This window comes from Shimia sp., assembly GCF_039969785.1.
Taxonomy (GTDB): Bacteria; Pseudomonadota; Alphaproteobacteria; order Rhodobacterales; family Rhodobacteraceae; genus Shimia.
Map to the genome: position 1 here is coordinate 1 of NZ_JBDVNC010000004.1, position 391,865 is coordinate 391,865.

The following is a 391,865-nucleotide window of genomic DNA, read 5'->3' on the forward strand; positions in this document are numbered from 1 at the left end:
CGTCTTGTCACCTCGCAGCGCTTCCAACGCCACTTTGGCCTTAAACTGATCTGTAAAGTTCCGGCGCTTTGCCATTCTCGTATCCCTTCAAAGGTTTGGGATACTCCTTAGCCGACTGTCCGGTTTCCTGGGACCACTTCACTCAGTGAAGACGCCGGTTTACCAGCTAAACCTCAATTATCTTATTATCTGCATCGCTCTTCTGAAAACTACAGAGCGGAAGTGGGCGACTTGTACCAGTCCATGATCGAAGTTGCCGCGCGAAGCGATGCTAAGGTAAAAAACCTCAGATAAAAACAGTGCGTAAATCCGGTTTTTAGACCGGCAAGTGGGTGAGAACCAATGTCTCTGGACGTCGGTTCTCACCATATTTGTTACCCGTTATATGTTCCGCGGGCGGGATAGTTATGCTCAAGAGCGTAGCCGACTTTTGACAGCAACATTTTCAGATCCGGGCGCGCCCATGGCATGTTGGCAATGTCTGCAAGATAAAGCTTGCCGTCAGGACGGACCCAGAACAGACCCGGCTCGGTAAAGATGTCAGCCTCGACGTCTTTAAACGCTTTGGAAATCCACAGACCCCAGTTTTTGGCGTCTTCAACAGTGACGCCATAAGCAACGCGTGTCCGACCCAGTTCCCATTCCTCTGCCGCTTTTGCAGCCAACGCTTCGTCGTTCATCGACGCAACAACAACGCTGAAACCAGCCGCTTCAAAATCGTCAAGCAGGGCTGCCATGCCACCGATATAGTTTTTGCAAACCGGGCAGTGCAGTCCGCGATAGAACAGGACCATTGTGAAATTTTCGGGTGACTCTTCGCTGATGTCAAAGGTGCCTCCGCCGACCAGTGGCAGCTTGAGCGGCGGGACCTGCTCATCGGGGGTAAGTTTATGGCTCATGTTTTCTTCCTCTTGGTTCAAGTTTTCTGCTTCGAAAGGAAACAGGGTGTTGGTGTGTTGGACGCAGTTCTAGCTGTGTTTGAGCCGACCTAGGAGACATAATTCCTGATAGGCAATATCCGTTTAAATGTCGGACTCAGCTCTGAGACATGTCGGAAAATGGAACGCCCGGCGCCCATTCGCAATGGTGGCACACAAAGATGTGTATCACTCTGAATACGAACAAAATTCAGGTCACGCACATTCCAAGGAACGAGCAGATCGCAAGGTTAAATGCCTCATCCTGATTGACGTTAATTATGTGGCCCGCACCTTCAACAACTGTGAATTCGCTGTTTGGACAGGCGTCTGCCATGGCGCGCATGGTATCGGGTGCTGCCCCTTTGTCCTCACTGCCCGCCACAAACAGCATCGGCACCTTCATTCTGCCCAGATCCTTAAGATAATCCAGCCCTTTGAGGGCGATTGCACAGCCACCATACCCCTCGGGCGTGGTTTTCAGGAATTCGCTTTGCAGCATTGCAACGACGTCGGGATTGGCTTCGCAGAACTCTGGCGTCAGCCAGTTGCCAATCGCCCCGCCCCAAAGACCTGCAACTCCTTTGTTGGCGATAACTTCAATTCTGTCGTCCCAGCTTTGGCGGAACGGAGCCGGACCGTCGGCGCGTGCTGCACTGCACACAATGCGCGTGACCCGTTCGGGCTGTGCCAGCCCCATACCCATCGCTGTCATGCTCCCAAGCGAACATCCCATCACGCTGGCTTTTTCCAGCCCATGGCGATCCATGACCGCAAAGGCATCTGCCACCAGCATGTCAAACGAATAAGGGCCTTCGGGTGTTGGGCTGTCGCCATGCCCACGGGTGTCATAGCGCACAACTTTAAAGAACTGCTCAAGCAGCGAAAGCTGCGGCTCCCACGCGCGGGTGGTTGCACCAATACTGTTGCTCAGCAAAAGGCCCGGGCCGTCTTCCAATCCGCTCGCTATGGAATTCAGAACAACATCATTCATCGTAGGCGTTTCCTTTTCTTCGGTCGTCTGAGAGTTGGGCGATGCGCGGTTGCCAGCTGGTCAGGCAATTCTGCGTGCATCGTTTCAGTGCCCTGACAGGGAAACACTGCCCCCTGTCAGGAATTTTCTGCGCTTACGCCTTAGTCGAGCGCGTATTCCACGGGCCAGTCATGACCAACGGTTTTTGCGGCATCAATATAGCTTTGCATCACAGCTTTGCCGGGGAACCCACGGCCTTCTGCATCTGCAACCTGCGCCTTCGGGAACCCGGCCAGGCTTTGTGCCCATTCTTCGCGCACCGACTCTGGCAAGGTTTTGATTGTGGCGTTGTTCTCTTTCAACTTGCCCAATCCAAACGCCTGCACTTTGTCCATGGCAGCACCGTTGCCTTGTTCCCATTCAGCACCAACCTCAAGGATGATGTTGCGGACGTCTTCTGGCAGCGATTCCATTTTCTTCTTGTTGGCGGTCAATGCAATCACCGGCATCGCACCGAACCCGATCAGCGTGTAATACGGAGCAGGTTCATAGAATTTGAAACCGTTATACGCCGATGGCACCATCAGCCAGCCATCATACACACCGGTTTTCAGAGCCAGATACCCTTCGGGCAAAGTGGACTGAACCGGGATGGATTCGATATATTCCAGCCATGCCAGATTTGGACCAGCGCCCCCCACTTTCACCCCTTTGAGATCCGAGATGTTGTCCCATTCAAACGTGGTGCCAAGGTGATAGTTGTCCCAGACGCCCAGTCCTAGAAAGACCTGTTTGTATTCGTCTTCAAACACCTGCTTCAGCCATGGGTTCTCGTCATAAACGACCCGCGCGGCGGCAATCGCATCCGAAGATTTTTGCGGACCAAATGCCAGATAATACGGGAAGTTGTGCAGGAACAGCTTTGAAGGTTCAAAGCAGATGCAGTAGCCGCCAAAGTCCAAAATACCTTGCTGAACGGATTCAAGCGTTTCGGCGACTCCGGCAATGGAACCGCCATAGGCCTCAACAAAGGTGACGGTGTGGTCGGTCTGTGCTTCGACGCGGGCTTTCACCTCAACTGCGAAAAAGTCTGACATCGATGTGACATAAGGGGCTGGCCCTTTTGGATGGCCGGATCCGATGCGGAACGTAAAGCTTTCCGCAAGAACTGGTGCTGCTGTCAGCAAGGTCGCCAACATGGCCCCCGCCGCCGTTTTAAATGTGAATTTCATCTGTCCTCCCTTTGGGCACATGCCCAGTTTGAACTCAGCGACAATCGCAGTCTCCGAGATTCGTTTCCCATGGTTACAATAGAGCAAAAAATTATCGATTGATAAATAACTTTGTTTTCTGAAACAATTGCGCTTACATTCGCCTAACAAGTTTTCGCGACAGGATTGAGGTAAACATATGCGATTCAACGGCTTAGTTAGATTATCCAAACTGATTCACATGTTGTCATCTGTTTGGGTTCTGATCCTCGGGTTGACGATTCTGGTAGATGTGTTCGGTCGCATCCTGTTCCTGAGTCCCCTTCCGGGCACCAAGGAAATCCTTCAAAATTCGGTCATCGCGGTCGCATTTTTGCAGATCCCGCTGGCGATTTTTTCCTCTTCCATGCTGCGTACGTCGCTGCTGAGCGTCGCCTTGCCGCTGCCGGTTCAACGTCTGTTGCGCACGGCGGGAAACATTCTTGGCCTGCTTCTGTTCGGCGCCATCGCGTATGCCTCGCTTCCCGAAGCGTTCGACGCATACCGGCTTGGTGAATACGAGGGCGAAGGCGCATTGCGCATCTACACGTGGCCCATTCGCTTTCTCATTGTAGGCACCGCGATCTTCGCAGCCTTTGCTTATCTTGCCATGACCATCGCCGATTGGCGCGGTGAACTGGACGACGCCAACGCGTTGACCTCGCACTAAACACCCCAGGAGACCAATAAATGGCAACCGTCATCTTCACCGTACTCGCACTTCTTCTAGTGATGGTATTTTTGGGCGTACAAATTGCAATCGCCCTGGGCGCAGCAAGCTTTATCGGCGTCTACCTTCTGTTAGGCAGCGCCGACATCGCGCTTTCTGTGCTCAGCAGCACTGCCTACGAAGCCCTGCGCAAAGACATCTTTATCGTTATTCCGCTTTTCGTGCTCATGGGGGAATTCATAAGTCGATCCGGAGCTGCTCAGGACATCTATACAATTGCCAACCGGGGATTGCGCCGCATTCCCGGCTGCCTTGCCGTGGCAACGGTATCGGGAAACTCGGTATTTGCCGCCATCACCGGCGTTTCGATCGCATCGGCCGCAACATTCTCACGCATCGCCTATCCTGAAATGGTCGCGCTTGGGTACAAGAAAAGCTACGCCTTGGGCGTTGTCGCAGGCAGCGCATGCCTCGGCATGTTGATCCCCCCCAGCATTCTTATGATTGTCTGGGCGGTACTGACGGAAATCTCAATCGGGGCGCTCTTTGTTGCGGGCCTTCTACCGGGCCTCATCCTAGCCTCACTATTTTGTGCCTACTGTATCTTCACCGCTGTTCTAAGCCCGGAAACCGCCCCCCGCAGCCCGATCGTCGACAAGCAAGACATCGATGTTGCGAAACAACGCAGTGAACTGACGAGCGGCTTGTCCGTCATTGCATTGATTGTCATCGTGATTGGCGGCATCTGGGGTGGTTTCCTGACACCAACCGAAGCCGCAGGCTTTGGTACAATTGGTGCACTTTTTGTTGGTTTGGCCAAAGGCATGCGCAAAACCGAGATTTCGGAATCCATCTTCCGGGCCGGTAAAATCACCGCACCTCTGATGATCCTTCTCATCACCGCGTCCATGTATTCGCGGTTCCTCGCGATGGGTGGCGCTGTTGGGGTCATTCAGGGCACGTTGTTTTCGGTAAGCGACAGCCCGATCATCATCATGTTCATGATCTTTCTGGTCTGGCTGGTGTTGGGCATGTTCATTGATTCGACGTCGATCATCCTGCTGACAGTTCCAATTTTTGCGCCAATGTCGCAATTCATCGGCGTTGATCCCCTCGCCTTTGCGATCTTTGGCATTCTGGTGATCGAAGCAGGACTGCTTACGCCGCCCTTTGGGCTTTTGGTGTTCACCGTCAAGGCCTCGGTGCCGGATCGAACTGTCACAATGGGCGAAATCTTCACCGGGGCGGTGCCCTACTGGATCATGATTTTGATCGTTGCTGTGCTGGTCGTGGTATTCCCCGTCCTCGCAACCTACCTGCCGCAAAGCCTGATGTGATGAAACAACCCACATCCTACACCTGCCTATAAAAAAACTTGGTAGTGAGCATCAGAAATTACCATTTTTTCTAATGGCCCAAATGCTCCACTTTAAATCAACACGCTGAGGAGAATTTTATGAAGCTGTCGTTTTTTACAATGCCCATCCACCCGCTGGACAAGCCCTATGCACAGAGCCTGCGAGAGGATCGTGAGGCGTTCATCCTCGCAGACCAGCTTGGCTTTGCCGAAGCCTATTGCGGGGAACACACCACCGATCGAGCCGAAATCATCACCTCTTGCGTCGCGTTTCTGGCAAGCCTCGCCTACGAGACCAAGAATATCCGACTGGGAACAGGCACCGTCAATTTGCCCAACTCCCACCCAGCCCGCGTCGCGGCAGAAGTCGCGATGCTGGATCACATGCTTGAGGGGCGTTTGAACTTTGGCATTTCGCCCGGTGGTCTGATGTCCGATGCCGAGGTATTTGGCTCTATCGACAAAGATCGCAACGCAATGTTCCTGGAATCCATCAACATGGTTCTGGATATCTGGGCCGGTGAATCCCCTTACAACCTCAAGGGTGAATTCTGGGAAGTTACGACGGGTCGCACATCCAATGTTGCCATTGGCCAGGGTGAGATCATCAAGCCATACCAGGACCCCCACCCTCCGATTGTAGGCACTGCTGTTGCGCCATTCTCCAAAGGCGTCACAGCCATGGCCGCACGCGGATGGCAGCCCATTTCGGGCAACTTCCTGCTGCCCAAATGGGCCGCGACCCACTGGCCAAACTACGTCGAAGGCTGCAAAAGCGCAGGCATCACACCGCATTACGAAGACTGGCGCGTGGCCAAGAATATCTGCGTCGCCAAAGATCAGGAAACCGCGCGCAGCTATGCCCGTGATCCCGGAAGCCCTTATGTTCTCTACTACTCGCAGCTTCTGACCAAGATGCGTGCCGGCGGGCGTCTGAACCTCTTCAAAGAAGATCAGAACATGCCGGATGACGATGTAACGCTGGATTATGTGCTTGATCGTCTGGTCATCCACGGAGACCCAAGCTCGGTTGCGGATCAGATCCTCGCGCTGCGCGAAGTGACCGGCCCGTTCCAGCATCTGGTGTATGCAGGCCATGACTGGACTGATTACGATTTGGGCCGCGAAGGTATGATCCTGATGGCTGAAAAAGTAATGCCCGTTCTGGACGAAGCCACCAAATCTGAACCACCTGCAGAAGCAGCCTGACAATTGACGGGTCATGTGACCGATGTGCAGATAACATTTTGTCCTGAGGATGTTGTCTTGCAGATTGGGTCGCATGACCCGCAATGGTCGCCACGCGCTCAATGCAAATTCCTTAAATCTCGACGGGGAGCCTCACAATGACACAACAAACAACCGAACCAAATTTCGGTCCACATGAGTTTCGCCGCGCGCTGGGTAACTTTGCAACCGGCGTGACGATTATCACGGCTGTCAGCCCCGAAGGCGAAAAGGTGGGGGTGACGGCCAGCAGCTTTAATTCGCTGTCAATGGATCCGCCGCTGATCCTGTGGAGCAGTATCAAAGGCAAACCAAGCTGCGCGATCTTTGAATCCGCGTCGCATTTCGCGGTCAACATTCTGGCCTCGGACCAGATGGACATGTCGAACCATTTTGCCCGCCAGCAGGAAGACAAATTCGCAGGCGTAGAATGGGAGGAAGGCATCGGCGGCTCTCCGCTTTTCCCGAACTGCGCCGGGCGTTTCCAATGTGAAGCCTACGACAAACTGGATGGCGGTGATCACTGGATATTTGTTGGCAAAGTAGTCGCTTTTGACGACTTTGGCCGCCCGCCGCTGTGCTTTCACCAAGGCTCCTATTCGATGGTTTTCGGGCACCCCGGCAGCGGACCCGCGGTCGACAGTGCAACACCAAAAATCACGTCCGAAGGACGCATGGACGATCATCTGTTTTTCATGATGCTTCAGGCCGTGCGCGCGTATCAAACCAGATACAGCCCGAAACTGAACACCCTTGAGCTCAGCCTGATTGAATCGCGGACCCTGTTGGTCCTGAATGATCTGCCCGGCAGCGACGCCGAGGCTCTGATCGGTCACATCAATGCCCCCCTGCCAGAGGTCCGCGAAGCGCTGTCGAACCTTGTTGATCGCGGGATGGTTGCGGGTGAAGACAATAAATTCGAACTAACAGACGCAGGACTTGCCAAGGCCAAAGACGTTTGGAAACTGGCTGAAATTCATGAAAAAGAGGCCTTCGAAAGCTTTGATGAAGAGCAGATGAACACTTTCAAAAGTGTTTTGCGCAATATCATCGGCAACTGACCCAACATTGCAGCCCGCATCGAAACGGGCTGCAACGAACCACTCCCCTATAGTCCCGGAATATCATTCACCTTCTTTGGAACATGGTATCCACGTTGCACGGCGGGACGCTGCAACAGACGTTCGTACCAGTCTTTGACATTCGGGAAATCCGCCAAATCAATCTGCTGAAAGTCATGGCGCGAAATCCACGGCCACATCGCCATATCCGCGATCGTATAGATGCCCTTCCCCTCACCAACGACATGGTCGCGGCCCTCGAGTTGAGTATTCAGCACCCTGTAAAGACGCCGTGCTTCATTAGAGTAGCGCTCTTCGGCATAAGGCGCCTTGCCCGGATTGTATTTCACAAAATGATGCACCTGCCCCAGCATCGGACCCAGCCCGCCCATCTGCCACATCAGCCATTCCATCATCTGCCAATAGGCGTTTCCCTTGGCTTGAAACCGATCATATTTCTGCGCGAGATATAGCATTATCGCCCCGGTCTCCATCATCTGAACTCCGGTTTCGTGGTCAACAATTGCTGGAATCCGGTTGTTCGGAGAAATCTTCAAAAAGTCGGGCGCGAATTGCTCATCCTTAGTAATATTAATTGGCTTAACCGTGTAAGGCACGCCCAGTTCCTCAAGAAGAATAGAGACTTTGCGGCCGTTTGGCGTTGTCCATGAATAGAGATCAATCATTGTTATCCAGTTCCCTGTTTTTCAATCTTGAACGGCTGTATTTGGCGCGTTGCCATCTGCCCTGACGGGCCCCGACGGCAAATATTACGTATATGCTTGTGCGGCTTCCATCTTCGACTGCGTCAGCATCAGATACATATCAAGCGCCTGCGAAATGATGGCCGACGTGTCATCGGATACATCGATTTTCAATATGAAACGCCGCATCCCATAGTCCAGAAGACCACCATGCATCAGCCACGGCGCCTCAAGAGCGTCCCTGGCGACCAGAAACTCGTCAGCCATCCCCAGTTCAACCCGACGTTCGCGCACCAATGGTTTCAGGATCATTTCCTGCACAACGTGATTGTACCAGTCATGGATCTGCGCGTTGCGCAACGCCGCAAAACTGGAGATACGAAGCCAGACAGGATCATACACCGTCTGCGTGTATTCCTCATAAAACGCCTGAAAGCGTTCCTTCACCGGAAAAGACCGATCAACCAACATCGCGTCCCATCTGGGATCCCATCGATCCAGATAGACCTTTTCATAGACCGCTTCGATCAGGTCTTCTTTGCTTGGGAAATACCGATAAAGCAGCGGCTGTGTGATGCCTGCACGTTGTGCGATATCCCGCGTGCTGCCGTCAAAACCGGTTTCCGAAAACAGCTCGACCGCCGCCAGCACGATTTCCTCCTTACGCGCATCGCGCGACAACCGCCGACGCCGTGCGGTGGGTTTGTCACTGGGGTTTGGCTGCGGTTTATTTGCCACGTCAGCTCCGCTAGGGTGAATTAAATTCTTTGTCCTAAGAAACAGCAATTTCCGCTTGCAGTCCAGCAAATTATCATATGATAAATAAGCTGGCCGCGACGGGAGACGTGACATGCACCTCTACGGACGAACAACATCGATTAACGTGCAAAAGGTGTTGTGGACACTCAAAGAGCTGAAACTCGACTATGATCGCACAGATATGGGCGGCGCGTATGGGGGCCTCAAATCGCCAGAGTTTGTTGCGATGAACCCTAACCAGCGGGTGCCAGCATTGATTGACGGCGACTTAATCCTCTGGGAATCCAACGCCATCGTTCGCTATCTCTGCAATGCCTACGGCGACGGCACATTCGCAGGCACAACACCCGCTGCCATGGCTCGCGCGGATATGTGGATGGAATGGTTTCAGAACAATTGCTATGCGCATTTCATCGCCTTGTTTTATCAGACAGTGCGCCTGCCAAAATCCGAACGGAACGCGGATCAGCGGGATCGTTCAGCCGCCGAACTCACCAAGAGTTACACAATTCTGAACGATCATCTGAAAAATCACGAATTTGTCGCGGGTGACGCTATTTCAATGGGTGACTTTGTTGTCGGCTCATCGCTCTATCGCTACTTCTCGATGGAATTCGATCGCGCCGACATGCCTGCACTGAACCAATACTATGACAGGCTGGGACAACGCGACGCCTATCGCGAAACTGTCATGACATCATTTGACAGCCTGAGACCTAAGGATGATGTGTAATGTGCGTTCAGTTCGCAACGCAGTTGCGGCGCATCACCGGGGCAATTGCCGACGCCAGTGCCACTAATGACTCGGTGGCCAATTCGCTATCTGGCCATGCATGATCCACCAAAGTCAGAGTCCCAAACGGGCCAGACGCTGTGGAAATATCCTGCAGTTGATCAAGCACGGACTGCAGCGTCCCATACAGAACACAGTCATCAATCAACGCATCAACCGTCACCCGATCTGCGCCCGGCGCCGCCATCTTGGCATAATAAGCACGACAAGGGCTGTCCTCGGACTTCACGGCATATTCGGCGCGCGCGGCATCGGCACACACAACGATCGTACGCGCCACACGCCAGCTTTCAGGGCGCGCCCGTAAACCAGCATGCGTGCTGCCCGAAACATGTGCCGCCCAATGCCGCGCAAGTTCGGTTTTGTTCAGCCAACTGACCGAAAGCGTCGCCTGACGCGCCCGGGCGTTGATCGCGACCTGTTCAGGCGTCATGGACGGCCGCGCCAGGTTCAAAGGCGAAGATGTCTCACCAAGCGACTGTCTGTCGCCATTGATCGAAACGATTTGGGGAACCGGTGCGCCGGGCAACTCTGGCAAGGTACGCAACGCGTCCGCATGTTCCGGAGTGGCGTTCAATCCATGAGAGCCAGCCGCCCGATCCTGTTGCTTCACAGCGTAAAATTCCGAAAACCCGAGGTCGCGCGCCAATTCCAAACGTCCGAAATCGCGTGTCGGCGCATCACCACTGCATTGGCGCGGGATCATCAAATAGCCCAGATTCATAGTGCCTCCCCAACTCACAGAGGCGGCGTCGCCCTCGTGTCCTGCAAAGCTAAGGGTAAACAGGGCAGCAGTAGAAACCATTATAGTGCGGGGTCTCTATCAGGAATTCTGATGGCAAAGCGATATCCACTTCGGATCGGGCCCGGGCAACCCCCTGGATCAGCGCTAATTAACGTCGATCAGAGGTGTCTCCAATGCTGCCGTCAGCTCTTCTTGTAAAACATCCGCAAAAGCCTGCGCCGCCTGATTAAGCGGGCGCGACCCGGTTTCAATGCGCATATAATCCACGGTAAGAGGCGGATCAGCCAACGGTAAAACCTTGCGACGCGTACCGTCAAAGTCTGGCAAACACAAAACACGCGGCAGAATCGATACCCAATTTGACCGCGACACAAGATCAAGCGTCCCATGCATCGTGTCCAGCTCAAGCACTTCTTTCACCTTGATCCCATTCACGGCCAGATAAGTTTCGATACTATGACGTCGCGCATTCCCTTTGCCCGGCAGTACCAGCTGCAAAGGCGGCAAATCCTTAAGAACGACTTGCCCATTGCGGGTCGGAAACTCCCGGTCCAGCGCACAAACCAAACACTCCCGATCCTCTCCCATAGCGGTTGAAACCAGGACGTCACGCAAGTCGAACGCTGCCGGAACAACCGCAAAATCAAGCCGCCCTTCGGCGACATCATCCGCCAATGCGCCCGAATATGCTTCTGAGATAGACAGCTGCACTTCGGGGTATTCCTCGGAAAAACGTAACAACACCGATGTCAGGATTGCGCGCGTGAATGTTGGCATCAATCCCACATTGACGTGCCCAACCACAGATTTCGACAAGGTGCGAATGCGATCTTCGGCATGGCTGGCAGCGGCAAGCACTTTGACCGCCTCCAGATAAAACGCCTCGCCCGCCGCGGTTGGTGTCACCCCGGATGAGCTGCGTGAAAACAGGACCACGTCATAACGTTTTTCAATTTGGCTGACATGCATCGACAGCCCGGATTGCGTTGCGTTCACCTTTTCCGCAGCCGCCGAAAAAGACCCTTGTTCAAAGACCGCTGCGAAGTATCGCAATTGCTGAAGCTTCATGAAACCTATCCGATTTTCTTGTAGAAGGTATACAATACTATTTGTTGTTCTGACGGGTCAATTCTTAATAGCTTCGGCGAATCCAAGGATCAAAGGAAGCCTGTTTTGCCTGTTCATAACGACAAAAGCACCGCCACATTAGGAACGACCTTTTGACGCCGCTGCCCAGACTGATGGTGGCGCCGAACGGAGCGCGGCGCGGCAAATCCGACCATCCCGCTCTCCCCATCACTGATGACGAAGTGGTTGAAACCGCACGTGAATGTCAGGTGGCAGGCGCAGATGGCATCCATATCCACATCCGGGATGACGCCGGCGAACATTTTCTGGATGCCGACCGGTATGCCGCCCTGCTGAAGCGGTTAGAACACGAAGTTCCCGGCATGTATTTGCAGGTCACATCCGAAGCTGCCGGGCGCTATAGCGCGCAGGAACAGCAAGATATGATGCGCGCGCTACGGCCCGCACATGTGTCCGTTGCGATGCGGGAAATGGTGCGCAGCCCTGCGGACTGGTCCGATGCGCGCGCGTTTTATCACTGGGCCGCCTCGAATAACGTTGATGTTCAGCACATCCTTTACGCCCCCGACGAAGTTTCCGCATTTGTCGATGCCGTGTCAGACGGGCGCATTCCGGGGACCCATCATTTGATCCAGCTGGTGCAGGGCACTTATGCCCATGGCAGCGACGGAACGGTTGATCTGGACAAGTATTTAGACGAACTGGATCGCGCCTCAACCCACAGCTTTGACTGGATGTTGTGCGCTTTTGGCACTTCAGAAACAGCCGGTCTGGCCGAGGCCGCGCGTTGCGGCGGCAAAGCCCGCGCCGGGTTTGAAAATTCACTTTGGCACGCAGATGGCAGCCTCGCCGCTGACAACGCGGCCCGTATTCGCGACGTCGATGCGGCGCTGCGCGAAACCGAGTTCAAATTGACCAGGGAAAAAGAGCAAGTGTCATGAATCCTGATGCTTGATCCAAGTTCTTGTGATGATGCCAGCTCAGGATCAACGTGCATACTGTGTCGATGTGCCGCGGCCTTGATCTGACGAACAGTCGGGCGAAAAACCGCCCGGTGGGAGGAGACCCGACAAGATTTGAACAGTGAGTACTTGTCGGAAAATGGAGGATAATACATGTTTAAGACTACACTTGCGGCGGCTGCCGCGTTGATGGCGCTCGCCGCCCCTGTTGTTGCTCAGCAGGATCTCAAGGCGGCTATGGTGGCCGCAATGGGCGAAGCCATCGAGGACGCGCGATATCCCGGCATTCTGGAAAAATACGGCCTGCCAGCCCCCGATCTGTCCGATCCGACGCTGGTCAATTCCAAAGACCACCCCTACCCCGAAGTGAAAGACGGCACATTGCTGGCGCACGTGCTTGATACAAAATCTGTCCGTCTGGGCTGGATCGGCGTTGGGATGCCCTGGGCGGTTCCAAGCGAAGGCGACCCGGATGTACCGGTTGGTTTGTCGGTCGATTTCTGGAACATGATGCAAGAGAAGTTAAACGCGCATTACGAGACTGAGATTGCGCTTGATTGGATCGAATATACCGATTCTGCCGGGAACAACGACATGTATCGTTGGCTGTCGACAGCCGAAGACTTGAATTGCGACGCCAATGGCCGCGTCGCGAACGGCTGTTATGACATCATCGGCGGGGCTTATGCCATTAACAAACGCCGAAAAGGTATTTCAGACATCTCTCCGGCCTACTACCCTTTGAACATGTCCGTTGTGCGCACCAATGTTCCGTTGCCCGATGGTGTTGGCCCGCTTGAAACAGCCGAAGAAATCCGCGCTGCCATGGCTGACCCCGACATCAACATTGTCATTGCCGGCCTGCCAGACACGGGCGAGGATTCGATCCTGACAAACTTCGCCAAAGAATACGGTGAAACCTTCACACACAAGGATCGCACTCCCGGTTCGAAAGTTTTGGAATTCGCGCAAGACGCAACTGACATCCACTTTGTGATGGGCACCAATGTACGCATGGCGTCAATGCGCTTTGCATTGCCAGAGCTGTGTGCGGACTGTGCGATCATTCCGAACCTGACAATCTTTGGCGGCGTGGGATTTGCCACAGCCTTGGTTGATTAATCAGACACGACTGACAAACGGCGCGCTGGCTGACGTTGCACGCGCGCCGTTTTTGCATCCACTGGAATAGCTGAAGAGGACAAGATTGTGCCCACGCAAAAGACAAAATTCGCCGCCGTCGCAGCCACCCTATTAATGACATGTGCCGCACCAATCGCCACGGCGCAGGAACAGATCAAAGTCACCGTGCTTTCGGGATATACGGACCGCACATCATGGGTTCACAATCTCAAAGAATTCTTCATGCCCGAGGTCAACAAACGGCTGGCTGAAACCGGGAACTATTCGCTGAAATATACCGAAGCCTTTGGCACGGTTGTCAAACCCCGGGGCGAATTTGATGCCTTGCAAAATGGCATTGGCACAATTGGTCTGATCGTGACCGCCTTTCACACCGACAAGGTACCGCTGTCCAGCGTGTCCTATGTCACTCCCTTCGTCAGCACCGACCTTGGCCTAACCTCCGAAGTGAACGATGCCATCACCCATTCGATCCCCGAAGTGAAGGCTGGCTGGGAAAAATTCGGTCTGGAATTCCTTGGCCATATGGGCACCATCAAAAGCTATGCGGTCCTGTCTAAGGAACCCATTGATGGGTTGGATGACTTTGAAGGCATCAAAGTGTCCGGGGCTGGCCTGAACCTGCGCTGGATCGAAGGTCTGGGTGCGGTTGGCGTGCCAAGCGTGCTGCCTAAGTTCTATCAGGAAGTGAACAGCGGCGTCGCCGAGGCGATGATTGGCTGGGGCGACGTTGTCGGCGCATTCAAGCTCTGCGAAGTTGCCCCGCATTTCCTCTCTGCCGAAATGGGCGCTGTTTCGAACTTTACCGTTGTTGCAAACAAACGTTGGTTCGACAAACAACCGGACGAGGTCAAAACGGCCCTGCGCGAAGTCACCGTGGAATACAGAAACCTGATGGCCGAAGCGACCACTGCGGGTGATGCCAAGGGCCGCGAGGCTTGTGTTGCACAGGGTGGTTCCGTGACCGAACTGGCTGACGATCAGCGTCAGGCATGGGCCGATAAGTTGCCCAATGTTGCACAGGAATGGGCGCACGCGTCGGACGCAAACGGCCTTCCCGGATCACTGGTTCTTGAAACGTATATGACAAAAATGCGCGAAGCCGGGCAGCCAATTGCGCGCCAGTGGGATCAGGAATAAGCGAGACTGAGCGTTGGAAAACCCCGCAACAAACCCATCACCTCTGGTCCGGCTTGCGACCAGGGCGATGTGGCTGCTCAACACAGCGGTCACATCGCTGAACTCTTTGGGCACGATACTGATTATGGCGATGATGGCCATGATCTGCGCCGATGTGCTGAGCCGCAATCTGCTTGGTCAATCACTCCCCGGGGTGATTGAGCTTGCTGAACTGGGCATCGTTTCCATCGTGTATCTGCAGATTGCAGATACCTATAAGTCCGGGAAAATGCTGCGGTCCGATGGCATTATCACCGCGCTCGAAGGCCGGTTCCCGCGTTTGGGGCTGGCAATCAATGCGGTGTTTGATGCCACTGGGGTTGTCCTGTTCTTCTACATCGCCAAGGGCGCGCAAAAGCGATTTATCGAAGCGTGGGAAGGCGGATTTTACCTTGGCAACCAAGGCTCTTTCACAGCGCCGACCTGGCCCATGGAATTGATCGTCGCTGTGGGCTCTGCCCTTTTGTCGGCGCTCTTTCTCGCCAGCGTGATCCGCAACCTTGCCCGGCTTTTCGGCGTGTCGACGACCGGTACAACCCCACATGCAGGTAGCCCAAAACAATGACAGGTTTAGAGATTGGCTTCATCTCGGTCATCGGGATCCTGGTTCTTGTCCTGATGGGCATGAACATCCCCGTTGTGCTGGCCTTGGTTTCACTGTCAGGTATTTGGTTCATCACCGACAATTTCGACATCGCAATCTTTCTGCTGTCTCAAAAGTCGGTGGAAACGATCTCAAGTCAGGAATTCGCCGTCATCCCACTCTTTGTGCTGATGGGGCTCTTGATTTCGACCTCTGATATCGCCCGAGAGACATTTGGCGTTGCGCATTTCGTGTTTCGCAAAATCGCTGGCGGCCTTGGGGTGGCCACCGTCGCTGCGAACGCAATCTTTGCGTCTATAACCGGCGTCAGCATCGCGTCAGCTGCGGTGTTCACTCAGGTCGCGGTGCCGGAAATGCTGCGCTATGGCTATCACCCCCGCCTTGCCGTTGGCATCGTCGCGGGCAGCTCTGTGCTTGGCATGTTGATCCCGCCCAGCATTCTTTTGATCGTCTACGCCTTCATCGCAGAGGTTTCGGTCGGATCCCTGTTTATCGCCGCGATCATTCCCGGCCTTATTCTGGCGGCTTTGTATGCTATCGCAATTCTGGCCGTGGGCAAACTGCGCCCTGAATGGGTCGGACAGGCGGAAATGGCCGCGCTGGACGAAACCAGCGACATGACACTTGGTCAGGCCATCAAACTGCTCGCACCAATTGCGCTGCTTGTGTTGCTGGTGATCGGCGGGATTTATCGCGGTGTCTTTACCCCAACCGAATCCGGCGCCGTGGGCGCAGCCGGGGCGTTGCTTTTGACCATCGCCAAAAGACGCCTCACATGGTCAACCTTTTGGCAAGTGACCGTCCAGACGGGCCATGTCACCGCATCCATCAGCTTTATGATCATTGCGGCCAGCATGTATTCGTCCATGCTCGGCCTGTCCGGTGTCCCGTCCGAGCTGCAAACCTGGGTCAGCGCATCGTCGTTCAGCGTGATCACGCTGATCATTGTCTATGTGGTGATTGTGATCATCCTCGGCATGCTGCTCGACTCGATCTCGATCATTCTCATCGTGCTGCCGATCTTTGTGCCCCTGTTCAGCCAGTTTGGCGTTGATCTGGTCTGGTTGGGCATTCTGTCGATCATCATTGTCGAAGTCGGCTTGCTCACACCACCACTTGGCATCGCTGTCTTCGTGGTCAAAGGGTGCCTTCCGGACAAGCAGATATCCCTAAAGGATATATTCCTGGGCGCGATGCCTTTTGGGCTGATCATGCTGCTCGTTGTGCTGCTGATCGTCGTCTTCCCGGGGATCATCGTCTACTGACGCTAAATCAGAACACTCGGACAGCGATGCACATATACTGCATCGCTGTCCGAAAACCGGGGCCCATGCTGGACCTCTAATTCTGCCCCAACACCTTGCTTCTTTCGCACGACGCGCGCGCCGCCTGTTCCATCAGGTCTGGCAGGCCGTTGCCAGACGCCAACAAGACCTTAAGCGCCTCTGCGGTTGTGCCCCCTTTGGAGGTCACGGCCTGACGCAATTCAGCCGGATCAGTGCCCGTGTCACGCATCATTTGCCCAGCGCCTGCAATCGTCTCAACTGCAAGAGAGCGGGCAAGTCTGTCGGGCAAGCCCAACGCCTGACCTGCCTGCGTCATCGCCTCGGCCATTGCGAACAGATAAGCCGGGCCAGACCCTGAAATACCTGTCACCGCGTGAATCTGATCCTCATCCTGCAATTGGATCGCGCTTCCAACCGCATGAAACAGCTCGGCGGCCAGTATGTTTTGCGCCGCGCTGACATGCGCATTGCAGGCATAAACGCTGACCCCGGCCCCCACCGCTGCGGGCAGGTTGGGCATCACCCGCACCACCGGTGTACCCTGCCCGAGTGCTGCTTCATAAACATCCAACGCGACGCCCGTCACAATCGAGACCACAAGCGTGTCGCCACCCCCAAACCGCACAAGATCGGGCAGCGCGGCAGATAACCCCTGCGGTTTGATGGCGATCAGAACCACGGCCGGCGCGCTGGGAGGCGTTTCATTCACCCGCAACCCGGTCTGCGACAGAACCCACTCCGAAGGCCTCGGGTCCTGCACATAAACAGCACCCGGATCAACGCCGCGCGCAAGCCAGCCCTCCAGCAAGGCTTTGCCCATAAAGCCGCAGCCAATCATGACAAGGCCGCGCTCATTGATCTGTTTCAAAACGTGGCCCCGGTGTCCGCCGTAATCAGGTCTTTATAGAGCGCACGAATACGGTCCATCACCGGGCGCTCACCCGTTCCGATTTGTTTGCCGTCAATCTCAGACACAGGCGTCTGCGCGCCAAATGTACCCGTCAAAAACGCCTCATCGGCGCTATATGTCTCGAACAAAGAATAATTGCGCTCGTAAACCGGGATGTCGTTGTCACGGCAAATATCGATCACCTTTTGACGAGTCACACCGTTCATGCAGTAATCCCCGGTCGACGTCCAAACCGCCCCCTTGCGCACGATGAAAAAGTTGCAGGCATTGGTCGTGTTCACAAACCCATGCGGATCCAGCATCAAACCTTCATCCGCGCCCACCTGTTGCGCCTGAAGGCACGCCAGCACACAGTTCAGCTTGGAATGACTGTTGTATTTGGCATCCTGACTCATCGGCAGCCCGCGCACCTGGGGCACCGTGGCCAACCGAATACCTGTCTGCAAAGCGCCCGACGGTTTGGAATGCTCCATGATGATCACCAGCGTCGGGCCAGACCGGCTCAGCGACGGGTGTTGATAGGGTTTGATCTTAGGGCCCCGGGTCAACATCAACCGACAATGCGCATCCGAGGTCATACCATTGGCTTCAGCCGTCATATTCAACGCCTCAAGAATGCCATCTCGGTCCATACCGACATCAATCGAAACCGCCTTACAGGACCCAAAGAACCGATCCATATGTTCTTCAAAAAAGCACCATGTCCCATTATAAAGACGCATACCTTCCCACATGCCATCGCCCAGCATAAAGCCGCTGTCATAAACAGAAACCTTCGCCTCATCCCGGTGAAAAATCTCGCCGTTCACATAGACTTTGGTGTCCAGATTACGCGGATCATCATCGGAATCATGCGAGGTTTTTTTGACGTCTGACATTGTGGTTATCCTTTAGTTTGATACATTTGCAGATGTTGCGAACAGGGCGATGAAACGCGCTGACTGCCGTTAGAAAAGAGACCAGCCCCATGAACCAGATCATCGTTTCTTGTGACACCAGCGGGGACATTCTGACCTGCGCGGAAGGGATGAGTTTCTGGGGCGGAGTAAACGCAAATACCGGCGTCGTGCAAGATGCCCATCACCCTCAGCATGGCCAATCTCTGGCGGGCAAAATTGTGTTGATGCCCAGCAGCCGTGGCTCCTGTTCGGGCAGCGGTGTTTTGTTGGAACTTGCTCTGAACGGGCACGCACCCGCCGCGCTGATCTTTCGCGAAGACGAAGATATTCTGACCCTGGGCGCCCTGATCGCGGCCCGGATGTTTGACCGGCCTGTGGCCGTGGCGCGGCTGAGCAAATCCAGCTACGGACAGCTGGCGGCACAGGAACATGCCCGGATTGACGGCAGCGTTATGACGGCGGGCGATCTGACCATTGCGCTGTCGCCGCTGAACACCAAATGCCTGAAGCTGAGCGCGTCGGATCAAAGCATGCTGGACGGGGCCAAAGGCGCCGCGGTTCAACTGGCAATGCAGGTCATCCAAATCATGGGCGCGGTTCAGGGCGCATCGCGGTTGATTGACGTCACCCGCGTTCATATCGATGGCTGCATCTATGCAGGCCCCGCCAACCTGACCTTTGCCACCGCCATGCAACAGATGGGTGCACAGGTTCATGTCCCGACCACGATGAATGCCATCTCGGTTGATTTCGATAATTGGCAGGATCAGGGCGTGCCGCCCCTGTTTGGCGCCCCGGCCAGCCAGCTTGCCAGCGCGTATTTGTCTATGGGTGCGCGTCCGACCTTCACCTGCGCGCCGTATCTGGCTGCGGACCGCCCCGAAGCGGGCGAAGATATTGGCTGGTCGGAATCCAACGCGGTGATCTTTGCCAATACTGTGCTGGGGGCGCGGTCGGTAAAACACCCCGATTTCTTTGATCTTTTCGTCGCTCTGACCGGCCGCGCACCGTTGTCTGGCGTCTATCTGCCTGAAAACCGGCAGGCGCAGCTGCGTATCGCGGTGGCTTTGCCGCAGACCTATAACGAGTCGATCTGGCCTTTGATCGGTTGGGTAACCGGGCAAATGGCCCCGGACCGCATCCCGCGTATCGAAGGGTTGAAGGACGTCCAAATGACCGAGGATGACCTCAAAGCGTTGTGCGCGGCATTTGGAACAACCTCCGCCGCACCCATGCTGCACATTCAGGGCGTGACGCCCGAAGGCGATCAACCACCTTGCCCGGATGCCAACCGCCTTGAGATCACCAAAGACATGTTGGCCAAAGCCTGGAGTGTGCTGAATTTCGGACCTGAACAGGTGGATCTGGTTGCCTTGGGCAGCCCGCATTTCTCGCTCAGCGAAACCCGCCGGTTTGCGGATCTGATGGCCGGGCGCACATGTGCACAAACCACGTCCTGTATCATCACATTGGGCCGTGAAACCGGAGAACAGGCGCAGGCCGAAGGATTGATTACTGTTCTTGAAAAGGCAGGTGTTCGGATTGTGCGCGACCTGTGCTGGTGCTCGATTTCCGAACCGGTTTTCCCGCCAACAGCCCGTCATCTGGTGACAAATTCCGGTAAATATGCTCATTACGCGCCGGGCCTGTCTGGTCGAACCGTACGGTTCGCAAGCCTTGCTGATTGTGCGCGGGCAGCGATTGAGGGGCATATTGCAGAAAATCTACCTGATTGGCTTAAATGACAGATGCCGGGCGACGAGCGCACCCGGCATCTTTTTCAGTGTTTAAACAGACTTATTTGTTGAACAGCAATTCACGCTGAATAACTGGCGACGCCTTTGGGTCCAGACCAAAGTCGGTCAGGAAGTCAGCGTACCAGCCTTGTGTCTGACCGGTTTCATACCAGTAAGAAATCGAAGTGCTGACCCAGTTCACAAACCGCTGATCCGATTCCTGACGCACTGCGACAGAAGTTGGCGACGAAAACGCCGGTGTCGGGATCACAAGCTGGCCACGGCCCAGCTTCTTGCGCGCGGCCAGAAGCGGTGGGTGGAACAGCGAAACAGCATCAACACGGCCCGACTGGAACGCAGCGATCGACGCGCCATTGTCAGGGAAACGCTGGATGTCAGCATTTGGCAGGTTGTTGGTCACATAGGTGTCCATGCTCGACCCTTGTGGCACGGCAATGGAAACGTCTGCGTTGTTCAGCTCTGCCCATGTGGATGCGGCCAGATCATCATTCGCCAAAACCGCGAGCGAGATATAGAGCAAAGGACTGGCTGGGAACGCAACCGAAACGGCGCGATCGGGCTTGGGATCAAGCACCGGCATTGCGTCGATTTTGTTAGACTGCAAAGCGGCCACTGCGGTGCCCCATGTCACCTCAACAACCTCCAGGTCCACACCCAGAGTTTCGGCCATTTTCTGACCAACTGTGATGCCCAGACCGCTGTCCCATTCACCGGTCGCAGGGTTTTTGCTGAACCATGGTGGAGCTTGTGTCACACCAATGCGCAACTTGCCCGACTCCTGAATTTGCTCCCAGGTTGATGCATCCTGCGCGACAACAGGTGCCGTTGTCAGCATCGCGGCGGCGGCAATGCCTGTCAGCCAGCTCGCTGTTTTCTTAAGTATATTTTTCATAAGATAGTCCTCTCTGTTGATGGTTCGGTTATTCTGGCAACTTGAACAGGGCGTGCCCGTCAAGGAACTCCCGCATGCGTTGCGTTTGTGGATTCTTAAGCAGCTTCTGCGGCTCGCCTTCTTCGTGAATGGCGCCCTCGTTCAGAAACAAAACACGGTGGGCAACATGATAGGCAAAACCAAGTTCGTGGGTCACGCAAATCATCGTCATGCCTTCATCCGCCAACTGGCGCATGGTCTTGAGCACTTCCCCTACCAGTTCCGGGTCCAGCGCGGATGTGACCTCGTCAAACAGCATAACTTCGGGGTCCATCGCCAGCGCGCGCGCAATCGCAACCCGCTGTTTTTGGCCACCAGACAAACGTGACGGGAATTCCTCGGCCTTTTCAGCCAGACCAACACGTTCCAGCTGCACCATGGATTTCTCTTTGGCTTCGTCACTGCCACGGCCCAGAACGGTGATCTGACCTTCCATTACGTTTTGCAGAACCGTCATATGTGGGAACAGGTTAAAGTGTTGAAACACCATCCCGATGCGCGTCCGCAGCTTGCACAGATCGGTCTCTTTGTAGCGCATCTTGCCGCCAACCTCTGTGCCCACGGCCTCACCGTTCAGATAAACCCGCCCCTTGGTCGGCGTTTCCATAAAGTTGATGCAGCGTAGCAAGGTTGACTTGCCTGATCCGCTCGACCCAAGCAGAACAACGGTTTCCCCCGCATTCACTGTCAGGTCTATGCCCTTCAGGACTTCCAGCCTGCCAAAGCTTTTGTGTAGTTTTTCGACGCGGACTAGTTCGCTCATTGGTCACTCCGGCTTAGTTTGCGCTCGATGACATAAGTGGCCTGCACAACAGGGTAGAGGACCACAAAGAATATCACAGCGACGGCGGTATAGGATTCAATTGGATTGTAGTTGAGATCAGCGATCAGCTTGGCCTGGTTCAATGTCTCGACATAAGCCACAACCGAGGCCAGCGTTGACATCTTGAACACTTCGATCCCGCGATTGGTCAAAGCCGGCAAAACCCGCTTTAACGCTACAGGAAGGATGACCCGGCGCATGGTTTGCGCGAAGTCCATGCCAATGGCTTTGCCCGCCTCCCACTGACCTTTGTCGATGGATTGAATGCCGGCCCGGTAAATCTCGGCCGAAAACGCCATGGTGTTCAGCGAAATCCCCAGCACTGCCGCCATAAACGGGGTGGTTTCGACCCCGGTCAGGATCGGAAAGGCATAGTAAAACCAGATGATCTGAACCAGCACCGGCGTATTGCGAAACACCTCGACAAACGCGCGTGCAGGCCATGCCGCGATGGGGGCTTTGATATAGCGCATAACGCCCACCACCAGCCCACCGGACATGCCCAGAACCACCGTGACACCGAACATCAACAGCGTGCCTTTAAGGCCAACCCAGAAGACGTACCAGTTTTGAAAAATTGTTGCGAAGTCCCAGTTATAGCCCATGTTAATGCACCGTCCCTTCGCCGGATTTCGCCAGCCTGCGTTCCACCATGATCGAGAGTTGGCTAAAGACAAAAATCATAACAAAGTAGATAACTGCGATGACCGTATAGACCTCCAGCGGGCGAAACGTCCGTTGGGCAATGTCATTGGCCTGATACATCAAGTCCGTATAGGCGATGGTCGATACCAACGTTGTGGTTTTCAAAAGCTCGATTGAGCGTTCCATGAAGGCCGGGATCATACGTTTGACTGCCTGAGGCAGGATAACCCGCCGCAAACATTGTCTTCGGGTCATGCCGATCGCCTTAGAGCCTTCCCACTGACCGCTCTCGATCGACTGAATACCGCTTCGGAAAATTTCAGCGAAAAAAGCCGATGATTGGATCGAGAAGGTCACGATTGCCGTTGTGTACGGTGTCATGTTGACGTCGAACAGGATCGGAAAGGCAAAAAAGAACCAAAACAGCTGAACCAGCGGCGGTGTCGTGCGGAAAAACTCAATGATGAAGGCCGCAACCATCGACAAAGCCCGAATTTGCGACAACCGCGACAGCGCCAGAACAAGCCCCAACGGGACTCCGAACATAAGCGCAAGGCCTGTGACTTGAAGGGTGTTCACAAGCCCCAGAAGCAGCAAGTCGAAGCTGTCTAAGACCGGTGCAAAGTTCCATTCCATTCTAGACGGACTCCCTTTGACGTTTTGTGTGAGAATGCGGGCGGGAATTGCCCTTTGAACCGTAAAACCGTGACGCTCTATAGGGGGCGAGATCGATATTGGGCCGTTTACCACTCATCAATTGCGCCAGAATTTGACCGGTACGTGCGGACCCGGTCAGGCCCACATGTTGATGCCCGAACCCCAGGAACAGACCCTTAAGGCTGCCAAGCTCGTCAATAACAGGAACCGAGTCTGTGGGTGCCGGACGATGCCCGAACCAGCGCGTTTCCTTGGAATAAGTCAGTCCCGGAAGCACTTCGGTCATCGAGGCTCGGAGAAGATCAAACACCTTGTCCTGACCTTCGTTTTTCAACCCGCCGAATTCAACCGCGCCAGCCACACGTAAACGGCCTTTCATGGGCGAGAATATGAGCTTTTTGGTGGGCACCAAAGTTGGCATGCGCGGCAGGAATGACGGGTCCCAGAACTCCAGATGATAACCGCTTTCAGCCTCAACCGGGATGTTCACGCCCAGCGTTTTGGTCACAATCGGTGACCAGGCCCCTGCCGTTATCGCGACGCGATCCGCCGGGACCGGACCGACCCTGGTCATCACACCCGTCGCGCGCCCATCCTGCTGAAGAATATCGGTGACTTCGCCGTTCAAAAGCGCGCCGCCAGACTCTTTGAAATGCGCCCGCAATTCTTCGACATAGGCCCCGGGATCGGAAATGCGCCCATGACCTGACAATGCGGCCAGAAAGCCCAGCTTATCGGTGAATATCGGATCATAGCTCTGGCGCGCGGCACCTTCATGCTCGCTCCACTCAAACCCAAGTTCCCGACGAATGTCCCACGCCAGCGCGTCCCCGCCAAAGGCGGCCTTGTCTTTGTAAAGAAACGCGAAATCACACGGGCTGATGTGTTTTTCAGCACCTGTATCCTTGGCCAGCGCCAAATGGTCTTCCAGACTGTTGCCAATGATAGGAGCCAGCGCAGCCGCGATGCGGCGCGTCTCGGGCGCATTTGCGTGCGACAGGTAACGCATGGTCCACGGGAAAAGACGCAGCATATATGACCAGCGCACAAAGATCGGCTCTGTGCTGCTGAGCACCATTTTGGGAATTTTGCCAATCAGGCCTGGCATCGTCACCGGCAATACAGATGCCGAGGCCAACACCCCGGCATTGCCATAACTGGCCCGATCTTCGGGGCCGCCTTTGTCAATCAATGTGACCCGGTTGCCTTCACGTTGCGACCAGATTGCTGTGGAAATCCCGACCATGCCGCCGCCAACCACAATAACATGTGGCTGGCGAGGCTGGTTATGATCGGGGGGGGAGTGAAGCATCCGATCTTACACCAGGTTTTCTTTTTCAAGGTCAGAAAAGCTGCGATCCAGGGCATCAATCACAGGCTCAACATCTTCCATTTGTAAGCAAAGCGGCGGCACCATACGCAGCACGTTTTTGAATGTGCCGGATTTGGAGAGGATCAAGCCGTGTTCGCGTGTGTGCTCAAACACATGCGCAGTGTGATCCGGCGCAGGCTCTTTGGTGTCGCGATCTTTGACCAGCTCAATCGCCTGCATGAACCCGCGTCCACGCACATCACCGATAATGTCATAGCGATCTTTAAGCTGCTTCAGACCTTCGTGCAGTTTCGCGCCAACTGTTTTGGCATTGTTGATCAGATCGTCCTCTTCGATCACTTGCAACACGGCGCGCGCCGCAGCACAGGCAACCGGGTTGGCACCATAAGTGTGGAACAACAACTTGCCCGCCATGCTTTCCGCGATCTCTTTCTTGACCACCACCGCACCAATCGGAATTCCGTTTCCAAGACCTTTGGCGATGACCATCACGTCCGGCACGATGTCGTGATGGTCAAAGCACCACATTGCGTCACCGGTTTTGCCAAAGCCTGACTGAACTTCATCCATGATAAGCAGACCACCTGCCGCACGCACCTTTTCAGCCGCGCCTTTCAGATAGCCCGGAGGCATCTGAATGATCCCGCCATAGCCCTGTACAGATTCGATAAACATCGCGGCCAGTTCACCGCTGGTCGTGTATGCAATCGACCGGTCAATCTCTTCCAGATATGGGTCGGTGCCCTCACCAAAGATGCCACGATATTGGTTCGGCTCTGCCACAAACGAGACATTTGACAGCTGAGAAACATTGTGGCGGAACCCCTGCACACCAGTCACTGCCTGCGCGCCATATGTGGCGCCGTGGTATGAATTGCGCAGCGCAAGAATGTCGTGATTTCCGGTCGATGCGCGCGCCATCATGATCGACAGATCAACGGCCTCTGCACCCGAATTGGTGAAATGAACAACCCATTCATGACCCTTTGGCATGGTCGCCGCCAGTTCTTCAGCAAGATGCGCCGGAACCGGATGGTGAAACATCGTCGTACAATGGGTCAGCTGCTGAACCTGCTCAGTCACAGCCTCAACCACTTTTGGATGCGCGTGACCCACGCTGATGCACAGGTTCATGCCCAACAGATCAATCAGCTTGTTACCTTTCTCATCCCAGCAATACTGCATCATCCCTTTTTTCAGGATCAGCGGTTTTTGATAGGGCACGAAAGCACGCTGTGACGCCGCATAATATGTGTCGCGCCGGTCGATAATGGATTGTGTCGACCAATCTACTGCCTTCGTCATAGGTATTTTTCTCCTGCAAATGTGGGGCTCGGGCGACGCAGCGGATTTGTTTCATGCGCTTTGTTAGCCTGCCAGTTACCAAAGCCTGCCAAAGGAATCGCGTTCTGAAAATGGACAGTTCGTCACAATTTTCAGGACAGATGAATTTGCCAGCTAGGTGCGCAGCTTTCCGACTTCTTCTGCAATGATCTTGATTCCATCGCGAATTTCCGACTTGGGCAAAGCCGCAAACCCGATGCGCAAATTGCGCCGCCCCTGGCGCGGGTCCTTAAAAAACACCGACCCTTCATCAATCAGCACACTGCGAGCCGTTAGATTTCTGGCAAGAGTTGTACTGTCGAAATCCGGAGGTCCGGTCAGCCAGAAACACGTACCCCCCAGCGACGCCTGAATTACAAAATCAGGCAGATATTCAGACAGGGCGCTTTGCGTAATTTCCCACCGGGCCCGATACCGCCTCTCCATCTTTCTCAGATGTGCATCCAACGCCCCGCTGGCGATGAAATGGGCCATGGCCTCCTGCATCAGGATCGGCGGATGGCGCATCATATACCGTCTTATCGCTTTGATTTCTTTAATAATATCAGCATGCGCCACCATATACCCAATACGCAAACCCGGCGCCACGCTCTTGGAAAGGCTACCCACATAAATCGCGCGACCGTTGGTATCAATCGACCGGATCGGACGCCCCCGCGCCTGTACGAAATTCATCTCTGCTTCGTAGTCATCTTCGCATATCAGAAAGTCGTCCTGCACCGCGCGGTCGCACAATTCCAACCTGCGCTCATGCGGCATGGTGACGGATGTTGGGAACTGGTGACTGGGCGTTGTATAGACCAGCCCAACCTCTTGCGGAATTTCCGAAACGACCAAACCTTCCGCATCAACCCGGACATTGTGAACCGTGTTCCCGGCAACTTCAAACGCATTGCGCGCCTCCGGGTAACACGGGTCTTCGACGGCCACGCCGCGCCCCAAATACGCTGTCAGACAACCCAGCAAAAAAATTGCGTTCTGCGCGCCCGAAGTGATTAATATTTGATCATAGCTGGCGCTGATACCCCGGTAGCCAAGCAGCCTTTGCTGCAATTGTTTAACGAGCTTCGCACTCCCCGTACCCGCAGCGTCGCGGCTCCAGACCTCAAGGTTAGACGTCGCCATGGCCACCCGCATGCTCTCGCGCCAGGCTTGAATTGGAAATTGCGCAGGTTCGATTTGATTGTAGACAAACGGATAGTCGTAACTGTCCCAATCATCAGGGTGGTCAACTCTTGCCATGCGCGACGGACGTTTTGCGTCACCCATCATCCGGTCCAGCGGGGATTGGTAGGGATGTTCGCTTTCCGAATGTGACTGTATCGCGGTTGCCGTTTTGGCAAATGCTTCATTCACAAAATAACCGCTGCGATCACGCGCCGTGACCAGACCAATGTCAATCAAACGGCAATAGGCGTCATAAACCGTGTTGCGAGACACCCCCAAATGCACTGCCAACGCGCGACAAGACGGCAAAGGCTCTGACACCGGAAACAGATCGCGCGCAATGGCCGAGCTGATCAATTCGCAAATCTGGTTGCGCAAATTTCCTTGCGACGTTTCAGGCAGGCGTAAAAACTGGGCGTTGTGCACGGCGTGATCCCGTAAACTGAACGGTTGCGATATCCTGACCAAAGTCTGCGCCTTGCGCGCGGCAACTTCAATTGCCAATCGTTCCAAATCTGGCGCGCGACGGTCGGCCATATATCCGCAACAGTATTGCGGACGATGCTTCAAGTTCGTATCATAATAGTGCTTTCGGGTAAGCTTCCAGGTCCGCGGAAAGCCGTCATCGGCACCCCACATCTGAACGCCGACCTTTCTTCGGTATGTCTCGTGCTCGGCCCCAGCGGACCATCGAGCCCATTATGAGGACACCGATGACAAAACCTCTGGATCAACTGCGTCGCGACGCCAAGACCCTGCGCAAAGCTCATCAGGCAGGCGCTCTTCACGCCCGCCAACGGATTGCGGCCAATCCCCCAAGACCGGATGGTACAGCGCTGAAACACGCCGACTATCTGCATGTGATTGCCCGCGAAAACAGCTTTCTGTCCTGGCCCGCGCTTAAACTGGCCGCCGATCTGCATGGCATGGACAAGGCCGCCAAAATGCAACGCCTGAAACTCGCGCTGTATCATGGCCAGTTCCACGTCGCGGACCAACTGCTCAGCGACACGCCGGATATTGCACAAGGTGATTTTGGCCTGTGCCTTGCGCTTTATCTCAAATCAGAGGTCCTGAGCGCGCTGAAAACCAACCCACACCTGGCAACCAAACCTATTGGCGGGCTGGCGCCTCCGCTGACTGTTCTGGCCCGTTCGAAATGGATACATCACACGCCCGAACGACACAAGGATATGCTGGCCATCGCAGACGCTTTGCACACTTGCGGCGCAGACCTCGATCTGGGCGCGCCAATCTATGACGGTGATGATCACAAACTATCTCCACTCTATTTCGCGACGGGTCATGCCAACAACATGGCGCTTGGCGAATGGCTGCTGGACCACGGTGCCAATCCAAATGACGGCGAAAGCCTGTATCACGCAACCGAACTGGGCCATCACGACGGGTTGCGGATGCTGCTGGACCACGGCGCCGACCCAAAAGGCACCAACGCGTTGCTGCGGGCCATGGATTTCCACGACACGGCAGCGGTGCAACTGTTGCTGGATCACGGCGCGCAGATTGATGAGTTTGACGGCACTCATGTCGGCGGAGAGGCACCGTGGGTTGTCCCGGCCCTGCATCAGGCCGCGCGCCGGATGTGTGGCCCGGACATGATCTCTCTGTTGCTGAACAACGGGGCTGATCCGAACCGCCGTTTTGAGGGCACAACACCTTATGCCTATGCGCGTGTCTTCGGGAACGCAACGCTCGCCAATCTGCTAAAAGACCGCGGCGCCAATACCGACCTCACGAATGCCGAGAAACACCTGATAGCGGCGGCCGATGGCGCGGCGGGTGCGCGCATTGATCCCGACACCCTCCCCGATGCCTATCGCAATATCATCCGCATGATCCTGCATATCCCGGGCAAACTGCCCCATGTCCGGCGGCTGGTGGAACTGGGCGTCGATTATGACCGCCCCGACGCCGAAGGCCTCACGCCCGTTCAGGTCGCCGGATGGGAAGGCTTGCCAGACGTGTTGGAATATCTGCTTGGCCTGAAACCGGACCTGACACATGTGAATGGCTATGGCGGCACGCTGCTGTCCACCATTCTGCACGGCGCGGAAAACTGTCCTCAGCGCAACGAACGGGACTATGTCAGCTGCCTGCGGTTGGCACTGAACCAAGGCGTGACGCTACCGCGTCGCGCGATTGAACTGGCTGGCCCCGTCGATCTGTCGGAATTCCTGATCGATTGGGCTGAACAACATCCCCGGCAAGTGACCGAAGGTGGCATTGCATGAAAAAGAAGTCAGGCAAACCCGCCTGATTTCTTTAAAAACGAAATCCCAAAGCGTAGTATTTCGGGCAGTCCGACTGCCCGAAACTCAGTAGCTGAACTCGCCAAACACCCGGTTCAGATCACCGTTCCAATCGCCATGATAGCGGTCCAGCAACTCATCTGCGGGCACCTTGCCGCTATCCACGCTTTCCTTCAACGCGTTCAGGAAATGGGTCTCGTCTGGTACCAATCCACCGGCACCGGGCTGCGCACGCGCCTTTAGTCCCGCCTCGGACAACGCAACCACTTCGCGCGCCAGATCGTGCATGTTTATGTTGCCAACTTTGGCCTGCAACCCGTCTTCTGACGCCGCCACCCGCAATGCCTCGCGGGTTTCCGCGTCCCAGCCTTTGACCAGATCCCACGCCGCATCCAATGCGCCCTGATCATACATCAGCCCAACCCAGAACGCCGGCAACGCACAAAGCCGCCGCCACGGCCCGCCGTCAGCGCCGCGCATTTCCATGTATTTCTTGATCCGCGCTTCCGGGAACGCCGTGGTCAGATGATCCGCCCAATCGCTCAACGTCGGAGTTTCCCCCGGCAGCGCAGGCAGCGCGCCTTTGAGGAAATCCCGAAACGACATGCCCAGTGCGTCAATGTATTTTCCGTCGCGATAGACAAAATACATAGGCACATCCAACGCGTATTGCACCCAGCGTTCAAACCCAAAGCCCTCTTCGAAAACAAAGGGTAACATACCGGTGCGATCCGCATCCAGATTGCGCCAAACCAGCCCGCGCGTGGATTTCACACCATTGGGCTTACCGTCCAGAAACGGCGAATTGGCAAACAGTGCGTTGGCTACGGGCTGCAACGCCAGCGCGACACGTAACTTCTGCACCATGTCCGCCTCGGAGGCGAAATCCAGATTGACCTGCACGGTGCAGGTGCGTCGCATCATGACGCGCCCCATAGTGCCGACCTTCTGCATATAGCTGTCCATCAGCTTGTAACGCCCCTTGGGCATCAGCGGCATGTCGTCATGGGACCACGTTGGCGCCGCGCCCAGCCCGATGAACCCCACACCAATCTTGTCAGCAATGTCTTTGACATCCGACAGATGCACATTCACCTCGTCACAGGTCTGGTGGATATTTTCCAAGGGCGCACCCGACAATTCCAGCTGCCCGCCCGGCTCCAGCGACACGTTTGCGCCGTCCTTTTCCAGCCCGATCAGCTTGCCGCCCTCTTCAACCGGCGACCAGCCATGACCATCCCGAAGCCCCTGCAAAACCGCCAGAATGGACCGCTCGCCCTCATAGGGCAGCGGTTTCAGCGTGTCTTTGCAATACCCAAACTTTTCGTGCTCGGTGCCGATCCGCCATTCTTCGCGGGGCTTGCACCCCGACGACAGATACTCTGCCAGCTGATCATGATGTTCGATGGGTCCGCCGCCGGACTGTGGAATGGACATGGGGAGAACTCCGGTCCCTGAAACTCTGTGTCAGAAAGTGGTGAGGTGATTTGGCGCGAGTGTCAATCCAACCGCGCCCTAATGCAGCCAGATACCGCTCTTTTGCCAGATCACAACAGGGTGATCCGGACGCGCCTGTAACTGGGTCAGCATGGCCTCGGTCTTTAACCCCGGCAGTGTGGAAAACGCGTCAAACAACGCCTCTGCACCCTCGGCATTTACCGGGATCTGCACGCCCAGTTGCCCGGTTTGCGTCAACACCCACACCGCAGGGCGCGACCCGCCGTCCAGCTCCAGCCGTTCAAGATCGCGCATCGCCACGGTGCCGCCATTCAGCGGGCCAAGATACATCACCTCACCCTCGTCAACCTGCACCACGCCCGGACCACCCTGCCCGGCACGAAACCGTGCCCGCTGAACGCCCGCCACAGTCAAAGCACCGCCCAAAATCAACAATCCGAACCCCAGCCATTGCAACAATCCAAAGCCGCTGGCCCACCAAAGCCCCAGCAAAACGATCATCCCGCCAACCAACACCTCGCGCCAACGATACAACGCCGCCCGTGCCTCCGGTCGAATGAAACTCATACCCAGTCCCCCAAAACCTGTTGCCAGATCGTCATTGCCGCCACTGCTGCCGTGTCAGCCCGCAAAATCCGTGGTCCCAGCGACACCACATGCGCATATGGCAAAGCCTTCAGACGTGCGCGTTCCTCAGGGGAAAACCCACCCTCCGGCCCGATCAATATCGCCCACGCGCCATCCTGTGCGCCTTTTCCCGGCTGGTAGGTCGGACAACGCCCGACCGCTTCCACAGTGTCAAACACCGACGGTTGTCCGACTTCGGCCTCGTCGCAAAACATCAACTGCCGCCCCTCTGGCCAGTCCGCCAGAACCCGATCCAGCCGCTGCATGGCCGCCACTTCGGGCACATAGGTGCCGCCGCATTGCTCTGCGGCCTCAACCGCATGTGCCTGCAGCCGGTCCTGCCGGATACGCTCGGAATTGGTGAAATCGGTCTGCACCGGCACAATCCGCGCTGCGCCCATTTCGGCCGCTTTCTCCACAATAAAATCAGTACGCGCCTTTTTGATCGGCGCAAACAAAAGCCACAGGTCCGGGGGCATCCGCAACGGCTTGGTCTGCGCGTCACAGGTCAGGATTCCAGCCCGCTTTCCCGCCTGAACCACGTTGCAACGCCACGCACCATCCTGCCCGTTGAACAGCTCGACAACGTCGCCCACCCCCATCCGCATCACCCCAAAAAGGTAATGCGCCTGATCCCGCGCCAGAGGAATGGTTTGCCCTTCCCCCAGGCTGTGCTCTACATAAAGTCTGACTTTTGCTTCTTTCATGAGACCTACATATGACCGGTACACCCACAACGCCAGAGCCAACGCCCAACCAAAATGGCCAGGTCTCCGATGCCGTAAAGGGCAACTGGGTTGATCACCTCGCTCCGCCCGCCACACGCCCCTATCTGCGCCTCAGCCGCGCCGACCGGCCGATTGGCACCTGGTTGTTGTTGCTGCCCTGCTGGATGGGGCTTGCGCTGGCGATGCTGTCTGACGGACGCGCCAGCCTGCATGACCTGTGGATTTTTGTCGGCTGCGCCCTTGGGGCCTTTCTGATGCGCGGTGCAGGGTGCACGTGGAATGACATCACCGACCGCGATTATGACGCACAGGTCGAAAGGACCCGCTCGCGCCCGATCCCGTCCGGGCAGGTCAGCACCAAACAGGCGGCTGGCTGGTTGATCGCCCAGACGCTTATCGCCTTTGCCATCTTGCTGACCTTTAACCTCAACGCCATCCTGCTTGGTTTCATCTCTCTGGCACCGGTGGCGATTTACCCGTTTGCCAAACGCTTCACCTGGTGGCCGCAGGTCTTTCTGGGCATTGCCTTTAACTGGGGCGCGCTGCTGGCATGGACCGCACATACCGGCACACTCAGCGCCCCGGCGGTTGCGCTCTATCTCGCGGGCATAGCCTGGACGCTGTTTTATGACACGATTTATGCACATCAGGACACCGAAGACGACGCGCTGATCGGGGTGAAATCCACCGCACGGCTTTTTGCCGACAAGACCCCGCAATGGCTGCAACTGTTCCTGATCCTGACCGTGTTCCTGATGGGAATCGCTGTGATCATGTCCGCCCTGCCGCGCAGCCCGGCCTCGCTGGCGATGGCACTGATGGGCCCGATGGCGATGGGATGGCACCTGCAATGGCAAATGCGGCGCCTGAACACCGACAATCCGACAATCTGCATGATGCTGTTCCGCGCCAATCGCGACACCGGGCTGATCCCCTTGCTGTTTTTCGCCGTTGCATGGTTCCTTTGATTGCAAGCTGCGCCTCAGCGTCGTATCAACCCCGCACCACTTGAAAAAGCCGACGGACTGAATGCGCCTTTCTTCACTGCTTATCGTGTTTGCGACCTTCGCAACCGCCGCTCTGCTTAGCCTGATCGCCGCCAGCTTTTCGGCCGATCTGATCGAGGACAGCTCACAACGCAGCGTCCAGCGTGACCTGAAAGCCAAAGGCATGGACTGGGCCGAAGTGCACGCCGAAGGGTTGCAGGTGTTTCTGGCCGGTGTCGCTCCGTCCGAGGCCGACCGGTTCAAAGCCATTTCTTCTGCTGGCGGCGTCGTCGATGCGGCCCGCGTGATCGACAATATGCAGGTCGAAGCCACCGCCGACATTGCCCCGCCGCGATTCTCTATCGAAATACTACGCAATGACGCGGGTATCTCGCTGATCGGTCTGATTCCGGAAACCTCGGACCGCGAAGACATCGTCGACCAGATGATCGACCTTGCCGGACGTCCAAATGTGACCGACCTTCTGGAAACCGCTGTCTATGCCCCGCCCGCAGGCTGGAACACCTCTTTGAAATTCGCGATGAACGCGCTCGACCTGTTGCCCCGCGCCAAAGTGTCGGTGCATGCAGGATCGGTCAGCATTACCGCCATGAGCGACAGCCCAGAAGCCCGCCGCGAGCTTGAGGCTGACTTGCTGCGCAGCGTGCCCAAGGATCTGCGCCTTAATCTCAACATCTCGGCCCCGCGCCCGGTGATCACCCCCTTTACGCTGCGGTTCCTGATCGACGAAAACGGCGCCCGCTTTGACGCCTGTTCGGCAGATACCGAAAAGTCCCGTGTGCGTATCCTGACCGCCGCGCGCAGCGCCGGTCTGACGAGCGGTGCCAACTGCACAATCGGTCTGGGCGTCCCAACCCCCAGCTGGACCGTCGCCGCCGAAACCGCCATCGCGGGTCTTGCGGAACTGGGCGGCGGATCGGTCACGTTCTCTGATGCCGATGTCACACTTGTTGCGCTTGTCGGTACCGAACAAAGCCTGTTCGACAAAGTTGTTGGTGAACTGGAAACCGGCCTGCCGGATGTGTTTGCCCTGCACTCCACCCTGCCCAAACCGGTCGAAGAAGACGGCGGCGAAGACGTCATTCCCGAATTCACCGCCACACTCAGCCCCGAAGGCCTTGTGCAACTGCGCGGGCGCCTGCCGAACGAGATCACACGCGACACCGCCGCCAGCTATGCCCGCGCGCGCTTTGGCGGCAACAATGTGCACATGGCCGCCCGGCTGGATCAGGATCTGCCTATGTCATGGCCGATCCGGGTTATGGCCGGTCTGGACGCGCTGTCCTTGCTGAACAATGGCGTGCTCAGCGTCTCACCAGACGCCCTGAATGTTGCGGGTCGCACCGGCAACCTGAACGCCAATGCTGAAATCGCCCGATTGCTGGCCGAAAAGCTCTCACAATCGGACTCCTACGCCATCGACGTGCGCTATGTAGAAGAGCTCGACCCGCTGGCAGCATTGCCCACGCCCGAAGAATGCGTGGCCCAGTTGAGCGATATTCAGAAAGAACAGAAAATCGCATTCCAGCCCGGATCGGGTGAGCTTGACCAAAGCGCAACAAAAATTCTGGACGCCATCGCCCTCAGAATTTCGGAATGCCCGGAAATGAACCTTGAGATTCAGGGCCACACTGACAGTCAGGGCCGGGAATCAATGAATCAGGCGCTCAGCCAAACCCGCGCCCAGGCGGTTCTGACCGCGCTTCAGGATCGCCGCATTCTGACCACTGGCATTGTCGCCAATGGCTATGGCGAGAGCCAGCCGATTGCGGACAATGACACCGAGGACGGGCGCGAAGCAAACCGCCGCATCGAATTTGTTCTGATCACACCAGAAGCCGACGAGACGGCAGAGGCTGAGACAGAGCGTTCAGACACGGCAGAAGACGCTACAGATGGCAACACAGAAGACGCCGCAGACACCGAAACTGGCGGCGGCGAAGACGTGGACGCCGACACGCCTGTAAACGAAGAAGAAGACGGGTCAACACCCGCTGAAACGGACTCAGAAGAAGAGACCAACCCGGCCGAAACAGACGCCACAGAGACCAACGATAACGCCGATGCAGACACATCCGGCGAGGAGACGACGACCAATGACACGAACTGAGTTCATCCTGGCCACCGCCGTCATCCTGTTCGTTGCGTTTTGTATGGGCTGGTTCGCCAATTGGCTGGTGCACCGCTTTACCCGTGTGGCACAGGCGGATGTCGATCAGCTGGAGCGTATGAGCCAGGAACTGCACGAAGCCGAAGAAACCCGCGATCAGGCAATCACCTACCTGCAACAGCGCGAAGCAGAGCTGACCAACCAGCTCACTCAAACCGATGCGGAATTGTCAGCGGCGATGGACGGTCTGCGCGATGCGCGCCACGAAGCCGAAGAGCTGCGCACATATGTTGAACGTGTGAATCAGGGCTGACCTGACCAGCTTGCTCAAACCAAAGCAGAATTGTCAGCGGCGATGGATGGCCTGCGCGATGCGCGCCCCAAAGCAGCGACGCCGCGCCCCTGCGCGGAACCTGTGCATCCGGGTTGACCAAAAAACTCACGCCAACAAAGGCTGAATTGCCAGCGGCGATCGACTGTCAACGCAACGCGCGCCACGACGCAAAAGCGCGGCGCACCCATTTCGAACGTATGACTTAGGGGTGACCGGTTGGTTTCAACCTTGCGGTTGAAACCTGACGCAGCATCAGTTCCGCAGGGCTTTGACCTGTGCAAACGACAGCAACTTGCGACTTTTTTCGTCCCAAACATGCAGCTTGGCATATGCAAAACTCTCGCGGATCGTCATCCGGTTGCTCTCTGCCAGTTCCTTATGGTCTTTCAGCACTTCGGTCAGACGGTAAAACGGGATACGGCTGTAAAGGTGATGCACGTGGTGAATGCCGATATTGCCGCTGAACCACTGCAACACTTTGGGCAGCACATAATGCGAGCTGCCATGCAGCGCCGCGTCGTGCAACTGCCATTCTTCGTCCTGATCCCAGTGCGCATTCTCAAACTGGTGCTGCACATAGAACAACCACAGACCAATCGTCGCCGCAATCAGTGTTGAGGGCAAAAAGATCAGCAGCACAGGCATCAGACCGCCAAAGTACCAGATCACGCCCAGCGCTGCGAAAATCGCAATATTAGTGCTCATCGCGCTGACCCAGTATTTCGCCTGCGACGCCAGTCCCAGAGGAAACCGGTTCTGCAAAAAGAACAAATAGCTGGGGGCCAGACCGAAAAGCGTGACCGGATGGCGATACATCCGATACATAAACCGGTTAAAGGGCGTCTCCGCCTCGTATTCGGCAACGGTCATGGTGTGAATATCACCCATGCCACGGCGGCTCAGGTTGCCCGCACCGCTGTGATGGATTGAATGGGTGCGCCGCCAAACGTCATACGGCGTCAGCGTCAGAACACCCAGAACACGGCCGACCCAATCGCTCAGCGCGCGGCTCCGGAAAAATGCACCGTGTCCGCAATCATGCTGAATGACAAACAAGCGCAACAGAAATGCCGCGTTCAGGATCGACAGACCCAGCGCCAGCCAGCCACTGATCGACAAGGACCACCACGCCAGCGCCCAAAACGCCAGAAACGGTATGCCACTGACCGCCAGTTCAAAGGCGCTGCGCCATTCGTTGGGCTCTCGGTATCGCGACAGAACCGTTACCCAATCACGGGCGGCCATGTTTTGTGTATTGGACTGGATCGGCTCAGAGGTCGGATTCATACGCCTGCACTCATTTTAGTTGTCACCAGACCGGGTAAACGACCCGGCCATATATGCAAAGTTAAATGTTTCAATTGCGTCAATTGAGGCCACTTTTTATCCGCAAATTTGCGTGAATCGGCATTCGGCAGCCTGGAGAACGGGGAATTCATGCAATCTGCTTCAATCAAAGGGCGCTGTCTTAACCCCGGCGGGTCCCAAAATCCGCTCCGACGCAATACCGACGGGATACCGACGCGCTGCCGATCACAATTGTCGATAGAAATTGGGGCGTTAACCCCGATTCGTTGCCGAATGGCTACCACCGTTTCAACGCCGCTTCATCGGCATCCTTGGCCGCCACCCAATCCACCCCGTCCCGGGTGAATTCCTGCTTCCAGAATGGCGCGCGCGACTTGAGATAATCCATCAGAAACTCGGCCGCTTCAAACGCATCCTTGCGATGTGTCGACGCCGTGGCAACCATCATGATCATGTCACCCGGCACCATGTCTCCATACCGGTGAATGACCAGCACATCGCCCAAAGACCAGCGCTCCTGCGCGTCATTGGCAATATTCTCCAGCGCCTTTTCCGTCATGCCCGGGTAATGTTCAATCACCATGCGATCCAGATCGCCCTGCGCCAGATCACGCACCACCCCAGTAAAGGTGACAATCGCACCCATGTCCTTGTGACCAGTGGCAAATGTGTTGGCCTCAGCGCCAAAATCAAACGGAGCTTCCTGAACCAGTACGCGCATTTTATCCGCCCGTCATGGGCGGGAAAAACGCCACTTCGCGCACGTCATTCAAGGGCGCATCAAAATCGGTCAGTTCCTGATCAACCGCCACCCGAAGCGCGCTCAGATCGGCAAACGCCGCCTCATACCGCGCTTCTCGGGTTTTCAGTTCTTCGACCAGCTCTGCCACGGTCGCCGCGTTTGTTTCAACGACTTCCTTGGGCAACCCAATGCGTTCCCGGACCCACGCAAAATACAGAACATCCATGCCAATCAGTCCTTCAAATGCGGGCGTGCCTTGAGGAAATAGTCAAGCCCCGTCACCCCGGTCAACAACGCCGCAACCCACAACAGCACAATCCCAAGCCATCCGGCCCAGACCATACCCTCATATTTCCAGCGCAACCCCTGTAAATCTTCGACCTCACCTGCCATCACCTGATCCACAAGCGCCTGATCCATGCCCCATGCGGACATGCCCAGATAGTGTTCAAACACGCCTTGCCCAAACAGAAATGCAATGGCCACCATTTGTGTGGCCGTTTTCCATTTGGCCAGCTTTGTGACCTTCAACGTCCCGGCAACATCGCCCAGGAATTCCCGCAAGCCAGACACAAACACTTCGCGAAACAGGATAACGGTTGCGGGCAACACCAGCCAGGGCGACATCGACGAATAGCCTACGATGACCATCAGCGCGACCACCACCATGGCCTTGTCCGCGATCGGGTCGATCATCGCCCCTATCCGGGTTTCCTGACCCCATGCGCGCGCCAGATAGCCGTCAAACCAGTCTGTGATTGACGCCACCAGAAACAGACACAGCGCAAACCAATCCGCGTGTGGGCGGGTGAAGAAAAGGAACATCACGGCGACCATTGGTGCCGCGACCAGCCGCAATACGGAAAGGAAATTGGGTATATTCCATGTCATGATGTCTTCCTACGGGCTTTTGCCATCAATCGGAACCCCGTTTTGGCCCTGAATTCGGGTCCTTGGCGCAAATGTGCTATGATGGGGACACGCGCATAAATCCAAAGACGAAAGGGGATAGTATGAAACCTGTTGTTCTCCTGATCGGCAAATTGCGTCAGGTCATTGAAAAAGTACCGCAACAACTCGATCATTTACCGGTGAACTGGCTGGGCGCACATGACCATGCAGAGGTCATGCATCAGTTGAATCGCGAGCCCAATATCGACTGTGCCATCATCGGTGGCTCTTTGCCCGATGACATCCGCGGCGACCTGGTCGCGATGATCGCGACACGACGGCCTGACATTTGCATACACGTCAAAGACCGGGACTCCGGCCCCGATGCGATGGCAGGCTTTGTCGAAAACATCGTGCGAATGCAGTATGTCGACCACAAGTTGCCAGCCTAAAGGGCGCAGTATCCCATGGTGGCAGCCCAATCAGCTGCCTTCGTGGAAATAGTCGTAAATGCTCTCGGCCAATGCGCCTGATATGCCATCAACCGCCTTAAGATCGGCCAGATTAGCGCGTGACACGGCCTTGGCGGACCCGAAATGCGCCAGCAAGGCGCGTTTGCGGGTCGCGCCGACGCCAGGCACATCATCCAGCGGTGTGGCGCCAATCGCCTTTGAACGCTTGGCTCTGTGTGTGCCAATCGCAAACCTGTGCGCCTCATCGCGCAGCCGCTGCACAAAATACAGCACCGGATCATTGCGCCGCAACGCCATAGGGCGCTGCCCGGTCCGGTGAAATTCCTCTTTGCCGTGATCCCGGTCGACGCCCTTGGCGACCCCAACCATGGGCACATCCTGAACCCCGTGTTCGCGCATGATTTCGGCCACCGCCGACACCTGTCCCGCGCCACCATCAATCAGCAAAAGGTCAGGCCACATCCCGTTTTCGCGATCCGGGTCTTCTTTTAGCAATCGTTTGAAACGACGATGCAGCACTTCTTTCATCATGCCAAAGTCATCCCCAGGCGTCAGATCATCGCCCTTGATGTTGAACTTGCGATAGCTGTTTTTCATGAACCCTTCGGGGCCCGCGACAATCATCGCGCCAACGGCGTTGGTGCCCTGAATATGACTGTTGTCATACACTTCGATACGCTTTGGCGCCGCGTCCAGATCAAACGCTTCGGCAATCCCCTTCAACAACCGGGCCTGCGTCGCTGTCTCGCTCATCTTGCGAGCCAGACTTTCGCGCGCATTACGCTCTGCGCCAGCCACCAGCTCTGCCTTTTCGCCACGCTGAGGCACGAGTATCTCGACCTTCCGCCCCAGCTTGCCGCCCAAAGCCTCTGCCATCAGATCCGCATTTTCAATCGGGTGGCTCAGGATCAGTTGCCGCGCCGGTTCCTTGGTATCGTAGAACTGACCAATAAAGGCCTCCAGCACTTCGGCTGCCTCAATGTCTGCCCCGACACGCGGATAGAAATCCCGGTTGCCCCAGTTCTGATGCGCCCGGATAAAGAACACCTGTACACAGGCCTGCCCCTTGTCCAGATGCAGCGCGATCACGTCCGCCTCGGCCACCCCACGCGGGTTGATGCCCTGCGCCGTCTGCACGCTGGTCAGCGCCTTGATCCGGTCGCGCAAGGACGCCGCCTGTTCAAACTCCATCGCGTCGGATGCCTTCTGCATCTGAAGCGCCAGCGTTTCCTGAATCTGCGTAGACCGCCCATTCAAAAACCGTTCAGCATCCCGCACACTCTCGGCATACTCCGCCTCGGCAATCTTACCGACACATGGACCCGAACAGCGCTTGATCTGATACAGCAGACACGGGCGTGTCCGGCTCTCAAACATGGAATCCGAACAGTTGCGCAACAGAAAGACCCGCTGCAATTGGTTCAGCGTCCGGTTTACTGCCCCGGCGCTGGCAAACGGGCCGTAGTAATTGCCCTTTTCCTTTTTCGCGCCCCGATGCTTCTTGATCTGCGCAAACGCATGCGCCCGGCTCACCAGAATATTGGGAAAGCTCTTATCGTCGCGCAGCAACACATTGTATTTGGGCTTAAGCTGCTTGATCAGGTTCTGCTCAAGCAACAACGCCTCGGTCTCGGTCTTGGTCGTCAGAAACATCATCGACGCAGTTTCCGAGATCATACGTGCGATCCGGCCCGAATGGCCCGTGGGGCGCGCATAATTCGACACCCGCGCCCGCAGATTGCGCGCCTTACCCACATAAAGAACACGCGCCTGCGCATCCAACATGCGGTACACACCCGGCGATCCGTCCAGCGTCTTTAAATAGCCCTGGATACAGTCGTACCCCGTCACGGCATTTGTCATTTCTTGTTCATCAGATGTCATAGCAACCGGGATATGATTCTTTTGGCCGCGCTGCAATCTTCCGCGTTATTTCGCAAGAGAAAACAAATCCACCGAACCTGTGGATAAGTCTGAGTATATCTTTGTTGGAAATGGAATTTTCTGTTGTTTTCGACTTGCTTCCCCGATCTGCCCAAAAATTAGGCAGTTTGTCAAGTTACTGAAAAACAACGATAAATTTATATAGATCGAGCAACCGTTTGAAAACATTAATAAAAAAGTAACAGCTTTGTAACGCAAAAGCGAGAAGTGCAAAACTTGACTCCGAAGAACATCTTCCGGCGTCTTTTGCTTAGTAATTCAGAGGCTTGCGGGCAATCGAAAAACTGCCGATTCTGGTTACTCAACGCCCTGAATATCGGGGGTTTGCCACCCAAGATGCTGCCCCCCATCGACACAGATCAGCTGACCCGTTACCGCTTTTGACTCCAGCAGAAAACCCAACGCGGCGGTAACATCTGACGTATCTGCGCCGCGCTTAAGGATCGTGTTAGCACGCTGGCCGGCAAAATGCGCATCGCTTTGGCGAGACCCTTTCAGAGTAGGCCCCGGTCCAATCGCATTTACCCGAATATGCGGCGCCAACCCCTGTGCCGCCGTCTGGGTCAGCGCCCAAAGCCCCATCTTGGCAATGGTATAGCTCGAAAACTCGGGCGTCAGTTTCAGAACGCGCTGATCCACCATATTGACCACCACCCCAGAAGCCACAGGTTCACCATCCGCATCCGGAACAGCCTGTAAACCTTGTCGGGCCATGGCTTGCGTCAAAACATAAGGCGCGCGCAGATTGCTCTCGATATGACGATCCCAACTTGTGCGTGTCGCCGTGTCGATCCGGTCATACTCAAACACTGACGCATTGTTCACCAGACAAGTGACCGGCCCACCCAAACCCTCAACGGCCTGCTCAAACAACACGTCGGTTTCAGATTCGATCAACAGATCAGCCTGCAGCACAATTGCCCGTCGACCCATCGCCCGTATGTCAGATGCGGTTTGCTCTGCCTCATCCTGCGAACCCGCATAATGCACAGCAACATCAAACCCACGCCCCGCCAGATACAGCGCCATTGCCCTGCCCAGCCGTTTGCCTGCGCCTGTTACCAACGCTCTGCTCATGGGGGCCGTCTCCTATGTCAGGACGATGAGGATATAGAGCAGATACAGCAACGTCAGAGCAACGCCCCAAACGCGGTTAATGTCCTGCTTAAGAAACACAAATGGCACAATCAGGATCGACGCGCCCAACATCACCCACAGATCAAACTGCAGGAATTTGGGATCAACCGGGATGGGGCGCACCAACGACGTAATGCCGACAATGGCCAACAGGTTGAACATGTTCGACCCGATCACATTGCCCAGCGCAACATCCGCCTGCCGCCGCAGGGCCGCCATAACCGTGGTTGCCAGCTCGGGCAGCGATGTGCCCAGCGCAACAAGCGTCAAACCAATCACCACATCCGACACACCATAGCGCCGCGCGATGATCTCGGCATTGTCCACCATCAGATCAGCACCCAGCGGCAGTCCGATCAGGCCCAGCACCAGAAATACGATGATACGCCACCAAGGCATATCCGGGTCGGCCCCTTCGACGTCTTCTTCATCTTCCTGAACGTTGGCTTTTGCGGCGCGACGATGGCAACGGGCCTGATGAAAGGCGTCACCCAACACAAATATCAGCGCCGCCAAAAGGATCAGCCCAGAGCCAAACGTAAACACACCACGAGACGCCAGTGCGATGAACAGCAACGATGCCGCGATCATATAAAGATAAGTTTTCCGGGTGTTACAATGGCTGGTGTGCAGCGTCGCCAAAATGGCCGGAACCCCAAGAACCAACAGAATATTGGCGGTGTTTGACCCCACCACGTTGCCCATCGCGATGCCCGGGGCACCTTTTAGGGCCGCCTGCAACGAAATCAGCAATTCGGGCGCAGATGTGCCAAAGGCCACAATCGTCAGCGAAACAATCAGCGCCGGAATCCCGACCCGCAAAGACATGTTGACCGCGCCGCGCACCAGCGCATCCCCGGCCAGAAGCAGGATCACCAACCCCAACGAGACAAGTGCCCACTCCATCCCTAGCCCTTGCCTTTCTTGCAGGGGCACGCGCCCTTGCCGATCCGATAGCGCCCGCAGGACGCGCATTTAGCGGATTGCAGCCGTTGCTGTCCGGGAAAGCGCAGCTTTCCAAACATTGCCAGCACGGCCATGCCGACAAGAAACAGGGATACGATCTTAACGATCACGTCAGAGTCCGTAACGGGCGTATTCAGCCCGCTCCTCAACGCCCGCCAGCGCATCCTGCGCCAGATTGGCGCCAAATCGCTGCCAGACGGATCTGCGAATACCATATCGGCGCAGCTTTACGTCGTCGCCAAACTTTTCTTTGAGAACCGGCATCAGATGCCCCAGCCCGTCGATCAGCCCCAGCTTTTCAGCCTCGCGACCAATCCAGACCTCACCGGTGAAAATGTCCGGCAGATTCTCAAGCTTGCTGCCTCGGCGTGTTTTGACATGCCGGATAAAACTAGCGTGGATTTGCTCTAACAACGCAGTCAGACGTTTCACATCTTCCGGCTTTTCGGGTTTGAACGGGTCCAGCATGGATTTCGACTTGCCTGCCGTGTGCACCCGCCGTTCCAGACCTTGCCGGGACAGGAACACATGCGCGCCAAATCCAGCCGAAATCACACCGATGGATCCGACAATCGAATTGTCGTCCGCATAAATCTCATCTGCCGCCACTGCCAGCCAATATCCACCCGACGCGGCGACATCTTCGACAAAGGCAATCACCGGGATGTTTTTCTCTTTTGCTAGCCGCTGGATACGGTTGCCGATCAGCGAACTCTGCACCGGGCTGCCACCGGGCGAATTGATCTCCAACGCCACCGCTTTGGGCTTGCCCCGACGAAAGGCTTTTTCCAGAATTGGACCAAGAGTCTGGTCGTTCAGTTGGCCCCGCGATCCCGCACCGATCACGCCAGAAAGACGGATGACGGCCACAGTCGGATGCGTTTTTAGAAATGGTATCCAGCGCTTCATATTATCGCATGTAGAGCGCCCCCTGCCCTTTCACAAGGCAGGGGGCGCAGGAAACCTGCCGCGTTGCAGATTTATCTGACGAGTTCGCCCGGTGCGATTAACGCGACCACTGAAAAACGCTTGTTAGTTGCGAATGCGCCAACCGGTGCGAAATATCCACCAGATTAGGCCCAGACACAGCGCTGTAAACCCGGCTATCGCCAACAGGCTCAGCCCAATGGGCACATCCGCCACGCCAAAGAACGACCACCGAAACCCGGAGATCAGATAAACGACGGGGTTGAACAGCGTGATCTTTTGCCAGATCGGCGGCAGCATCGAAATCGAATAAAACGACCCGCCCAGAAATACCAAAGGCGTGACCACCAGCAACGGGATCAGCTGCAACTGCTCAAAATTCTGCGCCCAGATGCCGATGATAAACCCAAACAACGCAAAGCTCAGACAGGTCAGCAACAGAAACGTCATCATCGCAAATGGATGCTGAATCTGCACATCCACAAACAACGCCGCAGTACCCAGAATGACCAACCCTATGAACAACGCCTTGGTCGCGGCGGCCCCGACAAATCCCAAAACAATCTCCAGAAAGTTGACCGGCGCGGACAGCAGTTCATAGATCGTGCCAATGAATTTTGGAAAGTAGATGCCAAAAGACGCGTTGGTGATGGCTTGGGTCATCACCGACAACATGATCAGCCCCGGCACAATGAACGCACCATAGCTGACGCCTTCAACCTGATCGATCCGGCTGCCGATGGCCGCGCCAAATACGACAAAATACAGCGACGTCGAAATCACCGGCGAAATAAAACTCTGCGCAATAGTTCTGAAAAATCTTGTCATTTCAGACATATACATCGCATTGACAGCTGCCCAGTTCATGCCGCGCCCTCCTTGACCAAACCCACGAAAATGTCTTCCAGACTGGTTTGTTCTGTCTGAATATCTTTCAGGTTCAGCCCGACGGCCGACAGATCGCTCAGCAATTGTGTGATCCCGGTGCGTTCCCCACGCGTGTCATAGCTATAGCGCAGCGCCTGCCCGCCTTCGATAAGCTCCAGATCATACTCAGACAGTGCTTCTGGCACCTGCGCAATGCCGGTCTGCAGATCGATTTGCAGAACTTTCTGCCCGAGCCGCTTCATCAAAGCCGCCTTTTCCTCGACCAACAACAACTGCCCGCCATTGATCACACCAACTCGGTCAGCGATGGCTTCGGCCTCTTCGATATAATGCGTGGTCAGAATGATCGTGGTGCCCTGCGCCTTGAGCCCGGCCACCACGTCCCACATATCCTTGCGCAATTCCACATCGACCCCGGCGGTGGGTTCATCCAGAAACAGCACTTCCGGCTCGTGGCTCAGCGCTTTGGCGATCAACACCCGGCGTTTCATCCCGCCAGACAGCTCAAACGTGCGGGACATGCGTTTGTCCCACAGCGACAATTGCCGCAAAATACGTTCAATCAGCGCGTCATCTTTGGGTTTGCCAAACAATCCCCGCGAATAGGCCACCGTGTCTTTGACCCGCGTGAACGGTTCAAGGTTGATCTCTTGTGGCACCAATCCGATCAGACGCCGGGCATCGCGATAGGCGCTGACCACATCGTGACCATTGACTGTCACGGAACCAGCGCCCGGATTTGTGATACCGCAAATGGTGGAAATCAGCGTCGTCTTACCGGCCCCGTTTGGGCCCAACAGCGCAAGAATTTCGCCCTTGTTGATAGATAGGTTGACGCCCTTCAGCGCCTCAAACCCACCCGCATAGGTCTTTTTCAGATCCCGGATTTCGACAATTGTTTCCATAAGCCCCTCACTCGTCCGCCGGGGCACCGTATCACTTAGCGCCGCGAGGCCAAGGTCAATTCCGATAGAGCGTTATGTGCATTCCTGCACGCGCAATCACCGCCCCGTCAGACGGCTCAGCAAGCCTTTCTTTTCGGCCGGCTTTTCGCCCTCGTCGGCGGCGTCATCCGGTTCGGACGGGCCTTCCAGCGCTTCCTGAAAATTGGTGAAAAACTGATCCGCCATTTTCTTTGCAAACCCGTCAATCAGACGCGATCCAAGCTGGGCCAGTTTGCCACCAACCTTGGCGTCCACTTCATAACTCAGCAATGTGCCGGTCTCGCTGGCCGCCAGCGTCACGTCCGCGCCGCCTTTTGCGAACCCGGCAGCACCGCCCTTGCCCTCGCCGCTCAGCGTCAGGCTTGTCCCCTCGACCAGATTAGACAGCTCGACGCGGCCCTTGAACGTGGCCTTTACCGGTCCAACCTTTTGCACAACGGTGGCGTCAAACCCATCTTCGGGGTTGCCCGTCACCTCTTTGGCACCCGGAACACACGCGCCCAGAATCTCGGCACTCAACAGCGCGGCCCAGACTTCGGAAACGGGGGCTGCTATCTCACGTTGATCGCTCATATGCATGGTCTGGTCCTCCTTGACGCCGCGCGTGGGGCCACCCTAGGGCCGCCCAATGTCCGGCGCAAGCAGACCAAGGTCGGAGTTTGACGCTCTTTTTACCCAACGGTGTACCTGCCCGATTTTACCCGTGCCGGATCACTCCGAAACGTAGCCCGCCATTACCCGCGACAGATGGTAATCCGTGTCACCCAGTTGCGCATCCAGCATCACCAGACGTTTGGCATAATGCGACGCGCTATAATCCCAGGTCATGGCAATGCCGCCATGCATCTGGATCGCCTCTTCGGCCACCAACCGCGCCGCCCGCCCAATCATGTTCTTGGCCATCGACGCAAATCGCGTGGCATCCCCGCCCCCCAGATCAGCCGCCGCCTTGATGGTGATCGAACGCGCCTGCTCAATCTCGGTCAGCATGTCCACGGCGCGGTGCTGGAGCACCTGAAACTTGCCAATGGGCACGCCAAACTGTTTGCGTTGCTTCAGATACTCGACCGTCATGGCATGGATCACATCCATCGCACCAACCGCCTCGGCGCACAGCGCCACGATCCCGGCATTCACCGCATCCTGTAGCGCCTCGGCCGCGTCTGGGATCAACAACCGCGCCGGTGTGTCGTCCAGTAACACTTCTGCCGCGCCGCCGCCATCCATCATGCCATACCCGGTGACGCTGGCATCACCGGCGCGCACCTCAAACAGCGCCACCTGACCGTTCAGCATGGCCGAGACAAGCAGCACATCCGTGACCTGCCCGCCATACACAATGCTCTTGCGCCCCGACAAACCATGCCCCGCACCTTGCGCACTTGCGGTGGTTGCGATGTCCGCAAAATCATACGGCGCATCCAGCTCAGACAAAGCAACCGCGAACTTGCTGGCCCCGATCATCAACGGTGCAGCGTCTTCGCCTGCCGCACCCAGCAATCGCGCCGCCATCACAGCGCCCAGCACCGGCTCGGGGCACAAGGCCCGCCCCAACGCCTCAAACACCACCGAAATATCAAACCCGGTGCCCCCAAAACCGCCCGCTGCCTCAGGCACAAGCGCATACAGTACACCCAGCTCAGCCATCTGATCCCACAAATCCGGATCATGATACGGGGCCTCATACGCCACCTGATTGCGATGTCCGACCGGGTATTGAGCGCTCAGAAACCGGGTCAACGTGTCCGACAGCATTTGCCGGTCTTCGGTCAGATTGAAATCCATCTCAAAGCTCCAGCATGGTTTTGGTCACAATATTGCGCTGAATTTCGTTTGATCCGCCAAAGATCGACGTCTTGCGGTTGTTGAAATAGCGCGCGGCGTTCTGGGCTGTATCCGGCGGGCCAAATGTCAGGTTGCCATCGCTCACATGCCCCGGAAACGGCGCCGCCGCCGGGCCCAGCGCGCGGCGGGCGAGGTCTTTTAGTTCCTGATGGATCACCGTGCCCTTGATCTTGAGGATCGAGGTTTCCGGCCCCGGTCCACCCTGCTGTTGTGCCTTGAACAACATGCGCAGATTGGTGATCTTCATCGCTTCAAGATCAATTTCCACCTGCGCAATCCGGGCGGCAAATAACGGGTCTTCGATCAGAGGCCTGCCACCACGACGTTGCTTGCGAGCCAGCGCCTTGACCTCTTCCAACGCCTGAATGGAAAACCCAACCCCGGCAATCCCGGTGCGCTCATGGGTCAGCAGAAACTTGGCAATGGTCCAGCCTTTGTTCTCTTCTCCCACCAGATTTTCAATCGGCACCCGCACATCGGTGAAAAACACTTCGTTCACCTCATGACCGCCTTCGATCAACCGGATGGGCCGCATATCGATCCCCGGCGTGTCCAGATCCACAAGGATAAAGCTGATGCCCGCCTGTTGCTTGGCGTCCGGGTCTGTCCGGCACAGGCAGAAAATCCAATCCGCATGCTGACCCAGCGTGGTCCATGTCTTTTGGCCGTTGATCACCCAGTGATCGCCGTCGCGTTCCGCGCGGGTTTTCAGCGATGCCAGATCAGACCCCGCGCCCGGCTCGGAATAGCCCTGACACCACCAATCCGTGCCATCCAGAATACGTGGCAGATAATGCGCCTGCTGCGCCGCGCTGCCAAATGTCTGTAACACCGGCCCAAGCATGTTCAGCCCAAACGGCACAATGCGCGGCGCATAGGCACGACAGCATTCCTCTTCAAAAATATGTCGCTGAACCGGCGTCCATCCGGGGCCGCCAAATTCCGTGGGCCATGTGGTTGCCAACCACCCCTGCGCGTGCAGGATGGCGTGCCAGTCTTCCATAATCGCCTTAGTCAGTTCGCCACCAGACCGCACCGCATCTGCAATATGCCCGGGCAGGTTTTGGCTCAGAAAACCGCGCACCTCTTCCTGAAAGGTCAGCTCTTTGTCAGAATACCGCAAATCCATGGCTCAGCCCCTTTTGTTCAGATCGCCGAAACGCCCGCCTGTGTCCGCCATCCGTCGCAGCATTGCAGGCACCTGCCAGAAATGCGCGTCTTCGGCGGCATAGGTTTCGACCCGTTTCACCAGTTCCGCCGCCCCGATCGTGTCGGCGTAATGCAGCGGCCCGCCCCGGAACCGGGGAAAGCCATAGCCCATCAGAAACACCACATCGATATCCACCGGCCTGCGCGCGATCCCATCTTCCAGCACACGCACCGCCTCGCAAATCATGGCCGTCATATAGCGCTCGACAATCTCCTGATCGTCAAACGCGCGGATCTGAATACCCTTTTCGACCCGCACGGCCTCTATGATCTTTGACACCTCGGGATTGGGCTCAATCGAGCCTGTGTCATAAACATAATACCCCTGCCCAGTCTTGCATCCAAACCAGCCGTTTTCACAAATCCGGTCCGCCACATCGCCGCCGTATCGCTCGTCAGGCGACCGGGTCGCGGCTTTGCGTTTGCGTGTCATCCAGCCAATGTCCAGCCCGGCCAGATCGCCCACCTTATGCGGCCCCATCGCAAACCCAAACGTTTCCAACGCGGTATCAACCTGCGTCGGGCTGGCCCCGTCCAGCACCAGATAGGCCGCCACTTTGGAATAGTGCGCCAGAATGCGGTTGCCGATGAACCCGTCGCAAACCCCGGCGCGCACTGCCACCTTCTTCATCTGCCTGGCCAGCGCAAATCCTGTGGCCACAACCTCAGGCGCGGTCTGCGCCCCGACAACAACCTCCAACAGCCGCATGATATGTGCCGGGGAAAAAAAGTGCAGGCCCAGCACATCCGCCGGACGGCGTGTCGAGGCTGCAATTTCGTTGATATCCAGATAAGATGTGTTGGACGCCAGAATTGCGCCCGGTTTGCAGAATGTGTCGAGCTTGCCAAAGATCTCTTTCTTGACCGCCATGTCCTCAAACACCGCTTCAATCACCAGATCAGCCTCGGCCAACCCCTCCAAACCTGTCACCGGATTCAACCGCGCCACTGCGGCATCCCGCGCGGCGGCTGTCATTTTACCGCGGTTGACCGCGCCCTCAAGATTGCTGGTGATGGTGCTGACACCGCGCGCCAGCGCCTCTTGCGTGACCTCGACCAAAGTGACCGACAGACCTGACATCAACGCAGATGTGGCAATGCCCGAGCCCATCGTGCCGCCGCCAATCACACCGACCTGTGCAATATCGCGGGCCATGGCCGTTTTCTCGGGAATGTTGCCAACGGCGCGTTCACCGAAAAACGCGTGGATCATGCCTTTGCTCTGGTCCGTCGCCAAACACTCCAGAAACGCCGCGCGCTCGACTTTCATGCCTGCTTCAAACGGGCCGGTTGCCGCTGCAATCGCTTCGATGCAGCGCACCGGCGACACCAACAACGGAGACTTTTTGCGCACCTGTGCCAACGCTGTGGCAATTGCGTCGTCATCCGGCGCAGTCTGCAAATCCCGCGTGCGCCGCGTCTTCAGGATACCCGCCACGACGTCCTGTGCCGCCTGCAATGCCATGTCGCGCGGCGCTCCCGTGTCGATCCGGTCAATCAACCCCATGTCCAGGGCTTCGGGGGCGGCAACCTGACGGCCAGACAGGCTCAGATCCAGCGCGCTGGCGATCCCGATCAGCCGGGGCGCACGCTGCGTTCCGCCTGCTCCGGGCAACAGCCCAAGATGTATCTCGGGCAATCCGACCCGCGCAGATGCCACCGCCACCCGCGCATGACACGCCATCGCCAGTTCCAGCCCTCCGCCCAGCGCCGTTCCATGCAGCGCACAAACCAGAGGCACAGCGCAGGCTTCAACGATGTCATATAATTCCGGCATCATTGGCGCTTGTGGCGGTTTACCAAACTCGCTGATATCCGCGCCAGCCACAAATGTGCGCCCTGCACAATAAAGCCCGATGGCCTTGATCCCGTCCTGACCGCCAAAACGTTCCACGGCCTCGGCCAGCCCGCGTCGCACCGCAATCCCGCCCGCGTTCACTGGCGGATTGTCGATACAGATCAGCGCGACCTCTCCCACAACTTCGATTGAAACAACCTGTCGATCCGCCATCCGCCGCTCCTCTGATGCACCGATGTTTTTGTCGCATCGCACATTGTAAGCCGTCAACAACACCGACCGGATTAGCACGGCGGACACGGTGTAACGTCACGGCACAAGCCCACACGCGACCACGCCTTGACCTTCGCAGGCGGCGCTCTCACAGTGTCATTCAGACAACCGAAAAGGGCAGCGCAATGGTGACACTCTCTCACGCCGACATTGAGACGTTCCAAACCGATGGCGTCGTCCTGATCCGTGGGCTGTTTGCCGACCACGTCGACACTTTGCGCGCGGGCGTCGCACGTAACATGGCCGATCCCGGTCCCTATGCGTCAGAAAACAAGAAAGACGGCGAAACCGGGCGGTTCTTTGACGACTATTGCAACTGGCAACGCATTCCCGAATTCCGTGAGGTGATCGAAACCTCTCCTGCGGCCAGGGTTGCGGCTCAACTGATGCAATCGCAAAGCGTGCAAATGTTCCATGATCACGTGCTGGTCAAGGAACCCGGCACCTCAATGGCAACTCCCTGGCACACGGATGGCCCGTATTATTTTGTCGAAGGCCATCAGACGATCAGCTTTTGGTCGCCGCTGGACCCGGTCACTGACGCGACGTTGCGGTTGGTGGCAGGCTCTCACAAATGGGAAAAGCCGGTGCTGCCCACCCGCTGGGTCAGCGAAGAAAGCTTCTTTGCGGATGAAGACGCTTATATGCCCATCCCTGATCCCGACGCCCAGAGCATGCGCGTTCTGGAATGGGAGATGATGCCCGGCGATGCGGTGGCATTCAATTACCACATCCTGCACGGTGCGCGCGGCAACACATCAACCACCCGACGCCGCGCCTTTTCGCTGCGGCTTTTGGGCGACGATGCGCGTTATGTTGAGCGGCCCGGCCCGACGTCACCGCCTTTTCCGGGGCACGACATGGTGTCCGGACAAAAGCTGCGTGAGGACTGGTTTCCGATCCTCAAACCCTAAGCGGCGCAAACGCAAAAATGCCCGAGCCGCTTTAGTAACTCGGGCATCCCTGAACTTTTGAACTCAGATTAACCCTGACTCAGCTGGGTTTTGACCAGCGGGCCAACTTTCCCAAAATCCATCTGACCGGTGAATTTCGCCTTAAGTGCGCCCATGACCTTGCCCATGTCACGAATTGAATCCGCGCCGGCCTCGGCCACTGCCGCCTTAATCGCCGCGACCACTTCGTCGTCGCTCAGCTGCTTGGGCAGGAATTCCTCGATGATCGTGATCTCGTTCAATTCACGCTCGGCCAAATCCAGCCGCCCACCTTCTTCATAGGTGCGCGCGCTTTCCTGACGCTGTTTGACCATTTTCGCCAAAATGCTCAGAATCTCTGAATCTTCGACGCCGGTGCGTTCTTCGCCTTCGGCGCGCATGGCAATGTCGCGATCCTTGATCGCCGCCATGATCAACCGCAAAGTCGACAGCCGATCGGTCGCCCGATCACGCATCGCCTGCTTAAGGGCCGTATTGATTTCGTTCCGCAATGTCATTCGCCTTGCCATTTGCTGCCAAACATAAGTGTGCCACCTTACTGAAAGGTATCTTGGTTCGCAACCGCCTGTCATTGGGGTGAGCTGACCGAAAACGTCACCCCCAAGACCACCAACGACGCCTTGACGCTGATGCCGCCCCGACATAGATATCGGCCGATTTGTCAGCCAGAGAGTCGCCCCATGGACCAGCAGCCCCCTTCCCACCCGACAGCGTGTCTTGCTCTTGCCGACGGGACGCTGTTCTACGGCCGCGGTTTCGGCGCCACCGGCGACACCGTTGCGGAACTGTGTTTCAACACCGCGATGACCGGCTATCAGGAAATCATGACCGACCCGTCTTATGCCGGTCAGGTTGTGACATTTACCTTCCCCCATATCGGAAACACCGGCGTCACCCCAGAAGACGATGAAACCGCCGAGCCGGTGGCCGAAGGCATGGTTGTGAAATGGGACCCGACCGAGCCCAGCAACTGGCGCTCGGCCGATACGCTGTCCAACTGGCTGGCTTCACGTGGGCGCATCGCTATCGGCGGCGTCGACACCCGTCGTCTGACCCGCGCCATCCGCCAGCAAGGCGCGCCGCATGTGGCCCTGTCGCATGACCCCGACGGCAATTTCGATACCGCTGCGCTGGTCGCCAAGGCGCGCGCCTTTTCCGGCCTCGAAGGTCTGGATCTGGCCAAAGACGTAACTTGTGCTCAATCCTATCGCTGGGACGAAATGCGCTGGGCATGGCCCGAAGGCTACAGCCGTCAGGAAAACCCCAAGCACAAAGTTGTCGCTGTGGATTTTGGTGCCAAACGCAATATCCTGCGCTGCCTCGCATCTGCGGGCTGTGACGTGACCGTTCTGCCCGCCACCGCCACCGCCCAAGAGGTGCTGGCGCACAAGCCAGACGGTGTGTTCCTGTCCAACGGTCCCGGCGACCCGGCTGCGACCGGCACATATGCCGTGCCGATGATCAAAGATGTGCTCGATGCAGAGATCCCGGTGTTTGGTATCTGTCTGGGGCACCAGATGCTGGCGCTGGCGCTGGGTGCGACTACGGTCAAGATGAACCACGGTCACCACGGTGCCAACCACCCGGTCAAAGACAATGAAACCGGCAAAGTGGAAATCACCTCGATGAATCACGGTTTCGCTGTCGACAGCCAGACCTTGCCGGAAGGTGTCGAAGAAACGCATGTCTCGCTGTTTGACGGATCAAACTGCGGCATCCGCATCGCCAATCGCCCTGTGTTCTCGGTTCAACACCACCCCGAGGCCAGCCCCGGCCCACAAGACAGCTTTTACCTGTTTGAGAAATTTGCCAGCTACATGGCTGAACAAGCTTAATTAACTACAAACAGGCCGCACTATTTTAACGGGCTATTAACCATCCAACTGGCACCTTGTCTGAACGGGCGATTTGGTGTGGGCAATTTGGATGAGCGACCCGGTACTGCGGATTACACAAGCAACGGCCACGTCCGCTCAGGACGTGCCGATCTCTTTGGGCCGCGACCTGATCGACCGCAATCTGATCACCCCGTGGCAGCTGTTTTATGCGTTGAAATGCCAACGTCTGTGGAACGCGACGCTGGCGGAAATCCTGTTGTCCCGTGGTTGGATCAGCCAGTCTGATCTGCTCACGGTGCTGTCGGTCCAGATCACCGCACAACGTGTCGATCTGCAACGCGAACCCCCGGACGAAAAACTGGCGCAGGCACTGCTCCCTGATTTTTGTCTCAAACATTGCGTATTGCCTTGGGCACAGGTTGGCGGATTGTACATTCTCGCCACCGGACGCCCGGATCGCATCCCGGAAATCCGGCGCGCGTTGCCGCCTGCCTTGCGCGGCGCCCTTATTGTCACAGCACCAGAACAACAGGTGCACGACCACATCGCGGCATTTCATCGAAAATACCTGACGCGCTTTGCGGAATCCCGGGTGTCCGCAAAGCATAGCTGCCGAGGCTGGGACAAGCGTGCACCCTATAAGACGTTTCTTTTGCTGTGCCTGTTCGCAACTTTTGCGTTGACCGTCTATGCGGCCCCTGACGTGGTGCTTGGCGGTTTGATGATCTGGGCTCTGCTGTCGCTATGTGTTGCATTGGCCATGAAAACCACCGCCTTTGCCCTGCAACTCTGGCATCGGGGTGACCCCCCAATACCTGACCTGCCTCCGAACACGCGCCTGCCGCGCATATCTGTGATGGTGCCGCTCTTTCGCGAGAAAGAGATCGCCCACGCCCTGATCCACCGTCTGACCCGGCTCACCTATCCCCGTGCGCTTTTGGATGTTGTTCTGGTTCTGGAAGAAAAAGACACACTGACCCGGCAAACCATCGCGCAGACGCGCCTGCCTAAATGGATGCGTGTTGTTCAGGTACCGGCGGGATCCGGGCTGACCACAAAACCACGGGCGCTGAACTATGCGCTGGATTTCTGCAAAGGCGAGATCATTGGCATCTGGGACGCCGAAGACGCGCCCGCGACAGATCAGCTGGAACAAGTGGCGCGCCATTTTGCCCACGCCGCACCCGACGTGGCCTGCCTTCAGGGTGTTCTGGACTATTACAACCCCTATACGAACTGGTTGTCGCGGTGTTTTACCATCGAATACGCCACGTGGTTTCGCATTGTACTGCCGGGTCTGGCGCGGTTGGGGCTTGCCATTCCACTTGGCGGAACCACTTTGTTTCTGCGCCGCGACGCCATCGAAAAAGTCCGGGGCTGGGATGCGCACAACGTCACCGAAGACGCCGATCTGGGCTACCGCCTGTCCCGCTTTGGCTATCGCACCGAACTGATGCGCACAGTCACACAGGAAGAGGCGAACTGTCACCTGATCGCGTGGATTCGCCAACGCTCGCGCTGGCTTAAGGGGTTCATGGTGACGTATCTGGTGCACATGCGAAACCCGGTCCGGCTCTGGCGCGAACTCGGGGCCCGCCGGTTTATCGGATTTCACATGGTCTTCATGACCACCCTCACCCAATTTGTGCTGGCCCCGCTGATCTGGAGCTTTTGGTGCGCGGCGTTTGGCCTGCCCCATCCTCTGCAAACATATGTGTCACCGGACACGATCCGAATGATCTGCACTTTGTTGATATTTGCCAGCATCATAAACTCTGCGATCGCGCTGACATCAGTGCTCGGCCAGGGCCGGGCGCGCCTTTACCCATGGGTGCTGACCATGGTGTTCTATTTCCCGCTGGCCACACTCGCAGCCTACAAAGCGCTTATCGAACTGATGATCGCCCCCTATTACTGGGACAAGACAGCCCACGGGAAAACCTCCGAAGGCATAGAGGTCTTGTTGCCAGCGATCAACCAGCCACCGGCGATCAGCTCTCGCTCTCCTGACGCAGCCGCGTCACAAATGCCTGTGAAATATGATCTTTGAGGGCGCCATAGGCACCATCTTCGTTCCGTGACGCGATAGCGTCCACAATTGCCTGATGCTCGACCAACGTATCGCTGCTGCGCCCTTCGGCGGCAATCGACGTGGTCGCCATCAACGCCATCGACCGATGCACAAGGTCAAGCTGCTGCACAAGATAACGGTTATGGGATGCCAGATGTATTTGCTTGTGAAACCGCCGGTTCGACCGGGCCAGTGCAGATGGCGAATCGACCAGCTTATGATCCTCATCCACCATGTCCTGCAGCACCCGAACCTCTTCGCGGGTTGCATGCCGCGCCGCCAATCGGGCCGCCAGGCCTTCCAGCTCGGTGCGCACCACATACAGCTCGGCCATCTGGTTGTGATCCAACGACGACACAATCAGGCTGCGCCCGTCGCGCGCCAGCAATGACTGCGTCTCTAACCGCTGCAAGGCCTCGCGGATCGGCGTGCGCGACACCCCAAACCGCTCTGCCAGATCGCTTTCGACCAACCGATCGCCCGGCTTGTAAACCCCGACATCGATCGCCTCCAGGATCAGCGAATACGCGTCTTTGTTGGTCGGCTTACCCTGCGCCATCTGCATCTCTCCCATTCACACAAGGCAGACTAAGCGCTCACCTTGATCATGCAACCCCATTGGCATCCATATCCGACAGGCCAAAGCCCGGTTGCACCGCGCTTTCAGGAACCTTACCGTGCCATCATGCCAAAGGAAGCCTTTTCACACGTTACGACATGGGTGTTTGATCTCGACAACACTCTGTACCCGCCACAGGCCCGCCTGTTCGATCAGATCGAAACGCGGATGACGGCGTATGTGATGCAGGCTCTCAAGGTCGATAAGTCCCATGCCGATATGCTGCGCCGTAAATACTGGCACCAATACGGCACCACGCTGACCGGGCTGATGCGCGAGCATGATCTTGATCCCGCGCCGTACCTGATCGACGTGCATGACATTTCTCTGGACCACCTTGAAACTGACACGCTGCTTGCCGCGCAAATTCGCGCGCTGCCCGGACGCTGTATTGTCTACACCAATGGCACCGCGCCGTATGCCGAACGTGTGCTCGAGGCGCGCGGTCTGGGTGGACAGTTTGATGCCATTTACGGCGTCGAACATGCCAATTTCCTGCCAAAACCCGAACGCGCAGCGTTCGAGACGATCTTTGCACTGGACGGCGTCACCACCCAAACGGCCGCGATGTTCGAAGACGACCCCCGCAATCTTCAGGCCCCACATGACATGGGCATGCGCACCGTGCACGTGGCCCCCGATCCTCATGATGCGGATCATATCCACCATCACACAGATGACTTGCCCGGTTTTCTGACCAAACTCACCTGACATCGCCCCGAAACAAGACATGCGACATCGCGCCCAATAAAAGATACTTTTGAAATACATATTTCAAAACTGCAATCTCAGGAGCCATCATGAAGCATATCGAGTCTGAAGCTGATCTTGCCTCGAAAGGCGTCGAACCCCCTCACAAAGACGTCCAATCCCCCAATCTTGTCCGCAACATCTATCTTGCGCTTGCTGGCGGCCTTGGCCTGTGGGGCGGCGCGATTGCGCTTTGGGGCGTGCCGGGCCTTTACATGCCCGCCGTGCTGTTGGTGCCGGTTTTCGCGGTCTTGCTGGTAATCGTCACCCGAGGATAGCGCGCGCCCTCTTGGAACCTGCGCGCGCCGGGTCTAGGGTGCGCCTCACAGGAGGCCAAGCCCATGACAACACACACTCAGGTCGACATCCTTGTGTCCGGCGGTGGAATCGCCGGGATGACAGCGGCAGCCGCCTTTGCCACAGCGGGTTTTTCGGTGCAATGCGTCGACCCGACGCCACCTGTCACGGAACGCGATGCCTCCGGTTCCGATCTGCGCACCACCGCCTTTTTGCAACCAGCGCGCGGCCTGCTGGAAGAGGCTGGTCTATGGCAGCGCCTTGACGCCCATGCCGCACCGCTTCAGGTCATGCGCATTGTCGATGCTGGCGGTGAAATTCCCGAACCCCGCATCATCAAAGATTTCGACGCCTCCGACATCTCGGATCAACCCTTTGGCTGGAACCTGCCCAACTGGTTACTGCGCCGCGAAATGCTGGCCCGACTGTCCGAGATGGACAATGTCGATCTGCGCCTTGGCACTGCGACCACATCCCTGTTTACCCGCACAAGCGAGGCCCGCGTTTCTCTCTCGGATGGCAGTCAGACCCGCTGCAGGCTGGTGATCGCCGCCGATGGCCGCAATTCGCCCATGCGTCAGGCCGCAGGCATCGATGTGCACACCACACGTTACGGACAAAAGGCGCTGGCCTTTGCCATCACGCACCCGATCCCGCATTGCAATGTCTCCACCGAAATCCACCGTTCTGGTGGGCCGTTCACGCTGGTACCCTTGCCGGATTATCAGGGCAAACCTTCCTCTGCGCTGGTCTGGATGGAGCGTGGTCCGCGTGCGCAGGCCCTGTTCGACATGGATGTGCCGGAATTTGAGGCGGCTATGACCGGACGCAGTTGTTCGTTGTTCGGCCCGCTGACGCTGGCATCGCGCCGCACGCTCTGGCCGATCATCTCGCAATCTGCCGAGCGTCTTTATGGGGAACGGCTGGCGCTGGTAGCAGAGGCCGCGCATGTCGTGCCGCCCATCGGTGCGCAGGGTCTGAACATGAGCCTTGGCGACATGCGCGTTCTGCTTGATCTGGCCCGCGCCGACCCGGACAAATTGGGCGACGCGCAGATGCTGGAAACTTATCACCGCAAACGCTTTACCGAGGTCAAGCTGCGGGTCAAAGGCATCGACCTGCTGAACCGTGCTTCTATGGTTGCACCGCAACCGCTGCGCGATGCCCGTGCGATGGGGCTGAATGCACTTTATTCGATGGCGCCGGTGCGCAAGACGCTGATGCAGATGGGGCTGGGCGTGCGATAGCCGCCAAACCCCATCCCCATCCAAAAAACCAAACCGACGCAATACCGACAGAATACCGACGCGCTGCCGATGCGTGTTTTGGCCTGTTTCAGAGCACTTTATCCAGCACCGTTTTCAACCGCCCAAGCGTGCCCGGAACGTCATAAAGTTTGTCCAGACCGAACAATCCCAACCGGAAAGTCCTGAAGCCTTCAGGCTCGTCGCAGGCCAACGGCACACCGGCGGCAATCTGCATGCCCTCTGCCGCAAACTTGCTGCCATTCTGAATATTAGGATCTGACGTATAGCTCACAACCACCCCCGGCGCGCCAAATCCATCGGCCGCAACGGATGTAATACCCTTATCTTTCAGCATCTTGCGCACGCCATCACCCAACGCCCATTGCGCGTCGCGAAGCTTGTCAAATCCGTAGTCCCGGGTTTCGGCCATGGTGTCACGAAACGCCCTGAGCGCGTCCGTAGGCATAGTGGCGTGATAGGCATGGCCGCCGTTTTCATACGCCATCATGATCGAATGCCATTTCTTTAGGTCGATCGCAAAACTGTCGGACTCGGTCTCTTCCAGCTTTTTCAGGGCCCTGTCAGACATCATCACCAACCCCGCACTCGGCGAAGCCGACCATCCCTTCTGCGGCGCCGACACCAACACATCCACACCCAACGCGCCCATGTCGATCCAGACACATCCCGAGGCAATACAGTCCAGCACCATCAGCGCGCCAACATCATGCGCCGCTGCAGCCATCGCTGCGATATAGTCATCAGGCAAGATCACACCGGCACTGGTTTCGACATGCGGAGCGAACACCACATCCGGCTTAACCTCTTGAATTTTGGCGACAACATCCTCAATTGGCGCCGGGGCAAACGGCGCTGTTAAACCGTTGCCGGCCTGACGCGCCTTCATCACGACACTTTCGGCCGCAAATCCACCAGCCTCAAAAATCTGGCTCCAGCGATAGGAGAACCACCCGTTGCGCACCACCAGCGTTTTGCCGCCACGCGCGAACTGGCGCGCCACAGCCTCCATGCCATATGTGCCACCGCCGGGTATCAATGCCACAGCCTGAGCGGAATAGACGCTCTTTAGCATATCCGAAATGTCTCGCATAACTTGCTGAAATGTCTGGGACATGTGGTTCAAAGACCGATCTGTGAAGACCACCGAAAACTCGTCCAATCCACCGGGATCGATATCGCTCGCCATGTGCAACTCCTTATCTGTTGCATCAAGGCTTAGTACCATCTGTCATCAATGCAAGACGAAAGCGCCGGAAGGTAGGTCGGACAATCTTGTCCGACCTACGTGAGCTTCGAAGTCACGAACAGTGGCCACGCGTTTTGACACACAATTATTGCCGTATGGTCGCGTCTTGAGCCAGCGTCACATATTGAAGCGCGTCCTGCCTGTCCGCTACGTCTAACAACGTCCCCTCTTCAAGCACCGTTCTTAGAATTGGCTGAAGCGACCAGTTTCCTCGAGCGCCAAACTGCCGCGCCGCAGCGCCTGCAAGTCTTGGGTCAAGCCAGATAGCAGTGTTCACCGCCTTCGAAATGGATCTTTCCAATGCTATGTCTTGTGACCCGCTGTGCAACGCGACAGCTTCGATAAGCACCTCGCGGGACAGCAGTGAAAGCTGTCGGTCGGTCAAATAATTTGCGGCAATACTGGCCACCGCATCAGGACCGGCAAGTTCGATCAAAGCTGTCGCATAGGCCCCGAGAAAACGGTTTTCGGAACTGACACTACTTTGAATGCCCCTTTCCAACCTTGCGCTCAGACGGGCATCATCACTCAGCCCCAACAACAAGAGCCGTATCGCTCTGTATTGTGCTTCATTCGGGTCGTTTATCCGGACCAGCAATCGCTGCGGGTCAATGGAAACCTCAAGGGCCCGCAGAATGCTATAGTCAGCCTGATCCAGTTCACGCAGCGCCAGTTTGTGAATTTGATCATCCGGATGCCCGACAAGTCCGGCGAAAAACCTGAACCGACCGAGGTCATCCCCGATTTTCCACGCAGGCAATCGCTCCATGATTACGGTCAACACCGAAGCCATCGGCGTGTCGACAAAAGCAAGGCGTTGCCAGGGCCCATAGGCCCCATCCCGAGCAAACAGAACTGCTGCATTAGCGTCTATTGCCAGCCGGCGACGGGTCCCGCTGTCGACCAGATATGGAATTTCAGACACCCCAATGGGGCCTTCAAGCGCTTCAATGGCCTCAAATCGGAACGGATTGTCAGGGGCGGATCGGGCCAGCACGATTTCATCACTGCCCAAAAGCTGATCAACCAAAGTCGGCAGTGGCGCATAATTGTGAAATCCGCAAGGGATGGCGGATGTGGGAACCATCAGGCCTGCAGCAAGCAAAAACGAAAGGAATTTCCTGAACATAGGAGATTTATGCGCCACAGGGTGGAATTGTTGAACTCTAAAATTGCAAACCGGCCAAAACGACCGAAAGCCGCCGATCATCGCGGCATGCTCTGTCCCCGACCCGGCCAAAGATTGATGTCTATTTGTAGATATCCACCGAAACAGCCTGAACAAAATAAGTTGTTTCAATGTCGGCTTGCCCGTCCACAAGGCTAAGCTCATTTGTTTGATTTTCAGCGCGCATCTCGCCGCTGATCCAGACTGGTTTGTACAGCTCATCGACATCAAAGCCTTGATCATAGCGAACAAACACCATTTGGTTGGGCGGCGGCGGTGGTGTGTGGATGCAGGCGCCCACTGTCGGCACCAGCAGAAACTCGACAGCTTTTTGATCGATCATTTCCAATGGCAACAAATACCCCGGCAATCGCACGGTTTTACCTAGCAGCTCTGGGTTTGGCTCAGTCGCCTCTAATTTGCGCTGGTTCATGACAATGTCACGCTGTTTGAACAACTGATCGGGGTCCAGCCCCTGGGAGACAAGACTTTCGCGGATTTCCAGTGCCATGGCGCGTGTTTCATCGTTCTCTTCAACGGTCTTCAGGACCTCAATGCGATACAATTCCACCAGATCAAGCAACTGGCTATACTCCAACTCCGCAAATGGATCATGGTACGGGCGCTCTTCGGGCAACAGATCCACCCAAGTGATTTCAAGCGGTTCGATGGCCCAGCCTGGGTGTGCCACCGAAAATGCGAGGATTGCGGCAAGCACCGTGCTCAATGTCTTCATCATTCCTGAACCTCACCTCAAAGCCGCATTGAAAGCCCATCGGCCAACGTCATCCGATACACTCTAAACGCGGGCACAGCACCCGCAATAAGACCAGAGCAGAAAATCATCGCGATGAGAAGGGCCTCACGAAGAGTTGGTAGTCCCAAGCCAATCCGAAGCCCAAATTTCGCTGCTAGAATGGGATCGACCGCAACCGTAACAACGCTCAGAACAATGTACCCAAGAAGTATTCCCGCCAACAACAACATCACCGCTTCGGAAATAATCAGCACAAAGATATTGCCGGGTGTGGCCCCTACGGATCGCAGGATGGCGAATTCACGGCGCCGTGCGTCAAGTGCTGCCGATAACATTACCACCATGCCAATAACGCCCGCCAGCGCCACCGCACCTGACATCAACCTGAGGGCCGTTTCCGCCGTGCCGGTTATGGACCACAGCTGAAGCAGGGCAACATTAGGCAGAACCGCCGTCAAAGCATCTTCGCGGTAATTCGCAAGCTTGCGCTGAACAGAAAGCACTGACGGTTTGCTTTTAAGACCCGCATAAATGGCATTGATTGTGTCGGGCGCGTGGCCGTGGTGGCCATGCCCGGCGTGGCGATCCGGTTCCGCTCGTTCTTCGCGATCACCTGAAGTTTCAGCGCGCGAAAACGGGTCCGTGACCTTTTGCGCGGCGTTCTCATGCAATGCGTCAAAACCTTCCAAAGGCACGAAAACCATACGATCTACAGCCGTTCCTGTAGGCGCCAGAACACCTCGGACTATGAATGGGGACTCGTCATGAACATAAAAGGAAACCTGACCCGCCCCATGGGCATTCACGATTTCGGTTCCCGGTTCATACCCAAAAGCCTGCGCAACATCCGCGCCCACCACGGCATCCTCAGGGCTGCCAGAAACGCTGCCTTTCTCAAAGCTCAGGGTTTGGCCGCCGCTGTGGCGAAAACGTTCGAAATAAGCGGCAGACGTGCCGATGACCGGATATCCACGATGCGTGTCACCCATCATAAGCGGAACGGTCCACTCAATTTCCGGCATGTCCTCCAGCATCTCGAGGCTTTCCCACCTGATGCCAGTCCCCGTAGAGCCAACGCCGAAAACTGTGGCCATCAGGATTTGCACGTCATTTCCACGTGCGGCTACGATCAAGTCCACCCCGGACACTGAATTGGCAAACCCTGCGCGTGCCTCGGTCCGCAAGCGTTCCACGCCCAATATCAATGCCACACTCAGGGCGATGCTGAGGATCGTCAAACCCGCGACAAACCGTCGGTTCAAAAGGCTTTTTTTACAGAGGTTGAGCATCAGGCGGCCCCTCGGTTCAAATTACCCAACTCTTCGGTTCGGTCGAATTGCTTTTCCAGCGACCGATCATGGCTGACAAAAAGCAAACTTGATCCGGCTCCCTCACACTCCCTCAACAATAAATCGACAAATGCGTCCTTTGCATCTTCATCAAGCGCCGATGTGGGTTCATCCGCCAAAATGATTTCGGGCGCCCCAATCAAAGCACGCGCAGCCGCCACTCTTTGTTGCTGGCCGATACTCAGGGCGCTGGCTGGACCTTTGAGCATGCGCGGATCCATCAAGCCAAGATCGCCCAACAATCGCGCCGCCGTATCAACCGGGTCCCCGCCTGTGTTTTCCCGGCGCCGCTCCGAAAACCGGCAAGGCAACACAACATTGTCAATCACACTGAGCCAGGGCAGCAGATTGAATACCTGAAAAATGATCCCAAGGTGGTCGACCCGGAAACGATCACGCGCGCTGCCCGACAGCCCACCGACATCAACACCGGCGACCTGAACCGAGGATTTAGGAACATCTATGACTCCGGCAATCGCCGACAACAGCGTGGACTTTCCGCAGCCACTTGGCCCACGCAACATGACTTTCTCTCCAGCGCGCAGATCGAATTTCTCGATGTCGAGAACAGGTTTGGCAACGCCGGGCCAAGAAAATCGCAAATATCTAAGAGCAATAAGTGACATATAGAATTTCTGAATTAGGAAACGATCAAAAACAACGAAGTATAATACTGACCTGTGTATGGGATTCGTCAATGCACGTTCGACAGCGTTTCAAACTGGAACCGGCAACGTTCCCAATACCGACACACCAGACGGCATGATACTGGATATGGCCTTCCGCCCCAATCACAACGGACCGGGTCGACGTTCTTCGCTCAACAAGACATTAGCCTCGACATTCCCAACCCCCGGCAATGTCATAACCCTGCGGCGCAGCACGCGTTCAAAATCCGGGATATCCCGCGCAACAACCCGCAGCCGGTAATCATACATGCCCAACACATGCTCTACCGTTTGCACCTCAGGAATAGCCGTCACCGCCCGCTCAAAATCCTCCAGCGAAACCTGCCCCTTGGTCGCCAGCTTGACCCCCAGAAACACGGTCACGCCAAATCCCAGCTTGTCCGCATCAAGGTCCAGCCGTCGCCCGGCAATGGCCCCGCTTTCCTGTAGCCGCTTGATTCGCCGCCACGTTGCTGGTTGGCTCAACCCGAACTGTCGCCCCAATGCACCGGAATTCTGCGTAGCGTCCCGGGCAAGGGCTTTAAGCAGCCCACGGTCAACATCATCCAGGTCAATCATACCGGCAGGCTTTCATCTGACTTGATGCGGGCGACATGCATCAACGCTTCAATGTCGGCAATGTGGGGCAAGGTCAGAATACGGGTGCGATAGACCTCTTGGTAATGCGCCATGTCACGCGCAATAACCGACAGCCGTACGTCGACCTGCCCCAAAAATGTTTGTATCTCGATCACTTCCGGAATGTCGCGGGCCGCAACGATGAAGTCGTCAAACGCCCGCGATTGTGTCTTGTCCAGCGTTGTTCTCAGGCTGACCTCAACCGCATACCCCAGCGCCTGCCAGTTGATCACCGCGCATTGTCCACGCAACACACCATTTTCGTGCAGCTTTTCAAGTCGCCGTGTCAGGCGCGACGTGGTCATCGTTAACCGATCCGCCAAATCGGGAATCGATTGTTCAGGATCCGCCTGCATGTGGCGAAGAATGCGTCGGTCGAGGTCATCAAGCATGAATCTATCACTATTATAAATTCACACGAATAAAAAGTTCGACTTTTCGAAAATAATACCCTCTCGCAACCTCGCCTTTGGCATTGCACACGATATGATCTGCCGGCAGAGACATCACATATAGGGAGCGCCGGACATGCGCGTTTATTACGATCGCGATTGCGACATTAACCTGATCAAAGACAAAAAAGTCGCCATTCTGGGCTATGGTTCGCAAGGACACGCGCACGCGCTGAACCTGCGCGACAGCGGCGCAAAGAACCTTGTTGTCGCACTGCGCGAAGGCTCCCCCTCGGCTAAGAAAGCCGAAGGCGAAGGTCTGGCCGTTATGGGCATCGCCGAAGCCGCAGCATGGTGCGACGTCATCATGTTCACCATGCCCGACGAACTGCAGGCTGAAACCTACAAGAAATACGTACACGACAACATCAAGCCGGGTGCCGCCATCGCGTTTGCCCACGGCCTGAACGTGCACTTTGGCCTGATCGAGCCCAAAGAAGGCGTTGACGTGATCATGATGGCGCCCAAAGGCCCCGGCCACACCGTACGCGGCGAATATGTCAAAGGCGGCGGCGTGCCTTGCCTTGTAGCTGTCGACAATGACTCAACTGGCAAAGCGCTGGAAATCGGTCTGTCCTATTGCTCTGCCATCGGTGGCGGTCGCTCGGGCATCATCGAAACCAACTTCCGCGAAGAATGCGAAACTGACCTGTTCGGCGAACAGGCTGTTCTGTGTGGCGGTCTGGTAGAACTGATCCGCTGTGGCTTTGAAACGCTGGTTGAAGCCGGTTACGCGCCTGAGATGGCCTATTTCGAATGCCTGCACGAAGTGAAGCTGATCGTTGACCTTATCTATGAAGGCGGCATCGCCAACATGGACTACTCGATCTCGAACACTGCCGAGTATGGCCAGTATGTCACCGGCCCGCGCATTCTGAACTACGACGAAACCAAAGCCCGCATGAAGGACGTTCTGACAGACATCCAGCAGGGTAAATTCGTTCGTGACTTTATGCTGGAAAATGCTGTTGGTCAGCCAACCATCAAAGCGTCGCGTCGTGCCAATGACGAGCACATGATCGAAGCAACCGGCGCAAAACTGCGTGGCATGATGCCATGGATCTCGGCTGGCAAAATGGTCGACAAAGAAAAGAACTGATCCCGGCACTGCCAACGATCACAAGATAGAGGGGGCGTCCCAAACGGGGCGCCCTTTTTGCGTTTACTGCGTAAAGGCACCACAAAAACAGGTGCCCAGCACATGATCCCAACCCGTGCTGTAATGCTGCGACATCTCCTCGGCCTTCTCTGCCATCACGTCCCAGCCACTGTGAGTCAGCGTAACCTGTGTGCCTGCGCCATTTGCCTCAAACTGCAGCGCCAGCCGCGTGGCCATATCTGCACCCTGCCCCGGATGCCATGTCATCTCAAACCCGGCAGGTGGCTCCCAACGTTGAATGACACCCCATTCGGTGCGCGACCCGTCTGACAGGATTTCATAGATCGCCCCGCCCTGTCGCGGTTCCAGCACAACGTTCTGCGGTACTTCGCCCTTGCCTGCAGACACCGAATGCCGGTCGCCCGGCCACCACTCTGACAGGTTTGCAGTAAAAACTTCAAACGCCCGCGTCGGGTCTGCCGCCACGGTTACGGTTTTCACAATGGGTTTCGTCATTTCAAATTCTCCTGATCTATTTTGTCTGCAAATGCGGTCAGCACATCACCCCAAAGCGACTCCAGATACCTCCGCAAAACCTCGACCCCTTCCTGGCGGGCGGCATAGATGTTGCGCGTGCCTTTCCGGGTCGACTGCACCAGCCCGGCGTCGGACAGATGTCTGAGATGTTGAGAGACGGCAGGGCGGCTGACAGGCAGCGTTCTGGCCAGATCCCCCACCGAGCGAGGCCCGCGCGTCAGCGTTTCAAACAGCTTGCGCCGGGTTGGATCAGCCAGCGCGACAAAGATCGCGCCACATGCATCTGATTCTATACCATTTAAGTTAGCCATGACTTACCGTAAGTATGTACTTACCTAAAATCAACCCATCGCCACTCACATCTTCTGTGCACTTGTGCAGATTGCGATCACAACCCACCCGACACATCTGCAATGCATGACACAGACAACCATTCACACCAGACAGGGGTTGCCACCAGAGATGCAACTTCTGCTTCGGGACTATCCGCGCGACGCATGGCCGGATCACCCGGATTTCGCCGAGTCCATCCGCAACTGGATGGGGGCTCATCACATGTTTCGCCAGTTGGCTGGCATCACGCAAAAGGACACGGAAAAGATGATGGATCGCACCATTGATCCGGCGCATTACGCCGATCGGCTGGCGCATTTCGGCACTCTTTTGGTGCGCAATCTGCACGGCCATCACGGGTGGGAGGATCATTCCTTTTTCCCTGAACTGAACGCAGCCGACCCGCGGTTCGAACGTGGTCTGGACATGTTAGAAGGTGACCATGTTGAGCTGGATGATGTTCTTGACCGCTTTACCCGACAAGGAAACCGCATCGTGCAACTGCATCAGCTCGACCCGGACCAAATCCCCGAGCAAGCAAAGCTCTTGCATGGTTTGACAAAAGAGATAGGACTGTTTCTAACCCGTCACCTGCGTGACGAAGAAGATCTGGTTGTTCCTATTCTGCTTCATCATCAATTGCGCGGCTAAGCATAGCGGCCCCTCTGAACGAGGGGCCGTATTTCAGAAAGCCTGCCCCATGCGCGACACCATCGAAATCAAAGCATCAGACTGGATCATGGTCGTCGTTCTCGGGTTGGTCTGGGGCGGTACGTTCATGGTGCAAAAACTCGCGCTCGCACATTTGCCGCCTTTGTGGGTCGCGGCCGGGCGCATCAGCTTTGCCGCTGTCGTAACCGTCGCTCTCTGGCAATTACAAGGGGGCCGTATGTTTACCGAAACCCAGACAGACTGGCGCAGGCTGTTCTTTGTTTCGATCTTCAGCGCGGCAGTGCCGTTTATGTTGCTCGCCTGGGCCCAGCAATTTGTCACGACGGGTTTCGTTGGCGTCTCTATGGCAGCCGTCGCGCTGATTGTTCTGCCGCTGGCCCATTTTCTGGTGCCCGGAGAGTGTATGACACTGCGTCGCGCCGCGGGCTTTGTGATTGGTTTTCTGGGGGTGCTGGTCCTGATCGGGCCGGGTGCGTTTATCAGTTCCGGCAACACCCTGGCAAGCATCGGACGTCTTGCCTGTCTTGGTGCGGCAACCTGTTATGCGGTGTCATCCATCATGATGCGCCGTTTGCCGCCCATTGACCCGGTTGGGCTGTCGGCGGCAACGCTGGTCTTTGGCATGTGCTTCGTGATCCCAATGGCCCTGATAAAACACGGCCTGCCGCCTGTGCCGCCTCTGAACGGACTTTTGCTGGTTGCCCTTCTGGGTCTTATTCCCACGGCAGGCGCAAATCTGTTGCGGGTGGTTCTCATCCGCAGCGCAGGCCCCGTGTTCATGAACCTGACAAATTATCAGGTGCCACTCTGGTCGGTGACACTAGGCGTCATTTTTCTGGGCGAACCGCTGCAATCGTCGCTGCTATGGGCCACCCTGCTTATTCTGGCCGGGCTGGGGCTGAGCCAGTATGGCGACTTGAAACGTCTGTTCAGCGGGCGCTGATCAGACTTTCACAGCGTCGCTCACCGCCTGCACAACTCCGTCCACTGCACGTTCAAGAACCGCTGCGTCTTCGCATTCCGCCATGACACGGATCAAAGGCTCGGTTCCCGATTTGCGGATCAGTAAACGCCCGGATCCGGCAAGATCCGCTTCAGCAGCCGCAATCGCCGCCTGAACCGAGGCAATGTCCAATGGTGTCTGCCCGTCCTGATAACGCACATTCTTAAGCATTTGCGGCACTGTTTCGAATACGTTCGCAAGCTCCGAGGCCTTGCGTCCGGTTTCGACCATAGCCGCCAGAAACTGCAAACCGGCCATCAACCCGTCACCGGTGGTGGCAAAATCCGTCATCACAATGTGCCCGGACTGCTCTCCACCCAGATTGAACCCGCCCTTGCGCATTGCCTCGACCACATAGCGATCCCCGACGGCTGTCCGTTCAAGGCGCAGGCCACGCCCCTCCAGAAACCGTTCCAGCCCCAGATTGGACATCACGGTTGCCACCAATGCGCCACCATTCAGACGGCCCACATCAGCCCAGCGAGAGGCCAGCAGACCCATGATCTGATCGCCATCCGCAACTTTGCCGGTTTCGTCGATGATCATGACACGGTCGGCATCGCCATCCAGACAAATGCCCACATCGGCCCCATGCGCAACCACCGTTTCGCTGGCCACCCGTGGCTTGGTCGAGCCGCAATCCTTGTTTATGTTCAACCCGTCTGGTGTCACCCCAACGGGGATCACCTCGGCACCAAGTTCCCACAACGCTTCGGGCGCTGCGCGATACGCCGCGCCATTGGCGCAGTCCACGACCACTTTGATACCACTCAGCGGCAACGCACGCGGCAAAGAGCTTTTGACGCGTTCAATATATCGGAATCGACCATCATCGATCCGTCTGGCGCGCCCGATATTGGCCGCCTGTGCAGGTTCCACTCCGGCCTGAATCAAACGTTCGATTTCTATTTCAGCCTCGTCCGACAGCTTAAATCCGTCTGGGCCAAAAAACTTGATGCCATTGTCCTCTGCCGGGTTGTGACTGGCCGAGATCATCACACCCAGATCGGCGCGCATGGACGTTGTCAGCAGTCCAACAGCCGGTGTTGGCACAGGGCCCAAAAGGAACACGTTCATGCCGGTTGCCGTCAAACCCGCCGTCAAAGCATTTTCGAACATATAGCCCGACAACCGCGTGTCTTTACCGATCACAACCCGGTGCTGATTGGTGCCATCATTGCGAAAATACCGCCCAACCGCCGACCCGATCCGCAACGCCATTTCGGCCGTCATCGGATGTTGATTGGCCTTGCCCCGCACTCCGTCGGTTCCAAAAAGCTCACGCGCCATGATATTCACCTGTTGTTACTGCCTGCCACAATTGCAATGCCTGCCGGGTTTCGGCCACGTCATGCACACGCACAATCTGCACACCCTGTGCAATCCCTTCAAGCGCAACCGCTACCGAGCCTGCCGCCCTGTCTGCCGCGGCGACACCACATCCGATCTTGCCGATAAAACCTTTGCGAGACGCCCCGAGAAGCACCGGGCACCCCAGCGAATGAAACAGGCTTATCCGAGACAACAGCGCCAGATTATGCGGGATCGCCTTGCCAAACCCAATGCCGGGATCGACCAGAATTTGGTCTTTCGAAATCCCCAGAGAGGACAACATGCATACCTGCGCCGCCAGAAAGTCATAGACGTCTAACAGGACATCGTCATAACGCGGATCAAGCTGCATCGTCTCAGGATCACCCTGCGCATGCATCACACAAATCGGCACGTTTCTTTTGGCGCAAAGCGGGGCCAGCTTTGGATCAAAGGTAAAGCCCGAGATGTCATTGACCAAAAACGCGCCTTCGTCCAGCGCGGTGCTGGCGACGACGGATTTGCGCGTGTCGATGCTGATCGGAACGTTCAGGACGTTAGAGATAGCGGCAATGACCGGCGCTGTACGCGCAATCTCTGCCTCGGCGGGCACCTCGATTGATCCGGGGCGCGTGGATTCTCCACCCACGTCAATCACGCTCGCGCCGTCATCAACCATAGACCGCGCATGCGCCAGCCCACGTGCCGGCCCGACATGTTCACCGCCGTCCGAGAAGCTGTCCGGCGTGACATTCAAAATGCCCATAATCTGGGGGCGGTCCATGCGCACACGTCCCAGTTTGGGCCGGGCGCGGGTCATTCTTTCCAGAACATCCTGTGGAACGTCAGAGGCCGCAATGATCTGCGCAGGCCCATCTCGTGTCAAACGTTCGGCATGGGTAAACCAACACCAGCCACCGGCCAGCGTGTTCGCCTCTTTCGGGCGGGCAGCATCCGTCTGGGGGATCGCTCGATAGTATTCGGTCATCATTGTTGAATGCTCAATTGCTGGTCGAAACGCAAGCGTTCAGAGGTCAGGTTGATCTGCGCCCATAACCCTGAGGGGCAACAGGCCGGGTTCCGGCGGGTTTGCGCCGATAATCCAAAACCGGCGCGCCTGCATTTCTTGTGCGAACCAATGCGCCAGCGTCACCGAGTCACGCGATTGCGCCGAAGGTCCATCGACAGCGTCCAGAACAATCTTTGACGGCGCCCACACACATGTCTGGCCATTTTTCATGGCCCAGTCCAACTCGGTCCGGGTGTTCACCACTACACAACGGTCATCTTTGGACGCCAGAACCCATGCGTTCTGCTCTATCGCCAACAAATCAATACGACGCTGTGTCATGGCGTGTCCGGTCTTTGGCGGCGCAACATCCGCGGCACCGACACAAAAGATCACCGGAATACCGCCGTCTTGCAGCTGGTCGATCCACCCTTTGAGATGCGGTGATGTTATCGCGTCATTGGACAGGTACACCACGCGCGGATGCGGCGCCTCTTCTTCTGCGGTCTCATCTACGGCGGCAACTTCGCTCGTGCGACTGCGCACAATTTCAACACCCAACGCGCCCGGTCCGCGATCCAGCTTTTCGATGCGCACAAACACACGCATGGCCTGAGGTTCGTGCAAAATCCGCTCTGCAACCCGCGCGGCCAGCGTCTCAAGCAAGTTCAGGCGTTCTGCGGCAAGCTCGAATGCAATCGCCTCGGTCACACGGTCATAGGACAGAATGCGATCAACATCATCGTCCACCGGATCCGCAAGCACACGCACTTCGACCACAACATTAAAACAAATGCGCTGGGTGCTGCCACGTTCAGTTTGAAAGGCGCCGATATCAACGTCAACGATGTGATCCCGCAGCGAAATCCGGTCCAGCGGATCACCCTCGGATGTCGCCTCGGAACGCTCCGAAGGATGGGCAAAGGCAAGGCGAATTTCATTTGTCATCACGCCGCTCCTATGCGTTGTCAGGCAGGTGCCAGATTATGCGGTCCGAACGCATCTAGCAGAGCGTATCGCGGCAAACCAGTGGCGAAACACGTCACAATGCACAGTCAATTGGTCTTGGCAGACGGCCTAGTTTTGCGACAGGCGTGTTGGCATGCGATAAAAGTGATGCACGCCAATGGTCGCCGTCTTTGTGAACTTACGCGACCAGGACGGGCTGACGGCCTTGGTGTGATAATGCGTGGCACCGTTGGTCAGCGCCTTGGGTGCACCGTCAATCAACAGTCTGGCGACTTTGCCCACACGCTCATACGCGCCTTTTTCGTGAATACGGTTTGTGACGCCGTCACAATTGTACGTAAATTGGCACCCGTATTTGCGTCCGCTGGCTGTGCCCTGCTTGATCACACCACAGATACTGTCGGGGAAATGGCCATGATCGGCGCGGTTCATGATCACTTCGGCAACCGCAAACTGACCGCGTACGCTTTCACCACGTGCCTCGAAATAAAGCGCCTCTGAAAGGCACTGCCATTGCGCGTCACGTTTCTTGCCATCGACCTTTGGCATCGTGTCGATCCAAGCGCGGCTATATGAAATCTCAGTCAATTTTTCGGCTTTTGGCGCAAAAAATTCGCGCAGCTTTTTACCATCAAACAGAACCACACGTTGCTGCTTTTTGGCAGCATTGGGTGTCCCGGACGGGGCTTCGGCCAGCGCCATTGTGCCAGCCAGTGTCAATGTTAATACAGCGCCAATAAGCTTACGCATCACGACCTCGATTCGGTTTTGATCCGGACCCTCCCTGTCCGAAACTCGCGACGTCTTACCTGAATTGCACAAAATCGTCCACCCATGCACAAAAACGGGCGGTTTGCATATTGTCTGAATGTCAAGCACATCCAGCAAAAACTGGTTAAATTACGCTATTTTATCCTGAATCGCCAATTGCGCTGCGGCCAAACGCGCCACTGGAACTCGGAACGGAGAACAGGACACATAGTTCATTCCGAGCTCCCGACAGTAGGCTATCGATTCGGGGCTACCGCCATGCTCACCACAGACCGACAGGATCAGTTCAGGGCGCGCTTTACGACCCCGTTCGGCGCCCAGTTTCAGCAGTTCCCCAACGCCTTCACGGTCCATGATGTGGAACGGGTCTTCCGGGAATACGCCCTGCTGCACATAAGGCGACATGAACCGCCCGGCATCGTCGCGCGACAAACCATAGGTCATCTGCGTAAGATCATTGGTCCCAAAGCTGAAAAAGTCGCAATGTGGCGCGATGTCTTCTGCGCGCAACGCTGCGCGCGGTGTTTCCACCATCACACCAAGACGATAATCGAAATTCTGCCCACTTTCAGTGCGCACCGCAGCCGCAATCCCATCGATCCGGGTTTTGACCAGCTCGACTTCACGCTTGGCCGATACCAGCGGGATCATGATCTCTGGCAAAACCGGCGTACCATCTGCTCTTGCCAGCAACATAGCCTCAAAAATCGCGCGCGCCTGCATCTCGTAGATTTCCGGCACTGTGATGCCCAATCGCACCCCGCGCATGCCAAGCATTGGATTATATTCGCCCAACGCCTCGACCCGCCGGGTCACATCCGACAACGGCAGGTTCAACGCTTCGGCCAAATCGCGCAATCCCGAACGGTCCGTTGGCAAAAACTCGTGTAAGGGCGGATCGAACAGACGCACACACACAGGCATGCCCTGCATGATCCGAAACAGCTCGGCAATGCTGCTTTTTTGCAATGGCAACAATTGCGCCAATGCCGCGCTGCGGTCTTCGGGCGTATCTGCAAGGATCATTTCGCGAATGGCAATCAACCGATCCGCTTCAAAGAACATATGCTCTGTGCGGCACAATCCGATGCCTTGCGCATTGAAATTCAGCGCAGTGCGTGCGTCATCCGGCGTGTCTGCATTGGCCCGCACATCAATATCACGCACCGCATCCGCCCACGTCATCAGGGACTGAAAGGCATCGTCCAGCGCCGCCTCGACCATCGGTGCTTCGCCCGCCAAAATCTGTCCGTTTGATCCGTCTACGGTGATCACGTCCCCCTCGCGGAACACCCGCCCATCCATACCAATCAGCCGCTTTTTGCGTGTCTGAAACCGCATGCTTGAGGCTCCGACCACACATGGCAGGCCCAGGCCACGGGCAATCACTGCCGCGTGGCTGGTGATGCCGCCACGTTCCGTCAGTGCCGCGCTGGCTGCGTGCATGCCGCGAATATCCTCGGGGTTGGTTTCGCGCCGGACCAGAACACATGCCTCGCCTCTCGCGGCACTGGCCTGCGCTTCGGCAGCGGAAAAGACAATCTTGCCAGTCGCAGCGCCGGGGCTTGCTGCGACGCCATTGCCAACACCGTCACGTTCAGCGTTCGGATCAATCTGACGGTGCAAAAGTTCGTTCAGCGCCCGCGGTTCGATCCGCATTACAGCTTCTTCGCGCGGAATCACGCCGTCTTTGGCCAATGATACCGCAATACGCACGGCCGCCCGCGCCGTGCGCTGCACGCGCACGCCGTCCAGAATATGAACCACACCGTTATCAACCGCGAATTCACACTGCATCTCTTCGCGCAGCCGCGCCCGCATCACAGCGGCATGTTCCTTTAGGTGCTCGAACGCGGTCGGCGCCTGTTCTTCCAGAGACGGTCCGCGATCATCACGCTCCAAAAACAGCGCAGCTGCGCCAGTTTGCAGCGCATCCCGCCCCTGACTCTGGCTCAGATACCGCCCCGTCACTTGCGGCAAGCCGGTTTCACTGCTGACCAGCTGCAGAACACCCGAACCGCATTCGCCCTGCCCGACACCCAACACCATGGACTGCACCACAAGACCCAGACCCGCATCCGCCGGCGCGCCCTTGGCCGTGCGCAACAGACGCGCCGTCGTGCCTTCCCAGGCGCGCGCCATAGAACGTAAAACGCCAATCAGCTGATCGCCACGCGCCTGTGGAAAAGGTTCTTCCGCCTCATCCTCATAGGCATCCAACACCTGCACCACGGCGTCAGGCGCATTCAGATCCAGATCGTCAAAAATATCCGGGTCCAGACGGGCAACATGGATCGAATAGGACTGGATAAACTTCACATAAAGCCGCGCCGCAGCGCGCGCGCCAATGCGCTCGCTCAACGTTTCCAACCGCGCCCCGTTCATACCGATGTTCAAAACTGCGCCCGGACCGCCCCAATCGGGGTCCTCTGACGATGGCCGCACACACAACAGCTGATCGTCCGCAAACGGGGCCAGTATCGGCGCCATATCCGGCACACGCCCGGCGGCTATGCGGTGCACCTGGTCAAAACTCAGCGCGATTGTTTCAGGAACTGGAAGATCAAGCCGCACAAGCCGCTGCAAACATTTTGCGCGCCCGCCATGTGTATTGGCCGCGACCGGCGCGTCGGCCGTGATCAGAGTGATATCAGGATCATTTTGCTGCACTGCGGCACCTTCCTTTGAAAAGGCAGCATACGCACCCGCCGCAGCGTGGCAAGCGAAAGCTGCCCAATCACCCTGCGGCGGAAAATTACCCCTCGACGCGCGTCATATCGGCAGCGCTCAGACAAATTGCGCGTACACGCGACAACAGGTTCAACCGATTGCGGCGCACGACCTCATTGTCACTGTTGACCTGAACCGCCTCAAAGAACGCATCTATCGGTGCGCGCAGGGAGGCCATGGTCCCCATGGCTGACGCGAAATCTTCGGCCTCGATGGCCGAAGAGATCGCTCCCTCGGCCTGGTCCAGCGCGCCAAACAGGGCCTTTTCGCTGTTATCCTCGGCAAATTTCACATCCGCCCCAAAGGAATACTCGACCCCGTCTTTTTCCTCAGCCTGACTGAGAATATTGTTGGCCCGTTTAAAGCCCTGCAACAGGTTTTCACCATCATCCATGCTCATGAAATCCTGCAACGCCCTGGCGCGCTTTACCAACAATGTCAGATCATCATTGCCCGGCATGGCGATACAGGCGTCAATCACATCGTGACGCACGCCCTGATCGCGCAGATACACTTTGAGACGGTCGTGGAAAAACGACAACAGATCGCTGGACGTATCTGGCAAACGGGTCTTCAACTCTTCGATACGTTCCGGCAAATCACCGTCAAACACATCCAGAACCGTGCGCACTGCTGCGCCAAATACACCATGATCCGCCACTTCTGACATCATGTCCTGCATCAACACGCCCGACACTTCGTCATCCCCGTTTTGCGCAATCTCATGGCGCAACAGCTGTGCATCGAAATGGCGATCCAGCGGCATCCGCAGATCATTTTCCAAAATCAACCGGATCACACCCAGCGCCGCGCGGCGCAGCGCAAACGGGTCTTTGGACCCGGTCGGCTTCTCGTCAATCGCCCAGAACCCGGTCAGAATGTCCAGCTTGTCGGCCAGCGCCACCGCAACAGAAACCGGAGCTGAGGGCACATCGTCTGACGGGCCAAGCGGCGAATAATGCTCTTCTGCTGCGGCCGCAACCGCATCGCTCAACCCGGCTTTGGCGGCGTAATACCGCCCCATCAGACCCTGCAATTCCGGGAACTCATAAACCATCTCGGAACTCAGATCGGCCTTGGCAAACTTGGCCGCCGCTTCGACGTCTGCGGCGTCTGCACCGGTCACACCCGCCAGCTCAGCGGCCAGCGCGCTCATCCGCGCAATGCGCTCACCCTGACTGCCCAGTTTGTTGTGGAACGTCACATTGTTCAGACTGTCCAGCCACGCCTGCGCGCCGGTGCCAGCCACGCGAATATCATTCTCCCAAAAGAACTTGGCATCCGACAACCGTGCGAACAGCACCTTTTGATTACCCGCCAGAATGGTCGCGCCATTGTCGGCGGTCTCGCGATTGGCCACCGTGACAAACTTTTCTATGCGACCCGTTTTGGGGTTTTTCACAGAAAAGAACTTCTGATGCTCCTTCATCGAGGTTTGCAACACCTCGGGCGGCAGACCCAAAAAGTCTTCGGCAATGTCGCCCATCAACACAACCGGCCATTCGACCAGCCCGGCAACCTCGGCCAAAAGACCTTTGTCCTCGACAATTTCCAGCCCCTGGGCAAACGCCATGTTTGTCGCGTCGTTCCAGATGTGTTCGGCGCGTTCCTGAGCGTTCAGAATAACGTGGTCACGCTTTAGCTTGGTTTCGTAATCTTCAAACCCGGTCACGGCAAACCGCCCGCTGCCCATGAAACGGTGCCCTTGGGTGGTATCGCCTGCAACGATGCCGTCAATGTCCAGCGGCACAATCTCAGACCCGCTTTCATCGCTCAGCAGGCACAGGATTGAATGCAACGGGCGCACCCAACGCAGGCTGCCTGCGCCCCAACGCATGGATTTGGGCCATGGGAAGGTGCGCACAACATCTTCCAGAACCTCGGCCACGATCTCTGCCGCCGGGCGTCCCGGCTTGGTGATCTGCGCAAAATAAACAGCACCCTTGGGCGTCTCGCGCTCTTCCAGATCGTCCCTTGCCACCCCGGCACCGCGCAGAAACCCTTCAATCGCCTTGTCCGGCGCGCCCACTTTGGGACCTTTGCGTTCTTCGCGCACGGTTGGGCTTTGCGCCAACACCCCTTCCAGCGCCAGTGTCAGACGACGTGGCATGCTCAGCGCCTCGGCATGCGCATAGGTCAACCCGGCATCGACCAGACCGCCAGTGACGCGTTTTTTCAGATCATCAGCGGCCCGCGCCTGCATGCGGGCGGGGATTTCCTCGGAAAAAAGTTCGATCAGCAGATCAGGCATGACAGGTCCTTAGAAGTTCACAATTGTCTGTATGACAATCGCGTTGGCGATATCCACGAAAAAAGCCGACACAAGCGGCAAAACGACAAAGGCGATGGGGGACGGGCCATAGCGTTTGGTGACGGCGGTCATATTGGCAATCGCTGTGGGCGTCGCGCCCAGCGAAAATCCGGCAAACCCCGCCGCCAGAACAGCGGCGCGATATCCGCGCCCCAGAATGGGAAACAAAACATAGATCACAAACACCACGGTCGCGAACGTCTGCACGCTGATCGTGGCCAGTATGGCAACACCCAATCCGGCCAGTGACCCGAAATCCAGCGTCATCAGCGAAATCGCCAGAAATGCGCCCAGCGCGAAATCCGACAATACCGCCAGCGTTGGTGTGCGCGAAATCGGCTTGGCGCGCGGCAACAGCAACATCTGCGCATTCCCCAGCGCGATGCCCACAATCAGACACGGCACAAACAGCGGCAACCGCAGCCCCGCCTCATCCAATACCGAATGCAGGAAATACCCGCCCAGTATCGCCAGATTCAGCGCCAGAAACGTGCGCATCAGGCTGACATGCGTGATCGAAGCGTCCTGATCTTCATCGGCAAACGGCAAACCCACAGTATTGGTCTCGTCCGGGCGCGCCGGTTGCAGGTCATACCGACCCACCAGATATTTCGCGATCGGACCCCCAACAAGGGCGGCCAAAACCAACCCCAGTGTCGCCACCGCAACACCCAGCTCGACCGAGTTGTCCAAACCGGTTGTTGCCGCCACATCCGGCGCCCACGCAATCGCGGTGCCATGCCCGCCAATCAGCGACGCAGACCCAAACAGCACGCCAGATTGTATCGGGAAATCAAACAACACAGCACCGGCCACACCAATCACGTTCTGCAACACAATGGTGGCCATGGTCAGGACCAACAGCAACGCCAGCGGTTTGCCGCCCGCCACCAGATCCCCCAACCGTGCATTCAACCCAATACCGGCAAAGAACAGCACCAGGAAAAAGTCCCGCGCGCCCATCTCAAAGCTTAGCGTATTGCCCGACACCGCCGCATAGACACCAAACACCACTGCGGCAATCAATCCGCCGGTCACTGGCTCGGGGATGTTAAACTCGCGCAGAAACGCAACTTTGCGGGTCAGGCGTGCGCCCAGCAGAAACACCGCAAACCCAAGCGTCGCGGTTATAAAATCCGGTATGACAATCTCATGTCCCATGCGCAGAGCTACTCTTCCGGTCTGGGCGGACAGCCCTCAGGCAACGGTTTGCCATCAAACACAACCTCACCGCATGTGTTGATCTGGTGCCATACGAACCCCCGCCCATCCGGCAGGATCGCAACCACCCGGTCGATGCCATAGAGCACGTTTGCCGCCCCCAGAAAGGCCAGCCCTTCGCCCTCTTCCAGCGCATAGCCGACTTCTTTGGCGTCAAAGCAATCAAACCACTTCGGGGCCACCAACGGCTCGGGGTTTTCATAGGGTTCATAGGTTTCGGTCAACAGGCCCGAGCTCATCGGCGTTGTGAAACAGGCCCGATACCGGATTGGCGAGCTGTCGGAATCAATCGCCTCAAAGTTCTCATACAGGATCGGTTCCGGCATGGCGCTGGCCATCACTGTCAGTTGAACATCATCCGTCCCGGACGCTGGCACAGCGTCATAATAGGCGTAAACCTGAAGCCAATACATGGCAATTCCAGCAACCAAAGCTGTCAAAACGATGAACCCCGCAAGCAATTTTCCGATCATGCCGCTCTCCTGACATGTGTGAAAGTGTTGGCCTTGCACCGCCCGGCATTGCCACCCATAGTCGCGCTTAAAGAGAGATCAATGAGGTTCGGCATCCGATGACAGACGGTTTTGTAATTTCTATGTTCGGCGCGCTGTTTGCGGTCATGAACCCGTTTGTGAATCTGCCCATATTCCTTGGCCTGACCGAAGGCATGCAGCGCAGCGATCAGCGACGCGCGGCCATTCAGGTTGTGTTCTACACGGCCATTACATGCGGCGTTGTCGCGGTGGGCGGCTCTGCCATCCTCAGCTTTTTCGACATTTCCATCGACGCGTTTCGCGTGGCGGGCGGTCTGGTGCTGATGCAGATCGGGTTTCACATGCTCAACGGCAACGAAAGCCCCGCACATCACGGGTCGCAGGCCGAACAGGCCGACAACGCGACGCGCGACAGCATCGCGTTCTACCCGATGACCTTCCCCATGCTGGTGGGTCCGGGAACGATCACAACGCTGATCCTGTTCGCCGGACAGGCCAAAAACGTGGCGAACTGGGTGGCTTATGCAATCTGCGTCGGGCTTGTCATCGGCATTCTCGCAGTGGTGCTGTATTTTGCAGGCGACATCGGCCAGCACCTTTCGCGCACGGCGCGCACCATCATGTCCCGTCTGATGGGCATGATTTTGCTGGCGATTGCCATCGGCATGATCGTGGCTGGTGCCAAGGTGTTGTTGCCCGGGCTCGCCTGAACAAAAGATCACGCGGCAAATCCTCCGGCGTCGGTCAGCACAAAGGCATCGGCGCATTTCTTGGCCAAAGCGCGCACGCGCCCGATATAGGCCTGCCGCTCGGTCACCGAAATCACGCCGCGCGCGTCCAGCAAATTGAACAGGTGGCTGGCCTTGATGCACTGGTCATAGGCCGGGTGCACCATGATGATGCGCTTGCCGGTCTTTGGATCGTCATGCTCCTGCGCCAGAATGGCCTCGCATTCGGCCTCGGCCTCTTCGAATTGCTTAAGCAACACGTCCGTATTGGCCACGTCAAAATTCCAACGGCTGTATTCCTGCTCGGTCTGGCGGAACACGTCACCATAGCTCAGCGCAATGGGTCCGTCGGGATCGTTGAACGGCATGTCCATCACGTGATCCACGCCCAGCACATACATCGCCAAGCGCTCCAACCCATAGGTCAGCTCGCCCGAGACCGGGTGGCAATCATGCCCGCCGACCTGTTGGAAATATGTGAACTGGCTGACTTCCATACCGTCACACCACACTTCCCAGCCAAGCCCCCAGGCGCCCAGAGTGGGGCTTTCCCAGTCATCTTCGACAAACCGGATGTCATGCAACGCCATATCAATACCGATGGCTTCCAGACTGCCCAGATACAGCTCTTGCAAATCGGGCGGGCTGGGTTTGATCACAACCTGATATTGATAATAGTGCTGCAACCGGTTCGGGTTTTCACCATAACGCCCGTCTGTCGGGCGACGCGACGGCTGCACATAGGCCGCAGCCCAGCTTTTGCTGCCCAAAGAGCGCAATGTTGTGGCCGGGTGAAACGTACCTGCCCCAACCTCCATGTCATATGGTTGCAGTATCGCACAGCCTTTGGCGGCCCAGTACGTCTGAAGCCGCAGGATGATCTCCTGAAAACTGCGTGGTTTGCTGTCGCTTTGTGCCATGGTCCTGCCCCTTGGAAACGCGGCTCTTGCTTATGCGCATGCAGGGGCGGGGTCAATTGCACGATACCGCAAAATAGGGGTGCAAGACGCGCTGAACCTGCTAAACAGGTCCGACATAGACACCTAATCGAAATTCAAGGGCTTGCTCGAATATGTTGCGTGTAATTTTGTCGCTGATTATCACTACTTTTCTCTGCACCACCGCAGCTATTTCACAGTCCGGGAACGACGACGTCGTTTGGGTCCAGCTCGAAGCCCAACCCAGCCTGACCGTGGCCGAAAGACGTATCCGGGCATATGCCGACCGTATGCAGGATGTGAACGGATTTTCACTGGGCGGCGGCTGGTACGCTGTTGCGCTTGGGCCATATCTTCAGGCCGATGCTGAGTCCGTTTTGCGGGTCTATCGGTCCGAAGGCTTGATCCCGATCGATTCCTATATCACCGCCTCAAACAGCTATCGCAGCCAGTTCTGGCCGGTGGGCGCCAATTTGCTAACGGCGCAGCCCACCACCAGCACGGCCCAGGTGACAGCACCGGCTGAGGGCGTCGCCCCGACACCGCTTGAGCCGTCTGACGAGACAGTGCGCGAGGCCCGCGCCAGCGAAGCCCGCCTGACACGAGATGAGCGCAAAGAGCTGCAAAGCTGGCTGAAATGGGCCGGCTTTTACGGCGCTGCCATTGATGGCGCGTTTGGTCGGGGCACACGCGCGTCCATGGCAGCATGGCAAAATGCCAATAACTTCGAAGAAACCGGCGTTATGACCACACGCCAGCGTCAAGTTCTTCAGGATCAGTATAACGCTGTCCTCAAGGGCATGAACCTGCAACTGGTCACCGACTATGACGCCGGGATCGAGATGCTCGTGCCCATGGGTGTGGTCGCCAAATCAGTGACCGAATACCCGTTCGTCAATTATGACGCGACCGGCAGCGTGCCTGCCACGGTTCTGCTGATCAGTCAGGAAGGCAATCAATCCACGCTTTTTGGCCTGTATGACATTATGCAGACGCTCGAAATTGTACCGCTCGAAGGCCATCGCGACCGCAAGGATCGTGGCTTTCTGTTGACCGGCGAAAACGCCCAGATCGTGTCACATACCGAGGCCGTGCTGAAAGATGGCAAGATCAAAGGCTTCACGCTGGTCTGGCCTGCAGGTGACGAAGAACGCCGCACCCGGGTTCTGACGGAAATGCAAAACAGCCTGAAGCGCATCGATGGCGTGCTTGACCCGGCAGCCGGCAGCAACCCGTCCCAGAACATCGACCTGATCGCGGGCCTTCAAATTCGCAAACCACGCCTGTCTCGATCCGGGTTCTTTATCGACACAAAAGGACGTGTCGTGACAACCGCTGAGGCGGTTAATAACTGCACCAAGGTCACTTTGGAAGACGAGTACGAAATGACCGTCAACACAATTGACGCAGCCCTGGGCATTGCCATTCTGGAGCCCGGCACAGCGCTCGCCCCCATGAGCGTTGCCACGCTGCGCCTTGGTGCGCCGCGTCTGAATTCGGACATTGCCGTATCGGGTTATTCGTACGAAGGCACGCTTGGCGCGCCCACCATGACCTTCGGCCAGCTCGAGGATGTGCGCGGTCTGGGCGGCGAACAGGAACTGGCGCGGCTCGAGCTGGCCCCGCAGCCCGGTGATGCAGGTGGTCCCGTCTTTGACGCCGGTGGCTCTGTGTTCGGCATGCTCCTTCCCCGCGCCACAGGAAATACACAACAACTGCCTGAACGCGTGAATTTCGCGGTCAACGCCGATGCCATCCGCGCTTTGCTGGAACAGGAAGGCATTCGCGCAGCCACGTCCAATGGCGACGCCGCAATGGCCCCCGAAGACCTGACCCGGCATGCCAGCGGCATGACCGTGCTGGTCAGCTGCTGGGACTAAGCGCCGCTATCTGAATCGAATAACGGAAAAGAGGCGCCGGTATTCCGGCGCCTCTTTTCATTTCGTTCTGTAAACAGCCATGTCCGGCGTCAGGCGAATGACCGTTGGCCGATCTGCCTCAAACGCCGCCAAGAGCACTTCTTTTAACGCGCCCACCGTGGCGGGTTGCTCTGACAAACACCCATAAGCCTCGGCCAGCTTGCAAAAGTCAGGGTTCAACGCTTCGACGGCATTGGGCGCGATCTGGCTGGCGACCATACTGTCTTCGATTTCTTTCAGCTTGCCGTTATCCCAAAGCAATATCGGGATCGCCAGCTTCATTTCCACCGCCACGCCCAGCTCCTGCACAGAATACTGAAACCCGTAATCTCCGGCGATACACACAGTGGGCGCATCCCGCCGTGCCATGGCACCGCCAATGGCGGCAGGCAAGGCATAGCCCAAAGTGCCAAATCCCGAAGGATGATGCCAATGCCCGGACTGCTGCATATCCCAAACCTCTTTGGCCACATAGGCAAACTGGGTCATATCGGAAAAGACCATTGCATCGTCGGGCATCACACCTTTCAACGCGTCACATATCGGGACAATCCCGGGCCGAGCGGCATCCACTTCGGCGCGAAACCCTGCCTTTTGGGCACGAATGATTGCAGTCTCCCATTTTGGCGGCGCGTCCTGTGGGAGATGCTCAAGAAGCTCTTGCACGAAATCCAGCCCATCCGCATGAATGCAAACATCCGCGCGGTGCCGGTCTGCCAACATTTCTGGATCAATATCCACCCGCACCAGCGTTCCTGAGTGTCCTAACGCGTCGCGCCACAAGTCACATTCGCTCAGCTCTGTACCAATCGCGATCACAAGGTCGCTTTCAGCAATGATGCGCTCACTTTCGGGGCGCCCCAGATAGCAGCCAAAACTGAACGGATCATCAACCGCCAACAGCCCGCCCCCGGCATATGTTGTAAATGCCGCCGCCCCACTGCGCCGCAACACGTCGCGTACACAGACCTCATTCTTGGGTTCGCCTGATGCCGGTTTTTTCTGCGTCGCAAGACCACCGCCGAAAATGAACAAAGGCTTGCGGGCTGCCAGAATATCCTCGGCCATAGCTTGCTGACATCCAGCGCGCAGAATACCACCGCTGCGCCCATCAAACCCGGGTATTGCCTCCGGCGCGACCTCTGTTTTTTCGCCCAGCAGGGAAATTGGCACCTGAATATGTTTCGGGCGGGCGCGCCTGACGTCAAATTCCACTAACGCCCGGTCAATCAGGTCAAAGACAGCCTCAGGGCTGCGTGCTTCTTCTGACCAGTCACACACTGTCGCGGCCGCCCCGCGCTGATCGCGCATCTGATGCAGCTGGCCACGTTTGGACACGGTGTCATCCAGACAGGACGAGATCACCAGCACCGGCACCGAATCCGAATAGGCCTGCCCCATTGGCGTCATGATATTGCACAGCCCCGGTCCGGTGATCACATAAGCCACCCCCGGTTTTCCACTGGCCCGGGCATAGCCATCCGCCATGAACCCGACCCCCTGTTCGTGGCGCGCCAGAACATGCGTGATACCGGCCTCTTCAAGACCGCGATACATCTCAACATTGTGCACGCCGGGAATGCCAAAAATGACATCCACGCCGCGCGCCTTGAGCATAAGGGAAATCTGCGCACCCACCGTCCGCGACACATCTTCAATGCCCGCCATTACGCTCTCCAGAACTGAACCGTAAACAACACATAGACCGCCAACAATTCCAGCCGGCCAATCAGCATGCCAATCGTCAACAACCATTTGGCGGCGTCATTCAGGCTGGCGAAATTCCCCGACGGGCCAATCGTGTCGCCCAATCCCGGCCCGATATTTGCAATCGCCGCTGCTGCACCTGAAAGTGCTGTGACAAAGTCCAAGCCCGTCATGCCCAGCAACACCGCCAGCGCCCCAAGTGTCACCGTGAAAAACACAAAGAAAGACATGACCGAACTCAGCACATCGTCGTCAATCTTGCGCCCCTGATATCTGGCTGCGAAGACGCCGCTGGGATGCTGAATTTTGTGCAATTGCGCTTTGATAGACGCAAACAAAAGCTGATAGCGAAACACCTTGATCGAACAAGCCGTCGATCCCGCGCAACCGCCGATCAATCCGGTGAAAAACAAAACGGCCACCGGAAAACCACCCCAAAGCATATAGTCAGCGCTGGCATACCCAGTGCCGGTCAGGATCGAGACCGAGTTAAACACAACCTTGCGCATACCCTCTTCAGAACGCACACCATTTGCCAGAAACTGCCATCCGGCCAGCATCGCCACAATGACCAGCGCCGTCATAAGGAACACGCGGATTTGGCTGTCTTTCAGCAGCGGCTTAGCCGTGCCCGCCGTCAGCTGCACAAAGCGCACAAATGGCAGCGCCGCCAGTATCATGAACAGAACCGCAACATACTCGCTGCCCGGTGGAAAGGCGCCAAAAGAGGCATCGTAATTGGCAAATCCACCAGTTGCGACGGTTGTCATGGAATGCACCAGCGCATCAAAGGGTGTCAGTCCGGCAATCACATAAGACAGCGCGCAGGCCATTGTCAGCGCCACATAGATCACAGAGATCCGCGAACTGATCTCGGTCGCACGCGGCAGGATTTTGCCCATCGTGTCAAAACCTTCGGACTTAAAGATCTGCATGCCCCCAACACGCAGTTCCGGCAGGAAAACCATCGCCACAACAATGATCCCGATACCCCCCAGCCATTGCAGCAATCCGCGCCACAACAACATGCCGCGCGGCATCACATCCAGTCCCGAAAGCACCGTTGACCCGGTGGTTGTCAGCCCGGACATCGCCTCAAAGAACGCATCGACAAAGCGCGCCTCGGTAACGCCCATCATAAACGGCATCGCCGCAAAAAACGGCAACGCCAGCCAAACTCCGGTTGTCAGCAAAAACGTCTGTTGCAGGCTCAGCCCCTGACCGCGTCCATTGTGACAGGACAGGGATACCAGCCCGCCAGACAAGACCGTGATCACCGCGCTCACAAAAAACGCGGACCAATGCCCGGTCCCGTCTATCAGGTCCAGCATCATCGGCAACAGCATGGTCGCACCAAGCATAGCCACCAAAAGGCCAATCACATATCCGACAGGACGCAGGTCAAACATGGGCGAAGCGTTGGCGTGCGCCGGTGCCGCTGTCAAGCAGGTTCCCGGCTTACCCGGCCCGCATCGTCATTTTGTGGCTTCGTCAACCGACGTGAAACAGCGTTGTAAACAGCTTTGGATCAAGGCTTTGCGCCGCAAAAAACGGACCATCCGTCAGCACTGATACCGCATCATGGCTGTGCAGGCTTTCCTGATGGCTGGCAATCACCCGAAAATCACCAATCCGGGGGTCGCTTTTCAATTGCTCACAGAACAACCGCGCCGCGTCTTCCACGAAAATCGGATTGGCGGCGTTCAATTCCGCAAACGCCTGTTCGTCTTCTCGTTTGACCATCACCTGCGTTTCCGTCGGCACCGCCGCACGGGCCAGATCAATCAGGTCTTCGAACCAAAGACATTCCCCGTCCCGAACTTCCACTGAAATCCGCGCCACCGAGCGTTGGGAATGCGGGGTTGCCAATTGTCCGCGCGACTTGCGCGCATGTTCGCTCAGCTCCAGCGAACATGGACAGGTCGACGAATAGACATAGTCCAGATGCATGATCTTGTGCAGTTCACCGTTCATCTGCACTTTTTCCAGCGCAATGTCGTAATACTGATATCCCTGCAGCCCTGAGCGCAGGGATTCGATTTTCATCGGATAGCTGAACCGCATCTGCAACCGTGCATCAAAGCTTTCCAAATCGGTGATGTAGTCGGCCAGCGCCGCCTCCATCACTTCAAAGCTGAACGTCTTTTCGGCGTGTTTGTAAAACGACCGCATGATCCGGGACATGTTGATGCCCTTTTTGTCGGCCTCAAGGCTGACCGTGCCGGTAATGCTGGTTTCCAACGATACATCCCCGTTGTCACGGGAATGAAACCGGATCGGCAGGCGGAAATTTGAAATGCCCACGTGTTGAATCTGCTGCTTTTCGCCTTTGATCAGACTGCTGGGCCCGTTCTGCAAATCCGGCAAACTGGCCCGGTAGGCAGCATCTACTTCAAAATCATCGGGATAATCACGCGCAAGGTCGGGATAGTTCGCCAAAGGTTGCTCCGGCAAAAGCCGCGCAATTGCCGGGTCCAGCTCGGCAATCTCTGTGACCGAGGCCTGACCAGCCCATTCCCGGAGCCGCGCCAACGCCTCTTCAGCGTCTTCGCGTGAAAGACTGTCTGACCCTTTGGGCGTCTGAATATTCATCGGCGTCCTGCCTCGTGATGCGTGTTTTCGCCAGACTAACCTAAGAGATGCCCGGCCAATTTACCAATCTCGAAGACAATTACGCAAAAAGCGACCCGCCAGATCAGTCGTGGAACACTTTATTCCACAATGTCTGACGGGTGCGCGATCAAAACCACGTGAGGTTTAGGCTAGGTTGGGTCAGGCCTGAGACGCGGCAATGGCTTGCAGCAGATCCCCAATCAGATCGTCAGCATCCTCAAGCCCAACCGAGAACCGCACCAATCCCGGCGCGATACCAAGCTCGACCTTCTGATCATCCGAAAGCCGTTGATGTGTGGTGGTTGCAGGATGGGTCGCAATCGACTTAGCATCGCCAAGGTTGTTGGAAATCACCCCGATCTGCATCGCGTTGAGGAACTTGAACGCAGCCTCCTGACCACCTTTCAGATCCAGCGAAAGAACAGTGCCACCCTTGCCGCCCAACTGAGACTGAATCAAACCGTGCTGTGCATGGTCCTTCAATCCCGGATAGATCACCCGCAACAAAGCTTCGTGGCCTTGCAATGCCTCGGCAATCGCCTGCGCGCTGGCCGCTTGGGCCCGCACCCGCAGATCGATGGTTTCCAAACCCTTAAGCATCACCCAGGCATTAAATGGAGACAAACTGCCGCCGGTGTGCTTCATGTAAGGTTCGACGGTCTTGCGAATAAATTCTTTGGTGCCAAGAATGACCCCACCCAGCGTGCGCCCCTGTCCATCAATATGCTTGGTCGCGGAATAGATCACGACATCAGCGCCCTGTGCGATTGCGTTAGAGAAAACCGGCGTCGAAAACACGTTGTCGACCACGACCTTAGCGCCAACCGCATGCGCAATTTCCGACACACCCGCCACATCGATGACCTCAAGCGTCGGGTTTGACATGGATTCAAAGAACACAGCCTTGGTGTCAGACCGCACCGCCGCGCGCCAAGCATCAAGATCTGTCCCTTCGACAAAGGTCACTTCCACACCGAAGCGGGTCAGGATGTCTTCCAGAATATAAAGACACGAGCCAAACAACGCCTTGGCCGACACCACATGATCGCCAGCCTTGAGCATTGAGGCTAGGGCACCGTTGACCGCAGCCATGCCGCTGGCGGTGGCAAATGCGTCTTCGGCGCCTTCCAGCAGCGCGATACGCTCTTCGAACATCGCAACGGTCGGGTTGCCATAGCGCGCATAAATGAATTCGTCCGGGCCGCATTCGATAAAACGGGCCTCGGCCTGTTCCGCGCTTTCATAAACAAAGCCCTGCGTCAGAAAGATCGCTTCGCTTACCTCGTTATACTGGCTGCGGCGCGTGCCGCCATGAACCAGCTTGGTGCGGTTATTCCAATCACTCATAGTCGTCTCCCAGGGCGCAGCTCCGCCCATTAAAAAAGCCCCGTCTCGGCCAAGCGAAAGGGGGCTCCTTCTTCCTGACCTCTTTAGCGGCATATTTAACGTGGCCCGCAATCCGGTAACAAATCGCCACGCGGTTGGATTACCCCGAGGGGTGTTGCGCGTCAACACCGTCACGGTGGGCAAACCGCATTTTCACACCATTTGCAGCAACATTTCATATACGCGCTCCAGATGTCGTGGACATTCCCAAATGGCCCTGATCAGAATCAATGCAACGGGTCCACGACCTGAGCTGCACGGGATCAAACGCCCGCTTTTGCCAGTTCTTAAGCGCGCATCCCGGTCCCGGGGTCCGATATTGATCATGATCCACGGCTATCGGTTTCTCCCCGAAGACCCGGATCATTGCCCGCACACACATATCCTTGGGGCACCTGATGTCGAACGCCCCGGGGTGCCAAGCTGGCCCAAACGGCTTGGCGTTACACGGCGTGGTCTTGGGGTTGCATTTGGCTGGAACGCGCGCGGCAGCCTGCGCGACGCGCTCAACTCTGCCCGGGATGCGTCCCGGGCGCTGGCGTCATTGATCACCACGCTCCGGCAACTGTCCCCGGGACGCCCGGTGCATCTGATCGCGCACTCTATGGGGGCACCGGTGGCACTTGGCGCCATGGCGCGGCTAAGCGGCGGCGACATAGGCCGGGTATTGCTGTTGAATGCGGCGGCTTTTCAGGGCGAAACGCAGGAAGCGCTGAAAACGCAGGCGGGCAGGCATTCGGAACTGTTTAACATAACCAGCCGCGAAAACGCTGTTTTTGATCGGTTATATACCCATGCTTTACGCCGTCGCGATAAACTGCTCGGCGAAGGGCTGAGCGCGCCCAACGCCCTGACACTGCGGCTGGACGACGCGCACACACTGGCGCAGCTTACCGCGACCGGATTTGACATAGCACCGCCGCTTCGCAGGCACTGTCACTGGTCAACATATCTGCGCCCGGGGGTGTTTCCATTCTACCGCGCGCTGTTTCATCATCCGAACCGCTATCCGCTGGCCTATCTGCAAAATCTGCTGATTGCGCAAGATACACACGCGGCCCCAAAGCAGTATCGCCGTTTACGCCTGACCCTGCGGACAAGCCAGTGAGCGCAACGCCAGATCGCCCGGTGGGCTCCCGCCCCTTATCAGCGCAGCAAAGCTGCACCTCAAAGCGTTGGGCATGGCTCAGCTGCGCTGAGCCTGGGCGCAGTTGGCAACGTTATTTGCTTTCATCCGCATAGGTCTGAAACAGCTTGCCTTGCGTCATGAAGAACACAAATATCGCCGCCGTCAGCCCAAATGTTTTGAAATAGACCCACGTGTCCGTGGTTTGCGTGCGCCAGATCGCTTCGTTCAGCACCGCAAGCCCGAAGAAAAACATCATCAGCCGGCGCGTCAGGATCATCCAGCCTTCCTGTTTCAGGGGCAGCATCTCTTCCATCACGTATTTCAGATAGCTTTGCCCCCGAAGCAGCCCGATCCCCAGCATGCCCCCGAACAAAAGATAAATCATCGTCGGCTTCATCTTGAAAAACCGATCATCATTCAGCCACACTGACAATCCGCCAAATATCACCACCAGCACCAGCGTCGCGATCTGCATCTTGGACAGCTTGCCGGTCAGCTTCCACAGCGCAAGGCTGGACAAAATCATCAGCGGCACGAACATGGCCGTCACAACGATGAAGCCTTCGTATTCCGTGCCGCCGATGACAAACGTCTTTTCCCGCAACCACAGATAGGCCGCAAAGAATACAACAATCGGGCCCATCTCCAGCCCGGTCTTCAGCATCGGGTTGATCTTTTTCTCAGCCATCCGGTGTCCTCTTTAGCCTCCCATTTCCACTATCACAGCCCCGGCTGCAATCAATGCCATCAATGCGACCCTGCGCGGGCCGACAGTCTCTTTCAGGAAAATCCAGCCGATCACAGCTGCAAAAACCGTCGAAGTTTCGCGCAGCACGGCCGCCTCGCCCACTTTGTCCAAGCGCGTGGCCAACATAACCGAGCCAAAGCTGGCAAATGCCACCAGCCCGCCGATAAACCCGCGCAACATCAGCGGGCCGGGCGCCGGTCGGTGCGCCATAGACCGCCAGCGCAGAAACGCCAGCACCGGAAAGAACAGGCCGTCGATGAAAAAGAACCACGCCAGAAAGGTGAACGGATCCGCCGTCGCACGAATGCCATAGGCGTCATATGTGGTGTAAACCGCAACAAACAATCCGGTGATCACCGCTAGCAACATGGCAATGCCCAGCGTTTCGCGACCCGAGGTCATAAACACCATGTTATAGACCGCCAGCCCCAGAATGCCGCTCATCAGCACCAGAACACCCAGCCATTGCACAGCGTTAAACGTCTCGCCAAAGATCAGATAGGCACCGATGACGGTGAAAAACGGCCCTGTGCCACGCACCACCGGGTAAACCACGGTAAACGCGCCTTTGGTATAGGCCCAGCTTTGCATCACCTTATAGCCGACATGGATAAAGAACGCGCCCGCCAGAATGGCCCACAAGTGAGGCTCGGGCCATGGAACGACGAAAAACGCAAACGGCGCGGCCATCGCCGCATAGGAGAAATCGATCGCCCCCCGTGACAGCCACGGATCATGCCGACCCTTTTGCAATGCGCCAAACACCGCATGCAGAAACGCCGCCAGCAAGGCAAGGTACAGCGCCAGCTGATGCCCGGTTGCGGTGCCTTCCAGAGAAATCAGCCAGTCGCTCACGCCACGCGCCTTTTCGGTATGGGCAAATGCCGGCTCAGCGGTTTTCCAGTCCGGTCAGCGCTGCGGCGAATTCTTCGGGATCAAACGGCGCCAGATCATCGATCTGCTCGCCCACACCAATGGCGTGGATCGGCAGGCCAAACTTGTCCGCAAGCGCCACCAGCACACCGCCCTTGGCAGTGCCATCCAGCTTGGTCATCACCAACCCGGTCACATCCGCCAGCTTCTGGAACGTGTCGACCTGGTTCAGCGCGTTCTGACCTGTGGTCGCATCCAGAACCAACAAAGTGTTATGCGGCGCATCCGGGTCTTTCTTGCGGATCACGCGTACGATCTTGGCCAGTTCTTCCATCAGGTCCTGACGGTTCTGCAAACGCCCCGCCGTATCGATCATCAACAGGTCCGCCCCATCAGCTTCGGCCTTGGTCATGGCGTCAAACGCCAAGCTGGCCGGATCGGATCCTTCGGGCGCTGTTAGCACCGGCACACCGGCACGCTCGCCCCAGACCTGCAACTGTTCCACAGCCGCGGCACGGAACGTATCGCCCGCCGCAATCACCACCTTTTTGCCTGCGCCGCGAAACTGGCTGGCCAGTTTGCCAATGGTCGTGGTCTTGCCAGAGCCATTGACGCCAACCACCAGCACCACCTGCGGTTTGGACGCATAAAGCGGCAATGGCCGGGCCACAGGTTCCATCACACGCGCCACTTCGCCGGCCAGCAATTCTTTGATCTCACGTGTCGACAGGCGTTTGCCAAACCGCCCCTCGGCGATGTTCGCGGTGACACGCAGCGCCGTGTCCACGCCCATATCAGACGTGATCAACAACTCTTCAAGGCTTTCCAGCATGTCGTCATCCAACACGCGTTTGACCTCGGTTGGGGCCGCCGCACGGCCCGTCAAACGAGCCAGAAACCCGCGTTTTGCCACAGGTTCCGGTTCCGGCTCTACCACGACGGGCTTGGGTTGCGGTGTTGGCGTCACAGGAGGTGAAGGCTCAGGAACCGGGGCAATGGGCGCTGGCTCAACCGGCGGAGTCGTGACAATGTCCTTCACTAGAGGCTCAGGGTCGTGAACGGGCTCTGGAGTTGGTTCACGCACAGGCTCGGGGGCCGGTTCAGGTTCAGGAACGCTGACCGGCGCAACTGTCGGTTCTGGCGTTGGTTCTGGCGCAGGAGCGGGTGTCGGCTGAGGTGTAACCGGCGCTTCTGCCGCGACTTCTTCGCCGCCATCTTCTACAATCGCGTCCAGCCCTTCCTCCAACTTGGAAGACGACTTGAACAACCTGTCCTTGAGTTTTGAGAAAAACGCCATGGGGCCTCCGGAAATACTCCCCTCCACCTAGTGCGATTTTACCAGATTTGAAAGAGCGGCGTTGCCCAACCGACACCAGCCAGTATCGCAAACTGCCCGCCAACATAAAGCACCCACAAAAGCACAGACGTCAGACGATGCCAGCGCGACGTCTCAGGCATGCGAAAAAGCTGGAGCGCCAGCAGTGTATCCGAGGCCAGAAACGCAAATGCCCCGATCACCGCCAGCGGCGCGTTGGGCAATCCCAACGCCGTCAGCCCCATCAGGGTGATCAGCACCACGTATATCCGCGCCGGACCTTTCAGATCACCGGTAAAGGGCGCAAGCCAAACCTCGGTTGAAGCTGCAAAAATCAGCAACGCCCCCACGGCCAGCCACGCGTCTGTCACCGCACCACCTGACAACGTCCAGAAATGGTAGATATAGGCCACATGCGCCAGGGCAAAACCGACCAGCCCCACCATAAACGCGCGGCGCGAGGGGCGTGACAGGGCAATGTCGCCAAGGGCGGACAATGCCAGCGCTCCGACGATCACCGGGGACCCAAAGCTGACGGCAACGGCCACGCCAAAGGCAGGCATCGGGATCGCCTTGACGATGGTTTTGCCCCACCCCGGGCCGCGATGGCATAGGAACAAGGCGTAAAGCGCCGCCGCCACCAGTCCGACAGTCAGCAAAGCCAGCCGGATCGACTGGCGCAGGGCGATTTCTTCGACAAATGTCATGCGGGCTCCCCGGTCATTTTCGCCAAGGTTAGACATATTCTGACCGGAATGTCTGCCCCGCCGTGGCGGAAACAGAAATGATATGCGCAGAGGGCCTGTAAGCCGGATTCTGTTGCTGCGGGTCGCCCCGCAACCGATGGCCATTCATCTAAAGCGCCCGTTACCGGACGCCCTCTAGCTGCCAACCCGGATCTGCCCGGGGCAAGACACCCCTGTGATTGCTCACGCGCGATCCCTATTTGGCATTGCTCCCGGTGGGGCTTGCCGTGCCGCCTCTGTTGCCAGACGCGCGGTGGGCTCTTACCCCACCGTTTCACCTTTTCCCAAGCGCACCGCAAGCGATGCCCAAAGGTAGTTTCATTTCTGTGGCGCTTTCCCTCGGGTTGCCCCGGCCGGGCGTTACCCGGCACCGTTGCCTTGTGGAGTCCGGACTTTCCTCGGAGCCCGAAAGCCCCGCGGCCATCCGGCCCTCTGCGCAGGGCTGGCATAGGGGGTTGCGCCCAATGCGTCAATTGCTGCGATGCGGGGAAAGGTTGGATTTGAGTATTTTTGGCAAAATGAAGATCAGGCAGAGCGCACGTTGGTAAGCTTGGTCATTATTCGCAGGTCCTCGGCGTCCAACGGACCTGTCGCCCATGGGCGAAACCGGGCGCGAAAGGCGTTCAGGCTGCCTTCGGGCTCGTCCATCGGATAGCCAAACCTGCTGGCGAGGTCCCGCCAGGTGTCCGATGCCGCGCCATCTGCCGGATGATCATGCGGCCAGACCGCCAGCCCCTGACGCGCCAAACGGCGCCAGTCAAACCGGGGGCCGGGATCGATCTTGCGACCCGGGGCCATGTCAGAATGACCGATAATGCCCGCAGGCGGGATGTTCCAGCGGACCATAATGGCGGGCAACAGCGTTTCGAGCGCCGCCATCTGGGGTTCTGAGAAAGGGTGATCGCCGCGATTGTCCAGCTCGATCCCGACAGAGCGCGAGTTGATATCGTCTTTGCCCTGCCACGTCCCGGCCCCGGCGTGCCAGGCACGCATGCCTTCGTCGACCATCTGAAAAACCCGCCCGCGCGCGCAAATCAGGTAATGCGCCGACACTTCTGCTTCCGGATCACACAAACGCTCCAACGCAGCCTCGGCGCTGGTCATCGCGGTGTAATGCAGCACGATGAGTTCGGGCCGCAGACCATCGCGGCGCGGCCCGAAATTGTCAGACGGGGTTTGCAGGATCAAAGGCGCGTCGCCCAAGTCTCAGTTTCCACTGACCTTGCGGTAGGGGGACGGATCCCAGTCGCAGGCATAACCATCACCATCCGGGTCCAACCCCAGCCGGTCTACTTTGGGTCCGCCGCGAGACAGGAACGCGGATTGTGCCTGATCCGCATGAGAATATTTGGCACAATTTTTGTCATAGCGCGACGCCTTGCTGAACCCAATCCGCTGATAGGCCCGTGTGCCTTTGGGATTGGTTGTCGACAAGGCATAGGCCACAATGTTCGGCCCGCTGCTTCCCGATCTTTTGGGCACATCTGTGGGCTGAATCACCGTATAGCTGGCCTTATTACGCTCACGTTGTGCGGCATCTGCCTCGATCGAGCGACGCTGCCCCACGGCAGAAAAATCGTTTTCATCCGAGATGCCCGGGTTTGAAATCACCGTAGGCGCCGGGTTGGACGGGCTGGCATCCACCGGGCGCTGGCCTGAATTTGTGCTGGCGGCTGCAAGCGCGGCTTCGGTTTCGCGCGCAATGTCAGCGGCATCCTGCGATGTCGAACTGCGCGTCGTTGTCGTGGCAGCCGCGGTTGCCGTAGGAGCCGGACGCAACTGAGTGGTTTGCGTCTGAGGTGGCGGGGCAACAACCGTCGCCGAAAGCGGTGCCTGGGACTGCGCGGTTGCCACCCGCGGCGCTTCGGGGATGGTTTCCTGCGAAACGCTTTGCGTGGGTGGGATCGCCTGTCCGGTCAGTTGCGCATCACGCTGAGCACGTGCCTGCGGCGAATTGATCGGATTGTCAAAACCAACGCCTGCCGCGCTATCGGGTATTTTAGGCTGGCACGCCATTAGCGTTGCCAGCGCACATCCTGTCAGGAGTAACCGCTTCATTTTCTGCCTTGCTCTTCTTGCCTGACAGCGGTTTTACCACCATTTCCCCGGCTTGGCCACAAATCCGGCAGATTGCTCCAACGCATAGGCGGTGTTCAGCAAATCCCCTTCTTCCCATGGCCGGCCAATCAGTTGAAGCGACAGGGGCAAACCTTGTGAATCCACACCTGTTGGCACTGCGATACCGGGCAATCCGGCAAGGTTCACCGTGACAGTAAAGACATCGTTCAGGTACATCTTGACCGGGTCAGCATCGCTCATTTCGCCCAGTCCAAACGCTGCCGAGGGCGTGGCCGGTGTCAGGATCGCGTCGATCCCGGCGGCAAACACGTCTTCGAAGTCTTTCTTGATCAGAGCGCGCACTTTGCGGGCGCGGTTGTAATAGGCGTCGTAAAAGCCCGCAGAGAGCACATATGTGCCGATCATGACCCGGCGCTGCACCTCGTGACCGAACCCCTGGGCGCGGGTTTTTTCATACATCTCGGTGATGCCGTCACCCTGTGCCAGCGTCGCGCGCTGGCCATAGCGCACACCATCATAGCGCGCGAGGTTTGACGACGCTTCGGCCGGGGCAATCACGTAATAGGCGGGCAAGGCGTATTTCGTGTGCGGCAGGCTGATGTCAACAAGCTCGGCTCCGGCGGCCTTGAGCATTTCGCGGCCTTCGGCCCACAATGCGTCAATCTCGGCAGGCATGCCGTCCATGTGGTATTCTTTGGGAATACCGATTTTTTTACCACGAATGTCGTCGGTCAGCATGGCCTCAAAATTTGGCACGGGCAGATCGACGCTGGTGGAATCCTTGGGATCATGACTGCACATGGTTTCCAGCATGATGGCCGCGTCGCGCACATTTTTGGTCATCGGACCGGCCTGATCCAGCGAACTGGCAAAAGCCACAACGCCCCAGCGCGAGCAACGTCCATAGGTCGGCTTGATGCCGGTAATGCCAACAAAAGCCGCAGGCTGGCGGATCGAGCCGCCGGTATCCGTACCAGTGGCCGCCAGGCACAGGTCTGCAGATACGGCTGCAGCCGAACCGCCCGAACTGCCGCCCGGGGTCAGTGCCGTGTCTTCGTTGCCGCGCCGCCACGGGTTTATGGCGTTGCCGTACACCGAAGTTTCATTGGACGAGCCCATGGCGAATTCGTCCATGTTCAGTTTGCCCAACATCACCGAACCTGCATCAAACAGGTTCTGGGTTACGGTCGATTCATACTCGGGCACAAATCCGTTCAGGATGCCGCTGGCCGCCTGACTTGGCACGCCTTTGGTGCAGAACAGGTCTTTGATACCCAAAGGCAGACCACACATGTCCGGCGCATCGCCCGACTGAATTCGCAGATCCGCGGCTTTGGCCTGCTCGATCGCCAGTTCAGGTGTGTTGTGCACAAAAGCATTCAGTGCACCTGCGCTTTCAATCGCGCCCAGACAGGCTTGGGTCAATTCTACAGAAGTGACATCTCCGGCACGCAGTTTGTCACGGGCTTCAGCCAGCCCCAGCTTGTTCAGATCGCTCATTACTCAACCACCTTTGGAACCGCAAAAAACCCTTCACGCGCGTCTGGCGCATTTGACAGAATCTTGTCCTGCTGATTGCCATCGGTAACGACATCTTCGCGCCGCTTCAGGCGCATTGGAGTGACCGACGTCATCGGCTCGACGCCCTCAACATCCACTTCATTGAGCTGTTCGATAAAGCCCAGAATAGTATTGAACTCCTGCGCCAGGGCAGGCAGGGCATCTTCTTCGACCTTGATGCGCGCCAACTTGGCGACGCGCGCGGCGGTGTCCTTGTCGATCGACATATGCGGGATCTCTCCGGTTGAAACGTGCTGACAGCCTTTACCGCTCTGTCGGGGTTGGTGCAAGCGGTTGGGTTGCTTTCACACCCCGCAACGCTCCCGCCCGGCCATTGTGCATCAAAGATGCCCTTCGGCCAGTTGGGCCCGGCTCAGCAAGCTGAGCCTGATTGAGTGTTTATAGCAAAATGAAAAAGCAGGGCCCACATCTTCATTTTGCCCAAAATACTCCCGCCGGAGGCGCCTGCGGCTTCCCACGGAACCAACGATTGCGGGCAATACAGGGCGCTGATCCAGCACTGCGCAAACGTGGCGCGAATGCAATGTGTTTGCAGGCAATCCGGCCTGTGTCTGTCTTTGTGATTCTCTCATCAAGGCAACGCGTAGCCAGTGCCAGACTCACATTCGGAGCAATCCGCCCGGGCCGCTGGCACGAGCCATTCCCACCCGCGACACAAACCAGGACCATCAATGTCTTCCCTCATGCGTCGCCCGTGCTAGTCTGTTCCCATTATCATCCGGGCACAGACCGGGCCCATTCAACGGAGCATTCACATGAACATCATCTGGCTTGGCCACGGCTCATTTCGCATCGAAACCGGAAACCACGTGCTATTGATTGATCCCTGGCTCACCGGCAACCCCACCCTGCCCGAGGATCAACACGACGCCGCCGTCGCTGGCGCCACGCATCTGATCCTGACCCATGCGCATTTCGACCATGTTGCCGACATGCTGCCTCTGGCACGCAAACTGAACATCCCGGTTGTCGGCCAATACGATCTGATGGGGTATTGGAGCGAACACGAGACCATTGAAACCGTCGGCTTTAACAAAGGTGGCACTGTCGATCTGGGCGGCGTCACACTTTCGATGGTTCCGGCGTCGCACAGTTCCACCTTTGGCAGCGATCAGGGGCCCAAAGCGGCCGGGTCTGAAGTTGGGTACATGCTGCGCGCCGAAGGCAAGACCGTCTATATTTCAGGCGACACTGACATTATGGCCGATATGGGCTGGATGGGGGATTACTATAAACCCGATATCGGCATTCTGTCTGCGGGCGGGCATTTCACCATGGACATGAAAGGCGCGGCTTATGCGGCCAAACGCTATTTCAACTTCAAAACCGTGATCCCCTGCCATTACACAACCTTTCCAATCCTTGAACAATCCGCACAGGACCTGATTGATGGCCTGCCCGGCGTTGATGTGATTGAACCGCAGGTCCTTAAGGCAATTTCGGTGTGAACACATGAGCGACATCACGCCCTCGCCGGAACTGGGCGCGATTGTGCGCCGGTGGCTGCGCTCTTATGCGGCGGGCGACAAGGACGCGGTGGTCAACGTCTTTTCGGATGATCCGGCCCTGGGCTATATCGGCTCTTCGCACGGGGAAATCTGGCGCGGCAATACACTGCGACGCGGGATGATGAGCTATATTGACGACATCCCGAATTTCTCCTGGGACCGGGATGATTTTCGCGGCTTTGAATGCGGAAACCTGGGCTGGGTCGAATGGTTTGGCGAACGCATCGCACTGGACAACGGCAAAGAAATCACCTTCCGCTCAACATTTGTCCTGCATCTGGAAAGGGGCGTTTGGCGCATTGTGCATGTGCACAACTCAAACCCGGTCTCGAACATGGAGGCGCTGGGGTATGAATCCCGCGGTTTCGAAGACCTGCTGGACGCCGCCGAGAACACGCTGACCGACCTTGGGCAAACCGGGATTGCGTCGGTCATGTTCACCGATATTGCTGACAGCACTGCATTGGCCGAAACCTGCGGTGATGCGGTGTGGAGCCGGATTGTGAATGCACATCTCAAGGCGGTTGGCGCCCTGATCGAAGGCGCGGGTGGCACGCTTGTAAAAACACTTGGTGACGGCACCATGTCGTCCTTTCCCACCGCCAGCGCGGCCCTGACAGCGGCAACGAATATCCAACGGGAAAATGCGGCTCTGGACGCCGAGCCGCGCCTGCGTCTGCGGGTTGGCGTACATACCGGCGACGTGGTTGAAACCGATGGCGATTACCTTGGCACAGTGGTCAACAAAGCCGCCCGGGTCGCCGCCATGACCGCTCCGGATGACATCCGCGTCTCCGACGCCACCCGCGTTATGGTCGGGGGCGCGTCCGCATTCGACTTTGGCAAACCGGCAACCACAACGCTCAAAGGGCTGGAGGGCGAACACGTCATCTACCGGCTGGAATGGCAGCCATGAGTGCGGTCAAACCCTCGCCCGAGTTGCTGGCAGTGGCGCGCCGCTGGATCGAGGCAATTCCGAACCGGCGGCCAACCGAGCTTCGCAATATGTTGACCACCGGAGAACACCTGCTTTTTGTAGGCACGGGTGATGACGAAATCTGGACAGGCAATGCGGTGCGCAATGGCATCGGCGGTTTTTTCGGAGCCATACCGCCTTTGCTCAAACATGAAGAGACATTTGCCGAAGCTTATGAAAACGGGAGCACAGGTTGGGTATGTTTCTCGCATGAACTGATTTTCGAAACTCAACCTGACCGTGCCTTTCCGGTCCGCAGCACGCTCATTCTCGCGCTTGAAGATGGGGTCTGGAAGATCGTGCATCGCCATGGTTCGGTCCCGATCCCGAACATCGAGTTCACCGGCACCGAACAAACCGCCATTTCGGATCTGGTTGCAGCCGCGAAACAGGGCTTTTCTCTGGATCAGCGCGAAGGTTTTGCCTCTGTGATGTTCACCGATATCGTGAACTCCTCGCGCCTCGCCTTGACACTGGGAAATCGTCTGTGGTCGTCCGAAGTGACACGCCACTTTGACACCATTCGCGATGTCATCGAAGACGCGGGCGGACAGTTCGTCAAGTCGCTGGGGGACGGCACCATGTCCAGCTTTGCCTCGCCCATCCCTGCGCTCAAAGCGGCACAGATGATTGCAAAGGCCACCCAACTGTCTGATGGACCCGCCATCGCCTTGCGCATCGGCATCCATATCGGTGACGTTGTGCAGGCGAACGAGGATTTCTTTGGTTCGGTCGTCAACAAGGCCGCCCGCATCACCGCAGTCGCTGGTCCGGGTGAAATCTGCCTGTCCGACGCCACCCGCGCGATGGTGGACGACGCACAGGGGTTTTCCTTCTCAAAGGCTATTTCTACGCCGCTCAAAGGATTTGAAGGCGAGCACCACATTCACCGATTGGAGTGGCAGACATGATCGAACCATCCCCCGAGCTTATGGCTGTGTCGCGCCGCTGGTTCCAGGCAGTCACCGTCACGCGCAAGGACAGCGAGTTGCAGAATTTCCTGTCCACCAGCGCGTATCTGCGGTTTATCGGCACCGCGGAGAACGAACGCTGGTTTGGCCCGGCTGTACGTCAGGCCATCGGAGACCATTTTCACGAAGTCCCGACAATCTTCAAAACCGAAGAAATTCTTGGGGAAGCCTTTGAAAACGGCCCCGTCGGCTGGTGCTGCTTTTTGCATAAGTTCTGGTTTGAAACCCGCCCCGACGATCCTGTCACCTTTCGCACCACGCTGGTCTTTGCGCTGGAAGACGGCAGTTGGAAGATTGTTCAGCGCCACGCGTCGACCCCGGTTGCCAATCAGATCATCATCGGCAACGAACATTCCGCCATTCAGGCCCTCAGCGACGCCGCGCAACAGGGTTTTGCCTTGGGTCAGCGCGAAGGTCTGGCCTCGGTCATGTTCACCGACATCGTCGACAGCGCGACTCTGGCCGGGGCCGTGGGGGATCGGCGCTGGTCGGCGCTTGTTGCCACGCATTTCGTCGACCTGCGCCAGATCATCGAAGCGCACCAGGGCCAGTTCGTCAAATCGCTGGGCGATGGCACCATGTCCAGCTTTTCCTCTGCTAAACAGGCGCTTTCAGCGGCCATAGACATCCAGCGTCATATGCAAAACCAAACCAGCGAACCCACGCTGGCCCTGCGCATAGGCCTGCACACCGGCGACGTGGTTCAATCGGATGACGACTTTTTCGGCAATGTGGTGAACAAGGCCGCCCGCGTTACTGCCGCCGCCCGCCCCGACACAATCCGTCTGTCCGGCGAAACCCGCGCCATGGTTGGAAATCACCCTGACTTTCGTTTTTCTGATGCTCAGGCCACCCATCTCAAAGGGTTTGACGGCGACCATTTAACACACGAACTGGCGTGGCGCGCATGATCCGAAAATCCCCTGAAATCGAGGCTATTATCCGCCGTTTCACCTCTGCCATCCGCACCCATAACGTTCAGGACCTGCCACATTATCTGTCTCAGGACGACAGCCTGACCTATATCGGCACCGCCGAAGACGAAACATGGCATGGTCAGGTTGTGCGGGATGGCATTTCGGCACATCTGGGCGAAGTGCCCGATTTTTCCGAAGACGACATCTCCATTACGGCTTACGAAAACGGCGATACAGGCTGGGGCCATTACCAAAGCCGGTTCACCTTTCATGCGACCGGCGCCACCGGCATGCACCGCGCAACCTACCTTTTTGTCATGGAACATGGCGGCTGGAAGCTCGTGCATCATCACCTGTCCGAAGCCGCGTCGAATATGGAAAAGCTGGGCATCGAACACACCGCCTTCCGCGACCTGCTGGATGCTGCGCAGGCCGAGGACCACGATTTTGGCACCGAAGGGCTCGCCTCGATCATGTTCACCGACATTGCGGATTCAACCCAACTGGCCGCGCTGGTGGGGGATCGCGTCTGGATCGGCGTGCTGGACCGGCATATGCAAATCGTGACCAGCTGCATTCACGCCCACGGCGGTGAGCTGGTCAAATCGTTGGGTGATGGCACCATGTCGGCCTTTCCCTCTGCCCGCAACGCCTTGTTGGCGGCGCTCGATCTGCAAAGCCGCATCCAGACCACCCCGGAACAACCTACCATTGCCGTGCGTATCGGCATTCACACCGGCGAGGTGATCCGGTCACATGACGATTTCTTTGGCACCGTGGTGAACAAAGCCGCCCGTGTCGCCGCCGCCACCACGCCCGGAGAAATCCGCGTGTCCGACGCCACCCGCCTGATCGCGGGTGATGGCCCCGGCCACGCCTTTTCCACCCCCCTATCCACCCCGCTCAAAGGGTTGGACGGTGATCATCTGACCTATCAGCTCATTGCAACCTGACAGGAGTGTCCATGCCCGCCAGCGACTTTACCTCTGACGAATACACCGCCCGCATCGCCAAAACCCGCAGCGCCATGGCGGCGCGGGGCATCGACACTCTGATTGTGGCAGACCCGTCCAATATGGCCTGGCTCACAGGGTATGACGGTTGGAGCTTTTATGTGCCTCAGGCGGTGATCCTGCCCGCCACCGGGTCGCCGATCTGGTGGGGGCGCACGCAAGACCGCCCCGGCGCGGCGCAAACCACATGGCTTGACGCGGATCACCTGCTCGACTGGCCCGAAGAACATGTCCAACATCCCGATCACCACCCCTATGACACGCTTGTCACCCATCTGCGCGACCGGGATCTGACCCGCGCTATCGGTGTCGAGATGGACAATTACTACTATTCCGCCGCCGCGCATCAGGTGCTGCTGACCGCCTTTGGTCAGGATCAGATCCACGACGCCACGGGCGTGGTCAACTGGCAGCGCGCCGTCAAAAGCGACACCGAACTCGCCATGATGCGCAAGGCGGGTCAACTCTCGGCCCATATGCACACCACTTTGCGCCAGGGGTTCCGCGCCGGCCGCCCCAAACACGAACTGGTGGCCGAAGTGCAGGCCGCCGGTGTGGCTGGTCTTCCCGGTCTGGCAGGTGATTACGCGGCGATTGCACCCATCGCGCCCTCAGGACGCGAAGCCTCTGCGTCCCACATCACATGGAACGACCGCCCACTGACTGCGGGCGAGGCCACATATTTCGAAATCTCGGGATGCTATCATCGCTATCACTGTCCAATCAGCCGCACGCTGTATCTGGGCGACCCACCTGCCGATATCCGTCGCGCCGAAGAGGCGATCCTAATTGCGATCCACGACACCTTAGCCGCCGCCAAACCCGGTGCCACCTGCGAACAGGTCGCCGCCTGCGTCTATGACAGCTTTGCCAAAGCAGGCTACATCAAAGGCAACCGCACCGGCTATCCCATCGGTCTCAGCTATCCGCCCGATTGGGGCGAACGCACCATGAGCCTGCGCCCGGGTGACACGACAGTGCTTGAGGAAAACATGACCTTTCACCTGATGCCCGGCCTCTGGACAGCGGATTGGGGCGTGGCCATCACCGAAAGCTTTGTGATCACGCCCAGTGGCGGTGAACCACTTGCCGACATCCCCCGCGACATCCATGTGGTTCCGCCCTGACGGAAATTCAGCCTGCTCGAAACCCAGATCACGCGCAACATTTGAACGGAACCCCCGCCAAAAGCGCCAGTCGCCCGAAGGGCTAATACTGCATGCGGCGCAACGCGCCGCATCCCGCTGGATCAAGCCTCACGCCGTGCCGCAAAAAACGCCTTCAACAAGTCCTCAGCCGCATCAGCACCAATCCCGTCGTAAACCTCGGGCACATGATGGCTCTGAGCGTGAGAGAACACACGCGGCCCCTGCGCCACGCCGCCTGACTTGGGATCAGACGCGCCATAATACACCCGCGCAATGCGCGCCTGACTGATGGCGCTAGCGCACATCGGGCACGGTTCCAGCGTCACATACAGATCATGCCCCACCAATCGCTCGCTGCCCACAATCCTGCAGGCCTCGCGCAGCGCCACGATCTCGGCATGCGCCGTCGGATCACACCATTCCCGCGTGCGGTTGCCAGCCGCCGCCACAACCACGCCCCCGGGGGACACAACCACCGCGCCCACGGGCACTTCGCCTCGCGTCGCGGCTGCGCGCGCCTCAACCAGCGCCTGATCCATGTGGCTTGTGAACGTCATACCTCATCACATGCCCCGCCTTGGCCCCTTTCGCAATCCCCCAAACCCCGCTAGAGGAGAGAGCATGACCCAGAAAAGCCCCACACCAGACACACCCAAAGGCGACCGCATCGCCAAAGTTCTCGCCCGTGCAGGCGTCGCTTCCCGCCGCGAGGCCGAGCGTATGATCGAGGCCGGGCGCGTCAGCGTGAACGGCAAAAAGCTCTCCAGCCCGGCGCTGAACGTGACCCTGCTTGACCGTATCACGGTGGACGGCAAACAAATCAGCGAACCCGAGCCCGAACGCATCTGGCTCTATCACAAACCCACCGGGTTGGTGACATCCAACAGCGATGAAAAGGGCCGCGAAACGATCTTTGATCACCTGCCCGACACCCTGCCGCGCGTGATGACTGTGGGCCGGCTGGACATCAATTCCGAAGGTCTGTTGTTGCTGACCAATGACGGCGGCGTCAAACGCACGCTCGAATTGCCCTCTACCGGCTGGTTGCGCAAATACCGCGTGCGGGTCAATGGCCGCCCGACCGAAGACACGTTTGCCCCCCTGCGCAAGGGCGTGACGGTTGATGGTGAACGGTTTCAACCGATGGACATCACACTGGACCGCCAGCAAGGCGCCAATGCATGGGCCACAATTGGTCTGCGCGAAGGCAAAAACCGCGAAGTCCGGCGCGCGATGGAGGCCATCGGCCTGACCGTGAACCGGCTGATCCGCGTCTCATATGGCCCGTTCCAGCTGGGCGACCTGAAATCCGGCGGCGTCGAAGAGGTGCGCCGCCGCATCGTGCGTGATCAACTGGGTCTGGACGGGGCCGTGCCGCCCGAAACACGCAAGAAACCGACAAGACGTCGACGCTAAAGCACTTCGCCGAATACTTGAAACATCAAGCATCACTTAACGCGTTGAAATCTTTGATTTCAGGCAGCGTTAAGTGATTCAGGTTTTTCGCGAAGTTCTATAGGTCAAACCCGCGTCGCCTAAGAAGACAGGTCAGCGTGCGCGCGCTGGCCTGCGGCCTTGTTCCGTGTTCAGTGTTCAGTGTTCAGTATTCTTCAACGGTCATCACGCCTTCCAGCGATTTCAGCGCGCCCTTGATCTGCGGGTTCACCGGAAATTCCGTCTTCAGGTCCATCTCAACTTCGCCCGGCAAATCCGGGTTCAGCAGACATAACATGACCGGCCCACGCGGCGTGCCTTTCAGGCTCTCTGCCGCGCCCTGCAACACATTGGCCACCGGCGTCACGGCCTGCACATCCTCAAGGAAAATCTTCAGCCCAACTGCGCCCGCATCCGCCACGATCGTGTCCACAGGCGCAATCGAGCGCGCCAACAGCTTAAGCTGATCACTTTCCATCGTTGCCTCAACCGTCACCACAACCTTGGACCCGGTTTCCAGATATTCGCGCGATTTCTCCAGCGTTTCGCTGAAAATTGTCACCTCGTAGGCCCCGGTCGGATCACTCAGCTGGGCAAACGCAAACCGGTTGCCACGCGCCGACTTGCGCTCTTGCCGCCCCGATACGCGCCCGGCGATCTTGGCAATCATCGCCCCGCCCCGCGCCTTGTCGGTCAGCTCATCCAGCGTCAGCACTTTCTTGCGCTTCAGCGCAGGCATGTAATCTTCCAACGGATGCCCGGACAGGAAAAAGCCGATGGCACGCGCCTCTTCGTCCAACCGCTCTGCTGGCATCCATTCCCCAACCGGCGACAATCGCGGTTCTGGCAAATCATCTCCGGCCTCACCAAACAACGACACCTGATTACTGCTTTTCTGCTCAAAAATCGCAGATGAATATCCCACCAGCGACTCAAGGCTTTCCAGAACCCTATGTCGGCTTGGGTCCAGCTGATCAAACGCCCCCGACCGTGCCAGCATCTCCAACGGGCGCTTGCCGACCTTTTTCAGATCAACCCGACGGGCAAAATCAAACAACGTGGCAAAAGGCTTGTCCGCGCCGTCCACACGACGCCCCTCAACCACCAGCTTCATCGCCTCAACGCCGACGTTCTTAAGCGCGCCCAGCGCGTATACCAACGCCCCATCGACTACTTTGAACGTCGCATCCGACCGGTTCACGCACGGCGGTACAAACGGCAGCTTCAGCGCCTTTTTGACCTCTTCAAAATAGACGGCCAGCTTGTCAGTCAGATGGATATCGCAATTCATCACGCCAGCCATGAACTCAACCGGATGGTTCGCCTTAAGCCAAGCCGTTTGATAAGACACCACCGCATAGGCCGCCGCGTGAGATTTGTTAAACCCATAGTTGGCGAACTTTTCCAACAGATCGAAAACTTCGGACGCCTTTTTGGCCGGAACACCATTTTCGCCCGCGCCTTTTTCAAACTTGGGGCGCTCGGCGTCCATCGCCTCTTTGATCTTCTTACCCATCGCCCGGCGCAACAGGTCAGCCCCGCCAAGACTGTAGCCCGCCATGACCTGCGCGATCTGCATCACCTGTTCCTGATAAACGATGATGCCTTGGGTCTCTTCCAGAATGTGATCGATCAGCGGATGCACGGATTCGATCTCTCGCAGTCCGTTCTTGACCTCGCAATAGGTCGGAATGTTCTCCATCGGGCCCGGACGATACAACGCAACCAGCGCCACGATATCCTCGATACAGGTTGGTTTCATGCGTTTCAGGGCATCCATCATGCCCGAACTTTCCACCTGAAATACCGCCACCGTCTTGGCCGAGGCATAAAGCTTGTAACTTGGCTCATCATCCAGCGGGATGGCGTTGATCTCGTTCACGGCGCCCTCGGCGGGCTCATACAATTCCGTGCCATCCGCAGCGACATGAATATCGCGCCCCGACGCGCGGATTTGTTCAATCGCGTTCTGAATCACCGTCAGCGTTTTCAGACCCAGAAAGTCGAACTTTACCAGCCCGGCCTGTTCCACCCATTTCATATTGAACTGGGTCGCCGGCATGTCGGAACGCGGGTCCTGATACAAAGGCACCAGCGCATCCAGTGGCCGGTCCCCGATCACAACCCCCGCTGCGTGGGTCGAGGCATTCCTGAGCAGCCCCTCAACCTGCTGCCCGTAATTCAACAGCCGTTCCACAACCTCTTCATTGCGCGCCTCTTCGCGCAATCTGGGTTCTTCCTTCAGAGCATCCTTGATCGACATCGGCTTTACGCCTTCGACCGGGATCAGCTTGGACAACCGGTCCACCTGCCCATACGGCATCTGCAACACGCGCCCGATGTCGCGCACCGCCGCCTTGGACAACAGCGCACCAAAGGTGATGATCTGCCCCACCTTATCGCGCCCGTATTTCTCCTGAACGTAGCGGATCACCTCTTCACGCCGGTCCATGCAGAAATCGATGTCGAAATCCGGCATCGAGACCCGTTCCGGGTTCAAAAACCGCTCAAACAGCAAGGAATAGCGCAGCGGGTCAAGGTCAGTGATCAACAGCGCATAGGCCACAAGGCTGCCCGCACCCGATCCCCGACCGGGTCCAACCGGAATGCCGTGATCCTTGGCCCATTTGATGAAATCCGCAACGATCAGAAAATAGCCGGGGAACCCCATGCCCTCAATGATGCCCAGCTCAAAATCCAACCGCGCCTGATAGTCTTCGACCGACACCGCATGCGGGATCATCGACAGACGATAGGCCAACCCGTCTTGCGCCTGACGGCGCAGCTCAGCGACCTCGTCATCGGCAAATTTTGGCAGGATCGGATCGCGCCGATAGGTCATGAACGCGCAGCGTTTTGCAATTTCGACAGTGCTCTCAATCGCCTCAGGCAGATCGGCAAACAACGTCACCATTTCCTGCTGGCTTTTGAAATAATGCTGCGGCGTCAATCGGCGCCGCCCGTCCTGTTGGTCAACATACGCACCCTCCGAAATGCAAATCAGCGCGTCATGCGCCTCATACATCTCAGTTTCGGGGAAATAGACGTCGTTGGTCGCCACCAGCGGAATGTCCATGGCATAGGCCATCTCAACAAATCCACGCTCGGTCAGCCGCTCGGCTTCAGGCTGCCCGCTCTCTCCCGGGTGGCGTTGCAATTCGACATAAAGCCGATCGCCAAAGGCCCGCTGCAAACGCGCCATCAACGCCTCGGCATCCGCGCGCTGGCCATGCTGCAACATGCGCCCAATCGGCCCATCCGGACCGCCGCTCAGACAGATCAGCCCCTCGGAATGCGCCTCCAGCTGCTCAAGCGTCACCTGCGGCAATTGCCCGCCTGCATCCACATACAGACACGAACTCAGCTTCATCAGGTTTTCATACCCCGCTTCTGTCTGGCTCAACAACACCACCGGTGCCGGGGCGGGCGGCTGGCTGCGCCCGGACTGATCCGGGTTGGGCATCGCCACGTCCACCTGACAGCCAACAATCGGCTGCACGCCCGCATCGCTGGCCGTCACAGAAAACTCCAGCGCTGCAAACAGGCTGTTGCTGTCGGTGATCGCCACCGCAGGCATGTCCATCTGGGCACACATACCGGGCAGTTTCTTAACCCGAACTGCGCCTTCCAAAAGCGAATATTCGGTGTGGGTTCTCAGGTGAATGAATCGGGGTTCGCTGCTCATGCGCCGACCCTATCGCAGCTGTGCAACCGATGTAATCCCGAACCCGCCGCGCCCTCGATTGTTCTTGAATTACTCAAGATATACGCAAGATATCCTCAAGGCAAAAATGGCAAACGGCGCCGACCGGCCATGCCAGCCGTGCAAAACTGCCAAAATGATAATCGCACGCTGATTGGAACACTTTCAATGAAACGTTGAAAATTCCACGCCATTACCCCTTAATAACACAAGGATTTTCCGAAAAACTGCTGTTCATTTAGTGTGCATACCCGCTTTTGCCCCCCCGACTAACCCCAAGTTTCCCTTGCAGAATCTGCGCCCCGCTCCCTAGGGTTAAGGCGCGAAAAAGGGTTTCGGGGCCTGCATTGCACCGAAAAAAGCAAGCCGAAAAACGGCAAAGGGGACGCGACCATGACGGGGACACTGCTAAGCATTTCAGGCCTGACCAAGGCCTATCCGGGCGTGGTGGCCAATGACACCGTCTCGTTTGATATCGGCGAAGGCGAAGTGCACGCGCTGCTGGGCGAAAACGGCGCGGGAAAATCCACACTGGTCAAGATGATCTACGGGCTCGTCAAACCCGACAGCGGCACCATGACCTGGAAGGGTCAGCCCTTTACCCCGCCCGAACCCAAAGCCGCCCGCGCGGCGGGTGTCGCCATGGTGTTTCAGCACTTTTCCCTGTTTGACGCGCTGAACGTGGCCGAGAATGTCGCGTTGGGTATGGAAGACCCGCCCCAGATGGGCGATCTTGCCCGGCGCATCCGCGAAGTGTCAGAAACCTACGGCCTGCCGCTTGATCCCAACCGCACCGTGGGCGATCTCTCTGCCGGGGAACGCCAGCGCGTCGAAATCATCCGCTGCCTGCTGCAAGACCCCAAACTGCTGATCATGGACGAACCCACATCCGTGCTGACCCCGCAAGAGGTCGAAATTCTGTTTGAGACTCTGAACAAGCTCAAGGCCGAAGGCACCTCGATCCTTTATATCTCTCACAAGCTCGAAGAAATCCGCACGCTCTGTGACCACGCGACCATTTTGCGACTGGGCAAAAACGTGGGTGAATGTGTGCCCGCCGAAACCTCGGCCCGCGATATGGCGGAACTGATGGTGGGTGACACGCTGCAAACCCCCACCCGCACCACCGAAAAGAAAGGCGAAGTTGTGCTGGACGTGTCCGGCCTGTCGCTGGAACCGTCCAACCCGTTTGGCACCACGCTCAAGAACATCCACTTCACCGTGCGCGCCGGTGAAATCCTTGGCCTCGGCGGTGTTGCAGGCAACGGTCAGGACGAATTGCTGGCCGCGCTCTCGGGCGAAACCCCGACATGGCCGGACGCGATCAAGGTAAAGGGCAACGAGGTTGGCAATCTTGGCCCCAATGCCCGGCGCGGCCTCGGCATTCTTGCCGCCCCCGAAGAACGTCTCGGCCACGCCGCCGCACCGGATATGAGCCTCACCGAAAATGCACTTCTGACCGGGGCCATCCGCGAAAACCTGACCTCAAACGGCTTTGTGAACTGGTCGGGCACGGTAGAATTCGCAGAGAACATCATCAAGACCTTTGACGTGCGCACCCCCGGCCCCCATGTGGCGGCCCGTGCGCTGTCTGGCGGCAATCTGCAAAAATTTGTCGTCGGTCGCGAGGTGTTGCAACGCCCCGAAGTACTGGTCGTGAACCAGCCCACCTGGGGCGTTGACGCCGCCGCAGCCGCCGCCATCCGTCAGGCCTTGCTGGATCTCGCCGCCAATGGCGCGGCGATTATCGTGATCTCTCAGGATCTCGACGAACTCATGGAAATCTCGGATCGCTTCGGCGCCCTGAACGAAGGCCGCCTGTCAGACATCCGCCCGGCGGCGGGTCTCAGCATTGATGAAATTGGCCTGATGATGGGCGGTGCCCACGGAATGGAAGTCGCTCATGTGGGCGAAACCGAAGGAGCCAGCGCATGATCGCTCTCGAAAAACGCCCCATGCCATCGCGCACCCTGTCGATGGCCACGCCGCTGATTGCGGTGGTGATCACCATGATTGCAGGCGGCTTGCTGTTTGCCGCGCTAGGCAAAAACCCTTTTGAGGCCATCCGCACGATTTTCTGGGATCCGATCTTTGGCGAATTTGCCTTTTACTATCGCCCGCAATTGCTGGTCAAAGGCGCGCCTCTTGTGCTGATCGCCATCGGCCTGTCGCTGGGCTTCAAGGCCGGCATCTGGAACATTGGCGCCGAAGGCCAGTACATCATGGGCGCCATCTGTGGCGCCGGGGTTGGGCTTGCCTTCTACCCAACAGAAAGCATCCTGATCTTCCCACTGATGATCCTTGCCGGCGCGCTTGGCGGCTGGGCGTGGGCGATGATCCCGGCCCTGCTCAAGGTCAAGTTCGGAACCAACGAAATCCTCGTGTCGCTGATGCTTGTCTACGTGGCCGAACAATTGCTGGCCTCAATGTCGCTGGGGCTTCTGAAAAACCCCGACGGGCACGGCTTTCCCGGGTCTCGCAACCTGAATGACTACCCTTCTGCCACCAGCTGGATCAACGAGGCAGCCGGTCTGCACTGGGGCATGGCCTTTGCCTTTATCGCGGTGATCTTTTCTTATGTGCTGCTCAACCGCCATATCCTTGGCTTCAATATCCGCCTGACAGGCGAGGCGCCCCGTGCGGCCCGTTTCTCGGGGGTGAATCCAACCCGGCTGATCCTGTTCTGCCTTGGCGCGTCCGGTGCTCTGGCGGGTCTTGCAGGCCTGTTCGAAATCTCCGGACCCTCAGGACAAGTCAGCATCGATTTTAACGTCGGCTACGGCTTTACCGCCATCATCGTCGCCTTCCTTGGCCGCCTGCATCCCGTCGGCATCCTGTTGGCCGGGCTGCTGATGGCGCTGACCTATATCGGCGGCGAAATTGCCCAGGGCAATCTCGGCCTGCCCTCCTCTGCCATTCAGGTGTTTCAGGGCATGCTGCTGTTCTTCCTGCTAGCCCTCGATCTGCTCACCAATTACCGCGTGAAATTCACTGTTAAGGGGACTGCATAATGGATCTCTCAGCCATCAACCCCGTCCTTCTGATCGCCTCTCTCATGGTTGCGGCCACGCCGCTCTTGCTGGCCGCCATTGGCGAACTTGTCGTTGAAAAAGCCGGGGTGCTGAACCTCGGTGTCGAAGGCATGATGATCGTCGGCGCCATCTCGGGCTTTGCGATCAGCGTCGAAACCGGCTCGCCCATATTGGGGCTCGTCGCCGCAATGATCGGCGGCGCGGTGCTGTCGCTGCTCTTTGCCTTCCTGACCCAGTTCGCGCTGGCCAATCAGGTCGCCTCCGGTCTGGCACTCACCCTGTTTGGCCTCGGCCTTTCTGCCCTCATGGGCCAGTCTTATGTGGGCATCAAACCCCCGGCCATGGCCAAACTGGACATTCCCGTGATCTCGGACATCCCGGTGATCGGCCCGATCCTGTTCAGCCATGACCCCGTGCTTTATATCGGCATCGCGCTGATTGCGGCGGTTTGGGCAATGCTGAAATTCTCGCGTGCCGGCCTGATTTTGCGCGCAGTGGGCGAAAGCCACGATGCCGCCCATGCGCTGGGATATAACGTGATCCGCGTGCGCATCCTTGCCATCATGTTCGGTGGGGCCTGTGCCGGTCTGGGCGGGGCCTATATCTCGCTGATCCGCGTGCCCCAATGGACCGAAGGCATGACCGCCGGGATCGGCTGGATTGCCCTTGCGCTGGTGGTGTTTGCCAGCTGGAAACCCTGGCGGGTTTTACTTGGTGCTTACCTTTTCGGCGGTATCAACGTTTTACAACTCAACCTGCAGGCCGCGGGCATTGCAATTCCTGTCGAATACTTGGCAATGTCTCCGTATCTGATCACCATCCTTGTGCTGGTTATCATGTCTGCTGACAAAAGCGGTGCACCCGCCTCGCTTGGGCGTACCTTCCATGCCTCACAATGAGGCCAAAACAAAAACTGCTATCAACCGGGGAGCAACCATAATGAAACTCACGAAACTTCTCACAAGCGCCGCCATGGCGCTGGGTCTGGCGACCACCGCCATGGCCGCAGACACCAAAGTAGGCTTTGTCTATGTCGGCCCTGTGGGCGACGGCGGCTGGACCTATGAACACGATCAGGGCCGCAAAGCCGTGGTCGAAGAATTCGGCGATAAGGTCGAAACCGTCTATGTCGAAAACGTGCCCGAAGGCGCGGACGCGGAACGCGTGATCACTCAGATGGCGCTTCAGGGCGCGGACCTGATCTTTACCACCTCGTTCGGTTACATGGACCCGACCATCAACGTGGCCAAGAAATTCCCCAAGGTGAAGTTCGAACACGCCACCGGCTATAAACAATCCGACAACGTGTCAGTCTATTCAGCCCGCTTCTACGAAGGCCGCGCCGTTCAGGGGCATATCGCCGGTCAGATGACAAAGTCCAACACCATTGGCTATATAGCATCCTTCCCGATCCCCGAAGTGATCCGGGGCATCAACTCGGCCTATATCCATGCCAAAGAGGTCAACCCGGACGTTCAGTTCAAGGTGATCTGGGCCTACACTTGGTTTGATCCCGCCAAAGAGGCTGACGCCGCCAAGGCGCTGATCGAACAGGGCGCTGACGTGATCCTGCAGCACACTGACTCCACCGCCCCTCAGGCTGCCGCTCAGACAGCAGGAAATGTTGTCACCTTTGGTCAGGCCTCTGACATGAGCGAATACGCTCCGTTCCCGCGCGTGTCATCGATCATTGATGATTGGGCGCCCTACTATGTGGCCCGCACCAAGGCTGTCATGGACGGCACATGGGAAAGCGTAAACACATGGCACGGCATCGGCGACGGCATGGTTGGTATCGGTGAGATTTCCGATGCGGTTCCCGCCGAGATCAAAGCCTCTGCCCTCGCCCTCAAGGACTCGCTGGCAGATGGCTCCTACCACGCCTTTACCGGCCCGATCAAAAAACAGGACGGTTCCGACTGGCTGGCCGAAGGTGAAACTGCCGACGACGGCACGCTGGCAGGCATGAACTTTTATGTCGAAGGCATCGAAGGCACGATCCCGAACTGATCGCGCGCCACAGTATCCAGGAAAGGCCTGCCCAACCGGCGGGCCTTTTTTATTGCCGCAATTGCCCGGCATCACAGCGCCCCAACAGCGCAATCTTAGCGACCTTCCCCGGACGCGCGCCAATTGAACGCCCGCAAGCCCGTTCAGGCGAATAATGCTCAATATGCGAACTCAGGAATATAAATTTATAGACCAGGCGCCGTTCATCTCCTAACTTGATAATCAGTTCACCAATTTAGGGCCGGTCAGAAAAATCAGCCCGATTTTCAGAGGCAAAAGGATTAAAAATCAATGAGAAAACTGAAATCTATTCAAACTGTCCTTGTCGGAACAACCGCCGCCGCCATGATGCTCGCAGCATCGCTGGCCACGGCCGCCGACGAAAACGTCCTGCCAACCTCAGGCGATAGCATCGAAACCTTTTTGAGCAGCAAATACTGGACAGTCTTCAAGAACAAGACGCGCGGCTCCTGTTTTATCGAATGGCGCAGCCAGAACAGCGTTGTACAGGCCGGTTTAACAGCCTCTCAGACCGCAGGCTATCTGGGCGCTTTTCTGAAAGATTTTGAACCAGCGGAAGGCGAACACCAAACGTCCATCTTGCTGAACGGAAATCGCTATGTTGGCACGGCGACCACAGTGTCACGGTCGCTGTCCGGCGGTTTCAAGGGCGGCTACATCGTTTTTGACAATCCAAACTTTGTGCGCGACCTCGAAGAAGCACGCGAATTCGTCGCCTTCCCGGAGTCTCCCCGCACCGTTACGGTCAAGCTTAAGACACCGAAAAATGCCATTGACCGTGCGCGGGAATGCATGGCCAGTTTCTGACCCGTCCACTGAGCTCTCAAGGCGGTCATTTTTCCGACTTTTAAAGTGCAAAGCTCTGATCGAAACAGAGCCCTCACCAAGCGGTGCTGGAGGCAAGTGCCTTCAGCACTTCGCATCAGATGTCGCGCAGCGCCAGCCAGATCAGAAACCCGATATAGGCAAACACGATCAGGTTCAGAACTGTATCAGCAATTGATCCGCTCATGTCCGACCCTCCTTGTGCAGTGACCGCAACAGGCAAACGACCAGAACAGGCACGATAAACACAAACGCAATCGCCGACAGCGCAATGATCGATCGCACTAATCCGACATCGCCAACAAAAATCATCGCCAGCCCCAACGCGCCCAAAACACCCCCCCAGATCGTGCGGATATTGGGCGACGGATTTTCATCCCCGCCGGTCCCGATCATCGCCAGCGTGAACCCCGCACTGACCACACTTGTCACCACAAACAGAAACGCCGCAAATATCGTCAGACCCTGTGTCACTGCGCTGACCGGGAATTTCTGCAACAACGCAAATGTCGTGGCATCCAGACTCTGCGCATTGACCTCAAGCAGATCACCGTTGCCACGCAGCACATCGAAAAAACCGATGCCCCCAAACACGCCAAACCAAAAGATCGAAAACAGCGTTGGCGCCACAATCACGCCAATCAGAAACTCGCGTATTGTGCGCCCGCGCGAAATGCGGGCAATGAAAATGCCCACAAATGGCGACCACGCCAGCCACCAGATCATATAATTCAGCGTCCAGCCCTGAAACCAGTCCACCACCGTCGTATCGAAAAACTCAACTGTCGAAAACCCGGCAGGCAGCACCTGGAACACATAGCGCCCAAATCCCGAAACAATCGAATTCATCACAAACGATGTCGGACCGCTCACCAGCAGAAAGACCAGCAACACAACGGCCAGCGTCATCGCCAGATTGGACAGCTTGGCCATACCGTCGCCAAGGTCACGGCGCAGCGGCACGAAAAACGCCAGACACATCGCCACAAAAACCGGCATGGTCAGCTTATCAGGCTCGGCCATGCCAATCAGCCCGGCCAACCCGGTTTGTATCTGAAACACGCCCATCGCCAGCGATCCTGCCAGCCCAACCGCAATCGCAACAATCGACAGCAGGTCAAACACCCACGCCAGCGCCCGGGTCCAGCCGTGATCCCCATAAACATCGGTCAGCGGCGCACTCAACAACAATGTCCGCCCGCGCCGGAATGCAAAATAGGCAATCACCAACCCCACCACGCCGTAAATTGCCCAGGCGTGAAACCCCCAGTTCAGATAGGTCACAAACAGCGCCCGACTGGCGGCCGCCGGATCACCGGAATACGCGCGCAGCACAGAGAAATGGGTCAACGGTTCGGCAGCCCCGTAGAACAACAAACCGACTCCCATCCCTGCCGCAAACAACATGGCAATCCACGCCGGTGTCGAGAATTCCGGCTCTGATCCATCCGGCCCCAGCCGGACCGACCCAAAGCGCGACAGCACCAGATAGATCGCCAGAATAAGCAACCCGCTGGCCTCCAGCATGATAAACCAACCACGGCTGTCAAATTGCGCCGCGACAACCGCGGCGGACAGCGCACCCAATCCCTGCGGGTCCACAAGGCCCCACAATGCAATGCCAATGCTGATCGCCAGCGCCGTGATCAAAAGAGGGTTCAACTGCATCGCGAAGCACTTTCACATGAGGGGGAAACCAAAACGGTCTGCGCGCACTTAATCACGGATGTCCGCCAGTTTCAAAACCCGAAAAGCGCCGCTTCGGATGACCAAACGTCACAAGCAACGCACGGTCTGGTAACCTGATCCGCCTGTCCATGGGCCGCAAATTGGAACCGACGCGATGCCGACGTAATACCGACGCGATGCCGAAATACAAAATCCTGTAATTTCAGGCCGTTAACCACGATTCGGCGAATTGCGCACAACACCCGTGCACATGCGCAAGTTTGCGGCGCGCCAAACTCGCACTACATTCGTCGCAACAGGAGGAATTCACATGCGCAAAATTCAGGCTCAGGGCGTTCACCACATCACCCTCACCGGTGCCGACCGGCAAACATCCATCGACTTTTGGGAAGGCGTGCTTGGCATGCCTTTCATCTTTGACCAGCCAAATTTGGATGACCCGAACGAAGGTCATCTGTATTTTGATCCCGGCGACGGGCGGCTGATCACCGTCTTCACCAACGAAACCCGCACCCCCGACCCGCGCCGCACCCCAACCGAACCGGGATGCGTGCACCACATCGCGTTTAATTTGGGCCGGTCTAGTTGGTTGCAAGCCATTGAAAGACTTGAAGAACGCGGCATCAAACATTCCGGCGCGCGGGATCGCGGCTTTATGGATTCGATCTATTTCAATGATCCAATGGGCCTTTTGATCGAACTGGCCACCTATAAATTTGAGCCACCCGTGGGCTGCACTCACGCCGACGTACTGATCCGTGCGCACCGGCTTCGGGTGGAACGCGGCGACTATAATATCGCCGAAGCACATCTGGCCGACGCAGTCGAGGCGCTGGTTCTGGAACGACAAGGCTCCCTGTCAGACACCCGCGCCCCGGCCAATCCGTACTAGGCGCCGGTCAACAATCCAGCCACCATGGCCAACAACGCGACCGCGTGAATCAACATGATCGCGCGGTCGTTCCAAAGCACGCCCACGGCAAACCACCCGGTCAAGCCGATCAGAAAAAACACTATGTTCCAAGGCACTAAGCCAAATGCCGTGGCCGTGTATCCCAATATCTGAACAATCGACGCCGCCCATTTGATAATGAAAGCAACGTCAATCCGGCGGCTTAAAACTGCGTCAGACATGCGCCGTCAACCCGCCATCCACACGCCAGTTTTGCCCGGTCACATAGCTGCCCTCTCCGGCCAGATAAGACACCAAAGATGACACCTCTGACGCCTGTCCGTACCGGCCCATCGGGATACGCGCCTTGCGATCGTCGGCCTCGGGCAAGCTGTCGATAAATCCTGGCAAGACGTTGTTCATGCGTACATTTTTGGCAGCAAACTTGTCTGCGAACAGCTTGGCAAAACTCGCCAATCCCGCGCGGAAAACCCCAGATGTCGGGAACAGCGGGTCTGGCTCAAAGGCCGCAAAGGTCGAGATGTTTACAATTGCGCCGCCCCCTTGTTCGGCCATGATTGGCGCCACCAAACGGGTCGGGCGGATCACGTTCATCAGATACACGTCCATGCCCAGATGCCAGTCTGCGTCGCTGATCTCCATGATGTCGCCTTTGGGTCCGTGACCTGCCGAATTCACCAGCACGTCAATCCGCCCCCAACGGTCCATCGCCCTATCTACAAGGGCTTTCAGGTCGTCTTGCACCAGATTGGACCCGGTCACGCCAACACCGCCAAGCTCTGCCGCCAGCGCCTCGCCTTTGCCTGAACTCGACAGAATTGCCACCTCGAACCCGTCCGCATGCAACCGTCGCGCCGCATCGGCCCCCATGCCGCTGCCACCGGCTGTAATCATCGCAACTTTGGTCATCGCCATACTCCTTGTTTCGACTTTGAAACTAAGGTTTGCCAACGCCCTTGACCAATCATGTCTCCTATGGCCAGACTGTAGAAAATCTACAGGCTTCTCTGATGCGCAAACCTCTTCTCAACAGCCTTCGCATGTTCGACGCCGCCGCGCGCCATGGGAATTTCAGGCTGGCTGCTGACGAGTTGAACCTGACCCAGGGTGCTGTGGCCCAACAGGTTCGCAAGCTTGAGGCGGATCTCGGTCAACCGCTTTTTACGCGCCTTCCCAGAGGTTTAGAGCTTACGAATTCCGGCGCGCGCTATCACCGCGATATCCGCAAGGCGCTTGACCTTATTGACCGCGCAACCGAGGCACTACGCCCGGACACGACCAATGTCACCCTTTCTGTGCCGCCATCTCTGGCCACAAAATGGCTGGTGCCGCGCCTGGCGCAATTTGCCGAGACGCACCCATTTATCACTCTCGACCTCAGCGCCAGCGAAGCGCTCACCGACTTTCGCCGTGACGCGGTTGATCTGGCCATTCGTCAGGGCGCGACCCCAAGAGAAGAGGGATTGAACGTGCACCGGCTGGCCTCGCTGGATCTGTGCGCGGTCGCAAGTCCGTCTTATCAGATGTCGGGGCAAGCGATTGAAGATATTCAGGATTTTTCCGACCACAAGCTCATTCAGGACGGCCACCGGCATTGGACCCGCATGTTCCAGTCCCGCGACCTCGCCCCGCCCACAGTGGCGCTCAGCTTCAATCAAACTGCCCTGGCCATCGATGCGGCCATGGCCGGACAAGGCATTGCTATGGCTCCGCGCCTTTTGGTCAGTGATACGATGATGAATGGGAATCTCGTGGAAATCTGGCGTGCGCCCCACAACGCGGATGCTTATTACATCGTGCATCCCAACCGGGATCACCCGGCCCGCGATAACGTTGTGGCCTGGCTGTTAGGCCAGGCCACACTCTAGATCAATCGCCGTCTGCGACACCTTCGGCCCGCGCCCGCGCGCGCCGCGCGCGATAGCTTGGCAACACAACCAAAATCGCGGCAATCACCAGCAATCCAAGCGTCATGGGACGTTCCCAGATAAAGCCGATGCCATCATAAAGCTGCATGGAACGCGAGAAGTTGTCTTCTAACATGCCACCCAGAATGAAGCCGATCAGCAGCGGAGCCAGCGGGTAATCCGCAAACCGCAAGGCGGTCGCGCACACGCCAAAACCCACCAGCAACAACAGCTCGGTGGCGTTGTTTTGCCCGATATAAGCCCCCATAAGGGTAAAGAACAAAATGAACGGGATCAGATAGTTGCGCGGCACCGACAAGACCTTGGCGATGTATGGGATCAAAGGTAGGTTCAGGATCAACAGAACCAGGTTACCAATGAACATCGACATGATGACGGCCCAGAAAATCTGAGGTTCGTCGATCATCAGCCGCGGTCCCGGCGTCACGTTCAGCGCAATCAGCGCGCCCAGCAGGATCGCCGTTGTGCCTGACCCCGGAATGCCCAGCGTCAACAGCGGCACAAACGACCCGGTACAGGCGGCGTTGTTGGCCGTCTCCGGTGCAGCCAGACCCTTGATCGAGCCTTTGCCGAACTCTTCCTGCTCTTCCTTGGTGGCGATATTGCGCTCCACCGCATAGCCCAGAAAGCTCGCGATGGTGGCACCCGCACCCGGCAGAACGCCAATGAAGAACCCTTGCAGCGACTGACGTCCGATCACTGGCGCAATAGCTTTGGCTTCAGCGGCCGAAATACGCAGGTCTTTGATTTCCCCATCCCCGTCACCCGAGATATTCTTGGGTTTCAGCACCAGAAACAACGCTTCGGGCAAGGCAAACATCGCCATGGCCAGCGTGATAAATCCGAACCCGGACTGAAGATCCATGATGCCCATGGTAAAGCGCGGCATGTTGAATAACGCCCCTTCACCGACGGTCGCCATGATCAGCCCCAGCAGCGTCATCAACATCGCCTTGGCCACCTGACCCGTGCCCGCAAAGGCGGCGATGGCTGACAGACCGACGACCATCAGTGCGAAATACTCAGCCGAATGAAACAACAGCGCCACGGAGGACAGCGCAGGCGCAAAGATCATCAACAACAGCGCGCCGACGCTACCGCCTGCAAAACTGGCGATGGCGGCAATGGTCAGCGCCTTACCGGCTTTGCCCTGTCTGGCCATCGGATAGCCGTCAAAGCTGGACGCCACGGTGCCCGCGACCCCCGGCGCATTCAAAAGGATCGACGAGGTCGAGCCACCAAAGATGGCGCCATAATATACCCCGGCCAACAGGATCAGTGCCGCGGATGGATCGCCCATCGAGATCGCCACCGGGATCATGATGGCGATGATCGACATCGGCCCCAGCCCCGGCAGCATGCCAATAAATGTCCCGATCAGACAGCCACCAATGACCATCAACAGGTTTTGTAAAGAAAGCGCCGTTTGCAGGCCGATCAATAGTCCTTCGAGCATGTCATCAGCCTCCGATAAAGCCCGGCAACGGGCGCAAATAGATGCCCAGCACCTGCTGGACGAGATACCAAACGACAAACGTCGCGATCAGCGAGACAATCAGCATGATATGCCACTTGCGTTCTCCGAGCAGGAATGACCCCAGGATCAGGAACGCGGAAGTCGAGAAAATGAACCCCAACGGGCGCAGGCACAGAGCATAGGCCACCATCAGCACCAGCAGGAACACGGCCTGCCACAGGTTGTAATCCATCAAACGGCGGTAATCGATATCCGCCTCTTTTTCTTCAGCCTTTTCAAGGCCTAACAGAATTGTCAGCGAAGCAATTGTGGCCAGTACAGACAACACCTTGGGAAAGGTGCTTGGCCAGATCGGGTTGCGTTTCATGAACGGCGCAAGGTTGCCATCCATCGTAAACCAGGCGGCATATCCGTAGGCCAGGCAAATGCCCAACAATACCAAAGCTATCCAGCGGTCCAGAGCCATGTGTCCCTCCCTTGGGAACGGCAGAGCGGTGTCCCGCTCTGCCAAATGAGCGATAAAAGTCTTAGAGGAAGCCCAGCTTCTTCATCAGATCGCCAATGACTTTTTCTTGCTCTTCAAGAAAGGCTTTAAAGTCATCGCCCGAGTTGTGGATATTCACCCAACCGTTGCGTGCACGGACTTCTTCCCATGCATCGGTTTCATACATCTCACCCAGCGCTTTCTGGTACATGGCCACTTCTTCCGCTGGCAAACCCGGCGCGCCAAAGAACCCGCGCCAGTTTACGAACGTTGTGTCGATGCCTTGCTCTGTCATGGTCATTGCATCTGGCGCTGCAGACACGCGTTCCGGCGATGTCACACCGATGATTTTGACCTCGCCAGCAGCGGCCAGATCAACTGCTTCAGAGAAACCGGTCGACAATGCTGCAATCTCACCCGACAACAAGGCTGCCATGGCTTTGCCGCCTGCATCATAAGGGATGTACTTGACGCCCAGCGCATCTTTGCCAGCCGCTTCCATCACCATGGCTGCAACCAGATGGTCCATACCACCGGGAACCGAGCCACCGCCAATGGCGGTCTTGGATGGGTCGGCGTCATAAGCCGCCATCAGGTCATCCATCGAGTTGATCGGGCTGTCTTTGCCCACGACCATCGCGGCATAGTCACCAATCGTGCCCGCAACCAGCGTCAGGTCACGGAAGTTGTGTGGGAACACGCCTGTCAGCGACCGGATCACGATCGGGGTCGAGTTGACCATCAACGTGCCGTGGTTGCTGTCTGCGTTTTCGATCAGGTACCCGATGGCCTTACCACCGCCACCACCTGACATGTTCTCATACGAAGCGTTGCCAACGATTCCTGCCTTGGTCAGCGCTTCACCCGTGCCACGGGCTGTTCCGTCCCAACCACCACCGGCACCGCCGGGGATCAGAAAGTGAATACTGTCGAGCACTTTGTGCCCATCTGCCATTGCAGAACCTGCAAAAGCCATCGTTGCAACAGCGGTTGCGATCAGGGCACGGCGGCCCAGTTTGAATGTCATCAGATTATCCTCCCAATTTGACAACTGTCCGAAACACGGCTCAGTTGAACGTAGTCAAACACCGGAACCTGACATAAACCTGTCACGTCCTACAAAAGGTAATCAGGCCGATGAAATTTCTTTTGGTCGAAGACAATCTCGAGCTCGCACAGGCGATTTGCACCCGAATGCAGCTGGACGGCCATGTTATTGACCATGCTGACAGAATTAAGGACGCGCAGGCTTTCTCTGAAACCGGGGAATATGATCTGATATTACTCGACATCATGCTCCCCGACGGGGATGGCCGGTCGTTTCTCAAACGACATCGCGCTGGGCAAAATGACACGCCGGTCATCGTCCTGACCGCCCGTTCGCAAGTTTCTGACAGAATCAGCATGCTTGATCTTGGCGCCGACGACTACGTCACCAAACCCTTCGATCACGAAGAACTTCAGGCCCGGTGTCGCGCCGTTTTGCGACGCAAGACCGGAACGACGCAAACCGTTGTAAAACTCGCGGATGTGAATTTTGACCCGGTCAAAGGCGCGCTGAAAATCGGCGCGGACGAGATACCGTTGCGAAACCGCGAATTGCGATTACTGGAACTTCTGTTCAATGCGCCGGGGCAGATCTTCTCAAAACAGAAACTGTTCGACCGCCTGTTTTCCTATGACGACGACGTGTCCGAAAACGCGATTGAGGTCTATATCGGGCGCCTGCGAAAACACCTTGAAAAGTCCCAACTCAGGATCACAACCCATCGTGGTTTGGGATATCGGCTGGACCATGACTGACTCGGCGCACATACACGGATCATTGCGCAACCGGCTGGCTTATACGCTGGTGGGCGGTGCTGCCATTCTGGCGATCCTGATCTTTCTGGTGGTGCGCAACTATGCTGCCCAAATCGCGCAACAAGGACAGGATGACGTTCTGGGTGCCTCTGTCACCTCGATCCTGGATGCCGCCATCATTCGCGACGGAAAGATCGAGATCGACTTTCCCTATGCGTCCTTTTCGATGCTCAGCACCCCTTCGGATGATCGGGTATTCTATGCAATTCATCAGGACGACACTCTTTTATCCGGCTACCCCGACCTGCCCCGCCCCCAAATTCAGGGCACCCATGACCGCGACTTTCGCTCTGCCCTGTTCAATGGTGCAAATGTGCGGCTGGCAACCGCGACGCGTGTTCTGATCGGTGCGGATGTGCGTACCGAAATCAAGGTTTCTGTGGCGCAAACTCAGGATGCGCTATCCGGCACGCTGAACCGCATTTCCCGCAATGTCGGCCTGTTTGTCGCGGGCTTCTTCCTGCTCGCGACATTGCTGTCATTCTGGGCCACATCCACCACCATCACCCCGCTCAAGCGCCTGACCAATTCGGTCACACGGCGCGGCCCAAAGGACCTCAGCCCGTTTGTGAAACCGGTGCCTGTGGAAATGGCGCCCTTGGTATCGTCGCTGAATTACCTGATGGCGCGGCTGGATCACTCGCTGAAACAATCCGAAGACTTTATCGCCGAGGCCGCACACCGTGTACGCACACCACTGGCCACGGTCCGGTCACATGCTGAATCCACGCTCCACCGTGTTGAACGCGAAGACAACCGTCAGGCCCTGCGCGCCATGATGCGTGCCATTGATGAAAGCTCGCGCGCCGCCGGGCAGTTGCTGGACCACGCTATGATTACCTTTCGCGCAGATCACCTTGAATTGCAGGATCTCGATCTGGTGGATCTTGTGCGCGATCTGGTGCTGCGCCTGACTCCGATTGCCGAAATGAAAGACATCGAACTGCGGCTGAGTGGGGATAAAGACGTCAAGGTCAAAGGCGACCCGATCCTGCTGCAAAACGCATTGCGAAACTTGATCGACAACGCGTTGAAATATGCCCCCAGCGAAAGCAACATAGACATCATCGTTAGCGCCGATCCCGTCGCCAGAGTAGACGTCCGCGATCAGGGCGCCGGGTTTCCAACCGACAGAATGCCAGAACTTGTGTCGCGCTTTTCCCGGGGCGAGAATGCCGGCAACACCATTGGGTCCGGCCTGGGCCTGACCATTGCTCAGGACGTCGCCGTCGCCCATCAGGGCGCATTGGTGTTGTCAAACCGGCCGGAGGGCGGCGCATGCGTTACATTCTCCTTCTGATCTTTGCGTTTTTCGGCACTCTGGCGACAGCTCAGGACTGGGAAGACCAACAACTGTTTGGTCCATCCAATCCGGCGCGAACCCTGCGCGTAATTTCCAGCACAGACACCTCGTTTTTCGCGCCCATCATCGCTCAGTTTCTGGCGCAAAACCCGCAACTGGCGGTGGAATATCTTGTCACTTCCACCACCGCGCTGGACCAAACGTTTCGCCAATCGCCGCAAAGCTATGATGTGGTAATTTCCAGCGCCATGGATTTGCAGTTTAAGCTGGTCAATGACGGCCACGCACACAAAGTCGAAGACATCTCTCATCCCGATTGGGCACAATGGCGTCAAAGCCTGTTTGCGTTCACCACCGAACCCGCTGCCATTGTCGTCAATCGGCAGGCATTTGAAGGGCACCCGATCCCCGGAACACGACAAGAGCTGATCCAGGCCTTGCGCGCGCGCCCCGACGTGTTCCGAAACCGACTGGGCACCTATGATGTGCGTCAATCGGGTCTGGGCTACCTCTTTGCCACACAAGACGCACGCAGCACAGAAACCTATTGGCGTCTGATGGAGGTGATGGGCAGCATGGGCCTGAACCTCTATTGCTGTTCCGGGGACATGATCAACGATCTGACCACAGGCAAAATTGTCGTCGCTTACAATGTGCTGGGCAGCTATGCCTCGGCACGCAAAGACGCCCAAGATATTCTGGAAATCGTGTTGCCATCAGATTTCCCGACCACAATGATGCGCACCGGTTTTGTCTCTTCCCATTCACGCCATCCGGAATTTGCCGCCGCCTTCATCCGCTTTCTGGCCGGATTACAGCTGGAAAACAACGGTCAGGACGGGTTTCCGCTGCCACCGCTCAGCCCGGCGCGCGACATTGAACGCCAACCGACGATATCGCTGGGCCCGGCTCTGATGACCTACCTGGACTCGCTGAAGAAACAGAATTTCCTGCAGGAATGGGAAAATGCCGTGGTTCAATAGAGCCTGTCATCGCAGCCTCTTTTACCCCGCTCAAATCCATGCCAACGTCGCCGCAGGACTGGCCGAAGTCTGAGGCCACATTGAACCCGTATTATTTGTGAAAAACACTCCTGCACACGGATGACGACATGATTGATTTTCTGGTAATTGGCGGCGGCATCGCTGGCACGTCCGCTGCGGCCCGCCTGTCTGAACTGGGGCATGTCCAGTTGTTGGAGCGTGAAACCGCATTGGGGTATCATGCCTCGGGGCGTTCTGCCGCCTTGTTTGAATCCAATTATGGACTGCCCAGCACGGTCGCGCTGAGCAAAGCCAGCGCAGATTTTCACGCCAACGCCTATGGCGGTTTTCTCAGCCCGCGGGGATTGATGTTTGTCGCCCGTGCGGACGAACCCGAAGCTTTCGCCAGAGCGTGTGACGAATTTCACGTCTCACCTGTGCCGATGGAGCGCGCGATTGACCTTGTGCCCATCCTCAACCCCGAAACCGTCGGGCTCGCGGCTTATCACGAGGCCGCTTATGACATCGATACAGACCTGCAAATTCAGACCTTCGCCCGCATCACCCGCGACAATGGCGGCAAGGTCCTGACAGGTCAGGACGTGACCAACATCACCCGCACCGCCGCCGGGTGGCAGGTGGCGGCCAATGGCCAAAGCTTCACCGCGCGCACCCTTGTAAACGCCGCCGGGGCATGGGTGGATCAGATCGCGGCTTTGGCAGGTATTGCACCGCTTGGCTTCACGCCCATGCGGCGTTCCATGGCGCGTATTCCCGCCCCAGGCGGACACGATGTGACGGGCTGGCCGATGATCATCGACATTCACGAAAACTGGTACGCCAAACCCGATGCAGGCAGCCTTCTGGTCTCTCCTGCCGAAGAACATCCAATGCAACCGTTTGACGCCTGGGCCGATGACATGGTTCTGGCCGAAGGTCTTGCCCGTTATCAGGAATACGTCACCACAGAAGTAACCCGGCTTGAGGCCAGCTGGGCCGGACTGCGCACCTTTTCCCCGGATCGCAATCTGGTCATCGGCCCGGCAACCGACGACCCGGCGTTTTTCTGGGTCGCGGGTCAGGGCGGCTATGGCTTTCAAAGCGCACCGGCAGCCTCTCAGCTTGTTGCCGACCTGATCGCCGGACGCCCGTCAGAACTGGACGCCCAAACGCTGAGCGCACTGTCCCCGGAAAGGTTTGCCTGATGTCCAATCTGCGCATCCCGCCAAAAATGGCCTCGGTGGCAACACCAACCTCAGACGACAAGCTGTTTTCGCCCTCTGCCGCGCGCAATACAAAAGCCATTGTCGCGTTGATGAAACAGAAAGCCCCGGCAACCGGAACTGCACTGGAACTGGCCAGCGGCACCGGCCAACATATCGTCGAACTGGCCCGCGCCTGCCCCAACCTCCGCTGGCAGCCATCCGAATTCGACAAAGCACGCCACCCAAGCATAACCGCCTATGTGGCTCAGGCCGAACTCACCAACGTTGCACCGGTGGTGGCGCTGGACGCGACCACTTCGAGCTGGGGAAGGCAGCATCACGGCCAAGACCTGATCTTTCTGGCGAACCTGCTGCATTTGATCAGCCACACCGAAGCCGAAACACTTGTGCACGAAGCGGCCCAAGCGCTGGCGCCGGGTGGAATGCTGATCATCTATGGCCCGTTCATGCGCGACAACAAGCTGATCAGCGACAGCGACGCCGCCTTTCACGCGAGCCTGCAGGCACAGGACGCAACCATTGGCTATAAGTGCAGGTCTGATGTGATCGTTTGGGGCACCGACGCATTGCTTGAGGTATCCGACATCGTTGATATGCCCGCCAACAATCTGGCCCTTTGCTGGCGCAAACCCGGTTCTGCGCCAAATTAATTGGTGAACTGATCAGGATCAAAGCTCATATTCAAATTTCATGATCTGACTGCCGGAAACACCTATAAACCGGAGCCTCACATGAGCTGGAATGACAAACTGAACGACACCCGCAACCAACTGCGCGGACTGAACAAAGCCATCCCCGACACCACCCGCGCCTTTGGCGGGCTGGGCAAAGCGGTCAAAGAAGGCGGCACGCTGGACTTCAAAACAAAAGAATTCATTGCGCTTGGGATCGCCGTCGCCATGCGCTGCGAGGCTTGTATCGTTCTGCATTGCGAGGCGCTGGTCAAAGCCGGGGCCACACAGGAAGAGGTTGGCGATGTGCTGGGCATGACCATCCAGATGGGCGGCGGCCCGTCGATGATGTATGCCGCCAAAGCACAGGAATGCTTTCAGGAGCTTTCCGCGGGCTGACATCCCTGACCAGACACCGTAAGGTCGTCTGAACACGCAAAAAAGCTAGGATTTACCGTCTCATGAAACGTTTTTTGATGCCGCTCGCGGCCCTTGCGGTCGCCGGCACACAGGCAGGCGCCGCAGGGCCCGATTTTCTCGATGACTGGGATCTGGACGCAAACGGGGGCGTCACGTGGGAAGAGCTTATTGAATTGCGCAAGCACATCTTTGAGACCTTTGACAAAGACGGCGACGGTGCCTTGAACAACGCCGAATATACCGAGTTTGACAAAGCCCGCGCGGCAACAGCCGAAAGAACCGGCGCACCTCTGGCGCTGCGCGCAGTGCACGGGTTTGGGCGCAATAACTTTGACACCAACCTTGATGGCAAAGTCACCCGCGACGAGTTTGAGGCGGGTCTGCGCCGCTGGTTCAGCGCCAATGACAAAAACGGCGACGGTATTCTGGCACCGGGCGACTACTAAAACCAACCACAGATTGGCGGCTCAATCCGGGTCGCCAACCAACACAAACGGTGCCCAATAGGCCGGGTGCTGCCATTCCGGGCGTCTTGGGTTGTCCAAAAGACTCAGAATGGCCGCGCGCTGCGCCTCTGCCATCGGCAATCCCGGCGTTGCGGCCCTGCGGGAAAACATCTCTGTCATCAAAGCCACCGCCGACTGGCTTTCCACCGGCCAATGCGACACCATCAGCGCCCGCGCGCCCGCGTATGAAAACGCCTGCGCCAACCCGGACAGGGCTTCGGCCCCCGGTTCGCCGCCCACAGCGGTGTTACAAGCCGACAACACCACAAGGTCAGCGTCCAGTTTCAATCCCGCCACTTCGGATTGCGTCAGCAATCCATCCTCCCCGTCCCCGGCTGTCAATGCCAGGGCCGGTTCGGCCAATTCGCCATCACGCACCAAATCCCCCGCAATCAACCCATGCGTGGCAAAGTACAGGATCTCGTAGTCTTGCAGGCGTTGTGACTTGACCGTGGCTTCGGTTGCCGCGCGCCCTTCAAACAACACGCCACTGTCCGGCCCCAACGCCTCAGCCACGGCGCGGACCTCATCCCGGGTTTCCGGCAGCGGTGCCAACGCGCCACGCAGCGCGCCCTGACCGGCACTTAATGAAGCGACCTGTATCGTGTCTTCGGGCCGGGCACCAAAATCCGGGTCCGCAAAGGCCAAAAGACTTTTGCGGTCCGGCTGTGTGGCCTGCGCCAACTCTGTCACCTTCAGCGCAAATGCAGACGGGATCACCGTGATCGCGTGATCGCGCACCACCCATTCAACCGTATCCCATGTTGTTTCGTCACTTAACGGCCGCTTCAGCAACAGTTGCGGCGGCAGTCCTGAAAGCGGCCCACGTAAATCCACAAACCAATGGGTTTTGTCACCGATGACATCTTCGACGGTTCCAAAGGTCATGTCATAAAGGAAGCTGGCCGCATAAAAGTTGAAACTGTCATCCTGTTCGCCGTCGTCCTCCTCATCCAGCGATTCCGCAGCCCGCAGCCCGAATTTCAAATCGATGCTTTCCCGCGTATCCGCTGCGGCCAGCCCCATATTGTGGCGCGTCGTACCGGTCAGTCGCCAGACAACACGGTCCCGCGTAACGGCAATAACGTGGTGGTTGCCGTCATCATCGTCATCAATGTCAAACAACACCAACGCCTCATGCGGCAGCAACAACCGCTGCGCCTCGCTCAGCGATAATTCCGCATCGCCCAGCATCGCAGCACCCGCTGGCTCGTTATCCTTCAGGAAAGACGTCAGTCGTAAGATTTCGGCAGCATTTGTCGCAAGGTCCGCCTGCAAAGCGCGCTCTTGCGCCGGATCGCGTTCGTTCAGTGGTAAATTGACCAATCCCGCCAGCACCTGTTGCATGGTCTGTTCCTCCCCAACCCGGTCTGTCAGTTCTCGATAAGCATCGGCCACGGCCCCGCGCCCGAATTCCAGCCGCAACCCCTGACTGCGGGCTGCCGCCTTGAACTTGCCGTTGTGGGTCAGCTGGGCAATGCGAAACGCATGCTCTGCGGCAGCATCTTCGCTTAGAACACCCGTTTCGACCGCCCTCCTCAGCGCATAATACAACGTATTGCGGCTGCCAGATCCGGCATCTTCTGCGTTCAATGCAGCCTCCAGTGCGCCGGCCGCGTCCCCCGCATCTGTCAGGATTGGGGACAAGTCCAGCCACGCTTTGCCCGCCCGTTCAGATGTTTCACCCAATGTTTTGCTGTAATACGTGGCCACCGCACGCATCTCTGCCGCTGCATCCAAAAACGCAGGGCTGCCTTTTTCTGTTGTAGTCGCCTGCAAAAGCGCCCGGCGTTCCCGCAGTAAAAACATGTGTGGGCTTTGCGTGCCGTACACCTTTTCAACACGCGGCTCCAGATCGGTCAGACTGGCGCGCATCAGATCATATTCGCCAACCCGGTACAGGTTGATCAACCGGTTCAATCCAGCATCCACAGCCGTCGGATGCATTTCGCCAAAGGCAACCTTCATACGCTCTGCCGTTTCCTGCCAATATGGCGCGGCGTCTTGCGCATATCCCGCTTCGTCCAAAAGCTGGGCCAGATCATAAGCATAAATCGCCGCCCGGCGCGGGTTCAATCCTCCCGGTCTGTCGCCAAAAAATGCCAACAGCGTTTCATAAGTCGCGACAGCCTCGTTCAGATAGCCAAGTTTATAATAAATCCCCGCCAGCGTGGCCTTCCAGATATACGTCACCTCTTCGTCCGCACCAAAGACCTGCTCGGCGTACCGCACCGCCTTTAAGGCCAGCGGCAACGCCTCTTCGGCCTCATCCAGGGTCGACAATACCCGCGCATATTCGATCTGTGCCAGCATACGACCCGGATGGGCTTCGGGGTAGTTTTCCTGCCAACGCGTATAGACATCCCGGAAATATATCCGGGCTTCGGTATTGCCATGCTTGCGCGCCACGGCCTGCGCGAATTTCAATCGCATCTCAAGCGCGACAACCGCGTTTTCACCCCAGCTTTCCTCGGCCAGCGCGATCGCCGCATCCGCAATGTCACGCGCGGCGTCATAATCGCCAGCCCGGTACACCTCTTCGAAATGCACTTTGGCCGCCTCTATTGCCTCAAACGGATCGGTGGCGTCTTGCGCCCAGACGGATGACGAAAAAACGAGACACAGCAGAAGGGAAATAAAACGCATCACAATCACTCAATCAAAAAAGCATTGCGCCATGGTGCGAAACCCATCCCCACCTGACAAGTTACAATTTGCGCAAAAAAAGGGGCCGCATAACTGCGACCCCGTCTAATTCAGTTTTTCGTCGAGTTACCCGTTGGCGCGGATGGTCTCGTTTTTGGGGTCATACGGGCTGTCACAGGTCACAACCGCATCCCACAGCTTGTCCTGTAACTTCACTTTCAACCTGGTGCCTTCCACCGCCAGTTCCGGGCGGACATAGCCCATGCCAATGGATTTTTCGAACGCCACCGAATACCCGCCTGATGTCAGACGGCCAACGCGGTCGCCCTCGGGCGTGTAAAGCACCTCGCGGCCCCACGGATCAGCGTCATCAGGTCCGTCGATCAGCAATGTGCAGCATTTCACCCGCACACCCAGCACCTGCATTTCGTCTTTGCCGTGAAACTCTTTGGACAGGTCAATAAACCGGGGCAAATCCGCCTCTGCCGGGGTCGCATCGCGGCCCAGTTCGGTGCCAAACGCGCGATAGGATTTCTCCTGCCGCAGCCAGTTCTGTGCCCGCGCACCAACCAGCTTCATGTCGTGTTTCTCGCCCGCACCGACCAGCAAATCCCAGAGATAGTTCTGCATTTCAATCGGGTGGTGCAGCTCCCAGCCCAGCTCTCCGGTATACGCCACACGGATCGCATTGACCGGGCACATGCCCAGTTCAATCTTGCGCGCACTCAGCCATGGGAACCGCTTGTTGCTCAGCGCTGTTTCGGGATCGGCGTCGTTGATCACCTCTTTCAGCACGTCGCGCGATTTCGGTCCGGCAATGGCGAAAACACCCCATTGCGTGGTCACATCTTGAATTTCGATGTAGCCAAATTCGTCCATCTTGTCTTCGGCGGCCTTGCGCAGGAAATCGGCGTCATATTCGGTCCAAGCGCCTGCTGAAACGAGGTAATAATTGTTCTCACCATTGCGCACGATGGTATATTCGGTGCGCGTTGTGCCGGCCGCTGTCAGCGCATAGGTCAGGTTGATCCGCCCCACTTTGGGCAGCTTGTTGCAGGTGAACCAGTCCAGAAACTGTGTCGCGCCGGGGCCTTTGACCACATGTTTGGTGAACGCTGTGGCATCCACCAGCCCAACGCCATTTCGGATCGCCTTGGCCTCGTCCACAGCATATTGCCACCAGCCACCACGCCGGAACGACCGCGCATCGAGATCAAAGCTTTCAGCCGCACCAACGGGCCCATAATAGTTCGGGCGTTCCCACCCATTCACCCAGCCAAACTGCGCGCCCAGCGCCTTTTGCCGATCATATGCAGGTGCCGTGCGCAACGGGCGGCAGGCCGGGCGCTCTTCGTCCGGGTGATGCAGCACATAGACGTGATCATAACATTCTTCGTTCTTGCGCGCGGCGAACTCGGTTGTCATCCAGCTTTGCGAATAGCGTTTCGGGTCCAGAGACGCCATGTCGATCTCGGCCTCGCCGTCGACCATCATCTGCGCCAGATAATACCCGGTGCCCCCCGCAGCGGTGATGCCAAAGGAGAACCCTTCGGCCAACCACATATTGCGCAGCCCCGGTGCCGGACCAACCAGCGGGTTGCCATCCGGTGTGTAACAGATCGGGCCGTTGAAATCGTCTTTCAGACCCGAGTCCTCGCAGGACGGCACGCGTTCTGTCATCGCCATGTATTGTTCGGCAATGCGATCCAGGTCGAGCGGGAACAGATCGGCGCGAAAGCTGTCGGGCACACCATGTTCAAACCGCGCAGGAGCCCCATTTTCGTAGATGCCGAGAATCCAGCCACCGCGTTCTTCGCGTGCGTATGATTGTGCGTCGGCGTCGCGCACAACGGGATGCTCAGGGTTGCCGGCAGCGCGGTATTTGACCAGCTCAGGGTCCTGATCCATCACGATAAATGTATGCTCAACCGGAACCGCAGGCATTTTGATGCCCAGCATGTCGGCGGTACGCTGTGCGTGGTTGCCAGAAGCGGTCACAACGTGTTCAGCCGTGATGACGATCTGTTCGTCGCCGGGAATAAGGTTGCCGCCTTTTTCCACCATTTTAGTACAGGTCACTTCCCAATGCGTACCGGTCCAGTGAAACGCGTCGGCCTGCATTTTGCGCACAATCTCAACGCCACGCTGGCGCGCGCCCTTGGCCATCGCCATGGTCACGTCAGCCGGGTTAATGTAACCGTCTTCGGTGTGATAAATCGCCCCCTTCAGATCATCGGTGCGGATCAGCGGCCAGCGTTCTTTGATCTGGTCAGGGGTCAGCCATTCATAAGCCACATCGCAGGTTTCCGCAGTCGAGGCATAAAGCATGTATTCGTCCATGCGTTCATCCGTCTGCGCCATGCGCAAATTGCCCACCACAGCAAACCCGGCATTCAGCCCGGTTTCTTCTTCCAGTGTCTTGTAGAAATCCACGGAATATTTGTGGATATGGGTGGTCGCATAGGACATATTGAACAGCGGCAATAATCCGGCCGCATGCCATGTCGACCCGGACGTCAGCTCGTCCCGCTCGATCAGCATCACATCATCCCAACCGGCTTTGGCCAGATGATACGCAATTGACGTTCCGACGGCACCGCCACCAACAACCAACGCTTTGACTTGAGTTTTCATGTCCGGGCGACTCCCACTAAATTATCTTGTGGGCAATCTGACAAATCCTGACCAATCCCGGCGGGTCCATCCGACCGAATTTCGGACAAAACCGACCAGATACGCCAGAAAGCGCACAATGCATCGAATTATTGATCGAATTTGCGGGTCAGGGCGTGGGCAATTCCGTTGTCACAACCGGATCTGACGGGATCAAAGGCGTTGTCGCAGTCTGCTGAACCGTGCGCGCCTGATAGGTCGCGCCTGCAACCACTGCCAATGCCACAAAAATGAACGGTGCTACACGCCCCATATCAATCTCCCGTACCTGTCTCCCCGCAGACGACCCTGACGCACAGACCGGACGGAATTTGGCAGGATTTGCGACCATTTGCGGGCATGATGTCGCAAATCCGGGGCCCATCCGTAAATTTCTTGCCGCAGCGCGGCGTAAACTGCTAAGAAAATGCGCACAGAAACTGGGGAAATGCGCGAAAAATGAAGATTTGCAGAACCGTCGCAGAGTGTCGGGCGGCCATTGGCGAATTTCGCAAAGCGGGAGAGACCGTCGGCATGGTGCCCACAATGGGGTTTCTGCATGCCGGGCACATGTCGCTGGTTGCACTGGCCAAATCCCGCGCCGACCGGACCGTCGTGTCCATTTTCGTAAACCCAACCCAGTTTGGTGACTCCGCTGACCTTGATGCCTATCCACGCGACGAAACCCGCGATCTGGAAATGCTCAGGGCCGCGGGCGTTGATCTGGTGTTTATGCCCGATGTCGACACCATGTACCCGCCGGGCGACGAGACCATTGTCGAGACGACGCGCCTTGCCAACATAATGCATGGTCAGGTCCGTCCAGGGCATTTTCGCGGCGTCACAACCGTGGTCTGCCGCCTGTTCAACATCGTCCAGCCAGACACCGCTTTCTTTGGCGAAAAGGACTATCAGCAATTGCAGGTGATCAAGCGCATGGTGGCCGACCTGCACATGCCGGTCAAAATCATCGGCGGTACCACGGTGCGCGAACCTGACGGGCTGGCCATGTCATCGCGCAACGTCCGCCTCAGTGCGCCGGATCGTGCGGCGGCGCTGGTATTGTCACGCGCGCTGAACAAGGCCGAGACGATCATGACGCAACACCCCACTCAAAGGGCCCTGCGCGAAGCCATCGTCAGCGTTATCGCGTCAGAGCCACGCGCCGCGCTCAAAGGGCTGGACATCGCCGCTGCTGAAAGCCTCACTGAAATTGACGGGCCGCTGACCGGCCCGGCTGCCATCATGCTCTCCGTTGCTTTCGGAGACATTCTTTTGATTGATCAAAGGGTCGTCACACCATGAGCAAACAAACCCCCATCCGCCGGACCACCGTGCCCCAGATCGCCGCGCGCAAAGGCGGCGAACCGATTGTGTCGCTGACCTCGTATCACGCGCACACAGCGGCCATTGTCGACAAATACGCCGACTTCATTCTGGTGGGCGACAGCCTCGGTATGGTCATGCATGGCATGGAAAGCACCGTCGGCGTGCCGCTTGATCTGATGATCATGCATGGCAAGGCGGTGGTGCGCGGCACTAAAAAGGCGCTGGTCGTGGTGGACATGCCGTTTGGCACCTACGAAGAAAGCCCCTCCATCGCGTTTCGCAATGCGGCCAAAATCATGAAGGAAACCGGCTGCGGCGCGGTCAAGCTGGAAGGCGGCGCGCGCATGGCAGACACCATCCGCTTTCTGACCGAACGCGGCATCCCGGTGATGGCCCATATTGGCCTGACACCCCAGTCCAGCAACGTCATGGGCGGGTTCAAAACCCAAGGCCGCGACGAAGACGACTGGCCCGTACACGAAGCCGACGCCAAAGCGGTGACAGATGCGGGTGCCTTTGCCATTGTGCTCGAAGGCATGGTGGAACCTCTGGCTGTGCGCATCACCAAACAGGTGGCAATCCCCACAATCGGCATTGGTGCCAGCGCCGAATGCGACGGTCAGATCCTCGTGCTCGAAGACATGCTCGGCCTGAACGAATGGACACCGAAATTCGTCCGCGTTTACGGCGATCTTGGCCCCGCCATCGAACGCGCCGTCAGCCAATACACCGACGAAGTCAAAGACCGCAGCTTCCCCGGCGAGGACGAAGTCTATCGCTGACACACGTTAGGGGCCGAAACACAATCTGATTTGCGCGCACGAGGGAGAATAGGCACGAACTGTGGTCTCGATCACAGATCGTGCCCACCAATAATCATTCCAATATCTTACCCGGGTTCATGATGTTATCCGGGTCGATGGTTGTTTTGATCGACGCCATTACATCCACCGTCCCCCCCAGCTCGCGCCGCAGATAGGCCTTTTTGCCTTGTCCGATCCCATGTTCACCGGTGCAGGTGCCCTCCATCGAGATTGCCAATTCATTCAACCACGACACAAACTCGCTGGCCCGCGCAACCTCTTCGGCGTCATCCATATCGATCAATGGCAAGGCGTGAAAATTTCCATCCCCGACATGCCCCACAATAGGCGCCAGCAATTTCAGCTCCGCCGCCTTGCTCTGGGCCGCATTCACGCATTCCGCCAATCGCGAAATCGGCACGCACACATCGGTCGAAATACCCTTAGCCCCGGGACGCAGCCCCAGGGACGCCCAATACATGTCATGGCGCGCCTGCCACAGCTTGTTGCGATCCTCTGCCCTGGTGGTCCATTCGAACCCCGTGCCGCCAAACTCGTCCGCGATGTCACCAAACATCTCGGCCTGCTCCGCAACTCCGGCATCGGACCCGTGAAACTCCAGCAGCAACAGGGGCGTTTCGGGCAGGTCCAGCTTGGAATAGGTGTTGGCCGCTCCGACGCTCAGTTCATCCAGCAATTCGATCCGGGCAACCGGAATGCCATATTGAATCGTCGCCATGACCGCCTGACAGGCCGCGTCCACGGTCTTAAACGAACACCGCGCCGAAGACATGGCCTCGGGAATTCCCTGCAATTTCAACGTGATCTCGGTGATGATGCCCAATGTGCCCTCAGATCCGATCATCAACCGCGTCAGATCATACCCCGCGCTGGATTTTTTGGCGCGGCTCGCTGTTCGGATCACTTCGCCCGACGGCAGAACCACCTCCAGCGACAGGACATTGTCCTTCATTGTGCCATAGCGCACCGCGTTGGTGCCGCTGGCCCGGGTGGATGTCATGCCCCCCAAAGACGCATCAGCCCCCGGATCGATCGGAAAGAACAGCCCCTGATCGCGCAGATAGGTGTTCAACTGGCTACGTGTGATACCCGGCTGCACAACACAATCCAGATCCTCAGAATGCACCGCCAACACCGCGTTCATATCCGACATATCAATGCACACGCCCCCCGCAGGCGCATTGACATGACCCTCCAGCGACGTGCCCGCACCAAAGGCAATCACCGGCACCTTATGGGTCGCGCACACTTTGACGATCTCTGAAACCTCTTGCGTCGTTTGCGCAAATACCACTGCGTCCGGCGCTTGATTGCGGATCCATGTGGTCGTGTGGGCGTGCTGTTCGCGAACCGCCTGCCCGGTTTGGAGTTTTTCCCCAAACCGTTGTTTCAGAATGCCAATCGCCGCAACGATACCCTCTTCGTTGCGCGGCAAATCCACTGGGTTGGACATTATTGCTCCCTCAATCCTGTCGTCGAATATTTGTTATTGCGCCAAGTTAGCCTGCGTCATTCGCCAAAAGCCACACCTTCACGGCGCGGATCAGCCCCGCCACTCAGATGGTCGCCAACCGAAATCGCATGCAGGCCAGAGTTCAGGCCGCGTTGCTTGACCTCAAACCCCAGCGCCTCAAGCGGTGCAACCAGTTCGTCGGTTTCGACATCATATGCGCCAAACCGGTTCACCCGATGCGGCATCGACACGGCCTGTTGCACATCCATGCCCCAGTCCAGATGCGCGATGATCGTCTTGGCCACATAGCCAATGATCCGACTGCCCCCGGGCGAGCCTACAACCAGAACCGGCTGGCCGTCTTTCAGAACAATGGTTGGTGCCATGGATGACCGCGGGCGTTTGCCCGGTTCAACCCGATTGGCCACAGGCACGCCGTCGCGATGCGAGCGGAATGAAAAATCGGTCAATTCGTTGTTCAGCAAAAAGCCCCCCACCATGACCCGGCTGCCAAAGCCGTTTTCGATGGTGGTCGTCATACTCAATGCGTTGCCATACTGATCCACAATCGAGATATGTGACGTTGATGGCAGCTCGATCGCGTCATCATCCGCCCAGATCAACGCGTGGTCGAACTCGGGTGTGCCCGGTGCAACGTCGCTCAGCGCGTCGTCCCGTTTCAGCAACTCTGAACGTGCATTCAGATAATCATCTGCCAACAATCCCTGCACCGGCACCGGCACAAAATCGCTGTCCGCCATATACCGGCCCCGGTCTGCAAACGCCAACCGCGACGCATCCCCGATCAGCCGCCATGCCTGCGGATCATCTGCCCCCATCGCGGCCAGATCAAACGGTTCCACCAGCCCTAAGATCTGTCCAACTGTCAGCCCGCCTGACGACGGTGGCCCCATGCCGCACACATCATGGCCTTTGTATTCCAGACAGGTCGCGGGGCGTTCCTTAACCTGGTACAGCGCCAAATCCACATCTCTCAGCACACCTGGCAGCGCGGCACCCCGCACGGCGGCAACGATATCTGCGGCAATGTCGCCTGTGTAAAACGGCGCGGTTCCGTGCTGCGCGATCTGGCTCAATGAGTGTGCATAAGCAGCGTTTTGCAATGTATCCCCTGCTGCAACAGGCACCCCTCCGGGCAGGAAATAGGCGGCGGTTGTGGGATGTGTGGCCAAACGTTCCGCGTCACGCGCAACCGAGTCTGCCATGCGTGGCGACACTGTGAACCCGGCCTCAGCCAAGCCAATGGCAGGCGCCAGCAAATCCGGCCATTCAGACCGCCCCCAACGACGATGCGCCTCTTGCATCAGTTTTGGCGTGCCCGGCACCCCCACTGACAGACCGCCAACCACAGCGTCAAAAAATTTCAGCGGTTGGCCCTCTGCGTCCTGAAACAATCTCGGCGACGCCGCCAAAGGCGCGGTTTCGCGCCCATCCAGCGTGGTGACTGCGCCGCTTTGTGCGTCGTACCAGACAAGGAAAGCCCCCCCGCCCAACCCAGAGCTTTGCGGCTCAACCAGCCCCAGCACAGCCTGAACCGCGACCATCGCATCTGCCGCCGTGCCGCCGTTGCGTAGCACATCGGCGCCAACCTCAACCGCCAGTGGATTGGCGGCGGCAACCATCCAGTTCTCAGCCTTAAACGGAACGCCTGAATCCTTAGCCTGTTGCGCAGATTTCAGCGCCTCGGGCACAATTTCCCCCAGAACAGACGCCGCCTCGGGTGCAACTGCATCCGCAGCCTCTTGCGCCCAAACGGTCCCTGCCACGCCAAGCCCTAAGGTTAATGTCAGTGTCAAAAACGGTGCCGTCTTCAAATGTCTCATGCGATTCCCTCTGCGCGAATTCGTGAACCTTAGGTCAGCCATCCACATTCGCCAAACCCGACAATGGATAATCCGCCAAAACGTGATGCACCGCCCGCTCTGGCGTGAGAACAGACTCAAACAAGCTGAAACTCTGCACATCAACCCGACAGGCCGGGTCCAGCCCGGCATCAGCAACAAACCGGCTCAGCCGGGCTTGTTCCGTGTCCTGCAAAACCCGGCCAAACCGGGCCGGTGTGACATGGGGACGAAAACGTCGGCGCTCTAACGTCAACCCGGCCAACCGAGCAGCACGTCGCACGCCATCATGCAGTTTTGCCAAACCGCCTGATGGCTCTGCCCGCAGACACAACACCCGAGGCGCGCGCCCGCCCATAATCTCTAACCCTTTCAGATCAAAAGAAAAGGGTGGAACAGACAGGCCCACAAGAGCTTCGTGCAAACTTTCCAGATCACGTTCGCTCTGATCGCCCAGAAACGCCAGGGTCAGATGCAGATTGTCCACCGACACACGCCGCCCAACCGGCACGCGCGCCTGCAATTGCGCGATTTGCGCGCTCAGGTCCGGACTTAGATCAATGGCCACAAAGGCCCGCATCCGCCCCCGCGATCACAGCATCGCCGGAACCACAAGATCCGGCGGGCGGTGGCCATCGTCAAAGGTTTTGATGTTGATGATCACCTTCTCGCCCATCTCGATCCGGCCTTCGACCGTGGCCGAGCTGATATGAGGCAGCAACACAACATTGGGCATCTCGCGCAGATCGGGGTTCACTTCGTTGCCGTGCTCAAACACATCCAACCCGGCCCCGGCGATCTCGCCCGCCTTCAACATCCGCACCATCGCGTTTTCGTCGATCACTTCGCCGCGTGACGTGTTCACAATCACAGCACCTGTTTTAAGCAATTTCAGGCGACGCGCATTTAGCAGATGGAATGTCGACGGCGTGTGCGGGCAGTTGACCGACACCACATCCATGCGCGCCAGCATCTGATCAAGGCTTTCCCAATATGTCGCCTCGTATTGTTCTTCGATCTCGGGGCGCAACCGGCGGCGGTTGTGATAATGTATCTGCATGCCAAACGCCTGCGCGCGGCGTGCAACGGCAGTACCGATCCGGCCCATGCCCAAAATGCCCAGCCGTTTTCCGCTGACCCGACCGCCCAGCAATGCCGTGGGCGCCCAGCCATCCCAGGTACCGCTTTGCATGCGGTTCAGACCTTCGGGAATACGGCGTGTCACGCTCAGGATCAGCGCTGTGGCCATATCCGCCGTGTCATCCGCCGACACACCCGGCGTGTTGGACACCAGAATACCCCGCTGACGGGCGGTAGAGACGTCAATATGATCCACACCCGCACCGTAATTGGCGATCAACTTCATGCGCTCGCCTGCCTGTGCAATCAGCGTGCTGTCGATCCGATCTGATAACGTCGGCACCAGAACATCCGCGTCCCGAACTGCCTCAACCAGCTCTTCGCGCGACATCGGCGCGTCATCATCCCTCAGCTTAACGTCAAAAAGTTCGGACAGTCGGGTTTCGACATCTTCCGGTAAGCGTCGCGTAACGACAACACTCAGACGTTGCTTTGGCATGCAGGGCCTCCCAATACTTTTCAAATCAGCGCGTTGGTGCCACACTGCCTGACACACAGACGGGGCACAAGAACCCGCGAGACATTCAGAGCATAAAATCAGGCAAGATACGCGCAATGGGGACAAAGACGCTTTTCAGCATAGCCGCCGCAGTGATTGTGGCGCTTTGTGGAGCCGCAGCAGCGGAACAGGCACGTGGCCCGGTCACGAACCTGCCAATGCCGCGCTATGTATCGCTCAAGGCCAACAAGGCCAATGTGCGGCGCGGCCCGTCGCTGACCCATCGGATCGACTGGGTGTTCAAACGCAAAAACATGCCGCTGGAAATCACCGCAGAATATGGCCACTGGCGTCGCGTGCGCGACATCGAAGGTGCGGGCGGCTGGATACATTATTCGCTTCTGTCGGGCGCGCGCACCGTGATCATTGAACGGGATATGATGCCGCTGAACATGCGTCCGGAACCAGAAACACCGATGATTGCGCAGCTTGAACTGGGCGTTGTCGCCCGATTGCAAGAATGTCGCCCCGATTGGTGCCGCGTGAATGCCGCCGGTTACAAAGGCTGGGCGCGCAAGTCTGATCTTTGGGGTGTCAAAGCCGAAGAACTGCGCGACTGACGGCGCACGCAGGATGCGCGCCGTCTGATCACAGCCCCAAAGTCATGTTCGCCGCTTACTGAGCCGCAGCAGCCGCCGCCCGAATGGCGCGAATATTGTCGCCATAGACATCCGCTTTGTCGACACTGCCACCTTTGAACACAGCAGACCCGGCCACCAGCACATCTGCCCCGGCTTCGGCCACCAAAGGCGCCGTTTCGGTGGTCACGCCGCCATCGATCTGGATGTGAATCTCACGATCCCCGATCATCTGGCGCAGCTTGCGGGTTTTTTCGACACCCGAATGGATAAACTTTTGTCCACCGAACCCGGGGTTCACGGTCATGATCAGAACCATATCAGCCAGATCCAGAACATGTTCGATGCTCTCCAGCGGTGTTCCGGGGTTCAGCGACACCCCCGCCTTGACCCCTTGCGCCTTGATCGCCTGCAACGTGCGGTGAATATGCGGACCAGCCTCAACATGGGCGGTGATCATATCTGCACCTGCTTCGGCGTAGGCCTCGATATACGGGTCCACCGGCGCAATCATCAAATGCACATCCATGAACGTCTTCACATGTGGGCGAAACGCCTTAACCGCGGGCGGGCCAAAGGTCAGGTTCGGCACAAAATGCCCGTCCATCACGTCGACATGCACCCAATCGGCACCCTGTTCTTCGATGGCTCGAATTTCCTGCCCGAAATTGGCAAAATCTGCGGACAGGATCGATGGGGCAATCTTGATATTGCGATCAAAGGACATGCGCGTTCCCTTTCAGTTGAACACCGCCAGATCTCTGGCAGACAGCGCCATCTTCAGGGTTGAAAACGGGCATAAGACAAGGCCCGAACCATCCCACACTCAGGGCGATTCGACGTTTGTGCGGAAAATGCGGGGGCAAAGGGAAAAGTGCAAACAGAATTGCCGCTGACCAGCCTGTGCGCTCGTTTTCACTCTGCTTAAATTTTGATCGCACCAGCCAACACTGCCCGCTTACTGGTCGCTTTTGCCCGAAAAAGCCTAATTTTCCGGCAGCTTATCTTCGAACTGTCACATCGCCCTGCCATGGTCCAAGCGAACCACAGGAGAGTCGCCATATCCGCGCTTGCCGAAATATCCCTTCCGGCCACACCGGTGACGGCACAGCCCCGCGCAATCGGGACGGCGCTGATTCAGACCAAACTGCGCGGCACGCAGACGGTTCTGGATGACTTCCGCCTGTCCGGGTCCTGTCGGATGCTGTTCCCACGACGCACGGACCCGGTTCTTGAGGGTGTGTTACTGAACACCTCGGGTGGCGTGACCGGAGGTGACAGTTTTGAAACACGCGCTGTGGCTGGCACCGACACGCATCTTACCCTGACAACGCAAGCTGCCGAACGCGCCTATCGCAGCATTGACGCCCAGCCGGGCCGCATTCGCACACATCTGACTTTGCAAGACGGCGCACAGCTCAACTGGCTGCCTCAGGAAACCATCCTGTTTGATGGCGCGTCCATCGACAGATCACTGGACATCGACATACCATCGTCAGCGCGGCTTTTGATGGTTGAACCGATGATCTTCGGCCGTACCGCGATGGGCGAAACCATCCGAAACGCCAACGTGCGCGACCGCATCACCCTGCGCCGCGACGGCCAGGTCACGTTTGCCGACCGCATTGCGCTGGACGGTGATGTTCAGTCCCACCTTGATCGCCCCTTTATCGCGGGTGGCGCGCGCGCCATGGCCGCCATTTTGCTGGCCGCCCCCGATGCAGAGCGCCATCTGCCATCCATGCGCGCCTGCCTTCCCCAATCCTGCGGCGTCAGCCTGATCCGCGATGGCCTGCTGTTTGCCCGCCTGCTGGCCGAGGACGGCCACGCGTTGCGCCAAATTCTGATACCTGCCCTGCGCATTTTGCGTGGTGGTGACCTTCCCCGAACATGGATGCTCTGACATGCAACTTACCCCCCGAGAAAAGGACAAACTGCTGGTCGCCATGGCCGCCGAGGTGGCGCGCAAGCGTCTGGCCCGTGGTGTCCTGCTGAACCACCCCGAAGCCATCGCCCTGATCACTGACGCCGTGGTCGAAGGCGCGCGCGATGGCCGTTCCGTCGCGGACATGATGCAGGCCGGTGCTCAGGTGATCGGACGCGAACACTGCATGGATGGCATCGCCGAAATGATCCACGAAGTGCAGGTCGAAGCCACATTTCCCGACGGGACCAAACTTGTCACAGTGCACGATCCGATCCGCTAAGATACAGGAACCCTTATGAAATATTTCCTCACATCCGCCGCCGCCCTGATTTCCACTCCACTTTTCGCGCATGAGGGCCTGCACATGCACCCCCATGCGTCTGACCCCTCGTGGCTGCCACTGATTGCGGGCACGGTTGTCGTGGCCGGTCTGGCCCGCCTGCTCTGGGCCCGCCGATGATTCCTGGCGAACTGATCCCGGCCTCTGGCGATCTGGAACTCAACTCCGGCGCCACCGTCACTGTTTTAATGGTGGCCAATACCGGCGACCGGCCTGTTCAGGTCGGCAGCCACTATCATTTTGCCGAAACCAACCCGGCGCTTGAATTTGACCGCGCCGCAGCCACGGGCCAACGGCTTGATATCGCCGCTGGCACCGCTGTTCGTTTTGAACCGGGTCAACGCCGCGAAGTGGCGCTGATTCCTCTTTCAGGCGCGCGAACTGTTTATGGATTTAATCAAATAGTCATGGGCCCGCTTTCGTGACTGATCACAAAAAGAGATCTGATATGACCTACCTAACCACCACCCCGCTTGCCGCGCCAATCGCCGGTTTCACTCTGTTTTCAACTCTGCTGGAAAAACAGATGCGTTTCACCTACGCGTTTGGTCAGGCGATGATTGAATCCAACCCGCTGCTGCGCCCCGCCGCGACTCCGGCGCGTGAATTTGTCGCCAAGCCTGCCGCAAAACCCGTCGTCAAGCCCCCCGTCAGAGCCAAAGCCAAACCGGCTGCAAAGACGAAAGCAACGGTGACAAAGCTCGTGGACGCCGCTCCTGAAAAAGCACCCAAACCAGCGCCCAAGCCGAAAACCACCAAAGTTGCTCCAGCAGTTGCGAAAACTATTGTCGCAAAACCGGCGCCAGCCAAAGTTGCACCTGTCAAAGCCGCACCTGCCAAATCTATCCCGGCCAAAGCCGCTCCAGCCAAAACGACCCCGGCGGTAAGCACACCAAAACCGGCCCCTGTTGTGGCAAAAGTGGCCGCGACGCCCGCACCAAAGGCGACGCCAGTTCCTGTCATGCCAGCGCCCGCCGCCAAAGTGGCGCCCAAAACGGGCGAACCGAAACCGGTCAGCAAAACAGTTGCGCCGCAACAGTCTGCCACCAAGCCAGCAACCAAGGCAACGGCCCCCAAACCAGCCTCACGTCGCCCGCGCGCACCTTCCAAACCCCCGACACTTCAGGGCGGCAAAACAACTAAATAACAGCGCACAGATCAGGCATGAGCGGGCCCAAGACCCTCAGCCCTTCCAATGGTCCAACTGTGCCTTGATCTGAGCTTCGCTGCAAAACACACCCGAACGTCAAACGGAACCACGCCAAATGCCTGCAACAATTTCTCGCTCTGACTATGCCGCCATGTTCGGCCCCACCACTGGCGACAAGCTGCGGCTGGCCGATACCGATCTGATCATCGAAGTCGAACGTGATCTGACTGCCGAAGCCGTTGGCGCTGCTCAGAGCGGCGGTTCCGGTCAAAATGCAGCCGTATATGGCGAAGAGGTCAAATTTGGCGGCGGCAAGGTGATCCGCGACGGTATGGGACAGTCTCAGGTCACGCGGGCGGGTGGCGCGGTGGACACCGTGATCACCAATGCTCTGATCGTCGACTGGACGGGTATCTACAAGGCGGATGTCGGTCTCAAAAACGGGCGCATTCACAAGATCGGCAAGGCGGGCAACCCCGACACGCAACCCGGTGTCGACATCATTGTTGGCCCCGGCACCGAAGCGATTGCAGGCGAAGGCCGCATCCTGACCGCTGGCGGATTTGACAGCCATATCCACTTTATTTGCCCCCAGCAGATCGACGACGCGCTGCATTCCGGCCTGACCACGATGCTGGGCGGGGGCACCGGCCCGGCACATGGCACGCTGGCCACCACCTGTACCCCCGGCCCGTGGCATCTCGGGCGCATGATGCAGGCGGCGGATGCGTTTCCGATGAACCTCGCCTTTGCAGGCAAGGGCAACGCCTCGCTGCCCGCCGCGCTGGAGGAACAGGTCAAGGGTGGCGCCTGTGCGCTGAAACTGCACGAAGACTGGGGCACCACGCCCGCCGCCATCGATTGTTGCCTTGGTGTGGCTGACGACATGGACGTACAGGTTATGATCCACACCGACACGCTGAACGAATCCGGCTTTGTCGAAAACACCGTCGCCGCCATGAAAGGCCGCACCATTCATGCCTTTCACACCGAAGGCGCAGGCGGCGGTCACGCGCCGGACATCATCAAAATCTGCGGCGAAGAACATGTTCTGCCCTCGTCCACCAACCCGACCCGCCCCTTTACGGTGAACACCGTCGACGAACATCTCGACATGCTGATGGTGTGCCACCACCTTGATAAATCGATCCCCGAAGACGTCGCCTTTGCCGAAAGCCGTATCCGCCGCGAAACCATCGCCGCCGAAGACATCCTGCATGACATGGGCGCCTTTTCGATCATCGCATCCGACAGTCAGGCCATGGGGCGCGTGGGCGAAGTGTTGATCCGCACATGGCAAACCGCTGACAAGATGAAGAAACAACGCGGCGCCCTGCCCGAGGAAACCGGCGACAACGACAATCAACGCGTGCGCCGCTATATCGCCAAATACACCATCAACCCGGCCATCGCACACGGGCTCAGCCGCGACATCGGCTCGATCGAAGAAGGCAAACGCGCCGATCTGGTCCTGTGGTCGCCCGCATTCTTTGGCGTGAAACCGGAGATGGTTTTGCTGGGCGGCACCATCGCCTGTGCCCAAATGGGCGACCCCAACGCCTCGATCCCGACACCACAGCCGGTCTACAGCCGCCCGATGTTTGGCGCCTATGGCCGCTCGGTCGAACACTCTGCCGTCACGTTTGTCTCACAAGCCGCGCAGGACGAAGGCATTGCAGATACACTTGGGCTGGCCAAGACCACGGTCCCGGTTCACAACACCCGCAACATCGGAAAATCCGACCTGCGCCTGAACACCGCTACACCCGAAATCGAGGTGAACCCCGAGACCTACGAAGTGCGCGCAGACGGCGAGTTACTGACCTGCCAACCCGCAGACGTGCTGCCCATGGCGCAGCGCTACTTCATGTTCTAAGGATTAGAAGCCACATGAGTTGGACACACAAATACTGGGATATGCTGGAACAAATTTATTGGACGCCTGACTATTTGGGTATGAAGTCTATTCCGCAACGCTTCTGGCAAAAAGAACAAGGGCGTGTTTCCGTACCGGATGACATGGTCAATTTCAAAGGGCCACTTTACCGACGGGTAACAACGGCAAAAACTTTCCCTGAGTTTGCAAACAGACAAGAAGAACTCTTCAATCACATTTTTGACTTTACATTTGGTATACTTGATGAACGCGGAGCTCGACAAGTTTTCTCGTCGACTTGTGGGAAGGAGGCTTCAAGCCCTCTCTATTCTCTTGGTGCAGATTTTGGAAAGCAAATCGGTGATCCAAGTTTAAGGGATTTCAGCCAGCCTGATGGTTTTTTCGTTGCCGAAGACTGGGTGCTCGGGGTTGAAATAAAGTTTAACGCAAGCACCTCCTTGGATCAAATCGCAAAGTATATTCTGGCCTTTGCAACAGAGTATGCGTTTTCGCAGCAGAGCAAAAAATACAGCCTACTATACATTTCACCACGGCCCGAAAAACTACTTACGGAACATCTAGAAAAATGTGGCGGCCAATTTGTATGCCCCGGTTTCGAAGTACTCTTAAATGGAGCAAAGAACAGCATCAAGGGTCGACTCGAAGAGAAAAAAACGCCCATACATTACGTGCTATCAAACCTGCAGATTGTCAGTATTAGCTGGCAAGATTTTGCACTTGCTCTTCAATCCTATTTAGAGAGGTACTGCGGCACAGATGTGCCGAATTTGACTCACCAAAAACTAGTCCAGGGTTTAATCCACGAAATTTTCAAGCATCCACATTCTGGAATTCTAAGCTCGCGCATGGGTAACGCTACATGAACAAATCATTTGTGTTGATAACTGCAGGGTTCGGCATTTTGTCTACACTAATTTCTGGCCCAGCCCTCGCAGATTGCCCCACCGTGGCCGATATGGAAACCGGTATCCGCCTGACCGATCTTGACGGAGGCACGGAAACCTACCGCACTCAATCCACCTACTTTGTCAAAGGCGTCTACAACGACACTGCTGCGTCCGGCTCCGAATACCTGCTGATGAAGGGCATCTACCTTGTCGAGCAGTTCGACTTCGAAAACGGTAGCCCGGTCTCCGGCAGCCGTTCCACCCACGCCTTTCCCCTCAAACCCGCCGATGCGCCCTTGCCAGTGGACGGAGCGCGCTGGGACACCGAGGTTCTCAGTCTGAGTGGCGGCGAAGTGCTCAGCGAGCGGGAAAGCTACATTTTTGGGCCATTGACCGAGATCACTTTGGGCGGATGCAGCTATGACATGAATCCCATCATTACAATCTACCACGACGAAGACGGTTACGAGGAGAAACTGCATTATCTTCCTGAATTAGGGTTCGCGTACCTGGTTGAGATCAAAGAAAGAAACAAACCCGCCGACCGCTTCACCTATACACGCATAGAGTCTGTGCAAAACTGAAATGCCGCATTGCAGCAAATGCAACACGGCTATGCCAAAAAAGGCCTACACATGGCAGCAATCATGACCCATATCTTGAACCAAGGGAGGAACTTTCTTCCAATTCCAAAAGAGGTTCAAAATGGCACATACAGCTACTCAAGCCGTCCATCATCGCTCACTGGCCTCCACCCTGGCCGCACCCTTTGTTACATTCGGCAACTGGCTGATCGCAATCGGCGAAAAAGACAGCAGATACCGTCGGGCGCAATTTCTGGCCTCATTGACCGACGAACAGTTGGCGGTGCGCGGTCTGAAGCGCGAAGACATTGCACGCGAAGCGTTCGGCGCAAGCTTCCACGTCTGACCCAGTCCGGGGCGGTTATGGCTAAGCGGGGGTTCTCATGACAGCCTCCCTGCCAACCGCCCGCGACTATCACGCGCATGCACATGGCCCCGTATCCGGCCACGTCGCCCTGACCTACGAAGACCGCTTTTTGCGCCGCAAAACGCTGGTGCTGACCCAAGGCGAACGCATCCTTGTCGATCTGCCCCGCACCACGTCTCTGGATCATGACGGTGTTCTGATTCTGACGGACGGACGCCAGATAGGTGTTCAGGCCGCGCCGGAACCGCTCCTGCAGATCACGGCACCTGACCTCACCCGCATTGCGTGGCACGTCGGAAATCGGCACACACCCTGCCAAATACTGGGCAATCGCCTGCTGATTCAGCCCGACCACGTGATCCGCGACATGCTGATCCTGCTGGGGGCCACAGTCACCGACGTCACCGAACCCTTCACCCCCGAAGGCGGCGCCTACGGGCATGGCCGCACGCATGGCCACGATCATTCGCATTCCCATGCCGATTGATCCGATCCTCACCCTGACGCAATGGCTGTCACCCGCCTACCCGGTCGGCGCATTCAGCTATAGTCATGGCCTCGAACAGGCTGTGCACGCAGGGCGCGTGCACGACGCCAACAGCTTCTCAGACTGGCTAAGCGATGTTTTACAACACGGCGCCGGACGCAACGATGTGATCCTGCTGGCCGTAGCATGGCACAGCGCCAACCCGGAAACCCTGCAGGACATTGATGACCTCGCGCGCGCGCTCGCCCCCTCGGCCGAACGCCTGCTGGAAACCGACCAACAAGGCGCGGCATTTGCGCAAACCACCGCGGCCGTGTTTGCCACGGATTTGACTGCCCTGACCTATCCTGTCGCCGTCGGACGCGCCGCCCGGCTGCAAAACCTGCCGCTTCGCGACACCGCCCGCCTGTTCCTGCACGCGTTTGCCGCCAACCTCACATCCGCCGCGATCCGCCTTGTGCCACTGGGCCAAACCGCAGGCCAGTCCGCGCTGCACGCGATCACCCCGCTGTGCCAGTCAATCGCGGACCACGCGATCACCCAACCGCCAGATGCAATTGCCGCCTCGGCCTTTGCCACCGACATCGCATCGATGACCCACGAAACCCAATATTCAAGGCTCTTTCGCTCATGACCTCTCCCAATGGCCCATTGCGTATCGGCATCGGCGGCCCTGTCGGCGCCGGAAAAACCACCCTGACCGCTAATCTCTGCCGCGCCCTGCGCGACACGCTTTCGGTCGCGGTTGTGACAAATGACATCTACACTCAGGAGGACGCCGAAGAACTGATGCGCCAACAGGTGTTGCCGCTCGAGCGGATCAAAGGCGTCGAAACCGGCGGCTGCCCGCACACCGCCATCCGCGAAGACGCCAGCATCAACCTTGCCGCCATCGCCGATTTGAACAAAGACTTTCCCGATCTGGATGTGGTGTTGATCGAATCCGGTGGTGACAACCTCTCCGCCACGTTCAGCCCGGAACTCGCGGACCTCACCATCTACGTGATCGACGTTGCTGCCGGTGAAGAAATCCCGCGCAAAGGTGGCCCCGCCATAACCCGCTCCGATATCCTCGTGATCAACAAAACCGATCTGGCCCCTCACGTCGGTGCGTCGCTGGATGTGATGCAACGCGACGCCGCCAAAATGCGCGCCGGTCGCCCCTTTGTCTTCGCCGCCCTGCGCCACGGCACCGGCGTCGACCAGATCCTGCCCCTGATCGCAGAAATCGGCGGCCTGCCTACCCTGCCCTAGGGCACCGCCTGATCACGACCCAAACATTCATCTTCCCCAAATACTCCGGTGCGCGAGGCAGCGCCTCGCCCCGAGCACCGCCAGGTGCGCAAAACCTGTGCGCCAAAGGCGCGCCGCCGGTTTGCCTGGGCAAAGATGACAACGACGCTCAAACCCTGTATTCCCGAACAAGCTCCCAAGGCCTCAATTCACAAGGGAAACCGAAACAGGAAACGCACGATGTCTGACCTGACCACATGCATCAGGGACTGGCTTTTGTCCCGGGCTCTGGAAGACTTCGATCTTCAGGACACGCTGTCCGGGTTCGGCACGCGACTGGTGCAGGGCGGCCTGCCTGTCGCGAGAATTTCTCTGGGCCGTCCGATGATGCATCCCATCATTGGCCTGATGTCTCTGGTCTGGGACGCCGACACAGACCGCGTATCGCTGGACATCACCCCACGCCACCGAGTCGCCCGAGAAGAATCCCGAAGATCGCCGTTTGGCGATCTGCTTCAGGGCCGGGTCACCAAATTGCATGCTGACCCGCGCAAATCCCCCGGGCATGATGACTATGTCCTGTTTCGTCAGTTTGCTGATGAAGGCATGACCGATTATGTCGCCCATCTGGTTGAATTCGGCGCCAAATGGACCACGTCGGATCATGGTCAGTATCTGGCCGTCGGCGGGCTGATATCTTTTTCAACCCGACGCTTCAGCGGCTTTTCCCCGTCAGAGCTCCAAACCATCGATGACCTTCTCAAGCCGCTCTTTGTCTGTGTACGCATGGCCACAGAACGCTTTCTGGCGTCCGAACTGCTCGAAGCATATCTCGGCCAGACCACCGGTCAGCGCGTGTTAACAGGTCAGTCTGCGCGCGGCGATGTTCAGAGCATCGACTGCGTTTTGCTCTACAGCGACCTGCGCAATTCTACGGGTCTGTCTCAGGACCTGGATACCAGTTGTTACCTCAAAACCCTGAATCAATATTTTGACTGCACAGCTGGCGCTGTGCTGGATCATGGTGGCGAAGTGCTCAAATTCGTGGGCGACGGCATCCTTGCAATTTTTCCAATCGAAACGGGCTCACGCCCGCGTGCCAACATGTGTAACGCGGCACTGTCCTCAGCGCGCGAGTCCTTTGCCCGCGCACTCGAAATCAATCATAAACGTCAGGCCGAAGACCTGCCCGAGTTCAGCTTTGGCGTGGCACTGCATGTCGGCCATGTGATCTACGGCAATGTCGGCACACTCAAACGTCTGGACTTTACCGCCACCGGCGCCGCCGTTGCCCTTGTCAGCCGCTGCGAAACGTTAACCCGAGACCTGAACCAGCCGCTTGTGGCAACACGCGAATTTGCGCGCGCCTGCGCCGCTTCGTCGGCGGATCAGGGACAACATGTCCTGCGTGGCTTTGACGACCCGGTTGATCTGGTCGCCTATGATGTCAGCGCCCCCTGACGAAACCGACGCATTACCGACGCCACAACGACGGGATGCCGAGACACCCAATCCCCCAAAAGCGCACCCGACACCTGACCGCTTCAATCACCCGGAATTTTGCGTTAAGAGCGCTCAAACTACCTTGGACCCGGCGCATGATCGAGATCACAAATGTCAGCCTCAGCTACGGCACCCGCACGGTGCTGCATGACATCTCGCTCACCCTCAGCGAACGTCGCATCGCCATCATTGGTGCCAACGGTTCGGGCAAATCAAGCTTCGCCCGCCTGCTCAACGGTCTGGTTCTGCCCAGCACAGGCGACGTTCAGGTCGCAGGCCTCAACACCCGCAATCATGGCAAGGATGTCCGGCAAAAAGTGGGCTTTGTATTTCAGAACCCCGACAACCAGATCGTCTTTCCCGTGGTCGAAGAAGACCTCGCTTTTGGCATGAAAAACCTAGGGTTTTCAAAGGATAAGATTGCCGCCAAGACAACCGAAATCCTGACACGATATGACATGCAGGATTTGCGCGAACACCCTGCACATCTGTTGTCGGGTGGTCAGAAACAATTGCTCGCAATCTCGGGCGTGCTGGTCATGGACCCGGCCATTGTTGTGCTGGACGAACCCACAACCCTGCTTGATCTGCGCAACAAACGGCGCATTGCCGCCGCACTGGACGCGCTGGATCAGACCATCATTCTCGCCACCCACGATCTAGACCTGATCTCTGACTATGACCGGGTTCTGGTGTTCGAAGAAGGCCGTGTTGTGATCGACGACATCCCCGCCACCGCCATCCCGGCATATGAACGGTTGATGGCCTGATGCTTGACCTCTACTCACCGGGCACCTCGCCGCTGCACCGCCTGTCACCGGGCCCGAAAATCGGTGCGCTGATGCTGGGCGGCACCACGCTTTTTCTGTTTGAAAACATATGGGTAACGCTTACGGCACTGACCCTTGTGCTGGCGTTCTATGCCCTCGCAAGGCTCACACTCCGGCAGGCATGGAACCAGACCCGCCCGGTACTGTGGATCCTGCTATTTTTCCTCGCACTGCAATGGTGGCTCAGCGGCCCCGAGCTTGCCGCCTTTGTCGTTCTGCGCCTGACCACATTGCTGATGCTCGCCGGTCTGGTCACGCTGACCACTCGTTCCAGCGACATGATCGACACCATCACCCACGCCCTGCGATTTCTGCGCCCGATTGGCGTGAACCCGGCCAAGGTCGGACTGGCCATTTCGCTGGCCCTGCGCTTCATCCCCGTTCTGGCACAGCTCACCACCGAAGTGCGTGAGGCGCAAAAAGCGCGCGGGCTGGAACGTTCGATCATCGCCACAGCCATGCCCGTCGCCATTCGTATGCTTAAAATGGCGGACGATATTTCTGATGCGATCGAGGCGCGGGGATACCGTCCTTAAACGGGCCGAACCAGCGCTGATACAAAGCCAACACTTGCCTTTTCGCACCCGCAGCATTACCACGCCCGCCATCCTCCAAGTTGTCAACGACACAAAGGAAACGCACAACATGGACACCAAGAGCATCGTCTATATCGCTCTGTTCGCCGCCCTCACCGCCGCGCTGGCTCTTTTTCCACCAATCAGCTTTGCCGGTCTGGGCCTGCCCCCGATCACCGCGCAATCGCTTGGCGTAATGCTTGCCGGCGCATTGGCCGGTGCCCGCCGTGGCGGTCTGGCGCTGGCGCTGTTTATCGTGCTGGTCGCTGTAGGTCTGCCGCTCTTGTCCGGCGGACGCGGAGGCTTTGGCGTCTTGCTTGGCGCATCCGGCGGCTTCCTTCTGGCATGGCCGGTCGCGGCATGTGTCATTGGCTGGTTGCTGGAACGTAACCGGGACGCAGGGCTGGTCAAAATGGCCGCCATTATCGCCTTTGGCGGTATCCTGGTGATGTATGCGATTGGCATCCCGTGGATGGCGCTTGTCGCCAAGCTTCCGCTCAGCAAAGCCGTGACCATCATGCTGGCCTATATCCCCGGCGACCTGATCAAAGTGGTGTTGGCGGCGATCATCACACGAGGCGTGCGCCGGGCTTATCCGGCGCTCTGATCCATGCCGCTGTCCGCGCCACTCGCAACCCATGCCCGCCAGCGCCCCCAGGCGTTGGCGGTTTGTGTTTCCGGACAGTCGCTGACCTATCAAGAGCTTGTGCGTCAGGTGTCGGGCCTTGATCGCTGGGCACAGGTGCAGCCCGCAACACCTCAACCCGGCGTGTCATTACCACCCCAAGGCCGCCTGATTGCCACGTCGCTTGGCAACCATCCGTCTGCCGCCGTTGTGCTGGCCACCGGGATGGCCACCCATCACGGTGTCATGGTCATGGACCCATCCTGGCCTGCCACGCAACTGGCCGACATGCTGACTTTGCCGCGCCCAGATGTTCTGGTGGCCCTGTCTCATCAAAACAGGCTGATCGCGCAGGCCAACACGCTTGGCATACCCATCTGTCTCGCTGATCTGGCGCTGCCTGAACCTTGCGACTTCCACCCCACGACACCCGATCCCCAAGGCACCTTTCTGGTTGGCTTCACCAGCGGTACAACCGCCCGCCCCAAGGCCTTTGCCCGTAACCGCCACAGCTGGCAGGCCAGCCTCCGCGCCGGGAAACCTGTGTTCGATCTTGACCCAAGCACCCACACGCTGGCCCCCGGACCGCTGTCCCACGGTCTGACACTTTATGCCTTTGCCGAAACACTGGATGCAGGCGCGTCGTTTTATGGGCTGGATCATTTCGACGCCTTTGCCGCATCCCACCTGATGCACACCCAGCCAGTCCGCCGCCTCGTCGCTGTGCCTTCTATGATCCAGACAATTGCCACACGCGGCCCGTTCGCTGACATGACAAACGTGACCACGGCGGGCTCGAAACTCGACGCGCACCGCCTGACCGAATTGCGCAGCGCATTTCCAGCTGCCACGATCCACGAGTATTACGGCGCATCCGAGCTGGGCTTTGTCAGCGTCGCGCATCACGCACAAACAGGCTCCAGCGCCCCGCCCCACAGCGTCGGCCACCCGTTTGCGCATGTCGACATGCGCATGATGCAGGACGGATCCGACGTAGAACCGGGACAGGACGGCACTATATTTGTACGCGGTGATCTGGCGATTGCGGGCTACTTGTCCGGCGGACGCAACAGCGGCTTTCGCCGTCAGGGCGACTGGGCCACAGTTGGCGATATTGGCCGCCAGAATGACGATGGCAGCCTGACATTGCTGGGCCGCGAAGGCGGAATGGTTCTGAGCGGTGGCTTCAACGTCTACCCTCAGGAAGTCGCAGCGCATCTGACAAACTGCCCCGGTGTCGACTCTGCCGTGGTGCTCAGCCAACCCGACCGCGCGCGTGGTCAGGTATTGGCAGCGGTGATCCTGCCCGCGCCCGATTTCAAACCTCAAAATTTACACAACCACATCGCCAGACATCTACCACGCTACAAAACCCCGCGCGCCTTCTATACAGTCGCCGCGTGGCCCCGCACCCAAAGCGGCAAGATCGCGCAGGCCACACTTGAAACATGGCTGACAGAAAGTGACCCCCGCCTTGCCCCGCTTGAACCTGCCCGCTGACCGCCAACCGGTTATCATCGCTGCCCGGCGCAGCGCCATCGGTCGTGCGGGCGGCATGTTCTCCGGGCTGGAAATCGAAGAGATTGCCGCCCCCGTCCTGCAAGCGGTCGCGCAGGACGCCAGGCTTGAACCTGCAGAAATTGACGACGTCATCCTTGGCAACGCCGCAGGCCCCGGCGGTAATGTCGCCCGCCTCTCGCTGTTGCAGGCCGGGTTTCCGACTTCAGTTCCCGGCGTCACGGTCGACCGGCAATGCGGCTCGGGGCTGGAAGCGGTTATTCAGGCCTGTCGCCAGATCCAATCCGGCGCTGCCGATGTGATCCTGGCCGGCGGCGTCGAAAGCCAAAGCCGTGCGCCCCTGCGCCGCCTGCCCGCCACCAAAGACCTGAACGAACACAGCTACGCCCGCGCCCGCTTTGCGCCCGATACAATTGGTGACCCCGACATGGGGGCCGCAGCTGAAAACGTGGCAGAAACGTTTCACATCACCCGGGAAAGGCAGGACGCTTTTGCCCTGCAATCCCAAACCCGCGCCGATCACGCCCAGCGCGCAGGCGACTTTGTCGATGAAATAACGCCCGTCGACGGACAGTCCCAGGACGAGTGCATTCGCAACACCATGACAGCCCAACGCCTCGCCCGACTGCGCCCGGCCTTTCGCCCGGGTGGCACTGTGACCGTGGGCAATGCCTGCCCGCTGAACGACGGCGCAGCGGCACTTGTCGTCACCTCGCTCAGCCGCGCCCAAAAGCTGGGGCATGCACACGCTCTGGCCTTTGTTGACGCCGCCAGCGCCGGAGTCGTTCCGACCCAATTGGGCATCGGCCCCGTGGCCGCGACGCGAAAGCTGCTGTCCCGTAGGTCGGACATATCTTTGTCCGACCTGACACATCTGGAATTCAACGAAGCTTTTGCCGCCCAGGCACTGGCCTGCCTTGATCAGCTAAAGCTGCCCCAAACCCTGCCCAACCCGGCTGGCGGAGCCATTGCTCTGGGCCATCCGTTTGGCGCATCCGGCGCCATTCTGGTCACCCGGCTGTTTTCTCAGCTGGTGCGCCATCCGGCGCCCGCCTCATCACTCGCTATGGCCATGATCGGCATTGGCGGCGGTCAGGGACTGACGGCCGCGTTCCAGCCCATCGAGCTCTGAAACATATCGCAGGGCTCAAACACAAAACGGGGCCGCACATTGCGACCCCGTTCCTATTTCCAAACCCAGGACAGACTTAGTCGTCGTCTTCATCCAGCACCCGCACAGCACCCAGCGACGCGTTTGCCACATGGGCCGCATAGGCCTTGAGCGCCGTCGACACAGCACGCGGGCGGCCCACGGCCTTCCACGCTTTCTTGTCCGCCTGCGGATGCGCGACGCGGCGCGCGTCCAGAACCTCGTCTGACACGTTCAGCTGGATCGACCGCTCAGGCACCGAAATGGTGATCTTGTCGCCATCTTCTACCAACCCGATCACACCCTTTTCCGCCGCTTCCGGGGACGCGTGCCCAATCGACAAGCCTGCAGTCCCGCCCGAGAAACGCCCATCCGTGACCAACGCACAGGTGGTGTCCAGCTTCATCGATTTCAGATACGCGGTTGGATACAGCATTTCCTGCATGCCGGGTCCGCCCTTGGGGCCTTCATAGCGGATCACCACAACTGACCCCGGCTTGACCTTGCCGCCCAAAATGCCTTCAACCGCATCGTCCTGGGATTCAAACACAACCGCCGTGCCTTCGAATTCGTACATCTCTTTGATCACACCGGCGGTTTTCAGGATACAGCCCTGCTCCGCCAGATTGCCGAACAACACACACAAGCCACCTTCCTGGCTATACGCATTGTCAAAATCACGCACACAGCCGTCTTCGATGTCCAGATCCAGCTCGGTATACATGCGCGACTGGCTGAACGCCTCAACCGTGCGCACACCGCCCGGCGCGGCAATAAACAGATCACGCGCTTCGTTGCCCGCGCTTTCGCGGCGCACGTCCCACTTGTCGATAAATCCGCCAACCGTCTTTTCATGCACTGTGGCGCAATCGCGGTGGATTTTGCCCTCACGGTCCAGCTCGCCCAAAATACGCGCGATGCCACCGGCCCGGTGCACATCTTCCATGTGATACTTGGGCGTCGACGGCGCCACTTTGCACAGATGCGGGATCTGGCGGCTCATGCGGTCCATGTCAGCCATGGTGAAATCCACCTTACCCTCATAGGCAATCGCCAACAGGTGCAAAACTGTATTGGTGGACCCGCCCATCGCGATATCCAGCGCCATCGCGTTCTCAAATGCTTCAAACGTCGCAATACCGCGGGGCAGCGCGGTTACGTCGTCTTCCTTGTACCAACGATCACACAGCTCAACGATCTTCTGTCCGGCTTCTTCAAACAACGATTTGCGCTTGGAATGTGTGGCCAAAAGCGATCCATTGCCCGGCAATGCCAGACCCAGCGCTTCGGCCAGACAGTTCATCGAATTGGCGGTGAACATGCCGGAACACGATCCACAGGTTGGACAGGCCGAGCGCTCCAGCTTGTCGACTTCCTCCTGAGAGCGGTCCTGATCCGTCGCGCCCACAATAGCCGTCACCAGATCGGCTTTATGCTCGCCATCTTTCAACAGAACCTTGCCCGCTTCCATCGGCCCGCCCGAGACAAAGATCGCCGGGATGTTCAGACGCATCGCTGCCATCAGCATACCGGGCGTGATCTTGTCACAGTTCGAGATACAAACCAGCGCATCCGCGCAATGCGCGTTGGCCATATATTCCACGCTGTCGGCAATCACTTCACGTGAAGGCAGCGAATACAGCATGCCATCATGGCCCATCGCAATGCCATCATCCACAGCAATGGTGTTCATCTCTTTGGCAACACCACCGGCCTTTTCAATCTCACGCGCAACCAGCGACCCCATGTCTTTCAGGTGCACGTGCCCGGGCACAAACTCAGTGAACGAGTTGACCACGGCCACAATCGGCTTACCAAAATCCCCGGTTTTCATGCCGGTCGCACGCCACAAAGCGCGCGCAGCGGCCATACGGCGGCCAAAGGTAGAGGTTTTTGAACGAAGATCAGGCATGGCGGGCCTCCCTGGCTAAAGCGTGTCCCAGTCGCGGGTCTGGTCTCGACGGGTGCCATCCCAAGCCCGTATTTGCAAGAGACTCCTGCAATTTTGTGATGCCTGAGAGCCGGTTTTGCGCCGCCTATCAATGCTGTCTTTGACTAAGATGCTGGCTGGGGTCCGTGCCCCACACCGGTGGTTACAAAAACATAGTCCACCATCCGCCCCAATAATAATGTGGGAATCGGCTCGTTTTTTGGGCAAATCCTGCGATGAACCAACCTGCCGCAGGTCTGGAAATTAATACTTCGGTAAGAAATTCGCATTCCAGACGCTCAATAATCAGGCGAATACCGGAGCGTCCGCCCAAAAATCGAGCAGACGCCCGGAAATGCTTAAAAACCCAGCGCCTAAAATTGCACCTCTCGCCGCAACGCAGAAGGTTAAGGCACCCGACGCGCGGACAGTCTGTCTCATTTATCGGGTGTGTGACGACCCGACGATTTGGATCTCGAAAAGGGCCGCCACACGGATCGCAACATAAAGTTGCAAGGATCGGGGTAGGGCCAAATGCGCTTTTGCGCAAGGGGACCGGCTTATTCCTTGCAGGAGGACGTACATGAATTTCCTGAAAACCACTCTTGCTGGTTCCGTGATGCTCGCTGGCTTTGGCGGCGTCGCGTTTGCCGCTGAAGACACCATCAAGGTTGGCGTGCTGCACTCTCTTTCCGGCACAATGGCCATCTCTGAAACCACTCTCAAAGACACCATGCTGATGCTCATCGATGAGCAGAACAAAAAGGGCGGCGTTCTGGGCAAACAGCTCGAAGCCGTTGTTGTTGACCCGGCCTCTGACTGGCCACTGTTTGCGGAAAAAGCCCGTGAATTGCTGACCGTAGAAGAAGTTGACGTGATTTTCGGAAGCTGGACATCCGTATCGCGCAAATCGGCGCTGCCGGTTCTGGAAGAGCTGAACGGCCTGATGTTCTACCCGGTGCAGTACGAGGGTGAAGAAAGCTCTAAGAACGTCTTCTACACCGGCGCCGCGCCAAACCAACAGGCGATCCCGGCCACGGATTACTTCCTGGAAGAACTGGGCGTTGAGAAATTCGCGCTGCTGGGCACCGACTATGTCTACCCCCGCACCACCAACAACATTCTGGAAAGCTACCTCAAGGACAAGGGCATTGCGGCTGACGACATCTTCGTCAACTACACACCCTTTGGTCACTCTGACTGGTCCAAGATCGTGGCAGACGTTGTCGCACTGGGCGCTGACGGCAAAAAGGTTGGCGTGATCTCAACCATCAACGGCGACGCCAATATCGGCTTTTACAAAGAACTGGCCGCAGCTGGCGTTTCTGCAGATGACATTCCGGTTGTTGCATTCTCGGTTGGCGAAGAAGAACTCTCCGGTCTGGACACAACCAACCTCGTTGGTCACCTGGCGGCATGGAACTATTTCCAGTCGGCAGAAAGCGATCTGAACGACGAATTCATCGCCGCATGGAAAGCCCGCATGGGTGAAGAGCGTGTCACCAACGACCCAATGGAAGCACACGTCATTGGCTTCAACATGTACATCAAAGCACTGGAAGCCGCCGGCACCGCAGACGTCGATGCCGTTCGCACAGCGATGTATGGTCTCGAAGTGCCAAACCTGACCGGTGGTACAGCCGTTATGCTGCCTAACCACCACCTGGCCAAGCCGGTTCTGATCGGTGAAATTCAGGACGATGGTCAGTTTGACATCATCAGCCAGACCGAAGAAGTCCCCGGCGATGCATGGACCGATTTCCTGCCGGAATCGGCAATCCTCAAGTCGGATTGGAAAGACCTGGGTTGCGGTATGTACAACACCGAAACCAACAGCTGCGTGCAACAGCTGTCCAACTACTGATCACCTGATCCAAGGGCGCAGGGGACTACTCCCCTGCCCCACTCCTCTGACTATCTGGTAGGACTTATGCGGGTTATTCTCGTCGCCCTCGCGGCCATCCTGTTCCTCTCCCCCACATCGCAAGCGCAGACCAGCACCATACAGGAGGTGTTGCAGACCCATGGCGACGTTATCGCCAAAGGCTCGCGCAAAACAATCGGCCCGGCCATCGACGCCATTGCCGCCAGCGGCATTCCTCAAGCCCAGTCTGTTCTGCAGACATGGCAAGCCAAGGACATGTGGCGCCGCAAATCTGACGGGCTGTTTTTTGCCGCCAAAGAAGTGGCCAAGAAAACCTATCTCCTGACCGATTTCGACACTGGCGAACCAGTTGGCGAGTTCGACAAGAAGGACCTCAAGCAACTTAAACCCAACAGCGGCGTGCGCGCCCTGATCGGCGTGGCTTTGGTCCAGTTTCAATTGTCCGACCCTGACCCTGTGCGGCGTCTTGCGGCGCTCACCGCCATTCAGCGCGACCCTGAAACCAGCCACCTCGCCCCGCTGCGCGCCTCGATTGACGGCGAAACCGATCCGGCCATCAAGGCCCGCAAGCAAGAGCTTGAAACCCTGCTCACGATCAGCTTTGACACCGACGAAGCCGCCCGCATTGCTGCCATCGACCGGATTTCCTCGGACATCTCGCTGGACACCCGCGCCACGCTGAACACGCTACTGACCACAACCCGCAAGGTTGCCCCCGGCGACATGCCTGCCTCCGAAAATGTTGCAACCGTGCTGACACCGGGCACCGACGCCTTAACAGCACCTGACGCTTATGCCCTGCTGACCGCGCAAAAACTGGCCCCGGCTTTGGTTCCCGCCAATGAACAACGCATCGCCCTGTCTCAGAACATTCAAGGTGGCAAAGTCGGCGGCGTGCCAATCGCCAGCCTGAACACAGACGCCGCCCGCGCCCGCGCCTATGCCCGCCTTGTGGCGGATGGCAAAGCCCCGGCGCACCCAACTGCCGAACAGGTCACGGCATCGCTGGCCGCCCACAGTTTCTTTGACGCTTATGTCGAGCCCTCCAAACCCGTCACCGATGCGGCGGCGAAAGCCTTGTCGGGCATCGAAACCCGGGTTGGCGTTAATCAGGCGCTCGATCTCGTGCTTGATGGCGTTTCACTGGCCTCGATCTTCTTTCTTGCGGCCATCGGCCTTGCCATCACCTTTGGCGTGATGGGCGTGATCAACATGGCGCATGGCGAATTCATCATGATGGGCGCCTATACAGGCTACGTCGTGCAACAGCTGGTGCCCAATTACACTGTGTCGATCCTGATCGCGCTGCCGCTGGCCTTTGCCGTCACATTTGCCGCCGGTGTGGTGATGGAACGGCTGGTGATCCGCCACCTCTATAACCGCCCGCTGGAAACGCTGCTGGCCACATTTGGGATTTCTATTGCGCTACAGCAAGTGGCCAAGAACATCTTTGGCACACAGGCCCGGCCTCTGACCGCACCCGGCTGGCTCGATAGCGCATGGGTGATGAATGACGTTGTGTCGATCAGCTATATCCGCATCGCGATCTTCGTGCTGGCGCTGATATTCCTTGGCGTGTTTCTGTTCATCATGAAGCGCACCCGGCTTGGCCTTGAAACCCGCGCCGTCACCCAGAACCCGCGCATGGCCGCCTCAATGGGTATCAACCCTGACAAGGTGAACATGCTGACATTTGGGCTTGGCTCGGGCATCGCAGGCATTGCCGGCGTCGCCATCGGCCTGTTTGCCAAAGTCACCTCCGAACTTGGCTCAGACTATATCGTACAATCCTTCATGACGGTGGTTGTGGGCGGGGTTGGCAATATCTGGGGCACCCTTGCCGGGGCGGCCATGATCGGCTTCCTGCAAAAAGGCATCGAATGGATGAACCCGTCCAACACGCTGGCAGCGCAGACCTTTATGATCATCTTCATCATCATTTTCATCCAGTTCCGCCCCCGTGGCATCATCGCCCTCAAGGGCCGCGCAGCAGGAGACTGATGACATGCCGCTTTGCTTTTCAGCCCTGATGCTGACCCGCCTTTCCTTGTTCCAGAAATACTCCGGGGGAGTCGCCCGTGGCGACGGGGGCAGCGCCCCCCTCCCGGCTGCCAAAAGGGGCACATTCTCATGACCCGTTCCCTCTTTGCACGCAACCCATCGGTGCTGATCTTTCTCGCCTGTCTGGCCCTGTTCACGCTTGGCGTCACCGCCTTGTCCGAGTCCGTCGGCACCGGTCTGATCTCGACCAGTTTTGTCAAAACCCTTGGCAAAACCCTGTGCCTGTGTCTGATCGCATTGGCGATGGACCTTGTCTGGGGCTACACCGGCATTCTCTCGTTGGGGCACTTCGCCTTTTTCGGACTGGGCGGCTATATGATTGGTATGTGGCTGATGTATGAACGCACCCGCGACATCATCCTGTCCTCCATGGCCAATAACGACATTCCCCCCACCGCTCAGGAAGTCACCGACGCCATCGGCAATCAGATTTTCGGCGTGGTTGGCAGCTCGGACTTTCCCCTGATCTGGGCCTTCTCTCACAGCCTGACCCTGCAACTGATCCTCGTGGTCGCAGTGCCCGGTCTTCTGGCGCTGGTCTTTGGCTGGCTCGCCTTCCGCAGCCGCGTCACCGGCGTGTATCTCTCGATCCTCACGCAAGCCATGACGCTGGCCCTCGCGCTGTACCTGTTCCAGAACGACAGCGGCCTGCGCGGCAATAACGGCCTGTCGGGCCTGCAAAACCTGCCCGGCCTGAAAGACGTACCGCAAGCCACCGTATCACTCTGGTTCCTCTGGGCCTCAGCCGCAGCCCTTGGTCTGGGCTATATCTTTGCCGCCTGGGTCGTGTCCGGTAAATTTGGGTCCGTCCTGCGCGGCATCCGCGATGACGAGGCGCGCGTGCGCTTCCTTGGCTACTCGGTCGAAGGCTACAAGCTCTTCATTTTCACCGTCACCGCCATCATCGCCGGCATCGCCGGGGCGCTCTATTACCCGCAAGCCGGCATCATCAACCCGGCCGAGATTGCGCCCATCGCTTCGATCTACCTCGCGGTCTGGGTCGCCATCGGCGGACGCGGTCGGCTCTACGGCGCGGTCATCGGCGCAGCCTTTGTCAGCCTTGTTTCGACATGGTTCACCGGTGGTCAGGTGCCCTCTATTCCGCTTGGTTTTTACACCATCGACTGGGTCGACTGGTGGCAGGTCGTGCTCGGCCTCAGCTTTGTGCTGGTCACATTGTTCGCCCCCAAAGGCATCGGTGGCCTGTTTGATCTCTGGAGCGGGCGCAAGCCACCCAACCGCCACGGCTCTGATCTGGGTCCGGGCAGCGGTTCGTTACAGGAACAGGAGGCCGAAGCATGAGCACCCTTCTCGAAGTATCCGGCGTTTCGGTCAGCTTTGATGGCTTTCGCGCCATCAACAACCTGTCCTTTCAGATCGGCTCTGCTGAAATGCGCGCCATCATCGGCCCCAACGGCGCTGGCAAAACCACTTTTATGGACATCGTCACCGGCAAAACCAAACCGGACGAAGGGCGCGTGATCTGGGGCGAAAAATCCGTCTCACTGCTGAAAATGTCCGAGGCCAAAATCGCCCGCGCCGGGGTAGGCCGCAAATTCCAGCGCCCCACCGTGTTCGAAGACCAGACGGTGTTTGACAATCTGCTGCTCGCGCTCAAGAAAGACCGCAACCCGTTCTCGGTGCTGTTCTACAAACGCGGCCCGTCTGACACTCAGAAAGTCCATGACCTCGCGGATCAGATTGGCCTGTCAGATCAGCTGCCCCGCAAATCGGGCGAGCTGAGCCATGGTCAAAAACAGTGGCTCGAAATCGGCATGTTGCTGGCACAAGACCCGCAATTGCTGTTGGTTGATGAACCGGCGGCGGGCATGACCCCCGAAGAACGCGAACACACCACATCCATTCTGGTCGAAGCCGCCAAAACCCGCGCTGTTGTTGTCGTGGAACACGACATGGAGTTCGTGCGCCGTCTGAATTGCCGGGTCACGGTCCTGCACGAAGGCGCCGTTCTGGCCGAAGGCTCACTTGATCACGTCACCTCGAACCAAGAGGTCATCGATGTCTATCTGGGACGCTAAGACATGCTGAAAATCGACAATCTGAACCTGCATTATGGCAGCTCGCAAATCCTGCATGATATCTCGATGCAGGCCGAACTGGGCAAGACCACCTGTATCATGGGCACCAATGGTGTTGGTAAAACCTCCCTGCTCAAGGCGATCTCGGGCACGCACATGCGCAGCTCAGGCGATATTGCCTTTGACGGGAAGACGCTGGACAGATTGCCTGCCCACATGATGGGCCAGATGGGCGTCGGCTATGTGCCACAAGGGCGCGACGTCTTCCCCCTGCTGACGGTGCGTGAAAATCTGGAAACCGGCTTTGCCTGCCTGCCGCGCTCAGAACATTTCATCCCGGATGAAATATTCGAACTGTTCCCCATCCTTAAGGACTTCCTGCATCGTCGCGGCGGCGACCTGTCAGGCGGACAGCAACAACAACTGGCCATCGCACGTGCGCTGATCACCAAGCCCAAACTTTTGCTGCTGGATGAACCCACCGAAGGCATCCAGCCCAATATCATCAAGCAGATCGGCAAGGTCATCGACTATCTGCGCGACCGGGGCGATATGGCGATTATCCTTGTCGAACAGTTCTTTGATTTTGCCTATGAACACGCCGACAGCTTTGTCATCCTGCGGCGCGGGGCCGTGGTCAAATCCGGCCCTGCCGAGGCACTCACCCGCGAAGAATTGCTTGAGGCGGTGTCAGTCTGACCCGTTTCAGGACTTGATCCGGGCGCCAGAATCAGGGCGCCAGATAGGTCAACTGCCCCAGCAATTCCGTGGCATTCCTGACGCCAAACCGCTTTAGCAACCGCGCGCGGACATCTTCGACCGTGCGCGGCGACAGACCCAGCTCGCGCGCAATTTCCTTGCTGGTCAACCCGCGCCCCAGGCCACCCACAACCTGCCGCTCGCGCGCACTCAGCGCTCCGGGCGGGCTGTCTGAAATCACCGCAAATGTCATGACAAGCTGCGCCAGCGGATCCTCGGGCGTCAGAGAATGCGCTCGAAACCGGCACCATATCTGGCTGCCATCGCGTCGCCGCATCATGCGTTCATCTGTGTAAACATGGGTTTCTTGCAACGGTGCCAGACCAATGTCGCGCACCCGGTCAAATTCTTCGACCGTTCCGTAAAGCACCCGAAATGATTGCCCCACCAAATCAGATCGATCATATCCCAGCATCTCGGCAAACGCCGCATTGCAGGCCCGGATCACCCGCTGCTCGCTCAGCACAATACCAACCGGCGCCGCGTCATAAGCTAATTTGTCCAGATCCATGTCGCCCTCAAAGATTGCATACCGTACTCCTACGGTATTGATACCGTAGCACACCCTGAGCCATTCTGCCCATGTCCAGGCGTCGCACCGGTTTCCCTGTGTCGGGCTTCGTTTGGACAGACTGTACCGACCGGCGCATTAAGCTCCGGCTACGACCATGACCACCCCGTCTCAAGGACCCCCCATGCCGCAAGAAGACCTGCCCAACCTTGATGCCCTGATGCACCGCATCGACTCTTTGCGTGACGATCTGGTTGCCCTGACGCAGGATCTTATTCGCATTCCAACCCTCAACCCTCCGGGCGAATGCTATCGCGACATCTGTGATTATCTCGACAAACGTCTGGGACGACATGGGTTTGACACCCAGATGATCCGGGCCGTCGGCGCACCGGGCGACAGCGACGCCTACCCCCGCTGGAACATTGTCGCCCGCAAAGAAGGCCGACATGCGGGCGAGTGCGTACATTTCAACTCGCATACCGACGTGGTCGAAGTTGGCGCTGGCTGGACCTTTGATCCTTTCGGCGGCGAAATCTCTGACGGCAAGATTTACGGCCGCGGCGCCTGTGACATGAAGGGCGGGCTGGCAACCTCGATTATCGCCGCTGAAGCGTTCCTTCAGGAGTTCCCCGATTTCTGCGGCGCGATTGAAATCTCTGGCACGGCAGATGAGGAATCCGGTGGCTATGGCGGCGTGGCCTACCTCGCTGAACGCGGCTTTTTCGCGCCTGATCGGGTGCAACACGTGATCATCCCCGAACCGCTGCACAAAGATCGCATATGTCTGGGCCATCGCGGCGGCTGGTGGGCCGAGATCGAAACCTTTGGCGAGATTGCACATGGCTCTATGCCCTTTCTCGGGGATTGCGCCGTACGTCACATGGGCGCGGTGCTGGACAAATTCGAAGCCGACCTGTTCCCGGCCATGGCCGCCCGCCACACCGATATGCCCGTTGTGCCCGAGGGCGCGCGCAGCTCGACCATGAACATCAATTCGATCCATGGTGGACAAAACGAACAACCCGCAGACTATACCGGCCTGCCCGCCCATTGCGTGCCCGACAGCTGTCGCATCGTGATCGACCGCCGCTATCTTGCCGAAGAAAACCACGCCGCCGTGTCGGGCGAAGTGGAATCGCTGTTGAAAGACCTTGAAACCAACCGCGAAAACTTCCGCTATGAAATGCGCGAAATCAACCACGTTGCCCCCTCTATGACCGACCGCTCTGCGCCGGTGGTGGCCACGGTCGACAACTCGATCACGCAAATCCTTGGAAAAGCACCGGAATATGTCGCGTCTCCGGGCACATACGACCAAAAACATATTGATCGGATCGGCAAGCTGAAGAACTGTATTGCCTATGGACCCGGCATTCTCGAAATGGCGCATAAGCCGGATGAATTTATTGGTATCGACGACATGGTCGACAGCGCCAAGGTCATGGCCCACAGTCTGGCACAGCTTTTGCTGCCGTCAGACGCTGCATAAACATTTGAAAAAGACAAACAGTCAGGGAGAAAACTTAATGCGTATTCAAGCCGGAAAGCTGGCCATGGCCAGCATGTTCGCCCTCGCCGCAGGGCTGGGCGCCGCACAGGCCGCTCAGGACGACATCACCATCGCGATCCAACTGGAACCGCCGCATCTCGACCCCACAAGCGCTGCCGCGCAGGCCATCGATTCGGTGCTGTATTCCAACGTGTTCGAAGGTCTGACCCGCTTTATGTCCGACGGCGCGGTTGTGCCCGGGCTTGCCAAAAGCTGGGACATCTCTGACGACGGCCTGACATATACGTTTCACCTGAACGAAGGCGTGACCTTTCACGACGGCTCGGCCATGGACGCCGAAGATGTGAAATTCAGCCTCGACCGCGCACGCGCCGAAGACAGCGCCAACGCCCAGAAAGCATTGTTTGCAGCCATTTCGGACGTCACCGTGGTTGATCCGATGACGGTGCAGGTCACGCTGTCTGAACAGAATGGTAACTTCCTGTTCAACATGGCCTGGGGGGACGCGGTGATCGTCGCACCGGAAAGCATTGAAAACATCAAGACCAACCCTGTGGGCACCGGAGCTTACAAGTTTTCAAACTGGGTGCAGGGCGACAAAATCGAACTGATGCGCAATGACGCCTATTGGGGCGATGCCCCGGCCATTGCATCTGCCACGTTCAAATTCATCGCCGATCCAACCGCCGCTTTTGCCGCCGTGATGGCCGAAGATGTGGATGTCTTCTCGAACTTCCCTGCGCCGGAAAACCTGCCGCAATTCGAAGCGGACCCACGTTTCAAGGTGCTGAACGGATCATCAGAGGGCGAAACCATCCTGTCGACCAACAACCAGATGCCACCGCTGGACAACGTCAAAGTCCGCAAAGCCATCGCCCACGCGATTGACCGCCAGGCGATCATCGACGGCGCGATGTTTGGCCTTGGCACCCCGATTGGCACCCATTTTGCGCCCCACAATCCCGACTATGTCGATCTGACCGGCAACTCAGGCTATGACCCCGAAATGTCCAGAAAACTGCTTGCCGAAGCGGGGTTCCCGGATGGGTTCACAACCACACTGAAACTGCCGCCTCCATCTTATGCACGCCGCGGGGGCGAGATTATCGCCGCTCAGTTGCGTGAAGTTGGTATCGAAACCGAAATCAGCAATCTGGAGTGGGCACAGTGGCTGGAACAGGTGTTCCGGGGCAAAGATTTCGGCCTGACCATCGTCAGCCACACCGAACCTTTTGACATCGGTATCTATGCCCGCCCTGAATACTATTTCCAGTATGATAACAAAGCGTTCCAGGATCTGATGTCGGAACTGAACCGCACCACTGACCCTGCCAAGCGGTCGGAAATGGTCGCGCAGGCACAGACCATCATTTCCGAGGATTACGTGAACGGTTACCTGTTCCAGCTTGCCTTCCCAACCGTTGCCAACGTCAAAATCGAGGGGCTTTGGGTCAACCAGCCAACCGCCTCAAATGATCTGAGCGCTGTGCACTGGACCGACTAAAGCAACCCTGAAACCTACTCCGGCCCCAACTTTCAGGGCCGGAGCCTCCTAACATTCCGAACATCATGCTCCGCTATACCCTGAAACGCGCTCTGTCGCTCTCGATCAGCCTCGCCATCGCCTCACTGGTGATCTTTCTGGTGATCGAAGTCGCCCCTGGCGATCCGGCGTCTTATATGCTGGGCATCAACGCCCAGCCTGAAACCGTTGCGGCATTGCGGACCGAACTGGGACTGGATGTCTCCAAAACCCAGCGCTACCTCAACTGGATCGGTGGCATGATGCGGGGCGATTTCGGCATGTCCTACACATATCGCACCCCTGTTGGACAGATGATTGCCGACCGGATGTGGGTGTCGCTGCCACTGGCGCTTTATGCACTCACGCTGTCGACCCTCATCGCCTTTCCCGCTGGCATCTACGCCGCTTCGCGTCGCGGCAAACCCGGGGACATGGCCGTAATGGGCGCCACACAGCTGGGTGTGGCCGTGCCCAATTTCTGGTTTGCCATGATGCTGGTACTGATCTTTGCCATCAACTTGCGCTGGTTCTCTGCCGGTGGTTTTCCGGGATGGGACGAAGGCGTTTTTGTTTCGCTGAAATCCCTGACCCTGCCTGCCATCGCGCTTGCCCTTCCTCAATCGGCCATCCTTGCGCGGGTCATGCGGTCTTCTCTGCTGGATATCCTGGGCGAGGATTTCATGCGCTCTGCCCGCGCCAAAGGCCTCAGCCGTCGTCAGGCGCTTTGGCGTCACGGATTGCGCAACGCGCTGATCCCTGTGCTTACCATCATTGGCCTGCAATTCTCGTTCCTGCTGGCGGGTGGCATCATCATTGAACAGGTGTTTTTCCTGCCCGGCCTCGGGCGGCTGATCTTTCAGTCCATTTCGGCGCGCGACCTGATTGTGGTGGAAAGCGTTGTGATGCTGCTGGTCTTCTCGGTGATCCTTGTGAACTTCTTTGTCGACCTCGCTTATGCCGCCGTCGATCCCCGCCTAAGGAGCCGCACATGATCCGCGCGCGCAATCTCTATATCGGGGGCACGCTCTGCCTGATCGTTATCGCGGCCGCACTGATCAGCTTTGTCTGGACGCCCTATGATTTCACCGCGATGGATATCCCCAACAAACTCAAGACACCAACCATGGCGCATTGGTTTGGCACTGATCATTTCGGGCGTGACATCTTTTCGATGATCATGGTCGGCGCACGCACGTCACTGGCCGTGGCCTTTGTTGCTGTGGGTATCGGCATGGGGCTTGGCGTACCGCTTGGCCTTTGGGCCGCCGCCAACAAAGGTGGCTGGACGGACGAGGTCATCATGCGTGGTAATGATCTGATCTTTGCCTTTCCCAGCCTTGTCATCGCCATCCTGATCACCGCCGTTATGGGCGCCAGCGCCGTGAACGCGATCATCGCCATCGGCATCTTTAACATCCCTGTGTTCGCCCGCCTGACCCGCTCTGGCGCGCTGTCGCTTTGGGAACGCGAGTTTATCCTGGCCGCCCGCGTCGCCGGAAAATCCAAACCCCGGATCAGCGTCGAACACATCCTGCCCAATGTCGCCAATCTGCTGATCGTTCAGGGCACCATCCAGTTTTCGCTTGGCATCCTCGCCGAAGCGGGCCTCAGCTATGTCGGCCTTGGCGCCCAGCCGCCAACGCCCTCCTGGGGCCGTATGCTGGCCGATGCACAAACCATGGTCAGCTTTGCGCCCCACCTCGCACTGGTGCCCGGCCTTGCCATTGTCATTGCTGTTCTGGGCCTGAATCTGATGGGCGACGGGCTGCGCGATCTGCTCGACCCGAAAATCCGGGTGGCCCGCTCATGACCTGGCTCAGCGTCGAAAACCTCACCCTGCAAATCGGCCCGCACGCGATCCTGAAAAACATTTCGTTTTCCATCGCTCCCGGCGAAATCGTCGCCGTCACTGGCGAAAGCGGCTCTGGCAAATCCATGACCGCGCTCGCCACCATGCAGCTGTTGCCCGAAAGCGCGCAAACCTCTGGCCAGATATGCCTGGGCGATCAAAATCTGCTCGCGCTCAGCGAACCGCAGCTCTGCGCCATGCGCGGCAAAGACATCGGCATGGTGTTTCAGGAACCCATGACCGCGCTCAACCCAGTGAAAACCATTGGCGCACAGGTGATGGAAACCATCCTGATCCACACGAATGCCACGCAAACAGACGCCGAAAGTCAGGCCCGCGATATGCTGACCCGCGTCGGCCTGCCCCCGGACCGGTTCCCACTGTCGCGCTACCCGCATGAACTCAGCGGAGGTCAACGGCAACGCGTGGTAATCGCCATGGCCATCGCCCTGCGTCCGCGCCTCTTGATCGCGGACGAGCCGACCACAGCGCTGGACGTCACCACGCAGGCGCAAATCCTCGATCTTCTCAAAGAGCTGGTGGCCGAATTTGGCATGGGCCTGATGATGATCACCCATGACCTTGCCGTGGTCTCGGACATGGCGGACCGGATTGTTGTCATGCGCCACGGCGACATTGTCGAACAGGGGCCAACCCGCGCGCTGTTTGCCGACATGAAACACCCCTATACCCGCGCTTTGTTCGAGGCGTCCGGCCATCAGGTCACGCTCCCTGACGCCCCCGACGGCCCCGACCCAATTCTTACAGTCAAAAACGCCATCCGCGATTATGCCTTACCGCGCACCGGTCTGTTCGCTCCGCGTCAACATCACCGCGCGGTCAACGACATCTCTTTTACAATTCACCAGGGCGAACGGGTCGGGCTGGTCGGAGAATCCGGTTGTGGCAAATCCACACTGACCCGCGCCATTCTTGGCCTCGAACCTCTGCAATCCGGGTCGATCACGGTCTTTGGCAAACCAGTTGGCCCCACGCTCGACCCGGCGTTACGCTCCGGCCTGCAAGTGGTGTTTCAAGACCCCTATGGCAGCTTCAACCCCCGCCATCGCGTCGCTCGCATTATCACCGAACCTTTCCACCTGATGCCCGATCCGCCCACCGGAGCCGTGCGTGACGCTGCCATTGGTGACGCGCTGACCGCTGTCGGTTTGCACCCCTCGGACGCCACCAAATACATTCACGAATTCTCGGGCGGCCAACGTCAACGCATCGCCATCGCCCGCGCCCTGATCATTCGACCCGAGCTGATTATCTTTGACGAGGCCGTTTCGGCGCTGGATGTCTCGGTCCGCGCCCAGGTTCTCGACCTGATCGCGGACCTGTCGCGCAGCCATAACCTGTCTTACCTGTTCATTTCGCACGACCTCAGCGTGGTGCGCACCGTCACCGACCGCGTGCTGGTGATGAAATCTGGCGAAATCGTCGAACAGGGCGACACCGAAAACGTGTTCTCAAACCCGCAACACCCCTACACGCAAACCCTGATCGCCGCCGCCCCGGTGCTGCCTGATCTCTCCCATCTGAAAGACGCTGCAAATGTCCCTGCCTGACCTGTGGTTCACCCCGTCCCATTGCCTGATCAACGGCGCATGGGTGCCGCCTGCCTCGGGCGACACCCTCGACCTTGTGAACCCGTCCGACGGAACCCTTCTTTGCGCCATCGCGCGCGGCACCTCTGCCGATATCGACGCCGCCGTCGCCGCCGCCCACGGCGCGCGCGCAGGCGACTGGGGCCGCGCGACGGCTGTCGAACGTGGCCGCATCCTCACCCGGCTGGGCCAACTGGTGCTGGAGCACACCGACACGCTCGCGCTGCTCGAAGCGCTCGACGTCGGCAAACCCCTGACACAGGCGCGCAACGACGTGATCGCCTTGGCGCGGTACTGCGAATTTTACGGCGGCGCGGCGGACAAGGTGCATGGCGAAACCATTCCCTATCTGGATGGCTACACCGTCTATACCCTGCGCGAACCTTACGGCGTCACCGGCCACATCGTGCCGTGGAACTACCCGATGCAGATCATTGGCCGCTCTGTCGGCGCCGCGCTGGCCATGGGCAATGCCTGTGTCCTCAAACCCGCAGAAGAGGCCTGCCTGACCGCGCTCGCCTTTGCCGATCTGGCGATGCAGGCCGGATTGCCAAAAGGCGCGCTCAATGTTGTGCCCGGACTGGGCGCCGAAGCCGGGGCGGCGCTGGCCGAACATCCGGGGATCAAGCATATCTCGTTCACAGGGTCCGTGGCCACCGGCAGCCTGATCCAATCTGCCGCCGCCAAAAACGTGGTGCCGGTCACGCTGGAACTGGGTGGAAAGTCCCCGCAACTGGTCTTTGCTGACGCCGATCTTGACGCCGCCCTGCCGTTTCTTGTGAACGCAGGCATCCAGAACGCGGGACAAACCTGCTCTGCCTCATCCCGCATCCTGGTCCAGCGCCCCGTCTATGGCGAGGTGCGCGCCCGCATGGCAACCGCCTACACCAAACTGCGCGCTGCACCCGCGACCGAAAACCTCGAACTTGGCCCCCTGATCTCGACCCGCCAACAAGCGATTGTACAAAGTTTCCTCGATCAGGGCGCGGACCTTGAAACCGCCGCCACCGGCGACATCGTCGCAAATGCCCCGGCAGGCGGTGCCTATATCGCGCCCACTCTGTTTGCAGACGTTCCGCCCGATCACACCCTCGCCCAGCAGGAAATCTTCGGCCCGGTGCAGGTCCTGATCCCGTTTGATACCGAAGAACAGGCGCTCGCCATCGCAAATGGCACCGATTTTGGCCTTGTCGCCTCGGTCTGGTCGCAAAACGGCGCCCGCCAGATGCGGCTGGCCAAGCAGCTGAATGCGGGTCAGGTTTTCCTTAACAATTATGGCGCAGGGGGCGGTGTCGAACTGCCTTTTGGCGGCACCGGAAAATCCGGCCATGGCCGCGAAAAAGGGTTCGAGGCCCTGTTCCACTTCTCGCAACTCAAAACCGTGGCCGCCTTGCACGGCTAACGCCTTCATTTTGCCCAAAATACTCCCGCCGGAGGCGATCCAACAGCCCGGCTCAAAACAACAAATCAAAAAGGAAACCCACCATGCGCCTCGCAGATAAAACCGCCATCGTCACCGGCGGCGCCCAGGGGTTCGGCGCTGGCATTGTCGACAAATTTCTGGCCGAAGGCGCCCGCGTCATGGTCGCCGACATCAACGCCGACGCCGCCGAGAGCAAAGCCAGCGAACACGACAACGCAATCCCCTGCACCGTGAATGTCGCAGATGGCGACAGCGTTCAGGCAATGGTTGACGCCGCGCTGAGCCAATGGGGCCATGTGGACATTCTGGTCAACAACGCCGGGGTCACGCATCTGCCCGCACCGATGGAAACCATCAGCGACGAAGATTTCGACCGCGTCTTTGCGGTGAACTGCAAATCGATATACCTCATCGCCCGGGCGCTGGTGCCTCACATGAAGGCGCGCAAATCCGGCGCCATCCTGAATGTCTCGTCCACCGCCGGCCTGTCCCCTCGCCCCAACCTCAACTGGTACAACGCCTCCAAAGGCTGGGTGAACGTTGCCACCAAAACCATGGCCGTCGAGCTTGCTCCCTTTGGCATTCGCGTCAACGCACTGAACCCGGTGGCGGGCGAAACCCCTTTGCTCAAAAGCTTCATGGGCGAAGACACCCCCGAAATACGTGCCAAATTCCTGGCCACCATCCCGATGGGCCGGTTTTCCCAACCGCACGATATGGGCAACGCTGCAGCCTTCTTATGTTCAGACGAGGCGGGCCTGATTACAGGAACCCTGATGGAGGTCGATGGCGGGCGCTGCATCTGACCAGACCGGGCGCGGTCCGGCCCCCGCGCCCACGAGTCTCACGCAGCACAAAAATTACGCATTCACTCAGACCTTGCACCATTTTCAGGCACTCATCTCCTGATACCCGCCGCACCTCTGGTGAATCCCCCCCACACGGCCCTACCACGGTTGGATCAGCTATCCGCAAGAGAGCCACCAACCTGTGTCCGCCAAGCTCACCATCCTTGTTGTCGAACCCGACAAAGACCGCGCGCGCGCCATCATCGACAGCCTGACCGAAACCGGCGACCACCACATCATGGTCCTCGCCGGTCATACCTGCCTCGCGCGCTCCGCTGCCGAGCTTAACCCGGACATCGTACTGGTTGATGTCACCAACCCGTCGCGCGACGTGATCGAAGAACTCACGCTTGCCTCGTCGCCGCTGGACCGCCCCGTGGCGATGTTTGTCGACCGTTCCGATGATGGCCTGACCAAAGCCGCGATCGAGGCAGGCGTTTCCGCCTATGTGGTTGACGGCCTGCGCGCCGACCGGATCAAACCCGTGATGGACGCCGCCATTGCCCGGTTTCACATGTTTCAACGCATGCGCACCGAACTGGCCGCCACCAAACGCGCCCTCGAAGAACGCAAGATCATCGACCGCGCCAAAGGTATCCTGATGCGCGCCCGCGGCCTGACCGAAGACGAGGCCTATGCGCTGATCCGCAAAACCGCCATGGGACAAGGCAAGAAAATCGCCGACGTTGCACAGGCACTTGTCACTGCTGCCGAGCTGCTCTCATGACGCTCCTGCCCCTGACCGCCGGTTTCATGCCGCTGATCGATGCCGCCCCGCTGATTATTGCCCGTGAACTTGGGTTTGCCGAAGAAGAAGGGCTGAACCTCACCCTGCAAAGCGGGCCTTCCTGGTCCACCTTGCGTGACCGGCTTGTCCTTGGTCAGATCGAAGCCGCGCATATGCTGTCGCCCGTACCTGTGGCCATGGCCCTGGGGCTTGGCGGCATCGCCACCCCACTGGACGCTTTGTCGGTGCTTTCGGTCAATGGCAACGTCATCGGCGTCTCAAACACTGTTGCTGCCCGCCTGCGCGCCAACGGCTTCACAACGGATTTTCAGGATGCCACGACCGCCGGGCTGGCTTTGGCGCAACTGGACGGCACCCTGCGCATTGGCGTGCCATTCCCGTTTTCCATGCATGCCGAACTGCTGCACTACTGGCTCGCCGGTCTGGGCCTGCCGGAAAACCTGTCGATCAGCGTGCACACAATTCCTCCGCCCCTGATGGCCGACGCCATTGCCGCCAACGAAATTGATGCTTTTTGTGTGGGCGAACCGTGGGGCTCTATCACGGTCGAAAACGGCGGCGGTGAATTGCTGCTGCCCTGCGCCAGCATCTGGCAATTCAGCCCCGAAAAAGTCCTGGCCGTGCGGCGCGACTGGGCCGAGACCCAAGACGACATGGCGGGCCGCCTCCTGCGCGCTGTCTGGAAGGCCGGTCGCTGGCTGGGCAACACATCCAAACTCTCAACAGCAACCGAGATATTAAGCTGGCCTGAATATCTCGGCCTGCCCGCCGAAATACTGGAACGCGCGCTGACAGGTCGTATGGTCATCTCACGCTCAACCCGCGCCCACCGTGTGCCCCGCATGGTCAACTTCTACGACGGCGCTGCCACCTTCCCATGGAAATCACAAGCGGCATGGATCGGCGCTCAGCTGGCCCACAGGTGTGGCCTTGATCCCAGCCAATCGGCCGAAAAAGCCGCCACAGTGTTTCGCTCTGACCTCTATCGCCGCCACCTCGCGCCGATGGGCGCCGACATGCCCGCCGCCTCCGTCAAACTCGAAGGTGCGCTCGACACACCCACCGCCGCAAAATCCGGAACCGGAACACTGATTCTCGGCCCGGACGCCTTTTTTGACGGGCGCGTATTTGACCCGGCATCCAATAACTGACCATTTTTTGTGCAATTGCAGCATTTTCATGCGGCAACGCAGCATTGACCCGCAAATTAGACCGCCCGCCCTTGTCCACACCGACCCGGACCCGTTTAATAGTCACAAGCCGAGGCAACGATGTCTCGCAAGTCCACCCTCCGCGATGACGTGGAGACCTGAGCAAAGCCGCTCGACCCGTTGCAAAACCTGCAGCGTCGGTCAGCGGCTTTTTTGTTTTCCTGCCCCCCTCCTCCTCACTGGGGCCAACTCTTAAGGAACACTTCATGAAACGCATTGCCTCAATTCTTGCGGCCACAACCATGCTGGTCACGCCGGCCATGGCGGAACTGGAACTGGAAAAAGACGAACTCACCTTCGGCTTTATTAAACTGACTGACATGGCACCGCTCGCGGTGGCCTACGAACAAGGCTTCTTTGATGACGAAGGCCTGTTTGTCACACTCGAAGCTCAGGCCAACTGGAAGGTTCTTCTGGACGGCGTGATCGACGGCCAGCTGGACGGCGCGCATATGCTGGCCGGTCAACCGCTCGCCGCAACCATCGGATATGGCACCAAGGCCCACATCATTACGCCTTTCTCAATGGACCTGAACGGCAACGGCATCACCGTTTCCAACCAGATCTGGGAAGAGATGAAACCACATGTGCCATTGATGGAGGATGGTCGTCCGCAGCACCCGATCTCTGCCAGCTCACTGGCGCCGGTTGTTGAAGACTACAAGAACAACGGCAAACCGTTCAACATGGGCATGGTTTTCCCTGTGTCGACACACAATTACGAACTGCGCTACTGGCTTGCTGCCGGCGGTCTCGAGCCCGGCTATTACAGCCCGCAAAACATCACCGGCCAAATTGGCGCCGACGTGCTGTTGTCCGTGACCCCGCCGCCCCAAATGCCCGCCACAATGGAAGCCGGTACAATCTATGGCTACTCTGTGGGCGAACCCTGGAACCAACAGGCCGTGATCAAAGGCATCGGCGTTCCGGTGATCACCGATTATGAGCTTTGGAAAAACAACCCGGAGAAGGTGTTCGGCATCACCGCTGCGTTTGCCGAAGAAAACCCCAACACCACGCTCGCTTTGGTCAAGGCGCTGATCCGTGCGGCCATGTGGCTGGATGAAAACGACAACGCCAACCGCGCAGCAGCCGTCGAAATCCTCAGCCAGCCGGAATATGTCGGCGCGGATTACGACGTGATCGCCAACTCGATGACCGGAACATTTGAATACGAAAAAGGCGACAAACGCGACGTCCCCGACTTCAACGTGTTCTTCCGCTACAACGCGACCTACCCGTTCTACTCTGATGCAGTCTGGTACCTGAGCCAAATGCGTCGCTGGGGCCAGATTGCCGAAGCCAAACCCGACAGCTGGTATGATGAGGTCGCCAAATCGGTCTACAAGCCGGAAATCTATCTCGAAGCTGCCAAACTGCTGGTCGACGAAGGTCTGGCCAACGCCGATGACTTCCCCTGGGACAGCGACGGCTACAAGGCCCCAACGCCTGCCGCCGACATCATCGATGGCATTGGCTATGACGGCAAAACCCCCAACGCCTATCTCGACAGCCTGCCTATCGGCCTGAAGGGCGAACAGAAAATCATCGGCACTGAAATTCAGGGCTGACGCGCCTCTGGGAGGGCGGGCGGGGCGATGTGGTTCCCCAGGAACCACGAGCGCCGCACCGTCCTCTCACACTGACGTAATACCGACAGAATACCGACGTGATGCCGATCCCGGTTTCACCCCGATCCAAGGACCCGACCATGACCGCCATAGACCCACAAACACTGGCCGATGAAGACCGCGAGGCGCGCCGCGCCCGTCTCTTCACACGTATCAACAAGGCCGACACCTGGTTCCAGGTCCTGGGCCTCAGCTTCATCACCCCGATCCTCAAAGCTGTCGCTGGCGACAACCCAAAAGCACAAGCCAAAGAAATCTGGCGCCTGCTTGGTGTGCCCCTTCTGGCGATTAGCGCCTTCCTGTTCTTCTGGGCATCCCTTGCCCCACAGGTGCAAACGTCACTCGGCGCCGTGCCCGGCCCCAAGCAAGTCATGGTCGAAGCCGTCAACCTGCACCATGACGCGCAAGCCAAGGCCGCCAAAGAGGCCAAGTTCTACGACCGGCTGGACGCGCGCAATCAGAAATTCATCGACAAGGGCGAGCCGGAAAAGGTCAAACAAATCGCCTATACCGGCGCCCCCAGCTATTACAAACAAATCTGGACCTCGATCAAAACCGTGTTTTTCGGCTTCCTGATCGGGTCGGCAATTGCCATCCCACTTGGCATCATGGCGGGCCTGTCTCCCTATGCCAACGCAGCCATCAACCCTTTGATTCAAATATTTAAACCAGTCTCACCACTGGCATGGTTGCCGATTGTGACCATGGTGGTCTCGGCGACTTATACGGTTGACGACGGGCTGTTTTCCAAGTCCTTCCTGAACTCGGCCATCACTGTTACGCTCTGTTCGCTTTGGCCCACGCTGATCAACACCGCTCTTGGTGTGGCATCGATCGACAAAGATCTGGTGAACGTGTCCAAAGTTCTGAAAATGAACACATGGACCAAAATCACCAAGCTGGTCCTGCCCTCGGCCCTGCCCCTGATCTTCACCGGTTTGCGCCTCTCGCTGGGTGTTGGCTGGATGGTGCTGATCGCTGCCGAAATGCTGGCCCAGAACCCCGGTCTTGGCAAATTTGTCTGGGATGAGTTCCAGAACGGCTCGTCCAGCTCTCTGGCCAAAATCATGGTGGCTGTCTTCACCATCGGCATCATCGGCTTCCTTCTGGACCGCCTGATGTACGCCATCCAGTCGCTCTTCACATTCTCCTCTAACCGGTGATCTGACATGAGCATCCTAAAGTTCGACAACGTTTCCAAAGACTTCGGTGAGGGCACAGCCCGCACCGAAGTGCTCAAAAACATCAACCTCGACGTACAGGAAGGCGAGTTCCTTGTGCTTCTCGGCTTCTCCGGCTCAGGCAAAACCACGCTCATCAACCTGATGGCCGGGCTGGAAATGCCTTCCAAAGGTGCCGTGACCCTCAAGGGCAAACCCATCACAGGCCCCGGCCCCGAACGCGGTGTGATCTTTCAGAACTATTCGCTGATGCCCTGGCTCAGCGTCACCGGCAACGTCATGCTCGCGCTGGACTCGGTGTTTCCAAACATGCCCAAAACGGAAAAGATCGAAAAGGCCACGCATTACATCAAGATGGTCGGTCTCGGACATGCCGCAGGCCGCCGCCCTGCCGAGCTTTCGGGTGGTATGCGTCAGCGCGTCAATGTCGCCCGCGCCTTGGCGATGAACCCGGAAATGCTCTTGCTGGACGAACCGCTCTCTGCGCTCGACGCCCTGACCCGCGCCAATCTTGCAGACGAGATTGAGGCGATCTGGCAAGCCGATAAAAAGACCTGCGTTCTGATCACCAACGACGTCGACGAAGCCATCATTCTGGCCGACCGTATCATCGCGTTAAACCCCGACGGAACGCTGGGCGAAGAGTTTCAGGTCACCATCCCCCGCCCACGCGACCGCATGGAAATGAACCATCACGACGGTTTCAAAGCCCTGCGCGCCGAAATCACCAAATACCTGATGGACGTCGGTATTCAGGCCAAGGTCGACAGCTCGCGCGAACTGCCCAACGTCACGGCAATCCACAACCTGCCCAAGGCGCAAGCCGATGTAAAAGCCACGCAAAGCCTGCGTACAGATCGCTACCTCGAATTCTCGCAACTGCACAAAATTTACCCAACGCCCAAAGGTCCGCTGACCGTGGTCGAAGACTTTGACCTCAAGCTGAACAAAGGCGAATTTATCTCGCTGATCGGGCATTCTGGCTGCGGCAAATCCACGGTTCTGACCATGGCGGCCGGCCTGAATGACATCTCCAAGGGCGTGATCAATCTGGATGGGCGCGGCGTTGTTGGCGCTGACCCTGAACGCGCGGTTGTGTTCCAGTCCCCCAACCTGTTCCCATGGCTTTCTGCCAAGGAAAACGTCGCGATTGGTGTGGACAAAGTCTATCCCCGTGCGTCTCAGGGCGAACGGCAGGACGTGGTCGAATACTATCTGGAACGCGTCGGTCTGGGCGATGCCATGGACCGCCCCGCGCATTCCATGTCCAACGGGATGAAGCAACGTGTCGGCATCGCCCGCGCCTTTGCCCTGTCTCCTAAACTTCTCTTGCTGGATGAACCTTTTGGCATGCTCGACAGCCTGACCCGCTGGGAACTCCAGGAGGTGCTCATGGAAGTCTGGGACCGCACCAAAGTCACCGCCATTTGTGTCACGCATGACGTCGACGAAGCCATCCTGATGGCCGACCGCGTGGTGATGATGACCAATGGACCGCAGGCCACAATCGGCAAAATCGTCGATGTCGACCTGCCCCGCCCGCGCAGCCGCAAGGCCCTGCTGGAACACCCGGATTACTACCATTTCCGTCAGGAAGTGCTCGATTTTCTTGAGGAATACGAACACGGCGCCACCCCGAAACCCAAACCGGCCAAGGCCATCGCAGCAGAGTAAATCATGACTGAGAAACTGATCATAATCGGGGCCGGTATGGCATCGGGACGGGCGCTCGAACATCTGTTCGACCAAGCTCCTGACGCCTATGACGTCACCCTGTTCAATGCCGAACCCCGCGGCACCTATAACCGCATTATGCTGTCTCCGGTTCTGTCCGGTGACAAAAGCTTTGATGAAATCGTCACCCATACCGCCGAATGGTACGAAGAGAACGACGTCACCTGTCGCTTTGGCGAAAAGGTGGTGGCGATTGACCGGACTGCCAAAACCTTGACCTCGGACAATGGTGATGTGCTGGCCTATGACAAGCTCGTCATCGCAACCGGCTCGGCGCCCTTCATCATCCCACTTCCCGGGCATGATCTGGACGGGGTGATTGCGTATCGCGACCTTGAAGACACCAATCAGATGATTGCACTGGGCGAAAAGCCCGACGCCAAGGCGGTTGTCATCGGCGGTGGTCTGTTGGGGCTTGAGGCCGCAGCTGGTCTTAAATTGCGTGGTGTGGATGTGACCGTGGTGCACATCATGGGCCACCTGATGGAGCGCCAGCTGGACGAAGCTGCGGGCTATCTTTTGCGTAAGGCACTGACCGACAAAGGAATTACGGTCAAATGCTCTGCAAACTCCAAAGAAATTCTGGGCGAAAACGGCCATGTCAAAGCCTTGTTGCTGGACGATGGTACAGAATTGCCTTGCGATCTTCTGGTCATGGCGGTCGGCATCCGTCCCAGCATCGCGCTGGCCGCTGATGCGGGTCTGGCCACGGGTCGGGGCATCCATGTGGACGATCAGATGGTCACATCTGACGAAAACATCCTCGGCCTTGGCGAATGTGTTGAACATGACGGCAACGTCTTTGGCCTTGTCGCGCCGCTTTATGATCAGGCCAAGGTGCTTGCCAAAACTCTGATCGGGGAAGAGGCCGCTTTTGCCAATAAAGAAGTGTCAACCAAGCTGAAAGTCACCGGGTGTGACCTGTTCTCAGCGGGTGACTTTTCTGATGGCGAAGGCCGCGAAGACATCGTGTTCCGTGACCCGGCGCGCGGTGTCTACAAACGGCTGGTTCTGGAAAACGACAAGCTCGTCGGCGCCGTCATGTATGGCGATACGGCCGATGGCAACTGGTTCTTTGGCCTGATCAAGGACGGCACCGACGTGGCCGAAATGCGCGACACGCTGATCTTTGGTCCTGCCTATCAGGGGGGGGCCGCCCTGGACCCTATGGCAGCCGTTGCAGCCTTACCGGCTGACGCAGAAATCTGCGGCTGCAACGGCGTATGTAAAGGTCAGATTGTGGATGCCATTCAAGGTGGCGCCACCACATTGGACGCGGTGCGCGCCCAAACCAAAGCCTCCGGGTCGTGCGGAACCTGCACCGGGCTGGTTGAACAGGTTCTTTCCGTCACGCTGGGGGATGATTTTGTCATGCCCGCTGCCGCGTCGGTTTGCGGTTGCACGGACCTTACCCACGAAGACGTACGCCGCCTGATCAAGGCAAGCGAGCTGAAATCTCAGCCAGCGGTCTGGCAGGAACTCGGCTGGTCAACACCCAACGGGTGCCATGTCTGTCGCCCCGCACTTAATTACTACCTTCTGGCCGACTGGCCGCTGGAGTATGCCGACGATCCGCAATCGCGCTTTGTGAATGAACGCAACCACGCCAACATTCAAAAAGACGGCACCTATTCCGTGGTGCCGCGCATGTGGGGCGGCATCACCACCCCGGACGAGCTGCGCGCCATCGCGGCAGCAGCGGACAAGTTTGCTGTGCCCACAGTCAAAGTGACCGGCGGTCAGCGCATCGATTTGCTGGGCGTTAAAAAAGAAGACCTGCCTGCGATCTGGTATGATCTCAATCAGGCCGGTCTTGTGTCAGGACATGCCTATTCCAAAGGCCTGCGCACGGTGAAAACCTGTGTCGGAACGGACCACTGCCGCTTTGGTACGCAGGATTCCACAGGACTTGGTATCAAGCTGGAAAAACACCTCTGGGGGTCCTGGACACCACACAAGCTGAAACTGGCGGTATCAGGCTGCCCGCGCAATTGTGCCGAAGCGACCTGCAAGGATATCGGGGTCATTTGCGTTGACAGCGGCTATGAAATCCATGTGGCAGGCGCCGCAGGCATGGAAATCAAAGGCACCGAGGTTTTGTGCAAGGTGGAAACCGAGGACGAAGCCATGGAGGTCATCAGCGCCATGACCCAGATCTATCGCGAAAACGCCAAATATCTGGACCGGATTTTCAAATGGGTCGACAAAGTGGGTCTTGACTGGGTCAAGGAACAGATCGTCGACGATCCGGACAACCGCAAGGCGCTGGCCGACCGGTTCGAGTTGTCTCAGTCTGTCTACCGCACCGATCCCTGGGCCGAGCATGCCAGAGAAAAGGCAGAGACCTATCAACCCATCGCAAACCTGACACTGGAGGCTGCAGAATGAGCTGGATCGACATTGGCGCAATTGACGACATCCCCCTGCGCGGCGCGCGGATCGTAAAAACCGCACTTGGATGTGTGGCGGTGTTCCGCACGGATGTGGGCGAAGTGTTCGCCACCTCGGACCGCTGCCCTCACAAGGGCGGACCATTGTCCGAAGGCATTGTGCATGGTCGCAAAGTGACCTGCCCGCTGCACAACTGGGTGTTTTCGCTGGAAACCGGCGAAGCCCAGGGAGCGGATGACGGCCAGATCGAAACATACCCGACGCGCATTCTGGACGGCCGGGTCATGCTGGATGCCACACTGCTTTCAACCGAGGTCGCCGCCTGATGCACGCCAATGATCCCAAGCCCGCACCCACCTGCACCACTTGCCCCTATTGCGGCACCGGTTGTGGCGTGCTCGCCACCCCTGATGGTGCGGGCGGGCTTCAGATCAAAGGCGATCCCGACCACCCGGCCAACTTTGGCCGTCTCTGTTCCAAGGGGTCGGCGCTCGGCGAGACCGTCGATCTCGACGGTCGTCTTCTCACCCCGCAGATCGACAACCGTCCCGCAGGCTGGGACGAAGCGCTCGATCTGGTGGCCTCACGGTTTCAGGACACCATCGCCAGACACGGCCCCGACAGCGTGGCATTTTACGTGTCCGGACAACTGCTGACCGAAGACTATTACGTCGCCAACAAGCTGATGAAAGGCTTTATCGGGTCTGCCAATATCGACACGAATTCACGCCTGTGCATGGCCTCGACGGTGGCCGGACACAAGCGCGCGTTTGGCACCGATACTGTGCCGGGAACCTATGAAGACCTCGAACAGGCCGACCTGATTGTGCTGGTGGGTTCCAACCTCGCGTGGTGCCACCCGGTTCTCTATCAACGCATCGCCGCCGCCAAGACCGAACGCCCAAATATGCGCGTCGTCACCATCGATCCACGCCGCACCGCCACCACCGACCTGGCCGACCTGCATTTGCCGCTCAAGGCTGGCACAGACGTGGCGCTCTTCAACCGTCTGTTGACTGAGATTTATCAGCAAGGCGCTGTGAACGCCGACTTTGTCACAAAACACGTCACCGGGTTCAACGACGCGCTTGACGCCGCCAGCACGTCGGACGTAACCGTCACCGGCCTGCCCCACACGCAAATCACCGAATTTCTAAATCTCTGGCTGCGCACTGAAAAAGTTGTGACCGTCTTTTCACAAGGCGTGAACCAGTCGGCGCAGGGTGCAGACAAGGTCAACGCCATCCTGAACTGCCACCTTGCCACAGGCCGCATCGGCCAACCCGGTATGGGCCCGTTCAGCGTGACCGGACAACCCAACGCCATGGGCGGGCGCGAGGTGGGCGGTCTTGCCAACATGCTGGCCTGTCATCTGGACATCGAAAACCCGGACCACCGCGCTTTGGTTGGCGGCTTCTGGTCCGCTCCGGCCATGCCAGAGCAAGCCGGGCTAAAAGCCGTCGACATGTTCCGCGCCGTTTCCGATGGCCGGATCAAGGCACTGTGGATCATGTGCACCAATCCAGCCGTGTCCCTGCCACAGGCGAACTTTGTGCGCGACGCCATTCAGAATTGTGACTTTACCGTGGTGTCCGATCTGACCGCCACAACCGACACCGCGCGGCTGGCGAATGTGGTTTTGCCCGCCACCGGCTGGGGCGAAAAAGACGGCACTGTCACCAATTCAGACCGCACCATCAGCCGCCAGCGCCCGGTTTTGCCAAAACCGGGACAGGCACGTCACGACTGGGACATCATCTCTGATGTTGGCCGTCGCATGGGATGGCAGGATGCCTTTGACTTTGCCCACCCAGCAGAAATCTTTCGCGAACACGCGGCGCTGTCGGGTTATGCTGCGGCCCAGGGCAAGGATTTCGACATTTCCGGTCTGGCTGACATTACCAACGTTGCCTACGAAGCATTGCGCCCGACACGTTGGCCTGTCCCCGGCCAGGCCGCTCCGCGCGAACGGTTTTTTGCGGATGGGCAGTTCTTTACCCCCTCCGGGCGCGCCAATATGTTGCCGGTCGAACAACTGGCCGATGATGCGCCCTTTGCCCCGTCCACGCAATACCGCCTGAATACCGGACGCATTCGCGACCAATGGCACACCATGACCCGCACCGGACGTGCCGCCCGCCTCAGCCAGCACTACGGCGAGCCTTTTCTGGAAATAAACCCGGAAGACGCGTTTGCCCTTGGCCTCAGACCGGCAGACCTGGCTCAGGTCGAAACCGAGCACGGCCACGCCGTGTTACGTGTTCTTGTCACCGACAGGGTACGCCCGGGCGCCGTCTTTGCACCAATCCACTGGACGACAGAGTTCGCCTCTGCCGGACGGATTTGCGCGGTTCTGCCGGACCGCACTGACCCGGTCTCGGGTCAGCCCGACAGCAAGGGGGCAAATGTCTCCATCAAACCATACGCTCCCGAATGGTACGGGTTTGCGGTTGGTCATCACCAGATTATTCCCCACACAGATTACTGGGCTACGGCCCGCCATGCCACAGGCTGGCGCACGGAACTGGCCGGGCGATCCACGCCAGCAGACTGGGAACACTTTGCTCAGGACCTGTTCCGCGCGCCAGACGCCCGGATATCCAGCGTGATCGATCATGCCAAAGGCACAGCACGCATCGCCCTGCACAAGGATAACACCCTGATTGGCGCCCTGTTCACCGCACCAGACCCGGTCTCTGTCGCGCGCACCCATGTCGCTAACCTGATCGGCAGTTCCGGCACGGCCGTACTGGCAGGCCATCCGGGGATGGATCAGCCTGACCCCGGCGCCACGGTCTGTGCGTGCTTCAACGTAGGGGTCAACACGATCATCGACGCCATAACCAGCCAAAAGCTGATCAGCGTCGATCAGATCGGCGTCGCGCTGCAAGCCGGGTCAAACTGCGGATCCTGCCGCCCCGAACTCGCCGCGCTGCTGAATGCCACCCAGGGACGCGCAGCTGCCGAATAACGCATCAGCTCAGAAACGGCGCGGCGGTCATTGTGGCGGGGATATCCACCCCCAACCGCCGCAATATGGTCGGCGCCAACTGAACCTGACGCAGAGCGGTATCCTCGGATGGCCCCGCGCCCTCACCGAAATAATAGAGCGCAAAATCCTGCTGCAACGCATCCCGCCCGCCATGATGGCCGCGCGCATCCTGTCCATGATCTGCGGTGACGATCACCTCATACCCCTCCGCCCGCCAACGTGGAATAAACGGCGCCAGCATCTCGTCCATCACGAAACAGGCGTGATCCATCTCGGGGCAGTCATGGTGAAACCGATGCCCCATACTGTCCAGCGTGCAGGTGTGTAACATGCCGTAAGACAGCTCAAACCGCTGACACAAGTTGGTCAGCGAAGCAAACAAATCCTTGTCACTTGGCGTCATCTGATTGGCGTGGCCATACCCCGCCATAGAATGAAACCGGCCATGATTGATCGACGTGCTGTCAGGTTCATCATACTCCACGTCCCGTACATGATCGAACGGGTGACGATTGAAAAATTCAGACCAGAAACTATGCGCCACCGCCCCGGTCACACCACCAGCTTTGCGCACTTCACTGAACACATCCGGCTGCCTCAGGCGAAACACATTGCTGTTACCGGTGCAACCATGCACCTGCGGCGTCACCCCGGTATGGATCGAAGCATAACAGCTGGCCGAGGTTGACGGCAGCACCGAAGTCATGCGCCATTTCCGCGCCGCGCCACTGTCAACCCAGCCCTCCAGATTGCCAAACAAACGCCCGCAATTGCGCCACGGCACTCCGTCCAGAATAATCAACAACAGTTTGTTTTGCATGACGCGCCCGCCTCACTGCTCCAGACACAGGAAAGGGCGCTCCCACGCCCCTTCATTTTGCCAAAAATACTCACATCCGCCGCCCAACGGGCGGCCTTGCCCTAATTCCCGGCGCTCTCCATTTTGCGGTTGGAAATGACCTCTTCCAGCCACCCCAGCCGCATCTCGGGCACTGAACTCAGCAACAGATCCGTGTAGTCATCAAAGGGTGGGCTCAGCACGTCGGTCTTGTTGCCATAACGCACAACCTTGCCCTGATACATCACCGCAATCGAATCCGCGATCGCCTTCACCGTGGCCAGATCGTGTGTGATGAACAGATAGGCCACGTCCTCGACCTTTTGCAAATTCAGCAAAAGCTTCAGAATGCCATCCGCAACCAACGGGTCCAGCGCACTTGTGACCTCATCACAGATGATCATCTTGGGCTTGGCCGCCAACGCGCGCGCAATGCACACACGTTGCTTTTGCCCCCCTGACAGCTCGGCCGGATAGCGATCCAGAAAGCCTTCACCCATTTCGATCTCTTCCAAAAGCTCAAGCACGCGTTTGCGTTTTTCTGCGCCTCTCAGACCAAAATAGAACTCCAGCGGACGGCCAATGATCGTGCCCACCGTCTGGCGTGGATTCATCGCCACATCTGCCATCTGATAGATCATCTGCAATTCGCGCAAATCCTCGCGCGATCTCCCCGCCAGATCAGACGACAAGTCGCGCCCGGCAAAGTGGATATTGCCGCCTTTAGGTGGCAACAGCCCGGTGATCACCCGTGCCAGCGTCGACTTGCCCGAGCCACTTTCGCCAACAACCGCCAGCGTCTGTCCCGGGTGCAATTCGACATTCACATCGTGCAGAACATCAAAGTTCGTGCCCTTGTAGCGCGCCGTGATATGCTCGACTTTCAGCACCGGTTCTGACGTTGGCTGTTTCTCGACATGGTCAATCGACCGCACCGACACCAACGCTCGTGTATAGTCTTCCTGTGGCGCATTGATGATCTGGTCAACAGAGCCGTATTCGACCATGTCTCCCATCTTGAGCACCAGAATATCGTCGCTGACCTGCGCCACAACGGCCAGATCATGCGTGATATAAAGCGCCGCAACACCAGTGTCGCGAATGGCTTCCTTGATCGCCATAAGCACGTCAATCTGCGTGGTCACATCAAGCGCGGTTGTGGGTTCGTCAAACACCACCAGATCCGGTTCAGGACACAGCGCCAGCGCCGTCATACACCGCTGCAACTGTCCACCGGACACCTGATGCGGATACCGGTCGCCAATGTTTTCCGGATCGGGCAACCCAAGCTTGCGGAACAACTCTACCGCACGCGCTTCAGCCTCTTTCTTTGAGAACTTTCCATGGCGAATAGACGCTTCGGTCACCTGATCCATGATCTGCTTGGCCGGGTTGAACGACGCGGCAGCCGACTGGCTGACATACGTCACCTCGCCGCCACGCAGTTTGCGTATGTCCTGCGTACCGGATTTCATGATGTCGCGCCCGTTGACCCAGACCTCGCCACCGGTGATTTTCACGCCACCCCGGCCATAGGCCATACTGGCCAGACCAATGGTCGATTTCCCGGCCCCGGATTCGCCGATCAGACCCAACACCTTGCCTGGCGCCAGATCAAACGACACGCCATGCACGATCTCGATGTCATGGGGTTTTTCGCCCGGTGGATAGACCGTTGCGCCAATTTTCAGGTCGCGGACTTTCAACAATGCCTCGCTCATCCCCGGCCCCCTTTCAGTGACGTGGTACGGTTCAGGACCCAATCAGCCACCAGATTGACGCTGATCGCCAACGTAGCAATCGCCACCGCCGGATACAGCGCGGCTCCGATGCCATAGACAATCCCGTCCTTATTTTCCTTCACGATACCGCCCCAATCGGCTTCGGGTGGTTGCACCCCTAGCCCCAGGAACGACAGGGTCGACACGAACAGCACCATAAAGATAAAGCGCAGTCCCATTTCAGCCACCAGCGGGCTCAGCGCATTGGGCAAAATTTCACGGAAAATGACCCAGATCCGCCCTTCGCCGCGCAGCTTGGCGGCTTCGACGTAGTCCATCACATTGATATCAACCGCCACGGCGCGCGCCAGACGGAACACACGTGTGCTGTCCAGAAAGCCCATGACGATAATCAGCACAGGCACCGTTACCGGCATCACCGACAACACAACCAACGCAAAGATCAGCGACGGAATGGACATGATCAGATCGACAAACCGGCTCATCATCTGATCCACCCAGCCGCCAATAACTGCGGCTGCGAACCCAAGGATCGATCCGGTAACAAAGCTCAGGATCGTACCCGCCGTTGCGATAAAGATCGTCGTACGTCCGCCATAAATCATACGACTAAGCAGATCGCGTCCGATATTGTCCGTCCCCAACCAATGCTCAGCGCTGGAAGGCTCCCAGACATCGCCAACAATGTCAGCCATACCGTAAGGCGCGATAAAAGGCGCAAAGATCGCTATGAAAAAGTAAAGCCCGGTGAAACTCAGCCCAATCAGGGCGGCAAGAGGTATATTCTTCATCTCTGCTCCCCCCTATTTCGGATGCCGCAAACGCGGGTTGGCCACAATGGACACCACATCGGCAATCATATTCAGACCGATATAGACGGCAGCAAAGATAAGCCCACAGGCCTGCACCACCGGAATGTCGCGTTTGGACACGTGATCCACCAGATATTGCCCCATGCCGGGATAGGTGAAGACCACTTCGATCACCACAACCCCAACCACCAGATAGGCAAGGTTCAACATGACAACATTTACAATGGGCGCGATCGAGTTTGGAAAGGCGTGACGCCAAATGATCCAGAACATCGGCATGCCCTTCAATTCGGCGGTCTCGATATAAGCAGACTGCATCACGTTCAGAATGGCCGCGCGGGTCATGCGCATCATGTGCGCCAGAACCACCAGCGTCAGCACCATCACCGGCAACGCGATCGAGTTCAGCTTTTCACCCAACGACATGCCATCATTGATCATCGACACAGATGGTGCCCAACGCAGCTTCACCGCGACGATGTACATCAGCATATAGCCGATCAGAAATTCAGGGATCGAAATCGACGCCAATGTGACCGCCGAAATGATCTTGTCAGGCCACCGGTCGCGATAGCGCACCGCCAGCAATCCCAGGAAAATTGCCAGCGGGACCGATATAATGGCCGCCCAGAAGGCAAGGAATAGCGTGTTTTTCAGACGTTTACCCAGACTGGACGCAATGTCCTGTCCACTGGTCAGCGCGGTACCCAGATCGCCTTGCATAATGCCGCCAAGCCAACTGAAGTACCGTTGAACCGGGGGATCATTGAGGCCCAGATCTGCGCGCAGATTGGCCAGAGCTTCGGGGGTTGCTGATTGTCCGAGGATGGATTGAGCCACGTCTCCTGGCAGGATGATTGTGCCTGCGAAAATCAGAATGGAGACAAGGAACAACAAGAGAAGTCCCAGCGCAATGCGCTGGGCCAGTAGTTTTACAATGGGAGACATCTTATCCCGCGACCCACATTTTCAGCGGTGCCTGCATATCCATCATGCCAAAGCCTTTGTGGTTGTCGACCCAACCGGCAACCCGGTCAGAAGACGCGCTTACAAAGTCGTTAAACATTGGGCAGATCAAGCCGCCTTCATCACGGATAATGGTCGAAAGATCAGCATACATCGCGGTCCGTTTGGCTTCGTCCAGCTCGGCCCGTGCTGTCACCAGCAGCTGATCGAACTTTTCGTTGAAGAAACGAGTGTCGTTCCAGTCAGCCGAAGACAGATAAGCTGTCGACAGCATCTGATCCTGAACCGGGCGACCGCTCCAGTAGCTTGTGCAGAACGGCTGTTTATTCCACACTTCCGACCAGTAACCATCGTTTGGTTCACGCTTGATCTCAAGATCAATGCCGGCTGCCTTAGCTGATTGCTGGAACAGCGCAGACGCATCCGGTGCACCGGGGAACGAATTGTCCGATGTGCGCAGCAGAACAGACCCTTCGTGACCGGACTTCTTGAAGTGATGCGCGGCTTTGTCCGGGTCATACATGCGCTGCTCGGCTTCGGTGAACAACGGATAAGACGCATTGATCGGCGAGTCATTTCCGACGGAACCATAACCAAACAGAATCTTGTCGACCATTTCCTGACGGTTGATTGCGTACTTCAGCGCCAGACGCAGATCGTTGTTGTCAAACGGCGCCGTGTTGCAGTGCATGATGAACACATAGTGTCCCGGACCAGCTGTTGAGTGCACAGTGATGCCCGGTACGCGTGTGACCAAACCAGCGGTACGTGGTGGTACGCGGCTGACCATATCGACCTGACCGGATTGCAGCGCGGCAACGCGGGCTGTGTCGTCGTTGATCACGATGATTTCGATTGTGTCGGCATGGCCCAGCTCCGAATTCCAGTAATTCGGGTTCTTTTCAGCCACAAACCGAACGCCCATATCGGCGCTTTTCAGAATGTAGGGGCCGGTACCGATGGCCGCGTCCACACCGTCTTTGCCACCATTGGGCTGGATCAGCAGGTGATAATCGGTCAGCAGATAGGGCAGATCGGCGTTGGCCTGCTCCAGCTCAAGGATAAAGTTGTCACCTTCGGCACGCATGCCTGAAATGCCGCGCAACAGTCCCAAAGCGCCCGACTTGGTCTCTTCGCCAGAATGGCGCTCGATGGTCGCCAGAACGTCGTCTGCGGTGACCGATTTGCCATTCGAAAAGGTAATTCCGCTGCGGATTTTGAAGGTCCATGTTTTGGCGTCAGCAGAGGCTTCTACGCTTTCGGCCACGCGTGGTTCCAGGCTGCCATCCGCCGCCAGAATCATCAGCGGCTCGCCCCACATGCGGCTGACCATGGTCATTGCCGAGTTTGTTGTGGTCGCCGGATCAAGGCTGTCTGTCGTTGACGCGCCTTCGATGCCAACCTTGATGGTGCCGCCCGTTTGCGGACCGGCAGCATGCACAGCGCCAGACAACATTGTGCCAGCAGCAGCGGCAGTCAGACCCAGCGCACTTGCGCGACCGAGGAACTTGCGACGCGAAATTCCACCAATCGCTGCCCGGCGGCTCAGATACTTCAGTTCGTCATTCATTATTGTTCTCCCCATTGGAATTGTTGTTTTGCGCCATGCTGCGGTTCAGGTGCGACACAAATCAAGGAAAATTGTTACGGCCATTTAACTTTCTTGCCATTTTTCCTGTGGCGAAACCTGTTTCATGGCCTAGCCCTTGATTTCCGTCGGTTCATGCGCCAAATCCGACACTTTTCGTCTTTTTGATACATGAATTTAGAAGGCGCTTTTTTTGTTACTCGTTCATGTTGCGCCGTATTCCGACGACCTGCAACCGGTTTACGTCCGAAAACAGAGGGGATTCGCCGTCATTGGGACTAAGAAAATCCCTTCGGTCACCCTGTCACAGACGGGGCACCGATACATTCCACTGACGCTCAAACACCTGTTCGTCGCCCTCGAACACGCTCAGTTCGGCGTCAATAACATAGTGGTCCGCCGTCCCTTTCATCTGCAATCTGGCTTCAATCCGCGCGCCCCAGTTGTCGCGCGACATCTCGCGCTGCCACCGAAATTCCGAACTTGCCGACAACGGGTCATCTTCGCAGATTACAAACTTTTCGGTCGTGACTTCGCTGCTGACCAGCCCGGTTTCAAGGTCACGCACTGCGCCCGCGTCGCCTTCGATTTCAAGCGTCAGACTGCGCGCTGTGCTGTCCCGGATCAGTCGTTTGGCTTCCTGCACCGGCCGCAACTGCTCCTCCTGAAGCGGTTTGGCGGAGCGCGGCGGATCAAAGTGCAGCGCCTCATCGTCCTGCGCCGGACGCACCGGCAGGTCCAGCGTTCCCTCGTCTATCTCCAGAACGGCCAGCTCAGGCTCGGGCCACGCAAACGGCCAATAGCTGGATGAAATGGCAATCCGCAACCGATGCCCCTCTGGCAGGTGATAAGCGCATTGATCCAGCACAACCTTTGCCTCAACAAATTCGCCCACCGGCATATCGACCATCTTATCCGCACCATTCCGCTGGCGCAGGTTCAGAAACCCATGCGCGATCAGCGCACTAGAGCCGTCCGGGCGCACATCACACAACCGCACCGCCACTTGCGCACGCGGCTTGTCCGCCCGCACCCGCAGCGTCACAACTGGTGCTCCGATGATGTCGCGCCCTTCAGTTGTGGTCGCGCTGTCAAAACAACAGCTCAGCGCGTCATCGCTGCGCTGATCATCCGGCAATTCACCCGGACCAAACCCAAAGGGAAAATACTCACCCGTCGCCTGCCCACAGGCCAGTGCAGGGAACACTTTGCGCGCGGCACTGCCCGGCGCGTCGCTCAGAGTATTGCCGCTCAGGTGCCATTGCTCCGGTGTGATTTCGCCCTTTCGATCCCGCAAGCCGACCCAACGACCGGGCCGCATGGAATAGCTGGTTTGTGGCGGCACGCTGTCCAGCACCCAAACCCGGTACTCTGGCAAATCTTCCGCCCCGTTGGGTTCATCCTTCAACCAGCGATCCCACCACCGCAGCATTTCGCCCAAAAAGTCGATCTGAGGTCCGGGCACTGCGAAATGCGGATATTTGTGGTTCCATGGCCCCACCAGCCCTTTGACCGGCGACTGCAGATTGTCCACCAGATGCGCAATCGTGTTGCGATACCCGTCATGCCAGCCGCCAACACTCAGAACCGCAGCCTTGATGGCGCTGTAGTCTTCGCACACTGACCCGTGTTCCCAATATGCGTCGCGTTGCTGGTGTTGCACCCACGTTTCGGCCAGAAACGGCGTATTCTCTAACCGCTCCAACCACATATCGCGCCACCGGTCTCCAACAATTTCAGGATCCGGCGGCAACGAGAACCAAGCCAGCACCGTGGCGGCCCATCCGGGGTTTTCACCCAGCATCAGCCCGCCCTTATAGTGAATGTCATCGGCATATCGGTCTACGGTCGAACAGATGCTGACCACCGCCTTTAGTGGCTCAGGTGCCAGCGCGGCAACTTGTAGCCCGTTAAAACCACCCCAGCTGATCCCCATCATGCCAACCTTGCCGCTGCACCAGTCCTGCTCTGCCAACCAGTTGATCACCGCACCCCCGTCAGCCAGCTCTTGCGGCGAATATTCGTCGTCAAACAGCCCTTCGCTGTCGCCACATCCCCGCATATCGACCCGCACACAGGCATAGCCATGCCCGGCCATATAAGGGTGGGTCAGCGCATCGCGCTGCGTTGTGCCATCGCGTTTACGATAAGGCAGAAATTCCAGAATCGCCGGAACCGGCCCCGTCCCGACAGGGCGCCAGATACGGGCCGATAACCGTGTGCCATCCGGCATCGGAATGTGAACATGCGGCGTTTCTTCGACTTCGAATGGAAATGTTTCGATGATGTTCATCTCAGGCTCCGTGTGGCTCGCGCACACACTGCAACCGCGCGCAAAGCACCGCAAGCCCCGTCCTCAAATCCCGTCCTCAAGTCACGTCAGATCAACGCTGTTGTCGCCACGACCGGACCAACGCGCCAAGCGCAATCAGCGCCCAAAGCAACTCAATCACAATCGCCCCGATATTGGGCCGCACCCAAAGCGACACCAATATCAAACCAGCCCCCAGCAAATTAAGCAGATTGAACGCCGCCCCCCGCGCAGGCAATTGCCCACGAGTAGCCGCAAAATACGCCCACGCGATCACCAGCGCGCCCACAATCCCAACGGCGTCCGACCATCCCAGTTCTTGCAACATCACGTTCGCACCTGTCTTTAAAAAACGCCCGCCTGCGTCAACTCCATCGCGCAACGGCGCAACACCGCTGTTACCAAATCGCGCGTTTCGACGTCAGCCAGGGCTACTTGCGAATCCTGCACGCCCAGTACGGCCTTGACGCTGCCCCTGGGGCCAACCGGCACGGCAATACCTGTCACACCCAGCTCAAATTCACCCGTCACCACAGCGCAGCCCGCTTGCGACGCCTGTTGCACTGCTGCGCTCAGCGCTGCGGTATCGGTCACACTTTCGCTCGTGAATGGCTCCGGGTTTGACGCTGCGATCAACGCGTCGGATTCATCAGGTGGTCCCCACGCCAACAGCATCCGACCAACCGCCGTATGAAACATCGGCAACCTGCTGCCCACTGTGAAGCCATAGGTCACGCCTGACGCGCGCAAAGTGGATTGCGCAACCATCAACGCGCCGCCGTCCTCGGGCATTGCCAGAATAACCTCTCGCCCCAACTCCGCCGATGCCGCGTTCAACAACGGCTGGATAACACGACCAAACTGATTTCCGCGCAGAAAGCTGCCCGCCAGCACCAGAATGCGTGGGGTCAGCGAGAAAACACGCCCCTCGCGACGCACATATCCCAGATGCACCAGCGTCAGCAGCAATCGCCGAGACGCCGCAGGATCCAGTCCGGTGCGCCGCGCAATGTCGCTTAGCGTCATGTGGCTGTGATCCTCGTCAAAGGCTTTCAGCACCGACATGCCTTTTACAAATGTCAGCGAAATGTCCCGGTTCTGTGGCACGTGATCCATCCTGTCCCAGCGTTCCTGTTTCTACGCGGCGCCTCAGACAACGGTCAATCTGAACCGGACATATTTTTCTTGCGATAATCGCAAACTTGCGCGACTATCGACCAATCATGCGAACAGCGAGGCCCATATGCTCAGCCAGGAAATGAACGATATCATCACCCGTATCACCCCCGGAACACCAGCAGGCGACGTTATGCGCCGCTATTGGCAACCCGCTGCGCTGCTGGACGAACTGTCCGGCAACCGTCCGGTTGTGCCGGTGCGTCTGCTTGGCGAAGACCTTGTTTTGTTTCGTGACAGTCAGGGCGAACTGGGCCTGATCCAGCGCGCCTGCCCACATCGCGGCGCTGACATGTGTTATGGTCGGCTCGAAGATAACGGCCTGCGCTGTCCATTTCACGGCTGGCACTTCAACCGTTCCGGCCAATGCGTCGAACAACCCGGCGAACCCGAAGGGTCGCGCATGCATGAGAAAATTCAGGCCACCGCATATCCCGTGATCGAAAAGAACGGCATCATCTTTGCCTATATGGGCCCCGGCGATCCACCTGCCTTTCCCAATCTCGATTGCTTTCGCGCGCCTGACACACATGTGTTTGCGTTCAAAGGTCTCTGGGAATGCAACTGGTTGCAGGCGCTTGAGGTCGGCATCGACCCCGCGCATGCGTCGTTCCTGCACCGCTTCCTTCAGGACGAAGACCCGGACGATGGCTATGGCAAACAATTCCGCGACAAGGCCGCCGATACCGAGATTCCCATGACCCGCCTGCTGCGCGAATATCCTCGCCCTGAAATCAGCGTGGAAGACACCGATTATGGCATGCGCATCATTGCGCTGCGCCATCTGGACGATGGCCGCACCCATGTGCGTGTCACCAATCAGATTTTCCCCGAGGCGATCAGCATCCCGATGTCCCGCGAGATGATTATCACCCAATGGCACGTGCCGATTGATGACGAAAACTGTTATTGGTACTCGATGTTCACAAGCTTCGACAAACCGGTGAACAAAGACCTGATGCGCGCGCAGCGGCTCGAAGAACATGTGCTGCCCAGCTATGCGCCTAAGAAGAATAAGCAGAACAATTATGGCTATGACGCCGAAGAACAAGGCGCGCTGACCTATACCGGCATGGGGCTGGACATCAATGTGCACGACCAATGGGCGGTCGAGAGCATGGGTGCCATTCAGGACCGCACCCGCGAACATCTGGGCAAAACCGACATTGCCGTCATCGCCTATCGCCGCAAATTGCGCGCCGCGATCAAGGCACTGCAGGACGGCGACGAAACTGCGCTCCCGATGCGCAACGGGGTCGACCCGGCGACAATTCACGGCCCGATTTCCAACGACACGCTGTCCAGCGATGGGGATTGGCGCAAGTCCTACCATGAGGGTGATGCGGCGCGACGCGCGGCCTGCACCAACTGGGACGCCAAAATCTCTTCCTGATCCCGCACCGCACACCTGGCAGACAGACCAGCATTTATCCGCTAGCCTGCCCTAAACGGTTTGCAAAAGGACACGTCTATGCCTCACGAACCCCAAGAGGTCCTGCAATTCTGGTTTCCCGATACGGGCCATGAGAACAGCCTCGAAACCCATGGCGCGTTCTGGCAGGAACGCATGCAAGGCGGAATGGATGACGCAATTATCCGCGATTTCGCGGATCTGACGCTGGCCGCGGCACAAGGCCAGCTGGATCACTGGGCCAAAACCGCGCGCGGACGTCTGGCGTTACTGATCGCGCTTGATCAGTTTCCCCGCTCGCTCTGGCGCGATACACCTGCCGCGTTTGGGCAAGACATCAAGGCAACCCGTCTGGCGCTCAAAGGACTTGAAAACGGACATTTTGACGAACTCGCCCCTTGGGAACAGACCTTTTTTGTGATTGCGATTTCACATTGCGAAGGCCCCGACCACCTTGAGCGGATGAACGCGCTTGAGACGGTTGTGGAACGTATTATCGCACGCTTGCCAGAGCCGCTTGCCGATCTCGCGGGCAACTTTCGTGGCCAGCAATCTATTGTGACAGACGTCATCACCCGGTTTGGGCGCCATCCCCACCGCAACCCGATCTACGGACGCGCCTCAACACCCGCCGAGCAAGCCTATATAGACACCGGCGATTTTCCGCATTTGCGCGATGCCACCGCGACGGAACCGTCCACATGATCAGACCATGTACCACGCGCTTTATTTCTAAGGATCTGCATTGACCGACACCCGGACCAATATTGCCTCTGGCACGCTGGCGCAGCTGGGCCTGCTTGACTCCGACGGCATCGACGCCGCAACTGCATTGGCTGACACAATTGCCGCCTCTGATCTTGAAACGATCCGCGTCCTGTTCCCAGACCAACATGGTATCTTGCGCGGCAAAGCTATTGTGGCCTCTGCCCTGCCCTCGGTTCTGGCCAATGGTATGGCAGCACCTTCTACACTGTTGCTCAAAGACACATCCCACCGCACGGTGTTTCCGGTCTGGACAGGCGAGGCCGCAACCGAAGCCGATCCAATGCGTGGCGCGGGTGACATCCTGCTGGCGCCGGACCCATCCACCTTTCACCCCCTGCCATGGGCACCGCATTCCGCGTGGTTGTTGTGTGACGCACATTTCAAGACCGGCGCACCAATCCCATTTTCGTCGCGCACGGTCCTGCGCAGGGCGCTTGAAAAATTGGCCGCGCGGGATTTGACACTGACCGTGGGTTTAGAGCTGGAATTTCATGTCTTTGACCGTCTCGACCCCGCCCCGGAACACAGTCAAGCCACCATGCCCGCGCACCCGCCACGCACCCGCCCGCTTGCGCCGGGGTATCAGTTTCTGACTGACGCAATTTATGACGTGCTCGAACCGGTTATGGATGACATCCGACGCACAGCGCAGGCGATGGGTATGCCGGTGCGCTCAACCGAAGTCGAAATGGGCCCATCGCAGTTCGAAGTCACCTTTGAGCCGGCAGACCCGATGACCCATGCCGACACGATGATCATGTTCCGCACCATGGTCAAAGAACTCTGCGCACGGCGCGGATTACACGCCACCTTTATGTGCCGTCCTCGACTGGACAATGTCGCGGCATCCGGCTGGCATCTTCATCAATCCCTGTCAGACGCCACAGGCCGGAACCTGTTCATGCCCGAAACCGAGGGCACGCCAACACCATACGCCTCCGCATGGATGGCGGGATTGCTGCACCACGCCGAAGAATCCTGTCTGCTGACCACGCCAACCATTAACGGCTACAAACGGTATCAGCCGTTTCAGCTGGCCCCGGACCGTATCCAATGGGGACAAGACAATCGCGGCGCCATGCTGCGCGCGCTCATGTTGCCCGGCGATCCCGCCAGCCGCATCGAAAACCGCGTGCCGGAAAGTGCGGCCAACCCCTATTACGTGATCGCCTCGCAAATCCTCTCTGGCTTGTCCGGTCTTGAACAATCTCTGACGGCCCCGCCGCCCTGCGAACAACCCTATGATCCCACCGCCAAAGCCCTGCCTGCAAGCCTGCTGGATGCCATTGTGCATTTCGAACAAGGTGCCCTCTACCGCGCGACTTTAGGTGATGGATTTGTCGACTATCTGACCCGCATCAAACGCGCCGAGTGGGACCGATACGTCGGCGCGCTCTCGGAATGGGAGCAGGCCGAATACTTCGGTCTGTTCTGACGCGATGTTGCAATCCGACGCATATCTTGCCCGTCTGGGCCTTGCCAAACCGGTGCCTCATACGCTCAAGGGACTGCAGACCCTGCAGGCCGCGCATCTGCACGCGATCCCTTTTGAAAATCTCGATCCGCTGTTGGGCATCGTACCCGATCTCGACCTCGGCGCCATTCAGACCAAAATGCTGAAACAGGGGCGCGGCGGCTATTGTTTCGAGCAAAACGCACTGTTTGGATGCGCCTTGCGCGAATGGGGTTTTGCCGCCGAACCGCTTTTGGCGCGCGTGCGCAACGGCGCGCCACATGGCGGCGCACGGTCACATCAGGCGTGGATCGTGGCCATTGAAAGCAAAGAATACCTCGCGGATGTTGGGTTTGGTGGCGCAGGTTCTATCGCACCGCTGCGCATAAGCACCGAGACGACACAGGACACCCCAAGCGGCGCATATCGCATCAGCCACGATGACACGACCAATGAAACAGTGCTCGACAAGATGTCTGGCACGGGTTGGTTTTCCTTGTTCAGCTTTGACAGGATCGAAGTTGCGCCGGTTGATTTTGAAGCTGCCAATCACCTGTGCGCAACATGGGACAAAGCACCGTTTCGCACAAACCTGATGATGGCGCGCCACTTGCCATCCGGACGGATCAGCCTGTTCAACCGCGCCTTTCGCGAGGCGGGACAAACGCGCATGATCGACACGCTCAAAGAATTCGAAACCATCCTGACCAACCGGTTCGGCCTGACCCTGCCCGCAGGCATGGCAACCGCAGCATGGCAGCGTATCAAGGATCAGCCGACCGGGCGCTAGTCCCGGGCGAAACGGGCAATCACAATCAGACGCGCGATCAGCATCAGCGCAAAGCACACCACAATGGCCACGGGTTCATCCATATGTGGCTCGACCAGCACAAAAACGCCTCCGCCAATCAGCGAAATTGTGGCGTATAAATCTTCCTTCAGCACCGACGGCGTGACATTGCACAGGATGTCCCGGATCATGCCGCCCACGGTTCCTGTGATGCAGCCAATGACCACCGCGATCAGCGGATGAGTCTGCATTTCCAGCGCAACCTCAATGCCCACCAAAGTGAACAACGCCAGCCCAACCGCATCAAATTGCATCAACAAACGCAATCGGCGTCCATTGCCCGAAGGCAACCGCGCCCCAATAACAAACGCCGCCACGGCGACAGGGATCGCGGTCAGCAAATAGGTCAGATCGTTGATCCAGAACACCGGCACGCGCCCCAACAACAGATCGCGTACCGTGCCGCCGCCAACAGCCGCCGCCACCGCAATCACAATCGCGCCAAACAGGTCGAGTTCATGCCGCACACCCTGAATTGCCGCGGACGCAGCCATCACGGCCGTGGCCGCCACAGTCAGAAAGAAGACGACATGGGCCAACGGATCAATCATGAGGCGCGGTCTGTTCCAACGGATCGTCAGGGTCGTAAAGCGCGCCAAGCTGTCCAAGGGAAACCGGCTTGAGCGGCGGGCGAATACGGTAATACCCGGTGTCGTCCGGGCTTTGTCCATGCGCATCGCTCAGCAAGTTCGAAACGGTTAGTCCGCAATAGCGACCCTGACACCGCCCCATGCCCGCACGGGTAAAAGCCTTGGCCTGATTGGGGCCCAGACATCCCTGCGCCGCAGCGGCGCGAATGTCGCCGGCGCTGACCTCTTCGCACCGGCACACGGTGACGTCGTCCTCAGGCAACATGGCGGCTGCATAAGGCGGATAGGCGCGATCCAGAAACGGGCGAATGCTAAGCTCAATATCGCGGTTGGCGATCAAAGGCTTCGCCTGCCGGTCACGATCCAGTAGCGTCAGACCACCCAGCGCCTGCGCAATCCCCATCCCTGCGATACGCCCCGACAGCTCGGCCGCAAGAGCACCGCCAATTCCGCCACCATCGCCTGCAATCCATAACCCGGCTTTATCTGTTTTGCCCCATTGATCCACTTGCGGGACAAAAGCCTGTTGACGCTTGTCCCAGTCGTGCGACACCCCAAGCGCATTGCTTGCTTGCACATTCGGGACAACGCCATGGTGCAACAACACCGTGTCACAGGCCAGCTCGTGAATTCGTCCGCCGCAAGTGAAATGCAACGCTTCAACCCGTCGACTGCCCAGCAACGCCAGCTTTATTGACCCGACATGACGCGGAATTCCCGCGTTGCGCAATTCGTTCAGCATGGCGGCTCCACGTTGTAAATACCGCCAGCCCCGCATCGCAGCGCGCCAATGCGTCAGCGCCGTGCGCATATCTCCTCGTGTCTGGGTCTCGACCAATGCTTTGGGCGGGCAGCCAGCCCGCAAAAGCTGTACCGCCACCAGATATAAAAGTGGCCCGGACCCAACCAACACTGCTTCACGGGCCGCAACACTTGACTGTTTCAGCATGATTTGCGCCGCACCTGCCGTCATCACGCCGGGTAAAGTCCAACCCGGGATCGGCATGGCACGCTCCAACGCTCCGGTCGCCAGCAGAACATGATCGGCCTGCACGTTCTGACTACCTTCGTCCGTCAGATAAGACACACTATTGTCCTGAACAGACCAAACACAGGCGTTAGGCACATATGTTATCCCCGGCGTGGACAATGCGCCCACCAAGGGCAAACCCTTGGAAAAATCTCGCCCCAGTATTTTGGGATACCGCTCGGCGGCGGTTTCAACATTGCGATAGATTTGCCCACCTGCAGACGGGTTTTCGTCCAGCAGCAAGACTTGCAATCCATGCGACGCGGCCTCTGCAGCGGCGGCCATCCCCGCCGGACCGGCTCCGACGACAACCAGATCAGCGCGCTGCATACGGCCCCTCCCGCATCTGGCGCGCGGGCTGAATATCCAGCCCTTCTTTGACCTGCATGAGACACGCCTGACTCGTTTCCCCGTCGACCTCGACAAGACAGTCAAAACAGGTACCCATCAAACAGAACGGCGCACGCCCCACGCCACGCGAAACAGTTTGGTTAAAAGCTTCGATACCCACCATCAACAACGCCACAGCAAGGTTCGCTCCGTCGGGCAAAAGATAATCCTGCCCGCCAAATTTCACTGACACTTTCGGCGCGTCAGGATTCAGGTCTTTAAATCGCGAATCTGGATTCACCAAACACCTCCAAATCTGGCACTTTACCAACACCGGTCAACCAATTCGGCAGACTGCGTGCATGCACGGCCGCCAATGTAATTCCGCTGTGACACGTTACCAGAAACGCGCCGGGGGCTTGTGTGCTTTCCTGATAGATCGGAAGCCCGTCCGGCGACATCACCCGCAAAGCCCCCCAACTGCGCAAAACTTTGGCATCCGCCAACGCCGGATAGGCCTTTACAGCCTCAGCTGCCAATTGTGTCATGCCTTTACGCGTCACGCCATCATCCAACCCAACCAGCTCATTGGTTGCACCGATCTGCACAGCACCATCTTCGGTTTGCCGTGCAATCAAAGACGGGCGTCGAATGATCTCTGGCAGCTTTTCAGTGATCAGAACTTGTCCTCGTTCGGGCGTCAACGGCGCCTGAAACCCCAGTTTGGGTCCCAGCTCTGCAGCGCCTAAACCAGCCGCAAGAATTACTTTCTCCGCATGCACGCCGGTTCCGTCGGCACAGGTCACTTCAAATCCGTCGCCCGCGACCACATCAGTCACGGTTTTTCCACCTGACACATGGCCCCCACGACGACGTACATCCGCGCTTAATGCCCGCAACAACCTGAGCGGATTGACGTGCCCATCCTGATGATGCAGCACAGCCCCGAAAACGCCATCGCCAATTGCAGGTTCTTGTGAACGCAACGCTTCGGGATCGAGAACCTCAAATGGATATTTACCGTTCAGGTTTCCTTTTATGTGTTCCAGATTTTCGACACAGTTCTGCAGGCTTTGTTCACTGAAATGCAGATCAAGCCCGCCGTCCTGAACCAGCGACAGTTCAATTCCGGATGCATCTTCCAACTCTTCGGCAAAATCGCCCCATAATGCAGCTGATTCCTGGCTCCACACGGCATAGCGCGGCTGGTTAAGCCCCTTACCCTGAACCCAAACCAACCCGAAATTCCCCCGGCTGGCGCGCAATCCGGTGTCGTCACCGTCCAGAACAACAACCTGGTGGCCAAACTTGAGCAGACCCCATGCCACAGAAAGGCCGACAACACCGCCTCCGATTATGGCAAAATCTGCTTCCATAAAAATCTCCCAAACGCGCTCAATAATTGCACGCTGTCAGTCTATTACCGGGGAAAGTCAGTGTATGCCAATCAACATTACACACTTACAAATTATTTGGGGGGCATTGTGCCCCCCGTTTGCCTGCCTGCCTGTCCCGATGGTCTTATGGTTTTCACTGCTGTTTTGTCTGAATTGGCGGAAAACCGAGATTGAATTGACTATAGGCGTGGCGATTCGAATCAGTCAATGGGGTGATTCGCAAAAACGAATCAATTTGCACGAATCGGACGAATCAGTTCGGTTTTGCGAGGTTTGTGTCTGAATTTGGCAGGAGCATTCCCAGATTTACGCGGAGATGAACCTCAAAGAGTTGATCAAGGACGCACTAACCGTTTTCTCGCAATACGGCGCCAGCCAAATACAATGACCCACAAATCAGCACCCGCGCATGTGGATCATCTGCATAAATTCCCTGTAATGCAGCCAATACCGTGTCTGACTCATTCGCGACCATGCCGACTGCGCGCGCTGCCGCAGCGGTTTTTTCTGCCGAAAGCGTGTTGACCTCGCCCGGAATAGACACCGCGGTCAGGCTGTCGGCCACTTGGGCCAAAGGCCTCAGATAACCGGAAATGTCCTTGGTGTTCAGCATGCCGCAAATCAAATGGGTTGGCCGCGTGGGCAGCCCCGCCAAGTGTGCGCCCAGCGCCTCACCGGCCGCCGCATTATGCCCGCCATCCAGCCACAACTCGGCCTCCGGCGCGGCCTCGACCAACGGACCGCTGCGCAATCGCTGCATGCGCGCAGGCCAGACCAAGTCGCGCATTGCCGCTTCACAAGCACTTTCATCCGCCCCCAGATACCGCAGCGCCGCCACGGCCGCCCCGGCATTGGACATCTGATGTGCCCCCGGCAACGCCGGTAACGGCAGGTCCAACAATCCGGTTTCATCCTGAAACACCAATCGGCCCCGTTCTTCGTAAACGTGCCACTGCTGGCCATACGCAATCAATGGCGCGCTCAGCGCGGCCGCGCGAGCCTCTATCACGTCCATGGCGGCGTCTTGTTGTGGGCCAACCACACACGGCACGCCCGGTTTCAGGATACCCGCCTTTTCAAACGCGATCTTTTCCAGCGTATCCCCCAGAAACTGCTCATGGTCGATCGAAACCGGTGTGATCACGGTTAACGCAGGCGCCTCTGGAACATTGGTCGCATCCAACCGACCGCCCAGACCGACTTCCAGCAATGTGAAATCTGCCGGGGTCCGGGCAAAAGCCAGCAAAGCCGCACATGTGGTGATCTCAAAATAGGTGATGTCCGCGCCGTCATTGGCCGCATAACACTCGTCCAGCACGTCGCTTAGATGTGTTTCACTGATCAAATCGCCTGCCAACCGAATGCGCTCGTGAAACCGCGCCAGATGTGGGCTGGTATAGGCATGTACCCGCTTGCCCATGCCCTCTAACCCTGCGCGGATCATGGCCTGCGTGGACCCCTTGCCATTAGTACCCGCCAGATGGATCACCGGTGGCAGCCGATCTTGCGGATCGTCCAGGGCATGCAACAACCGCCAGACCCGGTCCAGCGTCAGATCGATGATCTTGGGATGCAGCTCCATCATCCGATCCAGAATGACGTCCGATGTCGCTGTACTCATTTCCCGGCGGTCTTATCCGATTGCACCGCATCAGCAGCGCCAGACGCCTCGCCCGGCGCTTCAGCCTTATCCGCATCAGCATCTGGCGGTGGCAAATCTCCGGCCACAGCGGGCGGCAAGCCCAACAACATGCGCGTGATGGTGATCAACTCTCCGCGCATCTCGGTACGTTTGGTGACGCGGTCCAGCATGCCGTGATCCAGCAGATACTCCGCACGCTGAAACCCTTCGGGCAGCTTTTCGCGAATCGTCTGCTCGATCACCCGGGGTCCCGCAAAACAAATCAGCGCATTGGGTTCGGAAATCTGCACATCGCCCAACATCGCATAAGACGCGGTCACACCACCGGTTGTCGGGTGTGTCAGAACAACGATATAAGGCAGCCCGGCCTCTTTCAGCATTTGCACAGCCACAGTTGTGCGCGGCATCTGCATCAGGCTCAGAATGCCTTCCTGCATGCGTGCGCCACCAGCCGCAGAAAACACAATCAACGGACGTTTCAGCGCCACGGCACGCTGCGCAGCCGCAATGACCGCATTGCCCACATACATGCCCATGGATCCGCCCATGAACGAAAAGTCCTGACAGGCGGCAACGATGGGCGTGCGGCCCATTTCACCTTCGGCCACCAGCATGGCTTCCTGCTCGCCGGTCTTTTTCTGCGCTGCTTTCATTCGGTCGGGATATTTTTTCTGATCGCGGAACTGCAGCGGGTCGGCCAGCGCTTCGGGCACGGCCACTTCGGTGAACACGCCACCATCAAACAGCGCACCAAACCGGTCGCGTGGCGTGATCGCCATGTGATGATCACATTGCGTGCACACATTCAGATTGTTCGACAGCTCGCGATGAAACAGCATAGTGCCGCACTCATCGCACTTGGTCCAAAGATTATCCGGCACCTCGCGACGCGAGAAAATCGAGTTTATGCGCGGGCGGACATAGTTGGTGATCCAGTTCATGCGTTCTTTCGCCTTTCGGGTTCGCAACACGCCTGAAATAGGACGCCGCGCGAGAAAATGCAATCAGCGTCGCACCGCAATTCGCGCGGCCAGCCACGCACAGATCAAAATGGCACCCTCAAGCGGCATCAACTGCATCAATGCGTCGGTATCTTCGGGCGTAATCGGAAGCGTATAAAGCGCCAGACCATCCCAATGGCCGTGCATTGCGGTCAGGCCCATGGCAGAAAAATTGTTGACCACATGCAACGCAATCGCGGGGCCCAGCGTGCCGGATCGTGCGGTCAGATCGGCCGCAGCAAGCCCAAAAAGGCCAGACCAAAGCGCCAGCCAGATAGCCACATCGCCGTACACCGCCGGTTCATAATGCAGCGCCCCAAACAACAGGCTTGGCAGCCCCATCCAAATCCAGGGCGCGCGAAACCGCGCTGCAAGCTGGCTTTGCAGATAGCCACGAAACACCAGCTCTTCGGCGCCGCATTGCAGGATCAGCAAGGCCAGAGTGAGCGGAACCAGCGTCAACCAGCGCCCCAATGGCATCGCTTGCTCCGGTGCCAGCGCTGCGGGCATGGGGATCAGATAGATAACAACATAAAGCAACAGACAGGCCCGAAACACACGCCAACTCTGAACGGCAAACGCATGCATTGGGCCAACCAAACTGACCAGTGACCGGCGATGCACCACCTGCAGCGCAATCATCAGGGCAACAATCAGACAGGCGAAACTGCCCAGCAACAGCGCCATGCCACGTGCGGTGTTGCCAACAGCAATCTCAGTAAACAGCGCTGCCGCATCCGGCATGTCGCGCAAAAACCCATACCATATGACGTTCAGCGTAAAAAACGCGACCACAATCAGAACGACACCCAAACCCAACCGCCAGAGCGCGGCGCTGGCCCGTGCAGGGGCAATCAAATGATCATGAGGACGATAAACAGACATGCATGTGACCTAATCGGTTTGCTAAACCGGGGAAAGCGCTATTGACCTCCGCGATCCCTTTCGGTTCCCGCCTGAACCGGGCGCCCCCGTCTCTGTGGGCGGTGCATTTTCCACGCGCTGACAGACAAAATCCTTCACCCTCTTGCCGGATCCGCAAATGTACGTTTGTTTCATGGCAATCAATTGGGTAGATAATGTAAAAACCAACCGGGCTTTGTTTCTCGTTGGGAAACAATACAAGGCAATCAGGGGCAAAATGGCGCAAGGCAGCAAATTCCTTCAACGGTTCTACCAAAAAGGCGTGTCACGCTATTGGGCGCGTATTGCGCGAAATTCGAAATCTGCCGATCTGCCTGAATTGCGCGCGCAACGGCTTGGCGCCCGGACGTTGCGCCAACATCTGGACACGTTGATTTCAACGGCTGAAAGCCGGCTGGCTTTGCCGATGATTGGCTCTAACTCGTTTCCCAAACCGCATGGCACAGACTGGTCATGGCGACCTCAGCTCTGGCGCCAACCCATTCCGGACAAGGGGCGCGCTGCAGTTGAGAACAAGGAAAAGCTGGGCGAAGAGGTCACGCTGTTTCATGATTGCCGTATCTCGGAACTGACCTTGCGCCAGCTGCGCAACAATCGCCAACGTGATCTGGCGCCGTTTGGCTTGCGGATGGACGTTTTCCGTTTTGACGGGTCCTTCCTGTCGCTGGTTATCGATCTGCCGCCCGAGTCGGTTCAGGGCCTGAAGCGCAGCCATGTGATCCGGGTCGATACGATTGTGGAAATGGAAAAGCCGCTGGAAATCTTTGCCCGTCTCAATATTCGCCATGGCCCAAACACCGAACAGGTGGTGCGTGAACTGCCTCTCAAGGAAGAAGAGATTCGCGTCGAATTTGACCTCGCCTATTCTAACCTGAACGAAAAGCGGGTCGAACAGATGTGGCTGGACCTGATTTTTGAGGGTCCCGAAATGAATCAGGTCATTTTGCGAGATGTGACCTTTAGCCGTCGCCCACGCGCCGAATTCTGACATGGCCTTTTCTCTGGGAGCAGAACCATGAGCCAACTGACCCTGACCAAAACCCGCCTGTTTGAAGGCACATGGGAAGGGGCCCTGCGTTATGATGATGGCAGCGGCCCGGAACCGGTTTTGGATGTGACTTATGAAGAGCGCGCGGTTGCGAATGTGACGGTAACGCCGCACACCGACAGCGACGCATGGGTATTGCGTGTGCCGATCCCGGCCGAAAGCCTGAATGACGGCGTGCAGACCATTCTGATCACCGATCGCAGCTCGGGTGTGCGGCTGGACACCATCACCTTTATTTCCGGAGAAGCGCTGGCCGACGACATTCGCGCCGAGATCGATTTGTTGCGCGCCGAACTGGACATGCTGAAACGCGCCTTCCGGCGCCACTGCGTCGAAACCATGTAGCTTTTACCGGACCGGCGCGCTCCCGCCCCTTTTGAGGCCGCAGCAAGCTGCACCTCACAGGGTTGGGCATGGCTCAGCTGCGCTGAGCCTTTGGCGCGTACTTCACACGTAGGTACGCACCAAAACGCTTCAGGGCTCGGTTTAAGACAGCCCACGTGCTCCCCCTGACCGGGTGCGCAATTTTGTCTCAATGCGTCTCCAATGTGGCATACACCTCCATCTCGGCCTCAGGATCAAAATCACTGAGATCCATGACTGAAAAGAACACAGCGCAGACCGGAGACTCCATCTCTTTTTTGACCACATCCAAATAGTCGTCATGGCTTCGGAACTGAATGATATCGAGATAAGTGCCGTCGGGTTTGCGCACGAGCTCACGGCGCAAGACCCCGGCCTCATGCGCGACAAATTCCGTCTTAAACAGGGCCGAAGCGGCCAGCAGGTCTGCTTCAGTTTTACCTTTGGCCAATTTGATCGGGGCAAGAACAGTTACGGGTGACATTTTCTCTCCTTCAAACTTTGAGTGTCGCCGCCCTGCCTATTGCTTAATAAGACATTTTATGTCGTATTTCTTGAATGGCACGTGCAAATTCATTTGATCGGTTAAGACGGCTGGAACTATTGGCCGCGCATCTCAAGCAACAAGGTTTTTGCACGATCAAAGATCTTGCTGAAATGCACCGGGTGAGCGAACGAACAATTTCCCGAGACCTGCAATTGATGCGTGATCAAGGCTTGCCAATTGATGCCGATCGCGGCCGCGGAGGTGGTGTGCGTTTAGACCGCAATTGGGGTATCGGCCGCTTGAATCTCAGTTATGGCGAAGCAGTCGACCTCCTCATCAGCATCGCCGTTGCCGAGCAAATGAAATCACCGCACTTTCTGGCCAACCTGTCGTCCATAAGACGACAACTCATCGCCTCGTTTTCCGCGGAGAAACGCGCACGCATTGATCGTCTGAAATCCAGAATTCTGGTTGGCACCACCGCCTCGACTTTCGTGCAGGGAACCGTCGCGTCTGGTGATGAACGCACCATTCAGAAACTGCATCAAAGTTTTCTGGATCAGCACTCCATTATTGTCCGCTACAAAGACGAAAGTGGGAAAACCACGACACGGGAAATCGAGGCGCATTACCTTTTGCTAAACTATCCGGTTTGGTATGTGCTTGCCTTCGATCATCACCGTGGCGACGTCAGAACCTTTCGATGCGACCGGCTGCAAAGTATCGAAATGACAGACAACCGGTTTCAGGTATTGCCAAGAACACGAATTGATCGGTCTTTGGACGGGAACAATTCGTTGAAGTGAGAATTGGCGCTTCCGGATATGTCCTTGGCGTGAGACAGCATCTTATTGCGCGGCCACTTAATCAACGCGCCCCCGCCCCAATACTCCCACCCGGCTCTGTGGCCATGCCGCCGACTTATGAAAGGGTTGCGTATCTGTTGCCCCAGCGCCCTCGGGTTTAACGCGGCAAATCCGCACTTGGCCCACCGACGCATTACCGACAAAATACCGACGTCGCGCCGACGGGCCAAACCCCAGCAAAGCAAGGGCGTTAACCATGATTCGCACAACTCGGCGCAACGGCACTGCGCGCCGCCCCTGATCATGACGCCGCGTTCAAGGTGACAATGCCCACGCTTTGCGATTTCTTTGGGCCGACCTGAGGAGGCTTCTATGACTCAATTCCCGCACCTGTTGGCACCGCTTGATCTTGGCTTCACGACCCTGAAAAACCGTGTCCTGATGGGGTCGATGCACACCGGTCTAGAAGAGACCAGGGACTGGAACAGGGTGGCGGAATTTTATGCCGAACGCGCGCGCGGTGGCGTGGCCTTGATTGTCACCGGTGGCATGGCCCCATCCCGAGAAGGCGGCGTTTTTCCCGGCGCGGCAGGTCTGTTTTCGGATCAGGACATTGCCAATCACCGCGTGGTCACGGACCGCGTTCACGACGCAGGTGGCAAGATCGCCATGCAAATCCTGCACGCCGGACGCTATGCCTATGGTCCCGAATGCGTGTCTGCCTCTGCCGTGAAATCGCCAATCTCACCGTTTCCGCCTAGGGAACTGGACGAAGACGGCATCGAGAAGCAGATACAGGACTTTGTCACCGCCACCAAACGCGCCCGCGAGGCTGGCTATGACGGGGTCGAGATCATGGGGTCAGAAGGGTATTTCCTGAACCAGTTCCTTGTCACCCACACCAACAAACGCACCGACCGCTGGGGCGGGTCTTACGAAAACCGCATGCGCCTGCCGGTCGAAGTGGTGCGCCGCTGCCGCGAAGCCGCGGGGGATGACTTTATCATCATCTACCGACTGTCGATGATCGACCTGATCCCCAATGGATCGACCCACGAAGAGGTCGTGCAACTGGCGCGCGCCATCGAAGACGCAGGTGCCACCATCCTGAACACCGGCATCGGCTGGCACGAAGCGCGCATTCCCACCATCGCCACGTCTGTGCCGCGCCGCGCCTTTGCGTGGGTCACAAAAAAGCTGATGGGCAAGGTCGACATCCCGGTGATCACATCGAACCGGATCAACATGCCCGACGTCGCCGAAGACGTGCTGTCTGAGGGGTGCGCCGACATGGTGTCGATGGCGCGCCCGTTTCTGGCGGACGCAGATTTTGTCAACAAGGCCGCCGCCGGTCAGGCGGATCAGATCGCGCCTTGTATTGGCTGCAATCAGGCTTGTCTGGACCACACATTTGGCGGCAAGCTGACATCCTGCCTTGTCAATCCGCGCGCCTGCCACGAAACCGAGCTGGTCATTCCTGCGGCCGGCACAGTCAAATCGATCGCTGTTGTGGGGGCTGGACCCGCCGGGCTGGCCACGGCGCTAACGGCGGCCAACCGGGGCCACAAAGTATCACTGTTTGACCGGGCCGACAAAATCGGCGGGCAGCTGAACATCGCCAAACAGATCCCCGGCAAAGAAGAATTCTGGGGGCTGGTCGACTGGTATGACACCATGGTCAAAGCGTCTGACATAGATCTGCGGCTGGGCCAGACCGCCACACCACAGATGTTGTCAGGCTTTGACGAGGTGATCATCGCCACCGGCGTCATGCCGCGCGATCCGGGCATCCCCGGTCAGGACCGCCCCGAGGTTCTGAGCTATCTCGATGTGCTGCGCGACAAGAAACCCGTCGGGCAGCGTGTCGCGGTGATTGGCGCAGGTGGCATTGGCTTTGATGTCTCAGAGTTCCTTGTGCACCAAGGCCAAAGCCTGACCGAGAACCTGCCGGAATGGCTGGCTGAATGGGGCGTCGGCGACCCTGAAACCACACCCGGCGGGCTGGCGGCAAAAGGTCCGCAACCACACCCTGCCGCCCGACAAGTCACATTGCTGCAACGCAAGGCTAAGGCGCTTGGCAAAGGACTGGGCAAGACAACCGGTTGGATTCACCGCGCCGCGCTCAGAATGAAAGACGTGCAGATGCTGGGCGGCGTAAATTACGAAAAGATCGACGATCAGGGCCTGCATATCTCGTTTGGCGAGGCGCGCGAAAACCCTCAGGTGATCGAGGTGGACAATGTGGTGATCTGCGCCGGGCAACTGCCCAACCGCTCACTTGCAGACGCGCTTGAGGCGCAAGGCATCACACCCCACGTGATCGGTGGCGCGGATGTGGCAGCTGAACTGGACGCCAAACGCGCCATCGATCAGGGCACGCGGCTGGCCGCGTCTTTGTAAACGAAACGGGCTGACGACCCGCGTTCAACCGTGCAACTCACGGCTGTCTGCCGGGGCCTCAGCGCGGTCCGTCATGCCATAGTCCCGGATCACACGTGCCACACGCAAGCGATAATCCTCAAACACGCCCGCGCGCCCTTTGGCCTGTGCGCCCCGATGTTGTGTCAGCGCCCGCCAGCGCTCAACAGCCGCGTCATCCTTGAAAAAGGACAATGACAAAATCTTGTCCGGGTCGCTCAGACTTTGGAACCGCTCAACAGAGATGAAGCCCTCGACCTGCTCCAAAACCGGTCGCAAGCCGGCGGCAATATCCAGATAATCCTGCTTTTTACCGGCCGCGGGGCGCACTTCAAAAATGACGGCAATCACGTGGCTGCTCCGTGTGGCGTCGACGCCAGTTTCAGAAAGGTCCGCTCTTCGCGCAGAATGAATTTCTCGCGTTGCGCAAACGCGTAATTCTCTTGCCCTACAGGGTCCGCCGCCAACCGCGCACGATAGCTTTCATACGCGGCAAGGCTGGGGATATTGTAAATCCCATAAGCCAGCGTGCTCGACCCTTCATGAGGCGCATAATACCCGATCAGGTCCGCCCCGCTGCGCGGGATCGCCTGCCCCCAGTTTCGCGCATATTGTTCGAACGCCTGTTTCCGGGTTGGGTCGATCTGATATTGAATGACGCATGTCAGCATTTCGGTCTCCTATTGTACCTGACATTTATCGCACATTGACGCGCCGAAATGCTTCGGCCATGATCGAACTATGAAAGACGGACCAGACATCGCCCGCGTTGCCGCCCTGATCGGGGACCCGGCCCGCGCCAACATCCTTGCAGCCCTCATGAGCGGCAAGGCGTTAACCGCATCTGAACTCGCCGGCGAAGCGGGTGTCAGCCTTCAGACCACGTCCTCTCATCTGGCTCGTTTGTCCGATGGCGGGCTGATTGCACCGCGCAAATCCGGGCGGCACAAGTATTTCACGCTGGCCGATGCACAGGTTGCCACGGTTCTGGAATCGCTGATGGGACTGGCGGCCAGCTCGGGACATCTGCGCACACGGACCGGCCCGCGCGATTTGAAACTGCGCAAAGCCCGGGTCTGCTACAACCATCTGGCCGGTGACATGGGCGTCGCAATGTACCAGTCGATGCTGGCCAACGGGTATCTTCTTGAGGCCGGCGATCAGCTTGACCTGACCAAACGCGGCGCAGAATTTGTCACTGGATTGGGGATCGATCTGGATCGCCTGCCCAAATCGCGCACGCCTATGTGTCGTGCCTGCCTTGACTGGTCCGAACGGCAATCGCATCTGGCCGGACGGCTTGGGCGCGCCATGCTTGACGGTTTTATGCACAAAAGCTGGGTAGTCCGTGAACCCGACAGCCGGGTCTTGCGGTTCTCGCCAAGCGGGGAAACCGCGTTCAATTCCCTGTTCAGCCAGCCCTGATTTCCCATTCGGAAACGATCTGGCCGACTGTTTCTCTGTTTCCGTGCCGCAAACGATCCGCGACAAATCCCCGATATTGTCCGCCCTTTGCCCTCATCCTGCCCGAATTGACCGCGATATCTGGTCCTCGAACAGGAATTCAGAGGTAGAACACATGGATCGCCTAACCGAAATGGAAGCTTTCGCCACCGTTGTGGACCAAGGGGGCTTTACAGATGCCGCCCGAAAGATGGGCATCTCAAAATCTGCCGTCTCCAAACACGTCTCCAGCCTTGAAGCGCGTCTTGGCGCCCGGCTGCTCAATCGCACAACCCGCCGCGTCAGCCCGACCGAAATTGGTCTGGCCTATTACGACCGCGCCCGCCGCGTTTTGAATGACGCCGGAGAAGCCGACGCGCTTGTCACCTCTATGCAATCCGCGCCCTCGGGCCTGCTGCGTATTTCGGTGGCCACAGATTTCGGCGTCAATCATCTCAGCCCGGTTCTGGGTGAATTCCTCAATGAATTCCCGGATATCACCGTCAATATGGTGCTGAACAACCGCTATGTCGAACTGATCTCCGAAGGCTTTGATATGGCCATCCGCATTGGGGAACTGGAAGACAGCACATTGCGGGCCCGCAAGCTGACCGACACCACCAAACGCATGATCGCCAGCCCGGAATATTTCGAACGTTACGGACGTCCCGAAAAAATTGACGATCTCAATGATCACAAGCTGTTGCATTATTCCAGCCAGTCCAACGGTGCGGTCTGGAAACTGACCGCCCCATCCGGCGAAAAACGTCAGGTGCGCACTGCTGGCTGGCTCTCGGTGAATGATGGTCAATCCCTTCTGAACGCCGCCATCTCCGGTCTCGGCATCGCCTATCTGCCAAGCTTCCTTTATGCCGACGCGCTCGAACAAGGTCTGGTCGAAGACGCCATTCCCGAGCTTCCAACCGAAACGCAAGGCATCTACGCGGTTTACCCGCCGGGCCGCTTTACTCAGCCCAAAGTGCGCGCGTTTATTGACTTTCTCGTGCACGCCTTTGCCGACAAAGGCCCTGCCGACTGGTAAGATTTTTCCCTGGCTATTCACATTGTGAATGCAAAACTCAACCCGGGCCAAATGGTCCGGGTTTTTTTCTTTTTGTTCCGGAATTTTCCTCGGACTTGACCGATGGCCAGACGAGCTATGATACTTCTGACTTTCAAACAGACAGGATTACCATGTCAGACCCCATGTCGCCCCCCATGACCTGCACGCGCCTTTATTGCGACGACAATGGCGACAGTCATTTTCAGGACTTCGAGATCGATTTGAACTCTGTGCAATATGCACCGCCCGCACCTGCGCTGGATATATCAGCCTCAATGCCTGCCAGTTCCGCTTTTTGGTTCAGGTTTCCAAAAGGATGGAGCGACGACGCGCATCCCTCACCGCGACGCCAGCTCTTTATCGTTCTGACCGGGCGCGTCGAAGGCTGGACCAGCCTGGGGGATCGCCGGGTTTTTGGCCCCGGAGACCGTCTGTTGATGGAAGATACATCCGGTCCCGGCCACGGCGCGCGCCCAATCGACGGCGAAGCAACTGCCCTCGTTGTTGCGCTGGATTAAGACGCCCTTCGCCACTTTTCCCGGGGTGCTCTCAGCCTACTCGGTGTTTAGCAAGACCGCTTCGACGCGTCGGTTGGCATTGCGTCCGTCCTCGGTCAGGTTGGACGCAATCGGTGATAAAAACCCAACCCCGCGCGCCTCCAGCTGTGCCTTGGCCACCTTGTACACATCAACCAGCCGCTGACGCACAGAAGTCGCGCGTTTGCGCGACAGCTCTGTATTTTGTGCCAATGAGCCTTTGCTGTCGGTGTGCCCCACCAGCGCAACCCGCCGGGTCGCGTCCGCATTCAGAAACGCAGCCAGGGACTCAAGCGACACAAACGGCCCTTCGCCCAGCCGGGATGACCCGGTTTCAAACACAAGATCGGACAGAACTATGTGCCCTGTGCGTTCCAGCCACAGCGGAATATTGTCCGCCTCCACCACCGCCGGACGCAGTTTGGACGGATCCCCAACCTCATTTGGCTGGCCAATCCTGGGCGTGTCCTCAGGGTCAACGGGGTCAACCGGGCGCACGCCCGGCTCTGGCGTCAATGTCGCGCGCGCATCAAGGTCCGGTGCCACTTCGATCACCTGCAACATGCCCGACCGCTCTGTGCGGCTGACCAAAACGGAAACCGCCTCTGGCCCATTTTCGCCATCGCGATGCGCCGCAAGAAACAGAAAATCGGACAAGTCCACGAACATCTCAGGCGGCGGTAACACGTTGGTGTTGAACCGGAAATCAAAGCCGCCACACAGGTCCGCATCACAGGCGAACTCGATGTCGTACCCCGCGCTCAGAACCTGCGCGCTCAAATCCGCCATAAGCCCGGACGTACCGGTGAACCCTCCGACCAATCGCCAACTGCGCTGACGCACCGACCCCGGCAACCGGTCGCTGGGCACCGTACCATTGGCAAATGGCCCGGTCGGAACGGCATAAAACCCCTCTTCCGTCAGGTATTCGCCCAGCAACTGCGTACCACTTGGCAACGCTGGCTCAAATGCCAGCGCCATCCCGGGCCAAAACGCCAGCGTTATGGCAATCGCGTGTTTCATCTGGCCTGTGCGTGATACTCGTCATTGGGTTGCATCCTGGTGGCCGAGGCAACACGGTTGGACATATTGTAAAACCCGGCGACATTGGCAATGTCCCAGATATCCTGATCGCTGAACCCAACGTCGCGCAACCCCTGCCGGTCGCTTTCGTCAATGGTACAAGACGCCATGGTCATCTTTTCGCTGAAAGCCAGCATCGCGGTCTGGCGCGCGTCCAGTTCCGCGACCCGCCAGTTCATCACCATCATCTCACCCAGCTTAGGATCACCCGACAACTGACGCACCGCCGCGCCATGTGCGACCAGACAATAAAAGCACTTGTTGATGGCGCTGACGACAACTGCGATCATCTCACGTTCCAGCTTGCTCAACCCGTTGGGCGCAAGCATCAGATCGTTATAAAGCGCCGTGAACGCGTTCAGCTTGGCCTCGTCAATCGCATAGGCCTTCAGCACATTGGGCACCATGCCCAGCTTTTCCACGCAAATATCGAAATAGCGCTGCGTGTCTTCCGGCAAAGGATCCATCATTGGAATATCCAACGCGGTGGGTTTAGCGGTCTTGGACATGGGGTCTCCCTTATGCCGTTATCTTGTGCCTGTAGTGGTACTTTCCCACAACCGTCATCCCGAGGGAAGAATAGAGCCGGTTTGCGCCGGTATTGGCTGTGGTGCAGATCACCGCCACGGTATGTCCGCCATTTTCCAGAACCCAAAACGCGGCGCGTTGCATCAGCCAGCGCGCAACACCCTGTCGGCGTTGATGCGGCAGAATTTCCAACGCGTGCACCATTCCGACGCCATCATGCATCGCCAGAAATGATGTGCCCGCCGGTTGGTCCCGCCAGCGCGACACAAAGCCCGTCTTTGGGCCTGCCGCCCGATGCATCACATCAATGCGCTCAGGCCCGATACCGCCACTGGCCCACATTTCTTCCATGATTTTAAGCGGATCCCACGCAGGAATGGCGGCCGTGCGAGGTGGACGCTCGGTGGCAATGTCGCGCGCATCTGCGGCGTACATGGTCACAGGATCGATAATTTCGTACCCCAAGGACTCCAACAGCGCATCAAAGGCGTCGTCTCCCTCGCGGATCTGAAACAACGGACCTTGCCCCAGCGTCGCCATCGCCACCTCAGCTGCCACAACATCCTCAGCATTTGCCACGCCTTCGACGGTCGCCGCTGACACGCGTTTGCCGCCGCCTCGCCCATCACGCACGATAAACGGCCCGCAACGCGTCGTGGCAAAGGGCGGCCAGGTCGCCTCGACAATCTCATACATCTTTGCGGCATCCGGCAAACCCGTCATGCAAATAACTCCGCTAGACGTGTGATGGCCGCATCCACTCGCGCCCCATCCCGGCCACGGATCACAATATTCGCGCCGTAAACTCCGTCTTGCTGAAACGGATACGACCCCATCGACAGGTCATCAAAATCCTGCGCCAACTGCCCGAGTGGCCCCGCGATATCGCCTTCTCCCACCATCAGGCGCAAAGTTTGCGACAACAATGGCGCGCCGCCCGTCAGGGTTGGCAACACACTGGCCACCATCGCCTGAAACACAGACGGCACCCCGGCCATGACATGCACGTTTTCGATGGTAAATCCCGGCGCCACCGACACTGGATTGTCAATCAACACTGCCCCTTCCGGGATGCGCGCCATACGCAGCCGCGCCGCGTTCATCTCGCGCCCTGTGGCGTCATAATGCGCCTGCAACAACGCCCGCGCGTCCGCGCGCACATCAATCGCACGCTCAAACGCCGCGGCCATGCAATCGGCGGTAATGTCATCATGCGTCGGCCCAATGCCCCCGGACGTGAACACGCTGTCATAGGTGCTGGCCAGGGCGCGCACCGCCGCCACAATCACGTCAGGTGCGTCCCCCACAACCCGCACTTCGCACAGATCGATCCCCTGTTTGGTCAGTTCACTGGCAAGGTAATGCATATTCGCATCCCGGGTCCGCCCCGAGAGGATTTCATCCCCGATCACCAGCATGGCTGCTGTTGGATTGGTCATAGCGCAGGTCTCCTTGTCAGAGCGTCTAAGCAGGTATAGGGCTGGGCGCATGCGCTTTCAAACCCCTCTTTTACCCGCCGTGCTCATCCGCCGCTATAAACGTTTTCTTGCCGATGCAACACTGCCCGACGGCACCGAAGTCACCGCGCATTGTGCCAATCCGGGATCAATGATGGGACTGGCCACCCCCGGCAGCCGCATCTGGCTGGAACCTAACGATGATCCTAAAAAACAGCTGAAATTCGGCTGGCGGCTGGTCGAACATGAAAACGGCCATTTCACCGGCGTGGACACCTCCGTGCCAAACCGCGCCCTCAAAGCCGCGCTTCTGGCGCAGCAAGTGCCCGGCCTGAGCATATATCCAACCGTGCAAAGCGAAGTGAAATACGGCGAAAACAGCCGCATTGATTTCCTGCTCAGCGGCGACGGGTTGCCCGATCTTTATGTCGAGGTTAAATCCGTGACCCTGTCGCGCACGCCCGGCCTTGCCGAATTCCCCGACAGCGTCACCGCGCGCGGCACCAAACACCTGAACGAACTGCAACAGATGGTCGCCAACGGCCACCGCGCCATGATGTTTTACCTTGTGCAACGCACCGACGCCGCACAGGTCACGCTGGCCGCCGACATCGACCCGACCTACGCCGCCGCATTTAAATCCGCGCGCGCCGCCGGGGTCGGGGTTCTGGCACATGCCTGCCATATCTCACCTGACGCCATCACGCTGGGCCCACCCCTGCCATTCATCGATCCCTAGGCCCCGCGCCTCCCCTTCATTTTGCCAGAAATACTCCGGGGGAGCCGCCGCTTGCGGCGGTGGGGGCAGCGCCCCACAACAACACAATCCTAAATGTTGTCCCTCTGGTTCTTTCTCAATAAAACCCCTAAGTAACACTCAAACATCGGCCTGATGGAGCAGACCCAATGATCGGCAAACCCCGCCAAACCCGTGATGGCATCCGCATCTATGATGCGTCAGATTTCGCTGGCATGCACAAAGCCGGTGCTTTGGCGGCGCGTATTCTTGACGAGGTGATCCCACTGGTCGTCCCCGGCCAGACCACCGGAGAGATTGACCGCGTGATCGAAGCCAAAGTTGACGAAGCGGGCGCAAAATCCGCCACAATCGGCTATCGCGGCTACAAACATGCCTCCTGTATCAGCGTCAATCACGTGGTCTGCCACGGCATTCCCGGCGACAAGAAACTCAAAGACGGCGATATTCTGAACATCGACGTCACCGTGATCGTGGATGGCTGGTATGGTGACACCAGCCGCATGTATGTCGCGGGCAAACTGAACCGCCGCGCCGAACGCCTTATCCAGATCACACATGAATCCCTGATGAAGGGCATCGAAGCCGTGAAACCCGGCAACACATTTGGCGACATCGGCCACGCCATCCAGACATTTGCCGAAGGCCAACGCATGTCGGTGGTGCGCGATTTCTGCGGGCATGGGCTGGGCCGGGTGTTCCACTCTCCGCCCAACGTGCTGCATTACGGGCGCGCGGGCACCGGCGCCGTCCTCGAAGAAGGCATGTTCTTCACCATCGAGCCGATGATCAATCTGGGCCGCCCGGAAACCAAGGTCCTGTCGGATGACTGGACGGCCGTGACCCGCGACAAATCCTTGTCCGCGCAATTCGAACACTCTGTAGGCGTGACCGCAAACGGGTGTGAAATTTTCACCCTGTCACCTGCCGACAAATTCCATCCGACCTACGGCTAGGCGGCATACGCCCCGGCAAATTCCGGCGCGGCCCGCGTGGCCCCGCCGGTTTTTTCAGTCATAACTGACGGCCAGTCTGTACATGTGCCACGTCGCGTGCCCCAGCACCGGCAGCACAATCACCAGACCGATCAAAAACGGGATCGACCCGACCACCAGCATTGCGGCCACGACAAATCCCCATCCGGCCACAACCGCAGGGTTTTTGACAGCCACGCGCAGCGACGTGGCCACTGCAACCGGCAGCCCGACAGGCCGGTCCACCAACATCGGAAAGCTGACCATCGACGTCACCAGCACCACAGCGGCAAACACAAAGCCCACGCCACACCCGATCCACAACAGCGCCCATCCGGCCGAGGTTGTGACAACGTCGCGCAGCAACCCGGTCAGCGTTTTGGGCAAGTCCGGCCCCATCGTTGCGCCATAGATTTCGAGTGCGACCACCATCCAGACCACGTACAAGACCAGCAAATACAAGCCCAACACCATGATCGGGCCAAATACCCGCGTCCTCAGCGAAACCAGCGCTGACGCCCAACTGACCTCAGCGCCCTCTTCCTGCTGGCGGCTCATTTCATACAGCCCCACCGCCGCCATTGGCCCCAACAGCGCAAATCCCGCCGCCATGGGGAACACCAACGGGATCATCGCGCTGTTGAACGCCATCAATGTCAGCACCAATCCGATCAGCGGATAAATCATCACCAACACCATCACATCACTGCGACTGCGCCCCATATCGGCCAGCCCCAGTTTTATTGCCTTGGCAATATCGCTCATATGCAGACTGTGTACCCGGGGCGACACGCGCGCATCGCTCGCCAGCCCTTCCGCAACATCACCGGCAGCATGCCCGGCGCCACTCAGCGCCCTAGCGCCCCAGCTTAGCGGATTTCCAATTGTCTCAACCATTGCGTCCTCCTTGCTTGCACAAGACAGGCCGCGTGAATCGCGAAGATATGCAGGATGCTCAAACCCAAAAGTGGCAGGGTCCGAACCGTCAGGCGGCCTGCATCATGAGACCACCATAGCACAATGCCCGAAAATCCAAGGGAACATTTGCGCGATTATTCTGTCAGCGACAGCAATCCGTGCAATTCGTCCAGGTATTCGACAATTTCGGCGCCAAGCCCATCAAGGCGCCCAAAGGCCCCCGCTTCGTCAAACCCAATGGCGCGCATGCCTGCCTTTTGTGCGGCAATCACGCCCACCGGGCTGTCGTCAATCATCACACAATTTGTGGGCGCAACTGCAAATGCCTCGGCCGCCATCAGCAACAATGTCGGGTCAGGTTTGGGATAGCCATGCACATGCGGCGACCAGATACGCCCTTCGAACCGATCCCAAAGCCCGGATGGCCCCAGCGACACCTGCATCTTTTTCGGCGGCCCGTTGGACACGATGCAAAACGGAATTTTCAATCCATCCAGTCGGTCCAGCACCTCGTGAACGCCGTCAAGCACCCGCACGCCCTTGCGCAGGACCGCAAACATCTCGCCGTAAATTTCATCCAGCCAGTCCGACGGCAGATCAGCCCCCCGCCTGATGGCTTCGGCCATCGTGCCCTGCATCGTGCCGCCCGTAAAAAGCGCCTGACTGACTTCGCTCGACATATCCAGCCCATGCCGGGCCAGATTGCGCGACACCGCCAAAGCCGTTGCTGGCTCAGTATCCACCAGAACACCGTCACAATCAAAAATGACCAACTCCGGTCTCATGTCGCAGTCTCCAGAAATGTCACATGCGTGTCGCCGTATTTGCGCTGATCCAACAACCCGAACCCTTGCGGCGCGATTTGCGGCGCATTCTCTTCCCATACAATCAACGCACCCGGCGCGATCCAGCCCCCGGCGGACGCTGCTTCCAGCGCGCGCAGCCCCATGCCCTTGCCATATGGCGGGTCCAGAAACACCAGATCAAACGGCGTAGCATCGTTTGCGGGCAACCGGGTCGCATCCCGAGAGATCAGGCGACAGTCTGATTTGGACCGGGTCAGGCGTATATTCTCCCGGATCAGCGACCCGGCCTTGCGTCCGTCATCGACAAACACCACCGTCGCAGCACCACGCGACAACGCCTCCAGCCCCAGCGCGCCAGTACCTGCAAACAGGTCCAGCACCCGCGCATCGCTGATCGGGTCGCCAAATTTGCCGCCCATCAATACGTTGAACAGACTTTCGCGCACCCGGTCGGTTGTGGGGCGCAGATGTGCACCCGCATCCCCCTTGCCGACGCTGGCCAGCGCCGTTCCGCGAAACTGTCCGGCAATAACCCTCACAGGCGCATCAGGTCCTTCATATCCGTCTCCGGGTCGGCAATCGCCGCCGGATCAGGTGATTTACCGCCTTCGATCAGGCGTTTACCCACCATGTAATCGCGCGGCGCATTGGCCGCATCCACCGCCAGCAACGTCTCGCCCTGATAATACCAGAACGACCGGGACACATCGTCGTTGATCCGGCTGACCACCCGGTCATAGCCCACATTCAACCCGGCGATCTGCAATTTGACATCATACTGATCCGACCAAAACCACGGTTTGGCGACATAATCTTTGCCCGCCCCCATGATGTTTTCCGCCACGCATTCCGCCTGATCAATCGCATTTGGCACGCTTTCCAACCGGATGCGCGTTCCGCGATACGGGAACGACGCGCAATCCCCGGCGGCCCAGATCGCCGGATCAGACGTGCGCCCCTGTGCGTCCGTCTGAATGCCATTGTCCAACGTGATCCCCGCAACTTCGGCCAACCCGGTTGCGGGGGCAATCCCGACCCCGACAATGACAAAATCCAACACCAACTCTGAGCCGTCGCTCAACACCGCGCCACTGACACGGCCCTCTCCGGTCAGTTGTTCCAACCCAACGCCCTCGACAATGTTGACCCCGTGGCTGGCATGCAAAGCGCGGAAATAATCGCTGGTCTCTGGTGCTGCCACCCGCTGCAGAATGCGATCCGCCATCTCAACCAGCGTGACCTGCAGACCCCTGGACGCAGCAACCGCCGCCGCCTCAAGGCCAATATAGCCGCCGCCAACAATCAACACCCGCCGACCTTCGGCAAATTCCGGCGCCATCGCGTCTACGTCTTTCAGATCGCGCACCGTGTACACACCGTCCAGTGCACCCCCAATCGCGCCCGGCAAACGGTGCGGCGTAGACCCGGTGGTCAGCACCAGATGATCATAACTCAACGCATCAGCAGAAGTGACAACCTGCTTTGCCGCCGGATCAATCGCCTCAACCCGCTCGTTCAGCCGCAGATCAATGCCGTTTTCGCCATAAAAACTCTCGGGACGCAGATACAACCGTTCCACATCCATTTCGCCCAACAGATACTTTTTCGACAAGGGCGGGCGCTGATAGGGCGGCGCAGGTTCTTCGCCAATCAGCGTAATATCGCCCTCAAATCCAAGATTTCGAAGCTTTGTCACACAGGACGACCCGGCCTGACCGGCCCCGATCACAATAACTTGCATCTCACGCTCCTGTTTTCGTTTGCGAATGCCCAGCGCGACTCTATATCGCGGAGTCTGGGAAACGCAACGAGAGAGACTTTTTCATGACGATAAAACCTGGTGAAAAACTACCCGCGGCCACATTGATGAAAGTCGGCTCCGAAGGCCCTGAACCGGTTGACCTTGCGCCACTGGTTGAGGGACGCAAAGTGGTAATGTTTGGCCTGCCCGGCGCGTTCACCCGAACCTGTTCATCGGCCCATTTGCCCAGCTTTATGCGCACAGCAAATGCGTTCAAAGAAAAGGGCGTTGATGAGATTATCTGCATTTCTGTGAACGACCCGTTTGTCATGGATGCCTGGGACAAATCCACCGGCGCGTCTGACGCTGGTGTCACCATGCTGGTCGATCCGGCAGGTGAGTTTGTAAAATCCATTGGTCTGGATTTTTCTGTGCCTGCCATTGGCTTCATCAACCGCGCGCGCCGCTTTGCCGCTGTGATCGACGATGGAACCGTTACGACGCTGAACGTCGAAGAGGCCAAAGGAGTATGCGAGATTTCCGCCGGTGAAACACTGCTCGCAACGCTCTGATACCGGCACCCCAAAAAATACATACGGGCCAGCGCGTATCCCTCTCTGGCCCGTTTCAATTTTCAGACGTCAAAAACGTTACAGGCTGTCCATCTTGCGGGCCAGCTTGGCGTCCAGCGATGACACGCCGCCCACATCATGCGTGGTCAGCACCACCTCGATCCGGTTGTAAACATTGAACCATTCCGGATGGTGGTTCCATTTCTCAGCCCAAAGCGCAGCGCGGCTCATCCAGCCAAACGCATCCACAAAGCTGTCAAACCGATAGGTCTTTGTGATCGCATCGCGCCCGTCTACCATCGCCCAGCCGCTTTGAAACAGCGGCGCCAGCACCGCATCGCGGGCTGCATCACTCAGCAGTTCCGTCATTCGTGCTCCTCTCTGGTTTCTTTGCGAAACGGCCCCCAGGCCGTCATCACTTCGATTTCTTCCGTAACCGCCGCGCGTTCGGCGGTCAGGTAATTGCCCACCGCCTCAGCAAACCCCGGATCGCCAATCCAATGCAACGACTGTGTTTGAACCGGCAGATATCCGCGCGCCAGCTTGTGTTCCCCCTGCGCCCCGGCCTCGACCCGGTCCAGCCCATGCGCGATGGCCCAGTCAATCGCCTGATAATAACACAGTTCAAAGTGCAGACAGCGGTGATCCTCGATACAGCCCCAATACCGCCCATAAAGACAGTCCCGCCCAATCATGTTCATCGCCCCGGCCACCGGCACCCCGTCGCGCATGGCAAAGATCAGCAGAATGTCGTCGCGCAGCGTTTCGTGCGCAATGTCGAAAAACGACCGCGCCAAATAAGGCGTGCCCCATTTACGCGCGCCAGTGTCCTGATAAAACCGCCACATCGCGTCCCAGTGTTCCGGCTGAATATCGGCTCCGGTCACACAGATAATCTCACCGCCAAAAGCCTGCGCCGTTGCCCGTTCCTTGCGCATGTTCTTGCGTTTGCGCGAGGATAACGACGCCAGAAAGCCATCAAAATCCGCATAGCCCTGATTGACCCAATGGTATTGCTGCCCGGTGCGCAGCATCAGCCCCATCGCCGCGCCTGCAGTGGCTTCGGTGTCATCGCAAAAGGTGATGTGCAACGACGACAGCTCGTTATCTGCGGCCACCTGTACCGCGCCCTGCACCAGCGCAGATTGCCCGGTTGCTTCAAACCCCGGACGCGTCAGCAACCGCCGTCCGCTGACTGGCGTAAACGGCACGGCCATCTGTAACTTGGGATAATAGCGCCCACCCGCCCGCTCATACGCATGCGCCCAGTTGTGATCGAACACATACTCGCCCTGACTGTGCGACTTGGCAAAAAGCGGCGCGGCGGCGATGACCTGGCCCGACAGACGCGCCGTCAGATAACGAGGCTGCCATCCGGTGCCCGGCCCAACCGACCCGCTGTCCTCCAGCGCTTTCAGGAACCGATAGGTGGTGAAGGGATCACGCGCGCGCCCGCCATCCGCAACTTCGGGACAGGCGCAAGCGTCCCAGTCTTGCGCTGTCACGCTGTCCAGCGTGGCGTGCATCTCTATCTCAATCTGGCCACCATCCATGTCGCGCGTCTCCCTGCCTTCACTATCTGGCAACGAACCACGCCTGTTCAAGCTAGATCAACGCGTAAACGACGCCAGATATCCCTCAAAGGTCACATTATCGGCAACACGGCGCGCCTCTGCTTCGGCCTCAGGCGACTTGACCGTCCAGCACAGCACCGTCGCCCCAGCCTGTTTCAGCGCACCAATACGGGCACGCCCCAGATCACAGGCCAAATGGCTGATGAAACACGCACCAACCCGGTCGTAATCGGGGATCTCGTTCAACCGGTCGCGCACATCTTTGGACACCAACGGCCATTCCCGCAGGTTAAAATCCTCTGACACCAAGCCGCGCGGCACATCCGGCGCCAACTGCGCCATCATTTCCACACTGTGCGGATTGAAAGACATAACCGCCACCGGCCCGTTATATCCCTGAAGCGCAGCCGCGGCGGCCTCTTCCAGCAGGCCGACATCGGTGCCAAGCGCACCGTCCTGATCTTTGATCTCAACCAACACCGGAACCTGCCCGTCAACCAGCGCCAGAACCTCTGCAAAAGTCGGCACGCCTTCGCTACCGCCGGTCAGATGAATATCCGCCAGCTCCTGCGACGTACGCTGACGGATCGGGCCGGCTTCAGCGGTCAGGCGATCCAGTTGATAGTCGTGAAACACCATGGCCTGCCCGTCACTTGACAGTTGCAGGTCAATCTCGATGCCATAGCCAAGGTCGATCGCCGCGCGAATGGCCGCGCGGCTGTTTTCCGGACGTCCGTCAGACACATCATGCAAGGCACGATGCGCCAACGGCACACTCAGAAAACTGTCATGCAATCCGGTACTCATACGATCTGAAAAATGCCTTCGATTTCAACCGCGACGCCCAATGGCAATGCTGCAGCCGATACTGCCGAACGCGCATGGCGTCCTTTGTCGGCCAATGCTTCGACCAGAAAATCAGACGCGCCATTGATCACCTTGGGCTGATCGGTGAAATCCGCTGTCGAATTCACAAATCCAGTCAGCTTGACCACGCGCACCAACCGCTCCAGATCACCGCCACAGGCGGCCTTGAGCTGTGCCAGCAACCCGATGGCACAGGTTTTCGCGGCGGCTGCCCCGGCTTCAACGGTCATGTCAGCCCCCAGCTTTCCAGTGATCAGACCATCCGGCCCCATGGAAATCTGTCCTGAAACGTAAACCACGTCACCGACCTGAACGAACGGGACATAGTTGGCTGCTGGTGCAGGTGCATCTGGCAAAATCACACCCAGTTCCGCCAGCCTTGCTTCGATTGCGCTCATCATTTCACTCCGTGAATCACCATTTCCGCGGCGACGCTAAACCGCGCGCGCCACCAAGGAAACCGAATTCGCAACACCGGGGTTAACCTTCCCGGAAAGCCTTGGTGAAATAGTCAGTCAACGGCTTCACCAGATAGGCCAGCGGCGTCCTGCTCTGCGTGCGCAAAAAAGCGTCCACCGGCATGCCGGGGATCAAGGCGACATTGTCGGCTAACTTGGTGATTTCTCCTTCGCTCAGATGAATCTCCACGCGATAATATGACAATTTTGTCACCTCATCCTGAAACGCATCCGGTGACACACGAACGATTTCTCCGATCAATTCCGGCGTCGTCCGTTGGTCAAAAGCCGAGAACCGCAGTGACGCCTCCTGACCGGGGTACACCTGATCAATGTGGATCGTTGGAACCTGGGCTTCAACCACCAATGGTCTGTCCTGCGGTACAATGAACATCAACGGCTCGGCGGGTCGGATAACGGACAAAAGCGCATTGACCGCCATACCATAAACAATTCCGGACACAGGGGCGCGTATGTCCAGACGGGACAATCGTTCCTTAGTGCTGCGGCGTTGTTCGGTCAACTCAAGCTCGCGATATCGCAAGTCACGCAATACGCTAATCGCCTCTTCGCGGCGCGTGGCCACTAAATTCAGCTTTTCTAACTCGATTTCGGTAACTCTGCCTTCGGCTTGGGCGCGGGACGCGGTCAGTTCTCCGACGCGACCTGCCAGACCGGCTTCTTCGCGCCGTAACGCCAGAATTCGGGTGGCTTGCGCCAATCCCTTATCAAAAAGGATTTTCTGGTCTCCCAATTCCTGCCTGATCAGGTCAAGTTGAGTGCTCAATGATACAAGCTGCGCGTCAATTCCATCGATCTGGTTTTCGATTTGCGCGGCCCGTTTCGACAGTTGTTCTGCAGCCTGAGATTGGGTTTTCAACCGCGCTTCAAACAGCCGCTCCTGACCCTGAACAATGTTTTCAACAATCGGGTCATCCTTGGTGCTTTCCAACAACTCCGGCTCGAACACAATGTGATCCTGACCATCACGCTCGGCCTCAAGCCGACCACGGCGCGCAACCAGTTCCCAAAGCTGCCCCTCCGTTACGATAAGCGTGGACATCAACAATTTGTCGTCAAGCCGAACCATAACCTGGCCTTTTTCGACAGTGTCGCCTTCGTCGATGTTCAGTTCGGTGACGATGCCCCCATCAAGATGTTGGACAATCTGCCTGTTGCGATCGACCTCAACCCTTCCAGAAGCAATAATGGCACCCGAGATGTTGGTGATTACCGCCCACACGCCAAACCCACCAACCAAAATCAAAAGCGTCACAGCGCCCAGAATGACGGGTGCCTTGGCACTCCATTTCTTAGTCTCGCTCACTGTACACCTCCCGGACCGGGCGCATTTTTGATCTGTTTGAAGTTCTGCAAGACTTCCTGCATCACTTTATCGCGTGGCCCAAACGCGCGAACGGCGCCGCTGTCCAACGCCAAAAGCGTATCGCATTCCTGAATTGCCGCGGGTCTGTGCGCCATGATGAGCACCGACCCACCCGCCGCCTTTGTCGCCCGAATGGCTGTATTCAAAGCCTCAGATCCTTCGTTGTCGAGATTTGAATTCGGCTCATCTAGGACAAGTATAACCGGGTCCCCAAACATCGCGCGGGCCAACCCGATGCGTTGAACCTGCCCTCCTGACAAACGTCCGCCATGCGCCGCAACTTGCGTGTCATACCCATGCGGCAACTTCAGGATCATTTCGTGCGCGTCTGCCTTTTGCGCCGCCTCGACGACTTTTTTCGGATCGGGATTCAGCGTCAGCCGGGCAATATTTTCCGCAATCGTCCCATCAAACAGCTCAACCCGTTGCGGCAGATAACCAATATACTGACCCAGGTTCTCGGGCGAATATTGGTCAAGCGACGCTCCATCCAGCCGTACCTTGCCACCCGCAGCGCGCCAGGTTCCGGTCAACGCCCGCGCTAGCGTCGACTTCCCGGCGCCAGATGGGCCAATCACTCCTACGGCCTGTCCCGGCGTTACTTGGAAAGACACCATTCGCAACGCCGCTTGCGCTTCCCCCGGCGGAACAACTGTCAGTTGATGGACAATCAGTTTTGCCTCCGGAACCGGCAGAGCTGTGCGAGGAACTTCTTCCCCGACTTCTGACAAAAGGGCGCTCAGGTTGACCCAACCGGTTCTTGCACGTTGAACGACCGGCCACTGATTGACGATCATTTCAATCGGGGCCAACGCACGCCCCATCAGGATCGAACCCGCAATCATTGCCCCGGGTGTTATCTCGCCTTTAAGAGCAAGATATGCTCCAAGGCCAAGCATTGCCGACTGCAAAAACAACCGAAATGTTTTTGTGGAGACTGTAAATGCGCCGCCGATGTCCGCTGCGGAAACTGTCGCCTTAAGAGATTTGTCCCGCGCGGTCTTCCAGCGTTCGAACGCCGACCGTTGCATCCCCATGGAACGGATCATTTCCGCTTCCGATATCATCTGGCTCGACATCCTCGACGCCCAGTTCATCGTTGTGCCCATAGTTTCGGTGCTTTTTTTGGTAGCAACTTGGTTCAGCACGGTCGCCAAAATCAAAAGACCGCCTCCGGCCATCGCCAGAATTCCGAGCCATGGGTGAAACAACGAAATGCCTGCCAGAAAAATCGGCGTCCAGGGCATGTCGAAAACACTTGTCAAAACCGGCGATGTCATAAGCCTTTGAATAGCCTCCAAATCGCCAAGACCCGTTTGCGCACGCTGCGACGGACCGATTGCAGACCGGCGCATGACGGCCGAAAAAACCCTCTTATCCAGACGCGACTGAAACCGAGCGCCAACCCGCGCCATAACCCGTCCGCGAGCATAATCCAAAAGCCCCATCATCGCGAACAGGAATGCAACCACCAGCGCCAAGGCAAACAGCGTTTCCTCCGATTTACTGCCCAGCACCCGATCATATACCTGCAGCATGAAAATCGGGCCTGTCAGCATCAGCAAATTCACGAAACAACTGAAAATCCCGACCGCCCAGTACAAGCCGCGACTCTCTTTTCGCGCATTGCGAAGCTCTTCAGCTCCGGCGTCCCTGTTCTCTGTTACCATATGCAAATCCTGATCTTGCTCTTGCTTTCCGCCCTCGAAGATGGGCTTATTACACCTTGACTGACGCGCACCTGTTTCCTATCTGCCACAAAATTGCGGGAAGCTGCGCGCCCTGTTGGGAACGTGCCCCAACTACTCTAAATATCGCGGAATTAGTTTAGTGGTGAGAGAATCTGTGGTGTCTTCCATTCAAAAGTCAGTATTGAAACGCAGACTCGCACCCGCCTTATTGTGCGGGATGCTAGCCCTTTCCGCGTGCTCTTCCAACACCGAAGTGAGTCGCTCGGGTATTTATGACCCGAAAGAAGACTCAAACAGGAAGATGCACCAGTTTAACAAAGGCGTGGACAAGTACCTGTTCTCACCTGCGTCGAACGGATATGGCTCGATTTTCCCCGCTCCGGTACGCCAGGGCTTCAGTAATTTCGCGGATCACTTGTCGCTTCCCAATGATGTGATCAACCACACACTTCAGGGGGATCTGGAAGAGGCGACAGTCACAACAATTCGCTTTGTCGTGAACACGATCTTCGGTTTTGCAGGTCTGGTTGACACCGCCACTGCGCTGGAAATTCCGCGCGACGACACGGATTTTGGCGAAACGTTGCATGTCTGGGGCGTGCAGGAAGGCGCCTATGTCGAACTGCCCTTCTTTGGGCCGTCCACATCACGGGATACGGTTGGTTTGATAACCGATATCTTCCTGAACCCATTTGTTGTCGTGTTCCGCGAACCGACCCAGTACATCGGCGCTGTGGCCTATGTGATCGACGCAATGGGCAATCGTTACGACTTCGATGCGACTATCGACTCCGTTCTTTATGACAGCGCCGACAGCTACGCGCAGGCACGGATAATTTATTTGCAGAATCGACGGCATCAGCTTGGAATAGAAGGCAGCGACGCTTACGTCGACCCTGACTTCGACCCCTACGAGGATCCGTATGATGAGTTCTGATTTTACCCGCCGCGGGTTTGTCGCGGCTATTTCCGCCACCACGCTGGCCGCTGCCCTGCCAACATCGGCCTTTGCGCTGACAGATGCTCAGGCCAAATCCCTGATCGACAAAGCGGTTGTCGACATCAACAAGGTGATCAATTCCGGCAAGTCGCTGAACGGCATGATCCGCGATTTTGAGCGTATTTTCGTCAAGTATGGCGATGTCCCGATTATCGCCCGATCCGCGCTGGGGGCCGATGCCCGCCGCGCCAGCAAATCTCAGCTAAACGCTTATACCAAGGCCTTTCAGGGCTACATGTCGCGCAAATACGGCAAACGCTTTAACGAATTTGTTGGCGGTCAGATCACCGTTTTGAGCAGCGGCAAAGTCAAGAGCTTTCACGAGGTCAAAACATCTGTGAAACTCCGCGGTCAGGCCCCGTTTGGCGTGAACTTTCTCGTGTCTGACCGATCCGGCAAAAGCAAATTCTTTGACATGATCATCGAAGGCATCAGCCTGCGTCTGTCTGAAAAAGCTGAAATCGGCGCCATGCTGGACCGCCGCAAAGGCGACATCAACGGCCTGATCGCTGACCTCAAGAAGGCTGGCTGATCCGATCTGCCAATCGGGTCATCGGGCGGTCATCCTTGATGACTGCCCCACGCACACCGGTCAAATTCGACATATTTGATCAACCCCTCGGTATGCCCGGCGGAAACCAGCCGAGAACACCCCCTCAAAACCTTGGTCGCGTTTATCGGCCAAAACCACGTCGATCAGGTCTCCAATCCACAGGCTTGGTCTGAGATCAGCGAAGGTCTGACCGCGTGGGGCTTTTCCATTTGCCTTGCTTTTGGTCACCGCCACAGCAATCCTGCGACACGCGAAAAGGGGAGACGGACGACATGAGCCAGATTGCAACGTCAGCGCATGAGATGATTTCCGGTATGTCGCCGGAATTGCGTCCCGGCACGTTTGTCTTTGCCACCACACCTGATCCGGCTTTGGTCGCCACTCTGGCAGCTGACGCCGTCGCCACGTTCAGGGAAAGTGAAGGCGTCTCGCTTGTGCTGTCGTCAGAGCGGGCGGAACAGGCCGGTTTTGACACAGACCAGCCGATGCGCTGCATCACGCTTAACGTCTATTCCTCGCTAGAGGGGGTTGGCCTGACCGCCGCCGTTGCCACCGCCCTTGCAGAGGCCGGGATCGCCTGCAACATGATCGCCGCGTTCCACCACGATCATGCCTTTGTGCCCTCAGACAGCGCAGAACGCGCTCTGCAAATTCTGCAGTCTCTGCAACACCAAGGTTGACCTGTCGGCTTTAATTGTTGCCGACAATGTCGCGGATGATCCCGTTCAACACGTCATCCAAGCCCTTTTTCTTCTTCTTTTTTGCCTTCGGTTGGGCCTTGGGTTTGGGCGGCGCTGGTGTAAAGGCAGGCAAAGGCGTCGGCGTCAGTCCTTCATGCACGCGCACCATGGCCTCGCGCCAGATGTCTGCTGGCAATCCACCACCCGTGACCCCGGTCAGCGGCGTGTTGTCATCATAGCCCATCCACACGCCTGCCACATATTCGTTGGTAAATCCGATAAACCACGCATCCCGCGCGGCTTGTGTGGTTCCGGTCTTGCCCGCCACCTGCCAACCGGGCATTTTCGCCCGCCCGCCGGTGCCGTCGCTCACCACTTTCTCCATCATCCAGATCAACTCGCGCGCAGATGCATCGCTGATCACACGTTCACCAATACCACCGCCTGTGCCCATCAACGCGTTGTCATCGCCCAGCAACCGCAGCTCGATCAGCCCATAAGGCGTCACCGACGAACCGCCGTTCAGAATGCCCGCATAAGCACCGGTCATTTCCAGCAAGGAACTTTCCGACGCGCCCAGCGCCAATGCCGGACCTGCCGCCAGATCGCTTTGAATGCCAAACATCTCAGCCACGGTGCGCACGTTTTCCAGCCCCGCCGCCTCCGCCACTTTCACCGCCGGAACGTTCAGCGAATTCTGCAACGCAAAGGCCAGCGACACTTCGCCGTAATGCTTACCAGTATAGTTCTTGGGGCACCATTGCCCCGACCCGGGGATGTTCATGCAAAAAGGCGCGTCCATCACCGTATCAAACGCATGCCGGCCCAAATCCAGCGCGGTGGCATAGACAAACGGCTTGAACGCCGATCCTGTCTGACGTTTCGCCTGCGTCGCGCGGTTGAACGCGCCGGACACTTTGGTGCGCCGCCCGCCGACAATGGCACGCACCGCGCCATCCGCGCTCATCACCACAATAGCAGCCTGCGCTTTGGAGCCTTCGCTGACCTTATTGTCGAACACCCATTTCAGCCCCTCTTCGGCAGCTTTCTGAATGCGCGGGTCCATGGTGGTCTTCAAAACCACATCCTCGGTGGTGTTGCGCGTGAAAAACTCGGGTCCTGTGCCCATCACCCAATCGGCGAAATAACCACCCGCCTTGGCCTCGGCCGCTGCTGACAACACCGCCGGATTTTGCTGCCAGCGCGCCGTGTCTTCATCCGACAAATAGCCCTGTTCATTCATCAGCCGCAGAATGGTTGCCGCCCGGTCCTGTGACCGTTGCAGGTTTGCGGTTGGCGCCAATGATGACGGCGCGGTCAGCAATCCGGCCAGCATCGCACCTTCTGCCGGGCTCAGATTGGCCGCAGGTTTGCCGAAATACCGCTGCGCGGCGGCTTCGGCGCCATAGGCCCCGGCCCCCATATAGGCGCGGTTCAAATAGACCGACAGAATTTCGTCCTTGGTATATTTCGCCTCCATCGCCAGTGCGTAAATCGCCTCTTTGGCTTTACGCCACAACGACCCGCGCCGACAATCACGCACATAATCCGCTTCACTCTCCCAGTCGGATTCGACGTATTCCACACCCAGACACATCAGCTTGGCGGTTTGCTGCGTGATCGTCGATCCGCCATGCCCGCTCAGCGGGCCGCGCCCTTCGCTCAGGTTGATGCGTACCGCGCTGGCAATACCACGCGGGCTGACACCAAAATGGCGGTAAAACCGCTTGTCTTCGGTCGCAATCACCGCGTTTTTCAGATCTTCGCTGATCGTATCCGCCGTCACAACGCCGCCAAACTGATCACCGCGCCACGCAAACACCTTGTTGTCGCGGTCCAGCAGCGTCACCGATCCGCGCGACCGCCCGTCCAACAGCTCGGTCACGTCCGGCAGGCTCACATAGACATAGCTGACCGCCATACCCAAAATCAGCGCACAGATCAGACCAATGCGCCACGTAAACGCCCACACGATCCCCCAGATCCAGCGCAGAATTCTCAGAAAGAATGCCACCACCGGGTTGCGCTTTTTCTTTGGCGACTTGCGTTTCTTTGGGCTGGCTTTGCGCGCAGCGGGCTTGGACTTGGCCGATGCCCCTTTTGACGCCACTTTACGCGTCGGTTTAGGGGCAGCCTTTCTGGCTGGCTTTGCCGTCGGTTTAGACGACTTGCCATAGCGTCTTTCCGCCACGAGAGGCGGTTTCTTGCGTCCTGAATCACTCATGCTGCTGTTCTGCCCGGCACGTTGTTTTTTGTCACTCTAGCCCTAAATGCCGGGGTTGTTGAGCCATCGTTCGGGCAGAATGCGTTTCTTATCTGATTATTTTTTGTGCAATCGCACTTCTTCGCTCAAATTTTAATCATTCACACACACAAACGCGACCTTTTCAGGCGCCAGCTCTTCGATTCCCCGCCCAACCCGGGTTTTTCTGCACCTGCACAATTCGCGGGACACCCCTCGCAACGGAAAGGGAAGTAAGTTGAAACTCATTATCGCAACGATCAAACCGTTCAAGCTTGAGGAGGTCCGCGAGGCGCTGACCGACATCGGCGTACGCGGCATGATGGTCACCGAGGTCAAAGGGTTCGGCTCTCAGTCGGGACACACAGAAATCTACCGCGGCGCGGAATACGCGGTGAATTTCGTACCAAAGGTCAAACTCGAACTGGTCGTACCGGCCAACATGTCCGACCAGGTTATCGAAACCATCACCAAAACAGCTCAGACCGGAAAAATCGGCGACGGCAAAATCTTTGTACTCGACGTGCAGCAGGCCATTCGCGTGCGCACCGGCGAAACAGACGCGGACGCTATCTAAGCGTCCCAAGGGAAGGAAGACAGACTATGAATACCCTTATGAAATTCGCTCTGCCCGCCGCGCTTATCGCGCTGCCGGCGATGGGCATGGCTCAGGACGAAGGTCCCACGGCTGGCGTGAACGCGTCGACCGACTCGGTCTTTATCCTGAACTCGCTGCTGTTCCTGATCGGTGGTTTCCTTGTGTTCTGGATGGCCGCAGGCTTTGCCATGCTCGAAGCAGGTCTTGTGCGCTCCAAGAACGTGACCATGCAGCTGATGAAGAACGTTGCACTGTTCTCGCTGGCCGCCATTTTCTATTACCTGATCGGCTACAACCTGATGTACCCACTGGGCACATGGTCGATTGACGGCGTCCTGTCCGGCGTCTGGGGCCCCGGTGTTCTCGAAGCTGTCGGCGTTTCTGCTGCCGATGCTGACGATTACTCCTACGCCTCCACCGGTTCGGACTTCTTCTTCCAGCTGATGTTCTGTGCCACCACGGCTTCGATCGTGTCAGGTACGCTGGCTGAGCGCATCAAACTGTGGCCCTTCCTGATCTTCGTGATCGTGCTGACCGGTGTGATTTATCCGTTGCAGGCATCGTGGAAATGGGGCGGTGGCTTCCTTGACGCAAAAGGCTTCCTTGATTTCGCTGGCTCGACTGTTGTGCACTCTGTGGGTGGCTGGGCCGCTCTGACCGGCGCGCTAATCCTTGGACCACGTATCGGCAAATACAACAAAGACGGCAAAACCGTTCCAATCCCCGGTTCAAACCTGACTCTGGCCACTCTGGGTACGTTCATCCTGTGGCTCGGTTGGTTCGGCTTCAATGGCGGCTCTCAGCTGGCCATGGGCACAATTGGTGACGTTGCCGACGTATCGCGCATCTTTGCCAACACCAACACAGCCGCCGCCGGTGGCGCCATCGCAGCCATGATCGTTTCGCAGATCATGTTCAAAAAGCCTGACCTGACCATGACCCTGAACGGCGCGCTCGCTGGTCTGGTGTCGATCACCGCAGAACCGCTGACCCCCACTCTGGGCGCAGCCACTCTGATCGGTGCAGTCGGTGGTGTGATCGTAGTCTTCGCGATCCCAATGATGGACAAGCTCAAGATTGATGACGTTGTTGGCGCGATCCCGGTTCACCTGATCTGCGGTATCTGGGGCACCATCGCGGTTGTCTTCACCAACTCTGACGCATCGCTGGGTGTTCAGCTTTACTCGATCCTCGTCGTCGGTGCCTTCACTGTCGTGACCTCGGGTGTGGTCTGGTTCATCCTCAAGGCCACCATGGGTCTGCGGGTTGACGAAGAAACCGAAATCAACGGTCTGGATATGGCTGAACTGGGTATGGAAGCTTACCCCGAGTTCACCAACGGCTAATCCTGCCGGACATCGTTTAAACAAAAGTAAGGCCCGGGCTCCCCATCGCCCGGGCCTTCTGCTGTCCCCTCAGGCGCACACGTGCTGAGGTTTCAACTCCAAATGCAAATGCTTGCGCAATTCCGAGATCAGCCGCGTTTGTGACTGTCGCTCGACCGGGTCGCTGAGACCCTTCAGGCGCGCCTGTGCATCTGCAATCTGTCTGTTCAAGAGGCTCACAAGCGATCCGGAATGTGGATCACTCCATGTGCGTCCGGCCCGCACCCCGTCAGGTCCCCGCGACGGCGTTGCAGCAAGATGTTTCCATCCATCAGGACGCTCTGAAAGCCTCAGAGCCTTCAAAAGGGCGGCGTGCATGCGTTTGACCATATCGGGTTCCTTTCTTTGGGTGCGAACCGGGTTTCGTGAGTGAGTGGTGTACTTGACTATGAAATTAAGATAGGCACCCCCTCCCCTGTTTTCAGGGTTCAAAACTGCCAATGGCGGGAAATCACAAGAGTTTGACGGGTTCTCGAAATTCCGTGAACACAGGCCTTCAATCCAGCTTGACTTATCCGACTGTTTTTGTCAGATTAAAGTATACGCCAGCCGACCTCGCGGAAAGCCAGCCGGAAACGCGTATCGAACGAGGGTAAAATGACAATTCAACTGCCACTTACAGCTCAACCAGAGAGCACACCGGTGCACAACGCCGCCCACCTGACAGGCGACAATGGCCTGGCTCATATTCAGCTTGGCGATCAGCTTTACACGCTGCGCATCACCCGCGCCGGAAAGCTGTTGCTAACGAAATAGCAGTGTCGCGATTTATCCACATAGACGTCGGCCCGGCCTGAACCGGTCGGGGTGACAAAACGCCCCGCGCCACCCACACGGGCGCGCTATCCTATGTCGTCCTGACGGCAATCCATCGTTTGCCCGTTCAGGGTCAGCATGCCTGCATCCCCCTTGGTGTGAAACACCATGTCCGACGCCTCGTATCGCACACCTGACCCGGTTGGTCCGGCCGTCAGCACCTGCGCCCCGTCGCGCCATGTGATCACCGCACGCGCGGTGCCCGCATTCACAAACACCACACTCAGCGGAACGTCCATGCCTTCGCACACATAGGCAAACGGCCCGATCGAAGTGTTGTCCCCGTCCCGCGCTGCCGCGTATCCGGTGCGGATTTCGGCAATGCGATACCCGTATTCAACCGCGACACAAGTTTCGACCCCAAGATCAGATTTCCAACACTCGTCGCGCCCTTTGATCCACCCGCGCTGCGTCGTTTTCAACTCGGCCACCCGTTCGGTGCTCAGCGTTTCATCCCGCACCGCCAATCGGTAAATCCGGGTCAGCTCCTGATCCAGCGCGGCCAGATCATCCGACGCACAAATCGCCTCTTCAGCGGAACTTGCAGCTTTTGTACAGTCAAAAGATGGATCGCCCGCCAACGCGGGTCCCGTCATAGCTAAACCTGCAAGCCAGAATAACACGTATTTCATCTCAAACCCCTTTCGCGCGCGTCCAGACGCTAAGCCAATTACCTAAACATCGAAACAAAAAACGCGCACCGTTTCCGGCACGCGTTTCTAAATAATTATCGCAGATAAGGCCTGCTCAAATTCCGGTGTCGACAATCGCCTTGGCCAAAATCGGAACGCTTTGTGCGTTCAACCCGGCGATGTTCAATCGGCTGTCGCTGACCATGTAAATCGCATGTTCCGCCCGCAACCGCTCGACCAGATCAGGCGTGGTGCCGATCTGGCTGAACATGCCACGATGCTGCGCGATAAACCCAAACCGGTCGGACCCGGACAGGCGCTGCAATTCGTCGGCAAGCTGCTGTCGCAGACCCAGCATACCGCTGCGCATCTCTTCCAGTTCGGACATCCAGTCGGCCTTCAACGCATCATCCGTCAGAATTGTTGTAACCACGCGCGCGCCATGATCCGGCGGGAACGAAAAGTTCTGCCGGTTCAGGTGATTCATATTGCCCTGCGTCATCGCCGTGTCGCCAGCCTTGGCGCTGATCGCCATCAGCAACCCGGTCCGCTCGCGGTAGATGCCGAAATTCTTTGAACAGCTGGCCGCAATCAACAACTGGGGCACCGAGCTCGCCACCAGACGAGTGGCGGCTGCGTCTTCTTCCAGACCATCGCCAAAACCCTGATAGGCAATGTCGATCATCGGCAAACAGCCTTTGTCGTTGATCAGATCGATCACCGCCTGCCATTCCGTCAGATTCAGGTTGGCCCCGGTCGGGTTGTGACAACACCCGTGCAACAACACCACGTCATTGGGCGTCGCGTCACCAAGGTCTTCCATCATACCCTCGAAATCCACACCGCGGGACTCGGAATCAAAATACCGATACTTGACCACCGGAATGCCCAGATAGCCCAGAATGCTCACGTGGTTGGGCCATGTCGGGTCCGACACAAACACCCGCACATCCGGGTTGGCCAGCTTGACCAGCTCAAACGCCTGACGCACGGCACCGGTGCCGCCGGGGGTGGCAACCGCCGCCATCCGGGCGCGGTCGACGCTATCGGCCAGCAAAAGATCGCTCAGCGCCTCGGCATAGGCCGGATCACCCGCCAGTCCAACATAGGATTTGCTGGTCTGCTCTTCGACCAGCTTGCGCTCTGCCGCCTTGACCGCGCGCATCACCGGCGTCACGCCCTCAGCGTTCTTGTAGACCCCAACACCCAGATCAATCTTGGTCGGGCGCGGGTCTTCACGATACAGGGCCATCAGTCCCAGAATTTTATCCTTGGGTTGTTCTTTCAGGTTGGTCAGCATCAGGCTTCTCCAGTGGCAATGGGAAGAGTGGGAAAGGCCCCCCACTCGGTCCAGGAACCGTCATAGATCGCGTAGTCGGACTTGCCGAAACGCTCCATGGCAAGGGCAAGAACACAGGCAGTGACGCCCGATCCGCAGGTGGTGATCGCGGGTTTTGACAAATCCACACCTGCCGCTTCAAACACCGCTTTCAACGCGTCTGGCGTCTTCATCGTGGCGTCATCATTCAACAATTCATTAAATGGAACATTGCGCGACCCCGGAATATGCCCCGCCCGCAATCCGGCGCGCGGCTCTTCTACGTCGCCGCGAAACCGTGGGCCGCTGCGCGCATCAATGATCTCGTAATCGCCCAGCTTTGACGCCGCAGCGACCTGTGTCACATCTTTGACCATCTGGTTCTGACGGCGCACCGTCATATGCCGATCACGTACCACCGGCGGCAAATCTTCGATCCGGCGCCCTTCGGCTTTCCACTTGGCAAATCCGCCGTCCAGCACAGCAACATCGTGATGTCCCATCAACCGGAACAGCCACCACACACGCGCAGCGGAAAACGCACCACTGGCACCGTAAACAACGATCTGATGACCGTCGCCAATGCCCATTGCCCGCATCCGCGACATGAACTTTTCCACGGGCGGCACCATATGAGGCAACGCGCTGCGCAGATCAGCTATTTCGTCTATGTCGAAAAATCGTGCGCCCGGAATATGCTCGGCGTCATACTCGGCCTTGGCGTCGCGCGCTTCGGCGGGCATGTGCCAGCTGGCATCCACCACGCGCAGGTCCGGGTCCTTGAGATGCGCCGCCAGCCATTGTGTGGAAACCAGCGTTCTGGGATCGTCTTGTGCCATATGAGCCCCCAAGTCAGAGTCGTTCCCTGCCTACTACCGGGGGCGGGCAGAGGCAAGGGCGCGACCCCGGTCAGGGCCGCGCAAATTGTCCTATTTGCCCAGCGCGTTGCGCAGCACGCTGACAATCGCCAGCACAACACCGCCGCCGACGCCACCGCTGGCCAGCTGGCCGATGATTCCGGCGATATCCATGCCGCCACCGGCAAGCCCACCTGCGCCCAGGGCGCTAAGAATAGTTCCGCCAAGACCACCGCCAACAATGCCCGAGATCGAGTTGATCAGAACGCCCTGATCAATCTTGCCCACAACCTTAGCTGCCGCGTTGCCGCCAACGGCGCCTGCCAGCAAAGAAATCAATAATTCCATCGTTTTTCCTCTTGTTCGGGCCATTTGTGATCCGATGAACAGGGTTGACCCGTACCCATTTCAAAGGCGACCCTACGGATTGGTCTGACGGGTCGAAACGGGAATTTCCTCGGGGTTTTCCCCCGATTGGGTGGAAGAGGCAGAAATATGAATGACCCAAGTGGCGGCATCGCCCTCATCCTTGGCAGCGGACCCAACGCGCCCCTTGCGGCGGACTGGCCGGGCGGGCAATTCGATCATGTTGTAGCCATGAACAACGCGTGGCGTGTGCGCCCGGACTGGACCCACCACATCCACCCCGAAGATTTTGCCCCAGAGCGACGCCCGGCGGATATGGCGCCGGATCAACAGCAGATCACCTATCTTGATTATATCCCCGAGCAAAACCGGTTCGGCGGCGTGGTTTATGCCGGGGGCACAATGGCGTTCACCACAGGGTATTGGGCGCTTGGGGCGCTGCGTCCCCGCGTAATGGCCTTTATGGGTTGCGATATGGTTTATCCACGCACCGGAGACACACATTTTTATGGCACCGGCACGGCCGATCCGCTGCGAGAAGACATCACCTTGCAAAACCTTGAGGCCAAATCCGCGCGGCTTTGGTTTCTGGCCGCGCAACAGGGGTGTTTATGCGTGAACTTGTCCACGGCCCCCAGCCGCTTGCTGTTTCCACACGCGTTAGCGCAAGATCTGGCGGAACTGCCCGTGGTGACGCAGCCCGACCCGGCCCTTGTGGCACCGGTGCTGGAGCGTGAGAAACAGCTTGGGTATGTGGCCCCAACGGGGCGCTACTGGGAAATGCTAGACAGATTCGACCCGGACGCGTTGGCAGAGGTGGACAGGCTTTGGTGTGACGCGTGGCGCGCCGCCTCAGTCGTTGTGACGTAACAACCGCTGTTTCTGACGACCCCAGTCACGCTTGGCTTCAGTGGCCCGCTTGTCGTGGTTCTTTTTACCTTTGGCGATACCGATCTTCAGCTTCACCAGACCTTTGTGGTTAAAGTACAGCACCAGCGGCACCAGCGTCATACCTTTGCGCTGGGTCGCATTCCACAGATTGGACAATTCCTTGCGGCTGACCAGCAGCTTGCGCTTGCGCCGCTCCATATGCGGGAACATGGCACGTTCATAAGGCGCAATATAAGAATTCACCAACCACAATTCGCCGTCTTCCACCGCGGCATAGCTTTCGGCCACATTGGCAGAGTTTTCGCGCAGCGATTTGACCTCGGACCCGGTCAGAATGACGCCGCATTCCAGATCATCCTCGATCGCATAATCATAGCGCGCGCGCCGGTTTTCGGCGATCACCTTATAATTCGGGTCTGTGATTTTCTTTTTCTTGGCCATAGCCGGGATGGAATACCGCGCCCATTCGGGGCTGTCCATGGCTGTTGAGGGCAACTTGCCGCTTTACAGGGTGCTATGGCCAACCTAACACTGTGCGCGATGGTTCCTGTCCGACACTCCGGGCAGGAAAAGGGAACACGGTGCGGTCTTTTATGACCAATTCCGCGACTGCCCCCGCAACTGTAAGCGGCGAGCGATTCTGAGAGATGCCACTGGCTTTGGCCGGGAAGGTTCAGACCCGCGATGACCCGCAAGTCAGGAGACCTGCCATCACTGAAACGAACCCATGAAACCGGACGGGGTGTTCCGGCAGGAGGCTGACTTATGGCGATACGTCGCGCAAAAATGATGGCTTTTCTGTCCCCCCCGAGACATCGCGGAGGGCGTCATGAACCGGCCTGTCACTCAAAAAATCACCACCTGTACCATCTGTCCCCACACCGGCGCACCTTGTCAGCCCGGATATGAAATTGCGCGTCGTTTGTGCCGGTCGATTCTGGCTGGCGGGGATATGATCCCGGAGGATTTCGAAATTTCGGGCCATGTCGACATGGTCGGATGTCTGCGCCCCTGCACCGGTGCGTTTCATGCCACCAAGGCGGCCTGCCATCTGTTTGGCGATGTCGTCGAAGGGGCCGACATTGACGCGCTGCTTGCGTCCGATCCAGCGGCTGCCATTACGCTTGAGGCCGGTGGATCGCGCCTGTCCTGAGCGGGCAAGGGGGCGCTGCCCCCATCGCGCGATGCGCTCCCCCCCGGAGTATTTTTGGCAAAATGAAGGGGCGGGGCGCGAAAAGGGTCGAAGCGGGTGCAGCTTGTCGTTAAGCAGGGCGGCATGAAAAAGTTCGAAATTTACCTTGTGACCGCGCCAGGGCTTGAAAAAGCGCTGGTCGAAGAGGTGCGTGACGCCGGGTTTGCCAAACCCAAAATGATGCCCGGTGGCGTGCGGTTTCGCGGCAACTGGCAGGATGTCTGGCGCGCCAATCTGTGCTTGCGGGGCGCGGTGCGTGTGTTGGCGCGGCTGGGGTCGTTTTCCGCCATGAGTCTTGGCGCGCTGGACAAGCGCGCGCGCGAATTTGGTTGGTTGCATGTGCTGCACCCTGACATACCGGTCAAGGTTGAGGTCACAACCCGCAAGTCAAAGGTTTATCACGCGGGCGCTGCGGCAGAACGCATTGAAAAGGCGTTGTTTGAAGAGGCGGGCATCGTCAGCGCCCCGGATGCGCCGGTGAGTCTAAAGGCGCGGATCGATGACAATCTGGTCACGTTCAGCCTTGATACCTCGGGTGAGAGCCTGCACAAACGCGGCCACAAGGAAGCCGTGGCCAAGGCGCCGATGCGCGAAACCATGGCTGCCATGTTCCTGCGCCAGATGGGGTTTGACGGCACGCAACCGGTATTTGATCCGATGTGCGGCTCGGGCACGTTTCCAATCGAAGCCGCCGAAATGGCTGCCGGGCTGATGCCCGGGCGGTCACGTGCGTTTGCCTTTGAGCATCTCACCACATTTGATGCAGATATCTGGGATAAGATGCGCGCACCTGCTGCACCTGTCGCGCCGACTGTGCAGTTCTATGGCTCAGATCGTGACGCAGGCGCGGTGACATCGGCTCGGGCCAACGCGGCGCGCGCCGGGGTGGCGGATTGGACGAGCTTTGCCCAAGGCGACGCCGCTGACATCACCCCGCCCACCGACACACCCGGCATTGTGATTGTGAACCCGCCCTATGGCAGCCGCGTGGGCAACAAAAAGCAGCTTTATGGCCTGCATGCCGGTTTGGGCACTGCACTGAAAACCCGGTTTGACGGGTGGCGCGTTGGGATCATCACCACCGAAGCCGGTCTGGCGCGCGCCACCGGCCTGCCGCTGACATCCCCCGGTGCGCCAATTTTGCATGGTGGGCTCAGGGTGCGGCTGTTCACCTGTGATCTGACCTGAGGACAGGCCCGGGTCAGCGCAGCAAGCCTTCTTTCTGGCAATAAATGTCCACGCCAGCGCGCACGATCTCGTATCCGTGCGCACTCAGCACCTGCCGAAGATCGTTGAAGTCCCGGCGCGACAGGTTGCAATATTCAAACCGAATAATATCGGGCAGCACACCATCGGCCAAAAAGCTGGTGACAATCTTGTAGTCCAGCCCCTCGGCATCCACGACAATCGCGTCGACCTGTTGAAACCCGCTGGCATCCATGACTGATTTCAACCTGTCAGCCTTGATTGGCTTGCTCAGGATGTGGTGATCTTTCAACGCGTCATCCTCGCGTTGGCGTACCATAAGATTATGCGCCACCGTGGCGTGATCAAACGACGAAAACAGCGTCAGGTCCGGCGCACCATCCCCGTTCACGATATAATGCATGTCCAGCGTTGCGGGGCTGTCGTGGATTGCGATCTGCGTGGTGGTGATGGCATCCACGCCCGCATACCGCGCCGCCAGAACCGCAAAAGGCGCGTCCATCGGTTCGATCAAAAGCGCGCGACACTCATTATCCAGCAAAAACTGTTGAAGCGGATCATGGTCCGACCCGTCATGCGCGCCAACCTGAACGATTTTCAGCGGGCGGTCTGTGCGGGCGGCCAGCTCCTTGAGCGCATAGTCCAGAATGTTGGGGCCCCAGGCCGAGTCAATCTCGACCCGCGACCCGAGCCGCGTTACCGAAAACCCGGCAGCGGTCAGCAGCTTTTTGACCAGAGTTTTCATCTGCGGGGCTCCTTGTTGCGCAAGGCGTAGCATGCGCAAAAATACCCGGCAAGGTTTTCGCCCAATGGCACATGCACCGGTCGCATATTTAATAGGGCCGGGCGTGGTTTGTGCACCGATGTCATACCGACATGTTACCGACGCGCTGCCGACATAGGGCTTTTCAGGTAAATCAGTCAGTTAACCCTTGATTCGGGGTCCCCGGCGTCAGCAGATGCCGCAACAACGCCACCGGGTGTTGCCGCAATGTCAGCCGCATCGCCACGTAATCCTCGACCACCTGTTCCCCGGCGCTCATCTCGGGCAGGTGGGCGGCGGGTTCCAGAATGCCCTCGCCATCCATATCCCCGGCAAACAACGGCAATGGCTTGTCCGATGTGATCGCCTTGGCCTCCCACAACGCCTCGCGCCGTTTCAGACCCAGCGAGGCAAATGCATCCGCTTCGGCCAGCCGGGTCAGCACATGCGGCGCCACACCAGCGCGCCGCCAGACATCTTCGACCGTCAGATAGCCGTTGCCGCGCGCTGCCGTGATCCATGCCGCATCCTCTTCTCGCAGCCGCCGGATCTGGCGAAACCCAAGGCGCAGCGCCAGCCCGCCACGCCCGTCCGGCTCCATCACATTATCCCAGTAGCTTTCGTTGATATCAACCGCACGCACCTCAACCCCATGTTCGCGCGCATCCCTAACCAACTGAGAAGGTGCATAAAATCCCATCGGCTGGCTGTTGAGCAGGGCACAGGTGAAAATGCCGGGATGGTGGCATTTGATCCACGCGCTGGCATAAACCAACAGCGCAAAAGACGCGGCATGACTTTCGGGAAACCCATAAGAGCCAAATCCCTCGATCTGGGAAAAACACCGCGCCGCGAACTCTTCGTCATAGCCATTGGCCTTCATGCCGCGCATAAATCGGTCGTGAAATTCGCTGACTGAGCCGTGCTTTTTGAACGTTGCCAATGACCGGCGCAACCGGTCGGCCTCTTCCGGGCTGAACCCGGCTCCGATGATGGCAATCTGCATCGCCTGTTCCTGAAACAGCGGCACACCCAATGTCTTGCCCAGCACCTCGCCCAACGCGTCCGAGGGGAACGTCACCTGTTCCTCGCCATTGCGCCGCCGGATATAGGGATGCACCATGTCGCCCTGAATGGGACCGGGGCGGATGATCGCCACTTCGATCACCAGATCATAGAAATTACGCGGCCGCATCCGGGGCAGGAAATTCATCTGCGCCCGGCTCTCGACCTGAAAGACGCCCACGCTGTCAGCCTTGCACAGCATATCGTAAACCACTGGATCCTCTGGTGGAATCGACGCCAGCGACAGCGGCAGATGGTGGTGACGTTCGATCATATCAAAGGCTTTGCGGATGCAGGTCAGCATACCAAGGCTCAACACATCCACCTTGAGAATGCCCAGTGAATCGATGTCATCCTTGTCCCAGCAAATGACCGTGCGGTCCTCCATTGTGGCGTTTTCAATTGGCACCAGCTCGTCCAGCCGCCCCTCGGTCATGATGAACCCGCCGACATGCTGGGACAGGTGTCGGGGAAAGCCGATGACCTCGTAAACCAGCTCCATGGTCTGTCTGAGACGGCGGTCGCTCGGGTCCAGCCCGATCTCGCGCATGCGCTGATCCTCAAGCCCGGCGGCGGAAAAGAACCCCCACAGCTGTGACGACAGCGCAGAAATCGTGTCCTCGGTCAGCCCCATGGCGCGGCCCACCTCGCGGATCGCCCGCTTACCCCGGTAATGCACCACCGTCGCACACAGCCCCGCCCGGTGACGACCATAACGTTCATAGATGTGCTGGATCACTTCCTCACGGCGCTCATGTTCGAAATCCACGTCAATATCAGGTGGCTCGTCGCGCGCCTCAGATACAAACCGCTCAAACACCATCGTGCCGATCTCGGGGCTGACGGATGTAACCCCCAGACAAAAGCAAACCACTGAATTCGCAGCGCTTCCCCGCCCCTGACACAGGATATTGCGCGATCGGGCAAAGGCGACCACATCGCGCACAGTCAGGAAATAAGGCTCGTAACCAAGCTTAGAGATCAGCGCCAGCTCATGCTCCAGCATGCCCTGCACCTTTTCCGGAGCACCATGCGGATAGCGCCAGCGCAATCCCTCATGCGCCAACCGCCGCAGACGCTGGCTGGCGGTTTCCCCCTGCGCCACCTCGCTGGGATATTCATACCGCAGCTCGTCCAGCGAAAACGTGCATTTTGCCACCAGCCAGTCCACCCGCGCCAGCGCCGCCTCATAGCCCTGAAACAAGCGGGCCAGCTCGGCGGCACTGCGCAACCGCTGTTCACCATTGGCCAGCGCACCGCGCCCCAGCGCGTCCACCCGACACCCCAGCCGCACCGCGCTCAGCACATCCGCCAACCGCCGTCGCGCGCCGTGATGCATCACCGGCGCCGCCGTCGCCACCAGCGGCAGACCCAACCGCTCCGCCTCTGCCGCCCGCGCCCGGAACCGCGCGGCATCCTCGCCATCATATCCCGGCGTCAGCCCCAGCTGCATCCGGCCCGCAAAGCGGCGCGTCAACCGGGGCAAATATGTCTCCCATCCACCCGCGCCGCACGGCCCCGCCAGCGCCTGTGTCCCCGGGTGCAGGATCAACTGCATCCCCGCGCCATGATCCAGCAAATCCGCCAGATACAGCGTGCAACTGCCCTTTTCCGACCTCAACCGCCCCTTGGACAAAAGCCGGCACAGGCTGGCCCAGCCCTGCCGGGTCTCTGGTAATACCGTGATCGGGGGCGCATCGACAAACTCCAGCCGCGCCGCCGGGATCAACCGGGGCACCGCATAAATCGGCGCGCGCGCTGGCGCCGCCACCCCCTCTGGACGTGGCGGCCCGATCAACCCCATCGCCGCATCAAACCGCACCCGGTCCCGCACCTTGCGGGCAATCTCGCGCCCTTCTGTATGCGCGCGCACAATCCCTGCCACGCTGTTCACATCCGCAATGGCAATCGCCTCCAGCCCTGTCATCGCCGCACGGCGCATGTATTCCTCCGGATGCGACGCCCCGGTCAGAAAGGTGAAATTAGATGTGATACAAAGCTCAGCAACCATAGCAGTTTGACACTATATTCACCTTTTGTTCTCATTGCGAGTCACAAACCGCCCTTTCATTTTGCCAAAAATACTCCGGGGTGAATGGGCGCCCCGCGCCCAGAGGGGCAGCGCCCCAAACGCCCGCTCAAAAAGGCGCTTTCGCCCGAAACCCCATGCCCCGACCAGACTCAGGGTGGTTCAGCCGCAGCTCTTCGGAATGCAGCATCAGGCGGTCAAACTGCGCGGCCGCCCCTTCGGCATACAGCGGATCGCCCAGAATCACATGCCCCAGCGCCAGCATATGCACGCGCAACTGATGACTGCGCCCGGTCCTGGGCATCAACCGCACCCGGCTCTCGCCCTCGCCATGACGCAGCACCCGCCAGTCGGTCAGGGCCGGTTTGCCCGTCTCGTGATCCACCATCTGACGTGGCCGGTTGGGCCAGTCCACAATCAAGGGCAAATCCACAGTGCCGGTCTTAGGCTCCAGATGCCCGTCAACACGCGCCACATAGGTCTTGCGTGTCTTGCGCTTTTCAAACTGCATCGACAAATCCCGCTGCGCATGTGGCGTCAGCGCAAACACCATCACCCCCGATGTGTCCCGATCCAGCCGGTGCACCAGCAACGCTGTTGGAAACGCAGCCTGAATACGGCTCAGCAAACAATCCGCCAGATGCGGCCCGCGCCCCGGCACCGACAGCAATCCGGCAGGTTTGTCCACCACCACAATATCGCTATCCTCGTGTAAAACGGCCAGCGGGTCCATCGGCGGATGATAATCAGAAGAAAACGTCATGCGCCCCAAATAGGCGCATACGGGCGGACCGGCAACCCAACGTCATGCTTGCCTCATGCGTCACATGCGTCAGGCTGGCAGCACCCATCAGGAGACAACGATATGCACGCCACAATCGCACAACTGATCGACGTGGTCGCCAAAGGCAATGAGCACGACATCGCCCCGCTTCTGGCGGCCGACGTGGCATTCATGCCGCCGACCTACTGGGCCACATGGCACGGTCGCGAACCGGTCGCAGCCGTTCTGGGACATGTCGGGCAGGAGTTCAGCGATTTTCACTATCGCCGGATCATGGGCGACGGTGTCGATTGGGCGCTTGAGTTTCAATGCAAAATCGGCGCGCTTGACGCTGTGGGCATCGACCTGATCACTCTGAACAATGATGGTCTGATCCAGACTTTTGAGGTCGCCATGCGCCCCTATAAATCCGTCGGCGCGCTGCGCGAAGCGATGAACAAACGGGTGATGACAGACCCGCGTTTTCTCAAATACAAAGACGCGCTTGGCTAAGATATGTGGCCGCCGCCTGACATCCTCGCCCGCGCCCCGCTCGCCCCTTTACTCGCGCTGCAAGGGCTGAACGTCCGGCGCCGCACACAGCTTTTGCCGGAACCGCCCGGCCCGCGTCAGGGACAGGCCGGCACCGGGCCGCCCCTGCGTTTGCTGATCACTGGCGACAGCTCTGCCGCCGGGGTCGGCGCGCCAACCCAGGACACCGCACTCTCGGGGCAGTTGGTGGCAGAGCTTGCCCAGGACTTTCACGTCGACTGGCGGCTCGAAGCCAAAACGGGCGACGCCACCCGCGATACGTTGCGTCGCCTGCGCACAATCGGACCACGCCGGTTTGACATTGTCGTCTCTGCTCTGGGCGTAAATGACGTGACCCGCGCGCGCTCGGCCTGCCGTTGGTCCCGTGATCAGTCTGAGCTTCTGGACCTTGTGACCACCCAGTTTCAAGCCCGCGGCCTGATCGCGTCCGGCCTGCCTCCCATGGGTCAATACCCTATGCTGCCGCAACCGCTGCGCTGGGTTCTGGGCAGCCACGCCATCCGACTGGACAAAACACTGGCCACCTTTGCTGACCAACGCCCCGAACTGACACATGTGGCACTGGATATTCCGTTTGAACCGCGCTTCATGGCCAGCGACGGCTATCATCCGAACCCCGAGGCCTACAGGCTCTGGGCACGGCTCCTGGCCACACCGATCCGCGCAGCCATGCTGGCGCCCTGATCTTAGTGAGAAGACGACCGCAACTGACGCAGCATGGATCCCGAATAGATCACCAGGGCCAGCCAGATCATCGGAAAGGCGATCATGCGCGCGCGGTCGAACGGCTCGTCAAACACCAAAACCGCCACCAAAAAAATCATCGTCGGCGCGATGTATTGCAGAATTCCGATGGTCGACAACCGCAACAACTTGGCCCCATTAGCATAGAGCAACAGCGGCACCGCCGTGGCAACGCCACCTCCAACCAACAGCCACGTGTCGGCTGTCTCGCCACCAAAATGCCCGCCGCCATTAGCATTCAGCCACGCCAGATACCCCAATGACGGGATCGTCAGAATCAACACTTCCAGCAGGAACCCCTGATTGGGACCAATGGGCAGCGACTTTTTGAAAAACGCATAAAAGCCCCATGAAAGCGTCAATGCAATCGCCGCCCAAGGCAGCGACCCGGCATCAACCCAAAGGACAATAACAGCCGCAGCTGCGATGGCGATGGCCACCATTTGCGCGCGGTTCAAGCGCTCGCCCAACAGGATCGCGCCCAACGCCACACTGAACAAAGGGTTGATGTAATACCCCAAAGCTGCATCCAGCGTCCGGTCAATCGAGATGGACCAGACGTAAATGCCCCAGTTGATCGACACCAAAGTCGCCGTCACACACCCCATCAACAACACCCGCGGATTGCGCAGTGCCGCCATCAGATCACTGGTCCGGCGCAGCAAAATCAGAACCAGCGCCGCCAATGGCACTGACCAGATGACCCGGTGCGCAACGACTTCAACCGGTGGGATGTGAGATAGAAGTTTCAGGTAAAGCGGCAGGAACCCCCAAAACACATAAGCGCCCAGCGCAAAGGCCAGGCCCGCCGGCGTGTCTTGATCCGCTTTGCGGGGGGCGGGCTGAGCCATGCTGATATCTCCAGGATCGTTACCCGCACGTTATGGCACCGACATGGCCAAATGAAACATCTCATTTTGTGCGCCTGCCCATCACATTTGGCGATGTCGTAGGTCGGACAATTTTGTCCGACCTACCCGGCCCCGATGAACCGAGGAGTAGGCCCAATCCTCTGCCCGCCGCACCAGCCCCGCTTCTACAGGGCTTTGATGCACAAACCACATATGTGCGCGCATATCGTCGTCGTCGCGTATCCGGTGCTCCCAGAACCGGTTCTGCCAGATCCCTTTCTCTCTCGGCCGTCGCGCGGCCCGTACAAATGCTGCCTCATCCGGCATCCGGCGTGAAAACCGCCCCTTGATGGCCTTCCACCGGTTTGAGAAATCCGCATCCCCCTGTGGCAATGTCCAAATGCAGTGCATACGGTTGGGCAATACGACCCATGCCCGCGCCTTAAAGGGCTGCGTTATCATTGTCCCGGCCACACATTCGCGCAACACCGGCACGTTCCGGGTCAGCAAATCGCTGGCTCTGTCGCGCAGGCAAACCGTGAAAAACCACGTGCCCCCGGGCGTTCTATCACGTCTGTATTTTGGCATACCCCATTGTGAACACACCTTGGTTAACGCAACCTCAACGTAGGTCGGGCAATCTTGTCCGACCCGTCTTAGACCTTCACCCGCTCCGACCTGGGATCATACATCGGACGCAGCGAAGCCTCGGCCCGCACCCGTGTCCCCATCACATCAATCTCATATGTCGACGCCAGAACATCCCCCGCGCTTTCGCCTTTGCAGGGCACATATCCCAGCCCGATCGCGCGCCCCAGTGTGTGACCGTAATTCCCGGAACTCAGATAACCGACAATTTCGCCGTCCCGGATCAATGGCTCGTTGTGGTACAAAAGTGGCTCCGGGTCTGTCAGCCGGAATTGCACAATCCGGCTTTCCGGCCCGCTCTCTTTGCGCGCCAACACCGCATCCTTACCAATGAAATCCGCCTTGTCCGTCTTCACGGCAAAACCCAAACCCGCGTCAATCACATGATCCTCGCAAGTGATGTCATGACCAAAATGGCGAAACCCTTTCTCGATCCGGCAGCTGTCCATCATATGCATACCGCACAGCTTCAGATCCACGTCCTGCCCGGCCTCAAACAGTGTCTCAAACGCGTGCCCCGCCATGTCCGACGACATGTACAGCTCCCAACCAAGTTCCCCGACATAGGTCACCCGATGCGCCCGCGCCAGACCCATACCAAGCTCGATCTCCTGCGCCGTACCAAACGGATTGACCGCGTTACTGAAATCCGCCGACGACACTTTTTCCAGCAGCGTGCGCGCATTTGGCCCCATCACCGCCAGCACAGCTTCGCCCGCTGTCACATCGGTGATCACCACCCGGAAATCACCCTTGTGGCGCATCATCCATGTCTGGTCCGCCAATCGGGTCGCGGCAGGTGTTACCACCAGATACGCCACCTCGCTCAACCGGGTTACGGTCACATCCGCCTCGATCCCGCCGCGTGCGTTCAGAAATTGCGTATAGACGATTTTGCCAATGGGCACCGAATAGTCTCCGCCCCCCACATAGTTCAGAAATGCCTCCGCATCTGGTCCCTCAACCCGGATCTTACCAAAGGACGACATGTCATACATGCCCACGTTTTCACGCACCGCCCGGTGCTCGGCGGCGGCATTTTCAAACCAGTTCTGACGCTTCCAGCTATACTGGTATTCCCGGTCCTGCCCCGCATTGGCAAACCAGTTGGCACGCTCCCACCCGGCAATCTCGCCAAACACCGCACCTTGTTCTTTCAGATGGTGGTGAAACGGAGTGCGCCGCACGCCCCGCGCGGTGGCCTTTTGACGATAGGGGAAATGATCCGCATATAGCAGACCCAGCGTTTCTTTTGAGCGCTCAAACAAATAGGTTTTGTTGCCCTGAAAGGGCTGCATCCGGCTGACATCCACGTCGCCAAGGTCAAACGGCTTTTGCCCGTCTTCCATCCATTGTGCCAGCGCCATGCCTGCCCCCCCGGCCGACTGAATACCGATCGAGTTGAACCCGGCAGCGACCCAGACATTGTCCATCTCAGGCGCCAGCCCAAGGTGATAGGCATCGTCCGGTGTGAACGATTCAGGTCCATTAAAGAATGTGTGAATCCCTGCTGTGCCCAACATTGGCATCCGCTCCACTGCCCATTCCAGAATGGGTTCAAAGTGGTCAAAATCCTCGGGCAACTGGTCAAACTCGAAACTCTCAGGAATGCCCTTCATCGCCCAGGGCTTGGCATTGGGCTCAAACGCGCCCAGCATCATTTTGCCCGCATCTTCTTTGTAATAGGCGCATTCATCCGGCACCCGCAGCACCGGCATCTGGCTCAGCCCGGCAATTGGTTCGGACACAATATAGAAATGCTCGCACGCATGCAGCGGCACGTTTACTCCGGCCATTTTGCCGACCTCATGTCCCCACATACCGGCACAATTGACGATCATGTCACAGGCAATGTGACCCTGCGCCTGTCCATCATCGCTGATCCAGTCGACGCCCGTCACGTGCCGGCCTTTGCGCACAATGCCAGAGACTTTGGTGCGTTCCTTGATCAGCGCCCCACACTGACGCGCGCCTTTGACTAGCGCCAGCGCGATATTGGCCGGGTCCGCCTGTCCATCAGTGGGCAACCACACGCCACCCGTCACGCCCTCAAGACTGACGTGCTCATAACGTTCTTTGACCTCACGGGGCGACAATTCCTCAACCGGCACACCAAACGCGCGCGCCATCGCCGCGTTGCGATAAAGCTCCTCCAGCCGTTCATCCGTCAGCGCCACAGACACCGATCCGACCTGACGCAACCCTGTGGCCACACCGGTTTCCGCCTCTAACCCCTGATACAGCTCGGCTGAATAGCGTGCCAGCTTGGTCATGTTCGATGACGCCCGCAACTGTCCGATCAACCCCGCCGCATGCCATGTTGTGCCGCTGGTCAATTGCTTGCGCTCCAACAGAACCACGTCCTGCCAACCCAGCTTGGTCAGGTGATAGGCCACCGAACACCCCACGACACCACCACCGATAATGACCACGCGGGCCTTGTTGGGAAGATCAGACATCATGCTCTCCTGTCGTCCTGATTTGCGCACAGCCTGCCACGGTCATGCGTCAGAAAATGTGCCAAAAACGTCACCCATCTTGCGATAATCTCCGCGCTGCAGGCCGGTTTCGTCGGTTCGCGCGCCGCCGCGCAACTGGCGTGATGCCATAAAAGCTTTTGTACAACCCGCTGAACCCATTGCTGAACCCACAGGCCAGGCCAATTTCACGCACGCTCATGGTGGTGTTCATCAACAATGTATTGGCTCGCACCATGCGCAGTTCTCGATAAAAATTGTTTGGGGTTGCGTTCAGCAACGCCCGGAACCGCCGCTCCAGCGACCGGCTTGAAACCCCCAGCAGGCGCACGATCTCTTGGATGGGCAATGGGTCCTCGATATTGGCCCGCATCAGCTCGATACAACGGTCCAGCGCCGCATCCCCGGTTTCGCTGCCATGTACGCCGCCAAACGGCTGCTCGGTCGAAAAGTCGCGAATGCGTTCGTGCAGCATAATATCCGCAGTGGTCATCTGCTGACCCGCAGGCACATGCTGCCCGATCAACCACAGCGCCAGATCAATTGTCGCGCCCATCCCGGCACAGGTCACAACCCGCCCGTCTTCCGCAGCCAGCGATGAACCAGCCTCAAAACCGCCCTGCCGCTCCCGAAACAAAGCGCTGTTTTCCCAATGGGTTGTCAGATGTCCGTGGCGTTCACCATGCTCCCGGATATAGCGGCTTGCGGCTTCGGCCAACAAAAACACCTGCGCGCCACGAAACGTGTAATCCAATACCAGCTTGCCCACGGACAACGCCGGATTATCCGGGTTCGAATTGCCCAGAACAAACAGGTAATCCGCGCTGATCCGCGTCGGCACCTTTTCGGTTTCCAGCAAAACTCCGGTCTTGCTGCGCAGCGGTCCCCCCTCAGCCGAATAAAAGTGCCATTCAAACACCGGCCCGGCACCAACCCGATTGGCAATCGACAGCACTTCCAGCAACCCGGCCAGTTCGATCAGCACGAAACCCTCAGCCGCATAAATGTCGAACTGCAACAGCTTTTGCGCCTCACTGGCCGCTGACGGCATGGTCGCGGTCATTCACACCACCTCATATCCGCCTTGGCGCAAGCGCTGCGCAAGCACCGCAATGTGGTCAGGCCCGACCTCGCAACACCCCCCGACCAATGCCGCCCCCAAGGCAACCCAGCCCATAGCAAAATCCGCATAGCCCTCTGGTGTCATGTCCTGACGCGCCTTCAGCTCCGACACGGTGCCGCCAATCTCCAGCGCGGCAATCCCGGTGAACGCATTGGCATAGGCCCCAACCGGCCAGCTGCGCGCCAGCAAAGTTGCGATATTGGCCGTGATCACCTCGGGGCGTGAACAGTTCAGCATGACCCCGGCCACCCCCGACCCCTCTAACGCGTCCAGCGCGCGGGTCAACGGCTCGCCAGATCGCAAACTTGCGCTGTCATCATCGCTCAGGCTGATCGCCACCCAAGTAGGCACCCCGGTTTCCACACCTGCCTGCGCCGCAGCTGTCACTTCTGCCACAGAAGACAGCGTTTCGCCCAAAAGGACGTCGCTGGCCTCTGCCTGAATGTCTGCGATCTCGCGATAGGCGGGCAGCAGGTCATTATGCCCGCGCGACATGTCGGGCTTGTACGACCCATGCAGCGGCGGCAGACATCCGGCAATGCGCACGCCCTCTGCGCCCACGGCGTGACGCGCGGCGCGCAACAGCTCAACCGCCTTGCTTTGCAGCGGTTCGAACATCTCCGGCACGCCCTCGCGCGCCAGGCGTTCAGGTGTCGCCGTATAGGTGTTCAGCGTGATCAACCGCGCCCCGGCCCGGATGAAATCCTCATGCACGCCCTGCACAATGTCCGGTTCTTCCATCATCACCTTGGCCGACCACAACGGATGCGGCGGCATGGCGGATCGGCGGATCAACTCCTGCCCGGAACCGCCGTCCTTCAGAACAACTTTGGTCATGCGCCCTCCTGTGGAGGGATCAGAACAAGCTTACCCGGAAGGGTTTTTGACATGAAATCCGTCTGCGCCCGCCCGATATCGCGCAAAGGATAGGTTCTGGACACCAACGGTCGAAACGCCCCTTCATTCATCAACTTAACCAACCGCTCGAACACTTCGGGCGGCTGATAGGTGGAACCATGCAGCGTGATGTCCGGCAAATAAATCTCGCGCAGGTCAGCCGCCACAATCGGGCCTGCAATGGCACCGCTGACGGCATAATGCCCGCCCGGACGCAACGCGCGGATCAAATCGCCAAAACTATCGCCTCCGACCACATCAATCGCCACGTCATAGCTGGCTTTTTGCGGCACCGCCCCACGTTCAAGAATGTGGCTGGCACCTGCCGCCCGCACCGCCTCGGCCTTGGCCGGACTAGTGATGGCAGTGACCACTGCGCCGCGCAGACATGCCAGCTGCACCGCCGCCATGCCCACCCCACCGGACGCCCCGGTGATCAGAACGTTCTGCCCTTTACGGACGCCGGCGCGCATCAACAATCCTTCGGCCGTGCCATAGGCGCAAGGAATTGCCGCGATCTCGACATCGCTCAGCGGCGAAGCCCGCACATCAAAAACATCACGCGCCTCCAGCACGCAGTATTGCGCAAAAGCCCCGTCCATCTCGGACCCGATCACTTTCAACCCAACCGGGTTGTCCAACGTGGGACGCGGCAGACAAAGCGGCGCCGTGACCCGCGTGCCAATCGCCATGTCGACATCATTTCCCACCGCCACAATGCGCCCGCACAAGTCACCACCCTGAATACGCGGGAACTGCAATGCGCCATCCCAGCCACCGCTTTCAACCTCCTGATCCACGGTCTGATCCGTGGCCCCGGTGACTTCGGGCGCATACCAGCCAATACGGGTATTGATATCGGTGTTGTTCATACCCGCCGCCGAAACTTGTACCAGCACCTCGTTGGCGCCGGGAACCGGCACCGGGATATCTTCGCGCCACTGAAGCATTTCGGGTCCACCGTGACCAATCAGGACAACGGCTTTCATGGTCGCGACAATGGTCATACAGGTTCCTCCAAATCACCGACAAATACAGGGGCCGCTTGGATACTCACGCCCGCAAGCGCTCGTTTTCAGGATCCCACAGCGGTTGATCTTCCTGTACCACAGCGCAGCGTTTTTCGCCGTAAATTTCAACCTGCAACTCTGTGCCTGGCGCGCTTAACTCGGCCCGCACCATGCCCAGCGCAATCGACGCATTCACACGATGCCCCCAACCGCCCGACGTGGTTTCCCCGACAATCTCATCCCCGCTCCATATGCACGACATATAGGGCGCATCCGCGTCGCCAGCATCCACCAGCAACGTGACAAAGCACTTTTGCACACCTTGCTGTTTCTCGGCCTGAATGGCTGCCTTGCCCGGGAAATCCTGTGGCTTGTCCAGCTTGACAAACCGCTCCAGCCCGCCCTCCAACAGCGAATAATCGGTCGAGAGATCACCCTTCCACGTCCGGTAGCCTTTTTCCAACCGCAGACTGTCCAGCGCATACATGCCAAACGGCCTGGCCCCTGCGTTCAGAATGGCGTCATAGATGGCGGGCATGTTCTCGTTGACAGCATGCACCTCCCAGCCAAGCTCACCGGCAAAAGACACCCGGATCAGATACGCCGCCTGCCCTGCCACCGTCGCGGCCTGATGCGTCAGCCAGCCGGTGGTCAGGTCCGCGTCGGTCAGCCCGGCGAGCAAATCACGTGCCTTGGGTCCGGTCACAATCAGCGTGTCTCGTGTGGTGGTCACGTCCTCAACAGTCACACCGGCGGGCATCGCACCTGTCAGGATATCGCGGTCATGCCATTGCGCCGTGGCCGCGGTGATCATCACAAACTGATCTTCTCCCAACCGCATACAGGACATTTCCGTCAGAATGCGCCCCCGGTCATCGGCAATATAGACAAGGTTGATGCGTCCAACTTTTGGCAATCCCCCTGTGACCAGCCCACGTAACGCCTCCGCCGCGCCTTCACCCTGCACCATGAACCGGGAAAAGCCCGGCAAATCCAGCACGCCGCAGCCATCCCGCACCGCCTCGCACTCTTCGCGCACGCGTTGCTCCCACGGGCCAAACCGCCCCCATGTATGCGTGGCCTCCAGCGACGTGTCATCGCCGGGTTGCGCAAACCAATTGGCCCGCTCCCAGCCATTATACGCCCCCATCACACCGCCCAGTGCGATCACTTTGTCATGCACGGGCGACAGCTTTTTGTCGCGCGCGGCAGGCCATTCGTGATGCGGGAAATGCATGGCGTATTCGTTGCCATAAACCTCCATACCCTTTTGATTGCAGTAATCCTGATCGGTGTAATCGGTATATCGACGCGGATCGACCGCCCACATATCCCACTCGGGCGCACCATCCACGATCCATTCCGCCAGCACCTTGCCAGCCCCGCCGCCCTGCGCGATGCCAAAGGTAAAGACACAATTCTCAAACGCGTTTTTCACACCCGGCATTGGCCCGATCAACGGCAACCCGTCGGGTGCATAGGGGATCGGCCCGTTGATCACCCGACTGATGCCCGACGTCGCCATCAACGGAACCCGTTCCATGGCGTCGGTCACAATATCCTCAATCCGGTCCAGATCGTCCGACCACAGCTGAAAGCTGAAATCTTCCGGCATCTGGTCGTCCTCGGTCATCCAATGGCCCTTACAGTTGGGCTCATAAGGACCAAGGTTATATCCGTGCTTCTCCTGCCGCAGGTAATAGGAAATATCCACATCCCGCAGCAGCGGCAGCTTGGCCCCGCCATTGTCTTTGGTCCACGCTTCGATCTCGGGGATTTCCTCGGTCAACAAATACTGATGGCTCATCACCATCATCGGCACGCTGCGCCCGCCATAGCGCTTGAACCATTCGCCCACGCGCTGCGCATAATACCCGGCGGCATTCACCACATAATCACAGGCAATATCGCCCTTTTCCGTGTGCACAACCCAGCTGTCATCCGCTTGCTGCGTGACACCGGTCGCGGGCGTGAACCGCAGAATGCGCCCGCCCATGTCGCGCGCGCCCTTGGCCAGCGCTTGCGTCAACTGCGCCGGATCGATGTCACCATCAGAAGGGTCGTACAACACCCCCTCAAGGTCATGCGTCTCCAGGAACGGATACCGCGCCCTGGCCTCCTCGGGGCTCCACATCTCCATCTCGATACCCTGATAACGCCCCATCGACATGGCACGCTGAAATTCCTGCACCCGCTCTTTGGTGTGGGCCAGCCGGATCGACCCGGACTGGTGATAACTCATCGGATAATCCACCTCTTCGCCCAGCCGCGCATAAAGCTCGGTTGAATAGCGCTGGATGTTCATGATCCCCCAACTGGTCGAAAATGTCGGCACATTGCCCGCCGCGTGCCATGTGGACCCGGCGGTCAGCTCGTTCTTTTCCAGCAGAACGCAATCGCTCCAGCCCCTTTTACCAAGATGATACAAGGTAGAGGTGCCGATAACGCCACCGCCAATAATGACCACACGGGCCTGTTTTGGAAAATCGGACATCTTCGTCTCCTCAGTCCATAACCAGCTTGGCGGCCAGACCACCAAAAACAATTGCAGAAATCTTGTTCATCAGGCCACTTGCGCCCCGCAGCGCTGTGCCCGCAATACCAGCCGCCGCGCCATAGGCGGCGGTGATGAAAAATACGGTGACGGTGAACAGCCCACCCAAAATCAGGATTTGATGCCAGACGGGACCGGCCTCAAGTGCTGTGAACTGCGGTAGAAACGCCAGCACAAACAATGCCACCTTCGGATTCATCAGATTGGTCAGAAACCCGCGCCTGATCGCCTGGCGCGCCCCTTTGGCACCCTGTGTGTTGCCCGTCTCGGGGGGCGCACGCCACGATTTGACCGCCAGATACAACAGATAGGCCGCGCCCAGATACCGGATCGCATCATAGGCCCAAGGCAGCGCCATGAGCGCCGCCGATATGCCCACTGCCGCCAGGGTGATGTGCACAACCGCCCCCAGCGCAATGCCAAAGGCCGCCGCCACACCAAACCGCCAGCCACCCGAAATTCCGCTGGCGGTGGCAAACACAACATCCGCACCAGGCGTCAGGTTCAGCACAATTCCCGCCATCAGGAAAGTCGCGATTGTGACCGGATCCATATTGAGAAATGTCTCGATCATCGCGCCTATTCCTTTTGCGCCACGTCATCACGCAGCGCGTAATAGTCACCTTTGTCCGCCACAAAGATGTGCTTTTCCAACGTCAGCCCCGTCGGCCCGTCAATCGCCCCCAGCGCAAAACTGATCGTGTCTTCGTCATTTGCTTTCCAGAACAGATAAGACCCGCAGCGCGCGCAAAAACCGCGCCTGGCGACATCGCTGGAGGCAAACCAACTGACCGGCCCGCTAATATTCAAATCGGCTTCCGGCACAAAGGCCGATGACCAGATGCCACCCGATTGCTTGCGACACTGACCGCAATGGCACATCGATGTGCCACGCGGCGTGGCCTCGGTGGCAAAGGAAATGTCGCCGCATAGACAGCTGCCGTTCAGCATCTTCACGCTCCTCAATAGACCGGCGGCGCGATCACCCAGATCGCAACCGCAGGCGTGTCATACGGGTTGGCCCAGTGGTACAGCTCGCCGCGAAACCGGAAACTGTCCCCTGCGCCCACCGTGAAAAACCGGTCGCCAATTTTCAGGTCCAGCTGCCCCGAGATGATGTAGCCCACCTCTTGGGTAGGGCGGCACGCGGGCACCTGCATCGCAGACCGGGGCTGGAATGTGGAATGCACCATCTCGAAATCATCTGTCAGGTCCGGCGACAGCAGCTCCTCGACCAACCCTTCTTCGCCCGACCCCATCGGACGCCGCGCACCGGAGCGCACGACATATCCCTGCTCGTCTGCAGGCGCGCGCGAATGCCCGAACAACAGCGACATCGGCACGCCCAGAACTTTGCCGATCTGGCGCAGATCAGAGATCGACGGCTCGGACATGTCCCTTTCAACCTGACTAAGCCAGCCCACTGACCGACCCAGTTGATCCGCCATATCGCTCAGCGTCAGCCCACGCGTTTTGCGCAAGGCGCGAATGTCCGCCCCCAGCGTGCCCAGATCGTCTGGCAATTGATGCAATGTCACAGGTCCACTCCGACTCAGCTCATGAAAATATCAGCTCAAATTTCACGGTGCGCCGGTTTCGTGAAATTTTCAAGAATTTTTTCACGCCGCGTTGCAGCGCTGCCGCGCAACAGCGCACGCCACATTAAAGGGGATGACTTAAGAAACGATACCGACGCAATACCGACGCGCAACCGACGTTCTGCCGATCCCGAAAATGCCTGTTAACTATGGAGTCTTCGGCTGATTCGCGCGGCGCGTTCAGACCTGATCAAACGCCCGCTTCAAAATCGCCGCCAAAGCCGTTGCATCCGCCTCGGTGAACGCATCCGGCTGATCGCTGTCGATGTCAAACACCCCGATCAGCTCGCCCTGCCCGTCCCAAACCGGCAAAACCAGCTCAGAACGCGTCGAAGAGGAACAGGCGATATGATCTGAAAACGCCTCAACATCCGGCACCAACTGCACAATGCCCGTACGTGCCGCCGCTCCGCAAACACCTTTTTCAAACGGGATCACCAGACACCCGTGACCACCCTGATAAGGCCCAATTTTCAATAGGTTAGGTGACACCACACGGTAAAAACCGGTCCAATCAAACCGATCATCGCTGTGATGCACTTCGCAGGCAATTGTCGCCATCAAAGCAATCGGATCGCTTTCCCCTTCGGTCAGCGCAGCAACGGTTTTGGCCAGTGTGTCAAAGTCAACGATCATAGGACGCCTGTATAGTAAATGGGGGGCTGCGTGCCCTCCGTGGAAATTAATTCACGTTGGGTTTAGACCCGCTCAATCGCGATGGCTGTGCCTTCACCCCCGCCAATGCAAATCGCCGCAACTCCCTTCTTAAGGCCGCGTTTTTCCAATGCATTCAACAAGGTAACGATAATCCGCGCACCCGACGCACCAATCGGATGCCCCAACGCACAGGCCCCCCCATTGACGTTCACAACGTCCCGCTCCAGCCCCATCTCATGCATGAACGCCATCGGCACCACCGCAAAGGCTTCGTTCACTTCCCACAGGTCCACATCGTCTTTTTGCCAGCCGATCTTGGCCAACAGCTTTTGCGTCGCCGGCACCGGCGCTGTGGTGAACAACCCCGGAGCCTGGGCGTGGCTGGCATGCCCGACAATGCGTGCCCGAGCCTTTAACCCAAGGGTTTTAGCGGCATCTTCGGACGCCACCACCAACGCCGCCGCACCATCCGAAATCGACGAAGAATTTGCCGCTGTGACGGTACCATCTTTGCGAAATGCGGGTTTCAGCTGAGGGATCTTTTCGGGCCGCGCATTGCCCGGTTGTTCGTCTTCACCAATCTCAACCGGCCCCTTGCGGGTTTGCAACGTCACCGGCGCAATTTCGCCCTCAAACGCCTTGTTTTTCTGGGCATCCAGCGCATTTGAAAGCGACTTAAGCGCATAGATATCCTGCGCCTCACGCGTGAACTGAAACGCCTCGGCACAGTCTTCGGCAAAGGTGCCCATCAAGCGGCCTTTGTCATAAGCGTCCTCAAGCCCATCCAAAAAAATGTGGTCCACAACCTGTTGATGCCCGATTCGCGCACCAGACCGCATCTTGGGCAACACATAAGGCGCCTCGGTCATGCTCTCCATGCCGCCCGCAATCATCACGTCCCGGTCGCCTAGCGCAATGGCATCATGCGCCATCATCGCAGCCTTCATGCCTGATCCGCACATCTTGTTCAGCGTCGTGGCTGGCACGTCTTCACCCAGCCCGGCCTTGAAACCGGCCTGACGTGCCGGCGCCTGCCCTTGCCCGGCAGGCAAAACACACCCCATCAGCACCTCGTCCACGGTATCCGCCCCGGCGTTTTTCAGCGCAGCCCTGATCGCCGCTCCGCCCAGTTCAGCAGCTGCAACCCCGTCAAAGACGCCCTGAAAGCCCCCCATTGGCGTACGCGCCGCCCCTGCAATCACCACGTTTTTCACGATCAACTCCTTGGAATTCTTGCATGTCACCTGTTGTGTGCACGCCAATCATTGCAGGGATATTACAATCTGCAAGTCTTAGCCGAGGCACAAAATCCGGAACCCAGACACCGATTGGTAAGGAATTGCACCTATGCTTTGGTTCAGTTTGAAACAAAGGAGCTGCAGGCATGGATTTGTCCAGCACGGTTGAGGGCGACACACTGGTCGTCACAGTCAATGAGTCGCGCATAGACGCCTCGGTCGCGATCCAGTTTAAAGATCGGATGCGCGAAGAAACAGAAACGGCCAGCGGCCGCGTTGTGCTGAACCTTTCGAGGGTTGATTTCATTGATTCCAGTGGGTTAGGCGCAATTGTCGCCGCCATGAAGCAGCTAGGCGCCAGCCATCGGCTTGATCTGTCATGCCTTAACGAAAACGTTGACAAAGTGTTTCGTTTGACACGAATGGACACTGTTTTTCAGATTCACCAAACGCTTGAGGACGCGCTCGCTTCCTAACTCGCCAAAACCGCAAAACAAAGGCGCGTCACATCGCGATGAACTCCATTTCCCCAATTCACATTGAACTTGAAGGCACACCAAAGGAAGTGCGCCGAGCATTGCTGACACTGCGCAATCGGCTGGCTGACGGCCAAAAGGAGGCTGTCAACGCGGGCATATTGGAAATTGTTTTGGGCGAAGTTCTTAACAATGTAGTTGAGCATGCCCTGACCGGTCGCAAAGACGGCCGCATTGCGTTAACTTGTGACCACTCTGAACAGTGTTGGAGCGTCCTTGTCCGGGACAACGGCATGCCGATGCCGGATCACAACCTGCCATCCGGGATTGCGCCAGAGGTTGACCTTGCCCTGGAAGACCTCCCAGAGGGCGGATTTGGCTGGTCGATGGTGCGCATGCTGGCGCGCAACATCCAATACCAGCGCAGCAAAGGCTGGAATTCGCTCTCTTTTCAAATCGTGGGGTGAACTGGTATTGGCAAGCCGCTGAACCGTGCTTAACCTCGCGCAGCGGACGAGGGAGCGACACATGAGAGATTTTCAACAGCCGGGACGTTCGGCTGTCATGACCACAAACGGTATGTGCGCCACATCCCACCCGATCGCCGCGCAGGCTGCGATCGATATCCTGAAACGGGGCGGTACGGCCATGGATGCCGCAATCGCCGGTGCGGTACTGCTGGGCATTTGCGAACCTCAATCAACCGGGATCGGCGGCGATTGCTTTGCTTTGGTATCTCCCGCCGGGACGGATGACGTTTTGGCATTTAATGGATCGGGCCGCGCCCCAGCCGGGGCGAACGCAGCCGCGTTGCGCGATAAAGGTGAGACAACCGTCCCGCTTTACACTGCGGATGCAGTTACCGTTCCCGGTGCAGTGGATATGTTCTGCAATTTGTCAGAACGGTTTGGCACTATCGGGCTGGATGCCTGCCTTGCACCCGCCATTCACTATGCCGAAGAAGGTGTGCCCGTGGCGCCCCGCGTCGCGTTTGACTGGGCGCTTCGGCAGAACGTTTTGCAGGGTGCGGCCCGCCGTTTTTATCTGCGCGATAACGCGGCCATACCGGTTCACGGCATGTTCCGCGCGCCCGGCCAGGCCGAGGTTTTGCGCCGTGTGGCGCGCGATGGGCGCGACGCCTTTTATACCGGCGAAATCGCGGAAGACATGCTGGCAACGCTTCACAGCTTAGGAGGCGTGCACAGCGCTCAGGATTTTGCCGAAGCGCACGGACAACAAACCACACCTGTTGCGGGCACTTACAAAGACTTTGAACTGGTCGAACACCCGCCAAACGGTCAAGGCGCAACCGCACTCCTGCTGCTCAATATCCTCAGCCATTTTGACATGACGGCGTTTGACCCATTTGGCGCAGAGCGGGTGCATATTCAGGCCGAAGCCGCCAAGCTGGCCTATGATGCGCGCAACCGGTTTATTGCAGACCCGGACCATACAACGCGGCTTGACCATATGCTGGCACCTGAAACCGCCACCAGGCTGGCCGCATTGATCGACCCGCGCCGCGCCATGACCGCGCCAGCCGCACTTAGCGCAGCGACACACAAAGACACCGTTTATATCACAGTTGTCGACCGTGACCGGATGTCAGTTTCCTTAATTTACTCAATTTTTCATGGGTTTGGCTCGGGCATTGCGTCTGAAAAATTCGGCATTCTGTTTCACAATCGCGGTTCTGGTTTCACCCTGGAACAAGGTCACCCTAATGAACTCAACGGGGGCAAACGCCCGATGCACACAATCATTCCCGGTATGCTGCGCCGCGATGGCCGGGTCGAAATGCCATTTGGCGTCATGGGCGGGCAATATCAATCAGCGGGGCATGCGCACGTGCTGTCAAACATGGTCGATTATGGCATGGAGCCGCAAAGTGCCATCGATACGCCGCGCAGCTTTGTCGAAAACGGCATGCTGAACGTCGAACGTGGGTATGGCGATGATGTGCGACAGGTGCTGGCGGATATGGGCCACAGCGTTGCCATCCCCGAGGGACCTATTGGTGGCGCTCAGGCAATTCGCATTCATAAAAATGGCGTGCTGGAGGGCGCGTCTGACCCGCGCAAAGATGGCTGCGCGATTGGATATTGACGGTATCTGGCCAGTTATCAGCCAGCTAAGAACTCTAGTTCAGGTGGAAATGTAGCGGGTACGTGCCGTCTTCAAACGGGCCGAACATTTCATCCAGATCAGGATGTCCAACCGGTTCACCGGAATAATCAGCGATCAGGTTTTGTTCGGAAACATAAGCAACATAGTAGCTCTGATCATTTTCGGCCAGCAGATGATAAAAGGGCTGATCTTTGATCGGACGGCTGTCTTCGGGAATAGCGTCATACCATTCTTCGGTATTGGAAAACTCTGGGTCCACATCAAACACAACACCACGAAACGGGTGCTTGCGGTGTCTGACGACCTGACCGAGATGATATTTTGCGCGCGTTCTTAACATTGCTTGCAGCCCCTACCCTTCAAAGGTAGACCCTTCAAGGGGTCTTTGTCCAATTTTTGCCACATTTCGGCGGGAAACAGTCTGTGAACATAATCTTAACAGTGCTGGAGATTGTCTCTCCGGTTTTCCTGCTGGCCGGGCTAGGATTTGCGTGGGTCAAGCTGGGATTTGAATACAGAATTCAGTTTGTCACGCGCCTTGCCATGACGCTGGCTGTGCCCTGTCTGGTGTTCACGTCATTGATGCAATCCACCGCTGACCCTCAATCTCTGGCTGCCTTTTCGCTTGCTGGATTGGCGGGATATGGCGTTATCGCCTGTGTTGGCTGGGCTATCATGGCGGCCGCCGGGCTGGACCTGCGCACATATCTGGCGCCGTTCATCTTTGGCAACACCGGAAACCTGGGCCTGCCGCTTGCCTTGTTTGCCTATGGGCAGGTGGGGCTGGAATACGCTGTTGTTGTGCTGGCTCTGACATCTGTGCTTTCGTTCACACTAGGGCTCTGGCTTGTTGCCGGGCGTGGCTCATTTCTGCGCATGTTCCAGGAACCGATGGTCTGGGCAACAGCTCTGGGCGCCTTGTTTTTCTGGCAGGGCTGGCAGACACCCGTATTTCTCACCAACACGCTCGACCTGATTGGACAGATGGCCATTCCGCTGATGCTGATAACCCTGGGCGTGGCTGTGGCCCGCCTGGCTCCGGGGCGCGTTGTAACCGCGGTCTGGCTTTCGATTGCCAAGCTCGTTGTATGTGCGGCCATTGCCTGGGGCATCGCCACAGCATTCGGACTAACCGGCATCAGCTTTGGTGTTCTCGTGCTTCAGCTTTCCACGCCGGTCGCAGTCACGGCCTATCTTCTGGCCGAAAAATTCGACGCCAACAGCGAAGCCGTCGCCGGTTATGTCGTTGTATCAACCCTGACGTCAGTGTTCGGATTGCCGCTTCTGCTGGGACTTCTGCTCTGACCGCAAGAATGTGATTTCCCCTGCCGCCGGTTTTCCGGTAACCTTCGAAAAAAACAAGACAAAGCGAGAGGCCGATGAGCAGACTCTTTCGCGCCCTGGTGATTTTGATGTTCGTGGCCTCCTGTGGTGGCGGCGACAAATCTCCGCCGCGCAACATGGAAAACGCCTGTGCGATTCTACAGGAAAAATCGCATTTCAAACGGGCTTTCAAAACAACACAGCGTCGCTGGGGTGTTCCGGTGAATGTGCAGATGGCTGTGCTCTATCAAGAGAGCAAATTCATCTCAAATGCGCGCACCCCGAACAAATACGTTCTCGGCGTTCTGCCCATGGGACGTCAAAGCAGCGCCTATGGCTATGCGCAAGCGCTGGACGCAACGTGGGATCAATACCGCAAAGAAACCAGCAATCCCAGCGCGCGCCGCAATGACATCAAGGATGCCACTGATTTCATGGGCTGGTACATGAACAAGACCAAGGAAAAGAACGGCATTTCCCTGTCAAACGCACGTGGTCAGTACCTTGCCTACCACGAAGGCCACACCGGCTATAGCCGCGGTACGTACAAAAACAAATCATGGCTGGTGCGAGTGGCCGATGACGTCGACTCGCGGTCACGCCGGTACGCAGAACAACTCAGAAAATGCGCACGGGTTTGGTAGCTCTGCGCAGGACGACGACACAAGAGTTAAGGCCGCTCAGTTGTCGCGGCCTGCCATGCGTTCAATACTGAAAAACGAATTCTTTAGTGTGACGTCTTTGTCCGTTGCCCCCAGGACAATCGTTGTCTGGCTGCCTGATCCGTTGTTGATCACCCATTGGCGCAGTTCAACCGGGTCGCCGGTGAATTTAAGCTGAATATAACCGTGTTCGGGATGTTCGGGATCCTGGGCCGTCACCACCGTCGCCGTGCCGTCATATTCATGCCCAACCACCATGTTGGCCCGCCCCAGATTGACGTTTCTGGCCAGTATGATCGACAAAGGTGTGCGTCTGAGCGGGTATGTTTCCGGCGGCAGGTTTGAACGCCCATCAAAGATCGCGACAGTATTGTTGCTGGCCAGAACAACTGCCTTTTCGGGCGGGTTGTATTCAAAACGCATCTTGCCGGGTCGTTTGATGTACAGCTTGCCTGTTTGAACAGACCCATCTTCGGAAATCTGGGTAAAGTCCGACTGAACCATCGACATGTCATTCAGATAGGCGGAAATCTCGTTCAACGACAGCTTGTCGGCCATCGCAGGAATCGCGGTTGCCAGTACAAGCGCCGGAACCAAAAATACTCGTTTCATCATCATATACTCTACCTATGCACAAACCGCCGGGATTGCAGCCCCGGCGGTTTTAACAAAGTCGTGCGCGCAGATTATTGCTCAGGCACCAGAATTTCTCGCTTGCCCACATGGTTGGCCGCGCTGACCAGTCCTTCGTCTTCCATCTGCTCGACCAGCCGGGCGGCCTTGTTATAGCCAATCGCCAGTTTGCGCTGAATATAGGACGTCGAACATTTGCGGTCTTTGACGACAATCGCAACCGCCGAGTCATAGAGCGCATCTTCGCCATTGGTGTTGCCACCGGTGTTCAACCCCAGAACTGCGTCGATGTCATCGGCCTTTTCATTGGCCGGGCCATCTACCACGCCGCCGACATATTCAGGCGCGCCAAAGCTCTTAAGGTGGTTGACGATTTCTTCAACTTCTTCGTCGCTGACAAAGGGTCCGTGGCACCGAGTGATCTTGGCGCCACCCGCCATATAGAGCATGTCACCCATGCCCAAAAGCTGCTCCGCGCCCATTTCACCCAGAATGGTGCGACTGTCGATTTTGGACGTGACCTGAAACGAAATACGCGTGGGGAAGTTGGCTTTGATTGTCCCGGTGATCACATCCACCGAGGGACGCTGTGTGGCCATGATCAGGTGGATACCCGACGCCCGTGCCATTTGTGCAAGCCGCTGGATACAGGCTTCGATTTCTTTGCCTGCCACCATCATCAGGTCGGCCATCTCGTCTACGATCACCACGATATAAGGCATCTTGACGGGTTGGATTTCCTCGGTCTCGAAAATCGGCTCACCGGTATCATCGTCAAACCCGGTCTGTACCGTGCGGCTGAACATCTCGCCTTTGCCCAGGGCGTCGGCAACGCGGCTGTTATAACCGTCAATGTTTCGCACGCCCATCTTGGACATCTTGCGATAGCGCTCTTCCATTTCGCCCACGACCCATTTCAAAGCCACAACCGCCTTTTTGGGGTCGGTCACAACCGGGCTCAACAGGTGGGGAATGCCGTCATAGACGCTCAGTTCCAGCATCTTTGGGTCGATCATGATCAACCGGCAATCTTCCGGTGTCAGCTTATAAAGCAACGACAGGATCATGGTGTTGATCGCCACCGATTTACCCGACCCGGTTGTCCCGGCAATCAGCAAATGCGGCATCTTGGCCAGGTTGGCAACAATCGGGTCGCCGCCAATATCCTTGCCCAGCGCCAGCGGCAGTTTCTGGTTGCCATCGCCGTAATCTCGGCTCGACAGGATTTCACGGAACCCTACCATTTCGCGGTTTTCATTGGGCAGTTCGATGCCGATCACGCTGCGTCCGGGCACGGTGGATACCCGCGCCGACAGCGCTGACATGCTGCGTGCAATGTCATCTGCCAAACCAATCACCCGGCTGGCCTTCAAACCCGGCGCCGGTTCCAGTTCGTACATGGTCACAACCGGTCCGGGGCGCACCGAAACGATCTCTCCCTTGACGCCATAATCATCCAACACCGTTTCCAGCATTCGGGCGTTTTCTTCCAGCGCATCATCGCTCAGGTGATGGCGTTTAATGTCGACCGGATTTGACAACAGGCTGAGCGGCGGCAATTCAAAGGCAACGCGCGATTCTTCAAACACCAGCGAAGGCTGAGCTTCGGCTTTGGCCCGGGTTGATGGTTGCACCGCTTTCTTCATGCGCGGTTTCACGACTTTCTTCGGCTCAGCGACTGGAATCTGTTGCTGAACAGGCGTCGCGGCGACCGGCGTTTGCAACGGCAACGGGTCCACGTCTTCTGACCAGTCCTGTGCCGTGTCTTCCACCATCGGCGCAAAATCTGAGGTCAGCGGCGGTTCGGCGCGCAAGGGCACACCAGCGGTCAACGGCGGCTCCATTGGCAAATCCATGTGCATCGGCTCGGGCTGTGTATCCAGAACCAATGGATCAGGCCCGCGACCCCGCCCCTTGGTCAACGGCTTGTCCGGGTCCAGCTCAGGCGGTGCAATCGCATCACCGCGGCGCGCGCGGCTGCGCACCACATCAGCAATCTTGGCTTTGATCCGATCTTCACCGGGCGCACCTTCGATATCTGCCACAAAAATGTTTTCAACCAGTTCGGGTTCCGGCATCGGGTCCGGCTCTGGTGCCGCGCGTTTGATCAGCGACGGCATGCGCAGCCGTGGCTTGGGCGCAACTTCTTCGACATAAGGTTGCGGTTCCGCTTCGATCACGGCCTCTTGCCATCCGGTTTCAGCCGCTTCTTCTATCCGGGACTGCGCTTCAGCTTTACGTTCCTGACGGCGCGTCTGCGCGGTTTTGGCAGCGTGCACTGCCCCGGTTGCGCTGCGCCCGACCAGCGCCATGATCCATGCATAGACCAACACCGTGCCAATCAACGCAAGTCGCAACAGTTGGCGCATCTCATCACGCGTGAACCCCAGCACGAACAAAGCCATTCCCACAAAGGCCAGACCAGTGATCAACGACATCAGCTTGACACCTGTGGTCGCCTCAACCGGCAAAATCGTCAGCAACGCCCCCATAACGGTGTCGCCAAACAACCCGCCCAGCCCGAAACTGTGGGTCCAGGCCTCGCCCGGTGACAGCGTTGATGCATAGACCGCCGCCAAAGCCAGCATAATCGGGGACAAAATGACACGGTTCACGGCCCGCTCTTCGCCCCAATGCATGGCAAACCGAACACCCCAGGCGCCCAGCACAACAGCAAGCCCCCAGCTGCCCCAACCGATAATCATGAACAAAGGTGCGGCTATCGCTGCTCCGAACCGGCCCATCCAGTTTTGCACCGGCGCATCCGTGACCGAAATCCAGCTCGGGTCATTGGGATTGTAAGACGCAATCATAGCCGCAGCCATCAGCGACAGGATGATCAGAACCACCCCGATCAGCTCCTTGCCCCGTTTTTCGATTGCCGCCTGCATGTTGCTGTCCAACAGCGGGTCGCGCCCTCGTGCCTGATATGCCATCTCGATCCCTCGTCGTTCTTATCCGAACAGACAGTTGCGCAATTTTTTCAACGCGTCTGCCACTTCGGTTTTTGGGGCCACAAGCGCGACCCTGATATACTTGTTACCGGGGTTGTCCCCATTTACGTCACGGCTCAGATAAGCGCCGGGCAACACCCGCACGCCGGTTTCTGTCCAAGCTTTTATTGCGGCCTTTTCGCCATCTTCTACCGGCAGCCATAAGAAAAACCCGGCCTCAGGGCTGGCGTAACCGGGAACGCCCTGAAAAATTTCGTCGGCCAAATCAAACTTGGCTGCATACAGGCGGCGGTTTTCTTCGACATGCGCCTCGTCAGCCCACACTTTTTCCGAAGCGCGCTGCAACGGCAACGGCACCGGCGTGCCGGAATAGGCCCGCAGCTGTTTCATTCGACGCATGTTTTCGGGGCCAGTCGCCACAAAACCAGAGCGCAATCCGGGCAGGTTTGACCGTTTCGACAGGGAATGGAAAATCACCACCCGATCAGGATCGGCACCCATTTCTTGCGCCACCTGCATCGCGCCCACCGGTGCTGCACCGCGATATATCTCGCAGTAACACTCATCCGCGAAAATCCGAAAATCATGCCGTTCCGCCAGCGTAATCAGGTTTTCCCAGTATTCACGGCTCGCCACGGCGCCCTGCGGATTGGCCGGCGAACAGAGATAGGCAATTGCCGTGCGATCCAGCACATCCTGCGGCAGCGCTGCGTAATCGGGCAAGAACCCGTTCTCAGATGTGGCTGGCACAAACACAGGCTCAGCGCCCACAGCAATCGCAGCCACGGCGTAGACCTGATAAAATGGATTTGGCACCAAAACTACAGGCTGGCCACCTGCCTTGACCTCGGGACACAACGCCATGGCCGCATTATACAGCCCCTCGCGCGTCCCGTTCAGCACCATAACCTGCGTGGCAGCGTCTACATTCACACCATACCGACGCGAAATCCAATCCGCTGCCGCCTGCTGCAATTCGGGCGTACCATCATTGGGCGGATAGCGGTTAAAGCCTGCGGAATGTTCCTGAATGACATCCGTTACCCAATCCGGAAACACATGCTTTGGCTCCCCTATGGTCATATGCACCACAGGTCCACCTGGTTCCAGGTGATCCAATAACGCTCGCAAACGCGGAAACGCATAGGCCGGAAGGTTCGAGAACCGCTCGGGGAACAACATTATTCAACTGCCTCAATTACGGGATCGTTTCGCCCCGTTTGCATCCAAGTTACCCAATGGCGCGCGCTTCGTCCAGAAAAATGCCGGGATTCCCGCGCCTTGTGGCTTGCGCGCCACCCCTTGACTGCGCGCTGGCCTCAACACCTGATAAATACCTCGGGTCGCCCCCGACACACCAGCCGTCTAAAGAGGGTCCGCAGATTTCATTTTGCCAAAAATACTCAATAAAAACAAAATTAAGACCCGGAAGGCCCAGCTGTTAACTCAGCGCAACCTCTGCCGCAGCCGCCAGTCTTAGCAACCGTTCTTCCTGCATCGGTAACCCCAGCATCATCAGCCCACAACTTGGAATTCCCGTTGGCAAACTCACTCCGCAGCTGCCCATCAGGTTGCCAATCCGCGTGTTGCGCAACGCCAACAGGTTTTCATTCACATAATAGTCCTGATCCGTCATCAGCCGTTCCGCATTGGGCGGCAGGATCGGGGATGTAGGCATCAAAACAGCATCAAACCCCGCCACTCTGGCTGACCAGCGTTGTCGAAATTCATTCAACCGGTTCCACCCCGCCACATAATCCGGCCCGGCAAAGCTCAATCCGGCGCGAAACCGCTCCAATATCTGGTCGAACATCAGGTGCGGCGCCTCTTCAATTTCTTCACGCCACTCGCCATAGGCCTCTGATGTATAAAGAACCCCGGTCAGCTCCATTGCGCGCGCCACCTCTGGCGCCTTGATCACGCGGATTTCTGCGCCAGCAAGACGTATTTTACTGACCGCGTTTTCAAACCCGGCCATCGGCGCTTCCCGCATCTCATCCAGCGCAACAGTCTCCAGCACCGCAAACCGGGCTCCTTTCAGATCCGCATTGCGCAAATCGGGGGCACGCCCGCCTTCCAGAATGGCCAGCATCAGCGCCGCATCTTCAACCGTGCGGCACAAAGGGCCGACGGTGTCAAAACTCCGGCACAACGGAACAACGCCTGTATTGGATATGCGACCAGACGTTGTTTTTAGCCCAACCAGATCATTCCAGGCCGATGGAATGCGCACCGACCCTCCGGTGTCTGAACCGATCCCGATCGCCGCCAGCCCAAATGCCACAGAGGCCGCCGCGCCTGACGATGATCCCCCCGGCACCGCCTGAGGATCGTTGATACATGGTGGCGTGGCTGTTACAGGGTTCAACCCCAGACCGGAAAACGCCAGTTCAGACATATGGGTCTTGCCCAGACACACCAGCCCCAACGCCGTGGCATTGCGCAACACTTCTGCGTCTTGCCCCGGAATGCGCCCCTGCAAAAGTGCAGACCCAGCCTCAGTTTCGACCCCCGCGCTGTCAAACAGGTCTTTCCAACTGATCGGCACCCCGTCCAGCAAAGACAATCGCATGCCAGCCCGTGCACGCTCTGCCGCGGCTTCCGCCTCGGCCAGCGCCCGGTCACGCGTAATCTGTGTAAAGATGCGGTCCCGGTGATCATGGCTGTCGATGGCGCCCAAAAATGCCTGCGTCAACGCGACCGGATCAATTGATCCCTCCGCAATCCCGCGTCCCAGATCCGCGGCGCTTTTTTCCAGCCACTCAAACATTGCAGTCCCTCGCTTTTCCCTGAAACAAACGGTAGCGACGCAGATGCACATGGACAATCCCGAAGCAGCACCCATATTGGCCACATGACGTATGACAGTGACATTCTGATCGCCGGCGGCGGGCTGAACGGCCCCGCGCTGGCTCTAGCTCTGGCCCAATCGGGCTTTGACGTAACCGTTGTGGATGCCCGTCCGGCCCCGGATCGCGCCGGAAATAACTTTGACGGGCGCGGCTATGCGCTGGCGCTGGCCTCGCAACGTCTGCTCAAAGCAATTGGCGTCTGGCAAGATGTCGCCGCAAACGCGCAACCTTTGCTGGAGATCAAAGTCTCTGACGGGCGCGCGGGTCAGGGGCCGTCGCCTTTCTTTCTGCATTTCGACCACACCGAAATCGAAGAAGGTCCAATGGGCTACATGCTCGAAGACCGCTACCTCTATGGTGCCTTTTTGTCCGCACTCAAAGCCGAAAAGCGAATTACGCTGTTGTCCGAAACCAGCGTAACGGATCAACAGGTTGACCCGGCTGGAGTGACCGTGACCCTTTCGACCGGTGCGACACACCGGGCGCGATTGCTGGTCGGATGTGACGGACGTGGCAGCGGCGTGGCCCAGCGGGCTGACATTCGCCGCACTGGATGGGGGTATGGGCAAACCGCACTGGTCTGCGCCATTGCCCATGAAAAACCTCATCACGGCATCGCCCATCAGTTCTTTATGCCACCCGGACCACTGGCCATTTTGCCGCTGCCCGGAAACATGTCGTCAATCGTCTGGTCCGAAACCGACGAAAACGCCGCCAATATCCAGGCTTTGTCCGATGACAATTATATGGAAATCCTGCGCCCCCGCTTTGGGGATTTTCTGGGTGACATCACTCTGGTCGGGAACCGGTTCACCTATCCGCTCTCGCTGAGCGTTGCGAACAATTTCATTGCGGATCATGTTGCACTGGTTGGCGACGCTGCGCATGGCATGCATCCGATTGCAGGTCAGGGCCTCAATGCGGGTCTGCGCGATGTTGCCGCCCTTGCTCAGGTTCTGACCGAAGCACGCCAGCGCGGCGAAGACATCGCGTCGATCCTTGTGCTTGAGCGGTATCAGGAATGGCGTCGCTTTGACACGGCGACATTGGTGATGGCCACCGATCTCAGCAACAAGTTGTTTTCGAATGACAATCCCATCCTGCGCGCCGGTCGTGATATCGGCATGGGGGTGATCAATGCCATGCCCGGTTTGCGCCGGACTTTCATGCGCGAGGCTGCAGGCCTGACTGGAGAATTGCCCAATCTGATGCGGTGATCCGGTCCGATGCTGCGTCATGACCTGGTTGGAAGGGGCCGACAGGGAAATGGAGAATTGCCAAGACCGCGAGGCCCCTGCCCTATTCTAAAACCCGTGCTTCATCGATCAGCATCACCGGAATGCCATTGCGGATCGGAAAGGCCAGCCCGGCCGATTTGGACACCAGTTCCTGCGCTGCGGCATCATAGCTTAGCGTCGTGCGTGTCTGCGGGCAGACCAACGCCTCCAGCATGCGACGGTCGAATTCGGCCTGTTCACTCATTGTATCATGTCCTCTCCTGCGCCGCCGCGCAGTGCAAATTCTATCAACGTCACCAACGTCTCGCGACGCGTACCCAGCGACGGCGCCTCCAAAAGCGCCTGCCGGTCTTCGGGTTCAAAATCCAAAAGCATGGACAACGAATTGATCAGCAATTCGTCGTTGGCATCCTTTAGCGTTTCCCAGTCGGTGGATAAATCCAGCGTTTCAAAATACCGCTGCAACAGGTGCATAAACGCAGCCCGGTCAAATTGCGCATCGTGTTCTGCAGGGCCAAGATCTCTGTCAAACCCGTCCCAGCTGACTTCACACCGCCGGTATGGCGTAAACCCATCAACCTCTCGCAGAACGCGAAACCGGGAAATTCCGGTCAGCGTGACCAGATACCGGTGATCGTCGGTTTCCGAAAATTGCGTGATGCGGCCAACACATCCGATGGTTTGCAACCCGATGCCCTCGCGTCCGGGCACCTCGTTGGGTTGCACCATGCCGATCAATCTTTTTTCCGACTTTAGCGCATCATCCAGCATCGCCAGATAGCGCGGTTCGAAAATGTGCAATGGCAACCTTGAACGGGGCAACAACAGCGCCCCGGGCAATGGAAATATGGCCAGCGTCTCAGGAAGATCAGCAGCTTTGAACATTTGCCCAGCCTAACCCGGTTTCACCTGTCAGGCAAAGATCATCGAACTGAGCTTGCGCCGTCCGTTCAACACAATCGGGTCATTGGGCTTTAACGACTCGAAAATCGTGAACAACTGCGCCTTTGCAGCACCGTCATTCCATTCACGATCCCGCCGGAAAAGCTCCAGCAACGCATCCACCGCGTCTTCGGTGTCACCATTGGCATGCAGCGCTTGTGCCAGATCGAACCGCGCAGTCAGGTCATCAGGGTTGGCCTCAACGGCGGCGCGCAGTTCTGCAACCGGTCCTGCGTTTTCAGCCTGCCGGGCAAGTTCCAGCTGCGCATGAGCGGCCTCGATCTCAGGCGCAGCGGAAAATTCTGCTGGCGTACCATTCAGCACCGCTTCGGCCTGATCCAGCGCACCCATAGCGATATTAGCCCGGGCCAATCCGCTAAAGGCTGCAACAAGGTTCTGATCCTGTTCAAGGATGGCGGCAAATGTTTCGCCTGCCCCCATTGCATCGCCTTCTGCCAGCATTTCTTCGGCGGCGACCAACGCGTCTTCCAACCCATTGTCCGGCGCTTCTCCGCCTCCGGCCTCGATCACGCGCTTCACGAATTCCTCGATTTCGCTGGGCGGCACCGCGCCCTGAAACCCGTCGACGGGCTGTCCCTGCCAAAACGCATAGACTGTCGGGATCGACTGCACCCGCATCTGACCGGCGATAGCCTGATTTTCATCGACATTAACCTTGGCCATTTTCACCGCGCCACCAGCCGCCGTTACCGCCGCCTCAAGCGCAGGTCCCAGCGTTTTACACGGTCCACACCACGGCGCCCAGAAATCCACGATCACCGGCACCGTCATTGAGGCATCCACAACCTCGGCCATGAAAGTCGATTCGCTGACATCCTTGATCAGATCGCCGGCCGGAGCCGCTGTGCCTTGTCCCAGTTCGAGCATTTCGTCATTCCTCATTTCGGTTGGCCTCTATATGACGCCCCGGCGTCAGGTTTCAAAGGCCCAATCCTGATTTTCCTGCGACTGCGCCTCAAAGATCAAAGGACGCAAACACCGGCGCATGGTCGCTGGGCTTTTCCCAGCCACGCGCGTCGCGAAACACCCGGCTTGAATGGGCAGCGTTCGAAATGTCCGGTGTCGCCCAGACGTGATCCAGCCGCCGTCCTTTGTTTGCCGCATTCCAGTCCCGCGCACGATAGCTCCACCAACTGTAAAGCTGCCCTTCGGGGATGTCCTGACGAGTTATGTCAACCCAACTGCCTGCATCCTGGGTTTGCGCAAGATGCTCAACCTCGATCGGCGTATGGCTGACAACTTTCAAAAGCTGTTTGTGGTTCCAGACGTCATCCTCGCGGGGTGCAATGTTCAGATCTCCTACCAAAATGGCCTTTTCCGGCTTTTCGGCGTGAAACCAATCCCGCATCTCGGTCAGGTAATCCAGCTTTTGTCCGAACTTTTCGTTCTTTTCCCGGTCCGGCACATCACCACCTGCCGGGACATAGAAATTGTGCACGGTCACGCCATTGGACAGCCGCCCGGCAACGTGACGCGCATGGCCCAGGCTGGCGAAGTCTTTGTCGCCCACATCTTCGATAGGCATCCTGGACAGGATCGCGACCCCGTTATAGCCCTTTTGCCCGCGCGCAATCATATGTGTATAGCCCAAAGCCGCAAAACCTTCGGTGGGGATCTTGTCCACCGGGCTTTTACATTCCTGCAGACACAGGACATCCGGCGCTTCTTCCTCCAGCAATTTCAGCACGATAGGCTCTCTCAATCGCACCGAGTTGATGTTCCATGTGGCAAGTGAAAAGGCCATGTTGCGTGCTCCTGTATCCAGATTCTGCGAAACCCTAGCGCCCCGGTGCGGGACTTGCCATCACCAATAGACACGGATGCCATTTGCGTGTTCCAAAACCATCCGCCAGCGTTTGGACGATCCGCGATATCGGTGGTTTTGCGCCAATCTCAGAACAAAAAAAGCCCGGGCGCGAAGCCCGGGCAGTCCAACAGGGAGGTGCATATCATTACCCGGACATGCACGGGATCTCTTGTGATGACATATAAGATGTCGCCTATATGCTTCTTTGACTCATATCAAATTTCGCCAATCTTCGCTACACAACTAAAGCATGAATCTGCAAACTGCGACATCAGCGTCACGCCACCAACCGATAGCCACCGGATTCAGTAACCAACAAACGGACATTCGAAGGATCAGGTTCGATCTTTTGACGCAGGCGATAAATATGGGTCTCCAGCGTGTGTGTGGTCACGCCTGCATTGTAACCCCAGACCTCATGCAGCAGCACATCACGCGCCACAACACCGTCTGTTGACCGATACAGGAACTTGAGAATATTGGTTTCTTTTTCGGTCAGCCGGATCTTGCGATCATTGTCGGAGACCAGCAATTTCATGCTTGGCTTGAACGTATATGGGCCAAGCTGGAACACCGCATCTTCGGACTGTTCGTGCTGGCGCAACTGGGCACGAATGCGCGCCAACAGCACCGGAAACTTGAATGGCTTGGTCACATAATCATTGGCGCCGGAATCCAGACCCAGAATAGTGTCCGCGTCGCTGTCATGTCCGGTCAGCATCAAAATCGGGCTTTTCACCCCTTGCTTGCGCATCAACCGGCACAGCTCGCGACCATCTGTGTCAGGCAGGCCTACGTCCAGAATTACCAGATCATACAGACCCTCTTTTGCCCGTGCCATGGCATCGGTCCCGTTACCGGCTTCAAACACGTCAAAATCTTCGGTCATGATCAGCTGTTCAGACAGCGCCTCACGCAAATCCTCGTCATCATCCACCAGCAGGATCTTTTTCAGCTGTGCCATGGAACTTCCTCGCTTTTCATCATTGTTCTTTCATACACCGATTTGGTTCCGCCTCACGCACTCGACAAGAATTGCTGCAATAGTCTCACGGCCTCGTGTACCTGTGCTGGTAAATGTTTCATAATCCTGCCATCACTCATACATCCATGACACCCGGCCAAGCAGGATCATCGCCTTCTCATGAGTTTTTCACCTGACATTGTCGAACGCCTTGCCCGCGCCCGTGCCGACTTGCGCATGGGTGTTCCCATCGTTTTAACCGGCGGAGGAACCGCTCTCCTGGTCCTGTCCGTTGAAACCCTCAGCGCAACCCGGCTGCAAGACGTGCACACCTTAGACAGCGCGCCGGTTCTGGTGATCACCGCACGCCGTGCAGAAACCCTCAAGGCAAGGGCGTATGACGGGGAGGTTGCACGCATTCGCCCTCCTCAGGATGCGGGGCTGGCGTGGTTCCTCGGCGTTGCCAATCCGGATGACGATTTGCGCGCACCTATGAAGGGTCCTCTGGCCTCTGAAAGAGAGGGCAGTGCCGATTTGCACCGTGCCGCTGTCAAACTGATCAAATCCGCCCGGCTTCTGCCCGCCGCTCTTGTTTTACCTCTCGACAACGCAACCCGGTTTTCGCTGGAGCACGGTTTAACAATGATCCCTGCCGATCTGGCCGCGCCACATCTGCAGGCCACCAGCCCCTTGCACCCCGTCGCGCACGCCCGGATGCCAATGGCGCTGGCCGATGCAGGGCGACTGCAAATTTTCCGCCCCGAAGATGGCGGCGAAGAGCATTACGCCATCGAAGTGGGGCGTCCGCCACGGGATAAACCTGTGCTCGCAAGACTTCATTCCGCCTGCTTCACAGGTGATGTGCTGGGCAGCCTAAAATGCGACTGTGGCCCCCAGTTGCACGCCGCACTGGCTCAAATGGGGGCCGAAGGCGCGGGCGTTCTACTATACCTCAATCAAGAAGGGCGCGGTATCGGACTGGCCAACAAAATGCGTGCATACTCGCTTCAGGATCAGGGGTTTGACACGGTTGAGGCCAACCATCGGCTTGGGTTCGAAGACGACGAGCGCGATTTTCGCATTGGCTCTAACATTTTGAAAAAAATGGGCTTTTCTCAAGTTCGGCTACTCACAAATAACCCACGCAAGATCGATATGATGGAATCCGCGGGGTTGTCAGTGACAGAACGCGTCGCCCTTAAAGTTGGTGAAAATGCCCATAACCGGGCCTATCTGGCGACCAAAGCTGCCAAGTCCGGTCACCTGCTTTGACCTTTCGGACGGTACTTTGATGACACCTGATGACCTTGTCCTGACACCGCGCGGGGTCCGATTTCATGGCCGTGTGTTCCCCTGCACGATTGGGCGCAGCGGCCTCAGCGGCACCAAACGCGAAGGCGACGGCGCAACCCCACGCGGGATCCACAGGATCACCGGGTTGCTCTATCGGGCCGACCGAATGGCGCGCCCAACTGCTTGGGCAGAGCCTGTTGGTAAGGATGATCTGTGGTCCGACGCGCCCAATACCTCGACCTATAATCAACTCGTTCAGGCGCCCTATAGCGAAAGCCACGAATGCCTGCGCCGGGCCGACCCGTTATATGATCTGGTATTGCTGACGGATTGGAACTGGCCCATTGCCACGCCGGGTCACGGATCAGCCATCTTTCTGCATCAATGGCGTCGTCCCGGCTTTCCAACCGAAGGCTGTATCGCCTTTCGCCGTGACCATCTGCGCTGGATCGTCAACCGCACGCCGCCCGGCACACGTTTGATTGTGCATTAAACCGCCCGCTTAGACATGGCATTTCGGTCTAAGCCGTTCAAAACTCTCAGAAGGACAAAGTCAGCTTTCAAGGTCGCTGAATACGGCTCAATATGCCCGATCGCCAAATATGGCCGAGCCAACCCTCACATGCGTCGCGCCTTGGGCCACTGCCCTCTCAAAGTCACCACTCATGCCCATGCTCAACCCGTGCAGCCCGTTGCGCTCTGCAATTCTGGCCAGTAACGCAAAATGCAACGCCGGCTCTTCTGTGACAGGTGGGATGCACATCAGCCCTGCAACTGGCAGATCCATTTTTCGGCATTCGGCAACAAATCCGTCAGTTTCTAAGGGCAATACACCCGATTTCTGCTCTTCCTCGCCGGTGTTCACCTGAATGAACAATTGCGGGCAATGCCCCAACTCTTGTGCGAGGCGCGCCAGTGTCTTGGCCAGCTTTGGCCGATCAACAGAATGGATCGCCTCAAAAGCCTCCATTGCCTGTCGGGCCTTGTTGGTCTGCAAGGGTCCAAGCAAGTGCACAGCAACATCAGCAAACTGTTCGCGGAAAGCCGGCCATTTGCCAATCGCTTCCTGTACCTGATTTTCACCAAATACCCGGTGCCCCAATTTCAGCGTGTCTTCAACGCGAGCATCGGGTTGCCGTTTGCTGACCGCGATCAACTGAACTGCCCCTTCAGGGCGCCCCGCAGCGGCCTCGGCTTTATGAATTCTGTTTTGGATCTCGCCAAGCGACATTTGCAGCCCTTTACTCTAACCGACTGCAAAAAACACGCTTTGGGGGCAAAAGAAAAGGGCGAACTCCGAAGAGTCCGCCCAAAATCTTAAGTGAGAGTGTTCAACTTAGAAGTTGAATACTACACCTGCGTCAGCAGCAGTGTTGCCTGCGCTGTTGGAGCCAACACCGGCGCCCAGAGTAACACCGCCACCGAGGCTGTGCTTAACACCGATACCAAATGCTGTGTCGGTTGCGGTTGCGCCGCCGGCCGATACTGCAGCTTGGATGCTGGTTGCTGCGGAGATCGCGTAAGAACCCGAAGCACCGTACATTGTGTCGCTTTCAACGTCGTTGTCGCCAACCAGAACAGCGTAGGAGAAGTCGCCGAACGAGCCGTCAACACCCAGAGCCCACTGGCCGTTGGTGCCGTCGTCGCCATACATAGCGCCTACACGGTGATCGCCGAAGCTGTAGCCAGCACCGATCTGCCAGTAGTCGTTGTCACCAGCAATTGTGGTGTCGTCCAGAGTATACGAACCAGACACTGTGAAGTCGCCAGTTGCATAACGCAGCTTAACAGTCTGCTGAGTTGTGGTACCAGCGCCGAAGCCTTTTTTGTCGAAGCTAGAGAAGTTCGAAGACTGCTCCAGGAACGATGTGTAACCAACGCCGTAGCCGCCCCAGTTCAGAACGTCGCCCGAGTCGAAGACGTCCGAAACGTGACCAACGTCCAAACGCAGACCACCGGTCGAAACAGCAAAACCAGCTGCACCAGTTGATGCGCCACCGGCAGAGTTAGTGCCCAAAGGAGCTGTACCGTCGTTGGCTTCCCAACGGATACGACCTTCGAACTTAACGCCGTTGTCGGTTTCGGTTGTGCCGGTTACGGTCAAACGAAAGCGGTGATCCAGCACTGCTTCTTGAGTGGCATTTTCTGTGTATACCAAACCAAAGCGGCCGTAGCCACCAAACGAAACATCAGCAGCGGCCATGCCAGCGGTAGCAATCAGGGCTGTCGATGCGAAGAGAACTTTTTTCATAGTTTTTCCCTCGGTTTTCCAATTCATGCGCCCAGCCGGAGAATCCCACACTGGGTATGCCGTAGTCTCTCGCTCTTTTCGGGGGGTCATTGCAAGCATGGCAGCAGTACCCGGGGGCAAAGTCGCCGGAAATGGTGCAGACTTGCCACAGTCCGGTTCGCCAATCCCCGGACTCGGCCAAAATGCGCCCATTGCCACCTATGAGGATAAGCTCCGACTTCTTAAGACATTCAGTAAGAGCCTTGCTCAATCCGGCATGCTTGGCTAGGACGGGTACAAACGTTGACTTGAGGCTTCGTCATGAATTCAGTTCGCCGACCTATCCTGATTGTTGCGATGCTGGCTGTTACTGTGCTTACCGCTTGCGCCAACAACAGAGCAAAGTCGCCCTCCGGCCTGGCCGTGGATGGGCGCACAACGGAATACTCACAAGAACGGGAAACCATCTGGGATCTTTTTGGTCCCGATGATTCCGACATCACATTGCGTGTGAACAAATATCTGTGGGCGGCATCTCTGGAAGTTCTGGATTTCCTGCCAGTTCAAAGTGTTGATCCGTTTTCCGGCGTGATCGTCATGGGATATGGCACACCGCCGGGTGGCGGCAGATCTTATCGGGCAACGGTCTATATCCGCGACCCTTCGCTTGATGCGCGCTCGTTGAACGTCGCAATGCAGACCAGAGGCGGCGGAGCAGTTTCCGAAGGCACGATCCGTGCAGTTGAGGATGCGATCCTGACGCGGGCACGTCAGATCAGGATAGCTGACGGTCGCCTGTAAAATTAATCAAATGAGAAAAGTGTTCGAAGGCCGCCCGTGTAGGAACGGCCTTTTTTCTTGTCAGATCGCCTTAAGTCCGAACGGCGCCTGGCTGCATCGCAAATAGCCTGTCGATCCAATCAAGCTGGCGTGGCAAACAGCACGATTGCAGATCATAGTTCTCCACGGCAAACCGACGCGCCGCTGCCCCCATTTCTTCCGCTTTTTTCGGGTTCTCCAGCACTGCGCAGGTTTCCTCTACCAACCGGTCAGAGTCAAAGAATGGGAACAGCACACCTGTCTCGCCATTTTTGATCACTTCGTGCAATGGCGCCGTGTCACTTGCAATGATAGGCGCGCAGGCGGACATTGCCTCCAGCAAAGACCAACTCAGCACAAAAGGATAAGTCAGATACAAGTGCGCCTTACTGATCTGAAGCAAATTCAAAAAGCGGTCATAGGGGATACGTCCTAAAAAATGCACGCGCTGCCAATCAGGCGTGGAAATGCGTCCGCGCACCTCATCAATGTACTTTTGCTTCCACGTCGAGCCTTTGGGCGGCCGGGCCCCATAACTCACGTCGTCGCCGCCGACGATCAAGACCCGGGCATTTGGCCTTTGCTTTAGCAATTTAGGCAATGCGCGCATGAAAACATGGTAACCCCGATAAGGCTCCAGATTGCGGTTCACAAATGTAATCACTTCGTCCTGACGGGTCAACGCCACGCCGTCTTCCAGTTCAAATCGGACATTTTCGTTGGGCTGTACAGCGTCAGTGTCGATCCCGTCATGGATCACGTCAATAATCTGCCTGTATTCCGGCGGATAGCTTGACGCCTGATATTCCGTTGGGCTGATACCCATGTCACCAACCTGCAAGTGCATCATATTGTTCAGGTTTTTAAGTCTGAGGCGGATGGTGTCTGATTCGGCATCATTCTTTGGAAATTCGGGATCGAATCCGACATCATTATCCTCGTGCGAATAATACATCTCACAGAATAGCCCGATTCTGGCACTGGGCCACAAATCTCTCAGGAACATCGACTCGCCCCAACCGGGATGCGCGACAATCACATCTGGCGTGAATCCAGACTCGCGCAGTTTCCGTGCCGCCGCATAACAGGATTCGGCCCGTAACAACTTTGTTTCGAAATCAACCAGCCAAGGATGCAGGCCTTGCGATGGTTTGCGAGCAATTGTGTAGGGCAATATTTTTACGCCCTGCCAATTTGTCGCTTCCTTAACGCGCAATGTCAGCGAAACAACATCATCTCCCCTTGCTGCCAAAGCTGGCGCCAAATGCTTGAACTGACCGGGAAAATTCTGATGGATAAAAAGTATCTTCATAATGACTGCCTGACTACCTGTTATGCTTTGAACCTGTATAACGTGTGTTTTCCCTCTGCAAACCCCAGCCAATTTGCATTTTGACCTTCCTGCGCACTGGACCACAGACCCAAGCCCGCATATCACCATTTGCGAACCGCGCCGCACCAATGCGGCACCTCGAGAATTGAAAGGGTGACCTCTTCATGTCGCGCTATACCGCCGCCGAAATCGAATCCAAATGGCAACAAGCCTGGACCAGGTCTGAAACCTTCAAGGCTGTCCGGGACGTGTCCAAGCCGAAATACTATGTGCTTGAGATGTTCCCGTATCCATCGGGCAAGCTGCACATGGGCCACGTGCGCAATTACACGATGGGTGACGTGATCGCACGTTACAAGATGTCGACAGGTCACAATGTGCTGCACCCAATGGGCTTTGATGCGTTTGGTATGCCTGCGGAAAACGCGGCCATGGCCATCGGCGGCCACCCCAAGGAATGGACCTATTCTAACATCGACACCATGGTCGAACAAATGAAGCCGCTGGGCCTGTCGCTCGACTGGTCGCGCATGTTCGCCACCTGTGATCCTGAATATTACGGTCAGCAGCAATCGCTGTTTCTCGATTTTCTCGACGAAGGTCTGGTCTATCGCAAAAACGCGGTTGTGAACTGGGATCCGGTCGACATGACCGTTCTGGCCAATGAACAGGTCGAAGGCGGGCGCGGCTGGCGGTCGGGCGCGCTGGTCGAACGACGCGAGCTGACGCAATGGTTCTTCAAAATCTCTGACTATTCCGAAGAATTGCTCGACGCGCTTGAAACACTCGATAACTGGCCCGCCAAAGTGCGCTTGATGCAGGAAAACTGGATCGGCAAATCACGCGGCCTGCAATTCAGCTTTGAACGCACAGACGGCGCCGACCCGATCGAGGTCTACACCACCCGCCCTGACACACTGATGGGCGCGTCTTTTGTTGGCATCTCTCCCGATCACCCAATCGCCAAAGAGCTGGAAGCGGACAACTCCGAACTGGCTGATTTCCTTGCGGAATGCCGCAAGGGCGGCACCACAGAAGAAGCCATCGAAACGGCGCCAAAGCTGGGCTATGACACGGGCATCACCGTAAAACACCCGCTGAACCCTGATTGGGAACTGCCTGTCTGGATCGCCAACTTTATCCTGATGGATTACGGCACCGGCGCAATTTTCGCCTGTCCGGCACACGACCAGCGCGATCTTGATTTCTGCCGCAAATACGATTTGCCCGTGGTCGACACGTTCCTTGATCTCGACGCACCTAAGCCGGTCGAAAACGAGGCTTTCGTGCCGCCCAAAGAGCAAAAGGTCAAATGGATCAACCATTTCGCCGGGCTGGATGAAGCCACCGGACAGGATGCAATCGACGCCACCATCGATTTTGCCGAAAAGGCGGGCTGGGGTCAGGGCGTGACAAAATTCCGCCTGCGCGACTGGGGGCTGAGCCGCCAACGCTATTGGGGTTGCCCGATTCCTGTTGTGCATTGTGATGCTTGCGGCGTGGTGCCTGAAAAGAAAGAAAACCTGCCGATTGAGCTGCCCGACGACGTCACGCTGGACGTGCCCGGCAATCCGCTGGATCGCCATCCAACGTGGCGCGACTGTGCCTGCCCGTCCTGCGGCGCACCTGCGAAACGCGAAACGGATACAATGGACACGTTTGTGGACAGCTCGTGGTATTTCGCCCGCTTCACCGCGCCGCGCGCGACGACACCGACCGTGGCCGAAGACGCGGCTTACTGGATGAATGTCGACCAGTATATCGGCGGCATCGAACACGCGATCTTGCATTTGCTCTATTCGCGCTTTTTCGCCCGCGCGATGCACATCTGCGGTCACCTGCCCGAAACCGCCAAAGAGCCGTTTGATGCGCTCTTTACCCAAGGCATGGTGACACACGCGATTTTCAAGAACGCCGAACGCACAGACGAAAACGGCCGCGCAATTTATCACTATCCGGCCGAGGTCGAAGAGCGTGACGGCGTGACCGTTGTTAAGGAAACCGGTGAAAAGGTTGACGTTATCCCGTCCGCCAAGATGTCCAAATCCAAGAACAACGTGGTTGATCCGGTCGACATCATCACCTCCTACGGCGCCGACACCGCGCGCTGGTTTGTGCTGTCGGACTCGCCGCCTGAACGCGACGTCGAATGGACCGCCTCTGGCGCCGAAGCTGCGTTCAAACATCTCAACCGCGTGCATCGCATTGCGACCGATGTGATCGCGTCGGATGCTGGAAATCCAAACGAAGACGAGGCATTGTTGCGCGAGATGCACAAAGCCATCCGCGACGTGACACTTGGTGTGGAAAGCTTTGGCTTTAACGCCTCAATCGCCAAGCTTTATGCCTTTACCAATGCGCTGGCCAAATCCAAGGCAAGTAGCGCTGCCAAACGCGATGCCACCAGGGTCCTAGCCCAACTCATGTCACCGATGACACCGCACCTGTCCGAGGAAATCTGGCAGTTGCTGGGTGGAGAAGGTCTGATCATCAACGCGCCCTGGCCCGTAGCGGACGAAGCGATGCTGGTCGAGGCCAGTGTCACCCTGCCGATCCAGATCAACGGCAAACGACGCGCGGAAATCAGCGTACCCAAGGACATGCCCAAGGAAGAGGTTGAAAAACTTGTTCTCGCCCACGAAGCTGTCATTCGCACGCTGGACGGAGCCCAGCCCAAGAAACTCATCGTTGTCCCCGGTCGGATTGTGAATGTTGTCATTTAATCGTCGCCTGTTTCTGCTTTCGGCCGCTGCCCTTGGCGGTTGCGGCTTTTCCCCGGTTTACGGACCCGAAGGGGGCGCCAGCGTTTTGCAGAACAACGTGTTGGTGGATGAACCCGGTGACAATGCGTCTTATCTTTTGACACGCGAGCTGGAAGACAGGCTAGGTCGGGGATCTGGCGGCGAAACCTATGGCTTATCGCTTTCGGTCAAGACCGATCAGGAATCGGTTGGCAAAACTGTGGCACAGGTCACGTCGCGCTATGACATTGTTGGCGAGGCAACATATTCGCTGCGCGAACTGAACACGAAAGAGGTGATCACCTCGGGCAAAGTCAACAGCTTTACCGGCTATTCGGCGACCGGTTCGACGGTTGCAGAACTGGCGGCGGAAACGGACGCTTTCGAACGACTGATGGTCATTCTGGCCGACCGTATTGTCGCTGATCTGCAGGCCTATACCACCACCAACCCGCTATGAAACTGTCCGCCCGCGACAGCGCGCGCTATTTCGCATCGCCGGACCCGGATCGCACCGGGTTGCTGATTTACGGCGCAGACGCGATGCGAACCGCGCTCAAGCGGCAGGAAGTGATTGCAGCGTTGATAGGTCCACAGGGCGAAGAGGAAATGCGCCTGACACGCATACCCGGCGGCGAGTTGCGCAAAGACCCCGCACGACTGGGCGACGCGATCAAGGAAATCAGCTTTTTCCCCGGACCCAGGGTGGCCTTTGTCGAAGACGCCACCGACGCAGCGGCGCCCGCAATTTTAGCCGCTTTAGAGGACTGGTCGCCGGGAGATGCGCAGATCATCGTCACAGCCGGTCAGCTCAAGGCGAGCTCAAAAGTACGCAAAGCCTTTGAGGTGCACGCCAACGCCTATGCGGTGGGCATTTACAATGACCCACCCTCGCGTGCCGAGATCGAGGCAGATCTGGCGCGGTCCGGTCTGAAGAATGTCGAACACGAAGCCATGACCGACCTCAATAATCTCGCCCGCGAGCTTGATCCGGGGGATTTTCGGCAGACACTCGAAAAACTGGCGCTGTATAAATTCGAAGATGACCTGCCGGTGACGTCCGAAGACGTGATGGCCTGTGCCCCGCTATCAACCGAGGCCGCTCTGGATGATGTTCTTAACATTGTGGCCGAGGGCCGCCCGCAGGAAATTGGCCCGGTATTGCGCAAACTTCAGGCGCAAGGTGTGAACCCGGTCGCGCTCCTTATCTCGGCCACCCGCCATTTTCGCGCGCTTTATACGGCGGCATCTGACCCCGGCGGCGCATCAGCCGGAATTGCACGCATGCGCCCGCCCATTTTTGGCCCACGTCGGGACAGGATGATGCGGCAGGCGTCTGGCTGGGGCGCGGCCAAGCTGGAACAGGCCCTGACCGGACTGACAGATACTGACCTGCAGTTGCGCTCAGCCGGGCAACGCGCGCCGGATATGGCGCTGGTTGAGCGGCTGTTCCTGCGTCTTGCCATGCTGGGACGCCGATAGGCCAGCCAATTGCTCCCGCCCCTTGCCACTGCAGCAAAGCTGCACAGGCAAATGCGTTGGGCCCGGCGGGGCGCCCGGCCGGGCAGGCCCGCCCACGCGCCCCGACCCCACGTCACTACATGAATTGTATCTTGTCGTGCCCGAGCTGGCCTGCCACCTTTGCATTAGTTTCAGGAGGATGAACCATGTATGACGTCATTGGCGGGCTGAGCAGCCGGAGTTTTCGTGTCATGTGGATGCTGGAGGAGCTTGGCCAGCCTTATGAATCGCTGCCCGAAAAACCGCGCAGCGAAAAAGTCCTGTCCCTGAACCCCACTGGAAAGGTGCCTGTCCTGCTGGACGATGGCGTGGCAATCACAGACTCGACCGCCATCCTGACCTATCTGGCCGACAAACACGGCGCTCTGACCTTTCCTGCGGGCACCATCGAGCGCGCTCATCAGGACAGCATCACCCATCAGGTGCTTGATGAAATTGATGCGGTCTTATGGACCGCGGCACGCCACAGCTTTGTCCTGCCCGAAGACAAACGCGTGCCCGAGGTAAAATCTTCGTTGATCTGGGAATATAGCCGCAACCTCGACTTTGTTCTGGCGCGCCGAAAAGGTCCTTATCTAATGGGCGAGATGATGACCATTCCGGACATTATCCTGACCCATTGCGGCGGCTGGGCGCTCTCTGCGAAATTCCCGACAGACAACGATGATTTCAAAGACTACCTCAAAATCGTGCGCGCACGTCCTGCCTTTCGCAAACTGCGCGAAAAACGGCCCTGAACGCTCAGGCTTTGTTCAGCCACGCCAAAGCGCTCTGCCCTGCCCAGCGCCCTGTGGCAAGGCAGCCCGTCAGCAGATAGCCACCTGTCGGAGCCTCCCAGTCGAGCATTTCCCCGGCGGCAAACACGCCGGGCTGAGACGCAAGCATCAAGGTCCCGTCCAAGGCCGAAAACGGCACGCCGCCCGCTGTCGAAATCGCTTCATCCATTGGGCGCGGGCCAGACAAACGCACCGGCAAAGCCTTGATCAGCGGAGCAAGATCATCCGGCAAGGGGCGTCCGAACTCCATCAACAGCGCCTGTTTCACCGGATCAAGCCGCAGTGTTTTGCGCAGATGATTGGACAGGCTGGTTTTACCACGTCGCCGGGCCAGACGTTTGCGCAAATCGTCTTCGTTCAGGTCGGGCATCAGGTCAATCGTCAAGCCATGCCCATCGCGCAACAGACGCGACACCGCATAGATACCGCCGCCTTCGACACCCCGGGCTGACACCACAAATTCGCCGCGCACCCGCATGTCGCCGGCGCTTAACGCAACGGTTTTCACCGGACTGCCGAAATGCGCCGTCATGTGATCCGACCAATCCACATGAAATCCCATATTCGCAGGCCGAAAAGGTGCCAGCGGCACCCCGATCCAGTTGGCCCATGCCCCATCCGAGCCAAGCCGCGCCCAGCTGGCCCCGCCACAAGCCAGAACCGCGACTTTTGGGCGAATGTCCTGCATGCCCTCGGGGGTCTCAAACCGGAACGCCCCGTCGGTCCATCGCCAGCGCGTGCGCAACGTGACCCCCTGCCCATCCAGCCGCCGCAACCATGCCCGCAACAAAGGGGATGCTTTCATCACCCTTGGAAACACCCGCCCCGAAGACCCGGTGAACATTTCCTGTCCCAGACCTTCGGCCCAATGGCGCACCTCATCTGGTCCAAACGCCTCAAGCATTGGTCGCAACACGGGGGCCGCTGTGTCGAATGCGGCCAGAAACGGATCAAATGCTTCGTCCCGCGTCAGGTTCAGCCCGGATTTGCCCGCCATCAGCAACTTGCGCGCAACCGATGGTTTGGCCTCGGCCACCACCACCTTTACCCCGGCGGCTGACAGCACATCTGCCGCCATCAATCCAGCTGGCCCCGCCCCAATGATCAGCGCGTCTGTCACGATGACCGGGTCTCGATCGCGCCTTTCAGCTCGATCACACGGTGCGGATAAGGGATCTCAATGCCGTTCTCTTTGAGCGCGTTCCAGATCAGGAACAACACGTCGGACATGAATTTGTTTTTGCCGTCATCAATGCCTTCCACCCAGATTTCCACCGCGAAATCCACGCCGCTCTCGCCAAACCCGCGCAGTTCGCAATCCGGGGGGAACGGCTCATTCAACACGCCGGGATGCTTAGCCACCGCCGCCTCAACGATATCGGGCACCTTGTTGATATCCGTGTCATAGCTGACCGAAAATGGCGCCTCATACCGGTTGGCAGACCCGCTATCGGAATAATTCACCACACGGGTAGTGATGAAATCTTCGTTTGGCACCACAATCCAGCGCCCGTCATAAGTCTCCAGAATAGTCGCCCGCGCGGTCATCCGGATAATAGTGCCCGCCTCGCCGCCATCCAACTCAACATAATCTCCGACCGTAGCCTGCCCCTCCAAAAGCAGGATCACACCCGAGATGAAATTCGACGCAATCTTCTGCAGCCCAAAACCAAGACCAACACCAATCACACCGGTCAAAACCGCCAAAGACGTCAGCGAAATGCCCATGATGTTCATCAGCAACAGGAACGCGACACCAAATATCCCGATCTCGATCGCCTTGGCGATCAGCTCGCGCATGGCCGGGCGCATTTCGGCCTGTTTCTTGATGAACTGAGTGGACTGATCATTCGACCACCGGCCCAGCCAGAAAATCGCGCCGCCAACAATCACGAAACGGATCGCAAACAGCATCGAGAACGACAAGTTGCCCAAAGGCACAATCGTCTCGTCCAGCCTCAGCATCGCCGGTTCCAGCAATCCGATAGCGTAGAGCGCCGCAACGGGGATCAGAATGTATCGCCCCAGAACTTTCATCAGCGGGTCATCAATGACCTCGCGCACCAGAATGCGCACCGCAAGGAACAGGAACACCCGTTTGCCAAACGCGATCACCGCACCCGACCCAAACAGCGACCGGGTCACCGATTCACCGATCCCTGTGAACCCATAGGCCAACAGCGGCAGCATCAGGGGCACAAAAATCAGAACAAACCGGCGCATCTTGGCAATCGCGTGATCCTGCATGTCAGGCGGGGTCAACAACCGCGTGGCCAATGGTTTGAGCTTGCGTGCAACGAGCAGCGCGAAAATATAGGCCACAACAAGCAGCCCGAGTTGTGACCACGCGGCGGGGCTTAACAGCCAACCTTGCGCGATCTCCCACAATCGTTGCGCCTGTTCCAGCCCCTGCGCGGCGAGTTCTGACCCGTCCATTGCACCCTCATACCTTTGTACATTACCGGCAATCTCATGCCCGCAAGTTCCACCGAACTCAAGAGCAAGCACCGATCAGACCCAATTGCCCGGTGGCCTGCGCTCAAAATTGCCGAACTAACCGCCAAGCATCTGTAGATAGGCCGCTGGACCGATCTCATCATGAACTACTCACCCTAAATTCATACACCATTGTGGACTTGTGAAATCATGCTCAGGGGGCATTTAAAGCAAATTGGATTGCTGATGTCAGCCTTTGGAACAATGCAACGGCAGCAAATTACCAAGCTTGAAATGAACGACCGTCGCGTCAAACGCCAAAAAGTCACAACGTCAGAACCCGGCAGCGCTTGTGTTTCACAGACTGTTCAAGTTAACCTTTTTGGGATGATAACAGGAAGTTTCCAGTGACAAACGACAACAGGCGCTCACTTACATTGCGCGACGTATCCGAAGCGTCGGGCGTATCTGAAATGACAGTGAGTCGCGTTCTGCGCAACCGCGGTGACGTTTCAGCGACAACGCGAGAAAAAGTTCTCAAAGCAGCTAAGGATTTGGGCTACGTACCCAACAAAATTGCGGGTGCTTTGGCAAGCCAACGGGTGAACCTGGTCGCCGTCATCATCCCGTCTCTCTCGAACATGGTGTTCCCGGAGGTTCTCACTGGGATCAGCCAGGTGCTGGAAGACACTGAACTTCAGCCCGTCGTTGGTGTGACGGACTATCTTCCTGAAAAAGAAGAGAAAGTTCTCTACGAAATGCTGTCCTGGCGACCTTCAGGTGTCATCATTGCAGGCCTCGAACACACCGACGCTTCACGTGCTATGCTCAGCGCCAGCGGCATTCCGGTTGTCGAGATAATGGATACAGACGGAGAACCCGTCGACGCGATGGTCGGGATATCGCACCGCAGGGCGGGTCGCGAAATGGCCGCGGCCATTTTGGAAGCCGGGTACAAGAAAATCGCCTTTCTCGGAACCAAGATGCCACTGGATCACCGTGCGCGGAAACGATTTGAAGGGTTCACGGAAACGCTCGCCAAAGCCGGGCTAGAAGTTTGTGACCGGGAATTCTATTCCGGTGGTTCCGCGTTGGCCAAGGGCCGCGAAATGACAAAAACCGTGCTCGACCGCAATCCGGACATCGATTTCATTTATTATTCAAATGACATGATCGGCGCGGGTGGGTTGCTTTACCTCACGGGCCAGGGAATCGATGTGCCCGGACAAATCGGGCTGGCAGGTTTCAACGGTGTTGAGTTGTTGCAAGGCTTGCCTCAACAGTTGGCGACGATGGATGCCTGCCGACATGAAATTGGATCTCGCGCCGCTGAAATCATTGCCGAAAGAGTACGCGGCGATACATCAAGCGCGAGTTTCGCGCTGACACCCAAGATCAGCTTTGGGGATACGTTGCAGCGCAAGTAGGGCTCATTGCTTACTTGTTAGTTCGGGCGATTTGCTCTTCCGCGGCCCGCAACGCTTTTCGGAAATTTGGTCCTCTCCGTCGCGCCAAAACTGCCGTGCAGTATCGGGCCAACATTTTCGGTCGATCAAGCTTTTGCAGCATCTGAAGCATTTCTTTTTGGAAACGCCCATTCTCACGACGCCGACGCAATAACGTGTAAAACTCGGCCTGGGTCATCGTGTTTGCGACACATCCCTCAATAACCGGTTTCAAAATACCCAGTTGCAGCCACAGCGATGCAATCCGATGGCCCATAAACCGGCATCTATATTTGCGAATATTCGCCCCTCGAAACAGCGCCACATGCATCGCATCAAGCGGCGCGCGCGGATCGTAAAACATGTGCACCGCGCTGGCGTCTGCGACCAGATCAGGCGCGTACCCATACCGGTCATGATAGTTCCGGCGCCAGGCCTTTTTGTATCGTGTTTCCCAACTGGCAACTTCACGATCCAAAGTTGCCTGGGGTGAAATACAAATCACGGTTGCCCCGGGTGCAGCAGACGAAAACACAGCCGCCGCATAAGCCCCCATTGAAGCCCCATAAAATATCACATTAGAAAACCGTTCGAAAAACCCTTCGTCTCGCAAACGATCAAAAAAGTCATGCACCTCACTGTCACGATACCAGGTCCAGTCATGCGCCATCAAACCCAGCATCGACCAACCACGCGAGGTAACAAAGTCATACCCCCACGGCATCCGATCTGCCCCACGTTCATAGACATGATCCAGGTTCTCAAAGGTCACGATTAACGTATCGCCGCGTTCCACGAACAATGCAGTGTGCTGATCGCCTAACGCTTCATAAAACCCTTCTTTTGCTCCGATATCTTCCAGATTGGTTTGCCATTCGGACTGGGTTTTCGGTTCGTGCTGGTCTTTCATTGTCATGCCACCTGCGCCAGCTTTTGCCGAACATCCTCGTACATCTCAAAATCGGGGCCAAAGGCCTTTTCGATATTACGCCGATCCAACGCGGTCATCCCCTCAATCAATTCGGCGCTTTTCGATTTGTGCCCCATCGAGGCACGCGTATCTTGCACTTTGGGCCGCTCGACCTGGAAAATCCGGCGTACAATCTGGCTCAGCGCACCGTGCAGATCAGCCATATCACCTACAAAATCATAGTTGATAAAATCATAAGACACTTCAAGACGTTGACTGCGCCAATGCCGATCAACGTCACGGGCGCCCTGATCCTGCGCCATGATGTCAAGAAACTGCGACAGGGATAAATCACTGTCGGCGGGTCGCTTGAGGTAGCGCATCAATTTGGTCTTTTGCTTGTCGCCTTTGACAATTTTGTCAGCAAAGCTCGACACCGTGCGCGCCACCGGCTCACGAACAATGGTAAACCGAAACACACGCCTGTCTGCCAACGCTTCCATCACTTGCGCAATACTCAGCCCGCGTGGCCCTGTCAGCAACAACGTATTGGGCGGAGTATGGACAAGCCTCATATCGAGCCCTTCTGTCGCCTCACCCTTTTGCTCCAGCAAATTGGCCATCAAAGTTGCCAACACCGTGGTACACGCGGCCTTGTGGTTTTTCATATATAAAAACGGGCTGCCAAAAACAGGTACGTTCACCAGCTGAAGAAAATGACGCTGGTTCGGATAGTTTTCCAAAATGCGGGGGCGATGCTCCACGGCCTAACCCTCGCGAAACAGGCTTGGGGCTGACTGGATCAACCGATCCCGACATTCCTTGATAAAGCTTTTCTCGACGAGATAATCACGCGAAATTTTGGTGACAGACGCCTCGCCTTTCAAAGCCTCAATAGCGATCTTTGCCCGAAAGTCCGGATCATCGACCGGCGCCTTGTCTTTGACGATCTTCGCTGGAATAGGGGCTGCATCCGGATCGATATCGTGCTTGACCATAACATTATGCATGAACGACCCACGACGTGGCCGATTGTTTTCTTTCTCCTGTAGACGCGGCTTCATGCGGCGCGCCCAGAAATGCACGCCTTTGGTGTCTTCCGTAAACCAGTCATCCATGTCGAACCGGCTTTGGAACATCTTATTTCGGTCTTTAAATGACACCGGATAAAACGCTTCCACAGGCTCTGCGTATTTAATCTCGCCAGACTGCTTTAAGAAATGGGTCACCGCTGCGGGGCCCGTAAAGCCCCAGTTTTGCGCCGTCATATGTACCGGGTTTCCAGCTTCCTTTTCAGCTTGCAGTTCCGCCTGTTGCCATGGGCGCAACCAAGGACCAATTGCGTACTCGTCCTCAAAAAATTCCAGCATCGCGGTCAACGCCTTGGATGTTTTTGGCAACCCCAGGACCGCGTTACACACGAGGTCGTCTTTTTCCCAGCCGAACACCGTTTTTCGGGTGAATTTAAACGGCCGGTAGCAATAGATGTCCGCATCGACCCAGATCTTGTCGGTTTTTTTCAGCATATTGAGGCGCCATAGATCGGCATGAATCGCCGGGCTGCCCGTTCTGACATGGCGATACATCGGGTCCGCCGGAAATATGTCTTCTGCGTCTGCCGTATGCACCCCTTCGGGCACATTTGGGATCTCATCATAGCTATATAATGTCGTGTGGTGCCCTGCATCGGCAAAGCTCTTCAGACAAAGTTGTTCCAACCAGCTGAGCTGACCGCCGATCCACAACGACGCAATCTCTGGGAGTTTTGCCATTTTGCCTGCCTTTTGTTCTTGATTTGGAAACAGTTTAGCTGTTCTTCCGGGTTTTGTCTCTGAATTTACATCTGCAATTCACGACCAATTACGCTCATTTCAATGCGCAGTTTCCTGTTTGTCCACCGTGAAAAAGAAATCATCGGGCAAGTCTCTCTCGACCACCCAATCGGGAATAACTTCAGGGCCCGCAAGAAACACATTGGCCCCGAAATGCGGATGCAAGCGGGCAAGGCGTTGCATCCGCGCGCCGGTCAGGTCTTCGTAAAAATCAGAATAGTTTGACGTCTCTTTCAGAGCATCAATTTTGGCTCGGTGACGATCCACCGAAAACGCATGTGCCTCGGCAATTTCCGGGTCGGCTAGCAAACGATCCATTTCGGCCTGCATCAATGGGATCAAACGTTGAATAGACGTGTCCTCATCGACATTGTTGTTCATTCGAAACCAATACGCCAACCCCTGGTCCCGGTCGACGTGGTTGACCCGCCCCCGATCGCGTTTGACCAGAAAGCTCTCAGCCGAACGCACCGCGTAGTGGTTCAGTTGTACAAGGTCATAACCCACGGTGCTGGCCGTTGATCGCCACGCATTGCGATACATGTCCTTGGGCAGCGGCTGGCCGGACCCATTGACCCAGTTGATCTCTCCCCACAACTGCGGATTCAGACCTTTTGGGCGGTGCACACCCAGCTTCTTGAACAGACCGATATTTCGGAACAGCGTCTTGAACCCCCATGCCTGATGCGGCTTGCGCGTCATCTCGGGTGCACATCGTGTAAACTGAGCCATAAGCGGATCGTCGCGGTATTCATGCACATCCGAATTCCCGAACAAACGCCATGTGCACGAGATCAGGTTGGCCGGACCAACCACGCCGAACAACGCTTTCAGTGTGCCGTCTCCGACCTTGACGTTGATAAATTCGTCAACATCCATCGAAATCACCCAGTCCGCGTTTTTAACAACAGGTTCCTTCTCCCCGGCCTTCAATGCGGCGTGCTGAGGTTTCAAGCCAGTGCCTTCAAACGGATTCTCGCGATGTTGCACAAATCCTTTGGTTTGTAAGAGCTGCAGAAACGTGTCGGTGCCGTCGTTGCAATCGTTGGTGTAGACGATCACGTCTTTGACCCCGATAGCCCGATGATAGGCCAGCCACTCCAGAATAAACGGACCCTCATTCTTCATGCAGGTGATGATTGTGACGTCGTTGTTTGACGTATCCACATCAGGCTTTTCAATTGTGGGCATTCGCAAAGGTTTGTGACCAAACGCATTCCTTGACAAAGCCCTTAGTTTTGGGTCCTCAATCAAAGACGTCTTAGGCACAATTTTGGACACAGACTCCGCCGGGTGCCGCAGCCCCATACAGCGATAAAACTGAACCCAGTCCTCGGGTCCGGGGGGCGCCGACACGATACGCACCAGCCGCCAAACGGATTTTGGACCGGTCTTGTCAGGCGCAACACACCAACGGCGTCGCATCTTGGTCGCGTCAAACTGCACACAAATATGGTCGCCAAACCCAGCCTCATCCCCTTTTCGCACACGCCAGGGATAACAATTGCGCCCAACAAGCGCGATAACGCCAGACGGGGATGCGACAGCTGCATCAAAGACATTGTCGCTGTCGACATCCGCTCCTGATATGTCCGCCAAAAGATCGGAAATCTCTAGCAGAGCAACGGCGCGGACCCGGTTGAGAAACCGCCAACGCATCATCTCAAACACCTGCAATTCACCCAAAGGTGAATCCCAGGGCGACGGCGCGGGCACCTCCATGCGATCTTTACCGGGCGCATCGGGTGCATTGAACGGGTGCGCTTCGGGCGGCAGATCGTGCTGCCCAAGCGGCATATCCGCATGTACAACGACCACCTGTTTTAGCCCTGCAATCTTTCTGGAACCGGCCCGCACCTTGTTCGCATATTTCCTTGCGTCCTTCGGTTGCGAACGATCCAGAATAAGCGCCGCCTCCATGCCGTGATGTTTGGCATGATACTGCAACCAATCAACAGTCACTTCCGGCGTTTCACCGTTTCGAATGGCCAATGCCGTGTTCATGCCGGCGAACAAGTCTGTCTCTTCGCGTGAGACGTTGAGTTTGCAGACTTGCCCGCCCAAATCCAGTTCGGGTTTATTCCCTTCAAAAGACAGGTCCGCGATCAGCCCGTTTCCAACACTGCGCAGGTTGGTGATCTTTGTTTTCCCACAAGACTGTACTTTTTCTGGCGGTGTTCCAGTCGCCAGATAAGCAATCGCACGGCCCGCCCCGACACCGACGGTATCCAACACCTGAACTTCGCCAGACTCAAAATGTTCTATCAGGCAACTCTTGAATTCTGGTTTCTTCATCTGAAACTGCAACCTGCTCTGTCTTTGTCTGTTGTCAGACAGTATTTTTGTTAGCGCCCTGATACCACCGAACCAGTTGGCGCTGCAAATTATTGGGCAGAACTGCGCTGTCCCCGGCAACCAGAATTTGCGTCAACAGGGTTTGATACTCGGGATTTTTCACCAAAGCGTTAAAGCGATTTCGATGCCAAACAACGGCCTGTTTGTGCAGATTGGCTAGCCCCGGAATGGCAAAAACATCGTGCAAAACGGTTTCGGTGGCGGGTCGCATTCGTGCAATTGTCATATCCTGCACGGAGTTAAAATTCCGTTCGGCCCAATATGCCAGATCCACAGGCTTATGAGCTCTGTTTGGCAGACCGCGGTCGCACTTGTTTAAAAAAGCAGCCGCAGAACGAACGGCATAATGATTGAGTTCGACAAGATCCCGCCCAACGCCCAAATCGAACAATGACAACCGATGCGGCGCGCGCGCCAACAAGCGATGCATTGGCTTTCCAGACCCATCCACGAAATTAGGCAGCGCAGCCTTTGCCGGATCTTTTTGTTTTGGGCGGTGCACCCCAAGTTGATTGAATGGCCCCCTGGCGCGGAACAGTGTTTTGAACAGGCTTGCGGCAATCGGAAACTGGGTTTCGGGCGGAATCGCGCGGGTAAATTGCTGCGTCACTGGTGCATCATCGATGGACACAACATTGTTGTGACCAAACAATCGCCACGGCAAGACAACCGCGTCAGTGTCTTCTGGAACATTGGACAGCAAAGCCTCGACCGTGTGCCCCGCCGCGTGGATGTTCAAGAACTCATCGACATCAGACACCAATATCCAATCGGCTTCTTTGCGCAATGGATGACGCCATGCCTGACGCAACGCCTGCCACTGAATACTCTTTTGTGCTGACGGAATGTGCGGCACGTGCGTGACCAAACCGGCATGATCCAGCGATTGCAAGATTTCGTGCGTGCCATCATCGCAATCATTGGAACAGATCAGAAAATCCGTGACACCGGCCGCCTTGTGATGTGCGATCCACTCAAGCAAATAAGGCCCTTCGTTGCGGACACTGGTGACACTCAGAACGCGCACGGAACCTCTCAAAATCTGCTTCTTAACACTTGGTAACACGCATCACGTTCGTCGCACATCCAATGACCATTGCGAGCCGCCAATATGAGTCCTTCGGGTGACACCTTCATTAGAAGATCAAAACCCTCGCACCATCAATATGGACGAAATACGACATCACATGTCGATTATTGCATTTGTTAGGTCGCATTCGAACCAGAGGAACCGCCCCTTGCTGCCTTTAAAATCAAACATGCACTTGCGCTTTGACAGACACTTCCTGCCGGGTTCGGTTTCACGTTTTTCCCGGTGCAGGAAAGTCGTGCCAGAATTCGATGCTCACCCTGCATGAAAAAAAACCGGATAACAGTTGCTAAAACGACCATTGCTGTGGCTGGATATAAAAAGTTGTGACGCGTGCACACGATTGAATCGACAAACAAAGCTGATCGCCGCGCGTCTCATGGGGACCAAAAGCCTAAACAAAGCCAGTTTTCTAACTGACAGACAAAACAAAGCAGGTTCACTGCTATCTGGGGAAACCCGACAGACCAACGGAGAGAAAGATCATGACCTATTTGAAACGAAACGGACAGCCGCTACCCGATAGCATTCTCAACAGCGCTGCTAAAGTCGGCAACGACGCAGTAAGCCGTCGTGAATTTCTGGCGCTTGCCAGCGCATTTGGCGCCACCGCCGCAACTGCTTATGGTATGCTCGGCATGACAGCACCAGCCTACGCAGCTGGCACCGCCAAACAAGGCGGCGTCGTGCGCGTTCAACAATCGGTTCTCGCTTTGAAGGACCCGCGCACCTACGACTGGAACGAAATTTCCAACTTTTCCAAGGGTTGGCTGGAATACCTTGTTCAGTATCAAAATGACGGCACGATTACACCAATGCTGCTCGAAAGCTGGGATATATCTGACGACGCGACGAGCTACACACTTAACGTGCGCCAAGGTGTGAAATGGAATAACGGAGAAGATTTCACGGCTGACGACGTCGCCCGCAGCATCGCAGGATGGTGCGAAAAGGATGTGGAAGGCAACTCGATGGCTGGTCGTTTCGCCGTTCTCATTGATCCGAACACAAACAAAGCACTGGATGGCGCAATCGAAGTTGTCGACAGCCACACTGTTCGCCTGAATCTGCCAAGCCCGGACATCTCGCTCATTCCGGGCATGTCCGACTATCCCGCCGCGATTGTGCACAGTTCCTTTAATGCCGAGGCCCCGCTGGAAAACCCAATTGGAACAGGGCCCTATCTTCCAGAATCTATGGAAGTCGGCGTCAAGGCTGTGTTGGTGCGCAACGAAGATCACACTTGGTGGAACGCGGGCAATGGCGCGTGGGTCGACCGGGTCGAATATCTCGATTACGGCACCGATCCAGCATCCTGGGTTGCCGCTGCCGAGGCCGAAGAAATTGACATGCTTTACTCGGTGGATGGCGAGTTTATCGATATTATCGCCTCGCTGGACGACTGGAACCAAAACGATGTTGTGACAATGGCGACCATCGTCATTCGCCCCAACCAGCTTGCTGAGGTCGACGGAGTAAAACCCTACGCTGACAAGCGGGTCCGTCAGGCAATCGCCATGGCAGTCGACAACAACGTTCTTCTGGAACTGGGCTTTGACGGTCGCGGAATCGTCGCTGCAAATCACCACGTCGGACCAGCCCATCCGGAATATGCCGACATCGGCATGGTCAAGCATGACCCAGCAGGTGCAAAGGCTCTGCTCGACGAAGCCGGAATGGGTGATTTCGAAATGGAAATCCACTCGATCGACGACGCATGGCGCAAGAACACAACGGATGCTGTTGCCGCTCAATTGCGCGACGCTGGTTTTAACGTGAAGCGTACAATCTTGCCCGGATCTACGTTCTGGAATGACTGGACCAAGTATCCGTTCAGCTCGACCAACTGGAACCACCGTCCACTGGGCGTCCAAATCTGGGCGTTGGCGTATCGTTCTGGCGAAGCATGGAACGAGTTCGGCTATGCCAACCCAGAATTTGACGCGCTTTTGGCGGAAGCTCTGGCAACGCCAGATGTCGAAATTCGGCGCGGGCTGATGGCCAAAGGCGAAAAGATGCTGCAGGACGACGGCGTAACCATCCAGCCTTATTGGCGGTCCCTGTCCAACCACACCAAGGCAGGTCTGGAAGGTGGTGCGCACCACATTACGTTCGAAATTCGCCCGGCTCAACTCCATTGGACGTAAACCTATAATCAAATTAGAACGGGCCGCCCAAGGGCGGCCCTTTTTTACAGAAAACCCTGATCGAGTTCTCATTTAGGATTGGGTTGCCAAACAGCTCGCAAAATCTTGCGCCATGTGGCTCAGCACACTGATGTAGAGCTCTGGACCAAGCTGCAATCCCACACCAATCGGATCCAGCTCTGCCGTCGAGATCTCCTTCGTTTCGGTCAAGGCGTTCAGAACGCCGGGATTGAACTGAGGTTCGCTGAATATGCAATTCACCTGCTCGCGCTCGAGCTCTTCCTGCAAAGCATGCAACCGTGCAGCACTTGGCGGTACACCGTCACTTTGCACGATCGCACCCGCCAATTTCAGGCCAAATCGGGTTTCAAAATACTGATAGGCATCATGAAACACTAGAAAACGTTGCCCCTTTACCGGTTCCAGCAGTGCGCTGGTCTGATCAATCAAATCTTGCAAATCTGCGGCCATGACTGCAGCGTTGGTATCGTAAACTGCGGCGTTTGCCGGGTCCATTTCCGCTAGCTTGGCTGCAACGGCCTGCACCCAAATCTGCGCGTTTACCGGATCAAGCCATGCATGCGGATCAACGCCATCGTGATCGTGCGCATGGGCGTGCTGATCTTCACCTGCGTCATGTGCATCATGTTCCGCGTGGTCTTCATGATCGCTATGTTCGGCGTGGTCGCTATGATCATCGTCATCATCGTGTGCGTCGTGGTTTTTATGGTCGTCATGATCAGCATGATCGTCGTGATCATCATGATCGTCGTGGTCCCCCGTATCAAAAACGGCTGTCTCCCGAAACGGTAGCAACGCGACTCCCGGCAAATCCAGCAATTCGATATGAACCGCATCTCCGGCAAGTGTTTCAATTGACTCGGTCAAACTTGGCGTCAGCTCGGGTCCGATCCACACAACGAGATCAGCCCCCTGAAGCGACCGCGCTTCGGAAGGCCGCATCGCGTATCCGTGCGGTGATACCCCTGGGGCAATCAAGTTTTTCGGCGTTTCAACACCGTGCATGATCCCGGCAACAAGCGAATGCACAGGCGCAATATCTGTTACGACCTTGGGCGGTTCGGCGTGCGCAGCAATAGAGAACGCAGCGATAGAAGAAAGGAAACTGATGAAGGTTTTCATAATCCGGTCCTGATTTCGGAAACAAGCTCTGGCCATAAAAGAAATGTTATACTATATCAATAGCAATTCAGGAGAGGGTGCAGATGAGCGACGTCGGATTTGGTTCACATGATCACACGGCCTGTATGTCCGGGGCATTGGACGCCGCAGAAAATGTTTGTCAGACCCGTGGTTTGCGGCTGACCAAAGGGCGTCGGCGGGTGCTGGAAATCCTGCTGATGGAACACCGCGCCATGGGGGCATATGATATATTAGACGTGATGGCTCTTGAAGGCTATGCGGCGCAGCCGCCTGTCGTATACCGGGCACTTGATTTTCTTGTGAGCCACGGATTCGCACACAAAATTCAAAAGCTCAACGCCTATCTTGCCTGCACACATCCCTGCGGCGACCATGCGCCGATCTTCCTGATCTGTCATGCCTGCGGCACCGTAGCAGAGACCAGCATGCCAATGAAAGCCAGCCTTGGCGCAGCCGCAAAACAACTGGGTTTCACCATCGAAACCACTGTTGTCGAAGCCGAAGGCCTGTGCCCCGCCTGCTCCGGGGAGACACCATCGTGAGCCTGATTTCTGTGTCTGGCCTGAACGTCACCCATGGTGATCATCAGGCGCTGTCGAATATCAACCTGAACGTTGACAAGGGCGAGATTGTGACAATTGTCGGCCCCAACGGATCAGGAAAAACCACGCTTTTACGGTGTATAATCGGGGCCTTACAGCCAAACTCAGGGTCCGTAACCCGCGCGCCCGAACTGCGTATCGGATATGTTCCCCAAAGCCTGTCCATCGATTCAACCTTGCCGCTGAGCGTGGAACGTTTCCTGTCTCTGCCGCGTCGGCGTGCGGCGTCGGATATTCGGACCGCCCTTGCTCAGGCCGGGGCGGATGGGTTGCAAAGGCGTCCGATGGCGGGTCTGTCCGGCGGACAGTTTCAACGCGCCTTGTTGGCGCGCGCGTTGCTGGAAAAGCCGGATTTGCTGATCCTTGACGAGCCCACTACGGGCCTCGATCAACCCGGCTCGGCGGACTTGTATACCCAGATCGAAAACGTGCGGCGCAACACTGGTGCAGCTATTTTGATGGTCAGCCACGAATTGCACGTCGTGATGAGCGCAAGCGACCGTGTGGTCTGTCTGAATGGGCATGTGTGCTGTCACGGCACACCGGACATCGTGGCTTCCGCGCCCGAATATCGCGCGTTATTTGGCAGCGGAACACATGGTGCGCTGGCACTTTACCGTCACGAACATGACCATCATCATGATCACGACCATCCCCACGACGGCGACCACGACCACGACCACGACCATAAACACACGCATGATCACACACATGAGGATCCGCATCATCATGCTTGACGACTTTCTTGTCAGGGCGCTGTTGGCCGGGATCGGCATCGCGCTTGCTGCGGCACCTTTGGGCTGCTTTGTGGTCTGGCGCCGCATGGCCTATTTCGGCGATGCCACGGCTCATGCCGCAATCCTGGGCGTGGCGTTGTCGCTGGCGCTTGGAACCTCTGTGTTTACAGGGGCTTTGGCGATTGCGTTGATCATGGCCGTGACCGTGTCCAACCTTACCGGGCGGGGGTACGCGATGGATACGCTGCTGGGTGTCATGGCGCATTCCGCGCTGGCTTTTGGCCTTGTCGCAGTGTCTTTTCTGCAGGGTGTGCGGCTGGATCTGATGGCCTATTTGTTCGGAGATATTCTGGCCGTCAGCAAGGGCGATCTGGGCGTGATCTGGAGCGGTGCGCTGTTGGTTCTGGCGTTGATGACATGGCGCTGGCAAGCGCTTTTGACGGCGACGCTGAACCCCGATCTGGCCTATGCCAGCGGGATTGATCCCAAACGCGAACAGATGGTTCTGACGCTCAGCCTCGCCTTGGTTGTGGCCGTGGCCATCAAGGTTGTCGGCGCGTTGCTGATTGTTGCTTTGCTGATCATTCCGGCGGCCAGCGCACGCGCTTTGGCCCGGTCACCGGAAACAATGGCGATTGGCGCGGCGGGTGTCGGCGCGGCTTCGGCCATGGGCGGATTGTGGGTGTCCTATCAATATGACACCCCCACAGGACCATCTATTGTGTGTGTTGCGGCGTGTTTTTTCATGGTCAGCAATATTTTGGCAAAACTCAGGTTAATTCGCTGATCTGACAGAAAATTCCCAATCGGCAACATGTCGGTATCGCGTCGGTATTGCGTCGGTCTCGTTTTCCTCACCCCAGAGCGACAAAGAGTTAACGCGCGACGCAGGGAAATCTCAGACCATGGCGGCCAGTGGCGGCGCGGGCGACAGAACCGGACGGCGGGTTTGCAAACTGCGGCGGGCTTCGTCGGTCTGCCCCAATTTCAGCAATACGTTGACATAGGCCAGTTCAAGCAGATCACGCTGCGCGCGGCTGCCGCCCAGCCGTTCGGTGCTGCCCATGACGGTAACAAGGCCCTCAAGCGCCAACGCCCAGTCCTGACGGGCAATGGCAAGCCAACTGCGCGCAACCAGACGCACCAGATCACCGGCAAACCCCTGCGCCGTCTCTGCGATATAGGCCAGCCGATCCCCCTCTCCCGCCATGGCATGACTCAGAGCGGCATGCATGTCGGCAAAGCTTTGGCCGGTTTGTGGGAAAAACCTGGCGGCATAATCGCTCAGCGTCTGCCAGCGGTCCGCATCAACCGTCAGACCCGCCATTTCAGCACGGTGATAAATCGCCGCCGTGTCGGTCAGAACATTGATGGGCAACCCCTTGGCTGCACCGGGCGCAACACCGGCATCCACGGCCCGCCACATAGTTTCCGGATCATTGTCATGTAACGCCCAAAGCGCCTGATGCCAGCTGAGATGGCCATGCAATACGGCCCGGCTGTCATACCCGGTCATCCAATCGTCAAGAAACGCACGCCCGGCGGCAATATCGCCATCTTCGTACTGCGCATGCGCCTTGAAATGGGACGCGTTGGCATTGCGCGGATTGAGCGCCAGCGATACCTCCATCAATGTCAAAGACGCCTCGGTCTGTCCGGTCTCACAAAGCGACAAAGCCTGCATCGACATCATCCACCAGTCATTACCGTAATGTGGTGACAGCGCATTGGTATAGGCCAGCAATTCAGCCTCGCGACCAACTTCGCCGGAGAAGCCGATCAGGCCAAAGACATTGGTGCACATCTGCGCCACTAAAGCATCGCGGGGATGATCCAGAACATGCGCTTTGACCAGCCGGCGCGCGCCGGCCGGATCACCCGACAGCAAGGCCGCAAAAGCCGCCACATGCGACGCGTCGCGGGCATTGCCGGATGCCAGTTCTGTGGCGGTTGCGATGGCAGCCTTGGCGGCGGGCATGTCACCGGTCATCATCAGCGCCCGCGCATGTCCTGCGTGGCCAAGGGCAAAGCCCGGATCGGTCTGAACCGCCTGTTCAAATGCCTCTGCCGCGCCGTATTCGGCGCCCAGAAACAGCCGCACGCCCTGATCATAGTGATCACGTGCCTGTTGTGACATCGTCGACAGTTGGTTCCCGTAGTGATCCCTGAGCGGCATCGCGATCTCTCCTGTTGCGCCGGATCAGCCTAGGGCAGTTGGCGTCAAACCCAAATACCTGAATGACCGCGTGTGCCTCAGGCCAGCAATGCGCCGTGCACCAGCGCCTTAAGCTGGGGTCGGGTTGGATAGCTACTGGAGGGGGATAGCTGGGTAAAGAACACCACCGAGAGTTCCTCGACCGGATCGATCCAGAAAAAGGTCGATGCCATGCCGCCCCAGCTGAAATCACCGACGCTGCCGATGCTGCGGGCACGCCCCGGGTCAAGCACAACGGCACCGCCAAGGCCAAAGCCCATGCCATCCATCGGTTGTTCCGCAAAGCTTTGCGGCCCCATCGACGCAATATCGCCACCCAGATGGTTGGACATCATGAACCGGACGGTGCGCGGGCTGAGCAGGCGCACGTCGCCCAGCGCTCCACCCCGGCGCAGCATTTCGGCAAACCGCATATAGTCATCAATTGTACCGACCAGCCCACCGCCGCCCGAATACATGGACGCGTTCAGAAAGGGCGACCCGTCAGGCGTGTCGGTCAGGCGTAGTGTATCGCCGCCGGTTTCGGCAGAGTTAAGATCAAACGCGTCGCCCGCCAGGGGGGTATAAAGCGCAGCAAACCGGTCCTGCGTGCCGTCGATCACCGAAAATCCGGTTTCATTCATACCCAGAGGGTCCAGAATTTCCTGTCGCAGAAAGTCGTTCAGACTGCGTCCGGACACCACTTCGATGACACGGCCCAGAATATCGATGCCGACGGAATACTCCCACCGATGACCGGGGTGGAACGCCAATGGCAATGCGGCCACGGCCGACGCCATATCGGCCAACAATCCCTGATTTGGTTTGAATACTATGTCATCGGCATCCATTGCCTGAGGCAATATACCGGGATTGAACGGATAGCTCAGCCCGCTGGTATGGGTTGCCAGCTGATGCAACGTGGGGGTTGCGCAGGGTTCGGTCTGATCGATGCTGCCTGCCCCGGGGATCAGCGCGCGGCAGTCCGAGAATTCGGGAATAAACTCTGACACCGGCGCATCCAGATGAAACAGGCCGCGTTCCGCCAACATCATAAGCGCAACCGTCGTAATCGGCTTGGTCATAGAATAGATGCGGGCGACGGTGGTCCGTTCAAACGGGGCATCGGCGGCGATATCACGCAATCCGTTTGCGTGTTCAAATACAATGTTGCCCTGTCGCGCAATCAACAGCGACGTGCCCGCATATTTGCGATCCGCGACAAGCGCGTTCATCCAACTGCGAATGTGGTCCAGCCGGTCAGGGTCAAAGCCCAACCTGTGCGGGTCTGCTGTTGCGATCATGATCCCTCCCTTATCCCCGGTTCCCAACATAGAGTGCCCGCAGGCGCAAAGCACGAGCAAGGCTGTAAAAATACGTAGTTTTTGTGCTCTTTGCCGATCCTTGTCGCAGCGTTCTTCCGATGAATACAGCCAAATCCCTTGGAACGCGGACAGGAATCGCCACATAGTTGAGACAGAGCGAACGTGAGGGAATTTCAGATGCGGTTGATCGGCACAATTCTGGCGATATGTCTGTGCCTGGGCGGCATGGCCCGGGCGGACGCGCTCAAGGTCTATGTGTTTGGCAATAGCCTGATCCATCATCTGACAGACAGCGACGAAACTACGGCACCGCACTGGATTGCCTATCTGGCACGCACCGCCGGGAACGAGTTTGAACTGGACGGGCAATGGGGTTTCATGCGCGACTTCGCCAAGCCCGGACGACCCCAGGCCAACTGGCGGTTTCGTGATGTGGCGCGTGGCTGGACCCGGCAATTCCGCAGTTTTGGCGATGTGGGATGGAATGCAGTCATGTTCAACCCGGCCAACTTTATTCAGTATCAACCTGCTGACAAACCTTATGACGGCGTGAATGATGACGGCAGTTCGCCGCTTTCAGCAACGCTGACCGTGCTCGACCGGATGCAGTCCGAAGCCGCGATATCGCGCTTTGTGCTGTATGAAGGCTGGGCTGATATGGCCGGGTTTGGGTTTCCCCCGAATGATCAGAAGATGCAGGAATATCAAAGATACAATGCTGGCAAATATCACGACTGGTATGTCGATTTTCTGGGGCAGTTGCAGGCGGAACGCCCGGACTTGCAGATAGAGCTGATCCCTGTGGCCAGCGTTTTGGCGGAACTCCTTGATGGCGGTATTCTGTTCGACCTCGGGCCTGAGGATTTGTATTCCGATGACGCCCCGCACGGCACTGCGACGCTCTATTTTCTGGCCGGTGCGATCACCTATGTCGGGCTGTATGACGCGCCTTTGCCAGAGACAGTTGATCTGCCGGACAGCATTCATGAAGACGTTCGGCTGTACTACGACGCGGTGCGCGATGAAATTCACCGTATGATGGCAAACCGTGTGACTGCAGGCACTGTACCGTCTGAAACGCTGGCCGAAACGCCGTCAAAGATTGCCGCGCAAACGGACGCCGCGCAGCCCTTTCCCACCCCAGAACGCGACCCGGACCAGCAAGGCGTTGTTGGTTTGGGGTTAAAAGACCCGGCATTGTCGATGGGCTTGGGGCGCGTGTCAGACTGGTCCACACAACACCCGTTTATTGATCGCATGAAGACCGCCCGGCCCTGGGTTGGGCATTTGCCCGGTCAATGGGGCGGAGTCACCTCAGAAGACCTGATGCAGCGCGGGTTGCTGGACGAAGAAGGCTGGGTCTGGGGCATCCCCGAAGAGATCGAGTCGGTTGAGACGCTCTTGCTGACCGACCAGCCCGAAGCCGCGACGGGCCTTGCCGGGCGGTATCGGGTGACATGGCTGGGCACAGGCGAGCTGAGCGTCACCGGGCGCGCGCGCGTTGTGCGCGAAAACCCACGTGAGGTCTGGTTTGAGTATACGCCGGGGGACGGTCCGGTTGGGCTTAAGATCGAAATGACTGACCCGGAAAGTACGGGCGACTATGTTCACGGCATTCAAGTTGTGGCCGAGGCGCATTTGCCGCTGCACGAGGCGGGCGCGGTATTTAACCCCGACTGGCTGAACATCGTGCAGGATTTGCGACTGGTCCGGTTTATGGACTGGCAACGCACCAATGGATCCACGCAGGAGGTCTGGGACGACCGGCCTTTGCTAAGCGATTTCACATGGAGCTGGCGCGGTGTACCGGTCGAAATCATGGTGCAACTGGCCAATGAAATTGGCGCAGACCCTTGGTTTTGCATGCCCCATATGGGCGATGATGAATATTCCACGAATTTCGCGACCTATGTGCGCGATCACCTTGATCCCGGCCTGAAAGCGCATGTCGAGTATTCCAACGAGCTTTGGAACTGGGGGTTCCGTCAGGCACAATGGGCGCTGGCCCAGGCCGAGGCGCGCTGGGGCGCCAATGCAGCCGATGATGCGTGGATGCAGATTGTCGGCATGCATGCCGGCGAGATGGGCCGCATCTGGGGCGAGGTGTTCGGCGATGACACCGAGGCGCGGCTGGTGCGGGTTGCGGCCACACATACCGACTGGCCCGGATTGGAAAAAGGGATGCTGCAAGCCCCGCTTTGGCAGAAAGAGGGCAATCCCGCGCCTGTGACCTTTCTGGATGCCTATGCTGTGACCGGATATTTTGGCGTTGAGATGGGCATGGATGAAGGCGCGCCACAGGTTGTGGCGTGGCTGGAACAGGCAGAGGCCGACGCGCGCAAGGCCGGAACCGATCAGGGGCTGAAACGCGCGGCATTAGAGGCCTATGTAGACACACACCGCTTTGATGGGATGCACCAGAAGACCGCACAGGCGCTGCGCGATGGCAGCCTGAAACATATCATGACCAAGGCGCTGCCCTATCAGGTCAAGGCCGCACGCGAAAACGGGCTGGATCTGGTGATGTACGAAGGTGGCAGCCATGTGGTTGGGGTTGGTGAATGGACAAACAACCGCACTTTGACGGATTATTTCGGTACGTTCAGCACCAGTGAAGAACTGGGCGAGATATATCGCGAGTTGCTGGTGCAATGGATCAGCCAGGGCGGGCAAGGGTTCAACGCCTATTCCGATGTTGGCCAGCCCAGCAAATGGGGCAGTTGGGGGCATTTGCGCCATCTCTGGGACAAAACACCGCGTCACGATGCTTTGGTTGCCTATAACAAACGCGGCGCCCACTGGGACGAAGACCGGGCCGCCGACGTATTTCTGCACGGCGGTATATATTTCGGCACCGATGGCGCGGACCGGCTGACGGGCACGACAAAACGCGACGTGATCATCGGTGGCGATGGTAATGATGTGCTGGTGGCAAACGGTCGGGGTGATCTGTTGCATGGCGGGGCGGGAACGGATCGCGCAGAACTGCCAGGCAGCCGCGCCGATTACAGTTTTACGCGGGATGGCAATCAGGTGCGCGCGCAAAGCCCGACGGCGACCTATGTGCTGACCGACATCGAGGCGATTGCGTTTGGCGATACGGCCGCGTTGGTGCTGCCTATCAGCGGGCTTTTGTGACACAGGGCGCGACCGGCCGTAATTTCCCTCTGCCCTGCCCTGATGGCATCTGTTAGCCTTTGCCCCGAACCCGCCAAGGGCAAGGCTGGCAAGGCAGAGCACCATTGATAAGCATCATCATCCCGGCCAATAACGAGGCCGCACATATTGGGCCATGTCTGGCCGCAGTGCTGGCGTCCGACGGGCCTGCGGCTGCGCAGATCGTGGTGGTTGCCAACGGGTGTTCTGATGACACAGCCGCGATTGCCCGCAGCTTTGCAACCGAAGCGGAAACGCGGGGCTGGATGTTAAATGTGCTGGAGCAGCCCGCTTTGGGCAAAATGGGCGCCCTGAATGTGGGCGACGGCGCAGCGGCGTTTGGCATGCGCGCCTATCTGGATGCCGATGTGATTGTCGATGCCGCCCTGTTTGGCCAGATCGCGCAAACGCTTGAGACCGACGCACCGCTTTATGCCAGCGGACAGTTGCGTCTGGCCCCCGCCAAAAGCGCCGCAACCCGCGCCTATGCCCGGATTTACAGCCGCGTTCCCTTTGTCACGCACGGGGTTCCCGGGGCGGGGTTATTTGCGGTCAATGAAGCCGGGCGCGCGCGTTGGCAGGCATTTCCGGACATCATTTCGGACGACACGTTTGTGCGGCTCAGTTTTGCGCCAAAAGAACGTATTGGCGTGTCCGCGGGCTATGATTGGCCACTGGTTGAGGGATTTAGCAACCTTGTGCGTGTGCGTCGGCGGCAGAACGCCGGTGTTGCCGAGCTGGCGCGGCTCTACCCGGGGTTGCTGGCCCATGATGACAAGCCTTCGCTGGGTCCGGGCGGTCTGTTGACGCTTGCGCTGTCTGACCCGGCTGGATTTGCGATTTATGGCGGCGTGGCGCTGATCGTAAAACTCACCCCACAGCAAGACGCCGCATGGGAACGTGGCCGATGAACCGCCTGTCCAGACTGATGCATGGCGACAATCTGGCGGCGCGCGCGATGCGCTCGTCTGCGCTGACGATTCTGGGCTATGGCGGGTCTCAGGCGATGCGGCTGGCGTCAAACCTGATCCTCACCCGGTTGCTGTTCCCCGAAGCCTTTGGCCTAATGAGCCTTGTGTGGGTGTTTTTGCAGGGCCTGTCCAATTTTTCGGACATGGGTGTGTCGCAGTCTATCCTGCAATCCAAACGTGGCGAGGACAAAGATTTTCTCGATACGGCATGGACCATTCAGGTGTTGCGCGGGCTGATCCTCTGGATGGCAACATGGGCATTGGCCGCACCGGTCGCAGAGTTTTACAACGCGCCGGAACTGCGCGAATTGCTGCCGGTAGTGGGGCTGACCCTGTTTATCATGGGTCTGATCCCGACCAAACGCGACAGCGCCAATCGCAAGCTTATTCTGGGACGGATCACTGCCATTGATCTCAGCGCACAGTTCTTCGGGCTGTGTGTTGGCGTGCTGATTGCATGGATCACCAGATCGGTTTGGGCACTGGTTTTCAGCGCCATGGCCGCCAACCTTATGCAATTGTTTTTGTACAATGTTTTCCTGCCCGGCGCGCTGAACAAGCCGCGATGGGACCGGCCCAGCGCAAGCGAGTTGATTCATTTCGGCAAGTGGATTTTCCTGAGCACTGCCGCGGGGTTCATGCTCAGCCAGGGCGACAAGATTGTGCTGGGGAAATACCTGAGCCTTGGCGCGTTGGGGGTGTACAATATCGGGTATTTCCTTGCGTCTTTCCCGCTTTTGCTGGGCGGGATGGTGGTGCGGCGCATCATGATCCCTATCTATCGTGAAAAACCACCGGGCGATAATGCCGCCAACTTTGCAGCCCTTGGCCGGATGCGCATGATGCTGTCAGGCGGGCTGTTTGCGCTGTTGTTCGTGTTTGCGATGTTTGGCGCGTGCCTGGTGTGGTTGCTCTATGACCCACGTTATGAACTAGCCGGTGGCGTGGTTGTTCTGCTGGCGCTGATGCAAATCCCGCAGTTGATTGCCCTGACCTATGACAATGCCGCGCTGGCCGCTGGCGATTCGCGTGGGTTCTTTATTGCCGCTGCGACCCGCGCCTGTTTGGTGATGACGGGGCTGATACTGGGGGCGAGTCACGCAGGTTTGACCGGCGCACTGGTTGGACAAGGTCTGGCGATGATTGTGGCCTATCCGGTTGTGGTGCGGCTTGCGCGGGCCCATGGAGCATGGGACGCGCGGCATGACATGGTGTTCTGGGCAATCGGGATCGCGATCACAGCCCTTGCAGCATGGTTCAACTGGAGCGCGATTGTCGGACTATCCGCCCTCAATTTGCCTTGATTCTACCTTTGTAACGCACACTTCGCGGCATAACTTCCAACTCAAGAATATGAACTGACCGCAAGGGTCGGTATAATTGTGGCGCTAAATTGACAGCAGGTTTGTGCAGTGATTGACGAGGTTACGAAAACCATAAGCGAGACGGATATCGCAATTGTGGGCATGGCAGCCCATTTGCCCGGTGCGCCGGGGATTGATGCTTATTGGCAGAACCTGCGTGATGGGATTGAATCGATCACACGCCTGAGCGACGCCGAGCTGGAGGCCAATGGCGAAAGCCCGGCCCGCATGCGCCACCGCAATTATGTTCCATCTGCCGCCACATTGGACGGATTTGCCGATTTTGACGCTGATTTCTTTGGTCTCAGCCCCAAGGAAGCGGCAATCATGGACCCACAGCATCGCCAGTTTCTCGAAGTCAGCTGGGAAGCGCTGGAAAACGCCGGTCACATGCCCGAAAATTTCGACGGTCCGATAGGTGTGTTTGCGGGCTGCGGGATGGGCAGCTATTTCTACTTCAACGTCTGTTCCAACCGCGATCTCGTGGATGGCACCGGCATGTTCCTGTTGCGTCATACCGGCAATGACAAGGACTTTATGTCCACGCGCCTTAGCCATTTTCTGGACCTCAAGGGGCCAAGCCTTGGCCTGCAAACCGCTTGTTCGACGTCTCTGGTTGCGGTGCATTATGCGGCCCAATCCATCCTGAACGGTGAATGCGACATGGCACTGGCCGGGGGCGCAACCATCGAATTGCCGCATGGGCGCGGGTATGTTTTTGAAGACGGTGAAATCCTGTCGCCAGACGGGCATTGCCATGCCTTTGATCACCGGGCGCAGGGCACTGTGTTTGGATCTGGCGCAGGCGTGGTGGTGTTGCGCCGGCTGGCTGATGCCATCGCCGATGGCGATCACATCTGGGCCGTGATCAAGGGATCATCTGTCAACAATGACGGCTCGGCCAAGGCCGGGTATCTGGCGCCCTCCGTTGATGGTCAGTCAGCAGCCGTGGCTGATGCGCTGGCGATTGCTGACGTGCCTGCCGACACCGTTGATTATATCGAATGCCACGGCACCGGCACCTATCTGGGCGACCCGATCGAGGTCGCCGCGCTGACCGAAGCATTTCGCGAAACCACGGATGAAACCGGGTTTTGCCGCATTGGGTCGGTGAAAACCAATATCGGGCATCTGGACACGGCTGCCGGGGCGGCCAGCCTGATCAAAACCTCGCTGGCGCTGCACAATCGTCAGATCCCGCCGACGCTGGGTTATGAAGCGCCCAATCCGGCGATTGATTTTGACACCAGCCCATTTCGCGTCAACGACAGCCTGACCGACTGGACCAGCCACAAGGGACCGCGCCGCGCCGGGGTCAATTCGCTGGGCGTGGGGGGCACCAATGCGCATGTGGTGGTCGAAGAGGCCCCCGTTCGCGCGCAATCTGAACAATCGGACTGGCCGTTCCAACTGCTCGTGGTATCGGGCCGGTCCAACAAGGCGCTGGAGGCCAATGCCGCCCGCCTTGCCCAACACCTGCGTGACCATCCGGAACAACCGCTGGAAGATGTCGCGCATACCTTGCTGACCGGACGTCGTGGCTTTGAAAAACGCCGGGTTCTGGTGGCAGAAAGCCATGAACAGACGGCCGATCTGCTGGAGTCTGGCGATCCGCGCCGGGTCTTTACCCATGCCGCTGATACGGACACGCCCGAGGTCGTCTTTATGTTCCCCGGCGGCGGCGCGCAATATGTCGGAATGGGGCGCGACCTTTATGAAACCGAACCGGTGTTTCAGGAATGGATGGACCGGGGCTTTGACGTGCTTGCAGGCAAAGGCGGCGAAGAGCTGCGTGCCCTGTGGTTGGCACAAGGGGACGCGGCGGCTGAGGCCGAGGCACGGTTAAAACGCCCATCCCTGCAATTGCCGCTGATCCTGATGGTGGAATACGCGCTGGCGCAATTGTGGATCAGCTGGGGCGTGAAGCCCGCCGCGCTGGTTGGGCATTCGATGGGCGAAAATACCGCCGCCTGTGTGGCCGGTGTCATGTCGTTTGAAGATTGCCTTGGCTTGGTACAGCTGCGAGGCCAACTGTTTGACACGGTGCCCCCCGGCGGCATGCTGAGCGTGCCGTTGCCGCAGGCAGAAATTGAGCCCTACCTGACCGATGATCTGGACATTGCGTCGCTGAACGCCCCCGGGTTAACGGTGGTTTCCGGCCCGGATGCCGCGCTTGAGACGCTCGCGGCGCAACTGGCGGAACAGGATGTCGACACCCAACGCGTGCCCATCGACATCGCCGCACATTCGCGCATGTTAGAGCCAATTCTGACACGGTTTGGCGATTATCTGCGCTCTATCCAATTGCACGCGCCACAGGTCCCGATCATTTCAAACCGCACCGGTGCTGCACTGTTGCCTGCCGAGGCGACCGATCCGGACTATTGGGTTCAGCACCTGCGCAACACGGTTCTGTTTGCCGACGACATCACCACGCTGTCCCAGGAACCAGCCCGCGTATATCTTGAGGTTGGCCCCGGCAAGGCATTGTCTTCGCTGGTAAAAATGCATGGTGGCGTGAAACCGGACAAAGTGCTGTCCAGCCTGCGCCACATGGACGATGAGATTGCCGATGACGCTTATTTCCTGACGGTGCTGGGTCAGCTCTGGGCCTGTGGCGTCGCGGTGGATTTTGATCAATATTGGGGGGGCATCGCGCGTCAGCGTGTGGTGCTGCCATCATATGCGTTCCAGCGCACCCGCTATTTCATAGAACCCGGCGTGGCGCAGGTTGAAGCGCCCGACGCATTGCTGATGCGGCTTGAGGACACCAGTGACTGGACCTTTGCCCCGGCATGGAAACCTCGGCTGGCCGAATGTGAAATTGACGTTGAGACCGAGCTTGCCACAGCACCGCATCACTCCTGGCTGATCTTTGGGGATGACGCCGGCACCGGCACTGCGCTGGCCACACGTTTGCGCGCAGCGGGGCATGACGTTGTGATTGTCACCGCAGGCGATGCCTTTGCCCGCACCGGGCCTGACAGCTATGCTTTGGCACCGGAACGCGGGCGCGATGGCTATGACGCGCTGGTTCAGGATTTGATGAGCCATGGCCGCGTGCCCGACCGGATCGTGCATATGTGGTTGCTGACGCAAACAGAAACTCATCGGCCCGGATCAAGCTTTTTCCACCGCAATCAGGAACAGGGGCTGATGAGCCTGTTTTTCCTGGCGCAGGCGACTTCCGACGAAAACCTGCCACGTCCATTGCATATTACCACGATCAGCTCTGGCGCGGTGCAAGTGCGCGCCGAAACCCTGCCTTACCCCGAGAAATCCACGGTGTTGGGCGCGGTTCAGGTGATCCCGCGCGAATTGCCCGGCGTGACCTGTGCGCTTTTGGACGTACCGGCCCCTGCCCGCAAGGAACAGGATGCGCTGGCGGTGCGGTTGCTGGATGATCTGATGGCAGAGCCGCGCAATCTGATCGGCGCTGTACGCAGCGAAAAACGGTTTGAGAAAACCTATCGTAAGACGTCGCTTTCCGACGATGCGGCACCCGTCTGGCAGCAGGGCGGCACCTATCTGTTTACCGGCGGGTTTGGCGGCATCAGCCTGACGCTGGCGGAACGTGCAATCCGCGACGTTGCGGCCAATGTTGTGCTGGTATCGCGCGACGGGCTGCCCGAACGCGACACGTGGGACAGTTACTTGCGTGGCCATGGCCCGATGGACCGGACCGCCCGGCGCATTCGCGCTGTCCAGCGGCTGGAATCGCATGGCGGCAATGTGCTGAGTCTGGCGGCGGACGTTTGCAACAGCGACGAAATGGAAGCAGCGGTTGCTGCCGCCCAGTCCCGATTTGGCGACATCCGGGGTGTGATCCACGCTGCCGGTGTGATCGATGACGGGCCGCTTTTGGCCAAGACATCGGCCACCATCGACGATGTGCTGGCGCCCAAGCTGCACGGTACGCAAGTGCTAGAGACACTGTTCCCGGATGGCAGCATTGACTGGCTGGCGCTGTTTGCGTCGTCCTCGACCGCAACCGCCCCTGCCGGTCAGCTCGACTATGTCGCCGCCAATGCCTATCTGAACGCCTATGCGCAATCCCGCGCGGGTGGCAAAACCCGCGTTCTGGCCATCAACTGGGGCCTCTGGGCCGAGGTTGGCATGGCCGCCGAAGCGGTTGCCGCGCGCAGTGGCATGATGCCCACGCTGGTGCATGAACAGATCGACGCGCCTCTGTTGGATGCGGCCGGGTTTGATCCGCAGGGCAATCGCATTTTTACAGCCGACTATGACACTTCGCGCTGGGTGCTCGATCAGCACCGCACCGCAGATGGTCAAGCCGTGATGCCCGGCACCGGGTATATTGAACTGGCGTTCGAAGCCTTGTCTGCTCAGGGCGAAGAGGGGCCTTTTGAAATTCGCGACCTGCTGTTCCTGCGCCCCTTCCAAATCGAAGATGGCGCGGCGCGTGAGTTGCGGGTCGGGCTGATCCGAAGCGACGAAGGCTATCGGTTTGAGGTTCAGAGCGACTGTTTGTTTGGCGGACGCAAGGGCTGGCAAGTGCACGCCGAAGCGCGGCTTGTGCCGGTGCCGGATGCACAGGCCGATCCGATTGAAATTGCCGCGATACAAGCCCGCTGTCCGATCGTGAAATCCGGTGACGGTGCCGCTTTGTCCGCACCTCAAGAGGTGCATCTGCAATTTGGCCCGCGCTGGAAAGTGCTGCGTGAAACCGCATTGGGCACCGGCGAAGGCCTGGCCCGTTTGCGCCTAGATCCTGCGTTTTCGCAAGACGATTGCCTGCTGCACCCCGGTCTGCTGGACATTGCCACAGGCTGGGCCATGGATCTGATCCCGGGCTATGGGCAGGGGCATCTCTGGGTGCCAGTGGGCTATACCCGTTTGCGCATGCTTGCGCCCCTGGCCCAGGACGTCGTCAGCCATGTACGCCTCGCCTCGGGCAACGGTGCCGACGGAATGGCCAGCTTTGATGTCACCATCTGCACGCCTGATGGGCAGGTGTGTTGTGAGGTTGAGGGTTTGTCGCTGCGCCGGGTGGAAACCGCTGCGGGATTTGCGCGTGCGCAGCCTTTGCGCGCGTCAGAAGTGTCGTTTGATGACGCGGCCGAAGCACACTCTCCGCTGTCCCCTGCCGAAGAGCGGCTGGCGCATAACCTGACCCAGGGCATTCCCCCCGAACAAGGCGCAGACATGTTTGCGCACGCTCTGCACGGGTCCCTTGGACAGGTGGTGATTTCATCGCTTGATCTGCCGTCTCTGATGGCGCAGACGCAGTCCGGTCAGGACAGTGAACCTCAGGGCGGGCAATCCTTTGAGCGCCCCGAGCTGGAGTCTGATTTTGTCGAACCCGGCACCGATATCGAACGCACGCTGGCAGGATTCTGGCAGGATTTGCTGGGTGTTGAAAAGGTCGGCATTCAGGACAGCTTTTTTGATCTCGGGGGGCATTCGCTGATCGCGGTGCGCCTGTTTGCGATGGTCAAAAAAGCCTATCGTATTGAGTTTCCGATTTCGGTGTTGTTTGAGGCGCCCACGATTGAGAAATGCGCCGCCATGATTGCGCAACAGCTTGGGCCGCAGACCCAAGGCGCCGACGACGGCGCCCCGGCGCCCGAGGAGGCGCCTGCCCTCCGTCGGTTCACACATCTGGTGCCGATGCATGACGGCGAAGGTGGTTCAAAAACACCGTTCTTCCTTGTCGCGGGCATGTTTGGCAATGTGCTGAACCTGCGCCATCTGGCGCACCTTATCGGGTCTGACAGACCATTTTTCGGACTTCAGGCGCGCGGATTGTTCGGAGACGAAGCCCCGCATGACGATCTGGTGCAGGCCGCGACAGACTATATCGCTGAAATGCGGCAGGTTCAGCTGCAAGGTCCGTATCTCTTGGGTGGCTTTTCCGGTGGCGGAATCACCGCTTATGAAATCGCCCGACAGCTCGAGGCCGCAGGTGAAACCGTCTCGCTTGTCGCCATGTTGGACACGCCTTTACCGGTCCGCCGCGCACTTGGCCGTGCAGATCGCATGCGCATCCAGTGGGCGGAACTTAAGTCCAAAGGTCTGCGCTATCCGTTGATCTGGGCGAAAAACCGCATTGCATGGGAATTTGAAAAGCGCCGTTTGCCTGACGAGACCGCGCAGGACACAACTGGCCAGCATTTCCACGATGCGGAAATCGAAACTGCCTTTTTGCGCGCAGTGGCGCAATACCCCATGCAGGGCTGGGGCGGCAATCTGGTGCTCTTCCGCCCGCCGCTGACCGGCAAATGGGACATGGGTGACGGGCGGTTGGTGGACAAAGATCGCGCCTATGTTTTCCACGACAATGACTGGAGCGCATGGGTGCCCGACGTGCAGGTGTTCGAAGTGCCCGGCGATCATGACAGCATGGTTCTGGAGCCCAATGTCCGGGTTCTGGCGGCGCGCATGAAAAAGGTGATTGCCGCGGCGGAAAAAAAGACATCTGCCCAAATCCGTAAGGAGGCCGCAGAATGACCGGCCCTCGTCTATTGACCATCATCCTGAACTTCCGGACCGCTGACATGACGCTGCAATCCGCGCAAGCCGCATTGCGCGAAATGCAGGGGATCGATGGCGGTATCGTGATTGTTGACAATGACAGCGGCGATGGCTCGTTTGAAGCCATTCAAAGCGAACTGATGCGTCCCGAATGGCCCGCTGACCGGATCGAAGTTGTGGCGTCCGGCCACAATGGCGGCTTTGGCGCAGGCAATAATTTTGGTGTGCGGCATGGCATGGCGCAGCAGGATTATGACTATGTCTATATCCTGAACTCCGACGCATTCCCCGATCCCGGCAGCATCCGCGCGTTGATGCAACATCTGCAGGCCAACCCCAAAACCGGGTTGGCGGGCAGCTATATCCATGGGCCTGATGGTGATCCGCATCTGACCGCCTTTCGCTTTCCATCGCTCTGGGGCGAACTGGAGGGGGCGGCGCGCGTCGGTGTGGTCAGCAAGATGTTAGAGAAACACATCGTGCCGCTGCCCATCCCGGCAGAAACCACACCGGTTGATTGGCTGGCAGGCGCGTCGATGATGATCCGGCGCGAGGTGCTGGAACAGATCGGCCTGTTTGACGAAACATTCTTTCTTTATTTCGAAGAAACCGACCTGTGTCTGCGCGCCGCGCGCGCCGGATGGGCCACCGATTACGTGCGAACCAGCGAAGTCACACATATCGGCTCGGTTTCGACCGGTATGAAAACATGGACCCGCATGCCCCGTTACTGGTTCGACAGCCGACTTTATTTCTTTCGGCAGAACCATGGCGGGCTTTATGCCGGTACCGCAACACTGGCCCATCTGGCTGGTGGACTCATCTGGCGGCTACGCCGTCTGATTGGCGGGAAACCCCGCCGCGACCCTGACTGGTTCCTTTGGGATCTGGTCAAACATTACTGCAAGTTCTCTCTCAAACCGACCAAGCGCGAACGTACCTCAATACCCGATTTTCCTATTTCAGCTGAACCCGCAAGCGGGGGAGAGATACCATGAGCCTAGATACGATTTCCGCAAACGCCCCAATGTCCGCCGTTTTCATCGGCAATGAATCGCTTTTGATCCAGTGTGCCACCCTGTGGCGCGACACCGGTGGCGGGATCGCCGCAATTGTCACGCGTGCGCCCGACATCAAAACCTGGGCCGAAGATGCCGGATTGACCGTGATCTCATCTGATGCAGATCTAGTGACCGAGCTTGGCGCGTTTGAATTTGACTGGCTGATGTCGGTGGCCAATCTCGACATGCTGGCGCAGTCCGTACTGGATTTGCCCACTAAAGGCGCTGTGAATTTCCACGATGGCCCATTACCGCAATATGCGGGCCTGAATGCGCCGGTCTGGGCGCGCATTGCCCAGGAACCGCGCCACGGTATCACGTGGCACATGATCGAAGCCGGGGCAGACACTGGTGACATTCTTGTTCAGCGCATGTTCGATATTTCGCAAACCGATACCGCGCTGACGCTGAACACCAAATGCTATGCCGCCGCAATCGAGAGCTTTCCCGAAGTGATTCAGGCGCTGGCCGACGGCCTGCCTGCGCGGCGCGTTCAGGATGCAACCCGGCGCAGCTATTTCGGGCGTGGCCATCTGCCAATTGGCGCTGGACGTCTGGATTTCCGCTGCGACGCACAAGACGTCGTGGCCATGGTGCGCGCGTTGGATCACGGCGACTATTTCAACCCAATCACCGCACCCAAGCTGGTGGCCGGTGGGCAGATCCTGTTGGTACAGGGTGCCGAGCTGGCCGAAAGCGCAGGGCGCGGCGAACCGGGTGCTGTTTTGGCGGTCTCTGATGACACCGTAACCGTGGCCTGTGGCCGTGGCGCCGTGGTGCTGTCAGGGCTGAGCGACAGTAACGGCACATCCGAAATCCCGACCCACCTGATCCGCATGGGCGAGCGTCTGCCAATGGCGGATCGTGCAACGGCCGATGCCCTGACGCTCACTATGACCAAAGCCGCCAAATCGGAACCGTTCTGGCATGCGCGTCTGGGCGGGTTTGTTCCGGCGACTTTGCCTTTGGTTGCGGCGTCAGGTGATTTGCCGGATATGCGCCGTCTGTCGATCACGTTGCCCGCGCCGCAAATGGCCCTGACTGCCCTGGCGCTTTGGGCGCTGCGGTCTGGTGTGCCCGAGGGCAGCGATATCGCGTTTCGCAGCGCCGATGCGCCAATGGCCGCCGGGTACCTGAACGACTGGGTGCCGCTGCGTATCGATGCCGGACTGCTGGGCGGCAGCGTGGCGCAGGCGCAGAACGCCGTTCAGGGTGAGGCCGCGCTATGTGCCCGTCATGGCGGCTTTGCCCGTGATCTGATCGCCCGCGACCCGCAACTGCAATCACTGACGACGCCTGATCTGGCGATTTGCATGGACACAAGCCATGGCCCGATTGACGGTACCGCCCTGTGCTTTGTGGTACAGGACGCATCTGTGACCCTGCATTATGACGCGACCCGCGTGCCTGCGGATCATGCCGCACGGCTGATCGCCCGGCTTGAAGTTCTGGCCGCGGCGCTGGACGACGACGCACCCGTTCGGTCGTTGCCGATCCTGCCCGACGCAGAACGTCATCATCTGCTGGAAAGCTGGAACGCAACCCGGACCGAGTTTGACGCGAATTTCTGTATGCACCGTCAGTTTGAGGCACAGGTTGCCAAGACGCCGGATGCCCCGGCGCTGGTGTTCGAACATGACATCCTGAGCTACGCCGAGCTGAACGCCCGCGCCAATCGCGCCGCGCATGTGTTGCGCGATATGGGCGTCACACGGGGCGCACTTGTCGGGCTGTGCACCCGGCGTTCGCCCGATCTGGTGGTTGGTGCGTTGGCCATTCTCAAGGCAGGTGGGGCTTATGTGCCGCTTGACCCGGCCTATCCTGACGACCGGCTGGCGCATTACATCGCCGATTCCGGCTGTGGTGTGATCATCACGCAGGCGTCTTTGGCCACCGATTTGCCGCCGCATCAGGCGCAAGTGCTGGAACTGGACACCGATACACGTTTGGGAGCCGCCTCTGACGTGAACCCCACGCCTGTGTCCGGTGGCGACGATCTGGCCTATCTGATCTATACATCCGGATCGACCGGCACCCCCAAGGGCGTCATGGTCGAACATGGCAATGTCGCCAACTTTTTTGTCGGTATGGATGCGCGCGTGCCTCATCAGGCGGGCGATACGTGGCTGGCAGTCACGTCGCTGAGCTTTGATATTTCGGTGCTGGAGCTGTTCTGGACTCTGGCGCGCGGCTTCAAGCTGGTGCTGTCGGGTGATGAAACCTCGACGCAGATTTCCAACGGACGGTTGCCTGCGGCAGCTGGCGGGATGGATTTCTCGATCTATTACTGGGGCAATGACGATGGTCAGGGGTCCAGGAAATACGAGATGCTGCTGGAAGGCGCGAAGTTTGCCGACGAACACGGGTTCTGTGCGGTCTGGACGCCCGAGCGCCATTTCCACGCCTTTGGGGGTCCCTACCCCAACCCATCTGTCACCGGTGCGGCTGTGGCGGCCGTGACCAAACAGATCGGCGTGCGCGCAGGATCCTGTGTTTCGCCGCTGCATCACACCGCGCGCATCGCCGAAGAATGGGCGGTGATCGACAATCTGACCGACGGGCGCGCCGGACTGGCGATTGCCAGCGGCTGGCAACCTGACGATTTTGTGCTGCGCCCGGAAAATACGCCGCCGCGCAATCGCGATGTGATGTTTGAACAAATGGAAGACCTGCGCCGTCTGTGGCGTGGTGAAACCGTGGATTTCCCGCGCAAAGATGGCAGCATGCACGCCGTGCTGACCCAACCGCGGCCGGTCTCCAAAGAGCTGCCACTGTGGGTGACCACCGCTGGCAACCCGGAAACGTGGAAAGACGCGGGGCGCAACGGGTGCAACGTGCTGACACACCTGCTGGGTCAAAGCGTTGAGGAAGTGGGCGCAAAGATCGCGCTCTATCACGATGCATTGCGCGAGGCCGGGCATAACCCGGATGACTTTACCGTTACGCTGATGTTGCACAGTTTCCTGGCACAAGACCGGGAAACCGCCCGCGAAATCGCGCGTGAACCGATGAAGGACTATCTGCGCGCCGCTGCCGGGCTGATCAAGTCATATGCCTGGGCCTTCCCGGCGTTCAAACGCCCCGAGGGCGTGAACAATTCGTTTGAGCTGGATCTTGGCGTTCTGTCAGAAGAAGAGCTGGAAGAAATTCTGGACTTCGCCTTTCTGCGGTATTTCGAAGATAGCGGGTTGTTCGGCACTGTCGAAGACGCGCTGGACCGGGTTGAACAGGTCAAACGCATTGGCGTGACCGAGATTGCCTGTCTGATCGATTACGGCATCGATTTTGCAAATGTCATGCAGGGCCTGCGCCCGCTGGCCGAGGTTCTGCGTCGCGCCAACGAAGGGGGTGAACTTGACCCCTCTGATACATCGATTGCCGCCCAGATGTTGCGCCATGATGTCAGCCATATGCAGTGCACCCCGTCGATGGCACGCATGATTGCGATGAATGACGAAGCCCGCTTTGCGCTTGGCAACGTGCAGCATCTGCTGGTCGGAGGCGAGGCACTCTCGGGCGCGTTGGTGGCAGACCTGAACGCGGCGACACGTGCGCAGGTTCAGAATATGTATGGCCCGACAGAAACCACCATCTGGTCGTCATCCTCCAGCGCGGATGCATCCGAAGGTGTCGCAAATATCGGGCATCCCATTGCCAACACACAACTTTACGTGCTGGACGACGCAGGCGAACTTGCCCCTGTGGGTGTCGCTGGCGAGCTGTATATCAGCGGTGCAGGTGTCACGCGCGGCTATTGGCAGCGCGATGCGCTGAGCGCGGAACGCTTTGTCGACAACCCGTTCGGCGACGGGCGGCTCTATCGCACTGGCGACCTTGTGCGCTGGCGCAACGATGGCCAGCTTGATTTCCTTGGGCGCGCCGACCATCAGGTCAAGCTGCGCGGCTATCGCATCGAATTGGGTGAAATCGAAACACGTCTGGAAGAGATTGCCGGAATTGAGCAGGCGGTTGTAATCGCGCGCGAAGATACGCCCGGCGACGTGCGGCTGGTTGCTTATCTGCGTGGCTCCGCTGTGCCAACGGATGCGGATATCCGCGCTGATCTGCGCGCCAATCTGCCTGACTTTATGCGACCCCAGCATTTTGTCGCGCTGGCAGACTTCCCGCTGACGCCGAACAAAAAAGTGGATCGTAAGGCGCTGCCTGCGCCCGAAGCGACCCGCAAGCTGGCGGTGCCGGAACCGCTTGCCACGCCGATACCGGTGCAGGCGGATGCCAATAGCGATCTGGCCCAAAGTGTTGCCGATATCTGGGCACGTGTGCTGGGTGTCAGCCAGATTTCGGCCACGGATAACTTCTTTGATCTGGGCGGGCATTCGTTGCTGGCGGTGCAGGCGCATCGTGAAATCCGGGCCGCAACCAGCGCTTCAAAGCTGTCAATCACCGACATTTTCCGCTTTCCTGTATTGGGCGCGCTGGTCGGACGACTGGAAGAGTTGACCGGTGGGGCCAAGCCTGCCGGCAGCCCCGAAACCGCCCCTGCTCAGGATGTTGCCGACCGCGCAACAGATCGGGCCGAGGCCATGTCAAAACGTCGTGCCATGCGCGCACGCCGTCGAACAGGTGCTTGATGATCGAAGCGACAAACCATCTTGACCAATTGCAGGCGCGTGCGCGCGTTTGGGCACCCGAAGGCGTTGCAGTTGCGGTGTCTAACCCCTTGTTGCCAGCCGAACCCGTCTGGCCACAAGAAGCACCCGCCATTGCGCATGCCGTTCCGGCGCGGCGGCGCGAATTTGCCGCCGGACGCCACGCTGCGCGCCAGGCGATGTCCGAATTGAGCCTTGAACCACGCGCCATTCCCGGCGCGCGCAACCGGGCCCCGCAATGGCCGCGCGGTCTGACCGGCTCGATCAGCCACGATGGGGCAAGCTGTGTTGTAGTGATGGCGTTGACCAGCCAGTTTCGCGCCCTGGGTGTTGATGTTGAACCAAACGCACCTTTGCCCGAAGATCTGGTGCCTGAAATTTGCATTCCCTCCGAGCGGGCGTGGTTGGCCAGTCTGCCAGCCACGCAACGCCATGGCACGGCGCGGCGGATATTCTGCGCCAAGGAGGCTGTGTACAAAGCGCAATTTCCGCTGACCCGCCTGTTATTCGGGTTTGATGCCGTGGAAATTTATCTGCATGAGGACGACCAGTTCACTGCCACGTTCCGGCGCACGGTTGGGGCCATTCGGGCCGGCAGCACGCTTTCTGGTCATTGCGGGGCGGTCGGCGGTCATATTCTGGCAATGGTCACGCTGGGCGCTGAACAAGGATCACAAAACGCAGATTTCCCAGTTTCGGCCATTGGATAACCACAATCGGACGCCACATTATGGTGAACAGAGCGCAAAAATGAATCGCGCCGTGACCGATTGAGGACTGAGTATGGATAAGATCCAGACACTTGGAGAAGTGGTGAACATGCTCCGCAGAAGGTTTCTTCTGTGGGCATCTGTCATTACGTTGGGTGTTCTGATCTCACTCGCCTATGCGCTGAGCCTGCCACAGCAATACGAAACATCCGCGACAATCCAGATCGAGCAACCATCGATTCAGGCCGGTGACTCTACCCTTGGATCGGTCAATGCCGCCATGCTGCAAAAGCTGCAGATCGTCGAACAAAGGGTGATGGCCCGCGATAATCTTTTGACCATCATCGACAAGTTTCAGCTTTATGCCAACGCACAGGGCCTGTCTTCGGTTCAAAAAGTGGAATTGCTGCGCAGTGCTGCCCGGGTTGGACATATCACCAACCCCGATTTCCGCTGGCGTCAGGATGTCAGCCCTTCGGCGCTTTTGGTGACGGTGCGCATGAATGATCCGGTTCTGGCGGCAAATGTCGCCAATGAGCTGGTCAATAATGTGCTTGAACAAGAGCAAGACCGCCGGACCGCCCGTGTGCGTGAAACGCTGAATTTCTTTGAGGGCGAAGAAATCCGGATCGGCAATGCCATCACGATGCTGGAAGAAGAAATCGCGGAATTTAAGAAACGCAACGCCGCGCTTTTGCCCGGTGGTGTCGACATTCTGCGGACGCGGCTGGCGGATTTGCTGCAAATTGAACTAGAGGTCCAGCGCGAGATTGTGTCTTTGCAGGATGGGCTGGGCACAAATGACAATTCAATTCGGGGCCAACAGGTGCGCAGATTGCAGGAAGAACGCGATCTGTACCGTTTGGAAATCATCGAAACCGAAGAATCCATTGCTGCCTCGCCGCGCGTAGAACAGCAATACAACAAATTGCTGCGCCAGCTCACCAAGCTGGAAGACCAATACGGTGCCATAACAGTGGGCAAAGCCGAAGCGGAAATGAACCAGATGCTGGAAGCGACCAGCCAGTCCGACAGCTTTGCCGTGCTGGAACAGGCGTTGCCGCCAGATTGGCCAATTGCCCCGTCGCGCAAAAAGATTCTGGGCATGGGCGGGCTGCTGAGCGGTGTGCTGGCTATTGTTCTGGTGATACTTGCCGAATTACGCAGCCCGGTGATCTGGACACGTACGCAATTTGAACGTCAGCTCGGCATGCGTGCGGTTGCAGCGATCCCTGTGATCGAGCGCCCCCGTGATCGGCGTAAGCGTCTTTTTAACTTTGGGGCAAAGATCGGCCTGATGGTTGCGGGCTTTTCTGCACTGGCCGCCATCATACTGAAATTTGGTCGCTAAGGCGCCACAATTGCGCCTTATTTGCCCCAGACCGGGGTTTGCCGCCCGAATCACATCGCTCTTTTTTCGCGGCGTTCTAAAGCCTTTGGAAACAATCCAGTGCATTTGATTGGGACTATTTCCATTTCGTGAATGCAAATATAGTTAATTTGTTCCAAATACCCGGGTTAATTCCCGATGACAAATACGCGCCACAATTGAAACCGTTTAAAAACAATGCATTACAATTTTTTGACACGAAAATACGGTAGATTTTTCGGAAATTGTGTCTAATGTTTGTTCTTGGGTGGGCGCTTCTTGGGAAGGAGCACTCGAAGAACGGAAATACGATTGCTTGTTGGGACAAGCCCCTGCTGCCGGGGACGCTTTCTTTGACAACTGAGGTCTGAATCTGACCGTGCGCCAATATTGGCGGACGCCACATTCTTTGGGCCAGCTTTCTGCCTTCTGATCTTTCGACGTTGCTTTTCGAGGCTCTAGGGGATGACGCCGATGGCGATCTATTCGCGAAAACATTTTGACGAGGCATTTGCGGTCGCGCCGCCTCGTTCTGGTTTATATCGCACCTATGTCAAACGCATGTTTGACGTATCTTTTGTCGTTGCTGTTGCACTTCCAGTTGGTCTTATCATCGCGATTTTAGCGTTGATTATTGCGCGCGACGGGGCGTCGCCGTTCTATTATCAGGAACGGGTGGGACGTAACGGCAAGACTTTCAAGATGCTGAAACTCAGATCTATGGTGCCGAATGCCAAAAGCATGCTTGAGACCCATTTGCGCGCCAATCCGGCGGCGCGGCGGGAATGGAATGAAAAACAGAAGCTGACCAATGACCCCCGGATCACATGGATCGGGCGGATCATTCGCAAATCGTCCCTGGACGAGCTGCCTCAGTTCTGGAACGTGTTACGCGGCGACATGTCCGTGGTTGGCCCACGTCCTATGATGCCTGAACAAGTCAAACTGTACCCCGGTACTGCGTATTACGCGATGCGTCCGGGCATCACAGGGTTCTGGCAGATTTCCGAGCGCAACGAATGCAGCTTTGCCGAACGGGCGCTGCATGACACCGACTATGACCACGCCGTATCCTTTAGCACTGACGTCGCCATTGTGGCACGCACAGTGTTGGTAGTGGCCGCGGGCACCGGCGTCTGATACGACAACTGGCATGATTGAGCGCGCGCGCTATACTGGGCGCGCGCTTTGTGTTTCAGGAGAGACCCGGTCGGATGCCCAATGCATTTGCAAGCCTGATGCTGGTATGCTGGCCCATCGTGGTCTGGCGTCTCTTTCTGGTGTTGCCGCAAGGGCGTGCGCTGATCTGGTCACTATTGGGAGCCTACTTGCTGCTTCCCCCGCCTCCGGCAAAATTCGATTTTCCGCTGATGCCGCCGCTCGACAAAAGCTCGCTTCCACATTTGGCGATTTTTCTGGTTGTTGTGCTGGTTCTGAAAGCAAAGCCAAAACTGATACCTGAGTCCCAGCTGGCGAAATGGCTTGTAGTCATTTTCATTTTCTCACCAATCCTGACAGTGATGACAAATGGCGAACCGCTGATTTTTTCGGAACAATACATTCGCGGACTGCACTTTCAGGATGCGATTGCCCAGCCCATCAACCAGTTCATTACGCTGATCGGGTTTCTGATGGCCCGCCATTATCTGCAAACCCGCGAAGATCAGCGCGATCTGTTGATTGCACTGCTGATCGCCGGGTTGGTGTACACTGTGCCTATTCTGATAGAACTCAGGCTTAGCCCACAGATTAACAACTGGGTTTACGGGTATTATCAGCATCTGTTTTCCCAGACCATCCGGGGTGGCGGCTATCGCCCGATGGTGTTTTTGTACCATGGCATCTGGGTCGCCTATTTCATGCTGGTATGTCTGTTGGCCGCTCTGGCGATCTGGCGCGGCGATACACAACAATCGCGGATCAAGTATCTGGTGGCAGCGGCCTATCTGGTGGTGATTCTGGTTTTGTGTAAAACGCTGGCGATGCTGTTTTATGCCGGGGTTGCGGGGTTGATGATTGTTATGCTGCCCACGGCCGCACAGTTGCGCATCGCTGTGGTGCTTGCAGCGGTTGCATGTGTCTATCCGGTCCTCAAATCTGCCGATCTGGTGCCGGCAGACGCCATTCTGGCGCAGGCCAGAGAGATCTCGCCCGAACGTGCCTCATCACTGGCGTTCCGGTTCGAAAATGAAGACATCCTTGCCGAACGCGCCTTTGAAAAACCGCTGTTTGGGTGGGGCATCTGGGGGCGCAACCACCTGCACGACCCGACAACAGGGCTGATCACGTCTGTGTCAGACGGCTATTGGGTCATTGTTCTGGGTGTGTGGGGCTGGGTTGGATATGTCGCCCAGTTTGGCCTGCTCTCGTTGCCGATTTTCCTGCTGTGGCGACATCTGGGCAAAGCCCGCTCGGATGTGCGCACACAGTTCGTGCGAAAGGCGACCTATACCATGCGTGGCGGGGCGCATGTGGATACCTCGGTCACGCGGGTCGAAGTGTCGCCTTATGTCGGGCCGTTGGCACTGATGCTGGGCATCAACCTGATTGACTTGTTGCCAAATGCGACCCTGACGCCAATGACATGGGTGATTTCAGGCATGTTGCTGGGGCATGCCGAAATGTTGGCCCGCCGGCGTCATGAGAATCAAATCTCGCCCCAGACCGAAATCCCCGAGCCGCAAAAGCGCCGGACTATTCTGTAACGTCTGTGTCCTGACCTTTGACACGGATCACGCGTGCAGGAATCCCCACCACAACCGCGCCTTCGGGCACATCGCTGGTCACAACCGCATTGGCGCCGATCTCGGCATTGTCGCCTATGGTGATCGCCCCCAACAGCTTGGCGCCTGCGCCCACATCGACATGCCCACCCAGCGTCACCGCACCGGACAAGGTCACCTGATGCATCAGCATGCAGTTTGGTCCAATTCTGGCATTGGGATGCACAATCACGCCGGTCGGGTGTGGCAACCTCAGACCGCCCCCGATGGGCATATGCAAATGCAGCTCTGACTGCGTGATAATCGACCAGAACCGATGCACCAACACCCAGTATTTCGACATCACCCCGCCAAACAGGCCAGCATTTTCTTTGGCCGCCTGATAACGACGCACGGCCCGGATCAGCTTGGGGCCGGCATCCCAAAACCCGGTCACAGTTTCCCGTGTCCAGTCCGGTTCGGTGGCCGATACGTTCATTTCCAGCTTCACCTTCAGACCCCTGCCATTAAATTGCCCTGAAAACGTTGTCGCAAAACCTCTGTTGTTTCGCAACTTCGGACTGCACACCGCTTAATCTTGATGCCAACCGTGCCACAGTGTTTTGCTGAGGCCCAACACCACTAAGAGCAGGATGTTCCGGCCAATGCGCCAGACCACCACAGCGCCCCACAGGGCTGAAATCGATGGGCTGCGCGCCATCGCCGTTCTGGCGGTGGTGCTGTATCATTTCGGACTGCCCGGCCTTTCGGGCGGGTTTGTCGGCGTTGATATCTTCTTTGTCATCTCGGGTTTTCTGATTGGCGGCATTTTGTGGCGCGAGAAAACCATGACCGGTCGTTTGTCGCTGGGGCGGTTTTATCTGCGCCGCATCCGTCGTCTGGCCCCGGCCTATGTCGCCATGTCCGCCGCTGTGCTGGTTGTCGGCTGGGTGATCCTGCTGCCGTATGATTTTCGCGAAACCGCTAAGGGCGTGATCGCCGCCACTGTGTATTTGTCCAATGTGCTGTTCTTTCGCCAGTCGGGATATTTTGACGGGGCGGCCGAGGACAAAGTGCTGCTGCACACGTGGTCGCTGTCGGTCGAGGAACAGTTCTATCTGTTCCTGCCGCTGGTGTTCCTGTTGCTGGGCCGGTCGCGCGGCGCGATGATCGGCGCCTTTGTGGCCTTGTTTGTGCTGTCACTGGCCAGTTCCATCCCCATGACCAGCCGCGCCCACACCGCCGCATTTTATCTGTTTCCGTTCCGCGCATGGGAGCTTTTGGCCGGAGTATTGCTGGCCGTCTGGGGCGCTGAGCGTGCAACAGACTGGCGCTATGGCGCGTGGCTCAGCTGGGCAGGGCTGGCATTGGTGTTGGCGGGTATCGCATTCATCCAGCCCGGCTATGGGTTCCCCGGCTGGCAAGCCCTCATACCCGTCGCAGGTACCGTTTTGTTGTTGCTGAACGGACAGCATGCAAATCCGGTAAACCGCGCGCTGTCGATGCGCGGGCCGGTGGCAATCGGTTTGATTTCCTATTCGCTGTATCTGTGGCACTGGCCGGTTCTGACCCTGTCGACCTATGTGCGCGGGGCCTATTCAGGCATCATCGAAACCGGGCTTTGGATTGGTCTTTGTCTGGTCCTTGCCGCGCTGTCATGGCGGTTCATTGAGCAACCGGTCAGAGGCGCAAAAAACCTGACAGGCAGGGGAGTGCTGGCAGGTGCCGCGTTGGCATCCGTCCTGCTGGTGGGTGCAAGCGCGGTGATCTTTCGCGCCGATGGTTTGCCAGGTCGGTTTGGACAAGAAACGCAGGTGCACATCGCGGCATCCGGCGATTTCCTGCAGGATTTTTCGCGCTGCACCACGCCTGACACCGGCCCGCTGAAAGGGTTGGAAACCTGCCCCATTGGACCAGCGGACCAGACCGCGACATTGTTGATCTGGGGCGACAGCCATGTGCGCGCCTTTTACGAAGGGCTGGCACTGGCCGCCCAGGAGCAAGGCCGGGCTGCGTTGGTGATCTGGCGCGCAGGGTGCCCGCCGGTCTTTGATCTGGAGAAAATCGAAAACAGCGCGACGGCCACGCAAAACCGCGCCTGTCGCGCCGCCAATGACCAAATTCGGGCGGCGATTGAGGCAACGCCGGACATTCGTGATGTGCTGTTGATTGGACGCTGGGCCTATTATGCGACCGGAACAGGCATCGGAATTGACGCGCATAATACGATCACACTGCAAGGCGTGACCGACGCGGGCCTGCCTCAGGATCAGCTTCTGGCGCAGGCGCTCAAGGACACGATTGCGTCTTTGTCGGTGCGCGACCTCAACGTCTTTGTGCTGCGTCAGCCGCCGGAAATTGACGCCTATGCCGCCCCAGATATGGCGCGCGCACTGGCACATAAGCGCATCACGCCCCAAGACGCCCGCAAGGTTGCACAAGTCACCCGCAGTGATGCAGAACGCCGTGCGGCCTCGGGTCAAAACGCGGTGGACGCTAGCGGTGCCCAAGTGATCGATCCGTGGCCCATGCTGTGTGATCAGTTCCTGTGCGATGCCATACAGAACGGTCAGGGGTTCTATTTCGACAACAACCACATCACCAACACAGCCGCGAAGGCGATGCGCAGCATGTTTGCGCCCATCTTCGGCGGGGCACAGCCATGACCGACCTCCAGGACACCCGGTGGGACGTAATTGTGATTGGCACCGGCATGGGCGGCGGCACCATCGGGCGGCGGTTGGCCGAACGAGGGATGTCCGTTTTGTTTGTCGAACGCGGCCCTGCCGGGTTGCGCGCCGAAGAAACCGAGCTGAGCGCAGACATCTGGGACAAGCAGGCGCGTCTGGTGCGCGGCTATTGGCCCGAACCGATGCATGCCCGGATTGACGGGATCGACACCATGTTCAACGCGCCTCTGGGGGCCGGTGTGGGCGGATCATCGGTGTTTTATGCCGCCACGCTGGAACGCCCCGAACCGCATGATCTGGACAACAGCCCGGACATGGCGCACCCAACTGGCGGATGGCCGGTTAGTTACGCCGAAATGCGCCCCTATTTCGAACAGGCGGAACGTCTATTTCACGTCTGTGGCAGCGCCGATCCATTGGGCGACGCGGTCGACCTTCCACAAGGCCCCACCATGCCGCCCGCTGACAAGGCACTGATGCAGGCCATGCAGCGCGCAGGATTGCACCCTTATCAGGGTCATTTGGCATTGCGGCATCTGGAGGGATGCCAGATGTGTCTGGGTTCAAAATGCCCCCGCGCCTGCAAGATGGATGGGCGTTCTGCCGGGGTGGAACCGGCCCTGGCGACCGAGCATGCCCGGGTGCTGGACCTGTGTGAGGTGACCCAATTGCACAGCCAGAATGGCCAGATCACCGGCCTTTCGGCGCGGCGCCATGACACGCAAATCACGCTGACCGCGCGCGCATATGTTCTGGCTGCCGGGGCGCTCAGTTCGCCCCGGTTGCTGATGGCCTCTGGCGATTTGGCCAACGGGTCCGGGATGGTGGGGCGCAACCTGATGTTCCACCTGTCCGAAATGTTCGCCCTGTGGCCGGGGCGCGGTCATGACAGCCCGGCCCCAACCAAGGCGCTGGCGTTCCGGGACCTTTACCAAAGTGGGGGCCTGCGCCTTGGCATGGTGCAGGCGATGGGGATCGAGGCGCGCTATGGCGAGATTGTGCACTACCTGAACATGGCCTTTGACCGCTCTGTTCTGCGGCGTTTCAAAACCTTGCGCCAACTGACCCGCCTGCCTGCTGCCATGGCTGTGCGTCTGTTTGGCAATGCCAAGATTTTTGTCGGCATTCTGGAAGACCTGCCCTATGCGCAAAACCGTGTGCTGTTTGACCCTGACGCGCCAGACAAGCTGGCCATCTCATACGACATCGCACCGGAATTGCGCACCCGCCGCAAGGCGTTTCGCAAGGCCATTCGCAAGGGCCTGAAAGGGGTGCGTTCGGTGTTTCTGGGCCGCGGACCTGATCTGAATTATGGCCATCCCTGCGGGACGTTGCGATTTGGCGATGATCCCCAAAACAGCGTCCTGAACCGGGACTGCCGCGCACATGCGATTGATAATCTTTGGGTTGCGGATGCCAGCTTCATGCCAACATCCATGGGTGTGAACCCCAGCCTGACGATTGCGGCCAATGCGCTGCGCGTTGGCGATCACCTGTTTGAAGACCTGCAAAAGGAGACCCCGCATGACTGACCGGACGCCAGACCACATGGCCGTTGTCACCGGTGCCGGATCCGGGCTGGGGCGGGCATTGGCCATTGCTCTTTGTGCCAAAGGGGTGCGGGTCGCCGGGATGGGGCGGCGTGCCGGGGCGCTAGAGGGCACAGCGAAATTGGCAGGCGCGGGATTTACGGCGATCCCGGCGGATGTATCAGACCCGAAATCTGTCAAATCCGCGTTTCAGCAGGTGCGCGCCATCACCCCTGTGACAATTCTGATCAACAATGCCGGTGTGTATCCTCATCGCGATATCTTTGACGAAACCGCCGACAGCTTTATGGCCACAGTGAACACCAACCTTGGCGGCATGGTCGCCTGCACGCGTGAGGCGTTGCAGGACATGGGCGAAACCGGACAGGGGCGCATCGTGAATGTGTCCAGCTTTTCCGACATCGCACCGCCCCCTTGCAGCGCCGCCTACAGCGTATCCAAAGGCGCCTGCACGATCTTTTCCCGCACGTTGGTGGCTGATTTGGGCGACCGGTTGCCGGGCATCGTGATCACCACGTGGATGCCGGGCATGCTGGCCACCGATATGGGTATTCCCGAGGGGCTGGACCCCGAAATTGCCGCCGGTTGGGGCGCGGCACTGGCCTTGTGGTCCGACCGGTCTCTGAACGGTGCAGTGTTTGAGATGGATCGCGAAATCCTGCCGCCGCGCGGGCTTAAGGAAAAACTAAAAGACGTGTTGTTGATGCGGCGTCGGTCAGCCCGCAGAATCGCCGTTTGAGCGCCGCAACCGCAGCGCATCGCGGGTCAGGCGGGGCAAAATCGCGATACAGTGCGCATAGCGCCCGACCAGCCGCGCCGGATTGCTGAGCAACCGCCATAACCATTCCAGCGCCAAGCGCTGAACCCACTTTGGCGCGCGTTTTTGCGACCCGGCCAGAAAATCCAGCCCTGCACCAATACCGGCAAACCCAACCCCGGGGGCAACAACCCGCCCACGCGCGGCCAGCTGCTCTTGCTTGGGCGCGCCCAGCGCCAGAAAGGCCATTCCGGCACCGCTGTCGACAATTTTGCGTAGCAGTGTGTTGGCCGCGGCACTGTCGGCATCAAACCCCATCGGCGGGGCAATGCGCGTCGCAATCACCAATCCCGGCACCCGGGCGCATAACGCCATTCCCGCCAACTCTAACGAAGCCTCAGTAGACCCGATCAAAGCCACGGTTACGCCAGATCGCGCCGCCATCTCCGCCAGCGGCACCACCAGATCAGCACCGGGCATCAGCTCAACAGGCTGCTGCGCCAGTTTGGCCAACCACACGACGGGATTGCCATCAGCCACAACAAAATCCTGAGCTCGATAAGCGGCGGCAAATTCCGCGTCCTGACCTAGCTTTACGAGGTGATCAAGGTTGATGGTCGCCAAAGCAAACCCCTCACCTGTCTCAAACCGCGTGACGACAGCTTTTTCCAAGTCCGATGCGGTTGGGATATTGACCGTGACTGGCCCGTCAAGCGCCTGAAATTCCACGAATCCACTCCAACATCCGAACTGTGTCGGCGCAACCCTAGCATCTGGGTCGGTGCGGACCAGAACCTTTAGTCCACTTTGATATCAAAGTGGTTCCTGCGCGCCACAAACACGCGCTTAACATGCCGCAGCGCTGGCCTCGGAGCAGTCTTGCCCTATACTTTGCCAAAACACAGCGGGCAAAGGCAGATCAGCATGAACGACAGACCGAAAAAGTCACTGTCTATCGTCGGTTGCGGCTTTGTCGCTGACCTCTATATGCGCTCGCTCGCGAAACATCCCGATATCGCCGTGACGCAAGTATTTGATCACAATCCGGCCCGGCTTGCGGCGTTTGCGGATCACTGGAAGCTGCGAAGCGCCGAAACGTTTGACCGGTTTCTCGGCAATCTTCCGGTTGGTTCTGTAGTGATCAACCTCACCAACCCGGACGCGCATTTTGACGTCACCCATGCCTGCCTGAGCGCGGGCCACCACGTCTATTCAGAAAAACCGCTGGCCATGCAGATGGAACACGCCCGCCAGTTGCACGCATTGGCTGCAGAAAAGGGCCTGATGTTGGCATCGGCCCCCTGTTCCGTGCTGGGCGAAGCTGCACAAACACTGGCCAAGGCAGTGCGCGACGATGTCTGTGGCCCGGTGCGCCTGGTCTATGCAGAGCTGGACGATGGTTTCATCCCTCAAGCGCCGTACCCCGACTGGCAAAGCGACTCCGGTGCGCCGTGGCCTGCAGAAGATGAATTCCGCGTAGGATGTACGCTGGAACATGCCGGATATTACCTGACATGGCTGATTGGCATGTTCGGCTCTGTGCGCAGGGTGGTGGCTGCATCTGCGGAAACATTGCCTGACAAGTCCGTGACAGGCACCGCCGATTTTTCCACGGCCACCTTGTTTTTCGAGAATGGCGTCACGGCACGCCTGACTTGTTCCATTGTAGCATCGCATGATCACCGCATCCGGGTGTTTGGCGACAAAGGCGTGCTTCAGGTCAAACAGGCATGGGACAACGAGGCCTCAGTGCGATTCCACAAGCGGTTTGTTTTGCGCCGCCGCCTGATCGAGCACCCGATTGGAAAACGCATGCGGCTGGCTCAGACAACCCATCCCAAGGTCGAACGCTGGGGGGCGGCGGCAATGAACTTTGCCCTGGGTCCGGCGGAAATGCTGGAAGCGCTGTCTGAGGGGCGCCCGTGCCGATTGTCGTCTGACTTTGCGCTGCACCTGAACGAGGTCACGCTGGCCATTCAAAACGCAGGCGAGGACACAGGGGCACAAGTTATGACCACCCGCTGTGATCCGGTTGCGCCAATGAGTTGGGCAACATGAGCGGCCCCGTCGCGATCACCGGCGCATCCGGTTTCATCGGACGCCACACGGTCGCCTATGCCCGGCTGATCGACGTACCCGTGCGGGCGCTGGTGCGGCGCGCCCATGCCGCGCCTGAACTTTGGCACGAAGATCGCGGCATCGATATTCGCGAACACGACCTGACCGTGCCAGAGGGCCTTGCCCGGCAACTGGAAGGCGCGTTTGCGGTTGTTCATACTGCGGGCACGCTGGCAGGCGATCATGCGCGCGACACGATGATGGCCAGCCGCACGTTGCTCGAGGCGATTGTCAGCGCCAAAGTTCCGCATGTGGTTCTGGTCAGCTCAATCTCGGTCTATGACGTGATGGCGCTCAAGGACCATGACACGCTGAACGAAGACTGCCCGTTGCTGATGCAGGGACGTGATGCCTATTCGGCGGCCAAGTTGGAACAGGAGCACTTGTTCCGGGACGCAGCGTGCCAGCACGGGTTCACCTTGTCGGTTCTGCGACCGGGCGCGGTTTTTGGCCCCGGACGGGCCTTTAATGCGCATATCGGTCCTGCGGTTGGCCCGGTGATTGCCATGATCGACGGCGGCGGCAAGGTTCCGGTGATCGAAGTGAACCTGCTGGCGGAATGCCTGATCCGCGCAGCACAATCGCCCAACGACATAGAAACCATAAATATATTCGACGACGCCTTGCCGGATCGAGACCGGTTTCTGAAGGTATTTCGTCAATCCGGCTGGCCCAAAGTGGCGCTGCACCTTCCGCTTGGATTGGCTCGGCTTCTGGCAAAAATCACCCCCAACGGACGTCGCATGCCGGGGCTGCTCAGCCGTCCGGTACTGGAAGCGCGCCACAAACCGCTGCGCTATGGGAATGACCGGATGCACAAACGCCTTGGCCCGGTCACAATGCTGCCGTTTGAAACGTCTATGACACGTGCAATCGAGATCGAGCAGAGTCTGACAAAGTGACCGAAACATCAGAACAGCCCATCGCCTATTTGACGGGGGAATACCCCCGTGCCACCGACACGTTCATTCAGCGTGAGGTCGCCGCGTTGCGCGCGCAGGGGCGCGAGGTGATCACCTGTTCCGTGCGCCGCACCGGAACCGAACATCTGGTGGGAGACGAACAAAAGGCCGAAGCCGCCAACACGTTTTACGTCTTGCCTGCCGCACGGCTTGTCCATTTGATCCTGTGCCATTTTCAGGCGCTGCTGCGCAGTCCAAAACGGTATTTCCGCGCGCTCTGGCTCGCACTTCGCACGTCCCCCGGCGGGATTAAGGCGTTGTTATTTCAGCTGTTCTATTTTGCCGAGGCCGGTGTGCTGGCGGCACACCTGCGCAAAAAGAACGTGCGCCATCTGCACAACCACATTGCCAAATCATCCTGTACGGTCGCGATGCTGACGTCGGAAATTTCCGGCATTCCCTACAGCTTTACCCTGCATGGGCCGGACATATTCTTTGCGCCGGACCACTGGCGCTTGGATGAAAAAATTGCCCGCGCCCGTTTTGTCTCGTGCATCAGCCATTTTTGCCGGTCTCAGGCGATGGCGTTTTCCGATCCGCGCCATTGGAGCAAGCTGCATATCGTGCATTGCGGCGTCGACCCGGACCGCTACACCAATTTCGAAGACCCGATGGGGCACAATCTATTGTTTGTCGGACGGCTTGCCCCTGTGAAAGGTCTGCCAATCCTGCTGCGCGCGCTGGAAACGCTGGTGCCGGATTTTCCTAAGCTGCATCTGACCGTGATCGGTGACGGTTCCGGTCGGGCGGCGCTGGAATCTCAAGTCGAAACCGCAGGTCTGACGGACCATGTGTCCTTTGCCGGGTACAAATCGCAATCCGAAGTCGCCGAGGCGCTGATTGCAAGCGACCTGTTTGTGCTGCCCAGCTTTGCCGAAGGCGTGCCTGTTGTGTTGATGGAGGCCATGGCCGCCAAACGCCCGGTGGTTGCCACACAAATCGCGGGCATTCCCGAATTGGTCACCGACGGTGGGTCGGGCCTGCTGGTCCCGCCCGGCGATCCGGACGCGCTGGCACAGGCGATTGCCAAGGTCATTGGCAACCCGTCGCGCGCCACAGGTATGGGGATTGTCGGACGCGCGCGTGTCGAGGCGGCCTATGATGTCACCAAAGAAGCCCTGCGTCTGGGCGCGTTGATGGATGATGAGGGCACGCCATGACCTCCGCCATTGTCATCGGTCGCAACGAAGGCAACCGGTTGATTGCCTGCCTGCAGTCGCTGACCGCTCAGGGTGTGGAGATTGTCTATGTCGACAGCGGCAGCTGGGACAATTCCGTTGCCGAAGCACGTGCCGCCGGCGCGCTTGTGGTCGAGCTGGACGACACCCTGCCCTTTACCGCCGCCCGCGCCCGTCAGGCCGGGTTCGAGGCGCTGAAACAGTCTGGCGACCTGCCCGAATTCATTCAGTTTGTGGATGGCGATTGCATTGTTGTGCCCGGATGGATCGAAGCGGGCGAAACCGCGCTGCGTGCAGATCCGGCGCTGGGGCTAATCACCGGCTGGCGCGCCGAGCTTTACCCGGAACGTTCGATTTACAACGCGTTGTGCGATTTTGAATGGCACCGCCCGGCGGGCGAGATTGCCGCCTGTGGTGGCGACATGATGCTGCGCAGCGCCGCCTTTCAGGCTGCCGGTGGGTTTGACGCCACGGTCATTGCAGCAGAAGACGACGAATTTTGTGTGCGGCTGGCCAAATCGGGCTGGAAACTGCGCCGCTTGCCGTTGGAGATGACCCGCCATGACGCGGCCATGCTGACATTTCGGCAATGGTGGACACGCGGCGTACGATCAGGGCACGGATTTGCGCAGGTCGGCTGGATGCATCCGCCCTATTTCCGGCGCGAACAAATTCGGGTGCTGGCCTATGGGTTGATCCTGCCGCTTTTGGCGGTGGTCGGTCTGTGCCAGTCGGGGCTGTTGTTTCTGGCGGTGCTGGCCATTTACGCGCTGTCATACATCCGCACCGGCAAAGGCTTGGTCGCCGAAGGGTTGCCCACGTGGGAGGCCCGCCGTCATGCCCGCCTGCTCACCCTGTCCAAGCTGCCAAACATGATTGGCATGACTGTCTTTCACTGGCGCCGCCTGTGTGGCCGCGCCATGCGCATTATCGAGTATAAGTGACCATGATTTCCGACCTGAATACTGACCGCCCCATTCGCGCCGCCCTTTTGGGCGCAGGCTATATTGCCGATTGGCACGCCGGGGCCATTCTGGCCACGCCGGGCGTTGATCTGGTGGCTGTGTGCGACACGTCGCAGTCAGCGGCGGTGGCATTGGCGGAAACCTATGGCATAGCGCCCTACAGCGACCTGACCACCATGCTTGAGGCCGGTATTTGCGACGCCGTGCACATCGTCACGCCGCCCCAAAGCCACCGCGCGCTGGCCGAAACCTGTCTGAACGCCGGTCAACATGTGCTGGTCGAAAAACCTGTGGCGCTGTCGGGGCCGGATACGCAGGCGATACATGACGCTGCCCAAACCGCAGGCCGCATTTTTTCCGCCGGTCACAATTTCCTTGGCACACCCGGCTATGAACGCCTGCGCACGGCCCATGAAACCGGTCAGCTGGGACGGGTGGCTGCGGCGGAAATCAATTGGCATTTCCCGCTGGCACCGCTGCGCTCTGGCCCGTTTGGGTTGTGGTTGTTGCGTGACCCCAACAACCTGTTGCTGGAACTGGGACCGCATCTTTTTGCTTTTGCCGTCGATCTGTTTGGCCCGCTCGACATCGAACATGTCAGCCTGTCCAAATCGATTGCCCTGCCCGGAGACACCACGCGTCCGCAAAGCCTGCGCATTCTGGCGACGGCCGGGGATGTGGCGGTCACCATCAACCTGTCTCTGGTGGAAACCATGGACGACCGGTCGCTGACACTGCATGGCTCAACCGGGACCGCACGCTATGACTATGCCAGCGATGTGCTGGTGGTCGACGCGCAAAACGCCGCCGATATTGTCGCCAACCCATTGCTGCGGCAGCTGTCCTTGTCGGGTCAGCATCTGCGCGAAGGTGTGGTGAATGGCACCCGCCAGCTTGTATCTCTGAACCGCAAATCGCCTTATGGGCTGAGCTTTGCGGGGATGACCTCGGCGTTTTACACCGCTATTCGCACCGGGCGCCCGTTGGACAAACGCTTTGACGGCGACAGCGCCGTTCAGGTGATGACAGCCATTGACGCGGCATTGGCGCATATGCCGAAACCGGAAAAGAAGCCCAAACCAAAGACCCGCAAAAAGCCCAAACCCAGCGTGCTGATCATCGGCGGTACCGGCTTTATCGGGCGCGATCTGACCCGTGCATGGGTCGCGTGCGGGCGCGATGTACGGGTGTTGTCACGCGGACAGTCCGGCCCGTTTGATGACATTGCCGATCATGTCGAACTTTATGGTGCGTCGCTGTCCAACCCCGACCAGCTGGCCGGGGCGATGGAGGGTATCGACATTGTGTATCACCTTGGCAAATCCATGGACGCCACATGGGACGCTGCGCTGAAAAACGACGTGGGCGTGACCGAAACCATCGCGCGCGCGGCCAATGCCTGTGGCGTGCAACGCTTCATCTATACCGGCACCATTGCCAGCTATGATATGTCCGACCCGGGTACGACAATCACTGAACAGACCGGGTTTGACGACGACATGTCAGACCGCAACATCTATGCCCGCTCCAAAGCGGAATGCGAGGCGCGACTGCTTGAGATGCACCGCAAATACGCTCTGCCGCTAGTGATTGCCCGCCCCGGAATTGTGGTGGGCAAAGGTGGCCCGCTGCAACACTGGGGCATCGGGCGCTGGCATGGCGCGGGTGCTGTGCGGATCTGGGGCAAAGGGCGGCACATTTTGCCGTTTGTGTTGAATGAGGACATCGCAGAGGCCCTGATCCTGATGGCCGAAACCGAAGACGCCATCGGGCAAAGCTTTAACCTTGTTGGCGACCCGATGCTGTCCGCACAGGATTATTTCAATGCGATCCATGCCCGTCTGGGGGCCCGTATCAAGGTCAAACCCGGTAATCTGACCGCATTTTATGCCTCTGCTTCGGTCAAATACGCGCTTAAGAAACATGTGCTGCGTCGTGGCGGGCTGACCAATCCTTCGCTGTCCGACTGGAAAAGCCGGGCGCATTTTTCACCGTTTGACAATGCGCTGCCAAAACAGGTTTTGGGCTGGACGCCTGAACCCCGCCGCGACAATTTCCTGCGCAAGGCCATCGACGACGCCGATCTGTTTGGGTTCTGAACGGCACAAGACTCCGCATTCGCGCCATTTTTTTGTCCGCATTCCCCTGCTAAACAGGGGCAACGACTATATCAGGTGATACCATGATCGAGGATCAAACCGACGATATCGAATTTGACACGGACGAGGCCAAAGACCGGCTTCCGGCCGTGCACGATCCTGATTTGTACTGGCAAAGCCTGCCCTTGATCGAACCGGATGCTGACATTCTGGCGCGCAACCACGTGATCAGCGCAGCACGCAGCGACCCCGCCCATGCCGCGTTTGACATGTTGCGTACCCGTCTTTTGCAGGCCCTGAACGAACAGGGCTGGACCCGCGTCGCCGTGACTGCCCCAACCCGTGGATGCGGCAGCAGTTTTGTGACGGCAAATCTCGCCTATTCAGTGTCCCGGCTGGAAGCCTCGCGCAGCATCGTGCTTGACCTTGATATGCGTGCGCCTTCGCTGCACAGCACTTTGGGCCTGAAGGCCAAACACAGCATGGCAGAATATCTGCAAGGCAGCCTTGATCCCGAAGAGTTTCTGATACGCACCCGCTCAAACCTGGCCTTTGGGCTGAACGGCACCTCGGAAATGGACGCCGCAGAGCTGTTTCAGGACACGATGACAGCCGACGTGCTGGACGAATTGCAGGACCTTTTGTGCCCGGAACTGATGCTGTTTGATCTGCCCCCTGCGCTGGAACATGATGACGTTCTTGCGGTTTTGCCCAATGTCGACGGCGTGCTTGTGGTTGCTGGCGGTGGCGTTTCAACCGCCGAAGACATCACCAAGGTCGAACAGATGCTCAGCGAAGTGAAACCGCTTTTGGGTGTCATGCTGAACAAGGCCGAGGGCAAAGTTTCGTTCTGAGACCGCCCTGACGCGCGGCTTGCTTTGCGACATCGCATTCCCCATTAACTCGCCCACTAAAATGACTTTTCTCCTGAAAGTTGTGTTTTGCAATATTTTGCGCTGTGTCCGCGAATTCTGACCGTATTTGTCATCAAGTAGGGCTTTGTGATTGATCACAGCAGTGCCAATATCCGGCTACAGATACCGCCCGATAACCGGGCATTAGTTCAGGAGCAAAACCTTTCATGAAAGCCAGAACATTCATACAGGCCGCCGTTGCAAGCATCGCTTTGGGTGCCGCAACACTTGCATTTGCCGAAGATAAAACGGGCACCAATGTCGCCGATAATGCACAAGGCACGCAAGGCCCCGTGGCGCAGCTCGCGATGGCGCAGAGCCTTTATAACTATGGCATGCAGCAGAAAAATGCGCTGGCCGTACTGACAGCGGCGCAGATCACTTTGTCGATCGAAGTCACCGATGTTGAGCGCGAGGTTGAAAACAAAGCAACCGAAGGCGCCGCTGAGGTCGAAGACGGTGGCGACGGAACTGATGCACCGGTGTCGGCTGACATGATGCTGGCCTCGGCCCGCGAGCTGGCCGGTGGGGACGAAACCGTGCTGGGGTTGATCGAAGACGTTGAGGCCGAAGGTGCACGTGGTCGTATCGGTGGGCCTTCGCGCACGCTAAGCCGTCTGCGCGCTGGTCGCACCGACGTGTTCCGCGTACCGTTTTATGGCAACAGCCTTGCAGAACTGGCAATTATCGGGGATGGCGACGCAGATCTTGACCTGTTGGTCACAGACGAAAACGGCAACGTCATCTGCAAAGATGTCAGCTATTCCGATCAGCTTTATTGTTCGTGGACACCACGTTGGGATGGGTATTTCCTGATTGGTGTGGTCAATCAGGGCCGGATCAGAAACAGCTATTACATCGTTACAAACTGATTGCGCTTCAAGCGCAACGCAAAGGGCGCCTGATCATTTGGGCGCCCTTTTTTCGTGTCTGGCATTCTGCCGTATTCAAATCCTAAGGCACTGCTTCTGCCAACCGTCCTGACACCAGCAACGGCACGCGCCTGGTGATGTGATCGTGCAGCGCCGTGACATGTGACGTAAAGGCCAGATCGGTTTTCCAGACCCAGTGAAACTCGAACGCGGCTTGCGCGCCGTCACCTGACAAAAGCGCCCGCGCGGTGTCTTTTGCGCCAGACAGCTTGGCGCGGGGCAAAATTCCCGCGCCTATGCCGATACCCGCCCATTGTTCGATCACCGGATAGCTGATGGCGGCCCCCGGGTAGGGCGTGAAATTCGCGGCATTCTGGACAAACAGCCGTTCCAGCGACCGGTTCAACCCACAACCGCCACCGGTCATGATGATGGGTGACGCAGGCAAAGACGCAACCGTCACGTTCCGCCCGACAGGTATATCGGTGCCGTCGCTGGGTATATAAAACAGCGGATCGGCGTAGAACCGCAAGTGATCCCATCCGGCCTCGATCATGTCGCGCGGCACGACCGCAATGTCGACTGATCCGGTGTCCATCCGCCCCGCCAGATCATCCAGCAGACATTCCTTGAAATAGACCGACACATCGGGGTTCTCGCGCCGATACGGCTCTAACACCTCGTTCAGCAATCCCATATCGACCAGCGGAGAGAGTCCGATCCGCAGCACTTTGTGCTCAGGATGCAGATACGCCTCGCTGGCCTTTGCCATTTCGTCGCGCGCCTCAAGGATCGCCTCAAGGTACGGCAGAACATAACCGCCATAGGGGGTCAATTCCACGGAGCGGGTGGTGCGGTGAAAGATTTTTGCGCCCAGCTCATCCTCTAACTGGCCCAGCGCATTGGACAGGGTCGGTTGCGTCGCGTTGCAGACATCCGCCGCGTGGCTGAACGATCCGGTCCGGGCAATTTCGCGGGCAAACTCAAGTTGACGCAGCTTCACAATTTATTCCATTTTTCTATAGGTAAAATTCAGGAACTTAATTTCAGTATCAATATACACCTCCCATACTCTTGCGGCAACAAGGGAGATCATGATGGAAATCACGTCTTATGCAGCCCTGCCCGCGCTCTTGCTGGGCCTTTTGGTAGGTGTCACGGCACTCTCGCTGGTGGCCAATGAACTGGGCAAACGGGCCCGCCTTTCGGTGCCGTCCCGCTTTGTCTTGTCCGGCGCGCTTGGCATGGGGGTCTTGTCGGTCGGGATCAAAGTTCTGATCCTGTCCGTGTTGCTTCAAACCGACGGGCAAGCCCTGGCGCATTCCGGCAGAGCCGTGCGCGAAACACTGCGCGCGCTGGTACCTGTTGAGGCGGTCCAGCCGGAACCGGCCGACACGCAACCCCTGGGATTTCGAACATGGCGCGCCCTGCCAAGGCAGGCTCCGGAGCCCCGGGACAATCGCAGTTCCGAGGCAAAGATTGCACTTGGAAAGATGTTGTTCCACGACAAAAACCTGTCACTTGATCGCAGCGTGTCCTGTGCGTCCTGCCACATCTTAACGGATGGTGGCGACGACAACGCGCCCACATCCACCGGGTATCTGGGACAGACCGGCGACCGCAACGCACCAACTGTTTTGAACGCCGCCTTTCTGACCCGTTTGTTCTGGGATGGCCGCGCCGCCTCGCTGGAACTACAGGCCAAAGGCCCGTTCACTAACCTGGTGGAAATGGCGATGCCCTCATTGGCCGCCGTCGAAGACAGAGTTGCACAAAATCAATATTATAGAGCGACATTTCAGTCAGTGCTCCCGGACAAAACCCCGATCAACATCCGCAACATCACCCGGGCGATTGCCGCCTATGAACGCACCTTGATTACCCCTGACGCGCCATATGACAGGTATGTCCGGGGCGATGACGCGGCCCTGTCTGAGGCCGCCTTGCGGGGGATGGCTTTGTTTGACGAATTTGGGTGCCGGGGATGCCATGTCGACCCGGTATTTTCGGCAGCCGGATCAGAAAAACCGCTGGGTGTTTACCGCCGTTTTCCAGTCTACCCACAGAACAACGCCTATATGGCGCAATACGACCTGTTGATCGCGGGCGCACCGTCACGATATCGCGTCCCGTCATTGCACAACGTCGCGCGGACTGCACCTTATTTCCACAACGGCTCAGTCGAAACTCTGCAAGAGGCCATTCGCGTGATGGCCGTGTCCCAGCTTGGGCGCGAGATCACCGATGATCCAATTGCCGACATCCGCGTGGTGGCAGCGTCTGTCAGCGACTCCCGACCGGGGCGCAATCTGTCACTGGTCAGGGGCCATGCGCTTAGCCGTCAGGACGTGTCAGATATCGAACAGTTTTTGCGCGCGCTGACCGACACAACAATACCGGATTAACCGAACCCACGCCGGAATTACGGGACTCAACACCTATTGGCGTTGGGTTCGTTGTTCCTGCTGGAGCTTTATATTAATTAATAGTTTTTATGAATGTTTATAATTTTGTCTTACAATTTCTCTATCTTTTTCCGATTTCCTAGATTGCCCATGCCCACCCAATGGACATCACAAAAGGAAAACCAAATGAAACAGACACCTCTGATTGCCGTCGCCACCACTCTTGCTCTGGCGCTTTCTCTCGCTGGCCCAAATACTGCACTGGCAGACGATCACGCCGGATTTCAGCCCGACAGGGCCACAACCGCCCTTTTGGTCGTCGACCCTCAGAACGACTTTATGTCCTCAGGCGGCAAAGGGTGGGGCCTTGTGGGCGAAAATGTCATGCGACTGGGGTCCAATGATCACATTGAAACTCTGATCCGCACGGCCAAAGACGGGGATATTCCTGTGTTCGTCAGCCCGCATGGCTATTTTGAGCATGACGCACACTGGCATGATCGTGGCCCTGTTCAGGCGCTGATGCATGAGGCCGGTTTGCTCAAGATCAACGGCCCGGCAGAATATGAAGGGTTCGAAGGGTCCGGCGCGGATTTCTATGCCCCACTCAAGGCGATGATTTTGGATGGCGACACGGTGATCACCACCCCGCACAAGGTGTACGGGCCGGACTCAAACGACCTTGCGCTGCAATTACGCAAACGCGGTATTCAGACGGTCATCATGGGGGGATTTGTGGCCAATCTGTGCGTTGACAGTCATATGCGCGAACTGGTCGAGCAAGGCTTTAATGTGGTGGTTGTCAAAGACGTCGTCGGCGCGCCCGGAGAAGATGCCTATGACGCCGCGATATTAAATGCGAGCATGATTGCAAACGCGGTGTGGGACACCGATCAGGCGGTTGCTTTCCTTGACTAAAACAACAGCGCGGCGACCTGACACGGGCCGCCGCGCAATTTTTCGGGTCGTTCAACGGCACAGTCCAGCGTACGGTACCGTACGTTTACCGGATCAGAATAGCGCGGAAATCATTCACATTGGTGCCCGTTGGGCCCGGTGAAAACAGATCGCCAATTGCCTCAAATGCGCTGAACGCGTCATTACTGGCCAGATCAACCGCCGGATCCCGGCCCGCTTCGCGCAGCCGCCGACAAGTGCCGCCATCCACAAACGCACCCGCGTTATCCTCGGATCCGTCAATCCCATCCGTATCGGCTGCCAACGCCGTGATCCCATCCACGCCATCCAGCGTTTGGGCTAGCGACAACAGGAACTCAGTGTTGCGCCCGCCGCGCCCCTTGCCAGTTAGCGTGACAGTGGTTTCTCCGCCAGACAGGATCACGACGGGTTTGGTGAACGGGCGATTTTTTCCCTTTACTTCCAACGCCATGGCCGCGTGCATTTTGGCAATCTCGCGGGCTTCTCCTTCTATTGCGTCTGACAGGATCACCGCAGGAAGCCCCAATGCCCTGGCTTTGACGGCCGCCGCGTCCAGCGACACGCCGGCAGAGGCAATCACCTTGACCGTATGATTGGCAAATGCCGGGTCGGCAGGGTCCGGCGCGTGCGACGTCTCGCCCTGAATGTGCGCCAACACAGCAGGCGGGATCGCAATTTGATGGCTTTTTATCAGGTGCAACGCGTCATCCCGGGACACGGCATCCGGCACCGTCGGTCCCGAGGCCACCTGAGCCGGGTCATCGCCGGGCACATCCGACACAATCAACGACACCACCGGCGCCGGATACGCCGCCTTGGCCAGCCGCCCGCCCTTGATCATGCTGACATGTTTGCGGATCGCGTTCATCACGGAAATCGGTGCGCCCGACGCCAGCAACGCCGTGTTCAGCGCCTGTTCATCCGCAAGCGACAGCCCGTCGGGCGGGCTGGGCAACAATGCCGACCCTCCGCCACAGACCAGCGCCACCACAAGATCATCCGGCCCCAACCCCGATACCGCATCCAGCAAGGCATGGCTTGCCTCTAACCCGGCCGCGTCTGGTACGGGATGCGCGGCTTCCATGACTTTGATCCGATCACACAGGGCGCCATAGCCATATCGGGTCACAACCACGCCGCTCAGCGCGCCTTCCCACAAGGTTTCAAAGGCCTGCGCCAGCTGCGCCGCGCCTTTGCCCGCGCCGATCACGATGGTGCGCCCCTTGGGCGGTTTGGGCATATGCGGGGTCAGCGCCTGCAACGGGTCCGCCGCGGCAACGGCCGCGTCAAACAAGTCGGTCAAAATCGCGCGGTCGGTCATCACAGCTCTATATCGCAGACAAAAACACCATCCGCGCCACCTTCAAGTTTTTCGACAATACGCCCGCCAATCGTCTGATGCGCCGGGTCGGCCAGATAGGCGTCTCGCACTGCAACGTCTCGAAAATCGAACCAGAACATGTCGTTAAAACCCCGCACCAAAGGCGTTTCCACGGACACGTTTTTGCGGGTCTGAAAGTCCAGAATACCGTCGATATGGCCTGACAGCCCCGCCAGATCATCATAAAGCGCGGATTTGTCCTGCGGGCTGACCGTGCCTTGAAATCTCAGATGCACAAAATGTCTGATCATGTGTTTTCTTCTTTCTTGACGTCAGGTGTCAGAATACTGGCGATTCCCGGTTGTCGAAGGCATTCGCTCCAGTGGACAATTCTGCATGTTGCGCGCAAGACGACCACCCTTGTCTTTGACAAAAACGGGACGCCCGATCACCTCGGACGTCCCGCAAAGACCTCTCACGCAGATCAGTTGTTGCGCGAGATTGTACCGTTCAGCCAGTCCACATAATTCGCAGTCCGGGTATAAGCCGAAAACAGCGCGTCTTCGGCACAGGTCTTGCCATTTTCGGCGGACAAGCCCCAGCTCACAACGCCTGCCTGAATAAACGACCCGTCATCCAACGGCACCACCAATGGACCGCCGCTGTCACCCTGACAGGATGTCTTGCCGCCTTCATATGTGCCTGAGCAGATCATATTTGGCGTCATCGGTTCCGGCACATGCTGCACAAACTCTGACCAGGCCTGTTCGGCGGTCGCGACATCCATGCCAAACACCTCTGCGGCATAGCCAAATCCTTTGACTGCCTCTTCTGCGCGCGCTTCCAGCAATAATCCGTTGCACATGTCGCGTTCCATCATCTGGATTTGAACTTCGCGCAACCGGTCCGGGTTCTGCGCCCCTTCGATCAGGCCCCAACCAGTGACATAAGTGGTCACGCCGGGCTGTTCCAGATAGTCGCCAAATTCCGCATCCGGCACTGTGATCGTCTGATATTGCACCCCGGGGGCGCGCGCCAGTTTGATCAGCGCAATGTCATTGTCAAACTCGGTTCCGACATAGCCAGGATGACGGAACACCGCCTCGACCGGCACCATGTCACCGTTGCCATGCGCCAGATGGTTGGTGCCCACCACAATGTTGAACCGGCTTGGATCGATGTCGCGATACGTGCCTTCGTCATCAGCCATGTGAATGCAATGCGCCGCCGTCAGCACCCACCGGTCCAGTACCAAAGACCCGCCGCAGAACTGAATATCCGGCTGCAATGGATACCCACCGACAACCAGCGCCACCTGCCAGGGCCATGCGCCATCCGCCGACACGGTGCCGCCAATCACTTTAGACCCGCTGTCCTCGGCCGCGATATCCTTGGCGCGTTCCGCCTTTTTCTGGCTTTCTGCAAACCTAAAAGGCGAGGCCATCACCGGGTCGGTGCCCGCGCCGCCAAATTCCTGTGCAACCGAGGCTGATCCCATCGTGATCGCCAGCACACACACATGGCTTAAAAGCTTGGTTTTCATCGCTTGTCTCCTATTCCATTAATCTTCCCGAGGCAGGACCTCGAATGCAAATCTGTTTACTTTCAATGGTGCCATAGTCCCGCCCAATGTCAAAGCGCGCTCAGATCCGTCAGACAGAGCCGCCCCCAAAAAGCTTTCCAATGGCGATTGGCCTGTGGCGCGTGTCGGGGCGCCGTCTGCCAATGACGTGAATTCGACCCGGGGGGCGTCCGGATCTACCGGCACTGCCAACACAATCACTTCCTCCCACCCGCTGGCAAACGGGTCTTGCGGGGCGCTGTTGTTCACGATCCGCATGCCAATGTTCTTTTTGCCGCCCGGTTCCACCCGGTTGGACAGGTTTGGATCAGGAAACAGCGCGCTGATCTGAAAATCGCGATCCACGTAAAGCACGGTCACATCCTGCGCCTTGCGCGACAGGTTGGTCAGGTTGATCCAAAGCTGATCACAATGGCGCAGCGCGCCGCCATCATCCACGGCTTCGCTTCCGTTAGGCTTGGCGCACCCACTGGCGCGTGCGCGCGTCGGGCGCCGTTCCAGCGCAACTTTCAGACCGGTCCCGCCAATGGAAAACCCGCCGCCTTTAACCCCTTCAAGCACCGACGTCAGGCGATGCACCCGGCCGACACGCTCTAACCAGCCTGCCAGTTGTTCCTGAACATCCGCCTCAGGATCAAACCGGAACCGGGGCGAGCTTTCCGGCCCGCCCGGATCAACCACGCCGTCCCGCCCAGCTAACACCAGCGTGCCGTCCATCAGGACCAATGCCGCATCAAACCCCTGATCGCCAAACGTGACGCCATCCACCAGATCATCCGCCGCCAGCACGTCAAACGCTTCGGTCAGGGGGCGGTATTCGTATCCGTCATGTTCAATCGCAGAACGCGGTGGCGCGATGATCATTGCCGGGGGCACGCCCGGCGCAACCACTTCAGCGTAGCCCAGTTTGGGCAAGACAAACCCATCGCGGCCCCGCAGGGTCGACCGGGTTGGTTTGGCACCGGAAATTTCTGCCTGCCCCAAAGCGTCACCACCCGTGGCCGCATCATACACGTTCACCACTGCACCGGATGCCAGGCCTGACAACGCGCCCTGCAAAAGCGCGCCATCTTTGATCACCAACCGCTGACCCGGCGCAGCGCCTTCGCCAAATACTGCCATGTCCAGCAACGATCCTTCGCCATCCGGCGTCTGTGTCGCTGTGGCAGACGCCTTGCGCATACCGTCACGCGTGCCCTGCAACCACTGACCATAGCTCAGCGTCTCATTACTCTCTAACACCGCTGCCAGATTGCGGGTGAAATCACCGTACCAATTAGCCGGATCATCGCCATCTCCCAACGGGTATTCAAAACTGCGCTGATCTGACTGCGACGAATAAAGGAACACAAAATCCCCTGACAAACCGGCATCCGCGCTGTGGCTGTCACCGGGTTCTGCATCCCCCGGCACACCCAGTGTTTCGGGGTCGACATACCGCGCAACCCCTGCGGCCCCGTCCAGCGCGCGAAACCCTGTGCCCGAATGGCAAGCGTCAACAATCGCCACCAATTGCGCGCCCCGGCTCAGCACATGCGCTGACCACGCGCGAAACTCATCATCCACCAGCGCGTTTTCAACCGCACCAATGCTGGCCTGCCAGTTTTTGGCATCCGCAGGCAGGAAAATCTGATCGTACCCACCCTGTTCGTCGCCATCCTGATCCGGCATTTGCGAGCCGTGGCCCGAAAAATAGAATACCGCCGTGTCGCCAGCCCCGCTGGCCGTTGCCATGGTGTCCAGCGCGTCCAGTATACCCGCCCGTGTCGGCGCATCTTGCACAACGCCCGTCGGCGCATCTTCGATGCCTTCGCTCAGCACTGTGATCTGGCCCGCAGGAACGCCGCGCCGGATCAGCGCGCGCATCATCAGCGCCACATCGTTGCGTGGCCCCTTCAGGTCTGCATCCAGATGATAATAATCGCTGACCCCCACCAATACCGCGCGCGTTTCGGCACGGGATTGCGCGGCGCCCAGGACATAAAGCGCCGCGCAGAAGACTGTCATGATCAGCCCGGTGTAATGAGATTTTGTCTCAACTGTTTTGGTCATAATATCCAACGATACTGAGGTTTCCGCCTTGATCAAGCATCGTCGGGAACATGAACGGATTTGTCATCAATTCTGAACCGGGGTGGTCTTTTTCGGCGTAATCCGGCGCGCACCCTCGACTGGTTCAGCGGATTTCAGACTGCGCAGAAAGCCGTTGAACTCGGCATTCTGCCGGGTGGACTGGCGCGCCGCCGAGATCACCAGATCAACCTGCTCCTCTGGCAATCGCAATCGGGTCGGGACTTCATAAAGCTTGTCGCGCATATCTGATGGCAATGGGTCAAAGTTCACCTCGCCCACAAACAGCTTCACATCCTGACAATCCCACCCCTCAAGCGAGCCGCGCAGTTTCTGCACTTCGGGCAAAGGCAAGGCGCAGCGCCAATCCACCAGATCAGAATGCCATTGGTCCAGCGACAACCGCAGCACGTCAAATCCGACGCGTGTGGCCGCGCCCATCGAAGAATTGGCAATCGACATGGCCAGCTCGACCCCGCCGGGCCCTTCGATCTTTTGCGTCCAGTCGTAGTCCTGCTGCACCCCGGCATTGGCCACAAGGAACATCATCCGGCGCATTTTGACCGCTTGTTTCGCGCTGAGCGGGCCATAATCATTCTGCGATTTCGCCCGTGCCACTGACAGCCCCGTGGTGCCGAAATTGTCGGTCACGGCCCCGTCCAGCAGTTTGACATATTTGACCTTGGACGGATCACGATAGCTCTCCAGTGCCCGCCCATACGCCCGCAGCGCCGAGGTCGCCTCGGGGTTGTTGCGCGCCGCGGTCAGCCAGTCCGGCTCGCGGTAATTGCAATCCTGATGGCTTTCCAGAACGATCGGTGAAAACACCAACGGGAACGCCGCCGATGCGGCCACAGCCTCGGACAAGGGCAGCTTGGTTAAATCGCTGCACAGCGCTGCAAATGTTTCCGGCGAAAACAGGAAAGGCGTGTTATTGGCCACGTCACTGGCATTGATCCACGTTTCAATCCCGGTCTTTTTCAGATCTGCAAAGGTCGCGTTTTTTAGGATGGTTTCGTCCAGAAACCGCGCAAATGTGGTCCGATTGTTGGCCCCGCCCGAAATTCCCTTGATCAACACCGAAGGATTGGCCGGATTGTTGGCCATATACTTTTCAGCGTCCTGAATAAGGTATGTCTCGCGGTAGCCCTTAAGCCCCTTGGGCCCGGTCAGCCCGTAATAGGCGGCCGTCACCGACCCGCCCGACACACCCGACACCAGCCGCACATATTTCAGCAAACCGTTGGCGCGCAGTTCTTCCAGCATGCCATAGGAAAACGAAGAGGCGCGCGTGCCCCCGCCGGAAAACGCCAGCCCTATGAAAACATCGTCGACAACATAGGTGGTTTGCGTGACCGCCCCGCCCGGAATACCCCCGCGCGACGTGACATTGATCGGCTCATTCACGACCGAGCAGCCCGCCAGCAATATGGCAGCAACAGCCCCCGCTCTTTGCAAAAGTTTTGTAATCAAATCTCGACCCAATTTGGATGCAGCAGCTTACATCGGGTCAACCTTAGGCCAAAGGCATTCCACAGCAAAGCCCTTGTCTTGCGGCAAAATATGCAGCTTGGCCCCGTGGCGCGCCGCAATCGCACGCACCAGCGCCAGACCAAGCCCGTGCCCGGTCACGCCGCGCGCCGGTTCGCCACGTGAAAAATGCTCAAACAACCGCTCTTTCAATTCAACCGGCACGCCCGGCCCGGTGTCCGTGACCCGCATCCGGTGCCGCCCGCCTGCGTGATCCAGCGTCAGCGTCACGCTGTCCCCCGCCCCGGTGAATTTCATTGCATTGTCCAGCAGATTGGCCACCATCTGCGAAATCAACGCACGATCCCCGACCACCCACAGGTTTGGCGCAATATCGGCCCCGACCTGCAAATCGCGCTCTTCGCCCAACGGTTCATACAACTCAAACAACTGTTCGCACAGCTCAGACAGGTTGACCGGCGCCAGCCCCGGCAAATCGCCGGTTGCAGCTTCGGCCGAGGCAATGTCCAGCAGGGCCTCAAACACCCGGACCGTGTCGTTCAGTTCGCCTTTCAGCCCGGCGACAACCGCGTCTTGCCCCTGCACCCGGTCCAGCCCCTGGCGGATGCGGTTCAGCGGCGTGCGCAGCTCGTGAGCAATGTTGTCAGACAGACGCGCGGTGGCGTTTTGCAGGGTCTCGATCCGGTCCAGCATGTCATGCACATGGGTCTCCAGCCGCCCGAATTCATCGTCGCTGCGCGCGCCGGGGATGCGCGCGCCCAGCGTGCCACCGGCCACCTGATCCACCACCCGGTTGACCCGGTCAATGCGGGTGATCACAAGGCGGCTGACCAGCCATCCCGCCAGAATGCTGAGCGCCACCATAATGCCCCCTGCCAGCGCAATGGTCGCCCGCATATCCGCCATCAATGCTTGTTTCTGTGCCAGCGATGTGGCCACAAGGATCGGAAACCCACCGGGCAGCGACCGCGCCACGCCCATGAACCGGCCCGACTCACCATTCGGTAGCGTATATTCGAACCATTGCACCGGATCAGCGGTAAATTCTGTTGCGCTTGTATCGACCCCCTTGGGCCAGTCTGGAATGTTGCCGCCCAGAAATGCGTGCTGTTTGTCCAGCAGCAAAAACACCCGGTCATAGCCAACCTGTGCATGCGCACGAAACTCCATCGCCTGCCGCAACGCCGGAATGCGACGTTGATCATACAAGGCGGAATACCCGTCCAGATCGGCCTGCAAAGCCTCGACCTGACGCGCATCAAAGGCGCGCGCAACCTGTCCGTATTGGAACCACAAACCGCCCAGCGACACCAACACCATCACACCGGCGATCAACACAGTCAAACGCAAACTGGCGGATTTCGCGGCCCGTGTCGGCATCAGTCAGGCCGCCTCTGGCGCAACTGGCGAAAATACATAGCCTTCGCCCCGCGCCGTGTGAATATAGGTCACGCCGGTATCCGCCTCCAGCTTGCGGCGCAACCGGCTGATATGCACGTCCACCACATTGGTGCCCGGATCGAAATGCAGGTTCCAGACCTCGGACAATAACTGCATGCGCGTCACCGATTCGCCCGCGTTCCGGGCAAAGAACGTCAGCAGGTCGAACTCTTTGGGTGTCACTTTTATGTGGGTCAGCTGGTAATGCACCGTGCGCGCCTTGAGCCGGATTTCCAGATCGCCAAATACCAACAGATCATTGTCGCTGGTCTGCATCCGGGCGCGGCGTAACAAGGCCTGCACCCGCGCGCGCAGCTCGTCCGCGTCAAACGGCTTGGCCAGATAATCATCCGCGCCGCGTTCCAGCCCTTCGATCTTGTTGGCGGCCCGGCCCAGCGCACTGACCACCAGCACCAGCGCATTGGACCCCGCACCGCGCAGCTTGGCAATCGCGTCGATCCCGTCACCACCGGGCAACATCCGATCCACAATGATCAGTTCAAAAACGCCCCCCGTCGCCGCCGCCAGCCCCGTGTCATACGTGTCTTCGATCTGCGTGTGACACCCCAGACCTTGCGCGACCTCTGCAATGGTTTCGGCGCTGACGGGATCGTCTTCGATAATCAGAACTGGGGGTTTGGTCATTGTAAAATTCCTTTCGCCAAGTTCAAAAGAGTACAACCGTTTCGTCAAGCACATTCGCACCGGACACAGGCCGCATCCGTCCGGGACGTGCCCAGGGGTCCAGAATTATGTGCTTGGTTGACCCGTCTGACATCTCAAGCAACAACAAAACCGGGCCAGTGATGCGAAAGCTCTCAAACACACCGTCGCCAACTGCAATACCGTTGACCGCCAGAATGCGGTCGCCGACCTGCAAGCCTTCATAATGCGCAAGGCTCTGCCCGGTCACCGACAGGATCACCCCGTCCATGCCAATCTGCATGCCGGTCTCCTCAAACCGGTATTCCTGACGGCGTGCCGGCTCGCCGCTTTGCGCCGCGCTGGTCGGGGTTTGGTCCCCTTTTGTCACTGTCACTTCGCGTGTGTTATCGCCCCGCTCCAGCACAACAACAAAACCGTCCTGCCCGGCCACGGCCTCAAGCGCAAAGGCCAGATCGCCAATCCGCTCTAACGGCTGCCCGCCCAGAGCGCGCAAGATATCGCCCGGTTGCACTCCGGCGCGCGCAGCCGCGCCGCCAGCGGCCACTGAATCCACCAACACACCGTCGCGCCGGTCCAAGCCCATTGCGGCGGCAATTTTTGGATTGATCGGACGCGTGCGCAAACCCAGTCGGGGCAAGTCCGTCGCCCCACCCTGTTCCAATCGCTGCACCATCTCGATCAGCAACCCGGTCGGGATCGCATAGGCAATACCGATAAAGCTGCGAAACCCGTCCGCGATCTGGCTGTTCATGCCCACAAGCCGCCCGTGTTCATCCACCAGCGCACCGCCCGAGCTGCCCGGATTGACAGCTGCGTCATGCTGAACCATGCGCACCGGCACATTGGCCTCAATCTGGCGTTCCAACGCCGACACAATGCCCCGGCTCAGCGAAAACTCGGCCTCATAAGGCGCGCCAATTGCGTATACGACCTGTCCCAGCACCACGCCCTGCCCCTCTGCCGGGCGCAGATACGCGTCAGACCGCGACACGCGCAGCACCGCGATATCGCGCACAGTATCGCGCGCAATCACCGTCGCAATCTCGCGGCTGCCATCCGCGCCGACGATCAGAACCGTGTCAGACGACCCCACCACATGCGCGTTCGTGATCGCCAGATCAGCGCGCAGAAACCGAAAGCCCGACCCCAGCAACCGCTCTTCAAGATCGTCAGAGCGCACCACAAAACTCGCCTCGACCGCCAGCCGCAAACCGGTGGCCGCCTGCGCCAGCTGGGGTGCCATAAACAGCCACAGCGGCAGGACCAAGATCAGAACAAAACGGGGCAGAATGCGCATGTCGGACTCCTCATGAAACCAGTGTCAAAACCTGCCACCACCCTAGCGAGCGCGCCCGGACAAGGCTCATGACAAATACGGTTAGATTTGGCGAAGATGCAGAATTCCGTTGCTCCACGGGAACATGCCTCCTTAGATTAAGGACAAGTTGATTGCACCGAGCACCGTTTTTCAGGAGAGTTTCATGACCTTCAAAGCCATTTGCACTGCCGCACTTGTGTTGGCAACCGGCATCACGGCGCAGGGGCTGGCCCATGCACAGACATCAGCGCAGCCAAGCCCGATCAGCGCGTTGCGCCTCTCTGCCGAGCTTTTCGCCATGGGACAAACCCAACAGGATCCCCTGCTTGTTCTTACCGCCGCCAAGCTGCGCAAGTCTGTGTCCTTGTCGCCCACAGACCGCGCGCCCACCGGCGGGCAGGTCGAGACGGGAACAACTCTGGAATGGCAAACCATGCTGGAGACAGCCGCCGCGCTGGCCGCCGCCGATGACGCACTTTTGGGGCTGATCGAAGATGTGCGGTTTGAGACCTCCAAAGGGGTTTCGGACGGCCCGGTTTACAGCGTTGCAATCATCGGCGCAGGCGGAACAGACGAATATGAATCGCTGCCCTTTACCGGTGGTGATTATGCCGAGATTTACGTTGAGGGCAAAGGCAACACCGACCTGAACCTTTATGTTTATGATGCTCAGGGAAGGTTGGTCTGTTCAGACACAGACATCAGCGACATCGCCTATTGCGGCTGGCGTCCGGCCACCACCAGCGGCTTTCGCATCGAAGTGCGCAACAAAGGCGATGCCAACAACCAATATGCGTTAATCACAAACTAAGGAGGATGGTCATGTCCCTGTTTCGCACAACATTCCTTGCCAGCGCCACCGCCGCGCTTTTGGCGCTGCCCGCGCTGGCGCGTGACAACCACGCCATCCTGATCGGCGCTTCGACCTATACCAATCTGGAAGAACGCTTTTGGCTGCGTGGTCCCGCCAACGATATCGATCTGGTGCAACGGTTCCTGACGACCTCGCCCAGCGCGCCATTTTTGCCGGACAATATCACCGTGCTGGCCGATGGGGTCGAAAACGCCGCCGCGCCCACGCTGGCCGCAATTCGTCAGGCCTTTGCCGATCTTGAGGCCCGCGTTCAGGACGGCGATTTTGTCTATCTGCACTTCTCCGGTCACGGCTCCCAAGCGCCCGCTACGGACCCGGACAGCGAACTTGACGGGCTGGACGAACTGTTCCTGCCGGTCGACATTGGCCCTTGGAATGACAGCGTCGGCACGGTTGAAAACGCGCTGGTTGATGACGAGATTGGCCGCATGATCGACGGGCTGCGCGCCAAGGGCGCCACTGTCTGGGCGGTGTTTGACAGTTGCCATTCCGGTACCGCCACCCGCGCTGCGCCCACCGGAGATGACGAAGTGCGCTTGCGCAAGCTCGACCCGTCCGCACTGGGCATTCCTGACCACATACTGGCCGACGCCGAAAGCACCTCGCGCGCGCTGCCCGATCCACGCGCCCGCGCCCAAAGCCCGGTTCCGGGCACGGATGAGGGCGGTTTTGTTGCCTTTTTCGCCGCGCAAACCAACGAAACCACCCCGGAAAAACGCCTGCCCAAAGGCAAAAAAGGCCGTCGCTCGCAGGGCGTCTTTACCTTTGTGCTGTTTGAAACCCTCGCTCAGAATCCCGGCATCACCTATCGCCAGCTGGGCCAGGAGGTACTGCGCCGGTATTCCGTGAAAAACATGGCCCGCTCGACCCCGATGTTCGAAGGCGATCTGGACACAGTGGTGTTCTCTGGCGAACCGGTCGCCCCCGTCACTCAATGGCCCGCCGGGATTGGCGACGGCATTGTCACCGTGCCCGCAGGCGCGCTGCACAACTTGACCGAAGGCGCTGAGCTGGCCCTGTTCGCGGCCGCCAGCGACGACGACGACGCGGTATTGGGCTATTTCCGGGTCGACTATGCCGACACGTTTTCAGCCGAGGTTGTGCCCATCGCCGCCAACGGCAAAGAGGCGATGGCCATGAACGACATCCCCAAAGGTGCCTACCTGCGCAAACAGGGCGAAAGCCTCGATTTCTCGCTCACCGTGGCCCTGCCTGAATCCGGCACTACAGACCAGTCTGCCGCGCTGGCTCAGGCGCTGGATATGATCCGCGACGATAGCGAGATGAACAGCCGCATCAACTTTGTCCCCGCCGGAGAAGACGCTGACATCCGCATGGCATTCCTGCCCGACAGCCCCCGCCCCGGCGCAGTTTGGCTGCTGCCCTCCACTGGCCTGTTTGATCCACAACACCCGGAACAAACCCCCTCAGTCGGCGTCGATGACAAATCCCCCGAGGACCTCGCGCTCACCTTGGAAGATACGCTGACCCACATGTCACGCGCGCTGAACCTGCTGAAAATCGGCGCGGGGTATGGCGTGTCCGATCTGGATGTCGATGTTGAACTGCGCACCCGCAACAAGCGCAACAAAAAAATGCGCGCGCTTGATACCGTGGCGGTGCCCAAGCTGATCCCCGGTGACGAAGTGCATATTCTCGCGCAGAACAACACCGATCAGCCGGTGGATGTGAACGTGCTGTACGTGGGCAGCGACTATTCCGTCAGTCACTTTTTCTCGGGGCGCATGCAACCCGGCGACAGCCTGAAAAAGGGTCTGTTGCGCATCACTGATACGGCCTTTGGCCGCGACCGCGTGATCATGGTGATCACCCCGGCGAAACCGCAATCCGTGGTCGAAAACCTTGCCTTTATGGAGCAGGACGAACTTGAAACCACACGTGGCGAGGCCCCCTCCAGCCTTGCCTCGGCCTTTATGCAGGCCGGATTTGGCAGCGTCACCCGGGGCGCCATCGCGCTGGACGACGAAACCGACGGCCCCGGCGGGCAAGTGTTGCAATTTGAAATCGACGCTGTTCCGGCGGGTGGGTAATCATGCTGTGCCGTCTGGTGCTGTATCTGGCCACGATGGTCACGCTCGGCGGATTGGCCTGCCAAACCGAGGCCGCGCCGCGCGCTGTGCAACCAACGCTTCTGGACGAAGCGTTTCAGGCGGCGCAATGGGGGTTCCTTTCCTCTGCGGGCAGCGCGCTGCACCAGACCAGCCAACGCCTTGCGGCTGGCGACGACGCGCTCGCCAAAGCGTTGCAACAGCGTCAGGTTCTGGCCGATCAGGTCGAAACCGCCGAGGCCGCGCTGGCCCGGCTGGGCACCGATGATGCGGGCAATGCACGCGCCGAATTCACCCGTCTGGCCGGAGACATCACCCAGCTGAACACCCGAGTCGCGGCGCTTGATGCAGACATCTCTCGGGACTTTCCTGACTTTGACCAAAAAGCCCGACCGCGCCCGCTGTCTGTGCCGGATGTACAAAGCCACCTTGAGCCAGACGAGGCGCTTTTGTTTGTCTATTCTGGCGAACGACGCAGCTTTATCTGGCTGGTCACACCCGAACTGGCCACATGGCACCGCCTGTCGCTGGGCACACCCGAACTGAGCGATTCTGTGGCGGCCATCCGTCAGTCGCTTCAGGCAGGCGCAACCCTGCGCGGCGCCGAAGCGATGGATGACGACTTTTCCGCAGAGGCAATCCCGGCTTTTGACCGGGTCAATGCGTGGCTGCTTTATGCCGAACTGATCTTTCCGATTGAGCCCTATCTTGCTGATATCAAACACATATACACAGTTGTGGACGGCCCGCTCAGCGGCCTGCCCCTGAGCCTGCTGGTCACGGATATTCAGATCAAAGGTGAAGACAATGACCCCGAGGCGTTGCGCAACACCGGGTGGCTGTTTCAGCGTCACGCGCTGACCACTTTGCCCTCTGTAGAAAGCCTCGCACTTGTCACCCGCGCCGCACCTGCGCCCGGCGCTGATCAACTGGCGTTTCTGGGTTTTGGTGACCCGGTGTTTTCCGGCGCAGTCTCCAACACGTCTGACGGTCAGTTCTTTCGCTCCGGCGGCGCCGATCTGGACAGCATCCGCGCGTTGGCGCCCCTGCCTAACACAAGGCGCGAGATAAACCGGCTGGCTGACGTACTGGGACGCGACCGCAGCGCCATCCACCTTGGTGCAGACGCGTCCGAACATGCGGTGCGCGCCGCACCGATGAACCGCGCTGATGTGATTGCTTTTGCCACCCACGGGCTGCTGTCGGGTGAATTGCGCGGGCTCGCGGAACCGGCGTTGGTGCTGACCCCGCCTGACAAAATTGAACCGGGCAATGACGGCCTGTTGACCAGTTCCGAGATTGCCAGCATGTCTTTTACTGCTGATTGGGTGGTGCTGTCGGCCTGCAACACTGCCGGCAGCGATGGCCGCCCCGACGCCGAAGGCCTGTCCGGGCTGGCGCGTGCCTTTCTGCTGGCAGGCGCGCGGTCGCTCCTGGTGTCGCACTGGCCGGTGCGCGACGATGCCGCCGCCCGGCTGACCACCGACACATTCACCGCGCTCAGCGCCGCCCCCGGCACGCGCCGAAAATCCGAGGCCCTGCAACAGGCCATGCAGACCCTGATGCAGGATGAAAGCGACCCCAGCCTGGCCCACCCCGCCGCGTGGGCCCCTTTTGTCGTTGTCGGACATGGGGGGTATTGATGCGCATTCTTCTGGCTCTTTGTCTGACCTGCCTGCTGCTGGCACCACCTACCAGCGCACAGGACCAACCTGAAACGCTGGATGCGGCGATGGCAGACCTGGACAAGCTGTTTGAACGCGGCGCCAGTTTTGACGAAATTGCGCTCAAGATCACATCGCTCCTGCAAACCGCCAAGGCGTCTGGTGTGATCAACCCGGATTTTGCTATTTTCTATGCCATGCTGGCCGATCACCTGCGCCTTGAAACCGACAACCCGGCCTATGCATTGCAAGTTGCCGAAGAGGGGCTGGCGTTGATCGCGGGCAACCCCGAACAGGCCGATTTCCGCGCCGCGCTAATGGCCTCGCGCGCCTATGCGCTGGCCGATATGGGCCGTCTGTCCGAAGCACATTCCACGCTGATACTGGCGCTTCCAACCCTGATCACGTCCTTTGGTGAGGATACAGTTGGCGACTATCAGGCCCATGCCGACCTGTGGGCAGAGGGGCAATTGTCCGACTTCAACCAATCAGCGCTCGACATCGCCAAAGAGACGCTACAAGCGGCCTATGACGCCCTGAATGCGGGCGCTTATGGCCGGGTTCTGGTGCTGTCGGGTTCCGCGCTTTTGCCAATGGACACGAGCTTTGCCGAGGCGGATCTGCGCGGCACCAATCTTGAGGCGGAAAAGCTGACCGGCGAGGCGTTGTTCAAACTAGGACGCCACCGCGAAAGCGCCAACGCCTATCTGCGCGCGCTGGGCTATATGACCCAAACCCCGTGGCAACTCAGCGGCATACCCGACTGGTGGGGCACCCTGTCCCCCGAAATCTCTGACATCGGATTTGACGTGTTCGACGGCCTTGCAGGGGCCGCCGCCGAGATCAACCGCCCCGACGTCCAAGAGGCGGCGTTGGCCGCGGCCTTTGACCTCGCAAAATCGCCACGCCAGCGCTATTCGCTGCTGCAACGTCAGGCCAGTCTCGCGCATGCGGATGGCCGTCCGGACGAGGCGCTGGATCAGCTGACACAAGCCCGCAACATCGCGCTGGATGCGGGGCTCGAAATCGACGCATTGGTTGCAGAGTTCTACAGCGAAATGGTCATTATCTACGACCAGCTGGGCGACGGTGTACCGTTTGACACAACCCGCTTTATCGACGTCACCGATCGCGTGCTCAAGGCACATCAGGACAACCAGATCGCCGGGCGCGACTTCTTTCTCTACAGCGCCGCCAATGTGCTTAAACACGGCACTGTGCCCGAAAAAACGCTGGAATACGCCCGTCAGGCGCTGCAATGGCGTCAGGCCGATCTGGCACGCAAATCCGACACCAGCTTTGGCGCCACACAAGGCCGCCGCGCCAGCCGCGATACGCTGGAACTGTTCTTGCATGCGGCGCACACAGCCGCCTCGGCAACCGATCACCCGGGCCAAAGTGCCGAAGACTGCCCCAAGGACGACGCCTATACAAGCTGCCTGATTGTGATGCGCTCGAGATGATCCGGCGCGGGCAGATAACCATCCAAAAAAGGCAGCCCCAACCGGACCTGCCCTTGTGTTTTTCTAGTCCGCTGAAGGGCTAGTTTTTGCCCTGCGCCTCCAAAACCTCACGGTTCTTTTCACGCAGCCGCCACGCAGCCCCCATGCTGTCTTTCAGGTTCTCCGGCAGCGCATCCAGCGGCACAACCAGATCGCTGTCGACTGGCCACTTGGTCAGCAACTCAGGATGATACCCTTCGGGATAGTAGATCTCGGGATCAATCTCCATCTCACGTACGTATGCCTCTTGAATGTCCTCCCGCGCATGCGGCGGCTTGGGCACAATCAGCTGACCATTTGAGAAATCGAACTGAGGCGCGCGCGAATTCGGGAACCGGGGCAAAATGCCTTCGCGTACCCAGATCTGATCTTTGGTCACGTTCACAACGATCCCGTCCGGCGCACCAAAATGATACGGCCCCTTCCAGTGTTCCCGGATTTCCGCAACGGTTTCCTCGATCTGATAGGGATCATAGCTCATGTGCGTGTTCATCAGCAGCCGTGGCTGAACCAGACTGGCAATGTACCCGGCGGCATAACTGGGCGTGTGATGCGTATCCACGGTATAGCGCCCCAAAAACGGCGGCACGCCCTGAACTCCAGACGAAATCTCGATGATTTCCTGCTGTTGCTCGGTCACGAAAACATCACAACCCTTGGCATAAGGAATGTCGATCATGTTGGGCCGACCGTCCCCTGTCCAGATAAAGCACAGACCGTTCCAATCCAACCGATAGCCAGACGCGCCGTCCTTGGCATGGCTGCGTTGCCAGTGGGTGACCTGTACGCCGTCTTCGTCGTAGATTACGCCGCCATTGTCGCGGAAATCAAATTCATTGACGATGATATCCCAGCCTTTTCCGACCGGAAACACGCTGAACGCGTCCCGGTGCCAGCCGGTCATCATCTTCATGCCTTTCACCATGGTCGCGGTGCCGTATTCTTCGGTTCGCCCTGATGGGCCATGCACGGTGAGCTGTTCATGCCACCCCCCGGCCCAAGTACCAAACATCCACAGATAAGGCAGGCCGCCAAAGTGGTCGACATGCAAGTGAGTGATGAACACGTCCGAAATTTCATTCAAGGCATAGCCACTGGCAATGATATTGGCGGGTGACCCCTCACCAATGTCGAACATAAAGATTTTGCCATTGCCCAACTCAACGAGAATGGCGGTATTCATCTGGCCCGGGCGAATGAAAGGCGCGGACCCCATAAAGATGATCCGCATCTCATTGGGTTGCACGTCCTCAGTACGCGGAAACCAGTTTGCGGCGCTCTGTAACCAGGGTTGCGGCGAAATTCCCTCAAACGTCAGACCTTCCTTCCAGCGCCCCATCGGAACACCGCCGCCCAGCGCGGCCTGAATATCCTCTGTTGAAGACGGGTCCTGAACCTCGGGTGGTTGCGCACCAACTGGCGCAGCCAGCGCAATAGCCATCAAGACGGCCAACCCTGACGCGGCGTTCCGTATGCGTTTCATCGATTTTCCTTCCGCAAAGTTCTCATCCGTCCTACGCTACTACCCAAGCGCGGAAATCATGATCGATTTTGCGCAATTTCCAAGACGATCAGACGCGAATTTTGCACCTTTGAATTTAGTCGGCCAAAAGGCATTCAACAGTTGAGCGAGCAGGGAAACTTACTTCTTCAGACGTCTTTTGCGGATGTAGATCACTTCTGCGATGCCGCTCGATTATGGGACTTGGACTTTGCGCCGTTAGCTAAGTCCCCCGACGGCGACATTGTGGCCGATTTGTTTCAAGCCCGCTATGGACAAGTAGACTTCGGATCCTCGGTTATCAGGTCCGCTCTGATGCAAGCCGGAGCTCCCCCTGCCAAGCGTCACACATTTGTCCTCCTCCCCCCTACAATGAATGACCTTTGGTGGCGTCATCAGTTTGTGTCGAACAACAATATATTGGTTTTCCACGAAGGCGCAGATTTAAACTGTTTGTCCGGGCCGGATTTTAATAATTTCTGTTTGTCGATCGACGAAACCTATGTCGAACGGGTGGCCGAACGCGAACATATCCGGTTGCCCGCACTGCATCGGCGACCAGAGGTGTTTCGCCCGGCTCCAGCCCTTTATGCGCGCGCGCTTCATCTGGCGCAGGCCTGCGTTCTTCAGGCTTCAGAAGCCACGGTTTCCGCGGTCACTGACATCACAGATCACCTGACGGTTTCATGGGTTTTGCATGCCGGCATTCATCAGGGCGCCCGCCACGAACGCGCCCATGAACGCGCCTTGCGCCAAAGCCTCGAATTGATCGGAGACACCCCGCATCAACAACATACCGTGGCTGAACTCTGCAGAATTGCCGGAACATCCAGACGCACGCTTGAAACGGCATTCCGCGACCATCTGGGGGTCAGCCCCGCAGCCTTTATGAAACTACGCCGCCTGTCAGGTGCACGCCAGGATTTGAAACGCCGTACGTCAAATTCCGCGCGTGTGGGTGACATCATGGCACGCCACGGGTTCAGTCATGTTGGCCAGTTTGCTACCGACTACCGCGCCGCGTTCGGAGAACGCCCGTCTGACACGCTCAACAATGTCAATTAGGGCGAGGCGGATAGGCAAATCCATACTGCTGAAATACCGACGGAATACCGACGCAGCGCCGACGCGGGTTTTCAACCTATCCCAGTTCCATTGTCGCGATGGCCGCTAAGGTCCCCGACGCCACTGGCGGTGTGCCCCGCCACATGCGCGCGGTTGCGAAGCTGCTCTCAAATCCAGCCCCAATCAATGTATTGGTCAGCGCTGTATTTTCGGACGGTACATCAATAATCACATGGTCCGACGGCAAAGCCTGTAGCGCACCTTTGGTCAGTTCCAATGCCTGTGCCGTGTCCGGCGCGATCACCGGACCAACCTTGACGCCCTGACGGCACCGCCGGATCGTGGCAAACCCCGTCACCTCAGACCCTGAACATAGAACAAGCGTTTTGCGCGTGTCTGTTTGCGCGATCCATGCGTTCAGAAACCGGGGCCGCGTGACACCGTTGGCCTGTTGATCCAACGTCGAAATGACACCCGCATCCGCATCATCGGCCAGGCGCACATTCCGGCTGGCAACCGGGGGTAGCACCCCTTCATAACGAACAGATGACCCGGTTTTGACAAATCCGGACTTGGCATAATTGGCTTGCTGATCGGCCACACCGTCCAACCCAACAGTCCGCGTTCCCGCATGGTCGAGTGCATGTTTCCAAAGAGAATACCCAATGCCCTGCCCACGGAATTCCGGGTGGCACAGGTACAGACCAAGAAACGCAAACTCAGCAGAATGCGCGACCACCGAGATCGCCGCAACCAACGCGCCGCCTTGCTCTGCTACAAAAAAACCGTCCGGGTCCGCCGCAAAGAACCCCGCCGCATCGCCCAGCCCGGGGTTCCACCCTTCGTCGGCGGCCCAATCCAAAATCTGCGCCAGGTCCTTCAAATTCGCGATGCGCATATTCATCCCGGTTCCCTTGTCTGTCTCGTCGCTACGCGGCGCTGTCACGATGTCATCCCATCGCCCCATGTCAAGACGATCAATGCGCAGAATTTGGATGGGGTTAACGGCAAGCGTCCGCTTCAAGTCGGAAGCGAACGCTTGCTTGGGTCAGTCTGCCCCCAGTTTTCGAGGAGAGGCGGGGGCAGATCGACGGGGATTAATGTGTCGCTTCGATTTTCGAGAAATCCAGCGCGTTTTCCTCAGGCGAGCCTTTGATCGAGGCGACCTCTGCGCGCTTCTTCGTGAAGATATAGACGACGCAGGCCAGATAAATCCCGACGACAACCGCGCCAATCCACTGGATTTGCAGCCACTGAGATTTGAACAGCAGCGTCAGACCGAACAAGACAGCGACATTCGCCGCCACGTAACCCGCTTTACCCATCCTTGCCGGGGTCAGTGACAGGTTATCCGAATACAGACGGATCAGGCTGTCCAGCGAGTTAATCACAAACGTCACACCAACAATCACCATCGAGATGTTCAGCAGGCCAGTGGTATCAATACCATTTGAATAGTAAAAATACAGAACCGAAAACCAGACCGCGAGCGGGATAGACGGAATGAATAGAAGCGCCAGCAACAGGTATTGAGTGCGCATGCCGCCAACAAATCGCGATGTGAACTGACCAATCATGATCGACCATGCGAACCACCAGAACAGGTAGAATTCGTGGTAATCGTTGATGGGTGTTACAAATTTGTGGATGTTGGTGAAATAGCCTGAAGTGAGTTCCCCCAATTTGGTGGCCATCGCGCCGAGACCCATGCCTGCATAAAGCCACATGAACACGATCAGGCCCAGGAACATCACCGTTGATCCGACGCTAAGCACGCGCACAAATTTGATGTCGGTGCTGGAATAGGCGGCAGCCAGGATCACACAGAACACAACCACATAGAATGTCGTCAGAACAGTTTCGCCGTCTCCGATCTCGGGCACATAGAAGGGCAGATAGACCAGAAACAAGCTGGCTGTGAATGCACATGTGCCGACGATGACAATGTTGTTGAGGATTTTCACAAAGGGAATTTCAAAGAATTTCACCCGTGGCTCGACAACACAAAAGTAGAAACTGGTCAGGAAATAAAAGCCCCAGATCAGAAAGCCCCAAAACCCAAATTCAATCGCCAGTGGGTTGGTAAAACCATAATCCCCGACGTTTTCAGGGTTGGCATAGGTTGGGAATTCTCCCAGCGGGAACATGATCAGCCCCACATCCAGCCCGGACGTGAACAAAATCGCCATAAAGGTGAACAGCGGCACCGGGGTCACGCCGATCACGCGCAGGTTCCACCATTTCACGACGCAGATCGTGACCAGCGCAAGCGCCAGCACAATCCCAAAGGTGATAATTATCGACAGCAAAGTCGCCATTAAAAGTCCCTCCCGTTTGACTCAAAAAATCAAGCCTCAGTTCCGCGTTTCCCTAGCGATAAATTGGCCATTCATTCAATTTATTGATTACTGATACCGAAAATTGCACATTTGTGCTATATTTTTTTCGATGTATGACTCTCCAGACCTCGGGAGACGCATAAAATGACTCGTTCCACGATCAGTGAAATTCGCCGCGAAGAGCTGATTCAGGCCACAATTGCGGCCATCTATGAACAGGGGTTTGCTGATCTGACTGTTTCGCGAATTGCAAAAGATGCTCAGGTGTCAACCGGCAGCATTCACTACTATTTTGGAGGAAAAGAGGCCTTGCTTGAGGCGACCATGCTTCATCTTTTGAACGCCCTCAAAACCGCGCATCATAGCTGGTTGAAAGATGCCAAAACCCCAGAAGAGCGACTGCACGCAGTGGTGCAGGCCAACTTTGACGGGTTTTTTCTGTCGAAAGAAACATGCCGGGTATGGACGCAGTTCTGGGCCTTTGCGCCATACCATCCCAAGCTGGCGCGCCTTCATCGGATTAACCGCGCACGTGTGAAAAGCAACGTTATGTTTTCTTTGCGCGAACTTGTTCCGTCACAGGATCTGACCGTTAAGACAAACGCGATTCAGGGCTACATGGATGGTGTCTGGGTCCAGATCGCGCAATCGGCAGAAACGCTGAACCTGCCGGATCTGCAAAGCGAAGCCACACTGTTTGTGAACCAGACCATTTGGAACGGTTCACAAAGCAGAATGTGACGCGCCAAGTGCAAAGAGTTGACGCTTAATGTGACAGAACTTGATCCAAGAAGGTACGCGTCCGTTCGTTTCCCGGTGACGTAAAGAACGTTTCCGGATCGTGTTCCTCAATGATTTCACCGGCATCCATAAAGATGACGCGATCCGCAACCTTGCGGGCAAACCCCATTTCGTGGGTCGCACAAACCACGGTCATGCCTTCGCGGGCCAAAGTTTCCGTTACGTCCAGAACTTCGCCGATCATCTCGGGTCAAGCGCGGGTGTCGGTTCGTCAATCAAAAGGATTTCGGGTTTCATGCACAGGGCGCGGGCGATCGTCACGCGTTGCTGTTGGCCCCCGGACAATTGGCCGGGGAATTTCGCCGCCAGATTGGCGATCTGCACCTCTTTCAGAAACGCCATTGCGGTGGCTTATGCTTTGGACAGAGAGTCCTTGCGGGCCACCATCGGGGCTAGCCTACAGTTTTCCAAAATCGACAAATGTGGGAACAGGTTGAAATGTCGGGAACACATGCCAACCTCGCGGCGCATTCCCTCCATGTTGGACGCATCCGCATTGATCGGATCACCATTGATCCGGATTTCACCGGACTGGTGTACTTCCAGCTGATTAAAAGTGCGGATCATCGTTAATCTACCCGATCCCGACGGACCACACACAACGATCTTTTCGCCCTTTTCCACTGTCAGATTGTTGTCTTACAACGCATGGAACGGGGCATAGAAATTATTGACGTCTTTCATTTCTACTGCGGCGGTCATGCGTGATCCTCTCGGTTACGGTTTGACGGCGGCGGTGACAATAATCTCAACTTTCAGGACATCCCGGGCGAGTTTGGCTTCGCCACAGGCACGCGCGGGCGCATGCCCCGCCGGCACCCAAGCATCCCAAACGGCATTCATTTCGGCGAAATCGGCCATATCAGAAAGCCAGACAACCGCCTGAAGGATATGCTCGCGATCCGATCCGGCTTCGATCAAAAGCGCGTCGACGCGCGACAGACAATCGGCGGTTTGTTCGGCAACGCTGTCGCCAGCACCAACCTGACCACACAAATATGCGGTTCCGTTGTGCTTAACGATTTTGCTCATGCGTTCAGAGGTGTGAATGCGTTCAATCATTTGGTTTTCCACTCAAATTTCGCGCCGCAAGGGCGTTGCAGTCTTCGGTCAGGATCAAAGGGTCGTCAATCGCCGCTGGTATTTTGTAAGTTTCGCCATTGGCGATTTTCTGCTTCGTCCCACGCAGCACTTTACCCGACCGCGTCCTGGGCAGGCGTAGCACAGGCACAGCAAGCTTGAACACCGCCATCGCACCGATTTTGGCGCGCAAAAGCTGAACGAGCTCTTTTTCTAAATCCGCAGGATCACCATCAAACCAACACCCATCGGATCCCTTGTCTGCGTTAAACGCAGACGTCGGTGGCGTGAATCAATCAATTGCCTCGGAGGCACTGGCCCAAAAAGCCGCTGGTTCAGCCTGCCACGCGGCCTAGGTCTCCGGATAATTCGACATTATGGCATCAGCACGTGTAGTTCATACCGATGCGACCACCATCGATATAGATGGTTTCCCCGGTGATATATTTTGCTTTATTGCTGGCCAGAAATGCGACGGCATCGCCAATGTCGCGCGGTTCTCCAATACGTTTCAGCGGAGTGCGTGACATGACCATTTTCATGGCTTCAGGGTTCGCGTTCACACCAGCCATCATTTCGGTATCAATCGATCCGGGCCCCACAGCATTCACACGAATGTTGTGCGGCGCAAGGGCAAGCGCAGTTGCCTTGGTCAACTGCATCACGCCGCCCTTTGACGCGCAATACGCAGGAATTGACGGGATCGCCACAACCGCATTGACCGACGACATGTTCACAATCGCGCCTTCGATATTCTTGGCCACCATGGTTTTGGCCGCACGTTGCAACGCAACAAACGTCCCGGTCAGGTTCACATCAATCACCTTTTGAAAGCTCTCGATCGAGGTTTCAAGAAAATCACCGGGCATCGCGATTCCGGCATTGTTCACAAGTATTTCAACATCGCCGTGCTCGGCTTCGATGGTGTCGAACATGGCATTGATCTGGGCCGCGTCGCCCATGTCACAGGTCATACCCACGGCACCGCCGCCCAGTTTTTCTGCCGCTGCCGCGACACCTTCGGCGTTAATGTCAGCCAAAATCAGCTTGGCGCCATCTTCTGCGAGGGCCTCTGCACAGGCGTAGCCGATGCCTTGGGCGGCGCCAGTGACCAGCGCGATTGGTTGTTTGCTCATATCGTTTCCTATTTCTTCAAACCGTAAAGCTCGGTCGCTTGTTCTTCTGTAATAAATCCGGCGGCCAAATCTTCGGCCACCCCTGCTTTGTCGCGCTCGCTTGGGTCGCCGTAACCGCCCCCACCCGGGAGGCTCAGTTTAAGACGTTGACCATTTTTGATCAATTGACGGCCTTTGCTGCGTAGCTTGGTGCCGTCCGACAGTTCGACGCGACCCTGAGCGCCCGCAAGCCCACCCTCGCGGCCCCGCGCTGCATTTTCAACACGATCAAACATTGCGTTGAAATAAAAATCATAACCTTCGCGTGGTTCGATCTCGATAATCTGGCCAAGACCGCCACGGAAAGCCCCCGCGCCGCCAGAGCCTTCTCGCAAGTCCTTGCGCCACACAGTAATCGGGCCAACGTGCTCAGTTGCTTCGACGCTCATGGTGGACACACCCGACGGGAACGCGGTGGCTGACAAGCCGTCCAACGTCGGGCGCGCACCCGTGCCGCCCGAGTTAAACATCAACACCTCAGCATTAGGCAGGCCGCTCTCGGATTCGCTTGCCCGTGCGGAAATTTGAATATTCCAAAGCGCGCTGGCACCTTCTGCTGGCACCGTGTTCGGCAACGCCTGATGCAAGGCGCCCAATACCACATCAGGCACCAAATGCCCTAAAACGTGACGCACGGACACCGGTGCCGGACGGCGCGCGGCCAGAATGCAACCTTCTGGGGCCGTGATTTCAAATGGTTCCAGCGACCCCGTGTTATTGGGAACCTCAGGCGCAATCGCACATTTCAGACCATAACAGGCATAGGCCCGCGTATAGACCTCGGGGACGTTCACGCCAAAACGGCTCATGCCTGATGTGCCGTCAAAATCTGCCTTGATCTGATCGCCCTTAATATCCAGACGTACAACCATGTTCACTGGCGCGTCATAACCATCAACCTGCATGGAATGATTGAACGTGCCATCGGGTACTTTGGCAATGGCTTCGTGCGTTGCCTTGCGCGATGTTTCGATCACGAAATCAGCAAGACCATCAATATCTGCAATGCCAAATTCGCCCATCATGGTTTGCAACCGACGATCGCCCGCTTCGTTACAGGCGGCCAGCGAATACATGTCACCCACCACCTGATCAGGTTCGCGCACGTTTGAACGCACCAATCGAATAAGATCTTTGGACACGTTCCCGCGTTCCGCGAATTTCATGATCGGGATCAACAGACCCTCTTCATAAACTTCGTTGCCGTCGGGTCCAAATCCGCGACCGCCAATATCAACAACATGGGCGGTACAGGCAAAGAACCCGATGTGCTTACCATCGCGGAATGATGGCGACACAACAGTAATGTCGTGCAGGTGGCCTGTGCCAAGCCAAGGGTCGTTGGTGATGAACACATCCCCATCGAACACGTTTTCAGGCCCGATTTCGCGCACAAAATGGGTCACACTTTCGGCCATGGCATTTACGTGCCCGGGCGTGCCGGTCACCGCTTGTGCCATCATGCGACCGTTGCGGTCAAACAACCCTGCCGAAAGATCACCCGCCTCGCGCACCGATGTGGAAAACGCGGTACGGATTAAGGTTGTCGCCTGCTCTTCGACAACCGAAATCAAACGGTTCCACATGATTTGATAGTCAATTGCGGTCGGGCTCATACTGTGTCTCCCTTGCGGCGCAACAGCAGACTGCCGTCACCCTGGCCAATCGCGGTATAGGCAGATGTGACAATTGTTGTGGTCTCGTCTTCGATAATCACGGCGGGACCTTCGACAGATTTCCCGGCGCTCATTTCCTGACGCTCGACTTCGCGTGCCGCTACAGATTTACGCAATGCCGCATCATAAAATTGACGCGTGCAGCGTTTGTTTGCAGCCACACCGCGGTCAAACCGCGCAGCCTTGTCGACCTCGGGCAGCACCGACGCCACCACAAGCGACCAGTTTGTGATCTCGATGGCAAGGCCGTCAATGATACGGCCAAACAGCACGCGATAGGCCTCCTCAAAGGCGTCTTTGATCTCGGATTTGTCAGCATCCGCAAAAGTTTTGTACGGCAATGCCACCGGAATTTCCCAACCCTGTCCTGCGTAACGCATGAACGCGGTCAGCTTTGATGTGGTGTCGGCATCCTTGGCCCCGACTTCAACAAAGGCCCGCGCCTCTTGTTCAAGCTCGGCAAGGGCTGCGTTCACTGCTGCCCCGTCAAACGCTGCGAGGCGTTGGAACAGACCGCGCGTTGCCTCGTAACTGAACGGCGCCCTGAGGAACCCAATCGCCGAGCCAACCCCAGCCCCGGGCGGGATGATCAGATCCCGAATGCCCAGTTTTTCGCACAACCTGCAAGCATGAAGCGGCGCGCCGCCCCCAAAGCCGATCATCGTGAAATGCTCGATGTCGCGCCCGTTTTCAACAGTATGAACACGCGCCGCATTGGCCATGTTTTCATCCACCACTTCGGTCACACCAAAGGCGGCATCGCTGCTTTGGATACCCAATGGCGCGCCAAGTTTCGCGGCCACGGCGGTGTCGGATGCATCCGCATGCAACTGGATCGCGCCACCTGCGAAATTGTCCGGGTCAAGCCGCCCCAACAACAGGTTCGCATCCGTCACGGTCGGTTCCTCACCACCGCGCCCGTAACAGGCCGGCCCGGGTTCCGATGCAGCAGATCGTGGCCCAACCTGGATGCGGTTCATGCTGTCGATTGAGGCGATGGACCCACCGCCGGCACCAATTTCAACCATCTCAACAACCGGGGTCGACACGGTCATGCCCGACCCTTTTTTGAAACGATATGTGCGTGCGACTTCAAAAGTGCTCGCGGTTTTTGGAGCCCCGTCTTCGATCAGACAAATCTTGGCAGTGGTGCCGCCCATGTCAAAGCTCAGCACCTTGTCCAGATCATGTGCCCGTGCGAAATCGGCGGCAAAGATGGCGCCGCCCGCAGGCCCTGATTCCAACAGACGCACGGGTTGTTCTGCCGCCGTCTCGACCGAAATAAGCCCGCCACCCGAGTGCAACATAAACACAGGCGCCGTAACGCCATTATCGCGCAAACGCGCGACCAAACGGCCCAGATAGTCCGCCACCTGCGGCTGAACATAGGCGTTTACGATCACCGTGTTAAAGCGTGGCAATTCCCGCATTTGGGGCGAAATCACCGAGGATATCGAAATCGAAAGGTCCGGCGCAGCCTGACGCAGTGCATCGGCCATCTGACGTTCGTGGCTGTCATTGGCATAAGAATGCATCAGGCCAATCGCCACCGCATCAAAGTCACCTGCCAGCACGGTTTGCACCATGGCATCGACTTCGTCCTGCGCGAGCGGCAAAAGAACTTCACCATTGGCTCCAATGCGTTCGTTCAGCGTAAACCGGTCCTGACGTGGCACCATCGGTTTGGGCAGGCTCAGGTTCAGGTCATATTGTTCAAACCGGTTCTCAGACCGCATTTCGATGACGTCACGAAACCCTTCGGTGGTGATAAACGCCAGCTTTGCGCCCCGGCGTTCAATCAGAGAATTTGTCACCAACGTTGTACCGTGGATCACCTGTTCAATGTCGCCCAAAGCGATGCCTGCCTGCGTTGCGGCCAGAATAATACCGTCCAGAATCGCTTGTTCGGGCTGGGTATAGTTGGTCAGCACCTTACAGGTCGACAGGCCATTCGCATGCTGCAATGCCACATCCGTAAAGGTGCCGCCGATGTCTACGCCCACGCGTGTAGAAGCCAGTGTCATAGTCAAATTGCCTTTAGGATTTGCTTAGCAGTGAAAGCGGTTTGATACAGTCGCGAAACAATTGGCGCACTTTTTACCGTAGACGTTTCGGTCATCGGAAGTGGGAGATCAGCGCGATCCATTCCCGTCAACAATTGTGACATGGTGCGCCCAAACAGTGTTCCGGTGGTGATCCCGCGCCCGTTATAGCCGATTGTCGTGAAGAGGTTTTTCTCAAGCTCATGGATACGTGGCAGATGGTCGGGTGTCATCGCAATACGGCCTGTCCACGCTGCTTCGAATTCAACATAACCCAGCGTCGGGAAAAGGCGCGCGATTTGTTTGCGGGCCCATCTTTGCGAAATACCCTGGTTGATGTCACCCAGTACCTTACCCATCGAGCCGATCAACAAACGATCATACGCATCCCGGCGCAGGTTGAACATGATCTGTCCCGTGTCCCAAAGCCCTTGTTTGCCGGGCATGATATGCGCCGCTTCCGGTCCAAGCGGTTTCGTTGCGAACTGGAAATAGTTGATCAGCGTGAAGTTCTTTTTCAAACCGGGCCACAGATCATCCGTATAGGCGTTTGTGCCCAGAACAACCGCTTTGGCTTTGACGGCGCCTTTGTCCGTTTCAACGATCCACAGATCGCCATCTTTGGATAGCTTTGTGGCGCGGACCTTGGTGCTGATCCTGGCGCCTGCGCTAAGTGTCGCACGCGCAAGGCCGCGCACATATCCCATCGGGTTGATCGTGCCCGCGCGGTGGTCCAGCAAACCGCCGTGGAAAACTGTGGTGCCCACCATTTCGGACACTTGTTCCCGCGACAGCAAATCAACCGGTTCCCCCAAACGTTGCCATTCTTTGTGACGGTCCTGAAGATCGCGGAAACCCGATGGCGCATGCGCTCCGTGGATCGTGCCGGTTCTGGTGACCTCACACCGAATCTGATGTTTTTCAATCAAAGAGAATACATATTCCGGGCCTCTGCAAAACATTTCGAGAAACCGGGGACCACAGGACTCGCCCAGCTTTTCACGCACTTTCTGTGGTGGGAGCCAAAGCGCAGCGTTGACAAGACCACAGTTGCGCCCCGATCCACCATAGCCGATCTGTTCCGCCTCAAGCACATGGGCGGACAAGCCCTCATTGGCGCAATGAAGCGCAGAAGACAGGCCCGTGAACCCGCCGCCGATAATAACAACGTCCAGGACACCCTGAACATCCAATGGAGCATGAAAGTCGTCTTCGACAGCGGACGCGTTCCAAAGTGAAATAGCATCTTGCCCACTCATCATAAGAATCCCTGACTAAAACGGAATGGCGGTGTAGGTGTGAAAAGGTTGCAACAGCTTTGCACATGCGTCAACATACGAAATATGTGTTCCATATATCAGCACGAAAGCGCGTTATGAAAAAACTCAAAATGTCATCAGGCGACATGGTGAAAGCGGCAAGATCACGCATCGAAGAAATTGAAACCAGCGACCTGATCGCGATGCTGGACGATCCGAATGTTGTTGTGGTCGATATTCGTGACCCGCGTGAACGTCAGCGCGGCGGTTTCATCCCCGGAAGTGTGCACGCCCCACGTGGCATGGTCGAATTCTGGGTCGACCCCGACAGCCCCTATTTCAAGGAGATATTCGCGGAGGACAAAAAGTTTGTGTTCCACTGTGCATCTGGTTGGCGCTCAGCTCTGACAACTGCAACATTGCAGGACATGGGTTTTGAAGCTGCTCATCTCAAAGAAGGCTTTTCCACTTGGGAAAGACAAGGCGGCCCCGTCGAATTCCCGGAAAAGAAAACCTAGACTAAGACGGCTATTTCGCGCGGTTAATTCAGACTCGCGCGGAACATTTACCGACGCGCCAGTTTTTCAGAAACGCTTTCGGCGCAGTTCGCGACAAGGGCACCGTATTTTTCGACACCACCATCGGGCATGCTCACATCGGGCAGCGAAACGCCAAGCGATGCAATCGCCTCGCCATTTGGCAATGTAATTGCTGCACCAAGGCTCCAGATACGTTCGCGGAATTCGCCCCTGTCCACGGCATAGCCACGCGCAATTGTTTCATCCATGTCCTTATCCAAAGCCGTAATTGACGTAAGTGTTTTGTCCGTGTGACGCGTCAATTGCGTTTTGACACGTTCGCGTAGCTTGCCATAATTCGCTGATAAAATCGCCTTGCCGGTGCCCACACAATGAATGGGGACGTTACCACCGATGGGGCTCCAGGATCGGATCGGTTTTTGACTTTCGATCTTGTCGATATAGATAATTCCAAGGTTTTCAGGCACCGCAAGATAGATCGTCTCACCAGTTTCTCGCGACAGAAACGACATCTCAGAGGACGCCAGTTCGCGCAGATTCAGGTTATCCACCGAAGCGCGCCCGGTTTGCCACATCTTCAACGTCGCAGCATAGGCCTTGTTGTCCAGATGCTTGACATAGCCAAGCGTCGTCAGGCTTTGCAAAAGACGAAATGTGTTGGATTTCGTCAGCCCCAGTTCCACTGAAAGCTCTGTCACGCCCTTGCCCTTTTGGGAATGAGCCAGATTCTCAAGAATGCTCAGCCCTTTGGACAGTGTCGAGTCGACTTTGGGTGTTTTCGGGGCGTCTTCGGTCATAAAGCGTTACTCCAATTCCGCGGTCGTATCAGGTTCCGCGAGAAACAGGAAGTCAGGGGCAACATGCGCCTTTATTTCCGGCGCGGGCCCCTCAAATTTGAACATCTCCAACAGAGTGGAATGGGCCGCAATGCCCTGCGACAGGGACGACGTTCGGTGATCGTGGGTCAATGCATTGGGATTGCCGAGACGGTCCCGATTTTGCGGGGCCGCGAAATCCGGATCATACCACGCACCGGTCCATAAAAAGACACATCCCTCGCGGATTTCATCCGTCACTTTGGCCCCGACAAGGCACCGCCCGCGATCATTAAACAGCTCTACAATATCCCCTGACACAATCCCGCGTGTTGCGGCATCGTTTGGATGGATCAACACAGGTTCGCGCCCCTTTACCTTGTGACTTCAGCTACCGGCGCGCAACCTGCGCTACTGAAACGCCTGCCGCCGTCGTCTGAAAACAGATCGAACGCTTCTCTTCATCCGGCCAACGCCGCTTCTTCTGCTTTCCCGCCATAGAGCGCCCCTAAGTGTCCACTATCAATGGTGGACACTAGCACTCCAGATTCAGCGCCGTTAGCCAAAACGCCGCCGCTTGGCAGCGACGGTCTTCATCTCTGCCCTGATCTCCGGGTTGTCAGGCGGGCGTTCGCGCCTGACCGTCTTGGGATCGACACCGACAAGTCGGCAGGCCCGACGCTGCGAGATATTGTGATCCCGCATCGCCCTGAGCGCTGCCTCTCGCCGCTCATTCGGCGTAGTCAGTTCTTTCCCAGAAGATCCTTCAGAACAGCATTGTCTAGTATCGTATTGGCCAGCAGGCGCTTGAGCCTGGCATTCTCGTCTTCCATTGCCCTCAGCTTCGCGACGTCGGACACTTCCATGCCGCCATACTTCGACTTGTATTTGTAGAACGTGCCCTGACTGAGGCCGTACTTGCGGCACACCTTCGCTGTCGGCATTCCGACTTCCTGTTCCTTGATCATTCCGATGATTTGCGCCTCGGTGAAACGGCTCTTTCGCATTCGTTTGCTCCTTCGAAAGGTTGAGCAAACTCTACATCACAACGAGGGAAGTTTCGGGGAGCAGGTCAGTTTGTTTGAACAGTTTCGAGCCGTTTCGTAAGTGGATTTTCCGCTCAGTTATGCCACCACCGGGATTGGTCGCGACGGGTTGAGATATGCCTGTTCGGGTGTCTGCCAGTCCAGCGATGAATGCTGTCTCCGCGTGTTGTAGAACTTTAGATACCGACGCAAGTTTTCATGCGGGACCGAGACGCTGTCATAGGCGCGCACAGAACTTTGTAAAATGCCACGTCTCTGACGCACCGGGTTACTGGGGCAAATTACGCCCCCAAAAGGCAACGCAGTTTCAGAAAAAGCAGTTCAGACAAGGTTCTTGAATCCTCCCCGAACAAGGCCCAAGTCAGAAAAACTGCAATTCATTAGACGCGCCGTTGTTTTTTAACTAGTATCGGTTTTTGGCGAATAGCTGCGCAGACAGCACGCCTGGTCAGAGAACAACCCAATTTCGAATCAGGAGTCGCATATTGATCAGGTGCGCGCCAGACACCTCTCTCTTTCGGCTCAGTGAGATTGCACTTTTGGAGAGAGATAGATGTCGAATTTTTTTCAGTTCACTTTAGACGGAACTCAAGCCGGAACGGCCTCGACGGCCAGCGGATATGGGTATGGCATTTATACCCCGGGCATTGACACATTCTTTTACAACATCACTATCACCGGGCTGGACTTCGGAACTTTGTCCGCGAGTTTCCCGAACCGCGAAACTGCGGATACGGCTGATGATGTCGCAGCGGCGCATATCCATACCGGAGCACGGGGCGCAAATGGCGGTGTGGCCTTCAACTTTCTGAACGACAACAATCTTACTACCACTCTCAACCCGGACGGATCGTGGACGTTGCAGGGGCTTTGGGATTCCAGCGAGGGGATTTCGGGCTTTTCCACCGATCTGAGCACCACGCCGGCGGGCAGCGATGTCGACCTCTATTTCAACATTCACACGACGACCAATCCGGGGGGCGACATTCGCGGTCAGTTTGTCTCAATCGCGGACGACAATGACAATCTGATCACCGATACACCTTTTGACGACACGCTTCATGGGTTCGGTGGGAACGATACAATCAACGCCTGGTCCGGCGGCGACGATGTGCTTGGAGGTGGCGACGGAGATGACCGATTGGTCGCTCTTGGCGGCGATGACACGCTTGTGGGTGGCGACGGGAATGATCTGCTGAGTGGCGGCAGCGGCGCGGACTCGATGGTTGGGGGCGATGGAAATGATGACTACGCACTAACAGAAGCCGGTGACATCGTTTTTGAGAATCCGAATGAAGGTTCAGATACCATTCGGGCAGAGTTCGATGTGGATTTGCAAAACTTTGCCAACGTCGAAAACGTGATCCTCAGTGGGTCAACCAATGCGTCGGCGACGGGGAGCGCGGAGGCCAACGTCATTAACGGTAATGCTGGCAACAACACGCTTTTAGGTCTTGGCGGAGATGACACGCTCTTTGGAAATGATGGTAGCGATACGATAGACGGCGGGGAGGGTAACGATGCAATCAGTGGCGACCTGAACGTCTCCGGTGCCGGATTTGACGACTCGTTACTTGGAGGAGAAGGCCTTGACACGCTCTGGGGACGTGGAGGCGATGATACTCTATCCGGAGGCAACGGCTTCGACATGCTCGAAGGGAATGACGGCAATGACTCGCTGTCTGGTGGGGATGGTGGCGACGACCTGCGCGGCGGAGCGGGCAACGACACTTTATTTGGTGATGCTGGCGCAGACAGGATGCTTGGGGGTGCTGACAACGACATCTATTATGTGGACGACGCGGGTGATCAGATTATCGAAACAGCGGGCGAAGGCTTTGACATAGTGTACTCCACGGTCAGCTACACATTAGCCGAAAACGTTGAAACACTATCTACCTATAACACCGGGGACTTAACGCTCGTTGGCAACGCGCTGGACAATCAAATCCTCGGGAACACTGGCCACAACAACATTGCAGGTCTGGATGGTGACGACTCTCTCGAGGGCCTTCTGGGCGATGACACGCTTGATGGCGGTGGCGGAAGCGACCTGATCGAAGGCAATTCGGATGATGACTCTCTGATTGGTGGCGGCGGTGACGATACGATCATTGGTGGAGATGGGAACGACAGTATTGACGGTGGAACGGGTACGGACGTTGCGCGGTTCTCTGTGGCCAGTTCGGCAATTTCGGTCGCTCTGGGTTTCGACGGGCTGATCGTGACCTCCGCGGATGGGGTGGATTTCATTAGCACTACCGTGGAGAACCTTGAATTTTCTGACCAGACATTGACCCGTGCTCAGGTTCATGCGCTGATTCCGTCTGTCGAGCGCGTATATCAATTCGAGCTGAATGGTGCGCAAGCGAGTACCGGTGCAGGGACCGGATCCAGCGCAACTGGCACAGGCTACGGGGTTTTCAATCCGTCCACAAACGAATTTGCCTATAGCCTGACGGTCACCGGGCTGGATTTCGGGACGATCCTTCCGGGGTTTGCGAACCGCGAGACGGCGGACACCAGCGATGATGTGACCAATGCGCATATCCACAACGCGCCTCGTGGCGTCAATGGTGGTGTGGCGTTTGGATTCCTCAATGACGACGATCTCACGGCCACCCTGAATCCGGATGGGTCCTGGACGATGAGTGGTATCTGGGAGAGCAGCGAGGGTCTCGATACGTTTGCACCCTCATTTGGTATCAACCCGCCCGGTATGGACATGCCGCTATATTTTAACATCCACACAACCACGGTGGGCGGAGGAGAAATTCGTGGGCAGATTGTCTCGTCTGCGGATGACACGGACAATGCGATTGACGGGACAACCGGAAACGATTCGCTACCTGGCTTGGCCGGCAACGACACCATAAATGGCCAGGACGGAAACGACATATTGAACGGAGGTGAAGGCAATGACTCGCTCAGCGGAGGAGACGGGGAAGACGTTGCCGTTTTCTCTGTATCGAGTACGGATATTTCCGTCGAGCGCGTGACTGACGGGCTTGCGATCACGTCCGCCGATGGCGTTGATATTGTTGCAAATGACGTCGAGACCTTTCAATTCGACGATCAGACATTGACCTATGACGAAGTTGACGCTTTTGCCAGTGAGCCGATCAATCGCACCCATAATGTCGTTCTTGACGGAACCCAGTCGGGGTCAGGATCGACAGCGACCGGAGTCGGCTTTGCCGAATTCGATGCGAATTTCACCTCATTTACCTATCAGCTACGCATCTACGGCCTTGATTTCGGGTCGGTGGTGCCCGGTTTCAGCGACCGTGCAACGGCAGACACGTCAGATGATGTGACAGCATTGCACATCCATACCGGCGAGCGGGGCGCGAATGGTGGGGTTGCTTTCAATATCCTCACGGATGATGACCTGCGGGCAAGCTTGTTTAACGATGGATCATGGCTGCTGTCGGGGCGATGGGACGATTCCGAGGGGCTCGGCGCCTTTGAAACGGAATTCGGAGAAACGCCGTCTGGCACAGATGTACCGCTATATTTCAATGTGCACACGACCGCGAATCCGGGTGGAGACATCCGTGGTCAAATCGTGTCCCAGGGCGATGATACCGCGAATTCCATCACCGGAACGTCAGGTGCTGACACATTGTCCGGGCTAGAGGGGGACGACACTCTGATCGGTCTGGAAGGAGACGATCTCTTATATGGCGGTGATGGGAATGACAGCGTCCTTGGCGGCGACGGCAACGACCAATTATATGGCAATCTCGGGGTTGATACGCTGGTAGGAGGTCTTGGAAACGACAACTATGTCGTTTCGGACACCAACGAACAAATCATCGAACAGGCGGACGAAGGCAACGACTTTGTCGTTTCCTATGCCTCGACCTATACCCTGAGCGCAAACGTCGAAGGAATGCGAATCCTGTCGAGAGACAATCCAACGGGTATCGGCAACGAACTTAACAATTCGATATCGACGCAGAACAACAATACACCAACACTCCTTCAGGGCCTTGGCGGCAATGACATCCTGTCGGGTGGGGATGGTGTGGACACGCTGGAAGGCGGGACCGGCGACGACAGTCTCGATGGCAGGGGCGGTGCAGACTCGCTCGTCGGTGGCGACGGAAACGACACTTATTTTCTCAGTGAAGTTGGCGATGTCGTTTTCGAAAACCCGGGGGAAGGCATTGACCGGGTTTATGCGGCCTTTGACCTAGACCTTCGGAACTTCAGCGAGATCGAACGTCTGGAGCTCGCCGGGAGCGACAACCTCACGGGCATAGGGAATTCCGGCGCGAACTTCCTTTACGGCAATGCAGGCAACAACCTGCTCCAAGGGCTAGAAGGCGATGACACCATCTTCAGCTCTGGAGGCATGGATACCCTTGAAGGCGGAGAGGGTAACGACAGTTTGCGTGCCTCGGTCAACCATACGACCGATTCAGTTGCCAGATACCTTGACGGTGGCGCCGGCAATGACACATTCCTTGGTGCAGCCGGTGCCGATACGCTGATTGGCGCAGACGGCGATGACGAATTCGACGCGCAAAGCGGCGATGACAGTTTAAATGGCGGAACCGGCGATGATACGCTTTTGGGTGGAAATGGATCGGATACACTGAACGGTGGCACTGGAAATGACGAACTCTCTGGTGCAGACGACGCCGACTTGATTTCTGGCGAAGAAGGTCAGGACACACTGAGTGGCGGCTTCGGCGATGACACTCTCTTCGGGGGCGATGACGACGACTCGCTGTTTGGCAGTCAAGGCAACGATGATCTCGATGGAGGCGAAGGCAACGACGTACTGAACGGGTTTACCGGCGACGACATACTCAATGGCGGCGCAGGCGAAGACACCCTGACTGGGGGCGAGGGCACCGACACGGCCGTATTCCAGGCGGCGAGTACGGCCATTTCAGTATCCAGAAATATAAACGGTGTCGAAATCACGTCATCCGAAGGCAATGACCTGATACTGAACGATATCGAGTTCTTACAGTTCACGGACCAAACTCTGACCTTTGCCGAAGTCGAAGCCCTGGTCCCCGTACCAGTTGACCGCGTTCACCAGTTCGCATTGGATGGGAACCAATCAGGCTCCGGGTCGAGCGCAACAGGCACCGGTTTTGGCCAGTTCGACGCCACTGCCGGCACATTGACTTACAGCTTGCGTATTTCGGGCCTGGATTTCGGCACGCAGGTTCCCGGGGTTGCGGCCCGTGTCACTGCGGACACGGCTGACGATGTCACAGCGATGCATATTCACACTGGCGCTCGCGGGGTGAATGGAGGTGTGTCTTTCAACGTATTGACCGACAGTGATCTGACCGCGACGCAGAATCCGGATGGTTCGTTTACATTGTCCGGAATTTGGGACGGCGGCGAAGGAATCGCATCATTCCTGAGCCAACTCGGAGCGACGCCTCCGGGCACCGACGTGCCGCTCTATTTCAACGTTCACACGACAACCAATCCTGCTGGAGAAATTCGCGGTCAGATCGTTTCGTCTGCTGATGCCGATGCCAATACCGTTGACGGAACCACCGGCGCGGACACGCTTTTGGGAGCAGCGGGCGACGACACGCTAAGCGGCTTGTTTGGCAATGATCAAATTCTCGGTGGCGAAGGCCTCGATAGCATTTTGGGCGGCTTCGGCTCCGATACTATTTTGGGCGGCCTTGGCAATGACACGGTTGCTGGAGGCAATGGGCGAGACGAAGTCCGGCTTGGCAACGGGTTTGACGTCTTTAACGACAACGCTCAGGGCGGCGATGCTGGCCGGGATACCGTGTTCGGCGGCAACGGCAATGACACGATCATCGGCGGCGGCGGATTCGACGATTTCCGAGGCGAAGCCGGAAATGACTCGATCCTGGGCGGAGCAGGCTTTGACCAGCTCTTCGGCGGCGACGGCGCTGATATTCTGGTGGGAGGCCTCGGAAACGACACCGTCTTTGGCGGCAATGGGCGTGATTCGTCCAATCTTGGCGATGGCGCGGACGTCTTCAACGACAATGGCCAAGTCGCAGAATCGGGGCGCGATACGGTCCTCGGCGGCAATGGAGACGACACGATCAACGGCGGTGGCGGAGCGGATGAGTTCCGTGGCGAGACCGGAAATGACTCAATCTCCGGCGGATTGGGCTTTGACTTGCTCTTTGGCGGTGACGGAGCCGACACATTGCTTGGCGGTCTCGGAAACGACTCCGCGAATGGCGGCAATGGCCGCGACGAAGCACGCCTGGGCAACGGCTTTGACCTCTTTAACGACAACGCTCAGGGCGGCGATGCTGGCCGGGATACCGTGTTCGGCGGCAATGGCGACGACACAATCAACGGCGGTGGCGGAGCGGATGAGTTCCGTGGCGAGACCGGAAATGACTCGATCTCCGGCGGATTGGGCTTTGACGAGCTCTTTGGTGGCGACGGGGCCGACACGCTTCTGGGTGGTCTCGGAAACGACACCGTCTTTGGCGGCAACGGGCGCGATGAGGCTCGCTTGGGCAACGGCTTTGACCTCTTTAACGACAACGGTCAGGGCGGCGATGCGGGTCAGGACACGGTGTTTGGTGGCAACGGCAACGACACCGTGAACGGCGGCGGCGGGTTTGATGTCTTTTTCGGCGAAGCGGGCAACGACATCCTGCGCGGCGGGGTCGGGTTCGACCGTTTGTTCGGCGGAGCGAACGCAGATCAACTGTTTGGCGGGCTTGGCAATGACACGCTCAATGGCGGCGTAGGGCAAGATCAGCTGACCGGCGGTGCGGGGCTTGACCGGTTTGTCTTTACCAGCGGCTTTGGCAACGACACGATCTTTGGGTTCGAAGCGGCGGATGGGGAGAAAATCAACCTCGCGGGTGTGGTGGCAATCACCGGGTTCGCGGATCTGCTCGCGAACCACCTCCAGGATGCAGGCGGCACAGCACGCATCGTGGCGGGTACCAATTCGATCCTCTTGAACGGAGTCGACTTTGCCGATGTTGGCGTCGGACTGGCCTATTCAGGAGATGATTTCATTTTTTAGAGTCGCGGCTCAGGGATTTGGCGACGATCGCTCATCTGGCTTGCACCTTTATCAGCCACGACGCGAGGACGAGGCTGCAATGGGCCGGGTTTCGCACGGTATTTAAAAACTTGCCGTGACATTTCAAAAAAGGGCTCCGGGTTGGACAACTGCGTGTTGCTCAGCCAGAATAGATCACTCATGCCGGCGCTCTGTTGTCGGAACGTGAAACACTCGGCGCTGCAGAATTCAATGCATCCTGCCCTTGGTTACGGTATAAAGAGATGGCCACGTGAGATTTCTTGCAAAAACGTGTACTTGACTAGTGTTTGTGCAGGTCTGGCTGTGCGCTAATGGAAGCTTGTAGTTGGAGGTGTCAGACAAATTCGAACCAGTCTCTGCTAGGCCAGTGAAGCTGTCCATTATGCCACGCAAAGCCCGCGCCACTCAGCGAGAGCAGCGGTGCGGTTCAGCTTGAAATGGCATCTTTTCGAAAGGCTACGATCCTGATTGAAGTGGTTGAAAACGGATGCATGGACGGAAACAAATTTCTGCAAACTTCGCATCCGGCGAAAGCGGTACATGGCCCTCTCTCGCCTTCGAAAAGGTAAGTGGGAATTCTCAGCACGATTGTTCTTCCAGCGACCTGTTTCCTGTTTCATTGCATTTCCGATGACCTTCATCGCAGCGCCATATGAACGCAATTTGTCAGTGACGACGACCTCCGGTTGGCCGTAGCGTTTCATCGCTTTCTTCAAGAATTTTAGGGCTGCAGCGCGGTCTCGTCGTTTCGTGACATAGCTTTCCAGCACCTCACCTTCGTGATCAAGCGCCCGCCAAAGGTAATGCTGGACGCCATTGATTTTCACAAAAACCTCGTCCAGGTGCCATCGCCAGTTTGAATAAGAACGGAGTTGCTGAACCCGCCGTTTGCGGATTTCTGAAGCAAACAACGGGCCAAATCTGTTCCACCAAAAACGGATGGTTTCGTGGCTCACGTCGATGCCCCGTTCGTGCAGCAGGTCTTCCACATTGCGCAATGAAAGTGGAAATCGGACATAGAGCATCACCGCAAGGCGGATAATCTCAGGGCTCGTTCTGAAGTACCGAAAAGGGGATCGTTTTGTCATTCGACAACGCTAGGTCGCCACCCTGCCCTTCACAACCGAGTTTCCTCTGACATTGCCCACCTGTTCATCAAATCGATAAGACCCGTCACCCTCAATGGTTTTTCACTCATTGCTCTCTACCGGATTGAGATGCACATCACGCTGTGGAAATGGTATTGATATCCCTTCCTGATCGAATTTCTCTTTAACCGATCCGGTCAATCCCCAGTAAACATCCCAATAGTCATCTGTCGCCACCCATGGGCGGCAGAATACGTTCACTGAATTGTCACCAAGTTCGCCGACAAAAATTTCTGGGGCGGGGTCCAAAAGGCAGCGAGGGTCGGCTGCAACTTCGACTTTGAGAGCCTCAATCGCGTGCGCCGCGTTATCTGAATAGGCAATGCCAAACACCAGATCGACCCGGCGCGTTTTGGCAGCACTCACGTTGGTGATGACATCGCCCCAAATCTTGGAGTTGGGCACAACGATGATCTGATTGTCGAAAGTGCGGATTTGAGTGGATACAACCGACATACTGTCGACCATACCACTTGCGCCCGAAATCTCGATGTAGTCACCAGTGTCAAACGGCTTGAGAACCATGATCATCAGCCCGCTAGCCAGATTTCCCAATGTATCCTGAAGAGCAAAACCAAGGATAAAACTCAAGCCACCAAACACGGCAAACAACGGCGTAACGTTCACACCAACCAAGCTTAAAGCAATCAACATGCCGAGGCCCATCGTGAGCCAATACACAACCGTCAGGATGAAGGTTTGCAAAAGCTTAGACAGCGTGGGAATTCGAGACAGCCCTCTGGCAGCCAGCTTTCGAACGGTGCGCGACACAAAAAGCAGCACAAACAGCGCTACAACAAAAACACCACCCTGCATCACCAACCCCAAACCGCCATCGGAGGATAACAGCCAATTCTTCGCCAGCGAAAAGACTGTCCTCAGGTCAGTGGATCTGACTGCGGCATCTCCTACGGAATCCAGGTAGGTTTGGTGCACCAGAATGTCTTCGGGTGCTCCACCCTTCGCACTCCATGCCTCCAGAACCACCTGATAGTTGTCAGTATTCATTTTGCTCTCGGCAGCTACATCAGAGATACGTTCCCGCATGGCCTTTGCTTCAACTTCGCCAACGCGGTTAATGTTTTCATTCAGCAGAACATAGACTTCCATTGACTCCGACAATCGCCCTTGCCAAACATCTGCAAGTTCGGCCAACTCAGATGAAGTCAGCGGAACAACAAAGAGTTGCAATGCCTCTGCAGTCACAGTCTCACTTGAGGTTTTTGCCAGCAGCTCGTCTGAGGCCGCGTGGAGTGGTGTAATGGAAGCGAAAGTTGCGGCGGCAACAATCACCACAGCCAGGAAGCTTTTTAATACTGAGGAAATTGCCATTTTGGGATTGGTACTCTTTATTTTCTACTTCGTATTGATTCCAAACCGTGGCGGCTTTGGAAGCAACAGCTTTCTAGCCATGCCCAAAAAGTTGCCCGGGCGCGGGCGGGGAGAACGCCACGCCCAGGCATTGGCGGTTAGCGTCTGCGTTTTTTCCCCCCACGGTGTCTAATTTTATCACGTCGGTCGTTTTTCTTGATCGCCCCGGAAATAGCCCCAACACCGGCCCCAATCGCGGCCCCTTTTGCGGCATCTCCTCCCGCGATCTCTCCAACGACGGCACCGGCAATTGCTCCGCGCAGAGCACTTTTTCCAATGGGCCCCGCCTGCACAGATGCAACACTTCCAAACGTGAGAGCGACACCAATTGCAAGAACGATGCCGCCACGAAGTCGAGTTTCAGACAAATTATTCATTCTACTTTGCTCCCGTCTTTCCACGTTTCTGTTGATTGTGAGCCATCCGATCTAGTCACAAGAATAAGACCATCCGCATTGCCGTCGACAAACCGCCCTTGGTAGGACGTGCCTTCCGCATCCATCGCAGTTCCGACGCCGTTCGGCGCTCCGCCTTCAAACTGACCCGCAAAGCTACTGCCATCAGGGGATTCAAAAATGCCGGTTCCCGAGGCGGAGCCATCTTTGAACTCGCCAAAATAGCTGGTGTCATCAGGCGAAACCAATGTCCCCAAACCCTCGCGCTTGTTGTTTTTGGCATCTCCAAAATAGACTTCACCCTCTTCGGTCTCGTAGTAGACCAGAGAAGAGCCAACACTTTTCCCATCTTTGATATCGCCAGAGACCACCCAACCTTCAGGCGTCGTCAACTTGCCACTGACTTCGCCCTCGTTTTCACCGGTTTCCCCGTCAAAGACATAGCCTGTGCTGGACGTTGCCTTAACTGCTCCATCCAGTTTCCCTGCGCGGAATGTACCTTCGAAAGTGTCGACACCTGTGCCGTCGTCATTTCTGCTCCACACAGTTCCGTTGCCTTCTGCTCGGCCGTTAAGCACGTCTCCATCATAACGGGCTTCAAACCCAAAAGCGTCCCAGAACACCAAAGTACCGCGGCCATTGGCTTCGCCATTAATGCAAGCGCCATTCCACAGGGCGCCTTCTTCAGCGGCGGCATCGCCGGCCGTCCAAATTGCGCAACCCGTCACAGGATCTGTCAGCCACGAACCGGCCACTTTTTCTGGCACGGCGCCTTCGTCATCAATCAGGACAAAAGTCACTCGGCGGTTCAGGGCCTTTCCTTCTACGGAAATGTTAGAGGCAATGGGATCAATGGCCCCGACACCCACTGCCGCCAAACGATCCGCTGAGACGTTGTTGGGAGCGCCCAAGAGCGCATCAACGACCGATTGAGCCCGAGCTTGTGAAAGCTCAAGATTTCCGTTCAGGGTACCTGTATTGTCTGTGTGGCCCACAACAGCAAGACGGGCGCCCGGCAAGCTTTCGAGAACCTTAGCTAGCTTGGAAAGAACTTCACCTGCGCCAGGCGTCAGATCCGCGCTGCCTGTGCCAAAAAACGCTCCACTCATCGAGACACGGCCATGATCTTTAAGCGTTGAAAGCGCTTGATCCTCGGAGAGATCTCCGAGAGTCATGGCCCGATTATCCGTACCGAATTTGGTCGACGTCTGAGCAGATAAACTGCCCGCCGCCAGCGCCAGTGCCGAGACCCCGGTTAACAAAATTTTAGGTATCATTCTGTGGTCCTCTACTTATTGGATTTGTTTGAAACTCTGCAGCATTGAGGCGCTTTAAATACCCCAGCCAGAAACCCCCAACACATTTCTGGGAGATCTCGCCTTGATCGCTTGCAATGAATGTGCGCCGCAGTTTCTTTCTTTCACAATCGGTCATTTCTCTAATGAACGACGAATTTCCTGAACGACTTCATCTGCACGCTCTGGTGTTGCGTAAATGGTCTCAAGCCAGCTCGAAAGTCTGATTGCGGCTTCCTTGTTCAACCCCAAGCTCTCTAAAGAAGAGACAGCCATTTCGGAGTTGTACCCGTCTTTATGCAAAGTGCCGCCTGCGGAAAACTCTTTGTTGATATTTGCCTTAAGTTCAGAAGAACTCTTGGCACTTTCTTCGGCAAAACGCGTTAACTCATCGGCATATTCGGCGGCCTGAGCCTTCGCTTCTTTAAGCGATGCCTCGACATCCGAACTCACGTTATCGACCTTGTCCTCGACCGCATCCTTTGCCATTTCCGCCGCTTCTGACAGGCTCTCCTGAGCCTCTTTTAACTTGTCCTGAACCGTCGGTTCTTTGGCCGGCATCAGGGTGTAAACCCCTATCCCAATGACCGCAGCGGCGATGGCAATTAACAATCCATTGTTCATCTGTTTTTCTTTCCTTTGAGTAGGTATGCTCCGACACCGAATGCTGTGCAGTCATCACCTCAGAAACGGATTTTTTGTGACAGGGCTGAATGTGAATGTGAACTTCCAATCAGACGCGAACGTTTCAGATCGAACCACGTTGTACTCGGCCGCCATGTTCAACTTGACCAGTTGATTTCCTATGGCTGTTGTCTTTGCCACGGTGAGGCCAAAAGGAACGGTCCATTCCTGTCCATTGGCAGCATTCCAATCGTAGCTGATGGTTGGACCAGTGCCGATTTGCCATCCATTGCCCAACCCATAGAACAGGAAATACTGCAACGATGTAATCGAGGTGTCAGGCCCGTTTCCTCCAATTCTTTCATTATGAAATGGAAATAACCCGGCAACCCCCCAATCCAGTGTCTTAACCGCCAATGCGCTTGGCCCTAACAGCCAATTTCCTGAGGAATTTGAAGTACCCGTTGGAACCGAACCAACAAGGCCTGCTCCGAATGTCCAGCCATCGCTGCCCCAAGAATACAGCAAATCATAGGGAATATCGCCGAAACGGCTGTTTGTTTGAAAAGAGCCGGAACTGGAATCATAACTTGGTTGGCCAGAAAGGTAAGGAAACGCAGGCCGGAAGATGAGATTGTTCCCGTTGTTCAGAACAAAGGGCAGCACAGGTTGGAAAGTCGCTGTAAAGCTATCCTGATCCTTGGCCCCTGGCAGCGTGCCAGTGAAAGTCCTGTATTCAAACTTAAAATTCAATGTCGCATTAGCGGCGCCTGGGTTTGCGAGCTCTTTAGCCAACTCATCTATGTTTGGACCAACTTGAGCCGATGCAGGCGACACCAGAACAATGGCTAGCAAGGCAATCCGAAACATGGTCGTTTCCTTCTGCGGACTTATCAAAATACAATCCGCGCACGCAACCCAAACAATGCGATGCTGCTTTGGCCCGGATTGAGCAGTGGATTGTCAATGTATTGAATGGACGGTGTTATTTGGAGATTTGGAGAAATCGAAAACCGGTAGAACGCCTCAATTGTGTTT

Annotated in this window: 354 protein-coding genes, 1 other RNA gene, 3 pseudogenes and 2 riboswitches; of the genes and pseudogenes, 166 read left to right on the forward strand and 192 right to left on the reverse strand. The window is 57.8% G+C overall.

Annotated features, from left to right (window positions below):
• Positions 1 to 374: 374 nt before the first annotated feature.
• From ABJI08_RS00390 to ABJI08_RS00400, 3 genes are all read right to left on the reverse strand, one after another.
• A complete protein-coding gene (locus ABJI08_RS00390) occupies positions 375 to 899 on the reverse strand; it encodes a redoxin domain-containing protein (RefSeq protein ID WP_348399841.1) in 525 nt (174 codons plus the stop codon).
• Positions 900 to 1,128: 229 nt separating this feature from the next.
• On the reverse strand, positions 1,129 to 1,911 hold the full coding sequence (locus tag ABJI08_RS00395; RefSeq protein WP_348399842.1) for an alpha/beta fold hydrolase: 783 nt from the start codon (positions 1,909 to 1,911) through the stop codon (positions 1,129 to 1,131).
• A gap of 140 nt (positions 1,912 to 2,051) precedes the next feature.
• Positions 2,052 to 3,122 (reverse strand): C4-dicarboxylate TRAP transporter substrate-binding protein, encoded by a 1,071-nt coding sequence (locus tag ABJI08_RS00400; protein ID WP_348399843.1) that lies wholly within the window; start codon positions 3,120 to 3,122, stop codon positions 2,052 to 2,054.
• 253 nt (positions 3,123 to 3,375) lie between these two features.
• Between ABJI08_RS00400 and ABJI08_RS00405 the strand changes: the two genes are divergently transcribed.
• The 4 genes from ABJI08_RS00405 (at position 3,376) to ABJI08_RS00420 (ending at position 7,455) form a co-directional block, all read left to right on the forward strand.
• The gene (locus tag ABJI08_RS00405; protein ID WP_348399844.1) at positions 3,376 to 3,810 is read left to right on the forward strand and encodes a TRAP transporter small permease; all 435 of its coding nucleotides are present in this window, start codon (positions 3,376 to 3,378) and stop codon (positions 3,808 to 3,810) included.
• Positions 3,811 to 3,830: 20 nt separating this feature from the next.
• Positions 3,831 to 5,147 (forward strand): TRAP transporter large permease, encoded by a 1,317-nt coding sequence (locus ABJI08_RS00410; protein WP_348399845.1) that lies wholly within the window; start codon positions 3,831 to 3,833, stop codon positions 5,145 to 5,147.
• Between the two features lie 119 nt (positions 5,148 to 5,266).
• Positions 5,267 to 6,376 carry an LLM class flavin-dependent oxidoreductase gene (locus tag ABJI08_RS00415; RefSeq protein WP_348399846.1) on the forward strand — a complete coding sequence of 370 codons (1,110 nt, stop codon included), beginning with the start codon at positions 5,267 to 5,269 and terminating at the stop codon, positions 6,374 to 6,376.
• Between the two features lie 137 nt (positions 6,377 to 6,513).
• The gene (locus ABJI08_RS00420) at positions 6,514 to 7,455 is read left to right on the forward strand and encodes a p-hydroxyphenylacetate 3-hydroxylase reductase component (RefSeq protein ID WP_348399847.1); all 942 of its coding nucleotides are present in this window, start codon (positions 6,514 to 6,516) and stop codon (positions 7,453 to 7,455) included.
• A gap of 47 nt (positions 7,456 to 7,502) precedes the next feature.
• On the opposite strand, the gene ABJI08_RS00425 is transcribed toward ABJI08_RS00420, so the two are convergent.
• Positions 7,503 to 8,141 (reverse strand): glutathione S-transferase family protein, encoded by a 639-nt coding sequence (locus tag ABJI08_RS00425; protein WP_348399848.1) that lies wholly within the window; start codon positions 8,139 to 8,141, stop codon positions 7,503 to 7,505.
• 84 nt (positions 8,142 to 8,225) lie between these two features.
• Positions 8,226 to 8,897 carry a TetR/AcrR family transcriptional regulator gene (locus ABJI08_RS00430; protein ID WP_348399849.1) on the reverse strand — a complete coding sequence of 224 codons (672 nt, stop codon included), beginning with the start codon at positions 8,895 to 8,897 and terminating at the stop codon, positions 8,226 to 8,228.
• A gap of 112 nt (positions 8,898 to 9,009) precedes the next feature.
• On the opposite strand from ABJI08_RS00430, the gene ABJI08_RS00435 reads away from it, so the two are divergent.
• The gene (locus tag ABJI08_RS00435; protein WP_348399850.1) at positions 9,010 to 9,651 is read left to right on the forward strand and encodes a glutathione S-transferase family protein; all 642 of its coding nucleotides are present in this window, start codon (positions 9,010 to 9,012) and stop codon (positions 9,649 to 9,651) included.
• A 7-nt stretch (positions 9,652 to 9,658) separates the two neighbouring features.
• Here ABJI08_RS00435 and ABJI08_RS00440 read toward each other — a convergent pair whose 3' ends face one another.
• Both ABJI08_RS00440 and ABJI08_RS00445 read right to left on the reverse strand, forming a co-directional pair.
• Positions 9,659 to 10,516, reverse strand: coding sequence for a hypothetical protein (locus ABJI08_RS00440; protein ID WP_348399851.1), 858 nt, complete (start codon positions 10,514 to 10,516; stop codon positions 9,659 to 9,661).
• Positions 10,517 to 10,600: 84 nt separating this feature from the next.
• Complete coding sequence (locus ABJI08_RS00445) at positions 10,601 to 11,524, reverse strand: LysR family transcriptional regulator (RefSeq protein WP_348399852.1); 924 nt, start codon at positions 11,522 to 11,524, stop codon at positions 10,601 to 10,603.
• A 173-nt stretch (positions 11,525 to 11,697) separates the two neighbouring features.
• On the opposite strand from ABJI08_RS00445, the gene ABJI08_RS00450 reads away from it, so the two are divergent.
• From ABJI08_RS00450 to ABJI08_RS00470, 5 genes are all read left to right on the forward strand, one after another.
• The gene (locus tag ABJI08_RS00450) at positions 11,698 to 12,486 is read left to right on the forward strand and encodes a 3-keto-5-aminohexanoate cleavage protein (RefSeq protein ID WP_348399853.1); all 789 of its coding nucleotides are present in this window, start codon (positions 11,698 to 11,700) and stop codon (positions 12,484 to 12,486) included.
• A 174-nt stretch (positions 12,487 to 12,660) separates the two neighbouring features.
• Positions 12,661 to 13,629, forward strand: a complete 969-nt coding sequence (locus ABJI08_RS00455; RefSeq protein WP_348399854.1) for a hypothetical protein — start codon at positions 12,661 to 12,663, stop codon at positions 13,627 to 13,629.
• Positions 13,630 to 13,716: 87 nt separating this feature from the next.
• Complete coding sequence (gene dctP, locus ABJI08_RS00460) at positions 13,717 to 14,790, forward strand: TRAP transporter substrate-binding protein DctP (protein ID WP_348399855.1); 1,074 nt, start codon at positions 13,717 to 13,719, stop codon at positions 14,788 to 14,790.
• Between the two features lie 67 nt (positions 14,791 to 14,857).
• Complete coding sequence (locus tag ABJI08_RS00465; RefSeq protein WP_348399856.1) at positions 14,858 to 15,394, forward strand: TRAP transporter small permease; 537 nt, start codon at positions 14,858 to 14,860, stop codon at positions 15,392 to 15,394.
• Positions 15,391 to 16,698, forward strand: a complete 1,308-nt coding sequence (locus ABJI08_RS00470) for a TRAP transporter large permease subunit (RefSeq protein ID WP_348399857.1) — start codon at positions 15,391 to 15,393, stop codon at positions 16,696 to 16,698. Before ABJI08_RS00465 ends, ABJI08_RS00470 begins: the two co-directional genes overlap by 4 nt.
• Before the next feature lie 76 nt (positions 16,699 to 16,774).
• Here ABJI08_RS00470 and proC read toward each other — a convergent pair whose 3' ends face one another.
• Together proC and ABJI08_RS00480 are read right to left on the reverse strand one after the other, a co-directional pair.
• Positions 16,775 to 17,587, reverse strand: coding sequence for a pyrroline-5-carboxylate reductase (gene proC / locus ABJI08_RS00475; RefSeq protein WP_348399858.1), 813 nt, complete (start codon positions 17,585 to 17,587; stop codon positions 16,775 to 16,777).
• Positions 17,584 to 18,507 (reverse strand): aminotransferase class IV, encoded by a 924-nt coding sequence (locus ABJI08_RS00480; RefSeq protein WP_348399859.1) that lies wholly within the window; start codon positions 18,505 to 18,507, stop codon positions 17,584 to 17,586. Before ABJI08_RS00480 ends, proC begins: the two co-directional genes overlap by 4 nt.
• A gap of 89 nt (positions 18,508 to 18,596) precedes the next feature.
• On the opposite strand from ABJI08_RS00480, the gene ABJI08_RS00485 reads away from it, so the two are divergent.
• Positions 18,597 to 20,273, forward strand: coding sequence for an aconitase X (locus ABJI08_RS00485; RefSeq protein ID WP_348399860.1), 1,677 nt, complete (start codon positions 18,597 to 18,599; stop codon positions 20,271 to 20,273).
• Positions 20,274 to 20,325: 52 nt separating this feature from the next.
• On the opposite strand, the gene ABJI08_RS00490 is transcribed toward ABJI08_RS00485, so the two are convergent.
• The 7 genes from ABJI08_RS00490 to ABJI08_RS00520 form a co-directional block, all read right to left on the reverse strand.
• Positions 20,326 to 21,177, reverse strand: coding sequence for a transporter substrate-binding domain-containing protein (locus ABJI08_RS00490; protein ID WP_348399861.1), 852 nt, complete (start codon positions 21,175 to 21,177; stop codon positions 20,326 to 20,328).
• Positions 21,178 to 21,205: 28 nt separating this feature from the next.
• Entirely contained in the window at positions 21,206 to 21,979 is a 774-nt protein-coding gene (locus ABJI08_RS00495; RefSeq protein WP_348399862.1) for an amino acid ABC transporter ATP-binding protein, read from the reverse strand.
• Entirely contained in the window at positions 21,976 to 22,644 is a 669-nt protein-coding gene (locus tag ABJI08_RS00500) for an amino acid ABC transporter permease (RefSeq protein ID WP_348399863.1), read from the reverse strand. Before ABJI08_RS00500 ends, ABJI08_RS00495 begins: the two co-directional genes overlap by 4 nt.
• A 1-nt stretch (position 22,645) precedes the next feature.
• Positions 22,646 to 23,320 carry an amino acid ABC transporter permease gene (locus ABJI08_RS00505; RefSeq protein WP_348399864.1) on the reverse strand — a complete coding sequence of 225 codons (675 nt, stop codon included), beginning with the start codon at positions 23,318 to 23,320 and terminating at the stop codon, positions 22,646 to 22,648.
• Between the two features lies 1 nt (position 23,321).
• On the reverse strand, positions 23,322 to 24,653 hold the full coding sequence (locus tag ABJI08_RS00510) for an FAD-binding oxidoreductase (protein ID WP_348399865.1): 1,332 nt from the start codon (positions 24,651 to 24,653) through the stop codon (positions 23,322 to 23,324).
• 6 nt (positions 24,654 to 24,659) lie between these two features.
• Positions 24,660 to 25,979 (reverse strand): aspartate aminotransferase family protein, encoded by a 1,320-nt coding sequence (locus ABJI08_RS00515; protein ID WP_348399866.1) that lies wholly within the window; start codon positions 25,977 to 25,979, stop codon positions 24,660 to 24,662.
• A 153-nt stretch (positions 25,980 to 26,132) separates the two neighbouring features.
• A complete protein-coding gene (locus ABJI08_RS00520; protein ID WP_348399867.1) occupies positions 26,133 to 27,722 on the reverse strand; it encodes a PLP-dependent aminotransferase family protein in 1,590 nt (529 codons plus the stop codon).
• Positions 27,723 to 27,898: 176 nt separating this feature from the next.
• On the opposite strand from ABJI08_RS00520, the gene ABJI08_RS00525 reads away from it, so the two are divergent.
• A complete protein-coding gene (locus ABJI08_RS00525) occupies positions 27,899 to 29,437 on the forward strand; it encodes an ankyrin repeat domain-containing protein (protein ID WP_348399868.1) in 1,539 nt (512 codons plus the stop codon).
• Positions 29,438 to 29,521: 84 nt separating this feature from the next.
• Here ABJI08_RS00525 and ABJI08_RS00530 read toward each other — a convergent pair whose 3' ends face one another.
• The 3 genes from ABJI08_RS00530 to ABJI08_RS00540 form a co-directional block, all read right to left on the reverse strand.
• Positions 29,522 to 30,892, reverse strand: a complete 1,371-nt coding sequence (locus ABJI08_RS00530) for a glutamate--cysteine ligase (protein ID WP_348399869.1) — start codon at positions 30,890 to 30,892, stop codon at positions 29,522 to 29,524.
• Between the two features lie 78 nt (positions 30,893 to 30,970).
• Positions 30,971 to 31,480 carry a hypothetical protein gene (locus ABJI08_RS00535; RefSeq protein WP_348399870.1) on the reverse strand — a complete coding sequence of 170 codons (510 nt, stop codon included), beginning with the start codon at positions 31,478 to 31,480 and terminating at the stop codon, positions 30,971 to 30,973.
• Positions 31,477 to 32,247, reverse strand: a complete 771-nt coding sequence (locus ABJI08_RS00540) for a 16S rRNA (uracil(1498)-N(3))-methyltransferase (protein WP_348399871.1) — start codon at positions 32,245 to 32,247, stop codon at positions 31,477 to 31,479. The genes ABJI08_RS00535 and ABJI08_RS00540 overlap by 4 nt, the downstream gene beginning before the upstream one ends.
• 11 nt (positions 32,248 to 32,258) lie before the next feature.
• Between ABJI08_RS00540 and ubiA the strand changes: the two genes are divergently transcribed.
• From ubiA to ABJI08_RS00555, 3 genes are all read left to right on the forward strand, one after another.
• Entirely contained in the window at positions 32,259 to 33,236 is a 978-nt protein-coding gene (ubiA, locus tag ABJI08_RS00545) for a 4-hydroxybenzoate octaprenyltransferase (RefSeq protein ID WP_348399872.1), read from the forward strand.
• Between the two features lie 61 nt (positions 33,237 to 33,297).
• Complete coding sequence (locus ABJI08_RS00550) at positions 33,298 to 35,385, forward strand: OmpA family protein (protein WP_348399873.1); 2,088 nt, start codon at positions 33,298 to 33,300, stop codon at positions 35,383 to 35,385.
• On the forward strand, positions 35,372 to 35,698 hold the full coding sequence (locus tag ABJI08_RS00555; RefSeq protein ID WP_348399874.1) for a hypothetical protein: 327 nt from the start codon (positions 35,372 to 35,374) through the stop codon (positions 35,696 to 35,698). The genes ABJI08_RS00550 and ABJI08_RS00555 overlap by 14 nt, the downstream gene beginning before the upstream one ends.
• A gap of 273 nt (positions 35,699 to 35,971) precedes the next feature.
• Here the strand turns inward: ABJI08_RS00555 and ABJI08_RS00560 are convergent, their stop codons facing one another.
• The 4 genes from ABJI08_RS00560 to pgsA form a co-directional block, all read right to left on the reverse strand.
• Positions 35,972 to 37,006 (reverse strand): fatty acid desaturase, encoded by a 1,035-nt coding sequence (locus ABJI08_RS00560; protein WP_348399875.1) that lies wholly within the window; start codon positions 37,004 to 37,006, stop codon positions 35,972 to 35,974.
• A gap of 298 nt (positions 37,007 to 37,304) precedes the next feature.
• Positions 37,305 to 37,748 (reverse strand): molybdenum cofactor biosynthesis protein MoaE, encoded by a 444-nt coding sequence (locus tag ABJI08_RS00565; RefSeq protein WP_348399876.1) that lies wholly within the window; start codon positions 37,746 to 37,748, stop codon positions 37,305 to 37,307.
• A gap of 1 nt (position 37,749) precedes the next feature.
• Positions 37,750 to 37,995, reverse strand: a complete 246-nt coding sequence (gene moaD / locus ABJI08_RS00570) for a molybdopterin converting factor subunit 1 (protein WP_348399877.1) — start codon at positions 37,993 to 37,995, stop codon at positions 37,750 to 37,752.
• A 5-nt stretch (positions 37,996 to 38,000) separates the two neighbouring features.
• Positions 38,001 to 38,660 (reverse strand): CDP-diacylglycerol--glycerol-3-phosphate 3-phosphatidyltransferase, encoded by a 660-nt coding sequence (pgsA, locus tag ABJI08_RS00575; protein ID WP_348399878.1) that lies wholly within the window; start codon positions 38,658 to 38,660, stop codon positions 38,001 to 38,003.
• A 122-nt stretch (positions 38,661 to 38,782) separates the two neighbouring features.
• Here pgsA and ABJI08_RS00580 point away from each other — a divergent pair, with 122 nt between their 5' ends.
• Positions 38,783 to 39,112, forward strand: a complete 330-nt coding sequence (locus tag ABJI08_RS00580; protein ID WP_348399879.1) for a hypothetical protein — start codon at positions 38,783 to 38,785, stop codon at positions 39,110 to 39,112.
• Positions 39,113 to 39,142: 30 nt separating this feature from the next.
• Here ABJI08_RS00580 and uvrC read toward each other — a convergent pair whose 3' ends face one another.
• The 11 genes from uvrC to ABJI08_RS00635 form a co-directional block, all read right to left on the reverse strand.
• Positions 39,143 to 41,017 carry an excinuclease ABC subunit UvrC gene (uvrC, locus tag ABJI08_RS00585; protein WP_348399880.1) on the reverse strand — a complete coding sequence of 625 codons (1,875 nt, stop codon included), beginning with the start codon at positions 41,015 to 41,017 and terminating at the stop codon, positions 39,143 to 39,145.
• 357 nt (positions 41,018 to 41,374) lie between these two features.
• Entirely contained in the window at positions 41,375 to 42,154 is a 780-nt protein-coding gene (locus ABJI08_RS00590; protein WP_348399881.1) for an SDR family oxidoreductase, read from the reverse strand.
• Between the two features lie 12 nt (positions 42,155 to 42,166).
• The gene (locus ABJI08_RS00595; RefSeq protein ID WP_348399882.1) at positions 42,167 to 43,120 is read right to left on the reverse strand and encodes a calcium/sodium antiporter; all 954 of its coding nucleotides are present in this window, start codon (positions 43,118 to 43,120) and stop codon (positions 42,167 to 42,169) included.
• Positions 43,121 to 43,122: 2 nt separating this feature from the next.
• Complete coding sequence (locus tag ABJI08_RS00600) at positions 43,123 to 43,290, reverse strand: hypothetical protein (RefSeq protein ID WP_348399883.1); 168 nt, start codon at positions 43,288 to 43,290, stop codon at positions 43,123 to 43,125.
• A gap of 1 nt (position 43,291) precedes the next feature.
• Positions 43,292 to 44,089, reverse strand: coding sequence for a S49 family peptidase (locus ABJI08_RS00605; RefSeq protein ID WP_348399884.1), 798 nt, complete (start codon positions 44,087 to 44,089; stop codon positions 43,292 to 43,294).
• 123 nt (positions 44,090 to 44,212) lie between these two features.
• Positions 44,213 to 44,974, reverse strand: coding sequence for an ABC transporter permease (locus ABJI08_RS00610; RefSeq protein ID WP_348399885.1), 762 nt, complete (start codon positions 44,972 to 44,974; stop codon positions 44,213 to 44,215).
• Positions 44,971 to 45,900 (reverse strand): ABC transporter ATP-binding protein, encoded by a 930-nt coding sequence (locus ABJI08_RS00615; RefSeq protein WP_348399886.1) that lies wholly within the window; start codon positions 45,898 to 45,900, stop codon positions 44,971 to 44,973. Before ABJI08_RS00615 ends, ABJI08_RS00610 begins: the two co-directional genes overlap by 4 nt.
• A 96-nt stretch (positions 45,901 to 45,996) precedes the next feature.
• A complete protein-coding gene (locus tag ABJI08_RS00620) occupies positions 45,997 to 46,518 on the reverse strand; it encodes a carbon monoxide dehydrogenase subunit G (protein ID WP_348399887.1) in 522 nt (173 codons plus the stop codon).
• Between the two features lie 132 nt (positions 46,519 to 46,650).
• Positions 46,651 to 47,724 (reverse strand): acyl-CoA dehydrogenase family protein, encoded by a 1,074-nt coding sequence (locus ABJI08_RS00625; protein WP_348399888.1) that lies wholly within the window; start codon positions 47,722 to 47,724, stop codon positions 46,651 to 46,653.
• Position 47,725: 1 nt separating this feature from the next.
• Positions 47,726 to 48,913 carry an acyl-CoA dehydrogenase family protein gene (locus ABJI08_RS00630; RefSeq protein WP_348399889.1) on the reverse strand — a complete coding sequence of 396 codons (1,188 nt, stop codon included), beginning with the start codon at positions 48,911 to 48,913 and terminating at the stop codon, positions 47,726 to 47,728.
• A 3-nt stretch (positions 48,914 to 48,916) separates the two neighbouring features.
• Positions 48,917 to 51,004, reverse strand: coding sequence for a 3-hydroxyacyl-CoA dehydrogenase NAD-binding domain-containing protein (locus ABJI08_RS00635; RefSeq protein WP_348399890.1), 2,088 nt, complete (start codon positions 51,002 to 51,004; stop codon positions 48,917 to 48,919).
• A 185-nt stretch (positions 51,005 to 51,189) separates the two neighbouring features.
• Between ABJI08_RS00635 and ABJI08_RS00640 the strand changes: the two genes are divergently transcribed.
• Entirely contained in the window at positions 51,190 to 51,978 is a 789-nt protein-coding gene (locus ABJI08_RS00640; RefSeq protein ID WP_348399891.1) for a phytanoyl-CoA dioxygenase family protein, read from the forward strand.
• A gap of 68 nt (positions 51,979 to 52,046) precedes the next feature.
• Here ABJI08_RS00640 and ABJI08_RS00645 read toward each other — a convergent pair whose 3' ends face one another.
• Positions 52,047 to 52,514, reverse strand: a complete 468-nt coding sequence (locus ABJI08_RS00645; protein ID WP_348399892.1) for a GatB/YqeY domain-containing protein — start codon at positions 52,512 to 52,514, stop codon at positions 52,047 to 52,049.
• A 183-nt stretch (positions 52,515 to 52,697) separates the two neighbouring features.
• On the opposite strand from ABJI08_RS00645, the gene carA reads away from it, so the two are divergent.
• Both carA and ABJI08_RS00655 read left to right on the forward strand, forming a co-directional pair.
• The gene (gene carA, locus ABJI08_RS00650) at positions 52,698 to 53,852 is read left to right on the forward strand and encodes a glutamine-hydrolyzing carbamoyl-phosphate synthase small subunit (RefSeq protein WP_348399893.1); all 1,155 of its coding nucleotides are present in this window, start codon (positions 52,698 to 52,700) and stop codon (positions 53,850 to 53,852) included.
• Positions 53,853 to 53,943: 91 nt separating this feature from the next.
• Positions 53,944 to 55,905 carry a glycosyltransferase gene (locus ABJI08_RS00655; RefSeq protein ID WP_348399894.1) on the forward strand — a complete coding sequence of 654 codons (1,962 nt, stop codon included), beginning with the start codon at positions 53,944 to 53,946 and terminating at the stop codon, positions 55,903 to 55,905.
• On the opposite strand, the gene ABJI08_RS00660 is transcribed toward ABJI08_RS00655, so the two are convergent.
• A complete protein-coding gene (locus ABJI08_RS00660; RefSeq protein WP_348399895.1) occupies positions 55,847 to 56,485 on the reverse strand; it encodes a GntR family transcriptional regulator in 639 nt (212 codons plus the stop codon). The two genes, ABJI08_RS00655 and ABJI08_RS00660, sit on opposite strands and share 59 nt — an antisense overlap.
• A gap of 126 nt (positions 56,486 to 56,611) precedes the next feature.
• Here ABJI08_RS00660 and ABJI08_RS00665 point away from each other — a divergent pair, with 126 nt between their 5' ends.
• The 3 genes from ABJI08_RS00665 (at position 56,612) to ABJI08_RS00675 (ending at position 58,839) form a co-directional block, all read left to right on the forward strand.
• Positions 56,612 to 57,256 carry a pyrimidine 5'-nucleotidase gene (locus ABJI08_RS00665; protein WP_348399896.1) on the forward strand — a complete coding sequence of 215 codons (645 nt, stop codon included), beginning with the start codon at positions 56,612 to 56,614 and terminating at the stop codon, positions 57,254 to 57,256.
• An 89-nt stretch (positions 57,257 to 57,345) separates the two neighbouring features.
• Complete coding sequence (locus ABJI08_RS00670) at positions 57,346 to 57,573, forward strand: hypothetical protein (protein ID WP_348399897.1); 228 nt, start codon at positions 57,346 to 57,348, stop codon at positions 57,571 to 57,573.
• A 63-nt stretch (positions 57,574 to 57,636) separates the two neighbouring features.
• Positions 57,637 to 58,839 (forward strand): UbiH/UbiF family hydroxylase, encoded by a 1,203-nt coding sequence (locus tag ABJI08_RS00675; protein ID WP_348399898.1) that lies wholly within the window; start codon positions 57,637 to 57,639, stop codon positions 58,837 to 58,839.
• An 88-nt stretch (positions 58,840 to 58,927) separates the two neighbouring features.
• Here the strand turns inward: ABJI08_RS00675 and ABJI08_RS00680 are convergent, their stop codons facing one another.
• The 7 genes from ABJI08_RS00680 to ABJI08_RS00710 all read right to left on the reverse strand — a co-directional run bounded on the left by ABJI08_RS00680 (position 58,928) and on the right by ABJI08_RS00710 (position 65,079).
• On the reverse strand, positions 58,928 to 60,046 hold the full coding sequence (locus ABJI08_RS00680; RefSeq protein ID WP_348399899.1) for an aminotransferase class V-fold PLP-dependent enzyme: 1,119 nt from the start codon (positions 60,044 to 60,046) through the stop codon (positions 58,928 to 58,930).
• Between the two features lie 145 nt (positions 60,047 to 60,191).
• Positions 60,192 to 61,193: a hypothetical protein gene (locus tag ABJI08_RS00685; protein WP_348399900.1), complete on the reverse strand. Its 1,002-nt coding sequence runs from the start codon at positions 61,191 to 61,193 to the stop codon at positions 60,192 to 60,194.
• Positions 61,194 to 61,356: 163 nt separating this feature from the next.
• Positions 61,357 to 62,013, reverse strand: coding sequence for a DUF3299 domain-containing protein (locus ABJI08_RS00690; RefSeq protein ID WP_348399901.1), 657 nt, complete (start codon positions 62,011 to 62,013; stop codon positions 61,357 to 61,359).
• A 14-nt stretch (positions 62,014 to 62,027) separates the two neighbouring features.
• Positions 62,028 to 63,320, reverse strand: a complete 1,293-nt coding sequence (locus ABJI08_RS00695; RefSeq protein WP_348399902.1) for an ABC transporter permease — start codon at positions 63,318 to 63,320, stop codon at positions 62,028 to 62,030.
• Positions 63,320 to 64,006: an ATP-binding cassette domain-containing protein gene (locus ABJI08_RS00700; RefSeq protein WP_348399903.1), complete on the reverse strand. Its 687-nt coding sequence runs from the start codon at positions 64,004 to 64,006 to the stop codon at positions 63,320 to 63,322. The genes ABJI08_RS00695 and ABJI08_RS00700 overlap by 1 nt, the downstream gene beginning before the upstream one ends.
• 165 nt (positions 64,007 to 64,171) lie before the next feature.
• Positions 64,172 to 64,627: an Lrp/AsnC family transcriptional regulator gene (locus ABJI08_RS00705; RefSeq protein WP_348399904.1), complete on the reverse strand. Its 456-nt coding sequence runs from the start codon at positions 64,625 to 64,627 to the stop codon at positions 64,172 to 64,174.
• Positions 64,624 to 65,079: an Lrp/AsnC family transcriptional regulator gene (locus ABJI08_RS00710; RefSeq protein WP_348399905.1), complete on the reverse strand. Its 456-nt coding sequence runs from the start codon at positions 65,077 to 65,079 to the stop codon at positions 64,624 to 64,626. The genes ABJI08_RS00705 and ABJI08_RS00710 overlap by 4 nt, the downstream gene beginning before the upstream one ends.
• Positions 65,080 to 65,215: 136 nt before the next feature.
• Here ABJI08_RS00710 and ilvC point away from each other — a divergent pair, with 136 nt between their 5' ends.
• Positions 65,216 to 66,238, forward strand: a complete 1,023-nt coding sequence (ilvC, locus tag ABJI08_RS00715) for a ketol-acid reductoisomerase (protein ID WP_348399906.1) — start codon at positions 65,216 to 65,218, stop codon at positions 66,236 to 66,238.
• A 63-nt stretch (positions 66,239 to 66,301) separates the two neighbouring features.
• Here the strand turns inward: ilvC and ABJI08_RS00720 are convergent, their stop codons facing one another.
• Both ABJI08_RS00720 and ABJI08_RS00725 read right to left on the reverse strand, forming a co-directional pair.
• On the reverse strand, positions 66,302 to 66,754 hold the full coding sequence (locus ABJI08_RS00720; RefSeq protein WP_348399907.1) for an SRPBCC domain-containing protein: 453 nt from the start codon (positions 66,752 to 66,754) through the stop codon (positions 66,302 to 66,304).
• Positions 66,751 to 67,086 carry a metalloregulator ArsR/SmtB family transcription factor gene (locus ABJI08_RS00725; RefSeq protein WP_348399908.1) on the reverse strand — a complete coding sequence of 112 codons (336 nt, stop codon included), beginning with the start codon at positions 67,084 to 67,086 and terminating at the stop codon, positions 66,751 to 66,753. Before ABJI08_RS00725 ends, ABJI08_RS00720 begins: the two co-directional genes overlap by 4 nt.
• Before the next feature lie 106 nt (positions 67,087 to 67,192).
• Here ABJI08_RS00725 and ABJI08_RS00730 point away from each other — a divergent pair, with 106 nt between their 5' ends.
• The gene (locus tag ABJI08_RS00730) at positions 67,193 to 67,759 is read left to right on the forward strand and encodes a hemerythrin domain-containing protein (RefSeq protein WP_348399909.1); all 567 of its coding nucleotides are present in this window, start codon (positions 67,193 to 67,195) and stop codon (positions 67,757 to 67,759) included.
• 49 nt (positions 67,760 to 67,808) lie between these two features.
• Positions 67,809 to 68,723 (forward strand): DMT family transporter, encoded by a 915-nt coding sequence (locus tag ABJI08_RS00735; RefSeq protein ID WP_348399910.1) that lies wholly within the window; start codon positions 67,809 to 67,811, stop codon positions 68,721 to 68,723.
• Here ABJI08_RS00735 and glmM read toward each other — a convergent pair whose 3' ends face one another.
• From glmM to ABJI08_RS00775, 8 genes are all read right to left on the reverse strand, one after another.
• Positions 68,724 to 70,073, reverse strand: a complete 1,350-nt coding sequence (gene glmM / locus ABJI08_RS00740; protein ID WP_348399911.1) for a phosphoglucosamine mutase — start codon at positions 70,071 to 70,073, stop codon at positions 68,724 to 68,726. It lies immediately after the preceding gene.
• Positions 70,063 to 71,082 (reverse strand): dihydropteroate synthase, encoded by a 1,020-nt coding sequence (folP, locus tag ABJI08_RS00745; protein WP_348399912.1) that lies wholly within the window; start codon positions 71,080 to 71,082, stop codon positions 70,063 to 70,065. The genes glmM and folP overlap by 11 nt, the downstream gene beginning before the upstream one ends.
• Positions 71,083 to 71,121: 39 nt before the next feature.
• Positions 71,122 to 72,051: a dihydroneopterin aldolase gene (locus ABJI08_RS00750; protein WP_348399913.1), complete on the reverse strand. Its 930-nt coding sequence runs from the start codon at positions 72,049 to 72,051 to the stop codon at positions 71,122 to 71,124.
• 129 nt (positions 72,052 to 72,180) lie between these two features.
• On the reverse strand, positions 72,181 to 72,822 hold the full coding sequence (locus tag ABJI08_RS00755; RefSeq protein ID WP_348399914.1) for a cell wall hydrolase: 642 nt from the start codon (positions 72,820 to 72,822) through the stop codon (positions 72,181 to 72,183).
• A 150-nt stretch (positions 72,823 to 72,972) separates the two neighbouring features.
• Entirely contained in the window at positions 72,973 to 75,513 is a 2,541-nt protein-coding gene (locus ABJI08_RS00760; protein WP_348399915.1) for a putative PEP-binding protein, read from the reverse strand.
• Between the two features lie 85 nt (positions 75,514 to 75,598).
• Positions 75,599 to 77,824, reverse strand: a complete 2,226-nt coding sequence (glyS, locus tag ABJI08_RS00765) for a glycine--tRNA ligase subunit beta (RefSeq protein ID WP_348399916.1) — start codon at positions 77,822 to 77,824, stop codon at positions 75,599 to 75,601.
• Positions 77,825 to 77,833: 9 nt separating this feature from the next.
• Positions 77,834 to 79,045, reverse strand: coding sequence for a sodium/glutamate symporter (gene gltS / locus ABJI08_RS00770; RefSeq protein WP_348399917.1), 1,212 nt, complete (start codon positions 79,043 to 79,045; stop codon positions 77,834 to 77,836).
• 8 nt (positions 79,046 to 79,053) lie between these two features.
• Positions 79,054 to 79,578: a DUF6446 family protein gene (locus ABJI08_RS00775; protein ID WP_348399918.1), complete on the reverse strand. Its 525-nt coding sequence runs from the start codon at positions 79,576 to 79,578 to the stop codon at positions 79,054 to 79,056.
• A 98-nt stretch (positions 79,579 to 79,676) separates the two neighbouring features.
• Between ABJI08_RS00775 and ABJI08_RS00780 the strand changes: the two genes are divergently transcribed.
• The gene (locus ABJI08_RS00780) at positions 79,677 to 80,309 is read left to right on the forward strand and encodes a MarC family protein (RefSeq protein WP_348399919.1); all 633 of its coding nucleotides are present in this window, start codon (positions 79,677 to 79,679) and stop codon (positions 80,307 to 80,309) included.
• Positions 80,310 to 80,317: 8 nt separating this feature from the next.
• On the opposite strand, the gene ABJI08_RS00785 is transcribed toward ABJI08_RS00780, so the two are convergent.
• Positions 80,318 to 81,247 carry a glycine--tRNA ligase subunit alpha gene (locus tag ABJI08_RS00785; RefSeq protein WP_348399920.1) on the reverse strand — a complete coding sequence of 310 codons (930 nt, stop codon included), beginning with the start codon at positions 81,245 to 81,247 and terminating at the stop codon, positions 80,318 to 80,320.
• 152 nt (positions 81,248 to 81,399) lie between these two features.
• On the opposite strand from ABJI08_RS00785, the gene ABJI08_RS00790 reads away from it, so the two are divergent.
• A complete protein-coding gene (locus ABJI08_RS00790; protein WP_348399921.1) occupies positions 81,400 to 83,145 on the forward strand; it encodes a serine protease in 1,746 nt (581 codons plus the stop codon).
• Positions 83,146 to 83,202: 57 nt separating this feature from the next.
• Here the strand turns inward: ABJI08_RS00790 and ABJI08_RS00795 are convergent, their stop codons facing one another.
• From ABJI08_RS00795 to metZ, 4 genes are all read right to left on the reverse strand, one after another.
• On the reverse strand, positions 83,203 to 84,852 hold the full coding sequence (locus tag ABJI08_RS00795; protein WP_348399922.1) for a thiamine pyrophosphate-binding protein: 1,650 nt from the start codon (positions 84,850 to 84,852) through the stop codon (positions 83,203 to 83,205).
• A complete protein-coding gene (locus ABJI08_RS00800; protein WP_348399923.1) occupies positions 84,852 to 86,300 on the reverse strand; it encodes a TrkH family potassium uptake protein in 1,449 nt (482 codons plus the stop codon). The genes ABJI08_RS00795 and ABJI08_RS00800 overlap by 1 nt, the downstream gene beginning before the upstream one ends.
• Before the next feature lie 82 nt (positions 86,301 to 86,382).
• The gene (folE2, locus tag ABJI08_RS00805; protein WP_348399924.1) at positions 86,383 to 87,483 is read right to left on the reverse strand and encodes a GTP cyclohydrolase FolE2; all 1,101 of its coding nucleotides are present in this window, start codon (positions 87,481 to 87,483) and stop codon (positions 86,383 to 86,385) included.
• Positions 87,484 to 87,663: 180 nt separating this feature from the next.
• Entirely contained in the window at positions 87,664 to 88,851 is a 1,188-nt protein-coding gene (metZ, locus tag ABJI08_RS00810; RefSeq protein ID WP_348399925.1) for an O-succinylhomoserine sulfhydrylase, read from the reverse strand.
• 62 nt (positions 88,852 to 88,913) lie between these two features.
• A riboswitch (SAM riboswitch) is annotated at positions 88,914 to 88,991 on the reverse strand.
• Positions 88,992 to 89,101: 110 nt separating this feature from the next.
• Here metZ and ABJI08_RS00815 point away from each other — a divergent pair.
• On the forward strand, positions 89,102 to 89,998 hold the full coding sequence (locus tag ABJI08_RS00815) for an alpha/beta fold hydrolase (RefSeq protein WP_348399926.1): 897 nt from the start codon (positions 89,102 to 89,104) through the stop codon (positions 89,996 to 89,998).
• Between the two features lie 112 nt (positions 89,999 to 90,110).
• Here ABJI08_RS00815 and ABJI08_RS00820 read toward each other — a convergent pair whose 3' ends face one another.
• From ABJI08_RS00820 to gatC, 9 genes are all read right to left on the reverse strand, one after another.
• Positions 90,111 to 90,707, reverse strand: a complete 597-nt coding sequence (locus ABJI08_RS00820; RefSeq protein ID WP_348399927.1) for an inner membrane-spanning protein YciB — start codon at positions 90,705 to 90,707, stop codon at positions 90,111 to 90,113.
• A gap of 12 nt (positions 90,708 to 90,719) precedes the next feature.
• Positions 90,720 to 91,622 (reverse strand): DMT family transporter, encoded by a 903-nt coding sequence (locus ABJI08_RS00825; protein WP_348399928.1) that lies wholly within the window; start codon positions 91,620 to 91,622, stop codon positions 90,720 to 90,722.
• A 34-nt stretch (positions 91,623 to 91,656) separates the two neighbouring features.
• Positions 91,657 to 92,937 carry a signal recognition particle-docking protein FtsY gene (ftsY, locus tag ABJI08_RS00830; RefSeq protein WP_348399929.1) on the reverse strand — a complete coding sequence of 427 codons (1,281 nt, stop codon included), beginning with the start codon at positions 92,935 to 92,937 and terminating at the stop codon, positions 91,657 to 91,659.
• Positions 92,938 to 92,975: 38 nt separating this feature from the next.
• Entirely contained in the window at positions 92,976 to 93,698 is a 723-nt protein-coding gene (locus ABJI08_RS00835) for a lysoplasmalogenase (RefSeq protein ID WP_348399930.1), read from the reverse strand.
• Positions 93,699 to 93,744: 46 nt separating this feature from the next.
• Positions 93,745 to 94,137, reverse strand: an RNA gene (rnpB, locus tag ABJI08_RS00840) — RNase P RNA component class A.
• Positions 94,138 to 94,226: 89 nt separating this feature from the next.
• A complete protein-coding gene (locus ABJI08_RS00845; protein WP_348399931.1) occupies positions 94,227 to 94,904 on the reverse strand; it encodes an N-acetylmuramoyl-L-alanine amidase in 678 nt (225 codons plus the stop codon).
• Positions 94,905 to 94,907: 3 nt separating this feature from the next.
• Positions 94,908 to 95,759, reverse strand: a complete 852-nt coding sequence (locus tag ABJI08_RS00850) for a hypothetical protein (protein ID WP_348399932.1) — start codon at positions 95,757 to 95,759, stop codon at positions 94,908 to 94,910.
• Positions 95,760 to 95,792: 33 nt separating this feature from the next.
• Complete coding sequence (gatA, locus tag ABJI08_RS00855) at positions 95,793 to 97,280, reverse strand: Asp-tRNA(Asn)/Glu-tRNA(Gln) amidotransferase subunit GatA (RefSeq protein WP_348399933.1); 1,488 nt, start codon at positions 97,278 to 97,280, stop codon at positions 95,793 to 95,795.
• Complete coding sequence (gene gatC / locus ABJI08_RS00860; RefSeq protein ID WP_093091182.1) at positions 97,280 to 97,567, reverse strand: Asp-tRNA(Asn)/Glu-tRNA(Gln) amidotransferase subunit GatC; 288 nt, start codon at positions 97,565 to 97,567, stop codon at positions 97,280 to 97,282. The genes gatA and gatC overlap by 1 nt, the downstream gene beginning before the upstream one ends.
• 549 nt (positions 97,568 to 98,116) lie before the next feature.
• Between gatC and ABJI08_RS00865 the strand changes: the two genes are divergently transcribed.
• From ABJI08_RS00865 to ABJI08_RS00890, 6 genes are read left to right on the forward strand one after another with little or no spacing between them, the layout of a single operon-like run.
• A complete protein-coding gene (locus ABJI08_RS00865) occupies positions 98,117 to 98,809 on the forward strand; it encodes a metal-dependent hydrolase (protein WP_348399934.1) in 693 nt (230 codons plus the stop codon).
• A 4-nt stretch (positions 98,810 to 98,813) separates the two neighbouring features.
• The gene (locus ABJI08_RS00870) at positions 98,814 to 99,785 is read left to right on the forward strand and encodes an adenylate/guanylate cyclase domain-containing protein (RefSeq protein ID WP_348399935.1); all 972 of its coding nucleotides are present in this window, start codon (positions 98,814 to 98,816) and stop codon (positions 99,783 to 99,785) included.
• Positions 99,782 to 100,756, forward strand: a complete 975-nt coding sequence (locus ABJI08_RS00875; RefSeq protein WP_348399936.1) for a nuclear transport factor 2 family protein — start codon at positions 99,782 to 99,784, stop codon at positions 100,754 to 100,756. Before ABJI08_RS00870 ends, ABJI08_RS00875 begins: the two co-directional genes overlap by 4 nt.
• On the forward strand, positions 100,753 to 101,727 hold the full coding sequence (locus ABJI08_RS00880; protein ID WP_348399937.1) for an adenylate/guanylate cyclase domain-containing protein: 975 nt from the start codon (positions 100,753 to 100,755) through the stop codon (positions 101,725 to 101,727). The genes ABJI08_RS00875 and ABJI08_RS00880 overlap by 4 nt, the downstream gene beginning before the upstream one ends.
• The gene (locus tag ABJI08_RS00885; RefSeq protein ID WP_348399938.1) at positions 101,724 to 102,686 is read left to right on the forward strand and encodes a nuclear transport factor 2 family protein; all 963 of its coding nucleotides are present in this window, start codon (positions 101,724 to 101,726) and stop codon (positions 102,684 to 102,686) included. Before ABJI08_RS00880 ends, ABJI08_RS00885 begins: the two co-directional genes overlap by 4 nt.
• 11 nt (positions 102,687 to 102,697) lie before the next feature.
• Positions 102,698 to 103,873 carry a M24 family metallopeptidase gene (locus ABJI08_RS00890; RefSeq protein WP_348399939.1) on the forward strand — a complete coding sequence of 392 codons (1,176 nt, stop codon included), beginning with the start codon at positions 102,698 to 102,700 and terminating at the stop codon, positions 103,871 to 103,873.
• A gap of 122 nt (positions 103,874 to 103,995) precedes the next feature.
• Here ABJI08_RS00890 and ABJI08_RS00895 read toward each other — a convergent pair whose 3' ends face one another.
• Positions 103,996 to 104,451 carry a nucleoside deaminase gene (locus ABJI08_RS00895; RefSeq protein WP_348399940.1) on the reverse strand — a complete coding sequence of 152 codons (456 nt, stop codon included), beginning with the start codon at positions 104,449 to 104,451 and terminating at the stop codon, positions 103,996 to 103,998.
• Positions 104,452 to 104,515: 64 nt separating this feature from the next.
• On the opposite strand from ABJI08_RS00895, the gene ABJI08_RS00900 reads away from it, so the two are divergent.
• Entirely contained in the window at positions 104,516 to 105,310 is a 795-nt protein-coding gene (locus tag ABJI08_RS00900; RefSeq protein WP_348399941.1) for a pseudouridine synthase, read from the forward strand.
• Positions 105,311 to 105,494: 184 nt separating this feature from the next.
• Here ABJI08_RS00900 and dnaE read toward each other — a convergent pair whose 3' ends face one another.
• Positions 105,495 to 109,013, reverse strand: a complete 3,519-nt coding sequence (gene dnaE, locus ABJI08_RS00905; RefSeq protein WP_348399942.1) for a DNA polymerase III subunit alpha — start codon at positions 109,011 to 109,013, stop codon at positions 105,495 to 105,497.
• A 411-nt stretch (positions 109,014 to 109,424) separates the two neighbouring features.
• Here dnaE and ABJI08_RS00910 point away from each other — a divergent pair, with 411 nt between their 5' ends.
• The 5 genes from ABJI08_RS00910 to ABJI08_RS00930 all read left to right on the forward strand — a co-directional run bounded on the left by ABJI08_RS00910 (position 109,425) and on the right by ABJI08_RS00930 (position 114,901).
• A complete protein-coding gene (locus ABJI08_RS00910; protein ID WP_348399943.1) occupies positions 109,425 to 110,966 on the forward strand; it encodes an ABC transporter ATP-binding protein in 1,542 nt (513 codons plus the stop codon).
• A complete protein-coding gene (locus ABJI08_RS00915) occupies positions 110,963 to 112,042 on the forward strand; it encodes an ABC transporter permease (protein ID WP_348399944.1) in 1,080 nt (359 codons plus the stop codon). The genes ABJI08_RS00910 and ABJI08_RS00915 overlap by 4 nt, the downstream gene beginning before the upstream one ends.
• Entirely contained in the window at positions 112,042 to 112,962 is a 921-nt protein-coding gene (locus ABJI08_RS00920; protein WP_348399945.1) for an ABC transporter permease, read from the forward strand. Before ABJI08_RS00915 ends, ABJI08_RS00920 begins: the two co-directional genes overlap by 1 nt.
• 40 nt (positions 112,963 to 113,002) lie before the next feature.
• A complete protein-coding gene (locus tag ABJI08_RS00925; RefSeq protein ID WP_348399946.1) occupies positions 113,003 to 114,073 on the forward strand; it encodes a BMP family ABC transporter substrate-binding protein in 1,071 nt (356 codons plus the stop codon).
• Positions 114,074 to 114,364: 291 nt separating this feature from the next.
• Positions 114,365 to 114,901, forward strand: coding sequence for a hypothetical protein (locus ABJI08_RS00930; protein WP_348399947.1), 537 nt, complete (start codon positions 114,365 to 114,367; stop codon positions 114,899 to 114,901).
• A gap of 201 nt (positions 114,902 to 115,102) precedes the next feature.
• Here ABJI08_RS00930 and ABJI08_RS00935 read toward each other — a convergent pair whose 3' ends face one another.
• Complete coding sequence (locus ABJI08_RS00935) at positions 115,103 to 116,587, reverse strand: BCCT family transporter (RefSeq protein WP_348399948.1); 1,485 nt, start codon at positions 116,585 to 116,587, stop codon at positions 115,103 to 115,105.
• 331 nt (positions 116,588 to 116,918) lie between these two features.
• On the opposite strand from ABJI08_RS00935, the gene ABJI08_RS00940 reads away from it, so the two are divergent.
• Positions 116,919 to 117,500 carry a VOC family protein gene (locus tag ABJI08_RS00940; RefSeq protein WP_348399949.1) on the forward strand — a complete coding sequence of 194 codons (582 nt, stop codon included), beginning with the start codon at positions 116,919 to 116,921 and terminating at the stop codon, positions 117,498 to 117,500.
• Here ABJI08_RS00940 and ABJI08_RS00945 read toward each other — a convergent pair.
• Together ABJI08_RS00945 and ABJI08_RS00950 are read right to left on the reverse strand one after the other, a co-directional pair.
• Positions 117,497 to 117,742 carry a DUF6552 family protein gene (locus ABJI08_RS00945; RefSeq protein WP_348399950.1) on the reverse strand — a complete coding sequence of 82 codons (246 nt, stop codon included), beginning with the start codon at positions 117,740 to 117,742 and terminating at the stop codon, positions 117,497 to 117,499. The genes ABJI08_RS00940 and ABJI08_RS00945 overlap by 4 nt on opposite strands.
• On the reverse strand, positions 117,735 to 118,436 hold the full coding sequence (locus tag ABJI08_RS00950; RefSeq protein WP_348399951.1) for an SDR family oxidoreductase: 702 nt from the start codon (positions 118,434 to 118,436) through the stop codon (positions 117,735 to 117,737). The genes ABJI08_RS00945 and ABJI08_RS00950 overlap by 8 nt, the downstream gene beginning before the upstream one ends.
• Before the next feature lie 95 nt (positions 118,437 to 118,531).
• Between ABJI08_RS00950 and ABJI08_RS00955 the strand changes: the two genes are divergently transcribed.
• Positions 118,532 to 119,389: a LysR substrate-binding domain-containing protein gene (locus ABJI08_RS00955; protein WP_348399952.1), complete on the forward strand. Its 858-nt coding sequence runs from the start codon at positions 118,532 to 118,534 to the stop codon at positions 119,387 to 119,389.
• Between the two features lies 1 nt (position 119,390).
• On the opposite strand, the gene ABJI08_RS00960 is transcribed toward ABJI08_RS00955, so the two are convergent.
• The 3 genes from ABJI08_RS00960 to ABJI08_RS00970 all read right to left on the reverse strand — a co-directional run bounded on the left by ABJI08_RS00960 (position 119,391) and on the right by ABJI08_RS00970 (position 122,437).
• Positions 119,391 to 120,905: a tripartite tricarboxylate transporter permease gene (locus ABJI08_RS00960; RefSeq protein ID WP_348399953.1), complete on the reverse strand. Its 1,515-nt coding sequence runs from the start codon at positions 120,903 to 120,905 to the stop codon at positions 119,391 to 119,393.
• A gap of 4 nt (positions 120,906 to 120,909) precedes the next feature.
• Complete coding sequence (locus ABJI08_RS00965) at positions 120,910 to 121,392, reverse strand: tripartite tricarboxylate transporter TctB family protein (protein WP_348399954.1); 483 nt, start codon at positions 121,390 to 121,392, stop codon at positions 120,910 to 120,912.
• Positions 121,393 to 121,453: 61 nt separating this feature from the next.
• Positions 121,454 to 122,437 carry a tripartite tricarboxylate transporter substrate-binding protein gene (locus ABJI08_RS00970; RefSeq protein ID WP_348399955.1) on the reverse strand — a complete coding sequence of 328 codons (984 nt, stop codon included), beginning with the start codon at positions 122,435 to 122,437 and terminating at the stop codon, positions 121,454 to 121,456.
• Between the two features lie 110 nt (positions 122,438 to 122,547).
• Between ABJI08_RS00970 and ABJI08_RS00975 the strand changes: the two genes are divergently transcribed.
• From ABJI08_RS00975 to ABJI08_RS01005, 7 genes are all read left to right on the forward strand, one after another.
• Positions 122,548 to 123,213, forward strand: coding sequence for a response regulator transcription factor (locus ABJI08_RS00975; RefSeq protein ID WP_348399956.1), 666 nt, complete (start codon positions 122,548 to 122,550; stop codon positions 123,211 to 123,213).
• Positions 123,206 to 124,573, forward strand: coding sequence for a sensor histidine kinase N-terminal domain-containing protein (locus tag ABJI08_RS00980; protein WP_348399957.1), 1,368 nt, complete (start codon positions 123,206 to 123,208; stop codon positions 124,571 to 124,573). Before ABJI08_RS00975 ends, ABJI08_RS00980 begins: the two co-directional genes overlap by 8 nt.
• Positions 124,552 to 125,559: a substrate-binding domain-containing protein gene (locus ABJI08_RS00985; RefSeq protein ID WP_348399958.1), complete on the forward strand. Its 1,008-nt coding sequence runs from the start codon at positions 124,552 to 124,554 to the stop codon at positions 125,557 to 125,559. The genes ABJI08_RS00980 and ABJI08_RS00985 overlap by 22 nt, the downstream gene beginning before the upstream one ends.
• Before the next feature lie 128 nt (positions 125,560 to 125,687).
• Positions 125,688 to 126,764, forward strand: a complete 1,077-nt coding sequence (locus ABJI08_RS00990; RefSeq protein WP_348399959.1) for an FAD-binding oxidoreductase — start codon at positions 125,688 to 125,690, stop codon at positions 126,762 to 126,764.
• A complete protein-coding gene (locus ABJI08_RS00995) occupies positions 126,764 to 127,435 on the forward strand; it encodes a DUF938 domain-containing protein (RefSeq protein WP_348399960.1) in 672 nt (223 codons plus the stop codon). Before ABJI08_RS00990 ends, ABJI08_RS00995 begins: the two co-directional genes overlap by 1 nt.
• Before the next feature lie 81 nt (positions 127,436 to 127,516).
• Positions 127,517 to 127,855: a carboxymuconolactone decarboxylase family protein gene (locus ABJI08_RS01000; protein ID WP_348399961.1), complete on the forward strand. Its 339-nt coding sequence runs from the start codon at positions 127,517 to 127,519 to the stop codon at positions 127,853 to 127,855.
• A 62-nt stretch (positions 127,856 to 127,917) separates the two neighbouring features.
• On the forward strand, positions 127,918 to 128,322 hold the full coding sequence (locus tag ABJI08_RS01005; RefSeq protein WP_348399962.1) for a hypothetical protein: 405 nt from the start codon (positions 127,918 to 127,920) through the stop codon (positions 128,320 to 128,322).
• Between the two features lie 21 nt (positions 128,323 to 128,343).
• Here ABJI08_RS01005 and ABJI08_RS01010 read toward each other — a convergent pair whose 3' ends face one another.
• From ABJI08_RS01010 to ABJI08_RS01020, 3 genes are all read right to left on the reverse strand, one after another.
• Positions 128,344 to 131,028: a CHAT domain-containing protein gene (locus ABJI08_RS01010; RefSeq protein WP_348399963.1), complete on the reverse strand. Its 2,685-nt coding sequence runs from the start codon at positions 131,026 to 131,028 to the stop codon at positions 128,344 to 128,346.
• 126 nt (positions 131,029 to 131,154) lie between these two features.
• Positions 131,155 to 133,662, reverse strand: coding sequence for an FAD-dependent oxidoreductase (locus ABJI08_RS01015; protein WP_348399964.1), 2,508 nt, complete (start codon positions 133,660 to 133,662; stop codon positions 131,155 to 131,157).
• A gap of 148 nt (positions 133,663 to 133,810) precedes the next feature.
• Positions 133,811 to 133,954, reverse strand: a complete 144-nt coding sequence (locus tag ABJI08_RS01020) for a hypothetical protein (RefSeq protein WP_348399965.1) — start codon at positions 133,952 to 133,954, stop codon at positions 133,811 to 133,813.
• A gap of 185 nt (positions 133,955 to 134,139) precedes the next feature.
• Between ABJI08_RS01020 and panC the strand changes: the two genes are divergently transcribed.
• Positions 134,140 to 134,985, forward strand: coding sequence for a pantoate--beta-alanine ligase (gene panC, locus ABJI08_RS01025; RefSeq protein ID WP_348399966.1), 846 nt, complete (start codon positions 134,140 to 134,142; stop codon positions 134,983 to 134,985).
• Positions 134,982 to 135,791: a 3-methyl-2-oxobutanoate hydroxymethyltransferase gene (gene panB, locus ABJI08_RS01030; protein WP_348399967.1), complete on the forward strand. Its 810-nt coding sequence runs from the start codon at positions 134,982 to 134,984 to the stop codon at positions 135,789 to 135,791. Before panC ends, panB begins: the two co-directional genes overlap by 4 nt.
• A gap of 94 nt (positions 135,792 to 135,885) precedes the next feature.
• Here the strand turns inward: panB and ABJI08_RS01035 are convergent, their stop codons facing one another.
• From ABJI08_RS01035 to ABJI08_RS01050, 4 genes are read right to left on the reverse strand one after another with little or no spacing between them, the layout of a single operon-like run.
• Positions 135,886 to 137,286: an FAD-linked oxidase C-terminal domain-containing protein gene (locus tag ABJI08_RS01035; protein WP_348399968.1), complete on the reverse strand. Its 1,401-nt coding sequence runs from the start codon at positions 137,284 to 137,286 to the stop codon at positions 135,886 to 135,888.
• A gap of 56 nt (positions 137,287 to 137,342) precedes the next feature.
• The gene (gene ggt, locus ABJI08_RS01040) at positions 137,343 to 139,130 is read right to left on the reverse strand and encodes a gamma-glutamyltransferase (RefSeq protein ID WP_348399969.1); all 1,788 of its coding nucleotides are present in this window, start codon (positions 139,128 to 139,130) and stop codon (positions 137,343 to 137,345) included.
• A gap of 34 nt (positions 139,131 to 139,164) precedes the next feature.
• Complete coding sequence (thpR, locus tag ABJI08_RS01045) at positions 139,165 to 139,716, reverse strand: RNA 2',3'-cyclic phosphodiesterase (protein ID WP_348399970.1); 552 nt, start codon at positions 139,714 to 139,716, stop codon at positions 139,165 to 139,167.
• Between the two features lie 24 nt (positions 139,717 to 139,740).
• Positions 139,741 to 140,727, reverse strand: a complete 987-nt coding sequence (locus ABJI08_RS01050; protein ID WP_348399971.1) for a D-glycerate dehydrogenase — start codon at positions 140,725 to 140,727, stop codon at positions 139,741 to 139,743.
• A 116-nt stretch (positions 140,728 to 140,843) separates the two neighbouring features.
• Here ABJI08_RS01050 and ABJI08_RS01055 point away from each other — a divergent pair, with 116 nt between their 5' ends.
• A complete protein-coding gene (locus ABJI08_RS01055) occupies positions 140,844 to 141,347 on the forward strand; it encodes an SH3 domain-containing protein (RefSeq protein ID WP_348399972.1) in 504 nt (167 codons plus the stop codon).
• 55 nt (positions 141,348 to 141,402) lie between these two features.
• Here the strand turns inward: ABJI08_RS01055 and rpe are convergent, their stop codons facing one another.
• Positions 141,403 to 142,092, reverse strand: coding sequence for a ribulose-phosphate 3-epimerase (gene rpe / locus ABJI08_RS01060; protein ID WP_348399973.1), 690 nt, complete (start codon positions 142,090 to 142,092; stop codon positions 141,403 to 141,405).
• 372 nt (positions 142,093 to 142,464) lie between these two features.
• Here rpe and ABJI08_RS01065 point away from each other — a divergent pair, with 372 nt between their 5' ends.
• From ABJI08_RS01065 to ABJI08_RS01150, 18 genes are all read left to right on the forward strand, one after another.
• A complete protein-coding gene (locus tag ABJI08_RS01065) occupies positions 142,465 to 143,268 on the forward strand; it encodes an urease accessory protein UreD (RefSeq protein WP_348399974.1) in 804 nt (267 codons plus the stop codon).
• Between the two features lies 1 nt (position 143,269).
• Complete coding sequence (locus ABJI08_RS01070; RefSeq protein ID WP_348399975.1) at positions 143,270 to 143,572, forward strand: urease subunit gamma; 303 nt, start codon at positions 143,270 to 143,272, stop codon at positions 143,570 to 143,572.
• A 15-nt stretch (positions 143,573 to 143,587) separates the two neighbouring features.
• On the forward strand, positions 143,588 to 143,752 hold the full coding sequence (locus ABJI08_RS01075; RefSeq protein WP_348399976.1) for a peptidase M23: 165 nt from the start codon (positions 143,588 to 143,590) through the stop codon (positions 143,750 to 143,752).
• A complete protein-coding gene (locus ABJI08_RS01080) occupies positions 143,749 to 144,057 on the forward strand; it encodes an urease subunit beta (protein WP_348399977.1) in 309 nt (102 codons plus the stop codon). Before ABJI08_RS01075 ends, ABJI08_RS01080 begins: the two co-directional genes overlap by 4 nt.
• Positions 144,058 to 144,080: 23 nt before the next feature.
• Positions 144,081 to 144,779 (forward strand): hypothetical protein, encoded by a 699-nt coding sequence (locus ABJI08_RS01085; protein ID WP_348399978.1) that lies wholly within the window; start codon positions 144,081 to 144,083, stop codon positions 144,777 to 144,779.
• A 118-nt stretch (positions 144,780 to 144,897) separates the two neighbouring features.
• A complete protein-coding gene (ureC, locus tag ABJI08_RS01090) occupies positions 144,898 to 146,658 on the forward strand; it encodes an urease subunit alpha (protein ID WP_348399979.1) in 1,761 nt (586 codons plus the stop codon).
• Between the two features lie 41 nt (positions 146,659 to 146,699).
• The gene (locus ABJI08_RS01095; protein WP_348399980.1) at positions 146,700 to 147,542 is read left to right on the forward strand and encodes a hypothetical protein; all 843 of its coding nucleotides are present in this window, start codon (positions 146,700 to 146,702) and stop codon (positions 147,540 to 147,542) included.
• Positions 147,543 to 147,634: 92 nt separating this feature from the next.
• The gene (locus ABJI08_RS01100; RefSeq protein ID WP_348399981.1) at positions 147,635 to 148,150 is read left to right on the forward strand and encodes a hypothetical protein; all 516 of its coding nucleotides are present in this window, start codon (positions 147,635 to 147,637) and stop codon (positions 148,148 to 148,150) included.
• Positions 148,151 to 148,271: 121 nt separating this feature from the next.
• Positions 148,272 to 148,496, forward strand: a complete 225-nt coding sequence (locus ABJI08_RS01105; protein ID WP_348399982.1) for a DUF1127 domain-containing protein — start codon at positions 148,272 to 148,274, stop codon at positions 148,494 to 148,496.
• Positions 148,497 to 148,533: 37 nt separating this feature from the next.
• A complete protein-coding gene (locus tag ABJI08_RS01110; protein WP_348399983.1) occupies positions 148,534 to 149,004 on the forward strand; it encodes an urease accessory protein UreE in 471 nt (156 codons plus the stop codon).
• On the forward strand, positions 148,970 to 149,638 hold the full coding sequence (locus ABJI08_RS01115; RefSeq protein ID WP_348399984.1) for an urease accessory protein UreF: 669 nt from the start codon (positions 148,970 to 148,972) through the stop codon (positions 149,636 to 149,638). Before ABJI08_RS01110 ends, ABJI08_RS01115 begins: the two co-directional genes overlap by 35 nt.
• The gene (gene ureG / locus ABJI08_RS01120) at positions 149,635 to 150,258 is read left to right on the forward strand and encodes an urease accessory protein UreG (RefSeq protein ID WP_348399985.1); all 624 of its coding nucleotides are present in this window, start codon (positions 149,635 to 149,637) and stop codon (positions 150,256 to 150,258) included. The genes ABJI08_RS01115 and ureG overlap by 4 nt, the downstream gene beginning before the upstream one ends.
• Positions 150,259 to 150,477: 219 nt before the next feature.
• A complete protein-coding gene (locus tag ABJI08_RS01125; protein ID WP_348399986.1) occupies positions 150,478 to 151,698 on the forward strand; it encodes an adenylate/guanylate cyclase domain-containing protein in 1,221 nt (406 codons plus the stop codon).
• Between the two features lie 137 nt (positions 151,699 to 151,835).
• Entirely contained in the window at positions 151,836 to 152,510 is a 675-nt protein-coding gene (locus tag ABJI08_RS01130; RefSeq protein ID WP_348399987.1) for an ABC transporter ATP-binding protein, read from the forward strand.
• A complete protein-coding gene (locus ABJI08_RS01135; protein ID WP_348399988.1) occupies positions 152,510 to 153,106 on the forward strand; it encodes an energy-coupling factor transporter transmembrane protein EcfT in 597 nt (198 codons plus the stop codon). Before ABJI08_RS01130 ends, ABJI08_RS01135 begins: the two co-directional genes overlap by 1 nt.
• Positions 153,107 to 153,215: 109 nt before the next feature.
• Positions 153,216 to 153,752 carry a biotin transporter BioY gene (locus ABJI08_RS01140; RefSeq protein ID WP_348399989.1) on the forward strand — a complete coding sequence of 179 codons (537 nt, stop codon included), beginning with the start codon at positions 153,216 to 153,218 and terminating at the stop codon, positions 153,750 to 153,752.
• Between the two features lie 3 nt (positions 153,753 to 153,755).
• Positions 153,756 to 155,270 (forward strand): AMP-binding protein, encoded by a 1,515-nt coding sequence (locus ABJI08_RS01145; RefSeq protein WP_348399990.1) that lies wholly within the window; start codon positions 153,756 to 153,758, stop codon positions 155,268 to 155,270.
• On the forward strand, positions 155,245 to 156,420 hold the full coding sequence (locus tag ABJI08_RS01150; RefSeq protein ID WP_348399991.1) for a thiolase family protein: 1,176 nt from the start codon (positions 155,245 to 155,247) through the stop codon (positions 156,418 to 156,420). The genes ABJI08_RS01145 and ABJI08_RS01150 overlap by 26 nt, the downstream gene beginning before the upstream one ends.
• Positions 156,421 to 156,496: 76 nt before the next feature.
• On the opposite strand, the gene ilvD is transcribed toward ABJI08_RS01150, so the two are convergent.
• Complete coding sequence (gene ilvD, locus ABJI08_RS01155) at positions 156,497 to 158,350, reverse strand: dihydroxy-acid dehydratase (protein WP_348399992.1); 1,854 nt, start codon at positions 158,348 to 158,350, stop codon at positions 156,497 to 156,499.
• 637 nt (positions 158,351 to 158,987) lie between these two features.
• On the opposite strand from ilvD, the gene urtA reads away from it, so the two are divergent.
• The 5 genes from urtA (at position 158,988) to urtE (ending at position 165,052) form a co-directional block, all read left to right on the forward strand.
• Complete coding sequence (gene urtA, locus ABJI08_RS01160; RefSeq protein ID WP_348400187.1) at positions 158,988 to 160,232, forward strand: urea ABC transporter substrate-binding protein; 1,245 nt, start codon at positions 158,988 to 158,990, stop codon at positions 160,230 to 160,232.
• Between the two features lie 66 nt (positions 160,233 to 160,298).
• The gene (gene urtB, locus ABJI08_RS01165) at positions 160,299 to 162,254 is read left to right on the forward strand and encodes an urea ABC transporter permease subunit UrtB (RefSeq protein ID WP_348399993.1); all 1,956 of its coding nucleotides are present in this window, start codon (positions 160,299 to 160,301) and stop codon (positions 162,252 to 162,254) included.
• A 129-nt stretch (positions 162,255 to 162,383) separates the two neighbouring features.
• Positions 162,384 to 163,616 (forward strand): urea ABC transporter permease subunit UrtC, encoded by a 1,233-nt coding sequence (urtC, locus tag ABJI08_RS01170; protein WP_348399994.1) that lies wholly within the window; start codon positions 162,384 to 162,386, stop codon positions 163,614 to 163,616.
• Positions 163,613 to 164,353: an urea ABC transporter ATP-binding protein UrtD gene (gene urtD / locus ABJI08_RS01175; protein WP_348399995.1), complete on the forward strand. Its 741-nt coding sequence runs from the start codon at positions 163,613 to 163,615 to the stop codon at positions 164,351 to 164,353. The genes urtC and urtD overlap by 4 nt, the downstream gene beginning before the upstream one ends.
• Before the next feature lie 3 nt (positions 164,354 to 164,356).
• Positions 164,357 to 165,052 (forward strand): urea ABC transporter ATP-binding subunit UrtE, encoded by a 696-nt coding sequence (urtE, locus tag ABJI08_RS01180; protein WP_348399996.1) that lies wholly within the window; start codon positions 164,357 to 164,359, stop codon positions 165,050 to 165,052.
• 31 nt (positions 165,053 to 165,083) lie between these two features.
• Here urtE and ABJI08_RS01185 read toward each other — a convergent pair whose 3' ends face one another.
• Positions 165,084 to 165,623 carry a PAS and helix-turn-helix domain-containing protein gene (locus ABJI08_RS01185; RefSeq protein WP_348399997.1) on the reverse strand — a complete coding sequence of 180 codons (540 nt, stop codon included), beginning with the start codon at positions 165,621 to 165,623 and terminating at the stop codon, positions 165,084 to 165,086.
• Between the two features lie 184 nt (positions 165,624 to 165,807).
• Here ABJI08_RS01185 and ABJI08_RS01190 point away from each other — a divergent pair, with 184 nt between their 5' ends.
• The 15 genes from ABJI08_RS01190 (at position 165,808) to ABJI08_RS01260 (ending at position 186,258) form a co-directional block, all read left to right on the forward strand.
• Positions 165,808 to 167,115: an acetylornithine deacetylase/succinyl-diaminopimelate desuccinylase family protein gene (locus tag ABJI08_RS01190; protein ID WP_348399998.1), complete on the forward strand. Its 1,308-nt coding sequence runs from the start codon at positions 165,808 to 165,810 to the stop codon at positions 167,113 to 167,115.
• A 37-nt stretch (positions 167,116 to 167,152) separates the two neighbouring features.
• Positions 167,153 to 168,640, forward strand: coding sequence for an ABC transporter substrate-binding protein (locus tag ABJI08_RS01195; RefSeq protein ID WP_348399999.1), 1,488 nt, complete (start codon positions 167,153 to 167,155; stop codon positions 168,638 to 168,640).
• 65 nt (positions 168,641 to 168,705) lie between these two features.
• On the forward strand, positions 168,706 to 169,653 hold the full coding sequence (locus ABJI08_RS01200) for an ABC transporter permease (RefSeq protein WP_348400000.1): 948 nt from the start codon (positions 168,706 to 168,708) through the stop codon (positions 169,651 to 169,653).
• On the forward strand, positions 169,650 to 170,471 hold the full coding sequence (locus ABJI08_RS01205) for an ABC transporter permease (protein ID WP_348400001.1): 822 nt from the start codon (positions 169,650 to 169,652) through the stop codon (positions 170,469 to 170,471). Before ABJI08_RS01200 ends, ABJI08_RS01205 begins: the two co-directional genes overlap by 4 nt.
• Positions 170,468 to 172,081, forward strand: coding sequence for a dipeptide ABC transporter ATP-binding protein (locus tag ABJI08_RS01210; RefSeq protein WP_348400002.1), 1,614 nt, complete (start codon positions 170,468 to 170,470; stop codon positions 172,079 to 172,081). Before ABJI08_RS01205 ends, ABJI08_RS01210 begins: the two co-directional genes overlap by 4 nt.
• Positions 172,068 to 173,522 (forward strand): aldehyde dehydrogenase family protein, encoded by a 1,455-nt coding sequence (locus ABJI08_RS01215; protein ID WP_348400003.1) that lies wholly within the window; start codon positions 172,068 to 172,070, stop codon positions 173,520 to 173,522. Before ABJI08_RS01210 ends, ABJI08_RS01215 begins: the two co-directional genes overlap by 14 nt.
• A gap of 83 nt (positions 173,523 to 173,605) precedes the next feature.
• Complete coding sequence (locus tag ABJI08_RS01220) at positions 173,606 to 174,349, forward strand: SDR family oxidoreductase (protein WP_348400004.1); 744 nt, start codon at positions 173,606 to 173,608, stop codon at positions 174,347 to 174,349.
• 184 nt (positions 174,350 to 174,533) lie between these two features.
• Positions 174,534 to 175,118 (forward strand): ANTAR domain-containing protein, encoded by a 585-nt coding sequence (locus ABJI08_RS01225; RefSeq protein ID WP_348400005.1) that lies wholly within the window; start codon positions 174,534 to 174,536, stop codon positions 175,116 to 175,118.
• Positions 175,115 to 176,290: an ABC transporter substrate-binding protein gene (locus ABJI08_RS01230; RefSeq protein ID WP_348400006.1), complete on the forward strand. Its 1,176-nt coding sequence runs from the start codon at positions 175,115 to 175,117 to the stop codon at positions 176,288 to 176,290. Before ABJI08_RS01225 ends, ABJI08_RS01230 begins: the two co-directional genes overlap by 4 nt.
• Before the next feature lie 266 nt (positions 176,291 to 176,556).
• Entirely contained in the window at positions 176,557 to 177,921 is a 1,365-nt protein-coding gene (locus tag ABJI08_RS01235; protein WP_348400007.1) for a CmpA/NrtA family ABC transporter substrate-binding protein, read from the forward strand.
• Positions 177,922 to 178,061: 140 nt separating this feature from the next.
• On the forward strand, positions 178,062 to 179,144 hold the full coding sequence (locus tag ABJI08_RS01240) for an ABC transporter permease (RefSeq protein ID WP_348400008.1): 1,083 nt from the start codon (positions 178,062 to 178,064) through the stop codon (positions 179,142 to 179,144).
• 6 nt (positions 179,145 to 179,150) lie between these two features.
• Positions 179,151 to 180,836, forward strand: a complete 1,686-nt coding sequence (locus ABJI08_RS01245; protein ID WP_348400009.1) for an ABC transporter ATP-binding protein — start codon at positions 179,151 to 179,153, stop codon at positions 180,834 to 180,836.
• Positions 180,837 to 180,839: 3 nt separating this feature from the next.
• Complete coding sequence (gene nirB / locus ABJI08_RS01250) at positions 180,840 to 183,284, forward strand: nitrite reductase large subunit NirB (protein WP_348400010.1); 2,445 nt, start codon at positions 180,840 to 180,842, stop codon at positions 183,282 to 183,284.
• Positions 183,281 to 183,613: a nitrite reductase small subunit NirD gene (nirD, locus tag ABJI08_RS01255; protein WP_348400011.1), complete on the forward strand. Its 333-nt coding sequence runs from the start codon at positions 183,281 to 183,283 to the stop codon at positions 183,611 to 183,613. Before nirB ends, nirD begins: the two co-directional genes overlap by 4 nt.
• Positions 183,613 to 186,258 (forward strand): molybdopterin-dependent oxidoreductase, encoded by a 2,646-nt coding sequence (locus ABJI08_RS01260; RefSeq protein WP_348400012.1) that lies wholly within the window; start codon positions 183,613 to 183,615, stop codon positions 186,256 to 186,258. The genes nirD and ABJI08_RS01260 overlap by 1 nt, the downstream gene beginning before the upstream one ends.
• A gap of 4 nt (positions 186,259 to 186,262) precedes the next feature.
• On the opposite strand, the gene ABJI08_RS01265 is transcribed toward ABJI08_RS01260, so the two are convergent.
• From ABJI08_RS01265 to ABJI08_RS01300, 8 genes are all read right to left on the reverse strand, one after another.
• Positions 186,263 to 187,099: an alkaline phosphatase family protein gene (locus tag ABJI08_RS01265; RefSeq protein ID WP_348400013.1), complete on the reverse strand. Its 837-nt coding sequence runs from the start codon at positions 187,097 to 187,099 to the stop codon at positions 186,263 to 186,265.
• Between the two features lie 101 nt (positions 187,100 to 187,200).
• Positions 187,201 to 188,838 (reverse strand): ABC transporter ATP-binding protein, encoded by a 1,638-nt coding sequence (locus ABJI08_RS01270; protein ID WP_348400014.1) that lies wholly within the window; start codon positions 188,836 to 188,838, stop codon positions 187,201 to 187,203.
• The gene (locus ABJI08_RS01275) at positions 188,835 to 189,650 is read right to left on the reverse strand and encodes an ABC transporter permease (RefSeq protein WP_348400015.1); all 816 of its coding nucleotides are present in this window, start codon (positions 189,648 to 189,650) and stop codon (positions 188,835 to 188,837) included. Before ABJI08_RS01275 ends, ABJI08_RS01270 begins: the two co-directional genes overlap by 4 nt.
• 12 nt (positions 189,651 to 189,662) lie before the next feature.
• Positions 189,663 to 190,619, reverse strand: a complete 957-nt coding sequence (locus tag ABJI08_RS01280) for an ABC transporter permease (protein ID WP_348400016.1) — start codon at positions 190,617 to 190,619, stop codon at positions 189,663 to 189,665.
• Position 190,620: 1 nt separating this feature from the next.
• Entirely contained in the window at positions 190,621 to 192,207 is a 1,587-nt protein-coding gene (locus ABJI08_RS01285) for an ABC transporter substrate-binding protein (RefSeq protein ID WP_348400017.1), read from the reverse strand.
• Positions 192,208 to 192,529: 322 nt separating this feature from the next.
• On the reverse strand, positions 192,530 to 194,518 hold the full coding sequence (locus ABJI08_RS01290; RefSeq protein WP_348400018.1) for a CocE/NonD family hydrolase: 1,989 nt from the start codon (positions 194,516 to 194,518) through the stop codon (positions 192,530 to 192,532).
• A 91-nt stretch (positions 194,519 to 194,609) separates the two neighbouring features.
• On the reverse strand, positions 194,610 to 194,864 hold the full coding sequence (locus ABJI08_RS01295) for a hypothetical protein (RefSeq protein WP_348400019.1): 255 nt from the start codon (positions 194,862 to 194,864) through the stop codon (positions 194,610 to 194,612).
• 17 nt (positions 194,865 to 194,881) lie between these two features.
• Positions 194,882 to 195,643 (reverse strand): IclR family transcriptional regulator C-terminal domain-containing protein, encoded by a 762-nt coding sequence (locus ABJI08_RS01300; protein ID WP_348400020.1) that lies wholly within the window; start codon positions 195,641 to 195,643, stop codon positions 194,882 to 194,884.
• Between the two features lie 151 nt (positions 195,644 to 195,794).
• On the opposite strand from ABJI08_RS01300, the gene ABJI08_RS01305 reads away from it, so the two are divergent.
• From ABJI08_RS01305 to ABJI08_RS01320, 4 genes are all read left to right on the forward strand, one after another.
• Complete coding sequence (locus tag ABJI08_RS01305; RefSeq protein WP_348400021.1) at positions 195,795 to 197,105, forward strand: Rieske 2Fe-2S domain-containing protein; 1,311 nt, start codon at positions 195,795 to 195,797, stop codon at positions 197,103 to 197,105.
• 78 nt (positions 197,106 to 197,183) lie between these two features.
• Positions 197,184 to 197,828: a DUF924 family protein gene (locus tag ABJI08_RS01310; RefSeq protein ID WP_348400022.1), complete on the forward strand. Its 645-nt coding sequence runs from the start codon at positions 197,184 to 197,186 to the stop codon at positions 197,826 to 197,828.
• Between the two features lie 40 nt (positions 197,829 to 197,868).
• A complete protein-coding gene (locus ABJI08_RS01315; protein WP_348400023.1) occupies positions 197,869 to 199,326 on the forward strand; it encodes a glutamine synthetase family protein in 1,458 nt (485 codons plus the stop codon).
• A 4-nt stretch (positions 199,327 to 199,330) separates the two neighbouring features.
• Positions 199,331 to 200,134, forward strand: a complete 804-nt coding sequence (locus ABJI08_RS01320; protein WP_348400024.1) for an arylamine N-acetyltransferase — start codon at positions 199,331 to 199,333, stop codon at positions 200,132 to 200,134.
• Here ABJI08_RS01320 and ABJI08_RS01325 read toward each other — a convergent pair.
• The 7 genes from ABJI08_RS01325 to ABJI08_RS01355 all read right to left on the reverse strand — a co-directional run bounded on the left by ABJI08_RS01325 (position 200,131) and on the right by ABJI08_RS01355 (position 207,069).
• Positions 200,131 to 200,745 carry a TRIC cation channel family protein gene (locus tag ABJI08_RS01325; protein WP_348400025.1) on the reverse strand — a complete coding sequence of 205 codons (615 nt, stop codon included), beginning with the start codon at positions 200,743 to 200,745 and terminating at the stop codon, positions 200,131 to 200,133. The two genes, ABJI08_RS01320 and ABJI08_RS01325, sit on opposite strands and share 4 nt — an antisense overlap.
• The gene (locus tag ABJI08_RS01330; RefSeq protein WP_348400026.1) at positions 200,738 to 202,144 is read right to left on the reverse strand and encodes an NAD(P)/FAD-dependent oxidoreductase; all 1,407 of its coding nucleotides are present in this window, start codon (positions 202,142 to 202,144) and stop codon (positions 200,738 to 200,740) included. Before ABJI08_RS01330 ends, ABJI08_RS01325 begins: the two co-directional genes overlap by 8 nt.
• Complete coding sequence (locus ABJI08_RS01335) at positions 202,131 to 202,397, reverse strand: 2Fe-2S iron-sulfur cluster-binding protein (protein ID WP_348400027.1); 267 nt, start codon at positions 202,395 to 202,397, stop codon at positions 202,131 to 202,133. The genes ABJI08_RS01330 and ABJI08_RS01335 overlap by 14 nt, the downstream gene beginning before the upstream one ends.
• A gap of 25 nt (positions 202,398 to 202,422) precedes the next feature.
• Positions 202,423 to 203,520, reverse strand: coding sequence for an FAD-binding oxidoreductase (locus ABJI08_RS01340; protein ID WP_348400028.1), 1,098 nt, complete (start codon positions 203,518 to 203,520; stop codon positions 202,423 to 202,425).
• A 367-nt stretch (positions 203,521 to 203,887) separates the two neighbouring features.
• A complete protein-coding gene (locus tag ABJI08_RS01345) occupies positions 203,888 to 205,162 on the reverse strand; it encodes a folylpolyglutamate synthase/dihydrofolate synthase family protein (protein WP_348400029.1) in 1,275 nt (424 codons plus the stop codon).
• Positions 205,159 to 206,124 (reverse strand): acetyl-CoA carboxylase, carboxyltransferase subunit beta, encoded by a 966-nt coding sequence (accD, locus tag ABJI08_RS01350; RefSeq protein ID WP_348400030.1) that lies wholly within the window; start codon positions 206,122 to 206,124, stop codon positions 205,159 to 205,161. The genes ABJI08_RS01345 and accD overlap by 4 nt, the downstream gene beginning before the upstream one ends.
• A gap of 63 nt (positions 206,125 to 206,187) precedes the next feature.
• A complete protein-coding gene (locus ABJI08_RS01355; RefSeq protein ID WP_348400031.1) occupies positions 206,188 to 207,069 on the reverse strand; it encodes a CPBP family intramembrane glutamic endopeptidase in 882 nt (293 codons plus the stop codon).
• A 256-nt stretch (positions 207,070 to 207,325) separates the two neighbouring features.
• Here ABJI08_RS01355 and ABJI08_RS01360 point away from each other — a divergent pair, with 256 nt between their 5' ends.
• Both ABJI08_RS01360 and ABJI08_RS01365 read left to right on the forward strand, forming a co-directional pair.
• Positions 207,326 to 208,096 (forward strand): DUF6478 family protein, encoded by a 771-nt coding sequence (locus ABJI08_RS01360; RefSeq protein ID WP_348400188.1) that lies wholly within the window; start codon positions 207,326 to 207,328, stop codon positions 208,094 to 208,096.
• A gap of 27 nt (positions 208,097 to 208,123) precedes the next feature.
• Complete coding sequence (locus tag ABJI08_RS01365) at positions 208,124 to 208,501, forward strand: hypothetical protein (protein WP_348400032.1); 378 nt, start codon at positions 208,124 to 208,126, stop codon at positions 208,499 to 208,501.
• A 187-nt stretch (positions 208,502 to 208,688) separates the two neighbouring features.
• Here the strand turns inward: ABJI08_RS01365 and ABJI08_RS01370 are convergent, their stop codons facing one another.
• Positions 208,689 to 209,003 carry a hypothetical protein gene (locus tag ABJI08_RS01370; protein ID WP_348400033.1) on the reverse strand — a complete coding sequence of 105 codons (315 nt, stop codon included), beginning with the start codon at positions 209,001 to 209,003 and terminating at the stop codon, positions 208,689 to 208,691.
• A 74-nt stretch (positions 209,004 to 209,077) separates the two neighbouring features.
• Here ABJI08_RS01370 and ABJI08_RS01375 point away from each other — a divergent pair, with 74 nt between their 5' ends.
• Both ABJI08_RS01375 and ABJI08_RS01380 read left to right on the forward strand, forming a co-directional pair.
• The gene (locus tag ABJI08_RS01375) at positions 209,078 to 209,812 is read left to right on the forward strand and encodes a WYL domain-containing protein (RefSeq protein WP_348400034.1); all 735 of its coding nucleotides are present in this window, start codon (positions 209,078 to 209,080) and stop codon (positions 209,810 to 209,812) included.
• A 372-nt stretch (positions 209,813 to 210,184) separates the two neighbouring features.
• Positions 210,185 to 212,212, forward strand: a complete 2,028-nt coding sequence (locus tag ABJI08_RS01380; protein ID WP_348400035.1) for an NADPH-dependent 2,4-dienoyl-CoA reductase — start codon at positions 210,185 to 210,187, stop codon at positions 212,210 to 212,212.
• A 24-nt stretch (positions 212,213 to 212,236) separates the two neighbouring features.
• On the opposite strand, the gene ABJI08_RS01385 is transcribed toward ABJI08_RS01380, so the two are convergent.
• Positions 212,237 to 212,581: an antibiotic biosynthesis monooxygenase gene (locus ABJI08_RS01385; protein WP_348400036.1), complete on the reverse strand. Its 345-nt coding sequence runs from the start codon at positions 212,579 to 212,581 to the stop codon at positions 212,237 to 212,239.
• On the reverse strand, positions 212,578 to 212,901 hold the full coding sequence (locus ABJI08_RS01390; protein ID WP_348400037.1) for an NIPSNAP family protein: 324 nt from the start codon (positions 212,899 to 212,901) through the stop codon (positions 212,578 to 212,580). Before ABJI08_RS01390 ends, ABJI08_RS01385 begins: the two co-directional genes overlap by 4 nt.
• A gap of 70 nt (positions 212,902 to 212,971) precedes the next feature.
• Here ABJI08_RS01390 and ABJI08_RS01395 point away from each other — a divergent pair, with 70 nt between their 5' ends.
• From ABJI08_RS01395 to ABJI08_RS01405, 3 genes are all read left to right on the forward strand, one after another.
• Positions 212,972 to 213,655, forward strand: coding sequence for a winged helix-turn-helix domain-containing protein (locus ABJI08_RS01395; protein ID WP_348400038.1), 684 nt, complete (start codon positions 212,972 to 212,974; stop codon positions 213,653 to 213,655).
• Between the two features lie 154 nt (positions 213,656 to 213,809).
• Complete coding sequence (locus tag ABJI08_RS01400; RefSeq protein WP_348400039.1) at positions 213,810 to 214,715, forward strand: LysR family transcriptional regulator; 906 nt, start codon at positions 213,810 to 213,812, stop codon at positions 214,713 to 214,715.
• A 152-nt stretch (positions 214,716 to 214,867) separates the two neighbouring features.
• Positions 214,868 to 215,254 carry a cupin gene (locus tag ABJI08_RS01405; protein WP_348400040.1) on the forward strand — a complete coding sequence of 129 codons (387 nt, stop codon included), beginning with the start codon at positions 214,868 to 214,870 and terminating at the stop codon, positions 215,252 to 215,254.
• 36 nt (positions 215,255 to 215,290) lie between these two features.
• Here the strand turns inward: ABJI08_RS01405 and ABJI08_RS01410 are convergent, their stop codons facing one another.
• The 4 genes from ABJI08_RS01410 to ABJI08_RS01425 are packed head-to-tail and all read right to left on the reverse strand — an operon-like array spanning position 215,291 to position 218,322.
• Positions 215,291 to 216,295: an OmpA family protein gene (locus ABJI08_RS01410; protein ID WP_348400041.1), complete on the reverse strand. Its 1,005-nt coding sequence runs from the start codon at positions 216,293 to 216,295 to the stop codon at positions 215,291 to 215,293.
• Positions 216,292 to 216,864 carry a peroxidase-related enzyme gene (locus ABJI08_RS01415; RefSeq protein ID WP_348400042.1) on the reverse strand — a complete coding sequence of 191 codons (573 nt, stop codon included), beginning with the start codon at positions 216,862 to 216,864 and terminating at the stop codon, positions 216,292 to 216,294. The genes ABJI08_RS01410 and ABJI08_RS01415 overlap by 4 nt, the downstream gene beginning before the upstream one ends.
• Before the next feature lie 10 nt (positions 216,865 to 216,874).
• Positions 216,875 to 217,606, reverse strand: coding sequence for a GNAT family N-acetyltransferase (locus tag ABJI08_RS01420; protein ID WP_348400043.1), 732 nt, complete (start codon positions 217,604 to 217,606; stop codon positions 216,875 to 216,877).
• Entirely contained in the window at positions 217,603 to 218,322 is a 720-nt protein-coding gene (locus ABJI08_RS01425) for a molybdopterin-binding protein (RefSeq protein WP_348400044.1), read from the reverse strand. The genes ABJI08_RS01420 and ABJI08_RS01425 overlap by 4 nt, the downstream gene beginning before the upstream one ends.
• 49 nt (positions 218,323 to 218,371) lie before the next feature.
• Here ABJI08_RS01425 and sfsA point away from each other — a divergent pair, with 49 nt between their 5' ends.
• Positions 218,372 to 219,079, forward strand: coding sequence for a DNA/RNA nuclease SfsA (sfsA, locus tag ABJI08_RS01430; protein ID WP_348400045.1), 708 nt, complete (start codon positions 218,372 to 218,374; stop codon positions 219,077 to 219,079).
• Positions 219,080 to 219,246: 167 nt separating this feature from the next.
• Positions 219,247 to 220,053, forward strand: coding sequence for a type I methionyl aminopeptidase (map, locus tag ABJI08_RS01435; RefSeq protein WP_348400046.1), 807 nt, complete (start codon positions 219,247 to 219,249; stop codon positions 220,051 to 220,053).
• 54 nt (positions 220,054 to 220,107) lie between these two features.
• Here map and ABJI08_RS01440 read toward each other — a convergent pair whose 3' ends face one another.
• The 4 genes from ABJI08_RS01440 to ABJI08_RS01455 form a co-directional block, all read right to left on the reverse strand.
• Entirely contained in the window at positions 220,108 to 220,968 is an 861-nt protein-coding gene (locus ABJI08_RS01440; RefSeq protein ID WP_348400047.1) for a DUF2189 domain-containing protein, read from the reverse strand.
• Between the two features lie 155 nt (positions 220,969 to 221,123).
• Positions 221,124 to 221,774 carry an HAD family phosphatase gene (locus tag ABJI08_RS01445; RefSeq protein WP_348400048.1) on the reverse strand — a complete coding sequence of 217 codons (651 nt, stop codon included), beginning with the start codon at positions 221,772 to 221,774 and terminating at the stop codon, positions 221,124 to 221,126.
• On the reverse strand, positions 221,771 to 222,334 hold the full coding sequence (rsmD, locus tag ABJI08_RS01450; protein WP_348400049.1) for a 16S rRNA (guanine(966)-N(2))-methyltransferase RsmD: 564 nt from the start codon (positions 222,332 to 222,334) through the stop codon (positions 221,771 to 221,773). The genes ABJI08_RS01445 and rsmD overlap by 4 nt, the downstream gene beginning before the upstream one ends.
• Complete coding sequence (locus ABJI08_RS01455) at positions 222,331 to 223,536, reverse strand: FAD-dependent oxidoreductase (RefSeq protein ID WP_348400050.1); 1,206 nt, start codon at positions 223,534 to 223,536, stop codon at positions 222,331 to 222,333. Before ABJI08_RS01455 ends, rsmD begins: the two co-directional genes overlap by 4 nt.
• 83 nt (positions 223,537 to 223,619) lie before the next feature.
• Here ABJI08_RS01455 and ABJI08_RS01460 point away from each other — a divergent pair, with 83 nt between their 5' ends.
• A complete protein-coding gene (locus ABJI08_RS01460; protein WP_348400051.1) occupies positions 223,620 to 224,108 on the forward strand; it encodes a peroxiredoxin in 489 nt (162 codons plus the stop codon).
• Between the two features lie 78 nt (positions 224,109 to 224,186).
• On the opposite strand, the gene ABJI08_RS01465 is transcribed toward ABJI08_RS01460, so the two are convergent.
• The 6 genes from ABJI08_RS01465 to ABJI08_RS01490 form a co-directional block, all read right to left on the reverse strand.
• Positions 224,187 to 224,477: a 4a-hydroxytetrahydrobiopterin dehydratase gene (locus ABJI08_RS01465; RefSeq protein WP_348400052.1), complete on the reverse strand. Its 291-nt coding sequence runs from the start codon at positions 224,475 to 224,477 to the stop codon at positions 224,187 to 224,189.
• On the reverse strand, positions 224,474 to 225,661 hold the full coding sequence (locus tag ABJI08_RS01470; RefSeq protein ID WP_348400053.1) for a GNAT family N-acetyltransferase: 1,188 nt from the start codon (positions 225,659 to 225,661) through the stop codon (positions 224,474 to 224,476). Before ABJI08_RS01470 ends, ABJI08_RS01465 begins: the two co-directional genes overlap by 4 nt.
• A 57-nt stretch (positions 225,662 to 225,718) precedes the next feature.
• Complete coding sequence (locus ABJI08_RS01475; RefSeq protein WP_348400054.1) at positions 225,719 to 226,489, reverse strand: glycerophosphodiester phosphodiesterase family protein; 771 nt, start codon at positions 226,487 to 226,489, stop codon at positions 225,719 to 225,721.
• Positions 226,486 to 226,947 carry a RidA family protein gene (locus ABJI08_RS01480; protein WP_348400055.1) on the reverse strand — a complete coding sequence of 154 codons (462 nt, stop codon included), beginning with the start codon at positions 226,945 to 226,947 and terminating at the stop codon, positions 226,486 to 226,488. Before ABJI08_RS01480 ends, ABJI08_RS01475 begins: the two co-directional genes overlap by 4 nt.
• An 82-nt stretch (positions 226,948 to 227,029) precedes the next feature.
• Complete coding sequence (locus tag ABJI08_RS01485; protein ID WP_348400056.1) at positions 227,030 to 228,334, reverse strand: HlyD family type I secretion periplasmic adaptor subunit; 1,305 nt, start codon at positions 228,332 to 228,334, stop codon at positions 227,030 to 227,032.
• Positions 228,331 to 230,064 carry a type I secretion system permease/ATPase gene (locus ABJI08_RS01490; protein ID WP_348400057.1) on the reverse strand — a complete coding sequence of 578 codons (1,734 nt, stop codon included), beginning with the start codon at positions 230,062 to 230,064 and terminating at the stop codon, positions 228,331 to 228,333. The genes ABJI08_RS01485 and ABJI08_RS01490 overlap by 4 nt, the downstream gene beginning before the upstream one ends.
• 238 nt (positions 230,065 to 230,302) lie before the next feature.
• On the opposite strand from ABJI08_RS01490, the gene ABJI08_RS01495 reads away from it, so the two are divergent.
• The 3 genes from ABJI08_RS01495 (at position 230,303) to ABJI08_RS01505 (ending at position 232,318) form a co-directional block, all read left to right on the forward strand.
• Complete coding sequence (locus ABJI08_RS01495) at positions 230,303 to 231,022, forward strand: VacJ family lipoprotein (RefSeq protein WP_348400058.1); 720 nt, start codon at positions 230,303 to 230,305, stop codon at positions 231,020 to 231,022.
• Complete coding sequence (locus ABJI08_RS01500) at positions 231,009 to 231,617, forward strand: ABC transporter substrate-binding protein (RefSeq protein WP_348400059.1); 609 nt, start codon at positions 231,009 to 231,011, stop codon at positions 231,615 to 231,617. Before ABJI08_RS01495 ends, ABJI08_RS01500 begins: the two co-directional genes overlap by 14 nt.
• A gap of 293 nt (positions 231,618 to 231,910) precedes the next feature.
• Positions 231,911 to 232,318: an ACT domain-containing protein gene (locus ABJI08_RS01505; RefSeq protein WP_348400060.1), complete on the forward strand. Its 408-nt coding sequence runs from the start codon at positions 231,911 to 231,913 to the stop codon at positions 232,316 to 232,318.
• A 10-nt stretch (positions 232,319 to 232,328) separates the two neighbouring features.
• On the opposite strand, the gene ABJI08_RS01510 is transcribed toward ABJI08_RS01505, so the two are convergent.
• Positions 232,329 to 234,542 carry a transglycosylase domain-containing protein gene (locus tag ABJI08_RS01510; RefSeq protein ID WP_348400061.1) on the reverse strand — a complete coding sequence of 738 codons (2,214 nt, stop codon included), beginning with the start codon at positions 234,540 to 234,542 and terminating at the stop codon, positions 232,329 to 232,331.
• Between the two features lie 256 nt (positions 234,543 to 234,798).
• On the opposite strand from ABJI08_RS01510, the gene ABJI08_RS01515 reads away from it, so the two are divergent.
• Entirely contained in the window at positions 234,799 to 235,137 is a 339-nt protein-coding gene (locus ABJI08_RS01515) for a P-II family nitrogen regulator (protein ID WP_348400062.1), read from the forward strand.
• A 26-nt stretch (positions 235,138 to 235,163) separates the two neighbouring features.
• The gene (locus ABJI08_RS01520) at positions 235,164 to 236,504 is read left to right on the forward strand and encodes an ammonium transporter (protein ID WP_348400063.1); all 1,341 of its coding nucleotides are present in this window, start codon (positions 235,164 to 235,166) and stop codon (positions 236,502 to 236,504) included.
• A gap of 69 nt (positions 236,505 to 236,573) precedes the next feature.
• On the opposite strand, the gene ABJI08_RS01525 is transcribed toward ABJI08_RS01520, so the two are convergent.
• On the reverse strand, positions 236,574 to 236,873 hold the full coding sequence (locus ABJI08_RS01525; RefSeq protein WP_348400064.1) for a hypothetical protein: 300 nt from the start codon (positions 236,871 to 236,873) through the stop codon (positions 236,574 to 236,576).
• Positions 236,874 to 237,140: 267 nt separating this feature from the next.
• Here ABJI08_RS01525 and hemP point away from each other — a divergent pair, with 267 nt between their 5' ends.
• Positions 237,141 to 237,299 carry a hemin uptake protein HemP gene (gene hemP, locus ABJI08_RS01530; RefSeq protein ID WP_348400065.1) on the forward strand — a complete coding sequence of 53 codons (159 nt, stop codon included), beginning with the start codon at positions 237,141 to 237,143 and terminating at the stop codon, positions 237,297 to 237,299.
• 86 nt (positions 237,300 to 237,385) lie between these two features.
• On the opposite strand, the gene ABJI08_RS01535 is transcribed toward hemP, so the two are convergent.
• The 4 genes from ABJI08_RS01535 to ABJI08_RS01550 all read right to left on the reverse strand — a co-directional run bounded on the left by ABJI08_RS01535 (position 237,386) and on the right by ABJI08_RS01550 (position 240,514).
• Positions 237,386 to 237,991: an MliC family protein gene (locus tag ABJI08_RS01535; RefSeq protein ID WP_348400066.1), complete on the reverse strand. Its 606-nt coding sequence runs from the start codon at positions 237,989 to 237,991 to the stop codon at positions 237,386 to 237,388.
• A 115-nt stretch (positions 237,992 to 238,106) separates the two neighbouring features.
• Complete coding sequence (locus ABJI08_RS01540; protein WP_348400067.1) at positions 238,107 to 239,291, reverse strand: amino acid aminotransferase; 1,185 nt, start codon at positions 239,289 to 239,291, stop codon at positions 238,107 to 238,109.
• Positions 239,291 to 240,148: a 3-mercaptopyruvate sulfurtransferase gene (gene sseA, locus ABJI08_RS01545; RefSeq protein WP_348400068.1), complete on the reverse strand. Its 858-nt coding sequence runs from the start codon at positions 240,146 to 240,148 to the stop codon at positions 239,291 to 239,293. Before sseA ends, ABJI08_RS01540 begins: the two co-directional genes overlap by 1 nt.
• Before the next feature lie 90 nt (positions 240,149 to 240,238).
• Positions 240,239 to 240,514, reverse strand: coding sequence for a hypothetical protein (locus ABJI08_RS01550; protein WP_348400069.1), 276 nt, complete (start codon positions 240,512 to 240,514; stop codon positions 240,239 to 240,241).
• Between the two features lie 147 nt (positions 240,515 to 240,661).
• Here ABJI08_RS01550 and ABJI08_RS01555 point away from each other — a divergent pair, with 147 nt between their 5' ends.
• Complete coding sequence (locus ABJI08_RS01555) at positions 240,662 to 241,402, forward strand: hypothetical protein (protein ID WP_348400070.1); 741 nt, start codon at positions 240,662 to 240,664, stop codon at positions 241,400 to 241,402.
• Here the strand turns inward: ABJI08_RS01555 and smpB are convergent.
• Positions 241,385 to 241,864 carry an SsrA-binding protein SmpB gene (gene smpB / locus ABJI08_RS01560; RefSeq protein WP_348400189.1) on the reverse strand — a complete coding sequence of 160 codons (480 nt, stop codon included), beginning with the start codon at positions 241,862 to 241,864 and terminating at the stop codon, positions 241,385 to 241,387. The genes ABJI08_RS01555 and smpB overlap by 18 nt on opposite strands.
• Positions 241,865 to 241,947: 83 nt before the next feature.
• A riboswitch (cobalamin riboswitch) is annotated at positions 241,948 to 242,151 on the forward strand.
• A 101-nt stretch (positions 242,152 to 242,252) separates the two neighbouring features.
• On the opposite strand from smpB, the gene ABJI08_RS01565 reads away from it, so the two are divergent.
• Positions 242,253 to 242,576, forward strand: a complete 324-nt coding sequence (locus ABJI08_RS01565; protein ID WP_348400071.1) for a hypothetical protein — start codon at positions 242,253 to 242,255, stop codon at positions 242,574 to 242,576.
• Between the two features lie 123 nt (positions 242,577 to 242,699).
• On the forward strand, positions 242,700 to 243,803 hold the full coding sequence (locus tag ABJI08_RS01570) for a class I SAM-dependent RNA methyltransferase (protein WP_348400072.1): 1,104 nt from the start codon (positions 242,700 to 242,702) through the stop codon (positions 243,801 to 243,803).
• A 13-nt stretch (positions 243,804 to 243,816) separates the two neighbouring features.
• On the opposite strand, the gene ABJI08_RS01575 is transcribed toward ABJI08_RS01570, so the two are convergent.
• The 3 genes from ABJI08_RS01575 to ABJI08_RS01585 all read right to left on the reverse strand — a co-directional run bounded on the left by ABJI08_RS01575 (position 243,817) and on the right by ABJI08_RS01585 (position 248,441).
• Positions 243,817 to 244,566, reverse strand: coding sequence for an FkbM family methyltransferase (locus ABJI08_RS01575; protein WP_348400073.1), 750 nt, complete (start codon positions 244,564 to 244,566; stop codon positions 243,817 to 243,819).
• Between the two features lie 172 nt (positions 244,567 to 244,738).
• A complete protein-coding gene (locus tag ABJI08_RS01580; protein WP_348400074.1) occupies positions 244,739 to 247,660 on the reverse strand; it encodes an error-prone DNA polymerase in 2,922 nt (973 codons plus the stop codon).
• Between the two features lie 127 nt (positions 247,661 to 247,787).
• A complete protein-coding gene (locus ABJI08_RS01585; RefSeq protein WP_348400075.1) occupies positions 247,788 to 248,441 on the reverse strand; it encodes an RluA family pseudouridine synthase in 654 nt (217 codons plus the stop codon).
• A 102-nt stretch (positions 248,442 to 248,543) separates the two neighbouring features.
• Between ABJI08_RS01585 and ABJI08_RS01590 the strand changes: the two genes are divergently transcribed.
• Together ABJI08_RS01590 and ABJI08_RS01595 are read left to right on the forward strand one after the other, a co-directional pair.
• Complete coding sequence (locus ABJI08_RS01590) at positions 248,544 to 248,954, forward strand: nuclear transport factor 2 family protein (protein ID WP_348400076.1); 411 nt, start codon at positions 248,544 to 248,546, stop codon at positions 248,952 to 248,954.
• 3 nt (positions 248,955 to 248,957) lie between these two features.
• A complete protein-coding gene (locus ABJI08_RS01595) occupies positions 248,958 to 249,677 on the forward strand; it encodes an SGNH/GDSL hydrolase family protein (protein ID WP_348400077.1) in 720 nt (239 codons plus the stop codon).
• Between the two features lie 2 nt (positions 249,678 to 249,679).
• Here ABJI08_RS01595 and rarD read toward each other — a convergent pair whose 3' ends face one another.
• From rarD to ABJI08_RS01645, 10 genes are all read right to left on the reverse strand, one after another.
• Entirely contained in the window at positions 249,680 to 250,588 is a 909-nt protein-coding gene (gene rarD / locus ABJI08_RS01600; RefSeq protein WP_348400078.1) for an EamA family transporter RarD, read from the reverse strand.
• 81 nt (positions 250,589 to 250,669) lie between these two features.
• On the reverse strand, positions 250,670 to 251,176 hold the full coding sequence (locus ABJI08_RS01605; RefSeq protein WP_348400079.1) for a transposase: 507 nt from the start codon (positions 251,174 to 251,176) through the stop codon (positions 250,670 to 250,672).
• A 68-nt stretch (positions 251,177 to 251,244) separates the two neighbouring features.
• Positions 251,245 to 253,695 carry an FAD-dependent oxidoreductase gene (locus ABJI08_RS01610; protein ID WP_348400080.1) on the reverse strand — a complete coding sequence of 817 codons (2,451 nt, stop codon included), beginning with the start codon at positions 253,693 to 253,695 and terminating at the stop codon, positions 251,245 to 251,247.
• A gap of 70 nt (positions 253,696 to 253,765) precedes the next feature.
• Positions 253,766 to 254,776, reverse strand: a complete 1,011-nt coding sequence (locus ABJI08_RS01615; protein WP_348400081.1) for a helix-turn-helix domain-containing protein — start codon at positions 254,774 to 254,776, stop codon at positions 253,766 to 253,768.
• The gene (locus tag ABJI08_RS01620; protein WP_348400082.1) at positions 254,777 to 255,673 is read right to left on the reverse strand and encodes a homocysteine S-methyltransferase family protein; all 897 of its coding nucleotides are present in this window, start codon (positions 255,671 to 255,673) and stop codon (positions 254,777 to 254,779) included.
• Positions 255,670 to 256,740 (reverse strand): alcohol dehydrogenase family protein, encoded by a 1,071-nt coding sequence (locus ABJI08_RS01625; protein WP_348400083.1) that lies wholly within the window; start codon positions 256,738 to 256,740, stop codon positions 255,670 to 255,672. Before ABJI08_RS01625 ends, ABJI08_RS01620 begins: the two co-directional genes overlap by 4 nt.
• A gap of 46 nt (positions 256,741 to 256,786) precedes the next feature.
• A complete protein-coding gene (locus ABJI08_RS01630) occupies positions 256,787 to 259,237 on the reverse strand; it encodes an FAD-dependent oxidoreductase (RefSeq protein ID WP_348400084.1) in 2,451 nt (816 codons plus the stop codon).
• A gap of 10 nt (positions 259,238 to 259,247) precedes the next feature.
• Positions 259,248 to 259,871: a LysE family translocator gene (locus ABJI08_RS01635; protein ID WP_348400085.1), complete on the reverse strand. Its 624-nt coding sequence runs from the start codon at positions 259,869 to 259,871 to the stop codon at positions 259,248 to 259,250.
• Between the two features lie 5 nt (positions 259,872 to 259,876).
• Complete coding sequence (locus ABJI08_RS01640) at positions 259,877 to 260,248, reverse strand: GFA family protein (RefSeq protein ID WP_348400086.1); 372 nt, start codon at positions 260,246 to 260,248, stop codon at positions 259,877 to 259,879.
• Positions 260,249 to 260,259: 11 nt separating this feature from the next.
• Entirely contained in the window at positions 260,260 to 260,829 is a 570-nt protein-coding gene (locus ABJI08_RS01645; protein WP_348400190.1) for an XRE family transcriptional regulator, read from the reverse strand.
• A 27-nt stretch (positions 260,830 to 260,856) separates the two neighbouring features.
• Here ABJI08_RS01645 and ABJI08_RS01650 point away from each other — a divergent pair, with 27 nt between their 5' ends.
• Positions 260,857 to 261,042: a hypothetical protein gene (locus ABJI08_RS01650; RefSeq protein WP_348400087.1), complete on the forward strand. Its 186-nt coding sequence runs from the start codon at positions 260,857 to 260,859 to the stop codon at positions 261,040 to 261,042.
• 33 nt (positions 261,043 to 261,075) lie between these two features.
• On the opposite strand, the gene ABJI08_RS01655 is transcribed toward ABJI08_RS01650, so the two are convergent.
• Positions 261,076 to 261,531: a GAF domain-containing protein gene (locus ABJI08_RS01655; RefSeq protein ID WP_348400088.1), complete on the reverse strand. Its 456-nt coding sequence runs from the start codon at positions 261,529 to 261,531 to the stop codon at positions 261,076 to 261,078.
• A 62-nt stretch (positions 261,532 to 261,593) separates the two neighbouring features.
• Positions 261,594 to 262,766: an acetyl-CoA C-acyltransferase gene (locus ABJI08_RS01660; RefSeq protein WP_348400089.1), complete on the reverse strand. Its 1,173-nt coding sequence runs from the start codon at positions 262,764 to 262,766 to the stop codon at positions 261,594 to 261,596.
• 170 nt (positions 262,767 to 262,936) lie between these two features.
• Between ABJI08_RS01660 and ABJI08_RS01665 the strand changes: the two genes are divergently transcribed.
• The 3 genes from ABJI08_RS01665 (at position 262,937) to ABJI08_RS01675 (ending at position 265,372) form a co-directional block, all read left to right on the forward strand.
• A complete protein-coding gene (locus ABJI08_RS01665) occupies positions 262,937 to 263,266 on the forward strand; it encodes an STAS domain-containing protein (protein WP_348400090.1) in 330 nt (109 codons plus the stop codon).
• 38 nt (positions 263,267 to 263,304) lie between these two features.
• Positions 263,305 to 263,733 (forward strand): ATP-binding protein, encoded by a 429-nt coding sequence (locus ABJI08_RS01670; RefSeq protein ID WP_348400091.1) that lies wholly within the window; start codon positions 263,305 to 263,307, stop codon positions 263,731 to 263,733.
• A gap of 61 nt (positions 263,734 to 263,794) precedes the next feature.
• A complete protein-coding gene (locus tag ABJI08_RS01675; RefSeq protein ID WP_348400092.1) occupies positions 263,795 to 265,372 on the forward strand; it encodes a gamma-glutamyltransferase family protein in 1,578 nt (525 codons plus the stop codon).
• Positions 265,373 to 265,406: 34 nt separating this feature from the next.
• Here ABJI08_RS01675 and hspQ read toward each other — a convergent pair whose 3' ends face one another.
• Positions 265,407 to 265,733: a heat shock protein HspQ gene (gene hspQ, locus ABJI08_RS01680; protein WP_348400093.1), complete on the reverse strand. Its 327-nt coding sequence runs from the start codon at positions 265,731 to 265,733 to the stop codon at positions 265,407 to 265,409.
• An 83-nt stretch (positions 265,734 to 265,816) separates the two neighbouring features.
• Here hspQ and ABJI08_RS01685 point away from each other — a divergent pair, with 83 nt between their 5' ends.
• Both ABJI08_RS01685 and ABJI08_RS01690 read left to right on the forward strand, forming a co-directional pair.
• Positions 265,817 to 266,698 carry an AEC family transporter gene (locus ABJI08_RS01685; RefSeq protein WP_348400094.1) on the forward strand — a complete coding sequence of 294 codons (882 nt, stop codon included), beginning with the start codon at positions 265,817 to 265,819 and terminating at the stop codon, positions 266,696 to 266,698.
• Between the two features lie 74 nt (positions 266,699 to 266,772).
• Positions 266,773 to 267,360 carry a transglycosylase SLT domain-containing protein gene (locus tag ABJI08_RS01690; RefSeq protein ID WP_348400095.1) on the forward strand — a complete coding sequence of 196 codons (588 nt, stop codon included), beginning with the start codon at positions 266,773 to 266,775 and terminating at the stop codon, positions 267,358 to 267,360.
• A gap of 36 nt (positions 267,361 to 267,396) precedes the next feature.
• Here ABJI08_RS01690 and ABJI08_RS01695 read toward each other — a convergent pair whose 3' ends face one another.
• The 4 genes from ABJI08_RS01695 to ABJI08_RS01710 form a co-directional block, all read right to left on the reverse strand.
• Complete coding sequence (locus ABJI08_RS01695; protein WP_348400191.1) at positions 267,397 to 267,990, reverse strand: outer membrane lipoprotein carrier protein LolA; 594 nt, start codon at positions 267,988 to 267,990, stop codon at positions 267,397 to 267,399.
• 74 nt (positions 267,991 to 268,064) lie between these two features.
• Positions 268,065 to 270,947 carry a DNA translocase FtsK 4TM domain-containing protein gene (locus ABJI08_RS01700; RefSeq protein WP_348400096.1) on the reverse strand — a complete coding sequence of 961 codons (2,883 nt, stop codon included), beginning with the start codon at positions 270,945 to 270,947 and terminating at the stop codon, positions 268,065 to 268,067.
• An 18-nt stretch (positions 270,948 to 270,965) separates the two neighbouring features.
• Entirely contained in the window at positions 270,966 to 272,147 is a 1,182-nt protein-coding gene (locus tag ABJI08_RS01705; protein WP_348400097.1) for an aminotransferase class I/II-fold pyridoxal phosphate-dependent enzyme, read from the reverse strand.
• A gap of 259 nt (positions 272,148 to 272,406) precedes the next feature.
• Entirely contained in the window at positions 272,407 to 273,735 is a 1,329-nt protein-coding gene (locus ABJI08_RS01710; RefSeq protein ID WP_348400098.1) for an amidase family protein, read from the reverse strand.
• Between the two features lie 84 nt (positions 273,736 to 273,819).
• On the opposite strand from ABJI08_RS01710, the gene ABJI08_RS01715 reads away from it, so the two are divergent.
• Positions 273,820 to 275,034, forward strand: coding sequence for an FAD-dependent monooxygenase (locus tag ABJI08_RS01715; protein WP_348400099.1), 1,215 nt, complete (start codon positions 273,820 to 273,822; stop codon positions 275,032 to 275,034).
• An 82-nt stretch (positions 275,035 to 275,116) separates the two neighbouring features.
• Here ABJI08_RS01715 and ABJI08_RS01720 read toward each other — a convergent pair whose 3' ends face one another.
• The 5 genes from ABJI08_RS01720 to ABJI08_RS01740 all read right to left on the reverse strand — a co-directional run bounded on the left by ABJI08_RS01720 (position 275,117) and on the right by ABJI08_RS01740 (position 278,789).
• Positions 275,117 to 275,299, reverse strand: a complete 183-nt coding sequence (locus ABJI08_RS01720) for a Trm112 family protein (protein ID WP_348400100.1) — start codon at positions 275,297 to 275,299, stop codon at positions 275,117 to 275,119.
• Positions 275,296 to 275,940 carry an LON peptidase substrate-binding domain-containing protein gene (locus ABJI08_RS01725; RefSeq protein WP_348400101.1) on the reverse strand — a complete coding sequence of 215 codons (645 nt, stop codon included), beginning with the start codon at positions 275,938 to 275,940 and terminating at the stop codon, positions 275,296 to 275,298. Before ABJI08_RS01725 ends, ABJI08_RS01720 begins: the two co-directional genes overlap by 4 nt.
• Positions 275,941 to 275,967: 27 nt before the next feature.
• Complete coding sequence (locus ABJI08_RS01730) at positions 275,968 to 276,885, reverse strand: co-chaperone YbbN (RefSeq protein ID WP_348400102.1); 918 nt, start codon at positions 276,883 to 276,885, stop codon at positions 275,968 to 275,970.
• Between the two features lie 88 nt (positions 276,886 to 276,973).
• Positions 276,974 to 277,762, reverse strand: coding sequence for an exodeoxyribonuclease III (locus tag ABJI08_RS01735; RefSeq protein ID WP_348400103.1), 789 nt, complete (start codon positions 277,760 to 277,762; stop codon positions 276,974 to 276,976).
• A 340-nt stretch (positions 277,763 to 278,102) separates the two neighbouring features.
• The gene (locus tag ABJI08_RS01740) at positions 278,103 to 278,789 is read right to left on the reverse strand and encodes a response regulator transcription factor (protein WP_348400104.1); all 687 of its coding nucleotides are present in this window, start codon (positions 278,787 to 278,789) and stop codon (positions 278,103 to 278,105) included.
• A 180-nt stretch (positions 278,790 to 278,969) separates the two neighbouring features.
• Here ABJI08_RS01740 and ribA point away from each other — a divergent pair, with 180 nt between their 5' ends.
• Positions 278,970 to 280,061: a GTP cyclohydrolase II gene (gene ribA, locus ABJI08_RS01745; RefSeq protein WP_348400105.1), complete on the forward strand. Its 1,092-nt coding sequence runs from the start codon at positions 278,970 to 278,972 to the stop codon at positions 280,059 to 280,061.
• Between the two features lie 19 nt (positions 280,062 to 280,080).
• On the forward strand, positions 280,081 to 280,575 hold the full coding sequence (locus ABJI08_RS01750) for a L,D-transpeptidase family protein (RefSeq protein ID WP_348400106.1): 495 nt from the start codon (positions 280,081 to 280,083) through the stop codon (positions 280,573 to 280,575).
• An 87-nt stretch (positions 280,576 to 280,662) separates the two neighbouring features.
• Here ABJI08_RS01750 and ABJI08_RS01755 read toward each other — a convergent pair whose 3' ends face one another.
• A complete protein-coding gene (locus ABJI08_RS01755; protein ID WP_348400107.1) occupies positions 280,663 to 281,313 on the reverse strand; it encodes a YggS family pyridoxal phosphate-dependent enzyme in 651 nt (216 codons plus the stop codon).
• A 105-nt stretch (positions 281,314 to 281,418) separates the two neighbouring features.
• The gene (locus ABJI08_RS01760) at positions 281,419 to 282,333 is read right to left on the reverse strand and encodes a porin (RefSeq protein WP_348400108.1); all 915 of its coding nucleotides are present in this window, start codon (positions 282,331 to 282,333) and stop codon (positions 281,419 to 281,421) included.
• Positions 282,334 to 282,633: 300 nt separating this feature from the next.
• On the opposite strand from ABJI08_RS01760, the gene ABJI08_RS01765 reads away from it, so the two are divergent.
• Complete coding sequence (locus ABJI08_RS01765) at positions 282,634 to 283,113, forward strand: DUF3576 domain-containing protein (protein ID WP_348400109.1); 480 nt, start codon at positions 282,634 to 282,636, stop codon at positions 283,111 to 283,113.
• 70 nt (positions 283,114 to 283,183) lie between these two features.
• On the opposite strand, the gene ABJI08_RS01770 is transcribed toward ABJI08_RS01765, so the two are convergent.
• On the reverse strand, positions 283,184 to 284,443 hold the full coding sequence (locus ABJI08_RS01770) for a glycosyltransferase family 4 protein (RefSeq protein ID WP_348400110.1): 1,260 nt from the start codon (positions 284,441 to 284,443) through the stop codon (positions 283,184 to 283,186).
• A gap of 185 nt (positions 284,444 to 284,628) precedes the next feature.
• Between ABJI08_RS01770 and leuS the strand changes: the two genes are divergently transcribed.
• From leuS to ABJI08_RS01790, 4 genes are all read left to right on the forward strand, one after another.
• Positions 284,629 to 287,187, forward strand: a complete 2,559-nt coding sequence (gene leuS / locus ABJI08_RS01775) for a leucine--tRNA ligase (protein ID WP_348400111.1) — start codon at positions 284,629 to 284,631, stop codon at positions 287,185 to 287,187.
• Positions 287,174 to 287,665, forward strand: coding sequence for an LPS assembly lipoprotein LptE (lptE, locus tag ABJI08_RS01780; RefSeq protein ID WP_348400112.1), 492 nt, complete (start codon positions 287,174 to 287,176; stop codon positions 287,663 to 287,665). Before leuS ends, lptE begins: the two co-directional genes overlap by 14 nt.
• On the forward strand, positions 287,662 to 288,687 hold the full coding sequence (gene holA / locus ABJI08_RS01785) for a DNA polymerase III subunit delta (RefSeq protein WP_348400113.1): 1,026 nt from the start codon (positions 287,662 to 287,664) through the stop codon (positions 288,685 to 288,687). Before lptE ends, holA begins: the two co-directional genes overlap by 4 nt.
• A gap of 185 nt (positions 288,688 to 288,872) precedes the next feature.
• The gene (locus ABJI08_RS01790; RefSeq protein WP_348400114.1) at positions 288,873 to 289,463 is read left to right on the forward strand and encodes a glutathione S-transferase family protein; all 591 of its coding nucleotides are present in this window, start codon (positions 288,873 to 288,875) and stop codon (positions 289,461 to 289,463) included.
• Positions 289,464 to 289,467: 4 nt separating this feature from the next.
• Here ABJI08_RS01790 and ABJI08_RS01795 read toward each other — a convergent pair whose 3' ends face one another.
• Positions 289,468 to 290,622: a TIGR03862 family flavoprotein gene (locus ABJI08_RS01795; RefSeq protein WP_348400115.1), complete on the reverse strand. Its 1,155-nt coding sequence runs from the start codon at positions 290,620 to 290,622 to the stop codon at positions 289,468 to 289,470.
• Positions 290,619 to 291,938 carry a mechanosensitive ion channel domain-containing protein gene (locus tag ABJI08_RS01800; protein ID WP_348400116.1) on the reverse strand — a complete coding sequence of 440 codons (1,320 nt, stop codon included), beginning with the start codon at positions 291,936 to 291,938 and terminating at the stop codon, positions 290,619 to 290,621. The genes ABJI08_RS01795 and ABJI08_RS01800 overlap by 4 nt, the downstream gene beginning before the upstream one ends.
• A 246-nt stretch (positions 291,939 to 292,184) precedes the next feature.
• Between ABJI08_RS01800 and ABJI08_RS01805 the strand changes: the two genes are divergently transcribed.
• Both ABJI08_RS01805 and ABJI08_RS01810 read left to right on the forward strand, forming a co-directional pair.
• Complete coding sequence (locus ABJI08_RS01805; RefSeq protein ID WP_348400117.1) at positions 292,185 to 292,349, forward strand: hypothetical protein; 165 nt, start codon at positions 292,185 to 292,187, stop codon at positions 292,347 to 292,349.
• Positions 292,346 to 293,365 (forward strand): LacI family DNA-binding transcriptional regulator, encoded by a 1,020-nt coding sequence (locus ABJI08_RS01810; RefSeq protein ID WP_348400118.1) that lies wholly within the window; start codon positions 292,346 to 292,348, stop codon positions 293,363 to 293,365. Before ABJI08_RS01805 ends, ABJI08_RS01810 begins: the two co-directional genes overlap by 4 nt.
• A 10-nt stretch (positions 293,366 to 293,375) precedes the next feature.
• Here ABJI08_RS01810 and ABJI08_RS01815 read toward each other — a convergent pair whose 3' ends face one another.
• From ABJI08_RS01815 to ABJI08_RS01835, 5 genes are all read right to left on the reverse strand, one after another.
• Positions 293,376 to 294,293, reverse strand: a complete 918-nt coding sequence (locus ABJI08_RS01815; protein ID WP_348400119.1) for a phosphoadenosine phosphosulfate reductase — start codon at positions 294,291 to 294,293, stop codon at positions 293,376 to 293,378.
• A gap of 2 nt (positions 294,294 to 294,295) precedes the next feature.
• The gene (locus tag ABJI08_RS01820) at positions 294,296 to 294,961 is read right to left on the reverse strand and encodes a sulfotransferase family 2 domain-containing protein (RefSeq protein WP_348400120.1); all 666 of its coding nucleotides are present in this window, start codon (positions 294,959 to 294,961) and stop codon (positions 294,296 to 294,298) included.
• A gap of 99 nt (positions 294,962 to 295,060) precedes the next feature.
• On the reverse strand, positions 295,061 to 296,065 hold the full coding sequence (locus ABJI08_RS01825) for a hypothetical protein (protein WP_348400121.1): 1,005 nt from the start codon (positions 296,063 to 296,065) through the stop codon (positions 295,061 to 295,063).
• Positions 296,066 to 296,164: 99 nt separating this feature from the next.
• Complete coding sequence (locus ABJI08_RS01830; protein WP_348400122.1) at positions 296,165 to 298,420, reverse strand: glycosyltransferase family 2 protein; 2,256 nt, start codon at positions 298,418 to 298,420, stop codon at positions 296,165 to 296,167.
• Between the two features lie 34 nt (positions 298,421 to 298,454).
• Positions 298,455 to 299,507 (reverse strand): glycosyltransferase family 2 protein, encoded by a 1,053-nt coding sequence (locus ABJI08_RS01835; protein ID WP_348400123.1) that lies wholly within the window; start codon positions 299,505 to 299,507, stop codon positions 298,455 to 298,457.
• 548 nt (positions 299,508 to 300,055) lie between these two features.
• Here ABJI08_RS01835 and ABJI08_RS01840 point away from each other — a divergent pair.
• Entirely contained in the window at positions 300,056 to 301,717 is a 1,662-nt protein-coding gene (locus tag ABJI08_RS01840) for an ABC transporter substrate-binding protein (protein ID WP_348400124.1), read from the forward strand.
• A gap of 72 nt (positions 301,718 to 301,789) precedes the next feature.
• Here ABJI08_RS01840 and ABJI08_RS01845 read toward each other — a convergent pair whose 3' ends face one another.
• A complete protein-coding gene (locus tag ABJI08_RS01845; RefSeq protein ID WP_348400125.1) occupies positions 301,790 to 302,860 on the reverse strand; it encodes a zinc ABC transporter substrate-binding protein in 1,071 nt (356 codons plus the stop codon).
• Positions 302,861 to 302,943: 83 nt separating this feature from the next.
• On the opposite strand from ABJI08_RS01845, the gene ABJI08_RS01850 reads away from it, so the two are divergent.
• Genes ABJI08_RS01850 through ABJI08_RS01860 form a run of 3 tightly spaced genes read left to right on the forward strand, consistent with a single transcriptional unit; the run spans position 302,944 to position 305,007 of the window.
• Positions 302,944 to 303,423 carry a transcriptional repressor gene (locus tag ABJI08_RS01850; protein WP_348400126.1) on the forward strand — a complete coding sequence of 160 codons (480 nt, stop codon included), beginning with the start codon at positions 302,944 to 302,946 and terminating at the stop codon, positions 303,421 to 303,423.
• Entirely contained in the window at positions 303,420 to 304,220 is an 801-nt protein-coding gene (locus tag ABJI08_RS01855; protein WP_348400127.1) for a metal ABC transporter ATP-binding protein, read from the forward strand. The genes ABJI08_RS01850 and ABJI08_RS01855 overlap by 4 nt, the downstream gene beginning before the upstream one ends.
• The gene (locus tag ABJI08_RS01860) at positions 304,213 to 305,007 is read left to right on the forward strand and encodes an iron chelate uptake ABC transporter family permease subunit (protein ID WP_348400128.1); all 795 of its coding nucleotides are present in this window, start codon (positions 304,213 to 304,215) and stop codon (positions 305,005 to 305,007) included. The genes ABJI08_RS01855 and ABJI08_RS01860 overlap by 8 nt, the downstream gene beginning before the upstream one ends.
• A gap of 111 nt (positions 305,008 to 305,118) precedes the next feature.
• Here ABJI08_RS01860 and ABJI08_RS01865 read toward each other — a convergent pair whose 3' ends face one another.
• Together ABJI08_RS01865 and ABJI08_RS01870 are read right to left on the reverse strand one after the other, a co-directional pair.
• Complete coding sequence (locus tag ABJI08_RS01865; protein ID WP_348400129.1) at positions 305,119 to 306,396, reverse strand: tetratricopeptide repeat protein; 1,278 nt, start codon at positions 306,394 to 306,396, stop codon at positions 305,119 to 305,121.
• A 77-nt stretch (positions 306,397 to 306,473) separates the two neighbouring features.
• Positions 306,474 to 307,718, reverse strand: a complete 1,245-nt coding sequence (locus ABJI08_RS01870; protein WP_348400130.1) for a serine hydrolase domain-containing protein — start codon at positions 307,716 to 307,718, stop codon at positions 306,474 to 306,476.
• A gap of 198 nt (positions 307,719 to 307,916) precedes the next feature.
• Here ABJI08_RS01870 and ABJI08_RS01875 point away from each other — a divergent pair, with 198 nt between their 5' ends.
• From ABJI08_RS01875 to ABJI08_RS01920, 10 genes are all read left to right on the forward strand, one after another.
• Positions 307,917 to 310,877: a calcium-binding protein gene (locus tag ABJI08_RS01875; protein ID WP_348400131.1), complete on the forward strand. Its 2,961-nt coding sequence runs from the start codon at positions 307,917 to 307,919 to the stop codon at positions 310,875 to 310,877.
• A gap of 104 nt (positions 310,878 to 310,981) precedes the next feature.
• Positions 310,982 to 311,806 (forward strand): glycosyltransferase, encoded by an 825-nt coding sequence (locus tag ABJI08_RS01880; RefSeq protein ID WP_348400132.1) that lies wholly within the window; start codon positions 310,982 to 310,984, stop codon positions 311,804 to 311,806.
• Positions 311,803 to 313,170 (forward strand): oligosaccharide flippase family protein, encoded by a 1,368-nt coding sequence (locus ABJI08_RS01885; RefSeq protein WP_348400133.1) that lies wholly within the window; start codon positions 311,803 to 311,805, stop codon positions 313,168 to 313,170. The genes ABJI08_RS01880 and ABJI08_RS01885 overlap by 4 nt, the downstream gene beginning before the upstream one ends.
• A 108-nt stretch (positions 313,171 to 313,278) precedes the next feature.
• Positions 313,279 to 319,701: an SDR family NAD(P)-dependent oxidoreductase gene (locus ABJI08_RS01890; RefSeq protein WP_348400134.1), complete on the forward strand. Its 6,423-nt coding sequence runs from the start codon at positions 313,279 to 313,281 to the stop codon at positions 319,699 to 319,701.
• Complete coding sequence (locus ABJI08_RS01895; protein WP_348400135.1) at positions 319,698 to 320,723, forward strand: glycosyltransferase family 2 protein; 1,026 nt, start codon at positions 319,698 to 319,700, stop codon at positions 320,721 to 320,723. Before ABJI08_RS01890 ends, ABJI08_RS01895 begins: the two co-directional genes overlap by 4 nt.
• A complete protein-coding gene (locus ABJI08_RS01900; RefSeq protein WP_348400136.1) occupies positions 320,720 to 325,378 on the forward strand; it encodes a MupA/Atu3671 family FMN-dependent luciferase-like monooxygenase in 4,659 nt (1,552 codons plus the stop codon). The genes ABJI08_RS01895 and ABJI08_RS01900 overlap by 4 nt, the downstream gene beginning before the upstream one ends.
• A complete protein-coding gene (locus tag ABJI08_RS01905; RefSeq protein ID WP_348400137.1) occupies positions 325,378 to 326,106 on the forward strand; it encodes a 4'-phosphopantetheinyl transferase superfamily protein in 729 nt (242 codons plus the stop codon). The genes ABJI08_RS01900 and ABJI08_RS01905 overlap by 1 nt, the downstream gene beginning before the upstream one ends.
• 73 nt (positions 326,107 to 326,179) lie before the next feature.
• The gene (locus tag ABJI08_RS01910; RefSeq protein WP_348400138.1) at positions 326,180 to 327,457 is read left to right on the forward strand and encodes a Wzz/FepE/Etk N-terminal domain-containing protein; all 1,278 of its coding nucleotides are present in this window, start codon (positions 326,180 to 326,182) and stop codon (positions 327,455 to 327,457) included.
• Between the two features lie 492 nt (positions 327,458 to 327,949).
• Positions 327,950 to 328,615 carry a sugar transferase gene (locus ABJI08_RS01915; protein ID WP_348400139.1) on the forward strand — a complete coding sequence of 222 codons (666 nt, stop codon included), beginning with the start codon at positions 327,950 to 327,952 and terminating at the stop codon, positions 328,613 to 328,615.
• A gap of 74 nt (positions 328,616 to 328,689) precedes the next feature.
• Positions 328,690 to 330,180, forward strand: coding sequence for a hypothetical protein (locus ABJI08_RS01920; RefSeq protein WP_348400140.1), 1,491 nt, complete (start codon positions 328,690 to 328,692; stop codon positions 330,178 to 330,180).
• Here the strand turns inward: ABJI08_RS01920 and ABJI08_RS01925 are convergent.
• Positions 330,170 to 330,688, reverse strand: coding sequence for a serine acetyltransferase (locus ABJI08_RS01925; protein ID WP_348400141.1), 519 nt, complete (start codon positions 330,686 to 330,688; stop codon positions 330,170 to 330,172). The genes ABJI08_RS01920 and ABJI08_RS01925 overlap by 11 nt on opposite strands.
• 154 nt (positions 330,689 to 330,842) lie before the next feature.
• Between ABJI08_RS01925 and ABJI08_RS01930 the strand changes: the two genes are divergently transcribed.
• From ABJI08_RS01930 to ABJI08_RS01940, 3 genes are read left to right on the forward strand one after another with little or no spacing between them, the layout of a single operon-like run.
• Positions 330,843 to 332,843, forward strand: coding sequence for an acyltransferase family protein (locus ABJI08_RS01930; protein WP_348400142.1), 2,001 nt, complete (start codon positions 330,843 to 330,845; stop codon positions 332,841 to 332,843).
• On the forward strand, positions 332,840 to 334,399 hold the full coding sequence (locus tag ABJI08_RS01935; protein WP_348400143.1) for a GMC family oxidoreductase: 1,560 nt from the start codon (positions 332,840 to 332,842) through the stop codon (positions 334,397 to 334,399). Before ABJI08_RS01930 ends, ABJI08_RS01935 begins: the two co-directional genes overlap by 4 nt.
• Complete coding sequence (locus tag ABJI08_RS01940) at positions 334,392 to 335,156, forward strand: SDR family oxidoreductase (protein WP_348400144.1); 765 nt, start codon at positions 334,392 to 334,394, stop codon at positions 335,154 to 335,156. The genes ABJI08_RS01935 and ABJI08_RS01940 overlap by 8 nt, the downstream gene beginning before the upstream one ends.
• Here ABJI08_RS01940 and ABJI08_RS01945 read toward each other — a convergent pair.
• Entirely contained in the window at positions 335,133 to 335,903 is a 771-nt protein-coding gene (locus tag ABJI08_RS01945) for a WecB/TagA/CpsF family glycosyltransferase (protein ID WP_348400145.1), read from the reverse strand. The two genes, ABJI08_RS01940 and ABJI08_RS01945, sit on opposite strands and share 24 nt — an antisense overlap.
• Positions 335,904 to 336,098: 195 nt before the next feature.
• Between ABJI08_RS01945 and ABJI08_RS01950 the strand changes: the two genes are divergently transcribed.
• The 7 genes from ABJI08_RS01950 (at position 336,099) to ABJI08_RS01980 (ending at position 344,282) form a co-directional block, all read left to right on the forward strand.
• Complete coding sequence (locus ABJI08_RS01950; protein ID WP_348400146.1) at positions 336,099 to 337,232, forward strand: Gfo/Idh/MocA family oxidoreductase; 1,134 nt, start codon at positions 336,099 to 336,101, stop codon at positions 337,230 to 337,232.
• Positions 337,229 to 338,194, forward strand: a complete 966-nt coding sequence (locus ABJI08_RS01955; protein ID WP_348400147.1) for an NAD-dependent epimerase/dehydratase family protein — start codon at positions 337,229 to 337,231, stop codon at positions 338,192 to 338,194. The genes ABJI08_RS01950 and ABJI08_RS01955 overlap by 4 nt, the downstream gene beginning before the upstream one ends.
• On the forward strand, positions 338,191 to 339,414 hold the full coding sequence (locus tag ABJI08_RS01960) for a glycosyltransferase (RefSeq protein ID WP_348400148.1): 1,224 nt from the start codon (positions 338,191 to 338,193) through the stop codon (positions 339,412 to 339,414). The genes ABJI08_RS01955 and ABJI08_RS01960 overlap by 4 nt, the downstream gene beginning before the upstream one ends.
• A complete protein-coding gene (locus tag ABJI08_RS01965; protein WP_348400149.1) occupies positions 339,411 to 340,376 on the forward strand; it encodes a glycosyltransferase family 2 protein in 966 nt (321 codons plus the stop codon). The genes ABJI08_RS01960 and ABJI08_RS01965 overlap by 4 nt, the downstream gene beginning before the upstream one ends.
• 2 nt (positions 340,377 to 340,378) lie before the next feature.
• Entirely contained in the window at positions 340,379 to 342,496 is a 2,118-nt protein-coding gene (locus ABJI08_RS01970; protein WP_348400150.1) for an NAD-dependent epimerase/dehydratase family protein, read from the forward strand.
• Positions 342,497 to 342,579: 83 nt separating this feature from the next.
• Positions 342,580 to 343,350: a P-loop NTPase gene (locus tag ABJI08_RS01975; RefSeq protein ID WP_348400151.1), complete on the forward strand. Its 771-nt coding sequence runs from the start codon at positions 342,580 to 342,582 to the stop codon at positions 343,348 to 343,350.
• A gap of 227 nt (positions 343,351 to 343,577) precedes the next feature.
• Entirely contained in the window at positions 343,578 to 344,282 is a 705-nt protein-coding gene (locus tag ABJI08_RS01980) for a hypothetical protein (RefSeq protein WP_348400152.1), read from the forward strand.
• 82 nt (positions 344,283 to 344,364) lie between these two features.
• Here the strand turns inward: ABJI08_RS01980 and ABJI08_RS01985 are convergent, their stop codons facing one another.
• Positions 344,365 to 345,285 carry a LysR family transcriptional regulator gene (locus ABJI08_RS01985; RefSeq protein ID WP_348400153.1) on the reverse strand — a complete coding sequence of 307 codons (921 nt, stop codon included), beginning with the start codon at positions 345,283 to 345,285 and terminating at the stop codon, positions 344,365 to 344,367.
• A gap of 94 nt (positions 345,286 to 345,379) precedes the next feature.
• Here ABJI08_RS01985 and ABJI08_RS01990 point away from each other — a divergent pair, with 94 nt between their 5' ends.
• Together ABJI08_RS01990 and ABJI08_RS01995 are read left to right on the forward strand one after the other, a co-directional pair.
• Entirely contained in the window at positions 345,380 to 346,687 is a 1,308-nt protein-coding gene (locus tag ABJI08_RS01990; protein WP_348400154.1) for a cytochrome c peroxidase, read from the forward strand.
• 186 nt (positions 346,688 to 346,873) lie between these two features.
• Positions 346,874 to 347,605, forward strand: a complete 732-nt coding sequence (locus ABJI08_RS01995) for an isochorismatase family protein (protein WP_348400155.1) — start codon at positions 346,874 to 346,876, stop codon at positions 347,603 to 347,605.
• Between the two features lie 85 nt (positions 347,606 to 347,690).
• Here ABJI08_RS01995 and ABJI08_RS02000 read toward each other — a convergent pair whose 3' ends face one another.
• The 8 genes from ABJI08_RS02000 to ABJI08_RS02035 form a co-directional block, all read right to left on the reverse strand.
• Positions 347,691 to 348,947 carry a glycerate kinase gene (locus tag ABJI08_RS02000; RefSeq protein WP_348400156.1) on the reverse strand — a complete coding sequence of 419 codons (1,257 nt, stop codon included), beginning with the start codon at positions 348,945 to 348,947 and terminating at the stop codon, positions 347,691 to 347,693.
• Entirely contained in the window at positions 348,947 to 349,258 is a 312-nt protein-coding gene (locus tag ABJI08_RS02005) for a Dabb family protein (RefSeq protein WP_348400157.1), read from the reverse strand. The genes ABJI08_RS02000 and ABJI08_RS02005 overlap by 1 nt, the downstream gene beginning before the upstream one ends.
• Before the next feature lie 173 nt (positions 349,259 to 349,431).
• Positions 349,432 to 350,490 carry a serine protease gene (locus tag ABJI08_RS02010; protein WP_348400158.1) on the reverse strand — a complete coding sequence of 353 codons (1,059 nt, stop codon included), beginning with the start codon at positions 350,488 to 350,490 and terminating at the stop codon, positions 349,432 to 349,434.
• Between the two features lie 18 nt (positions 350,491 to 350,508).
• Positions 350,509 to 352,581: a caspase family protein gene (locus ABJI08_RS02015; protein WP_348400159.1), complete on the reverse strand. Its 2,073-nt coding sequence runs from the start codon at positions 352,579 to 352,581 to the stop codon at positions 350,509 to 350,511.
• 66 nt (positions 352,582 to 352,647) lie between these two features.
• Positions 352,648 to 354,027 carry a patatin-like phospholipase family protein gene (locus tag ABJI08_RS02020; RefSeq protein ID WP_348400160.1) on the reverse strand — a complete coding sequence of 460 codons (1,380 nt, stop codon included), beginning with the start codon at positions 354,025 to 354,027 and terminating at the stop codon, positions 352,648 to 352,650.
• Between the two features lie 72 nt (positions 354,028 to 354,099).
• Positions 354,100 to 355,470 carry an ATP-binding protein gene (locus tag ABJI08_RS02025; RefSeq protein WP_348400161.1) on the reverse strand — a complete coding sequence of 457 codons (1,371 nt, stop codon included), beginning with the start codon at positions 355,468 to 355,470 and terminating at the stop codon, positions 354,100 to 354,102.
• 3 nt (positions 355,471 to 355,473) lie between these two features.
• Positions 355,474 to 356,175: a response regulator transcription factor gene (locus ABJI08_RS02030; protein WP_348400162.1), complete on the reverse strand. Its 702-nt coding sequence runs from the start codon at positions 356,173 to 356,175 to the stop codon at positions 355,474 to 355,476.
• Between the two features lie 22 nt (positions 356,176 to 356,197).
• Entirely contained in the window at positions 356,198 to 357,493 is a 1,296-nt protein-coding gene (locus tag ABJI08_RS02035) for a trypsin-like peptidase domain-containing protein (RefSeq protein ID WP_348400163.1), read from the reverse strand.
• A 184-nt stretch (positions 357,494 to 357,677) separates the two neighbouring features.
• Here ABJI08_RS02035 and ABJI08_RS02040 point away from each other — a divergent pair, with 184 nt between their 5' ends.
• Genes ABJI08_RS02040 through ABJI08_RS02055 form a run of 4 tightly spaced genes read left to right on the forward strand, consistent with a single transcriptional unit; the run spans position 357,678 to position 363,584 of the window.
• Complete coding sequence (locus ABJI08_RS02040; RefSeq protein WP_348400164.1) at positions 357,678 to 358,325, forward strand: hypothetical protein; 648 nt, start codon at positions 357,678 to 357,680, stop codon at positions 358,323 to 358,325.
• 11 nt (positions 358,326 to 358,336) lie between these two features.
• On the forward strand, positions 358,337 to 360,439 hold the full coding sequence (locus tag ABJI08_RS02045) for a caspase family protein (protein ID WP_348400165.1): 2,103 nt from the start codon (positions 358,337 to 358,339) through the stop codon (positions 360,437 to 360,439).
• 2 nt (positions 360,440 to 360,441) lie between these two features.
• Positions 360,442 to 362,100, forward strand: coding sequence for a CHAT domain-containing protein (locus ABJI08_RS02050; RefSeq protein ID WP_348400166.1), 1,659 nt, complete (start codon positions 360,442 to 360,444; stop codon positions 362,098 to 362,100).
• Positions 362,100 to 363,584, forward strand: a complete 1,485-nt coding sequence (locus ABJI08_RS02055) for a hypothetical protein (protein WP_348400167.1) — start codon at positions 362,100 to 362,102, stop codon at positions 363,582 to 363,584. Before ABJI08_RS02050 ends, ABJI08_RS02055 begins: the two co-directional genes overlap by 1 nt.
• A 79-nt stretch (positions 363,585 to 363,663) precedes the next feature.
• Here the strand turns inward: ABJI08_RS02055 and gntH are convergent, their stop codons facing one another.
• Positions 363,664 to 365,106: a guanitoxin biosynthesis MBL fold metallo-hydrolase GntH gene (gntH, locus tag ABJI08_RS02060; RefSeq protein ID WP_348400168.1), complete on the reverse strand. Its 1,443-nt coding sequence runs from the start codon at positions 365,104 to 365,106 to the stop codon at positions 363,664 to 363,666.
• A 390-nt stretch (positions 365,107 to 365,496) separates the two neighbouring features.
• Here gntH and ABJI08_RS02065 point away from each other — a divergent pair, with 390 nt between their 5' ends.
• On the forward strand, positions 365,497 to 366,189 hold the full coding sequence (locus ABJI08_RS02065) for a helix-turn-helix domain-containing protein (protein ID WP_348400169.1): 693 nt from the start codon (positions 365,497 to 365,499) through the stop codon (positions 366,187 to 366,189).
• A gap of 76 nt (positions 366,190 to 366,265) precedes the next feature.
• Here the strand turns inward: ABJI08_RS02065 and ABJI08_RS02070 are convergent, their stop codons facing one another.
• Together ABJI08_RS02070 and ABJI08_RS02075 are read right to left on the reverse strand one after the other, a co-directional pair.
• Complete coding sequence (locus tag ABJI08_RS02070) at positions 366,266 to 367,213, reverse strand: GNAT family N-acetyltransferase (protein WP_348400170.1); 948 nt, start codon at positions 367,211 to 367,213, stop codon at positions 366,266 to 366,268.
• Positions 367,214 to 367,286: 73 nt separating this feature from the next.
• Positions 367,287 to 368,495, reverse strand: coding sequence for a BCCT family transporter (locus ABJI08_RS02075; RefSeq protein ID WP_348400192.1), 1,209 nt, complete (start codon positions 368,493 to 368,495; stop codon positions 367,287 to 367,289).
• A gap of 177 nt (positions 368,496 to 368,672) precedes the next feature.
• Here ABJI08_RS02075 and betI point away from each other — a divergent pair, with 177 nt between their 5' ends.
• The gene (gene betI, locus ABJI08_RS02080; protein ID WP_348400171.1) at positions 368,673 to 369,269 is read left to right on the forward strand and encodes a transcriptional regulator BetI; all 597 of its coding nucleotides are present in this window, start codon (positions 368,673 to 368,675) and stop codon (positions 369,267 to 369,269) included.
• 25 nt (positions 369,270 to 369,294) lie between these two features.
• On the opposite strand, the pseudogene ABJI08_RS02085 reads toward betI, so the two are convergent.
• The 7 genes and pseudogenes from ABJI08_RS02085 to ABJI08_RS02115 all read right to left on the reverse strand — a co-directional run bounded on the left by ABJI08_RS02085 (position 369,295) and on the right by ABJI08_RS02115 (position 376,561).
• Positions 369,295 to 370,031, reverse strand: a pseudogene (locus ABJI08_RS02085) (amino acid ABC transporter ATP-binding protein).
• 15 nt (positions 370,032 to 370,046) lie between these two features.
• Positions 370,047 to 370,391: a RidA family protein gene (locus ABJI08_RS02090; protein WP_348400172.1), complete on the reverse strand. Its 345-nt coding sequence runs from the start codon at positions 370,389 to 370,391 to the stop codon at positions 370,047 to 370,049.
• Positions 370,384 to 370,620, reverse strand: a pseudogene (gene prpE, locus ABJI08_RS02095) (propionyl-CoA synthetase); the annotation flags it as partial. The gene ABJI08_RS02090 and the pseudogene prpE, both read right to left, overlap by 8 nt.
• A 172-nt stretch (positions 370,621 to 370,792) precedes the next feature.
• Positions 370,793 to 371,545, reverse strand: coding sequence for an SDR family oxidoreductase (locus ABJI08_RS02100; RefSeq protein WP_348400173.1), 753 nt, complete (start codon positions 371,543 to 371,545; stop codon positions 370,793 to 370,795).
• A gap of 8 nt (positions 371,546 to 371,553) precedes the next feature.
• Positions 371,554 to 373,200, reverse strand: a complete 1,647-nt coding sequence (locus ABJI08_RS02105; RefSeq protein WP_348400174.1) for a hydantoinase B/oxoprolinase family protein — start codon at positions 373,198 to 373,200, stop codon at positions 371,554 to 371,556.
• Positions 373,197 to 375,284: a hydantoinase/oxoprolinase family protein gene (locus tag ABJI08_RS02110; RefSeq protein ID WP_348400175.1), complete on the reverse strand. Its 2,088-nt coding sequence runs from the start codon at positions 375,282 to 375,284 to the stop codon at positions 373,197 to 373,199. Before ABJI08_RS02110 ends, ABJI08_RS02105 begins: the two co-directional genes overlap by 4 nt.
• Before the next feature lie 2 nt (positions 375,285 to 375,286).
• On the reverse strand, positions 375,287 to 376,561 hold the full coding sequence (locus ABJI08_RS02115) for an FAD-binding oxidoreductase (RefSeq protein ID WP_348400176.1): 1,275 nt from the start codon (positions 376,559 to 376,561) through the stop codon (positions 375,287 to 375,289).
• Between the two features lie 116 nt (positions 376,562 to 376,677).
• On the opposite strand from ABJI08_RS02115, the gene ABJI08_RS02120 reads away from it, so the two are divergent.
• Positions 376,678 to 377,079: a rhodanese-like domain-containing protein gene (locus ABJI08_RS02120; RefSeq protein WP_348400177.1), complete on the forward strand. Its 402-nt coding sequence runs from the start codon at positions 376,678 to 376,680 to the stop codon at positions 377,077 to 377,079.
• A 47-nt stretch (positions 377,080 to 377,126) separates the two neighbouring features.
• On the opposite strand, the gene ABJI08_RS02125 is transcribed toward ABJI08_RS02120, so the two are convergent.
• The 3 genes and pseudogenes from ABJI08_RS02125 to ABJI08_RS02135 all read right to left on the reverse strand — a co-directional run.
• Positions 377,127 to 377,897 (reverse strand): IclR family transcriptional regulator, encoded by a 771-nt coding sequence (locus ABJI08_RS02125; protein WP_348400178.1) that lies wholly within the window; start codon positions 377,895 to 377,897, stop codon positions 377,127 to 377,129.
• A gap of 6 nt (positions 377,898 to 377,903) precedes the next feature.
• Positions 377,904 to 378,275 carry a molybdopterin dinucleotide binding domain-containing protein gene (locus ABJI08_RS02130; RefSeq protein WP_348400179.1) on the reverse strand — a complete coding sequence of 124 codons (372 nt, stop codon included), beginning with the start codon at positions 378,273 to 378,275 and terminating at the stop codon, positions 377,904 to 377,906.
• Positions 378,276 to 378,476: 201 nt separating this feature from the next.
• Positions 378,477 to 378,922 (reverse strand): annotated as a pseudogene (locus tag ABJI08_RS02135) (transposase); the annotation flags it as partial.
• Between the two features lie 592 nt (positions 378,923 to 379,514).
• Between ABJI08_RS02135 and ABJI08_RS02140 the strand changes: the two are divergent.
• A complete protein-coding gene (locus tag ABJI08_RS02140; RefSeq protein ID WP_348400180.1) occupies positions 379,515 to 385,973 on the forward strand; it encodes a CHRD domain-containing protein in 6,459 nt (2,152 codons plus the stop codon).
• A 401-nt stretch (positions 385,974 to 386,374) separates the two neighbouring features.
• Here the strand turns inward: ABJI08_RS02140 and ABJI08_RS02145 are convergent, their stop codons facing one another.
• Together ABJI08_RS02145 and ABJI08_RS02150 are read right to left on the reverse strand one after the other, a co-directional pair.
• Positions 386,375 to 387,082, reverse strand: a complete 708-nt coding sequence (locus ABJI08_RS02145) for an IS6 family transposase (protein ID WP_348400181.1) — start codon at positions 387,080 to 387,082, stop codon at positions 386,375 to 386,377.
• Between the two features lie 102 nt (positions 387,083 to 387,184).
• Complete coding sequence (locus ABJI08_RS02150) at positions 387,185 to 388,252, reverse strand: mechanosensitive ion channel family protein (RefSeq protein WP_348400182.1); 1,068 nt, start codon at positions 388,250 to 388,252, stop codon at positions 387,185 to 387,187.
• Between the two features lie 151 nt (positions 388,253 to 388,403).
• Between ABJI08_RS02150 and ABJI08_RS02155 the strand changes: the two genes are divergently transcribed.
• Positions 388,404 to 388,646 (forward strand): hypothetical protein, encoded by a 243-nt coding sequence (locus ABJI08_RS02155; protein WP_348400183.1) that lies wholly within the window; start codon positions 388,404 to 388,406, stop codon positions 388,644 to 388,646.
• A gap of 240 nt (positions 388,647 to 388,886) precedes the next feature.
• Here the strand turns inward: ABJI08_RS02155 and ABJI08_RS02160 are convergent, their stop codons facing one another.
• The 4 genes from ABJI08_RS02160 to ABJI08_RS02175 all read right to left on the reverse strand — a co-directional run bounded on the left by ABJI08_RS02160 (position 388,887) and on the right by ABJI08_RS02175 (position 391,858).
• Positions 388,887 to 390,185 carry an OmpA family protein gene (locus tag ABJI08_RS02160; protein WP_348400184.1) on the reverse strand — a complete coding sequence of 433 codons (1,299 nt, stop codon included), beginning with the start codon at positions 390,183 to 390,185 and terminating at the stop codon, positions 388,887 to 388,889.
• A gap of 153 nt (positions 390,186 to 390,338) precedes the next feature.
• Positions 390,339 to 390,827 carry a hypothetical protein gene (locus ABJI08_RS02165; protein WP_348400185.1) on the reverse strand — a complete coding sequence of 163 codons (489 nt, stop codon included), beginning with the start codon at positions 390,825 to 390,827 and terminating at the stop codon, positions 390,339 to 390,341.
• 54 nt (positions 390,828 to 390,881) lie between these two features.
• Positions 390,882 to 391,697: a hypothetical protein gene (locus tag ABJI08_RS02170; RefSeq protein WP_348400186.1), complete on the reverse strand. Its 816-nt coding sequence runs from the start codon at positions 391,695 to 391,697 to the stop codon at positions 390,882 to 390,884.
• Positions 391,698 to 391,720: 23 nt separating this feature from the next.
• A complete protein-coding gene (locus ABJI08_RS02175) occupies positions 391,721 to 391,858 on the reverse strand; it encodes a carbohydrate porin (RefSeq protein ID WP_348400193.1) in 138 nt (45 codons plus the stop codon).
• Positions 391,859 to 391,865 lie beyond the last annotated feature (7 nt).

What these genes read in the sequence shown, in the direction of transcription:
- ABJI08_RS01765 (WP_348400109.1), top strand. Translation starts at nt 282,634, where the DNA reads ATGAATTCAGTTCGCCGACCTATCCTGATTGTTGCGATGCTGGCTGTT.
- ABJI08_RS00540 (WP_348399871.1), bottom strand. Translation starts at nt 32,247, where the DNA reads ATGAAAGAAGCAAAAGTCAGACTTTATGTAGAGCACAGCCTGGGGGAA.
- ABJI08_RS01900 (WP_348400136.1), top strand. Translation starts at nt 320,720, where the DNA reads ATGAGCCTAGATACGATTTCCGCAAACGCCCCAATGTCCGCCGTTTTC.
- moaD (WP_348399877.1), bottom strand. Translation starts at nt 37,995, where the DNA reads ATGGATGTTCTGTATTTTGCGTGGGTCCGGGAACGCATTGGGTTGCCC.
- ABJI08_RS00670 (WP_348399897.1), top strand. Translation starts at nt 57,346, where the DNA reads ATGAAGCATATCGAGTCTGAAGCTGATCTTGCCTCGAAAGGCGTCGAA.
- ureC (WP_348399979.1), top strand. Translation starts at nt 144,898, where the DNA reads ATGCCTGCAACAATTTCTCGCTCTGACTATGCCGCCATGTTCGGCCCC.
- uvrC (WP_348399880.1), bottom strand. Translation starts at nt 41,017, where the DNA reads ATGACATCTGATGAACAAGAAATGACAAATGCCGTGACGGGGTACGAC.
- ABJI08_RS00515 (WP_348399866.1), bottom strand. Translation starts at nt 25,979, where the DNA reads ATGACGAAGGCAGTAGATTGGTCGACACAATCCATTATCGACCGGCGC.
- ABJI08_RS00485 (WP_348399860.1), top strand. Translation starts at nt 18,597, where the DNA reads ATGAACCAGATCATCGTTTCTTGTGACACCAGCGGGGACATTCTGACC.
- ABJI08_RS00910 (WP_348399943.1), top strand. Translation starts at nt 109,425, where the DNA reads ATGACGGGGACACTGCTAAGCATTTCAGGCCTGACCAAGGCCTATCCG.
- ABJI08_RS01565 (WP_348400071.1), top strand. Translation starts at nt 242,253, where the DNA reads ATGAACCGGCCTGTCACTCAAAAAATCACCACCTGTACCATCTGTCCC.
- ABJI08_RS00935 (WP_348399948.1), bottom strand. Translation starts at nt 116,587, where the DNA reads ATGCAGTTGAACCCTCTTTTGATCACGGCGCTGGCGATCAGCATTGGC.
- ABJI08_RS00725 (WP_348399908.1), bottom strand. Translation starts at nt 67,086, where the DNA reads ATGGCTAACTTAAATGGTATAGAATCAGATGCATGTGGCGCGATCTTT.
- ABJI08_RS00925 (WP_348399946.1), top strand. Translation starts at nt 113,003, where the DNA reads ATGAAACTCACGAAACTTCTCACAAGCGCCGCCATGGCGCTGGGTCTG.
- ABJI08_RS02145 (WP_348400181.1), bottom strand. Translation starts at nt 387,082, where the DNA reads ATGACAAAACGATCCCCTTTTCGGTACTTCAGAACGAGCCCTGAGATT.
- ABJI08_RS01620 (WP_348400082.1), bottom strand. Translation starts at nt 255,673, where the DNA reads ATGACCAAAGTTGTTCTGAAGGACGGCGGTTCCGGGCAGGAGTTGATC.
- ABJI08_RS01210 (WP_348400002.1), top strand. Translation starts at nt 170,468, where the DNA reads ATGACCTGGCTCAGCGTCGAAAACCTCACCCTGCAAATCGGCCCGCAC.
- ABJI08_RS01555 (WP_348400070.1), top strand. Translation starts at nt 240,662, where the DNA reads ATGAATGACCCAAGTGGCGGCATCGCCCTCATCCTTGGCAGCGGACCC.
- ABJI08_RS01605 (WP_348400079.1), bottom strand. Translation starts at nt 251,176, where the DNA reads ATGCCAAAATACAGACGTGATAGAACGCCCGGGGGCACGTGGTTTTTC.
- ABJI08_RS01930 (WP_348400142.1), top strand. Translation starts at nt 330,843, where the DNA reads ATGCGCCAGACCACCACAGCGCCCCACAGGGCTGAAATCGATGGGCTG.
- ggt (WP_348399969.1), bottom strand. Translation starts at nt 139,130, where the DNA reads ATGAGACATTTGAAGACGGCACCGTTTTTGACACTGACATTAACCTTA.
- ABJI08_RS02005 (WP_348400157.1), bottom strand. Translation starts at nt 349,258, where the DNA reads ATGATCAGACATTTTGTGCATCTGAGATTTCAAGGCACGGTCAGCCCG.
- ABJI08_RS01245 (WP_348400009.1), top strand. Translation starts at nt 179,151, where the DNA reads ATGAGCATCCTAAAGTTCGACAACGTTTCCAAAGACTTCGGTGAGGGC.
- ABJI08_RS01070 (WP_348399975.1), top strand. Translation starts at nt 143,270, where the DNA reads ATGCAACTTACCCCCCGAGAAAAGGACAAACTGCTGGTCGCCATGGCC.
- ABJI08_RS01735 (WP_348400103.1), bottom strand. Translation starts at nt 277,762, where the DNA reads ATGGCCTTTTCACTTGCCACATGGAACATCAACTCGGTGCGATTGAGA.
- ABJI08_RS00470 (WP_348399857.1), top strand. Translation starts at nt 15,391, where the DNA reads ATGACAGGTTTAGAGATTGGCTTCATCTCGGTCATCGGGATCCTGGTT.
- urtC (WP_348399994.1), top strand. Translation starts at nt 162,384, where the DNA reads ATGACCCGTTCCCTCTTTGCACGCAACCCATCGGTGCTGATCTTTCTC.
- ABJI08_RS00635 (WP_348399890.1), bottom strand. Translation starts at nt 51,004, where the DNA reads ATGGCGGATCGACAGGTTGTTTCAATCGAAGTTGTGGGAGAGGTCGCG.
- ABJI08_RS02100 (WP_348400173.1), bottom strand. Translation starts at nt 371,545, where the DNA reads ATGAGCAAACAACCAATCGCGCTGGTCACTGGCGCCGCCCAAGGCATC.
- ABJI08_RS02045 (WP_348400165.1), top strand. Translation starts at nt 358,337, where the DNA reads ATGTCCCTGTTTCGCACAACATTCCTTGCCAGCGCCACCGCCGCGCTT.
- ABJI08_RS01215 (WP_348400003.1), top strand. Translation starts at nt 172,068, where the DNA reads ATGTCCCTGCCTGACCTGTGGTTCACCCCGTCCCATTGCCTGATCAAC.
- ABJI08_RS00390 (WP_348399841.1), bottom strand. Translation starts at nt 899, where the DNA reads ATGAGCCATAAACTTACCCCCGATGAGCAGGTCCCGCCGCTCAAGCTG.
- ABJI08_RS01290 (WP_348400018.1), bottom strand. Translation starts at nt 194,518, where the DNA reads ATGAACATCATCGAAACATTTCCATTCGAAGTCGAAGAAACGCCGCAT.
- ABJI08_RS00435 (WP_348399850.1), top strand. Translation starts at nt 9,010, where the DNA reads ATGCACCTCTACGGACGAACAACATCGATTAACGTGCAAAAGGTGTTG.
- ABJI08_RS01010 (WP_348399963.1), bottom strand. Translation starts at nt 131,028, where the DNA reads ATGCGTTTTATTTCCCTTCTGCTGTGTCTCGTTTTTTCGTCATCCGTC.
- ABJI08_RS00970 (WP_348399955.1), bottom strand. Translation starts at nt 122,437, where the DNA reads ATGACATTCAAACTGGGCCGCCGTGCCCTGATCGCAACCGCTGTTGCA.
- ABJI08_RS00850 (WP_348399932.1), bottom strand. Translation starts at nt 95,759, where the DNA reads ATGAAGCGGTTACTCCTGACAGGATGTGCGCTGGCAACGCTAATGGCG.
- nirB (WP_348400010.1), top strand. Translation starts at nt 180,840, where the DNA reads ATGACTGAGAAACTGATCATAATCGGGGCCGGTATGGCATCGGGACGG.
- ABJI08_RS00465 (WP_348399856.1), top strand. Translation starts at nt 14,858, where the DNA reads ATGTGGCTGCTCAACACAGCGGTCACATCGCTGAACTCTTTGGGCACG.
- ABJI08_RS00945 (WP_348399950.1), bottom strand. Translation starts at nt 117,742, where the DNA reads ATGTCTGACGCAGTTTTAAGCCGCCGGATTGACGTTGCTTTCATTATC.
- ureG (WP_348399985.1), top strand. Translation starts at nt 149,635, where the DNA reads ATGACCTCTCCCAATGGCCCATTGCGTATCGGCATCGGCGGCCCTGTC.
- ABJI08_RS01935 (WP_348400143.1), top strand. Translation starts at nt 332,840, where the DNA reads ATGACCGACCTCCAGGACACCCGGTGGGACGTAATTGTGATTGGCACC.
- ABJI08_RS00700 (WP_348399903.1), bottom strand. Translation starts at nt 64,006, where the DNA reads ATGTCACTTATTGCTCTTAGATATTTGCGATTTTCTTGGCCCGGCGTT.
- ABJI08_RS01815 (WP_348400119.1), bottom strand. Translation starts at nt 294,293, where the DNA reads ATGAAAGACCAGCACGAACCGAAAACCCAGTCCGAATGGCAAACCAAT.
- ABJI08_RS01520 (WP_348400063.1), top strand. Translation starts at nt 235,164, where the DNA reads ATGAATACCCTTATGAAATTCGCTCTGCCCGCCGCGCTTATCGCGCTG.
- ABJI08_RS00780 (WP_348399919.1), top strand. Translation starts at nt 79,677, where the DNA reads ATGACAGACGGTTTTGTAATTTCTATGTTCGGCGCGCTGTTTGCGGTC.
- ABJI08_RS00705 (WP_348399904.1), bottom strand. Translation starts at nt 64,627, where the DNA reads ATGATTGACCTGGATGATGTTGACCGTGGGCTGCTTAAAGCCCTTGCC.
- panC (WP_348399966.1), top strand. Translation starts at nt 134,140, where the DNA reads ATGAAGATTTGCAGAACCGTCGCAGAGTGTCGGGCGGCCATTGGCGAA.
- ABJI08_RS00400 (WP_348399843.1), bottom strand. Translation starts at nt 3,122, where the DNA reads ATGAAATTCACATTTAAAACGGCGGCGGGGGCCATGTTGGCGACCTTG.
- ABJI08_RS01755 (WP_348400107.1), bottom strand. Translation starts at nt 281,313, where the DNA reads ATGTCGCTTGGCGAGATCCAAAACAGAATTCATAAAGCCGAGGCCGCT.
- ABJI08_RS01415 (WP_348400042.1), bottom strand. Translation starts at nt 216,864, where the DNA reads ATGTCCAAGACCGCTAAACCCACCGCGTTGGATATTCCAATGATGGAT.
- ABJI08_RS01205 (WP_348400001.1), top strand. Translation starts at nt 169,650, where the DNA reads ATGATCCGCGCGCGCAATCTCTATATCGGGGGCACGCTCTGCCTGATC.
- ABJI08_RS01675 (WP_348400092.1), top strand. Translation starts at nt 263,795, where the DNA reads ATGAGAGATTTTCAACAGCCGGGACGTTCGGCTGTCATGACCACAAAC.
- ABJI08_RS02035 (WP_348400163.1), bottom strand. Translation starts at nt 357,493, where the DNA reads ATGCGCATTCTGCCCCGTTTTGTTCTGATCTTGGTCCTGCCGCTGTGG.
- ABJI08_RS02055 (WP_348400167.1), top strand. Translation starts at nt 362,100, where the DNA reads ATGCGCATTCTTCTGGCTCTTTGTCTGACCTGCCTGCTGCTGGCACCA.
- ABJI08_RS01805 (WP_348400117.1), top strand. Translation starts at nt 292,185, where the DNA reads ATGTCAGCCTTTGGAACAATGCAACGGCAGCAAATTACCAAGCTTGAA.
- pgsA (WP_348399878.1), bottom strand. Translation starts at nt 38,660, where the DNA reads ATGACATGGAATATACCCAATTTCCTTTCCGTATTGCGGCTGGTCGCG.
- ABJI08_RS00920 (WP_348399945.1), top strand. Translation starts at nt 112,042, where the DNA reads ATGGATCTCTCAGCCATCAACCCCGTCCTTCTGATCGCCTCTCTCATG.
- ABJI08_RS01905 (WP_348400137.1), top strand. Translation starts at nt 325,378, where the DNA reads ATGATCGAAGCGACAAACCATCTTGACCAATTGCAGGCGCGTGCGCGC.
- ABJI08_RS02125 (WP_348400178.1), bottom strand. Translation starts at nt 377,897, where the DNA reads ATGACCGAAGACGCCCCGAAAACACCCAAAGTCGACTCGACACTGTCC.
- ABJI08_RS00640 (WP_348399891.1), top strand. Translation starts at nt 51,190, where the DNA reads ATGGTGACACTCTCTCACGCCGACATTGAGACGTTCCAAACCGATGGC.
- ABJI08_RS01110 (WP_348399983.1), top strand. Translation starts at nt 148,534, where the DNA reads ATGACAGCCTCCCTGCCAACCGCCCGCGACTATCACGCGCATGCACAT.
- ABJI08_RS01740 (WP_348400104.1), bottom strand. Translation starts at nt 278,789, where the DNA reads ATGGCACAGCTGAAAAAGATCCTGCTGGTGGATGATGACGAGGATTTG.
- panB (WP_348399967.1), top strand. Translation starts at nt 134,982, where the DNA reads ATGAGCAAACAAACCCCCATCCGCCGGACCACCGTGCCCCAGATCGCC.
- ABJI08_RS00500 (WP_348399863.1), bottom strand. Translation starts at nt 22,644, where the DNA reads ATGGGCTATAACTGGGACTTCGCAACAATTTTTCAAAACTGGTACGTC.
- ABJI08_RS00410 (WP_348399845.1), top strand. Translation starts at nt 3,831, where the DNA reads ATGGCAACCGTCATCTTCACCGTACTCGCACTTCTTCTAGTGATGGTA.
- ABJI08_RS01710 (WP_348400098.1), bottom strand. Translation starts at nt 273,735, where the DNA reads ATGTTTGAGTGGCTGGAAAAAAGCGCCGCGGATCTGGGACGCGGGATT.
- ABJI08_RS02120 (WP_348400177.1), top strand. Translation starts at nt 376,678, where the DNA reads ATGAAAAAACTCAAAATGTCATCAGGCGACATGGTGAAAGCGGCAAGA.
- ABJI08_RS00560 (WP_348399875.1), bottom strand. Translation starts at nt 37,006, where the DNA reads ATGAATCCGACCTCTGAGCCGATCCAGTCCAATACACAAAACATGGCC.
- ABJI08_RS00710 (WP_348399905.1), bottom strand. Translation starts at nt 65,079, where the DNA reads ATGCTTGATGACCTCGACCGACGCATTCTTCGCCACATGCAGGCGGAT.
- ABJI08_RS00820 (WP_348399927.1), bottom strand. Translation starts at nt 90,707, where the DNA reads ATGGCTGAGAAAAAGATCAACCCGATGCTGAAGACCGGGCTGGAGATG.
- ABJI08_RS00605 (WP_348399884.1), bottom strand. Translation starts at nt 44,089, where the DNA reads ATGAAGCGCTGGATACCATTTCTAAAAACGCATCCGACTGTGGCCGTC.
- ABJI08_RS00695 (WP_348399902.1), bottom strand. Translation starts at nt 63,320, where the DNA reads ATGCTCAACCTCTGTAAAAAAAGCCTTTTGAACCGACGGTTTGTCGCG.
- ABJI08_RS01830 (WP_348400122.1), bottom strand. Translation starts at nt 298,420, where the DNA reads ATGAAGAAACCAGAATTCAAGAGTTGCCTGATAGAACATTTTGAGTCT.
- ABJI08_RS01820 (WP_348400120.1), bottom strand. Translation starts at nt 294,961, where the DNA reads ATGAAAAACCACAAGGCCGCGTGTACCACGGTGTTGGCAACTTTGATG.
- holA (WP_348400113.1), top strand. Translation starts at nt 287,662, where the DNA reads ATGAAACTGTCCGCCCGCGACAGCGCGCGCTATTTCGCATCGCCGGAC.
- ABJI08_RS01970 (WP_348400150.1), top strand. Translation starts at nt 340,379, where the DNA reads ATGATTTCCGACCTGAATACTGACCGCCCCATTCGCGCCGCCCTTTTG.
- ABJI08_RS01365 (WP_348400032.1), top strand. Translation starts at nt 208,124, where the DNA reads ATGAGCCAACTGACCCTGACCAAAACCCGCCTGTTTGAAGGCACATGG.
- ABJI08_RS00615 (WP_348399886.1), bottom strand. Translation starts at nt 45,900, where the DNA reads ATGGAAACAATTGTCGAAATCCGGGATCTGAAAAAGACCTATGCGGGT.
- hemP (WP_348400065.1), top strand. Translation starts at nt 237,141, where the DNA reads ATGACAATTCAACTGCCACTTACAGCTCAACCAGAGAGCACACCGGTG.
- ABJI08_RS01850 (WP_348400126.1), top strand. Translation starts at nt 302,944, where the DNA reads ATGAGCGACGTCGGATTTGGTTCACATGATCACACGGCCTGTATGTCC.
- ABJI08_RS01275 (WP_348400015.1), bottom strand. Translation starts at nt 189,650, where the DNA reads ATGAAGAATATACCTCTTGCCGCCCTGATTGGGCTGAGTTTCACCGGG.
- ABJI08_RS00620 (WP_348399887.1), bottom strand. Translation starts at nt 46,518, where the DNA reads ATGCATATGAGCGATCAACGTGAGATAGCAGCCCCCGTTTCCGAAGTC.
- ABJI08_RS01980 (WP_348400152.1), top strand. Translation starts at nt 343,578, where the DNA reads ATGAAAGCCAGAACATTCATACAGGCCGCCGTTGCAAGCATCGCTTTG.
- ABJI08_RS01400 (WP_348400039.1), top strand. Translation starts at nt 213,810, where the DNA reads ATGGATCGCCTAACCGAAATGGAAGCTTTCGCCACCGTTGTGGACCAA.
- ABJI08_RS00455 (WP_348399854.1), top strand. Translation starts at nt 12,661, where the DNA reads ATGTTTAAGACTACACTTGCGGCGGCTGCCGCGTTGATGGCGCTCGCC.
- ABJI08_RS00525 (WP_348399868.1), top strand. Translation starts at nt 27,899, where the DNA reads ATGACAAAACCTCTGGATCAACTGCGTCGCGACGCCAAGACCCTGCGC.
- ABJI08_RS01730 (WP_348400102.1), bottom strand. Translation starts at nt 276,885, where the DNA reads ATGCTCGAACTGGGACAAGGCACAGCGGCTCCGGCCGGCGATCTGATC.
- ABJI08_RS00870 (WP_348399935.1), top strand. Translation starts at nt 98,814, where the DNA reads ATGAGCGACATCACGCCCTCGCCGGAACTGGGCGCGATTGTGCGCCGG.
- ABJI08_RS01000 (WP_348399961.1), top strand. Translation starts at nt 127,517, where the DNA reads ATGAGCTGGAATGACAAACTGAACGACACCCGCAACCAACTGCGCGGA.
- ABJI08_RS01875 (WP_348400131.1), top strand. Translation starts at nt 307,917, where the DNA reads ATGCGGTTGATCGGCACAATTCTGGCGATATGTCTGTGCCTGGGCGGC.
- urtD (WP_348399995.1), top strand. Translation starts at nt 163,613, where the DNA reads ATGAGCACCCTTCTCGAAGTATCCGGCGTTTCGGTCAGCTTTGATGGC.
- ABJI08_RS00990 (WP_348399959.1), top strand. Translation starts at nt 125,688, where the DNA reads ATGATTGATTTTCTGGTAATTGGCGGCGGCATCGCTGGCACGTCCGCT.
- ribA (WP_348400105.1), top strand. Translation starts at nt 278,970, where the DNA reads ATGAGTTTTTCACCTGACATTGTCGAACGCCTTGCCCGCGCCCGTGCC.
- ABJI08_RS00750 (WP_348399913.1), bottom strand. Translation starts at nt 72,051, where the DNA reads ATGACAAATGAAATTCGCCTTGCCTTTGCCCATCCTTCGGAGCGTTCC.
- ABJI08_RS01725 (WP_348400101.1), bottom strand. Translation starts at nt 275,940, where the DNA reads ATGTTCAAAGCTGCTGATCTTCCTGAGACGCTGGCCATATTTCCATTG.
- ABJI08_RS00450 (WP_348399853.1), top strand. Translation starts at nt 11,698, where the DNA reads ATGGTGGCGCCGAACGGAGCGCGGCGCGGCAAATCCGACCATCCCGCT.
- ABJI08_RS00480 (WP_348399859.1), bottom strand. Translation starts at nt 18,507, where the DNA reads ATGTCAGACGTCAAAAAAACCTCGCATGATTCCGATGATGATCCGCGT.
- ABJI08_RS01340 (WP_348400028.1), bottom strand. Translation starts at nt 203,520, where the DNA reads ATGGAAGCAGATTTTGCCATAATCGGAGGCGGTGTTGTCGGCCTTTCT.
- ABJI08_RS01260 (WP_348400012.1), top strand. Translation starts at nt 183,613, where the DNA reads ATGCACGCCAATGATCCCAAGCCCGCACCCACCTGCACCACTTGCCCC.
- ABJI08_RS01480 (WP_348400055.1), bottom strand. Translation starts at nt 226,947, where the DNA reads ATGAGCGCAATCGAAGCAAGGCTGGCGGAACTGGGTGTGATTTTGCCA.
- glmM (WP_348399911.1), bottom strand. Translation starts at nt 70,073, where the DNA reads ATGGCGCGTGAGCTTTTTGGAACCGACGGAGTGCGGGGCAAGGCCAAT.
- ABJI08_RS01295 (WP_348400019.1), bottom strand. Translation starts at nt 194,864, where the DNA reads ATGTTGCAAGAACTGGGATGGTCGGACGCCGTTGGGATTGTGGGCGCG.
- ABJI08_RS00510 (WP_348399865.1), bottom strand. Translation starts at nt 24,653, where the DNA reads ATGCTTCACTCCCCCCCCGATCATAACCAGCCTCGCCAGCCACATGTT.
- ABJI08_RS01310 (WP_348400022.1), top strand. Translation starts at nt 197,184, where the DNA reads ATGCCTCACGAACCCCAAGAGGTCCTGCAATTCTGGTTTCCCGATACG.
- ABJI08_RS01575 (WP_348400073.1), bottom strand. Translation starts at nt 244,566, where the DNA reads ATGAAAACTCTGGTCAAAAAGCTGCTGACCGCTGCCGGGTTTTCGGTA.
- ABJI08_RS00415 (WP_348399846.1), top strand. Translation starts at nt 5,267, where the DNA reads ATGAAGCTGTCGTTTTTTACAATGCCCATCCACCCGCTGGACAAGCCC.
- ABJI08_RS00495 (WP_348399862.1), bottom strand. Translation starts at nt 21,979, where the DNA reads ATGAGCGAACTAGTCCGCGTCGAAAAACTACACAAAAGCTTTGGCAGG.
- ABJI08_RS00815 (WP_348399926.1), top strand. Translation starts at nt 89,102, where the DNA reads ATGGCCCTGATCAGAATCAATGCAACGGGTCCACGACCTGAGCTGCAC.
- ABJI08_RS00955 (WP_348399952.1), top strand. Translation starts at nt 118,532, where the DNA reads ATGCGCAAACCTCTTCTCAACAGCCTTCGCATGTTCGACGCCGCCGCG.
- ABJI08_RS00610 (WP_348399885.1), bottom strand. Translation starts at nt 44,974, where the DNA reads ATGAACTGGGCAGCTGTCAATGCGATGTATATGTCTGAAATGACAAGA.
- ABJI08_RS01640 (WP_348400086.1), bottom strand. Translation starts at nt 260,248, where the DNA reads ATGCTGAACGGCAGCTGTCTATGCGGCGACATTTCCTTTGCCACCGAG.
- ABJI08_RS01465 (WP_348400052.1), bottom strand. Translation starts at nt 224,477, where the DNA reads ATGACGGAACTGCTGAGTGATGCAGCCCGCGATGCGGTGCTGGCGCCG.
- ABJI08_RS01145 (WP_348399990.1), top strand. Translation starts at nt 153,756, where the DNA reads ATGCCGCTGTCCGCGCCACTCGCAACCCATGCCCGCCAGCGCCCCCAG.
- ABJI08_RS01405 (WP_348400040.1), top strand. Translation starts at nt 214,868, where the DNA reads ATGTCAGACCCCATGTCGCCCCCCATGACCTGCACGCGCCTTTATTGC.
- ABJI08_RS01265 (WP_348400013.1), bottom strand. Translation starts at nt 187,099, where the DNA reads ATGCAAAACAAACTGTTGTTGATTATTCTGGACGGAGTGCCGTGGCGC.
- map (WP_348400046.1), top strand. Translation starts at nt 219,247, where the DNA reads ATGATCGGCAAACCCCGCCAAACCCGTGATGGCATCCGCATCTATGAT.
- ABJI08_RS01670 (WP_348400091.1), top strand. Translation starts at nt 263,305, where the DNA reads ATGAACTCCATTTCCCCAATTCACATTGAACTTGAAGGCACACCAAAG.
- sfsA (WP_348400045.1), top strand. Translation starts at nt 218,372, where the DNA reads ATGCGCTTTCAAACCCCTCTTTTACCCGCCGTGCTCATCCGCCGCTAT.
- ABJI08_RS00730 (WP_348399909.1), top strand. Translation starts at nt 67,193, where the DNA reads ATGACACAGACAACCATTCACACCAGACAGGGGTTGCCACCAGAGATG.
- ABJI08_RS01920 (WP_348400140.1), top strand. Translation starts at nt 328,690, where the DNA reads ATGCCCAATGCATTTGCAAGCCTGATGCTGGTATGCTGGCCCATCGTG.
- ABJI08_RS01995 (WP_348400155.1), top strand. Translation starts at nt 346,874, where the DNA reads ATGAAACAGACACCTCTGATTGCCGTCGCCACCACTCTTGCTCTGGCG.
- gltS (WP_348399917.1), bottom strand. Translation starts at nt 79,045, where the DNA reads ATGGGACATGAGATTGTCATACCGGATTTTATAACCGCGACGCTTGGG.
- ilvD (WP_348399992.1), bottom strand. Translation starts at nt 158,350, where the DNA reads ATGCCTGATCTTCGTTCAAAAACCTCTACCTTTGGCCGCCGTATGGCC.
- ABJI08_RS01285 (WP_348400017.1), bottom strand. Translation starts at nt 192,207, where the DNA reads ATGAATGACGAACTGAAGTATCTGAGCCGCCGGGCAGCGATTGGTGGA.
- ABJI08_RS01505 (WP_348400060.1), top strand. Translation starts at nt 231,911, where the DNA reads ATGAGCCAGATTGCAACGTCAGCGCATGAGATGATTTCCGGTATGTCG.
- dnaE (WP_348399942.1), bottom strand. Translation starts at nt 109,013, where the DNA reads ATGAGCAGCGAACCCCGATTCATTCACCTGAGAACCCACACCGAATAT.
- ftsY (WP_348399929.1), bottom strand. Translation starts at nt 92,937, where the DNA reads ATGGCGTTTTTCTCAAAACTCAAGGACAGGTTGTTCAAGTCGTCTTCC.
- gntH (WP_348400168.1), bottom strand. Translation starts at nt 365,106, where the DNA reads ATGAAACGCATACGGAACGCCGCGTCAGGGTTGGCCGTCTTGATGGCT.
- ABJI08_RS01080 (WP_348399977.1), top strand. Translation starts at nt 143,749, where the DNA reads ATGATTCCTGGCGAACTGATCCCGGCCTCTGGCGATCTGGAACTCAAC.
- ABJI08_RS01630 (WP_348400084.1), bottom strand. Translation starts at nt 259,237, where the DNA reads ATGTCCGATTTTCCAAAACAGGCCCGTGTGGTCATTATTGGCGGTGGC.
- ABJI08_RS00735 (WP_348399910.1), top strand. Translation starts at nt 67,809, where the DNA reads ATGCGCGACACCATCGAAATCAAAGCATCAGACTGGATCATGGTCGTC.
- ABJI08_RS00785 (WP_348399920.1), bottom strand. Translation starts at nt 81,247, where the DNA reads ATGGCACAAAGCGACAGCAAACCACGCAGTTTTCAGGAGATCATCCTG.
- ABJI08_RS01965 (WP_348400149.1), top strand. Translation starts at nt 339,411, where the DNA reads ATGACCTCCGCCATTGTCATCGGTCGCAACGAAGGCAACCGGTTGATT.
- ABJI08_RS01845 (WP_348400125.1), bottom strand. Translation starts at nt 302,860, where the DNA reads ATGAAAACCTTCATCAGTTTCCTTTCTTCTATCGCTGCGTTCTCTATT.
- ABJI08_RS01325 (WP_348400025.1), bottom strand. Translation starts at nt 200,745, where the DNA reads ATGATTGATCCGTTGGCCCATGTCGTCTTCTTTCTGACTGTGGCGGCC.
- ABJI08_RS02050 (WP_348400166.1), top strand. Translation starts at nt 360,442, where the DNA reads ATGCTGTGCCGTCTGGTGCTGTATCTGGCCACGATGGTCACGCTCGGC.
- ABJI08_RS00885 (WP_348399938.1), top strand. Translation starts at nt 101,724, where the DNA reads ATGATCCGAAAATCCCCTGAAATCGAGGCTATTATCCGCCGTTTCACC.
- ABJI08_RS00875 (WP_348399936.1), top strand. Translation starts at nt 99,782, where the DNA reads ATGAGTGCGGTCAAACCCTCGCCCGAGTTGCTGGCAGTGGCGCGCCGC.
- ABJI08_RS01020 (WP_348399965.1), bottom strand. Translation starts at nt 133,954, where the DNA reads ATGGGGCGTGTAGCACCGTTCATTTTTGTGGCATTGGCAGTGGTTGCA.
- ABJI08_RS01825 (WP_348400121.1), bottom strand. Translation starts at nt 296,065, where the DNA reads ATGGCAAAACTCCCAGAGATTGCGTCGTTGTGGATCGGCGGTCAGCTC.
- ABJI08_RS01865 (WP_348400129.1), bottom strand. Translation starts at nt 306,396, where the DNA reads ATGCCGCTCAGGGATCACTACGGGAACCAACTGTCGACGATGTCACAA.
- ABJI08_RS00395 (WP_348399842.1), bottom strand. Translation starts at nt 1,911, where the DNA reads ATGAATGATGTTGTTCTGAATTCCATAGCGAGCGGATTGGAAGACGGC.
- ABJI08_RS01100 (WP_348399981.1), top strand. Translation starts at nt 147,635, where the DNA reads ATGGAAACCGGTATCCGCCTGACCGATCTTGACGGAGGCACGGAAACC.
- ABJI08_RS01420 (WP_348400043.1), bottom strand. Translation starts at nt 217,606, where the DNA reads ATGACGGGTTTGCCGGATGCCGCAAAGATGTATGAGATTGTCGAGGCG.
- ABJI08_RS01200 (WP_348400000.1), top strand. Translation starts at nt 168,706, where the DNA reads ATGCTCCGCTATACCCTGAAACGCGCTCTGTCGCTCTCGATCAGCCTC.
- ABJI08_RS02040 (WP_348400164.1), top strand. Translation starts at nt 357,678, where the DNA reads ATGACCTTCAAAGCCATTTGCACTGCCGCACTTGTGTTGGCAACCGGC.
- ABJI08_RS01550 (WP_348400069.1), bottom strand. Translation starts at nt 240,514, where the DNA reads ATGGAATTATTGATTTCTTTGCTGGCAGGCGCCGTTGGCGGCAACGCG.
- betI (WP_348400171.1), top strand. Translation starts at nt 368,673, where the DNA reads ATGACTCGTTCCACGATCAGTGAAATTCGCCGCGAAGAGCTGATTCAG.
- ABJI08_RS00965 (WP_348399954.1), bottom strand. Translation starts at nt 121,392, where the DNA reads ATGGCTCTGGACCGCTGGATAGCTTTGGTATTGTTGGGCATTTGCCTG.
- ABJI08_RS01610 (WP_348400080.1), bottom strand. Translation starts at nt 253,695, where the DNA reads ATGTCTGATCTTCCCAACAAGGCCCGCGTGGTCATTATCGGTGGTGGT.
- ABJI08_RS00995 (WP_348399960.1), top strand. Translation starts at nt 126,764, where the DNA reads ATGTCCAATCTGCGCATCCCGCCAAAAATGGCCTCGGTGGCAACACCA.
- ABJI08_RS00800 (WP_348399923.1), bottom strand. Translation starts at nt 86,300, where the DNA reads ATGTTTGACCTGCGTCCTGTCGGATATGTGATTGGCCTTTTGGTGGCT.
- smpB (WP_348400189.1), bottom strand. Translation starts at nt 241,864, where the DNA reads ATGGCCAAGAAAAAGAAAATCACAGACCCGAATTATAAGGTGATCGCC.
- nirD (WP_348400011.1), top strand. Translation starts at nt 183,281, where the DNA reads ATGAGCTGGATCGACATTGGCGCAATTGACGACATCCCCCTGCGCGGC.
- ABJI08_RS01940 (WP_348400144.1), top strand. Translation starts at nt 334,392, where the DNA reads ATGACTGACCGGACGCCAGACCACATGGCCGTTGTCACCGGTGCCGGA.
- ABJI08_RS01895 (WP_348400135.1), top strand. Translation starts at nt 319,698, where the DNA reads ATGACCGGCCCTCGTCTATTGACCATCATCCTGAACTTCCGGACCGCT.
- ABJI08_RS01955 (WP_348400147.1), top strand. Translation starts at nt 337,229, where the DNA reads ATGAGCGGCCCCGTCGCGATCACCGGCGCATCCGGTTTCATCGGACGC.
- ABJI08_RS01950 (WP_348400146.1), top strand. Translation starts at nt 336,099, where the DNA reads ATGAACGACAGACCGAAAAAGTCACTGTCTATCGTCGGTTGCGGCTTT.
- ABJI08_RS01440 (WP_348400047.1), bottom strand. Translation starts at nt 220,968, where the DNA reads ATGGTTGAGACAATTGGAAATCCGCTAAGCTGGGGCGCTAGGGCGCTG.
- ABJI08_RS01135 (WP_348399988.1), top strand. Translation starts at nt 152,510, where the DNA reads ATGCTTGACCTCTACTCACCGGGCACCTCGCCGCTGCACCGCCTGTCA.
- ABJI08_RS01445 (WP_348400048.1), bottom strand. Translation starts at nt 221,774, where the DNA reads ATGAGACCGGAGTTGGTCATTTTTGATTGTGACGGTGTTCTGGTGGAT.
- ABJI08_RS01500 (WP_348400059.1), top strand. Translation starts at nt 231,009, where the DNA reads ATGATGAGTTCTGATTTTACCCGCCGCGGGTTTGTCGCGGCTATTTCC.
- hspQ (WP_348400093.1), bottom strand. Translation starts at nt 265,733, where the DNA reads ATGTTAAGAACGCGCGCAAAATATCATCTCGGTCAGGTCGTCAGACAC.
- ABJI08_RS00490 (WP_348399861.1), bottom strand. Translation starts at nt 21,177, where the DNA reads ATGAAAAATATACTTAAGAAAACAGCGAGCTGGCTGACAGGCATTGCC.
- ABJI08_RS00690 (WP_348399901.1), bottom strand. Translation starts at nt 62,013, where the DNA reads ATGATGAAGACATTGAGCACGGTGCTTGCCGCAATCCTCGCATTTTCG.
- ABJI08_RS01105 (WP_348399982.1), top strand. Translation starts at nt 148,272, where the DNA reads ATGGCACATACAGCTACTCAAGCCGTCCATCATCGCTCACTGGCCTCC.
- ABJI08_RS01525 (WP_348400064.1), bottom strand. Translation starts at nt 236,873, where the DNA reads ATGGTCAAACGCATGCACGCCGCCCTTTTGAAGGCTCTGAGGCTTTCA.
- ABJI08_RS02115 (WP_348400176.1), bottom strand. Translation starts at nt 376,561, where the DNA reads ATGAGTGGGCAAGATGCTATTTCACTTTGGAACGCGTCCGCTGTCGAA.
- ABJI08_RS02030 (WP_348400162.1), bottom strand. Translation starts at nt 356,175, where the DNA reads ATGACCAAACCCCCAGTTCTGATTATCGAAGACGATCCCGTCAGCGCC.
- ABJI08_RS01540 (WP_348400067.1), bottom strand. Translation starts at nt 239,291, where the DNA reads ATGCTGACCAACCTGAAAGAACAACCCAAGGATAAAATTCTGGGACTG.
- ABJI08_RS01390 (WP_348400037.1), bottom strand. Translation starts at nt 212,901, where the DNA reads ATGCTGACATGCGTCATTCAATATCAGATCGACCCAACCCGGAAACAG.
- ABJI08_RS02160 (WP_348400184.1), bottom strand. Translation starts at nt 390,185, where the DNA reads ATGATACCTAAAATTTTGTTAACCGGGGTCTCGGCACTGGCGCTGGCG.
- ABJI08_RS01240 (WP_348400008.1), top strand. Translation starts at nt 178,062, where the DNA reads ATGACCGCCATAGACCCACAAACACTGGCCGATGAAGACCGCGAGGCG.
- ABJI08_RS01490 (WP_348400057.1), bottom strand. Translation starts at nt 230,064, where the DNA reads ATGGTAACAGAGAACAGGGACGCCGGAGCTGAAGAGCTTCGCAATGCG.
- carA (WP_348399893.1), top strand. Translation starts at nt 52,698, where the DNA reads ATGGACCAGCAGCCCCCTTCCCACCCGACAGCGTGTCTTGCTCTTGCC.
- ABJI08_RS01050 (WP_348399971.1), bottom strand. Translation starts at nt 140,727, where the DNA reads ATGCCAAAGCAACGTCTGAGTGTTGTCGTTACGCGACGCTTACCGGAA.
- ABJI08_RS02065 (WP_348400169.1), top strand. Translation starts at nt 365,497, where the DNA reads ATGAATGACCTTTGGTGGCGTCATCAGTTTGTGTCGAACAACAATATA.
- ABJI08_RS01095 (WP_348399980.1), top strand. Translation starts at nt 146,700, where the DNA reads ATGCTGGAACAAATTTATTGGACGCCTGACTATTTGGGTATGAAGTCT.
- ABJI08_RS02105 (WP_348400174.1), bottom strand. Translation starts at nt 373,200, where the DNA reads ATGAGCCCGACCGCAATTGACTATCAAATCATGTGGAACCGTTTGATT.
- ABJI08_RS01790 (WP_348400114.1), top strand. Translation starts at nt 288,873, where the DNA reads ATGTATGACGTCATTGGCGGGCTGAGCAGCCGGAGTTTTCGTGTCATG.
- ABJI08_RS00630 (WP_348399889.1), bottom strand. Translation starts at nt 48,913, where the DNA reads ATGGATTTGCGGTATTCTGACAAAGAGCTGACCTTTCAGGAAGAGGTG.
- ABJI08_RS00985 (WP_348399958.1), top strand. Translation starts at nt 124,552, where the DNA reads ATGCGTTACATTCTCCTTCTGATCTTTGCGTTTTTCGGCACTCTGGCG.
- ABJI08_RS02155 (WP_348400183.1), top strand. Translation starts at nt 388,404, where the DNA reads ATGGAAGCGAAAGTTGCGGCGGCAACAATCACCACAGCCAGGAAGCTT.
- ABJI08_RS01650 (WP_348400087.1), top strand. Translation starts at nt 260,857, where the DNA reads ATGAAAATATCAGCTCAAATTTCACGGTGCGCCGGTTTCGTGAAATTT.
- ABJI08_RS02025 (WP_348400161.1), bottom strand. Translation starts at nt 355,470, where the DNA reads ATGCCGACACGGGCCGCGAAATCCGCCAGTTTGCGTTTGACTGTGTTG.
- ABJI08_RS01085 (WP_348399978.1), top strand. Translation starts at nt 144,081, where the DNA reads ATGACCTACCTAACCACCACCCCGCTTGCCGCGCCAATCGCCGGTTTC.
- ABJI08_RS01035 (WP_348399968.1), bottom strand. Translation starts at nt 137,286, where the DNA reads ATGTCCAACCCAGTGGATTTGCCGCGCAACGAAGAGGGTATCGTTGCG.
- ABJI08_RS00590 (WP_348399881.1), bottom strand. Translation starts at nt 42,154, where the DNA reads ATGAGCAGAGCGTTGGTAACAGGCGCAGGCAAACGGCTGGGCAGGGCA.
- ABJI08_RS01320 (WP_348400024.1), top strand. Translation starts at nt 199,331, where the DNA reads ATGTTGCAATCCGACGCATATCTTGCCCGTCTGGGCCTTGCCAAACCG.
- ABJI08_RS00930 (WP_348399947.1), top strand. Translation starts at nt 114,365, where the DNA reads ATGAGAAAACTGAAATCTATTCAAACTGTCCTTGTCGGAACAACCGCC.
- ABJI08_RS00445 (WP_348399852.1), bottom strand. Translation starts at nt 11,524, where the DNA reads ATGAAGCTTCAGCAATTGCGATACTTCGCAGCGGTCTTTGAACAAGGG.
- ABJI08_RS01760 (WP_348400108.1), bottom strand. Translation starts at nt 282,333, where the DNA reads ATGAAAAAAGTTCTCTTCGCATCGACAGCCCTGATTGCTACCGCTGGC.
- ABJI08_RS01705 (WP_348400097.1), bottom strand. Translation starts at nt 272,147, where the DNA reads ATGTTGTTCCCCGAGCGGTTCTCGAACCTTCCGGCCTATGCGTTTCCG.
- rpe (WP_348399973.1), bottom strand. Translation starts at nt 142,092, where the DNA reads ATGTCCTTTGATCGCAATATCAAGATTGCCCCATCGATCCTGTCCGCA.
- ABJI08_RS01915 (WP_348400139.1), top strand. Translation starts at nt 327,950, where the DNA reads ATGGCGATCTATTCGCGAAAACATTTTGACGAGGCATTTGCGGTCGCG.
- ABJI08_RS01425 (WP_348400044.1), bottom strand. Translation starts at nt 218,322, where the DNA reads ATGACCAATCCAACAGCAGCCATGCTGGTGATCGGGGATGAAATCCTC.
- ABJI08_RS01860 (WP_348400128.1), top strand. Translation starts at nt 304,213, where the DNA reads ATGCTTGACGACTTTCTTGTCAGGGCGCTGTTGGCCGGGATCGGCATC.
- ABJI08_RS01195 (WP_348399999.1), top strand. Translation starts at nt 167,153, where the DNA reads ATGCGTATTCAAGCCGGAAAGCTGGCCATGGCCAGCATGTTCGCCCTC.
- ABJI08_RS00535 (WP_348399870.1), bottom strand. Translation starts at nt 31,480, where the DNA reads ATGAGTTTCATTCGACCGGAGGCACGGGCGGCGTTGTATCGTTGGCGC.
- ABJI08_RS01495 (WP_348400058.1), top strand. Translation starts at nt 230,303, where the DNA reads ATGCTAGCCCTTTCCGCGTGCTCTTCCAACACCGAAGTGAGTCGCTCG.
- ABJI08_RS00685 (WP_348399900.1), bottom strand. Translation starts at nt 61,193, where the DNA reads ATGGTTCCCACATCCGCCATCCCTTGCGGATTTCACAATTATGCGCCA.
- ABJI08_RS01270 (WP_348400014.1), bottom strand. Translation starts at nt 188,838, where the DNA reads ATGAGCGAGGCATTGTTGAAAGTCCGCGACCTGAAAATTGGCGCAACG.
- ABJI08_RS01015 (WP_348399964.1), bottom strand. Translation starts at nt 133,662, where the DNA reads ATGAAAACTCAAGTCAAAGCGTTGGTTGTTGGTGGCGGTGCCGTCGGA.
- urtE (WP_348399996.1), top strand. Translation starts at nt 164,357, where the DNA reads ATGCTGAAAATCGACAATCTGAACCTGCATTATGGCAGCTCGCAAATC.
- ABJI08_RS00520 (WP_348399867.1), bottom strand. Translation starts at nt 27,722, where the DNA reads ATGGCCGACCGTCGCGCGCCAGATTTGGAACGATTGGCAATTGAAGTT.
- ABJI08_RS01475 (WP_348400054.1), bottom strand. Translation starts at nt 226,489, where the DNA reads ATGAGTACCGGATTGCATGACAGTTTTCTGAGTGTGCCGTTGGCGCAT.
- ABJI08_RS01380 (WP_348400035.1), top strand. Translation starts at nt 210,185, where the DNA reads ATGACTCAATTCCCGCACCTGTTGGCACCGCTTGATCTTGGCTTCACG.
- ABJI08_RS01330 (WP_348400026.1), bottom strand. Translation starts at nt 202,144, where the DNA reads ATGCAGCGCGCTGATCTGGTTGTCGTCGGAGCCGGTCCGGCGGGGATG.
- ABJI08_RS00950 (WP_348399951.1), bottom strand. Translation starts at nt 118,436, where the DNA reads ATGGCGATGACCAAAGTTGCGATGATTACAGCCGGTGGCAGCGGCATG.
- ABJI08_RS01750 (WP_348400106.1), top strand. Translation starts at nt 280,081, where the DNA reads ATGACACCTGATGACCTTGTCCTGACACCGCGCGGGGTCCGATTTCAT.
- ABJI08_RS01305 (WP_348400021.1), top strand. Translation starts at nt 195,795, where the DNA reads ATGAACGATATCATCACCCGTATCACCCCCGGAACACCAGCAGGCGAC.
- ABJI08_RS01055 (WP_348399972.1), top strand. Translation starts at nt 140,844, where the DNA reads ATGGGGACAAAGACGCTTTTCAGCATAGCCGCCGCAGTGATTGTGGCG.
- ABJI08_RS01580 (WP_348400074.1), bottom strand. Translation starts at nt 247,660, where the DNA reads ATGGTTGCTGAGCTTTGTATCACATCTAATTTCACCTTTCTGACCGGG.
- ABJI08_RS02110 (WP_348400175.1), bottom strand. Translation starts at nt 375,284, where the DNA reads ATGACACTGGCTTCTACACGCGTGGGCGTAGACATCGGCGGCACCTTT.
- rarD (WP_348400078.1), bottom strand. Translation starts at nt 250,588, where the DNA reads ATGGCTCAGCCCGCCCCCCGCAAAGCGGATCAAGACACGCCGGCGGGC.
- ABJI08_RS01230 (WP_348400006.1), top strand. Translation starts at nt 175,115, where the DNA reads ATGACGCTCCTGCCCCTGACCGCCGGTTTCATGCCGCTGATCGATGCC.
- ABJI08_RS00625 (WP_348399888.1), bottom strand. Translation starts at nt 47,724, where the DNA reads ATGGATTTCAATCTGACCGAAGACCGGCAAATGCTGTCGGACACGTTG.
- ABJI08_RS01770 (WP_348400110.1), bottom strand. Translation starts at nt 284,443, where the DNA reads ATGAAGATACTTTTTATCCATCAGAATTTTCCCGGTCAGTTCAAGCAT.
- ABJI08_RS00880 (WP_348399937.1), top strand. Translation starts at nt 100,753, where the DNA reads ATGATCGAACCATCCCCCGAGCTTATGGCTGTGTCGCGCCGCTGGTTC.
- ABJI08_RS00645 (WP_348399892.1), bottom strand. Translation starts at nt 52,514, where the DNA reads ATGACATTGCGGAACGAAATCAATACGGCCCTTAAGCAGGCGATGCGT.
- gatC (WP_093091182.1), bottom strand. Translation starts at nt 97,567, where the DNA reads ATGTCGATCGACAAGGACACCGCCGCGCGCGTCGCCAAGTTGGCGCGC.
- ABJI08_RS01460 (WP_348400051.1), top strand. Translation starts at nt 223,620, where the DNA reads ATGACGATAAAACCTGGTGAAAAACTACCCGCGGCCACATTGATGAAA.
- ABJI08_RS01115 (WP_348399984.1), top strand. Translation starts at nt 148,970, where the DNA reads ATGGCCACGATCATTCGCATTCCCATGCCGATTGATCCGATCCTCACC.
- ABJI08_RS00890 (WP_348399939.1), top strand. Translation starts at nt 102,698, where the DNA reads ATGCCCGCCAGCGACTTTACCTCTGACGAATACACCGCCCGCATCGCC.
- ABJI08_RS00755 (WP_348399914.1), bottom strand. Translation starts at nt 72,822, where the DNA reads ATGCGTAAGCTTATTGGCGCTGTATTAACATTGACACTGGCTGGCACA.
- ABJI08_RS02150 (WP_348400182.1), bottom strand. Translation starts at nt 388,252, where the DNA reads ATGGAAGTCTATGTTCTGCTGAATGAAAACATTAACCGCGTTGGCGAA.
- ABJI08_RS01975 (WP_348400151.1), top strand. Translation starts at nt 342,580, where the DNA reads ATGATCGAGGATCAAACCGACGATATCGAATTTGACACGGACGAGGCC.
- ABJI08_RS00790 (WP_348399921.1), top strand. Translation starts at nt 81,400, where the DNA reads ATGTTGCGTGTAATTTTGTCGCTGATTATCACTACTTTTCTCTGCACC.
- ABJI08_RS00655 (WP_348399894.1), top strand. Translation starts at nt 53,944, where the DNA reads ATGAGCGACCCGGTACTGCGGATTACACAAGCAACGGCCACGTCCGCT.
- ABJI08_RS00660 (WP_348399895.1), bottom strand. Translation starts at nt 56,485, where the DNA reads ATGGCGCAGGGTAAGCCGACCAACAAAGACGCGTATTCGCTGATCCTG.
- ABJI08_RS00580 (WP_348399879.1), top strand. Translation starts at nt 38,783, where the DNA reads ATGAAACCTGTTGTTCTCCTGATCGGCAAATTGCGTCAGGTCATTGAA.
- ABJI08_RS01840 (WP_348400124.1), top strand. Translation starts at nt 300,056, where the DNA reads ATGACCTATTTGAAACGAAACGGACAGCCGCTACCCGATAGCATTCTC.
- ABJI08_RS00680 (WP_348399899.1), bottom strand. Translation starts at nt 60,046, where the DNA reads ATGGCGAGCGATATCGATCCCGGTGGATTGGACGAGTTTTCGGTGGTC.
- ABJI08_RS01280 (WP_348400016.1), bottom strand. Translation starts at nt 190,619, where the DNA reads ATGTCTCCCATTGTAAAACTACTGGCCCAGCGCATTGCGCTGGGACTT.
- ABJI08_RS01665 (WP_348400090.1), top strand. Translation starts at nt 262,937, where the DNA reads ATGGATTTGTCCAGCACGGTTGAGGGCGACACACTGGTCGTCACAGTC.
- ABJI08_RS01870 (WP_348400130.1), bottom strand. Translation starts at nt 307,718, where the DNA reads ATGATCGCAACAGCAGACCCGCACAGGTTGGGCTTTGACCCTGACCGG.
- accD (WP_348400030.1), bottom strand. Translation starts at nt 206,124, where the DNA reads ATGAACTGGATCACCAACTATGTCCGCCCGCGCATAAACTCGATTTTC.
- ubiA (WP_348399872.1), top strand. Translation starts at nt 32,259, where the DNA reads ATGACCGGTACACCCACAACGCCAGAGCCAACGCCCAACCAAAATGGC.
- ABJI08_RS00425 (WP_348399848.1), bottom strand. Translation starts at nt 8,141, where the DNA reads ATGATTGATCTCTATTCATGGACAACGCCAAACGGCCGCAAAGTCTCT.
- ABJI08_RS00975 (WP_348399956.1), top strand. Translation starts at nt 122,548, where the DNA reads ATGAAATTTCTTTTGGTCGAAGACAATCTCGAGCTCGCACAGGCGATT.
- ABJI08_RS00960 (WP_348399953.1), bottom strand. Translation starts at nt 120,905, where the DNA reads ATGCTCGAAGGACTATTGATCGGCCTGCAAACGGCGCTTTCTTTACAA.
- ABJI08_RS01125 (WP_348399986.1), top strand. Translation starts at nt 150,478, where the DNA reads ATGTCTGACCTGACCACATGCATCAGGGACTGGCTTTTGTCCCGGGCT.
- ABJI08_RS01395 (WP_348400038.1), top strand. Translation starts at nt 212,972, where the DNA reads ATGAAAGACGGACCAGACATCGCCCGCGTTGCCGCCCTGATCGGGGAC.
- ABJI08_RS01800 (WP_348400116.1), bottom strand. Translation starts at nt 291,938, where the DNA reads ATGGACGGGTCAGAACTCGCCGCGCAGGGGCTGGAACAGGCGCAACGA.
- folP (WP_348399912.1), bottom strand. Translation starts at nt 71,082, where the DNA reads ATGACCGAATACTATCGAGCGATCCCCCAGACGGATGCTGCCCGCCCG.
- ABJI08_RS02090 (WP_348400172.1), bottom strand. Translation starts at nt 370,391, where the DNA reads ATGATTGAACGCATTCACACCTCTGAACGCATGAGCAAAATCGTTAAG.
- ABJI08_RS01510 (WP_348400061.1), bottom strand. Translation starts at nt 234,542, where the DNA reads ATGAGTGATTCAGGACGCAAGAAACCGCCTCTCGTGGCGGAAAGACGC.
- ABJI08_RS01570 (WP_348400072.1), top strand. Translation starts at nt 242,700, where the DNA reads ATGAAAAAGTTCGAAATTTACCTTGTGACCGCGCCAGGGCTTGAAAAA.
- ABJI08_RS01910 (WP_348400138.1), top strand. Translation starts at nt 326,180, where the DNA reads ATGGATAAGATCCAGACACTTGGAGAAGTGGTGAACATGCTCCGCAGA.
- ABJI08_RS01410 (WP_348400041.1), bottom strand. Translation starts at nt 216,295, where the DNA reads ATGAAACACGCGATTGCCATAACGCTGGCGTTTTGGCCCGGGATGGCG.
- ABJI08_RS02170 (WP_348400186.1), bottom strand. Translation starts at nt 391,697, where the DNA reads ATGTTTCGGATTGCCTTGCTAGCCATTGTTCTGGTGTCGCCTGCATCG.
- ABJI08_RS01715 (WP_348400099.1), top strand. Translation starts at nt 273,820, where the DNA reads ATGACGTATGACAGTGACATTCTGATCGCCGGCGGCGGGCTGAACGGC.
- ABJI08_RS00915 (WP_348399944.1), top strand. Translation starts at nt 110,963, where the DNA reads ATGATCGCTCTCGAAAAACGCCCCATGCCATCGCGCACCCTGTCGATG.
- ABJI08_RS01235 (WP_348400007.1), top strand. Translation starts at nt 176,557, where the DNA reads ATGAAACGCATTGCCTCAATTCTTGCGGCCACAACCATGCTGGTCACG.
- ABJI08_RS00900 (WP_348399941.1), top strand. Translation starts at nt 104,516, where the DNA reads ATGACCCAGAAAAGCCCCACACCAGACACACCCAAAGGCGACCGCATC.
- ABJI08_RS01355 (WP_348400031.1), bottom strand. Translation starts at nt 207,069, where the DNA reads ATGTCTGTTTATCGTCCTCATGATCATTTGATTGCCCCTGCACGGGCC.
- ABJI08_RS01005 (WP_348399962.1), top strand. Translation starts at nt 127,918, where the DNA reads ATGAAACGTTTTTTGATGCCGCTCGCGGCCCTTGCGGTCGCCGGCACA.
- ABJI08_RS01655 (WP_348400088.1), bottom strand. Translation starts at nt 261,531, where the DNA reads ATGATCGTTGACTTTGACACACTGGCCAAAACCGTTGCTGCGCTGACC.
- ABJI08_RS01470 (WP_348400053.1), bottom strand. Translation starts at nt 225,661, where the DNA reads ATGGATGGTGGCCAGATTGAGATAGAGATGCACGCCACGCTGGACAGC.
- ABJI08_RS02165 (WP_348400185.1), bottom strand. Translation starts at nt 390,827, where the DNA reads ATGAACAATGGATTGTTAATTGCCATCGCCGCTGCGGTCATTGGGATA.
- lptE (WP_348400112.1), top strand. Translation starts at nt 287,174, where the DNA reads ATGTTGTCATTTAATCGTCGCCTGTTTCTGCTTTCGGCCGCTGCCCTT.
- glyS (WP_348399916.1), bottom strand. Translation starts at nt 77,824, where the DNA reads ATGCCTGATCTGCTGATCGAACTTTTTTCCGAGGAAATCCCCGCCCGC.
- ABJI08_RS01595 (WP_348400077.1), top strand. Translation starts at nt 248,958, where the DNA reads ATGTGGCCGCCGCCTGACATCCTCGCCCGCGCCCCGCTCGCCCCTTTA.
- ABJI08_RS00775 (WP_348399918.1), bottom strand. Translation starts at nt 79,578, where the DNA reads ATGATCGGAAAATTGCTTGCGGGGTTCATCGTTTTGACAGCTTTGGTT.
- ABJI08_RS00440 (WP_348399851.1), bottom strand. Translation starts at nt 10,516, where the DNA reads ATGGTTTCTACTGCTGCCCTGTTTACCCTTAGCTTTGCAGGACACGAG.
- ABJI08_RS00550 (WP_348399873.1), top strand. Translation starts at nt 33,298, where the DNA reads ATGCGCCTTTCTTCACTGCTTATCGTGTTTGCGACCTTCGCAACCGCC.
- ABJI08_RS01690 (WP_348400095.1), top strand. Translation starts at nt 266,773, where the DNA reads ATGAGCAGACTCTTTCGCGCCCTGGTGATTTTGATGTTCGTGGCCTCC.
- sseA (WP_348400068.1), bottom strand. Translation starts at nt 240,148, where the DNA reads ATGGCACAAGACGATCCCAGAACGCTGGTTTCCACACAATGGCTGGCG.
- ABJI08_RS00835 (WP_348399930.1), bottom strand. Translation starts at nt 93,698, where the DNA reads ATGTCTAACCTTGGCGAAAATGACCGGGGAGCCCGCATGACATTTGTC.
- ABJI08_RS00865 (WP_348399934.1), top strand. Translation starts at nt 98,117, where the DNA reads ATGAACATCATCTGGCTTGGCCACGGCTCATTTCGCATCGAAACCGGA.
- ABJI08_RS01130 (WP_348399987.1), top strand. Translation starts at nt 151,836, where the DNA reads ATGATCGAGATCACAAATGTCAGCCTCAGCTACGGCACCCGCACGGTG.
- ABJI08_RS01720 (WP_348400100.1), bottom strand. Translation starts at nt 275,299, where the DNA reads ATGAGTGAACAGGCCGAATTCGACCGTCGCATGCTGGAGGCGTTGGTC.
- ABJI08_RS00505 (WP_348399864.1), bottom strand. Translation starts at nt 23,320, where the DNA reads ATGGAATGGAACTTTGCACCGGTCTTAGACAGCTTCGACTTGCTGCTT.
- ABJI08_RS00595 (WP_348399882.1), bottom strand. Translation starts at nt 43,120, where the DNA reads ATGGAGTGGGCACTTGTCTCGTTGGGGTTGGTGATCCTGCTTCTGGCC.
- metZ (WP_348399925.1), bottom strand. Translation starts at nt 88,851, where the DNA reads ATGAGTGATTGGAATAACCGCACCAAGCTGGTTCATGGCGGCACGCGC.
- ABJI08_RS01695 (WP_348400191.1), bottom strand. Translation starts at nt 267,990, where the DNA reads ATGAAACGAGTATTTTTGGTTCCGGCGCTTGTACTGGCAACCGCGATT.
- ABJI08_RS02015 (WP_348400159.1), bottom strand. Translation starts at nt 352,581, where the DNA reads ATGACCAAAACAGTTGAGACAAAATCTCATTACACCGGGCTGATCATG.
- ABJI08_RS01590 (WP_348400076.1), top strand. Translation starts at nt 248,544, where the DNA reads ATGCACGCCACAATCGCACAACTGATCGACGTGGTCGCCAAAGGCAAT.
- gatA (WP_348399933.1), bottom strand. Translation starts at nt 97,280, where the DNA reads ATGAGCGATCTGAACAAGCTGGGGCTGGCTGAAGCCCGTGACAAACTG.
- ABJI08_RS00940 (WP_348399949.1), top strand. Translation starts at nt 116,919, where the DNA reads ATGCGCAAAATTCAGGCTCAGGGCGTTCACCACATCACCCTCACCGGT.
- ABJI08_RS00720 (WP_348399907.1), bottom strand. Translation starts at nt 66,754, where the DNA reads ATGACGAAACCCATTGTGAAAACCGTAACCGTGGCGGCAGACCCGACG.
- ABJI08_RS00795 (WP_348399922.1), bottom strand. Translation starts at nt 84,852, where the DNA reads ATGGCGGGCATTGAAGATGTGTCGCGGACGGTGGGTGCGCAGATTTCC.
- ABJI08_RS00675 (WP_348399898.1), top strand. Translation starts at nt 57,637, where the DNA reads ATGACAACACACACTCAGGTCGACATCCTTGTGTCCGGCGGTGGAATC.
- ABJI08_RS02000 (WP_348400156.1), bottom strand. Translation starts at nt 348,947, where the DNA reads ATGACCGACCGCGCGATTTTGACCGACTTGTTTGACGCGGCCGTTGCC.
- ABJI08_RS01455 (WP_348400050.1), bottom strand. Translation starts at nt 223,536, where the DNA reads ATGCAAGTTATTGTGATCGGGGCCGGTCAGGCCGGGTCGTCCTGTGTG.
- ABJI08_RS01375 (WP_348400034.1), top strand. Translation starts at nt 209,078, where the DNA reads ATGGCACGTGCAAATTCATTTGATCGGTTAAGACGGCTGGAACTATTG.
- ABJI08_RS01585 (WP_348400075.1), bottom strand. Translation starts at nt 248,441, where the DNA reads ATGACGTTTTCTTCTGATTATCATCCGCCGATGGACCCGCTGGCCGTT.
- ABJI08_RS02140 (WP_348400180.1), top strand. Translation starts at nt 379,515, where the DNA reads ATGTCGAATTTTTTTCAGTTCACTTTAGACGGAACTCAAGCCGGAACG.
- ABJI08_RS00895 (WP_348399940.1), bottom strand. Translation starts at nt 104,451, where the DNA reads ATGACGTTCACAAGCCACATGGATCAGGCGCTGGTTGAGGCGCGCGCA.
- folE2 (WP_348399924.1), bottom strand. Translation starts at nt 87,483, where the DNA reads ATGAATATTCAGACGCCCAAAGGGTCAGACAGTCTTTCACGCGAAGAC.
- ABJI08_RS00980 (WP_348399957.1), top strand. Translation starts at nt 123,206, where the DNA reads ATGACTGACTCGGCGCACATACACGGATCATTGCGCAACCGGCTGGCT.
- ABJI08_RS01535 (WP_348400066.1), bottom strand. Translation starts at nt 237,991, where the DNA reads ATGAAATACGTGTTATTCTGGCTTGCAGGTTTAGCTATGACGGGACCC.
- ABJI08_RS01345 (WP_348400029.1), bottom strand. Translation starts at nt 205,162, where the DNA reads ATGAGTACAGCGACATCGGACGTCATTCTGGATCGGATGATGGAGCTG.
- urtB (WP_348399993.1), top strand. Translation starts at nt 160,299, where the DNA reads ATGCGGGTTATTCTCGTCGCCCTCGCGGCCATCCTGTTCCTCTCCCCC.
- ABJI08_RS01360 (WP_348400188.1), top strand. Translation starts at nt 207,326, where the DNA reads ATGGCGCAAGGCAGCAAATTCCTTCAACGGTTCTACCAAAAAGGCGTG.
- ABJI08_RS00530 (WP_348399869.1), bottom strand. Translation starts at nt 30,892, where the DNA reads ATGTCCATTCCACAGTCCGGCGGCGGACCCATCGAACATCATGATCAG.
- ABJI08_RS01140 (WP_348399989.1), top strand. Translation starts at nt 153,216, where the DNA reads ATGGACACCAAGAGCATCGTCTATATCGCTCTGTTCGCCGCCCTCACC.
- ABJI08_RS01990 (WP_348400154.1), top strand. Translation starts at nt 345,380, where the DNA reads ATGGAAATCACGTCTTATGCAGCCCTGCCCGCGCTCTTGCTGGGCCTT.
- ABJI08_RS01075 (WP_348399976.1), top strand. Translation starts at nt 143,588, where the DNA reads ATGAAATATTTCCTCACATCCGCCGCCGCCCTGATTTCCACTCCACTT.
- ABJI08_RS01370 (WP_348400033.1), bottom strand. Translation starts at nt 209,003, where the DNA reads ATGTCACCCGTAACTGTTCTTGCCCCGATCAAATTGGCCAAAGGTAAA.
- ABJI08_RS00665 (WP_348399896.1), top strand. Translation starts at nt 56,612, where the DNA reads ATGCCAAAGGAAGCCTTTTCACACGTTACGACATGGGTGTTTGATCTC.
- ABJI08_RS01625 (WP_348400083.1), bottom strand. Translation starts at nt 256,740, where the DNA reads ATGACCATTGTCGCGACCATGAAAGCCGTTGTCCTGATTGGTCACGGT.
- ABJI08_RS00565 (WP_348399876.1), bottom strand. Translation starts at nt 37,748, where the DNA reads ATGCGCGTACTGGTTCAGGAAGCTCCGTTTGATTTTGGCGCTGAGGCC.
- ABJI08_RS00420 (WP_348399847.1), top strand. Translation starts at nt 6,514, where the DNA reads ATGACACAACAAACAACCGAACCAAATTTCGGTCCACATGAGTTTCGC.
- ABJI08_RS01700 (WP_348400096.1), bottom strand. Translation starts at nt 270,947, where the DNA reads ATGGCATATCAGGCACGAGGGCGCGACCCGCTGTTGGACAGCAACATG.
- ABJI08_RS01885 (WP_348400133.1), top strand. Translation starts at nt 311,803, where the DNA reads ATGAACCGCCTGTCCAGACTGATGCATGGCGACAATCTGGCGGCGCGC.
- ilvC (WP_348399906.1), top strand. Translation starts at nt 65,216, where the DNA reads ATGCGCGTTTATTACGATCGCGATTGCGACATTAACCTGATCAAAGAC.
- ABJI08_RS01190 (WP_348399998.1), top strand. Translation starts at nt 165,808, where the DNA reads ATGCCGCAAGAAGACCTGCCCAACCTTGATGCCCTGATGCACCGCATC.
- ABJI08_RS01220 (WP_348400004.1), top strand. Translation starts at nt 173,606, where the DNA reads ATGCGCCTCGCAGATAAAACCGCCATCGTCACCGGCGGCGCCCAGGGG.
- leuS (WP_348400111.1), top strand. Translation starts at nt 284,629, where the DNA reads ATGTCGCGCTATACCGCCGCCGAAATCGAATCCAAATGGCAACAAGCC.
- ABJI08_RS00555 (WP_348399874.1), top strand. Translation starts at nt 35,372, where the DNA reads ATGACACGAACTGAGTTCATCCTGGCCACCGCCGTCATCCTGTTCGTT.
- urtA (WP_348400187.1), top strand. Translation starts at nt 158,988, where the DNA reads ATGCTCGCTGGCTTTGGCGGCGTCGCGTTTGCCGCTGAAGACACCATC.
- ABJI08_RS01615 (WP_348400081.1), bottom strand. Translation starts at nt 254,776, where the DNA reads ATGACCGCGACCATGCCGTCAGCGGCCAGTGAGGCGCAAAAGCTGTTG.
- ABJI08_RS02010 (WP_348400158.1), bottom strand. Translation starts at nt 350,490, where the DNA reads ATGAAAACCAAGCTTTTAAGCCATGTGTGTGTGCTGGCGATCACGATG.
- ABJI08_RS01185 (WP_348399997.1), bottom strand. Translation starts at nt 165,623, where the DNA reads ATGGATCTGGACAAATTAGCTTATGACGCGGCGCCGGTTGGTATTGTG.
- ABJI08_RS01635 (WP_348400085.1), bottom strand. Translation starts at nt 259,871, where the DNA reads ATGATCGAGACATTTCTCAATATGGATCCGGTCACAATCGCGACTTTC.